The following is a 461,373-nucleotide window of genomic DNA, read 5'->3' on the forward strand; positions in this document are numbered from 1 at the left end:
AACGGCTCACCAGCTTCCGGTCATGAGCCGCCTCGCGCGCGGTGATCTCGGATGGCGTCATCTCCGGCGTCGATGCGACGCTAAATGGGTTCGCTGATGCTGTTGTGTGATGGAGTGTGTTCATAAGTTATTCGAAAGACTTGCTGCGTGCGCACTGGGCAGCCAACGCGCGTGCTGCACCAACAGCTTTCATGCCATCCACATAAATGGCAACATAACGCGATGAATATTAGGGTATTAAAATATTTTTTTACATATCCACCTTTTTGGAGTTAGCGCAAAATGCACGAACACCAACACCTCCGGTATGCAAAATGCACGATAGCCGACAATTGCGTCACGCCGCAATGAATCAACGGCGCGCGGAAGCTTTTTTCGAATAACTGCCGCGACTGACCGCTTTTTTGCCGGTTGGTTTCACGGGTTTGCGAAAATTGCCGGATTTTAACGCCTCTATCTGGTCGCGCAAAACGGCTGCGCGCTCGAACTCCAGGCGTGCGGAGGCCTCGGACATTTCGTTTTCCAACTCCGCGATGACCGCCTGCACCTCGTCGGGGCTCGTCTCGGCCATGGCGAGCGCGACTTCGTCGTCGTGACCGTCGCCCGTGCCGCTGCCATCGTAGGTGTGCAGGCTCGTTTGCGCGGCGCGTTTCACGCTGCGCGGGGTGATGCCGTGCTCGCGGTTGTAGGCGATTTGTTTTTCGCGGCGGTAATTCGTTATCTCGATCGTGTTGCGGATCGAGTCGGTGATGTTGTCGGCGTAAAAAATGACGCGGCCTTTTTCGTGGCGCGCGGCGCGGCCCGCGGTTTGCACGAGCGAGGTCTGGCTGCGCAGAAAACCCTCCTTGTCGGCGTCGAGGATCGCGACAAGCGCGACCTCGGGCAGGTCGAGCCCTTCGCGCAGAAGGTTGATGCCCACAAGCACGTCGAAATTGCCGAGGCGCAGGTTGCGCAAAATCTCCACGCGCTCGATCGCGTCGATGTCGGAGTGCAGGTATTCGACGCGGATTTTCTGGTCGCGCAAATATCCGGTGAGGTCTTCCGAGAGGCGTTTTGTGAGCGTGGTGACGAGCACGCGCTCGCCCGCGGCGACGGCCTTTTTGATTTCGGCGATGAGATCCTCAACCTGTCCCTTGATCGGGCGCATCACGATCTCGGGATCGAGCAGGCCCGTCGGGCGGATGAGCTGCTCGGCGACCACGGCGGAGTGCTCCATCTCGAACTTCGCGGGCGTGGCGGAGACGTAAACGGTCTGGCCGGTGACGCGCTCGAATTCGTCGAACGCCTGCGGGCGGTTTTCGAGCGCCGAGGGCAGGCGGAAGCCGTGGTTGACGAGGTTTTGCTTGCGGGCGCGGTCGCCGTTGAACATGCCGCCGATTTGCGGGATGGTGGCGTGCGATTCGTCGATGAAGAACAGCGCGTCCTTCGGGAAAAAGTCGAGCAGGCAAAACGGCCGGTCGCCGGGTTTGCGCGCGGCCATGTGCATGGAGTAGTTTTCGATGCCGTTGCAGAATCCCATTTCCTGGAGCATTTCCAGGTCGTAGTTGGTTTTCATGCGGATGCGCTGGGCCTCGAGGAGCTTGCCCTGCGACTCGAACCAGGCGACGCGCTCGTCGAGCTCGATCTTGATGGCGTCGATCGCCTTTTCGAGTTTGTCGCGCGAGGTCACGTATTGGTTTGCCGGATACAAGTCGAACTGGTCGAGCTTGCGGAGCGTGTTGCCGGTGAGCGGTTCGAACTCGGTGAGCGCGTCCACGTCGTCGCCAAAAAACTCGACGCGCAGCCCGTGCTCCAGATACGCGGGCATGATGTCCACGACGTCGCCGCGCACGCGAAACGTGCCGCGCTTGAGCTCGTAGTCGTTGCGCTCGTAAAGATTTTCGACGAGGCGCTCAAGCAGGCGGTTTCGCCCGAGCGGGCGGTTGAGGCGAATCTGGATGCGTTGCTCGGCGAAGTCTTCCGGCGAGCCGAGACCGTAGATGCACGACACGCTGGCGACGACGATCACATCGCGGCGCGAGACGAGCGAGCTGGCGGCGGCGATGCGCAGGCGCTCGAGCTCGTCGTTGCGCGAGGAATCCTTTTCGATGTAGGTGTCGCTCGACGCGATGTAGGCCTCGGGCTGGTAATAGTCGTAGTAGGAGACGAAGTATTCGACGGCGTTTTCGGGGAAAAAATTCTTGAACTCGGAGTAGAGCTGCGCGGCGAGGGTTTTGTTGTGCGAGATGATGAGCGCGGGCCGGTCGAGGCGCGCGATGACGTTGGCCATCGTGAAAGTTTTGCCCGAGCCGGTGACGCCGAGAAGCGTCTGGTGCTTGTGGCCCGCGCGGATGGAATCGACGAGCGTGTCAATCGCCTGCGGCTGGTCGCCCGTGGGCTTGTATTCGGCGCTGAGTTTGAAAAGGGACATCGTTTGAAAACTTTCAAATCATAAAGTCCCAGATTCCAAAAAAATCTCAAATCCCGAAATTTAAAAAAATGGTTCCCGCGCCAGACGCCAGGCGGCTACTGTTGCTTTTCTCCCGTTATTTTCCCCTCGCCCCGCGTTCATCGTTTTATCCCAATTCACCAACCTCATGCTTCCGCAGAAAATCCTCGTCGCCCCCGATAAGTTCAAGGGCACCCTCACCGCAACCCAGGCCGCGCGCGCAATCGAACGCGGACTGCGAGCCCGTGTGCCGGGGGGCGGCGCGCTTGCCGTCCGACTGCTTCCGATTGCCGACGGCGGCGAGGGCACGACCGATGCGATTTGCGCCGCGCTTCCCGGCGCGCGCCTTGTGGCGGTTCCGTCAGCCGGCCCGTTTGGCGAGCCGCGCGAGGGCGAGGCCGCCGTCTCGGGCAGCGATGCGTTTTTTGAAATGGCCTGCGTCTCCGGCCTCAAGCTCGTGACGTCGCAATCGCGCGATCCTTGGCGCGCCACAACGCGCGGTGTCGGCGAAATGCTGCGCGCGCTTGCTGTGGGTGGCGCGAAAAAAATCCATGTCGGCCTCGGCGGGAGCGCCACCAACGACGCGGGGCTTGGCGTCGGCGCGGCGCTCGATTATCGCTTTCTCGACGCGCGGGGAAACGAGGTCGTTCCGCTTCCCGAAAACTATGAGCGCATCACCGGCATCGTTGCGCCCGCGAAAAATCCGCTCGAAGGCGTGGAGGTGACCGGTTTGTGCGATGTCACCAATCCGCTGCTTGGTTCCGACGGCGCATCGCATGTTTACGGTCCGCAAAAAGGCCTGCGCGATCCCGCGCGCCTCGACGCCGTGCTGGCGCGCATTGCCGGGCTGGTCGCGCGCGACATGGGCGTCGATTACCGTGACACGCCGGGTGCGGGGGCGGCGGGCGGGCTTGGTTACGGCTTGATGACTTTTGCCGGCGCAAAATTGAAACCCGGTTTTGAAACAATTGCAGCGCTCGCCGGAATTGAGGCGGCGGTGCGCGAATGCGATTTGGTCATCACTGGCGAAGGCAGGCTCGACAACCAGACACTTTTTGGAAAAGGCCCCGCCGAACTTGCGCGCCTCGCCCGCCGCGAAGGGAAGCCCGTGGTCGCCTTTGGCGGGTGCGTTGAAGCCGGCGCGGAAAAAGGCCTGCGCGAGGTTTTTGCCGATATTTACACGCTTACCGGCGCCGACTCCGCGGGCGCGGGAGCTGGCGCCGCGCTTGAGGCCGCCGCCAGTCGTTTCGCCGCGGAAAGAATGCAATCCTGAGCGCGCGTAATCACGCCGGGGCAAAAATCACCACACGAGCAACCCGCTTGCGAAGGTCAGGCCGGCGCCGACGCTGCAGAAAATAATTTTGTCACCCGGGACAAAAATCTCCTCTTCCGCGGCCCAGCCGAGCGCCATCGAAATGCTCGCCGCCGAGGTGTTGCCGTATTTGCCGATCGTCACGACAAATTTTTCGTAGGGAATGCCGACGCGTTTGCTCACGGCGCGCAGGATGCGCTCGTTGGCTTGGTGCGGCACGATCCATGCGATGTCCTCGGCTTTCAGGTTGTGGCGCTTGAGCGTCGATTCGATCTGGTCGGCAAACGCGATTACGGCGTGCTTGAACACAACGCCGCCGTTCATCTGGAGATAAAAATCGTGATGATCCTCGCCGCTCTTGTGCGGGAAGGGGCGGCGCGCGCCGCCGCCGGGGCGCTGGATCGCCTCGAATTGGTTGGCGTCGCCGGCGAGCGCCATGGGGGCGAGGCGGTGTCCGCCGGCCGCGTTGGTGAGGATTGCCGCGCCCGCGCCGTCGCCGAAGAGAAACGCCGTGGCGTGATCCTTCGGGTTGGTGATGCGAGAGAGGAGCTCGGCGGTGACAACGATCAGTTTTTTTGCGGTGCCGGCGCGGATGAATGCGCGTCCGACTTCGAGCGCGTAGAGCCAGCCGGCGCAGGCGGCGTTGAGGTCGAACGCGAGCGCGTGCGGAATGCCGAGCTGCCTGGCCAGCGCGCTGGCCATTGAGGGCACGGGCTGGTCGGGGATGAGTGTCGCCATGATCACGCCGTCGATTTGTGACACGTCCATTTTTGCCTGCGCGAGCGCGTGGAGCACGGCGGTGGCGGCGAGGCTTGTGGCCGATTCGCCCTCGCCGGCGTAGCGGCGTTCGCGTATGCCGGTGAGCTTGAGGACCGCCTCCTCGGTCATGTCGGGAAATTCTTTCAAGATGTCCGTGTTTGTGCGCACGACCTTCGGGAAGGCGTAGCCGACTCCCGCGATGCACACGGTTTCGTCGGCGGGTTTGGCCGCGGCGGGGATTGTGCGCTTGGCAAGCCACGCGGTGACATCGTCGCCCGATACGCGTCCGCCGGGGCCGGTGGGCGTGATGTCGGTGATCGCCGTGTGGTTGAGGCCGGCTTCCTGGACGAGCTTGATTGCGCGCGGAGTCCATTGCACTGCGGTTGCTGCCGGGGCGGACTTGACCGGGGCGGGCGGTGGCGGCGTTGCGGGTTTGGCGGGGGCCGGGGTTGTTTTTGGTGCCGGTGCCGGCACGGCGGGATTTCCAGTTGCCTGCAGATGCTTCAAAGTCTCGTCGCTCGTTTCCATGCGCAGGAATGGCGCGCCCGAGGGCATGATGTCGCCCGCGCGCCCGAATATTTCGCGCACGACGCCGGCGCATGGCGACTCGAATTCAAAAACAGATTTATCGCTTTCGAGCTCGGCGAGCTTTTGGCCCTTGGAAACTTGCGCGCCGGGTTGCACGATGATGTCGATCACCGTCAACTCGCTAACCGTCGCGCCCATTGAAGGCATGGGAATGTCGATAAGAAAGGTATCCATTTTGTGAAGGGTGGCGTTAAATAGTGCGAAGCCTCGAATCGCAAGCACGCCTTCGCAAATTGAAAATTTATCAAAACGTTTTGAACGCGCGCGATTTTCTGCAATTTTCAACGGCAGGTAACAATTAAAAGGACACAACCCATGCGCGACATTCCCTTTGGCAAGACCATCAAAATCCATCCGCTCGCCTGGCTCTGGGAGCCGCTTGAGGGCGACCCGAGTTTCATGCTCCGTTCCATGTTTGGCGGCAAGGCAGCGTATCTCGACGGCAAGCTGATGCTGTTTTTCTTCAAGGGTGAGGAGTCCGAGTGGCGCGGCATGTGCGTGTGCACGGGGCACGAGCACCATGAGTCACTCATTGCGGATTTCCCCGCGCTGGCCCCGCACCCGGTTTTGCCGAAGTGGTTGTATTTGCAAGAGGAGCACGAGCGCTTCGAGTCGGTTGCCGAAAAAATCGTCGCACTCGCCAGGAGGCGAGACCCGCGTCTCGGCGTGATCGGCAAGCCCAGGCGCAAAAGAGGAAAGGGAAAGCGCACGGCGGAGCGGAGCGCCCCGGGACGCCGGACGCGACGAGGTCGCGACCTTTGAGTTTTTCAAACACTCGTTTTGCCGGGCGCGTTGCGCCTCGTCCGGTGACTCGGAGTCGTGGCTGAGCCTCTTCGCGATATTACTGGTTATCACTCATCCGCGACGGATTTTGCCGCGGGTTTGCCGCCCGATTGATGCGTAAGCGTTTCGACGAATTTTTTCATCGCGGGCGTGAGCACGCGGCCTTTGCGGTGGAGGATTGCCAGCGGGCGTGTGAATTCTTTTCCGGCGAACTGCACGACGGCGAGCGTGCCCTGTTTGGCCTCCTGCTGCACGGTGGCTTGCGGCACGATGGACACGCCGTGGTCGATTTCGACTGCGCGCTTCACCGTCTCGATATTGTCGAATTCCATGACGGGTTCGATTTCCATTTTGCCATCGCGGAAAATCTGGTCGACCGCCTTGCGCGTCGGGATGTCGGGATCAAAACCGATGAACTTTTGCCCGACCAGATCGTCGAGCGTGATCGAGGAGCGCTTGGCGAGCGGATGCGCCGGGTGCGTGATGAGCACGAGCCGGTCGTTGCGGAACGGCAGCATCTCGACCTGGCGCGTTTTTACCGGAAACGCGACGAGTCCGAAATCGACCGAGTTGTGCAGGATGTCCTCATACACGAGGTTTGAGCGGCGGTATTCGATGCGCACGTTGACCGACGGGTAGTCGTGCAGGAAGCGCTTGATGAACGGCGGCAGCTCGTGCAGGCCGATCGAATAAATCGTCGAAATGCGAATGGTGCCGCTGATCACTTTTTTCATCTCCTGCAACTCGCTCAGCAACTTGTCGTATTGGTGCAGGATTTCCTTGGATGTCTCGTAAATGCGCATGCCCTCGCGCGTGAGTTGAAACTGCTTCTGGCTGCGGTCGATGAGCAGCGTCTTGAAGTTGCGCTCCATCGCGCGCGCCTGCTGGCTCACCGCCGACTGTGTAATGTGGTTGATCTTGGCCGCCTTTGAGAAACTTTTTGTCTCAACAAGGTCGGCGAATACTTTGAAATTTTCCAGTTGCATGTTTCCCTAATAAGAATGCTTCACTATAAATCGCGCTAATCGATGCGCAACCTATTAAAATTTTTTTCAACCATGATCACTTTTGAGCAGTATAAGATGCGCGCTGATGAGTTGCGGGAGCAAATGGCCGCGGCCTGTCGCGACGCCGGGCGCGATCCGTCTGAGGTGCGATTGCTGGCGGTCACCAAGACGCACGATGCCTGGGCGGTGGATTACGCGGCGCGCCACGGACTTGCCCTCGTCGGCGAAAACCGCGTGCAGGAAGCCGCCTCCAAAAAACCGCTCGTCTCGCCCGAAACCGCCGCCGCGATGAGCGCGGGCAAACTGAAATGGGAGCTGATCGGCCACCTGCAAAGCAACAAGGCGCGCCTCGCCGCCGAGCTCTTCGACCGCGTGCAAAGCGTGGACGGCGAAAAACTCCTCCGCCATCTTGACCGCGCTGCCGGCGAGCTTGGCAAAACGCTTCCGATCCTTTTGCAAATCAACGCCGGCAACGACCCCGCGAAATTCGGCGCCGAACCCGCGGACGCCCCGCGCCTGCTTGACACCGCGCTCGCGCTTCCGCACCTGCGCGTGGACGGCCTCATGACAATCGCGCCGCTTTCCGAAAATCCCGGCGAAATGCGCCAGATGGCCGTGCGCACCTTTGCGAACTTGCGCGCCATCCGCGACGATCTCGCCGAGACGCGCGGCACCGCGCTTCGCGAACTCTCGATGGGCATGACGGGCGATTACAAGGAGGCGATAGCCGCGGGCAGCACGATCATCCGGGTCGGCACGGCGTTGTATGGCGCGCGGGAGTGACGGCGTGCGGACTCTCCGCTTGCCCGCAAGAGCCGGATGATATTATTTTCATAATCAACACATCCCAATTCCATGAAAACTATCCCTCTTGCTTTTATCCTCGCCTGCCTTCTTGCAATCACCGCCAATGCCGCCGATCGCTCCATCACCACCATTGGAAATGTTCGTATCGAGATACCCGCCGACAAAGTCAAAGTCCGAGTTTCCATCCAGGCTGTCGATCCGACGCTTGATGGCAGCAACGCCAAGCTCGACGCGCTGGTGGACGAGTTTTTTAAAAAAGCCAAGTCACTCGGTATTCGTAAGAATGAGATTGTCCTGAACAGCCGCATGGCTGAAAAAGAATGGGTGCGTGATGGGCGTCGGCGCATCGACAATGGTTTCAGCTCAGCTATTTCCCTAACGCTTACGCTGAATGATGTGTCCAAATTTCCCGAACTGGCGACTTACGCAGGTCTTCGCGAAGAACTCTCATTGTGGGGAACAAAGTATACATCGTCAAAAGAGGGCGAGGCGCGCAAAAAAGCCATCACTGGCGCGCTCAAGGCGGCGCGAGACAAGGCTGAACTCCTCGCCAAAGCGGGCAACGCTACACTCGGGCAATTGATATCTGCCGAGGAAATGGATGTGGAACCGAAAAGCAGATATGGTTCTATTAGTTCGAATAACTTCACGCAGATGGAGATTTCCGAAGGCGTCCAGTCGGTTGAGTTTTCTGTGCGAGTGACCGCGACCTTTGAATTGAAATAAGGCGTATCGCTTGCCGAAAATCCGCACTGTAAAACACCTTGATGCTCGCGTTCGGTTTCGCGGGCGTTTCTGTTGAGCAGACACTGTTTCCTTTTTAATCATGCACAAACCCTCGGCCCTGCTCTCCGCGTTTTTCGCGCTCACCATCCTCGCCGCTTTTTCGAATGCGCAGACCCCCTCCGCTTCCGACTCCGCGCGCGAACGCGTTTCGTTCAACGCCGGCTGGCGCTTCGTGCGCGAGGACCCGCCGAATGTCGGCAAGTCGCTCAACTACGAGCGCGTCAAGCCGTGGCTGCTCCCGTGCGGCGACGACTTGCTTAACATGAGCCCGCCCGCCGCGCTCCGTCTGCCGCCGCCGGCGCCAAACCCCGCCCACCTTTACGGTCGCGCCATTGACTACACCACATCCAAATTCAACGACTCTGCCTGGCGCGCGCTCGACCTCCCTCACGACTGGGGCATCGAGGGGCCGTTCTATCAGGAGCTTACCGGCAAGACCGCGAAACTGCCGTGGTTCGGCGTCGCGTGGTATCGCAAAACTTTCGACCTGCCCGCCACCGACGCCGGACGCCGGATCTACCTCGAACTCGACGGCGCGATGTCTTATTCGATGGTTTGGATCAACGGCCAGTTCGCCGGCGGCTGGCCCTACGGCTACTCCTCGTGGCGCGTCGATCTGACGCCGCACATCAAGCCCGGCGCGAAAAACGTGATCGCCATCCGCCTCGACAATCCCCGCGAGGCATCGCGCTGGTATCCCGGCGGCGGCATTTATCGCAACACCTGGCTGCTCAAAACCGCGCCCGTCGCCATTGCGCAATGGGGCGTTTTTGTCACCACGCCGCGCGTCACCGCGACCTCCGCCATCGTCGATGTCGCCGTCACGCTCGACAACAAAACCGACGCTCGCGCCGAAACCAAACTCACCACGCGCCTCTATGCCGCCGACGCCAACGGCGCGCCCTCCGGCTCCGCGATCGCCACCGCCCAACCCGCAGCGCTCAACGCTCCCGCGCTCAACCAAGCGTGGATTTCGCAAACCTTCACGCTCGAAAACCCGCGCCTTTGGAGTCTCGGGGAGCGCAACCGCTACGTCGCGGAAACAGAAATCACCCAAGGTGGAAAAGTCATCGACCGCGTGCTCACGCCCTTCGGAATCCGCTCCATCGAGCACACCACGGAAGGCTTTTTCCTCAACGGCAAACGCGTTCCCATTCGCGGCGTCTGCATGCATCACGACCTCGGCGCGCTCGGTTCCGCGCTCAATCTCCGCGCGCTCGAGCGCCAGATCGAAATCCTCCAGTCGTTCGGCACCAACGCCATTCGCACCTCGCACAACCCGCCCGCGCCCGAACTCCTCGAACTCTGCGACCGCATGGGCATGCTCGTGCAAGTCGAGGCGTTCGATGCCTGGGCCATCGGAAAAGTGCGCGACGACTACTCGCGTCTCTTCCCCGACTGGGCCGAAAAAGATCTCCGCGCCATGGTGCGCCGCGACCGCAATCACCCCAGCGTCATTCAATGGAGCATCGGCAACGAAATCCGCGAGCAAGCCGCGCCCGGCGGATGGAAAACCGCCGCGCATCTCGCCGGTGTCATCCGCGAGGAGGACCGCACGCGTCCCGTCGCCGCCGGCTTTAACGTAATTCAATCCGCCTACAACGGCATGATGACCGCCGTCGACATCGTCGGTTACAATTACAAGCCGCGGGAATACGCCAAGGTTCGCGCCACCCATCCGCACCTCCTGCTCTTGGGCGCCGAAACCGCCTCCACCATCAGCACGCGCGGCGTGTATGTGTTTCCCGTCAGCGACAACAAGGCCGATGGCCTGGATCGTCAAAACTTCCAGATGAGCTCCTACGACCTCTACGCCCCGCGCTGGGCCACCACGCCCGACGACGAATGGCGCTCGCACGACGAAGTGCCCGGCGTCATGGGCGAGTTTGTTTGGACCGGTTTCGATTACCTCGGCGAACCCACGCCCTATAACAGCGACACCACCAACCTCCTCAACTTCGCCGGCGCCGCCGACCGCGCCCGCATGGAAAAGGAAATGAACGCGCTCGACAAAAAACGCGTTCCCTCACGCAGCTCGTATTTCGGTATCGTCGATCTCGCCGGTTTTCCGAAAGACCGCTACTACCTCTACCAATCGCACTGGATGCCCGACAAACCGATGGCGCACATCCTGCCGCACTGGAACTGGCCCGAGCGCATCGGCCAGGTCACGCCCGTGCACGTTTACACCAGCGGCGACGAGGCCGAGCTGTTCCTTAACGGCAAATCCCTCGGACGCAAAAAACGCGGCCAATACGAATACCGCTTCCGCTGGAACGATGTTGTTTACGCGCCGGGCGAGTTAAAAGTCGTCACCTATAAAAACGGCAAGCCCTGGGCCGAAACGACAACGCTCACCACGGGTGGGGCGGAGAAACTTTTGCTTGCGGCGGACCGCCGGGAAATCCGCGCCGACGGACGGGACCTCAGCTTCATCACCGTGACCGTTGCCGACAAAAACGGACGGCAAGTCCCTCGCTCGATGAACAAGATTAATTTCTCCATCACCGGTCCCGGCGAAATCGTGGCCGTGGACAACGGCGACCCGACGAGCCACGCTCCCTTTCAAGCCAGCGAACGCGAGGCGTTCAACGGCCTCGCCCTCGTGATCGTTCGCGCGAAGCCCGGCGCAACCGGCTCGTTCACGCTGCGCGCCGAAAGCGAAACCCTCGCGCCCGCGGAAATCGCAATCAGCGCCAACCAAGAATCGCGGGAGTGATTAAAAGTGTGACTGTGGCGAGGGTGGGGCGGTTGGCAGACTGGCGCCAACCGCTCAAAACGCCGAACCCGCCGCGTTTTTCGTTTCACTCGCCCTGCCATCCGTGATGGCAAAAGTAATATTGCAAAACAGACGGGGCGCGCACAGGCACAGCGTGGAATAAACGCCGCTTGAAACCGCCTGTCACAACTTCCGATTCTCCTTCTGCCGACGCACTGCACAAACGCGCGATCGCGCTGTTGTTTGCAACGGCGTTGTTCTGGAGTCTTGGCGGGGTGCTCATCAAGCTGGTGCCGTGGTCGCCGCTCGCGATTTCGAGCGCGCGCGGATTTATCGCGGCGGCGGTGCTCGCGCTGGTGATTCGGCCGCGGCGATTGTCGTTTTCATGGGCGTCGCTCGCGACGGCGCTCAGTTACGCGGGGTGCACGATCACGTTTGTCGCGGCCACGAAACTCACCACGGCGGCCAATGCGATTTTGCTCCAGCACACATGCCCGGTCTGGGTCGCCCTGCTCGGCTGGTGGCTGCTGCGCGAGCGCGCCACGCGGGCCGACTGGATCGCGATCGTGGCCACGCTCGCGGGCATCACATTGTTTTTTGCGGACAAGTTTCGCGCGGATTTGTTTTTGGGCAATATCGTCGCGATCATCAGCGGCGTGTTCTTCGGGCTGACGGCGATTTTCATGCGCAGGCAAAAAGACTCGTCGCCGGCGGATGCGTTGATCCTCGGCAATCTTATCAGCGGATTTGTCGGGTTGCCGGCATTGATTCACGCGCCGTTTGGAGGGACGTCCGCGACAGGGTGGGGCGCGCTCATCGCGCTTGGAACGGTGCAGCTCGCGCTCGCGTATTTCCTCTATGCGCGGGCGATCAGGCACGTCACCGCGCTTGAGGCGGTTTTGATTCCGGTGATCGAGCCGATTCTCAATCCCGTGTGGGTGATGCTCGCCATCGGCGAGGTGCCCGCGCCGTGGGCGATTGTCGGCGGTGTGATTGTGCTCGGGGCGTCGGTGTTTCGCGCGTGGGTGGCGATCCGCAAAAGCTCACCATCTCCGCGGACGAAGGCGCAAGGGACGTGAGTGATTGCGGGCGGCATTTATCGCCGTGTCGAAATAAGAACGTGCCCGGTTTGTTCGTCCGCATTTTTTAGGCGGGGCAAAACCCGCCCTGCTTGTGATGTCTTTCCAAGCGCCCTGATCACTTAACCGCGCTCGCGTTTTCCAGAAGGTAGATGCCGCTTAGGTAACCGTTTTCCTCGATCGCGCCGACTCGCAACGTGCCCTCAAACGATTTCGGGACATCCGGCAAATAGGTGTCCGGTTTTGCCATGCGCACGACAACCCACTCGTTCATTTGCGGTTGCTCGCCGAAGCAGCACATCGTCCGGTCGCGCAGAAGCAGGAACTCGACCACACGCCCGCCTTCCGTGCGCACGGGCAGCATGAAGCCGGTGATGGTGGCTTTTTTCCCGTTGAGTTTGCGAACGGCGGCGGGGAGTTGTTCGTCTATTTGCGGGCCGGCCTGCGCGTTGGGTTTGTCCGGATCGTAGGCCGGCGGGCTGAACGGAAAACCGCCGAACACATCGAAGCCAACCTTGTTGTCGTCGCTGCGGCCTGTGTTTGCGCCGGCAACCGCGCAAATGAGCGCGAATGCGGCGGCAAGCGAAAGGAAACGGACGGCAAGGGTCATGACGCCAAAATTTGGCCGTTGGCGCGGAAGGGTCAACAATCGGCTTTCCAGTTCGGCACACTTTGCTCAACCTGTGCGTTTTTGTGAGCCAGAACGACGACAACAACGACGACGATATCTATGAATCCGACGGCAGTTTGCCGGAGGACGTCATGGATCCGCGAGAGAAACCCATGGGCTTCTTCGATCACCTCGAGGAATTACGCTGGGTGATTCTCAAGTGCATTGTCGTTTACGTGCTCTTTGCGGTGGTGATCGGCGTTTTTCTCAGGCAGGCGAACTCGATCCTCCTGCTGCCGTTCAACATGGCGCGCGAGCAGTTTCCCGAGCTTCCGGAAAACTTGCGGATGATTTATGTCACGGATTCGTTCACGGCGGTGATCCAGCTTTGCTTTCTCGGGGCGCTGGTGCCGGCGATGCCGTTCTTCTTTTTCTTCGCATCCCAGTTTGTCGCGCCCGCGCTCACGAAAAAGGAAAAGCACATGATTATCCCCGTGTGCCTGTCGTCGCTGGTCCTTTTTGTGGTCGGGTCGCTGTTCAGCTTTCTCCTGCTCGTGCCGAGCACGTTAAAAATTTCCGCGCTGACCGGCGACATACTTGGCGCGACCGCCGAGTGGACGATTGCGAGTTATTACGGCACGCTTGCCTGGCTGACAATCGGCGTGGGCATATCGTTTGAATTTCCGCTCGTGATCGTGTTGCTGGTTTATCTCGGCATCTTGCGGGTGGAGACGCTGCGCAAATACCGCCGCCACGCGATCGTGGGCATTTTCATCATGGCGGCGATCATCACGCCGACGCCCGACCCGTTCACGCAAACGATCTTCGCGCTGCCGTTGTATGTGTTGTTCGAGACGGCGATTTTCATCGGCGGCCGCATGCAGAAAAAACGCGACGAAGCCGCGCAGGCCCAATAACGGGGCGCGTTTGCTTGTCACAAAACGACGTTTGAAATCCTCAGGCGGCCTTCACCCGTTTGATCGGGTATTCGGTGACGGTGAGGCCTTTGTTGCCGCGGGCGCCGACGCCCAGGCGGGCGGCGTCGAACTCGAACTCTTTTTTGCGCGCGCTGCAGCGGCCGCTCAGCTCGATGTTGAGCGTGGCGGGCATGTCGGCTTCTTTTTTCGCGACGTGAAAATACACGACTTTTGAGCCTTCGCTCGATACGAGGGGGTAAAGTTTTTCGCGCGTCACTCCGCCGATTTGGAAGCGCTTGGCGAAGGCCTTGCCGGTCTTTTTGTCCTGATAGACCATCGTGTAGAAGTGTTTGTCGCCTTCCTTGGGCATGATCGCGATGTGGATGATGTTGCGGCCCATGAAGAGCTTGTCGGCCACGCGGGCGACTTTCATCGTGCCGTCGGCCATGAAGCAGAGCACATCGTCGAGGACGGTGCACTCGGTCACGAATTCGTGCTGGCGCCAGTTCAGGCCGATGAAGCCCTCGTCGCGATTCACATAGAGGCGCTGGTTGGCGGAGACGACTTCGGCGAGGCTGATTTGCTCAATCTCGTCATACTCGGTGCGGCGCTTGCGGCCCTTGCCGTATTTTTCCTGAAGCGTCTCGAACCATTTGACTGCGTAGGCGGTGAGGTGCTTGAGGTTGTGCTTCGTGCCGGAGATTTCCTTTTCGATGCCCTTGATTTCCTCCTCGGCCTTGAAGCGGTTGTAGGCGGCGGTGCGCTTGATGGGGATGTCGCCGAGCTTGGTGATGTCCTCGTCGGTGACCGGGCGGCGGAGGCGTTTGATGAAGGGTTGCAGGCCTTTGCGGATGGCTTCGTCGGCGGCTTCCTTGGTTTTGCAGGTTTCGATGAGCTTGTAGACTTTTTCCTCGATGAAAATGCGCACGAGCGAATCCCAGTGCCATTTGGCTTCGAGCTCCTCGAGGCGGATTTCAAGTTCTTGTTTGAGAAGCGAAACAGTCTTATCGGTCGAACGCTTGAGGATGTCGGGGACGGAGAGGAATATGGGGCGGTCGTTTCCTTGCTCGTCGGTTTCGATGACGCAGGCGGCGGGCGAGATCGAAACCTGGCAGTTGGTGAACACGTAGAGCTGCTGGATGACCTGGTCGGGATCGCTGCCTTGCGGGAGGTGAACGAGGATTTCGACCTTGTCGGAGGTGTTGTCGTCAACGTGCTTGACCTTGAGCTTGCCCTTGGCGTTGGCGCCGAGGATCGAGTCGATGAGCGAGGTGGTGGTGACGCCGAACGGCAGCTCGGTGATGGCGAGCAGGTATTTGGTGCGCTGCTCGATGCGGGCGCGGATCTTCACCTTGCCGCCGCGCGCGCCGTTGTTGTATTCGGAAAAATCGGCGATGCCGCCCGTCGGGAAATCGGGGAAGATGCGGAAGTTTTTTCCCTGAAGGTGATTGATGGAGGCGCGGCAGAGGTCGTTGAAATTGTGCGGCAGAATGCGCGTGGAAAGGCCGACCGCGATGCCCTCAGCACCCTCGGCGAGGACGAGCGGGAACTTGACGGGAAGCGTGACGGGCTCCTTCGCGCGTCCGTCGTAGCTGAGCTGCCACGTGGTGGTTTTTGCGTTGAAAACAACCTCGCGCGCGAAAGGCGTGAGGCGCGCCTCGATGTAACGCGCGGCGGCGGCGCCGTCACCAGTGAGGGTGTTGCCAAAATTGCCCTGCGGCTCGATGAGCAGGCCGCGTTGCGCGATGCCGACAAGCGCGGCCTCGATGGAGGCGTCGCCGTGCGGATGGAAACGCATCGCGGCGCCGACGACGTTTGCGACTTTGTTGAAACGGCCGTCGTCCATTTCGTGAAGCGTGTGGAGAATGCGGCGCTGCACGGGCTTGAGGCCGTCGTCGATATGCGGCACGGCGCGGTCGAGAATCACGTAGCTGGCGTAGTCGAGGAACCACGAATTGTAATGCCGCACAAGCGTGGCGTTGGGGCTGTTTTCCTTGGGCACGGGTGGATGCTCGGAATCGGGGGCGTCGGAGGCCTCGTCGGCATCAGTTGCCGCCGCTGCGGCAGTCGGGGTCGCGCCGGATGCGGGGACGGAAGCGGGAGACGTGTCGTTGGCGGCATTTGCGCCGTCGAGTGGCAATTCGGATTGGTCGTCGGAATCGGAAGGTTGTTTGCGTTTGGCCATCGAGAAATTGAAAACCTCGATAAAACGTAATCATGCGCCCGCGAGCCAAGAATGAAATGCGAGAGACCTTTGATTCGATATGCCTTTGATGTGATAACTTGTTTTATTTCAATTAATTAAAATATAAAACAAATCCACCAAAACACGCCCGAATCGGATCCCCAACAGATATTCGGCTGCACATGAATATTCCGCCTCGACGAGCTCCGTCTTCGCACGTAAATCTCGCGTTTTCAGATCGTTCAACTTGGACAAGCAAAATCCAGTCGATTTAAGCGCAACTTCGCAGCCCGACATCCGTCAAGCTACGGACACGACATGTGCGCGCAACGAATCAGACGATATTGCCGCGCTCACGGAGACTGTCCGCAAAGCGCAAACCGGGGACGAAGACGCCCAGCGCACGCTCATACTCGCATACCAGCACCGTGTGGCTGGTTTCATCTACACCATCACCAACCGCGGCGACTCCGTGGAGGATCTAGCGCAGATCGTTTTTATTAAAATGATACGCGCCCTTCCACGCCTCGTGCAACCCGCCCAATTCGAAGCCTGGCTCTTCCGCCTCGCGCGCAACGCCTGTATCGACCACATCCGCCGCCAGCGCTGGCAAAAATTCCTGACACCCATCGAAACCGAGGAACGCGTCCTCGATATTCCTGACAAACCCAGCGGCGTTGACACCGAGGAACTCGACGCCCTCAACCATGCCATCGCCAAACTCAAGCCCAAGGATCGCGCGCTCATCGCTCTCGCGCAGGAAGGCCGCAGCCAGGTCGAGATGGCCGAGATCACCGGCGTGAGCGTCGTCGCGCTCAAGGCCCGCCTTCACCGGGCTCGTGAACAACTGAAACACTATTATGAAAACACCAACTGACCCAACTCGCGACCCCCGCCTCTGGGCGCAAAGACAGGCCTATGCGGCCAGTCTCCTGCCCGGCAACTTTGCGGACAACGTCCTGCGCGCGGCCCGTCTCGCCGACGAGGACGCCGAGCCCGCGCACACCCGCGTTTGGCGGTTTTTCCACAACCCCTTCACGCTCTCCGCGCTCACCGCCTGCGCGTGCTTCGCCGCGGTTGTGTTTTTTCACACCCAATCCGTCAACCAGACCAACGAGAAAAACCTCGCCGACTGGCGCGATCTCGCCGAGCAAGTGGCGAGCTTTGACCCATTCTAAACAGCCCCTCCCATCCATCGCACGCACGCACATAAATCCATGAATAAAATTCTTCCCTTCATACTGACTACCGTCATCGGATTTGCCGTGGGCGTGGGAGCCGGCGTTTGGATCGGGCGCACCCCGACCATCGACGCGCCCCCAGCCGGCATACTTGATGAAGTCAAGGACGCGCCCATCGGCTCAAGCAGTCCCGCGCCCGCCGCGGCAAGCGCGCACCGCGAAGAAGCCTATCGCCAGATTCGCGCCGAAATGGAGGACTTCCGGCAAAAAATCATCCTGATGAAAAACAGCCTCCGGGACCAAATGGATCCGATCCTCACGCCCGAGCAACGCGAGCATGTGAAACGCTGGCGCGAGCGCCCGCCACCGCCTCCCCAACCCGCCGGAACCCCGGCGCCCGCCCGCGGACGCAGCAAGTTGTGGGAGGGTTTCGACTCGGCCATTGTCATCATGATGGTGCCCGTCTCGCTCGAACGCCTCGACGAAAGTCTCGGCTTCACACCCGAGCAAAAAGACGCCGTGCACAAACTCCTCCTCGAGCGCCGCGCAAAGTTTCTCGAACTCGTGGACACCACGCCGCCGCCCAGCTTCAAGGTTCTCAAGTTCGCGCCCCCCGAGGCCAAGGTGCCGCCCGCGAAATAATTTCCGCTCATGCGCACATTCGCGAAACACGGGTCTTCACGCCCGTGTTTTTTTGTGCCATAAACACGTCACAACATCGCATTCCGCATCCTCGTGAATCCCTTTCTCACACACGTTCTTGTCAGCGCCTGCCTCGGCGCGCTCATCGGCCTCATCCGCCAGTGGAACGACCAGCAAACGCCGGAGGCGCCGGTTGATTTTGGTGGCGTGCGCACCTACTCGCTCTGGTCGCTGCTCGGCTGTCTCTCCGCGTTTGTCTCCGACAACTACATCGCGGCCATGCTCCCCGTGGTCATGGTGCTCGTCGGCGCGCACCTCGTGGTCGCGCACATCAAAAGCGCCTCCGACAGATATCCCGGCGGCACCACCTTCGCCTCGTCAATGCTCACCTGCCTCATCGGCGCGCTCGTCAATTGGGGCTACACGCAAAGCGCGATCGTCGTGGCCGCGTTCACGATGGTGATGCTCGGCATCAAGCAACCCGTGCACAGCATTACAAGCCGCTTCACCACTGCGGACATCCGCGCCACGCTGCAATTTGTCGCCATCACCGGCGTGATTCTCCCGCTCGTGCCCAACCGCGCCATGGGGCCGTATCTCGCATTTAACCCGTTTTCGATCTGGCTGATGGTTGTGCTGATTTCCGGCATCGGATTTTTGGGCTACGTGCTCATGCGCATGCTCGGCACCAAGGCCGGCATCGCCGCAACCGGATTCCTCGGCGGACTCGCCTCGAGCACCGCCACCACGCTTGCCTTTAGCAAACGCAGCAAGGTCACGCCCGAGCTCGCCACCGATTACGCCTTCGCCGTCGTGCTCGCTTGCACGACCATGTATGCGCGACTCGCGGTGATGATCGGCGTGATCGACCAGCAACTCCTGCTCACGCTGCTCGTGCCCATACTCGTCATGGCCGCGCCCGGGGTGCTTTACGCCGCGTGGATTTGGTTTTCGAAACGCGCGACCACCCAGCCGGAGGTGCATCCGCCCTCAATCACCAATCCGCTCAGCCTGAAAACCTCCATTCAGTTCGCCGCGCTTTACGCGGTTGCCGCGTTCCTGATAAAAATCGTCACCAACTTCGGATGGGACAACGCCGTGCTGCCCCTCGCGTTTCTGTCCGGCCTCACAAGCACCGACGCCATGTCGCTCTTGATGGCAAACAACCACAAGGACGGCACGACCCTGTTGCAACTCGCCGCGCAAGCGGTGATCATGGCCTCGCTCGCCAACACGCTTGCCAAGGCCATCATCGCGATCGTCTGCGGTTCGCGTTCCTACGTGAAGCACACCGCCTCAATCCTCGGCCTCATGGTCGCCGCCAGCGTGCTGGCCCTGTGGCTGGTGTGAGGATGGAAGGGGATGATTCGCTTTGCCAGAGTCAGAAAAGTTAACAGGGCTGGCGTTACATTTGCCCCAACAACCGATCCAATGCGCGGCGGTCGCGCTTGGTGGGGCGGCCGGAGCCTTTGGCTCGGGCAAGGGTTTGTTGCACGCGCTGCTCCTTCACTTTCTCGAACTCCGACGGCGGTGTGAGGTCCTCGCAGTAGGTCGCCACGAGTTTCGCGCCGACGCGGCTTCGCGGAATGTCGACGACGCGCAGCGTGCGCAGTATCAGGCCTTGCTTGACGTGGATCGTCTCACCGGCGTGGACATCGCGCGAGGGTTTCACGGCGTGGCCGCCGATCTCGACGCTGCCCGCCTTGCACGCGTCGGTGGCAAGCGCGCGCGTCTTGAAAAGCCGCACGGCCCAGAGCCATTTGTCTATGCGTTCAGCAGCCATGGGGAGGAAGAGTGAAGGGTGAAAAATGAAGAGTGAAATACAGAAACAAACTTTGCATTGGACCTCATTTTTTCACCCTTCATTTTTCACTCTTCACTCTTTTCACTTGTGGTCCCAGGGCAGCTCGATGTTCAGGCGCGGGTGCTCCCAGACTTTGAAGAGGGTGAACATTTTGCCGGGGTTGAGGATGCCGTTCGGGTCGAGCGCGTCCTTGATGGCGCGCATGGCCTTGATTTGCGCGGGCGTGTGTTGCAGGCGCAGGAAGGGCGTTTTGGCGAGGCCGATGCCGTGCTCGCCGGAGATCGCGCCGCCGAGCGCGACGACGCCTTTCATAAGTTCGCCGACCGCTTTTTCCGCGCGCAAATACTCGGCGCGGTTTTCACGGTGATACATTATGTTCACGTGCAGGTTGCCGTCGGCGAGGTGGCCGAAGGTCGGGATGGGGAGGCGCGATTTTTTGCGGAGCTTGTCGAGGAAGACGGCGAACTTTTCGTAGTTCGCGAGCGGCACGACGATGTCCTCGTTGAGCTTGGAGTCGCCGAGCGCGAACATGGCGCCGGAGCATTTGCGGCGCACGGTCCAGAGTTCCTCGGCCTCGTCGCGGTCGTGCGCCTCGCGAAACGCCTGCGCGTGCTCAGCGGCCCAGGCGAGGACGGCGGGCTTGGTGTCGGCGAGTTCGTTTGGCGAGCCGGCGAGCTCGATGAGGATGACGGGTTTTCCGGGCTGGCCGGCGAAAACGGTTTTGCCGGTTTTGGTCTCGGCACATTGCACGCTGTGGCGGTCGAGGAACTCGCAGATTGCCGGTTGCACGCGCTGCGCGAAGAGCGTGCGGATGGCGCGGAACGCGGCGACTTCGTCGGGGAACGCGGTGAGGAGCGTCCAGCGCTCGGCGGGTTTGGGGATGAGCTTGAGGACGGCCTCGGTGACAACGCCGAGCATGCCTTCCGCGCCGATCCAGAGGTCGCGCAGGTTGAATCCGGCGGAAAACTTTTTCGTGGCCGCGCCCCACTCGACGTATTCGCCTGTGGGCAGGTGGCCGCGCAGCGCGAGGATGAAGTCGCGCGTCACGCCGTAGCGTCCGCCGTGCATGCCGCCGGCGTTGCAGGCGATGTTGCCGCCGATGGTGCAGTATTTTTTCGATGCGGGATCGGGCGGGTAAACCCATCCGGCGGTTTCGGCCGCGGCCTGAATGTCGGCGACGAGCGCGCCGGCCTGCGCATGGGCGAGTCCAGCGTCGGCGTCGATGCGGATGCGGTTCCACTTGGAGAGGTTGAGCACCCAGCCGCCGTGCACGGGCGAGCCGGAGCCGGTGAGCGAGGTGCCGCCGCCGCGCACGGTGACGGGCACGCGGTGTTTGTTGGCAAGCGCGAGCGCTGTGGAAATATCATCACGCTTGCGCGGGCGTATGACGGCCTCGGGAAGAAACGAGAGTTTGCTGCCGTCGAACGACGCGCGGAAAAGCGCGTCGCCGGATGTGGCGACGCGGTCGCGTCCGAGTTTGCGGACGAGCGCGGCGGTTGCTTTGGCGTGATGTTTCATGAGTGCGGCGGCTGAATTCGTGGCGCATCCTGCCAGCTGACAAATTGCTGGAGCATGGAGCTTTCCCATTTGGCGCCCCCGCCCGGACTTGAACCGGGATGCGCGGTTTAGGAAACCGCTGCTCTATCCAGTTGAGCTACGGGGACAGCATAAAAATACGCCCGCAACAAAACGAATTGCGCAAAGCGCGGTCAAGCCGCGATGCGGACGGAGTTCATTGCTATTTTTGAAAACCCCTCCTTGTCCGCATGCGTTTCCATTGTTTCGCCCCGTGGTCGCGCCATCGAATTCCCCCCGCGCAAACTTCGCTTCATTTGCTGTTTTTTGTCGCACCCAAATCCGCTTTGCCTGCAAATGTGTCCGCTACCCATTCCCTCATGTCTGAAACCAACCTTTCCTCGCTCCTCTGGTCCGTCGCCGATCTCCTTCGCGGCGATTACAAACAATCCGACTACGGCAAAGTCATCCTCCCCTTCACCGTCCTGCGGCGCATCGACTGCGTCCTCGAAAAAACCAAGCCCGCCGTCCTTGCCGAGCACGACAAGCGCGCCAAGGCCGGGCTCAATCCCGCCCCGTTCCTCGAACGCATCACCGGGCTCGCCTTCCACAACACCTCGCCCCTCGACCTCAAAAAACTCATGGGCGACCAGGACCACATCGCCGAAAACCTCCGCAAATACCTCGACGCCTTCTCCCCCCTCCGTCCGCGACATCTTCGACCGCTTCGAATTCCACACCCAGATCGACCGCCTCCACAAGGCCGGCCTGCTCTACCTCGTCACCGAAAAATTCGCCAACGCCGACCTCCACCCCGACCGCGTTTCCAACGCCCAAATGGGCACCGTCTTCGAGGAGCTCATCCGCCAATTCTCCGAGCTCTCCAACGAAACCGCCGGCGAGCACTTCACCCCGCGCGACGTCATCCGCCTCATGGTTGACCTGCTCTTCATCGAGGACGACGACGCCCTCGCCAAGCCCGGCATCGTGCGCTCCATCTACGACCCCACCGCCGGCACCGGCGGCATGCTCAGCGTCGCCGGCGAGCACATCACCGCCCAAAACCCCGACGCCCGCCTCGTCATGTTCGGCCAGGAGCTCAACCCCGAATCCTACGCCATCTGCAAGGCCGACATGCTCATCAAGGGCCAGGACATCGCCAACATCACCTTCGGCAACACCCTCTCCGACGACCAGCTCCCCGGCAAACAATTCGACTACGCCCTCTCCAATCCCCCCTTCGGCGTCGAGTGGAAGAAAATCGAAAAGACCATCCGCGACGAAGCCGCGACCAAGGGCCACAACGGCCGCTTCGGCCCCGGCCTCCCGCGCGTCTCCGACGGCTCGCTCCTCTTCCTCCTGCACCTCCTCTCCAAAATGCGCCCCGCCAGTGACGGCGGCTCCCGCTTCGGCATCGTCCTCAACGGCTCCCCGCTCTTCACCGGCGGCGCCGGCTCCGGCGAAAGCGAAATCCGCCGCCATGTCCTCGAAAACGACCTCGTCGAGGCCATCGTCGCCCTCCCCACCGACATGTTTTACAACACCGGCATCGCCACCTACATCTGGATCCTCAGCAACCGCAAAACTCCGCAACGCAAGGGCAAGGTCCAGCTCATCGACGCCTCCGCCTTCTGGCAAAAAATGCGCAAAAGCCTCGGCTCAAAACGCAAGGAGCTCTCCGCCGCGCACATCGCCGACATCACCCAAATCTTTGGCGACTGCAAAAAACTCACCCGCGACGGCGTCCCCATATCACGCATCTTCAAAAACACGGACTTCGGCTACCGCACCATCACCGTCGAGCGCCCCCAGCGCGACGCCAAGGGCGCCGTTGTCCTCGGCCAAAAAGGCAAGGCAAAGGGCAAGCCCGTCGCCAACACCTCGCTGCGCGACACGGAAAACGTCCCGCTCTCCGAGGATGTGGAAACGTATTTCAAACGCGAAGTCCTCCCGCACGCATCGGACGCCTGGATCGACCACGACAAAACCAAGACCGGCTACGAAATCCCCTTCAACCGCCACTTCTATGTTTTCACGCCCCCGCGCCCCCTCGCCGAAATCGACGCCGACCTGAAAACCACCACCGACAAAATTCTCAAACTCATCGGAGACCTTTCAGCATGACGACACACGAACCGTCTCCTCCCCATCTCGCCCCGGGTCGCCCGAACCTCAAACTCGACGACATTACGGGAGCCATTATCGACACCGCGATGCGCATTCACATCGACCTCGGCCCCGGCTTGCTCGAATCCGTTTACGAAATGATTCTCGCCCGCGCCCTCGAAAAACAGGGGTTTCACGTCGAATGCCAAAAAAATATCCGTTTCAGCTACGACAACATGCTCTTTGAGGATGCCTTCCGCGCCGACCTCTTGGTTGAGCAGCGTGTGCTTGTCGAACTGAAATCTGTCGAGCACCTCGCGCCAGTTCATTTCAAGCAGCTCCAGACGTATTTACGGCTCATGGATTTGCGGGTCGGACTGCTGATTAATTTCGGCGCCGCAACACTCAAGGAAGGGCTGCGTCGCATTGTCAACGACCTCCCCGCCTCCGCGTCTCCGCGCCTCCGCGTGAATCAAATCCGTGCAGGAGGAGAAGAGGACTCACGCGGAGGCGCGGAGAACGCGGAGAAAGATTTACATCCATGAGCTTCCCCAAATATCCAAAATACAAACCCTCCGGCGTCGACTGGCTCGGCGACGTCCCAGCGCATTGGGAGGTGATTCCACTTAAACAATACGCCAATTTTATTAATGGAGATGCGTTTAAACCTTCAGATTGGGCCGAAGATGGACTTCCAATAATTCGTATTCAAAATTTGAACGGAGGTGATGATTTTAATTATTTCAGTGGCGATATTGAAACTCGCTACTTGGTTCATGATGGTGATCTTCTATTTGGATGGTCTGGCAATCGTGGCACATCTTTTGGCCCATTTTTATGGCGCCATCCTCAAGTATGTGTGCTGAACCAACACATTTTTCGTGTCGACCCTAGAAACATCACAAAAGAATCATTATATTGGGTTTTGAAAGCGGTCACCGCGCATGTTGAAGATCAGGCACATGGAATTATTGGTATGGTTCATATTACAAAAGGGGATCTTGGCGCAATTAAGATTCCCATTCCCCCACTCCCCGAGCAAACTGCAATGGCGGAGTTTTTGGATCGGGAGACGGGGAAGATAGATGCGTTGGTGGCGGAGCAGCGGCGGCTGATGGAACTGCTGAAAGAAAAACGCCAAGCCGTCATCTCCCAAGCCGTCACCCGCGGCCTCAACCACCAAGCCCCCCTAAAACCCTCCGGCATCCCCTGGCTCGGCAACGTGCCGGCGCATTGGGAAGTGTGCAGGGTAAAGTCGTTAGCTTCTGAAAAACTAACTTATGGAGCAAATGAATCCGCAGAGGATGACAATCCTGACAATCCAAGATTTATCCGAATTACCGATATTAAAGATGATGGTTCACTGCACGATGATACGTTCAAAAGCCTCCCGCTTGAAATTGCTATTCCCTATTTGCTCGAACATGGTGATATACTGCTGGCTCGTAGTGGTGCTACTGTCGGCAAAGCAGCTGCATATCGCGCCGAATGGGGCAAATGCTGTTTTGCTGGATATTTAATTCGGTTACGGTGCAAACTTATAAAGACAACCCCGATGTGGGTAATTTTATTTACTCAATCTTCATCGTATTGGGCACAAATAAAAGAAGGAACAATACAGGCGACCATTCAAAATTTCAGTGCGGAAAAATACGCTGAAATGCGAATACCACTACCGCCACTCGCCGAACAAACCGCTATCCTCCGCCATCTCGAATCCGAAACCACCAAATTCGACACCCTGATCGCCGAAGCCCAGCGCGCCATCGACCTCCTCCAGGAACGCCGCACCGCCCTAATCTCCGCCGCCGTCACAGGGCAGATTGATGTGCGCAAGACACCTTTAACCCATAACAAATCATGAAACTCACACGTCTCCGTCTTAAAAACTTCCGCTGTTATAAAAATGAAATCAGCTTTGATTTCGAAAATCTGACAGCATTTATAGGTCGCAACGATGCTGGCAAGTCCAGCGTCTTAGAGGCGCTAGACATTTTTCTCAATGATGACGTTCCAGACAAGCATGATGCGAGCAAATCTGGTGATGGAAAAAACTTACTATTATTTGCGAATTCGCTGATATTCCAAAAAGTATAATAATTGATGATTCAGTAGCGACGTCACTTGATTCAGAGTATTTACTTAATTCAGAAGGACGGCTTGAAATACACAAGACTTACAGCGGGCATACAGCTGCACCCAGATGCACAGACATTTCCTTGTTCTGCAATCACCCTACCGCCGAAAATGTCAGTGATTTGATGCAACTTAAAAATGGCGATCTCAAAAAACGCGCAAAAACACTGAGTGTAGACCTTTCTTCAATTGATCAAAAAATTAACGCATCCTTAAGGAGGAAAATTCGCGAGTCTGTTTCAGGTTTGGCATTACAAGCTATACTAGTTCCATTAAATGAGGCTAACGGAAAAAGTATCTGGGATGGCATTAGGTCACATTTGCCGGTGTTTGCTTTATTTAAATCAGATCGCGCAAGCACGGATCAAGATGCTGAAGCGCAAGACCCTTTGAAAATAGCAATAAAGGAAGCGCTGAAAGCTAAGGAGGCTGAACTAGCGGCAGTCTCGGCACATATAGAAACTGAAGTTAAAAAAATAGCTGCTAAGACGTTGGAAAAATTAAAAGAAATGGATCCCACATTAGCAAGTGAACTTAATCCACAATTTTCCTCTCCCAAGTGGGAGACGCTTTTTAAAGCAAGCATTACCGGTGATGAGGATATTCCAATCAACAAACGTGGAAGTGGAGTTAAGCGTCTAATTTTGCTTAATTTCTTTCGTGCCAAAGCGGAGCAGGCTGGTAGAGACAGGAAAGATGCTTCCGTGATTTATGCAATAGAAGAGCCTGAGACAAGCCAACATCCCAACAATCAACGACTGCTAATAAATGCGTTATCTGAGTTAGCCAATGAGAGTCAGGTAATCATAACTACACACACACCTATGCTTGCCCGTATTTTACCCGACAAATGTCTGCGATATATAAGGCAAAATCCAGACAAGACCAGAGAGGTTCTTTGCGTTAAAAGCGAGGAAGATCGTAAGATGTTTTCAAAGTCGCTCGGCGTGCTTCCAGATAATTCAATCAAACTTTTTATCGGAGTCGAAGGACGTCACGATATTAACTTTTTGAAAAAAATATCTGCTGTGTTGATAAAAGATGGTTGCGCTGTTTTGGATTTAGAAAAAATGGAATTGGACGGTGAACTGATTTTCTTTCCTCTCGGAGGATCTTCATTGGCTCTTTGGGCATCAAGACTTGCACCGCTATCACGTCCAGAGTTTCACCTTTATGATAGAGATACGATGCCCCCAGAACGTGCTAAATATCAAGAGCAGGCGGATGCCGTAAACAGACGAGATCGCTGCAAGGCTTTGATTACTGGAAAAAAGGAAATGGAAAATTATCTGCATTTTGATGCGATTAATACAGCATATTATGACATCTGTAATATATCGCTTGGTTTAACTGCAGGTTTTTCAGATATTGATGATGTGCCAAATAAAATTGCAGAATTAGTCCATAATTCCTCAGGAAGCTCAAATACATGGGACAGTCTTGATGAGGAAACGAAAAGTAAAAAAGCCTCCAGAGTAAAAAGTAATCTCAATGAGCATGCCGCCGCTCGGATGACAAAAAAATTATTAGAGCAAGTTGATCCGAACGGAGATGTGCTGACATGGTTTGATGAAATGAAACGACTCATTAATCAACCCGCATCATGATATAGTTGGAGAAAATCTATGGCCACCCTCCGCATCTTCATCAGCAGCGCGCAAAAGGAACTCGCTCCGGAGCGGGCGGCCTTGGGCAATTCTCCGCGTTCCCCGCGCCTCCGCGTGAAACCTTTCAGTAGAAACCAAAATAAATTTCCATGAGCCTCCACAAAGAAATCTCCTTCGAAAACGAAATTTGCGCGCATCTCGCCGCGCATGGCTGGCTCTACGCGGAGGGTGATGCCGCGCGCTACGACCGCGCTCGCGCGCTGTTCCCGTCCGACGCACTCGAATGGCTGCAACAAACCCAGCCCGACGCCTGGAAAATTCTTATCAAAAACCACGGCACCGCCGCCGCCGACACCGTGCTCAACCGTCTGCGCGCCGAACTCGACAAGCGCGGCACGCTCGACGTGCTCCGCAACGGCATCGAGCTCATCGGCCTGCGCGCGCCGCTCAAGCTCGCGCAGTTCAAGCCCGCCTTCGACATCAACCCCGACATCCTCGCGCGCTACCAGGCCAACCGCCTGCGCGTCGTCCGGCAGGTGCGCTACTCGCTGCACAACGAAAACAGCATCGACCTCGTCCTGTTCCTCAACGGCATCCCCGTCGCCACGGTCGAGTTGAAAACCGATTTCACGCAATCGCTCGGCGACGCCATCGACCAATACCGTTACGACCGCGACCCGCAACCCAAGGGCCAAAACGCCGAGCCTCTTCTCGATTTCCCGCGCGGCGCGCTCGTGCATTTCGCCGTCAGCAACCGCGAGGTCTCCATGACCACGCACCTCAAGGGCAAGGCGACTCACTTCCTGCCCTTCAACCAGGGCGACAAGGACGGCGCGGGCAACCCCGCCAATCCCGACGGGCACCCCACCGCCTATCTCTGGGAAAAGATCTGGGCACGCGAAAGTTGGCTCGAAATTCTGGGGCGCTACCTCATCGCTCAACGCGACGACAAAAGGAAAATCGAAAAAATCATCTTCCCGCGCTATCACCAACTCGACGCCACGCGCAAGCTGCAAGCCGCCGTGCTCGCCGACGGCGCGGGCGCGAAATACCTCATTCAGCACTCCGCCGGCTCAGGCAAAACCAACTCCATCGCCTGGAGCGCGCACTTCCTCTCCGAATTGCACGACGCGCGTGGCGACAAGGTTTTCGACAGCGTGCTCGTCATCTCCGACCGCAACGTCATCGACAAGCAGCTTCAGGAGGCGATCTTCGGCTTCCAGCGCCAGACCGGCGTTGTCGCGCTGGTCACCAACAAGGAATGCAGCAAGAGCGCCGCGCTCGCCGAGGCGCTTTCCGGCGACAAAAAAATCGTTGTCTGCACCATCCAGACCTTTCCCTTCGCCATCGAGGAAGTGCGCCGCCTCGCCGCGACGCAGGGCAAGCGCTTCGCCGTCATCGCCGACGAGGCGCACAGCTCGCAAACCGGCGAGGCCGCCGCGAAACTCAAGCTCGTGCTCTCCGCCGAGGAGCTTGACGCGCTCAAGGACGGCGGCGAAGTGGGCGTTGACGACATCCTCGCCGCGCAAATGGCGAACCGCGCCGCCGAAAGCGGCATCACCTACGTCGCCTTCACCGCCACGCCCAAGGCCAAGACGCTGGAAATCTTCGGCACGCGCCCCGACCCCGCAAAACCCGCCGGCGATGGCAACCTGCCCGCGCCCTTCCACATCTACTCCATGCGCCAGGCCATCGAGGAGGAATTCATCCTCGACGTGCTGCTAAACTACACCAGCTACAAACTCGCCTTCCGCCTCGCGCACAACGGCAGGGACCTTGACGACAAAACTGTCGAGCGCTCCGCCGCGCTCAAGGGCATCATGGGCTGGGTGCGCCTGCACCCCTACAACATCGCGCAAAAAGTCGCCATTGTCGTCGAGCACTTCCGCAAAACAGTCGCGCCGCTGCTCAACGGCAAGGCGAAGGCGATGGTCGTGGTCGGCAGCCGTGTCGAGGCCGTGCGATGGAAACTCGCCGTCGAAAAATACATCAAGGGGCACGGCTACAAAATCGGCGCGCTTGTCGCCTTTTCCGGCGAGGTAAACGACCCCGAATCCGGCCCCGATGCGCTCAAGGAAACCAGCGCCGCGCTCAACCCCAACCTCAAGGGCCGCGATATCCGTGAGGCGTTCAAGGGCGACGAATACCAAATCCTGCTCGTCGCGAACAAATTCCAGACCGGTTTTGACCAGCCGCTCCTCTGCGGCATGTATGTGGACAAACGTCTCGACGGCATCCAGGCCGTGCAAACCCTCTCGCGCCTCAACCGCGCGTATCCCAACAAGGCGACTTACATTCTCGATTTCGTGAACGACGCGACGGAAATCCTAGCCGCCTTCAAAACCTATCACACGACCGCCACGCTCTCCGGCGTCACCGACCCGAATATCGTTTTCGACCTGCGCGCCAAACTCGACGACGCCGGACATTACAATGAAAACGAAATCGAGCGCGTTGTCGCCGCCGAGTTGGATCCCAACTCGCAGCAAAGCGACCTCGTCAAGGCCATCGAGCCCGTTGCCGACCGGATCGTGCGCACCTACAAGGCGTTTCAGGACGCGCGCAAGAGTGCCCTCGAAAGAAACGACGAGGCCGACGCGAAAACGGCAAAAGACGGCATGGACACCCTGATCCTTTTCCGAGGCGACCTCGGCGCCTACATCCGCCTCTACGCGTTTCTCTCGCAAATCTTCAACTACGAAAACACCGGCATCGAAAAGCGCGCGATCTTCTACAAGCGCCTGCTCCCGTTGCTCAAGTTTGAGCGCGAACGCGACGGTCTCGACCTGTCGAGTGTCGTGCTCACGCATCACCACCTGAAAAACCCCGGCAGGCGCGCCATGCCGCTCGCGGGTGGCGACACGCCGACGCTCGACCCCATGACCGAGGCGGGCGGCGGCTCGGTAAAGGACAAGCAGAAAGTTTATCTGGCAGAGCTAATAGAAAAATTGAACGACCTGTTCGGGAGCGAGATCACGGAGAACGACAAGTTGAGCTACGTGAACGGCACCTTGATCAACAAGCTCACCGAGTCGGAGACATTGCGGCAGCAGGCGGCCAGCAACACAAAGGAGCAGTTTGCCAACTCGCCCGACTTGATGACCGAGTTCAAAAACGCGATCATCGCCTCCTACGACGCGCATTCAGTGATGAGCGCCAGGGCGCTCAATTCCACGGACGTATTGAAGAGCCTTTTGGAAATTTCGCTCAACCACCTGCAATTGTGGGAACGCCTGCGCAACAAGGCGGCGTAGGATTGGCGGCACGGGATGCAAACGCGCCCGCTTGTCCCGCGATGTGTCACCTCATTAGCGGCACATGTGTTACCTTTATTGCGGGACGTTACACGGAAGCCTCGCCCTACCAAAAGGCATTTTTGCGACAATCAACTGAACATGCTCCAAAGAATAAATCTCTTTCGTAAATGACATAACGCCCATCGTTATTTCAGAAATTGGCCATTTTTTTAAATTAAACGTTCGATTTTTTGAAATAACCAAGGCATTTAATTCAGAAACAAAGCTTTTTCTGAAAAATGAATATTTCCACATTCCAAGCCGGACGCTACGAACAACGTTTTGAATACAAGGCGTTCCTGCCTGAATTGGTTCGCCACGAATGGGAAGTCGAAGATGCCGAATTGACCGATTTGCTGGGGCGGGCAGACCGGGCGCTGGGCGAATTGAACGCCTTTGCCCAATTGATTCCCGACATCGACTTTTTTATCCAGATGCACGTGGCAAAGGAAGCCACGCAATCGGGTCGCATCGAAGGCACTCAAACAGGAATTGAAGACGCCTTCAAGGACGCGGTCGACTTGGATCCGGAGGCCAGGGACGACTGGGCGGAAGTCCAAAACTATATCCGTGCAATCAATTTCGCAATCGGGTCGCTTGACCGGCTTCCGTTTTCAAACCGCCTGCTAAAAGAAACCCATGCGGTGCTTCTGGAAGGCACGCGCGGGCGGCACAAACAACCGGGCGAGTTTCGAACTAGCCAGAACTGGATCGGCGTGAGCTTGAAAAACGCCGCCTTTGTGCCTCCCCATCATGAGCATGTGGCGGAGTTGATGAGCGACTTGGAGCAGTTGCTGAATGACAGGACGATTTTTGCGCATCCATTGGTCCGCATCGCGATCGCCCATTATCAATTTGAAACCATTCATCCTTTTCTGGATGGAAACGGGCGCTTGGGACGACTGATGATTTCCCTGTATCTGGCCGCAACGGGGTTGCTTAAAAAGCCCGCGCTGTATTTGTCCGACTATTTTGAACGGAACAAGACGGCGTATGTGGATCACATGATGGCTGTGCGGCACGGCGGCCACTTGCGGGAATGGCTGGTATTTTTCCTGCATGGGGTCGAGGAAACCGCGCGAGCCTCGGCCGGAGTTTTCCAATCCATCATCAAACTCAAGCAACGCATTGACACCGATGTGCTGCCCTGCTTCAGCACGCGACGCCTGTCAACGGCGCGCCTGCTCATGCGCCACCTTTATGCCCGGCCGGTTATTGATGTGAAAAAAGCGATGCTGGCCGTCGGCACAACCATCAACACCGTCTCCAGCATCATCAATGACCTCGTGACCGCTGGAGTTTTGACCGAAGTGACCGGTCAGCGCAGAAACCGGCTTTTTGTTTTCCACGATTATCTCGCCCTATTCAAATGAGTGAAAACCTATTTCGAAAGCCGGGTCTCATTAATTTTTGCATTTAATATACGCAACAAAGCCGCGAAAGGGCAACGCACGGTCCCTTCGCGGCCTTGTGTTGGCGTGCGCGGATTCTCACGCGAACTCGCAATACACCGGCTCATACATCTTGGCCTTGATGTCGATAGGGGCAAAAAATGTGCGGCTGATCATGCCGGACTGTTTTATATTTCGCTTTTTTTCATTGAACGAGATGCTGAATTGAGAGCGCATCAATTTCGATTTGTTCTGTAATGTTGCCGATGTTTTCCCTTTGGCTGGCATGAAGGATTTCATACCATCATCCAATCGCTACAACTGGAGGCACACGATCCCGGTTGTATTATTGGAAACGTCCTAGGAGTTACGGTTGGCTATTATGAATCATAACGAGCCGCCCGCTTGCGCTTTTAGCGTTTCGCAACGTTGGCGCATTTTTTGCAGCGTTTTGGTCATGGTGATATCGTTTGCGAGGTTGTTCAATTCGAGCGGGTCGGCTTCCAGGTCGAACAACTCTTCCGTGACCGGGGTCTCGCTTATCCAGCGGATGTATTTCCATTTGCCGCTGCGCACGCCTTCGCTGGGCGGGATCATTTTTGGCAGGGTGCGGTGCTCGTAAAAGAACTCCGTCCGCCATGCGGGCGTCGTTCCGCGTTTCTTTTTTTCGAGCAACGGGCGCAGCGACACGCCTTGCATTTTTTCGGGTATTTTGACTCCGGCGTAGTCCAGCATCGTGGGCGCGAAATCTATGTTGAGGGTCATGTCGTCGATTCGTTTGGCCGCGCTTTTTGCCGCGCCGCGCGGGGGCACGATCACGAGCGGCACGCGGACGCCCTCCTCATACATATACCATTTGTCCGACATGCCGCGATCGCCGAGCGCGAAGCCGTTGTCCGAGGTGAATATTATCAATGTGTTTTCCAACATGCCGCGTTTTTCGAGTTCATCGAGGATTCGCCCCACTTCCCGATCCATGCCGGTGACCAGGCGGTAAATGTCGCGCGTTGTTTCCAGCGCCATTTCGTCGGTGGCGAAACGCACGAGCCAGCGTTTGCGGCCCTCGGAGCGTTGCACCGACTGGGGCAGTTTTTTGAACGCCTCGTCCGTGGCGGTCGGGGACGGCGCGATGGCGGCGTCCTTGTAGAGTTCCTCGTCGCGGGCGTCGGGCGGGAATTCCCGCGGCGCCTTGTCTTGCGCGTGGGGGCCTTGAAGCCGATGTTCAGGCACCATGGTTTGTTTGCGGGCGCGGTTGATAGAAACTCCAGCGCCTGGTCGCCAATGCGTTTTGTGAGGTGCTCCGGCGAGGATTTGTCGAAATACGAGAGGTTGCCCGGACGCGAGCGCCAGAAATCAAAATCGTCCGACGGCAAATGCTCCGGCTTTCTGCCGATGCCGAATTTGCCGATCATACCCGTGTAATATCCCGACGCGCGCAGCAGGTGCGGATAGGTGCGCTGCCAGCGTTCGTGGCCGACCGGGTCGGAAAAGTTCCAGATGCCGTGCGCCCTGGCGTGTTGTCCGGTAAAAATACTTGCGCGGCTAACCACGCAAATAGCAGTGGTCACATAGGCGTTGTTGAACACGACCCCGCGCGCGGCCAGTTTGTCGATGTTGGGCGTTTGTATTATTTTGTTTCCGGCGTAGCCGAATTCATCGAAGCGCGCGTCGTCCGCCAGTATCATTAAAATGTTCGGCGGTTGTTTTGATATTGCGGGGCGGCTCCGCAGTGGACTCCACCAACCACGGCCGCGCCAAGCAATGATGCCAATGGGGTAATCGTTTTCATGTTTTTTGATATATTATAATATGTTGAAAAATATCATTGTATTACACAGTCGCACAGACGAAGCCCGTAGGGGCGCACCTTGCGTGCGCCCTCGCGTTCGTCCTTTGTGAATACGCATGCAAACAGTTTTTTGCAAATGAGGGCGCACGCAAGGTGCGCCCCTACAAAAAAGTTTTCCAGTTTCACAGTGATTTTGCCGAAGGCAGTTCGTTTTTATTATAACGTATTCAGCAACTGTTTTGCCTCGTTGAGTCTGGCGTTCCAGCCGTCGGTTCTGGATGATTTGCGGAAGGCTGACAGGAGTGATTCGAATGCTTCCAGTTTTTCGCGCGAGGCCGCGTCGCCCGCGGAGAGTTCGCGTTTTAGCAGCCTGATTTTTTCCCAGTCCTGGATGCCTTCGACCAGTCGTTCGAAGCGGATCGAGGAGCGGCATTCGGGATAGACAATGTAGGTGTCGCCCGCTGCCCAGGTGCGGAAGCGCGAGTCGCGGATGGGGTCCGCCGTCCAAGAGTTGTAGGTCCAGCGGAGCATGCCGTCGTAGTCGTGCGCGGCGGCGTGCCAGCTCAGGTAAACCGCCTCGGCGGGGTCGGAAAAGGTGAAGGTGTTTGGAAACTCGGACGAGCAGCACACGTAGAAGGTCGTGGTCAGTCCCTTGGCGCGGCGCTCGAGGATGTCGGCATGGTCGATGGGGCCGAAGATCGAGGCGCACATGTCCTTTATGTGGGGATATTTTTTGAAAACCTTTTTGTTGTCGGCGAGCGCGATGCCCAGTTCCGGGGCGACTTCCGCGAGGAGCGACGTGGCCGCGGCCATGTGCTCGGCGGAGCGTTCGTCCATCGCAATGTTGGTAATTTTCAGCCAGCCTTTTTCCCGCAGGTGCTTTTGGAATGCGGGCAGAAATGGCGCCCACATTTCGCGAAATTCGGGGTGCCCGGGTCGGCCTTCACGTCCACGAATTTCCCTGTCGCGGCGTCCTTGTAGTGGAGCATGTTGTTCCAAGGAAGCATGGAGTAGCAGTTGATCATTTTGTTCACGCCGAGCCCCATCATGAATTCGACCCAGCGGTCAAAGGCCTTGAAATCGTATTCCCATGTGCCGTCGGGGTGCTTTGTCCAGATGATCATGTCGGCGTAGGCGTCGTAACACTGGTTGTTCCAAGGCTCCTTGTTCACGTTGGTGGTGATCACTTTTTGTCCCGCGTCGGCGAGCATTTGCATGAGGGGTTTCATCAGGCGGAAATGTTCGTCGCTCCACACTTCCACTCCTTGGACGCGCGCGACCGCCGTCGGGTGCTGCCACAGGTCGAGGTGATACGCCCACTCGGAGGGCTTGGGCAGCGTGCGGCCGGTCACTTCCAAGTTGAGGGTGAGCTTGCGCGGCTTGAGGTCGGCGCCCTTGATCTCCACGTCGGCGCGGTATCGTCCCGCCTTGGCGCCGCGCGGCACCTCGACGGTTATCCACACGGGGCGCGCGGTCTTGGCCGGAACGGTCAGCGTGGCGACTTCGTCGAGCATGTCCGCGGACAAGTGCGACGGTTCGCCGGGCTGGCGCGGGCCGCAAGGTTTCTTGCGGTTGAACTGGTCGCTCAACACGTATTTCACGAATCGCGCGCGGGCGATGTCCTTGAGCTTCGCGCCGTCCGCCGAAACAAAATTGCCGACCTTGCATTCGAGGTCCTTGACCTCCGCGGACGTCCACACGACCGCCTGTGCGGACAGCTTCTCGCCCTTCCATCCGACGAGATTGTGCTCGCGCACGATTTCGCCGGCAAACGGTTGCGAGCGCGGATAGCGGGCGTCGATGCTGCCGAACGACACATTAAACCCCTCGACCGCGCTCCATGCGGCGGCGGGGGATTCGCCCGCGGGATCGGCCGGTTCGGACCAGTCGTGACTCGTGGCGGCGCGGCGGGTGGAAGGCGAGCAGGAGCAGAGTCCCGCAAGCAGCAAAACAAGGAGGCACTTTTTCATGGGTTGTCGGATAACTGCAGGGTTGGGTGACGGAGGCGGATTTCGATGCGTGGCATTTCGGCTCGCATGGAGCTTGCATATTTCAAGCACTTGCATTCGTCAGTCAACCCGAACCTAGCCGCGCCGCTCGCCTCCATCATTGATGCCGCGCCGGCCTCCCGTTTTTCTTGGTTGCCGCAGGCGGCTTTGCGCACGAGTTTATCGCCCGCATCATGGCCGAGACAACTCCCACACCCGCGCCCGAAATCCAACAGACGGCAGAGTCAAAAATCGCCGGCATGTTTTCACCGCGGCAGCGCCGCACGCTCGGCTTTTCAATCACGCTTTTCGCCACGGCGGTGTCGGCGGTGCTTCTGATTGCCATCCTCATGCTGGTCAACCAGCTGCTTGGTGTATTCTCGGGAGTGCTCTGGCCCGTGGCGATTGCCGGGGTGCTCGCGCTCATCCTGCGTCCCGCCGTCGGAGTGCTCGAGCGCGTGTTCAAGGGGCGCCGACTGCTCGCGGTTATCATTCTCTACGTGCTGTTCATTATCCTGATAACGGCGCTGTTGATCATGCTGCTTCCGCCGCTCGCAAGCCAGCTCCTCGACTTGATCGCATACGTGCCGGAGCTGGGGAAAAATATCACCGCATACGTGCAAACCCACTGGCCCGACTGGCTCAGCCTCGCGGAGCGTTTGTATGAAAATCCCACCATCGCCTCCGTGCTGAACAACCTGCGCGACGAACTTTCGAAACTGCCTTCGCTCATCCTCCCCTCGCTCAAGGCGGTCAGCGCGGGCGTGTTTTCCACGATCAGCTTCACAATCCATTTCGCCGTCCTTCCGATCTACCTGTTTTTCTTCCTGCTCTCCCGCTCCGAGCCGACGGCAAAACTCGCCGAGCAGCTTCCCTTTCTCAAGCCGGGGCTGCGCGAGGACATTGTGTTTCTCGTCAACGAATTCATCGCGATCATAGTCTCGTTTTTCCGCGGACAACTCACCATCGCGCTCATCATGGGAGTGATGCTGGCGATCGGCTTCTGGGCTTTCGGGCTGCAATTCGGCGTGCTCATCGGACTCGCGCTCGGCATCCTGAACATCATTCCCTATCTCGGCACGATCACCGGAATTCTCATCACGCTTCCGCTCGCGTTTTTCCAGCCCGACGGCGGCATGGTGCTCATCTTCAAGCTCGCGATCGTGTATGTCGTCGTGCAACTCATCGAGTCCTGGCTGCTCACGCCAAAAATCATGGGCGACCGCACCGGCCTGCATCCGGCGGTGATCATCTTCGCGATTTTCTTTTGGGGCACCGCGCTCGGCGGTATCATGGGCATGCTGCTCGCGATTCCCTTCACCGCGTTTTTCGTGACTTTCTGGCGGTTGTTGAAACGAAAATATTTTCGACAGTCGCAGTCTGTTGCGGAAGTTAAGAATTAAGAAACAGAGCCCTCGCTCGTAATCTCCCGTTCACCTTATTTTCCCCCATCTACTACTTTTTAATTCTTAACTCTTAATTTTTCCGTCATGTCCCGTCCGCCCGCACCACGTTATTGCGCCATTTGCGGCACCGAACTTTCGCCGAACGCCCGCGCGTGCCCGAATTGCGGCGCGGATGAACGCACCGGCTGGCGCGAACAAGACCCCGCCGACGGACTCGACCTGCCGCCCGACGAGGAGGATTTCGCCGCCGCGCACTCGCGGTTCCTGACGGAGATCGGCCACGAAGCGCGCAAAAGCCGCAACCGCCTCAAGCACGTTGTCATCGTTACCATCACGGCCTGCCTCGTGCTCGCGTTTCTGGCATCGATGTTCCTGCTGCGCTGAGGCGCGAGTCGCATCACCGACAATCGACAATTTCGAAATGAATCCACAGGAAGAATCTCCCGCCCAGCCCGGGCAAAACGCCACGGATGCCGCCAACGTTCCATCCGACAACGACGACAGCGGAGACATCGCCGCGGCCTACAAGCAGCTCCTCGTCAAAAATGAAATCGAGCAGGGCCGCGCAAACGCCCGCCGTCTTTTCTGGACGGCCATCATACTCGGCATCGGCGTTCTCTTCGCCATCGGCACCATCATCTGGCGCTGAGCGGCGAGGCCGCGCATCACGCCCGTAGTTCTCGCACCGCACATGCCTTGGGAAATTCGCCAGTTCAAGCACGGCATTTATCTGCCGCAGATCGATTGGTGGCTCGACGCGACCAAGCCGATGCCGCGCGCCTTCGTGTCGCACGCGCATTTCGACCACTTCGCCGCGCACAAGGAAATCGTTTGCACACCCGGCACCGCGCGCCTCATGCGCGCGCGTTTGCGCGGGCGCCGCGTCGAGCACCACCTCGCCTTTGGCCAGACCGAGCAGCTCACGCCCGAGTGCACCATCACGCTCCATCCCGCGGGGCATATTCACGGCTCCGCGCAATGCCTCATCGACCATGAGCAACACGGCGCGCTTCTCTACACGGGCGACTTCAAGCTCCGCCCCGGACGCTCCTCCGAAGTTTGCGCCACGCCGCGCGCCGACACCCTCGTCATGGAAACCACATTCGGCAAACCCCGCTATGTGTTTCCGCCCGCCGAAAAAGTCCTCGCCGACATCATCGCCTTTTGTCGCGACGCGTTTGATGCTGGCGCCACGCCCGTCCTCTACGGTTACAGTCTCGGCAAAAGCCAGGAAATCCTCAGCAGTCTCGCCGAGGCGCAACTTCCCGTCATGCTCCACGAAAAAACGCTGCGCATGACCCGTGTTTACGAAAACCTCGGCCTCACCTTTCCGCCGCACGCGCCTTTCGACGCCGATCCGCGCGCGCTTGCCGGCCACGTTGTCATCTGCCCCCCGCAATGGGAAAACTCCGCCTTTCTCAAAAAAATCCCCGCGCGCCGCACCGCCATGATCTCCGGCTGGGCCGTCGACACCTCGACGATCTACCGCATGCGTTGTGACGCCGCGTTTCCACTTTCCGATCACGCCGACTACAATGACCTGCTGCGCTACGTCGAACTTGTGCGCCCGCGTCTCGTTTACACCACGCACGGCGCCACCGCCGAATTCGCCAGGACTCTTCGAGGCCGCGGCATTGAGGCCTGGCCGCTCGACAAAAACACCCAGCTCGATCTTTCGCTCGATTGATTGGCAACGTATTTGCCCGTTTTGCGTCAAACTAGACGCCTTCACCGCATTTGCCCGATTCGTCTCCCGCATTTTTTATGAATTTTCCCATTCGCACCGCGCACATTGCCGCCGCCCTCATTATGTTTTCATTCGCCACTCCGCTCCCCGGCAACGAAACCATCGCCCTTGGCGACGGCGAAAGCATGAAGTTCCGCGTCGGCTGGGGCATCTTTCCGCACGCGGGTGAAATCACCGTCAACGCGAAAAATGAAATCATCGGCGGGCTTCCCAATATCCGCGTCACCACGCGGCTCGCCACAAGCGGTGTCGTCCGAAAACTCTACACTCTCGAGGCCACGGGCGACTGCGTTTTCGACGCAATCGACGGGCGCCTTCTGGCCATTACCACCAAATCCATTTCCGGAAAAAAACGCACGCATGCCATGGCTGTTTTCAACTACATCGCGGGCAACATTCGTTACGACGACTTTTTGCGCCCCGAAAGAAACGCCACGCTTCCCATCCCCAAAAGCCAGGCGATGGACCTCATCACCGCCCTTGTGCAAACACGCGCGTGGGATCTCAAACCCGGCGATTCGCGTCCCATCACCGCCATTTTCGAGAACGATTTTTACGACCTTCTCGTCACCGCCACCGGCCACGAAAAAGTCAAAACGCCCTGGGGCGAACTCGACACGCTTGTTCTCGAACCCAAACCCGCGCCCGGCTCCACGCCCCAAGGCATGTTCAAAAAAGGCGCCACCGTGCGCGTCTGGGTTTCGCAAGACGCCCGGCGCCTCCCGGTGAAGTTCCAACTCGGTCTCAAATACGGCACCGGCACCGCGCACCTCACCGACTATACGCCGCCCGTCGTAAAAAAGACTGAGGAGCTGAAAAACTGAAGGACTGAAGGCTGAAAACAACTGGCCCGACCAAGCAAAACGCTCGCAATTCAGATTTCTGTTTTTCAAGATTTTCGGACCTTTAGTTTTTCAGATATTCAGTCCTTCAGCCTTTCCCACCATGGGTCACGCCGCCTCAATGCACGCACACTCGCCCGGATCATACAGCATTTCGCTTATGATTCACGGCGCCGTCGTGCTCGCCGTGCTGCTCTCGACCTATTACCTCAGCGACGTTCGGAAAAAGCCCTCCAGTCAGATCATCGAACTCGTCGCCGGCCCCGGAGACGACTACATGGCCAGGCAAGCCCCCGCGCTCGGCACACCGGAAACAATCAACCCGGTTCCCGATCTTAACCTCTCCCCGCTCGAACCTGTTGTCGAACCGCCGCCACAACCAGTCGTCACCCCCGCGCCCAACACGCCCGTCATTCCGCCACCCAAAAAAACGGTTGCGCCAAAGACCACCCCGAAAACGGAAACGCCCCCCAAAAGAATATCCAAGGCGGAGTTCGACAAACTTAACGCCAGTAAAAACAAAAACCTCCCCTCGCAAAAAATCAACAAGACCAAATCGCAAAAAAAAGTGGTCGCTCCAAAAATCGGCCAGGGCGTCGCCAAGGGCGTGCTGGGCGGCATTGGCAGCGGAGCCGGCGCGGGCGGCACAGCGCTCACCGCGGCGGAGCGCGGCCAAATGGAAGCCTACTTCGCGCTTCTCGCGCAGCGCATCCGGCAGGCGCAGGAAAAGCCCGAGGGCCTGAGCAGCGAGCTTGTTGTGCGCATCGAATTTCAAGTTTACTCCAACGGCACCATTGGCGCGGTCAAAATCGTCCGCAGTTCCGGCAACCGGGCCTTTGACGATTCCGTGTTGAAAGCCATCCGCACCGTGCGTCCCATCGGTCCGCGTCCAGACGGCAAAAGCGGCGCGAAAGTCGCCGACTTCCGCATGCGCGAGGAAGATTGAGCGCGGATAATAATAACGCTCCGATGCCAACACGACCATGGGCGCACAAATCGTAGTTTCCCACACGCCCTCGCGTTACGCCGGCGCATACGGCATTTCGATGCTGCTTCATCTGGCAGCCGCCAGCCTCGCGCTTCTCTGCATTTTCCTGTTAAAAACCACCCCCGAAAAACCGTTAAACGATACGATTGAACTCTGGCCGCGCACACTCGTTTCCGGAGAAAACGCCCCGGCTGAGATCCCGCCAATAGTCGGTCCTAAAATCGAACCGCTGTTGCCACTCCCGCCGGTCACGCAGGAAATCCAACCGCAGGCGACACGACCTCCGGGCAATCGAATAACGGAACGCGAGTTCAGGGAAAAATACGGCAGCCCGCCCGCTCGAAATAACACAACAATATCCTCAACCCCGCCGATTCGACCCAACGCAATCGAATCGCCGGCATTCGAAAACCTCGCGCCTGTTTCCCAAAGCACGAATCCCGATGTTCCGATAAGCGCACACATCCAAAACCAAATGGATTCCTATTTCGCGCTCCTCGCGCAACGCATCCGACAGGCGCAGGAAAAGCCCGAGGGCCTGAGCAGCGAGCTTGTTGTTCGCATCGAATTTCAGGTTTACGCCGACGGCACCATTGGCACCGCCAAGGTCATTCACAGTTCCGGCAACCGGGCCTTTGATGATTCCGTGTTGAAAGCCATCCGCACCGTGCGTCCCATCGGCGATCGCCCCGATGGCAAAAGCGGGGCAAAAGTCGCCGACTTCCGCATGCGCGAGGAAGGTTGACCGGCGGGTCCTGTTCAAAAGTGCGCAACAGGGACGTCGATGCCGACGTCCGCAAACTTTCGGGAATATCGTCGAAACATTTTCCGAAACACAGCATCTCAAGGCGTTAACACCATATTTTCACACAACACTTCATCCGCGTCGCATGTCACCGCTCGTTTTTGTTATTTTCCTAATTGTTTATCTGCTCCTCTGCGCCTGCATATTTGTGCGCTCGACACAGGCGCTTCCCAAAAAACGCTGGCTGCGCATCGCATGGGTCGCGGGTCTCGCCTTTTGCGCCACGGCTTTTTTTGCCGGCTCCGCATTTCGCGAAACCGTGATTGCCGGTCTTCCCGTCGGACACTGGTTGCGCGTGCTCGGAGTCACCTGGATGCTCACATTTCCCTATTGGGTTGTCGCGGTCGTTTTCTGGGAGGTAATCCGCCTCGTCAACAAACGCCGGCGCATCCTCTCCAAGTGCGTCGAGACCCACCGCGCCCGCGCCAAGGTTCTCGCGCTCGCCGCCACCGTCGCCGCGGTGACTGTTGTATTTATTTTTGGATACTGGCGCTTTTCGAATCCCGTCATCACTCCCCTTGCCGTCAAAATCAACAAGCCGCTCGGCGGCCAATACGCCGGTTCCGGCAAAGTCCTCCGCATCGCCGTTGCGAGCGACCTGCACCTCGGCGACATCATCGATCGCGAACGCGTCCGCGACTTCGTCTCCCGCATCAACGCTCTTCAGCCGAACATTATTCTCCTCGCCGGTGACGTCATCGACCGCAGCGTGGATGCGCTCGAAAAACAAAACATGGGTGTCGAGCTCGAAAAACTCCACGCGCCCCTCGGCGTGTTCGCCGTGCTCGGCAACCACGAGAAATACGCCAACGCCAAGCGCAGCCTCGATTTTCTCGAAAAACACGGCGTTCGCGTTCTCTACGATGAAGCCGTTCCCCTTGCCAATGGCGCGTTCACACTTGCCGGCCGCGCCGACCACAGCATCAAGTCGCGCAAAACGCTCGAGGAAATTCTCGCGGGCACCGATCGGGCGCGCCCGATTATTCTGATGGACCACCAGCCGCGCGAACTTGCCCGTGCGCAAGCCGCCGGCGTCGATCTGCAATTCTCCGGACACACCCACGCCGGCCAAATCTGGCCGGTCACTTGGATCATCCGTTTCATGTATGAAGTCCCCCACGGATACTCCCGCAAAGGCGACTTCCAGGTTTACGTCACCTCCGGCCTCGGTCTCTGGGGTTTCCCCGCCCGCATCGGCAGCAAATCCGAAATCGTGGACGTGACCGTGGAATTCGCGAAGTGAAGCGCGCACATCGCGAATGCGCACGGATGACTGCCCTGCGAGTCCGCGAGCCGCACTGTGAAGCGGCGTGGGAGCCGGAATTTTTTGCGGCTAAATGGATTGGTCGCTTGAGAGGGCCTCCGTGTCGGCAAATCAGTGCAAAATTGTTTTCCGAAACATGGCTCCCAATTAAATTGACTCACCTGTCCGAAAATCACGAAATACCCGAACCCATTTCCCTCAATAAACAACAACCCAGCTAAAAAACACATCCCGACCATGGCCAAACCATTCCTCCCCGAAACCTTCCTCCTCGACACACCTTGGGCGCGCTCGCTCTACAAGGATCACGCCGCCAAGCAGCCCATCTTCGACTACCACTGCCACCTTCCGCCCGACCAGATCGCCTCGAATCACCAATTCGAAAACCTCTATAAAATCTGGCTCGCCGGCGACCATTACAAATGGCGCGCCATGCGCTCCAACGGCATCCCCGAGGACTACATCACCGGCGACAAAACCAGCGACTACGACAAGTTCCTCGCCTGGTGCAAAACCGTTCCCCAGACCCTCCGCAATCCGCTCTATCACTGGTCGCACCTCGAACTGCGCCGCTACTTCGGCATCAACCTCGTCATCAACGAAGCCAACGCGCCCAAAATCTGGAAACTCGCCAACGCCAAGCTGAAGACGAAGGCCTTTTCCACGCACGGCATCCTCACCAAAAACCGCGTCAATGTCGTCTGCACAACCGACGACCCCGTCGACTCGCTCGAGCACCACATCGCCATCGCCAAGTCCAAGCTCAAGACCCGCGTCTATCCCACCTTCCGCCCCGACAAGGCGCTCGTCGTCAACAGCCCCGCCGTCTTCAACGCCTGGTGTGACCAGCTCTCCGCCCGCGCCAACATCGACGTCAAGGACCTCGACTCGCTCCTCCGAGCCATCGACAACCGCCACGAGTTCTTCCACTCCATCGGCGCGCGCGTCTCCGACCACGGCATGGAAAATATTCCCGACGCTGACTGCACCGAAAAGGAAGCCGCCGCCATCTTCAAGGCCGCGCGCGCCGGCAAGGCCGCCAGCCCCGAAAACACGGCCAGGTTTACCTGGTTCATGATGCTCGCCTTTGGCCGCCTCGACGCCAAGCGCGGCTGGACCAAGCAGCTCCACCTCGGCGCGATCCGCAACAACAACACCCGCCTCCTCAAGCGCCTCGGCGCCGACGCCGGCGTGGACTCCATCGGCGACTTCCCGCAAGCCCGCGGCCTCGCCCGCTACCTCGACCGCCTCGACAGCGAAAACGCGCTCCCGAAAACCGTCATCTACAACCTCAACCCCGCCGACAACTACGTCTTTGCGACGATGATTGGCAACGTGCAGGACGACCTCACGCCCGGCAAAATCCAATTCGGCAGCGGCTGGTGGTTCCTCGATCAGGCCGAGGGCATGAAGTGGCAAATCAACGCCCTCTCGCAACTCGGCCTTCTGAGCCGCTTCGTGGGAATGCTCACCGACTCGCGCAGCTTCATGAGCTACGTGCGCCACGAATACTTCCGCCGCGTGCTCTGCAAACTGGTCGGAGGCGATGTTGACGCCGGCCTGATCCCCGCCGACAAAAAGTTGGTCGGCGGCATGATCGAGGACATCTGCTACAAAAACGCCAAACGCTACTTCGGCCTCGAAACGGGCAACATGTGACAAACCGTTGATATGAGTTTATAACCCCAATGGGGTTGCATATTTTTAACCCGGGGCTGACGACAAAAACGTCTGTCCCGGGTTACGAGTTTTTGAAAACGCGACACTGAAAGGGGCGCGTTATTCATGCTTCGCAAGAAACAGCGGAAGCGGCCAGGGTGTGTTTTTTCGTTTCGGTGATAAAATTTGATTTCCTATTACCAGACGCCAATCATGCGCAACCATCCCATGAAAACGCTCACCTACCCGACGAGTTTCCTGTTGGTGTTTTTGCTTTCCCTGCCTTTGTGCGCAAAGAAAACGGAGCAAAAAGCAGCAACCTATGAGACAAAGCTGAATATCTCATATTACGACGACCACGCGCTGGCGAATGCCGACGAATATAAAAAGAGCCATTGCAAAATGGACATGTATTACCCGGAAAATCGTGCGGGGTTTCCCACGATTGTCTGGTTTCATGGAGGCGGACTGACGGGCGGCAAGCGCCGCCTGCCCGCGCTCAAGAATCAGGGAATCGCGCTCGTTGCCGTCAGCTACCGCCTTTCGCCCAAGGGGGAATTCCCCTGCTTTCTTGAGGACGCCGCCGCGGCCACCGCGTGGGTGATCAAAAATATCGCGGCCCATGGCGGCGATCCGGACAAGGTGTTTATCGCGGGCCACTCCGCCGGCGGTTATCTGTCCGCGATGGTGGGCATGGACGGGCGCTGGCTGGCGGCCCACGGAATATCAAATCGCAAACTGGCCGGCATCATTCCCGTGAGCGCGCAGGTCACGACCCATTTTTTGGTGAAAAAATTGCGCGGAGACCAAGGCGAGCAATACCGTCCGATAATTGATGAATACGCCCCGTTGTATCATGCCTCGAAAAACCTGCCTCCGATTTGCCTGATCGTGGGCGACCGGCGCATTGAATGGAAAAGTCGCGTCGAGGAAAACGAGCTTCTGGCCGTGAGCCTGAAAAACTTGGGCCATGAGCAGACGGAGTTTTATGAAATGGGAGGCCTCAACCACCGCGCGGTTGGCGAAGGCGCACTGATTATAATAAAAAAATACGTGAATCGAATTATTGAGGAGCGGGGAAAAGAGCCGTCCCCGTAGAGTCGCGTTCGTGATGGACGATTTTTCGCGGAGAATAGAGGCAGCCTGAAGAAATAAACGGTATCCGCGTTGGACAGGGCGTGCTCGCCGAGCGCGCCGAGAATTGCGAGAGACAACCGCCCTGCCAAAATGAGCGCACTACTTATAAAAATAACTTTAAGAGGGCGGAGCGGGTTCCGTTAATTCTTTCTCATCTTTTTGCCCAACGTCTCAACGTCCGCCGCGGCGCCAGTGACCGCCGGGTTTGCCCTTGGGGTGATGCGACGGATTTCCACCGCCGTGCGGACGTCCGCTGCTGGAGCGAGATTGGTTTTGTCCGCGCGCGCCTTTTGAAAGGCCGCCATTGCCTCCGCCGCGTTGGTGCTGCTGGCCGCCGCCTTGTTTGCGGCGGGGATTTTTCATCGGACGCGAGGTGTCTATGTGCGGCGGGGCACCGTTGGCGTAGGCGAAGCCGTCGAGTGCGAGACGTTCGATGTGCGCGCCGATGAAGCGCTCGATGTCGCGCAGGTCGCCGGCTTCCTCGGGCGTGACGAGCATGAAGGCGTCGCCGTCGGCCTGGGCGCGACCGGTGCGGCCAATGCGGTGCACGTAGTCGTCGGGTTTTTCGGGGACGTCGAAATTGATAACGTGCGAGACGCCGGACACGTCGATGCCGCGCGCGGCGATGTCGGTGGCGACGAGCACTTCGTAGCGTCCGTCCTTGAAGCCGGCGAGCGCCTCGGTGCGCTGGTTTTGGGAGCGGTTGGCGTGGAGGACGGCGGTGGTGTGACCGGCGGACTTGAGCTTGCGCGCGATGCGATCCGCACCGTGCTTTGTGCGCGAAAAGATGATCACGCTTTGGAAGTCTGTGCGGTTGAGAATCGCGAGGAGCATGTCGAACTTTTGCTCGTGGAGGACGGGATACGTGGCGTGGGTGACGGTTTCGACGACGGAGCGCGAGCGCCCGATTTCGACGCGCTCGGGATCGTGAAGCGCGAATTTTGCGACGGCTTCGATCTCAGGTTGTATGGTGGCGGAGAAAAAGAGCGTCTGGCGCTTGGGGGGGCATTGCGAGACGACGCGGCGCACATCGTGGATGAATCCCATGTCGAGCATGCGGTCCACCTCGTCGAGGACGAGCGCCTCGATGCCGGCGAGCGAGAGAGTTTTCTCCTGAAGAAAATCAAGCAGGCGCCCGGTGGTGGCGATGAGGATGTCGGTGCCGTTTCGAATGGCGGCGCGCTGGTTGCCGTAACCGACGCCGCCGTGGATGACCGCGACGCGCAGGTTGGTGAAGCGGCCGAGTTCGCGAAATGCGGTTTCGACTTGCGCGGCGAGTTCGCGCGTGGGCTCGAGCACAAGAACGCGGGGCGGACCGTGGCGGTGGGCGCCGAGACGCGCGAGTATGGGCAGCGCGAAGGCGGCGGTTTTGCCGGTGCCGGTTTGGGCGGAGCCGATGAGATCGCGTCCGCCGAGGACGACGGGGATGGCGCGTTGCTGGATGGGTGTTGGCTGGGCATACCCCATGGCTTGCGCGCCGCGCACGAGTGAATCCGGCAGTCCTAGTTGTTTGAATGGCATGATTGTTGGCGTTGATAACGCGCAGCGAACGCGGCGGCTGGCGAGGGAAAACACAATGCGCCTGAGCGACGCAAAAAGCACCGGACTCAAAAACGCCGAGGTGGCGCCTCACTCAATTGCGCAACTTTTTCCGCGTCGGCGACTGCGTTGGCACGCTGCAAATCAGCGCGCGCCGAGCTCGCGCATCCTGATAATTTTTCGGAGGCCGAATAACAAGCAGATCAACGCCAGACTCCAGAGGCTCGGAGCGCCGCCACCGCCACCACCACCGCTGTTGTTATTGTCGTTGGTGCCGGTGTTTGTTGCGCCCTCCTGCGTCACGGTGCAGCTGGCGGTGCGATTACCCGCCGTGACTGTGACGACTCCAGTGCGCGAGTTTGACGAAGTGTTGGTGGCGCAGGTGACAATGAAGGAGCCGGTGGCGACACCCGCGGCGGGCGAGACGGTCAGCCACGATGCGGAGGAGGCTGCGGTCCATGTGATGTTGCTATCCACGGTCACGGTGAAATTGTTTCTACTTCCGGAAACCTGTTTTGCGACGGGGCTGACGCTGAGCGTGATGTCGGTGCCGGTTGTCCATGTGACCTGATCGAGCCAGACACCGTCGGCTCCGATGGATCCGGCGGGATCCTTGTCGTAAAGCCATTTCAATTTATGCTCGCCGGTTCCGGTGATTACAAAGATGTGTTGCGCCCAGTCATGTTCACCGCCGAGACCGCTTCTTTGGCGACCGTTCATTTCAAACGTCTGTGCTTTGCCGTCCGAGTAGAACGTCTGTTCCCGTCCATCTATGTAGAAATACAAAAAATCTCCCCACGTTCCATGTTCGTCCTTGCTCCATGGTTCGGATGAGACTTTGCACCAAAAACTCAAGATACCTTCGCCGGTGACGGTCGTTTGAATCCATGTTTGTTGGCCGTCTTCCACGCCAGAAGTCGATGTGCCGAGGATAATCCCGCTGCGCGCGGCGTGTTGTCCGTCGTGCGTGGTGATGGTTTGAGTGGTCCAAGGGGCGTCTATGGCTGATCCATTTTCGTCTTCTGCGCCGGTCGTCCAAACGAGGTTGTTGTCGAGCGCAGTCGCGAGGGGGATGTGCGCGGGTTGCGCGACTTCGCAGACGCGGCTGATGCCTCCGCTGGTGATGGTGATGGTAGCGCGGCGCGGGGAGCCGGTGTCGTTGGCATTATGGGTAACGGTAAGGGTTTGACTGCCTGCGTTGCCGGAGGCGGGCGTGACACCCAGCCATGAGGCGTCGGTTGTCGCCGTCCATGTTTTGGAGGTTGTGGCGGTGAGTGTGAACTGACCGGCGGCGGAGTCAGCCTCCTTGGTGTTGGGTGTGATGGCGGGATTGAAGTTGTCGGGCGTCCAGACGACTTGATCGACCCAGGCGGCGCCGGTTGTGCCGGCGGAGGCTTTGTCAAAGGTCCAGCCGAACTGGTGCGTGCCGGTGGTGGTGATAGCAATGGTTTTTTTTGCCCAGTCTTGCTGCCCGGTGATGCTCTCCGGGGTTTCGGTCAGGGCGGTTGAGAGGTCGGTGGTGGCAAAGACGAGTGCGTCGGCTGCGTCGGCGGAGATTTTCCACCAGAAACTGACGGTGCCGGAGCCTTCGACTGTGGTGAGGACGCCGCTGCTCTGGCCTTGCGCGAGGGCTCCGCTTTGCGCGGCGGCAACCCCGTCGTAAGTGGTCGTTGTTTGACCGAACCATTCGGCGTCAGCGCCGGGCTCCTTCGTCCACGTGAGTTCGCTGGCAAGCGCGGCGGCGAGGGATGGGTTGGACTGGACGAGATTGGTGGAGAGCGTGTATTGGCCGATGCTGCCGTAGGCGGTGTAACCGGTGCGGGTGGAGATGCTGGTTGCATAAGGGTTTCCGGTGCTTCCAGAGGTGATGCGCAAATACCACTGGCCGGCGTCGAGTTGCTTGGAGAGCGTTGCGTAGGTGAGGGTGGGGGCGTTGTTGGAACTGTTTAGGTTTCCTGAGGAGTCGAGGATCTCGAGTTTGAGGTCGGTGCTGCCGATGATCGTGCCTGTGCCGGAGACTCGGGTCGGATAGAGCGAGAAGTTGATGGAGCCGGGGGATGAGAGATTGATGCCATAGTAATGGGGCTCATCGGCATTGCGAATGAGGCCGCTCGCGCCGATGCTGCCGTCATCGCCGGTGGTGAGCGGGAGCGCAGTCGCGCGGGTGGTGGCGGCGATGACGCCGCGATAGCCAAGTTTGCCCTCGATAATCATGAGGTCATCCTCCTTGTTGTTGGCGCTGTAATATTCTCCCTTCGACCATTGGTAGACATTTCTACGGTTGGCATTGTAGGCATTGCCCATGATGGTGCCCCAAGAGGTGGCGCCCGTGCCGTGTCCCGGATAATAACCAAAATCGTCACTGCTGGTTTGATAGCCGGGGCCATCGTGACTGAGGCCGAGGTTGTGGCCAAACTCGTGTGCGGCGGCGTAGGCGATGTCGGCGTTGATTGACTTCAGCGTGTCATAATAAATGAAGACGGGGCTGAGATCGGTTTCGTAACCAAGCCATCCAAAGGCTTGAAGGATCGCGACCCCGTCAGCGCCGTCGGCGGCGGCGGGCATCTTTCTCCCATTGGCGTCGCTGCTGCGGGTAATAAGCACGCGGCCGGTGGTGCGTGTGAAGATGGCGGGCTTTTCAGTGGTCACGTCCACATCGAACGCGGAGAAATATTCGGAAACGCGTTCCCAGATTCTGACGATGTTTTCCTGCTCCTGTTCATTGAAAGTGGTGGCGTCGCCGTCGATGTTGTAGGGGGTCGCCCTGTAGCGATCGACCTCATAGGATTTATTCCATGCGGTGTTTTCGATGGTGCCTCCGCCGAAGTCGAGAAAGATGACTTTGGTCGCGCCGGGGCGCGAATGACGCACGGGGGGCGGCTGATGGGAACAGAGGCTGCGGCTACCGTCGGATCGAGTGTGCCGGCTGTGGAAATCTCAGCCGGCGCGCCGCCGGGGTGATCTCCTGTGACAAAGCGGCACGCGTAATAGAGATGTCCCTTGGGCGTGAGGTGCAGGCTGGCAAAATCTGCTGCGGGGATGCGGTTTGCCGCGAGGGTTCTGAATGCGAAGGAGCGGGCCTCGGGAGCAAGGGAGCGGAGTTCTTCGCGGAAACGGGCCGAGGGAATTGTATCGAGGGTGGCGCGCTGTTTTTGCGTGAGAGCGCCTGTCCCGGCGGAGCCATTGCTTTCGTCGAGGGCGGGCGCGTTTGAGCTGGATGGTTGAGTTGCCAACGAGGCGCGGGAGACTGTGCGATGGCGGGGGTGTTTCTCGTGGTTAGCCACAATGGTTTCGGTGGAAACGGGCGCGAGCAGCGCCTTGGTGTCTGTTTGATCATCGTGGCGGTCCGTGACAGATTGTGGCGCGAGGGCGTTGGCGGTCCGTTTCGCGGTTTGCGGAGAAATTTGCTTGGAGCCTTGGGAGTTAAAAAAGAAAGCAGCTCCCGCTACGAATAGCACTGTTGTGCCGATTAGGAAAACCTTCCGGACTGAGGGTTTGTTGAAAGCGATCATAATTGGAGGGAATATGGTTTTTAGTCTGTGTGCCACCTCAAAAAGTATCAACGGCACAGGCGCGGAGATGCGGAAATTTGTTTAAAACAATGTTTCAAACAATAATCGCAGGGGCGCGCCTTGTGCTCGCCCCTGCGGTCCGTTCGCGGACGGTTTCAGGCTATTTCAACAGTTTGACGAGCGCCGAGAAATCCTCGTCGGAGTAGCCGGCCTGGTCGGCGTGGTAGAGGCATTCGCGCACGGTGTCGAGTATCGGGAAATCGTCGCAGCCTTCCGTCCGCGATGCCAGGCGCATGTCCTTTAACATGTGTTTCACCGAGAACTGCGGCGCGAAATCGCCCGAGCGCAACTTCGGCTCCTTGAGCGCCGTGACGCCCGAGTAGCTCACGTTTTGCCTGATGACCTTGAAAAACAAATCGTCCAGCACTCCCGCCTTGCGCACCATCGTCAGCGTCTCGGCAAGCGCCTGCATTTGCCCCGCGATGTTCAGGTTCATCGCCAGTTTGAGCGTTGTCGCCTGCGCGTTGGTGCCGATGGTGTATCGAAACTCGGATACAAGCGCGAGCAACGGCTCCACTTCCGCGATCAGCGCATCGTCGCCGCCGAGATAATAAACCGATTTTTTTTGCTCCGCCGCCGGCTTGCTGCCGGTGAACGGCGCCTCCAGGTAACGCGCGCCGCGCGCCTCGACGAGTTTCTTGAACTCGTCGCTGCTTGCCGGATCAATTGTGCTCGACTGGATGACAATTTTTCCCGCGCCGAGGGCGGGCAAAATCTGCTCGAGAACGCCCTTCACCGCCGGCGGATCGGCAACGACAATTTGCACCACGGCGGCCTCCTTTGCGACATCGAGCGCGGAGGGTTTCCATTTCGGAAAATCCGGATGCGCCGTGCGATTCCACGCGCCCGCAAGCACGCCCGCATCGTTGTAATGACGGGCCCACACACTGCCGATAATCCCAAGACCAATGACGCCGATTGTTTTCATAGTGCCCGCACCATCCACCATTTCCCATCAAATCGCAAAATGTATTTGATGAACATGTCCCGAAGGAGGGGCGCGCCCGACGGGCGCGCCGGGAATAGCGGGAGATAAACGCGGCGGTTGGCGGAATGTCGCCGGCGTCCGGAACGGCGAAACCGCCCTACCACATGCGGCGGTAGCCGAGGTTGAATGACCAAGGGCGCTCGTAGGCGGGGGCCTTGGCGTATTCATAATCCAAATACACCTGGCTGCCGGCGTCGATTCGATACGCCGCGCCGAGGCCGGCTTCCATGCGCCAGCCGCGATAGGTCGGCCCCACCTTCGTGTCCAACGCGGTGATTTCGCCGCCGTTGGCATCGACCCGGGCCGCGCCGATTTTGCCGTAGGGATGCCAGCGGCTCGAGAGGAGCTGGCGCCCAAAGCGGAGCTGGCCGCGGTATTGCAGCGTGTCGCTGTCGGAGACGCGCACGGTCATGCGGTTGCCCGGATCGGACGATTTCGTCTCGTAGGTGTCGCCGTTCAGCCAGCCTTGCGAGATTTGCACGGAGGGTTCGAGCCACCAGCCGTCGGTGCGCTTGAGCATGCGGCCAAACTCAACCGAGATGCCTTGCGCCTTGCTCGTGTAATCGCCGGATACCGCGGCGCCGCCATACGGGCGGCTTTCAAAGTCGTGCTTGTAACGGTCGGCGCGCAACACGATGTCGGCATACCAGCCGGCGTCGCCGAGCCAGGTCGCGTAGAGGCCGAGGCCGACGTTGGTGCTGGAGCCGTCGTCGGCGTTGCGGAAATCGCGGTCGGTGCCGCCCATGTCAATGAATGCGCCGAACAGCCAGGTGGCGTTTGCGGAGCCGTTGCGCAGGGCTTTGTCGGCGCCGGCGGTGATGCCGTAGGTGTCCTGGCTGAAGCGGCTGGAGCGCATCGGGCTCAGGGCGTTGAGGCGGTAGGTGTAGCCGCGCATCCAGATGTTGCCGGTGAGCGGCGCGTTGGTGGCGAGGTTTTCGGCGCGCACGTCGCCCATGCGTTTGTGCAGGGAGTCCATGCCGTAGTGCCAGCTCAGGCCGAGGAGGGAGGCGGAGTTGACAATGGTCTGGCCGGCGTCGCTGTAGGGCGAGGGTTCGTCGCCGGTGCCGGTGGGGTTGGCAAGATACCAGTTGGCCGGGTCGGTTTCGCCCTTGACCCAATAATAACGGTAGAGGCCGGCGTCGCGGTATTGCGGGCCGGTGAGGCTGAAGTCGGCTTCGTTCGCGGCCTGCACAATCATGAGGCGTTGTCCGGCCTTGGTCGGGTTGCCGCCGTGGTTGGAGAGGTCGAGCGTGTAGGCGCCCGTGGTGGCGCCGTCGATGCGGAGGAGGTCGCCGCGGAGGAGGGCGAGGTTCGCGGACATCGTGATGGTGTTGACGCCGCCGGCGAGGTTGCCGTGGACGCGCAGGGTTTTGAAGGCGGTGTTGTCGGCGGCGGGCGCGCCGAAGAAGATTTTCGCGCCGGTGGCGAGGGTGAGGTTGTTGACGTCGGAGCTGGCGGTGAGCGTCCACGAGCTGGTGGCGTCGATGTTCACGTTGGCGATGTCGATTTTGCCGGTGAGCGCGGTCGCGCCGGTGAGGGAGACGTTTACCGTGGCGGCGGTGTCGGCGAGGATGTCGCCGGCGAGCGTCATGTTGTTGAAGGTGGCGTTGGTCGTGCCCGTGCCGGCGGCGTTGAGCACGACGCCGCTGTCGGTGATGGCGTGCGCAAGGCTGTCGAGGGTGACGGTGGCGGCGCCGCTGTCGTGCGAGACGTCGATGAGGTTGCCTTCGGCGACGAGCGCGCCGCCGGTGAGCGCGACGGCGCTTTCGCCGGTGCCGGAGATGGCGATGCCGTGGCCGGTAACATCAATCGTCATGGTGCCGCCGGTGACGGTCGATGTGGCGGCGGCGCCGGCGAGGATGTTGATGGCGTTTGCGTTGGCGCCGTTGGTTCTGATCGCGCCGCCGTTCAGGGTGATGGTGGCGGCGGAGGAATGGACGCCGTGGGAGGCGTCGCCTTCGGTCATTATGATGGTGTTGTCGGCGGTGATCGTGGAGATCTTCGAGGTGTCGGTGCTGTTAACCCCGGTGGCGCGGAGGCCGTATGAGCCGGTGCCGGTGGTGGCGATGGCGTTGTCGCCGGTGAGCGCGACGGTGCTGCCGCCGTTGGCGGCGATGCCGTGGCCGACTGATTTGAGCCGGAGGTTTTCGGCGTTGACAGCGCTGGTGCTGGCGTTGTCGGTCCATGCGACGATGCCGCCGGAGTTGTCGGCGGGGGCGTTTTGCACGTCGATGCTGGCGTCGACGAGGTTCACGGTGCCGCCTTTTTCGGCGACGATGCCGATGCCGCGGTTGCCGGTGGTGGTGATTTCGATGGCGGTGCCGGTGAAGACGGCGCCGTCGCTTGCGCCGATGCCGTAGCTGTTGCCATTGCCGGTGGTGGTGATCGAGAGGCCGGCGGCGTTGATGAGCGAGCCGGTGCCGGTGACGAGCACGCCGTGCGCGCCCGTGCCGGTGGTCTTGATGGTGCCGGTGAAGATGCCCGAGCCGTCGGCGTTGATTTTGCCGCCGCTGTAAACATGAACGCCCGCCGCGCCGGTGGCGTTTGTGAGCGTATCCAAATTCAGGATACCGCCCGCGCCGGTTTGGATTTCGGCGTTGTTGACGATGACGCGTCCGTGGACGGTTTGCGAGTGGCCGTCGAGGTTTAGGACTGAATCCGGGTTGAGGGTGAGCTCGCCGGTTTCGCCGAGGGCGTTGTTGGTGATGGCGGTGACGGTGCCGGTGGCGATGGTGGTGGCGCCGGTGTAATCGCTGAGGCCGTTGCCGACGCGGATGACCATGCCGTCGGTGGCGGTGAAGGTGTAGTTGCCGGAGCCGGAGAGGATGGCGCCGAGGGTGTCGTCGGTCGCGCCGTCGGTGGAGATTTGCACGGTCTGGCCGGCGAGGGCGTCGATTTGCGCGAGGCCGTAGTTGAGGTAGATGCCGCTGCCGGTGACGGCGCCGTAATAATCGTAGGTGAGGTCGGCGACGTGCGTGCCGGATTGCACGAGGGCGCTGGTGGAGGAGACCGCGCTGGCGATCGTGCCGGAGCTGGCCGATGAGGGGATGATGCTGATGGAGAGTTGCGTGCCGACGTTGCGCACGGTGCCGGTGACGGCGACGAGCTGGTTTTGCAGCATGCCGGCTGTGCCGGTTTCGAATGCGGGAGGAGGCATGTAGTTGTCCTGATCAATGAGCGCGGGGGCCTTGGTTGATGAGGGGATGATGTTGTGCACGGTGCCGGAGAGGGCGACTTCGACGGTGCCGCCACCGGAGGCGTCGAGCGTGCCGGAGACGGTGAGGAGGTCCTCGACGAAGTTCACGCCGGTGCTGCCGGAGGTGCGGACGGCGAGGGTGCCGCTGTTGAAGGAGAGTCCGGCGATGGTGCCCGCGCCCTCGACGGCGGTGCGGTTGAGGGCGTCGAGGCGGAGGGTGGCGTTGGCGAGGGCGGACATGTTGGTCGCGCCTTGCGAGTTGGCGGTGCCGCCAAGGATGAAGCGGCCGTTGCCGAGGGCGAGGGTGCCGCGGAAATCGTTAACCATGTCGGCGGCGGCGTTGGTGCCGAGGGCGATCAGGTTTGTGCCGCTGCCGTCGGCGAGGCTGATTTTGAGAACGCTGGTGGCGTCGGTCGTCGTGCGGTGGTTGTAGGTGTAGTCGCCCGAGACGGCGCGCTGGACGTGGAATTGCGAGCCGTTGAGGAGGTCGAGGTTGAGGGTGTTCGAGCCGGTGGCGGCGGTGTAGGACCAGAGGGTGTCGTCGGGGACGGTCTCGCCCTGGCGTCCGCCGATGATGTCGCCGGTGACGCTGGTGGCGTTGTCGAGGATGACGCGCAGGGCGTTGGAGTTGGTGGCGCTGGCGTGGAGCGAGATGGCGTTTGTGCCGTTGGTGATCGAGGTGACGCCGTCGAGCGTGAGCGTGCCGCTGGTGTTGACGGCGCGGACGAGTTCGGCGGCGGCGGTGATGGAGCCGGTCTTGATCGTGACGCTGCTGCCGAGGGGCGTGCCGGCGGGCTGGCTGTCGATTCCGAAGAGGATGGCGCTCGTCTCGCTGGTGATGATGGCGTTGGTGGTTTCGATTGCGCCGGCGTTGTCAACGGTCACGGCCACGGCGTTGTTTTTGGCGATGAGGGTGGTGTTTTGCGCGACGAGTTTTCCGCCGCGATTCGCGGTGGTGTCGTAGCCGGAGGCCTTGATCGCGGCGGTGCTGGCGTTGGCGCTGGTCGTGGTGAGCGTGCCGCCGGTGATGCTCACGAAGGCATCGTAGTTGGCGAAAGCGGCGTGCGCCATGTTGCCCTCGGTGGTGATGTTGAAGTTGTCGAGAGCGAGCGTGCTGGTGAAGAGTGCTCCCACACCGCTGGCCGCCGCGCCGAAGGAGTGGTCGCCTTGCGTGGTGATAGAGCCGTTCTTGAAGGAGAGGATGGCGCCGTTGGTGGCGTGGATGCCGTAGGATGCGTCACCGGTCGTGCTGATGTTGGTTGTTTCGGCGGTGCTGACGATGCGCGCGCCGGAGCCTATTGCGTAGATGCCGTGCGAATAGTCTCCGATCGTGGCGATTGTGCTGACGGTGCCGGGGACGGGCGTTGTTGCGAGCGCGGTTCGGTAAACGGAGCTGGTTTCGGCGTTGTTGTGGGCGTTGGCGCTTGCGGAACCCGAATAAGCATGAATGCCGTAAGCGGATGTGCCGCTCGTGTTGATGTTGCCGGAGTTTACGACAATGGCCGCGCCCTCGGTATTCTCGGTGCGGGCGTAAATGGCGCTCGACGAGCCTCCCTCAGTGATGAGGCGGCCAGTGTTAATGATGGTGGCTGCGTTGTTGGAGCCGTCCGTCGTGGTTCCGGAGGTGACGCCGGCATAGAGCGCGTAGGCGGAATCGCCGCGGGTTTCGATGGTGCCGGAGGAATAGGTGATCGTCACGTTGCCGTCGTTGCGGCCCGCACCGCCGTTGATGGTCGCGGCGAGACCGTAGGAATAGACGTTTGTGCCCGTGCTCTCGGGGATGTCAGCGGCGGCAAGGATGTTGCCCGAACCGGTGATGGAGAGGTTGCCGATGTTGTTTATGGCGTGGATATACGCACCGGCGCCGCGGTTTTGAGCGTGGGTTTCGATGTCGCCGTCGATGACCATGCGGATGTCGCCGGTGCCGGATTTGGTAACATAGATGGCGGAGCCCGCGCTGTCGATCCAGTTGCCCGTGTCCGTGTCGGTCGAGCCTTTCTGAATGGTGATCTTGCCGATGGCGTGCGTGATGTCCACATCGCCGTCGCTGCGGCTGGCATTGACGATGATGCCGTGCGCGCTCTCGGCGGAGGTGGTGATTGAGGCGGTGTTATCGATGGTTATGCTGCCTTTGCCGATGGCGTAGATGCCGGTGGACTGCGTGCCGGTTGTGGCGAGTGCGCCGGTGTTGGTGATGTCGATGTTGCCGGAGCCGGTGGCGTAAATGGCGTGGGAGTTTTCGCCGTTGGTGGTGATGTTGCCGGCGTTGGTGATGGTGATGGAGCCGGCGGCTTGGAGGAGTTCCCTGGTGCTGCTGTCGTATCCGGTTGCGGAGATGCCGTGCGCGGCGGAGCCGCTGGTTTCGATGGTGGCGGCGGTGTTGACGAGTATCGCGCCGGTGCCGCCGGTGGTGAATGCCATGATGCCGTGCGAGCGGTCGCCGGCGGTTCGGATGGTGCCGCTGACGGCGGATGCGGTGTAGGCGCCGGTGAGGGTGTCGGTCGCGCCAGCACGGTCTGCGGTGTAGCCGATGCGGACGTCGCCGTTGCCGGTGGTGTTGCTGATGTAGGCGCGGATGCCGCGGTTGTCGGTGCCGAGGGTTTCGATGAGCGAATCGGCGTTGTTGGAGGTGACGGTGACGTTGCCGGAGGTGCCGTCGTGGCCGGCGTTGATGCCGGTGCCGCCCGCGGTGTCGGCGTTGCCGGCGAGGATGTGGGTGCCGGTGTATTCGATGGCGATTTGACCGGTGCCGCTGACGTGCGCGACGATACCTTGCGGATGTGTGCCGGAACCACTGGCGATGATTTCGCCGGTGGCGTAGATTTGGGCGTTGCCGGAACCGGTGGCGCCGATTTGCCGCGCCCAGAGTGCATCGGCGTTGAAGCCGGTGACTTCTACTTTGGCGCCGGTGTAATGGATGATGGCGCTGCCGTTACCGGTTGAGTGGGCGGCGATGCCTTCGGGCACGCTTGTGCCGTTGACGTCGCCGGTGTGGGAAACCGTGGCGGCGGCGTGGATGATGGCGTCGCCGTTGCCGGCGTTTTGCGCGTAAATGCTATATCCGCCGTTGCCGGTGTTGGTGATCGCGCCGGAAAGTGGATTTGCGGCCGTGCCGATGGTGACTGTGCCGGTCGAGGCGGCGCCGGTGATTTGCGCGAGGATGCCGTGGGATGCGGTGCCGGTGGTGGTGATGTTGCCGGTGTTGAGGACCGTGATATTGCTGTCGCCGGTCGCATGGGCGTAGATGCCGTGGGCGGCGATGCCGGAGGTTTCGATGTCGGCGGCGTTGTTGATGGTGATGCCGCCCGAGCCGGCGTTGCTGGCGTAAATGCCGTGCGAAGTCGTGCCTGAGGTTGTGATTTTGCCCGAGACGGGCGCGGCGGCGCCGGAGCTGTTCACACCGATGCCGATGTTTCCGGTGGCGTCGGTGCCGGTGATGAGCGCGTAGATGCCGTGCGAGTTGCCCCCAAGGGTGGAGAGGTCGCCGGTGCTGGTGATGCGGATGTTGCCGCGGGAGGCGAAGGTGGCGCCGGCGTTGGTCTGTTGATGCGCGTAGATGGCGGAGGCGGCGTTGGCGACGCCGGTCGCGCCGGTGCCGGTGGCGATGGTGGTGCCGTTGTTGTCGATGTTGATGTCGCCGGTGGCGTCGGCCAGCGCGCCGGTGCCGGTGATGTGGAGCGCGGCGATGCCGTAGTTGGCGGAGCCGTTGCCGGTTTGCGAGGGTGTTTCGAGGATGTTGATGCTGCCGCCGTTGGTGGTGATGTTGATGTCGGCGTTGGTGCCGTTCACGCCCTTGGTTTGCACAAGGATGCCGTCGCCGTTGACGCCGTTGGCGGTGATGTTCGCATTGGTGACAGTGATATTGATGTCGCCGGAGGTGGCGGTGCTTTCGGCGCGGATGCCGGTGGCGTCGTAGCTCGCGGTGGTGATGTTGCCGTTGGCGTGGTTGATTTCGATGCCGTCGGAGGCTCCGGTGGCGGTCACGTAGGCGTGGATCGCGTGAGAATAGGTGCCGCTGACGGCGGCGGTCGATGTGGTTACGATTTCGCCGGTGTTGTTGATGATGATTTTGCCGGAGCCGGAGCCGCTGGCGTAAATGCCCATGGCACCGGTGCCGGAGGTGGAGATCGCGCCGCTGTTGCTGATGGTGATCGCGCTGCTGGTGACCGGGGCGCTGGCGTTGGCATAAATGCCGTGCGATGAATTGCCGTCGGTCGTGATTTCGGCGGCGGAATGGATGTTGATGTTTCCGGTGCCCGAGTTCGTGGCCGCGATGCCGTGCGCGTCGGGTCCGGTGGTGGCGAGCGTGCCGGTGACGGGGGAGGCGGCATCGCCGATGTCGATGCTGCCGGAGCCGGTGGCGATGGCGCGGATTGCGACAGCCGCGGCCCCTGCCGTGGTGATGTTGGCAGTGGTGTCGATTCTGATTGATCCCGCGGTGCTGCTGGTGGAAATGCCGTGGGCGTTTGCCGCGGTCGTGGTGATGGATGAGCCGGGGCCGGTGATGTTCACCGATGCCTGCTCGCCGCCGTTCACGTAAATGCCGACACTGTCCGTGCGAATGTGCGTGTTGCTGCCGGTGATGTTGACGATGGCGTTGGTGGATGAGCTGGCGGAGAGACCTGTCGCGCCCGAGCCCCGCGATTCCACGGTGGTGTTGTCCCCGGTGATGTTGATGGCGGCCTGTTTGCGTCCGGAGGCGTAAATGTTGGCGCCGGTTCCCATCTCGCGCATGGTGCCGCCAGTGTAGTTTGTTATGAAGGAATTGTTGCTGCCGGTGATGTTGACGATTGTGCTGCCGCCCGAGGCGGCTTGGTTTTCGGCAAGGATGGTGTTTGTGTAGTTGTTGTTGCCGGCGCCGGCGATGCTGGTGGCAACATCCACCACGCTGTTGGATGCGTTGAAGTTGACCGTGTTGGTGGAATTGACGGATTTGGTTTTGGTGTAGATTCCCTCCACGGTGTGGCTGCCCTGGCCGTAAAGCAGGATCGAGCCTTCGAGGTTGAGCGTGAGGTCGCCGTAATCCTGATCGCTTGTCAAAGCAGTGCCATTGTTGCCGCCCAGCGAAATCAACGAGGGGTGACCGCCCGCGCCTGTTGCGTGTGATGCGTCGGTGCCAATGGCCGCTCCATTTATTGTGAGGATGGCACCCTGTCCGAGCGTGCTGAATGCGGGTGAAAAGTTGGGGTCGCCCGCGACGAGATAATTGGTGGACGAGGTGATGCCCGACACATTGGCCGTGGCCGGCTGGCCATTGGCAATGCCCGCCATGAAAATGAGCGAGAGGGTAAATGCCGGGGAAAAACCAGCCAGCGAGGCTAACGAATGGCGAATGTGTGTTTTCATCATGTGTGTGCTAAAAGAAAAAAATATGTTAAAAAGGATCCCTGAATTTGCAAAAAAGATGAAATAATGTCCCATTGCAAGATTCTGTGAACATGCCGTAATTGGCGAAACTAATGAGTTTTTCGTGAGTTTGCCGACGAGGGGCAATTTCAGCGAACACGCAACGTATTGCTAATAAATACAATAACTGTATTTATTAGACGTGTTCTTTGGGAAAAGAAGGTGGAGCGCAACCAAACCTGAATGCGCCATTTTTGCCCGAGCTATTCCTTATAGTAGTCCTTGAACCAATCGACGAAGTTCGCGAGGCCGGTGTCGAGCGTGGTTTGCGGTTCGTAGCCAGTGGCGATTTTTATGCGTTCGATGTCGGCCCAAGTTTCAGGCATGTCGCCGGGTTGAGGGGGAAGGAGTTTCACGTCGGCTTTGCGGCCCATCAGTTTTTCCAGTTTTTCCACGAACTCCAGCATTCGGACGGGTTTGTTGTGTCCGAGGTTGAACACGCGATAGGGCGGCTTGGGCTGCGGTTCCTGCACGGGCAGTTTGAAAAGGACCTTGAGCACGCCGTCGACGATGTCGTCGATGTAGGTGAAGTCGCGCAATGATTTGCCGTGGTTGAAGAGTGGCAGTGTCTCTCCGTCGCGGATTTTTTTCGCAAAGATGACCGGCGACATGTCGGGGCGGCCCCACGGGCCGTAGACGGTGAAAAGGCGCAGGCCTGTGATCATCAGTCCGTGCAGGTGCGCGTAGCTGTAGGCCATGAGCTCGTTGCATTTTTTGGTCGCGCCGTAAAACGACAGGGGTTGGTCGGTGATCTGGTCCTCCGAAAAGGGCAGGCGCGCGCTTGCGCCGTAAATGCTGCTCGACGAGGCGAAGACGATGTGCCGCGGCGGATGCTTGCGGCAGGCTTCGAGGATGTTGAGAAAGCCGGTGATGTTGCTGCGCACGTAGGCGTCGGGATTTTCCGTGCTGTAACGCACGCCCGCCTGCGCGCCGAAATGCGCGACGTAGTCGGGCCGGTAGTTTTCATACAGGCTGGAAAAGGCGTCCGCGTCGGCAAAATCCATCTGGACAAAACGAAACCCGTCCAGGCCGTCGAGTTGCGCGAGGCGCGCGCGTTTCAGCTCGGCGGGATAATAGCTGTTGAGGCTGTCAACGCCCAGCACTTCGCAGCGTTTTGTTTCCGCGAGTTGGCGGCTGATGTGATAGCCGATGAACCCGGCGGCACCTGTGACAAGAATCTTCATGAGTTAAGTGAGAGCGAAGTAAAGGTGAGCAGTTGCTCCGCCGCCAGCGAAATTAAAAAAACGAAACCGGCGGAGGGCCGGATCGAGTGGCGCGATTAATTGCATTCCGCGGCGCATGCGCAAATTGACATCGCTTTCGGTTGCCGCCTTTCTGGATTCTTCGCCCGCAAAACGTGTCTCTTGAAAACCCATCGCCAGCATCCCCGCGCTACGTCGGACGCCTCGCGCCGTCGCCGACCGGATATTTGCACCTCGGACATGCGCGCACATTTTGGTTTGCCGCCGAGCGCGCGCGAGCGGCGGGCGGCGTGCTTTTAATGCGCAACGACGACCTTGACCGCGCCCGGTGCCGGCCGGAATTTGTCGGGGCGATGCTCGAGGATTTGCGCTGGCTCGGTTTTTCATGGAGGGAGCCCGTCTATTCGCAGAGCGGGCGAATTCCGGTCTATCGCGAGGCGCTGGAGCGTTTGCATGAGGCGGGGTTAATCTATCCGTGCGATCGTTCGCGGCGCGATGTTGCCGGGGCCGTCGGCGCGCCGCATGAGGGCGGGGCGCAGGATGACGAGCCGGTGTTTCCCCGCGAGTGGCGTCCGCCACCGGATGCGAAACTTCCCGCGCTCCCGCCGCGCGACGAACCGATCACGACCAACTGGCGTTTCCGTGTGCCGGACGACGGGGAGGTTGTGTTTATCGACAACGCGCTCGGGCGGCAAAGCGCGGTGGCGGGGCGCGACCTTGGCGATTTTATCGTGTGGCGCCGCGATGACATGCCGAGCTACCAACTCGCGTGCGCGGTCGATGACGCCGCGCTTGGCGTGACGGAAGTCGTGCGCGGGGCGGATTTGGTGCGCTCGACATTTCGCCAGATTTTGCTGATGCGTGCGCTTGGCGCAAATGCGCCGCAGTATTTTCATTGCCCCTTGATGGCCGATGAAAGCGGGCGGCGGCTTGCCAAACGCCATGACGCGCTGGCGCTGCGCACGCTGCGGGAGCGGGGCGTTTCACCGGAGGCGCTTCTGCGGCAATTTCACGCGGACGCGAAGGCCGACTGATATTTACCCGGGCGAAGGCGCGCTTTTTTCCACATTTCATTTGACAGACGATGAAGGGAGCGGTGTCTTTTCCGGTTTTTATGAAAGTCGTCTCCTCCATCAAATCCGCGAAGAAACGCCATCCTGACTGCCAGGTGGTTCGTCGTCGTGGCAAAATCTACGTTATCAACAAGACCGACCCGCGTTACAAGGCGCGTCAGGGTTGATCTCCCAACTATTTAATCAGGAATAATTACCGTGAAAGCCGAAGGTCATCCTACTCTCAACAACGTTTGCTTCCTCGACGTCGCAACCGGAAAGCGTTTCCTTACCAAGTCCACCATGAAGTCCGCCCGCAAGGAGACGATTGATGGCCAGGAATACTTCGTCGTCGTGCGCGACGTGACGATGGACTCGCATCCCGCCTACACCGGCGAGAAGCGCCTCGTGGACACGGCCGGTCGTGTCGAGAAGTTCACGTCGAAGTTCCGCCGCCGTGGCAAAGTCGCCACGAAATAAGGCGCATAAAAAACTCTTTTTCGAAACCCTCTCCCGCAATGGAGGGGGTTTTTTAATAGCCGCAAAAAGGCGCAAACGTCGCAAAAGGGAATAGAAGATTGTCCGTCAGGTTTGCCGTGGCGGGGCGGGCCGGGGATTGCAAAATCACCACACGGCGGCATCGGCGTTTCGAGCGATATCGACAGTCCGCCAACCTCCCCGCCTGTGCGTCTTGGAAACCTTTTTGCCCGCATCCTTGCCCAGTAGGTTTGCTTTTCAGTCTTTCAGCCCTTCAGTCTTTCAGCCTTTCTTTCCGTCATGCCCGATCCTGTCGCAGTCAATTCCATGTTTTCGCGCATTGCGCGCCGCTATGATTTGGCGAATCGCCTGCTCAGTTTCGGCATGGACCGGTGGTGGCGGTGGCGGCTCGTGCGCGCCGTGCGCAAGGGCGGTCCGGACGCGGTGCTCGACTTGGCGACCGGCAGCGGCGACGTGGCGTTTGCGCTCGCGCGCGGACTGGATGCCGGCACGCGGATCACAGGCATGGACTTTTGCCAGCCGATGCTCGACGAGGCGGAGGTGAAAAAAGCGGCGATGAGGAAGCGCGGCGGACGACATGCGGCGCGCGCGGACCGGATTGTTTTCCGGCAGGGCGACGGCATGGCGCTGCCCCTGCCCGACGCGTGCGCGGACGCGGTCACGATTTCGTTTGGACTGCGCAACATGGCCGACCGGCACAAATCACTTTGCGAGATGCGCCGCGTGCTTCGCCCCGGCGGGCGCGTGTTTGTGCTGGAATTCTCGCAACCGTGGCGATGGTTCAGGCCGGTTTATTATTTTTATCTCAGGCACCTGCTGCCGCGAATCGCGGGATGGGTGACCGGCGACCGCGAGGCCTACAATTACCTGAACAACACAATCGAGCAATTCCCCGCGCGCCCGGTGCTTGAGGCCGAATTGCGCGCGGCCGGTTTTGAAAAGGTGGCCTCGCACGGCATGACCTGCGGCATCGTGGCGCTGCACTCGGGAACCAAATAAACCTTTTTTTGACGCGGGTTTGCATGGACAAAAACTTGCAACAGTCCATCGGTGCGGCACTCTTTGGCGCAGTCCATCACAGGAAATCGCATCAAAACCATCCAACCATCATGAAAAAAATTCTGTCATCCATCGTCATCGCCCTTTGCGCCAGCGCCTTCGTTCTTGTTGGCTGCTCGAAGAAACAGGAAAACACGCTCGAGATTCCGACCTTCAAGAGCAACAACGTGAACCTGTATTTGAAAGACTACGCGGCCTATTGCGATTCGGTGAAGGAGCCGCAGCAATACGCGCAGATTCCCGAAAAAATGGCCGAGTTTGCGAAACGCCAGGCCGAGGTTGTCAAGGAGCTCCAAGGCGAGACCGAGGTGACCGCGTTTAACAAATGCATCACACAAATTCGCGAGCGCTTTGAAAAAACGCGCGGCGAGGCGGCGAAGGCGGCCAATAAATAACGAGTCCGCATCGCTTAAAAATTCTAAAAACAAAAACGGGCGCCGATATCAGATCGGCGTCCGTTTTTGTTTTATTTGTTGTTGGCCATAACGGTAGGGCGAAGTCTTCGGCTGAGCCGGCATATATAGAAATGATCAATCGGCTCAGCCGGAAGCTTCGCCCTGCTCAAAATCCATTAACAAACAGGCGCTATTTCCCCAACAATTCCCCGGCGTGGGCGAGGGCGCTTTTGGCGGTGCGGTCTCCAAGCATGCGGGCGAGCTCGCTCACGCGGGCCTTGCGGTCTTCGTGGATCGGCTCGATTTCGACAACAGTGCGGTTTTTCGACTGGTCTTTTGTCACAACAAGATGATTTGCCGCCTGCGCCGCGACTTGCGGCAGGTGCGTGACGCAGAGCACTTGGTGGTTGCGCGCGATGGCCGCCATTTTTTCGCCGACCACTTTTCCGATTTCGCCGCCGACGTTGGCATCGACTTCGTCGAACACAAGCAGCGGCACTTCGTCGAGGTCGGCGAGCACGGTTTTTAACGCGAGCATCACGCGCGCAAGCTCGCCGCTCGATGCAACCCGGTTGAGCGGAAGCGGCGGCTCGCCGATGTTTGGCGAGAAGAGAAACTCGCAGCCGCAATCGCCCGTCGGCCCCGGCTCGGCGAGCGAGGTGATGCTCACGCGGAAATCGGCCTTTTTGAAACCGAGCTGGGCGATGCTTTTGGCGGCGACCTTGGCGAGTTCCTTGGATGCCTTTTCGCGAACTTCGCGCAGTGCTTGCGCGGCTTTTTTCATGGCGCGTGAGGCATCGGAGATTTGTTTTTCGATGCGCGCGAGCGAGCCTTCGATGTCGCCTTGGATTTCAAGGCGACGGCGCATGTCGTCGCGCGCGGCGATGACGGCGCGGACGTCGTTGCCGTGCTTGCGGCGGGCGTCGAGCCACGCGTCCATGCGGGCTTGCAGTTCGGCGGCCTGTTCGGGGTCGAATTGGTATTCGCCGCCGAGGGCCTCGAATTCCGAGCCGAGGTCGGCGAGTTCGAGCGAGGCGGAGGAAAGGCGGTCGGCGAGCGCCTTGCTGGCGGGGTCGAGTGTTTCAAGATGGCGTGCCTCGCGCACAAGCGCGGCGATTCGCGCGGTCGCGCCGTCCTCGCCCATGAGTCCCTCGGAAAGCGCGGAGGCGAGGCTGATGAGTTCCTGCGCGCGGCTTTGGCGCTGGAAATCGCGCTCGAGGTTTTCAACGGCTTCCTCGGTGAGTTCGAGCGAGTCGAGTTTGGCGAGCTGGGTTTCCAGAAAATCGATCTGGTCGGGCGAGAGGCGGGTTTCCTTGGTGATGCGATCGCGCTCGGCGAGGAGCTCGCGCCACGCGCGGTATTTTTCCTGGTAGGCGGAGAGCTCGGGCGAGGCGCGGCCGAAGAGGTCGAGCAGTTCGAGCTGGCAGTTTTCCTTGAGCAGGCGGCGCGGTTCGCTCGGGCCGTGAAAGTCGATCCAAGCCTCGCCGAGTTGCTGGAGTGTCGAGAGCGAGGCGAGGCCGCCGTTGACGGTGATCTTGGGGGCTTTTTCGCGGGCGAGGCTGCGTTTCAGGATGAGCAGGCCGTCGTCGCATTCGGGCAGGTCGAGCGAGGCGAGCAGGGCGTTGATTTTTTTCTCGCTCTTGAAAAAGAGCGCGGCCTCGACTTCGCACGAAGGCGCGCCCTGGCGGATGAGGGTTTTGTCCGCGCGCTCGCCGGCGAGCAGGCTGAGCGCGCCGAGGAGGATGCTTTTGCCCGCGCCGGTTTCGCCTGTGACGGCGGTGAAGCCGGGCTCGAAGTCGAGCGAGACTTCCTTAAGCAAGGCCAGGTTTTTGATGCGGATCGATTGAAGCATGGGCGGGCGGAAAATTGGAGGCTGCAATTATGGGCATACTAAAACCGCGAGACTTTCAAGCCGAAGCGGGGGCGCGGCGCATTGGAGATGGCTTGTCGCAAAAAATGCCGCGCAAGCGGCCCGGCGCCCACGGATTTCGTCGGGAAAATTTGTGTTTATGTTTTACAAAAAACTATTGTTTATTTGCTTACAACGATGAGGCCGTTCGGCAAAAGTGCCTCGTTAGATTTGGAACCAACATATTTTTTAGGACACTATTCCAGTCATGAATGCCACAATCATGCCCCTTGGCAAACTGCGGAAAGCGGCGGCGATCGCATTGCTTCTCCTGCCCGCCCAATTCGTGCTTGTGTTTGCCGCGCCTGACAAGAAGGCCGCCTATTTCAGTGACGCGACGACGCCAAACATCGTGGCGCTTCTCCCAATGCCGCCGGATGCGGGAACGCAGGAGGAGCAGGCCGACCGCGAGAGCAGTTTCGCCGTTTATTCCGCGCGCACGCCCGAGCAGACGACCAAGGGCAAGGCGCAGGACAAACTGAATATGTTTCATTTTTCGCCAAGCATCGGCCCCGCGTTCAAGAAGGGAGCCATTCCCAAAACCGAGGCGCTTTTTGCTCAAGTTGACCGCGAGGTGCAGGCAATGATTACCAATGCGAAAAAGTATTATCAACGTCCGTATCCGGCGCAGGTTGACTCGGAGCGTTTCAAGGACGCGATTGCGAAGGGCGACACCGGCTCCTACCCGAGCAGGAACTCCACGCTGGGCACGCTTTACGCGCTTTTGCTCGCCGAGTTTTTCCCCGACCAACGGGCCGCGATTTTGGAGCAGGGGCGCGAGGCAGGCTGGCTGCGCGTGCAGGGCGGCGTGGTGACGCCGCTGGATGTTTACGCGGGGCGCGTGCTCGGTCGCTCGCTTGCATCCTCGCTCGCGCGGAATCCGCAATTTCTGATCGATTTTGAGGAGGCTCGCGCGGAACTTGCGGCGGCCATGGCGCCCAAGGCGGATGCACCCGCCGTGAAAAAATAAGACGACGGCATTGAAGGCGGATTGTTTGCGGACGCGTGAAAACGCTGCCTTCGTCAGCGGGGTGCTTTGGGGAAAATTATCCAAACGCGGGGCTTCACGTCGCGGGTGATTCGTGCATTGATGTGCGGGTTATGCGCGAAGTCCTTGTCCGCAACTCACACCGCCGCTTGAGGCTCGACCGGAAGTGTCGCGCCGCGCTTGAGCGCGCCATCGGCGTGCTTGATGAAAACCGCGCGAAGTTCCTCGGCGGATGCCCCGATGGCGAGCTGTCGATTGTGTTTCTGTCCGACGCGGCGCTGGCAAAGTTGCACGACGAATTTCTAAACGACCCGACGACAACCGACGTTATTACCTTCGAGGGCGCGCCGGAGTTTGGCGTGGCGGGCGAGGTGTGCGTGTCGGCGGACACCGCCGCGAATTACGCACGGGCGCACGGGCGCGAATTCGCGGAGGAATTGATGTTATACGTCGCGCACGGCTGGCTGCACCTGGCGGGTTACGACGACTTGCAACCCGCCAAAAAGCGCAGGATGCGTGCCGCCGAAAACCGCGCGATGACGTTGCTGCGCAAGGCGGACGCGCTGCCGGGTTTTGTTTATAAATGAATTTCGCGCGCGGTATATAAACGAAAAAAACCAAGGCCGTGTCTGTTTGTATGAAACATGGAGTTTGTGATTATTTTCCATGTTTCATTATTATTTTTCAACGAAGAGGATGCACTATATATGGTAATGCACGCTCTGCTTTGTCGGCATACGTTTTGAAGGACTTGAGTTTTTCGAGCACGATTTTCAAAATGGGCTCAAAATGCTTTTTCCCCATTCGAACCTCGGTATCAACCATTTTGACATCGAGTTCATTGGACTTGTTGTTCCATGGAAGCGTTTCAGCATGTAGTTTTTTCAGCTGGTCGACATCCATGTCGTTTTGATACTTTTGACAACCAGCCAAGGCAGTCTTGACATCCATGACGAGAGAGCGTCCGCAATCTGCTATTATACTATTAAAGAGCAGGATTGCTTTTTTGGCGTCCTCGGGCTTCGCCGTTTTTACGGCAACTGCGACCTGAACCTTGGTCTTTGCTGCTCGAGCCCTGGCCTTGGCAATGTTGGCTGAGAAAATTTTTTCGAAGTTTTTTAGTTGAGCTTCCAAACCATTGATTTGCGTGGCCCTGCTCTCCGCGCTGTTTACCGATGTGTCATATCGCTGCATTGCTCTCTTGGTGATGGCATTCAGTTCCTTCTCCAAAAACTTCACGCCTTTTTTATAAAGTGTGGATTGTTGTGTGTCTGCTTCATAGAGCAGCTCCATGAGGGGGATTGTATATCCCGAAGCCATCTTCTTCAGCGATTCGAGACGGCGTTTCATCATGTCCAGCTTGTCTTTTAGCTGCTTTGGCGTGCTCTTGGGTCCCATTCTCTCGAAATCTGCGAATGCGTTGTCGAACTCCTTAAGGGTTACGGTTAGGTCTTTATTGGATCGCAACCAGCATTTCTTCACACTTTCGACCGGTTTTTTCATTTTGGTCATCGCCTCAAAAGAGGCTCCCGCGTCTTTCCAGAGATCAGCCAGATTTTCATTAGCCATGGTTTTATTCTTTAGGGTTTAGTATTGGATTGTATTATTATTTCGTGCGTCAAAACGAACGATGGATTAAACCCAGTAGCGCTTGGCTTTGCTGTCAATGGACGTGTGATTACAAAGCACACGTATTTTTATAATCGCAGCCTGAATCTTGAAACTCAGGCTGCGATACTGTCATATAAACATATGATTATCACTTCCAATCGTCGCTGCGGAAGGGCGAGGCGGGGAGGTCGGCGCCGTTGTAGAGCGGGGCGGGCGGGTCGTTGTCCCATGCGTAGCGGACGGCGACGGGCTCTTTCACGCGTTCGCTGGACACGACGATGGTTTCGCCTTCGATGCGCGCTTGCGCGGGGAAGAATCTTTTGTCGGCCCCGGCTATGACAAAGCCGGGAAGGTTCGGGTCTTTCGACTTCAACCCGGCGGCGTGGTCAAACTTCACTCGCAGTGCGCTGTTTTCCTTGGAGACTCCGGCAAACATCGGGCCGGAGTATTCGCCGCCGAGTTTGTAGGTATGGGCGAAGGCGTTGAGCGCGAGGCGGAGGCCGACGTCCTGCTTGTTTCTGGGATGGATGTCGTTGCTGGCGCCGATGTCGATTGTGACGGCCTGGCCGGTATTGGGGAGCTTGAGCGCGTATTCCTGCGCCTCGCGCAGAAACGCCCAGTTGTTGCCCCGGGCGTAGTTGGCGAGCTGCACGTAGTAGAAGGGGATGTCGCCTTGCTGGAAGTCGGCGCGCCACTGGCGGATCATCGTGGGGAAGAGCGTGCGGTATTCGGCGTAGCGGGAGGCGTTGGCCTCGCCTTGATACCAGATCACGCCGCGTATGGCGGCGGGGACGAACGGGGCGATCATGCCGTTGTAGAGCGAGCAGGGGGCGCGGCGGCTGGTGGGCCCCTCGGGTTTTTTGGGCGCGGCGGTCGTGAAGTTTTTGCCCTCCTTCTTGGCGGTGTCGCGATTCTTTTTCCACTGGTCGGAATCCTTCTCGTATTTCTCGGCGCGGTAGGGGTATGATTTCACCTCATCCTGCCAGCGTTCGAAGACCGCGCGCGCGGCGGTGTCGGAGGCCAGTCCTTGCAGGCTCATCCACGGCTCGATTTGCGTGCCGCCCCACGAGCTGTTGAGCAGGCCGATTGGGACGTTGAGTTTTTTGAAGAGTTCGCGTCCGAAGAAAAACGCGGTGGCGGAAAACTCGCCCGCCGTCTCGGGGCTGCACACGGTCCATTCGCCGACGGCGTCGTCGGCGGGCGTGGTGGAGGGGACGAGCTTTGTCTTGAAATGCCGGATGAGCGGATAGTTCGCGGCGGCGATTTCGTTCTTGGCGTTGTTCATGGGTTTGACGACCCACGCCATGTTCGACTGGCCGGAGCAGAGCCACACTTCGCCGACGAGGACGTTGCCCACGGTGACGGTGTTCTTCCCCTTGGCAACGAGGTTGGCGGGCGTGGCGTTGGCGGGCATGGGCGCGAGTTTCACGCTCCAGCGTCCCATGTCGTCGGCGGTGGCCGAGACGGTTTGCGACTGGAAGGTGACGGTGACTTTTTCGCCGGGATCGGCGCGACCCCAGACGGGCACGTCCTTGTCGCGCTGGAGCACGGCGTTGTCGCGAAAATAGGGTGAGAACACGACGTCGGCGGCTGCGGTCGTGAGCGAGATTGCGAGGAGCGCGGCAAGCGCGACGAGGCGGTTTCGCGAGTGGATGGGTTTTTGAGTGATCATGTTTGTGAGAGTGGTTGCGGGTTGGACTCAGCGTTCGGTTTGCGCGTAGGCCTCGACTTCGGTGGTGAAGCAATACGTGGGGTTGAACCCTTTTTTCTCGGTGTGGTTGCCGAGGTAGGTGAGGCGGACGTGCCGGGCGAGCGTGGGCGTGAATTCGAAGAGCTTCACTTCCGCCTGGCCGAGCGGGAAGTCGTGGCGTCCAACCTCGGTGTAGTTCACGCCGTCGTAGCTGACGGAAACGGCGATGGTTTTTGTGGAGCCGAAGTTCGGCACGCCGACGCGCACGTGGGTGAGCTTGGCGGTCGTGTTCAGGTCAATGGTCACGTTTTTCGGAAATTTGTTCGCGGGGTTGGTGGCGAAGGTGGCGCCCCGGCGCATTGCCCAGAGGCCATCGTTGATGCCGGTGTCCCAGCCGGTGGTGTTGGGCGCGTCGCAGGTGTGGGGTTTGCCGAGGGCGAGGTTCATCACGAGGCCGCTCGGCAGACGGCCGGGGCGAAGCTCCTTCTTCGGGTCGGCCTTCGGCGGGGGCGGTTTCTGGTCAGCGGCGAGGCCGCTTTGCGTCGGGCCGCCGGCGGTGCCGAACACCTCCACTTCGGTGATGAAGCAAAATGCGGGGGAGTAGGCGCCGGCTTTTTCCGAATGGTTGCCCGTGAATGTGAGCCGGACGTAGCGCGCCTTGACGGGTTTGAATTGGTAGAGGTGGTTGTCGTTTTTCCCCATCTCAAAATCATGGCTGCCGACATCCTTGTATTTCTTGCCATTTTCGCTGGTTGCAATGACCACGGTTTTCGTCGACCCAAAGTTTGGCGTGCCAACAAACACGGCCGAGATTACCTGTGTTTTTTCGAGGTCGATGACGACGCCTTTCGGAAATTCGTTGGTGTTGCCCGACGCGTAGGTGTTGGCTTTGTCGGTCACCCACGAGCCGTTCGTGAGGCCTGGATCCCAGCCGTGCTTGTTTGTATCGCTCGAAAAGTAGGGCTTTCCAAGCGCGAGATTGGGCCCGAGGTTTTTGGGCAGTTGGTCGGGTGTGATGGCGGCGTTTGCAAACGCGCAGGCCAGCAATGCGAGCGAGACGGTCAATGACCGGCGGAGTCGATGTGTCATGTGTCAGGGATGTTTTTGGGTTTTTGCGGGAGATGAAAAGCAACGCCCGTTTCGGGACGGGAACTGTTTGTAATCTGGACTACCGTAAGGCTTTTGGAGGCCGGTTCAAGAAAGGGATTTTGCGTTTCCGGCGATGCGCTTATTTGCGGCCCAAAATCGTCACGCCTTGAATCGCGGTGATGGCGGCCTGCAACTGGCGGTCGGGCATTATTTCCGTGCCGAGGCGCTCCTTGAACTCGGCGGGGTCGGCGGCGAGATCGGGCCGGGAAAGTTGCAGCCCGATGTTTTCCTCCTCCTTTGGCTCCAGCACGACTTCGATCTGCGGCGCGACACCGCGCTCATGGATGGTCACGCCGCTTGGCGTAAAATAACGGGCGGTTGTCAGTCGCATGCCCTCGCCGTTTTTAAGTTTAAAAACACTTTGAACCGAGCCCTTGCCGAAGGAGCGCTCGCCGACGATCACGGCGCGGTTTGTGTCCTTCAGCGCGCCCGCCACGATTTCGGCCGCGCTCGCGCTGTTCGCGTTGATCAGGACCGCCACGGGAACGTCGATCGGCGGCTCGTCCGAGCCGGAGCGAAACTCCTCGCGATCCCCCGGCGCCCGGCCCTGCGTGAACAGGATCAACTCTCCTTTTTTGAAAAACGGCTCCGCCACATCAATCGCCGAGTCGAGGACGCCCCCGGGATTGTTGCGCAGGTCGATGATGAGGCTGGTTGCGTTTTGCGAGGCGAGTGCGTTGAGCGCCTTGTAGAATTCCTCGCCGGTGCGGTCGGTGAATTGCGTGATCTGGAGGTAGCCGACATCGCCCTCCAGCAGGCGCGCATTGCGGACGCTTTCGGATTGGATTTTTTCGCGCGTGAGCGTGACGGTGAACTCGCGATTTTCCGACGTGCGGAATAAACCGACGTCAACCTTGGTCTTGGGTTTGCCGCGCAGTTTTTCCACGACGCCGTCCATTGTCGGATTTTCAAGCGCGACGCCGTCGATGCTTCTGATTTCGTCGCCGCGCCGGATGCCCGCGCGCTCGCCGGGCGTGTTCGGCATCGGGGTGATGACGCGCACGCGCTCCTTGCGCAGCTCGATCTGCACGCCGATGCCGCCGAACTCGCTGGTCATTCCCTCCTCGAGTTCGCGGAAATATTTTTCCTCAAGAAACTCGGAGTGCGGATCGAGCGATTCGAGGACGCCGTGCAGCGCGGATTTAGCGAGCTCGGGCGCGCGCGATTTTTCCGGGTCCACGTATTTGTTGTTCACGAGCGTCATCACATCGCGCACATAGGCGGACGCCTTGCGCAGCTCGCCGTCGGGCAGAATGCCGATCGCAATCGCGACCCGCTCGACGCCGCCAATCAACAGTATCCCCAGCGCGACACCGCAGGCGACGGTCAGGATGGTTCGAAATGTGGATGAATGGGAGGGCTTCACGGGCTGCGGATTATTTTTGAAAATATAGACTGTGGCTCAACGGTCTTGTTGTAAATGGATTCGTCAACCGTTCTGTCATAATTCAACCTCACCTCCCATGAGCGATTTTCTTGAGCTTTTTCGCGCGCGCGCCGATGCCGGGGCGGACGGTGTTTTGCGGATGCCGTTTGATCGCTTCATGGCGCTGGCGCTCTACGATCCCGAGCTCGGTTATTACCGGCGGGATCGCAAACGCGTGGGGCGCGGGGAGGGCACGGATTTTTTCACGGCGAGCACGAGCGGGCCGGTTTTTGGCGAGCTGATTTGCGCGGCGGCGGAAAAGCTTTTGCGCGAACAGGACGCGGGCGCGGATTTGCGCGATTATGTTTTTGTTGAAATCGGCGCGGAACCCGGGGCGGCGTGCTTGCGGGCGTGACGCATCCGTTCGCGCGCGCGCGCACGATCAGGGTCGGCGAATCCGTGGCGGGCAATGCCGCGCTGACGGGAAAATGCGTGGTGTTTTCGAACGAGCTTTTCGACGCGCAGCCATTTCGACGTTTTGTGTTTCGCGACGGCGCGTGGCGCGAGCTCGGCGTGGCGCTGAATGCGCGCGCGGGCGCGCTAATCGAAACAGAACTGCCCGCGATTGAAGGCGCGCCGATGCGCGACGCGCCTCCATTGCCACCCGCGCCAATGCCCGGGGGCTGGCATCTCGATTTGCCGCTGGCCGCGAGCGCGCTTGTGCGTGAAATCGCGGCGCAACCGTGGAGCGGACTTTTCCTCGCGTGCGATTATGGAAAAAGCTGGCGCGAACTTCTCGAGACGACTCCGGCGGGCACAGCGCGCGCGTATCACCGCCACACGCAATCGAACGACCTGCTCGCGCACCCCGGCGAACAAGACCTGACGTGCCACATCTGCTGGGACTGGCTTGCGGAGGCGCTGGCCGAAAACGGTTTTTCCCCGCCGAGAGTCGAGTCACAGGAGGCGTTTTTTGTGCGCCATGCCGGCAAGTATTTGGAAAACGCGTTCGCGGAGGATGCCGCGTGCGCCGCCGGGGCGGGTTCGCGCAAACGCTCGCTGATGCAACTGCTGCACCCCGCGCACATGGGGCAAAAATTCCAAGCGCTGCATGGATTCAGGGCGGCTAGAGTGTAATGTGTTGGAAATCAAAATAGTTATCATATTTTGCCCCAATGTGTTTTCACGGGGGAAATTTTTCAAAAACACATGAAACTCGACGCGTAACTTGGGTTCCCCGCGCCTGCAGTTTTGGCTTGGTGTATTCCGCGCAAGAATGACGAAAAACGAGGATAAATAACTTGCCGAGCCAACGGCATTGCACGATAAGTTCGGACTTACACCACTTTTTTCCCAATCAACCATGAACATCTTCAGCAAAAAGCTCATCCTCGCCGTCGCCGGCGCATTGCTCCTGTTTTCCACTGGCTGCGCGACCAAAAAAGCCTCCCGCGCAACACCTGACCAAACGCTTCTCGCCAAGGGAGCTGAATCTGAATACATTCCGGATAGTAGCTTTACACGTTATAATTCTGACCAATCGGTAATAACCACCCAGTATGAGCCGCTTGTAGAGCATAACAAACCTTCCGGCGATCTCGTTGGCAATGAGCTGCGCAACGTCCCCGAGCTCCAGTCGATTTACTTCGGCTTCGACCGCTCGGCGATTGACCAGAAGGAGCGCTCGAAATTCCAGGCGATCAAAGACTATCTCGCGAAAAACCCGCAGTATCGCGTCATCTTCGAAGGCCACTGCGACTGGCGCGGCACCGCCGAATACAACATGGCTCTTGGAAGCCGCCGTGCAAGCTCCGCCAAAAAATACGCCACGACCATCGGCATCGACCCCGCCAAGGTCGACGTGCGCTCCAAGGGCTCGACACAGGCCGTCGAACGCGGCTCCGAGGAAGTCATGGCCAAGGACCGTCGCGCCGAAATCGTCGTGCTCGTGAAATAAGCGCCGGATAAAGAGTATCCAATTTTCAAATACAAAGCTCCGGATGCGAAAAGCGTCCGGGGCTTTTTTTGCGCCCCTTCGCCGGGCGCTCTTTTTCCACGCGTCGCCGACTCAAAACATTGACCGCGCGCGCGCTTCGCTTTTCGCTTTTCACCATGCCCGCAGCCATTCACCTCTACCGTCACATGCAGAGCGCGTGGAGGGATGTCGTGACGCCGTGGCTTGCCGCCGACGGACATGCGCGAGGGCTCGTTCGCAGCCATGTGGTCGTGCCGACGCGCGGGCAGGCGCATGCGTTCAAGCAGCGCTGCCTCGAGCTCGGCATTTCGCTGTTCGGCGTCGAGTTGCTCACGCCGGGGCTGGCGCGCGCGCGCTGGCTGGCGCGCATGGAGCCGGGGCGTTTTCGTCCGGCGCTGGGGCGCGAATTTCTCCTGTTCGGCTTGCGCGAAATCATCGGGCGGCGGTTGGAGCCGCTTGATCCCGCGCGCGAGGAGGATCGCCCGGAGTGGGGATTTCTCAAGAGCCTTCAGAGCGATTGCGAACGGGCGCTCGGCGATTTCGACGACCTGATAAAAAGCGGGTTTTCGGCGGACGATTTCCCCGAGCCAATTTTGCGCGGGGTGTTCGGCGAGCTGGCCGCGTGGGTGGAAAAACTCGGCTGCGATTTTGCGCCGCGCCAGACTGCCGCGTTTGTGCGGGGCGACGAGCCCGGCCCGCGAATTCGCGGACGCCTGCTCGTTCACGGTTTCAGCGCCGAGCAGCGCGGGGAGTTTTTTAATGTCGCCGCGTTCGCGCGCTGTTTCGATGACGTGACGCTCACGCTGCCCGAGCCTGAATTTCGCGGGCGCAAGGCGCTCGACGAAACGTGGATCGAATTGTGGGAGCCCGCGCTTGGCGCAAACGCCGTCCCGATCGACGAGCCCGGCGAGCCTCCGGCGTCGTGCGAAAATGTCGCCGAGGTTTGGGCGTCGAGCGACGGTTTGCCGGACGAGGCGGCGCGCTCGCTTGAGGCGCAGTCGGACGTGATTGTCGGCACCACGCGCGCGGCGGAGATGGAGCTTGCGTGCGAAAAAATCGACGCGCTGCTCAAGCGGGGCGCGGAAAACATCGGCGTCATTTTTCCGACGAGCGACGCGGCGCACCTCCGGCTCGCGGAGCTGCTCGCGGAGCGCGGCATCGCGTTTGTCGACCAGCTCGAAACCGCCGCGCCGGTGCCGGTCGAAATCCAGGCGCAGCGCGCGTTGCTTGCGTTTTACCGCAACGACTGCCGCCTGGAGGACTTGCTCGCGTTGTGGCCGTTATTGCAGGCGACGGGCGAGGCGAACGGGCAGACGCTCGCCACCGCGCGCGATGTGTGCGAGCGCCTGTTCGACGAGCACCAGACTCACTCGCTCGCGAAGTGCATGCCGACGCTGATCGCACGCGCGGAAGAACGTCGCGAGTGGAAGGATGTCGCCGGGGTGTGCGTGGAAAAATTGCTCGGCGCGGACAACGAGTTTGCGTGGCCGGAGCGGCTCTCGCTCGCCGACGCGCTCAAGCGCTTTTCGGCGGCGTGCGAACGTCTCAACCTCGGCGAGATTCCGGGGCGCGCGGCGCTGGATGAGTTTGCGCGGCACGATCAGCGGGTGCTGCCCGCGCCGATTGTGTTTTCGCTGATCGAGTCGTTCATTCCCGCGAAGGGCGTGGCGGAGGGCGTGCCGGGGCGCGGGTGTTTCGCGCGCGTCACGCTGACGACGCGCCGGCGCGCCGAGGGCGGCGTCTGGTCGCACCTGATTTTTGTCGAGGCCAACGCGGGCGTGTGGCCCGAGCGCCAGGAGGCGAGCTGCTGGCTGCCCGACGAGGCGCGCGCCGCGCTCAACGCGCGCGGCCACGGCGGCATCGATTTGTTCACGGCGGACGACCGCGCGTTCTTGGAGAAGCGCGGCTACGCGGCGCTCGCGCGCGACACGGGCGCGGGCATTGTTTTCACCGCGTCGCTTTTCAACGAGGAGGAGCCGGAGTTGAAGCTCGCGCCGAACAGCTGGGTGGAGCGCGTGCGCTGGCAGGCGCTCTCGCACGCGGCCGGCGGCGCGGCGCCGGGACACGAGGAAATTTTCGACCGGCTGGCGCGGCGGAGCGGATCGAGTGGCACGGGCGACTCGCCCGTGGGTTTGGCTGCAACTTCGCAAAACACGGGCGAGTCGCCCGTGCCACTCAATCCGCATGGGCGGGACGCCCATGCCACCCAACCCGATTGCGTTACTTCCCCCACGGGCTGGCTCGCCGTCTGGAAATCGCGGCGCGATCCGGCGTATCCATTTGATGAATACTTTTTCTGCGCGGCGCCGCGCAAACTCGCCGACGTGCGGCTCGGCGTGCGGCAGATCGAGGCCGGCGCGGGCGATCCCGCGAGTTTGTGGTTCAGCTCGGTGCTGGGCGCGGGCGCGGTGGACTGGGGGGGGTTCGAGCGCGCGCCAAACAAGATTCGCGGACAACTTGCGCACCGGCTGCTCGCTGACGCGTTGCGCGGCGATCCGGCGGGGGGCAGTTTCGCACCATGCCCTCCGGGGCCGCGGCGCGCGCGCAGCTCGACGCCTCGCTCGCGGAGTTGCGCAAGGCGTGGCCGGACGACGCGTATTGGGAATCCTTCCACATGGAGCTGGCGGAGGCGTGCCACGCGTTGCTGGGAAAAATCTTCGCGCACGATGCGGGTGGTTTTGTGGCGACGGAATACTCGCTGCCCCGCGACACGCGCCTGCAGCTCGACCCCGCGGACGAGGACTCGCGCATTTGCGTGAGCGGGCGCATGGATTTGCTGCGGCTCGACAAACCGGATTTTCACGGTGCGAGCGCGGACATCATTGATTTTAAAACCGGCAGGGCGGGCACGCTCTCGGCGGCGGCGATGTCGAAAAAGGGCGAGCTGTTGCAACTGGGAATTTATCTGGAGGCCGCGCGGACGCTCGGCGTTGCGAATGGCCGCGTGTGGCTCTTCAAGCCCGACTCAAGCGAACCGGCGTGCATCGGCATGGAGGAGCTTCCGGAGGCGCTCGCGGGGTTGCGGCAGATCAAGCGTTATCTGGAGGGGGGGCGTTACGGCGCGCTGACGGAGGACCGGTCGGAGTATTCGTTTGGCGGCGGAGGCTGGCCGATCGCGTGCGCGCCGATTCCGCACGCGGTGCTCAAGGCGAAACACGGGGTGACGTTTGGAAAGGCGGTCTCCCATGAGTGACGCGAACGCACAACAACCCCTCGCCGACGCCGGGCCGCGCGAGCGTTTCCGCAACGAGTGGCGGAGCAATTTTGCCGTGAGCGCGAACGCGGGCTCGGGGAAAACCACCGCGATTTCCGAGCGGCTTGCCGCGATGGCGATGTCTCCCGAGGCGGCGGTCATGCTGCCGAAGACCGCCGTCGTCACCTACACAAAAAAGGCGGCGCAGCAAATCGGCGAACGCGCGCGCGCGGTGCTCTTGCGGCGACTCGCGGAAGGTAGGGCGAAGCCTCCGGCTGAGCCGTCGAATGGCAATGATCTTTCGGATGCGGCTCAGCCGGAGGCTTCGCCCTACCCAAATCAATCGGGGCAGGCCGCGCTCAATCATCTGGAACGCGCGTTTTTCGGCACGATCCACGGCTTCTGCCTCACGCTGGCGAAGCGCCACGGGCAGGCGCTCGGCGTGAACCTGAATCCCGAGGTGGTCAGCGACGGCGACGCGGCGTGCTGGGAGGAATTTGTCGAGCAGGACCCGATGCGTTTCGACGCTCTCTCGGCGGAGCAGTTGCGCGCGTTTTTGCGGCACATGCCGCTGACAAGCATTTTCGGGCTCGCGGGAAAAATAACCGCGTCGGTCGCGAAGGAGTTGCGCGCGCGCAAGCCCGCCGGCCTGCCGCCCGGCCCGGACGCGCGGGCGCTCGATGAAATCATGGAGCTGAGCACGCGCGCGGGAAAATCCACCGACGCGCTCAGACGCAACCAGCAAAACGCGGTCGAATGGTCGCGGCGGTTTCGCGAGGAAAAAACTTTCCTGCCGTTCATTTCGCCGGAGGGCTCGGCCGCGAATATCAAGGAGCATTACGCGCAGTTTTTCGTGCCGATGAAAAGCTGGCTGGCGGCGGCGAGCGCGACGCTCGCGGCGGAGTTGTCCGAGCGTTATCGCAACTGGCGTTTCGAACGCGGCGTGCAGACGTTTGCCGACCAGGTCGAGACGGCGCTGGCCGTTTTGCACAACGAGGCGTTTCTCGACAAAATCCGCGCCGAGGGCTGGCGCGTGATTCTCGACGAGGCTCAGGACACCGACCCGATGCAGTTCGCCGTGCTCGTGGAGATCGCGCGGCCGCCGGGCGCGGCGCTCGGCACGTGGCCCGACGCGCGCGCGGGCAAGTCCGGACCCGCGCCGAGGCCGGGACATTTTTGCATGGTCGGCGACGGGCAGCAGGCGATTTACGGAAGCCGCGCCGACGTGCGCAATTTCACGCGGCACCTCGCGGCGTTCGAGCGCGGAGACGGCGGCGAGAAGCTTGAGTTCAGCGTGACATTTCGCACGCCGCGCCGCGCGATCGCACTTTTCAACGAGGCGTTTCCGGGCGCGTTCGGCAAGGGCAACGATTTTAACTACGGGCTGCCGCCGGCGGAGGGCGCGGAGCCGCCGCTGTTGCAGGTGCCGTATCAGCCGTTGATTCCCGGCCCGTCGAACGCCGAGGGCGCGGCGTGCCGGATCGAGTTGAGCCTCCCCTCCGACAACAGGCTCAGCGTCGAGCACTGGATGCAGCTGGAGGCGCTTCAACTCGCGGCGTTTTTCAAGGCGCGCGGGCCGGCGGGCGTGGGCGCGAAGGAGTGGGGCGACGTGTGCCTGCTCGCGCCGGCCAATCCGTGGCTGGTTACCGTTGGAAAAATTTTGAAGGAAAGCGGGCTCAAGGTCGCGTTGCAGGCGCGGCGAAACCGTTGCGGCGACAACCCCGTTTACGCGTGGATGACGGGACTGCTCGCGGTGATTTGCGATCCGGACAACGCGTTCGAATGGTTCGGCGTGCTGCGCGAGGTCTTCGGCGTGAGCGATGCGCTGCTCGCCGCGGAAATCCGCGAGCCGGAGCTGGACGCGCTGGGCAAGGGCGGGCGCAACTGGCTATGGGAAACGCCGGAGGAGCACCCGCGGCCGTTGCGCGACGCGCTTGAGACGATGCGGCCGTTTGTGCTGCGGGCCAACGACGGCGGCCTGCCGCTCGCGCGCTTCGCGGAGGAGCTGGCGCGCGCGTGCAAAATCGAGGAGCGCGCGCTTGCGATCTCGCCGGGCGGCGAACTGGCGGACGAGTTGCACCGGCTGCTTGCGAACGCGGCGGCGCTCGGGCTCGAGGGCGCGGGGCCGCGCGAGTGGCTTGCGCATTTGCTCGACGGGCTCGACGAGCAGCGCCCGACGGGCAAGGCGGAGCGCGACGCGATCAACCTCGTCACCTCGCACTCGTCGAAGGGGCTGGAATGGGATGTCGTGATTCCGCTCGGTTTCTGGCGTCCGCAGCAAAAGCCTCCCGTGCCGGGGATGCAGCTCGTGCCGGAGGTGCCGGGCGTCGGGCCGGTCGTATATTTTGACACGGCCAGCATGCCGGAGGACATGCGCGTCTCGCGCGACCGCGAGGCGAAGCGCGAACAGGCGCGGCTGCTGTATGTCACGCTCACGCGCGCGAAAAAGAGGCTCGTGATTCCGTGGGGCGGCGGCGGTTTTGGGAAAGCCGGAAATGGCGCGAGCTTCGCGGATATTTTCGGACGAGTGGATTTGATCGAGGCGCTGCCATTGTGCGAAAGCGAGGCGGAAATTGCGGATGCGGCGGGCGTGGCGCAAGAGGGTGGGGCGGACGAGGTCTCCTCCCCGTCCGGCAACGGGACGCCGCCGCTCCTTGCGCAAGCGGAATTGCCGCCGCTTCCGGCGCGCGTGCTGCCGCACCAGCTTGCGCATTTCGACGCGGTGCGCGGCGCGCTCCACGAGGCGACGGCGGACGACTTGCGCCCGGCGCGCGACGGCGACGAGGCGATCGAATACGGGCTTTGGTGGCATGGCGTGATGGAGTCGCTGCCGTGGGACGCGGACGATGTCGTGCTGTCCGCGTATTTCGAGAAATCGCTGGAGGCCGCGCGGGAGCGGTGCGGCGAGGCCGGCCTTGCACGCGGACGCGAGGAGCTCGAGCGTTTTCAGGCGGGCGAAACGCTGCGCGAATTGCGCGAGCCGCGCTGGACGCGCGAGGCGGAGTTGCCGATCTTCGCGCCTGCAAACGAGGCGGGTGATACGTGGGTTGACGGCATCATGGACATGGTGATTCACGATGCCGCGGCGAACGAGGCGCGCGTGGTCGATTGGAAAACCAACAGGCGGCGCGCGGGCGAAAGCGACGATGCGCTGCTGGCGCGGCTCGCCGATGAATACGCGCCGCAGTTGCGCGCCTACGGACGTTGCGTGACCGGATTTTTCCCGAAGGCGCGGGTGCGTCTGTTCGTGTATTCGAGCGCGGCGGGCAAGGTGATCGAGATCGCGGGGGAATGATTTTTTGCGCTGTTTGTTTCGGGCGCGAGGCGCCTGCGGGCTCGCTTTAAAACCGTGACTGTTTGGACGAACTTTTTTTGGCGATTGAACGAGCCATTGACGAGGGCGGCGAAGGCGCGCATTCTCCTGTTTTCAATGCCGATCATCCCCAAACTCGCTGCAAAATTGCAAAGACACCCCAAGCGCGTCGTTTTCGCCGAGGGCAACGATCCGCGCATACTCCAAGCCGCGCGCCAGTGGGTCACGCGCCGCATGGGCGCGCCCATTTTGCTCGGAGACCGCACGCTCATCAAAAACTCCGCTATGCGCCTCGACATCAACCTTCAGGGCATGCGTATCATCGACCCCGCGCAGAGCGAGGAGTTCGAGCCGTTTGCGTTGCAATTCGCCGAGCTGCGCAGAAGTCGCGACAAGGAAATCTCGCTCGACGAGGCGCGCGACACCATGCGCGACACCAGCTACTTTGCCACAATGATGCTCGCCAACGCGCAGGCCGACTGCCTCGTCGGCGGCGCCACGCGCGTTGCGTCGAGCGCGCTGCGTCCGCTTTTCCAAATCATCCCGAAGCACGAGCACGCGCAAAATGTCGCGTCGCTCATGATCATCGCCTTTGACGAGCACAAGGTCGGTTCCGACGGCACGTTGTTTTTTGCGGATTGCGGCGTGATTCCCGAGCCCACGGCCGAGCAGCTCGCCGACATCGCCGTGTCCACGGCGCAGATCGCGTATCACATCACAAACGAGACGCCGCGCATCGCGATGCTCAGCTGGGCGACGCACAGTGACGCGTCGCATCCGTCCATCGTGAGGGTTCGCAGGGCGACGCAACTGGCCCGCGTCAAGGCAATCGAGGCCGGTCTCACCGTTGAGATCGAGGGCGAGATTCAGGCCGACGCGGCGCTCGACGCACTCACGGCGCAGACGAAAAAAATCGGAGGTCCCGTCGCCGGCCGCGCCAACGTCCTCATCTTCCCCGACCTGGCCAGCGGCAACATCGCGTTCAAGCTCGTGAACATACTCGGCGGTTCCTACGCCTACGGACAAATCCTCACCGGCCTGAGCCGTCCCGCAGCAGAAATCAGCCGCGGCTCCAGCGCGCACGATGTTTACGGCGCCGCGGTTATTGTCGGCTGCCAGGCCATCGACCACAAGCTGCTCTACGGGACGTGAGAAAATTAGGAATTAGGATTTAGAAGTTAGAAAGTCCAAGCCTGTGCATTATTCAAATTTCACCCGATTGTTTCCCTGATCCGTCTCATCGCGTTGTCTTTAAATTCTGATTCATAATTTTTCCGCATGTCCTCCGAACCGACCGCCAATCCTTTCGAGCAACCCGCGCTTCCCCTGCTGACAAAGCCGACCAACACCGAGACGAAGCGCATCTTTGTCGCTGCCACGCGCATGAACGACGGCAAGACAACCACCTGCCTCGGCCTCTACGCCGCGCTCCAGGCGCTTTATCCGCGCGTGGGTTTTATCAAGCCCGTGGGCCAGCGTTTCGTCACCATTGAGGGCACGCTCATCGACGAGGACTCCTACCTGCTCGACGTGATCTACAAGGTGAGCGTGCCGATCCAGAGCATGAGCCCCGTGACAATCGACAGCACGCTCACGCGCCGCTACATCAAACAGCCCGCCGAGATGCTTGCCGCGCTCGAGGACAAAATCTGCCGCGCCTTCGACCGGGTCTCCTGGGAAAAGGATTTCACGCTCATCGAGGGCACGGGGCACGCGGGCGTCGGCTCGGTGTTTGACCTTTCGAACGCGCGCGTCGCGCAACTACTCAACGCAAAAGTGATCCTTGTTTCCCCCGGCGGCATCGGGCGGCCCATCGACGAAATCGCGCTCAACAAGGCGCTTTTTGACAAGGCCGGCGTGGAGGTGATCGGCGCGATCCTCAACAAGGTCGAGCCCGACAAGATGGACATGATTTCCGAATACGCGGGCGAGGGGCTGCGCCGCCTCGGCGTGCCGCTCCTCGGCGTGCTGCCGATTCACCGGATGCTTTCGACGCCGAGCATTTCGCAAATCGCAGAGGAGATCGACGGGCGCTGGCTCAACGGTCACTGGAATGCGCCGGTGCACCGCGCCGAGCGCGTGATTGTCGGCGCGATGACGGCGAAGGGCATCGTCGATTACCTGCAACCCGGCGTCGTGATCATCACGCCCGGCGATCGCGACGACATCATCCTCGCCGCCATTTCGAGCGCGCAGCTCTCGGGTGAAAAAACGATTTCGGGGTTGATTCTCTCAAACGACATCATGCCGCATCCGAAGTTGATGGACTTGCTCGAGCAGACGGAAATCCCGGTGATTGCCGCGCATCGTGAATGCTACGACGTTTCCTCGCGCATTCACAGCATGACCGTGAAAACGCAGCCGCAGGACACCGACAAATTCCCCGTGATCAAAAAACTCATCATGGATCACGTGGACATGGATCGTTTGCTCGCGGCATTTTGACACGCGCGGCGTGAGCGGAATGCGGACGCGCAAGCCGGCGATTTGCCGGGCTGAGGTGTGGTTTGCCTCGTGAAGGCGCCGGGGAGTTCCCGGCCTACTTTTTCTGCCTCTTTTTTCGCTTTGCGCGCTCGATGTTCAGGTAGGTTTTGGTCTGGAGCTGGGTTTCGTAGAACTCCAGCAGGCGCACGCCTTCGCGCGGCTTTACGAGGTCCTTGCGGGTCGCGGTGTCGATTTGCGCCTTCATGCGGCGGCAGAGTTCCTCCCACTGGTATTGCACGCCTTCGATCACCTCGGCGATGCGGCTGCCATTGATCGCTTCCTCGATGTAAAAGCCGTTCGGTTCGTCGGGCTCGAGGAAGACGTGCGCCTCGCTCACGCGGCCGAAGAGGTTGTGCAGGTCGCCCATGATGTCCTGATACGCGCCGGTCAGGAATATGCCGAGGTAGTAGGGTTTGCCGTTGAGCGAATGGAGCGTGAGGTAGTCCTTCGTGTCCTGCAGGTCGATGAAGCTGCTGATCTTGCCGTCGGAGTCGCAGGTGATGTCCACGAGGATCGCGTTGACGGTGGGTTTTTCCTTGAGGCGGTGCAGCGGCACGACGGGGAAAAGTTGCTTGAGCGCCCAGTGGTCCAGCAGCGATTGGAAGACGGAAAAGTTGCAGACGTATTGGTCGGCGAGGAGTTTTTTGAGGTCGCGCAACTCCTCGGGCTGGTAGCCGGCCTCGTTGTCCTCGCGGTCGATTTTTTCGCAAATCTGCCAGAAGAGCGACTCGGCGGCGGCGCGGTTTTCGATGTCGAGGTAGCCGAGGTTGAAGAGCGAAAGCGCCTCCTCTTTTTTCTGGAGCGCGTCGTGGAAGCGCTCGAGGCGTCCGAGGCGCGACTTGTTTTTCAACTGCGCCTCGAGCGCGTAAACAATGTCGTGCTTTTGCTTCGGCAGGTGCTGCTGGCGGAGCGTCTCCTTTTTGTTGATGCGCTCGAAAACCTCCACGACGAGCATGGAGTGTGGCGCGACGATGGCGCGGCCGCTTTCGCTGATGAGGTCGGGCACGCGCACGTTGGAGGCCTCGCAAATGTCCATGACGTTCGAGACGACGTCGCGCGCGTATTCCTCGAGCGTATAGTTCATCGACGACTCGAAGTTGGTGCGCGAGCCGTCGTAGTCGACGCCGAGTCCGCCGCCGATGTCGAGGTAGCCCATCGGGAACCCCATTTTCGCGAGCTGGCAGTAAAAGCGCGTGGCCTCGACGACGGCGTTTTTGATCGTGAGGATGTTCGGCACCTGCGAGCCGATGTGAAAATGCACCAGCTTCAGCGATTTTGAGAGCTTGGCGGCCTTGAGTTTTTCGATGGCAAAAAGGATCTCCGCGGTGTTCAGGCCGAACTTTGCGTTGTCGCCCGACGACGACGACCATTTGCCCTCGCCGCGCGTCTGGAGTTTTATGCGAAAGCCGATGAGCGGCTTCACGTCGAGCTCCTGCGAAATGCGGATGATGTCGTCCACCTCGCCCAGTTGCTCGATGACGATGATGATTCGCTTGCCGAGCTTCCGCCCGAGGAGCGCGAGGCGGATGTAGTCGTTGTCCTTGTAACCGTTGCAGATGATGAGGCGCTGGTTGCTGTCGTGCATCGCGAGCGCGATCATGAGCTCGGGCTTTGATCCGGCCTCGAGCCCGTGGTTGTAATCCTTGCCCGCCGACATGATTTCCTCGACCACCTCGCGCAGCTGGTTGACCTTGATGGGGAACACCCCGCGGTAGTCGCCCTTGTAGTTCTCCTCGCGGATGGCGCGGCGGAACGCCTGGTTGAGCCGTTGCACGCGATGTCGCAGCAAATCCTGAAACCGGATCACCATCGGCGCCTTGATGCCCATGCCCGCGGCCTCGTCAACGACGTCCATGATGCGGATTGTCGGGCCGTCCGGAACGGGCCGCACCTCGGCAAAGCCCTCGTCATCAACGCCAAAATGCCCCGTGCCCCAGCGATTGAAACCGTAGAGTTCCTCGGATTTTTCGACTGACCAGGTGGATGCGGATTGTTTTTTCAAGATGTGTGTAAAGAAAAAATGACCAAGGTTTGTTGCTTGCTATTTAATCGGCAGGATTGGTTTACTTCGTGTTTTCTTTTCGCAAAACACTCAACACTCAAATCATGACTATCGCCACTATTTCCAATTTCGCACTGCAAATCATTGCCCAGGCCGAAGGCGCGCCGGCGAGTCAACCCGCCGCCGGTGGCAGCAACTTCCTCATGCAATTCGGCCCGATCATCCTGATGGTCGTCGCGTTCTATTTCCTCCTCATCGCCCCGCAGCGCAAAAAACAAAAAGAGCACCAGAAACTCCTCTCCGAGCTCGACTCCGGCGACCAAGTCCTGCTCGCCAGCGGCATCTTCGGTGAAATCACCAACCGCAAGGACGACCGCTTCGTGGTTCGCATCGCCGACGGTGTGAAGGTCGAGGTCGCGAAAAACTTCGTCCAGACCGTCATCAAGAAAAAGGCGCCAGCGACCAGAAATAACCCCGCCCCGCCCCTGCGCTTCGCGCGATTCCGGCGCCGGATGTCATCCAAGGACACGGCTCCGGAACGTGAAGAAGGTGGCAAAAATGCCGTTACGTTTCCCAGCCTCCCCGTTACCTGAAAAACTCCCCGAACCCCGCGCGGCACAACCAATTTCAACCAATAAAACAAACATATGATAAAACGTAACCTCTGGAAGATCATCATCAGCCTTGCGGTGGTGGTCTTTTGCGCAACATCACTGGTTCCGCTCAAGGACCAGGAATTCATCGACTTCGTGAAACTCGAAGCCTCGGCCAAGCAATCCGAGTTCAACGCCCTCATGAAAGAGGCCGTCGATCTCAAGGACAAGGGCCGCGCCCGCACCGCCTACCTCGCCCTCAAGCAGCTGTCCAGCGACCGGAAGATTGACCTCCAAAAGGAATACTTTCCCAACATCGACGTCGGCCGCTCCAAGAACCCCGACACCAAGAACGAAATCCTCCTCAAGCACCTGCTCAAGTCGTCCAAGGCCAAGCTCCAGCTCGGTCTCGACCTCAAGGGCGGCGTCGCGTTTACCCTCGAACTTGACGCCAAGGCCATCGCCGACCTCGACCGCGATGCCCGCGCGGACAAGTTGAAAAAAGCGCAGGAAATCATTGAGAAGCGCATCAACTCCTTCGGTGTCACCGAGCCCATCATTCGCGCGGTTGGCGACACCCGTCTCGAAGTGCAGCTCCCCGGCGTCAACACCAAGGATGATCCCGGCGTTGTGGACAGCCTCCAAAAGCCCGCCATGCTGGAGTTCCGTCTCGTGCATCCCTTTGTTTATCCGACCGGTCAGCCCGGCGAGCAAATCCCCGCCGGTTACGAAAAAATGACCTCCGCCGAAAATGACGACGGCGGCACCGTTGATCTCTTTGTGCAGCGCCGCCCCCTCGCCGACGGCAAGATTATCAAGCGCGCCTACGCCTCGCTCGACCAGTGGAACAGGCCGCAAATCAACATGGAATTCACCGACACCGGTCGCGTGAAATTTGCCGAAATCACCCGCGAGGTCGCCCGTTACAGCAAGCAACTCCAGCAGCAATCCGGCAACCCCGAGGCCCGCGCCAGCATGGCCATCGTGCTCGACGGCAAACTCCAGTCCTATCCCGGCGTGAAGGACGAAATCGACAGCAACGGCGCCGAAATCACCGGACGCTTCACCACCATGGAGGCGCAAAACCTCGCCGCCGTGCTCAACAATCCGCTCGACGTCCCCATGCACGTCAGGGAGCAATACGAAATCGGGCCCTCGCTCGCCGAGGACGCCATTTCCAGCGGTCTGCGCGCCTCCATCATCGGCGCCGCGCTCGTGGCCGCGTTCATGATCATGTTTTATTCGAGCGGCGGTCTCCTCGCCGTCATCATGCTCGGCATCAACGTCGTTATCATCTTCGGCGTCATGGCCAACTTCAACGCCACCCTCACACTCCCGGGACTCGCCGGTATCGTGCTCACGATCGGCATGGCGGTTGACGCCAACATCCTTATCTTCGAGCGCATGCGCGAGGAGATACGCGAGGGCAAATCGCTCAGCGCCGCCAACCACGCGGGCTTCATGAAGGCGCTCTGGACAATTCTCGACGCGCACTTTGTGCAGCTCCTCATTTGCGCCGTCATGATTATTTACGGCAGCGGCCCGATCAAGGGCTTCGGCGTCACACTCGCCATCGGTGTGTGCTCCACGCTCTTCTCGGTGCTCATCACCGGACACATGCTCCTCGAACTTCTCGTCGACGGCGGCGTGCTGAAAAAAATCACCATGCGCCACCTCCTCCGCAAGGCTCCGCACTGGGACTTCGTGAAGTGGGGCTGGAAAGCCCTCATCGCCTCGTGGCTCATCGTCGCCATCGGCGTCGGCGGCATCATCTACACCGGCAAGGCAATCTACGGCATCGATTTCGCGGGCGGTGACTCCGTTTCGCTCAAGTTCAACAAGGACAAAAAAGTCGACACCGGCGCCATTCGCGCCGCCGCCACCGGAGCCGGCATCGGCGAGATCATGCCCGCCTACGTCAAGGACATCGGCTCTGACAACGAAATCCTCCGCGTCGACACCACTTACAACGACGCGCCGAAACTCGTCTCCGCCCTTCAGGCCAAATTCCCCGAGGCCAATTTCCAAAGCCTTGGCGTCAGTTCCGTCGGTCCCTCCATCGGCAATGAAATCCTCTGGAAGGCCATCACGGCCATCGCCATCGCGATGCTCGTCACGCTCCTCTACATCGCCTTCCGCTTCGAGCTCGGCTTCGGCATCGGCGCCATGTTCTCGTCGGCGCACGACGTGCTCATGACCGTCGGCGTCTTCGTGATCATCGGCCACGGCTTCCTGGGCTTCCAGTTCACCGCGCCCATGGTCGCCGGCATCCTCGCCATCACCGGTTACTCGATCAACGAAACCGTTGTTGTGTTCGACCGCATCCGCGAGGAACTGCGCATCAACATGACCGGCTCGCTCAAGGACATCGTGAACACCGCGATCAACAAGGTCTTCGCCCGCACGATCATGACATCGACGACCACGCTCCTCGCCTCCCTGTCGCTCTTCATATTTGGCAGCGGCGTGCTCAAGGAAATCGCCTTCACGTTCACCGTCGGCATCATCACCTCCACCTTCTCCGCCATCTTCATTTCCTCGCAGGTCTTCTACTGGTATCACAGGGGCGACCGCAAGCGCGTTGAAAAACACCAGGACGTGAAGCCCACCTACGAGTGGACCGGCGCCAGCAAGGCCAGCGAATAACACGAATGCGGAACTCGGATTGCGGAATGCGGAATCAATGATCCGCGCACTCCGCAAAGCGCGCGCCCTCGTGCCCGCATACATTCCGCATTCCGAAATCCGCATTCCGCATTTCACACAATGCGCTGGATATACACGCCCTTTCCAACCGCCGAGGTTGAGAAACTAAGTCACTCCGTGGGCGCAAGCCCCGTGCTGGCCGAGCTGCTCATGCGCGCCGGCCTGCGCACGCCGGAGGAGGCGAACAAGTTCCTGCATCCCACGCTCAGCGAACTCAACGACCCCTTCCTTCTCAAGAATCTCGAGCAAGCCGCCATGCGGCTCCGCACCGCCATCGCCAACAAGGAGGAAGTGGTCGTCCTTGGCGACTACGATGTGGACGGCGTCACCTCGACCGCGCTCCTCGTCAACGCCCTGCGCGCCTTCGGCCTCTTCCCGCGCTTCATCGTCCCGCGGCGCATGGAGGACGGCTACGGCCTCTCGCGCTCGGCCATCGACCGCGCCCTCGAACTCGGCAAGCCCCAGCTCTTCATCGCCCTCGATTGCGGCACCAACTCGCACGAGGAAGTTGCCTACCTCATCTCGCAGGGTATCGACGTCCTTGTCGTTGACCATCACCGCTCCCGCGAGAAAACCCTCGAGCAGGGCATCCTCGTCAACCCCCACGTCTCCGAGGACGAGGGTGACGAACCTTGGCGCAATCTCTGCACCGTCGGCCTCGTTTTCAAACTCGCGCACGGCCTGCTCAAGCTGCTCCGCACCGAAAACAACGAGACAGCCTTCAAGATAAAACTCCGCGACTCGCTCGACCTCGTCGCCCTCGGCACCGTCGCCGACCTCGTTCCCCTCCACGGCGAAAATCGCATCCTCGCCCGCACCGGCCTGCGCATTCTCCAAAAGACAAAGCGCCCTGGCGTGCTCGCCCTCATGCAAGTCGCCGGGGTCAATCCCGAAAACGACATCATGCCCGTTGATGTCTCCTTCCGGCTCGGCCCCCGCATCAACGCCAGCGGACGCCTCGCCGACGCCGCCATCTCCGTCGAGCTCATGCTCTCCGACGACGCCGAGTTCTGCACCAAAACCGCGCAGGAACTCGACGCCTTCAACCGCGAGCGTCAGGACATCGAGCGCCAGATGACCGAGGAGGCCGAGCGCATGGTCGAAACCCTCTACGCCGACCGGCCCGGTTTTGTTCTCTATTCCGAAAACTGGCACCCCGGCGTGGTCGGCATCGTTGCCGGGCGCATTTCGCGCAAATACCACCGCCCCACCGTCGTCCTCGGACATGAAACCGAGCAGGCCAAGGGCTCTGGACGCAGCGTTGACGGCATCAACCTCGTCGAGGTTCTCGGCGCCTGCGCCGAACAACTCAACAGCTGGGGCGGACATCCCATGGCCGTCGGTGTCTCGCTCGTGCATCAAAACATCGACACCTTTCGCGACCAGTTCGAGAAAGCCGTCGTCGCTCATGCCGGAAGCGCCATTCCCGAGCCCACGCTCGACATCGCCGCCTGGCTCCAGCCCGAGCAAGTCCGCGAAAACCTGATGGACGAAATCTGCACTCTGCATCCCTTCGGACAGGGCAACCCCGAGCCCGTTTTTGGCATTCGCGGCATCGTCCTCGATCATCGCCCCGATGTTTTCAAGCAGCAGCATTTCCGCTTCCATTTTGACGACGGCCTTGGTCGTCGCCTTTTCGGTGTCGCTTGGAAAATGGCCGGCCGCATTCCCCCTGTCGGCGAACCAATCGACATCGCCGTCAAAATCGCCTGGAACCATTTTAACGATCGCAAGCTCCTCCAGATGGAACTCATCGACTGGCACCGCACCGCCACACCGTGAGGATTTTTTAGGCTCTGGCGTTTTAGTTTTTTAAATTTCAAAAACTCGTTCGGCAAAATTTCAAATCTCTCCAAATCATACCGATTTGTTTTTTGGAATCTGGGATTTGAAATTATCGGCGGGCTCTCGGCTCTGTGCGTGCCCCAACATCTCCATTGCTCCGCCCATGTTTCGTGTTTCAGTGTTCGGTTCTTTCACCGCCATGATTCTCGAAACCATGCTCCAGCGGCTCTACGCGAGCCTCACCTCAGGCCCCGGACTCAACGCCCGCCCCCACGGCAGCCGCCAGCGCATTGACCTTCACGATTTCCGCCACCTGCAAGGCGCCGATCCCGCCGCCGGGTTTCTCGCGCAACTCCTTTCCGCCGCGGGCAAGTCGATCGAGTTTCCCGCCAAGACCCCCGCCTTCAAAAAACCCGACTACCCCGAGAGCGAGTGGTCCGACGAGCAGAAGGACGCCCGCGCCGCCGCCGAACGCCAGACTCGCGTGCTCAACAAAACCCGCGAGATTGCCGCTGACGCCGTTGACTACTACAACGACTACGGCGAACAAGCCCTCTACATCGGCTTCCCGCTTCTCTCCATCCCCGCGCGCGACGACAACCACGGCTCCCGCGCCCGCTCGCGCAGCGCCCGCATCCTCGCGCCCCTCGCGCTCGTCCCCGTCAACCTCACGGTGCGCCGCGACACGCGCCCCGGCATCTCGATTTCCACCAGCGGAAACGGCGCCGACCTCGTGCAACCCAACCCCGCGCTCATGGCCTGGATCGAGCAAAAAACCGGCGCCGACACCGACGAACTTTTTGCCGACGACAACGCCGAGGCCCCCTGGCGCGAAATCACCGAGATCATCAACCTCGTCGCCAAGGCCGCCGGCATCCCGCTCCCGCAACCTGGCGCGCAACCGCCGCCGCCCGCCCTCTTCGACGATGCCACGCCGCTCCAGCCCGTCCCAAAAACCGACGCGCTTCCCGACGTCCCCGCGATCCTCCCGTGCGCAGTCCTCGGCCTCTTTCCCGTCACCAATCCCGGACTCCTCCGCGACACCCAGTGGATGATCGAAAACGAGCCCGCGCTCGACAACCCCATCCGCCCCTTCCTCACGCCCGAAGCGCTCGTCGAAACCGATCCCGATCATCACGCCGCCGAGGCCGCGGCCGAAGCCATTCGCGACCACGCGCAACTCCCCGCGCGCGATTTTTCCAACGAGCTTCTCGTCACACACGCCGATCCATGCCAGGCCGAGGCTGTCCTTCACGCCCGCAACAGCGCCGCCCTCGTCATCCACGGTCCTCCCGGCACCGGCAAAAGCCAGACCATCGCCAACGTCATCGGCGACCACCTTGCCCGCGGAGAAAAAGTCCTCTTTGTCTGCGACAAACGCACTGCGCTCGACGTCGTCAAATATCGCCTCGACGGCATGGGCCTCGGCCCGCTTTGCGGCGTCATCCACGATCCGCAACGTGATCGCCGCGACCTCTACCTCGGTCTCCGCGAACGCCTCGAAAATCTCGCCCAAGACCAGCTTCACCCAAACCCCGCCCCCGAGCTCGACCGCATTAACACCCGCCTCAACAAACTCCACGCCGAGCTCCGCGAAAACTTCGACAGCCTCCACGCCACCGCGGACGGCTGCGCCTCCTTCCACGATACCTGCGGCAAATGGCTCGAACTCGCGGGTGCCGTCGCCACGCCCATCCCCGCGGTTGACGGCCTCACGCCCGCGCTCATCGAGGAGCACCGCGTCGATCTTGAGGAAGGCGTGCAGCGCGCCCTCGCCGCCCGCTGGCCCGAGAATCCATTTCGCAACCGCGTCGGCATTTCGCTCGCCGACTGGCTCGCCAAGCCCGCCGCGGCCACCGCCGCGCAACTTCGCGACCTTGTATCCAAATCCTCGATACTCGACCGCTACCCCGATTCGCCCGCCGCCCCGCTCTCCGCCGGCATCGCGCTCGACGAGCAAGTCGGCGCCCGCGTCGAACTCGCCGCCAAGCTCGACGCCGCGATTGCGCACGCCCGGCACGCCACCGCCGCGCGCCTCGCCGCCGATCCGCACTGGCAAAACTGGCGCGCGGAAATCGAAACCCTCGCCCCCGAAAAAGAACCGCTCGCCAAACCCCTCGACCGCGAACTCCACCTCCAGACCAAGGGTGCGCTCCCCGCGCTCGCCCAGTGCAACCAGCGCCTGCTTGCGCTCCGCGAATGGCTTCCGCTCGCCGATTCGTGGAAACGCCATTTCGCCTTCTCCAAAAAAAGCGCCGCGCGCCGCGCCCTCGAACCGCTCGCACTTCCGCTCGACCGCGCCTCCGCCGAACGCGCCCAAACCTACTACGCCGCGCTCAAGGCCCGCCACCTCTGGGCCGATGTCCACGAGCGCATCCACGCCGCGCAACCCGCCGACGCGCTCCCTCCCGACAAAACCCTCCGCGCCCTCGCCGACGCGCTTCCGTCAATTCTCGACGCCCTCGAAGCCGCCTCACTTCCCGCCAACTCCCACCTGAAATCCGCAGCCCTCTTCGCGCTGGGCGAGCAGGCAACCTCGGCCAATTTCCCCGCGCTCCTCCGCCAGGGCGCGCAACGCGCCTCCGCGCTCATCGACCTTCGCGACACCCTTGCCGCCACGAAACTTTTCCACGCCGCCGCAATCGACGAACTCATCGACGCCTGGCGCTCCAACCCCGCCGTCACCGTCGAAACCCAGCGCTTCGTCGAGTTCCAAAACACGCTCGAGGAATGCGTCCGTTACACCGACGTGATCAGCCGCCTTTCGCCCGCCCTGAGCATCGCGCTCACCCACGCCGCCGACGCCGCGCTCCCCTGGGAAACCGCCGAGCCCGCGCTCCGCCTCTCCGCCCTCACGCTCGAAATCCAGACGCAACTCCGCGAAAATCCCGCGCTCGCCCGCATCGACACGCACCGCGTCGAAGCCGCGTTTTCCGAGAAACTCGAACGCACCGCCGAGAAAGCCTCGCTCGTGCGCCAGCTCATCCTTTACCGCTGGCAAAAAGTCTGGCGCGACCGCCTCCTCGCCGCCACCGGCGGACGCCTCAACACACTCGGCGCCTCGCTCCGCCAGCGCCTCTTTGTCCGCGGCCAGCGCGCCATGAAACTCCGCCAGATGATCGCCGCCGGAGCCGACATTCCCGGAGGCGATCCGCTCTTCGATTTCTGCCCCGTCTGGATGGCCGGCCCGTCAACCGTCGCGCAGATTTTTCCCCGCGCCCACCTCTTCGACGTCATCATTTTCGACGAAGCCAGCCAGTGCCGACTCGAGGAAGCGTTGCCCGTTCTCCTCCGCGGCAAACGCGTCGTCATCGCCGGCGATCCCAAGCAGCTCCCGCCCACGCGCTTCTTTGAAAGCGCCCTCACCGAAAGCAACGACACCGCCGCCGAAACCGCGGAGGAAGTTTTTGCGCAGCAACAATCCGAAACCGAGGACCTCCTCGGCGCCGCGCTCAACCTCAACGTGCAGGAGGCATTTCTCGACGTCCACTACCGCTCGCGCAACGCCGCGCTTATCGGCTTCTCCAACGACTCATTCTACAACAAGCGCCTCCAGCCCATCCCCGGCCATCCGAAAAACCGCGCCGTCCACGCCCCCATCCTCCTCACCCATGTGGACGGCGTTTACCACGAACGCGGCAACGAAGCCGAGGCCCGCGCCGCCGCCAATCTCGTCGCCGAACTCCTCGACACCGCCGAGCCGCCCTCCATCGGCGTCGCCTGCTTCAACCTCAACCAACGCGACCTCATCATCGACGCGCTCGACGAAAAAGCCGCCGCCGATCCCGCCTTCGCCCAAAAACTCGAAACCGCCCGCCGCCGGCGCGGACGCGATTCGTTCGAGGGCCTCTTCGTGAAAAACCTCGAAAACGTGCAAGGCGACGAACGCGACCACATGATCATCTGCACCACGTTCGGCCCCGACAAGGACGGCAAGTTCCGCCGCAACTTCGGCGCCCTCTCGCGCATCGGCGGCGACCGCCGCCTCAACGTCCTCGTCACCCGCGCTCGCGACGCCATCCACGTCCTCACCTCAATCCCCCGCGTCGAATACACCTCCGTCACGCCGCCCGAGCCCGGACGCTCCATCACCGGCCGCCACCAACTCTACGCCTACCTCCGCTATGCCGAAACCCTCGGCGCGCGTTTCGACGAATGGCAGACCGAACTTGAAACCGCGCGCCGCCACGAGCATGCGCAAGTCCTCCGCGATGAAACCACGCAACCCTCCGCGCTTGCCGAAGCCCTCGCCCGCCGCCTTCACGCCGCAAGCAACATCGGCTCCACCGTCTATTGGGGCAACGACGGCTTCTGCGTGGACATCGCTCTCACGCACCCCCACATGCCCGCCGACGTCACGATCGGAGTGCTCACGGATTTCAACCGCTACAAAAAAACACCCGACCCGGTTGCGTGGGAAAATTTCCGCGCGCAAATCCTCCAGTCGCAAGGCTGGAGCCTCCATCGCATCTGGAGTCCCGCGCTCTTCCGCGACCCCGAAAAACTCCTCGCCGAAATCGCGGACCGGCACCAGGCCGCCACGGAGCAAAATCAATCCTGAGCAGACTGCGCGGCCGGCGGCCTTGTGCGCACTATACAAAGCAGGGCGGTTTCGTGAAACCGCCCTGCCCGTTTAAAGATCAATACTTATTCGCAAACGGTATTACTTGGCTTTGGCCTTGGATTTGACCCTTTTGTCCTTGGGTGTTTTCGGGAGTTTTACCGTGAAGGTCAGCGGGGTCTCGGGCGAAGTGAGGAAATTGCTCACTTGGAAAACGACCTCGTCGGAGCCTATCTCGTCGGGGAAGCCGACGCCGATGCCGCGCGAAGAGTGCGGTTTTACGAGGTAGTCGCGGTAGAATGCGGGTTTTTCACCGGGCACGACTTTGAGGAGTTTGAAGGTCAGGCCGGAGTTGTTTTTGATGGTGACCACAAAGCGGGGCGTCTGGGTGTTGGAGCCCACGTTGTGCGCAACTTTGACTGAGAGGCATGCCTCGACGAGCGGGCGCAGCCATTGTTCCTCACCGTAGATAAACTCCCGAAAATACACGGCGGTGCGGCGGTTGTCGAGGGCCTCGCGGATGGATGCCGCCGTGGCTTCCTTGGCAAAAACGATCGTGGTCGTGCGATGCTCGCCTTTTTGAAAATCATAGCCGTTCTGGATGGGCGCGTGCACATCGGACGCGCCGATCATGGTGAGTTTTTTATCGAGCGCCCATTGGAAGGCGTGCGGGCTGTAAAGGCTGCCGTTGGCGACTTCGATGCCCTGCATCCAGCCGTTCTGGAATATTTCCTCGTGCTCGGGGAGCCAGCGGGTGATGTGCGCCTGCTGGTTTTCCCAGCGCGGGTGGTTCCATGTGATGAACGCGCCCTGTTTTTTCGCCTCCTCTAGCGCCTTGCGCCAGTCGGTCGTGCTCATGGCGTCGGCGTCCTTGATGAAGATGGCGTTGAAGTGGCCGGGGGGCATTCCGTAGGTGACCTCGGTGCCGGGGATGACGACGAGGTTTTTGGGCGCCGCCTTGCTGGCGATTTCGAAGGAGTAGTTGCGCGAGACTTTTTCGTCGTAAACGTTGCGGCGGCGCTCCTGGTGGTCGGTCATGGCGATGGCGGCGAGTCCCTCGCGGGAGGCCTCGCTGGCGCGGACTGCGGGCCAGACTTGTCCGTCGGAAAACACGGTGTGCATGTGCAGGTCGCAACGGAGGGTTTTGTAGCCGGGGATGTCGGGGATTTCGACACGGAACGGGTCGTGCTGCGCGTGAAGCGTGCAGAGCGCCAATGCAAAAAGCATGGCGAACAATGAACAGTTACGGATATGGTGGTGATGTTGTTTTTTCATGGTGATGAGTTGATGGGAGTTGGAGATGGGTTGTTCGGCGGATGTCGGATGGGTTATCGTTTGCGGCTCAGCCGGAGGCTTCGCCCTACCAGAAGAATCAGTAGGGAGGAGAGAAGGAATAGCGAGGGTGCGCCGCCTCCTCCACCGCCGCCGGAGCTGTTGCCGGTGTCCGGCGTGTCGATGGGGGGCGCGGCAACTGTCACCGTGAATGCGCCGGAGGTCACGATTTCGCCCGTGCTGGTTGTCAATGTCACGGCGTAGGAGCCGGCGTGCGTGTTCGCATCGGCGTTGGTGATTGCGTAGGTGGCGGAGGCCGCGCCGGCAATGACGGTGTTGTCGCGATACCATTGCCGTGCGGCGGGTGTGAAACCGGTCGCGTTTGCCGTGAGCGTGAAACCGCCTCCCGAGGGCACGTGGGCGCTGCTCGCGGTCTTGTTCGCGCCGGTGCCGGTCACGGTCGCGCTGATGCTTGCGGCGCCGTTTGTTTGCGCGGGTGTGACGGAGTTTTTGCCCGCGGTGTTGCCAGCGTTTGCGGCGATGGAGGCCGCGGTGCTGCTGTCGCCAGAGTCGATGATGTGCGCATAGCCGGGGACGAAAACTTTGTCATTGCCGGTCGCGGTCGTGCCGGTGGTCGCGTTCATGAGATTGTCGATCGCGCGGAGGCGTCCGGTGGATTGCTTGGTGAGCGGATTTTTCACGCCTTGGTAGATGTTGCGCACCGAGAGGATTTGCGCGCCCGCGCCGGCGATGGTGGCGGTGGTGTTACCGGTCGCGGTGATGTAGTTGTTATACATGTAAACGCGGGCGTTGGTCACGCTCGGCATGTTGTTTTTCAGGTTGGCGCCCCAGCGGTTGTGGTCGAGGAGGATTCCCGTGGTCGGGCCGGCGTTGGAGATGGTCATGGCCGAGTCGGCACCGCCGGGTGTCGCGGTGAATTCATTCCACGAGAAGGCGACGTTGTCGGCGTTGCCGGTGATGGAGACGGGCGCGTCGGTGAATGTGCAATGGGAAACGTCCACGTCGTTCGCACCGTTGATGGTGAGCGCGCCGGTGGTGAAGTTTACGCCGCGGATGATGGTGTCGCTCGCGCTCGCCGCGATGGTGAGGGTGCCGGAGACGGTGGAGGTGGCATCCGCCCCGACGATGGTTTTGCCCTTGGCGACGGTGGCGCCGCCGACGAGCGAGAGGTTGACGGATCCGGTCACGGTGATGGTCGCGGTTCCCGTGGCTTCGAGCTGCGTCTTGAGCGTTTGCGCGGCGGTGAATGCGGGGTCGGGATTGACGGTGAGCAGGGTGGCATAGCTGGTGGCGAGGCCGCGCGCGTTGCTTGCGGCGAGGCGGTATTGCGTGCCGTTTTGCGCGGTGGTGGCGTTGGGGATGGTGTGGGATGCGGTGGTCGCTCCGGAGATGTCCGTCCATGTGGCTCCGTCGCTTGAGGACTGCCATTTGAGCGAGGGGTTAGGCGCGCCAGTGACGGCGGCGGTGAAGGTGGCGGACTGGCCGGCTGTCACGGTGGCGTCCGCCGGTTGCGTGGTGATTTCCGGTGAGGCGAAGTTGGCGGGGAACTCGGAGAGGTCGGTTGTGAATTCAGACAGTGAGTAGGTTTTTCCGAAGCGATCCGTGGCGCGGATTTCGACGCTGGCTCCAGGGGTTTTTAGTGTGTGGGAATACAGGTGCTTGTTGCTGCGGCTGTCGTAAGTGCGTTTGAGGACGCCGACGTGGTAGCCGGCGGCATAGGCGTCTACCAGCATGTTGAGTTTTTTCAAGGTGTCGGCCACCTTGACGCCGTTTTCATAAACGACGAATTTCCAGTTGGCGTCGGCGTTCCAAACATCAACAACGACATCGTTGGCGCCAAGGGTGGCGTATGGAGGCTGGTTGTAGGTGTATGTGCCGCTGGCACCGCCGAAGCTGATGTCGCCGCGATACATGCGCATTTGGTAGGTGTCGCTGTAGCCGGTGGACTTGTAATACCAGTCGGTGAGCTTGGTGCCGGAGATGGTGTAGACGCCGTAGCCGTTGGGTGCGCCGTCAACATTGAGCAAGGAGTTCCACCAAGCGCCGCAGGCACCGCCGTGGATGTGCTCGTAGGCGGTGATGTTTTTGGTGGAGCCGTTGATGGGGAAGGTGATGTTTTCCTGATAGTGAGTGTGCCCGGCAAGGAAGTGGACGTCGGCGTAGTCCTTGAGCAGACCATAGAGTTCTTGTGCCTTTGTATAGGTGCTGCCGCGCAACGGAATGTGGAAGGCTATGATGATGGTTTTTGTCTTGGGGACAAAACTGAGATCTTGCTTAACCCATTCGTAGATGTCGTTGGTGAGGCCAGTGCCGTAGCCGGATTGTGCGGTGTAAAGGATGTCGTCGAGGCCGATGATGTGAGTGTTGCCGATGTTAACGGAGTAGTTGAGCGGGCCGTAGATGTTTTCGTAGCTCTCGCCGGATTCATAGTCCTTGTTGAGCTTGGAGTAGGCCTGATCGTGGTCGTGGTTTCCGGGGACGGAGAAGTAGGTGACGGGGGAGGCGTTGACGACATCGCGGAGCGGAGCGTGGAGGTGGAGGTTGTCGCCGACGATGTCACCGAGCATGATGGCGTAGATGGGAAGGCTGGCGTGGGTGGCTTGGCGGAGCTTGCCGATGTCGGCAATGGTTTCCGTCTCGTAGCGTTTGAGTTGGGCAAGGGAGGTGACTTGCGGATCGCCAATGCCGAGGAGAATGAAGTCTTTCTCGGCGGAGGGGAGGCGGATCAGGTCGAAGTCATAGCGGTTAACGCCCTCGACGAGTTTTTGCGAGAACCACGCATAGCCGGTGCGATCAGCACCGAGGGTGTTGACTGCGTGAGTTTCGGGGGTGGAGTAAAAGACGACGCGAGCCTTGGTGGTGCCACCCTTGTTCGTGCGTTTCATCTGGTAGATGCCGTTGGCGTTGGTTTTGACGCATTGGAATCCGTCGCTGACAACGACACCTGCGACGGGCGCGCCGGTGTCGTCAACGATGGAGCCGTAGAGGTCCATGCCGGCGTCGGGGGTGATGACGGGATGTTTTCCCTCCATCCAGCGCGCGTAGAGGATATGGCTGGCGGCGTCGGAAGCGACAGTGGTGGAGTCGGTGACTGGTGAGCCGCCGTTGGGTGCGGTGAACCAGCCGCCGAACGTGGCGCCGGCGCGCACGGGCACGGGGAGCGTGCCGTAGGCGGTGTTTGGGGTGATTGTTTTGCCGGCGGGGGAAACGTCGCCTCCTTGCGGGGCGAAGGTGACGGTGAGACCCGGGGGCGTGGCGTCGTTGAATGTGGCTGTGTTGCCGCCTTGGACGGTAATGGCGTTCGTGAGTTGAGCGGGGGTGGGTGTGGTTGCCGGCGCGCCGTCTATCGAGACGCGAACGGTGTGCGCGCCGGAGGCGTTGCCGGTGATGATCAGTCGGTCGCCTTTGCCGGTAGCGGAGTCGATGGCGAGGATGATTGTGCCGGCGCCGGCGAGGGTGTCGGCGGTGGCGGTGTGGTAGCTCCCGGATGAACCGCCGAGGTCAAGGACGGCGTTGTTGACAAGGTTGCCGAGGGAGATGGCGCTGGTGGCTATGCGAAGAGTGCCGGACTCGACGGTGGTGTCACCGGTGCGCGAGCCGACCGCGGCGATGACGAGCGTGCCGGGGCCGCGTTTTGTGAGGGAGCGCCCGTCCCAGCCAGTGGCGAGGGAGTTTGCGTTGGCGCGGTCGGCGAGCGGGGTGTCGATGGTGAAGGTATTGCCCGCGCCGATAGTGAAGGCGCCGTGCGCGTTGGCGGCGGGTGCATGCCATGAAAGGAGCTGGCCGACGCGGTATTCGGCGGAGCCGTTGGGGGCGTCGAGGATGATTTTGCCATTATAAATGTAGTCGGGCAGGCCGGTGGCGCCGGTGAGGGCGGGTGTGATGGAGATAGTTTTAAAATCGCCCTCGATGCCAGCGCCGGCACTCACAACGGTGATATATGGCAACGCGCTGGCGGCGGTGGCGGACGCGGCGGAGGAGTAGCCGGCGAGCGTGTTGATGTTGGTGATTTTGAGCGTGCCGGAAATGTAGGCCGCCCCGGCGGTGGCGACGAGCGGGAGGTCGCGGGTGGATCCAGGGGTGAAGGCGAGGAGGGTTTGCGGGTTTTGGTAGTGGTTGCCCGCAACGAGGATGTAGCCCTCGGCGCCGACGGTGAGCTCGGATTTGCTGCGCATGCCGAAGTTGAAGTTGCCGCGGATGTCGAGCAGGCCGTCCACTCGCACGATGGAGTCGCCGGGGACGGGGACGGCTGTTCCGGTGCCGACGGTGGAGCCGTTGCGTCCGACTTGGAGGTAACCATTGCCGGTGCCGTTTGTGCCGGTGATGACGGTGCCGTTTTCGGTGATGTGGAGATTGGCGTGGGCGCCGTTGCCGATAGCAAAATGGTCTCCGACGCCCAAATAGCCGTCAACGATGACGGTGCCTCCGACGGGGCCTGTGGCGGTGTGATTGGCGTTGGACATGCTGTTGCCGTTGGCGATGGTGAGGAAGGTGCCGACGGTGACGGTGCCGGTTCGGGAGATTTCGAGGTGTCCGTGGCCGGAGCGTCCGACGATGAGGTTGCCGGCGTTTTTCCAGACGCCTTCAACGAAGGCGGTGCCGGAGGCGTTGTTGACGGAGACGGCGGAGGAGGCCATTCCCAGATGTCCGAGGGACGTCTCGGTGCCGGAGACGATAACGGTGCCGGTTTCGGTGATTTTCAACACGCCAACGGAGGAATCCACTCCCGCCGTGGTGCTTCTTTGATAACCTATCGAGAAGATTGATCCGGTAAATTGAAGAAGCCCTTCAACATTGACTTCGCCGTAGGTGTTGGCGGCCTGGCCAAGATAGAAGGAGCTGCCGGTGACGATCATGGTTCCACTCTTGGCGATGTTGACGATACCGGAGGAGCCGGCATTCCTGCCGACATAGATTGCAGCCACGTTGTTATTTTGGACGAAGGCTCCGCCATTGTGAATATTGAGAACATTTGAGCCAGCGCCACCTGAACCGGAGTTGCCAATATAGACAATATTGCCGGCGCTTTGCCAGAGGCCCCGGATATTGATGGTGCCGGAGGCCGAGGCACGGTCGCCGATATAAACATTGTTGTTCATGATGGTGCCGGTCTTCATGACGTCGATGCGCCCGACGCCGTCGAATCCGGCGGCAATGGTGCGGCTGGCCCCGTTGATCAAACCGTGAACAACAATGGCGCCAGTGCCCGCGCCCTTGATAAAATTGGGGTTGGGATTTGGGTCGGCTGTGGCGGAGTTGTAACCACCCGCGCGCAGGGAAGAGTTGATGTAAAGCGTGCCGGTTTGACCGATTTCAAGATGGCCGTTGCCGACACCGCCGACATAGAGCATGCCAACACGGTTGTTGAGATAACCGTTGACTATGACTGTGCCCGACGAGGATGTGTCCTTCGCTGCGATTTGCAGGTAGTTGGTGTTTGCCACGCCGCCTTGGTCGATGTTGAGCACGCCCGTGCCTTCGTAACCGACATAGGTATTGTTGCTGGTGGTATTTGTCCATACGCCGCCGCCCGCAATGGAGAGCGTGCCGGATGCTCCCGCGCCGTGACCGATGGATGCGGATCCACTGTCGGTCGTGATGCCGTTGCCGATGGCGATGTGACCATTAGTTATGAAGGCGGCGTCGGTGGCTCCGGGGGCATTTCGCACGGCGCCGGAAGGCGAGCCGGTGCGCCAGCCGTTGGGCGTAAACCAAGTGCCGCTGACACCGTCGCCCCAGTAAACGTCGGCGGCGCGGGTCGCGGGCGCGAGGGTGAGTGCGAGAGCAAAAATAAAGAGTGTGACAGGGGTGTTTTTCATGGGATGGAGGGGGAAGACGCGCACTTTACGCGCGCCTTGGTGGGTTTGGGAAAGAGTGTTTGTGCGGACTATTTTTTCAAGACCTGTTTGCGCGCGGGCAGGGGAATGCCGTCATTATTTCCCCTGAAAGTGCTCGACGATTTGTTGGGCTTGGGCCGGGCAGTCGGATGAAATGTAGTCCACTCCGAGGTTGGCCATTTCGATCACATTGGCCATCGTGTTGAGTGTCCTCACATTGATGGTCATGCCCAAGTCGTGGGCTTCCTTGATCCAACGGGGATTGGCGCGGATGGCCTTGACGCCGTAGTTGGCGCCGGTGATTCCGAGCGCGTGGAGTTCACTCGGGGGTTTGTCTCCGTTCAGGTAGGCCACCTTGCAACCCGGCTGGATGCGTATCAGCTCCTTGCAAATATCAAGGTTGAACGCGAGGAACATCACTTGGTTCATCAATCCTGCCTTGTTGATCGCCTTGACCGTGGCGGCGACGACGGCGTAGTTTTTCTCCTTGGTCTTGTGCGTTTTTATCTCCACCGCGAGCGTCATTTCGGGCTTGGCCTTGGCTTGTTCCAGAAACGCTTCGAGGGTCGGGATGGGCTCGCCATTTTCCAGGATGAATCCCTTAACCTCGTCATGGGTCGAATCCTGAATCGTGATTCCGTTTATGGTTTTTGCGTCGTGATGGATGACCAGTTTGCCGTCGGCCGTGAGCCACACGTCAAACTCCGAGGCGAATACTCCGAGCTCCTGCGCTTTGCGCAGCGCGGTGATCGAGTTTTGCGCGGAGCCGACTGTATTCCAATAACCCCTGTGCGCCGTGACTTTGGGCGTGGAGGGAAGCGCATCGACTTTGTTCAGTTGGGTGAAACCCAAGTGCCGGGTTTTGTTATTACGAATCAACTCCAATTGATACCTGCCGGACTGAAATCCTTCGGGAATGATGATTGTCAACCTGTCGCGGGTAACCTCGCCGTTCAGAATTATTTCCCCTGCGTTATTTTTTTCCGTCGGGGTTAGCTTTATTTTATCATTCGCTTTGAAACCAATTCCCCGGATCGTGTAGGTTTTTCCAGAGGCTACATTCAGGCCCGAGAAATAGGAAACATCCGTCACCAGTTCCGCTTCTTGTTTCCGGGCTGACGCCGCCGATGCTTGCGCGCAGACAATCAGCGACAGGCAGAATATTAATATCAGTGAGTGTTTTATATTCATTGGGGTGCTGTTGATTTAATGTTTGTTTCTGAACAAAGATTAACCGCTGAGGGCGCGGAGATGCACGGAGGCAGGAGAAAAACATCGGCGAGTCCGCATGTGTTTCTCCGTGCCTCCCTGCGTCCTCCGTGATTAAAAATCAGAGGGTTTTAATTCGCGATAATCTCTTGGTAAGCGCGCGGGTTCACGCCAGCGGGTTGAAGCTTATCTCGTGCGAGATGGAGCCGTCGTGGATCATTGTTGCGGCGAGCTTCAGTTGTTTGGCGTCGGCGTGGCCGCGGATGATTGTGGCGTTGGAGATTGCGCGTCCGCCGCCGAGGATTTGGGCGTAGGGGAACTTGCTTGTCGCGGGTATCAACGTGGCGCGGTGGTTGTGGGCGGAGACGATGACTTGCGCGCCCCAGCGCACGAGCGTGTCGTGCCACGCGGCGCGGCCGCGCAGGCTTACGTGATCCCATTCCTTGTTGTTGTAGTCGGCCTGGACTTCCTTGGTCCAGCGCAGCGGGATGTGGCAAAAAACGACGCGGTAGGGCGCGTCGCGCAGCGCGGGTTGCTGGGTGACTTCGTCCAGCCAGCGGGATTGTTCGCGGATGAGCGGCTCGAAGGCTGCGACACCCTTGAAGGTGCGGTGCGCGTCGGGTTTGTCCTCGCAGGTGTCGAGCACTATCATGCCTACCGGGCCGGTGCGCAGGGCGTAGAAGGGGCGGTCGCCGGGGAAGTCCACGTAGTCGGTCATCTTGTTTGCCCAGAGGCCGCGCACGTCGTGATTGCCGCGGGCCAGGAAGATTGGCGGTCCCTCGGCGAGGTCGACGCCCTTGGGGCTGACATAGATGCCGGGGATCAACGAGGCGTCGTTGACGTTGTTGCTGAGATCGCCGTTCCACAAAAGAAAATCGTCGTCGTTGCGGCGAAGCGAGTGGAGTTTCTGGATAGTGGGGGCTTGGTCGTGCGTGTCGTTCCAGACGGAGAACCGGGTTTCGGCGGCGCCGGGCGAGAGGGTTTTGGTGGTGTAGATGCGCGTGCGTGTTTCCCCTGCACCCTTGCCGCCGAGCGGCTTCAGCACGGCGCGCCAATGATAACGCGTTCCGGGTTTCAGGCCGGTGACGCGGATTTTGACAACCTTGCTGTCGTGGGGGACGAAGCCCCATTGGTCGGAGCTTGCCGTGAGGCCGAGGCTTTTGGTTTCACCGTATTCGATCCATGCGAGCGCGGCAGCGCTGAGGGGAAGCGTGACGGTGAAACTTTCAGACGTGGGCGCGAAGACGGCGGGCGTGCCGCCGAGTAGCGAGGGGGACGCGTCCGTGCCGGCGGTGGCGCTTGAGGGCGCGCTGTTCGCGGATGCTGCGACGAGCGGCTTGGCGAGTCCGGCGGCGGCGAGCGTGCCGAGGGTTCCGATTGAGGTGATGAATTGGCGGCGTTGCATGATGGGTTTTCGGGTTTGGATTAGTGGTTTTGATTTGGATTAAGGCGGGGCGAACCGTCGCGGCGGGTCGGTTTGCTGTTTCGGCTCACCGCGACGGTTCGCCCTGCCAAATATAGTATTAACGGGTGTGTTCGAATTCTGCGGAGACGAAATAATGGTCGCTCGGGTGTTTGCCCTTGCGAGCGTCCTTGATGATTTCGGCGTCGATGGGCGTGAGGAGTTTGTTGTGGAGGATGAAGTCGATTTTTTTGCGGGTTTTGCCTTGGGGCGTGGAGAGGAATTCGGCGCCGAGAAAACGATGCGCGGTGCCTCCGGGGTCGGCGGGGCCGTGGATGGCCGCGTGGCTGTCGAGCCAGCCTTCCTTCCGCGCCAGCTGGAGCGAGGGGGAATCCGCGTCGGCGTTAAAGTCGCCGGTGATGACGACGGGAATGTCTTTCGACAGCTTGCCGGCGAATTTGAGCAGGACGGCGATTTGTTTCACGCGCGCCGTGCTGAACTTGTGCTCGAGATGGGTGTTGAGAACGCAGAGTTTTTTGCCGGTGTTTTTGTCCTTGAGGACGAGCCAGTTCGCGGAGCGCGCCATGTAGGCGTCCTCGTATTTTGAGAAGGCAATTTCCGGAGTGTCGGAGAGCCAGAAACCTCCGCCGTCGAGTTTCTCAAAGCGCTTGGTGGAGTAGAGAATCGGAACGTAGAGGTCTTTCTTGGTGCTTCTGGCCGCATCCTTCATCTCGAAAAAATTATGGAATTCGGTGTCCGGAAGACGGTCGCGGAGGTAGCTGACCTGGCCGGCGTGATTTTCCTGAAGGCAAATGATGTCGGCATCCTGCGCGAGGAGGACGTTGCGGCAAAGCTCCTTGCGGGAATCCCAGTCGTCGCCGGTTTTCTTGTCTGCCAGAAAATAGGTATGGCGGATGTTGGCTGTGACGACGCGGAGGGCGTCTGCATTTTGCCGTTTGCGCGCCGGAATGTCGTTCGTTTGCGCCGGCAATGACAGGGCGAAAATAGCGGGCGCCGCGATCAATGCCGTTTTGGCAAACGTGCGAATGATGCGTTGCGCGCGGTTCATTGCGGATTTTTGATTTTGGATTTTGGCGGGGAGTGCCGGGCGAAGCGACAGTTTGACGCCCCTTGGGTGAGCCGTTTACGATCTCGGCTCACCGGGGCGGTTCGCCCTGCCAAACTATTCGGCCAGGGCTTCGATCACCTTGCGGTTGGCGTCGCGGACGGCGGGACCGTCCATTTTCAAGACTTTGCGGTCGTAGGTGTAGAATCCGTTGGCCTCGATTTCGACATCGGTCGTCTGCGTGTAAACGGCGGCGGCATAACCTTCGGCGACCATGTCCTTCAGCATTTTTGTGTATTCAACATACTTCGCCGTGAGGTCGTCCTTGCCGGTGAATTTGACTTTGCCGTAACCCCAGTTCTTGCCGTCCGGTTTCCAGAGGTGGCCTGGCAGCGGGAGGGCGAGGCCGCCGTATTCGCCGAGCACGAGCGCGAGGTTTGTGTAGCCGGGGAACATTTTCGGCGCGGGATAATTGTGGAAGTCAACGATGTCGCCGCACGCGCGCATGTTGCCGCCGCTGGCCGCGTTGACGAGGCGCGAGGGATCGCGCTCTTTCGTCCACTTGGCGATTCTTTCCGTGTCGAACTGGCCCCACGCTTCGTTGAACGGCACCCACACGACGACCGAGGGATGTCCCTTGCAGAAGTCCATGATTTCGCCCCACTCCTTTTGGAAATTATCCTTCGAGAGCGGCGTGCGCAGTGTGTCGATTCCGCCGCCGAGCGTGTTGCGGCCCCACTTCGCGCCGAGGCCGTAGCTGTGCGTGCTGGGCATGTCCTGCCACACGAGAATGCCTTCGCGGTCGCAGTGGTAATACCAGCGCTGCGGCTCCACTTTCACGTGCTTGCGAATCATGTTAAAGCCGAGCTCCTTGGTCTTGATAATGTCAAACAACAGCGCCTCGTCGGTCGGCGCGGTGTAGAGGCCGTCGGGCCACCAGCCTTGGTCGAGCGGGCCGAAGTGAAAATAGTTTTTTCCGTTCAATTGCATGCGCACCATGCCGGAGGCGTCGCGCTTCATGGAGATTTTGCGGAAGGCGGCGTAGGAGCGGGCTTCATCGACGGTTTTGCCGCCGGAGAGAAGGCGCGTGCGCAGGTCGTAGAGTTTCGGGTTTTCCGGCGACCAGAGCGTCGGGGTTTTCAACGAGAGCGTCAGTGCCTCGCCGGCGTTGCCGCGCGCGGTGGCGACGACCTTGTTGTTGTCAACCAACTCCACCTCGACGGTGGCGGGCGCGGCGGTGTCGACGGTCACGGCGAGTGTGCCGGCGTCGATGTCGGAGACGGTTTGCACGTCCTTGATGTGGTTTTTCGGCACCGGTTCCATCCACACGGTTTGCCAGATGCCGGTGACGGGGGTATACCAAATGCCCTTGGGATTGCGCACCTGCTTGCCGACGGGATTGTCGGAGGCGTCGGTCGGGTCCCAGACGCGGACGACGAGCGTATTCGAGCCGGAGGCGTTGAGGAAACGGGTGATGTCAAACGAGAATGGGGCGTAGCCGCCGGTGTGCGAGCCGACGGGCGCGCCGTTGACAAACACATCAGCGCGCCAGTCAACCGCGCCGAAGTGCAGGATGATGTTTTTTCCGCGCCACGCGGCGGGGATGGCGAGCTGGCGTTGATACCAAAGTTCGTTGTCCGAGCCGACCTCGCGCTGCACGCCGGAGAGTGAGGATTCGATGGCGAAGGGCACGAGGATTTGCCCCTCGTAGGCGACGGGCAGCGCCGCGCCCTTCGGGGCGATGGTGTAGTCCCACAGGCCATTGAGATTTTGCCACTCGGTGCGCGCGAGGCGCGGGCGCGGATACTCGGGCAGCGGATTGGAGGGATCAACCTGCGCGGCCCAGGGCGTTTTGATAAGGTCGCCGGCGGGCGCCCAAGATTTGGCGGTTGCGGTGGCGCCGACGAAGAGCATCGCGGCAAGGAATAACGGCAGGCAATGTTTCATAGTTTGGTTTTTGTGGTTCATTGGAGAAAGGGAAAATTGTAACCGCGAATGGACGCAAATGGACGCTAATAAAGACGGGGAATGAGACGGAAAAAGGGAAAGGGTTTATGTCATGAGGAAAACGAAAAATGGCGATAGGAATAATTATTCAATTCCGGACTCTGATTTGTTTTATAACGCCCGTTTCGTGTTTATTATGAAGATCAGAGTTGCTGGAATAAAAACCCAGATTGCAATGGCTAAAGGCAAAAATCAACAAAGCTCAGCCGACTTCCTTTGACCTTCCTGTCAAATTTGGAATTCGGCTCTCGTGACAACTAAAGAATTTTAAATAAAAAGTAGCCTTTTTTGATTTAAAAACAGAGGCAACGCACTCAGAGCGTCATGTATTAAGTGACATTGGATAAACTGCACTTTTATTTAAAATATTATAAAGATAACAACTCGACAAAACTCGCTCAGTCTTTTTTTAATTTCACCGCCCATTTTGTCTCTCATTTTATTGTTATTTGATATTTGTCTTTCCCTTTTCTTGTGAAAATAACTTGTGTTCTATAATATCCTTCGGTGCCGGGTTTTACTTTCCATAGACGCATGGAGGATCTGACAGCATATACATAATCCGGGCGCGTGGCCGATATCACAGTGTCGAGCACGACCCGATCATGAACCACCATCACAATCAACTCTGCCATGCCGTTTTCTTTGCCGTGTAAGGGACGTGGGGTTCGGCCACAATGCCTTGTAATTTTGGCTTTAGCAAAGCGATCTTCTCGAAATCGCCGCCAACTTTTTCTTGCAGGGCATTTTTCTCATCCACGGTCAACGGCACCATGACAGCCTTCATAGGGCAGGGCGGTTGCCGGAGTTTTTCTTATCAGAGTGGGTAACTGGCTTTCCATATATTTTTTCGATTTTCTCAATGGCAGCCTGCTGCTCCGGTGTTATTTGTGGCGATTTTTCATCCGGAGATCGTGGCACCAATTTTATTCGACTCCACGAAACAGTTGATGCGGATATCCCGGCATTTGCTTTTTCAGCATAGGCACGATTTAATATAATACCACAAGTCGCAAGGCAACAGACGAACAGGATGCGCAACGGAGAAATATTCATAGGATTAATATATTCTTAATGGAGGCAAAAAAGAGACAGACATGTTTTGTTGATTTTCATGATCATGGGGCGAGGCTCGTTGGCCTCGTCCGGCGGCGGGACGCCGCCGCTCCTTGCGCAGGCGGCGGTTCGTGCGCGGGTAGTTATGTGTTCGGTTTCTTTTTGCTGAAGAGCAGGGGGACGATCAGGAGGAAGGAGAGCGTCGAGGCGATTACCCAGAAGGCCGAGGCGTGGCTGAAATCGTAAACCTTCACGCCTTCGACGATTGTTATGCGCGCGTCGATTAGTTTGCCGCTGATGATGTCCTGGCAGCCGGCGGCGATGTAACTCGCGAGGCCGACAACGCCCATCGCCGCGCCCGTGGCCTTGCGCGGCACGAGGTCAACCGCCATCAGTCCGCCGAGGAAACAGATGAGCACGCCGATGGATATGCCAAAGAGGATCATGCTGATCACGTTCACGACGATGCCGTTGCCTCCATAAAGGAAGAGGATGAGCGAGACGGTGTTGCACACGCCGAAGATGATCGCGGGCAGGCGGCGGTCGCCACGGAAAAATTTGTCGGAAAACCAGCCCGAGAGCACCGTGCCGAAGATGCCGAGCAGCGCGTTGACGGAAATGAGGTTGGTCGATTCGACGAGGCTGTAGTCCTTTGTCTCCTGCAGGAAGAGCACGCCCCAACTGTTCACCGCGTAGCGCGCCATATACATGAACGCGCTCGACGCGGCGAGTATCCACACGCCGGGCGTGCGCAACGCGAGGCGCTGGAGCGAGGCGGTGCTTTCGGCGGGCGCGGACGCATTTTGTTGCGCGGCCTCGCCAGTGAGCACTTCGACAGGCGGAAGCTTTTGGCTTTCGGGTGTGTCGTGCATGAGCCAGATGATGACAACCACGCCCAACACGCCCGCGAGTGCGGCGCCCCAGAAGCCCCATTGCCAGCCGACGGCGGAGACGATGAGGCCGACGAGCACAAAGGACAAAAATTCGCCGAGGTTGTGGCTCAGGCTGAAGAAGCCGTAAAAGGTGCCGCGCTTTTTCAACGGATACCAGCGGGAGAGCCCGATGACCGCGCAGGGCGAGCCGACGGACTGGCCCCAGCCGCTGATCGCCCACATGGTGGCGAAGACTGCGGTGAACGCGCCGGCGGAGATCACGCCGGTGGTAAAGCCCATCACGCCCATGACGAGGTTGGCGCACGCGGAGAGCGCGAGCCCGGTCGCCATGAAGCGCTTGATGTTGGAATGGTCGGCGATGAAGCCGTTGAAAAACTTGCCGCCCGCGTAGGCGAAGAGGAGCGCGGAGCCGACGACGCCGAGCTGGCTGGCGTCAACCAAGCCGGCGTCGAGCATGGGTTTTTTGACGACGTTGAGTGTGGTGCGGCAGACGTAAAACAAGCTATAGCCGATCGTGCCTGCGAGAAACACCTGCCAGCGCAGGCGTTTGTAGAGCGCGTCCGTATTTTCGTCGTGCGGCAATTGCACGGCGGCGGGCTGGCTGACACGGAAGAAGTTGAGCAGGCGTTTGAACATTGACGATTAAGGTTTGAATTTAAGGTGGCGGAAGCGGGGTGGTTTGAGGGGGATGTTTTGCCGGAAAGGGGACAGAGCTATGACAAAGAGGGCGCGAAGGGCGAGCCAGTTGTTCGGGGAATTTTTGAGGCGTGTCGAAACTCTTTTGTTAGTCCTCAGATGTTCCGAGGCGGCTCCGCCTCAACCGAAGGAATAGCCACAAAAAGGCGCAAGAGGGATTGTTTGCGTGTTGATATCTCCCGCGCGCCTATAGGCGCATCGGTGCGTTTCTTTTAATATAAAATCGTATGCGGATAAATGTGCGATGCGCCTATAGGCGCGCGGGGGATGTGCGTCGGGGTAAGTGCCTCTTTGTGCCTTTTGGCGGCTAAAACGGATTGAGTGAATTATTCCCAATCCAGCACGGCGGCGATGGGGGCGTGGTCGCTGGGGCGGATGCCGTTGCGGCGGATGTTTACGTTGGCGGCGGAGGTCGCTTTCAGGCCCTTGCTCGAAAAGATGAAGTCGATGCGCGGCAGCTTGTCCTTAGGCCCCGCCTCTTCGAACGCCTCGGCCAGCGCTTGCGGCGGCGTGTGGGTGGCGTCCTCGAACTTGATCGGGAAACCGGTGAGGTATTTGTAAACGTAGCCGTCGCCACGGGAGTCGTTACGCAGGGAGTTGAAGTCGCCCGTGAGGACAATCGGAGCGGACTTGTCCTTGCGGTTCTTGATGCGGTCCATGATGAGGATCGCGGATTTCATGCGGGCCTCGGGCACGTGGACGTTGAGGTGGGTGTTGTAGAAATACACTTTTTTGCCGGTGCGCTTGCCGTTGGCGATTTCGTGGAAAAGGCCGTAGCTGACATTGCGGCGCGCGCCTTTGTTGGTGCTTTTGCCGGTCTTGGGATCAATGGGCGACCAGGTGTTTGAGCCGGGGATTTCGGGCGTGTCGGAAAGCCAGAATGTGCCGCTGTCGTTGGGGTCGATTTCCCAGCGATCCTTGCGCCAGAAGAACATGTTGGACATCGAGAGTTCCTTCGGTTTCAGCGTGTTTGGCTCGCCGTTGCACGCCGCGTAGAGCGAGCCGTAGCCGGACTTTTCCATCTCAACGGCGAGCTGGTTGACCTGGTCGAGCACGGGGTCGGGGTTGGTGGAGGTTTCCTGCGTGCCGATGAAGTCGTAGCCCGCGCCGCCTGTCCGGTCGCGCATGATTTCGAGGACGAGCGGCTTGCGTTTAACCCAAGGCTCGCATTTGGCGTTTTTTTCGGTGCTCGGGCGGGAGCCGAGGAGGTTGTAGGTGAGCACGCGCACGGGCTCGGAAAAACCGGTGAGGGCGAGCGCGACGCTCGCGAGCGCGAGCAGGGTGAGACGACGGACGGGGAGCGTGGTTTTCATAATTAAGAAAGTTTTTTTTAACCGCGGATGGACGTGAATGGCCATAGATAAAATGCAAGCGTTCGCGGACGGGACGGAGCCCGTCCCGCCAAGGCCCCGGGGCTTGCCCCGAGGCTCTTTATTTTCCGATTTGCATTTCAATAACCAGCGGCGCGTCGACCGGTTGCGCGGGGATTTCGATTATCTGTAATCCGCCTCGCCGGATGGCTTTCACGGGACGTCCGTTGGCCTTGATGTTTTTGATGCTGGCGGCGGATGTTTCGACGCGGTGGGCGCGGTTGGCGACCTTGCCGTCGAATGTCCCTCCGTTGGGCGTCACCGTCAGCGTGACTTTGTCGCCGGCGCGCTGGTAGCGCAGGGCGGTTGTCGCAAACCTGCCGTCCTCGTATTGGCGCGTGAGGCCGTCGTCCTCGTAGAGCGTGAAGGTGTTGTCGGCGCCGTCGGCGCCCGGATAGACCCGCATCACGAGCGTGTCCAGTGGCGCCGATGCCGGGCGCTCGCGGTAGGGTTGCAGCGGGAGCAGCCAGCCGCCTTTGACATACAGCGGGAATTGGTCGATGTCCTTGGCGACGGTTTTTGTCTGCCCGCCCTCATGGCGCTCGCCGGTGAAAAAGTCATACCATGCGTCGCCCGCCGGGAACCACACTTTCTGTTTTGCGATTTTGTTTTCGCCCTCGCCGGCCGATGTGATTGGCGCGGCCAGAAGCAAGTCGCCGAACATGAATTGCTGCGGGTTTTTGTAAGACTCCGGGCTGCCGCCGTGGTCGATATACATGGCCCTGTTGAGCGGCACCATCGTCCGGTGGGTTTGCCACACACTTGAGTAAATATAGGGCATCAGCTCGGAGCGCAGGACGTAGGCTTTTTTCATCGAGGCCTCGGCTTGTTTTCCCCAAAGCCACGGGCGGCGGTCGAGCTTGGCGTCGTATTGCGAATGTATCCTCATCGCGGCGCTCATGGCTCCGAACTGCGTCCAGCGGGCGTAAAGCTCGGGGTCCTTGCCGCCGTAGAAACCGCCGATGTCGTGCGCCCAATAATAGCATCCGGCGTTTCCGCTGGTCGCCGTCAGCTCGACCTCGAAGGCCAGCACTTTCCAGTTCGCGTGGGCGTCGCCCGAGAACTGGATGGGATGCCGTTGGTCGCCCCAGCCGGCCCAGCGGCTGTAATTCGCGCCGCGCAGTCCGTTGCGTTGCGATTCCTTGTAATATAATTCGTTGAGCCAGGCCAGGTGCGTGGTCGATGTGCCGCGAACCGTCGGGTAAAGATAATCCTGCTGCCAGTCCAGCCACCAGAAGGCCACGCCCATGTCCCACGATTCCCCGTGCGCGTGCCGCAGGAATGTTTCCATGTAGCGACGGTTGCCCGCGTCGAACATCACTGTCGAGCCGTCGGCGGGGAGGCCCATGTCGGCCATGAACGCCTTATACATGGCCTCGTGGGGGCGGATGCCGTCGTGCGGATGGTCGTTGAGGGAAATGTATATGTTGTCCTTGAGCAGATCGCCCACGAGCGCCGCCGGGTCGGGTATCAATTTGCGGTTCCATGTGTAGCCAACCCATCCGCGGTTGCTGGCGTGCCCGGTGCCGGCCGTGGCGTCCTGCGTGTGCCAGCCCATGTCGAAGACGAGATTGTCGAGCGGGAAGCCGTGCTGGCGGTATTCATCCACAATCTGCCGGTATTCGTCGGCGTTATAATCCCACCAACGGCAATACCACACGCCGTGCACGTGGCGGCGGGTCATCGGGACGTTGCCGCTGATGCGGCCCAAGTCGGCAAGCGCGGCGCGGTAGTCGCCGCCATAGAGAAAACAATAAACGTCCTGCACATGGTCCGCGTCGCGGCGCGCGATCCAGTCGTCCTTTATGATGTCCTTGCCCGAGTCGTTGATTATATACCAGCCGTTGCGGCTCAACAGTCCCTCGTCGAGCGGGATGGGACCCGCGACGCGGTCGAGCGTCGAGATCGCGCCGCCGAGGTTGCCGCCCTTGCGATTGCGCAGGGTGAATTTTTTATCGGCTCCGTTGTGCGTGAACCACGCCTCGAAGTTGTGAAGGCCGAAGGGGAATCCGTCGTCGTGAAACTCCATGCGAAGCGCGGAGGTGGTGATGCGGTAGCGTCCCCCGCCAAGCTCCGTGACGGTGAAGTCGTCGCAACGCGCGTCGCGATGATGGGCGAACAGGGTCCGGTCGTTAAGGAACTTGGCGTCGTTGGCATATTCCAGCCGGAACAGCGTCGGCGAAATAATGGTGACGCGTTTGTTCCCGAACGTCAGCGGATTCCCGTGCAGGGAAAGTGATGCCGCGCCCAGCAATGCAAATGCTGCCGACAGGATTAGTTTTTTCATGGAAATACGCGCGCTCATGGTGTGTGTGTGACCGTTTGGAGAATTAGGGAGGGTTTGTTTTTGTTGTGATTTGAAATGCAAAAAATGCGGCCGGGCGCGACTGAAAACCGGTGCGCGCCCGCGGCCGGTCATTTGCGATTGTTGCCCGGCGAGATTCTCAGCAGGAGCACGCCGTGCGGGTTCACCGTGGCGGAGAATTTATCCTTTGTCGTGGCAATGTCTTTTTGGCGCCACACGTCGCGGATGGTTTGGGTTCCGCGCAGGCCGAGCGACTTCAGCGTGAATTCGATTTCGCTTTTTTCCGCGCCCTTGTTGAACAGGCCGACGGCCATCGAGCCGTCCTCAAGGTGCTTGGCGTAAACGACGGTGTCGCCTTTTTCCAGCACCGGCATGGCGAGCAGGCCGAGCGGGTCCTGGTTTATGTCGAGGACCTCGTCGTTGGTGAGGAGGCTGAGCGTGAACTCGTCGATTTGCGCCATGTCGCAGCCGAGCAGGAGCGGCGAGGACAGGAGCGCCCAGAGGCTGATGTGCGAGTATTGCTCGTCGGCGGTGAGCTTGGTGTAGTGAAGCGTGCCGCCCGTCCAGCCGCCGACGTGGCCGATGACGAGCATGTCCGGATCGGCCCAGTGCCCCGGGCCGGAAAACGCGGCCCATTTCGATTGCGTGAAGCCGAGGGCGGAAACGCTTTTCCAGGTGTCGCGAATATCGCCGGTGGTGCGATACACATCCGTGAGCTCCGCCCATTTCGGCGCGTCGCCGTAGGGGGCGGAGTTGGAAATGCTGTAAACAATGTCGCGGTCGGTGGCGCGGAGCGCGTCGAGCATTTCCTTGGTGTGGGCGATGTCGTTGGGCGCCCAGTCGTATTTCAAATAGTCAACGCCCCACTCAACCCACTGCGCCACGTCGTTTTTGACGAAGGAGTATTTGCCGTGCTTGTAGTGCTGCCTGCGGTCGCGCACGGGATTGCCGATGTCGAAGCGGTAATGCTCGTCGTGCTGTTTTTGTTTGATCCAGTCGTGGGTGCCGTCGGCGTTGTCGGCGTAGGAGCCGATGTAGCCCGCGTAGGTGCCGACCCAGGGGCCGGAATAAATGCCGAACTTGAGGCCGAGCGCGTGGATCTCGTCGGCGAGTTTTTTCATGTCGGGGAATTTTTTGTTCGGCTGGATGGCGTTGTGTTTTCCGCCGCGGACGCCCTGCCAGCAGTCGTCGATGTTTATGTAGGACCAGCCGTGATTGACGAGGCCGGTGCTGGCGAAAGCGCGCGCGACGGCGAGAATTTTTTCCTGCGAGACGTCGTTGCCGTAGGCGTTCCAGCTGCTCCAGCCGAGCGGCGGGGTGAGCGCGAGTTTGTCGCCGATCACGATTTTGAAGTCGCGGGCGGCCTTGCCGAGCGAATTGGCGGCGCGCAGGGTGACTTTGTATTCGCCGGCCGCGGCGACGCGGCCTGTGATGCGGCCGGAGGCGGAATCAAGGCTCAGGCCCGCGGGCAGGTTGTCGGCGGAAAACGTCATGGGGCGGTCGCCGGTCGCCGGGATTGTGTAAAGGAAAACCGAGCCGGGGCGCGCGCCAAACACGCGCGGGCCGTTGATGCGCGGCGTGGCGGGCGGCGGCGGCGTGAGGATGCTCGCGCGCAACGCCTCCATGTCGGGCGCGGGCGCGGCCAGCCGGCCCGGCGTGGCGGGGGCGCGCTTCCATGCCTTGCGGTCGTTGCGGCGCAGTTGCGCGCCGTCCTTTTCGATTTGAAATGTGTAGGAGCCGATGGAGAAGCGTCCGTCGCCGGTCTTGTGCCACCGGCCGTTCTTGACGTCGTCCTTCCAGCTTTCCTCCCAAGTGAAGTCGGCGTGGAATTTATACACCGAGACATTTTCGCCGCTGCGCATGTGCCAGTCGGCGTTGGTGATGACGGAGATGATGTCGTCGGCATTTTTCGTGTCCGGCGCGGAATGCCCGGCGAGGGTCAAAACCGTGAACGCGAGGGCGAGCAGGGATAGGTGGAGCGGTAGGGCGGAGCGTTTTGTTTTCATGCAATAAAAAAGAGTGGGATGAAAATTTAAGAGGCGAAAGATCGGAACTGTTTTGTGAATTTTTTTGACACGAACGGCGCTGACGACGGGGAGATCAATCGGATGCTTTTGGGGCATGCCGAAGGTTTATTTTTGTGTCCACAGATGTCGCAGATGACCGCGGATAAATACCAAGCTCAGGGGTTCGTATCTGTGTTTATCCGCGAAATCTGTGGATTGCCCTGTCCGAATTAAGACGAGTTTTTCACTCCCAATTCAGCACGGCGGCGATGGGGGCGTGGTCGCTGGGACGGATGCCGTTGCGGCGGATGTCCACATTGGCGGCGGACGCCGGTTTCAGACCCTTGCTCGAAAAGATGAAGTCGATGCGCGGCAGCTTTTCCTTCGGCCCCGCCTCCTCGAACGCCTCGGTCAACGCTTGCGGCGGCGTGTAGGTGGCATCCTCAAACTTGATCGGAAAACCGGTGAGGTATTTGTAAATGTAGCCGTCGCCGCGGGAGTCGTCGCGCAGGGAATTAAAATCGCCCGTGAGGATGATCGGCGCGGACTTGTCCTTGCGGTTTTTAATGCGGTCCATGATGAGGATCGCGGATTTCATGCGGGCCTCGGGCACGAAAACATTGAGGTGGGTGTTGTAGAAATACACTTTTTTGCCGGTGCGCTTGCCGTTGGCGATTTCGTGGAAGAGGCCGTAGCTGACATTGCGCTGGCCGCCCTTGTTCGTGCTTTTGCCGGTCTTGGGATCAACGGGCGACCAGGTGTTCGAGCCGGGGATTTCGGGCGTGTCGGAAAGCCAGAATGTGCCGCTGTCGTCGGGGTCGATTTCCCAGCGGTCCTTGCGCCAGAAGATCATGTTGGTGAGCGCGAATTTTTTCGCGACCTTGCTGTTTTCCTCGCCGGAAACAGCGGCGTGAAGCGAGCCGTATCTCCTCATCGCGTCGGCGAGCTGGTTGACTTGGTGAAGCTCGGCGTTGGGGTGAATCGACGTTTCCTGCGTGCCGATAAAATCGTAACCCGTGCCGCCGGCCTTGTTGCTCATGACTTCGATGACGAGGGGCATTCGTTTTTCCCACACATCGCATTTGGCGCTCACTTCCCAGCTCGGCTGGGAGGCGAGAATATTATAGGTGAGCACGCGCACGGGCGCGGAAAAGCCGGTGAGTGCAAAGGCCGCGCTCGTGAATGCAAGCAGTGTGAGGAGGATGTTTTTTTTCATGGGAAGGATTTTGTTTTTAGCCGCAAAGGAACACGAAGGGATGAATTTTTTTAGCCACTCTACGAGTCTGCGAGTGGCCTGACAAAAGGCGCTCTACGAAGCGAAGCTGAGTGGTCTGACAAGGGGATTGTATGCGTATTAAAGTCTCCATTGCGCCTATAGGCGCTTCGGTGTGTTTTTTTGAGAAATACGGATTTATTATTTTATAAAACAGTATGCGGATGAATGGTTGATGCGCCTATAGGCGCACGGGAGATATAATATGCAGAGAGACCCCTTTGTGCCTCTTCGCGGCTAAAACGGATTGGTAGTTTGAAGTATTATTTTGTTATGAGTTTGAGGGCGTCATCTTCGAGGGCGGGGCGGATTTTGTTGCCGTTGGGGCCGCCCCACTTGCTGATTCTTTGAACCATGAAAACGGTCACGAGGTTTTCCTTGGGCCAGATCGAGAGGTTGGTGCTGTAGGCTCCGCCGTGGCCGTATTTGCCGCCGGGTTCACCCTTGCCGAGATTCAGGCCGAGGCCGTAGGCGGTCTTTGTGTGCGGCGGAGTCTGGCGGCGCGTCATTTCGGCGACGGCGGCCTCGCTGAGAAGGCGCTTGCCGTTGAACTCGCCTTTGTTGAGCAGGAATTGTCCGAAGCGCGCGACGTCCCTCGCGCTCGAGAACAGGCCTCCGCCGGGGAAGGGGTGGCGGTTGACGCGGTCATTGAGCGGATAGCGGAGGTAGGCGTTGGGCTGCGCGGTGAGCGTGCGCTTTTTCGGGTCGCCGCGGTAGCAGGTGGCGATGCGCCCGACCTGTTTTGCGTCGGGCCAGAAAGTGGTGTCCATCATGCCGAGCGGATCGAGGAGGCGTTTTTGCAGGAAGTCCTCGTAGGGCATGCCGCTGACGATTTCGATGATGCGCCCGATGGTGTTGATGTCGGTGTTGGCGTAGGAATAATCGGTGCCGGGCTCGAAGAGCAGGTCGCTGGCGGCGTAAATCTCGACCAGCTTGGAAAGCGGAAGGAGGTCGAAGGTGGGTTTTTCCTCGGGCACGCTGTAACGGAGCCCGGCGGTGTGGCTGAGCAAGTGGCGGATGGTGATCGTGGTTTTTCGGTAAACGGCGGCGGGTGCGGCGGCCTGCTTGGACTCGGCCTCGGGCGCGCCCGGGTCGCGGGTGTAGTTGGCAATGTCGCCGAGTTTCTCGGATTCCTTGGAAACGATTTTTTGCCGCTGGGCGAACGAGGGGATGTATTTTGAAACGGGGTCGTCGAGCGAGACCTTGCCCTCGTCAACCAGCATCATGAACGCGGCGGCGGTCATGGGTTTGCTCATGGAGGCGATCCAAAACAAACTGTCCTCGCGCATGGGCTTTTTGTCCGCGATGTCGGCCAGTCCAACGGCTTCGCAGGCGAGAACTTTTTTCCCGTCGGCGGCGAGGAAAACGGTTCCGGCGATCGTGCCGTCGTCAACGTAAGGTCGCGCACTATCGGCAAACGGCCCGGCGTGGAGCATCGGCGCGAGCACAAGCGCAATCGCGGCGAGAAGGGAAAAGCGGAGGTTGTGGGAGTGTTTTGGGTTCATTGTGTTTTTTTTATCCACAGATAACGCAGATGCACGCAGATAAATACCGGGATTCATCTGTGTCCATCTGCGTTATCTGTGGATTATTCTGTTTGGGTTGAAGTGATGCCTCGCGGGGCGAGCGGGATGGTGCCGGCGAGGTCGTTGTCGTAGATTGAAAGCATCCAGAGTATTCCCATCTTGGGATTGGCGCTTTCGCGGATGAGGCCGCGGTTGGGCATTTGGCGGACTTCCCATTCGATGCGGTCGGCGTAAACGCGGAACACGCGATAGGCGTTGGGCCACGACGCGAAGGCCGGGTTCTGGATGCTGGTGATGCCGCGATGGCGCGTGACCGCATTGCTGTGATGATGGCCGTTCAACGTGGCGACGACGTTGGGCGAGGCGGCGAGCACGGCCATGAGTTCCTTGTTCATCGCGGGCGTCTTGCCGAGGTTGTAGCCGCTCACGGTCGAAATCCCGCGACGGAGGTGAAACAAATAATGCGAAATGACGATGGTGGGCGTGTCGGTGTCGGCGGCGAGGGTGTCGCGCAGCCAGTCGAGCATGTCTTCGCGATAGACCATGGTTTGGTCGGGGATCCCGGAAACGCGGTGGGGCGTGATGGGGCCGCCCTTCACGCGCCAGTGGGAACCGTCGAGCACGATGAAGCGCAGCGGCGGGCGCGTGAAAGCGTAATCGGTTTTGTCGGGACCGTCGGGGAAGAGATGCGGAATCGTGGCGGCAATGTCGGCGCGGGAGTCGCGTCCGGTGTCGTGATTGCCGACACAGCCGTAAACGGGGAGGCCCGCGTTTTTGGTGGCGCGGGCAAGATCCTCGAACTGGCTGCGGCGGCCGTTGTCGGTCATGTCGCCGGCGATGATGGCGAAGTCCGCGCCCTCGCGCTTGAGCTGGCGGAGCGTGGATTCCAGTTGCCCGGCCGTGCGGGCGTTGAGCTTGGCGGTGGCCTTTGTGATGCGACCAAAACCGAGGTGCGTGTCGGCGAAAAAACCGAAGGTGTGGAGCGGTTTTTCAGCGGGACGGGCGGCGGCGCGAAGTTCCAGCCGGGCAAAGGTGCCGCCGGGGCGCATGTGCGGTCCGGCGACGGCGATGTAGTGGCGGCCCTTGGTCATGCGCCAGTTGTTGAGCGGAATGGTGGAGGGAGGGCGTTCGCCGCGAAGTTCTGTTGTAATGGGGGACGGGCGTTTTTTGGCGTCGTATTTGGTTCTCCACGGGGCGGCTTTCACGCCGGGGGCGGCGATCACGGTGTCGTCGGAAAGCACGGTGACGCGCAGGCCGGGGCGGAGGTCGTCGGCGTCGGGTTCGAGTTGAATCGAGCCGGTGAGATCGAGGTCGTCCTTGGCGTCGATTGCGAAGATGAGCATGCCCTCGCTCGGAATGACGGCGGTCGCGCCGGAGGGCAGGGCGGTTTCGGCGCGGGCGGTGTCGGGGGCGAGCGCGCCGTTGCGGGCGTCGAGCACGAGTGAACCGCCGGGGGCGATGGTTGATGCGCGCTTGTCCGCCGCGGCGTGGAGGTCGTCCTTGAGGCGGGGCCAGACTTGCGAGGGCGTTTCGGGCAGGCCGGAGACGAGCGAGAGGTCGTCGATCCAGCAGGTGCCGCGGACGCGAATGACGAGCTTGAAGTCGCGGTCGTTTTTGCGCCAGTCGCCGGCATAAACCGTGCCGCTGAGCCGGCACCATTTGCCGGGCTCGACATTGCCGAGGGCGCGGACGACGACGTAGGGTTCGCCGCTGCCGTCATCGGCGGCCATGTATGCGGAGACCCTTGTTTTCGGCTCGGTGTAAACCCACACGGAAAACTCGTGGTTGGCGGAGAAGTCCAGCTTGCCGTCGAGCGCAAACGTGAGGTCGCTCCATTCGCCCCTCGATTCAGAGGTGAGCCGCAACGAGGCGAGTCCCGTGCGCGCGCGGCTGGTGTCGGTGGCGAGCTTGATACGGCTGGCAACCACGCCGGCTGGAAATTCCGCCTCGAAGTTGGCGTCGATCACCGCCTTCGCCGAAAGAAGCGGCGAAAGGACGAGCGCGGCGATTAGGAGGAGCGTGTGGAGGCTGCGGGGAGTTTTTGGGTTCATTTGGATTGAGACGCGGGGAAACGCTTGAGGTTAAGTCTATTTTCGGGCCACGGAAAACTTTGCGCGGCGCTGCCGCGGCCGGGTCGAACAGCCGCAAGGAAGCGCGAGGATGCGCAAAGGAGGTTGAAATATACTTTGGGGTTTCGAAGCGGCGGGAGGAGCGGTCAAGGAGCCGTTCATCGCAGTTTTATAGTTGGTTCGAAGCTAAAAACCTTCCGCTATATTGACTGTCAATGGCCGGCTCGTTGACGCGCCCGTGTCCGATGCCGCTTGATTTTGGATCGCTTAGATTCGCGTGCCTTCGGTGACGACGCGGCGGCGGAAATCGGCGAGGACCTTTTGGAAGATCGGGCCGGGCTTGCCGTTGCCGACCTCGCGGCCGTCGAGTTTCACCACGGGGACGGTCTCGGCGGCGGTGCCGGTGAGGAATGCCTCGTCGGCGTTCCAGATGTCGTAGCGGGTGAGGTTGTCCTCGCGGATGGGCACGCCGATTTCCCTGGCGACGTCGAAGATCGCGCCGCGGGTGATGCCCTTGAGCGCGCCTTGCGAGGCGGCGGGTGTGATGATTTCGCCCTTGTGGACGATGAAGATATTGTCGCCCGTGCACTCGGCGACGTAGCCCTGGTCGTTGAGCATGATCGCCTCCTGCACACCGGCCTGTCGCGCCTCCATCTTGGCGAGGATGTTGTTGAGGTAGTTGAGCGACTTGATGGCGGGGCTGAACGCGGCGGCGTTCACGCGGCGCGTGGGCACGGTGACGATGTCGAGACCCTTTTCATAATACTCCTGCGGATAGAGGTTGATCTTGTCCGCGATGATGAAGATCGAGGGCACGGGGCAGAGCCAGGGCGAGAGGCCGAGGTCGCCGACACCGCGCGTGACGACGAGGCGGATGTAGCCGTCGGTGAGGCCGTTTTGGCGGCAGGTTTCGCAGGTGGCGTCGGCGATTTCCTTCCGGCTCCAAGGCATTTTAAGCATGATGGCCTTGGCGGAGTATTCGAGGCGCTCGAGGTGCTCTTCGAGACGGAATACGTTGCCGGAGTAGAGGCGGATGCCCTCAAAAATGCCGTCGCCGTAGAGGAGTCCGTGGTCGAACACGGAGATTTTGGCTTCGGCCTTGTCTACAAATTTTCCGTCGAGATAGATTTTCATGGCAAAGCGAAACTACTAATAAACGCGCTCGCCGTTTGTCGAATACGGAATTTTTGAATGCGCCAAGCACGGGTGCCGCGGGCCGCCGCCGGGGTGAATTACTCATTGACCGTTTTGCAACGGCTCGCGTGAATACGGGGGCATGGTTCCCAGTGTGCTCATCGTTGATGACGAAAAAAATACTCGCGAGGGTCTCCAACAGGCGTTGGAGGACAATTACGATGTGTCCATCGCGAGCAACGCGGACGAGGCGTTCAACTTGATGGATGCGCAGGAGTTTGACGTGGTCGTGACCGACCTGCGCATGCCGGGCGGGAAAAACGGGCTGCGCGTGATCGACCGCGCGCTGACGCTGCCGAACAAGCCGGCGGTGATCATGATGACGGCCTACGGAAGCATCGAGACCGCGGTCGAGGCGATGAAGCGCGGCGCGGTGGATTTCCTGACAAAGCCGGTGAACATCGAGCGGCTCGAAATGCTCATCCAGCGCGCGCTGAAAACAAAAACGCTCGAGGTGGAGGTGCAGCAGTTGCACGAGCGGCTGGACGACAAATTTAACTTCGATGGAATCATCGGAAATTCGCAGGTGCTGAAGGATGTGCTGGACCGGGTGCGCCTGGTCGCGCCGTCCAGGGCGACTATTTTGATCGAGGGCGAGTCGGGCACGGGCAAGGAGCTCGTGGCGCAGGCGGTCCACCAGGCGAGTTCGCGCGCGCGCGCGCCGTTCGTGGCGGTGCATTGCGCGGCGTTGTCGGAAAACTTGCTGGAGAGCGAAATCTTCGGCCACGAGCGCGGCGCGTTCACCGGCGCGACGGAGCGGCGCGTGGGCCGTTTCGAGGCGGCGGACGGCGGCACGCTGTTCCTCGACGAAATCGGCGAGATCTCGCAAAGCACGCAGGTGAAATTGCTGCGGTTTCTTGAAACAAAAACAATCGAGCGCGTGGGCGGCACAAAGCCGATTCCGCTCGATGTGCGCCTGGTGGCGGCGACAAACCGCTCGCTTGAGCAACTGGTGATCGAGAAAAAATTTCGCGAGGACTTGTTTTTCCGCCTGAACGTCGTGCGCATCACAATGCCGCCGCTGCGCGCGAGGCCGGAGGACATCCCGCCGTTGCTGGCGCATTACATCAAGCAATTCAGCAAGGAAAACAAGGTGCCGCCGCTCACCGTGGAGCCGGGCGCGATGCGTTATTTGCAGGCGTATCCGTGGCCGGGGAACATTCGCGAGCTGCGCAATTTCTGCGAGAACGCGGTCGTGCTGCGGCGAGGCGGCAAGCTCACGGAGTTCGACTTGGAGCCGCGTTTTCGCGGCGAGTTGAAACCGGCGCTGCCCGCGCTGGTCGTGGAGGCGCATCCGGTGCCGCCGGTTGATGCGACGCCGTCCGGCGGCGCGCTGGCGCCCGCGACACCCCGGGGGAGTCGAGCGCGTATTCGATTGAGGAAAATGAAAAGCGCCTGTTGCGCGAAGCCTTGATCAAGGCGCGCGGCAACCGCACGCGCGCGGCGGAGTTGATGGGGATAAGCCGGCGCACCTTGCACCGGAAGTTGCAGCGCTGGCCGGATCTCGACGTGCTGGACAAGTAGAGGAACCGCCAACCCAATCCCGCCTCACGTTTTCAAAAATGAGCACGCAACCAAAACGTTCACTCCAGGAATGGGTGCACTGGTTTGAGATCGGCGAGGGCTCGCGCTGGGTGCGGGTCGCGGGGCTGGCGGCGGGCGTGCTGTTGCTGTCATGGTTTGTCGGATACAAATTGTTTCGCGGGCCGCTCACCGAGGTGACGATGGCGCAGGCGGTCGTCGGGCGGCAGGTGGCGGAGGGGCACGGTTTCACGACGCTGGTGAACCATCCGCAGTCGTTCGCGTGGGCGCAGGAGCGAATCTCGCGCGGGAAGTTTGTGAACGTGCGCAAACCGCTGCCGGAGTTGCACCAGCCGCCCTTGTATTCGGCGGTGATTGCGGCCGCGCACCGGTTGCTTCCTGCGCGCTGGTTCAACGGCGACACGACTCTGCTTGCGTTGAACATCGTGTTGTTGTGGTGCGTGGCGATGCAGAGTTTTTTCCTGGCGAAAAACCTTTTCGGTGAAATGGGCGGCGTGATTGCGTTGCTCGGCGTGATGTTGTCGGCGCCGATTTGGGCGGCGACGGTGGCCGTGAACGGCGCCGTGCTGACCATGGCGCTTTGGCTGGCTTTGTTCCAGGTGACCTGGTCAGCCGAGACGCGGGTGATGAAAGCGTGCGACGGGAGCGCCCAGACTTTGAGGAGGCGCATAACCATGTCCCTCTGGCGTCCCGCTTTGACCGGGATGATTTTGGGCGCGCTGTTTTTGAGTGATTACACGACGATCATTGTCGCCCCGCTGGTGGCGGCGGTGATTTGGACAAAAGTGTCGGACTGGCGGGTTTTCAGGTCGCTCGTATTGATCGCGGCGGCGTTCATTGTGGTGGCGGGGCCGTGGATGATTCGCAACGTGTCGCTGACGGGCAACCCCGTTGGATTCGCCTCTCAGGAGCTCGCGCTCAAGGCGGGCGACCCGACGGCGGAGCCCGCGACGCAGCGCGCGATGTTCACGACGGATTCTCCGGCGATTGATTTCAAAAAACTCGGCAACAAGGCGCTGACGAGTTTGCAGCGCGGGGCGGGCGAGCGCTTGTGGTCGGGCGGCGGAATTTTTCTGGCGGCGTTTTTTGTGGCGGGGTTTGCATACCGGTTTCGCGACGCGCGGGCCAACCGTCTGCGCTGGTTTGCCGTTGCGGTGATTGCGAGCGTGGCGCTGGCGCAGGCGTTTTTGAGCTCGGGGAGGGCGAGCGCGATGTGTGGCTGTGCATGACGCCGCTGGTGATTGTTTTCGGAACGGGTTTTTTCCTGGTGCTCGTGAAGAGCAGCGAGGCGCTCGAATCGCGCGTGCTGGCGGCGGCGCTGGTGCTGCTGGCCCTGCAGGCGGTGCCGCTTGCGCGCGATGTGCTGGAGCCGCGCGGGACGCGTTACAACTACCCGCCGTATCTGCCGGCGCTGTTTTCGGGCATTGGTCAAAAGCTGTCGGAAAATCGCGCCGAGCCGCCCGCGTGGATGTCCGATGTGCCGGCGGGCGCGTCGTGGTATGCCAAGCAGCGCGTGTGGGCGCAGCCGGCGACGATGAACGGTTTTCATGAGGTGGCGCGCTGGCAGCGCGTGCGCGCGCTGGTGCTGACGCCGGAGACGCTTGCGCGGCCGTTTTTCGGCGAAATCGCGAACGAGCAGTCGCACGGCAGGGGCGACTGGGCCCCGGTTTATCGCGGTTTGGCGGCGGGCCGGCTGCCCCCGGATTTCCCCCTGGCGGTGCCGGTGCGGATCGCGCCGGATTTTTATGTGCTCATCGATCCGGGATCGCCGAAGATTGCCGCGGAGGGCGCGCATGAAAAATAAAGACGTTGCCGGGGCGGGCCCTGTGATTCTAGTGTGGCGCTTCTTTTTTGTCCCGATGAAACGCCTGTCATCCTTCCTGATCGCCTGCGCCGGCCTGTTGCTGGCGGCGAATTCCGCGCGCGCGGTTTACGCGCCAATTCCGGAAGTGGAGCAGGGGCGCCTGCTGACGGCATACCTGAGCGCGGGATATTATTACGACACGAACATCTTTGGCTCGGCGAAGGGCGAGATCGAGAGCATCGTGTTTCAGGCGCAGCCGACAATCGTCGCAAACATATCGGCGAGCCAGCAGACATTTTTGTCCGCGAGCTACCAGTTGTCGATGGACTATCTCGAGAACAGACCGGACGACAAATTCCTGGCGAGCCATTCGCTTAGCGCACGCGTGGCGCACGCGTTCACGCCGCGGCTCGAGGGCGAGCTCAGCGACTCGTTTCAAATCGTGAAGAACCCGGAGTCGCTGCTGCCGGGAATCGGCGGCGAGGTCGCCAATCCCGACCAGTCCTACAAATACAACCAGCTCGACGGAAAACTGGTTTACAACATGAGCAAGCGCGTCGGCCTGAAGGGAAAGGCGCGCACGATGCACATGACCTATGACAACGATTATTTGAGCGAGGACCTTGATCGCGCGGAGTATCTCGTGGGCGTGGAGGCGGTGCGGCTCTCGCGTGAAAATTTGCAGTTCTCAGCGGAGTATCGTTACAAGGCGATACGCTACGACGAGCACGGCGCGTTGAAAAACAAGGACTCGCACTTTCTGTTCGCGGGCGTGGATTACGCGCTGACCAAGCGCACTGCCTACACGGCGCGGCTGGGAATCGAGGCGCTGTTCCGGCGCAATGGCGGCGACTCGGCGCTGCCCTATGTCGAGCTGGGCGTGAAGCATGATTACAGCGACTTGAGTTTCATATCGGCCGGTTACACGTTCTCGGCGCAGGAATCCTCGAACGTGATTCTCTACACCGACATGTATACGCATCATTTTTTCGTGAACGTGCAGCATGCGCTAAACAGGCAGTTCATAGTTTCATGCATGACGGACTGGCAGCCGTCGCAACTGAACGGGCGCTCAAATATCCCTGACATCGACGAGTCGAACCTGAAAATCGGCGGCGCGCTCACCTACACATTCAAGGAAAAATGGTCCGCGTCGCTGACATGCGATTACGATTATGTGCACTCTGATGATTCCGGGCGCAACCTGGAGCGCGTGCGCTTCGGCCTGCGCGCGCGCTGGGTGTTCTGATGCTGGCGGCGGGCATGGCGTGGCGGGCCCGCTGCGTGTTGAGAAATCATTGAGCGGCGGCCGTTGCGCGTTTTTGGCGTTTGTTTTATTCTTTGCGCGTTCCCGCTTTTGGCGTCGAATGGCGCAATGGTCGCCTTCCCGCCCCTTGCCGCCTTTTTCACTTTGGAGAAAACACAATGAAGGACAAAATACTCATCATCCCGCTGGTGTTGGCGGCGGCGTTTGCATTGTTCGGACAACCGCTTCGCGCGCAGGCGCCGGAGGGAAAATTCAGGGCCGGTCTGCTTGGATACAGAATGATAAGCCTCAAGCAGCAGACCTTTTCCCATAACACGCATCCAGACGATTCATTCCTGCCCGACGCCCATGTTCCCGGTTCCGCCGGCACGACCGACATTGGAAACAGGCAGCATTTTATGTCGATCACCCTGGGGTGGCAGCCGCGCCTTTCGGACTGCGTTACCCTCAATTTTGATGCGGGCATTTTATTGGGCGACAATCGCGACCGCCATCAAAACGCCAATGACGATCGGCTTCCCGGCAATGCAGCGTTCGTTTATTCGCAGGCTCGTTTCGGAGCGCTCGCGGCCGCGGGCATGTCATATCATTTCAAACATTTTTCGCTCGGCGTTGAAACCCAGCTTGCAAGCGTGCTGGTTGAGCACGGCTGGGATAGGTATGGCTCCGACAAAAACCAGACCTCAAAAGTCCATCATATGCTCTCGGCCGGTCCCAAGGCGGGCATCAGGGGCAAGCCCTTTGCGGGCGGCAGCACCACCTTGGGTCTCGAATGCACGCTCCAGTTCAACCACGCCGTGACATTCGGAATTCAAGGCATAATTGATTTTTGACGAAATATCCCGGTGGAGCACCCGCCAAAATGCCGGGAAATTTCCTTTGCGCTTCTTGCGCCTTTTTGCGGCCATGGGTTTTGTTTCGAACAATCCAATTTCCATGAATCCCGACGAGATCAGGGCACGCATCAAAAAACTTCGCGCGGACATCGCGCATCACGACGAGCTTTATTACCGCAAGGCCGAGCCGGAGATTTCCGACGTCGAATACGACCGCCTGAAAAAATCGCTCACCGAGCTGGAGGACGCGCATCCGGATTGTGCGCAAGACGCGTCCGCTGACTCGCCGACGGAAAGGGTGGGGGACGACCGCACGGAGGGTTTCGCCACCTACACGCACCGCGAGCGCATGATGAGCCTCGACAACACCTATTCGGAAACCGAGCTGCGCGAGTTTTGCGCGCGCCTGGAAAAACTGCTCGGGCGCGAGGAATTGACTTATGTCGTGGAGCCCAAAATCGACGGCCTCGCGGTGAGCGTCACCTACGAGCACGGAAAACTCGTGCGCGCCGTGACGCGTGGCAACGGCGTCGAGGGCGACGACATCACGGCCAACGCGCTCACGATCAAAACGCTTCCACGCACGCTGAAAAAGGGCGACGATTTGTTTTCGCAGTCGCCCGATTTGATCGAGATCCGCGGCGAGATTTTCATGACGACCGCGGAGTTTCAGCGCATCAACAAACTGCGCGAGGAGGCCGCCGAACCGCTCTACGCCAACCCCCGCAATCTCGCGGCTGGCACGATCAAGCAGCTCGACCCGCGCGAGGTCGCGCAGCGCAAACTGGAGATCGTGCTCTACGGCCTGGGCGCGTGCGAACCGGCGCCGGCGCTGCCACCGACTCAGCACGACTGGCACGAACAGGTGCGCGCGTGGGGACTGCCGACGCTGGAAAAATATTGGGTGGTGAAAAGCGCCGACGAAATTTGCGACGCCATTCGCGAACTCGACAAGATGCGCGAAAAGTTCGCCTACGCGACCGACGGCGCGGTGGTGAAGCTCGACTCGATCCCGTTGCAGCGCGAGGCGGGCGCGACCTCGAAGGCGCCGCGCTGGGCGATGGCATACAAGTTTGCGCCGGAGCGCGCCGAGACGCGCCTGAACGCGATCACGATTCAAGTCGGCCGCACGGGCGTGCTGACCCCGGTCGCGGAACTCGAGCCGGTGCATCTGGCGGGCTCGACGGTGCAGCGCGCGACTTTGCACAACCGCGACGAAATCGCGCGCAAGGACATCCGCGTGGGCGATTTTGTTTACGTTGAGAAAGCCGGCGAAATCATCCCTGCGGTCGTGGGCGTGAACACCGCGAAGCGCGCGCCGGAATGCGTGCCGTTTGTGTATCCCGAAAAATGCCCGGTGTGCGAAACGCCCGTCGTGCAGCTTGAGGGCGAGGTGGCGTTGCGCTGCCCGAACCGCGAGTGCCCGGTGCAGGTGCGGCGGCGCGTGCGGCATTTCGCGTCGAAGGCGTGCGTTGACATCGACGGCCTCGGCGAGGCGATGGTAGACACGGTTGTCGAGAAGGGCTGGGTGCGCAGCGTGGCGGACATTTACCGGCTGCGCCGCGACGACCTGATGACGCTCGGCAAGAGCGTGGAAAAATCGACCGACAACCTGCTCGCCGCCATCGAGACGAGCAAGCGCGCGGACTTGTGGCGCTTCATCCACGGGCTCGGCATCACGCACATCGGCGCGTCGGCGTCGAAGGATCTCGCGCAAAATTTCCGCAGCATCGATGCGCTCGCCAAATCGAAATACGAGGATTTTATCCTGGAAAAGAAAACGGTGATTGAGGGCATCGGCGAAACGATGGCGCTCGCGATCATCGAATATTTCAACGAACCGCAAAACCGCATGCTGGTCGGCGAGTTGCTCGCGCTGGGCGTGAACCCGACACCGCCGCCGGAACGGAGCGCGGCCACGAGCGCGTTGTTCGCCGGGAAGACGTTTGTGCTGACAGGCACGCTGCCGACAATGACGCGCGAGCAGGCGACCGAAAAAATCGAGGCCGCCGGCGGCAAGGTCAGCGGCAGTGTGAGCAAGAAAACCAGTTACGTGCTCGCGGGCGCGGAGGCCGGCTCGAAGCTCGCCAAAGCCGAGTCACTCGGCGTGCCCGTGATCGACGAGGCGGAGTTTGTGCGAATGCTGGACGGCGGCGGGGCGGACACCCAAGCCGTCTAGCGCCGCGGCGTTACGACAACTTCAATCTGCGCAGGCGGAGGGCGTTGAGGACGACGGTGAGGCTGCTCACACTCATTGCCACGCCGGCATACATCGGGTTGAGCGTCCATCCGAACAGCGGATAAAAAAGTCCGGCGGCAAGCGGGATGCCGAGAGCGTTGTAGAAAAACGCCCAGAAAAGATTTTGCTTGATCGTGCGCAGCGTGGCGCGGCTCAGGCGGATGGCCTTGGAAATCGCAAGCAGGTCGCTTTTGACAAGGACGATACCGGCGCTGGCCATTGCCGCGTCGGTGCCCGCGCCCATCGCAATGCCGATGTCGGCGGCGGCGAGCGCGGGGGCGTCGTTGAGTCCGTCGCCGGCAAAAATAACCGTCTCGCCGTGGGCCTGGTGGTCGCGCACGAGCTGTTGCTTGGATGCGGGCGTGGCGCCGGCGTGAATGTCGATTGGCGGGAGGTGAAGCTGCTCGGCCACGGCGCGGACGGCGGCGGGACGGTCGCCGGAGGCGATCACGATGCGGAGGCCGGCCGCCTGGAGCTCGGCGATGGCGGCGGGGGTGGTGGGCTTGAGCGTGTCGGTGAAGGCGAGCGTGGCGGCGTGCCTGCCGTCGATTGAAAGCGCGGCGAGCGTGTCGGTGTCGCGCTCCTTGTGGCGCTCGGCGCGGGTGATTTGTATTTGCTTTCCGGATACAGTGGCGGCGACGCCGAGGCCGGGCATGGCGGCGAAGTTTTCGGCGGGCGGGATGCCGAGGCCGCGCGCGCGCGCGGCGGCGAGCACGGCGAGCGCCAGGGGATGCTCGCTGTGCGCCTCGGCGGCGGCGGCGAATGCGAGGAGCTCGTTTTCCGAGAGCTCGCAACCGGGGTCGGGGGCGAGCGCGGTGAGGGTGGGGCGGCCTGTGGTGAGCGTGCCGGTTTTGTCGATAAGGAGCGTGCGCGCGGAGGAAAGGCGCTCGAGCGCGGCGGCGCTTTTCACGAGCACGCCGGCTTGCGCGCCGCGTCCGATGCCGGTGACGATGGCGACGGGCGTGGCGAGGCCGAGCGCGCAGGGGCAGGCGATGATGAGCACGGCGACGGCGTTGAGGAGCGCGTGGACGAAGGAGGGCGACGGGCCGCAGGCAAGCCAGAGCACGAAGGTGAGCGCGGAGATGCCGAGCACGATCGGGACAAAAATCGCGGAGACGCGGTCGGCGAGGCGCGCGATGGGGGGCTCGCTTTCCTGCGCCTCCTCGACGAGGCGGATGATGTGCGCGAGGAGCGTCTCACCGCCCACGCGCGTGGAGCGGAGTGTGAACGTGCCGGTGGTGTTGAGCGTGCCCGCCGAGACGGAATCGCCTGTGTGTTTGTCCACGGGAATCGCCTCGCCGGTGAGCATGGCCTCGTTGACGGGGCTTTCGCCGGAGGTGATTTCACCGTCGACGGGGATTCTTTCGCCGGGGCGCACGCGGAGGATGTCGCCCGGGTGGATGTCCTCGATGGGCACGTCCTGCTCGGTGCCGTCGGGATTGACGCGGCGGGCGACCGAGGGCGCGAGCGCCATGAGCGCACGGATGGCGGCGTCGGTGCGCGAGTGCGCCTGCTGCTCGATGATTTGCCCGAAGAGGACGAGCGTGGTGATGACGGCGGTGGATTCGAAGTAGAGCGGGAGTCCGTGCGGGCCGCGTATGGACTCGGGAAAATAATCGCCGAGCAGGAGCGCCACGGTGCTGTAAAGCCACGCCGCGCCGGTGCCGGTGACGGTGAGCGTGAACATGTTCGTGTCGCGCTCGCGGATGGAATACCACCAGCGGCGGATGAAATACTTGCCGCTCCAGAAAAACACGGGCGTGGCGAGCGCGAACTGAAGCCATGCGTTGGTGCGCGGGGTGATCGAGAGGCGCGCGAAGAGCTCCTGGAAAAACGCGGGGGCGATCATCTCGCCCATTGAGAGCACGAGCAGCGGGATGGTGAGCACGAGCGCCACGTAGAAACGCGGCAGCAGCACATGAAAATCGGGCAGCCCCATGTAAACGGGCGCGTCCGGGGCGCCGTGGGACTTGGCGTTTGGCGTTTCGTGTGAGTTGTGCATGGAAATTTGGTAACGCCAAATTATTTGAAACTCCAAACACTAAACTCAAACCTGCAATTTCAGGCCCGAAATATAAGCGTTTGCGCATGGGGGTTATTCAGAAACGTATTAAATTGTCGCGGCGGTTGCGAAAAAACCGCCCGTGCGCGGCGCATTGACGGTGCGCGCGTTGTTGACAAACCGCCCCCGCGCGCGCCTGCTATTGCCATGCCGCAATCGCGCGAAAAAATCCTTGTCGCCATGTCGGGCGGAGTGGACAGCTCCGTCGCCGCGCTCGTGCTCAAGCAGCAGGGCTTCGACATCGCGGGCGCGTATATGAAAAACTGGATCAACGAGGACAATATCGTGGGCGACTGCCCGTGGCAGCAGGACATCGAGGACGCGCGCGCGGTCGCTGAAAAAATCGGCATCGAGTTCCGCGTGGTCAACTTGATGCGGGAATACAGCGAGCGCGTGGTCGCGTATTTGCTGGATGGATACAAGCGCGGCATCACGCCGAATCCCGACGTGATGTGCAATCGCGAGATCAAGTTTGGCGTGTTCCTGGCGTGGGCGCGCGACCACGGTTTCGACGCCGTCGCGACCGGGCACTACGCGCGGCGCGTCGAAAACCCCGGCGGCGCGTTTTCGCTGGTCGAGGGCGCGGACAAAAACAAGGACCAGTCGTATTTTCTCGCGCTGATCAACCAAGAGCAGTTGCGCGCGGCGCGTTTTCCCATCGGGCACCTGCCCAAGCCCGAGCTGCGCAGGCTCGCCACCGAGGCCGGCCTCGCCACCGCCGCGAAAAAGGACAGCCAGGGCATTTGTTTTATCGGCGAGGTGAAAATGCAGGATTTTCTGCGCCAATACGTGCCCGACGAGCCCGGCCCGATTGTGCGCGCGACCGACGAGCAGGTGCTCGGCCGGCATCGCGGTTTGCATTATTACACGATCGGGCAGCGCCGGGGCATCGGCGTCCCCTCGAATGCGGATTTCCAAAAATATGTGGTCGTTGGCAAACGCGCCGCTGATCGCGCGCTGCTCGTCGCCTTCGACGCGCCGGACGCGCCGGGGCTTTTCACGAGTGAAGTGCGGGTGCATTCGTTGAGCTGGGTGGGGGGGCCGGTCACCGCGCCGTGTTTGATCGAGGGTCGCGTGCGTTATCGCGATCCGCGCGTGCACCTGGAATTCATTCCCGACCCGGAAAACACAAGCGGCGGCAGCGCGACCGTTCGTTTTCGCGAACCGCAACGCGCGCTCGCCTCGGGCCAGGTGCTCGCGCTCTACGACGGCGAGCGACTCCTCGGCGGGGGAATTTATGTCTAGCGGCGCAACAAGCCCCGGGTTTATAGTTTCACACAAATGAAAGCCTCCGACCTCTACGACCTGCCGGAATCGCTCGGCGCGTTCGCACCGCATTTTCCCGCCGACGCCGCCCCGTGGACATGGCTTGATGCGATCGGCCCGGCGCTCGAGGCCGTTCTTGCCGCCGCGCCTCAAAGTCCGCTTCCGCCAGTCCCGCCCGGCGTGCATATCGAGGGCGGGGTGGTTATCGGGGCGGGCGTAAAGCTACCCGCGCACGCCACGATTATCGGCCCGGCGTGGATCGGTCCCGGCACCGAAATCCGTCCCGGCGCGTTCATCCGGGGCAATGTCATTATCGGCGCCAATTGTGTGGTCGGCAATTCGTGCGAGTTCAAAAACTGCCTGTTGATGGATGGCGTGCAGGTGCCGCATTTCAGCTACGTTGGGGATTCCATCCTCGGCAATCGAGCGCATCTCGGCGCGGGCGTCGTCCTCTCGAACCTGCGTCTCGACAAAAAAACCGTGACGGTGCGAACACCCGATGGTGTCGCCGACACCGGATTGCGCAAGCTCGGCGCGCTTCTCGGCGAGGGGGCGGAGGTTGGCTGCAACGCCGTTTTGCAACCCGGCGTGATCATGGGCAAGCGCGCGCTCGTCATGCCGACCGTCGCCTTCGCGGGTTATCTTCCCCCGGCGACAATCGCGCGCATCCGGAATCCCATTTCAACGCTGCCGAGGCGGGATTGATTCCGCGGCGCGGTCCTTTTCGGTAAATATTTCCGGACACGCTCCGGGAAATTAGGCAGGGAACCCAAGGTAGAAGAAAACCATCGTGGCCATCTCCAACGACTCCAGTCAAAAGCCCGTGCGCCCGCTTTCGCTCGGGGTGATTTTCCTCACGCTCTACATCGACCTCGCCGGGTTTTCGATTCTGTTTCCGCTCACTCCCGACCTGCTCAAGCACTATCTCCTGATTCACGGCTCCGGCGGCGCGCTCGGCTGGATGCTCGCGCAGCTCAACACAATCGCAGGCGCGCTCGGCGGCGGCGCGCATCTGCCCGAGGTGCTTTTTGGCGGCGTGGTGAGCTCGGTGTTTGCCGTGCTTCAGTTTGTTTCCGCGCCGTTGTGGGGAGGTCTTTCCGACAGGATCGGGCGGCGCAATGTGCTTCGCCTCACTGTGCTCGGCACGGCGGCGAGTTATCTGCTCTGGGCTTTCAGCGGATCGTTCTGGCTGTTTCTGGCGTCGCGCGTCCTTGCCGGCGTGTTTGGCGGAAACCTTTCCGTCGCCACCGCCGCGGTCGCCGATGTGACCACGCGCGGGGAGCGGGCGAAGTCGATGGGTTATGTCGGCGCGGCGTTCGGGCTTGGCCTTGTCACGGGGCCGCTTGTCGGCGCATTTTCCGCTCGCATCGATTTGCCTGCGCTCTGGCCGGAGCTCGTCGCGCTGGGGATAAATCCGTTTTCCATGCCGGCGCTCGTCGCGCTCGGCCTTGCGCTGGTGAACCTCGTTTGGATCAACGCCCGATTTCGCGAAACGCTTCCGCCCGAGGCGCGCGCGCAAGTGGAGGGCTGGCGCCTGCGAAATCCTCTTCGCGAGATTCTTTCGCTCGACAACGCGCCGGTGCGCCGGGTGAACCTCGTCTCGTTCACGCATTCGCTGGCGTTTGTGGCGATGGAAACCTCGCTTGTGTTTTTGGGCGCGGAGCGCTTCGACTACACGGCGTATGAGAACGGCGTGCTGATGGGCTTCCTCGGACTCTGCTCGATCCTCACCCAGGGATTGATCGTGCGCCGCCTCTACAAACGCCTGCGCGAGACCACCGTGCTTTCTTGCGGGCTGGTTTGCTCGGCGCTCGGGTTTCTGACAATCGGGTTCGCTCCGGCCCCCGCCCTGCTTTATGCGGGCGTGGCGTTGCTCGCGCTCGGCGGCGGGCTCGTCAACCCGTCCACGAGCGGGCTGATTTCGCTTTACGCGGGCGTGCTTGAGCAAGGCCGTGTGCTCGGCATTTTTCGCTCGCTGGGATCGCTGGCGCGCGCGGTCGCCCCCGTCGTTGCGGGCGTGATCTTTTTCACCGCGGGCGGGCGCGCATTATATGCAATTGCAGCCTTGCTTGCCGCGGTCGCTTGGGGGTTTAGTCAACGGCTTCCAGAACCTGAAAAATAACCCGCCCGCATGATTCCGCGCACCGCCCAAAAACACCCGGCCCCGCGCCCCGGCCACGCCGCGGCGCTGTTGTTCTTGGCGTTCATGGTGGTTTTCTCGGCGGGTTGTTCGAGCGTGCAGCGGCACCTGTTGCATTTCTACAAGCGCGAGTCGCGCCCCGGCCACACGCGCCTTTCGGAGCCGGTGACCACCATACCGGCGCGCATCGAGGCCAACTATTTTATCGTCGAGGCGAAGTGGGACAAGCACGGCCCCTGGCGTTTCATCGTGGACACCGGCTCGTCGGTGACGCTGCTCTCGCCCGACTACGTGAAACGCTACCCGGCGGAAAAAAAGGACGGCGCCAGCGCGCGCTCGATCAACGTGCGCACGGCCAGCGGCCGCGTGCAAAAACTCCCGCCCGCAAACGTGCGCATCATCAAACTCGGCGACGCGATGTTCTCCAACGTGCCCGTGCTCATTTACGACTGCTCGGAACTCTCCGCGCACTTCGGCATGCGGATCGACGGCATCATCGGCTTCCCGCTTTTTCGCGACACGGTTTTCTCGCTGGATTACCCGCAGTCGCGCCTGATTATCAGCCGCCGCTCGGCGGTCCGCTCGGTTCCCGGCGCGACGGTCAAGTTTAACAATGAAATCCGCGCGCCGATCATCCCCGTGAGCATTAACGGCGAGACGTTCAGCGCGCTGATCGACTCCGGAAGCGACGGCGCGCTCGTCCTCAACCCGCTCGGCCTCGCGCCCGAGTTTTCGCAACCACCGCGGACGGGCGCGACAATCGGCACGATCCTTGGCGACCGCGTGCAGGAAATCGGCCGGCTTTCCACGCCGCTGCACATCGGCGATTGCAAGGTCGAGCAACCGATCGTCGACATCACCGACCAGCTATCGGCGATCGGCGGTGAGATACTGAAAAACTACTGCCTCGTTTTTGACTCCAAACTCGGCACGGTGACGTTTCAGCGGAGCGCGGACGTCCCCCTCGAAATGGGCTCGCAACGCAGCGCCGGCCTTTCCTTCGCCAAGACGCCGGCCTACTGGCGCGTGCTGTCCGTCGTGCCCGGCTCGCCCGCGGAGGGCGCGGGTGTGCAGGCGGGCGACATCGTTGCGCGCATCAATGGCGAGCATGTGTCCGAATGGCAGCTGCAGCGCTACGACACGCTCGTGCGCGAGTCCGGGGAAATCACCTACACATTCGTCAGGGGCCAGCGCGAGGAGCCGATGGTGATTCCTGTTTTCGATTTGGTGAAGTGAGGGGAATTTAAGAAGGCAACACGCCGCGCGTCCGATGCGAATCCGTCGTGCATTTCTGGTTTCCAAACGCCGGTTTCTTAATCCTTAATCACTGTTTCCTAATTTTTTTCAATGACCGCAAACCGTCCCATATCCGAGCTCTTCGCGCAAAAACGTCCGTTGCGATCGCTCGAATTTTTTCCGCCTCGCGATGATGCGGGAGTTGAGAACCTGCGCGCCGCCGCCGAGGCGCTTCGACGCATCAATCCGGATTTTGTCTCCGTGACCTACGGGGCCGGCGGCAGCACGCGCGAACGCACCACGCAGGTCAGCGCGATGCTGAAAACCGACTTCGGCCTCACGGTGATGCCGCACCTCACCTGTGTCGGGCATTCGCGCGACGAGCTGAACGAACTTGCCGACCGGATTTACGAAAACGGTTTCAGAAACATCATGGCGCTGCGCGGCGACCCGCCGAAGGGCTCGGTCGAGTTCAAGCCCGCGCCGAACGGCCTGCGTTATGCGAACGAACTCGTCGCCCTGCTCAAGGCGCGCCACGCGGACCTTTGCCTCGGTGTCGGCGGTTATCCGGAGAAGCATCCCGAGGCGTCCAACGAGGACGTCGATCTGGACAACTTGAAGCGCAAGGTTGACGCCGGCGCGTCGTTCATCACCACGCAGCTTTTTTTCGACAACACCGTGTATTACCGCTTCGTGGAAAAATGCCACGCGCGCGGCATCACCGTGCCCGTCATTCCCGGAATCATGCCCGTGCTTTCGCTGAAACAAGTGCGGCGCATCACACAATTGAGCTCCGCGTATCTGCCGCCCGCGCTCATCAAGCGCCTTGAGGCCGCGCACGACGATGCCGACACCTCCGAGATGATCGGCATCGACTGGGCGCTCACGCAAATCCGCGGCCTGCTTGCAAACAATGCGCACGGCTACCACCTTTACATATTGAACCGCGCCCGCAGCGCCCTCGCGCTCGCGGCGGGGCTCGCGGCGTAAATCGAAAAAAATTCCAATGACAACAAACTACACAATTCCAACCACGCCGAACGCGGTTCGTTACCACGCCACCGGCAAACCCGATGAGGTTTTGAAATACGAGGCGGTTTCCGACGACGCGCGCGAACCCGCGGCCGGCGAAGTGCTCGTGCTCATGGAAACGGCCGTCATTCATCCGTCCGACCTCGGAATGATCGGCGGCACCTACGGACGCCTGCGCGCGCTGCCCGCCGTCGCCGGACGCGAGGGCGTGGGCCGCGTCGCCAAGCTTGGCGCGGACGTGACAAAATTTAAAATCGGCGATCGTGTGCGCATGCCCGAGGACGCGGGCGTGTGGCGCGAGGCAATCGTCGCGCGCGCGGACGACTTGATGTCAGTCCCTGCTGATCTGCCCGCGGAACAGGCGGCGATGGCGTTCATCAATCCGCCGACCGCCTGGCTGTTGCTGCACGAGTTTGCGGACCTGAAGCCCGGGGACTGGATTATTCAAAACGCCTCCAACTCCGCCGTGGGCGAGTGTGTGATCCAGCTTGCGCACGCGCTCGGCCTGCGGACGGCCTGCCTTGTTCGCTCGCCGGAAAAACACGAGGCAAAGCTTCGCGCGATGGGCGCGGATGTCGTTGTGGCCGACGACGACAAGGCGCTCAAAGCCGTGATGCCGCAACTCGGCGGAGCCGCGCCGCGCCTCGCGCTCAACAGCATCGGCGGCATGAGCGCGATCACGCTCACCCGCTCGCTCGGCCAGGACGGCCAGCTCGTCACTTTTGGCGGAATGACGGGGGACGCGATTCGTTTCCCCACGCGCGAGTTCATCTTCAAAAACGTGGCGCTGCGGGGATTCTGGATGGACCGCTGGGCGCGCTCGGCGAAACCCGGCGCGCTGCAAGCCGTGTTTGACGCCGTGTATGCGCGCCTGCGCGACGGCTCGCTCAAGATGGCGGTCGATTCCGTGTATCCGATAAACCAATACGCCGAGGCGCTCGCCCGCGCCGGCGGCTACGGCCGCAACGGCAAAGTGCTTCTGCGCGGTCCGGGCGCGTGAGTTGCGATTGCCGCGCCCCGGCCTGCCGGGGCCGCGGTTGTCCCCGCGCAAAAACGCGGTTGGCTGTCATAAAAAAATTGAGATGACTCGCATTTGCATTCAGTGTCATTAACTTCCTCATCGTTTGAAGCCACGACACCACGCTTCGAAAATCCATCATGACACGCATACCGCCCTTTATTTTTGCCTGCGCGCTGACAGTTCTTTTGCTGTCTCCGGCCATCGCGCCGCTGTGCGCGCAGGACGGTTCGCCAGTCAGCCCGGTGAGCCCGTCGGGGGACAATGCCAAAACATCCTCCAGCCCGATCCAGCCCGTCGTGGAACTCACCACAATCCCGGAGACGGATCTCGAACTGCGCATCGAGATGGCGAAGTTGAAGGGCGAAATACGAAAGACCGCCAAGGAAAACGAGCGCGCGCAAACCGAGTTGAACGAAACCATCGAATCGCTTCGCCGCGAAAACGCCGAGTTGAAGCGGGCCGCGATCAACCGTGAAAACGAGCGCAACATTCTCATCCAAAAACTCGCCGCCGCGCAACTCGCCGCGCAGGACAAGGACAAGGCGGACGAAAACGTCACCACCATTTCGACCGAGTTAAAATCGGCGCGCCTCACAATCGACTCGCTCAAATTGCAGATCGAAAAACTGACCGCCGAAAAAGAAACCGCGACGGGTGCCATCGCCCAAAACAACCAGGCCATTGAGGACGCGAACGCAAAACTGGTCGCCGCCCGGAAGGAGATGAGCACGCTGCGCATCGACCTCGCCGCCGCGCGTCAGGGCTCGATTGCGCTGGGCGAACAAATTCAGGCGCTCCACGCCGAAAACCAGCGCCTCGGAGCGCAGCTTGGCGATGACGCGGCAAGGCACGCAAAGACTGTTGAAGCGGCAGAGGAAAGTCTGGCCGCAGCCCAAAGAGAAACGGCCGGGGCAAAGGCGGAAATCGCGACACTCACCGCCCGCATTGCCGAGCTGTCCGCCAAAAACGAAAGCACCGTCCGCGAACACGGCGATGTTCTCGGCGCGCGCGACGCGCTTCAGGACCGGCTTGCAAAAGCGGAAACCAAGCTTGCGGAAACCGAGACCGCGCTTGCCGAAGCCACCAAGGCGCGCGACGAACTCACCCAGGGCGTGGCCGCGTTGGAGAAACAAATCGCCGACGACGCGGCGGCATCCACCGCCGCGGCGGACGAGTTGCGGAAACAAATGGCGGACGCGGAGGAAAAACTCGCGGCATCATCGCGCGCCCATCAGCTCAAGCAGGAGGAACTCGACGAGCTGCAAAAACAGTTCGACGCCGCCGGGGAAAAGAACGCGGCGCTCACCGCGCAGCTGGCCGAGTTTGAAACGAAATTTGCGGAGGCTGAAAAACTCGCAGCGGACGACAGGGATGCCGCCAAGGAAACCGCCAGGCAGCTGGCCGTTGCCCAGGAAAATTTCAAGCAATTGCAGCTCCAGTCGGCCGATGTCGCCGGGGAGAACGTGCGGCTGAAAACACAGATCGCATTGATCGCGCAAACGCAGGCGCAGTCCCGCCCGGCAGCCGCGCCGGCCGCCCGCGCCCCCTCTCGTCCGGCGCAGCCGCAACCCGAGGTTTCCGCGCAGCCGGACTCGCAGACCGTGGTCGCAAGCGGAACAACGGCGGCCCCGGAAACGCGCACGCACACAATCGCGGCGGGTGAAACGCTTTCGTCGATTGCGAGAAAGTATTACGGCGGCAGCGAGCACTGGAGCCGCATCTACGAAGCCAACCGCGACCAGCTCAAAAGCCCCGACGCCCTCAAGCTCGGCATGACGTTGCGAATTCCGTGAGACCGCGGCCGCCTGCGCGCGCCGCGTCAGTTTATAATTGCAGAATCTGTTTTAACGCCGGCACCGGCATGAATGTGCGTTTGGCCGTGGCTTCCAGATTCCCGCCCTCCTCATCGTATATTCTCTTTAGGAAGATGGGCATTGCCTCGCCGATTTCGATCAGATGCCCGTCGATGTCATAAAAACGCACCGCGCGCTGCCCCCATATTTCCGTGTTTATTTCGTGCAGGAATTTGACGCCGTGCTCCTTGAGCCTCTTGTGGATGGCGTCGAGGTTCTCGGTTTCAAAGCACAGCTCAAAACGGCTCGGGCTTTCCGAATTATAAATGTTTTCCGAGCCAAGCGTTTTCGAGACGATGTTGTCATCCATTATCTGCCACAGGGTGAGGCCTTCCTCGAACATATAGTTTAAGTCGCCGTTGTTGAGCGTGACAGTAAAGCCAAGCAGTTTTGTGTAGAACTGGCATGCCTTTGGGGCATCCTTTACAAACAATACAGGGGTGCAATGTTTCAGTTTCATTGTAATTAAGTTAACAAATGAAAAGTGCCGCGACTAGCGCCCGCATGGCAAGGCCTATGTTGAGTGAGCTCCGTTTGTGTCGCGCCGGAGGTGTCAATTGCCGCGCGCGAAAAATGCCAGAACCAGGACAGCAACACTGACGGGCAGCCAAAACCCGCCGCTCCGCCGCGCCCATTTTTGCGAATAGCCGCAAAGCATGGATGCGAGCAGCAGCGCGAGCGCGCAGTAGCCGATCCATTGCGGCGAGAAATGCGCGGGCATGGCAACCACCGGGATTTTCAAAAACATCTCCAGCGATTTTTCCATTGTGCAAAGCAAGAGCGCCGAGGCGTGATTAAAAAGGACGCTTAGGGGCGTGATTCCGATGATCCCGAAAAACAGCGAAATAAAACCCGAGAGAATCACAAGCGCCGCGGCGGGTATCAGCACGAGGTTGGCAAGGAGCGCGCCGGGCGTGAAGAGCTTGAAATAAATCGTGCTGCAAATCGCGCTGACGAGGCTTGCCGCGATGCTGATGCCGAGCGCGGAAATAACCGCCCGGTGCGCGACAACGGCTTTTTTCTGAAGCCAGTTGCGCGCCACCTGCGGAGTGTCGCGAAACAGCACCCAGCGCGCGAGCCAGGTTTCACCAAGCGGAAGCCCGAATAAAAGTAGCGCGGCCACGATGCTGTATGACATTTGAAAACTTGCGCTGAAGAGCTGCATGGGCGCGACCAGAAGCGTGGCGAGCGCCGCAAACGCGAGCGTGGCGATGGCGTTTGCCGGCAGTCTGAGCAGCAACGACGCCTGAAGGAGCGCGACCATCGTGAACGCGCGCGTGGCCGAGGGGCTCGCCCCGGTGATTTGCACATAGACGTAGAGTGCGAGCGTGCCGGCGATCACGCGCGGCCACACGGGCAGTCGCAAAAACAAAAGAAGGAACTGGATGCCCGTGGCGATCACGGCGATATGGAGACCCGATATGGCAAACAAGTGCATCGTGCCGCTGCCGAGAAAGAGCGCGTGCTGCTGCTCCTCGATGTCCTGTTTTTGGCCGAGCACCATTGCGCGCAAGACGCCCGCCTGTTGCGGCCGGTGGTCGAGCCCGGCGGAAAGAATTTCGGAAAAACGCTGCCGTGTTCGTTCGTAGAAAGCGGCGGTGGCGGTTGGCTGTTTCTCCACGCCGAGCAGCCGCCCGCGCGAAAACTTGAAGTTCATGCCCGAGGACGCGAGGTATCCGTCAAAGGAATCCGTCGCGACGCGGCGTGGCAGCGAATAAAGCACGCCGATGGCGGTGATCTCGGAGGAGCGGAGTATCGCGGGCGGCATGTTTTCTTTTCCTCCGCCGGGTGCCGCGGGTAGCGAGAGGGAATAATAAACGCGCTGTCCGACAAGCTCCTTTAAATGCGGCGCGGCATCCGTCACGCGGGCCAGTCCGCTGATTCGCGGCGCGGCGGATTTGCCCTGCGCGCCGCGGACGCCCTGGGCAAAGGTGTGCGTGACTCGCAGCGTGAGCCGGGCTTCGCGCGGCGGAAGCGCATCGTAGGCGGCGAGCCGGCTGCGATTGATTTCGTAGGACGCCGCCCCGCTTAAAAACACGCTTAACACAAGCGCGGCGAGACCGCTCCAGTGCCGCGGTGCCAGGGCGATGCTCGCGAGCGCGAGCACAAGCGCGCCACCAAGAATCCAGCCGGCAGGCAGCGCGTGCGGGGCGGTTTTTGCGGCCGCAAGCCCGGCCATGAACGGAATCAATATCCAGAGCAACGGAGCCCGATGGCGCAGCGAGCGCAGCTTGGGCATTGTCCGCGGGGAGGCCTCCGGGGTGGCGTCTTGGGGCTGGCTCACGCCCAAGATGAAAACGGCGAACAAATTTTGTGCGAGGTTTTTCAGGCGGTGGAAAAATTCAAACACCAATTGATTTTCGCTTTGCCAAGGCAAAGCAAAGAACTACATCGATAAACCTTTTGCCCATGCTTTTCTTTCGCCGCCTTTTTTCCAACAAACTCAGCCTCGTGCTGCTGGCCCTCGGCAGTGTTGTTTTTGCAAATGCCGTCCAAGCCCAGGCGATGGTGTATTCGACCAACACCGGGACAATTCCCGGCACGGCGATTGAATACACGGTGACGCTCGAGGACGACGTGACCTCGCGGCTCGCGATCCGCTTCAAAATGAAGAACAACTCGGACAAACCCTACTTCATTGCGCGCGGCGCGTTTGATGTGCCGGGCCACATGTCCGTGTTTTTTTCGACCGACGACACGCCGATCATAACGAGCACGGGCGATTGGGCGAGCGAGCTTCTGCCCGGCGGCGTGGTCATGGGAAACCTGCCGCTGCTGCCCGGAAAAACCATCAACGAGATATTTCCGATCGGGGTGTATTACGACAAGATTTACAAGAAGCGCCGCGAGTCCAACGTCTACATTTACTGGGGCATTACGATGCCCAGCAGCAGCGACGACGCGCAACAAGCCGTATTGGAGGAGCGCCCCATGCGCCCTGTTCAGCATGAGCTCCTGCCCCGCATAGGCGGCATGCTGGCCCTTCCAAAAAATGAAAATGGCGCGACGGTTTACAACCGCCGGAAATAACGCGCATTGATTTTCCATTGTTTACCCAAGGTCTCGCAAGCTCGACCTTGGGCTGACGAATGACACGCCTTTGGCGCGCGGCAAATGAACACGCAAGTTAGCGCCTATGAGGGATTGCCCTGGCGCATCGATTCCAAATAACCGCTCATCCCACCGCGCGCAGCACGTGGCACACGTTGCTGCCGCCGAAGCCGCTGCTGTTGTTCAACACGAGGCGCGGGCGCTCATTCAGCGTTTCGCGGGGCAAATCCAGGCCTTCGCACACGGGGTCGGTGTTCACTAAATGCGGGTTGCCGGGGATGAAGCCCTCGTTCATCGCCAGCACGCAGAACGCCGTTTCCATCGCTCCGGCGAGTGACAGCGGATGTCCGGTCAGCGCCTTGGTGCTGCTGATTCGCGGTTGCTTTTTGTTTGTGTCAAAAACCGTCTTGATCGCCAGCGCCTCGGCGCGGTCGCCGACCGGCGTGGAGGTGCCGTGCGCGTTGATGTAGTCAATTTCCCCGGTGCTTGCGCCGGCGTCGGACAGCGCGCGTTTCATCGCGTTTGCGAGACCGCGCCCCTCGGGATGCGACATGGCCACGCTGTGGCCGTCCGCCGCCTGTCCCCAGCCGGCGATTTCGGCAAGCGCGCGCGCGCCGCGCGCCGCGGCGGTCTCGGCATCCTCCAAAATCAACGCCACCGCGCCGCCCGCGCCCACAAAACCGTCGCGCGCCGTGTCGAACGGACGCGATGCCACGTTCGGGTCGCTTTGCGGCGAGAGAGCGCGCATCGCCGCAAAAGGCAGCAGTGTTTCCGCGTTCAGTTCCTCGCCCGCCACCACGACCGCGCGATTGAGGCGGCCGAGCCGGATGTCGTCGCACGCGTAGCCGAGCGCATGGCTGCCCGACGCGCACGCCGACACAAACCCGCACACCGAGCCGGTGATCTTGTAGTGCGCCGCAAGGTTGAAGTTCAGCGTTCCGCTGATCGAGCTCACCACGCCCATCGGGTTGCCGCGTTCGCCGCGCGTCCTGTCCATTTGGCTGAGATGCCCGTGCAGCATCATCGCCGAGCCCGCCGATGCGCAATACAGGCCCGCCGCGTCGTCGTTCGCCAGCGTCTCGCGCGCCAGTCCCGCGTGCTCAACCGCTTGGTCGATCGCGCAGATCGCATACACGCCGTGCGGCGCCAGGCCGCGCAATGTCTCGCGGGCGATCTCGTAGCGCGCGGGCCATTTCCAATCGCGCCAGTTCATCGATTCCACGACAAAATCCTTCACCGTGCCCGCCACCTTCACGGGGACGTTCGGGTTTCCGAAAAATTCCACCCGCTCGAAACCGTGCCGCCCCTCGCGCAGGCTCGACGCCACGCCCGCCCAGTCGTTTCCGATCGGCGTGATAAACCCCACGCCCGAAATCACCACGCGCCGGCGTCCGTTTTTATCCGTGGGCATGACGCGCGCCTCACTCATTTTTCGGCCCGAGTTTTTTGGCGATAAATTCCTTCAGGCTTCCGACTGTGCTGATCTGCATGATCTCGCTTGTCTCGATGCGCAGCCCGAATGTGTCCTCGATTGCGAAGACCACCTCGGCCACCGCGAGCGAATCGTAACCCAGGTCCTCGACCAGTTTTTGCTCGTCGGTGATCGGCGCGTCCGAGGGTTTCGGCAGATGTTCGCGCACCATTGCAATGATTACGATTTGCACCGCATCCACGTCGCCTGTTTCACAATAGCGCGCGTAGGCCTCGCGCACTTCGGGCTCATAGCGCGAGAGTTTTTCGGATGGGTTGGTGTCGGGTTGCTGCGGAGACATAAGGAAGGAAAGCAAAAAGATTGTAGGCCCCGCCACAAGTCCCGATTGAGGAAAGAATCGAACGATTTCGCCGTTGGACTTTTCCGGTGAATCCGCTTTTTTCAGGGTTCATTCCGCCCAATTCCTCGCACGTGGCCAATTTTCAAAACACACGCTCCGCCTCCGCCGCACATGCCGACAAACTCACCGGCGTGCTTGAGCGCATCATCTTTCTTAACGAGGAAAACCACTACACCATCGCCGAGTTCCGCCCCGACAGCGACGGCGCCAAACCCGCCGAAAAAATCACCATCGTCGGCGCGCTCCCCGGCGCGCAATGCGGCGAGACGCTCCACCTCGCCGGCCAGTGGACAAAACACTCGCAGCACGGCGACCAGTTCAAGGTCGAGTCCTTCAAAGCTGAGCTGCCCTCGTCCGTTTACGGCATCCGCAAATATCTCGGCTCAGGACTCGTCCCCGGCATCGGCAAGGTTTACGCCAACAAAATCGTCGACGCGCTCGGCACCGACACGTTTCGCGTGCTCTCCGAGGAATCCGCCAAGCTCCGCAATATTCCCGGCATCGGCAAGGTCCGCGCCGCCGCGATCAAAAAAGCATGGGACGACCAGCGCGCCCTTCGCGAAATCCACATCTTTCTTCAGACCTACGGCGTCACCACGTCGCAATGCGTGAAGCTCATCGACCGCTACGGCCACGAGGCCATGCCGATCCTGAAAAACGAGCCCTACCGCGTCGCCCGCGAAATCGACGGCATCGGTTTCAAAACCGCCGACCGCATCGCCATCAACCTCGGCTTTGCCAATGACGCCCCGCCGCGTCTCGACGCCGGCATCCTCTTCGCGATGGACGAGCTTCAGGAGGAAGGCCACACCGCGCTCCGCGAGGCCGACCTCATCGACTACACCGCGCAACTCCTCGAAACCAGCTCCGAGCTTCTCGCCAACCGTGTCGCCAAGCTCATCGAGACCAAGCAACTCGTCGCGCATTTTCAGAGACCAGAATACCAGAGGCCAGAATGCCAGAAGCCGGAGGGACGAAATCCAGAAACTGTTTTCACCAATCCCACCGACGCCACTCTGCCGGAGTCCGACTCTGGTCCTCTGGCCTCTGGCACTCCGGCCTCTGCTATTCTTCCGCTCATCCAGCTTCCGCTTCTCAATCGCGCCGAGCAAAAAATCGCCGCCACCATCGCGCGACTCGTTCGCGTTCCCAGCGGATTGCCGCCCATCAAGGACGAGATCGCCGTCGAGTGGGCGGAGAAAAAAGCGGGCATCAATTTTGCCGACAAGCAACGCGCCGCAATCCTCGCCGCGCTCCGCTCAAAAATCTCCATCCTCACCGGCGGCCCCGGCACCGGGAAAACATCGTCGCTCCGCGCGCTCGTCGAAATCCTCAAGGCCAAGCGCGTGCGCGTGCACCTCGCCGCGCCCACCGGCCGCGCAGCGCAGCGCCTCGCCGAATCCACCGGCGGTTTCGCCAGCACCATCCACCGCCTCCTCAAATACGATCCCGCCAAGGGCGGTTTTTCCGCCAACGAGGACACGCCACTCTCCACCGATTTTCTCATTGTTGACGAAGCCTCGATGCTCGACACCCGCCTCGCCGCCTCGCTGCTCCAAGCCATCCCCTCGCGCGCGCACCTGCTCCTCGTCGGCGACACCGACCAGCTCCCCAGCGTCGGCGCCGGCAACGTCCTCAAGGACATCATAGCGACTGCGTCGGCGCTGCCGCCTCCGTCGCAAATTCCAAATTCCAATACTCAAATTCCAAAAAACGGCGCATCCGACTCCGGATCATTCCGCATTCCCGTAACCCGTCTTGACGTCATCCACCGGCAGAAGGGGCAGAGCCAGATTGTCATCACGGCGCACGCCATCAACAACGGCGATCCGTCGCTTCCGCCATCGGCGCACGAACTCTCCGCGATTCAGGCATGGGGCGACCTCACGTTTGTCATCGCCGATTCGCCCGACGACTGCCTGCGCAAAACCATCGCGCTCTGCACCGAGTTCATCCCCCGCCATTACGACTGGTTCGACCGCATTCGCGACGTGCAAGTGCTCGCGCCCATGCACAAGGGCGTCGCCGGCGTCGGCAACCTCAACACGCAGCTCCAGACCGCGCTCAATCCGCACGCGCGCGGCTACCAGTCGCTCTCCGGCCGCTACCGCACCGGCGACAAAGTCATCCAGCTCCGCAACAACTACGACAAAAACATCTTCAACGGCGACATCGGCGCCGTCACCTCCGCCGACCCCGAGACCGGCGCGCTCACGATCGACTTCGACGGCAACATCCAGACCTTCGAGAAAAACGAAACCGGCGACCTCGCGCTCGCCTACGCGATCAGCATCCACAAGAGCCAGGGCAGCGAATACCCCGTCGTTATCATCCCGCTGCTCAAGGGCCACTTCATGATGCTCCAGCGCAACCTACTCTACACGGCGATCACGCGCGGAAAGAAAAAAGTTTTTATCGTCGGCGAACCCGCCGCCTACGGCATGGCCGTGCGCAACAACGAGTCCAAACTCCGCAGCACCCACCTGCGTGAGAAGATCACCGCCGCGCTTTTGCAAAGCCTTTGAGCAAAAAATCAACAAAACTCGGCCCAGCCCCTTTTTGCTCTCTGACATGAAAAATATCTTCATCAGCCCCTTGTGGATTATCGTTTGCGTGGTTTGCGCATTCCCACATTCTGATTTGCCCGCACAATCAAAAGACATCGTCGGACAACTCCCAACATTCAATGTCACCCACAATCGCGATCCATCGAATATGGATCATCTTGCACCACTGAATTTTCAAGACCTTGACGGATATTATGAGGCATTGGAGCGCATACTCGTTGGACCGTATGATGCTGCAATGTGGATTATATACTCAGGCGGACTTCCGGAATCTGCGTTGATTTTATTTCGAGACACAAGCACAACACCCGCACAATGGATTTTGGAAAACGCCCGTGCAAAGCAACATATCTGGTATTGGAAAAGCAACCGATCTGAATTTGCCTCGGCAACAACCGATGTGGAGCGCCGCAATATCAAAATTTCAGATCATTGTGCGGGAAAAATAATCAGCATTTGGGCAGAGGCTTTGCGAAATGTGCGCACACCCGATTATGAGCCCGTGATTTTGGACGTAGGAAGCGTGTTTTTTTATTGCAATAATCGCTATGGAAGACTCGCAAACAATACAGGCGGAAAAACCATCAATATCGCCAGACTCGGTGTGAAATTATGGTCCCTGCCACTGGCAAATAACGAGGCGGAGCACACAATGCGCATAAAAGAGTGCCGGGATATTATCGACGAACTCAAGCGCACCAGCTTTCCCCAACCGGATCCCGCCCTTTTGCCACGTGTGCCCGTTAGAACGGCGCCTTCCCTTGCTGATGATGTGTCAAACGCCAAAAAACTTGCCTCGTATCATGCGCCGCTAACCGACTCTGATCTGCGGGATGCCGTGGCCCGTGTAATTGTTGAAAAGAGCGATTTCCGTTTGCCAATTGATCCCGCAAACGCGGCAAAGTTGCTCGCAAAACAGTTTTTCGATCAACCTGCAGACATTCAATTTTCAAGCATTAGCACTGAAAACTGGCACGCTAAATGGCAGATATTTGCAGGCGCACTTGTGGCAAATGCAAAAGCCCGGAGCCTCAACTCGCCAAGCTTGCAAAAATGCCTCCAAGCCTTGAATGAAGGCCGCAACCAACAAACAATTTTGTATCCAATCAAACACGAGCAGCGCTCAGACCACACTCTTTCTCCTGAAATAATCGCATCAACGAAAAAAGATGTCGAAACCGACTATCAATCGGCATTGGAACACTGGAAAAATCATCCTGAAAAGTGGCATAATGAACGCCTGGCAATCATCCCGGTTGCCGCTTATGCAGCAAGCTCGGCAAGGGGCGAATGCTGGATAATCGTATGCAAGTGGGAATATAGCGTTGCCGGAAAATCATTGCCGCTTCGCCATGTGATGGCGTGGGCTCTGGATGCCCGAACTTCCGAAGTCATCGCTTATGTTACCTGCGATTGATTTTGCTGCATCAGCCGAAAGGGGGCAAAAAATGGACGCCAAAACAAAAAATGGGGCAGCAAAAAAGGGGTCGGGCCTGAATGGCGCTTAGTTAAGGGCGATTGTCGTCATTTGTTGCGGCGGGATTTTGAGAGGACCATTTCATGTCTGGGATTGGTGAGCAACTGGTGGCTTTTGGGCCGTCGTTTTTTGGCGCACGGCTCCGATCGCCCCAGTCTAAACGGCACCTGGTCCGAGGCGATTGCCAGCAGCATTTCGAGCAGAAGCCTTTTGTTCTGGCGCACATCCGCACGGTTCAGCCATTCGGCCCACGCGCGCATGGCGTCAACCGCACCCATGAAGCCGAGCCTTTCAACATCGGCGCCGTGGGTTTTTGCCGCCTCGAGCATGAGCGCGCGCACCGTGTTGTGGGCTATCGCCTGCATCCAGATTTCCTTCTCCACCATGCCGGGAGTCAGGCAGCGCGCCACGTCCAGACCAAGCGATATTTTTATGTCCCGGAAAAACAGTTCAATTCTCCAGCGCCGCAGATACAGTTCGATGATCGCCCTGTCGCAATACGCCGCCTCGTCGGTGAGCGTCGTGCACAGCCTGATGTGGGGAAAAAAGGGGGGGGGAAGGGGGCCGGGCTGAGTTTTGTTGATTATCGATTTATGCATTAATATGCGTGTGGGGCTGCGATTGGTAGCAAAGCGTGAAGGGAAACGCATTTTTTGGGATACCATGCCTCACGGTATTCCCAAATGAACATCACTCCGATGGCATTTAATCAAACAGCTAACAATCGTAATTACATTCCCGGATCCGTCCAAATGAAAAACACACTTTACATTTAGACGACTAAATGTAAAAAGCAATTTCATGGTAAATCGCCCTTTTTGGCTCAAGCAAATCACCGATTCATGGGAAAAGGCACCCATCGTGTGGCTTACCGGTGTGCGACGCGTCGGCAAAACCATGCTTGCCCAAGCCCTGCCCGACACTCTTTTCGTGAACTGCGACCTGCCCTCGGCGTCGCGCGAACTCGCCGATCCCGAGGTGTTCTTCTCAAATACCGATGCCTCGCACATCGTTCTCGACGAGGTGCACCAACTCCCGGATCCGAGCCGCGTGCTCAAAATCGCGGCCGACGCATTTCAGAACTTGCGCATTCTGGCAACCGGCTCCTCGACACTCTCGGCCACTGCGAAATTTCGCGATTCGCTGACCGGGCGCAAACGCGAAGTCCGGCTTACGCCGGTGCTGTTTTCGGAACTGGAAAATTTCGGTGTTCGCGACATCCGCGCCCGTCTGCTCAGCGGCGGACTTCCCCAACCGCTTCTGGCCGGCGTCCGCGACCCCATGTATTATCAGGAGTGGATGGATTCCTATTTTGCGCGCGATGTGCAGGAGTTGTTTCGTGTTGGAAAACGCCGTGAATATCTCCTGCTCGCGGAGTTGCTTCTGCGCCAAAGCGGCGGGCTGTTTGAAGTCACCAGCCTGTCCCGCGACACGGGGCTCACGCGTCCCACCGTTCTCAATTATATGGAGGCGCTTGAAACGACGCATGTGATACAAATCCTGCGCCCGTGGAGCGGCGGCGGCACGCGCGAGTTGTTGCGCCAGCCCAAGGTTTACGGTTTCGACACCGGCTTTGTCTGCCACGCGCTCGGATACGAAACATTGCACGACAGCAACCTCGGACTGCTATGGGAACATCTTGTGCTTGACGAGTTGCGCAGCCAACTGCCTGCGCGCGACGTTTGTTATTGGCGCGACAAATCCCAGCGTGAAATCGACTTTGTCCTGCCGCGTGGACGCGGCGCATGCGACACCGTCGAATGCAAATGGAATCCCGATTCGTTTGATCCCGCGCATCTGCGCAACTTCAGGGGACTCTATCCCGAGGGGGAAAATTGGGTAATTTCGCCGCGCGTCCCCCGACGTTACACCCGGCGTTACGGCGACTTGAGCGTCCATTTTGCAACGCCGTCCAAATGGGATTTGCAAACTTGAGAACCGGCGCGGGGTGAAAATGGAGGGAATGGTGACGGGCTGGGGTTTGTTGATTTTCGGTTCAGTCATCAATGCGGGCAAAGTCGATTTTGCGTTTGTGCATTGCCCGGCTTTGCTTTTGGAGCGAGCAAGGACGGCACGAGGTGGATTTTGTCATCGAATCCGGACGCGATGTGTTTGCGGTGGACTGCAAGAGCGCCACGCGCTGGAGCTCCGCCGACCTTTCCGGGCTCTTGCGCGAACCCCGTCCTGCAAAGCGGCGATTCTTGCCTATAATGGCACAACCGCCGTTCGCCTTGATGAACGCCTCTTTGCGATTCCGTCAGGGGTGTTGATTTCATGATTTTCGCAGGGGAGGCGGACTCTGGACGGGGACGCGTCCCGAAAATGCGGCGCCCGGCGGCGGGATAAATCCCGCCGTCAAAGCGGCGATGAATCGCCGCACTCCCCGGCATCGGCCCGCGAGGCGCGTCTACCCTCCGTCGTCAACTCATAAAAAACGCCGTCCGAAAAAACAAATGATTGAATTGCGGCGCGAAGCCTTCGTAAAATACGCGTTCCTTTTCTGTCTCGTCATTTCCAAAGATAGAAACACACGAACAAAACCAAAACATCAGAAACACTCACACAACCCAGTTTCCACCCGATGAAAACAAACATACCATCCAACAAACCACTCAGCGAAAACGCCAAGCTTCTCGCCTGGGTCGATGAAATGGCCGCCTTGTGCGAGCCCGCCGCCATCCACTGGGTCGACGGCTCGCAAGCCGAATACGACGATCTGTGCAACAAGCTCGTCGCCGGCGGCACCTACACCAAACTTAACGAAAACCTCTGGCCCGGCTGCTACTACGCCCGTTCCGACGCCAGCGATGTCGCCCGCGTCGAAGAGCGCACCTTCATCTGCTCCAAGTCGCAGGACGACGCCGGCCCGACCAACAACTGGGCCGACCCCGTCGAAATGCGCGCCAAGCTCACCGGCCTCTTCAAGGGCTCGATGAAAGGTCGCACCATGTATGTGCTCGGTTACAGCATGGGCCCGATCGGCTCGCCCATCGCCCAAAACGGCGTCGAGCTCACCGACTCCGCCTACGTCGTCACCAACATGCGCATCATGGCCCGTATCGGCGCCGCCGTGTTCAAGGAAATCGACAAGGGCGAGAAACCCTTCGTCCCCTGCCTTCACTCCGTCGGCGCTCCCCTCGCGGAAGGCCAAAAAGACGTCATCTGGCCCTGCAACCCCGACAAATACATCGTCCATTTCCCCGAGACCCGCGAAATCTGGTCCTTCGGCTCCGGATACGGTGGAAACGCCCTCCTCGGCAAAAAGTGCTTCGCCCTCCGCATCGCCTCCAACATGGCCCGCGACGAAGGCTGGATGGCCGAGCACATGCTCATCCTCGGCGTTGAAAACCCGAAAGGCGAAAAGACCTACGTCTCCGCCGCCTTCCCGTCCGCCTGCGGCAAGACCAACTTCGCCATGCTCATCCCGCCCAAGGCGCTCCTCGACAAAGGCTGGAAAGTCTGGACCGTCGGCGACGACATCGCATGGATCAAACCCGATGCCACCGGCACCCTCCGCGCGATCAACCCCGAGGCCGGCTTCTTCGGCGTTGCGCCCGGCACCTCCGTCAAGACCAACCCGAACGCGATGGCCTCGCTCGCCAAGAACACCATCTTCACCAACGTCGCCCTCACACCCGAAGGCGGAGTCTGGTGGGAAGGCATGACCGACGAGCCCCCGGCCGAACTCATCGACTGGAAGGGCAACAAGTGGACGCCCGCGGACGGCAAGAACGGCGTCAAGGCCGCTCACCCGAACGCCCGCTTCACCGCGCCCGCCGCGCAATGCCCGACGATCGACCCCGCTTGGGAAGATCCCGCCGGCGTGCCCATCAGCGCCTTCATCTTCGGCGGCCGCCGCCCCGACACCATGCCGCTCATCTACCAGGCCAAGAGCTGGGAACAAGGCGTTTACATCGCCGCCACGATGGGCTCCGAAATGACCGCCGCCGCCGCGGGCAAAGTCGGCCAAGTCCGTCGCGACCCGATGGCCATGCTGCCCTTCTGCGGCTACCACATCGGCGACTACTTCCAGCACTGGCTCAACATGGCCAAGAAGGCCAAGATGCCCGCCGTGTTCCACGTCAACTGGTTCCGCAAGAACGCCGAAGGCAAGTTCATCTGGCCCGGCTTCGGCGAAAACGCCCGCGTGCTCAAGTGGATCGTTGGCCGCGCCGTCGGCTGCGACTGCGCCAAGGCCGCGGAAAGCGCGATCGGCTACCAGCCCTCCTTCGATGATATCGACTGGGACGGCGCCAACTTCGACAAAGCCATCTTCGACGAGCTCCAAGCGGTTGACGTCGAGAAATGGAAAGCCGAAGTGGCCGACCAGGAGACCTTCTTCGCGAAGGTTGGCAGCAAGCTCCCCGCCGAGCTCAAGGCCCAGCGCGAAGCCCTCAAGGCCCGCCTCGGTTAATAAACGACAATCGACACGTTTTAACACAAACGAACCGGCCCAAAGCCGGTTCGTTTTTTTGTGTCTTGCCGGGGGGGCGCGCTACGTCGCCGCATCGAAACACGTCCAACGGATGCGCGAGGGCGCGGCGTTTGCCTCTCGCAATTTCCGGCGCGCTCACCCCGCCCAATGCGGACGCAGTTTCACAATCCGCGCATGAACTCAAAAATTTTATCGTGCATGCCGGGCAGCGGCTCGTGGGCGAAATCCGGGTAAAACACCATCTGCTTTTTCGATTTGATTTTATTGTAGGCGGCGAACTGCGTCGATGGCGGGCAGACCGTGTCCATTAACCCAATGCCGAGCATGATCCGCGCCTTGATGCGGTGCGCGTGATGCTGGCAGTCGATGTAGCCGAGCTTTGTGAAGATCGCCTCTTCGCGTTCGTGGAGCGGATCGTGCTGGCGGAAAAAATAGCGCAACTCGTCATACGCGTCTTTTGCCTGGTCCATTTGCCAGACGCGCTGGTAGTCGCAGAGAAACGGATACACGGGCGCGGCGCGCTTGATGCGCGGTTCGAGCGCGGCGCACGCGAGTGTGAGCGCGCCGCCTTGCGACCAGCCGGTTGCCCCGACTCGTTTTTCATCGACCTCCGGAAACGTCATCACGGCGCGCGCCAGTTGCGCGGTGTCCAGAAACACATCGCGGAAAAACAGCCTGTGCGGATCGGGATCGTCGAGGCCGCGAATGATCTGCCCTCGCAGGGTGTTGCCCTTGACACCGCCGGTGTCCTCCGAAAGCCCGCCCTGTCCGCGCACATCCATCGCGGCCACGCAAAAACCCTGCGAGACGAGCGCGAGCTTGTCCTGCCAGTCGCCGCTGTTCCCCGAGTAGCCGTGAAAAAGAAGCACGGCGGGATGCCGTTTGTCCGTGTTTTCGGGCGTGCGCTCGGGCCGCAGGTATTTGGCGTGAATGCGGGCGCCGTGCGTGCCGTCGAACCACAGGTCGAAACATTCGACACCGGCGGGCGCGATGGTGCGGTTGGGGACGAGCTCGGCGTTGGCGGGCGTCGCGTCGAGCTCGCGCAGGGCGGCGCGCCAGTAGGCGTCGAAATCCGCCGGGCGCGGATTGGTGCCGCGATATTTGCGCAATTCGGGAAGCGGTTTGTCGAAGGTCAGTGGCATGGGAGAGTTTTTTGAATTTTTGAAATGGAGGGGAGGTGAACCCCCACAGCTAATGCGAGTCGGCGAGGGAAAGTCGAGCGTCCGCGCATGCCGGAGGGGCGTATGGATTGTGTTTTGGCGAAATTTTTAGACGCAAGATTGTGGTTGCGCTGTGCCGCAGCGCTGGTTTGCTCACCCGTTCAACAATTTTAAAACATTATGCAAGAAGTCGTCATACTCGAGTGCACCGAAGCCCGCAAAGAGGGGAAACCCGTCTCGCGTTATCTCACCACGCGCAACAAAAAGACGGTGACAGAGCGTATTGAGAAGAAGAAATACAATCCCTTCCTCAAGCGCCGCACGGTTCACAAGGAAATCAAATAGCATTCTCCAAACGCATCGCGTTTCCGAGCCCGGCCCGCTTCCGCGCGCCGGGTTTTTTCATGCAAAAAAGGGCGGGGCGGGACTCCGCCTTCCCTGATTTCACAATGCGTGAATCGCCGATTTGCTGACGGCGAGCGCGGCTTCCTTGATCGATTCGCCCAGCGTCGGGTGCGCGTGGATGGTGCGCGCGAGGTCCTCGGCGCTGCCGCCATATTCCATGTGAGCGACGACCTCGGCGATCAACTCCCCCGCGCCGTGGCCGAGGATTTGCGCGCCAAGAATCGTGTCGGTTTTTGCGTCGGCGATAATTTTCGCGTAGCCGTCGGTCGTGTCGCTGGCGATGGCGCGTCCGTTTGCGGCAAAGTTGAAGCGCCCCGTCTTGACCTCGATGCCTTTCGCCTTCGCCGCGTCCTCGCCCAGGCCGACCGTGGCGACTTCGGGCGCGGTGTAGATGATCGCCGGAACAAAATTCCAGTTGATGCGGCCGTGTTTTCCCGCGATCCACTCGGCGGCGGCAACGCCGTCCTCCTCGGCCTTGTGAGCGAGCATCGGGCCGGCGACAGCATCGCCGATGGCGCGAATGCCGGGGACGCTGGTGCGCAATTCCGAATCGACTTGGATGCGGCCTTTGGGATCGAGCGCGACGCCGATTTTTTCCAGGCCGAGGTTTTCGGTGTTGGGGCGGCGGCCCACTGCGAGAAGGATTTTATCCGCGGTAAACTCAAGCGCCGCCCTGTCGCGCTCGGCGGTGAGCACGCCGCTGGGGCCGTTGAATTTCGCGCCGGTGACCTTGGCGTTGGTTTCGATTTTGAGGCCTTGTTTTTGGAGGAGGCGCGTGAAGTTGCGCACGATGTCGTCGTCGCACGCCGCGGCGATTTTGGGCAGGAATTCGACAACAGTCACATCGGCGCCGAGGCGCGCCCAAACGGAGCCGAGCTCGAGCCCGATCGCGCCGCCGCCGATGACGACGAGTTTTTTCGGCACCTCGTCGAGCGCGATGGCCTGGTCGCTGGAAATGATGTTTTTGCCGTCGATCCTGACCGAGGGCAATTCGGCGGGCAGCGATCCCGTGGCGATGACGACATTCGGAGCGGAGATGGTTTGCGTGATGGGTTTGCCGCCCGTCGAGGCGTCGGTCGAGGTGACTTCGACTTGGTGGCCCGGGCCGCCGGCAAAACTCGCGCTGCCGTTGAACACGGTGACCTTGCGCGCCTTCGCGAGCTGCGCGACACCGCCGGTGAGTTTGGCGATGACGGAGTCCTTGCGTTTCATCATGGTCGCGATGTCGGCGGCGACGCCGTCGAACTTGATGCCATGCGCGGCGGCGTGATCACGGGCGAAAACGTATTGCTCGGTTGAATGCAAAAGCGCCTTTGTCGGGATGCAGCCGACGTTGAGGCACGTGCCGCCGAGCGTGGGGCGCTTTTCGACGAGCGCGACCTTGAGGCCGAGTTGCGAGGCGCGAAAAGCGCAGACATAACCGCCCGGTCCGCCGCCAATGACAATGAGATCGAATTGTGACATGGGAATTTTCAGCTATCTGCGTTTTGTGTTTTTTGGGAAATTTATCCGCGCCAGAATCCGTCAACTGCCCGGTTTTTCGACCGGCAGTTTTGCGATTTCCGGAGGCAGCTGGTCGGCCGGCCAGGTCGGGAAGCTCAACTCCAGCAGCGAAACCGCGGGCACCTCGAACTTGGCCGCGCCCGCGCTGCGGTCCACGAGCATCGCCACGCCGGCGGGCGTGCCGCCGCATGCCTTGACGATGTTGAGCGCCTCGACCACGCGGCCGCCGCGCGTCACCACGTCCTCGACCACGAGCACGCGCTCGCCGGGAGCGATCTTGAAGCCGCGGCGCATCACGAGCGCGTTGTTTTCCTTCTCAACAAAAATGTAGCGCGAATTTGTCTGGCGCGCGACCTCCTGCCCGATCACGAGCCCGCCCATCGCGGGAGCGAGCACGGTTTCGAATTTCAAGCCGGCGAGCTTCGGTAGCAGCAACTCGGTCAGCCGCGTGACCGCGGCCATATTCTGGCACACCTGCGCGCATTGGAAAAAGTGCCCGCTGTGCAATCCCGAGCGCAGCACAAAATGCCCGCGCAACAACGCGCGCGTGCGAGTGAAAATATCCAGAATCTCTTGTTGTTGCGAATCCATCGGCTGGGAAATTGCCCGCAGCCGCGCCGCCTGTAAAGTAGAAGCGGGCACTTTTAACGTGCGCCTCGCAAAAACCCGTGCCACATTTCCACCGTGGTCATCGAATACGCACCTCTGGAAGACGAGCTCGGCGACGTCCTGGACAAGGCGATGCGGCACGCCTGCTGCACCGAGCAGGCGCTCGCCGAGCACTCGGGCGTGTCCGCCGAAAAAATACACGACGCCATCGACTATCGCTACGAGTTGACGGCCGGCGAGCTCAAGCGGCTCGCCGTCGCGCTCGGCCTCAACGAGCCGGGCCTGCTCGCCCTCGCGCAGAATCGTTATCCGCTGCCCGAGATTTCCGGCCTGCCTTTCTGCCTTTATCCGCTGCGCACGCCCCACGGCATCGGCGTGGCCAACGCCTACATCGTCGCCGAGTGCGGCCAGTCCTCCGGCATACTTTTCGACGCCGGTTCCGACTATGCGCAAATCGAGCGCGTCTGGCCGAAACGCATTCGCAAGATCGAGGCCATTTTTATCACGCATGTCGAAACCGAGCACACCGGCGGGCTGGAGGAGCTCCAGCGCATCCTTGGCCGCGTGCCCGTGTTTTTCCCCGAGGGCATTTGCATTTCGGACACAAGCGCCAGGGCCGGCGAGGTCGGTGGCGGCTTCGCGATGGGCGAGGGCGCGCGCTTGCGCTACGGCGCGTTTGAGGTGCGCGCGATCAAGACGCCCGGCCACACCGAGGCGCACAACAGCTATGTCGTGAGCGCGCCCGCGTTGTCCGACGCCACGCAACTGCTTGTGTCGGGCGACCTGATTTTCGCGGGTTCGGCGGGACGCGGCTATTTTTGCGCGCAGAGTTTTGCCGACAGCCTGAAACGCCTTTTCACCGAGCTTCCCGGCAAGACAGTGATCGCCCCGGGACACGGCCCGCTCACGACCCTGGAAAACGAACGGCTGCATAATCCGTTCTCAAAATAAAAAAAGCGGACACACGTCCGCTCCGGTTTTCAAAATGGTCGGGGCGGTGAGATTCGAACTCACGACCTCTACGTCCCGAACGTAGCGCTCTACCAGGCTAAGCTACGCCCCGATCCGATTGAACCACGGAAGATGAGAGTCCCGCCGCCGCGCATCAAGGAGAAACTTCCTTGACCCAAAAATACACCGACCCCGAGGCCGATGGCCGCGCGACGACTGCCCGGTCTCCCGCAAATCCAAGGCGGGTTTGGCGAAACACCTCGCGCCACCCTGCCACGGGCGTTTTTGCGCCCTCCGTGGAATTTAGAGTCATGCCCCGTGCAACCTGCCGCGCCAAGGGACGTCTTGCCCCGTTGCAAAACCTCCGCCAAATTTCATGCCCAACCCGTTCTTCGCTCTTTTCTTTTCAGCCAACACCCTCTCAACTCTCCGCCTTCCGCCGAGCAAACCATCGCAGCCAATTTCCCATCTCTCCAGCATGACCCGCGCATCCTCCGCATCGCCCTTGCCTCAATTTTCACCGCCACTGCGTTTTTGCCGGCCAGCGCGCGAAACACACCGGCAGCGCCGCAGGCGCAACCCGGAGGCGCTCCCATACTCCTTTCGCCCCCGTGGACGCAGGCCGACGCGGAAATCCCCGCCACCCCAGCGCTCGAGCCCTCCGGCAATCCCGATGAGCGCATCACGATCAACTGGACCGCGCTGCCGCTTTCGATGGCCATCCCCGAGCTTGAAAAACTCACGGGACGCACCGTCATCCGCCCCGCCACGCTCCCCAATGTCGCCGACCTCTCGCTTTCCTTCGCCACCCCGCCCACGCGCGCCGAGGCGTTGCAGGCCATCGAGACGCTTTTCACCGTCAACCAGCTCGCGCTCGTTCCACGCGGCGAAAAACTCCTCCTGCTCGTCCCCATCAACACCGTTCGCAGCGAGGCGCCGACGATTATAGAGGGCTCCACGCTCGACCTGCCGCCCTCGGGCCGCATCGCCAGCAAGTTTTTCCAGCTCGAGTTTCTTCGCGCCAGCGAGTTCGTTCCCATGATCAGCACGATGCTCAACGCGCAGATCCAGACGATTTCCATTTTTGAGCGCGCCAACGCCTTCCTTGTCACCGACACCGTTTCCACGCTCCAGCGTGTTGAAACCATCATCAAGCAGGTTGACCGTCCCGCCGCCACGCCCGTGCAGGCCAAGTTTTACTCGCTCGAATACGCCAAGGCCTCGGACATCGTGAACAAAATCAAGGCGCTCTTCACTGGCCCGCTCCAGCAGCAGCTCGGCGCCTCCACCACGTTCAACTCCGACGATCGCACCAATCAGGTTGTTGTCATCGGCGACCCGCGGCAGCTTCCGTTTTTCGACGACCTCATCAAAAAACTCGACACCAAGGCCGACCCCAACACCCGCAACGAAGTCATCCGCCTCAAGAGCGCGCAGTGCGGCGATGTCGCCACGCTTCTCAGCAACATCATCTCGGGGCAAACCCGCGCCGCCCAGGCCGCGCAATCCACCGGCGGCACCAGCGCCACCCAGCGCCAGCGCACAACGCAAACCACCGCGACCAACCGCACCACGACACAAAATCGCAACACCACCCAGCAACGAACCCAGCCCGCGAGTGTGCGGCCCGCCTTCGCCACGCCCGCCAGCGGCATCACCGGCGGCAGCCTCGGGCTCGAGGGCAACGAGTTCAGCAGCTTCATCACCGTGCAACCCGACACCCGCATCAACGCCATCGTTGTGTCCGGCACGGTTGATGACATCCGCATCATCAAGGAGCTCGTCGAAAAACTCGATGTTCTTCTCGCGCAAGTCCGCATCGAGGTCGTCATTGCCGAGGTCGGCCTCACCGACGAGGCTAGCAGCGGCATCGACGAGCTCGGATTCAGTGTGGAGAATGGCAAACTCACCGGGATACTTGGCAGCGGCCCCGGCTTTGGTTTTGCAGGCAATGAAGATGGAGGCTATTCGCCATCATTACAGCCCCTTACCGCCGTCATCGGCCTTAAAACCACACCGCGCAAAAACAACACCAATATCGTTTCCGTTCCCGCCATCACCACGATGCACAACAAGGAGGGCAAAATATTCATTGGTGAAACGCGCCCCGTCATCACAGCCAGCACCGTTAACACAGGCAACGTCAACAACGCCACCACCTCATCCATCACCCAGATGGAAATCGGCACCACCATCACCGTCACCCCGCTCATCGGTTACGACGGCAGCGTGCAACTCGACGTGCAACAGGAAATCAGCGATGTTTCCGGCGAGGTTGAGCTTGATCGCAACAAGCAATACATCATCGGAAAGCGCAATACCTCCTCCTCCATTATAGTGAAAAGCGGGGAAATTATTGTCCTCGGCGGAATTCAAAAAAGCTCTGCAAGTAAAACTAGAAGTCGTCTCGGCCCCATTCCGATCATAGGCGATCTTTTTGGCAAACGTTCCCGCAGCCAGACGCGCACCGAACTCATCTTCTTCCTGCGCCCCACCGTCCTTACCAACACCGCCGCGGACAACGCGCCCGCCATGGAACAGCTCGAGCGCATGAGCAACAAAGCCGAGGTGCAAAAAGTCCTCGGGCAAACACCCACGCCGCCGAAGGGCGACGTCAATGCGCTGCCGGACCTCCCCGCCGAGCCCAAGCGTCACAAGAAAAAGAAAAGGGGCTGAGCGTTCGCGTTCCCTTGCAAAAACCGCACCAGAAAAGCGCGCGCCATGTTATTAACCGACACCTCGCTTCCCGACTCACTCGCCCGTCGTCTCGACGAAGATCAAGTGCAGGCAATCAATGAGGCTCCGCGCGCCCAGCGGTTCAAAATCCTGGCCGCGGCCCTCGTCAAAACCGACCCCGACACCCTCGACGCACTCGGCGCCGCCGCGAACCTCCCCACCGTCACAAACCTAGTGGCGGACTCCGACTCCCTCGGCCTCCTGCCCGCCCGCCTCGTCCACGATTACCAAATCATTCCGATCCGGAAGCCGGATGAGGAGGAGGAAAAGAGGCCGGAAATCCAGAGGCAGGAAGACCAGAATCAAGTTTTCGCAAACTCCGCCCCTCCGTCCTCTTCGCAAGCGCCCCTCGTGCTTGCGACTTCCTGGCCTCCTGATTCCGCCATCGCCGATTGGATACGCACCTTCACGCCGCGTCCCCTCGTCTGGTATCTCGGCAATCCCGACAAAGTCCACCAGCTCATAATCGAGCGCTTCGGTGTCGGCTCCGGTTCGCTCGAGGGCAGCGACGACGATTACATCGCCCCCGAAAACATTCAGCAGGCCGACGACGATGTCGATGAGGACGCCGCCGTCGTGCGCTTCGTCACCGACGTTATCACGCAGGCTGTCAACGACGAGGCGACCGACATTCATTTCGAACCGCAGGAGGGCCGCCTCCAAATCCGCTACCGTGTTGACGGCCTGCTCGTGCCCGTGCCCGTGCCCGAAAACCTGCTCCGCTTTCAGGACGCCATCATCTCGCGCCTCAAGATCATGGCGAAGCTCAACATCTCCGAGAAGCGCCTGCCGCAGGACGGACGCATCAACTTTCGCGCCGGAGGCAACGTCCTCGACATCCGTGTCGCCACCGCGCCCACCATTTACGCCGAGTCCGTTTCGCTCCGCCTCCTCAATCAGAAAAAGGAGGCCTACACGATGGACCGCCTCGGCATGAGCGCCGACGAGCAACGCGAAATCAAAACCGTGCTCGAATACCCGCACGGCATCATTCTCGTCACCGGCCCCACCGGCTCCGGCAAATCCACGTCGCTCAACGCATTTCTGCGCTACATCAACTCGCCCGACTTGCGCATCGTCACCGTCGAGGACCCCATCGAATACGAGGTTCCCGGCGTCAACCAGATGCAGATGAAACCGGAAATCGGCCTCACCTTCGCCACCGCGCTCCGCTCGATTCTCCGTCAGGACCCCGACGTTATCATGGTCGGTGAAATCCGCGACCGCGATACCGCCGACATCGCCATCCGCGCCTCGCTCACCGGCCACTTGGTGTTTTCCACGCTCCACACCAACGACGCCCCCGGCGCCATCACCCGCCTCATCGACATGGGCATCGAGCCCTTCCTCGTCGCCTCCGCGATCGAGCTTGTCATCGCCCAGCGCCTCGTGCGCCGTCTCTGTCCCGACTGCTCGAAGCACGAACCCGTCAACAAGCTCAAGCTCCGCGAAACGCTCGGCGTCCTCGGCATCGACCCCGACGAGGCCGACCGCGTCGAAACCCTCAAGGTCCCCTGCGGTTGCGATCGCTGCCGCAACACCGGCTACCGCGGGCGCATCGGCATCTTTGAAATCTTCAAACCCGACGAAGCCCTCCACGAACTCATCCTCCGCCGGGAAAGCACGCAAGCCCTCGCCACCTGCGCCCGCGAAAACGGAATGAAACCCCTGCAAATCTCGGGCTGGGAAAAAGTGAAGGCCGGCCACACCACCCTCGACGAAATCGTGCGAGTCATCGCCGCGGAAAAGTGAAATGAAAAGTAGCGAGCATCGAGCATCGAGTAGCGAGCATGGAGCCACCTGCGACTCCGCCGCCTCACTTCTTCCACTCACTACCCGCTACCCGCTACTCGCTACTTTCTAAATGCCCGCCTACACTTACACCGCCCGCGACCGTTCCGGCCAGACCGTCACCTCGACGCTGGAGGCGCCCAGTCGCAAGGATGCCCTCCGCCACCTCACCGCGCGCGGTTTGCAACCCCAGCGGATCGAGGAGGTCACCGCGGGCGGCGCGGTCATCGCCAAGCCCGCAAAAAGCAAGGCCGCCAGATCGGGCGCCGCCGCGTCGTCCCCAAAACAATCCTCCCCCTCCCGCGGCTCGAAATCGAAAAAGCCCAAGCCTCTTTCCAAAAAGGAACAGCTTCCGTTCCTTGAGGCGCTTTCCGATCTCGTCTCTAGCGGACTCTCCGCGGGCGAGTCGCTCCGCATGCTCTCGCAGCGCATACGCGAGCCCAAGCTCCGGTTTTTGTGCTCGAGCCTTTGGGAGCGCATCGGCGAAGGCGCCACGCTCTCGCGCGCGATGGCGGAGTTCCCGCAAGTCTTCGATACGTCGGCAATCAACCTCATCCAGGCGGGCGAGGCGACCGGCGGTCTCAGCGAGGTGCTCACGCGGCTCATCGCGCATTACAACGAGCAAAACGAACTGCGCCGCCAGTTTGTCAGCGCGCTCGCCTATCCGATACTGCTGCTCACGGTCGCGTTCGGCGTCATCCTCTTTTTCATGTTCTTCCTGATGCCCCGCATGCAAGGGCTCTTCAACTCGCTCGGCGGCAAGCTCCCCGCGTCCACGCGCCTCATGGTCGGCATGTCGGACTTCGCGCTGCACTACGGCATCTTCGTGGTCGGCGCGGCGATCTTTGGCGCGATCGCCTTCTGGCGCTGGCGGAAAACCGCCAGGGGCCGCCACGCCACCGACGGCTGGCTGCTCAAGCTTCCGCTCACGAAAAACTTTTCCATGAGCCAGAGCGTGCTCGCCTTCAGTCAGACGCTTTCGATCCTTCTCGAAAACGGAATCACCACCACCGACGCGCTCAAGATCACTGAGCGCCAAATCGGCAACACCGTGCATCGCGAGGCGTTCGGCGACGCCAGCGCGCACGTCATGGAGGGCGAGGCGCTTTCCTCCGCGCTGCAGCGCACGGATTGTTTCCCGCCGCTCGTGCTCGACCAGCTCGCCATCGGCGAAAACACCGGCAGCATTGTGCCCAGCCTGAAAAAAATCTCGAACAGCTACCGCAAGATTGTTTCGGCGCAGCTCAACTTTTTCATGAAGGTCATTACGAGCGTCATGCTCGGCGGCACCTTTGTTTTTGTCGGGTTCATCGCCTTCGCAATTGTCTCCGCCATCTTCACCCTCAGCGGTTCGTTCCGCATGTAGCGATCCAACCGTTCTGCCATCCGCCGGAGCCCAAAGAATCCTACTCGTAAATGGCCGGGGATAATGTCCGGAGTCCCGGGCATGCGGAGGGTGGGGCGCTCAATCCCCTCCGGTTCATTTATCCGCGCGCTTTCATGATGAGCGCGGTTTTCATGTCGAGGAGGCTGCGCTCCAATCCCACCGGATATTCGTGCGGGTTGAGGAGGCGTTTGCTGCCTTCATGAAGCGCGGCGAGTTGCGCGCGGCGGCGGGCGCGGATTTCTTCGAGTGTCGGCATTTCGAGGACGAGTTTGCCGTTTCGGAAAACCGGCACGAGCAGGTCCTCGGTTGTCGCGTTGGGCGGAATCGGCTTGAATCGGATGAAGTTCACCGCGTCGTAGATCGTGCGGTTCGCGTCGTCGATCGGCGGGCCGTCCTCGTTGTAGATCATGTCGCCGACGTATTCGCCATCGAGCGTGAAGCGGCGCACTTGCTGGATTCCGGGGTTGGTGATTTTTATCGTTTGCTCGGAGAGTTTGATTTTGTGGTCCCACGCGCCGTCGCCGTTGCGAAGCGCGGCGAGTTTGTAAACGCCGCCGAGCGCGGGCTGGTCGTATGCGGTGACGAGTTTCGTGCCCACACCCCAGAACGCGATTCGCGCGCCTTGTTGCTTGAGGCTTGAGATGATGTGCTCGTCCAGGTCGTTGCTCGCAAAAATCGCCGTGTCCGCAAAACCCGCTTCGTCGAGGATTTTCCGCGCCTCGATGCTCAGGTAGGCGAGGTCGCCGGAGTCGAGCCGGATGCCGGCCATTTTGTGTCCGCGCGCGCGCAGCCATTTGCCGGACTCGACGGCGCGGCGCACGCCTTCGAGCGAGTCGTAGGTGTCCACAAGAAACACGCAGTTGTTGGGCATCGCCTCGGCGTAGGCTTGAAACGCCTCCGGTTCGCTGTCGAACGACATCACCCAGCTGTGCGCGTGCGTGCCGCTCACGGGAATGCCGAAGAGTTGCCCGGCGAGCACGTTCGAGGTGGACGCGCAGCCTCCGATATACGCGGCGCGGCTCGCGGCAAGCGCGCCGTCGACACCCTGCGCGCGGCGCAGGCCGAACTCGAGCACCGGTTCGTCGCGCGTGATGTGGCAGATGCGCGCGGCCTTGGTCGCGACGAGCGTTTGAAAATTGATGGTGTTGAGAAGCGCGGTTTCGACGAGCTGCCCCTGGATGATTGGGCCGCGAACGCGCAACAGCGGCTCGTTGGGAAACACGACCGTGCCCTCGGGAATGGCGTCGACATCGCAGGTGAACTCAAATCCGCGCAGGTATTCGAGAAATCCGCTCGAAAAAAGCGGCGCGCCGTCGTTGCCCTTGAGCGTGGCGAGGTAGGCGATCTCGTCGCTGTTGAAGTGCAACTCGCGCAACCACGCGACCGCGTCCGCAAGCCCCGCGGCGACGGTGTAGCCGCCCTTGAAGGGATTATGCCGGAAGAAAAGGTGGAAGACGGCGTCCTTGTTGTGCGCGCCGGTTTTCCAATAGCCATGCGCCATGGTGAGTTGATACAGGTCGGTGAGCAGGGGTGAGCTGCGCAGGCGTTCGGGCGCGGTGGTGTTCATGATTGTGGCGGTTAATGTATCCGAAAATAGTCTCCACACAATGCGCGTTGTGTGCGAGATTTTGCGCATCATGAAAAAATGCACCGCCGCGCGTTTCCTTCTCACGGTTGTTTTTGCGTTTGCGCTGCTCGCGCCGCTCGAGGCGGTCGAGTTGCCGGGGCTGTTTGCCGACCGCATGGTTTTGCAAAGCGGCGTCGAGGCGCCGGTATGGGGAAAGGCGAGGGCGGGCGATGAAATCACGGTGACATTTGCCGAGCAGACAAAACGCGTGAAGGCCGGCGCGGACGGCCGCTGGATCGCGCGCCTCGACCCGCTCGAGCCAAGCGCGCAGCCGCGCGAGCTGGTGGTGAAGGGGCCGGATGGCGAGGCGCGTTTCGCCGACGTGCTTGTGGGCGAGGTGTGGCTGTGCTCGGGGCAGTCCAACATGGAAAAACCGATCGGCGAACGGCGCAGGCAGAAGCCCGTTTTTAACGCCGAGGAGGAAATACGCGCGGCGGGCTTTCCGCAAATCCGCCTGTTTCGAGTCAAAAAAATACGCGCCGACGAACCCAGGGACGACGTCGAGCTGGCCGCGCCGTGGACCGTGTGCTCGCCCGACACAATCGACGCGATCAAGTTTTCCGCTGCGGGATATTTCTTCGGACGCAAACTGCACACCGAGCTCAACGTGCCCGTTGGCCTGATCGAAGCGAGCTGGGGCGGCACGCGCATCGAGCCATGGACCGCGCCGGAGGGGTTTGACGCAGTGCCGGAATTGTCGGTCTTCGCGGTGGCCGCGCGGCAGCCGGGCGCAAAAGTCGAGAACACGCAGCCGTCGTCGCTCTACAACGCGATGATTTACCCGCTCGCGCCGTATGCCATTCGCGGCGTGATCTGGTATCAAGGCGAGTCAAACCTCACCTCGGGCGACGGCGCGAACTACGCGCAAAAAATGGTCGCGCTTGTGCAAGGCTGGCGCGCCGCTTGGAAAAGCGAGATGTCGTTTTATTACGTGCAGATCGCGCCCTTCCTGTATCACGTGGCGCGCAACACACAGGTGGCGTCGCCCGAGGCCGCGCCGATTTTGCAGGAGGCCCAAACCCGCGCGATGCAACTGCTGCCGCGCACCGGCATGGTCGTGACCACCGACCTTGTTGACGACCTTTTCGACATTCACCCGCGCAACAAACGCGACGTGGGCGAACGCCTCGCGCGCTGGGCGCTCGCGCATGACTACGCGCGCAGCGACGTGGTGTTTTCCGGCCCGGTCTTCCAGTCGATGGAGGTGAAGGGCCAACTCGCCTACCTGACGTTCGACCATGTGCACGGCGGCCTCATCACGAACGACGGCAAGCCGCCGCGCTGGTTCGTGATCGCGGGTGACGACGGCCTCTTTTACCCCGCCAAGGCCGTGATCGAAGGCGGTCGCGTGATCCTCTCCAACCCGAAAGTCCCCGCGCCCAAAACCGTGCGCTTCGCGTGGGACGAGGCCGCGCAACCCAACCTCTTCAACAAAGCCGGCCTCCCCGCCGTCCCGTTCCGGATGGACGCGGGAAAATAGTTTTAGGGTTTAAATTGTCGCATGGAAATGCCTTTAGGCAGGGCGAACCCTCCGGGTGCGCCGGGATGGTGAACGGCTCACCCGGAGGGTTCGCCCTACCCAAAAATGCGGCAAAACAAATCGATCGTATGATTTATACGGAAACAGCAACCGCTCCATGAAGGAGCGCGTTTCGCCGGTGACGCAGCCGAGGTAAACCGGCGAGCCGAGCAGCACCGCGTCGCAGTCGCGCACTTTTTTGAGCACGGGCAGCAGGTCATCCTTGATCGCGCATTGCTCAAGCAGCGCGCCCTTTCGCTTGCACGCAAAACAACTCCGGCAGCCTTTGTAGTCGATGTCGTAGAGGTTGATCAGCTCCGTCTCCGCGCCTTTCGATTTTGCGCCGGACAGCGCGTGCTCGAGCAGCGTGTGCGTGTTCCACTTCGTTCGGGGGCTTCCGTTGAATGCGATGACTTTTTTCATCGGGAAAAAATCACGCGCGCGGCATGACGCGCTTTGTCTTGCCCGTGCGGTGCTCGATGTCGAGGCGCAGGATGTGCGTGCGATGGAAGGACGCCTCCATGTATTTTTCGCCTTTCTCGATGAGCCCGGGGCAGTATTTTTTTACGAGCAGGCGGAGCGCGGCGCGGCGTTCGTCGGCGTCAAGATTTGACGCGATCCTGCCAGACACGATCACGCTTTCATACGCGGTTGTGAATTTGTCCGGGACGACTTGCGTCGCGCCGACCACGCAGAAGCTCGCGCGGTTGTCCGCCGCGAGCGCGTCGAGTTTGCGGCCTTCCGGCGCGCAGTGAAAATAGATGCGATCCGCGCCGTCGCCGGTTTTTTCGCGCACAAAATTGATCGGGATTCCGTAGCCGCCCTGGCCGGTGTTCATCGCGAGAAATCCGTATTCGCCCGTGTCGAGAAGGCGTTCTTGCCCGGCCTCGTCCAGCAGGCGGTCTTGGCGGCGAACTTCGGGGCGGGCTTGCATGGCGGCGGAAAAACGGGGCGGCGTCACCACGCGTAACGGTAGCCGGCGTTCACCGCCCAGGGGCGGTTGTAGCGCTTGGCGCGCGAGTATTCGTAATCGTAATAAAACTGGCTGCGCTCGTTGATCACGTAGGCGGCGCCGAAGCCGACCTCCCAGCGCCAGCCGTCGAAGTTGGCGGTGAAGCTGCGCTCATTGGCGCCGGAGCCGACGCGCACGCGTCCGTCGCTCGTGTGCGAATACACGGCCGCCGCTTTCGCATACGGATGCCAGCCGAGGCTCGCGCTGGCGACTTCGCCGATGCGCAACGCGATGCGGGCTTGCGCGGATTTCGATTTTTCCACGTGAACGGGAACCGAGGTTCTTTCGTTGTAGTGGTAATGCGCGTTGTAATCCGCGCCGTCGATGTGCGCGACGGCATATTGCACAAAGGGCTCCACCCACCACTCCTCGCTCCAGAGCAGGCGGCGTCCGAACTCGAACGAGAGGCCCTTGACGTTGGCGTTGTAATCGGCCTCGGCGAGGTAGCCGTCGGTGCTCACGGCATTGATGTCGTTTTTATTGCGATCCATGCGCCCGAGCAGATCGGCGAACCAGCCGGTTTCGTGCAGCCATGTCACGTAGAGGCCTCCGCCCGCGCCGTTGGTTTTTCCGTCACCCGCACCGTTTTTGAAATCGCGGTTGACGTGGGTCACCGTGCCGAACGCGCCGAGGAACCAGGTTGAGGCACCGGAGTCGCCCCCGGGATAAAACGCCTTGTCGGCGCCGATTGTGGCGCCGTAGTTGTATTGGCTGAAATTGCGCCCGGTGAGGCGCGAGTCGGCGTTGAACCGCGCGGCGTTGACGCGAAACCAAAGGTTGGCCGCGCCGCCGAGCGGGAGCTCGCGCAGTTCGCCCATGCGTTTGTGGAGCGAATCGAGTTCGTAGTGCCAGTCCTGTCCCGCCGCGGCGGCGGAGGCGATCACGGCGGAGGCGATGCGACTGGGCAGTTCGGTGTTGTTCAAATACCAGTTTCCGTTTGCGCCCTGCTCGACTTTGTAGGTGTGGGCTGCTGTTTCCGTCGAGCCGCTGAAGACCGCCGTGCCGCCGCCCTTGTTATGAACAACGAGGATCGAGGTGTCGTTGTTTTCGGGAGTGTCGCCGTATTTCTCAAACGTCAGCCTGTGCGCGCCTTCGCTCGTGCCGGTGAGAATGATTTGGTCGCTGTAACCCGCTCCGGGGTTGTAGCGGAGTTGGAACTCCGCGCCGTCGCCGGTGAGCGAGTCGAGTGTGAGCTTGTTATAATTCGCGCCGGTGCTGCTGAAGGCGATGGTGGCGCCGGACGAGACGGCGAGGCTTTTTAATGTTTGGTTGTAACCGCCGAGGTCGAGTCGCGCGGAGGAAGCGAGGTTGACGGCGGAGCTTTGCGCGATGGCGTCGGCGACGTTGAGGCGCAGCGCGCCGGCGCGCACATCGGTCGTGCCCGTGTAGGCGGTGGTCATGGAAAACGTGAGCGTGCCCGTGCCCTCCATGAGCACGCCCGCGCCCGAGCCGGAGAGACCGATGCCGGCGTTGGTGCTCGTGGTCGCGGTGAGCGCGTAACGCAGCGTGAATTCCCAGTTGCCGTCGCCGGTGACGATCATGCCGGGATTCGTGCCGGACGCGCCGATGGTCACGCCGTTGGACGAGGTGATGGTGATCGTGCCGGGAGTGACGGACGGCTGGTTGGGCGAGCCGAAGACGACCGCGCTGCTCGCGGAGAAATGCGTGGCGGTGCCGCTCCACCAGTTGGTGCCGGAGCCGGTCACCCAATTGTTGGAATCATCGGCGTTGGTCCATTCGAGTTCGGCGCCCGACGATGCGAGGGGAAACGCGAGGGTTGCGGCAAGGCACAGGGCGGCGAGGGCAGGGAATTTGGAGAGGCTCATTTGCAGGGATGTGTTGAACTTCAGACGCCGCTCGGCGTCAAGAGTGTCCGGCGAATCACATTTTTTGAAGAATCATGGGACGATTTCGCTTTGTTGAGACGATTTGGTTGTTTTTCGCTTGCTTGACGTGCCGCGGGACGCTCTTTTTTGCGGTTCAACATTTTTCTCCCTCACTTTTATGCGCCGAAGGACTGTAGCTGGTTGGCGGCGCGACCATCGTGATACCGAAGAAATCCGGGCTCTCGTTTAGCCCTCAATTCTTCGTGCAATCATTTTTTCGCAAAAAATCCTTGCTCACTTCTTCAGGAAAGGTAGCGTCTGCCCCCTTTTCCTCTTTTTCCGACACTCAGTTTCCAATTTTTTAATCAAACCGTTATGCCAACCATCAACCAACTTGTTCGCAAAGGACGTCGCATTATTCGCACAAAGTCCAAGTCTCCCGCACTCGACAGAAACCCGTTTCGCCGCGGTGTTTGCGTGCAAGTCATGACCCGCACTCCCAAGAAGCCCAACTCCGCCATTCGCAAGGTGGCCAAGGTGCGCCTCACCAACGGCAACGAGGTCATCTCCTACATCCCCGACGAGGGGCACAATCTCCAGGAGCACTCGATCGTGCTCGTTCGCGGCGGCCGTGTGAAGGATCTTCCCGGCGTCCGTTACCATATCGTTCGCGGCACGCTCGACGCCACCGGTGTCGAGAAGCGCCGTCGCAGCCGTTCCAAATACGGTGTCAAGCGCCCGAAGGCCGCCAAATAAGCCATAACCCGCAATCTTTAACCGTCGTTCATTTACATTTCCAATCATGTCACGCCGTCACAGAGCCACCAAGCGCACCACTGTTCCCGATTCGCGCTACAACAGCCCTCTCGTTGCCCATTTGGTCAATGTCATCATGAAGAGTGGCAAGAAGAGCCTCGCCCAGCGCATCGTCTACGGAGCCTTTGAGAAGGTTTCCGCCAAGCTCGAGAAGGGCGATCCGGTTGACCTTTTGATCGGCGCGCTTGAAAACGCCCGCCCCCGCCTTGAAGTGAAGAGCCGCCGCGTCGGTGGCGCCACTTACCAGGTGCCCGTGGAAATTTCCTATGAACGCCAGGAGAGCCTTGCTCTTCGCTGGATCACCAATGCTGCCAAGACCCGCAAGGGCATCCCCATGAAGGACGCCCTGGCCGCTGAAATCGTCGACGCCTACAACAACACCGGCACTGTCGTCAAAAAGAAGGAAGACACGCACAGGATGGCCCAAGCCAATCGCGCCTTCGCCCACTTGCGCTGGTAATTCGAACCCGCCGCGTCCACCCGCCCATCGTCAACCATCGCTTCGCGCCCGCATCACATGTCAGCCACCGAATTCGACGTTTCCAAACTTACCATCGTCACCGACAAGTCCAAAGTCTCGTCGGAGAACGCCAAAGACCGTCCCTTCCCGCTCGAATGGACCCGCAATATCGGCATTGCCGCGCACATTGACGCCGGCAAGACCACCACTTCCGAGCGCATCCTCTATTATTCCGGCACCGTCCACAAGATGGGCGAAGTGCACGAAGGCACCGCAGTCACCGACTGGATGGAGCAGGAGCGCGAGCGCGGCATCACCATCACCGCTTCCGCCATTTCGTGCGCCTGGCTCGCGAGCTGGGGCCCGTGGAAGGGCATCAAGCAGCGCATCAATATCATCGACACCCCGGGCCACGTGGACTTCACCGCCGAGGTGGAGCGCTCCATGCGCGTGCTCGACGGCGCGGTCGCCGTTTTCTGCGCGGTCGCCGGCGTGCAGCCCCAGTCCGAAACCGTCTGGCGCCAGGCCAACAAATACCACGTTCCCCGCGTTGCGTTCGTCAACAAGATGGACCGCACCGGCGCCGACTTCCTTCGCGCCGTTTCCGAAATGCGCGAGAAGCTCAAGGCCAACGCCCACCCGCTTTACCTCCCCATCGGCAAGGAAGACGGCTTCGTCGGTCTCGTTGACCTCGTCCAGAACGTCGCCTACTATTTCACCGAATCCACCAAGGAAGATCCGCTCGGCATGACGCCGGACATCCGCGAAATTCCCGACGACATGAAGGACGACGCCAAGAAATGGCGCGACGGCCTCATCGAGGCGGTTTCCGATTTCGACGATGTGATCGCCGAGAAATACCTCGGCGGCGAGGAAATCACCACGGAAGAGCTCATGCTCGCCGTGCGCAAGGCCACCATTTCGATGAAGTTCTTCGGCGCCATCCCCGGCTCGGCCTTCAAGAAAAAAGGCGTCCAGCGCCTCCTCGACTGCGTGGTCAACTACCTCCCGAACCCGATGGAAGTGCCGCCGATCCGCGGCGTCGATTCCGACGGCAAGGAAATCGAGATTCCCGTTTCCGACAACAGCAAGCTCGCCGGCCTCGCCTTCAAGCTCTGGACCGACCCGTTTGTCGGCCGTCTCGTGTTCTACCGCATTTACTCCGGCAAGCTCCTCAAGGGCACACCGGTTTACAATCCCCGCACCCGCCGCAGCGAGCGCGTCTCCCGCCTCGTCCTCATGCGCGCCATGGATCGCGAGGAAATCGACATCGCCTACGCCGGTGACATTTGCGCCGTCGTCGGCGTGAAGGACGTCATCACCGGTGACACGTTCTGCGACGAAGACCTCGACGTCCGCCTCGAGCCGCCGTCATTCCCCGAGCCCGTCATCTCGATGTCCGTCGAGCCGAACTCGAAGGGCGACCAGGAAAAAATGTCCATCGCGCTCCAGCGCCTCGTCGCGGAGGATCCGACTCTCAAGGTCAAGACCGACGCCGACACCGGCCAAACAATTCTCTCCGGCATGGGCGAGCTTCACCTCGACATCATCGTCGACCGCATGAAGCGCGAGTTCAAGGTCGAGGCCGCCGTTGGCAAGCCTCAGATCGCCTACCGCGAAACCATTCTCTCCGCCGCCGAAGGCGAGGGCAAATTCATCCGCCAGTCCGGTGGTAAGGGCCAATACGGTCATTGCGTGCTCAAGGTTGAGCCCAATGAAAAGGGCCAGGGCATCGAGGTCATCAACGAAATCGTTGGCGGCGTCATCCCGAAGGAATTCATCAAGCCCACCACCGACGGCATCATGGAAGCCTGTAACAACGGCGTCGTCGCCGGCTACCCGGTCGTGGACGTCAAGGTCCGCATCGTTGACGGCTCCTTCCACGAAGTCGACTCGTCGGAACTCGCGTTTAAGATGGCCGGCATCTTCGGCTTCAAGGAAGCCATGAAAAAAGCCACGCCGATCCTCCTCGAGCCGATCATGGCCGTCGAAGTCACGACACCCGAGGAATACCAGGGCGACCTCATGGGCGACATCAACCGCCGCCGTGGCACCATCCAGGGCATCGAGAACAAAAACGGCGCCGCGATCGTCAACGCGCACGTTCCGCTCGAAAACCTCTTCGGCTACGTCACCGACATCCGCTCGCTCTCCAAAGGCCGCGCCAGTGCCTCGATCACACCCTCGCACTTCGAGCAGGTTCCCGCCTCGCTCCTCGCGAAGATTGTCGAGACCTCGTCCAAGGCCCCGGCCCGCAGCTAAACTCTCCCACGCAACACCGTTCTTTATATACCGCCATGAAAGGCCAACGCATTCGCATCAAACTCAAGGGCTTCGATTACCGCGTAATCGACCAGTCCGCCCTCGAAATCGTCGAGACCGCCAAGCGCTCCGGCGCCCGTGTTTCCGGCCCCATTCCGCTGCCCACCCGCATCGAGAAGCTCTCCGTGAACCGCTCGCCGCACGTCGACAAAAAGTCGATGGAGCAATTCGAGTCGCGCACCCACAAGCGCCTCATCGACATCATCGAGCCGACCGCCCAGACGGTTGATGAGCTAAAAAAGCTCAATCTTCCTTCTGGTGTTGACATTACGATCACGGTCTGAGTTTTTCGACCTCTTTTCCATTCGACTCGCGCGGGGCGTGCGCTTGCGCCGCTCCCAACCGACAGAAACCAATTTCAACCACAACCAGAAACCTTTTTCACAACATACATAGCAGTTGCCCATGTGCGGGCCGCCCCCGGGCGAAAACGCACCGCTGGGTTTCGACTAATGTAGGTCGTTAAACGGAAACAATCCACCTACCACTTAGCCCATGATCACTACGCTCCTAGGCAAAAAACTCGGAATGACGCAGGTCTATGACGCCCAAAACGTCCTGGTCCCCGTCACCGTCGTGGAAGCCGGTCCCTGCCCGGTCGTCCAAGTCAAAACCACGGAAACCGACGGTTACAACGCCGTCCAGCTCGGCTTCTCCAACAAGAAGGTCAAGAACACCTCGAAAGCCGAGACTTCCCACGCCAAAAAGGCCGGGCTCGAAGAAGCCCCCCGCGTTCTCAGCGAAGTCCGCCTCGAGGAGGTGCCCACGCTTAAAGTCGGCGACATCGTCAAGGTCGACATCTTCAAGGAAGGCCAGATCATCGACGTGATCGGCATTGCCAAGGGCAAGGGCTTCCAAGGCGTCGTGCGTCGCTTCCGCGTCGCCGGCGGCGTCGCCTCCCACGGCTCCATGTTCCACCGCCGCATCGGCTCGGTCGGCATGCGCCAGACCCCCGGCCGCGTTTGGAAAAACCAAAAAATGCCGGGTCACATGGGCAATGTCCGCCGCACCGTGCAAAACCTCACGGTCGTCAAGATCATCGCCGAGAAAAATCTCATCCTCGTGAAAGGCGCCATTCCCGGCGCGAACGGAGACGACGTCATCGTCCGCACCGCCATCAAAGGCCAGCCCCGCGCTGCCGCCAAATAAGGCCTAACCCACAAGGAAAACGCAGACCATGAAACTCAAAGTTTTCACATCCGACGCCGCCAGCTCCGTTGAAAAAGAATTCGACGGCATTCCGACCTTCGAAGGCGACAAAGGCCTTCAAGCCGTCAAGGAAGTCATCGTCGCCATCAACGCCAACAACCGCCAGGGCACCCGCTCGACGAAGACCCGCGGCGAAGTTGCCGGCTCCAACAAGAAGCCCTTCAAGCAAAAAGGCACCGGACGCGCCCGCGCCGGCGAAAAGCGCTCGCCCATCTGGGCAGGCGGCGGCGTCGTCTTCGGCCCCCGTCCCCGCGACTTCTCCAAGAAAATCAACTCCAAGGTCAAGGCCCTCGCATTCAGCCGCGCGCTGTTTGACCGCTGCGCCGCCGGCGAGATCGACGTCATCGAAAAGTTCGAGACGCCCGCCGCCAAGACCAAGGAAATGAAGAAAGTCATCCGCACCATCGCCCCAAGGGCAAGGTGCTCGTCGTTGACGAAACCTTCACCCTCGAGGCAGCCCGCGCCACGCGCAACCTCTGCAGCGTCGAAATGCAGGAAGCCTCGAAACTCAACACCCTCGACCTCGCGCAATACAAGAAGATCATCGTCTCCACCGCGGCCCTCGAGAAAATCATCGCCCGCACGAAAGGAGCCAACGCATGAACACCACGCACGTCCTCAAGCAAGTTCTCCTCACCGAGAAATCCAACAAACTCTCGTCGGACTACGGACAATACACCTTCGAAGTTCACCGCGAGGCCACCAAATATCAGGTAGCCGAAGCCGTTGAGAAAGCCTTCAAGGTCACCGTCACCCGCGTGAACATCATGAACATCGACGGCAAAAACAAGCGCAGCCGCCAGGGCCGCCCGTCGAAAACCTCCGCCTACAAAAAGGCGATCGTGACCCTCAAGACGGGCGATAAAATCGAGCTCCTCTAACGAGCCACGCGCACGCGCCATCAACAAGGAGAACCATCACAATGCCTATCAAATCACTTCGTCCCCTGACCGCCTCCACGCGATTCACGAAACTGAACGTCACGCCCGGCCTCGCCAAGAAGCGCCCGGAGCGCGCGCTCACCGAATCGCACGGCAAGACCGGCGGCCGCAACAACAACGGCCGCATCACCACGCGCCGTCGCGGCGGCGGACACAAGCGCCTCTACCGCGTCATCGACTTCCGTCGCGACATCCTCGACATGCCCGCCAAAGTGCAGGCCATCGAGTATGATCCGAACCGCACCGCGCGCATCGCCCTCATTTGCTACACCAACGGCGAGAAGCGCTACATCCTCGCCCCCGAGGGCCTCAAGGTCGGCGCCACCATCTTCAGCTCGAAGAAAGCCACGAACAACGACTTTGTTGTCGGCAACAACTTCCCCCTCGAAGTCATTCCGCCCTCCACCAAGCTCAACTGCGTGGAACTCCTCCCCGGCCGCGGCGCCCAGATGGGCCGCACCGCCGGCACTGCGATCGAGCTCGTCAACGTCGAGAACGGCCAGGCCACCATCAAGCTTCCCTCCGGCGAACTCCGCCGCGTCAACGCCAACTGCCGCGCCACCATCGGCGTCATTGGCAACGCCGACCACAAGAACATCTCGCTCGGCAAGGCCGGCCGCAACCGCTGGCTCGGCAAACGCCCCCGCGTTCGCGGTATGGTCATGAATCCCGTCGACCACCCCAACGGTGGTGGCGCCGGCAAGTCCAAGGGCGGTGGCGGTCGCCAGCACCTCATGTCCCCTTGGGGCCAGCTCGCCAAGGGCTTCCCGACACGCAAGCGCTCCAAGCCCTCCAACAGCCTTATTATCACCCGCCACAACGGCCGTCCGCCGCGCGGCAAGAAATAAAAGTCTGAAAGCCTGAAAACCTGAAGGCTGAAAACAATAAACCGCAAAACCACTCACCGAATAACAACCCGACCTTCAGCCTTCAGGCTTTCAGGTCTTCAGAAATTCCTCCCACATGGCACGCTCAATCAAAAAAGGTTTCTACGTCGACTACCATCTCATGGAAAAAATTGAGAAGGCAGTCGAAACCAAGTCGCGCAAACCCATCCAGACCTGGTCGCGCCGCTCGACAATCACTCCCGAATTCGTCGGCCACACCTTCAACGTCCACAACGGCAAGGCCTTTGTGTCCGTGCACGTCACCGAAAACATGGTCGGCCACAAGCTCGGCGAATTCGCGCTCACCCGCGTCTTCAAGGCTCACGGCGGCATGACCCGCAAGGAAGTCTAATCTCCAACACCAACAACCAACACAACCAAAAGGGTAGGGGAGCGCCCCTCCAGGAGCCCTCCTGCTATCGCCGCCAAACCGGAATCGTTAACAAACACATGGAAGTCCAAGCACTCACACGATACGCGCGCATGTCGCCGAAAAAAATGCGCGAAGTCTCGCGCACCATTCAAGGCCGCACCGTGGCCGACGCGCGCAACCTCTTGAGCGTCATTACGCGCAAATCCGCGCGTCTCATCGCCAAGACCCTCAACTCCGCCGTCGCAAACGCGGAGAACAACCACAATCTCAATGCCGACGCGCTCACAGTGAAGCTCGCCGTCATTGAAAACGGCCCCGTGCTCAAGCGATTCAAGGCGGCCGCCCGCGGTTCCGCCGCGCCCCGCCGCAAGAAGATGTCCCACATCCGCATCGTCCTCACCGACGGCCAAGACAACAACTAATTTTACGCAACCACCATGGGCCAAAAAACCAATCCCGTCGGCTTCCGCCTCGCAGTTCACCGCAACTGGCAATCCCGCTGGTATGCGAACAAGAAAGACTTCGCCAAGCTCCTCGCTGAAGACCAGCTCATCCGCGAGAAACTGATGGAGAAACTCAAGCAAGCCTCCGTCCCCCGCATCTTCATCGAGCGCGCCTCCAACCGCGTCCGCGTCAAAATCTACACCGCCCGTCCCGGCATCGTCATCGGCCGCAAGGGACAGGAAATCGACAAGATCAAGGACGATCTCGCCAAGCTCACCGGCAAGGAAATCCTCCTCGACATCACCGAGGTCAAGAAACCCGAGACCGACGCGCAACTCGTCGCCGAGTCCGTCGCCCTCCAGCTCGAACGCCGCATCGCCTTCCGCCGCGCCATGAAAAAGGCCGTCGAAATCGCCATGAACCTCGGCGTCGAGGGCATCCGAATCCAGTGCTCGGGCCGTCTCGGCGGTTCCGACATCGCCCGCCGCGAATGGCAGCGCAAGGGCCGCGTTCCGCTCCACACCATGCGCGAACAAATCGACTACGGCTTCTCCGAAGCCCAAACCGTTTACGGCAAGATCGGCGTCAAGTGCTGGATCTGTAAAAAAGAAGCCGAAGCAACCAACTAATCCGCAGCACCCAGCCGCAACATCTTTAAACAAAGGAGACACACTCCATGGCTCTCGCACCATCACGCACCAAATATCGCAAAGTCCAAAAAGGCTCCCGCAAAGGGAATGCCAAGGGCGGAAACACAGTCGCTTTCGGCGACTACGCGCTCCAGTCCCTCACCCGTGGCAACATGACCGGCCGCCAAATCGAGGCCGCTCGCGTCACCATTTCCCGCCACCTCAAGCGCAAGGGCAAACTCTGGATTCGCGTTTTCCCCCACAAGCCGATCACGAAAAAACCCGCCGAGGTTCGTCAGGGCCAAGGCAAGGGTCCCGTCGAATACTACGTCGCCGTGATCAAGCCGGGCGCGGTTCTCTTCGAACTCGCCGGCGTTCCCGCCACGATCGCCAAGGAGGCCTTCCGCCTCGCCGACGCGAAGCTCCCCTTCCACTGCCGCTTCATCACCCGTGAAGGCGCGAACGTCTAAAACCACAACCTGAAACCAAAAGACGACACGCCATGACTTCCAAAGAAATCAACGAACTCTCCCTCAAGGAACTCGACGTCAAGCTCCGCGAAGCCCGCGAGCAGCTCCTCCAGCTCCGCCTGCGCAAGCAAACCGGCCAGGTCGAGAAAACCCACACCATCCGCGGCATTCGCAAGGACATCGCCCGCATGGAAACCACCAAGACCGCCAAGCTCGCCGCCGCCGCGAAATAAGAGGTCATACCGCAATCCGCAATCCGCACTTAACATGACACGCAACAATCGCAAAGACCTCGTCGGCATCGTCACCAGCCGCTCCGGCGACAAGTCAATCAAAGTCACCGTCCCCTTCAAGGTTCCGCATCCGCGCTACCGCAAAGTCATCAACCGCAAAACCGTCGTTCACGTTCACGACGAGAAGAACGAAGCCGGCCTCGGCGACAAGGTTGAGATCATGGAGACGCGCCCGATCTCGCGCCTCAAGCGCTGGCGCCTTGTGAGCATCATCGAAAAAGCCGTGAGCGCCTCCGCCGCCGTCACCGAAGCCGATGTTGCCGCGACCGTTCCCACCAAAACCGCAAAAGCCGCCGCTGACGAAGCCAAGGCCGAATAATACAAGGAGCCACACACCATGATCCAACTCCGCTCACTCCTCGACGTAGCCGACAACACCGGCGCGCGCACCGCCTCCTACATTCGCAAAAAAGGCCAGATGACGGACACCGCCGCCGTTGGCGACATCATCACCGTCCACATCAAGGACAGCACGACCGATGCCACCGTCAAGAAAGGCGAAGTCACCAAGGCCGTTGTCGTCCGCACCAAGGCGCCCATCCGCCGCGCCGACGGCAGCTACCTGCGCTTCGACAGCAACGCGATCGTCATCATCGGACCCGATGGCAACCCGAAGGGCACCCGCATCTTCGGCCCCGTGGCTCGCGAACTGCGCGCCAAGAACTTCATGAAAATCATCTCCCTCGCACCGGAGGTTCTCTAACAATGGCTACCAAATTCCACGTCAAACGCGGCGACACCGTCGCCGTCATCTCAGGCTCCCACAAAGGCAAGTCGGGCAAGATTCTCGAAATCCTCCCCGGCAAGCAGCGCGCCCGCGTTGAAGGCCTCGCCCTCATCAAGCGCCACACCAAGGCCCAGGGCGAGCAAAAGCCCGGCGGCATCATCGAGCGCGAAGGCACCATTCACATTTCCAACCTCAAGCTGCAGGCCGCGGCCGAGAAGAAGGAAAAATCCGCGAAAAAGTAATCGCCACGAGCGGGACGAACCCTAGCGTTGTCCCCTTTTCACCTTTCACACCGCACACTTCACACTTTTCAAAAACTCAGATGCCCACGGGTTGGAAATCCGGGGCCTTGCACCAATGAGCGAAAAATACACACCCGCACTCAAGAAGCTCTACACAGAGCAAATCATAGCCGAACTCGTCAAGAACCGCGGCTACAAGAACAGGCACGAAGTGCCGAAACTCGTCAAAATCGTGCTCAACACCGGCATTGATTCCGACGCCGACAAAAACCAGATCACCGACGTCGGCCGCGACCTCGGCCTCATCGCCGGACAAAAGCCCGTCTTCACCAAGAGCAAAAAGGCCGTCTCGAACTTCAAGCTCCGCCAAGGCCAGATCGTTGGCGCGTTTGTCACCCTTCGCGGCAACGCCATGTGGGATTTCCTCTATCGCCTCCTCGCCGTCGCCCTCCCCACCATTCGCGACTTCCGCGGCGTTTCCTCCAAGCTCGACGGCCAGGGCAACTACAACCTCGGCATCACCGACTTCACCATCTTCCCCGAAATCACCGTTGAGAACGTGAAGAAGACCATGGGTCTCGACATCTCCATCAACACCACCGCGACCAACGACGAGGAAGGCCGCGAACTCCTCAAACTCCTCGGAATGCCCTTCCGCCGCTCCGAAACCGCCGCCGCCGCGCCCGCGCCCAAGGCAGCGTAACTCAAAACAACTTTTAAACTTTTTTCGACATGCCGAAAACATCAGCCATCGAACGCAACAAGAAGCGCATTGCCATGACCGAGAAATACAAGGCACGGCGCGCCGATTTGAAAGCCATCCTCGCCAATCCGGACACCCCGGAGGAGGAATTCTACGCCGCACAGAAAAAGCTCCAGAAGCTTCCGCGCAACTCCTCGTCCGTGCGCATCCGCAACCGTTGCGCCCTCTCCGGACGCCCCCGCGCCTACAACCGCAAATACGGCGTATCCCGCATCCAGTTCCGCGAACTCGCCCTCTCCGGCAAAATCCCCGGCGTCACGAAGTCCTCCTGGTAACAAAGCGAAAAACTTAATTTTCTCCCCGGGGGTCGGATATGACCCGAGGGAAATTAAACAAAAACATCCAACATCATGACAGATCCGATCAGTGATTTCCTGACCCGTCTCCGCAATGCGTCGAAGGCCGGTCTCGCCGAGTGCGCCGCGCCGCACTCCAAATACAAGGAAGGCATCGCCGCCATCCTCAAGGCCGAGGGTTACGTCTCCGACTACACCACCGGTTCCGACACGCAGGGCCACAAGACCCTCGTCGTCAAAATGAAGTATGTGGACAACGCTCCCGTGCTCACCAACATCACCCGCGTTTCCACGCCCGGCCGCCGCCTCTACTGCGGTTACAATGAAATCCCCCGCGTCCTCAACGGACTCGGCATCGCCATTCTCTCGACCTCCAAAGGCGTCCTCAAGGATCAGGACTGCCGTCGCGAGAAACTCGGCGGCGAGCTCATCTGCAACGTCTGGTAACCCGCAACACCGAGAAAAGGAGATCATCACCATGTCACGTATCGGCAAAGTTCCCGTTACCATTCCCGAAAAAGTAAAAGTCGAGATCAAGGACACCACCGTCCACGTCGAAGGCCCGAAGGGCAAACTCACAAAAACCTTCGCCCCCGTCGTAAAGCTCGAAAACAAGGATGGCAAAATCACCGTCACGCCTGTTGACGAAACCCGCTTCGCGCGCTCCATGTATGGCACCGCCCGCGCTGTCATCAGCAACATGATCAAGGGTGTCACCGACGGCTACGCCAAGGAGCTCGAAATCCAGGGCGTCGGTTTCAAGGCCGCCCTCAAGGGCGCCAACCAGCTCGACCTCGCCCTCGGCTATTCGCATCCCATCGTTTACGACATTCCCGAAGGCATCAAAATCACCGTCACCGACCAGACCAAGCTCAAGGTCGAGGGCGCTGACAAGCAAGTCGTCGGCGAAGTCACCGCCAACATCCGCGCCTACTACCCGCCCGAACCCTACAAGGGCAAAGGTGTCCGCATCGTCGGAGAGCACGCCGAGCGCGTCCGCCGCAAGGAAGGCAAGACCGTCGCCTAATAACCCGCAACCCACATTATTTCAAAATGAACACTCAACGCAAAGCCGACCTCCTCCAGAAACGCCGCTGGAGAATCCGCAAGAAGGTCCAAGGCACAGCCGCGCGCCCGCGTCTCTGCGTGCGCTTCACCACCAAGCACATCTACGCCCAGGCCATCAACGACGACGCGGGCACCACGCTCGCCTTCCTCTCCAGCCTCGACAAGGAACTCCGCGCCAAGAAACTCGCCGCCAACCTCAATGGAGCCAAGGAGCTCGGCGTCGCCTTCGCTGCCAAGGCCAAGGCCGCCGGCATTGAGAGCGTTGTCTTCGACCGCGCGGGCGCACCTTACCACGGCAAAGTCAAAGTATTCGCCGACGCAGCACGCGAAGGCGGCCTCGTATTCTAATAAAATGAGCACCGAAAACGAATCTCCCGTCACACCAGCCGAAGCCGCCCCCGCGGCCGCCGCCGCTGAAAGCGCACCCGCCGCACCCGAAGCCGTTGTCGAAACGCCGCGTCGCGGACGCACCTCCCGCGGCGAACGCCGCGAAGGCGGAGAGCGCGGACGCGGCCCCCGTCGCGATCGTCGCGACACCGCGAACATCGATCCCAACGCGCCCGAACTCGTCGAAAAAATTGTTTACATCAACCGTTGCGCCAAGGTCGTCAAAGGCGGCCGCCGCTTCAGCTTTTCCGCCCTCGCCGTCGTCGGCGACAAGAAAGGCTCCATCGGCATCGGCTACGGCAAGGCAAACGAAGTGCCCGACGCCATCAAGAAGAGCACCGAGCACGCCAAGAAGCGCATGATCTCCGTGAAAATCAAGGGCGACACGATCCCCCACGAAGTTTACGGCGAATATGACGGCGGTCGAGTCCTCCTCCGCCCCGCGGTCCCCGGCACCGGCCTCATCGCCGGTGGCGCCGTCCGTGCGGTTCTCGAAGCCGCCGGCGTCAAGAACGTGCTCACCAAGTCGATGGGTTCCAAGAACCACAACGCCGTGGTGCACGCCACCCTCAACGGTCTCAAGAAACTCCGTCTCGCCGCGCAAATCAAAGCCGCCCGCCAAACCGTGGTCGCGCCCTCCGCCGAGTAATAAAACTTAAATCCGAGTCCGGCCACGCTTCTGAAAACACGCGCGGCCGGGCGTCCAAACCATCAGGAAAAACACATGAAACTTCACGAACTCAAAAACGTTAAAGGCGCGGTTCACCGTCGCAAACGCATAGGCTGCGGCGAAGGCGGCGGCCACGGCAAGACCTCGGGCAGGGGAGGCAAGGGCCAGACCGCCCGTTCCGGCGGCTCCATCCGCCCCGGCTTCGAAGGCGGCCAGATGCCCCTTTATCGCAAGCTTCCGCACCGCGGCTTTAACAACTACAACTTCCGCACCGAATACGCCGTCGTCAACGTCGGCGAGCTCGCGTCCCTCGACGAAAGCGTCACGGAAGTGAACGCGGAAATCCTCGCCAAGGCCGGCCTCATCCGCTGCGCCTGCGCCAAGCTCAAGGTTCTCGGTGACGGCGAAGTCTCCCGCGCGTTCAAGGTCACCGCCGCCAAGTTCTCCGAGTCCGCCAAGGCCAAGCTCGAAAAAGCCGGCGGCACCGCGACCGTCGCCTGATTTTCGATTTTCGATCCTCGGTTTTCGATTGCGCGCTGCCGCGCGGATTGAAAATCGAGCATTGAAAATAGAACGGAGCGGCAGCTCCCAATCCAAAATCGCCTCGAGCGACAGCGACAGTTCGCCAAATCCAAAATCGAAAATTTCCACATGTTCTCCGCCTTCTCCAACTCCCTGAAAATCCCCGAGCTTCGCTCGCGAATTTTCTACACCTTCGCCCTTCTCTTTGTGGCCCGCGTCGGTGCGAACATTCCGCTTCCCGGTCTGGATCCGCGCCCGCTCATGGACTTTTTTGCCGACCAGAGCGCGACCTCCGGGACCACCGGCTCCCTGATGGGGCTCTACAACATGTTCACGGGCGGCGCGCTCACCAAGGGCGCCATTTGCGCGCTCGGCATCATGCCCTACATCAGCGCGTCCATTATTTTCCAGCTCATGAGCGCCGTCGTGCCCTCGCTCGCCCGCCTCTCGCAGGAAGGCGATGTTGGCCGCCAGAAGCTCACCCAATACACCCGCTACCTCGCTGTCGCGATTTGTGTCATCCAGGCCGTCCTTCTGGTTTTGGGCCTTGAGAACCCCGCCTCGCTCTTCGGCGGTTACACCGGTCCCTCGCTCATCCTCGTCAACAAGACTTGGTTCATGTTCACCTCCGTGGTGTTCATCACCGCCGGCACCATGCTCCTCATGTGGCTCGGCGAGCAGATCACCTCGCGCGGCATTGGCAACGGCGTCTCGCTCCTTATCACCGTCGGCATTCTCGCCGACTTGCCCGGCGCGGCCCAAACCACCTGGCAGCTTTTCACCGGCCCCGTCGGTGTTGACAAGCCCGGCCCGCTCATCGCCGTGTTCATGGTCGCGCTCTTCATCATTGTCACCATGGGCATCGTTCTCGTTGTCCAGGGACAGCGCAAGATTCCGGTCCAATACGCCAAGCGCGTCGTTGGCAACAAGGTCATGGGCGGCCAGAGCTCGTTCCTTCCGCTCAAGGTCAACTACTCCGGCGTTATGCCCGTTATTTTTGCGAGCGCCATCCTCCTCTTCCCCCAGCAGATTTTCCAGATGCTCGGCGGCGCGATGGAATGGCGTTGGATGACCCGGCTTGCGGCCGACCTTCTTCGCGGGGATCCGATCTATTACGTGCTGATGGCGTCCCTCATCCTTTTCTTCAGCTATTTCTGGGTGTCGGTCATGTTCAAGCCCATCCAGATCGCGGATGATCTCAAGAAATACGGCGGTTATGTGCCCGGCGTTCGCCCCGGCGAGCCCACCGCCAAGTTCCTCGACTTCATCATGACGCGCCTCACCCTGGCCGGCTCGATCTTCCTCACCGTCATCGCCATTTTCCCGGACGTGCTTTTGTTCAACTTCCACGTCCCGCAACGTGTCGCCTCCTTCTTCGGCGGCACCGGCATGCTCATCACCGTCGGCGTCGTCCTCGACACCATGCGCCAGGTTGAGACCTATCTCCTCCAGCGCCACTACGACGGGTTCTTGAAAAAAGGCCGCATCCACGCCCGCAACCCGAATGTTGCCAGCGCCACCGGCGAAGCCGCCGACTGGAAAACCGTCTCCCGCCTCTGGTATGTGCTGGGCGGCCTTTTCCTCATCGGCCTTGTTTCATGGTATCTGATGTATTCAGGCATCATAAAATAAGGACTTTACACCGGTCACCGTGTCCGGCTTACTCACCTACTTTTCCAATCAAGGCCTCGCGGCCAAGATCAAGCTAGTCATCGTTGGCTCCACCGCTTCGAAAATCGAAAACGTGATGCTCCAACTCAGTTCTTTGAATCAAGAGCACGTCTCTCCCACCGGCCTGATACGCCAGGAGATTTCGCGTCACACGCCGCTCGGCCAGAAGGCCGAAGCCGCTGCCCGCCGGGGTCAATCCCCCTCCGGGGAAACCGTCACCGCGATTATGCGGCGCTGGTTTTGGGCGCGCAAACCTGATGCGGGATTCGCCCTCACCGGCTTCCCGGCTACGCTGCTCCAAGCAAAAGTATTTGACGAATGGCTCGACGCCCGCGGCGAGTCGCTCGACGGCGTCATCGACGCCGCCGACGCGAACGACACGGCAAGCCGGCACGTCGTCAATCACTACCGCGCGCACGGTCTTCTTCTCGACGACGAAGCCCTCGCGCCGGTTCTCGCGAAATAACGCCATGGCTATTCCGATTAAAAACAAGGATGCCATTGCCCGCATGAGGGAATCATGCGCCATTGCCGCGACCGTTCTGCACCGCCTCAAGCAAGCCGTGCAGCCCGGAATTTCTACTTTTGACCTGGATGATCTAGCCCGGAAATACATTGAGGAATACGGCGCGAAGAGCGCCTGTTACGGTTATCCGTCGCACTCCCGCGGCGTCCGTCCCTTTCCCGCCTACGCATGCATTTCCGTTAACGAGGAAGTTGTCCACGGAATCGGCTCCTTCAAGCGCATCCTCCGCGACGGCGATGTTGTCACTCTAGACATTTGTGTCACCTACAACGGCTACGTCGGCGACAACGCCTACACCGTCCCCGTTGGCGCGGTTTCGCCCGAAGTCGCCAAGCTCCTTCGCATCACAGAGGAAGCCCGCGCAGCCGGCATCGCCCAGGCCAAGGTCGGCAACCGCATCGGCGACATCTCCGAGGCGGTCCAGAACTACATCACGCCGCACGGCTATGGTATTGTTCGCGACATGGTCGGCCACGGAGTCGGCGCATCGATGCACGAGGAACCGCAAATCCCGAACTTCATCGAACGCAAAAAATCGAAGACCGACGTCATCAAGCCCGGCATGACCCTCGCCATCGAACCCATGATAAACCTCGGCTCTTGGCGCACGAAGACAGCCGCCGACGGCTGGACAATCGTCACCGCCGACGACAGTCCCTCGGCCCACTTCGAACACACAGTGCTCACGACAGACCACGGTCCGGAAATCCTAACGGTCCCCAAAGGCTGAAAACAAACCATCCAAATTCACAGACTGCCGAATTCAGATATTTCAGCCTTTCAGGCCTTCAGAACTTTTTCTCCCCCGCCAGTCCATTCTCACAAACCACAACAATTCACTAAACCAACCAACCTAAACCACTATGCCACGTCTACTCGGTGTTGACATTCCCGCGAAGAAGAAAGTCGTCTTCTCGCTCAATTATATCTACGGCATCGGCCCCGCCCGATCCGCCATCATCTGCGAAGAGGCAGGAATCGACGGCAACATGCGCGCCTCGGACCTTACCGAGGAGCAGCTCAACAAAATCCTCAACGTCATCACCGACCACAAGTGGGTCGTCGAGGGCGATCTCCGCCGCGAAATCACCGGCAACCTGAAGCGCCTCCAGGCCATCAGCTGCTACCGTGGCATCCGCCATCGCCGCAGCCTGCCCGTCCGCGGCCAGCGCACCTCCACCAACGCCCGCACCCGCAAAGGCCCGCGCCGCACCGTCGGTGTCACCAAGGCCGCCAAATAACACCTTTAAACAAACACAACCACCATGGCTGAAGACAAATCCGATCCCACGAAGGAAACCGCTCCTGCCGCCGCCGCTCCCGAAGCCGCCGCCGAGAAACCTGCAAAAGCCCCCAAGGCCAAGAAGGAAAAGGCCGCCGCTCCGGCTGCCGATGCCGCCGCTCCCGCCGAGGAAAAACCCGTTGAACTCGTTGGCGGCGTCGCCCGCCAGCCCACCGCCGAGGAACTCCTCAAGGAGGAAGTCGGCGCCATCAAGGTTCGCAAGGCCAAGGGCTCCAAGAATATCACCTCCGGTATCGTCAAGGTGAACGCCTCCTTCAACAACACGATCGTCTCGATCACCGACCCGAAGGGCAACGTCATCTCCTGGTCGAGCGCAGGCAAGTGCAACTTCCGCGGCTCCCGCAAATCCACCGCCTACGCCGCGCAAATCGTCGCCCAGGACGCCGCCCGCAACGCCATGGCGCACGGCCTTAAGGACGTCGTCATCGAAGTCTCCGGCCCCGGCCTCGGACGCGACTCCGCCATCCGCGCCATTCAGGCCATTGGTCTCGAAATCAATGCCATCGTCGACGTCACACCCGTTCCCCACAACGGCTGCCGTCCGCCCAAGCGCCGTCGCGTCTAATCCGCGTTCCGCCGGTTTCTCACTTCTTAATTCACAACTCTTAATTCTTAATTTTTAAAACACCATGGCTCGTTATACCGGACCAACAACCCGCCTCAGCCGCCGCTTCTCGCAGCCGCTCTTCGGCTCCACGAAAGCTTACGAAAAACGCACGTATCCCCCGGCCAGCACGGCCCCAAGCTTCGTCGCAAGCTCTCTGAATACGCCGTCGGCCTCAACGAAAAGCAAAAGCTCCGCTACATCTACGGCCTGCTCGAGCGCCAGTTCCGCCGCGTCTTCGCCAAGGCCAAGCGCTCCCGCGGAGTCACCGGCGAGGTCTTCCTCCAGCTCCTCGAGACCCGCCTCGACAGCGTTGTCTATCTCCTCGGCTTCGCCAAGTCCCGCGCCGCCGCCCGCCAGATCGTCAACCACGGCCACATCCGCGTCAACGGCCACAAGGTCGACATCGCCAGCTACAGCGTCCAGCCCGGCGACGAAATCGAGGTCAAGAACGCGCCCACTTCCCGCCAGATTGCCACCCGCAACCTCGAGGAAACCCGCGCCCGCAACGTCCCCGGCTGGCTGACCCGCAACGACGAAGCTCTCAAGGCCACCATGACCCGCATGCCCAACCGCGACGAAATGGAACCCGGCATCAACGAGCAGCTCATCGTTGAATTCTACTCGCGCTAATTCGTAGGGGCGCGCCTCGCGCGCGCCCTCTTCCAATTCGAAACAGTCACAATTATTATCGCTTAACGCGCAACTGTCAGAAAACTTCCACATTCCCGCCATGCCAAAACGACTCGGAAAGTTCGAACTCCCCAGCAAACTCAGCAAAGTTGAGGAAGGCTCCACGCCCACCTACGCAAAATTCATCGCCGAACCATTCGAAGCAGGTTACGGCCACACCATCGGCAACTCCCTCCGTCGCGTCCTCCTGAGCTCCATTGAGGGCTCCGCCATCTCGTCCATCAAGATCGACGGCGTGAACCACGAATTCCAGAGCATCGACGGCGTCGTCGAGGACGTCACAGACATCGTCCTCAACCTCAAGAAAATCCTCATCGTCTCGGAAAAACGCGAACCCTTCTCCCTCCTCATCAAGGTGAGCCGCGAGGGTCCCGTCACCGCCGCCGACATTCAGGCCGACGCCAACGTCAAGATTGTCAACCCCGAGCAAGTCATCTGCACGCTCGACAAAAACAAAACCTTCGAGGCCGAGATCGAAATCAAGACCGGCCGCGGTTATTATCCCGGTGAGCAAAACAAGAAGGAGGAGCAAACCATCGGCGTCATTCCGATCGACTCGCTCTTCTCGCCCGTCAAGCTCGTCAAATACACCGTCGAGAACACCCGCGTCGGCCAGATCACCGACTACGACAAACTCATCCTTGAAGTCTGGACCGACGGCCGCATCACGCCGGACGACGCCCTCAAGCAATCATCCTCGATCCTCGCGCACCACCTCGACGTCTTCAACCGCGTCAGCAACGAGGAATACGCCTTCGAGACCCAAGCCAACGAAGTCAGCGAGGAGCAGAACAAGCTCCGCAAGCTGCTCAACATGTCGGTCAACGAAATCGAACTCTCCGTCCGCGCCGCGAACTGCCTCAACAACGCGAACATCACCACCGTCGGCGAACTCGCCATGAAGACCGAGCAGGAAATGCTCAAGTATCGCAACTTCGGCAAAAAGTCCCTCAACGAAATCAAGGACAAGCTCGAAGCCCTCGGCCTCTCCCTCGGCATGAAGTTCGACGAGCGCCTGCTCGACTCAAAGAAGGATCTCTGAGTCGAAGAGTGAGGAGCGAATGGTAAAGAGTGAAAACTGAGGGTGCTCCCGCGCCGCGCCGGTTTTCTTTTTTCACCTTTCACTCTTCACATTTCACCCTTCCCGCCGCTACGCGGCGGGGCTTCTCGCGCCGTCCGCTGCCGCCCAACGCTGCGACCGGAAAGCCGATCGGGAAGCACAACCAAAAACCAAATAAAAACTGAAATACAATGCGTCACAAAGTGCACAAATACGGACTCGGCATCACGCGCGAGCACCGCAAGGCAATGATGGCCAACATGGCCGCCTCGCTCATCAAGCATGAGCGCATCCAAACCACCCTCACCAAGGCCAAGGCCTTGCGTCCCTTCATCGAAAAAGTCATCACCAAGGCCAAGAAGGCCGGTGTTGCCAAGGACAAGAAGGACGCCATTCACCTGCGCCGTCTCGCCCTCGCGGACGTCCGCGACGAGAATGCAGTCACCAAGCTCTTCAACGAAACCTACAAGCAGTTTGCCGATCGCAGCGGCGGTTACACCCGCATCTACAAGCTCGGCCGCCGCGACAGCGACGCCGCCGAGATGGCTCTCATTGAGTTCGTGAAAGCCGACGATCCCGGCTACAAGAAGAACAAGAGCCGCGCCAAGAAGGCGAAGAAACCCGCCGCCGCCAAGCCCGCAGCGGAAGAAGCGGCGGCACCCGCCGAGGCTCCCACGCCCGCCGCGGAAGAGGAGAAAAAAGACTGATTTAGGTTGTATTCATTTATCACCCACAAGCCGCGAGCCGCAACGCTCGCGGTTTTTTATTTTGTCTGCGCCACCGCGTTCATGCGATTCTCCGCGCAGACAAAAATCCCATTCACGCCATGACCACCCCGAAACAATTCACCGCTATGGAAACCCGCGGCGCCGACGGCGCCTCCGGGCGCGTCTTCCGCAGCGCAAGAGCCTCCTCCTCCATCAGCCAGTCCGACGCGCAACAAAAGGCCGCCGCGCTCGCCCAAGCCGAGGCGAACAAGGCCGCCTCCGGCGGCGCTCACGCGCCCCATGAGCGCGAACGCTACCCCTACGGTGTGCGCGACCTGACCGAGCCCGTGCTCAAGCAACTTTACGCGGACGGATCACCGATCGCGCGCATCACCCGCAATGCCTACGGAGCCTCCGTGCTCAATGCAAACCGCGTGATGTTTGTGGATGTCGATTTTGAGCAGCAGGGCAGGGATCCAAGGACCGGGCAAATCGTGCAGTCCGTTGGCGGCACCACGCAGGCTGAGGCGTTAAGCGCGCTCGCCGATCTTCTGGCCGCGCGCCCCGATCTCGCCTTCCGTGTTTATTCGACCGCCGCCGGCCTTCGTTATCTTTGCACGAGCACGCTCTTTGACCCCGAGTCGCCCGAGAGCGAGGCCATTCTCACGCAGTTAAAATCCGACGCGCGTTATGTCCTGCTTTGCAGGAAACAAAAATGCTATCGCGCGCGGCTTAGCCCGAAACCCTGGCGCTGTTTCAAAAAAGTGCCGCTTTCGCCGGGGGAACAACAGGCGTCCGAATCGAGGGGATTCTTTTCGAGATTATTCTTCCCGGTGCCGCGCACCAAAACCCTTCGCAACCCGTCCGATTTCGCCACCTGCCGTCACATCGAAACCGTCGGCGCTGAAATCAAAACCATGCGGCCCGAGATTGCCGAAATCGTGCGCGTGCACGACGCCATGTGCGAGATTGAGACCACAAAGCCACTGGCTTGAACCCCGCGGTCCAAGTCATGGCGAAACTGTTTTGAGCCGCGGATAGTCCGCGGCTGTTTTGATTTCAGTGCGCAATTCAAAAAACGCGGCTCACTCAAATTCGCGATACGCCGGCTCATACATCTTGGCCTTGATGTCGGCTTCGATGTCGGCGGGGCGCGGCGTGGTGGCGAGGTTTTCGCGATGGGCTTCCTCGGCCACGGCCGCGGCGATTTTTGCGGAGACGTCGCGGATCTTGGTGAGCGCGGGATACACCCGGCCAAGGTCAAGGTCGGCTTGGGTCACTTGACCTGCGAGTGTTTCTGCGGCGGCGAGGAACATGCGGTCGGTCACTTCGCGCGCACCGCAGGCGAGCGCGCCCAGGCCGACGCCGGGGAAGATATACACATTGTTGCCCTGGCCGGGATGGTGCGTCTTGCCGTCAATGGTGACGGGATCAAAGGGGCTTCCACTCGCAAAGATCGCGCGGCCTTCCGTCCATTTGTAGGCGTCCTCCGCGGTGCATTCGGCGCGCGAGGTGGGATTTGAGAGGGCGAAGATAACCGGGCGCTTGTTGAGTTCGCCCATGCGGCGGATGATTTGCTCGGTGAAGGTGCGCGGCATGCCCGACACGCCGATGAGCGCGGTGGGTTTGACCGCCTCGACCGCCTCGGCGAGCGTGGCGACGGGCGCGTGGTCGTGCGCGAAGGGGAGCTTGTGGTGCGCGAGCGGTTTGCCGGGCCTGTTTTTCACGACGAGGCCTTGCGAATCGACATACCAGCAGCAGGCGCGCGCGTCGGCTTCGGAGAGGCCCGCCTTTTGCGCGGCGGCGGTGAAGAGCTCGCCGATGCCCGTGCCGGCCTCGCCCGCGCCGAGGAAGAGGAGGCGCTGGTCGGTGAGTTTTTTTCCGGTGAGTCGCAGCGATGCGATGAGGCCGCCAATGGCGACGGCGGCGGTGCCCTGGATGTCGTCGTTGAAGGAGAGGAGGTTTTTGCGATTTTCCTCGAGGAGGCGGAACGCGTTGGTGTTTCCGAAATCCTCCCATTGGAGGAGCGCTTTCGGATAGACGGTTTTCACGGCCTCGACGAACTCGCGCAGGAGCTCGTCGTATTCGGCGCCGCGCACGCGCTTTTGCTGGAGGCCGATGTAGAAGGGATCATCAAGGAGTTTCCCGTTGTCGGTGCCGACGTCGATCGTGATGGGCAGGCAGTAGCTCGGATGCACGCCGGCGCATGCGGTGTAAAGCGAGAGCTTGCCGACGGGGATGCCCATGCCGAGCGCGCCGAGGTCGCCGAGTCCGAGGATGCGCTCGCCGTCGGTGACGACGATCATGCGCACGTCGGCGATCGGCCAGTTGCGCAGCACTTCGGCGACGCGGCCTTTTTCGCGCAGGCTGATGAAGAGGCCGCGCGGGCGGCGGAAAATGGAGCCGTATTCGAGGCACGCCTGGCCGACGGTGGGCGTGTAAACGAGAGGCATGGTTTCCTCGATGTTGTCCTGGAGCAGGCGGTAGTAGAGCGTTTCGTTGCGCGTCTGGAGCGTGGTGAGGAAGATGTATTTTTCGAGCGCGTCGGGTTTGCGGCGCATGTTGCCGAGGGCGCGCCGCATTTGCTCCTCGAGGCTGAACGCCCGCGGGGGCAGCAGCCCGCGCAACCCCAACGCGTCGCGTTCGCGTTCCGAGAAACAGGTGCCCTTGTTGAGGGCGGGATTGGTCATGAGCGCGTAGCCGTGCGGCATCGGGCTGACTCCGTTGGCGCTGAGTTGTTCAGAGTGCATTTGTGTTGATGATGGTGTTTACGCTTTTGCTGAAATGTGAAACGAATCTTTCACAGCAGACATTTCGAGAGGACGGGCCGTCAAACGCAAGCGGTTTTGCACACGTGTTTTTTTGCGATATTTTCCCCGCGGCTCATTTCTTTCAGTCTTTCCGTTTCGGGATGTTTGTGTTTCCTGTGACATTTCTTTTCGCCGATGCCAGACACGCCCGAATACCAACTCATTGATCAAGCAGGCCAGCTTGCGCCTTTGCTTGAGGCGCTTGACCGCGTGGACGAGGTCTTTCTCGATACCGAGGCGGACAATCTTTATCACTACCGCACGCGGCTCTGCCTGCTGCAGTTCAATGTGGAGGGGAGATTTTTCCTCGTGGACGCGCTGGCCGGGCTCGACTTTTCGCCATTGTGGCAGCGGCTCGCGGGCAAGCATCTCGTCATGCACGGCAGCGATTTCGACTTGCGGCTGCTGGCCGACCTGTGCGGGTTTCGCGCGCGCAGTCTTTTCGACACGATGCTTGCGGCGCAGCTGCTCAACCGCCGGCGCATCGGGCTCGCCGCGCTGCTCGAGGAGCACTACGGCGTCGCGCTCGACAAGGATTCCCAAACGGCCAACTGGTCCCAGCGCCCGCTCACGCCGCGCCTGCTCGATTACGCCGCACTCGATGTGTATTATTTGCCCGCGCTGCGCGACCAGCTGACATCGGAGCTGGATGCGCTTGGCCGCCTCGACTGGCTGCGCCAGCAATGCGACCGCCAAATCGAATCCGGCGCGACCGGGTTTCCTCCCGACGACGAAAACGACTGGCGCATCGGCCGCTCCGAACGCCTGCGCCCGCACGGTCTCGCGGTGTTGCACGCGCTCTGGCACTGGCGCGAAAACTGGGCCCGCAAGCTCGACACGCCGCCGTTCAAGGTCACGAGCAACGACCTGCTTCTCAAAATCGCCGAGGGCGCCGACCACGGCCTGTCCGCCCGCTCTCTCATGGAGACGATCAAGCTCGGGCGCCGCCACGACCGTCTCGCGCCAAGCCTGCGGGCTGCGATTGAGGCCGGGCTTTCGCGCGACCCGCACACGCTCCCGCGCCGTCGCGGCCGCGATCCGAACATCCTTCCGCTCACGGCCGCCGAGCTCGCCGTGCAGGATGCGATCAAGGCCGAGCGTGATTTCATCGCGCAAAAAATTCAGCTCGACCCGACGCTTATCGCCAACCGCGCGCAGCTCGCCCAGATCGCCCGCATTCCCGACAAACCCGGCGAGGTGCTCCTGCCCTGGCAGGTCGAATTGCTCGCGCGCGGCAAAAAGGAAAAACGCGAGGCGGACAACCTCGCTCGCGAAACCGCCGCCGAGCCGTCGCGCGGCGAGGGTGTTGCTGAATGAACATCGCGCGGCACCTCACCATCATGGCGAAGGCGCGGCCGGACGCGGTTGCGGTAAAAGTGCCGCGCGGACGCGTTCACGATGCCGCCGGCGAGAAAATAGATTATCTCACGCTTACGTTTACCGATCTCCATGCCGAGGTCGGCGCGTGGGAGGCCAACCTCGTCAAACGCGGCGTGCGCGAGGGCGATCGCGTGCTAGTGATGGTGCGCCAGGGGCTGCCGCTCATCGCGGCGGTGTTCGCGCTTTTCAGAATGGGCGCGGTGCCCGTGATCATTGACCCGGGCATGGGCATGAGAAGTTTTTTGCGTTGCGTCGCGCACTCGCGCCCGCGCGTGCTGCTCGGCATTCCGGTCGCGCGATTTCTCAGCCGCGTGTGTCGTCGCGCGTTTCGCTCCGTCGAAATACGGGTGCCCGCAAGCAGTTCTCCGCTCGCGCGGATGAACGCCCAAAATCCAGAATCTAAAATCCAGAATAACACGGAGGTTTCCAACAACGGCCTCGCCGCGATTCTCTTCACCTCCGGTTCCACCGGCGCGCCAAAGGGCGTCTGCTACAAACACGAAATGTTTGAGGCGCAGGTGCGCTCGATTCGCGACACCTACGAAATCGAGCCCGGCGAGGGCGACTTGTCGATGCTGCCGGTCTTCGCGCTTTTTTCCCCCGCGCTCGGCATGACGACCATCGTGCCCGAGATCGACCCGAGCCGCCCCGCGACGCTTGATCCCTCAAAAATCGTGCGCGCCATCCAGCAGGAAAATGTGAACAATTCCTTCGGCTCGCCGACGCTCTGGAACAAAATCGCCGACTACTGCATTGCGAACAACATCACGCTCCCGAGCATGAAACGCGTGCTCTGCGCCGGTGCCCCCGTGCCCGCCGCGCTTTGGGAAAAGGCGCGAAAAATTCTCCCAAACGGAAAACTCCACAGCCCCTACGGAGCGACCGAGTGCCTGCCCGTGAGCAACGTCAACGGCGACGAAATACTCGAGGCGGCGCGGGAGTCCCGCCCGTGTTCCGGCGCTTGCGTGGGCCGCGCCACGCCGGAAATCCAAATCAAAATAATCGCCATCAGCGACGCGCCCATTGCCGCGCTCGCCGACGCGCGCGAGCTCCCGCCCGGCGAGATCGGCGAGATCATTGTCACCGGCCCCGCGGTTACGCGCGAGTATGACGACCTCCCCCCGCCACCGCCGCGGCAAAAATAAAGTCCGGCGACACCATCTGGCACCGCATGGGCGACACCGGGTGTCTCGACACGGATGGACGCCTGTGGTTTTGCGGACGCAAGGCCGAACGCGTTGAGACTGCCGCCGGGCCGCTTTACACGGAACCATGCGAGCAAGTTTTTCGCGCGCATCCGCAGGTCGCGCGCTGCGCGCTCATTGGGCTTGGCGCGCGCGGTTCGCAAACTCCCGCGATCATTGTTCAGCCATCATCCAAACATTTCGACCGGGTCAAACTCGCCTCCGAACTTCGCGCGCTTGCCCTCGCGCAGCCGCACACGGCGGGGATCACGCACTTCTTCCATCATCCGAAGTTTCCCGTGGACGTGCGCCACAACGCCAAAATCCACCGCCTCACGCTCGCGGCTTGGGCCGCGAGCGGAAAGTCTGAAGAACTGAAAAGCTGAAGGGCTGAAAGACAGACCGCCCTGACAAACTTCCCGCGACCGATGCCTTCTTCCGATTCAGCTATTCAACCACTCAGCCATTCAGCCCATTCTTTCCCCGTGCTTGTCACGGGCGGCACGGGGTTTCTCGGGCGGCACATTGTCGGGCGCCTTCTCGCGCAGGGGCGTCCGGTCACCGTGCTGGCGCGACGGGTTGCGGACGATCTTGTGGCGCGCGGCGCGCGCTTTATCGCCGCATCGCTTGACGACGCCGGCGCGCTTCGCGACGCGTGCGCGGGCGTTCACACGGTTTTTCATGTCGCCGCCAAGGTTGGCGTGTGGGGGCGCTACGATGATTTTTATCGCGCCAACGTGATCGGCACGCGCACGCTGCTGGCGAGCGCGCGCGAGCACGGCGTGCGTTGTTTTGTGCACACGAGCACGCCGAGCGTGGTTTACAACGGCCTCGACCTCGCCGGCGCCGACGAATCGCTGCCGCTTACCACGCGCTGCCCAAGCGCGTATCCGCTCACCAAGGCAATCGCCGAGCGCGAGGTGCTGGCGGCGAATTCGCCCGGGCTGAGAACCGTCGCGTTGCGTCCGCATTTGATTTGGGGCAACGACGACCCGCATCTCATCCCGCGCGTGCTCGCGCAGGCGCGCGGCGGACGCCTCCGCATCGTTGGCGACGGGCGCAATCGTGTGGACATGGTGCATGTTGAAAACGCAACCGACGCGCACCTGCTCGCCGAAACCAATATCGGGCAATGCGCGGGCCGCGCCTATTTCATTACCAACAACGAGCCCGTCGTGCTTTGGGAGTGGATCAATAACCTGCTCGTTTCGCTCGGCGAACGTCCGGTTGGGAAACGCATTTCGTTGAGAGCCGCGTCCGCCATTGGCGCGTGTTGCGAGGCCGCGTGGCGCGTGCTGCCGTTGCGCGGCGAGCCGCCCATGACGCGCTTTGTGGCCTCGGAGCTCGCCAAGGACCACTGGTTCAACGCAACCGCGTCGTATCGGGATATTGGATACTCACCGCGCGTCAGCATGGCCGGGGGAACGGCGGCGCTCATCGAAAGTTTGAAGGCGAAATGAAGGCCGCGACTCATCCTCATAAGCTCCAATGGCGAAGCCCTCACGGCCGCGCGCTGCCGGACGGCGAGCGCACGCTCATCATGGGGATTCTCAACGTGACGCCCGACTCGTTTTCCGACGGTGGAAAATTCATCGGCGCGCAGGCGGCGCTTGAGCGCGCGGGCGCGATGCTCGCGGGGGGCGCGGATGTGATCGACATCGGCGGCGAGTCCACGCGCCCCGGCCACGCGCCCGTGAGCGAGGCGGCGGAAATTGATCGCATTCTTCCCGTAATTGAGGCGGTGCGCGGTGCGTTTCCCGAGGCGGCGATTTCCGTGGACACCTACAAGGCGGGTGTCGCGCGCGCGGCGGTGCGCGGCGGCGCCGACATTATCAACGATGTTTGGGGCGGGCGTTTCGAGGGCGAAAACATGGCGCGGGCGGCCGCCGATCTTCGCTGTCCGATCATCCTGATGCACAACCGGCCCGCGTCCGATTACACGGATTTTTGGCCCGACGTGATTGCCGATTTGCGAGCTTCGATCGACACCATGCTCGGGGCGGGAGTTGAGGCGGGGCAGATATGGACTGATCCGGGTTTTGGTTTTGCAAAGAATGTCGCGCAGAACCTTGAAGTGCTGAAACACCTTTCTTGCATCGTTGACCTTGGGCATCCGGTGTTGCTCGCCACGTCGCGCAAATCGACAATCGGCAGTGTATTGAAAAAACGGATACCAACCGAGCGCGAGGACGGCACGGCGGCGACACTCGTGTGGGGCGTCCAGCAGGGCGCGCGCATGGTGCGCGTGCACGATGTGGCGCGCATGCGCCCCTTCGTTGAGATGGCCGACGCGATCCGCGCGGGCGCGGAATGGACGGAGGTTGAAAAATCATGAGCACCGATTCCATCACACTTTCCCGAATGCGTTTTCACTCGTGCCACGGCGCGCTGCCGGAGGAAAAAACACGGCCGCAACCATGGGAGGTGACCGTCACGCTCGAACTGCCGCTCGACGAGGCCGGACGCACGGACGACCTGGAAAAAACTATCGACTACCGGCGCATCCACGAGGCCGCGCGCGCGGTGATGGAGGGGCCGCCGGTCAATCTTGTCGAGACGCTTGCCTGCCGCATTGCGGAGGATTTGTTGCGCGCGTTTGCGCAAGTGCGCGCCGTGAGTGTTGACGTGACCAAGTTAAAGCCACCGGTGGATTTTGATTTCGACGGACTGAAAGCGCGGGTGCGCAGGGAGCGCAAATGAGCGGTTGTGTCGCCTACATCAGCGCGGGTTCGAATCTAGGTGATCGCGAGGCGACACTGCGTGGCGCGTTGCGCGCGCTTGGCGATGCGGCTGATGTGCGTGTCGATGCGGTGTCGGTGATTTATGAAACCGATCCGGTTGGCGGCGTGGAACAGCCTGCGTATTTGAATCTGGCGGCGAGGCTGGGTGTTGGGCGGTCCGTTTCACCCGAGGCGTTGCTCGGTGAAATGCAGCGGATTGAGCACGCGTTTGGGCGGCGGCGTGAAAACGAAGTGCGCTGGGGGCCGCGCACGCTCGACCTGGATTTGCTTTTGTTTGGCGACGTAGAGCGCGCGTCGGAAACGCTCGCGCTGCCTCATCCGCGCATGTGGGAGCGCGCGTTTGTTTTGATTCCGTTGCGCGAGGTGGCGGAGGTAGGCTTGCTCGGAAAACTGGATCAGCTTTCAATGACTGATCCGTCGGTGAGGTTGTTTTCCGTCAATACCCGCGGGTGGGGCGGAGCTGGCGGGCGCTGAGTTCGCGGGCGAGTTCGCGGGCGAAGAAGGGGCCGCGATAGATCATGCCGGTGTAGATTTGCACGAGGGTCGCGCCGGCATCGAGTTTTTCGCCCGCGTCCCCGGAGGTGTGGATTCCGCCCACGCCGATGATCGGCAGCCTGCCGTTTGTTGCGCGAGAAATGTAGCGAATGATTTCGGTCGATTTTTTTGTCAGGGGCTTGCCGCTGAGTCCGCCGGTTTGGTCGATGTTTTCAAAATAGCCGGGGCGGGCGAGGGTGGTGTTGGTGGCGATGATGCCGTCGAAGTGGTTTGCCTCGAGCTGCTCGAGGACGGCGTCGATTTGCGGGTAGGTGAGATCGGGGGCGATTTTCAGGAGCAGGGGCACTCGTGTTTTGGCGTTGCCCGCCGCGTCTTTTTGCGAGGCGCGGTCGCGGTTGGCGGCGTCGAGCGCGGCGAGGAGCTCGGAGAGGCGCTGCTCATCCTGGAGCTTGCGGAGGTCGGGGGTGTTCGGGCTGCTGACGTTGAGCACGAGATAGTCGGCGTGGTCGGCGAGGAGCGAAAAGCTGGTGAGGTAATCCTCGACGGCTTTTTCGAGCGGGGTGACTTTTGATTTGCCGATGTTGATGCCGAGAGGGATGCGGCGTTTGCCTCGCTTGGGCATTTTTGCGAGGCGCTTGGCGACGGTTTCGGCGCCTTCGTTGTTAAAGCCCATGCGGTTGATGACCGCCTCCTCGCTCGGGTAGCGGAAGGCGCGGGGCTTGGGATTGCCGGGCTGGGCGAGGGCGGTGATGGTGCCGATTTCGATGTGGCCGAAACCGAGCGCGGCGGCGGCGGGCCAGGCCGTGGCGTGTTTGTCGAAGCCGGCGGCGAGACCGACGGCGTTGGGAAATTTCAGGCCGAACGCCTCGATGGGACGCGCGGCGGCGGGGAGGCGTCCGCAGCGCTCCATGACGCGGCAGACAGGGGGCATCCAGCCGAGGGCGGTCATGCCAAAAGCGCCGAGGTTGTGCGCGAGCTCGCAGTCGAGCTTGAAGAAGATCGGGCGCAGGACGCGTTCATAAAAATAATCCATGTATGCAAGACGTTGGTATTTGCCGGAAATAAATCAAGCGCGGCTCGCCGAAATGCCGTTGTTTTTCACACAAGATTGACGGGGCGCAATATCTTGAATTTTGGGCTTGTTTTTCACTTATGCCCTTTCACGCTCCGCCTCGTTTTGGAGAAACAGGAGGTTTTGGGTGGAAAAATCCGGGTGCGATGATTCCTGGGTTGACTCGACCAATCCCTGCTCTTTTTCCTCCCGAAAATTATCACGCAAACATACCATGGCAAAATCCTCTAAAAGTCTCGATTGGTGCATAGTCCGTCTTGGCGATGATCACAACTGGTGGGTCGAAGAAGTCAGCGATCCAGTCCGTTGGGATGTCGACGGGTTGAGCATCGTTGACCCCCGGCAGCTCGATTATCTGACCGATCTGGTCGAAGCATTGCGCGATTACGGTTTTGACCAGGACATCATGGAGGCGGCGTTCATCCCGTTCCGCATCGAAAAGGACTTGGGCGAAGGTCGCGTGCGCCTGCGCCGCGTGAAGGATTCCATCTTTGACTCCGACGAAAAACTTTTTGCGCTCGCCGACACGATCGACGACGAAAACGGCCCCTACGCCGACCTGCTCGACCATATCACGCGCTGCCGCGTGAAAATGCTCAACGACCTGTTCAACTTCGAGGCGAAGCTCACCGTTGACGAGGTCGAGGAGGAAATCCGCGAGGACCAAAACGCCTCGTTCATCGAGGGCCGGGCGATCCACACATTCGACGAGCTTGCCGCGATTCTCGAATACGTTCCCGCGGGCTGGGACACCGACGAGGAGCGTCCCGCCACCAAGGAGGACGACGAGGCCGCCGACGCCGACCTCCCCGAGCTCGACGAGGAGGAGGAGGAAAAACTCAAGAACGACCAGTCCCTCAAGTGGGACGAGGACGAGGAAGAGGAGTCGGAGGACGGCGAAATCGAAGGCGGCGACGGTGGCGAGGGTTTCGACATCGAAGCCGGCGACGATGATGATGACGACGAGGAAGACACCAAGCCGAAGCGTCGCAGCCGGGGAAAACGTTGAATCGACACGCGCCGTTTAAATCGGAAATAATGCGTTAAATTTCCTTCCGATGTTAAACACACTCCGGCAACTCCTCCTTTCCCTGATCGCCCTCGCGATGGTTTTCGCGCTTGCCGGTTGCAAGACACCCAAGGGCGCCGACGGGCAGCGGCACAATCCCGTCCTGCCCGACGCCGAAAACGTCGCGGTGCTCCGCCCCGGCGACAACCTCGTGGTCACGCTTCAGGGCATTCCCGACCCGAGCAGCAACCAGCTCCAGATCGACGACCAGGGGTTGATTTCGCTGCCGTATATCGGCGCGATCACCGCCTCGGGCGAAACGGCGGCGGTGCTTGCGCAAAGAATCCGCGAGAATTACCTCGATAAAAAAATCTACAACGCGGTCGATGTCTCGGTGACTGCGACCGAGCGTTACGTGTATGTCGGCGGCGAAGTGGCGCGGCCCGGCCGCGTGGTCTGGGCGCCCGACTTGACGGTGACGAAGGCGGTTCAGGCCGCGGGCGGCTTTGCGATTTACGCGAAACAAACCCGCGTCTCGCTCGCCCGCGCCGGCAAGTCCTACGCAATCGACGCGGAGCTCGCCGAGCGAAATCCCGCCGAGGATCCGCGGATGCTGCCCGGCGATTCGTTGCACGTGCCCAAGTCGGCGTTCTAAAAAACGGCAGCGCCAGTGTGAGGCGCGGCGATTCAGGCCGCCCCTATTTTTTCCTTCCGTGCCGGTGCAGCTGCCACGAGTTCCAGAGGTTGTGCCAGATCACATAAAAAGTCGGCCCGAGCGCGATCAGCGGATTCGCGTAGGTCATGGCCAGGTAGATTGTGAAGTTGTTGTTTTTCTGGCCGAGCGCCTGGCTCGCCTCCCGCGCAAATGTGCGTCCGCCGATCAATCTTCCGATTGCGAAACTCATCGCGCACACGACCAGTGAAACCGCGGCGATTTTCAGCAGCAGCACACCCGGCGCGTCGCTCATTTCGTAACGTAAAAAATGGCTCGTCTTCGCCATGATCAGGAACAACGCGAGCACCCACGCGAAGAACGACGCGTTTTTTGCGCGGCCCGGCCATGTCGTTACCGCCGGATAAACACGCCGCAAAATCACCGCCACCAAAAGCGGCAGGAAAACCAGCAGCAACACACTCAATGCAATGTCGAGCGACGCCGCGGGTGTCGCGTGGCCGAGCGCGAGCGGCATTAAAAACGGCATGAGCGCGGAGATGATTGGGTTCGTGAGCATGAACGTCGTGACCACATAATCGACGCGCCCGTCGAGAAATCCCGTGATCACCGCCGCCGCGGTCGCCGTGGGGCCGATTCCCGCGAAGAAACCCGCGACTGCGATGTCGCGCCCTCCGGCCGCCCAGCCGATCGCAAACCCGACCCCGCCCATCAACACATTGGCCAGCACCAGCCAGAAGTGCGAACGCTGAAACGATTCCCGCGAAAACTTCGTGCCGAGAAAAACGACAAACAACATTCCCACGATCAGCCACGGAATGAGAAACGCGAGCGCCCGCGCCCACGGGCAAAGCGCCCCCGCGATGATGGCGGCCAGCAAGGCGAATGTTCTGAGAAATCCCGGTTTCACGATTTGAGAAGCGACGATGCAATTGACTCGTTCACGCTCGCACGCCCCGCGCCGCGGCGCCAGCCTGATTCACACCACCGGACGCCGCCGGTAGAGCAGCAGGCCCGGCATTGCCAGGCCGATGGCGATTGCGCCGATGATAAAAAATGTTCGCAGCCCGTTTGTCAGCGCCATCGAGAAAAGTTCCGCCTCGAACCCGCGCGTGCCGAGATGGTGCAGCGCGATGATTGTCGTGAAAAACGGCACGCCCGGAATCATCGGGATCATTGCCGCCACGGTGAACACCTTCGGGTGCGCGCGCAGCCGTTGCGCGAGCCACACGCCCGCGAAGCTCACCGCCGTCGCCGCGATCAATGTGCCCCATTCGATGGGCATGCCCGCGCGCATCATCAGAAAACGCATTCCGTGCGCCAGCGCGCCGAACATTGCGCAATACTTCAGCACGCGCACCGGCACGTTGAACACCATCGCAAAACCCGCCGCCGGCACCGCTGCCAGCGCCATGTCCTGAAGCAATTCCACCAGCAGGGAAATAATCGCGGCGTTGCTCATGACACCCACCCCCATGTGTCCCACGCCGACATTGCCAGCACGATCCCGGCGCACGTGGCGAGCGCCATCAACATCGCGAGCGCGATGCGCGAGATGCCCGTGTTCACGTAACCCTTCACCATGTCCGAAACACCGTTGATCAATGGAAACCCCGGCACCAGCAGCAACACGCTCGCCGCCATCGCCAGCCGCGGGGTCGTGCCGATTGACATCAACAACGCTTGCGCGCAAATCGACGTGGCGACAAATGCCGCCGCGAAAAATCCGACAATCGGGTTGAAATGAAAATGCGCGAAAACCTGACGCGTCACCATCGCCGCGGCGCTTGCGACAAACGCAAATCCGCATCCGATCCAGTCCGCTCCCGCCAGCCGCGCGAAGCACGCGCACGACAACCCGATCGCGAGCACCACGAGCCAGCGCGGATAGCGAAACGTCTTTACCGAGCGCACGCATTTTTCAAATTTGGCGCGGTCGATTTCACCCGCCTCGAACGCGAGCGCGGCGCGCTGCACCTCCATTGCCACGTGCATGTTGATGCCGCGGTCCTCGTTGCGCCGCACGCGCGTCATGCTGTGCGGCCCCGCGTAGCTCGTCACGGTGATTGCGTTTGCCATGATCGCGACATCGACGCGGTCGAGTTCGAGCGCGAAACCCGTGCGCCGCGTGATCGATTCCACAAAGGCGCTTTCCACGCCGTGCTGCATGAGCAGGATGCCGGTTTGCAGGCACAAGTCGGTCGCCGCGCGATGCTCCTGCAGCGTCAGCGGCGCGCGGTGCGAGGTGTTGGATTCCGGTGTCTTTTCACTCATGTGTTTTTCAGCGCGCAAAATGGCGCAAGCGGCGAGCGTTTAGCCACCAAAAACTGCGCCTTGCGAAACCACATTGCCAAACGGCGCTTTCGCCATGCGTCCGTTTTCTAACTTTATTGCGTATCGTCGCGCATTTCATTTTCTTCACCACATGGGCACCTCCTGGCTCGCGAACGCGCATCATGAAAACTTCTGGCCTCATCACTCGTGGCCGGAGTTTGCCGCGCTTTCGGACGACGCCAGGGCGCGCACGAGCGTTGTGCTGCCCGTGCACGGGTTTGCCGATCATGGACTCGGCCTGCCGCTCGATGCCGAGGAAGTTGTCGGGAGCGAGATTTTGAAACGCGCCGCGATGGGATGCGATTCGCTGCTCGTGCTGCCACCGCTGCGTTTTGCGCTCGCACCGTATCAGCGCTCTACATTTTTCGGAGTGGATGCGGACACCGCTTATGACCACATGCGCGAGATCGTGAAATCGGTGAAGTCCGCGGGCTTCGCCAAAATTATTTTCTTCAACACAAGCCCCTGGAACGAGGAACTCGCCGCCACGGTCGCGCTCGACACGCATGTCGAGTGGGGAATGGAAACCCGCGTCGTCAATGTTTCCAAACTCGGGATGAGTTTTCATCCCGGCGCGCCAATCCCGGCGCGCGCGAACGCGCAGGCCGCCGCGATGCACTTGCTGGGTTTGTCAGCCGCCGGGGTGCGTGCGAATCTCGAACGCGCCGGCAGGGGCGATGTGCGCGACGCGGATTTTCGCCCGGGAAATTTTCAGCAACCCGAACTGCTCGCGCCCGACGAATCGCTGGACGGCGAAACGATTTTGGCTGCGGTGGCGGCGCATTTTTCGCAAGCCCTGGGAGCGCGGGCGTCCCGCCCGCCCAAACCGCCCAAACAAGCGGGCGGGACGCCCGCGCTCCCGGGAAAGGGCTGGCATTCTCGCGATTACCTGCCCCATTTCGACCAGCCTGGCCTCGTCCAGTCCATTACCTTCCGCTTGCACGACAGTGTTCCGGCAAAGGTTGTTGAACAATGGCGGATCGAGCTTGATTGCGGCGACGATGGAACGGTCGTTCCGTCCGACGATCCACGCTCCGTTGAGCTGCGCAAACGCATTGCCGAGTATGAGGACGCCGGCCACGGGGCATGCCACTTGCGCGATGCCAGCATTGCCGAGCTCGTCGAAAACGCCCTTCTGCATTTCGACGGCGAACGCTACGCGCTTCTCGAATGGTGCGTCATGCCCAATCACGTGCATGTGCTCATCGCCACGCGCGAGGGGCACACCGTGTCCGACATCGTGCATTCATGGAAATCTTTCGTTGCCAAAAAGGCCAACGCGATTCTTGGAGACCAAGGAGCCTTTTGGATGCCCGACTATCACGACCGCTACGTCCGTGATGAGGGACATCTCGCCGGAATTCGGGAGTATATTCGCAACAACCCCGTGAAAGCCGGCCTGGCGAAAACCGCGCAAGAGTGGAAGTTTGGCAGCGCAGGGCATCCTGGGAGCGCGGGCGTCCCGCCCGCCCAAACAAGCGGGCGGGACGCCCGCGCTCCCAGGAATTACCTTCCCGCGTTCACACCCGCTGAAATCGACTCGCTGCCGGACAAGCACAACGCGCTCGTAATCATTCCCGCGGGCGCAATCGAGCAGCACGGGCCGCATCTGCCGGTCGGTGTGGACGCGATTCTCGGGCAGGCGTTGCTTGCTGGCACGCTGCCGAAACTTTCCGCCGAAGCCGCGCGGCGCGTGTTTGTCGCGCCGCCGGTTACGTTTGGAAAAAGCAACGAGCACGACGGCTTTCCGGGCACGATCACGATCTCGGCGAGGACGCTGCGCCGTGTGCTTTACGAAGTGGCGGCGGAGTTGTGCTCGATGGGTTTTGGTCGTATCGCAATTTTGAATACGCACGGCGGCAACAGCCCCGTGATTGTTTATACGCTGCGCGAAATTCAATCCACGCTCGGCATGCGCGCCGGAATGCTAAAGGCGCCTCTCTCGCTTGAACTCTCCGATCACGAGGCGAGAAACGGCATCCACGCCGGCGAATGGGAAACCGCCCTCATGCTCGCGTGCGCGCCGGAGCTCGTGCGCATGGACAAGGCCGTGCGTGAATGCCCCGCGCGCCCGCTCGATTCGGTTGCGTGGATGACGCGCGACGTTTCCCAAAGCGGCGTGATGGGCGACGCGACCGCCGCGACCGCGGAAAAAGGCAGGGCGTGGATGGACGCCGCAAGCAAAGCGCTCGCGGCGCAAATTTCACGGTTGCTGTAGAGTGATCATTCCTGGGAGCGCGGGCGTCTCGCCCGCAAAATGAAGCTCCAAACTGCGGGTGGGACGCCCGGCTCCCAAGTTCACAGCGCTTTCAGCAAACGTTCCAGCTCGGCTTTTTTGGTTTGTTGGTCGGCGAGTTGTTTTTTCGCGCCTTCGAGCACTGCCGGCGGGGCTTTGCTGACGAAGGCTTCGTTTGCGAGGCGCGCTTGCGTGCCGGCGATGTGTTTTTCCAATTGCGCAAGTTCCTTGGTCAGGCGCGCGCGTTCGGCGTCGGCGTCAACTTTCACGCCGGTGTCGAGATAGAGCGTGCCGAGCGGCGTGACGATTGCGGGGAGCGCGGGTTCGCTCGCGGCGCGCTCAATGCTTGCGGCGCCGACGAGGCGGGCGAGCTTGGCGGCGTTCGAGGAAAGGGCGGTCCAGTTGGCGTCGTCGGCAAGGACGAGGAATTTCACGTCGCGCTTTTGGGCGACGGATTGCTCGGCCTTGAGCTGGCGGGCGAGCGTGGCGGTTTGTTGCAGTTTTTCCACGCGCGCGGTGGCACTGTCGGAAATGAGCACGTCCTTTTTACGGAGTATGTCGCCCAGTTCGGTTGCGGTTTCGAGGCGTGTGTTTTGCAGCAGGTCGTTTGCCGCGCCGTAGCCGAGGAGGTGCCAGAGCTCCTCGGTGATGAAGGGCGCGAAGGGCGCGAAGAGGAGCAGGAACTCGCGGATGACGAGGTCTTGCATCGCGAGCGCGTGCGTTTTCGCGGCGGGATCCTGCACGCGGGTCTTGGCGACCTCGACATACCAGTCGCAAAAATCGTTCCAGAAAAATGAATACAGGCGTTGCGTGGCGGTCGCGAATTCGAACTCGGCGAAGCTGCGCTCAAGCACGCGCATGGTGTCGAGGAGCGCGCCGAGGAGCGCGTGGTCGTCGTCGTCGAGTTGCGCGGGGTTGAGGCGCGCGAGGATGGTGTCGAGCGAGGAGTTGTCGGACATCTCGCCGCTCATCTGGCGGAAGCGGCAGGCGTTCCAGAGTTTGTTGCAGAAGTTTTTGCCGCCTTCGATGCGGTCCTCGTCGAATTTTACATCCTGGCCGAGCGGGGCGATTTGCAGGAGGCCGAAGCGCAGTCCGTCGGCGCCGTATTTGTGGATGAGGTCGAGCGGGTCGGGCGAGTTGCCGAGCGACTTCGACATTTTGCGTCCCTGCTTGTCGCGCACGATGCCGTTGAAATAAACGTGCTTGAAGGGGATTCGTTTTTCGAGGGGTTCGCCTTCGTGCGTAAATTCCAAGCCGGCCATGATCATGCGGGCGACCCAGAAGAAAATGATGTCGGCGCCGGTGGCGAGCGTTGTGGTCGGGTAGAGCGTGTTGTAGTTAGCGGCTTTCATCGCGTCGGCATCGGGCCAGCCGAGCGTGGCGAAGGGCCAGAGCCACGATGAGGCCCAGGTGTCGAGCACGTCGTCCTCCTGCGTCCAGTTTTCGGGATCGGCGGGGCCGTCGAGCGAGACGTGGATTTTTTGCGAATCGGCGAGATCGGCGGGCGTGAGCGTGTCGCGGTCGACGCCCTTGCGATACCAAACGGGGATGCGATGGCCCCACCAGAGCTGGCGGCTGATGCACCAGTCCTGAATATTTTCGAGCCAGTTCAGGTAAACTTTCGTCCAGCGCTCGGGGTGAAACTTGATCGTGCCGTCGCGCACGACTTGCTTCGCCTCCTCGACGCGCGGGTAGCGGAGCCACCACTGCCAGGTGAGGCGCGGCTCGATGGGCACGCCGGCGCGTTGCGAGTAGCCGACATTGTTTTCATAGGGCTTGGCCTCGATGAGCGCGCCGCATTCGGCGAGAATCTCGGCGGATTTTTTGCGCGCGACGAAGCGGTCGAGTCCGGCGAGTTCGGGGCCGGCGTCGGCGTTCATGGTGCCGTCGGCGTTGATGCTGTCGATGACGGGGAGCTTGTGGCGCTGGCCGATATCGAAGTCCACTTTGTCGTGGGCGGGCGTGACCTTGAGCGCGCCGGCGGCGAAGACGGGATCGACGGCGGCGTCGGCGATGATGGCGATCTGCACGCGCTCGCCGAGCGGGCGCCAGACTTTTTTGCCGATGAGGGTTTTGTAGCGCGGGTCGTCGGGATGCACGGCGACGGCGACGTCGGCGGCGATGGTTTCGGGGCGCGTGGTTTCGAGGACGATGTGCGTGACGCGTCCGTCGTTGATCGCCTCGGGCGGAAGCGGGCGGGCGTCCTCGGGGATTTCGGGAATCGGTGCGGGTTCGACGAGCTCGTAGCGGACGCGGTAAATGTGGCCCTTGGTCGGACGCATTTCGACCTCCTCGTCGGAGAGCGCGGTGAGCGAGACGGGGCACCAGTTGACCATGCGTTTGCCGCGGTAGATGAGACCCTGTTTGTAGAGTTTGACGAAGGCGGTGATAACGGCGCGGCTGTAACCGGGATCCATCGTGAAGTGCGTGCGATCCCAATCGCACGAGCAGCCGAGCTCGCGGAGTTGCCGGAGGATGAGGTCGCCCTTTTCGTCGCGCCAGGCCCAGACGCGCTTCAGGAATTCCTCGCGGCCGAGATCGTAGCGGGTTTTGCCCTCGGTTTTCTTGATGTGTTTTTCGACCATCGTCTGCGTGGCGATGCCGGCGTGGTCGGTGCCGGGGATCCAGCAGGCGGCCTTGCCCTCGAGTCGGGCGCGGCGCGTGAGCACGTCCTGCAGGGTGTTGTTGAGCGCGTGGCCCATGTGCAGAATGCCGGTGACGTTGGGCGGCGGGATGACGATGGTGTGCGTTTCCTGGCCGGGCTTTGGCGCGGGTGCGGCGAAGGCGCGCGCCTGCATCCAGGCGGAATACCATTTTTTCTCAACGTCGTGCGGCTCGTAACTCTTGGTGATTTCTGCGGACATGGTTCGTAAGGAAAAGGCTGAAAAATTGAAGGACTGAAAGGCTGAAGGATTTCGGAATGCGTATACGGAATGAAAAGGGGAAAGGGAACCAAGTGTCGCGAGGCGAGGCAAGCGGGTTTGTGGGACGATGCGAGGTTTCGGGATTCGGAGCATTTGTTTTCTGAAAACCATTAAGAAACATGTGGCAGGCACGTTATTCAGGATGAATCACGCATTTAACCGCTTCATTATGAAAACCACGGCTTTAAGATATTTCGTTGCCGCGCTCTTCACGGGCGGTGTTTTGGCGGCGGTATTTTTTATACCGCCGAAAAATGAGCGGATTGAGACCAGCAATATGTTTAAGCCGTTTTATATCGAGCCGGTAGCACTCGGTTGCTGTTTTGTTGGTTGTTTTGCGCAGACAAGCCTGGGACTCACAGGCGACAGGTTTGCGCCCCCTGAAATGCAAATGCCGCGGATCGAAAAGATCCCAATGGGCTTGGCGCCGATGCGCTGGCAGCCGCAATTAGTGGTTCAAATGCCGCTGCGTTGGCCGGAGGGTGACGAAGTCGCGATTCACTTCAAAAACAAACATGCTCGCGACCGATTTCCTGATGGGGAGGTCATTCACAATTATGAGGATCTCGACGGGAAACCCGTGATTATAAAACCGGAGAACAGCGCATGGGGGCTTGGTTTTGTTGATGATCGCGGCGCGCAATTTGAGACGTTTGAGGTGCTCGTCATCGTGGACAAGCACGGTGTTGTGCGTGATGCGCGTATCGTGAACCCGAGGGGCACGGAAGCGGAAGCCGCGGCCATCAAGGCGGCCGGCCAATGGCTTTTCACGCCGGGTAGAAAAAATGGCGTCGCGGTTGGTTTTCGAATGACCGTGCCAGTTCCCGCCAAGTGACCGGTGCGCTTGTCCATATTTTTGCACTGTCACAATGAGGTTGATGGCCAGTCGGTGCGCGGCGCGGAGGCGCGCATTTGGACACTTTCCCCTTTTCACCCTTCATCCTTCGCTCTTCACTCTGTCGATTCACATGCGCATCGGCCTCGCACAAATCAACACCATCGTCGGCGACCTCGCCGGCAATCGCGCCAAAATCCTCGACGCCTACCGCGCGCTCGTCGCCCGGGGCGCGGAACTCGTCGTATTCCCCGAGCTCGCCGTCACCGGCTATCCGCCGCGCGACCTGCTTTTCAAGCGTAGCTTCGTGCCCGACAACGAGGACTCTCTCAACGAAATCGCCGTGCAAATCGGCGCCGTGCCCGCGCTCGTCGGGTTCGTCGAAACCAATCCGTCCGCGGAGGGCCGCCGCTTTTTCAACGCCGCCGCGTTTTGCCACAACGGCGAGATTACCGCCATCGCGCGCAAATCGCTGCTGCCTTCCTACGACGTTTTCGACGAGGATCGCTACTTCGAGCCCGCTGACATCCCGCGCATCATCCACCACAACGCCCTGCGCATCGGTGTGACGATTTGCGAGGACCTTTGGAAAAACCCGGCCATCGAAACAGCGCGCCTCTACCGCGCCAATCCCGTCGCCACGCTCGCCGCGCAAAATCCCGACATCGCCATCAATCTCTCCGCCAGCCCCTGGCATTACAACAAGGGCCGCATCTGCGAGCAGCTCGTCACCGACGCCGCGCGCGCAATGCGCTGCCCGCTCGTTTACGTCAACGCCATCGGCGGCAACGACGAGCTGATTTTCGACGGCCAGTCGCTCGTGGTGGACGCAGACGGAAACATATCCACTCGCCTCGCCGCATTCTCTGAAGAAATGCGGATTGCGGATTGCGGATTGCGGAATGAAAAACCGCCAGCGTCATCCGCCTCGCCGCTTGCGTCCGCCATTCCGCACTCCGAACTCCGCATTCCGCATTCCAATGCCGCGATCTTTGAGGCATTGGTTCTCGGGCTGCGCGACTACGCGCAAAAGTCCGGCTTCAAGCGCGCGCACATCGCGCTTTCCGGCGGCATCGACTCGGCGCTTGTCGCGGTGATTGCGGTCGAGGCGCTCGGCGCGGAAAACGTCACCGGCATCTCGCTGCCCTCGGAAATCTCGTCGCAACATTCGCGCGACGACGCGCGCGCCCTCGCGCAAAATCTCGGCATTCGTTTTGAAACCATTTCCATAGCCGATGCCGTCGCCGCGTGCGAAACCGCGCTCGCACCGTCCTTCGCCGGACGCGCCCGCGATGTCGCCGAGGAAAACATTCAGGCGCGCATTCGCGGCGTGCTCATGATGGCGCTCTCAAACAAGTTCGGCTCGCTGCTTCTCACCACCGGCAACAAAAGCGAAATCGCCGTCGGCTACTGCACGCTTTACGGCGACATGTGCGGCGGCCTCGCCGTGATTTCCGACGTGTTGAAAACGCAAGTTTACGCCCTCTCGCGCTGGATCAATCGCGACCGCGAAATCATTCCGCAGAACACAATCGACAAAATTCCGAGCGCCGAGCTGCGTCCCGGCCAGGCTGATCAGGACAGTCTGCCACCCTACGAAATACTCGACGCGTTGATACAAGGTTATGTCGAAGAGGGAGAAAGCCGCCGCGAGCTGATTGCGCGCGGATTCGACGCCGCCGTGGTGAACGACATCATCCGCAAAATCGACCTCAACGAATACAAGCGCAAGCAAGCCGCCCCCGGCCTGAAAATCACCCCGCTCGCCTTCGGCGTGGGGCGGAGAATCCCGATTGTGCAGAAGTATGTGAGTTGAGGAGAGGACAACACCGGCATCATTTTGGCGGTTCTTCGCCCAGCCAGAATTCGCGGATATAGCGCACAAGTAAATCGCGATGCTTTTCCCGGTATGCCGGATAATCTTTTTCGATTTCACCGCTCATCCGATCGATATAAACAAACGCCTCAAGCAGGCCTTTCGCATCGAGTCGGCGAATTGTCTCCGCTGCGGCCAGCCAGTTTGACGCCTCGGCATCTTTATTTTCGTTGAGCTCAAAAATAGTTTGGGAAAACAAAGACAGCCCCGCCGCCTCCTCAGCGGCGCAGTAACGCGGTGGAGTTCCTTCGGGAAAATACTTGGCGCTTTCCTCGCCTATCCAATGAGCGCGTCCAATCAGATATGCCATCATATACGCTGATTGGTTTTCGGGCGCGACATTGATGGTTTTTTTTTATTCTTTGGATCAAAGCTCACCGACCCCACCGGCAGTTTGTTCACGGGTGACGGCTTGAAGAGCGGATTCACGGCCTGCGCCACGCGTTGCATCACGGAGCGTGGCAGTCTGTTCGCGGGTTCGGCTATGAGCGCGTCGATGTGCTTGGCGATGCCTTCCTTTTGCTTGCCGGATTTCAACAAGGCATCCGCCATGTAGCGGTGTGCGGTTTCGCGATTTGGATTGATCGCGATCGCCTTTTCAAACCACGGAATGGCCTCGGCAGGGTTGCCTTGCGCATAATAACAATCGCCGATGTAGAGCGTGGCGATATAGGATTTGGGATCGTGTTTGAGCGCCTGTTTATATTCTTTGATCGCATCGTCAAAGCGACGTTGCGAGAAGGCCTTTTCAGCGCGGGTTATGTAGTCGTGCGCTTTTTTGCTGTCCGAATAAGCGGCGAAATCCGAGTCCTTGCCCTTGGGGTTGGTGGCGACCAAAATTTCCGGCAGCAAGGGGGAGTTCGATCCGAAAATCAGTGCTTTGAAAATGTGGGGCCGCGCCGCTTTTTTTGCCGCATTTGCGACCTTGTTCTTTTTGGCCGCGCTGGCTTCGAGGTTTAGTGCAAAGGCATAATTGAAATGCACCTCCGCATCGTCGGGGTTTTGTTCGAGCCACGCGTCGTAAATGGCGTAAGCCTTGGAAAATTTGTTTTGCCGGGTGAGCTCATGTGCCGGATCAAGATAATCGCGCGTGAGACGTTCTTTTGCGGAAACGGGCGGCATGGGCTTGGCTTTCTTTGCAGCGGCAATCTCCTGCTTTATAATCTCCGCATATTCTTCGAGCAGCCCGGCTCGCTCAAGTTGCGCGAGCCGTTGAACGGACAAAAAGGCCCCAAGGTTTTTCACCGCGAGCCTTTCGTGAACACGAATTACCGTGAGCCAGCCCGCGCGCGGATCGTCTGAGGGTTTTGACGGCGTTTGTTGAAGCTGGGATTTCACATTGCCCGCAATATATGCGGCGAGGAGCAGTTTGTGCGCGTGGCTGGTTTGCTTCGAGTCTTCGAGTTCTCCTGTTTCCCTCATCCAAGGCGTTGTGGCTGTCGAAAGTGTTGCAACCACATCATCGCTTTCGCTCGCATAATGCATGAGGAGCCGCATGGCATCGCTCGCCGACTCGTCGGGCAGCCTTTCCTCAATTACGGCAATGGCATCAAGGACAGCGGCCTTGCCTGGCAACGAAACAGTTTGAGTCGCGGGATTCGTGGCGGGCAGAGAACAAGCCAGTTGCACAATCAGGACTGCAAACAGAAGGGGACGAATGCGGATATTCATGGGGAGCTTTGAACTCCCAGCATGCCTTATTTCGACATCCTGTAAATCCCGTTCATTCTGTCCAAAATTCAGGCAGGATGAACGGGATTTACAGGATGCAAGCTGGCGCGGACGTGGAGCCGGTTACCCGACCACGAGATTCAGAATTCGGCCGGGGACGTAGATTACTTTTTTGATTTCCTTGCCGGCGAGATGCGGTTGCGCGTCGGGGTTTTCCCTGGCGGCGGCGAGGACGGTGTCTTGCGTCGCGCCGACGGGCATCATGATTTCGCCGCGTTTTTTGCCGTTCACCTGAATCACAATTTTCTGCTCGGTTGCGACGAGTTTCGCGGGATCGTATTTCGGCCACGGGGCGTCGAGCACCGGGCCGGTTTCGCCGAGGCGCGACCAGAGTTCCGCCGTCATGTGCGGGGCAAAGGGCGCGAGGAGTTGAATGAAGGCGCGGACGGTCGCGGTGCTCGCGGCGGGCGCTTTTTGGAGCGCGTTGATGAAGATCATCATCGCCGAAATCGCCGTGTTGAAACGCAGGCCCTCGATGTCGTCGGTGACCTTCTTGATTGTTTCGTGGAGGAGTTTGACGAGCTCGTCACTGTCTTTCGCGTCGTCGGATATTTTCGGGTTGATGCCGCCTTCGCGCGAGATGATTTCGCGCCAGACTTTTTGCAGGAAGCGGTGCACGCCCTCGATGCCTTGCGGGTTCCAGGGTTTCATTGCCTCGAGCGGGCCGAGGAACATCAAATAGAGGCGGAGCGAATCGGCGCCGTGCGTCTTGATGATGTCGTCGGGATTGACGGTGTTGCCGCGGCTCTTGGACATTTTTTCGCCGTCCTCGCCGAGGATGATTCCCTGGTGAAAGAGTTTCGTGAAGGGCTCGTTTTGCGGAACGACTCCGATGTCAAAAAGCACTTTGTGCCAGAAGCGCGCGTAGAGGAGGTGGAGCACGGCGTGCTCCGCGCCGCCGACATAGAGGTCGGGCACGCCCCAGTATTTGAGGAGCGCGGGATCGGCGATGGCGTTTTCGTTTTGCGGGTCGAGATAGCGCAGGTAATACCAGCAGGAGCCGGCCCATTGCGGCATGGTGTTTGTCTCGCGACGGGCGCGCGCCCATTCGTCTCCGGCGGGTTTCGGCTGCGCGGCGGGAACGGCCTCGCCGGTGGCGGTGTTGAACCAGATTTCGAGCCAGTCGGTCGCGTTGGCGAGCGGGCTTTCGCCGGTGCCGCTGGGAAGATAGTTTTGAATTTCGGGCAGCGTGAGCGGGAGCGCGCGCTCGGGGAGCGGGAGCGCATAGAGCGCCTGTTTCGTTTCGCTGTCGGTGTAGGTGACGGGTTGCGGCGGCAGGTCGGCGGCGCGGGTGGCGGCGGCTTTTTTGTAATCGGCCTCGCTGACCCACACGATGGGAAACGGCTCGCCCCAGTAACGCTGGCGCGAGAAGAGCCAGTCGCGCAGCTTGTAGTTCACTGTGGGTTTGCCGCGGTTTTGCGCGGCGAGCTTGGCGGTGATTTTTTTCTTCGCATCCTCGACGGGCAGGCCGTCGAACTCGGCGGAGTTGACCATGGTGCCGTCGGCCTCGAAGGAGGCTTTTTCGAGATCGACTTCCACGCCGGCGGGCGATTGCACGACGGGGATGATGGGGAGCGAGAATTTCTTGGCGAACTCCCAGTCGCGCTGGTCGTGCGCGGGCACGGCCATGATCGCGCCGGTGCCGTAACCCATGAGCACGTAGTCGGCGATCCAGATCGGGATGCGCGCGCCGTTGACGGGATTAATCGCGTGGGAGCCGGAGAAGATGCCGGACTTGTCCTTGGCGAGGTCGGTGCGGTCGAGGTCGGATTTCGCGGCGGCCTGCTTGCGGTAGGCGGCGACGGCGTCGCGGTTTTCGGGCGTGGTGAGCGCGTCGACGAGCGGGTGCTCGGGCGCGATGACCATGTAGGTGGCGCCGTAGAGCGTGTCGGGGCGCGTGGTGAAAACTTTCAGTCCCTCGGGTGACGAGGCGGCGGCGGGCGTGCCGGGTTCGAGCGAGAAAACAATTTCCGCGCCCTCGCTGCGACCGATCCACGCCTCCTGCATGCGCTTGGTGGAGTCGGGCCAGTCAACTTGCGCGAGATCGGCGAGGAGGCGCTCGGCGTAGGCGGTGATGCGGAGCACCCATTGGCGGAGGTTTCGGCGCTCTACGGGGAATTGGCCGACCTCGGATTTGCCGTCGATGACTTCCTCGTTGGCGAGCACGGTGCGCAGTTCGGGGCACCACCACACGGGGCGCTCGTCGACGTAGGCGAGGCCGCGCTTGAAGAGCTGGAGGAAAATCCACTGCGTCCACTTGTAGTATTTCGGGTCGGTGGTGTCGACCTGGCGGTCCCAGTCGTAGGCGAAGCCGAGCGCCTTGAGCTGGCGGCGGAAGGCGGCGATGTTGGCCTGCGTGTTGGTGGCGGGATGCGCGCCGGTTTTCACCGCGTGCTGCTCGGCGGGCAGGCCGAACGCGTCCCAACCGATCGGATGCAGGACGTTTTGCCCCTGGGCGCGCTTGGCGCGGGTGATGATATCGGTGGCGGTGTAGCCCTCGGGGTGACCAATGTGGAGGCCGCTGCCGGACGGATACGGAAACATGTCGAGCACGTAGAACTTGGGTTTCGACGTGTCGTTGGTGGTGCGGAAGGTTTTGTTTTCGTCCCAGATTTTCTGCCAGTGCGGTTCAATTTGGGAGAAGTCGTAATCGGTGCAGTTCGTGGCCATTGGAAAATGAAAAAGAGCGACTGTGCTGAAAATGCGCGCAAGCGTCAATGGCGGGAAATGGCGGGATTCGGGAGGGGCGCGTATTCTAAGATACACTTGCCTTGCGCCCGCGTATTCATGATCTAGTTTTCGTGTTGCTCTGACCTCCAATAAACAAACGCATTCCCCATGTCCGCATCTTCCATTTATACTGAACCCCCTTTCTTTGGCTCACACAGAATCTTTGAACTCAGGGACGGCACGCTCACTATTGAGACATTCACAAACGACAAAAAGAAATCCGCGACAACAATCGAACTTGTCCGGGTGTCGCTCCCGTCAATGCGCGTCAAGGGCCGAAGCCCCAAGGTGCTGAAAGGAAGCGCCTCGGTGCTGCTCCTGATTGCAGTCATCGGCGTGAACGTGAATGTGATTTTTTCCGTGAATCCGACATGGATTTGGGTGGTGGCGCTGGCACTCGCCGTCCCTTTTGTTCTCGCGTTTTTTCAAGCGCTAAAAGTGCGCGATGTGGAGACATTCAAGGACGAGCATGGCGCGCCGTTGTTCGATCTCACGCATCCAACCGCGGGCGATTTGGACTTTGACTCATTCCGTGCGGCTCTCATCGACGCCATTCAAAAGAATCAGGTGTCAACTGCGCCGGCTGCGGCATCCGGAGTGCCCATGGAGTCTGATGTTGCAACCTCACCGCCTCCTATTCCGCAACCCGACCTTGCGCCATTCGATGCGGAGTTGTTGAAAAAAATCAAATCGGGCGCGCACTGGTTGTATTGGGTTGCGGGGTTGTCAGGCATAAACCTAAAAAGGAAAATGGGCGCGTTGAAGGAGCGACACGGCAGCGCGTGGTCGTGTCGGAGGTGTCGGGATGGCGGGGCGGGCGTTTTGCTACCCGCTGAGCAGCAATTGCGCGTCCGGCGGCAGGTCTGGCAGCCACTTGCCGCCAAGCAATCGCCGCAATAACCGCGTCAGCAGCAGCGTCCAGCGTTGATGCGCGCTCCATCGCTCCGTGATGGCGCTGATGCGCGTTAACTCGTTGCTGATACGGCTGACGGCTTGCGCGATCAACGCGCCTTTCTCATGCACGAGGCTTACTTTGACGGTGCGCTGGCCGCCGCTTTGGGTTTGCCGTCCCACCGCGGCCATGAGCATCGGGCGCGCGCGGATTGCCTCGCGGTGGCGCTCCTCGTCGTAGAAGCGCAAATACAGCGTCCACCAGTTGTAAAACAGCGCCACGAGGTTGGCCATCAGGCGGCTCCCGCCCAAGTGTCTGCTCGCATAGCCGTTCCACCCCCATTGGTTTTTGAGCTCGTCAAAGTTGTTCTCCGCGTCGGCGCGCTCGCGGTAGTGCCGGGGCATGGCTTGCGCGGGGAAGTCCCGCCCGTCAAGGCTGGTGCAAAGCACCGAGATTTTGCCGCACCAGGGCGTGGGTTGCGCGTCCCAGCCATCGCCTGTGGCGTGCGGCAGGTTGCCCTGGCGGTCCTTGCCGCGCCTGGGTTTGCCGGGTTGCTTGAGCGGCGCGCGCGCGGGGGTTTCCCTCACCAGAACCACGCGGCGCGCGCGGGTCCAGCCGCCCAGTCGCAGGGTCGTTTCCATCGCGCTCCAGCCATCGCCGCAATCCTGCCAGAGCGCTCCCTGGCGCATCATGTGCTTGACCAGTTCCTTGACCTTGGCGGTGTGGCGCAGCTTGAACAGATACGGCAGGCCGCGCTCCTCGTGCTCGAGCATCACCGTTTCGTTTCCATAGCCGCAGTCCCCGCGCACGAACAGGGGCCATTGGTGGCGGGGGAGCTTTTCGAGCATCCGCCAGAGTCCGGGCAGGCCCCTGGCCGCGGCGTGCTCGTTGCCGGGTCGCACTTCCACTCCCAGGCTGATGCGCAGCCCCGACACAAAATAGCTGTGGTAAACGTGGCTGGGCCGTCCGGGGTTTTGCGGATTGTAGCCTATCGCCGCCCCCTCCTGATGCCCGTAGAGCGGCTTGACCGTCACGTCGATGTCCAGAACCCATGGCAGCATCAACGCCGGCGCGATGCTTCCGAGGATTTGCGCCGAGAGCCACTCGAGGCCGGCTTTTTCGTCAATGCGGCGCATCGCCAGGCGCACCGCGTCCTCGCTCACCGTGCCCTCCACGCCCAAAAGCCCGGGGTTCACCCCGTCGCCGCGCACCGCGTTGATGTGCGCGTAACGCCAGTGGCCGCACAACACACTGAGCAGCACCGTGCCCATCACCCTGGGCGCTCCGCTGCCCCGGTTGCCCGTGTAATGCAGCGGGCAATCTCGCAAAAACTCCTCCCAGCGCCCGCCGGTTTGCAAAAACTGGAAGAAGAAAATCAATTGTCCCTCCCGGGTAACTGGCGCATGGTCGTCCCATTCCGCGTAAAAACGTCCGCCGGGCGTGTCCACCGGCCAGTTGCCCGGCGGGTAGGCCCCGTTTGCAGGACTGTTTGGCGACTCACCCGCAGGGTGAGCGGAAATTGGGCGTGTCGGGGCTTCCATCTCCCTGTCCTTACCACGTTTATCCCCATTTTACTCTCTTTTTCATTTTCCTTTTTAGGATAAATGTTTTGCTCGCGCACACGGAGGCGACATGGCGCTTCGCGATCGGGCTTGGGATCACCGAATTGATTTACGCCATCGGCCTGCAATTTGGCGCGCTTGGCACGACTGCGGGTGCGATTACCACTATCAGCGCGGTCGGCTGTCTCGTCGGCCTGGGTTACGCCGCGACGAAACATCAGGCGTGGGCATTCATTGTTGGGATCATCGCGCTCACGCTCGACACGCTTCTGCTGGTCGCTCTGACCGGCGCGGAATCCATGGTGGGAATTATTTTCCACATTGTCGCCGTCGTCTGTCTCTGCATGGGCTACAAGGCGCTTCGAACTTTGCAGAAACAGCAGGGTGCCCCGGGGGCTTTGTGAGCATTGCCAGGAACAAACCGGGTGAGGTGGATATTTAGGCGGTCTCCCTGCTTTGCGACTGCCACGGGCGTTTCTTGATTTTGGTGCTCATGCTCTTGAACAAGTTGATGGCAATCGGCCGTGATTAAGGATTTTGTGCGTTGTTAGTTAAAATGCGGACTTGGCAGTTTGCGCCAGATGGTGGTTTTGTTTTCCCAATCATGGCGCGCATGACAGTCAGACAAATGTGGGCGGCAAAGCTGTCGGGGAAACTTTCCCCGACGGACGAGGTCACGCGCGGTGATTTTGCGCTTACTCGCGCGCCCTATGCCGGATGCATCCTCGGCATCGACCCAAGTTTGCGCGGCACCGGCCTCGCGTTGATCGAGTTTGCGTCCAAATGCGCGCCCGTGCTCCTGCGCTGCCGGACGGTCACGGTGAAGTCAAAACTGCCAATGCCCGTCGCGCTCGCCGAAATTCACCGCGCGGTAACCTCATTCATAACCGAATCGACCGTGCCGGTGCGCCATGTCGCGCTCGAGCAGACAATCTACGTGCAGAATTTCCAGACCGCGCAAATCCTCGGCGCGGCGCGCGGCGCGGCAATCGCCGCGGCGGCATTGCACGAGCTGCCGATTTTTGAATATCCGCCGTTGCGCGTGAAGCAGGCCGTTGTCGGCGCGGGCCGCGCGAGCAAGGAGCAAATGGCGCGCACCGTCATGGGCATGCTCGGCCACGGGCGTCAGCTCGCCTACGACGAAGCCGATGCCGCGGGCGTGGCGTTGTGCCATGCGTTCACTTGGCGCGGCGCGGACTAGTCTTGCGGGTAACGCCCATGTCGCGGGCGCCTTCTTCAGTTCGACGCCCAACTCCTGTATTCTGAATCCTTCCCTCGCATTCTTTTTCAGCCGCCTTTTCCGTTGCCACGCCGCTTTTCGGACGGCCAACATTTGCGCATGAAAAAACCTTTCTTTGCCGTTGTCCTTGCCCTTGTTCTTTTGCCGGTGTTTGCGGGGTTGCCGCTGGCCGCGCGAGTGCCCGCGAATCTTGTTGCCGATGGCATTCCGGCGATCCCGTCCGAGTTGAGGGGGGATATTTCGCGGTATCTGGAGTTTCGCTCGGCTGTGTTCAAAGGCTGGCATCCGGTGCGGCGTGAGTTGCTCGTCACCACGCGCTTTGCCGAGTCCGCGCAACTGCACCTCGTGCGCAACCCGCTCGGCCAGCGCAAGCAGCTCACCTTTCTTTCCGAACCGGTGGCCGGCGCTTCGTATCATCCAAAAACGGGCGACTACATCCTTTTCAGTCAGGACAGGGGCGGCGGTGAATTTTATCAGCTTTATCGTTACGATTCCGACGGACGCGTCACGCTTTTGACCGACGGCAAATCGCGCAACAGCGGTGGCATCTGGTCGCACCGTGGCGACCGCATCGCCTACACCTCCACGCGCCGCAATGGCGCCGACAATGACATTTACATCATGAATCCCGCCGATCCCGCGCGCACGGATCGCATGCTTGTGCAAATGAAGGGCGGGGGATGGCGCGCGGGCGGATGGTCGTTTGACGACAAACGGCTGCTCGTGCGCGAATATGTTTCGATCAACGAAAGCCGCTACTACGTGGTCGATGTTGCCAGCGGGAAAATGGAGCTTGTCACGCCCGCCGGTGAAGGCGTCGCGAGGGCTTCCTGGGCGGGCGCGCAATTCGCGCGCGATGGAAAGTCGATCATCGTCGTCACTGACACCGGCTCGGAGTTCCTGACGCTTGTGCGCTACGATCTCGCCACGCGCGCGATCACGCCGCTCACCCGGGGGCTGCGCTGGGATGTCGAGGGATTTGATCAATCGCCCGACGGCAAAAGGCTCGCCTACTCGGTCAACGAGGCCGGTGTCAGCACGCTGCATTTTATCGATTTGGAAACAGGCCGCGAGCTGCCCGCGCCGCGAATTCCCGCGGGAGTCATCGGCTCGATGGAGTGGCATGCGAATGGCGTCGATTTTGCGTTCACGCTCACCTCCGCGCGCAGTCCCGCCGACACCTATTCGATCAACCTCGCGACCGGCGCGCTTGAGCGCTGGACGGAAAGCGAGACGGGCGGCTTGGACGCGGGCGCGTTTGTCGAGCCGCAGCTGATTTCGTTCAAGAGTTTTGACGGACTTGAAATCTCGGCGTTTCTCTACCTGCCCGACTCGAAAAAGTTTCCCGGTCCGCGTCCCGTGCTCATCAACATCCACGGCGGCCCCGAGTCGCAGTTTCGTCCGCGCTTCCTGGCGCAGAACAATTATTATCTCAACGAGCTCGGCATCGCCATTGTGTATCCAAACGTCCGCGGATCGAGCGGCTACGGGAAAACCTTTGTCTCGCTTGACAACGGTTACAAGCGCGCGGACTCGGTGAAGGACATCGGCGCGCTGCTCGACGCGCTCAAGGCCGACTCGCGCCTCGACGCCGGGCGCATGGCCGTGACCGGCGGCAGTTACGGCGGGTTCATGTCGCTCTCGACGATGATTCACTACGGCGACCGCATGCGCTGCGGCATCGATGTCGTGGGCATTTCGAATTTCCTCACATTCCTGAAAAACACACAGGACTACCGTCGCGATCTGCGCCGCGCCGAATACGGCGACGAGCGCGACCCAAGGATGCATGCGTTTCTTGAGCAAGTTTCGCCCACCACGAGCATCTCGAAAATCAAAAAGCCCATGCTCATCGTGCAGGGCAAAAACGATCCGCGCGTGCCCGCCTCCGAGGCGGAGCAAGTTCTTGCCGCGCTCCGCGCCCAGGGCAACCAAGTCTGGTATCTCATGGCCAACGACGAGGGCCACGGTTTCAAGAAAAAGGCCAACATCGACTACCAGTTCCTGACAACGATTCTGTTTTTGAGGGAAAATCTGCTGGGGCAATAATGCCGCGCGAAATGTGCAAGGGCTTGCGTCGCCCGTCAAATTGCGTCGCAATGCGGCCTTGCACCAAGACATGAGCGACGCCACCGAGACCATACGCATCCAGAAATACATCGCCGATGCCGGCGTGTGTTCGCGGCGCGCCGCAGAAACGCTCATTCGCGAAGGCGAAGTGTGGGTCAACGGCGCCTGCGCCACCATCGGCCAGCGCATCACGCCCGGCGTGGACAAGGTCACCGTCTCCGGCTCGACCATCCGCGTTGCCGCCGCGCCGCGCATCACGCTCGCCGTGCACAAACCGCGCGGCCTCATCTGCTCCAACTACGACCCGCACGACGCCGACACGATTTTCACCGTGCTTCCGCGCGATTTTTCCAAGCACCGCTTTTTCTGCGCGGGCCGTCTCGACAAGGACAGCGAGGGGCTCGTCATCCTCACCACCGACGGCGACCTCGCGCACCGGCTCATGCATCCGAGCAACGTGGTCGTGAAGCACTACCTCGTGTTGCTCAAAAAACCTTTTCCCTCCGCGAAAAAAAATCTGCTCACCAAGGGCATCGTTTACGAGGGCGAGCGGCTCAAGGTCGAGCGCGTCCGGTTTCTCGCGCCCAACTCCGCCGGCGATTCCGCGCAGCTCGACGTGCAGATGCACCACGGCAAAAAGCGCGAAATCCGCCTCCTCTTTTCCACGCTCGGCTTCGACGTGAAACGACTCAAGCGCTATCAAATCGGCGCGTTTTCGCTGAAGGGGATTCCCGTGCGCGCGGTGAAGCCGCTCACGCCGCGCGAAATCGAAAAACTTTTCAAGATTCCCTCGCCCGTCGTGGAAAAAAGCAAAAAAACACCCCTCAAAAACCGGTCTTCAAGGAGTAAAAAACAATGAAACACATCACGCGCCTCGTCTTCATCCCCGCATTTTGCGCCGCGTTTGCCGCCGCGCTCAATGCCGCGCCGCTTGCCGGCGACACGCCCGTCCACGCCAGCCCCGATTATGCCGCGCCGGTTTTGCTCACCCTGAAGGCAGGCGAAGAGCCCTCGCCCGCCACCGCGGCCTCCGCGGTCGCCCTGCCCGAAGGCTGGCAAGCGATCTCCATCACCGCCGCGCTCGATGTGTGGGTGCGCGACAGCGAGCTGAACAAGGAACTCGACGTGAAACCCGGCGTCACATTGCGCGCCGAGCCCAACCTCGAAGCCGCTTCCCTCGGCACGATGGTTGCGGGCGACGTCACGGAACTGCGCGGCATTCAGGGCAAATGGGTGCAAATGCACATCATCAAAAAATCGACCGGCTACATCAACACCGTCGCGCCCACACCTCCCGCATCCGCACCGGCGGCACCCGCGCCCGCGCAGGAAACACCGCCGCCAGCCGCTTCGCCCGCGCCCGCAACCGCGGATGCGCAGGTCGTGCAACAAGCCGGGACCGTTCCTTACGCGCCGCACCAGACCGCCGCGCCCCAAGATCAGCGTCCGCTTTCCGTTTCCACCCAGGGCGGTTCGCAATTGCCTCAACAACAAACTCGTTCCGCCGCGGCAACCCCGACGGCAACCGCATCCGCGGCCGCGACCACGCCGATGGGCGGCGGGCGCACCTACGAGGCCAAGCCGGCCGACGCCGCCAGCGCCGCGGTGCCGCGCACGTTTGAGGGCACCTTTGCATCGACACGCCGCGCCTTCATGCCGCGCCGCCCGTATGAGTTTCAACTCACCGCCGCGGACGGCACGCGCCTTGCCTACCTCGACCTGAGCAAGATCGTCGTGACCGAGCAATTTGAGACCTACATCGGACGCACCGTGGTTGTGAACGGCTCCATCGCGGGCGTTCCCAACACCCAGGACATCGTGATCAAGGCCGAGACGCTGCAGGCAAAGTGAGTGAGTTTTGGATTCTGGATTTTCGACTTTGAATTGCGCAAGCGTCCGTCGAAAATCCAATGGCGCGGGATGCCGCCAATCCAAAATTGAAAATCGAAAATCCAAGACTTTATGAAACTGATCGACGGAAACCAAATCGCACAAACCATCATCGCCGAACTTAAGGCCGAGGTGTCCGCCATTGACGGACGCAAACCCTGCATTGCGCTCGTGCGCGTGGGCGATGATCCCGCGTCGATTTCCTATGTGCGCAAAAAGGAAAAAACATCCGCCGAAATAGGAATCTCCAGCCGCGTGATTTTGCCGCCGGTCACCATTTCGCAGGACGAGCTTTTCGCGCTGATCGACCAGCTCAACGCCGATCCGGAGGTTGATGGCATCCTTGTGCAATCGCCGCTTCCCAAGCACATCGACGAGGTCGCGGTGTTCAGGCGCGTGTCGCCCGAAAAGGATGTCGATGGTTTTAACACCATCAACCTCGGCAAGGTCGCGCAGGAGGATCCTACCGGCTTTGTGGCCTGCACGCCCGCCGGCATTATGGAAATGCTCGCGCGCTCCGGCGTGGACCTGAAAGGCAGGCATGTCGTTGTGCTCGGCCGCTCGCTTATTGTCGGCAAACCCGTCGCGCTTCTCGCCCTCCAGAAAAAAGCGGGGGCCAACGGCACCGTCACCATTTGCCATTCGCAGACGGCGAATCTCCCCGAAATCACGCGCCAGGCCGACGTGCTCATCGCGGCGATTGGCCGCGCGGAGTTTGTCACCGCCGGCATGGTCAAGCCCGGCGCCGTGGTGATCGACGTGGGCATCAACCGCGTTCCCGACGCCACGAAGAAAACCGGCTACCGGCTTACCGGCGACGTTGCCTTCGCAAGCGTCGCGCCGCTGTGCAGCCAGATCACGCCCGTGCCCGGCGGCGTCGGCCCGATGACCGTTGCGATGCTCATGAGCAACACCGTGAAAGCGTGGCGGCAGTCGCGGGGGAAGTGATGCGCGACAAGGGGTTTTTGTTCCGCATCCCCAGTTCGAATTTTTTTGCAACCATCCGACATGCGCCGCTTTTTTTCGCCAGACACCCCGGAGCTGATGGACGTCACGCAAAGCGGCGACGCGACTGCGCTTGAGAAGGATCTCGACGATCTCGAAAGCCTGAACGCCCGGTTTGGCGGGCACGAAATCATCCAGCAGTTTCTGCCACTTTGGCTGGGCGCGCCTGAAGCTGACTCCGGGGCGCCAATCGAATACCGCTTGCTCGACCTTGCCACGGCATCGGGCGACATTCCGCGCATGATCGTCGACTGGGCGCGCGCGCGCGGCATCAAGGCGCGGATCGACGCGGTGGATTTTAACCCGCTCACAATCGGCATCGCGCGCAAGCGGAGCACGGCGTATCCGGAAATCAACTACATCGAGGCCGACATCCTAAAGTTCGAGCCAGGCGCCGGCGCGTATGATGTCGTGATCTGTTCCCAGGCGTTGCACCACTTCAGCGAGGACGACGCCGTGCGCGTGCTCCGGCTTTGCCGCGAAGCGTCGCGAGGGCGCGTGCTTGTTTCGGACTTGCTGCGTTGCTGGAAGGGGCGTTTTGCGATCTGGCTGCTCACGGCGACGGTTTACCGCCGCGCCATGATGAAATATGATTCGCGACTGTCGGTGCGCCGCGCGTTCACGGAAAACGAAATTTGCGAACTCGCGCGCCGCGCCGGTTGGAGTCAATTTGAGCATCGAACTTACTTTCCCGTCCGTCAGGCATTCTGGATGCACGGCGCGCGGGCCCTCCAGAAACCTTTCAGCGCATGAATTCTTTTACCCGTGAAAAAATCCTCGTTGTCGACGACCAGCCGGTCAACGTCCAGCTGCTCAAGCGCAAGCTCGAGCGCGAGGGGCTGCAGGTGGCGACCGCCCATTCCGGGCAGGAGGCGCTTGATGTGGTGGCGCGGGCGCGACCCTCGTTGATTTTGCTCGATGTCATGATGCCCGACATGGACGGCATCGAGGTCTGCCGGCGCTTGCAGGCGGCGGAATGCACGCGCGCCATCCCCGTTATTTTTGTCACGGCGCGCGGGGCGCGCGAACACAAGATCGAGGGGCTTTCGATGGGCGCGGTCGATTACATCACAAAGCCGGTTGACCTCGACGAGATGGTGGCGCGCGTGCGCACCCAACTGCGCCTCATCAGCATAAACCGCGAGATGGCTGATTTGCAAAAGCGCCTGGCCGAGGCGCGGCGCGCGGCGTTGATCGGCGCGGTTACGCAGGGCATCGAGCACAACCTGAACAACATGCTCGCCGTGGTGCTCGGCTACGTCGATTTGATGAAGCTCCAGTATAACAGGCCGGAGCTCGTCAAGAGCAACGCGACCAATGTCGAGAGCGCGGTGAAGCGCATTGCCGGTGTGATCAAACAGCTCAACCAACTTGTTGTGAGGACGCGTCCGCCGGTGACCCGTGTTTCCCTGCAAACGCTCATCGGAAACAGTATCGCGCGTTATCAGGACGCGTTTGGCATCACCGCTCCCGTGGCCGTTTCGAATCCGCTGGGCGAGATGGAGGTCGATGTGCACGTGGAATCGTTCGAGGATATTTTGGGCAAGCTGCTGATCAACGCGTGGGAAAGTTACGGGTTTCCCGGCGCGGACGTTGATGGCGCGAGTGCGCGCCCGATCACGCTTACCGTCAGCCCGGCAAAGCTGGCGCAAGGAGGGGATGCGTTCCGGATCAGTGTCGAGGATCAGGGGCGGGGCATTTCGCCGGAAATCCGCGACCACATGTTCGAGCCTTTTGTAAGCACGAAACAAAATGTCGGCGTGGGCATGGGCCTGAGTATTGCGCGGCATACTTTGCGCACGCTTGGCGGCGACTTGATCATGAGTGACCGCGAGGGCGGCGGCACCGTGGCGACGCTCATCTGCCCCGTCAGGCAGGAGGAATGATTGGGGCTTGCGGGGTGGGGCGCGCTCGCCGGGCGCGCAGAGAATTACGGAAGATGTGTGGCAGGCGCAAAACGCGGTGGTTTCGGTGAAACCGCCGCCACCCGTTTGCCCGTGATAAACAACTGTGAAATCCGCCACTATTTGCGGTTGTTTTTGTGGAGCGGCCTTACAAGTTTGCGCGCATGGCATTAAATCAAGGCGAACAGCAGCTTCACGATTACATACGGGCAAACCCCGAGGAAAAATCCTACTGGGAGCAAAAGGTTCGCAGTGTGGCAGCCTCGCAGCCCGATGATTATCTGGCGGCGGAAGCCTTGGGCAGGGAATTGCGCGCCTATCTTATCGAACGCGCCCGCGTGGTGAGGCAGCTGGAGGATGTTTCGACCGGCATGAGCATGCGCAATCTGGCGGAATACTTGATACTCATCTGGACTGATCCGCGGCCGAAGAAGAAAAAAGCCGGGGATCAGTTCACTTTGTGGCGCGACGACGCTCAGTTTTAGTTTAAAAACTATGTTAAACTCATGCGCGGGGCGCGGGCGAATTGAGTATTTGAGCGATTCGAGTCATCGATCAAATCGAAAAATATGATTCTGTAATTTGTTTATTTTAATGTAGTTAAATGCAGTTTTTGGCTTCTTCTTTTAAGATTTTTGTCGAGCCATTCAAACGGTCGTTTGATTTTTTTGAAAAAGTGTCGGATTATTTTTGAAACATTTCGCGGGTAACCGCGTCTTACTCTGCGTAGGTAGTTCAGATTTCTCCCGCATAGCGGGAGATTTGGGGTAACAAAGAAAGCAATGGGCGGTCCGCTTAGGGGTAGGCGGGCCGCCCTCTTTTTTGCCTGTTATCAGTGATAGCCTGACAAAGGTGTTCAAACGTGTGTTTGAGACGACTGTTTGAGGCTGCGAAAAAAATCTTTAATTTTTTTGAATCCTTTTTGGAGTGACGGCGTCTTACTCTGCGTAGGTAGTTCAGCTTTCTCCCGCATAGCGGGAGATTTGGGGTAACAAAGAAAGCAATGGCGGTCCGCTTAGGGGTAGGCGGACCGCCTCTTTTTTTGCCTGTTATCAGTGATAGCCTGACAAAGGTGTTCAAACGCGTGTTTGAGACGACTGTTTGAGGCTGCGAAAAAATCTTTAATTTTTTTGAATCCTTTTTGAAGTGACGGCGTCTTACTCTGCGTAGGTAGTTCAGATTTCTCCCGCATAGCGGGAGATTTGGGGTAACAAAGAAAGCAATGGCGGTCCGCTTAGGGGTAGGCGGGCCGCCTCTTTTTTTGAAAAGTGAATTCCGCGTTCGACAAATGCGCGCACCTGTGCTGACTTGTTCACATCTTATCCACACCAATGGAAAGCCTGAGCCGGGCGAAAGCCCCAAAATCACAGTTGCTCAAGGAGCCCAAGACGAGGGCTAAGACCTTCGTTTTGGATACCAACGTCCTCCTGCACGATCCACAGTCGATCTTCAAGTTTGAGGACAACAACCTCGTCATTCCCGTGGAGGTTTTGGAGGAACTGGACACCATCAAGACTGAACAATCGACCGAGCGCGGGCGCAATGCGCGCCGTGTTCATCGAATCCTGCAGGAGTTGCTGCCGGATGCGCATTCGATGGACGAGGGCGTGCGATTGCGAAACGGAGGCTCGTTGTCCGTGATCATAAACCACTACATGGTCGACCAGCACTTTGCGGGGGCGAATCCGGCGATGCTGCGCTTGCAGGCCGTGCTTCCCGACTTGTCCAAGAAGGACAACCGAATCATCGCCTGCGCGCTGTATGTGCAGGAGCAGTTTCCGCCGCCCGTGATCCTTGTGACGAAGGACGTGAACGTGCAGCTCAAGGCGCGCGCCGTCGGACTGGAGTCGCAGGATTATCTCAACGACAAGGTGCCCGAGGCCCTCGCCGAGGCGCGCGAGGACGCATATCGCGAGATCCCCGTCACCATTTATGAAATGCAGCGGTTCTGCTCGGAGGGCCGTTTCGATTTGGGTGCCGAGGCGTCGCGCGGACTCGCCCTCAACGACTATGTGCTGCTGCGTTCCGAGGTGGACAAAACCATGCCCGCGCGCGTGGCGGGTGTGGAGGCCGACGGCTCGTGCACGGTCGGGCGCCTGCGCATTCCCGAAAGCGTGCGCGCGCCCGGCGGCATTCCAATCCGCCCGCGCAATCTCGAACAACAGTTTCTCATGGACGCGCTGCTTGATGATTCGGTCTCGGTTGTCACCTGCTTCGGCAAGGCGGGCACCGGCAAGACGCTGCTTTCAATCGCGTGCGCGCTGCATCAAACGCAGGACGCCTGCTCGCGCTACGACGGCGTCTCGATTTCGCGTCCCGTGATTGCGGTCGGCAAGGAGATCGGGTTTCTGCCCGGCGACCTTGAGGAAAAAATGAAACCGTGGCTCCAGCCGTATTTCGACGCGCTCGAAGTGCTCATCCCCTCGAAGCCGCCGAAGGATCCGCAGTTTGCGGTGAAAAAAGTCTCTAAGAAAAAGAAGGCGAAGCACGACGCCCGCGCCCACGCGATGGAGATGTCACCTGTGGCGCAGACCGCGGGCGCTTCCGCCGGCGGAAATGGAAATGGCGGCGGCGCGACCGCCGGAATGATAAAACCCTACGAACGCCTGATTCGCAACGGCATGGTTGAAATCGAGGCGCTGTGCTTCATTCGCGGGCGTTCGATTGCGCGGCGCTTTTTCATATTGGACGAGGCGCAGCAACTCACGCCGCACGAAGTGAAAACGGTGATCACCCGCATTGCGGAAGGATCTAAAATCGTGCTCATCGGCGATCCGGCGCAGATTGACAACCCGTATGTGGATTCGCGCAGCAACGGCCTTGTCTATTGTCACAACCGGATGCGCGGCCAGTCGCTCGCCGCGCACGTGACGCTGACCAAGGGCGAGCGATCCAAGCTCGCGGAGCTGGCGGCGGATTTATTGTGAAGCAGGGCGGTGTTTGCGCCGGATACGCGAGGCCGCTGTGCCTCCACGCAGATTCTTGTGTCGCCATTCGCACAAACGCGCCAAAGCATTGTCGAAAAGCAATTCAGCCGCCGTGAGCAAAACCATATCCTCGATGAAAACGAAAAAACTGACCAGCCCGGACTATGTTTCGTTCGTCGCGGATTTGAAGTTACGCATCGTCACGGCCCGCCTCGGCGCGGCGCGCGCTGTGAACAGCGAGTTGATCCTGCTTTATTGGGATATCGGAAGGGCAATTGTCGAAAAGCAGCGCATTGCAAAATGGGGCGATTCCGTGGTTGAGCAACTTGCTGCCGATCTCCGCCGCGAGTTTCCAGACATGCGTGGATTTTCGACGGCAAACATCTGGCGCATGCGGCAGCTTTACGAGATTCATACGCAGCCTGAATTTCTCGCACAAGTTGCACGAGAAATGAAAAATTGATGGGCTGCGAAAAAACGAATCTAAACAAATCCGCAAAACGTCGTCGTGCCTAAAAACTCCAAACATATTACCAAGCAGCTTTATGACGAGATTCTCCGTCGATTCCCAGAAATCCATCATTATGTCACCGATGGAGACGAAGAGTTACCATATTCAATGGTGGGATACATTGCTCGCTGGTTGAAAGACTTGGGTCCAAAAGCAATTTCACCGAACATCATCAAACGCCTTCAAGATTTCACACATTGGTGCGAATCCCTACCATTCGGACAAACTGCGGAAGATGACATTGATACCATTCTCATGGTGGCACTCTACGAGGAACTGTTCGACATGAATCACACACGCGCCCTCTTGCCAAAACTCATGCACAAGGAAGAATTCGTATTGAATGCAGATTACTTAAAAAATTGGGTTGGCGAGGATAACTACAACGCAGCATTGAAATATTTTTAGCGAACATAAGTTTTTCATTAACGGAATCTCCATCGTGAGCAAAAACACCAAACACCAAACTCCAAACTCCAAACAACGCGCCGACTCCTCCGCGGCAGCGACACCCGCCGCCCTCGGTTTCCGCATGCCCGCCGAGTGGGAGCCGCAGGATGCAGTCTGGCTTTCGTGGCCGCACAAGCGCGCGTCGTGGCCCGGACAATTCCGGCCCATCCCCTACGTCTTTGCGCAAATCGTCGCGCTCATCAGCTATCGCGAAAACGTCCGCATCAATTGCGCCGCCGCGCTCCAGCCGCGCGCGAAAAAACTCTGCGACCGCGCCGGAGCCGACATGTCGCGCGTGTTCTTCTACAATCACCCGACCAATGACGCGTGGTGCCGCGATCACGGGCCGATCTTTGTGAAAAACGACCGCACGGGCGAAGTTGCCGTCACCGACTGGATGCACAACGCCTGGGGCGGCAAATATCCGCCCTACGATCTCGACAACACCATCCCGCCGCTCGTCGCGAGAAAACTCAAGATGCGCCGCTTCGTAAAAAACGTCGTCCTCGAGGGTGGTTCGATTGATGTCAACGGCAAGGGCCTGCTCCTCACCAGCGAGCAATGCCTGCTCAACAAAAACCGCAACCCGCAACTCACGCGCGAACAGATCGAGCAAAACCTCCGCGACTACCTCGGCGTGAGCACGATCCTCTGGGTGGGCGACGGCATTGTCGGCGACGACACCGACGGACACATCGACGACATCACGCGTTTCTACAAACCCAACGGCTTCATCACCGTGGTCGAGCCAAACAAGCGCGACGCAAATCACGCCATCCTCGCGGAAAACACCGAGCGGCTGCGCTCCATGCGCACGCCGTCGGGCAAAAAGTTCGACATCGTTGAGTTGCCCATGCCGAAGCCCTTCGCGTTTCAAGGCCAGCGCGTCCCGGCGAGCTACGCGAATTTTCTCATCATAAACGACGCCGTGCTCGTGCCCACCTTCCGCCAGCCAAAGCGCGACGGCGCGGCGTGCGAAATCATCGCCGGTTGTTTCCCGGACCGCGAAATCGTCCCCGTCGATTGCTACGAGCTCATCTGGGGGCTCGGCACTTTGCATTGCATCTCACAACAACAGCCCGCCTGAAAATTGCCCGTCACAAACCAACGCATAATTTTTATATGAAACAAATCAGCTTGTTACTCGCAACGCTTGCGCTCCTTTTGGGCGCCGGCTGCAAATCCAATATCGCAAACCTTCGCGAGCACATCAATCCCACCTACCACGATGTGATTGTCGAAACTGACGAGGATACCGCGTTTGCCGCGGCCCGCACCGCGCTTGTCCAGATGGGCTACAAGATCACGAGCAGCGGGGTTGCGCAGAAAAAAATCGAGGCCATCAGCGCGATCAGTTCGGGCGACATGGGGCGCGCGGCGCGTCAGGTGAGCGCCAGTGTGCGCTTCGGAGTCGGGCCGGACAACACCACTGCGATCCAAATCCTCTTCACCGAAATTCTGGAGGACAGCGGCAGAAATCGCGATGGCATGGCGACCAAGCAGCCGTTGCGGGAAAGCGGGCTTTACGGCGTGTTTGAGAAATACGTGAACGAGGCGTTGACGGCCAAGAAGTGAAAACAAAAAAAGCGCGCCGGAAATTGGCGCGCTTTTTTGTTCGTTAGAAAAACAGGCGGACCTGGCGGTCCGCGCCGCGTTGCTTATGCGCCGCCGGCGACGGCGTTGCTCTTCGGTTTGAAGGTCTGGCGGATCGTCGCCTTGATGTAGTCGCGGTTCATGCGGGCGATGAAATCGTGACTGATGAGCTTTGGGCACGCGGCGCTGCATTCGTATTGGTTGGTGCAGCTGCCGAAGCCGAGTTCGTCCATCTTGGCGACCATGGCGAGCACGCGGCGGTCGCGCTCGGGCTGGCCTTGCGGGAGGAGGCTGAACTGTGAGACTTTGGCCGCGACGAAGAGCATGGCGCTGGCGTTTTTGCAGGCCGCGACACAGGCGCCGCAGCCGATGCATTGGGCGGCGTCCATGGCGAGGTCGGCGTTGTCCTTCGAGATCGGGGTCGCGTTGGCGTCGGCTCCGGCGCCGGTGCGCACGCTGATGAAGCCGCCGGCCTGCTGGATTTTGTCGAACGCGCTGCGGTCGGTGATGAGGTCCTTGATGACCGGGAAGGGTTTCGCGCGGAAGGGCTCGACGGTGATGACCGCGCCGTCGGCGAAGCTGCGCATGTAGGTCTGGCAGGTGGCGATGGCTTTGTGCGGACCGTGCGGCTTGCCGTCGATGACGAGGTTGCAGGTGCCGCAGATGCCTTCGCGGCAGTCGTGCGCGAACGCGATGGGCTCCTCGCCTTGCGTGACGAGGTTGTCGTTAACAACGTCGAGCATTTCGAGGAACGACATGTTCGGGTTGCAGTTCTTCGCCTGATACTCGACGAACTTGCCGGGCTGGTTCGGTCCGGCCTGGCGCCAGACGCGAAGGGTCACGTTGATGTTTTTTTCGGATGATTCGGCAACCATGGGAGTGTGTTTGTTAAATGTGTTTGGTTGTGCGTATGCCCTTTTGGCTTATTTGTAGGAGCGGACGCTCATCTGGGTGAATTCGTAGTTGAGCGGTTCGACGTTGCGGAGCGGGTCCTTGCCGTCGCCTTGGTATTCCCAGGCGGCGACGTGGCCGAAGTTCGCGTCGTCGCGTTTGCATTCGCCGTCCGGATATTGGTATTCCTCGCGGAAGTGGCCGCCGCAGCTTTCCTCGCGGGCGAGGGCGTCGCGGCACATCAGTTCGCTCAGTTCCATGTAGTCGGCGACGCGGCTGGCGTTTTCGAGCGACTGGTTGAGGGTCGCGCCCGAGCCGGGCACGCGGACGTTTTGCCAGTATTCGGCGCGGAGCTCGGGGATGAGCTTGATCGCCTTTTGGAGCGATTCCTTGGTGCGGGCCATGCCGCAATTTTCCCACATGATGAGGCCGAGGCGCTTGTGGAAGTGCGAGACGGGTTCCTTGCCGTTGGCGCCGAGGAGGCGGTCATTGATGCCGCGGACGTTTTGCTCGGCTTGCGCGAACTCGGTGGCGTCGGTTTTCGGACGGGAGCCGGGTTTCTGCGTGGCGAGGTAATTGCCGATGGTGTAGGGGATGACGAAGTAGCCGTCGGCGAGGCCTTGCATGAGCGCGGAGGCGCCGAGGCGGTTCGCGCCGTGGTCGGAGAAGTTCGCTTCGCCGAGAATGAAGAGGCCGGGGACGTTCGACATGAGGTTGTAGTCAACCCAGAGGCCGCCCATGGTGTAGTGCACCGCGGGGTAGATGCGCATGGGTTGTTTGTAGGCGTTTTCGTTGGTGATTTCGTGGTAGATGTCGAAGAGGTTGCCGTAGCGTTCGCGCACGCCGTCCTCGGTGAGGCGCTGGATGGCGTCGGCGAAGTCAAGGTAAACGCCGCGCTTGCCGGGGCCGACGCCGCGGCCTTCGTCGCACATGCGCATCGCCGCGCGCGAGGAGACGTCGCGGGGGGCGAGGTTGCCGAAGCTCGGATAGATGCGTTCGAGATAGTAGTCGCGCGCTTCTTCGGGGATTTGGCTGGCGGGTTTGTCGCAGTCGGCGGCGTTTTTCGGAACCCAGATGCGTCCGTCGTTGCGGAGCGACTCGGACATGAGGGTGAGTTTCGACTGGTAATCGCCGGAGACGGGGATGCAGGTGGGGTGGATTTGCGTGAAGCAGGGATTGGCGAAACAGGCGCCGCGTTTGTAGGCGCGCCAGGCGGCGGTGGCGTTGGAGCCGCGCGCGTAGGTGGAGAGGTTGAAGACGTTGCCGTAGCCGCCGGTGGCGAGGATGACGGCGTCGGCGGACCAGCGGCGGATTTCGCCGGAGACGAGGTTGCGGGTGATGATGCCCTTGGCCTGTCCCTCAATGACGACGAGGTCGGACATTTCCTCGAAGGGGTGCACTTCGACCGCGCCGCGTCCGGCCTCCTTCATGAGCGCGGAGTAGGCGCCGAGGAGGAGTTGCTGGCCGGTCTGGCCGCGGGCGTAGAAGGTGCGCGATACTTGCGCGCCGCCGAAGGAGCGGTTGGCGAGCAGGCCGCCGTATTCGCGGGCGAAGGGCACGCCTTGCGCGACGCATTGGTCGATGATGTTGACGGACACTTCGGCGAGGCGGTGGACGTTGGCCTCGCGGGAGCGGTAGTCGCCGCCCTTGATGGTGTCGTAGTAGAGGCGGTGGACGCTGTCACCGTCGTTCTGGTAATTCTTCGCGGCGTTGATGCCGCCTTGCGCGGCGATGGAGTGGGCGCGGCGCGGGGTGTCGTGAAACACGAAGCATTTCACCTTGTAGCCGAGTTCGGCGAGGGTGGCCGCGGCGGATGCGCCCGCGAGGCCGGCGCCGACGACGATGACTTCGTATTTGCGCTTGTTGGCGGGGTTGACGAGCTTGAGCGCTTCGGACTTGTAGGTGCTCCACTTGTCGGCGAGCGGGCCTGTGGGAATCTTGGATTCGAGTTTGGCCATGGTAAAAAAATTAGGAGTTAAAAATTAGGAATTAGGAAGTGAGGTTTCGGTGATGCGGGAGCGCGTCGGTTATTTTTGCGCGGGGGTTTGCGTGGCGCCAGCGGAGCATTGGATCGCAGCGGCCTTGGCGGCGGAGGTGCCTTCGGCGGGCTTGGCGACTCCGCTGACGATCAAGCCGGGCATCGCGAGATTGCCGAGCAGGTAGACAAAGGCGAATAGGCCGACGATGCCGCGCAGCAGGCAGGACCATTTATGGTTGCGCCAGCCGAGGGTCTGGAAGAGCGACTCGACACCGTGCCAGAGGTGCATGGCGAGGAGGGCGACGGCGAGCATGTAGAAACCGGCGACAATCGGGTTCATGAAGCCGAGGAAAACCATGCTGTAAACGTCGTGGACGGACTCGCCCTTGTTTGCGAGGGGGATGCCGAATTCCTTGACGTTGTCGGTCATTTCCCAGTGAGGAAGCGCGTCCTTGAACATGCCGCCCGTGCCTTGCACGCCAACCGTGAAATGCAGGATGTGGTAGATGATGAACGCGAGCACCACGAGGCCGGTGAGGCGCATGTAACGCGAGGCCGTGGTGGCGGCGAGCCACTTGTTGCGGTCGTATTTTTCGGGGCCGCGAGCCTTTTTGCTCTCAACCCAAAGTGTGACGGCCGCCCAAACGTGGATCACCACGCAAAGCAGCAGAAAGCCGCGAACGGCCCAGAGTGCGAGCCCGAGTCCCTGGAGGAAATGGGCGTAACCATTGATGTGGTCGGGATGCAGGAATATCTGCAAATTGCCCACCATGTGGCCTGTGACGAAGCCGGTGAGCACGAGGCCTGTCAGGGCCATGAGGAATTTTCGACCTATTGAGGATGTTACGAGGTTGGCGATGGGAGTCATCGTTTGATGTGGGTGGCTGGTTCAGAGAAAAGGTTTTGCCCGCCGGCGACACTGCGCGGGAACGGTGGTTTCCGGCAAAGGTCGGACGGCGGGCTGATACAAGGGAAGAATTGGAACGCGTTTTGTCGAGGCTTCGTTCTCAAAAAAGAGGATTTTTTTGCTTAAAAATCGAGACTGGGTCTTAATAGCGAGATTGTGATCGTTTGCTGAAAACTTTTCAGGGGAGGGCCGCTTTGGTTCGGCACGCATGGGTTCTATGCATCAGGCTCGTTTGGGGCTGGTGAATTGCGGGGTGGCGGGGGAGGGCGGCGCGGCGCGACAGTCACAATGGGCAACTGTTCGCGACTATTCGAATCGTTGAATGTGCAAATGCCGTGATTGCATTGCGGCTGGGGATTGTTCCAGTTTGGCGTGATGTCGTCTTTTCAACCCAGCACCGCAGTGCGCGCGCAACTTCTCACCCGGCTTTGCTACGGGTCGATGATGGCGCTGTCCATCGGCATGAATTTGCTGCCGGTGTTTCTCACGGAGTTGAGCGTGGAGTTTGGCGGCGAGGCGGGGCTGTCAAAGGAACAGCTCGGGCGCTTGAGCGCGTGGTGTTTTTCGGGGCTGGTCACGGGGATTCTTATCACGGGGCCGCTTGCGGACCGGTGGGGCGCAAAACTGTTTGCGTTGCTCGGCAACGTCGCCACGGCGGCGAGTCTCGCGGCGATGGCGTGGGCGCCCAGTTACGGGTTGTTGTGCGGCGCGCTGTTTTCGATGGGGCTGGGCGCGGGCATGACAGACATGATTCTCAGCCCGATTGTGTCGGTGCTCAACCCCGAGCGTCGCACGGTGGCGCTCAACTGGCTGCATTCGTTTTATTGCGTGGGCGCGGTGATGACAATTGGCGTGGGAACCGTGACGCTGAGCATCGGGCTCGGCTGGTCGGGAACGTGCCTGCTCCTGCTGCCGCTGCCGCTCGTGCTGGCGGCGATGATGGCGCCGTTGCGTTTTCCGTCGATGGTTGGCGATGGGGTGGACAAGTCCCGGCGCGACTCCGTCGCCCAAAAAGCGCGCATGCCGATGAGCCAGTTGGTGCGCCGCGGATGGTTTGTCGTCGCGATGGCGGCGATTTTTCTCGGCGGCGCAACGGAGGCGGGCATGGCGCAGTGGCTGCCGCTCTACGCGGAAAAGAGTCTCGGTTATCCCGTGTGGATCGGCGGCTTGTCGCTGTTGTTATTTTCCGTGGCGATGACCGCCGGGCGCATGATCGTGGGCATGGCGGGGCGGCGCATGGATCCGTTTGTGATGATGGCGTGGGGTTGCGGATTTTCGGTGGTGCTTTTCTGGATCGGAGCGTTTTTCCCGAGCGCGCCGGTGGCGTTGCTCGCGTGCATCGCGGCGGGGTTCACTGGAAGCTGCCTGTGGCCGACAACGCTTGCGGTGACCGCGGACCGCTACCCGAACGGTGGCGCGAGCATGTTTGGCATGCTGGCCGCGCTCGGCAACGCGGGCGGCATCTTCATGCCGTGGCTCGTGGGAATGATTGCCGACTGGCGCGACCTGCACTGGGGGCTGGCGATTTCCGCCGTGGCACCGTTCATCATGGTGCCGATGATACTGTGGATGCGGCGGGCAAAGGCGTGACGGTTTTCCGGTTTGCCTCGCGAGCATGATGCCGCCACGAATGTCGGTCATGAACCAAGCATACGAAAACCCGTTCTTGACCGCCTCCGAAGCCGCCGCTTCCGAACGCGCGCTGTTCATCAGGCGCACCTACATTCATCTCGCCGGCGCGCTGATCGCCTTTGTCGCGCTCGAAGCCGCGTTGCTCAAGTTGCCGGGAATCGAAAAACTTATCGCCCTGATGACCGGCGGCTACGGCTGGCTGATCGTCCTCGCGGCATTCATGGGCGTTTCGTGGCTTGCGGACAAATGGGCGCGCTCGGACGCGTCGCCGTCGGCGCAATATCTCGGGCTTGGTGTTTATATCGTGGCCGAGGCTGTTATATTTTTGCCGCTGCTTTATATTGCGGCTTACTACAGCGACCCGACGATTATTCCGACCGCGGGCATTATCACCGGGCTGCTTTTCGCGGGGCTCACCGCGACGGCCTTCATGACGCGAAAAGATTTTTCGTTTTTGCGAAGCATCCTGACAATCGGCGGGTTTGTTGCGATGGGTGTTATTATATGCAGCATTGTGTTTGGATTCACGCTCGGCCTGCTCTTCTCGGCGATCATGGTGTTTTTTGCGGGCGGCTCGATTCTTTATACAACGTCCAATATCATTCATCATTACCGCACCGACCAGCACGTCGCCGCCTCCCTCGCGCTGTTCTCCGGTGTGATGCTGCTGTTCTGGTATATCCTGCGAATCCTGCTTCTGCGCAGCCGGAATTAAAGCGTGGCGCGGATTGCCAAATGCAATCTCGCAACTGCTCGAAACCATCAAGATAGTATGAGCAAAGTGATCAAAGTAATGTTTGGTTGCCTTGTTGTCGCGATCTTGGGCGGTTGCATGCAGTTTCCCGTGTCTGTGCCTCATAAAAAAACAGGCGGAGAAACATACGAGGCCTCAAAGGAGCGTATCGAAAGGGGCGATAAACCAAAAAGAAAAAGATAATAATGTTTCTTTTGGGGTGGCGCGGATATGTTTCGGATATTGTTTCTGAATAATAATAACTTCGGATTAGGTTGGTTTCACGGGTGATAAACCGGGGGGCGCTTGCGATGCCCCTATAGTATTTATCAGCGAAATTCGTGTAATCCGTGGTTAAGTAATAAAGATTATTAAATTGGACAGTTTGTGCACATGCAGGTTTCGGGTGGAGCGACAGTCCGCCAACGTCTGTGCTACTTTGTTTTCAAATCAAACCCACCGTTCGCAAATGTCTCCCCGTTCACTATAATCTCGATTTCATGCCGTCCGGCGTAGTGGGTGCGGGTGGTGAAATTTTCGATGCGTTGGTTGCGGGTGATTTTTATCGTTTCCCTTGGCGCGAGCGCGAGGGTTTTTAATTTGAAAACCTTGCGCGTGGTGTGGCCGGCTTTTTTCACATAATGCACGGCGTAGTCCACGACGAGCCGTTGCGACTTTTTCGCGGTCGATTTGAGCGTGAATGAAAAGCCCAGGCGTTCGCCGAGTTTGAGTGTGCGCGGAGTGATCTTGAAATCGTCGATTTGCACGCGGGCTTTTTCGCCCGCGCCGATAACGGCAAGCGCGCGACGATCGCCTTTTTTGATGAGGGTGCGCAGTGCGTGTTTTACGATCCAGGTGGTGTGCTCGTTTTCAAGCGGCCAGTCCTTGATGCGCGCGAATACCCAGTCGGGATTGTCCTTGGTGATGTCGTTGAGGTGATTGGCGACGGATTTGCGCACGTAGAGGCTCGAGTCGGCTCGGAGGTTTTCGAGGATTGGCGCGACGGGGGCGGGATTTTGCACGAGCGAATCGAGTCGAAATGACCACGGAAGGCGCGGGCGGCAGCCTTCGCTTGAGAGACGGCGCACGTGCTCGTCGGGGGCGCGCGACCATTTTTGCATGATGGCAAGCGCGCGCGGCTGGTCGCGGCGAATGAACTCGCGCACGGCAAACTCGGACGAACCAAATGGCGTGAAAAATTTTAGCGCGTCCATCGACATGTCGAAATCGCGCGGGGCGGTTCCGTGGAGAGCGACATAGTCGGGAAACACAAGCATTGCGAAACCGGGAGCGAGGACGGGCGCGAGCGCGCGGAGCGTGGCGAGTGTTTTGCGGTAGTTGGTTTCGGCGTCGGGCAGCGTGGCGTGGAGCGACTCGGTCATGCGGCGCAGACGCTGCATGAGCGAAAGGCTTTCAAAGTCGCGGAAGGAAAGCGCGAGAAAGCGTTTTGCGTCGAAGCGTTTTTCGATGCGGGAGAGTTCCCTGGCGACGAGGCGGAAGCGGTCGGTGTTGAAGAGCGTGTCTTTGAGCGCGGGGGCGGACATGTGCGGAAATATGTGCGAGGTTGTTTGGAATGGATTTTTTTTACCCAGGAGGGTTCGGCGGGACAAAGAGAAATTTGTTAAAAGTCGCCGATGTGTTATGCCTCAAGTTATCAGCCGTTCAGCACCGGCAAATCCGCCAACGTCAGCGGTCGGCCGAGGTGGCGCTGGTGCAGGGCGCACATGGAGAGAAAAATCTGCGCGGTTGTGAATGTGTCGCCCTCGGCGGTGTGGCGTTCGAGCGGGGCGATTTTGCATTGCGCGCACACTTCCTCAAGCGAGGGCTCATGCTGGCCGGGGTAGGCGGTTTTGGCGAACGCCTCGATTGACGTCATGGCAAACGCCGCCGTGTCGAGCGTGGGATTGCGCAATGCGGCGCGGTAGTGCCGTTCGAGCGATGCGTTGAGCATGGCGATGTCGAAACGGATGTGATGCCCGACAAGAATCGCGTCGTGGATGCAGGGCAGGAATTCGAGCAGCACCTCGGTCTCCGGCTGGCCGCCCGCGGTTTGCGAGGGCAGGATGCCGTGAATCGCAACGGCTTTGTTGATCGGGGCGTCCTCCTGAAAGACCGTCCACGAACGCGATTTTGCGATGCGCAGGCGGCCTTTGCTGACCTCGGCAATGGCGAGCGAGAGTATGCGGTTGGCCTGGATGTCGAAGCCGGATGTCTCGCAATCGAGAATGACAAATCGCGCGTCGGCGACGGGTGTTTTTCGCGCCGGGCGGGGCGAGGTTGCCTCGCGATAGGCGGCGACAACCGGGTTTGAGGGCGGGCGTTTCCAGAATTTCCAATTCATGTGAAATGTGGATTTCGGAGCGCGGAATGCGGAAAGGAAAAGACGCGCGGACGAATTACGAATGGCCGGGCATTGTTTGCCGGATTGCCATTCCGCATTCCGAAATCCGCATTTCGCATTTGTTTCATCAGATGCGTCCGTCGATTGAGAATTGAAACTGCACGGCGTGCTGCACGGTGCGCACCACGTCGAACACGCTGGAGAGTTGAGCGCGCTCGATTTTAGTGAGCGTGGAGGGATCGAGGGTGCGGCCCGAGTCGCCGCGGCGCAGGCCGTTGAGCGTGCGCAGGCCGAGGAGGAAGTCGTAGGCGTCGCGCGCAAGGGAGGCGAGTTCGGCGCGCTCGGGCACGACGCGGCGAAGCTCCTCCCAGCGCCCGCCGGTCGAGTAGCGGCGGTTGAGTTTGTAGTGGAGCGAGAAGAGGCGCGCGGCGTCGCGAAGCGGTCCCATGCCGCGGTTTTTCAGGTCGAACTCGCTGCTGCCGCCAACGCCGAGTTTTTCGATGACGAAGCGGCCGATGAAATTGAGCGGGGGCGTGTTGTCCACGATCGTTTGCGCGAGGCGGCGCTGGAGCGGGGTGTCGGCGGAGGCGGTTGCGAAAATCCTTTCGCGGAGCCTGTCGCAGAGCGCGCGGTCGCCGGCGACGTGGCGCAGGTCGTAGAGGATGGTGGCGCGCAGGAGCCCGTCGCCGTCGATGTCGGCATTGAAGGAGGCGATCTCGTCGAGCCACTCGTTCGTCGTGCGGCACCAGCGCGGGTTGAGCGCCATGACGCCGCCCTGGCAGCGGGCGAAGCCGGCGGCGACAAGCTTGTCGATCACGCGCGCGGCGAGGCGCGTGAAAATGGCGCGCGCGGCCTCGTCCTCCTCCTGTGTTTTCGAGGGGGCGAAGACGATGGCGTTGTCCATGTCGGTGCGCAGGATCTGCTCGCGGCGCCCGTCGCTGCCGACCGACATCCACGCCCACGCCACGCCGCGCGGAAGCGAGACGCCCTCGCCCTGCAGCTCGTCGGTGGAGAGGTCGACCAGGCGTTGCGTGAGCTCGTCGTAAAGCTCGGCGCAGATTTGGCCGACGTAGATGGCGGAGACACCGGCGTCGAGGTAGCTGCGGGCGATGTTCTCGATCTCGTCGCAAAGTTCGCGGAAGCGCGCGTTTGACTTGGCGAAACGGATTTCGCGCAACAGCCCCGCGGGATGGTGGCCGGTTTGCGCGAGCAGGTCCTTGTGCGTGCAGACGTCGAGCGCCTTGGTGTTGGGCGTGCCGTCCTCGGTGACGCAAACCTGCCCGATGCGTTCGCGGAGCATGATCAGCATCGCGGCGGTGGCGCTGGAGTTGGGCGAGACGGTGCAGACGGGCTTCGCCATGATGCGCGAGACGGGCTCGGTTTTGGGCATTCCGTCAACGACGACGTTTTTGACGAGCGCGTTGCTGCTGACGATGCCGAGCGGGCGGCGTTCGGAATCGACAACGAGAATCGACGGCACGCGTTTCGCTGAAATGAGCGCGGCGGCCCGCCCGATCTCGGCGTCGGGGCCGCACGTGAGCAGGCGCTCGATCGGGCGCGGCTGGATGATTTGCGCGCCGTCGAGATGCGACTGGAGGATGTTTTTTGCGCGGCCCGCCATGTGCGATTCGGTCGGTTCGTCCGAGTAGTGAATCTGGCTGCCGACACGCACGGCCCAGGAGAGGTGGCGGCGCACATAGTTTCGCGCCTCGTCGTTTTTTTCGAGCATCGCGCGGAGCATCGCCCACGAAAGGCTGTAGAGCATGGAGTCCTCGACTGCCTGCGCGCTTACGCGATTGGCCTCGTTGCGCACCAGCGCGCTCAGTCCGAGCACGTCGCCGACATCGCGCACATCGACTCGCTCGGACTGCCCCTCGTTGTCCCAGATATATTCGACGCGGCCCTGCGCAAGAAAGAGCACCTCGCCGGAGGGGTTGGCGCCCTGCCTCCAAATGTAGTCGCCCATCGGCACGACCCAGACGTCGGCCTCGGCGGCGAGCTCGGCGACAGACTCCGCGGGCAGCATGGAAAAGGGAGGAAAGCGCATCAGCGCGTCGGCGATGCGTCCGGGAATCATGTTTTTCGGCGCGGACATGGATTGATGAATGCGCGAAGCAAAAGCCAACTTCCCCTCAAACGCGAGCCTGCGAATTGCGCCGCACCCCGCAATCGCACCGCGGCGCAAGGGGCCGCATTTTTTTGATTTCTTCACCAAGACATTCTCGCGCATCGCGTTCTTTTTGCGCACGCTCGCCAGCCGTGCCGTCAGAGAATCACAGTTTTGAGTTCGAGGCAGTGGATGATCCGCGCGCGCTTGCGCCGCTTTATTTCATCGCATCGCTTGCGCTGGGTGACTGCAAAACCGATGTCGCTTTGCAAAAAATCCTCGACTGTGTGACGGGCGCCTTTGGCGCCACATCGGGTTACATTGCGCTGCTCGACCCGGACACGGGCAGGCTCGAAATCGAGGTGCAAAAAAACATGCCGGACGGCGCGCGCGAGTTTGCGCTGCGCCCCGGGCAGGGCGTCACCGGCTGGGTGTTTGCCCACGCCGTGCCGCGCCTCGTGCCCGACACAAAAGCCGAGCCGCGCCACATATCGATCCGCCCCGGGGCGCGTTGCGTGATGGCCGCGCCGCTCGGCGACGGCGAGGGGCGCGTGACCGGCATCATCAACATCGATCACGACAAGCGCGGCGCGTTCAACGAAAACGATCTCGCATTTTTCGCGCGGCTCGCGCGCGAGGCGGCCGCGGTGATCACTCGGCTCTGGCAGCTCGGGCAACTGCGCGGCAAGGCGCGGCAACTTGAGTCATTGATTGGCATTGGCCGGACGCTCGTGGCGAAAGTCGAGCAACACGAATTGTTCGCCGCGCTCGCGCGCGACACGCAGGCGATCACCCAAAACTATGCGAGCGCGCTTTATCTTTACCAGCCGGCGCGCGACTCGGTGACGCTCGCCGCGTTTTCGTCGCCGGGGCGGCGGCCCGGGCTTCCGCCAAGCGAGATTCCGCTCGATTCGTCGCTTGTCGCGTCGGTCATTCGCACGCGCCGCCAGTTGGATTTTGCAAACATCCGCGGCCCCGACTATCTCGCCCTCGACGACATTCCGCGCGACACCGGCCTGCACTCCGCGCTCGCGTCGCCAATGATCTGCGAGGGTGAGTTGCTGGGCGTGCTCGCGGTTTTTACGGATCGCGCGCACCGGTTCAGCAACGACGAGAAGCGTATGCTCGACGTGCTCGCGAGCCTTGGCGCGGTGGCGTTGCAAAACGCGAGGCTTTATTCGCGTGTGTTCCAGGGCGAGGCGTTGCTGCGCAAAAACGAACAGCTCACCACGCTCGGCCTGCTCGCCGCCGAGATCGCGCACGAGATTCGCAATCCGCTCACCGTGATCAAGCTGCTCTACGGTTATCTGGGGCTGGACTTTCCGCCTGACGATCCGCGCCGCACCGACATGCGCGTGATTGGTGAAAAGCTCGACCAGCTCGAGGCGATTGTCTCGCGCGTGCTCAATTTTGCAAAGGCGCCGTCCGGCCTGCATTCGCCCCGGGTGCTTGCCGACATCATTGATGACACGGCGGTGTTGATTCGCTTGAAGCTCGCGCAGCACAAAATCCGGCTTCATTACGAACCACCGCCGCGGCAGTTGCGCGTTGATGTGAACAAGGGGCAAATCCAACAGGTGCTGCTCAACTTGCTGCTCAACTCGATGCAGGCCATGCCCGACGGCGGCGCGATCACGATTTCGACCGTTGTATCCGAAAATTCAATACACGTGAATGTGGCCGACAACGGGCCGGGGCTGCCTGAAAAGGTGCGCGGGCATATTTTTGACTCGTTTTTGTCGGGCCGTTCCGACGGCACGGGCTTGGGGCTGGCAATCGCAAAGCGCATCATGCTCAGCCATCACGGCGATATTGCGCTGCTCTCGACCGGCAAAACCGGCACGGCGTTCCGGCTCACGCTGCCGCGCGTGGCTTAACTTTTGGCTCGTGCGACAGCGGGGCGAATTTCACGGCGCGCTTGGCGGGCGCACCGGAAGCGTTTCATGCCTTTACCGTCCGCGACGCAGACGGCTTGTGGCTTTGGGCGGAGTGGCGGCGGTTTGGGCGGCCTCGTCGAACAGCGCCGAGTAGATGTAGTTGAAGCCGTCGAGTTTTTTGCGCTCGATGCTCGAGTTTATGAAGCGTTCGATCGAGCGCGCGTCGCGCACGTCGTCCTCGGTCACAAGCGTGAAGGCGTCGCCGGTTTTTTGGGCGCGCCCGGTGCGGCCGATGCGGTGCACGTAGTCCTCGGGGTTTTCGGGCACGTCGTAGTTGATCACGTGCGACACGTCGGCGATGTCCAGGCCGCGCGCGGCGATGTCGGTGGCCACGAGAATTTCGTATTTCCCTGACTTGAATCCCGAGAGTGCCTCAAGGCGTTCGCGCTGGTTGCGGTCGGAGTGGAGCACCCCGACCTTGCGGCCCGCGCCACGAAGGCGGCCCGCGATGCGGTCGGCGCCAAACTTTGTGCGGCTGAAAATGATGATGCTGTGGTAGTCGGTGCGCTTGAGCAGTTCGTCGAGCAGGTCGGCTTTTTGCGAGGCGACGACGGGATAAAACGCGTGCGACACTGTTTCGGCGGGCGAGCGTTGCGCGCCGATTTTCACCTCGACGGGATCGTTCAGCGCCCACGAGGCGAGCTGCGCGATTTCAGGCGGGAGCGTGGCGGTGAAGAAGAGCGTTTGCCGGGCATTGGGGCATTTTTGCACGATGCGTTTCACGTCGGGCAGGAAGCCCATGTCGAGCATGCGGTCCACTTCGTCGAGCACGAGGATTTCGATGCTGTTGAGGTTCACGGTGCCTTGCTCCATGTGGTCGAGCAGGCGGCCCGGGGTCGCGGCGAGGATGTCGACGCCGCGCTGGAGGTCGTCGCGCTGTTTTCCGTAGCCGACGCCGCCATAGACGATCGTCACGTCGAGGTCGGTGTATTCGCTGTATTCCTTGAAGGCTTCCTCGACTTGGAGCGCGAGTTCACGCGTGGGTTCGAGCACGAGGCAGCGGAGGCGTCCGTGCGAGCCGAGGCGTTGCAGGATGGGCAGCGCGAACGCGGCCGTCTTGCCCGTGCCGGTTTGCGCGGAGCCGGTCACGTCGCGTCCGGCGAGGACGTGCGGGATGGCCTGCGCCTGGATGGGCGTGGGTTCGACATAACCTTTTTGCGCGACGGCGTAGGCGATGCGATCGTTGAGGCCTAGTTTGGAAAACGGAGTGTCCTGCGGAGGCACCTCGGCGATTTGTTTTGGCGGGCCGCTGCGCAGGGGCGGTTCGTAAACGGCCTCGCGTTTTGGCTTGGGGCCTCCGCGTTGCAGCGCGCCGCCCTTGCCGCGATGGCGGGGCTCGGCGTTGCGCGTCCCGCGATGCTCCTGCGAGCGGCCTTTGCGTTGTTGCGCGGGCGCGGGGGAACCGTCCGTTTTGTGACGGGACTTGGTGTTGCGGCCACGCTGTTGCGTTTTGGAATTGGCTTTGCCGGCGGCCTTGGAGGAAGCCGGTTTCTTGGACGAAGGCGCGAGTGCTTTGCGCAGCTTCGACATGATCTTTCTTATCATATGGTTGGTGTTAAAGGGTGAAGCATCTACCAAAGCCACTGGGTTTGACAATCTTGTATATTTGCCCGCCCGCGATACCGCCATGCGCGGAAAACATAAATAATTTTGCTGTTACCAGGCCGGGATTTTCATCGTCTCAAACATTTATTGTGGCGGTTCGGGATGAAACAATGTCTGACTCTCCACTTCGCAAAATACTTTACCAAACACATCGCCTTGACTGACGACGAAAACAACCCCGCCCTAGAGCTTTCGATGCCGCGCCAGATGCGCGCGGGCCCGGCCCGGCTCATGGTTCTATCAATCGTGTTGATGCTGTGCGCGGCGGGGCCGTCGCTCCGTGCGCAGGCGCTGCAGCCCGATCTCAACAAACTCAGCGATGACACCATCATCACGCTCGACGAGCTCGTCGTTAGCAGCGAGCGCGATCCCGCCGATGAAAATTACGATTCCACCGGAATGGGCGGTCCTGACGCGGAGTTGGAGGAGGCGCCGTTTGCCGACGAATTGACCGCGAGCGAGTCGCGGCACCCGGAGGAATTTGATGTCGAGATCACCAACGAGCTCGAGCTTGCGTCCGGGGCGAGTCCCGTTGATCTCGTCACCGCGGTGAACCGCGTCAACCTTCGCGGATTTCCCACGCCGCGCCTGCGCAACGGGTTTTCGCAAACGGGAATCCCCGAGATAATAAACGTCAACCACACCCAACTCATTCAGGGCCCGATCATATCCGTGACGGGACGCGCCGCGCCGGGCGGCATCCAGAACTACATCACGGGGCGTCCGCTGGGGCGCTCGCGCGTCATGCTTTACGCGATGGGCAACAGCGTGAACGTGCGCGATGTCCGCTTTGATGAAAGCACGCCCATCATTCAGAAAAAACTCTGGCAGCGCGTGGCCGCCGGCTGGCGCCAGACAAAGGGCCCCATGAGCTTCGCGCACATTCGCACGCGCTATTTGAACGCGCAGCTCACATACAAGCACAGCCGTTCCACCAGCATTATGTTTTCGGTGGATTACCTCGAATTGGACGGAAATCCCTCCTCCGGCATTCCCGAGTATCGCGAAAAACTTTTGGGCAAAATCGTCGGCCCGTATCTGCCGCTCGCCACGTTCAATGCCTTCGGCCCGAACGCCTCCGTCGACAAGCAGCTTCTTTCCACGACACTCCAGGTCGAGACACGGCTCACCCGTCGCGTTTCCATGCGCGCCAATCTTTTCGCCTACGACCGGCGCACGACCGACGACCGCTACACCACCGGCCAGTATATTATCGAGGATGATAGGTATTCGAATCAAAGATACACGGGCAAGTTTGGCGGCACGCGTTACCCGCGACGCATCGAGCAGCCAATGCGCGCCCTCATCGGCAGCGTCGAGGCCACCGCGCGCCTTCTGGCAGGCAGGACGGACAGCAAGGTCACCCTTCGCGTCGAGCACACGCACTCCTCCTATAAACGCATCGACCGCAGGGTGCGCTCCGCCAATTCGCTTCCCGCCGATGTGCGCATATTCGATCCCTACGCGCCGAACTATTACCGTCCGGAGTTTTCCGAGGAGGCTTACGACTACTTCGTCACCAACCGCCGCGAGGCCGCCGACTACACCAGCATCGCGCTCAGCGACCGCACCGCCTTCTGGCGCGGCAAGCTCGTCGCCACCGCGGGCGGGCGCATCGACGTCATGTCGATCGATATTCACGACCGCCGTCCCAACGCCGCCCAAGAAAACGTCCACAGCAACGTGACCAAGTTCACCTGGCACGGCGGCGCCAACTACGTCGTGCGCCCGGGGCGGTTGCTTTTCTTCGCGGGCATAAGCAAGGCCGTCGAGCCGTCAACGCGTGTTGACGCGCGCACCGGGGATTTGCAGGGCAACGAAAGCACCTTCGGCTACGAAGCCGGACTCAAGGGCATGTTCTTCGACAAACGCCTCGGCGCCACGCTTCTTCTTTTTCAATATTACAACCAAAACATCTCGCGTGGAAACCCGCTCTACAACGACCCGGTGGATGATGCCGACCACACGCAGCCCCAGCTTCTCAGCGCGGTCGAGGAGCGTTTCACGGGCGGCTCGCTCGACCTGAAGGCCACCCTTGCGCGCGGCTTCACGATCACCTCGCGCATCGCCTACATCGATCCGATCACAACCAAGTCGCCGGACTTCCCCGGCGAGGTTGATCGCGTCGTCACCCGCATGCCCAAGACGACCATCGGAGTGACCGCGCGCTACACTTTTCAAAAGAGCGCGCCCAAGCTGCTCGCGGGGCTGAGCACGAGCGTAACGCTCACTCACGTCAGCGATTTTGTCGCGCACTACGGCAATTACGCGCGCGAGTATCTCGACTATCCGAGCAACACCCTCGTGAGCCTGTCCATTTCTCGCACCTGGCTGTTTGGCGACAAAAAACGCCCCATGCGGCACACGCTCAGCGCGAGCGTGCGCAACCTTTTTGATCGCGACCAGTTGAACACCCTTCATCGCATCGGCCAGCAGCGCGCCCTGACCCTGAGTTACCGGTTTCTTTGGTGATTCTGGTGATGGGGAAATGCGATCAAAACCCGCGCAGGAAATAATAGGCGCGCCCGTTTTCCTTGAATGTTCGCACAATCACAAACCCGACCTTGCGGTAGCATGCAATCGCGCGCGCGTTTTCAATCTGCGTGCACATGCTGAAAAACCGCGGCCGATATTTGTGCCGCAAGAAATCAACCGTCAGCCGGAGTGCCTGCGCGCCCACGCCTTTTTGGAGAAAGGCTGCTTCACCAATAAGAATATCCAGATCAATGCCGCCTTCGGGAATGTCGTTGAGTCCGGCTTCATCCAGCTCAGCGCGGTCTAACACATGCCAATGCACATACCCGGCCAGCATCTTATCGATGAGGATGATTCGGCTGCCGCCGTTTGATTTCGTGCTCGTTGCTTCGTCGAGCGAAGTTTCGCCCCACCATTGAACGACATGCGGGCTTCTCAACCATGAGGAGAGTCGTCCCGCGTGTTCAGCGTCGCGATAATCCACAAGCGTTACGCTATTAGTTTCAATTTTCATTTGGGGCTTTTGTTTTTCAATAAAGGTTTCGAGATAATTGCGCGTAGTCAAAGTATTCGCGTGCAGGGGCTGCCATTGCTTCGTCATTTTTCGGCGCGCTCGTTTTTCGCAACTCTTGACGCGACCGCCTGCGCGCCCAATCTCGCAGTCCTTATGCTTATAAAGCCCAAAGTTCGCGGATTCATTTGTGTCACGGCGCACCCGACCGGCTGTGCCGCCCACGTGCAGCAACAGATCGACCATGTGCTCGCCAAAGGTCCGATCAAAAACGGCCCGAAAAAAGTGCTCGTCATCGGCTCATCGACCGGTTTCGGCCTCGCCTCGCGCATCACGGCCGCCTTCGGGGCCGGCGCCGACACGCTGGGCGTTTTCTTTGAGCGCCCCTCGGACGACGGACGCCTCGGCACGCCCGGCTGGTATAACACAATCGCGTTCACCAAGGCCGCGCGCGCAGCCGGACGTTATGCGAAAAACATAAACGGCGACGCCTATTCCGACGCGATCAAGCAGCAAGCAATCGACACCATCAAGGCCGACCTCGGCCAGGTTGACCTCGTCGTTTATTCGCTCGCCTCGCCCCGCCGCCAGCATCCGCGCACCGGCGTTGTTCACAAATCCTGCCTCAAGCCCATCGGCGCCTCCTACACCGCGAAAACCGTGGACACCGACAAGGGCGTTGTCTCTGACATCACGCTCGAACCCGCCACCGAGGCCGATGTTGCCGACACCGTCGCGGTCATGGGCGGCGAGGATTGGGAAATGTGGATCGACGCGCTTCTCAAGGCCGGCGTGCTCGCGCCCGGCGCCACCTCGGTCGCGTTTTCCTACATCGGCCCCGAAGTCACCTGGCCCATCTACAAAAACGGCACCATCGGCATGGCCAAGATCGACCTTGAGCGCGCCGCCAAAAAAATCGACGCCACGCTCAAGGCGCACGGTTACGGACGCGCCTTCATCTCGGTCAACAAGGCGCTCGTCACTCAAGCCAGCTCGGCAATCCCCGTCGTGCCGCTCTACATTTCGATTCTCTACAAGGTGATGAAGGCAAAGGGCCTTCACGAGGGCTGCATCGAGCAAATGCAACGCCTCTTCGCCACGCAGATGTATAACGACTCCGCGCTCACATTCGACGATGGCGGGCGCGTGCGCGTCGACGATCTGGAAATGCGCGCTGACGTGCAGGGGGAAACCGCGGAAATCTGGCCGCGCGTAACAACCGAAACCCTCGACGAACTCACCGATATTGCCGGCTACCGCAGCGAGTTTCTGCGCCTGTTCGGTTTCGGCCTGCCCGGTGTCAACTACGACGTCGCGGTCGAGCCGCACCAAACGATGCCGGAATAACGCGGCGCCGGCGTGCGCACACCAACACCCGGCATCGGTAAGTTCCGGAATCCCAAATTCCAAAAGAATTCTAAATTCCAATATCCAAATCTCAAAATAAACATGCGTCAGCGAAGGTATATTTTGAGATTTTGGAATTTTGGGATTTGAGATTTTCCCATGAGAGCAGTTGTCCAACGAGTCACCTCCGCAAGCGTCACGATCGACGGAATCGTTCGCGGCGAAATCGGCGCGGGGCTGGTGATTCTTCTTGGGATTGCCGAGGGCGACACGGCCGATGATGTTCGCTGGCTTGCCGAAAAATGCGCCGCGCTGCGCATCTTTGCCGACGATGCAAACGCGATGAACCGCTCGCTTGTCGACATCGGCGGCGGCGCGCTCGTGATCAGCCAGTTCACCTTGATCGCGAGCTGCCGCAAAGGCTCTCGCCCCTCGTTTCATCGCGCGGCGAAACCCGCCGGGGCGCGTCCGCTCTACGAGCAATTTCTCTCCCACTTGAGCGCCGTGCTTGGCCGCCCCGTCGCATGCGGTGAGTTCGGCGCGATGATGCAGGTCGCGCTCGTCAACGACGGCCCCGTGACAATCGTGGTCGATTCGAGGGAGTCGTAAAAATGGCATCGGCCGCGTTTTAGATGAAAACGCGCCCGGCCTCTTTTGTTTCTGCGATTATCCGTGACCGAACGTGATCACGAACAGGTTTTCGCAACCCGCGCGGCGCAGCACCCGGGCGCAACTGTTGAGCGTGGAGCCGGTGGTGAACACGTCGTCAACAACCACGTATTTCTCGGCGGCATCCACGCGCGCGCCGCGGACCAGCGAGAACGCGTCCTTCAGGTTCTTTCGCCGGGTGGCGCGATCGAGCGCGGTTTGTGAAACCGTGTCCACCACGCGCCGTAAAAGCATTTTCACGCGCGTTCCCGCCGCCTCGCCTCCCGCAGCGCGCGCAAGGCATTCCGCGACCAGTCGCCCCTGGTTGTAGCCGCGCTCGCGCTCCTTCCGGGGATGCAGCGGCACCGGCACGAGCGTCGCGCCGCGGGCGAGCTCCAGCACGCGCGGCGAGCGTCGCAAAATAGTCTCGATGTCGCGCAGCACATAACGCGCGCCATGATATTTCAGCTCGTGAATCAACGCTCTTGCCGCGCCGCGAAACAGCACCGCCGTGCGCCCCTCGTTGAACGCCGGCGCCAAATTCTCGCAATGCTCGCACATGCGCCCGCCCGCCAGCTCCCCGTAAAACGGATGTCCGCATGTCGAGCAACACGGCTCGCCGACAAACTCGATCCGCGACTCGCACTTTGCGCAGACATGCCGAAATGTATCCAAGTTTTCACTACGTCCGACAATTCCGTCGCAGTGCGCGCATATCGGGGGAAACAGCGTCTCGCTTAATCCGCGCGCAAGATGTCCGGGGGTAAACGGCATGCCGCAAAGCACGCCACCAAACGACCCGGGCATCAAGCCCATTCAGGCCGGCGGATACTCGGTGTGTTTCAGCAAAGCCGCCGCGCCCCAAACGGTCATGCCATTTCTGGGGCTGCTTTATCTTTGCCGCAGTGCGCGGGCGAATGCCTCCAGTTTTGCCGTGTTTTTCACGCCGGGCGAAATCTCAACGCCGCTGCTCACGTCGACAAAACGCGCGCCGCTTTTGTTCACGGCTTCGCCCGCGTTGTCGGGCGTCAAGTCGCCGGAGAGAATCCACAAATTGTCCGGATGCGTCTCGCGATGCCGCGCAAACTTCCGCCAGTCGCCGGAGTCGCGCGTGTTTTCATCCGCGCAAAATGGATCCAGCAGAAAACCGTCGGCAAGCGACAGCCATTCGCCGGGCACGTCCATTTCGGGAGGAAGCTCCGGCGCGAGCCACAGGTGCCGCGCGCCGACCGTGCGCGACCATTTTTCAATTTGCTCGAGCGGTGTCGTGTGGTTGAAGTGGATTTGCGCAAGTGAAAAACCGATCGCCAGCGCATGCCTCAACTCCTCCTTGCGGGGCTCCGTCATGACGGCGATTTTTTTCCTGTAGGGCAGGTGCGTGACAATGTTGTGATAAACCTCCAACGGCACGTGGCGCGGCGATTTTGGATTGAGGTCGAACCCGAGAAAATCCGCGCCGACCCGATCCGCCGCCTCCGCATCAATGAGTGACGTGATTCCGCAAACCTTCACCTGAATGCCGTTTATCATGGGGAAACGGTAACCGCGGGGCGCCAGAATTTCACGGATAAAATATGCGCCCCGGCGAAAATCATGCGGTGAAAAGGGCGATTTTCCATTTGCTCGACTCCAATCATAAACGCATGTTTTCTTTCCGTAATTTCCCGCATCAAAATGCACCAGCCAATTGACCAATACGCCGCCAAGCTGTCCGCCGACAAACGCGCATCCGTTTATGACGGCACCAAGTCCGGCTACGACGCCCGGCTTCGCTCGCTCAACACTTCCTACCCAGCCCCTGATCATCTCCGCCTGCTTGCCGGCCGGATCAAGCAGCACACAATCGAAAACCTCGACACCTACCTGCCGCAAGTCGAGGCGCGCCTGCGGACGAACGGCGTGAAAGTGCATTGGGCGGTTGACGGCGGCGAGGCGTGCGCGCACGTGCATCGCATAATGGAGGCGCGCGGCGCGAAAAAAATGGTGAAGGCCAAGACGATGGTGAGCGAGGAAATCCACCTCGCCGACTATCTCGAAAAGCGCGGCATGGAATGCCTGGAAACCGACCTCGGCGAGTTCATCATCCAAATCGACCACGATCATCCGTCGCACATCGTCAAGCCGATCATCCACAAGAACCGGCGCGAAATCGCGACGTCGTTCGAGAAAAACGGACTCGGCTCCTACAACGACGATCCCGAGGTGATCACGGCGCGCGCGCGTCAGTTTTTGCGACACAAATACCTGGCGGCCGACGTGGGTTTGTCGGGCGCCAATTTTGTCTCGGCGGAAAGCGGCCGCATCGTGCTTGTGACAAACGAGGGCAACTCGCGCTTTTCGATTGCCGCGACAAAGGTTCACATCGCGCTTGTGGGCATTGAAAAAATCGTGCCGCGCGACCGCGACCTCGGCGTGTTTCTAAACCTGCTCGCGCGCTCGGCGACGGGACAGCAGCTCACCTCCTACACCGAATTCATCGGCGGCGCGCGCTCGGCGAACCAGCCCGACGGACCGGAGGAAATGCACGTCATCTTCGTTGACAACGGGCGCGCTCGCGTGCTCGCGGACGACTGCCGCGCCATTCTCCGCTGCATTCGTTGCAGCGCGTGCCTGAACGTCTGCCCGGTTTACCGGCAGGCGAGCGGCCACGCTTACCGCGCCGTTTATCCGGGGCCGGTCGGTGCGGTGCTTTCGCCTTTGCTCGCTGGGGATGAGTTTCCCGAAATGGCCGACCTGCCAAAGGCGTCCTCGCTTTGCGGCGCGTGCAACGAGGTCTGCCCGGTCAACATACCAATACCCGATTTGCTGCTGCGACTGCGGGATCGCGGCAAGCGCGAGCACAGCAAAGTCGCCGCCGCCGACACGCCGCCGATGGGCGCGTTCGGCACGCTGGCGAATCATCCATCGCTTTGGAAAGCCGCCATGAAAACGGGAGGCCTGTCGGCACTGTATCCGACGTTCCTGATGCCGTCCTACGGAAAGGCGTGGGTGCGCACCCGCGGCATGCCCAAATGGCGCGGTGGAAAATTCCGCGCATGGATGAAAAATCGCAAACAACAAGCCTCGAAATAACCCTTCCAGCCATGACTGCTTCCCGTGATGCCATTTTAAAGCGCGTGAACGACGCGCTCGCGCCGCTCAAGGAGCGCGCGCCGTATCCAGAATTTGCCGACGACGTGGCGGTAATGCCCGCGCTTGATCGCAATGGCGACTTGTGGGCAGCGTTTTGCGAGCGCGCAAAACTCGTGCACGGCACGCCCCTTTCGGGCAAGCCGGCGGTGCTCGCCGACTGGCTGCACGGGCAAAACCTGCATCACGGTTATTGCGACCCGGAATTGCTGCCGCTGTTCGGCGAGGCGCTGGCGGCGGCGGGCTGCGCGGTTGAGACGATATTTGATCGCGCGCGGGTCGATGAGTATCAGTTCGGCATCACGCGCGCGGAGGCCGCGATTGCGGAAACCGGCTCGCTGGTGCTGACGGACGCGACGACTTCGAGCCGACTCGCCGCGCTCGCGCCGTGGACGCATGTGGCGGTGCTGAAACGCGGGCAGATTTTTGCGGACGTGGCGGATGCCCTGAAAAAAATGCCCGCCGACCCGAACGTAATCTGGTGCACCGGTCCCTCGCGCACGGCCGATGTCGAGGGGATTTTAATCGAGGGTGTCCACGGCCCCGGCGTGCAAGTGGCGTTTCTGCTGGAGTGATTTTTTTGCGGGGCGTCGCAAGCGGCGCGCCTACTTTTGCAGGACGTGATAGTTTGCCATTGAGATGCCGCTGAGCATGGCGCCGATGATGCCGAGGAAACCCTGGTCGGTGCCGCAGAGATACACGTTGTCCAACGCGGTGCGTCCCTGACGGTTTTTTACGGGCGAGCCGTAGATCGCGCCGGCGGCGTGCCCGGTGAACTTTGTGATTGTGAGCGGCGTGAACATGTCGGTTGCCACGGTCGCGGCTTCGAGCGCGGCGGGCTGCGCGAGTGGCGGGAGGAATCGTTTTGCGCTCGCGGCGATGTCGTCGAACCAGCGTTGCTTGGCGGCGCGATATTCACCGGGGCTGTCGGAAAGGTTTTTCCAAAGATCGTAGTTGGCGAGGCAGGTGCAGCGGAAAAGGCCCTCGGGGAGCTGTTGGTCGCCTGGGTAGGCGAAGTTGTTCGGAAAACAAATCACGCCGCTGCGGGTGTCCACTTGCGCATGTTCGGGGCGCTCGTAGTTGAAGCGCGGGGAGTCGTTGAAAAAAATGATCGTGTCGTCGCCCCAGCCGAAGTCGGCGGGTTGTCGATTGAGCACGGTGATGGTTTCGACGTAGCTCAAGCGTCCCGGAGGGACGGCGAATGCGATTCCGAGCGAAGCGACATGCCCGCCATGCGGAATGCGGATTTCGGAATTGTCGGACGCAAGCGGCTGGCCCAATGCCTGGGTGTTTTCCATTCCGCATTCCGCATTCCGTGTTCCGCATTTGATCAACGCCTCCGTCTCCACCGCGCCGATGCTGCTGAGGATGTGCGTGGCGGTGATCTCTTCGCCATTGTCGAGCACGAGCGCGGCGGCGCGGTTTTCACGGGGGATGATTTTTTTCACCCCGCACTTCATGCGTCGCTCGCCCCCGGCGGCGCGGTATTTTTCGAGAAGCACCCGGATGATCACGCGCACTCCGTCGAAGGGGCGTGCGAAACCCTCGAAGAAGAGCGCCTTGAACATGATCACAAACTGGCTCCACTCCATGTCGTGCTCCTGCGCGCTGCCGTAATACATGACGGGGCAGAAGAGCATGTCCTCGAGAAGCGGATCGGCGATGTGCCGGCGCACGATTTCGCGCGCGGAAACGGGTTTTGCGTCGAGCGACACTTCGTTGTGCGCGCGGACGGCGGCGACAAGCGCGCGGAAGCCGTCGATTTGCGAGGGGAAGTTTTGAGCGACCTCGTTTTCGAAGACGGCAAAATCGTTTGTGAACCGGAGCGAAACCGAGCCGGCGGCGCCGCGCGGACCGAAGGTGACCCGCGATTGTTTTTGCTCGCAGAGGGCGAACTCGTCGCGGTCGATGCGGAGCTGGCGGAGGAGCTTGGTGAGCGGCGTGCCCTTGACTCCGGGGCGCACGTAATTGGTGACTGCGTGCAGTCCGACATCGTATTTGCGCCCGGCGATGGAGTAGAAGCCGTTGAGTCCGCCGGGGGCGTTGTGACGCTCGAAGATGCACACGCGCTTGCCAAAGTGCGCGAGGCGTATGCCGGCCGCGAGGCCGGACATGCCCGCGCCGATGATGGCGACGTCGTAATGTGTGTGCGTGCTCACTGTTCGAGATAAAATTTGAGCCCACAAAAACGAATCGCCCCGCAAACCGCCAGTCTGCTTTTGCGGAAACGTAGTATCGGAAACCGGCGGGACGGAACAGATGCAGGCGGTTCGCGCAACCCATTCGATTTTTGTAAATTCCGCGATAAACTCTGTCAGAAAATGACGTTTCACACCCGCCACCAAAGATGGCAAGCCGGTGAAATGCATGATGCAGATACCGATTGCCTCGTGTCGCCCAAAGTCTCCGGTCTTGCGCTTGGCTGACTGGAGCACCAGTTTCGCGTCAATGAGTTTCGGCAGACGGGCACTTTCCTCGGGGGAGGCGGTTGTCGATCGCGTGTTGTGCGTGGTCGGCGCGGTGCTGTTTTCACAGGCGCCCGAGTTCATGCAGCAATACTTGCAACGGCTCGGGGGGCATCTCGACGAGGCCCGGCGCATGCTCGCTCAATACGAGGGGATCGCGAGGCAGGCGAATCTGTCGCTCGATGATTTTATCGCGCGCACGGGCGCAAATGCGGACACCGTGGTGGCGAGGCACGCGGAGGTCATGCGGGGCGTGGTTGATCGCGTGCAGGATTTGTCGGCGGCGCAGGCGGCGATTCAGGACGCGTCGATGTTCACGCGGCCGTTCGCATTTTTGCGTCATATCGACTGGGAGGTCGCCTCGAACACTTGGGCGATTTTTAAACCCGCCGTGCCGACGACTGGCGAGGGGCTGGCGTATGCGGTCGCGGGCATTGGCGTGATACTCGGGTTTTATTACGGTTGTATCCATTTTCCAATTACACGTTGCTGGCGCAGGCGCAAGGAGTGCAAGGCGGCGCAACTGGCGGCGGCGCAGCAAGCGCGGGCGGATGGCGATGAGGCTCAGGAGGCTCGCGACGACACCGGTCGGCTCGACGGGATTTTGTGATGCCGGGAGCGTTGAGCGTTTCGAATGATAAACGCGGCGGCCTCGACGAGGCCGCCCTGCCTACGCGGCCACGCTATTTCTAAAAATGCCCCGGGTTCATGCCGGATCTGGGCTTTGCGTTTCCGCTGCCGCGCGCACGGCTTGGGTGAAGCGGTCGATATCCTCCTCGCGCGTGTCCCACGAGCACATGAGGCGGTAGCCGTTTGCGCCGATGAAATTGTAGAAGTGCCAGCCCTGTTGCTGGAGCCTGGCGGCGACGGGCGCGGGCATGTCGACAAAGAGTGCGTTTGCCTCCGGCTCGATGATTGGTGTGATGCCGGGGATTTCGCGCAGGGCGGCGGCGAGGCGCTTGGTCATCAGGTTTGCGTGCGCGGCGTTGCGCAGCCACGCGCCGTCCTTGAGCATGCCCACCCATTGCGCGCTGAGGAAGCGCATCTTGGAGGCGAGCTGTCCCGCCTGTTTGCAGCGGTAGTCGAATTCCTTCGCGAGTTGTGAGTCGAAAAACACGACGGCCTCGGTGGTGGTCATGCCGTTCTTGGTGCCGCCGAGGCAGAGCACGTCGACGCCGGCGCGCCAAGTGATGTCGGCGGGGGCGGCGCCGGTGCGGTATTCGAGCGCGGAGGCGGCGTTGGCAAAGCGCGCGCCGTCCATGTGGATGTGGAGTCCGTGGCGCTTGGTGATGGCGGTGAGCGCGCGGATTTCGTCGACAGTGTAAACGGTGCCCCATTCGGTGCTTTGAGTGAGCGAGAGCACGCGGGGTTTGGGGTAATGGATGTCGGTGCGCTTGTGGATGAGTTTTTCGACGGCCTCGGGCGTGAGTTTTCCCCGGGGGCCGCTGCCGACGAGGAGTTTGGTGCCGTTGGAGAAAAATTCGGGCGCGCCGCATTCGTCGGTTTCGACGTGCGCGTAATCGTGGCAGATCACGCTGTGGTAGCTCTGGCAGAGCGAGGCGAGGGCGAGCGAGTTTGCCGAGGTGCCGTTGAACACGAAGAACACCTCGGCGTCGGGTTTTTCAAAGACGCCGCGAATGAGGTCGCACGCCTGTTGCGTCCATGCGTCCGCGCCGTAGGAGGGCAGGCGTCCGGTGTTGGCCTCGGCGAGCGCGATCCACGCCTCGGGGCAGATGCCCGAGGTGTTGTCGCTGGCGAAGTGGTGGTCGTGGGTGATGCCGGCGTTGTTCAACGGGTCGCCGGGGTTGCGATTTTGTGACATGGGTGGATGTGGTTAACGACAAAGGCGCAAAGACGACAGGTTGCGAGGCCCGCGGGTTTGCGCCTTTGTCATATGGGTGTTAAGTTTTTTTGCTCAATGCCGGGTTAGCGCAGGAAAACGAAGCCGCCGAGTATCAGGATGGGCAGGAGGATGGGCAGGCTGTATTTGAGGATGTAGCCGAAGAAGGTGGGCATTTTTACGCCGGAGCTTTCGGCGATGGACTTGACCATGAAGTTGGGGCCGTTGCCGATGTAGGTCATGGCTCCGAAGAACACCGAGCCGAGGCTGACCGCGATCACGAGGTGCGGCTTGTGCTCGAGGAGCAGGTGCGTGGCGGCCTTGACGTTGTCGCCGACCGCGGCAAAGGCGGCGGGCTCGGCGGCGGCGGCGCTGGCCTTGGCGAGTTCGAAGAAGCTCGCGTAGGTGGGGGCGTTGTCGAGGACCGAGGAAAGCCCGCCGGTGGTGAAGTAATACTGCCAGGCGTGGACGAACCCGAAGCTCTCGCCGTGTTGCGAGAGATACATGAGCGCGGGCATCATGGTCATGAAGATGCCCGCGAACAGAAAGCCGACCTCCTTGATTGGGCCGAAGTTGAAGACGTTTTCCGCGTGGATTTTTTTCGGCGTGATAACGTAGGAGAGCACCGCCGCGGCAATCATCACGATTTCGCCCACGAGGTAGTTCTCGGGGTTTTCCATGATGCCGAGGTTTCTCAGCCATGTGGGCAGGAACACGCCGCTGATGATCATGAGCAGGAAGGCCACGTTGAACATGCCGCTAAAGCGCCACTCGTCCCTCTGCTTGAGCTCGGCCTGCATCTCGGCGGGTATTTTTTTGAAGTAGCGGCGGTCGACTATGTAGAAGACCAGCATGAGCAATCCGAGCGTGCACAGCCATTCGACAACCACCTGGCCGACGAGCCAGAAGAACGGCACGCCGCGCAGAAAACCGAGAAACAGCGGTGGATCGCCAATCGGTGTGAGCGCGCCGCCGACGTTCGACACGATGAAAATGAAAAACACGATGTGATAGGGATTGAGGCGGCGGTGGTTCATGCGCATCCACGGGCGGATGAGCACCATCGACGCGCCTGTGGTGCCGATGAAGTTCGACAGCAGCGCGGCGAACGCCAGGAAGATGACATTTTCAAAGGGCGAGGACTCGCCATTCACATTGATGTGGATGCCGCCCGCGACGACGAACAGCGATCCGATCAGGCAGATGAACGAAAAATATTCATGCGCCGTGTGCACGACGCTGGTTCCGCCGTTTGGCATGAACGCCACGTAGTAGGCGGCGACCAGCAGCCCCAGGCCGATCGAGATGACGGGGTAGTATTTTTCCCAAAACGCCTTGATGGCATGGGGCGTCAGGGGCATCACCGCGATGAGAAGCAGCAGGAGCGCGAATGGGGCAATGAGCCAAAGCGGGATTTCGACGCCGGCTGTTGATGAAGCAAAAAGTTCGACGATCATGTTGGCAGTGTAATTAAAAAGAAGGATCAGTGCGAAATGCGCAGGCTGGGTCAAAGGTTTTCCAATACGGGGGCTGCATTCGGGAAATAGGCGCGGGCGGGGCGCTTTCAAAAATGCGCGTCCACGTCGTCGTCCGTATTGGGAAATGGCGACGCGCCCCAAGGCGAAACAGCTTTTCGCATTGCCCTCATCAGTGTTTCTTCTAGCTGTCGCGTTCGCCGCGCAAGGCATGGCCGGCTCGAAATGGTTTTACTCGGGGCAAAGTGACTGCCAGAACAGAAGGCCGCAACCCCTTCCCCTTTGAAAATGAATAAAATCTTATGCGCAGTGGCTGGATATATGGCGGCGGTCATGCTCATGGCGTCGCCTGCAAACGGTGAAAATGCGGCAGCCGGGCCATCGGATGAAAATACAAAAATCACGCGCCAGCTACTTGAGCCGATCAAGATAAGCAACCAGGACGGCGTGATGAAAATAAGAAGGTGGATTTTTTATACGCAAGCTTTATATATAAAAGAAAAGGACGGGGTTTTTGCGCTGGAAACGGAATATAATGACAGGGATGAGAGAATGAAACTTTTATTCATAAAAAACGGGCGCGAAGCTGTGGTTGACACGATTAAATCGAGGCACGATCGCGCACCCTCCGGGGTGGATGACGTTGATACTTTTATGGATTCTTACCTTATCGGGAATCGAATTCACTATATATACAGATCTGGCGGGCGCGTGTATGTCTCATACGCTGATGACGCCGGAGATGGGCGGATCATAAGGTGGGGCGATATATTGGAAATCGGGCAGAGGCATCATACTGGTCGATTAAAGTTTTCCGCTCCCTACGGAAAATATCCATTGAGTATCTTTGTCGGATTTAGTCGCAGTTTTCTAAAAACCGGCCTCAAGGTTTATGAACTAGATGATTATTCAAATAGCTTTAAATTAAGCCAGGCGATACTGAAGGATGACGGGACCCCCGAGGGGAGGGTCGTGTATCAAAGAATTTGGGATCGCATGCGCAACAGTCCGGTTGTAAAAAAGGAGCCGTTGCCCGATGATACGGTGTGGAAAAGAAAAAAAGGTTTTTTTCCAAATAAAGTTTTTCTGCCGTTGGGGTATCCATGCCCTGAAAAAAGGCCGGCGTCCTTTTTGTTTGACGAGAAGCAAACGGCAAATGAGCACAGGTCACGCTTGTTATTTGTGGAAAACGGCCGCGAAGCCATTATCGACAGCCATGCGGCGGCCCTAACTCCGGATGACGCCCGCAAGATTTTTTTCGATTGTTATATGGCCGGGAGCCGGCTTCATTATATATACTATATTCATGGTGATTATTACGTTAGTTATGCGGATAGAGCCGAGGGCGGACATTTCAAGAAATCAGATAATGCGTTATGCTTGGGCTCATGGCAGACGCTATTTACCCATAATCTTGAATTCCAAAGTCCGAAAAACGGGCGACCATTGAGCATCATTTTGCGGGATCAGAACGGATTCTTGTTTTACGAATTGAACAATCAAAATGAGTTTGAGTTTAAACGAACAATAAACCGGGAGGGGAATACGCCCGAGGAAAAGGAGTTTTTGAGAGAGTTTTGGAAGGAGTATAACCGCCGATATATAGGGATGGGGCGCTGGGGAGATGTTGAAAAAGCACCCGCCTCCGCTATCCCGCCAGCGGAAACTTGATCGCGGGGATGGGCGGCAGGTCGTCCACGAATTTTTCCAGCGGCACGTTTTCGCGGATTACGAGCGTGGCGAGCACTTGGGGGACGTAGAGGCGCGTCTCGGCGGGGAGCTTCGCGGCGATGTCGGCGTAGGTTTTGGCGCCGGGGGTTTTCTTGAGCGCCACGGCGACGCGGCCTTCGCCCGCGTTGTAGGCGGCGAGGGCAAGCGGCCAGGAATTGAAGCGTTTGTATAACATGCCGAGCAGGCGGGCCGCCGCGCGCGCGTTTTTCACCGCGTAAATGCGCTCGTCCTCGGGCGCGGTGCTCAGGCCGAGCGCGCGCGCCGTGGCGGGCATGAGCTGGTAGAGACCGCGCGCGCCGACGGGACTTTTCGCGAGCGGGTTGAACGAGGACTCGACCTCGGCGAGCCAGACGAATTCGACGGGAATGTTTTCAGTGGCAAAAATGATTTTGAGCAACGGCGCGAGCAGGTCGGCATTTTTCGGCTTGGCCCGGTTGCTGACGCGTTTGTGGCAAAGGTTGTAATAGGGGATCGCGTTGTTTGGCGGAGGCGTTTGGTAGAACGGTTTTGGCGCGAGTGTGATCGGCGGCAGCGTGAACGGCGCGGGCTGTTTGGGCGCGGGGACGAGCGCTGGGGGCTGGCCGGGGCTGATGGCGTCCTTTGCGCTTTCGATGAGTTCGAGGCGCTCGGCGAACCAATCGGTGTATTCGGACATTTCCGGTTTTGCGCGAAGGGCGTCGAGTGTGCGCTTGGCCTTGGGTTCGAGCGAGGCGATTTCCTCAAACGATCCGCTTTCGAGTGTTTGTTGAAACTGAGTGATCGCCGCAGTCCACTCCTCGCGACTCATGAACTCGTAGTGTTCCTTGATTTGCCCGGGCGCGTAGTCCTCGAAAAACTGGCGGCCCAGGTCGTAGAGCGCATTCATGTCGTCGTCGGATATGAGCGGCCGCCGGTCCGCGCCCGCGGTGGTGCCCGAGAAAATTGGCACCGCTGGCGGCTGCGAGTCCGAGCCACGCAGCGCGGGCAGCGCGCACATCACGACAATCGCCGCCGCCGGCGCAATGCGGCGAAGCGAAAAAGTGATGCGTGCTGTCAGGGCGCGGGTCATGTGCGGGGAGTGTGAAATTGGAAACGCGCGGCGTCGCGATGTTTCACGGAAAAACTGCAACAACACGCGCGTGCGTAAACCCCAAAAGCTGCGGAAGGTTTCAATGACGGTTGTTTGATCGAGCAAATCCCGGCAAAATCCGGTTCGAGCGAGTGTGGATGTCTCGCATCAAGGCCGATGATCGTGCTTTGGTGTTTTTTTACCAAACAATGCGAAGCGATCATTGACCGTTCGTCGGAGATATTCCTACGATCTTCGGAGTCTCTCACCATCTTGTGTATGAAAAAAGCGGTTCGCATAGTTCTCGTTTCGGCAGGTGCGCTTTTGCTCCTGTTGGCGGTTGTGGTGATAGCGTTGTTTCAACCGCCGGTGCAGACGTGGCTGGCCCGAAAAGTTGTTTCCAGTCAGCAAGGTTACGAGATTGAGATCGGTCGCGTGAGCGCCGGACTGAACAATGTCGAGCTCACCGGCGTGTACGTGAAGGGGCGGAGGCTGGCGATTGATTTGCCGCAGGCCGTGGTCGAAATGCCTCTGATAGCTTTGATTCGCGAAAAGGTGGAGGTGAAAAAAATCACGGCGAAAGGCTGGACGCTTGATCTTTCGCAACCGGCGGCGGAGCCCCCGCCAACTGCCGGCGCGCCCGCACCGGATGCGGACACTCCCGCAAGCGGCGACAAGAATCTTGGCGGGATCCTCGACATGTTGCGTTTTCCCGTCGATCTCGCGGTTGAGGATGCGGACATCGAGGGCGCGATTATTTTGCCGCCGGAAACGCCGGATGCCGCGCCCGTGCGCGCCGGGGTCAGCGTGCGCGGCGGCCAGTTGCGGCCCGGCAACGACGGACGGTTCGAACTCGCGCTCAGTATGGAGAGCCCGGAAAGCGACGCCGCGGTTTCCGCCATTCAAGTGTCGAGCAACCTGCTCGTGCGCATGGGCGCGTCGCGCGACATCCAGTCGCTCACGTTCGACGTCGATGCGAGGGCCTCCGGCGCGCAGCTGCCCCAGGGCGCGCGATTGCAGATCAACATTGCGGCCTCAAAGAGCGCGAGCGGCGAGGATTATTCGATCACCCTGAAATCGCAGGAGGCGGACTCGGAAAAAAACATCCTCAGCATAAAAGCCACCAACCCGTCCGGGCCCGAGGGATTGAACGCGATGTGGGTGGTCGATTTGCGCGATGCCGACCTCGCGCCATTCACGAGCGGCCTGGGGTTGAAACTGCCTTCCTTCAGGGCCAGCGGGCAGGGCACATTTGCCGCGGCCGATAATTTCACGAGTTTCCACGCCGCCGGGAAAATCAGCGGCGACGCGAACCGGCTCGAGGTTTTCGACGCGGCGCTTTCGGCGCTGGGGCATGTCAACTTTTCGAGCGAGTTCGACGTGGTCAACGAGGGGGACTTGTTGCGCATCGGCGTGCTTTCGGCGGACGTGCTTTCGGATGTTCCGGTCGCCTCGATAAAAACGCTGCAACTCATCGAGATCAACACGGCGAACGGCGAGATCAAGGTGCCCAACCTCCAGGGCGACCTTTTGCGCGTGGATGTGCACGGGCTGCCCCTGGCGTGGGCGCGGCCGTTCATCAAGGACACGGGGCTCGCGATATCGGGTGATCCGCTGCGCGGCAGCTTCACGGGCAGGGCGCAGGGCAACGGCTATTCGATTCGCAGCGCAGCGCCGCTCACGCTGGGCGGCCTGTCCGTGGCGCGGGACGGGGCCGCGCTCGTAAAAAGCCTTGATGTGTCCGCGTCGCTCACGGTCGACTACTCGAACGACGCCTGGGCCGTGAGTGTATCCGATTTTTCAATACATAGCAACGGCGCGCCGGTCGCGATCGCGACGCACGCGAGGGCGGGCGGCGCCGTGGGATCGGCCGCGCCGGACGCGGGAATTTCCACGACGGGCAGGGTGCGGCTCAATATCCCCGCCATCCTTGCGCAACCGGTTGCCGAGGGGCTTTGCTCATTGTCGGGCGGCGCGGTCGACGTCGATTTTTCCGGTCGCGTTTCGGAGAAAATCTCCTCGCTCGAGGCGAAACTCGCCGCCTCGGATTTGCGCGCGGGCGACAGTAAAGTCCTGCCGGAAATCTCAGCCAACATTCGCGCGGACGTTCATGCGGATGGCACGCTCGAGGTTCAGGCCCCCGCGGTATTTGAACTCAACGGGCGCAAGTCGGACATTGAACTGGGCGCGACCCTCAAGCCCGACGGCGCGCGCCAAAACATCGACGCGTCCATTGCAAGCACTGATCTTTATATCGAGGACCTGATGGTTTTTTCCTCGGTGGTTTCCGAGGATTCCGGAGGGGCAAACGCGGACGGGGACACCGGCGGCGACGCGAAGGAAACAGGCGCGCCGCGGAATGGTGTGAGCGGACAGGTCAAGTTTGCGTTGAAAAATGTGGTTTGGTCGCAGGATCTTCAGGCGGCCAATGTTGGCGGAGAGATCAAGGTTACCCCTTCGCTTTTTTCACTGGAAAACCTGCGCGGCCAACTGAGCGACGGCGCCGAGATCAAGGCGGACGGCAGCATGAAATATGACGCCGCCGCGGGCGCATCGGCATACAGTGTCGATGCGAAGGTGGCGCTCGCGAATTTTGATCCCGCCCCGTTCCTGCGCATGGCGAACCCCGGCAAGACGCCGACGGTCGAGGGGCGGTTTGATATCAACGGCGTTGTGGCGGGCACGGCCGCCTCGCTTGTGACGATTGCCGATGGCGTGAACGCGGACCTGACGCTCACGAGCCGCGGCGGCAAGTTCCACGGGTTTTCCTCGTCGGTAAAATCGTCGGGCATAGACAAGCTGCAAAAAGACGCCGCCGCGACATCGACGATCGCGGCAATCAGCGGCGCGATTTTGTCCATTGTTGGCAAGAACGACAGCTCGGCGACGCTCGAAAAAATTCAGGCGGGACGGCGCGTTTTGGAGCGACTCGGCGAAATCGACTTTGACCAGATCAACCTCGACGCCTCCTACAGGGCGGGACGGGAGATCGAGATAAGAAATTTCAGCCTGCTCTCGCCCGACATGCGCTTTGCGGGGGCGGGGTCGCTTGGCAACAAGCCCGCGCTTTCGCTGTTCAATCAGGCGCTTTCGATGAACCTGCAAATGGCGGTGCGCGGCGAGCAGGCGGAGGATTTGCGCGCGCTCAACATCTTGAAAAAGGAAACGGACGCCGACACGCTCGGCTACATGCCGTTGCTGGAAAATTTCAGCATGGAGGGAACCCCCTCAAACCTGAACACAGCCAGCCTGGTGCGGCACATCGTCAGCATGCTCGCGAAGAAGTGAGGCGTTTCGTTGGCATGCAATGGCAATTTGGACGCCGGGTGTTGGCGTTTTTTTTGCGCATGGCAGGTTGTGTGAGACACGCTTGGGCTTGCGCAAATCCAATTTCATGGTGTGTGCTCTGCGTGTGATGAGATCCTTACGCTTTTTACCGCTGGCCGCATTGTGTGCTTTTTTGTTTTCGGGATGCGCCACCTACAAGGCGAACGTGAAGCCTGATGCGGACCTTTCCAAATACCAGCGCGTTTGGGTGAAGAGCAACATGAACGACAATCGCGGCATAGGGCACTTCATTCGCGAGGCGCTCCGGGCCCGCGGCCTCGAATCCGACCTCGGCCCGCTCACCATGATGCCGTTGAACACGCAGGCGATCATCTCCTTCACCGATTCATGGGCGTGGGATTTCAAGGACCACATGACCGGGCTGACGCTTTCGTTTAAGGACACTAAAATCGATTTCCCGATCGCGACCGCGACCTACGTCGGGCACACCTCGTTTACAAAAGCACCGCACGAAATCGCCGAAAAACTCGTCGACAAACTGTTCAGCGAAAATACTCCGAGGAAAAAATGAGCCCCGCCGGCCGGGCAAACAAGCGGCGGGTGTCCGGCATTAACTGAACACTTGCCCTCGTCACGCAACCGGTGACAATTCCGCCACACTCGACATGACAAATCCAACGCTCCGCATCGTCCCCTTTATCCTCGGTGTTTGTTCGCTCGTGCTTCTGCCTTTTTCAGGGTGCGCGCATAAAAAAGAGTATGTTCCCGAAACCGATCCGAACGCGCCCCCGCCGCCCGCGATGCAAGGCTACGGGGAATTTTTCGACGGCAAGCTCCTTGTCGAGGCAAGCCTTGGTCGCGGCTTCCGCATGCGCCCCGGAAAAATGCGCGACATGGACGGTCGGCGCGAACGCGGGGAAGGTTTCACCGAGGTGTATTATGTCGATAGCGACGACGAGCCCGAGGAGCAATATTTCATCCCGCGCATGAACAACAGCACGCTGCCCCCGATCGCGCTTCGCCTGCGCGTCACCAACCAGATGGCTGAATCGGTCGAGGTGGAATTCATCGAGTGCAATTCGCTGCTGGGCAATTTTGCGGTGCGTCCGGAAAAAATCACAATCGCCGCCGGCGAGACGGGGGCGCCCGATCCCATGACATCGCTGCTCGGCCTTTCGGACGGCGAGTTCCAGCTAAAAGTCGGCCTCAAGGTCGGCGCAATACAGGAGACAAAGATCCTGATGCTGCGCACACTCAAGGACGCCCGTCCGCCCGAGACGGAAAAGGGCAGGCGCGCCAAACCTCCGCGCCAGCCGAAGGGGTAGGGCGAACCGTTTTCGGTGGCGCTGGTTTCGACCACATTCATTTTCGTGTGAAAATGCCGTTGTGCCGGCGCGAATTAGCCTGTGCCAAAAACAGGCTTGCGCCCGCGCGTTGCTTCGCCGCATGTTCCACAAATCCGGCATTTGTGCCGGATGTTCTTTTCACACCCGACACATCACGCTCAGGGCACTGGGAAAAGCCGTGAAAACCGGCTACAGTTGCGCTGCGGTAACGCATCAGTCCAGACCATCGTTCGCGTCTTAAACGCGCGATAAAACCAGTCGGCCTCCCGGTCGGCGAAGGAGATGGCGAGGCAGGCGGCGCGTCCGATATCGAAAACGCAAAACACGTTTCACGAATCGCGCGCGCCCCGGCACATGCGGAGTCCGAATATCCACCCTTGGGCGCTCACGCGGCCGGCGCGAAACTTTTGCGCGCGCCGACCCCGCGAAATCTTCATCGCAAAAATGAAGCGTGAGAGCAGTGCCTCGAGTTCGATTGCGCGCCACAAAAAACGCAGGGCGCGCAACGAGCCCTGTCTGCTCTTGCCACCAACCAAGAGAGACAGACCCGTGAACCAACACAAAAACCGTTCGCTGGCCCGCGTCCGCGCCTTTCGCGCGTCGGGACAGCTTTTTTCATTCGCGAACATCGCGGCCGCCGCCGCGTTCGCCCTAATCGCCATCGCCGCCACCGGCCCCGCCGCGCGTGCCCAAAGCGTGACCGCGACCGCGTCCGCGCCGCAACAACAGCCCGGCACCGTCGAGCTCGAAGCCTACGTGGTGTCCGCCTCGCGCACCGCGCAAAATGTCAAACTCACGCCCAGCAGCGTGACCTCCATTTCGCTCTCCCACATGGAGAACTTGCAGATCCCCGATTTGCGCACCGCCCTGCAAACCATTCCCGGCGTCAATGTCTCCGAAACCGGCGGCGCGGCCGGCAGCCAGTCCGCGATATACATCCGGGGCGCCAATCGAAATCAGACCCTCTTTTTAATCGATGGTATTCGCATGAACGCCGAGGACTGGACGGGCAATTATGCCAATTATCTCGGCGCGGCCGACCTCGCCGGTTTTGATCGTGTCGAAGTTTTGCGCGGTCCGCAAAGCACGCTTTACGGCAGCGCCGCGATGGGTGGCGTTGTTTCGCTTGAAACCGCCCGCGGTCGCGGTTCCGCGCATGGTTCGGTTTCGATTGAGGGCGGCTCGTTCAACAGCATTGGCGGAACTGCCGCCATTGCGGGACGCAAACCGCTCATGAGCGGTCTTTCCGCAAGTCCGCAGTCACTCAGTTACAGCGCTTCGCTTTCCGCTTCTTACACGGAAAATGACCGCGACTATAACATTTTCAGGCAAGCCAGCGGCTCCACCCGTATCGAATACCAACTCGCCGATTCCTTCACCGCCGGCTTCACCTATCGGGGGCTCCGCTCCCATTACGAGGAGCCCGGCCCCGTCGGTGATCCCACGCAGGCAGGGGATCTCAATCTCAATCTCGACATCGCCACGGTCTATGTTGATTGGAGTCCCATTGCCGCCTTCGATACCCGGCTCACCTACGGATGGGTTCAAAACATATACGATTGGGTTAACCGGGACGGTTCCTGGCCTTCCAATGCGCACAGCACGCGCAATGTGATCGACTGGCAAAACACTTGGCGCGCGATTGAGCAGATTCAAGTCGTTGCCGGCGTCAACGCCGAGTGGTCGCATTATGATTCCGGTGATGCTCCAGCCAGTGAGCGCCTCGCCTCCGCCTATATCAATGTCGTCGCCAATCCGGTCAAAAATCTCGAACTCACAGCCGGTGTTCGTGGTGACGATTACAGCACACTCGATTCGCATGCCACATGGCGCGCAGGAGCGGCTTACCGCATTGAGCAAAGCAAAACCACATTTCGCGCCACCTACGGCACCGGCTTCAATGCGCCCGCGCCACAATATGCCCAAGGCGGTGGTCACTATGCGCCCAGCCCCGATCTCAAGCCCGAAAAATCCAAGGGTTGGGACATTGGCGTCGAGCAAGACCTCTGGAATGATCGCATTACCCTTGGCGCGACTTATTTTCGAAACGATTTCGACAATAAATTTGCCTGGGATTACGGTAGCTATCCGTATCCGACATACAATATTCCAGATGCGACGACCAAGGGTGTGGAAACCTACATCTATGCGCGTCCCGTCGATAACATGGGCGTGCAAATTGCCTACACCTATCTCGACACTCGCGACAATAATGGCGCGTGTCTTCCGCGCATGCCCCGCCACGTCCTCGCTGCCGATGTCAACTACCAGTTCACCAAGCGGCTGTTTGCCGGTGTCGGATTCAATTGGGTTGGCGGCCGACCAGTCGACTCCTCATGGGCCACGTCCGAAATGCCAAGTTATTCGACAGTCCGCCTCTACGGCGGCTACGAGGTTTGCTCCGGCTTGAAACTCAAACTGCGCCTCGAAAATCTCTTCAACAAAAAATACGACACCGTTGCCGGCTATCCCGCATTGCCCTTTGGCGTGTTTGGCGGCATCGAGTGGAAGTTCTAAAAATGACACAGCTTCACAAGGCAGGGCGAACCGTCCCCGGCGAGCCGAGACACCAACCGCTGCTCAGGTTGCTCGCGGCCTGGCCGGAGGCATCGTCCTGCCTTGTTGTTTTTGTCCTCCTTCTTTTCACCCTTCATCTTTCACCCTTCACCCTTCGCGTGCGCGCGGACGCACCGCGTCCGCAGCCGCGCGTCGTTTCCCAGACTGTTGGCAACGACGAGTTGCTTTACGCGGTCGCCGATCCCGGGCAAATCGCCTGCCTCAGCCACCTTTCGCGCGACTCCAGTTTTTCCGCCATCGCCGGGGCGGCCGCAGCGTTTCCCAGCCTCCAGAAAAACGCCACCGCCGAAACGATCCTCTCCTACGAACCCACGCTCGTCATCTTCAACGATTACAGCCGCACCGAGCTCGTCGAGCAAGTGCGGCGCGCCGGCGTGCGTGTGATCGTCATCACCAAATACTACACGCTTGATGATGCGTTTGATAATCTACGCATGATCGCGCGCGAACTCGGCCCCCGCGCCGAGGCCCGCGCCGAGGCCATCATTGCCGACGGCCTGCGCCGTGTCGCGGCCCTCCGCGAAACGCTCAAGGGCGCCAAGCCCGTTCGCGTCATCGCGCCCTCGACCTACGGCCTCATTCCCGGCAGCCAGAGCACCTTTCAGGATCTTTGCGATTACGCGGGCGCGGAAAATCTCGCTTTCACGCTCGGCCGTTTGAAGGGGCATCAAGCGCCTCCCTCGGAAAAAATGCTCACTTGGCCAATCGACAAGGCCGTGCTCGTGGGCGCGGACAAAAACGCCGCGCTTGCGCCCTTCAAAAAACTTCCGCCCTATCAATACATGTCCGCAATCCGTGAAGGCCGTGTCGTGCTCCTCGAACCCTGGCAAATAAGCTGCGTCTCCCACCTGCGCATCGACGCCTACGAGCGGCTGGCGCGGGAGCTGCACTCGGCGCGGTTCCCGCTAATGAATAATGGAAAATGAAAAATGGGGAACCCAGCTCATCCGGGGTCCGGGAGGACTCGAACGCTGCAAAGCGTGCGCGCTCTTCGCGTCCGGGTTCATTCTTCATTCTACATTTTCCATTATTCATTAGCATAGTCCTGCTCGCAGGGCTATGCGTCGTCTCGCTATGCGTCGGCGACATGAACCTCTCGCCCGCGCGCACGCTTGACGGACTGCTCCGGCGCGACGAACTCGCCACGTTTGTCATTTGGAACATGCGCCTCCCGCGTCTTCTTGTTGCGATGCTTATCGGCGGCGCGCTGGCGTCGAGCGGACTTGTCATGCAGGCGTATTTTCGCAACAGCCTCGCGAGTCCCGGACTTCTCGGCGTGAGCGCCGGCGGCACTGCGGGCGCGGTCGTTGCGATTGGGGCGGGTTTCGCAGCGGGCTCGTTTTTTCTCCTGCCATTCGCATCTATCGCGGGCGCGTTTATTGCGACGGCGTGTGTCATCGCGCTCGCGCGGCGCGGCGCGGGCACCGAGCGGCTCCTGCTCGCCGGCATCGCGCTCAACGCCATGCTCGGCGCCGTTTCCAGTTACGTGCTATCCAACGCCACGCTCACCTACGAGCGCAACGCGCAAATCCTTTTCTGGCTTCTCGGCGGGCTTGAGGATCGCACGTGGGAGCACGTCATGATGGCGTCGCCAATCCTGCTCGCCGCGCTTCTGCTCTGGCCGCTTGGCCGCCAAATGGACCTGCTCAGCCTCGGCGCCGACGAGGCGCAAAGCCTCGGTGTCGATGTGCGCCGACTGCGCGGCTGGCTGCTCGTGCTCTCGACCGTGCTCACCGCGCTTGCGACGGCGGTCACCGGCACGGTCGGATTTGTCGGACTCGTCGTGCCGCACATTTTTCGCCTGCTCGTCGGCCCCGAGCACCGGCGACTCGTTCCGCTTTCGCTGGTTGGCGGCGCGGCCTTTGTTGTCGCGTGCGATCTCATCGGACGCGAAGCCGGCGGACTGCGCATCGGCATCGTCACGTCGTTAATCGGAGGACCGTTTTTCCTGTGGCTATTAAGGAGGCAGGCATGAAAACCAGCGTCCTCGAAATTTCCAATGCCACCGTTCCCGGACGCATCGCCGGCGTCAGCCTCGCGCTTGCGCCCGGTGTCATGGCGGGACTCGTCGGACCCAACGGCTCCGGGAAATCCACGCTGCTCCACGTTGCCGCCGGACTGCTTCCGCCCGAGCCTGGTGGCGGCGTGCAATGGAACGGAGTTCCGCTCGCGCGCATCCCGATTCTCGAACGCGGCCGCCGCGCAACGTGGGTGCCTCAGGAGGCGCATTTCGAGTTTGGTTTCACCGTGCGCTCCGTCGTGGCGCAGGGCCGCTACGCGCACGACGACGACGGCAAACACGTTGACGAGACACTTGCCCGCTTCGATCTCACCGCGCTCGCGCACCGCCCCGTCAACCGACTCTCCGGCGGCGAACGCCAGCGCGTGCTCCTTGCCCGCGCGCACGCCACCGCCGCGCCCCTGCAACTCTGGGACGAACCGCTCGCCGCGCTCGACCCGCGCCACGCCCTGAAGATTCTCCTGCTCGGCAACAAGCACACGCGCGCCGGCGGCACGCTCCTCTTTTCGCTGCACGACCTTCGCATGGCTTACATCCTCGACATGGTCGTGGTGATGCACGAGGGCCGCCTCCGCGCCGCCGGCAAACCCGCCGACGTGCTCACCCCCGAACTCCTCCTCGACGTCTTCGGCGTTCGCGCCGAAATCACCTCAAGCCTTTCCTTCGCGCTGCCCTGAAAACAAACAGAAACCCAATCACCAGAATCGCCATGTCGCACACACCGCAAACCACCGCCGAAAAAACCGGGCCTCAAACCGAAGCCGAGCACGCCGGACACATGAAAGCCATTCAGGCCGATATGCGCGCCAAGCTCGAAGCGACCCGCGAAAAACGCGGCCTCGTCATCGTGCACACTGGCAACGGCAAGGGCAAAAGCACCGCCGGTTTCGGCATGGTCGCGCGCATGCTCGCGCACAAACGCAAATGCGCCGTCATCCAGTTCATCAAGGCCTCCAACGATGCCGTCGCCAAACTCCTCGCCGGTCCCAATCTCCGCTGGCACCACGTTGGTGAGGGGTTCACGTGGGACACGCAAAACCGCGACGCCGACATAGCCCAATGCCGCGCCGGCTGGCAACTCGCGCTCGACTACATGCGCGACCCCGAAATCACGCTGATCGACCTCGACGAAATCAACGTCGTTCTTGATCTCGGTTATCTTTCCGTCGACGAAGTGCTTGCCGCGCTCCGCCAAAAACGTCCCGACCAGCACATCGTCTGCACCGGGCGCAACGCCCCCGCCGCGTTGATCGAGCTCGCCGACCTCGTCACCGAAATGCGCGAAATCAAACACCCCTTCAACACCGGCGTCCAAGCGCAGGCGGGCATCGAGTTTTGAAATGCGTCGAATTCGACGGATAAAAACCCAACTTTACAGAAACAATATTCAAAATGACCAACCCAACCATCCCTCCGCTTTCCCGCGAACTGGAACCCGCGCTCCGCGCGGCCATCGACAACAAAACCAAGCCGCCCGGTTCGCTTGGACGGCTTGAGGAGGTCGCGCTTCGGCTCGGCCTCATGCAGGGCACGCTCGCGCCCGAACTCCGCGCGCCGGCGTCGCTCGTGTTTGCGGGTGATCACGGGCTCGCCGACGAGGGTGTGAGTCCGTTTCCCAAGGCCGTCACCGTGCAAATGGTGCTCAATTTCCTCGCGGGCGGCGCGGCGATCAATGTCTTCGCGCGCCAGCACGGCCTCCACCTCAAGGTGATCGATGCCGGTGTCGCCGGAGCGCTGCCCGAGCATCCCGATCTCATCGCGCGCAAGGTCATGCCCGGCACGCGCAACGCCCTGCGCGAACCGGCAATGACACCCGCCGAGGTCGAGCTCTGCTTTGCGCACGCAGACCGCATCATTGGCGATCTTCACGCGCGCGGTTGCAACGCCGTCATTTTTGGCGAAATGGGCATCGGCAACACCTCCATCGCCTCGCTCCTCATGAGCGCGCTCACCGGCACTCCGCTTGAGGACTGCACCGGGCGCGGCGCGGGGCACGATCCCGCCGGGCTCGCCCGCAAAATCGACATTCTCAAACGCGTGCAGGCGCGTCACGGCCCGATCACAGATCCGCGCGCCGCGCTCGCGGCCTACGGCGGATGCGAAGTCGCGATGATGGCCGGCGCGATGCTTTCCGCCGCCTCACGCCGCATGTTGGTGATGAACGACGGCTTCATCGTGACGAGCGCGCTGCTCGTTGCCTCGCGCATCAACCCCGCCGTCCTCGACTACACGATTTTCGGGCACACGAGTGCCGAGGGCGCGCATCCGAAACTAGTTTCGCGGCTTGGCGGCAAACCGCTCATCGCGCTCGACCTGCGTCTCGGCGAGGGCACCGGCGCCGCGCTTGCGTGGCCGCTCGTCATGAGCGCCGCCGCCTTTCTCCGCGAAATGGCCACATTCGAGTCGGCCAAAATCAGCAACAGGGAATGACCGTAAACGGGTATATTCAAAAGTGGATACGAACAGGGCATACGGCGTGGCGCCGTTTCGAATTGCACTTTTGCATGGAGGCCCCGGCGCTGCCGGTGAAATGCGTCCGGTGGCCGAATTCCTGTCGAAAAATCCCAATGTGCCCGGCGTTCTGGAGTGCCTGCAGACATCCAAAACGATTGCAGGGCAATTGGAGGAGTTGCATGCCCAATTGGTCGCGGACGCATCGCCGCCTGTCACACTGGTTGGCTTTTCATGGGGCGCATGGCTTGGGTGTTTGTTTGCGAGCCGGTATCCCGATCTTGTGAGGAAACTTGTTTTGGTAAGTGCCGGCGCGTTCCTCAAACAATACAATCGCGACCTCATGCCATTGCGCATGCAAAGGCTCTCAATTCCGCAACGCAACGAAGCTGGGGCCTTAATTGCGGAGCTCGAAGGTTCGAAAATGGATGACGCCATGTTGAAACGATTTGGAGAATTGATGGCCATTGCTGATTCCTTTGAATACGATCCGCGTGGTGGCGGAACGACATGTCCAAACATGGATATTTATCGTTCAATCTGGCCGGAGGCAGTGCGCTTGAGGGATTCGGGTGAACTGCTGGAACGTGTGAAAAGCATACAATGCGCCGTGGTTGCGATGCACGGTGATCACGACTCGCATCCCATGCGCGGGGTGGAGGAGCCGCTTGCGCGGACTTTGGCGAATTTTAGAATGATCCGCCTTGAAAAATGCGGGCACACGCCATGGTTTGAGAAATACGCTGGGGCGCGTTTTTACGAAGCGCTAATCGAAGAATTGCGTCATGATCGCTAATAGGATTAAACATTATTTCGCACCATGGTTCCGCAATCTCGACGATCAGCAATAGGGAATGATCGATGCCGAAATTCCTCAAAATACGCATTCCAATGCGTCATGATGCGAGCCTGATGCCGTTTCTTAAATAACGACTGAAATCCATGAACGCATTTCTTTCACGCGAGCTTCGCGCGCTGCATTCCGCGGTGATGTTTTTCACGCGAATTCCAATGCCGTCGTTCAAGGACTACGATCCCGGCGACTTGCAGCGCTCGTCGGCTTATTTTCCGCTGGTCGGCTGGATCACGGGCGGCGCGGCGGCGCTCGCGTGGTGGGGTGCGATTCAAATCTGGCCGCCCGCAATCGCGAGCGGCGCGAGCCTTGCAGTCACGCTTTTGCTCACCGGTGCGTTTCATGAGGATGGCTTTGCCGACATGTGCGACGGTTTTGGAAGCGGCGCGCCGAAGGACCGCGTGCTCGAAATCATGCGCGACTCGCGCATCGGCGCGTTCGGCGCGATCGGGCTTGTCGTCATGCTCACGCTCAAATGGCAGGCGGTCGCCGCGCTGCCGTTGCAACCGGCGTGGCTGGCGCCCGCGCTTTTGTTCGCGGCGCACACGGTGTCGCGCGGCGCGTCCGGCACGCTCATGACCACGCTCGCGTATGTGAGCGAGCAGGGGAAGGCGAAGCCGCTTGCCACCACGCTGCGCGGCTGGCGCCTGGTGGTTTCGCTTGTCTTCGCGCTGGCACCGTTCGCGCTGCTGCCGTTGCGATTTTGGTGGACGCTGGTCGCGGTTGGCGTGGCGCGCGCGGTGATGGCGTGGCTCTGCAAACGCCGCATCGGCGGCTACACGGGAGACTGCCTCGGCGCAACCCAGCAGGTTTGCGAGGCCGCGTTTTATCTCTGCGCAGTCGCGCTTGTTTGGGCAAGGTAGCACAGACATTCCTGTCTGTGCCATAAATCACTCGCGCGCCGGACACAGGCAGACACAATCAGAAATGACCGTGCGCTGCTTTTATGAAGGATGAGGTATTCTCTTGCGTTCAAATTGCGCGACTGAAAAGTCCTCGCGAACCCCATTAATCCCATGCCCCTCGAACGCGATCTCGTCGGCTTCGGCGCGGATATACACATATCCCGGCGCAATCTTCCCCACTGGACAATCAGCACAAACACCGGGGCCGTTTATTGGATCACCTTTAGACTCGCTGATTCCATTCCGCAGAAAACGCTGCGCGCATGGCGGAACAATTTTAATGTTTGGAAACAAACGCATCCGCCGCCTTGGGATGCCGCGGTTTGGGCCGAATATGACGAACGTTTTGGCAATCATTATGAAGCATGGCTCGATCAGGGCAACGGTTCGCGCGCACTCGCAAAATCCCATGTCAGGGATGTTGTCATCAGCTGTCTGACGCGTTTTGCCGGCGAACGTTTTTTGCTGCATGCGGCCGTGATCATGCCCACTCACGTCCATGCTTTGATGCAGCCGCTCCAACATCACACCATCACCGCGCTCCTGAAGGGCATCAAGGGTGCGAGCGCGCGGCTGGCCAATCAACTGCTCGGCGCGACAGGATCATTCTGGCATGACGAGAGCTATGACCACATTGTTCGCAGCAATGAACAGCTTGCATATTACTTTCGCTATGTCGCGGACAACCCGCGTAAGGCCGGCCTGAGTTCCGATGAATACTGGTTGTATAAAAAATAAGACGACACAGACAGGAATGTCCGTGCTACCTTCCCGGAGTGCCTCCCGTGTTGTTCTCATCCGCCACACGCGTGTCGATGTTGCGCCGGGGGTTTGCTACGGACGGACGGATGTGCCGCTCGCGTCCACTTTTGCCGGGGAAGCCACGGCCGCGCTTTCGCTCATGCCCTGGCCGCCGTCCGAAATTTGGACGAGCCCGGCATCGCGCTGCACGCGGCTCGCGGAGCATTTTGGCATTTCCAATATCCGCGTCGATCCGCGCCTGCTCGAACTCGATTTCGGCGAGTGGGAAAATCGCGCGTGGGAAAGTTTTCGCTCGCCCCGGAGCGAGGCGTGGGCGCTCGATCCGATGCGTGTTCGCCCGCCCGGCGGCGAGACGGGCGAGGAGTTGCACGCGCGAGTCGGCGCGGCTCGCGACGAGATTCTTTCGCGCATCGCGGCGGATGAAAACGGCGCGTTGCGCATCGCAATCATCACGCACGCGGGAGTGATCCGTTCGTGGCTAGCCCATGCAAGCGGGCGCGGCCTGATGGATTTTTTCGGCGAGACCGTGCCTCACGGTTCGCCCTTGGCCGTTGCGTGAGACGTTGACACTTATTTTCCGTGGTCGTTTTCTTTGATGGACAAAATTCCGTCATGTCGCGCCCGGGCCACATTCTTCAGGTTTTGATTTTACGCGTGCGTCTCGCATGTCGCGCAGCTGTTTGGGTGACGTCGTTTGCCATTGCGTTTTTGTTTTCCGGCTGCGCCCACGCGCCACTCAACCAGCCGCTCGAAAAAAACGCGCCGCGTGCCGAGAGCCTGCGCATGCCCGCTGAAAACACAACCGACCTCGCTGTTTTCCTGTTTTTTTCCGGAGGCGGCAAACGCGCCTCCGCGCTTTCCTACGGCGTGCTCAAGGCCCTCTCCGACACGACCGTTTTGCTCGACGGGCACACACACCGCCTGAGCGACCGGGTCGAGTTCATCTCCTCTGTTTCAGGCGGGAGCTTCACCGCCGCCTATTACGGCCTCTACGGGGATCGCATTTTCGAGGACTTCGAAAAACGCTACCTCAAGCACAACACCGACGCCGCGCTCAGCTTGCGCCTCTTGAATCCCTACTGGTGGTTTCGTCTCGGCTCCGGTTACTACGGGCGCAGCGACATGGCGGCCCGCTATTACGACAAGCGCCTCTTCAAGGGCGCCACGTTTGGCGATCTCCTCAAAAACGGAAACCGTCCCTTCCTTTCCATCAACGCCACCGACGCGGCCAACGCCGAGCAGTTCTCCTTCACGCAGACGACCTTCGACCTGATCTCATCCGACCTTTCCCGCTACCCCATTTCCCGCGCCGTCGCCGCCTCGTCCGCCGTGCCCTTTGCGCTCACGCCGGTCACGCTCAAGAATTATTCCAATAAGACCGGCGTGCAGTCCTACGTCGATCCGCTTTTGCTTCCTGCGCGCAAGGCTGACCCGATGCGCCCCCTCACCGAGCGCGAGCAATACTTGCGCAAAATCGTGCGCTCCTACACCGACGAGGGCGAGCGTCCCTTCATTCACCTCGTTGACGGGGGCATGTCCGACAACCTCGGACTGCACGGCATCATCGACGCGAGCGTGATGCTCGGCGGCTTGCACGAACTGATGGATCACGTGCGCATGAAGCCGCCCGAAAAACTCCTCTTCGTGATCGTAAACGCCGAGGCGAGGCGCGGCGGCCACCTCACTGAAACGGAACGCACGCCCGGCTCGTTCGAAACCATGCGGCAAGTGAACGACATCCGCGGAAACCAGCGCAACGCGCGCACGCTCGAGGCGCTCATGCACCTCGTCGAGGAATGGAAGGACAGGAACCGCCCCCTTGCCGTCGCCGGGCAGCCCGCGCCTGAATTTTATATCGTCATTGTCGATTTTGAAAAACTTGCCGACGATAAGGAGCGCGAGTTTTTCCAAACCCTGCCGACCCGGTTCAGTTTGCCCGATAAAACAATCGACCTCCTGACGGCTGCGGGAGGAAAAATCCTGCGCGACTCGCCGGAGTTCCAACGCCTCCTGCGCGATATTGCCGGAGATGCCGCCCAGCCCGCCGGAAACAATCGCGCGGAATAAATCCGCCGGACGCCCGAGGGCGAAGTCGCGTCACGATTGCCGGCGACGGAGATTGTCGGCGACAATGGCGGCGGCGATGGCGGCGTTGAGTGATTCGGCGCGGCCGTGGCGGGGAATAGTGACAAGTCGCGTGACCGCCGCGCGAACTTCCGGCGTGAGTCCGCGCCCCTCGCTGCCGACGACAACGATGGCGTTGTGCAGCGGATCGAGCTCGTGCACATCGCCGCCGCCGAGATCGCAGCCGAGGACGGGCGTGCCTGCTTGCGCGGCCTCGATGAGGACGGGGGCGAGCGGGGCGGTGATAACGCGCACGCGGCTGAACGAGCCCATGCTGGCGTTGATGACTTTCTGGCTGAAGAGGTCGGCGCATTCGGGTGAGCAGACGACTCGGTCGAACGCAAACCAGTCGGCGATGCGCAAAAGCGTGCCGACGTTGCCCGGGTCCTGAATGTCGTCGAGCGCGAGGGTGAGCCCGCGGGCAAGCTCGCCGGGGGCGGGCGCGTGGCGTGTGATGCGGCCGACGGCAAGCGCGGTGCTCGGCGTCGGGTAGTGGCTGATGCGAGCCATCTCGGCGTCGGTGACCGGGGTGACTTTAAATTTTAGGTTTGAAATTTCGGAACGGAAATCAGGCGTGGCGTAGATTTCGATTAGGGGAAATTTTTCGGCGATAAGCTCGGCAATGACTTTTTCGCCCTCGACGACAAACAGGCCGAGCGCTTCGCGATGTTTTTTTTCGCGAAGTGAGCGGAGTCGGGCGATGTCGGCTTTGGATAGCATGGTGGGGTTTCTCGATTTTGGATTTTCGATTGTGCGCTGCCGCGCGGTGTCGAATTCGAAATTGGAGCGGAATATCCCAATCGAAAATTTGTTCAGCGGGAGATTTTCACAAAGTTGCGGTAAAGTTGCAGGCCGCGCGCCTGGCTTTTTTCGGGATGGAATTGCGTGGCGTGGCAGTTGCCGCGCGCGATGGCCGCCGTGAACTCGCCGCCGTAATCGCTGGTGGCGAGGACGAGCGAGGGATCTGCGGGCTGGCAGTGGTAGCTGTGCACGAAATAAAACGACTCGCCCCGGGCTTGAGGTCGGCGGCGAGCGGCGACGCGGGTTGCGTGAAGCGCACGGTGTTCCAGCCCATGTGCGGAATTTTGTATTCGGGCGGACGCTCGAAACGAACGACTTTGCCGGGAAGGATTCCGAGGCCGCGTGTGTCGCCTTCCTCGGAATACTCAAAGAGCGCCTGCATGCCGAGGCACACGCCGAGGAAAGGACGGTCGGCGGCGATCCATGCTCGCACGGTGTCGGCGAGGCCGGTGGTTTGCAGCGAGGCGACACAATCGCGGAGCGCGCCGACGCCGGGCAGGACGAGCCCGGTGGCCGAGGCGGGCAGCTCGTCAGGCGCGCGTATGATGTGCGTGGTTGCGCCAACGGTTTCGAGCGCCTTGGTGACGCTGCGCAGGTTGCAAATGCCGTTGTCGATGACGGCAATGTGTGTGGCGGCGGTGTTTGTCTGGGCGTTGTTCACGGACGGAGAAAATTTCTAAAACCGACTTAATTCGATTTAAGTCGACTTAAGTCGATTTAAATCGTCGGCGCGCCGCAGCGTGGCCGTGAAAAAACCGTCGGTGTTGTGGGCGGCGGGGAGAATGGTGTTTTGTCGCACGAGCGAAAAGCCGGCGTGCGCGGGATCGGCGAGGAAGGCGGTGACAACATCCTCGTTTTCACGGCGGCTGAGCGAGCAGGTGGCGTAGATGAGGATGCCGGCGGCGCGGACGAGCGGTGCGTGGCGCGCCAGGATTTCGAGCTGGCGCGCGGCGGCGGCGCGGATGGTTTCCTCTGTTGTCGTGTATTTGAGGTGTGGACTGCGCCGCCATGTGCCGGTGCCGCTGCACGGGGCGTCGACCACGACTGCGTCGTAGGATCTTGGCTTGCCGGACGCAAGCGCGGGTTGGGGGAGGATGCGGATGTTTTTTATATTTGCGCGCGCGGCGCGGGTTTTGAGCTCGGCGAGGGCGTCGGGGCGTGGATCGGTGGCGTCGATTTGCGCGGCGGGACCGAGGAGTCTTGCGAGTTGGAGTGTTTTGCCCCCGGCGCCGGCGCAGGCGTCGAGAAAAAGGCTGAAAGACTGAAGGTCTGAAGGGCTGAAAGATGAGAGCGCGGTCGGGAGGATAAGCTGCGAGCCGAGGTCTTGGATTTCGATGAGGCCGCGCTGGTGAGCTTCGGTTTTTGTGAGATCGGGATCGTTGACGGCGAGGAGTTCGATGGCGCCGGGGAGCGTGTCGGAAACTTGCCATGTCCAGCCGCGCGCTGTGAACTCGGCAAAGACGGGTGCGGGGTTGTCGGTTTGCAGGCGGAGCCAGAGCGGCGCGCGGGTGTGGAGCGCGTCGATTTCGGGCGGCTCGAAGGCGGCGGGACAATGTTCGCGAAACCACGCGGGGAGGAGCCTGGCGGGTTGTTGTTCGAGGATTGCGGCGCGTTCGGCGATGGTGGCGGGCGCGGGCGGAAAGTTGGCGAGGAGTTGCTGTTTGAGGGGAAGCGTGGCGGGAGTGTCGGAGGCGAGCCAGAGCACCAAATGCGAAATGCGGAGTTCGGAATGCGGAATGAAGGACGGGCTGGCGTGGGTGTTTTGGGTTTCGAGCCAGGGCAAGTGGCGCAGCGCGGTGTAGATAAGTTCGCGGTAGAGGCGGCGGTCTCGCGAGCCGAAGCGTTTTTCCTTGGCGAGGCGTTGCTGGATGCGCGCGGGGAGGTTGCGGTCGATGCGGACGTGGGGATGGATTTCGCCCCAAAGTGTCTCAAAGGTGCGAAGCTGGTTTTCGGCGCGGGACATGGTGGCGGGATTTTCGATGGCGGATGTCGCTATGCTCGGTAACTGGATTCTGGATTTCGCAAGCGTTGTTCGTGTGTTGTTTGGCGTGGGAGCGCACAATTCAAAATCGAGGATCCAAAATCCACAATTTCTAGAAATTCATGAGGCGAACCTCGATGCTAAAGCCGAATTTGCTTTCGCGGGCCTGGCCTTCGTAGAGCGAGATGCCGTAGCGAATCGTCCAGAGGTTGTGGCCGAGTTTTTGGATGATGCCGAAGCTGCGCTCGTTGAAGCGATGCTCGCGCGCGTCGTAGCGCAGGCGTGCGTAGGCCTGGTAGGTTTCGTTGAGGCGGTAGCGGCCCTCGGCGATGTATTCGTTGATCTGGCCTTTCAGGTAGTGCGTGGACAGGCCGGCAGACCAGAGCGAGCCGTCGTTGATTGAGAAACCGGTGTTGATTTCACGGAGTGTGAAATCCTGCGGCGTGAAACTTTGGTAGAGATTGAAGCGGAGCCACGGCGCGGGCATGAGCGCGAGTTCGGCATGGATTGCGGAGAGGTCGTGCTCGCCGTCGGGCGCGGTGCGGTCGAGACGAAAATCGGCGGCGAGGTTGAGCATGGCGAGGTCGCGCGAGCCGTATTCCTTGTCGCGGGTCTGGAGTGTGTTGTCGAGGCCGATGCGGAAGGTGTTCGTGGGGCTGATTTGGTCGATGTTGCGAATCTCATCGAGGCCGAGCGGCTGGAGATAGGTGGAGAAAGTTTGGTCGTCAACGGGCGGAATATAGGCCGAGCCCTTGTCGGCTTTCGGGATGTAGCGGTAGGAGAGGCGCGGCGTGACGAGGTGGCGGAGGCCGTCGATGCCCCATTTTTCGTTTTTGTAATCAAAAGTGCCGGCGGCGCGGAGCGTGGCGTCGAAGCCGATTTCGCCGAGGTAGCGCGTGTAGTCTTTTTTGCCGTTGGCATCGGCATAGTGGGTGACGCGCGCGCCGAACACGGGAGTGAGCGTGGCTATGCCCTTGTAGGCGACGGGGCGGTAGAGCGCGTAGTAGGCATCGAGGCGGTTGCTGTCGATGCTTGCGGGCAGATAAAGCGGCGAGTCGTCGGTGAGCGAGGCGGCGCTGGCCTGGCCTTTTTGATAAATACCCTGCACGCCGATGAGGGAGGGGAGGAGGTCGAAGCGGACTTCGGGGAGGCGTTGCTGGACGGGGTAGTAGGAGTTGAGCTGCGCGCGGGCGAAGACGGAAATGATGAAGTTGTCGCGCGCATAGTCGGCCTCGAGAAAGTTGTCCGGCTGCTGCACGGGATAGAACTCGTTGCGCCTGAAATCGCGAATGATTTCGGAATCGCTCCAGTAGTTTATCTCGCCAAAAATGCGCAGGTTGGACGTGACACCCTGGCTGTGCCGCCACGTGACGAATCCCCGGTCGGTCGGCACGGGGCGGTCGAGGATATCGGTAAGGCGGTTGCCGTTGTCGTGGATGTAGCCGGTGTTGAGCGAGCCGGTCATGCGCCCGCCGCCGGGTGTGGCGATGTCGTAGGCGGCGGCGGGGCCGAAAAGGAGGCCGCGCTTGGTGTAGTAACCCACATCGCCGCCGAGCCGGAGTCCGTCGGCGACGGGCACAAGCGTGCCAAGGTCGAGGAACGCGCCGAGGTTGCCGCGATAACCAATCCTGCCGCTGGTGTTGCCGATGAAAGAATTCCCTCCGACGCCCTGCGAAAGGCGCGGCAGCTTGATGACGGGAACCGCGCCGATGCCGATGCGTGTATTCGATGTGTGGATACGCTGGTCGGGCCCGCTTGTGTAGGTGAGCGAGCCGGCACCGAGCTGCGGGACAAAGACGCCGGGTTCCTGATACGAGACGGTGGCCTCCGTGAGCGTGACGGCCTGCGCGGAGCCGGACGCGCGCGCGCCCGAAATGTAGTAGGGAAACTCGCCGAGCCGCGGCGCCTCGACGGAGAACGTGCCGTCGGCGATGTTGTAGACAAGCTCGTCGGCCAGCATGCGCATGGGGCCGCGCGTGAAAACGACATGGCCGCGCGCGACGGCGGTGTTGCCCGCGCGGTTGTAGCGCAGCTCGTCGGCGGTGAGGAGCGCGATGCCCTGGGTGAAACGGGCGTCGCCGGTGTAAACGACATCACGCGTTGCGCGATCAGTGCGCACATTGTCCGCGGTGAATTCGAAATCCTGAAAAACAAACTCGCGCGCGAGCGCGGACGCCGTGCGTGACACCGTCGCCGTGCCGTCCGCAAAAACGCAGAGCGACGGCAATGTGAGAATAAAAATGGCGAAAAGGCGACGAATCACGATTCGCGGGAGCAAAGTGAGACGCGGGCCGGCGTGCAAGCACGGGGTTTTGCCGCGGGTGCCGAGGGGTGCCAAATTTTGACCGGACTATGCCTGGGCTTGGGAACGCGGACATCCTGTCCGCAGGTTTGGCGAGGGATCTACGCGGCGCGCCGTCTTGCGGGCGGGACTCCCTCGCTCCCGGGCGCAAGCGCATCATTTTTATTCTGCGAAATTTTGCGATGCTTCCGGTGCTGAGCCCGAGGGTTTTCGTTGCCCTCGCAAAAAACGGACGCCACGCTTTGCCTACATGAGCGCCGTGCCAAAATCCTCATCGCTTTTCCCCCAGCATGTGATCGCCGCGAAAAGGGACGCGCGAAAACTCACGCGCGACGAGATCGACGCTTTTGTGCGCGGCGCGACCGACGGCTCCTGGACCGATTACCAACTGAGCGCGATGCTCATGGCAATTTGTATTCGAGGAATGGATACAGACGAAACCGCCGCGCTCACGGAAGCGATGATGAACTCGGGCACGGTCGCGGACTTGCCGGGCGTTTGCCTTCCCAAGGTTGACAAGCACTCGACCGGCGGGGTGGGGGACAAGGTCTCCATTCACCTCGCGCCGATGGTCGCGGCGTGCGGCGTGGCGGTGCCGATGATGAGCGGGCGCGGCCTCGGGCACACGGGCGGCACGCTCGACAAGCTGGAGGCGATTCCGGGCTTTCGCGTCGGGCTGACCCTGCCTGAGTATCGCGCGCAAATGGAAACGCTCGGCGTTGCGCTCATCGGGCAGACCGCCGAACTCGCGCCCGCCGACAAAAAACTTTACGCGTTGCGCGATGTGACGGGCACGGTCGAAAGCATTCCGCTCATCACGGGCAGCATTCTGTCCAAAAAGCTCGCCGAGGGAATCGACTCGCTCGTGCTCGACGTGAAGTTCGGCGCGGGCGCGTTCATGAGGGAAAAGGCCCGCGCGCGCGAACTCGCGACGACGATGGTCGCCGCGTGCCGCCATCTGGGCAAACCCGCGCGCGCATTGCTCACCGCGATGAACCAGCCGCTTGGCCGCGCCGTGGGCAACGCGCTCGAAATCGCGGAGTGCGTTGATTGCCTGCGCGGCAACGGCCCGGCGGATTTGATGGAGGTCACTTATGCGCTTGGCGAACAGATGCTGCTTCTCGCGGGTGTTGCGAAAACGGCGGACGAGGCGCGTGCAAAATTGGAAAACGCAATCGCGGGCGGCGCGGCGCTCGAAAAACTGCGCGCGCTCATCGTCGCGCAAAACGGCGATCCCCGCGTGATCGATGATCCGGCTGCGTATTTGCCTCGGGCGAAATATCAGGAGGCGGTTGTTGCCGGTTCCGGCGCGGGCGGCTATGTCGCGGGGGTTGACGCGATGGGCATTGCGCTTGCCGCGCTCAATCTCGGCGCGGGCCGTGTTCGCGCGGAGGATAAGGTCGACCATGCGGTTGGCATTTCGAGTCTCGTGAAAGCGGGCGAGCGCGTCGAGGAGGGCGACACGCTCGCGGTTATCCATGCGAACAACGAGGGCGCGCTTGCGGAGGCCCGAGAAAGCGTGACGAGGGCAATCACGTTTTCGCAGGCGCCGGTCGCGGTGGAGCCGCTGGTGGCCGAAATCATTTAAGGCTTTTACCGTGGGACACACTTTGCGTGCGTCCCAAAAAAAAAGAGCGGCTGAAATAGCCGCCCTTTTGGGGATGAGATTATACTGTTGTTGGTTGGGTCACTTTACGGGCACTTCGAGCGGCTTGTATTTGCCGACCAGCCAGTTTTCCACGGTGATCGTCTTGGCCGTCGCACCGGATTGGGCGGTGGCGTTGGACATCGGATCGAGTTGCACGGTTTTTTCGCCGACCTTGATTTTGGCGGGAATGCTGCTGCGGTTCACAAAGATCAGGCTTCCGCTTTCCTTTTTGATTTCAACGCATGCTTCGAACAGCTGGCGCACCCATTTTTCCTGTCCGAATACCATGTTCGCGGCCCAGCCGATGGTGCGCTTGGCGAAGAACGCCTCGCGAACCGATTCCAGCGTTTTTTCCTTCGCGAGCACGAGCGTGATTGGGCGCAGGGGATTGCGCACGCCATACATGTCGAACTCGGGCGGGTGGATGTCGCTGTTGGCAAAAACGGCGAGGTTTTTGTCGGTGCACCATTTTGCCACAACGGGATAAAACTGCTTGCCGTTAAAAGCCTCGATGCCGTGCATCCAGCCCTTTTCATACATTTCCGTGTGAACGTCGGTGAAGGTGGTCGGCGCGCCTTTGGCAATGCCGCCGCTTTTGGGCGCCTCCCAGCCGGGATGGTTCCAGAGCAGGAAGCCGCCTTGCGCCACGGCCTCCTTGAACATTTCGCGGAAGTCGTCCTGCTTCGCCGCGATCTTGTTCACGTCGGTGACGAAGAGCGCGTTGACGTGGCCGGGGGGCATTGTCGTTTTGGTGATTTCCGTGCCGCGCACCAGAAGGAGCTTGCGCTTGTCGGCTTCGACCTTGGCAATCTCGTAGGAGAGGTTATAGTTCTCGGTTCCGTTGAGCAGGGGAAAGTTGGTGACTTTGCCCGCCTTGTTTTTGCGGGGGATGCCGCCGACAAATATGCGGTATTCGATGTGGTCGGTGATTGCGATCACATCCAGTCCGTTGCCGTCCGCCTCGACCACGCGCTGAGTGGGCCAGACGCGCCCGTCGGAAAGCAGTGTGTGAATGTGGAAGTCGCCCTTCAGCACGCGGAACTCGCCGACATTCGGGATCGTGATGCTGCGTTTGGCCGGTGTTTTGCTGAGCTCCTTGCCAAAGCCCACCGTGTAGCTAATGTCCGGGTCTTCGCCGGGTTTGGGAGTCATGCCCTTTGCGAGGGCGGTTTGCGGCACTGCGCAAAAGGCGGCAAACGCCAGCCCACACGCCAGAATCATGGAGTCTTTTAGTAATTTCATGGGTTTCGTTTTTTTGGGAGTGAGTTTGCAATGCAACAGTTTGGAAAAAATTGGGCAATGGGAATGTTTATGCAGTTGGAGTGGGAGTGTGCGGTTCGCACATAAATCGAAATCACAAAAAACTTGGGGAAATTGCTCGGATGGTTTCCCGCCGTCTCATTGCTTGGGCCGCGAAAACCACGCTGGCGCGGGAATTCCTCGATAAACGCCTGCCGGTGTATCTCGATTTGGAAACGCAATCCGATTCGCAAAAGCTCAGTGATACGGAGGGGGGCAATCGCCATCAGGACAATCACCGCCCTCGGCAGCGAACGAACGTTCGGCCTTGTCGATGGCATCAAGCTTGGCTGGTGTTTCCGCCTAAAGTTTTGAGTTGAGCCACGCCGCAATCTGACGCTGCGCATTGACGGACAGTTTCTCGATGACGGATTCCGTTGCCAAAACATAAACAAACGAAACAAGCTTCGAGGAATTGAACTCGAAGAGATTAAAGATATGAAAAACAATCCGATTAAAACAAATGCCGCGGACAGAAATCATCCGGGATTTAAGAAAGAGGCGGAACCCTTTTTTAATATAGTAATGGAGGGATTGAAGGGGCGCGTGGACGGCGATCATTTCTGGGACGCGGTGTCGGAGGACGCTGTTTTCGAGTTCAGATACCGTTTCCCGGGTTTTGCCGGTAAAATAGTTGGCCGGGATGCATACATGGAATGGTTTGAAGGTTATTCCGCCGTCTTGCACTCGACGGATAATCTAAGGACTTATGAAGCGACCGCAGCGGGGGTTATTATCTTAGAGTATGAAGTGCACGGAATAATCCCGTCCACGGGCAAAAAATACGACAATCGGTTTTGCTCCATCGTAACGGTAAGGGACAAAAAGATCGCCCATTGGATAGATTACTGTGACTCACTCGCTATAATGACTTCATACAGTCCTGATTAACACAAGGGCCGTTTGATGCGATATTTCAGCCGAAGGTGCATCCGATGTAACCAAACGGGTTACTCTTCGAATAAAACTAACCTTGTTTCTGTCTTAGAGCTGTTTCGATTTAAATTAGCGCGAGAAAATGCCTTTTGGTAGGGCGAACCGTCCCGGTGAGTCTGCGCAAGTTTCCGGACGTTATTAGGGTTGTGTATCCAAAAACAAAACACCCAAGGTCGGCTCTGTTGTCGCCAACCTTGGGTTAAGTTGTGCCCCCCCGTTGGAGTTAATCATTCATGCTTGCGCTTACTCCGGCTCACTCCGACGACGCCGGTGCGGGGGGCGTGGTCGGGGCGTTGGGTTGGGCGAAGGCGAGTTTTTCGCCGTCACGGGTGATTTCCACCGGCGCGCCGTCCTTGATGTCGCCGCGCAGGATCGCCTCGGCAAGCGGGTCTTCAAGATAATGCTCCACGGCGCGGCGCAGCGGGCGGGCGCCGTATTTTTCGTCGTAGCCTTTGTCAACGAGCAGCATCTTGGCTTCATCGGTGAAGTTGAGCGTGATTTTGCGCTCAACGAGGCGTTTCGCAAATTTCGAAACTTCGAGCTCCACGATTTTCGTGATGTCGGCTTTGTCGAGCGGACGGAAGAAGATGATGTCCGAGATGCGGTTCAGGAACTCGGGACGGAAGACGCGCTTCGCCTCCTCGAGAACTTTCTCACGCATTTTCTCATGGTCGCTGATGCCGCTGGTGGCGGCGGCGAAGCCCATCGAGGTCTGGCGTTGCAGGAGCGAGGCGCCGACGTTCGAGGTCATGATGATGATGGTGTTTCGGAAATCAACGCTGCGGCCCATCGCGTCGGTGAGGCGTCCGTCCTCAAGGATTTGGAGGAGGATTTGCAGCACGTCGGGGTGCGCTTTTTCCACTTCGTCGAAGAGGATGACGGCGTAGGGTTTGCGGCGCACGGCCTCGGTGAGCTGGCCGCCCTCGTCGTAACCGACGTAGCCGGGGGGCGAGCCGATGAGGCGCGAGACGGCGTGCTTTTCCATGTATTCGCTCATGTCGATCTGGATGAGCGCGTCCTGGTTGCCGAACATTTGCGCGGCGAGTTGCTTGGCGGTCTCGGTTTTGCCGACGCCGGTGGGGCCGACAAACATGAAGCTGCCGATGGGGCGGCGCGGGTCCTTGAGGTCGGCGCGGGAGCGGCGCAGCGCGCGCGCGATGGCGCTGGCGGCGGGGTCCTGGCCGATGACGACTTTCTGGATTTCGGTTTCGAGCGTGAGGAGTTTTTCGCTGTCTTTTTTCTCCATGCGCGTGAGCGGAATGCCGGTCCAGTCGGCGACGACCTGCATCATGAGGTCCTCGCCGATTTCAACGCGTTTTTCGTCGCGGGATTTTTTCCAGTCGGCGAGGATTTGCTCCTGCTTGGCGCGGAGTTGTTTTTCCTGGTCGCGAAATTTGGCGGCCTCCTCGAATTGTTGTTGCGCGATGGCGGCTTCCTTTTGTTTGCAGGTTTCCTCGATTTCCTTGGTGAGGGCCTCGATGTCGGGCGGACGGGCCATGTTGGCGATGCGGGCGCGCGAGCCGGCCTCGTCCATGACATCGATGGCCTTGTCGGGAAGGAAGCGGCCGGTGATGTAGCGGTCGGAGAGCTTGACGGCGGCCTCGAGTGATTTGTCGGTGAAGATGGCCTTGTGGTGATCCTCGTATTTGCCGCGGATGCCCTTGAGGATGGTGATGGTGTCCTCGATGGAGGGCGGCTCGACTTTCACGGACTGGAAACGGCGGTCGAGGGCGCTGTCCTTTTCGATATACTTGCGGTATTCGTTGAGGGTGGTGGCGCCGATGCACTGGAGCTCGCCGCGCGAGAGCGCGGGCTTGAAGATGTTGGAGGCGTCCATCGCGCCCTCGGCGGCGCCGGCTCCGACGATGGTGTGGAGTTCGTCGATGAAGAGGATGACGTTCTTGGCGCGGCGGATTTCGTCCATGACGGCCTTGATGCGTTCCTCGAACTGGCCGCGGTATTTGGTGCCGGCAACCATGAGCGCGAGGTCGAGGCCGATGATCTTTTTGTCCATGAGGATTTCAGGGACAATGCCGTTGGCGATTTCGAGGGCGAGACCCTCGACGATGGCGGTTTTGCCGACACCGGCTTCGCCAATCAAAACGGGATTGTTTTTCGTGCGGCGGCAGAGGATCTGGATGACGCGGCGGATTTCGTTTTTGCGACCGACGACGGGGTCGAGCTCGCCTTTGCGGGCGAGTTCGGTGAGGTCGCGTCCGAATGCCTTGAGCGCGGGTGTCTTGACTTCCTTTTTGTCCTCGGGGGCGCCACCGGGGCGTTGCGGAGAGCCCGCGCCGGCTTCCTCGGGTGTGTCGGCTTCGCCCGCGGAGGAGCCCGCGCCGCCGGTGAAGTTGGGATCGAGCTCGCGAAGGATTTCGTTGCGGGTGCGCTCGATGTCGACGTCGAGCGACTTGAGGACGCGGGCGGCGACGCCCTCGCCTTCGCGCAGGAGGCCGAGGAGGAGATGCTCGGTGCCGACGTAGGAGTGGTTGAGTGTCTTTGCCTCCTTGCCGGCGAGCGCGAGGACTTTTTTCACGCGGGGCGTGTAGGGAATGTTGCCGGCGCTTTTGCCGTCGTTGCCGACGCCGACTTGTTTCTCGACCGCGCCGCGGACGGTTTCGAGGTCGAGGCCCATTTTCTGGAGCACGCTGACGGCGACGCCCTGGCCGAGTTTGATGAGGCCGAGAAGGAGGTGTTCGGTGCCGACGTAGTTGTGTTGGAAGCGGTCGGCCTCCTTGCGCGCAAGAGCGAGGACTTGGGTGGCGCGGGGAGTGAAGTTGTTCATTGGTTCCATGCTGAAAAGTTAGAAATTAGAAATTAGGAAGTGGCGGCGGGCGATTGTGCTGACGCGGCGATTAGTTTTGCGAAGGGGCGGCGTCGGGTTCGGACGGCGGCTCTTCGATGGCAGGGATGAAGTTGGGCGGCGCGAAGTCGGCGAAGGCGGCGCGGGTTTGGGCGGCGCGGAGCGTGTCGCGGAGGGCGGGTTCGATTTGGGCCTGGCCTGCGTTGTTTTGGATATGGCCGGGCTGGCTTTCGATGAAGAGGCGGTCGACGAGCGGGCGCCCCGAGTCGGGGAAGATGCCGAGGTCGATGCCGAGGCGCACGAGCGAGAGGAGGTTCATCGCCTCGCTGGAGGTGAGCAGGTGCGCGTTTTGGAGGATGCCGTAGGCGCGGCCGATTTTGTCGAAGAGCTTGGAGGAGTCGTTTTCGATGAGGCGCGCGCGGGCGTTGAGCTCGTGCTCGACGATGGAGCTGAGCACGGCGGAGAGGCGCTTGATGATTTGCTCCTCGGATTCGCCGAGCGTGGTTTGGTTGGAGATTTGGAAGATGGAGCCGGAGGCGTCGGAGCCCTCGCCGAACTGGCCGCGCACGACGATGCCGAGCTGGTTCACGGCGCGGACGACTTTTTCCATGTGACCGCCGATGACGAGGGCGGGGAGGTGCATCATGGCGGAGGCGCGCAGGCCGGTGCCGACGTTGGTCGGGCAGGCGGTGAGATAGCCGAGGGTGGGCGAGAAGGCGTATTCGAGCGTGTCCTCGATGGCGGTGTCGAAGGCGTTGATGGCGGCCCAGGTTTTCTTGAGCTGGAAGCCGGCGCGGAGAAACTGGATGCGGAGGTGGTCCTCCTCGTTGATCATGACGGAGCACGTGTGGTCGTTGCTGATCATGGCGGCGGCGCCGTCGGGCGAGGCGGAGAGCTCGCGCGAGATGAGGTGGCGTTCGACGAGGATTTGCTTTTGAAGCTCGGTGAGATCGGAGATCGCGAGGTCGTAGGCAGGCTGCATCAACGGGAGGTTGTTGATGGTCTGCTGGCATGCGGCGCGGATTTCGGCGCGTTCGTCCGGGCTGGCGCGTCCGGGGAAGCGGTGGGAGGCGAGGTTGCGCGCGAGGCGGATGCGCGTCATCATGACGATGGCGCATTTGCTGGAGGCGGTGTCGGTGAGGTCGGACGGCGTGGCGATGAGACTGCCAAACGTCATTGGTTTGGCGGTCGCGGCGGCCTTCGCGGTCTTAGCTCGCGGCTTCCTGTTTCCCGTAGGTTTGTTTGACTTGGGCGATTTCATCGCGGTAGCGGGCAGCGTCCTCGTAGCGTTCGTCCTTGATGGCGCTGGCCAGTGTGAGTTCTAGTTGTGAAAGGCGGTCGTGGTATTCCTTGCGCGCGGCGGCGTGGCGGGGAACCTTGCCGGTGTGCGCGGTGCCCTTGTGCATGCCGTCGAGCATGGGGCCGAGCATTTGTTTGAAGGTTTCGTAGCAGTGGGGACAGCCGAAGCGGCCCGTTTTCTTGAAGTCGGCCTCGGTGAAGCCGCATTTTTCGCAACGAAGCGTGAGGCCGGATTCGGGAGCGGCGGCGGTCGGTTCAGATGTGGCCTTGGGCGGGAAAAGATCGAGGGGGAGCTCAAATCCCGCGAGTGTGGTGAGGCCTTTTTCCTGGGCGCACGCCTCGCAGAGATCGACCTTATGCACTTTATTGTTAAGAATTTGAGTAAAGTGCACGGTTGCGGGTTTTCCGCAGGAGACGCATTTGAGCTGATTGGCCATGATTGGAATATAACACGTTTGTCGATGGTATCGACAAGAAGGATTCAAAAAATGTTCTAAATAGTGTGGTTAGCGCGATATGAAAAGAGATTCAACCGATGTGTTGTTTTCGTTTGTCGTTTTTTGGCTGATGCAGTCTTTATGCCATGACGATTCAGGCAAGCGATATGCTGGACGCATGGGGAAAATATTGGTTGCCCAAGCCGAACCGTAAAAAACACGGGACGTCCGCGCACAGTGTGACAACACCGATGCGCCACAATGTCCCAGACGGCATTTGTTGATGATAAGGGCGAAGCGTGCGATCATCAGCATAGACGATGCGGCATTGAGATAACGGTTTCGAATACTCAAATCTCAAATTTCAAAGGGGCTCAAAACCATGAGCCCCATACGGCCAATAGGACCGATGGGGCTCATGTGTGGGAGTTGAAAATCGTTTATTGGCTCAGAAGATACCCAGGAATTTCTTTTTCTTTTCTTGGGGGTTTGGGTGGCCTTGGCGGCGGCGACTTCGACTTCCTCCAGGCGTTTGCGCGCGCGGGCGGCGATGTCGGAATCGGGGAAGACGGTGATGGCTTCGTTGTAGAACACGCGCGCGGCTTTGTAGTTTGCGCGTTTCTTGAAGTAGAAGTCGGCGATGTTAATTTTGCTCTGGGCCATGATTTCCTTCATCTTGCGAAGGCCTTTTTCCGCTTGGACGATGTGGGGGTCGTTGGGATAGAGGATCATGAAATCCTCGTAGTAGGTGACGGCTTCCTTGGTCGCGCCCTGGTCGTAGTCGGCGCCGTCAACGAGCGAGGCGTAGATGTCGGCGATTTTAATGTAGGCCTCGGGCGTGAGGGTGCTGTGGCCGTAGTTGTTGATGAGGCGGTCGAGGGCGTAGAGGGATTCGTTGGTGTTGCCGATGCGCTGGTGGCCGGCGGCGATGTGCATGAGGCAGAGCGGGGCGTATTCGGAATAGGGGGCGTTGAAGAGGATGGTCTCAAAATACTGGATGGCTTTTTCGCGGTTGGTGAAGCCGGGGAATATCCAGAGGAATGGGCTGCGGGCGCCGTTGAGGTAGGCGGCGGCGATTATGTATTGCTCGCCGATGATCTGGTTGAAGCGGGTTGTGTTGGGGTAGCGGCTGACAACGGTCTGGTAGTCGGTGAAGGCTTTTGGAAATTCGTTTCTCTCGAAGCGGAGCGTGGCGGCGCGATACATGGCCTCGGGGGCGTAGATGGAATTGCCGTAGCGTTTGCCAACGCGTTCGTAACTTTTAATGGCGTCCTTTGTCTTGCCGGCCTCCTCCTCCTTGCGCGCGGCGTTCATGAGGGCGAGGGCGTTGCGTCCATCGGGGCCGGTGAGTCCGGTGAGAATGCCGCCTTCGGATTTCCAACCGGTTTCGGGTGTCCACACGAGGTCGGCGGCGATGCCGAGGGGCGCTGCGATGAGGGTGACGAGTGCGAGGGCAAGAAGCGTGCGGAGGCGTGTGGCGGTGTGGTTGGACATGTTGAGAGTTGATTACCAGCGAACAAGAGCGGAGCCATAGGTCAAGCCCGCTCCGAATGCGAGAAAAAGTGTCAGGTCACCTGGGTGGATGCGTCCGGAGCGGCGCGCCTCGTCGAGCGCGATGGGGATGGAGGCGGCGGAGGTGTTGCCGTAGCGGTCGAGGTTCACGTAAACGCGGTCGCGGGTGTAGTTGAGATTTCTGGCGATGGCATCGATGATGCGGTGGTTCGCCTGGTGCGGAATGACAAGGGAGATTTGATCGGTGCCCAGGTTGTGTTGTTCCAAAATTTCGCGCGCGGCGCGCTCCATTTCACGGACGGCGATTTTGAAGACTTCCTTGCCGTGCATCTGGATGTAGTGCTGGCGCTCGGCGTGGTTTTCCGGGGTGAGGGGGCGCAGCGAGCCGCCGACGGGGATGCGGAGGAGTTCGGTGTCGGGGGTGCAGTAGAGGCGCACGCCGAGGATTTCGGGGGGAAGGGTGTGGGCGCGTTTCGGGGAAAAGTGCAGGCCGGCGAAGGTGGCGCGGCGGGCGCGGGTTTTGCCGAGGACTGCGGCGCCGGCGCCGTCGCCGAAGAGCACGCAGGTGTTGCGGTCCTTCCAGTCAAGGATGGAGGAAATTGTCTCGGCGCCGATGATGAGGGCGTGTTTGTAGCGTCCGCTGGAGATCATGGCCCAGGCGGTGTCGAGGGCGTAGAGGAAGCCGGTGCAGGCGGCGTTGAGGTCGAAGCCGGGGGTGCCGTTTTTGATGCCGAGTTTCTGCATCACGAGGGTGGCGCAGGCGGGCATGCGGAGGTCGGGGGTGAGGGTGGCGACGATCACGAGGTCGATGTCGGCGGGGGTGAGCCCGGCGTCGGTGAGGGCGCGGCGGCCGGCGACGGTGGCGAAGTCGGAGGTGGCCTCGCCTTCCGATGCGACGTGGCGGGATGAGATGCCGGTGCGGGTGCGTATCCACTCGTCGGTGGTGTTGAGGCCGCGGCGGGCGAGCTCGTTGTTGGTGATGATGTTTGCCGGTGCGCAGGAGCCGGTGCCGAGGATGGCGATGGCTCCGCGGGCGATGGCGGCCTCGAGGGGCGTTTGGTTGGCGCTGGCGGCGGTGGAGGCGTTGGCGTCGGGCATAGAGAGTGCGTTGGTAAAGTTTACGGTTTACGGGTTACAATTCGCTGTTGGGCGCGGACGCGCTCATTCGGGGTGTGATGGCACCGCGGCCGCGTCGCGCTCAGGCTTCGCCGGCGTTTTCAATGAGGGCTTGCGCCCGCGCGATGTCGTTTTCGATGAGCTGGTTGATGTCGGTTTTGATCATCTCGCTTGCATCGAAGATCGCATTTTTGAGGGCCTGGCGGTTTGCCGAGCCGTGAGCTTTGACCACAACCCCCTTGACGCCGAGGAGCGGCGCGCCGCCGTAGCGTTCGGGCTTCACGCGTTCGCGGAGTTCTCCGAATGCGCCTTTGGCGAGGAGCGCCCCGAGTTTGCGAACGGGGTTGGCCATGAGATTGCGTTTGAGTTCGGTTGTGAAAAATTTGGCGAGTGATTCCCAGCTTTTGAGGCAGATGTTGCCGACAAAGCCGTCGCAAACGACGACGTCGATGGCTTGTCCGTGTTCGCCGCCGTTCGTGAAGATTTGGAAGCCTTCGACGGGGCCGGCGTAGTTGATGAGGTCGCCGAGGCGTTTGAGCGCCTCGTGGGTTTGTGTGATGAGAGCGTTGCCCTTGCCTTCCTCGGTGCCGATGGTGAGCAGTCCGACGCGCGGTTTTTCGATGCCGAATTCGAGGCGCGAAAAGTGCGAGCCCATGATGGCGTTATGCACGAGGTGCTCGGGTTTTGCCTCGGGGTTGGCCCCGGCGTCGATGAGGACAAAGTGGCCGCCGTCGCGCGGGATGATGGCGGAGAGCGCGGCGCGATCCGCGCCCTTGAGCGTGCGGAGCTTGATGATGCTCGCGCCGACGAGGCAGCCGGTGTTGGCGCAACTGACGACGGCGCGGGCGGCCCCGAGCTTGACGAGTTCGATGGCGCGAATGGTCGAGGCGTCTTTTTTCTTTTTCAGGACGACGAGGGGCTTGTCGTCCATGGTGATGACTTCCGACGCGTGGAAATAGGAGAGCTTGGGGTGGTTCTCAATGCCCGCCTCGGCGGCATGTTTGCGCACGATTGCCTCGTCGCCGACGAGGGTGACGGGCGAGAGGTCGGGAAACTCGGACAGGGCGAGCTTTGCGGCGGCAACGACTTCGGCTGGGCCGAGGTCACCACCCATCGCGTCCACGGCTATGCGGTTGACGCGCTCAATGGGCGGCACAGTTTGCGCTGCCGTGGGAATTGCGGCTTCCATCGCAGGCGGATGGAGTTGCGAAAAGTCGCGGGTCAGACCTCGACGTTGAGGACTTGACGGCCGCGATACATGCCGTTGTTCGGGTTGACGCGGTGGGGGCGGAACGCGGTGCCGTCGGTCGGGTCGGTCGCGTATTGCGGAGCCTTGAAGGCGTTGGCGGAGCGACGGAGTGCGCTGCGACGCTTGGATTGTTTGCGTTTCGGATTAGCCATGATGAAAAGTGGGTTGGTCGTTGAGTGTTGTAAGAGGGCGCGGAGGTTTATCCGGGCGCTTGGAAGTTGTGTGAAGGCGAGGTAGTAAAAGGCGCGGAGCCGCGGCGTCAAGCGTCTTGGTGGGGTTGTTTTTTTGGGATTGTTGTCCGGTTTGACCATATTCGGCCATTATATTGTAAACAACACATGATGGATGACGCCGGATTACTTCGCGCTTATGCTGAAAATCGTTCCGAGGCGGCTTTTGCCGGATTCGTGGAGCAGCGCATCGGTTTTGTGCATGGGACGGCGCTGCGGATGGCCGGTGGCGACTCGCACATGGCGCATGATGTCACTCAGGCGGTGTTCGCGATTGTCGCCGCCAAGGCCGGGGAGCTTGCCGTGCACGAGCGGCTTGCGGGCTGGCTATACACGACGACTTGCAACGTGTCGCGCCAGACGATGCGTGATGCTCGCCGCCGGAGCGCGCGCGAACAGGAGGCCATCCGCATGAGCGCGATTGAGCAGGAGGTCCGTGCGACGGCGGCCGGCGCCGCGGAAAGGGAAGGTGATAATATGACGGCGAAACTGCGCCCCATACTGGACGAAGCGCTGGGCGGGTTGCGCGAGATTGAGCGCGAGGCGGTGTTGCTGAGGTATTTTGAGGGAAGGGCGTTCGCGGAGATCGGCGCGAAACTAAAAATGTCCGAGGAGGCCGCCCGAAAACGCGTGGAGCGGGCCGTCGAGAAAATGCGTGGTGTGTTTGCGAAGCGCGGCGTGACGTCGGGCGCGGCGGCGCTGGGGGCGTTGATGGTCTCCGAGGCCGCGCACGGTGCTCCGGCGGGACTGTCGTCGATCGTGTTGGCGGGCGCGCGGGCGACGGCGGGAACGAGCGCCGCGACTGTTGCGGGGACGGGCGTGCTTTTGGCTTTTATGAGTTCAACAAAAATAACAACCGCAGCCATCGTGGCGCTTTTGCTTGCCGCGGGCGGCTTTTATTATGGTGCGCAAGACGACCGCGCCGCGTCGGAGGCGCTGGCGCGTGCGACGCGGGAAAACGCCAATCTGGCGGCGCAGTTGCGCGAATTGGAAAAGCTAAACGCCGCGAGTGTCACGCCGTCCGCATCCGCTTCCAGAGAAGACCGGATAGCCGCCGGGGAGGCATTTGTGGACGCCCATCCGGAACTGAAGGAAAAGATGCGGGCGTGGACAAACGCCATGGGGGCGAGATATGCGTTTCGCGTTGCACATGAGATGAATTTGTCACCCGGGCAAAGCGCGCGGCTGGCTGGAATCATACGCGGGCCTGTGACCAGTTTTGGCGACGTCGTGTCGGGATATGGCGAGGTGTTGCTCAGATTCGGCAACTGGAAACCGCGTTCAAAACGTGAACAGGAGATGCGCGATTTGCTGGGCGAGGCGGGGTATGAAAAATTCGGCGAGCTGCTCGCTCTCGAAAATGCCGGCGCGGATTATAATATCATCGGATTAAGCAATGCATTGTATTTCACCGACGATCCCCTGACGTCCGAACAGGCGCGGAGTCTCGAAAAAATCGCCATCGATTTGGAAAAGAACCATGCCGGTATTACTGATCCACAGGCACGTTGGAACGCATTTATGGAACAGGCCGGGTCAACTTTATCGCCCGCGCAAATGCACGCGCTTATGTCGGTTGGAGACCGGTATGTTTGGAAACAGACATCACAAAAGTGGCGCAACGATTACGATGAAACCAGGACGGTAACGATTTCGAAACCCATCAAAAAATGAGAGCCCCGATCAACATTTTGCTGACTGTGACCGTGGTTATGGCACTGGTTGCGACCGCTGTTGGACTCATGCAGCGGTTTGCTGCGGAAGAAACGAATAAAAAAGCGCTGGCCGCCGTGCTTGAAAAAAATGTCGAACTGAAGGCGCAAATCAACAGCTCCAAACCGGCATCGCAGCAAACCGACGCGATGGCAAACGCGCTAAAAGGCACGGGGCGGGCAAAAGGGCCGCGAGGCATTTCAGAAACGCACGCCTACCAGCAGGAGAAACGCAAGGCGCTTGAAGAGCATATACTGAACGACCGCGAGTTCGGCCTTAAATACTATGCGGCGTTGCGATCGGACGTGGACAGGCATTACGGTCCGTTTTACCGCCTGCAACATCTCACGAAAGAGCAAACCGGTGCTTTGGCGGAGGCGCTTTTCCAAAGGCGGTTGCGCCACGACAAAGCTGCCTCCGACAATCAGGCAGGCGGTTCGGTCGATGATGTGCGAATCGCGAAGGCCGATGCCGACGCGGAGCTTGCGGCGGCGGTGCAAGAGATGCTCGGCGCGGATTTATACGAAAAGTTTTCGCTCTACGAACGCCAGCGTCCGGCATGGGATTACGTGGGTAATTTTGGAGGCATGCTGTCGTTGGCGGATATGCCGTTGAGCTTGGCGCAGGCGTCGCTTCTTGCCGGTGCGATAGCGAATGCGAACACATTGTTTCAGAATGGAGATACGGTAAGGATGGCGGCGACGGGCACGGATCAGGATTGGGACGCAGTGTATGATGCGGCCATGGGTTTTCTGACACCGGAGCAGTTGAACTTTTTCAAAAACACCTCAATTCCGCCGGGAAATGACAATGTTACGCCTCCGCAGGAAATGGAAATGAACAACGCGCTCAAGAAATCCGGCTTTAAAGGGACGCTGCGCTCCAACTAACACTGACGCGAAGGCGGCGCAAATTGTCTACATCCGGTCAAAGTTTATCTCGCCTTTTGATACACGTCCTAATGCGGCTTAAAAAAATGCCAATTTAGTTTTTGGCAGATTGATTGCGCCTGTTTGCGACCAGAATGACAAGTGTGACAATCAGCCCGCCCAAAGTGGCCAGCATCATGTCTTTCTGCGCGTCCCAGATGTCGCCTTGGGAGCCGTTGTAGGCGAGGCCGAGTTCGCCGCCGAAAACCTCGGCCGCGGCCCACTCGATGAGTTCGTAAACCATTGAGGTGGACATGATAAGATTAAGCGGCACGAAGTAGCTCCAAAAGCCGCGCTTGATGGGCGAAACCGCCGTCATGAATTCGCGGATGGGAACAAGAAACAGAAGCCCGTAAAGAAAATGCACCATGCGGTCGAAGTGGTTGCGTCCGGGCCAAACGCCATCGTGGGGCAGGGGAGCGCCGGTGATCGACGCCCACCATTCGCGGTAGGGCACCTCGGAGTAAGTCCAGTGCGCGCCGATTGCGTTGATGCAGAAAAACACAAAAAGCACCGTCCAGCTGGTGAGCGAAAAGATGGATAAAAACCGCCGGCGAAACACCACGAACAAAACGATCAGTATAAAAACGAGTCCGTTTTCAAGAATCCAATCCTGCGGATAATGCGCGCCAATGCCCGACCTTACCGTGACGGCGATAAACATCAAAAGAAGCGCCAAAACGTAGCGCGAACGAAATGCCGGTGTGCTCATGTGTTTGTGTTTCGCGAAAGTGAAGCAGATCAACGGCGCGTGTCGAGCGGCGCGATTCTTTATCTTTTCGTTCGGGTGTAATTGCGAATGGTGACAAAGCGAAGCGGCGACACCGCCTTGGGCGATTTGCGCCCGGTGAAAATCTTACGCTATTCAAAGCGGTGCCGCCGGTCGCTTGCGCTCCCTCTGCCACCGCACTCCAAAATGATTCCGCTTCGCCGCGTATTCCTCCAAACTGCCACCAATCGCAATTACACCCTTTCCGTTCCTCGCGCAACGCGCGCGCCTGCAAAAACGGACGCATTTTCATGCGTCCGTTTTACTGTATTATATACTGTTATACATTTCTACGTATCAAAACGCCTTTCCGTTGGCCTTGGTGCCGCAGAGGCTGACTTCAATGCCGAGTTCGGCGGCGAGCGCGGCTTTGGCATACATCGCCATGTCGGCGTCCTTCGCGGATTTTGCGTAGGCGACTTGGATGTGGTTGGCCTTGTGGCGGGCCATCATTTGGTCGCGCGTCACACCGTAGGTCACGGCGTGCATGATCGGCCACACGTTTGAGGTGGCGTCCCAGCGGCGCTGCGTTTCCTCGGCGGGAAGCTCGACGACTTTCGCGCGGCCGAGGTCCATTTTGAGTTTTCCGTTTTCAACAAACACGCGGCTCCAGACGATTTCGCCCGGCTTGGCAATGCCGCGCAGCGTCGAGCCGCCAAGGCGGAAATACCATTTGCTCTGGCGCCAGCCGTCGCTGCCCGCCCAGCCGCCGATGTGGTGCTCCGCGGGCGCGCCTCCGGAGATGAGATACACCCACACGTAATCCTTGACCGTGCCGCTCTTGTCCCAGTCGCCCCAGCGAAGATCGTGCAGCGTGTTTTCGACGGGCTGGCCGAGCGCCTTGTGGACGCGGTTCGTGATGAGGCCGTCGAAACCGGCGCACTCGTCAACTTCGTTGAAATGCGGAATCGGCTCGCCGGCGCGAATGACCTTGCCCGCGGCGTTTTTCACCGGCGGACGGTCGGAGCTGTTCAGCGTGCCCTCGACGAGATCGGACGCGGGAATCAAGTCCTTCAATCCCTGCTGGTATTGGATGCCGATGGCTTCGCAGCCGAACTCGTCGGCGATGCGGCACGCGGCGATATACATTTTGCACTGCCAGATGACCTGGCTCTCGGTGAGCTCGTTTTCCTCGTCGGAGCCGAAGTGGAACGTGAAGCCTTTTTTCTTATACCAATTAAACACCTCGCGCGCCTCGGCGTCGCTCACCTGCGTCGCGCCGTAGTAGAGGGCGGATTGCGAGAGGCGCTCCTTGTAAACGCCGGTGGAGAAAAGCAGCTCGTCGGGAATGATCGCGTTATACATGCCCATGCAGCCCTCGTCGAACACGCCCATGATCGATTTGCGCGTGCGCAGATCGGCGGCGATTTTTTTCGCAACAGCCTTCGCCTTCGATGGCACGGCGCACTTGGCGAGCGCCTTGACATGCGAGGTCTTGTGCTTGGTGACGCCGGTCGCGAGCCACTCCTTGAGATGCGAGAGGAAATACTCGTCGTCGAAGTTTTCGCTCCAGAGCGTGGAATATTTTTTGCCGGCCTTGGTGAGGCCGCCGTTGAGGTTGAGCATGCCGACGAGGCCGGGCCACTGGCCGGACCAATTGGCGACGGTGAGAATCGGCCCCTGGTGCGAAATGAGCCCCGGCAGCACGTGATGCGAATACTGCCAGACCGACTCGGCGACGATGAGCGGCATCTCCGGGTTGAGCCTGGCGAAAATTTCCATGCCCTCCTTTTGCGAGGCGATGAATCCGTGCTTGAGTGCGGGTTTGTAGGGATGCGCGCGGATGAGTTTGTAGCCGAGCTTGGCGAGGCATGCGGTGAGCTGCTTTTCCATCGCGGCCTGCGCGGGCCAGCAGGTTTCGTTGGCGGACTGGCGAAGATCGCCGGAGGCGACGAGGAGGACGGTTTTCATTTTTGAGGCGGGTTTCTTTTTCATGGGAATCAATGAGGGTTAATTAAAAAGGATAGACAAAATTGGCAAAAAATCGGCGCGATTGGCAGGTTATTCTAATGGAGATAACGAACAACGGCATGGATAAAATTGGCGCATTTGTGATTGAACCGAATGGATGCGTCACCTTTGCTCCCTGCCATGCCATCCGTCCCCAAGACTTCGCGCCCCGCCGCGGACGAGCTGCTTTCCCCGCAAGTCTCCGGCGCGGGTTCCCGTTACTTTTTTCTCGATCCCGGCCGGCGGCGCTCCGGCAACGCGATCGCGATGGGCGGGTTTGAGCAGTGCAACGCCGACTACCTGATCGACCGCGCGCGCTTTGCCTATCACGTGGTCGAGTTTATCGTCGAGGGCGCGGGGTGGGTGCGTTTCGGCGGAGGCTCCGCGCACGAGATTGCCGCGGGCAACGTTTTTGTTTGCGAAAAAACAACCCGCTGCGTGATGCGCACCGATCCGGAGCGTCCGCTGGTGAAATATTTTCTTTGCATTTCGGAACGCGCCGCGCTCGCGCGTTTGCGCCGTGCCGGACTGGGCGCGAATCGCGCGCGCGCGCTCACCGCCCAGGGCGAAATCCGCAGCATACTTGAGGACCTGATCCGCGAAGGCCGGCGTCCCGGCCCGCGCGCTCCCCAAATATGCAACGTCCTTTTTGAACTCCTCTGTCTCAAGACCGCCGGATTGCTCTTGCCCGCCCGGCGCCGCGCCGCGCGAAACCCGACAGCGCACAATACTCGCACGCTCGAACGCTTCCAGCGCTGCAAGGCGATCATCGACGGACAGGCGGAACGCATCACCACGCTCGCCGAGGTCGCGGACAGTGCGCGCCTGGAGGTTTCGAGCCTGTGCCGCCTCTTTCGCCAGCATCAGGGAATCAGCCCCTATCAATATTTGTTGCGCCGAAAAATGAACATCGCCGCCGAACTGCTTGTAGACGGCGGCGTGCTCGTCAAGGAGGCCGCCCAGCGTGTAGGGTTCACAGACGCGCTGCATTTCTCGCGGGTCTTTCGCTCCGTGCACGGCGTCCCCCGAGCAAGCTCCAGATGCGCAATGGCGGACGATGAGCCGGTGCGCGCCCGCTCTCGACAAGCGCCCGCCAACATAACAACATGCACGCCTCATTTTTTGAAACGCCTCCCGCCGGGCGTTCGTCTTCATTCCCAACCAAACACGCTCACCAAAACACACACATCATGCAAAAGCCCTCATCCGCCACACCGCCCGCCGGTTTCTCCACACGACCGCGCGCGCGTTCACGCTTCTCGAAATTCTCGTCGTGCTCGCCATCGCCGGCATGATCATCGGCCTCGCGGTCGCCAATTTCGACAACATCTTTGGCGGGGCCAAGGAGGACGTGGCCAAGATGTTTGTTTCCAGCAGTCTCAAGGTTCCCCTTCAGTCCTACCGCATGCACATGGGCGATTTCCCCTCAACCGCCGAGGGGCTTCAGGCGCTCATCATCGCTCCCGCCGACAAGGCCGAGCGTTGGCGCGGCCCTTATCTCGACGGCGACAAATCCACCCTTCTCGACCCCTGGGGCGTCGCCTACCAATACAATTATCCCGGCACTCGCAACAAAACCGGCTACGACGTCTGGTCAAACGGCCCCGACAAGCAAAGCGGCACCGCCGACGACATTGGCAACTGGGCAACAGGCTCCGCCACCACGGGCCAGTAACAACCCCTCCCGCAACCGCGCCTCGCACACGCTCAATCTTGGTGAGGTCGTCCACGCACAATCATCCCCTCCGCGCCCGCTCGCCTTGGAAATTGGGAGTGGGCATCCGGGGTTTTCCGCGCCACGGGCGCGGGCGGCATGATGCGTTTACGCTTTTGGAAATCCTGCTTGCGCTTGCTCTCATCGGAATGATGACGGCCGTGCTCATCATCGGCGGCTCTCACCTTACCAACGACAAACCCACGACGCCCGACGAGGTGTTTTGGGTCGCCGTCACCGCCGCGCGCAAGCAGGCGCTCATGAGCGGCAGGGAAGTCCGCCTCGCCTACGTCCCCGCCGTCACAGGCGAGGGCTCCGACACGCCCGCCGGGCTTTCCGCCACGTGGGCCGACGACGGCGCGGAGTTTTTCCCGTTCGAGGGCATGGGCGAGGTGACGTGCGATTTTCTCACCACGCAAAAAGGCGCCAGCTCGATCCTCGTCGGCGGCGAACTCATCGAAACGCAGACCATCGCGCATGTGACATTTTACGGCGACGGCACCTGCACGCCCTTTCGCGCGCAATTCCGCATCGGCACCACCGCGCACACGCTCGCCATCGACCCGTGGACGTGCGCGCAAATGCTCGCGCAAAAGGAGGACGCGCGATGACCTGCCGCGCATCGCGCCAGCGCCGCCGCGCGTTCACGATTGTCGAGGTGCTCGTCGCGCTCGCGATCTGCGCGATGATGGGCGTCATGCTTGTCGGCGCCTACATGAACGTGCTCTACGCCTACGAAGCCGCCGCCGCGAATCCCAAGCGCAACCTCGACCTCCGCTTCGCGCGCAACATGCTCCTCGCCGAGGCCGATTTTGAAACCGCGCAAAAAGGCGACTCGTTCGAGGGCGCGACCGGCCGCCAGGTAAAATGGTCCGCCGTCATCGAGGCCACGAACACCGCGAACCTTTTCCACGTCACCTTCACTTGCGAGTTGAGCGCCGGAAACACACCCGACGAAAAAGAGGAGACCATCACCGAGGTGTTTCGTTTGCTCCGGCCCACCTGGTCGACGACCTCCGGTTTTTCGCCCGACGCCGCCACGCTCCGGGCCGAGGCGCGCGACCGCATTGTTCAAGACCAGCAGCCCTCGCCCCTTTCCGGATTCGGCTCCTCCAGCTCCTCAAGTGGCGGCAGTGGCGGCGGCAAGTCCGGCGGCGGCACCAAATCCGGCGGTGGCGGTGGCAATAAACAAGGAAGCCGCGCCGGCGGAAACACCGGCGGGGGAGGCGCGCCGAAACGATGAACCTCCGCCGCACATCCCGCCTTCGCGCTTGCGCTCCGCATTCCGCATTCACACTGATCGAAGTCCTCATCGCGGTGGCGATTGTGTCGATGGTGATTGTCGCCTCCACCACGCTTATTTTTTCGATGGGCGAACTCTGGGGGCGCAACTCCGACGTGCGCCTGTTCGACCTGCACTCCCGCAACGTCACCCGTTTTCTCGAAAGCGAACTCGCCTCCGCCGCGCTCCCTCCCACCGGCGGCACCGCGGGCGCGCAAGCCAACGCCTCGAACACCGCCGCCGCGCCCGTGACGATTCAGGAAGTGCGCGACCAGACGGGCAACTCCGACCTCTACCTCACCTACGAGCTTCCCAACGGCAGCCGCCTTTGCGTGTGGCCCGACCGCGCGCTTCCCAGTGTCGTGTGCTCGCTCGCCTGCCGCGAGGGCGAGGGGCTTATCCTCCTCTGGCATTCGCGGCTCGAAACCAACTTCGACATCGACGCCCCCCGCGAAACCGTCATCACGCCGCTCGTCACCGGCATGACCTACGATTATTACGACATTGATCTCAAGACATGGAAAAATGAAACCGTGCTTCGCAAGGACAACTCCAACCAGGGCGTCCTCCCGCAGCGCATCCGCCTCACTTTCACCTACTCGGGCCGCACACTCGAAACCGTAATCGACATTCCCGGCGCGCCTCCGCAAGGACTTCCGATGCTATAAAAATTCCAATATTTAATTCCAGCAAACCACCAAATCCCAATGGTCAAATCCCAAAACACAAACTCCGGCCTTCGCGTGTCGCTTGCGAATGGATCGGCGGTCTCCACTCCGCCGGACGAGGCGCGGGCTCGCCCTTTGGGGTTTCGGGATTTTGAAGTTTATCGAAGCAGCGAGCCATGAACTTTCACCCGCGCAAACTCCGCTCCCGCCGCGCTTCGATCATCATCGTTGTTCTCGTGATGATGGCCTTCGCATCGATCGCGCTCGCCCTCTTCATGGAGAAGGCGTTCAACGACCTTGCCGTCGAGGTTCGCGCAAACGACGCGGCGAACATGCGCGTCGAGGCGTATTCCGCGATGGAGACCACGCTCGCCGTCCTTGAGGATTTTCGCGCCGCACTCGGCTCGCTCCACAGCCCCGCCGAGGGCTGGGCCGATCCGCTCGGCTTTGCCGGCTACGAACCCATCAACCCCGATTACACCGTCGAGGTCGCCTTCGAGGATGAGAGCGGCAAACTTTCCCTGCCCAACGTTAACGCCACCACGCTCACCTCGCTCTTCACCTACTGGGGGCTCGACGAAACCACCGCGGCCAAACTCACCGACGCGCTCCTCGGTTGGATGCGCGCCGATTACATCCCCGCCACGGCGGGCGCGCCCCTGCCCGAGGACTACGACACCGGCGACCTTCCGTTCACGCCGCCCGCGCGCACGCTCCGCTCGTTCGACGAACTCGCCTCCATCGAATTCGCGCGCGATATTTTTTACGACGAAACCGGCCGCCCCAACGAACTCTGGCACCGCTTCGTTCAAACCTTTTCCCTTTACGATTTCCAAACTCCCAACATCAACGCCGCCCCGCCCGACATCCTCGGCGCGCTCGGCAATCTCGACACCTCGCTCGACGAAAAACTCTCCAACTTCCTCCAGGGTGAGGATGGCCGCACCCTCGCCGGCACCGGCGGCTATTTTGCCAGCAAGGACGAGGTCGACACCCTCCTCGGCGCCGGCACTCCCGCCAGCCAGCTCGGCGTCACGATTAGCGCGCTTCGCGTCATCATCACCATCCGCCAAGGCCCGGCCAACTACCGGCTCAACGCCCTCGTTTCCATGCCCGGCACGGGCGGCGCCAAACTCCCCGCCGCGTGGGCGCAGCAAAACACCGCCTCCACCTCCACCAGCGGCACAAACTCAAACAATAACACCACGCCCGGCAACCAAGGCACCTCGCGAACGTCTAACAACGCCAACACCACCCGGGCCAACGCCTCCGCCGGCACCACGCAAAAAAACCTGAACTACCCATACACCTTCCTCGAAATCCGCGAAAACGACCTCGTCCCCCCGCCCGCGCCCGTCATCGGCGAAACCGAAACCGAATGAATTTTCTATTAGCCAACACGGCAAAACACTTTCACAACTAACATCACGCGCTGAGGATTGCGCCATTCCGTATTCCAAAATCCGCATTCCGCACTCTTACATGGCCCTCAAGTTTCTAAAAGCTCCCCCGCCCAATGTCGTGCTTCTGCCCGACACGCAGTTTTTTGTGCGCGCCATTCCCGTGCCCGCGGATCAAACGCCGGAGGAACTTTCCACCCAGGTCGAACTCGCCCTCGAAACCCTCGCGCCCTTTCCCGTTGCGCAGATGTATTACGGCTACCATTGGCGGCCCGGCGCCCGGCACGCACTCATCTACGCCGCCTACCGCAAGCGTTTCAGCCAGGCCAGTGTCGAAACCTGGTCCGCCGCCGATGCCGTGCTCCCCGCATTCGCCACTCTTCTGAATCCCGCCGCCAGCCCCGGAACCACCGCGATCCTCTCCACCCCCGACAGCCTTACCGCGATCCACTGGGCTGACAACAGCGGCGTGCCCTCCCTCGTTATTTCCCGCGCACTCCCCGAGCCCGACGACGACAAACCGCCCCTCTCCGAATCGGACAGGGACGCCGCGCGCGCCGCCCTCCGCAACGAGCTTCTGCGCGCCACGCCCGGCACAATCCATCTCCACGAATACGAATACCCCGCGCTCGACACCGTCCCGGCGCCCGCCCGCGCCGACAACGCCCTCGTCTTCGCCACCCCGCCCGCCAAAAACACCCGCACCACGCCAAGCTCCACCACCTTCACCACCGCGCAACTCGACATGCTCGACGTTCGTGACAAGGCCGAGCTCGTCGCCCGTCGTGCCTCCCGCCGCCGCGACCTCCTTCTCTGGCGCGCTTTCCTGGGCTGCCTCAGCCTCCTCGCCCTTTGCGCCCTCATCGACATCGCGCTCAAAGGCGGAAAGTTTTTGCAGGAAAAACGAATCTACCAAGTAAAGGAGCAAGCTCCCTACGTCGCCGAAATCGACCGCGCCAACACCCTCGCCACTCGCATCGAGGATCTCTCCAACAAGCGCCTGCTTCCCTTTGAGATGATCGACCTGCTCCGCCCCGCGCTCCCCGACACGATCGTTTTCACCCGCGTCATCACACGCAGCCTCAACAGTATTGAAATCCAGGCCCGCACCAACCGCGCCGCCGACTTCAACTCCTTCCGCACTTCCCTCGTTTCCCTGCCCGCCATCGAAAAACTCGACATCAACAACCCCGCCACCCGCGACGGCTCCACCACCTTCACGATGCTCATCACCTTCAAACCCGGCACCGTGATCGCCGCCGAGGACATTCCCCCTCCGCAACCAAAGAACACCGCAACCCCAAAAACTGACGCCGCCAGCGAGACCGCCGCCGAGAATGCCGCGCCCCAGTCCGGCGCTCCGCAACCCGCCGCACCCAGCATCCACGACCAAATCCAGCAACAGCTTACTCCCGGCCAATCCGACGCGCCATCCCCCGACGCCGTCCCTCCCGCCAACGGACAACCCGCGCCACAAACCACCGAGCACACCATTGTCACAGGCGACACCCTCGCGCGCATCGCCAGGCAAGCCGGCGTTTCCCCGCGCGACATCATTGCCGCCAACCCCGGATTGGCCAATCCGCGCAACCTCCAGCCCGGTCAAAAAATCAACATTCCTCAACCCGCGCCGCCCCCCGCCAATGAAACCGCCGAGGAGGAGCCCAACCAATGAAAGCCTTTTTCCTGAGCCGCCAAACACGCGAAAAAGTTCTCCTCGTCGGACTCGTCCTTGTCGCCGCGCTCTGGTGGCTGACCGCCGCCATCGGACGCACCACGACCTTCATCCGCGATTTCAAAAGCACGAGCCTCACGCTCAAAGTGCAGCAAATGACGCTCGACGCGCGCGAATCGATCCAAGCCCGCGCCAACGCCGCCATCCGCCAACTCGACCCCTCGCGCACCTACGACACTGTGCGCCTGCAAGCCGAGCTCGACACCATTGCCACCGCCGTCGGCATCACGAACAAGACCATCAGTGACGCGCGCACGGAAAAAACCGCGCAATTCTCGGTGAACAGCGCCCAGATAACGGTTCGCAACACGGACTACGCCACGGTGGTGAAGTTTTACGAGGAGATTAAAAAACGCACCCCCTACATCGGCCTCGACCAGCTCACAATCCAGCCCTCCAACGTGGCCAATCCCACCCAGCTCACCCTCATGCTAAAAGTCTCCTCGGTGGAAATCCTCCGCTAAATCCAAAACACGCTTGTGCTGGAGTCCGAAGCCCAACGGTTGCGGCGGATTGGCGGACAGAAGCGTTTTGTCTTTTCACGTTTTTTTGGGGTGAAATATGCGGGCTATCCGCTCATAATTCCCGAAAATAGTGTAAGACCTATTTCATTTTTAACAACCAACTCATCATGAAAAAAACGATCCTCATCCTAGCATCCCTCGTGTTTTCGCTCGCAGGCTTCTCCTCCCTCGGAGCCCGCCCCGCCGGTGAAACCACCCTGAAATCGCCCGCCTTTGCCGCTTCCTTGGAAAACTCCCGCTGGGCCTTCACGCTTCCCAACGACCGCGCCGGCTGGCTCGGTTTCTCACGGGAAAACGATAAGCTCACCGCCCTTCTCCTCTGGGGCAGCGGGCACCCGCGGCCAGTCGCCGTCGCCCTCAAAAACGATGCAGTCGAACTTCGCCGCGCCTACAAGCACACGGGGAAAAACGGTGCCAAGCTCGACCGCACCGACCTCCTCACCGCCCGGCAAACCGCCGGTGGCGCCCTCGCCTTTGAAATCCAAACGCTCAACGAAAACGGCAAACCCGTCGGACGTCCCGCCACCTTCACCGCCACCCGCATTCCCGATCTCCCGCCCGCGCCCGATCTCTCCAAGCTCAAATACGGCGCCCCGGTCAAACTCATCCGCGACGACCTCTCCAACTGGGAATCCATGAATCCCAAGGCCTACAATGGCTGGACCCTCAAAAACGGCGTCCTCACCAACACCGTCGTTTTCCCCGACGGCTCGAAAAAGCGCGGCGCCAACCTCAGCACGACCGACAAATCCTTCAAGGACTTCCGCCTCGCCTTCGAGGTCAGCCTCCCCGCCAACAGCAACAGCGGCGCCTATCTTCGCGGCATCTACGAGATTCAGATGAGCAACAGCCGACAGGAAAACGCGCACCAAACCATGGGCTCCCTCTATGGCCGCCACGCCCCCTCGACCAATGCCGAAAAACCCGCGAACGAGTGGCAGACCGTTGACGTCATCCTCGCCGACCGGCACGTCACCGTCGTCCTCAACGGCGTCACAATCATCGACAACCAGCCCGTCCTCGGCGTCACCGGCGGAGCCATCACCGCCGACGAATTTGTCCCTGGTCCCATCTACCTCCAAGGCGACCACACCAACGCCAGCTATCGCAACATGACGCTCACCCCCATCATCAAGGAGCTCCGCTAAGCTTTTTTGACAACCAACCAACACCAACCGGCGGCGTCGGACATACCGGACGCGCCGCCCTTGTTGGTTAATTTGCGGAATAAACGCGCGTTCCAGTCCCCGCCATTTTCGCCTTGGCGTTGGGGATTCCGTCCTGTTGGTTTTTTCCGCTTGCCGGCTTATTGGCCATCCGCGCGGATCCGCGTTCCGCGCCAGAGATGTTTTCGTGCACGATGACAGCGTAGATTTTCCGGTGGCGCGTCGCAAACGCAACGAAGGCGACGATCTCCAGCCCATGGGACTGTATTTCCGGTGATACGGGGCGGTTGCGCAATTTCGGCGATCCTTGAGCCGTGCATGGCAGCACAATTCGTCCCGGCGAAGTATCGGTAAACGCTACACGCATCACAGACGACGCGGTTGACGAGAGTGAAATTTTCTTTTTCAAACTATTCTTTACGCGAGGTGGTGTTCGCCATGTTAGAGGTGTTTCATCGTCACTACGCGGCATTTGCGGTTACCATCGGGAATGTCCTGTTTACTCGGCGTTTTGCATCCGCGGTGACGATGGGAGTGCGCCCGATTGGGTATCCATAGTGCGGCTGACAACGATCAACATGGGCGATTCTTACAGCGCCGCATCGCATTTCTTGTCGAGCATTAGTGCCGGGGCTGCAAATGTAATGTTCGCTGACGGGACTCTTTCGGTGTGCGTGAGGTGCTTGACTCTGTCTGTCTTGAACTGAGCCCCATCATCAGGTATCCAGTGGGTGCCACTGGAGCATTGTTGGAAGCGTGACATTGTAGTGTTGTAACTTTGCGTCGTTTGATCAGCGGGATTGTCCCGCCGCATCGAAAGCCATCAGTCGCACCACGCCATGTCGGATGATTTATATCATTGTCGGCATCATTACATCCCGAGGCCTTGAGGTCTCGCGTGAAATTCCCAACAAACTAAATAACTCCACCATCACATGCCCTGTCGTTTTCTCATCGTCGCGCTCCTTTTTATTTTTGTTCCATTGGCAAAGGCCGCTGTCATTCCCCCAACGGAGAATTTCCCGCTGCCCACCGTTGACCTTTCCGGCCCCGCCGAGGCCGCCGCACGGCATGTTACAATCGCCCGTGGAACGACGGAAGTCTATCAGGGGCACCCGACCACCGTCCTGCTGCCTGACGGAAAAACAATATACTGCGTGTGGACCATCAACCACGGCGGACCCTGCGGCCCCATGAAGCGCAGCGACGACGGCGGTCTCACATGGAGCGGCCTGCTCCCGGTTCCCGAAAACTGGAAGAGCACAAAAAACTGCCCCTCCATCTACCGGCTCGTCGATCCGCGCGGCAAGGCGCGCCTTGTCGTCTTTGCGCAGGAAAACGGCGTCATGCGCCGCGCCTATTCCGAGGACGACGGCAAAACATGGTCGCCCATGCAGCCCGCCGGCGACGGCATCGTTCCCTCCGTCATGCCCTTCACAGACGTGAAGCCGGTTGACGGCGGCAAGCGGCTCCTCGCCATGACCAATATCCGCCGCCCCGGAGAGACCAGGGAGAAATATTCCAACGTTCTCGCGCAAAGTTTCTCCACCGACGGCGGCCTTACATGGTCGCCGCTTGAAATTGTTCGCGACATTCCCGGCCTCCGTCTTTGCGAACCGGAGATTGTCCGCTCGCCCGACGGCAAACAACTTCTCTGCCTCATCCGCGAGGATGCGAAGCACGAGTCGCTTTTCATGACCAGCGACGACGAAGGCCGCACGTGGTCGAAGGAGCGAACACTTCCCAAGGCGCTCTGGGGCGACCGCCACAAGGCCAAATACACGCCCGACGGCCGCCTCGTTGTCGTCTTCCGCGACGTGGGCCGCAAAACCAGCCCCAGCAACAATCACTTCGTCGCGTGGGTCGGCTCCTACGACGACATCGTCAACGTCCGCGAAGCCGGCTATCGCGTGAAACTCATCCACAACCACCGGCGCGGAAAAATTTTCTCCGGCCGCCTCATGGACGACTGCGGTTACCCCGGGCTTGAAGTGCTGCCCGACGGCACCCTCGTGGCGACCACCTACGCCAAATACACCGAAGGCGACGAGGGCAACTACGTCGTCGCAGTCCGATTCACGCTCAAGGAAACCGATGCCGCACTTGTGTTGAGGGAAACCCAAAACACACCGCCTATTCCGAATAGGAGTGCCCGGTAGTTCAGTTGTTAAATTGTCCATTGGCACAACAGTATTATTTGTCTTTTCCCCATGAGCCCCACGCCCCGTAAAGCCATTCTGTCTTCCGGCGTCACTCTTGCCGCCACCGCGCTCATCTCTTTTCAGTCAGACATTTTGGTCACGCCCGCGCCCGCGCGGCCCAACATTATTGTCATCATGTCGGACGACATGGGCTTTAGCGACATCGGTTGCTATGGCGGCGAGATTCGCACGCCGGCGCTCGACAAACTGGCGCGCAATGGCCTGCGCTTCACCCAATTTTATAATGGCGCGCGTTGCTGTCCCACGCGCGCATCATTGCTCACGGGGCTTTATCCTCATCAGGCCGGCGTCGGCCTCATGGTCGGCAATCCTCGCGGCAATTTGCCCGGATATCAGGGCGAGTTTTCCAAGAGTTGTCTGACCATCGCCGAAGTGCTGCGCCCCGCCGGCTACGCCACTTACGCCGTTGGCAAATGGCATGTCTCGCCATCCACTCCCGACGCAAAAGCCAACTGGCCGCTCCAGCGCGGCTTTGATCGGTTTTACGGCACGCTCGCCGGAGCCGGCAGTTATTATGATCCCGCCACGCTTTGCCGCGGCAACACGTTCATCACTCCCGAAAACGATCCTGAGTATAAATCCGCGAGGTTTTATTATACCGACGCCATTGCCGACAATGCCGTGCGTTATTTGCGGGATCACACGGGTGATCCGGCGAGCGCAGCCAAGCCTTTCTTCATGTATGTGGCGTTCACCGCCGCGCACTGGCCCATGCACGCGCCGCCGGAGGATATTGCGCGATACAAGGGCCGCTACGACGCCGGGTTTGAGGCCATCCGCGCCGGGCGTTACCGCCGTGTGCGCGAATTCGGCCTTGTCCCGCCGTCCACCCGGCTTGGTCCGCCTGCCGTGAGTTGGGCGGACACCGCCGACAAGGAATGGGAGGCTCGCTGCATGGAAGTGTATGCGGCCATGGTTGACCGCATGGATCAAGGCATCGCGCGCATTGTCGCCGAACTTGAGGCCGCCGGCCAGCTTGAGAACACGCTGATCTTGTTTCTTCACGACAACGGAGGTTGCGCCGAAACCATGGGGTTGGGACGAGGCACTCCCAGGGCTTTTCCAGAAAATATAAACCCCCTCGGCCCCGATGAGCTTCAGACCAAGGTGCTGCCGCCAATGCAAACCCGCGACGGCCGGCCCGTGCGCACCCAGCACGGCATCATGCCCGGCGCCGAGGACACCTACATCGCCTACGGCAAGGGCTGGGCCAATGTGTCAAACACGCCCTTCCGCGAATACAAACACTGGGTTCACGAAGGCGGCATATCCACGCCGCTCATTGCGCACTGGCCCAAAGGCATTCGGAGGAACCTCGGCGGTTCACTCGTTCATTCAGTCGGTCATATCATCGACATCGCCGCCACCTGCCGGGATGTCGCAAACGCCGCCTATCCGAACAAGCGCGACGGCACACCCATTACTCCACTTGAGGGAATCAGTTTGCGACCGGCGTTTTCCGGCGAAACACTCGACCGTCCCTCGCCGTTGTGCTGGGAGCACGAGGGCAACCGCGCGATTCGGCTCGGCAAATGGAAACTCGTCGCCAAGGGGCGCAAGGGTGCGTGGGAGCTTTACGACATGGAGGCGGATCGCGCCGAGTTGAACGACCTCGCCTCGCAGCATCCGGACATCGTGCAAAAACTCGCCTCCGATTGGGATGCATGGGCGTTGCGCGCCAAGGTGAAACCCTGGCCGTGGGACAATCCGGAAGCAGGCAGGATTCCCAAGGGAAGATCAACGATTCATGGACATTTCCGGACCAATCCCACGAGCCTCAGTGATGGCGGGCGCTGTGGCATTCGCGGACGACCTGAATCACTCGCATCAATTCCCGATTATATAAAAGGGGTGTCGTGCGACGCCTTTTTCAGCGGCGCTTCCATATAATACTATTAATCACGAAAATCGTTTCATGTGCCTGTCAATTTACTGGGATACATTGGAGACCAGCTTGACGTTATTGCGAATTCGCCGGAATGGCGTCTTTCATCCGCGTCACCCACTATTGATTAATACCCCGTTCCCATATTCCCGCGCCCTCCCACGTCATTTGTTTCCACCCTTATAGACACCCAGCCAATTTTTCGCCGCCTTTATGCAAACAACCCGCACGATGTATTTAATAAAGCCCTCAATGCTGCTCTTGTGCTTGGCCTTGTGCTCAACGCTGTCCCATGCCTTGGCAGACGCCGCGTCCGTGGCCCCGAATCCAAAACAGCCCGCCACCTGGCTCATCCCCGGCAACGGATTCGAGCCCTTTCCGGCTTCCTCCATCGGTTTTGGCGAAACATCCTGCATCGGACTTCCCGACGGGCGCATCCTCACTGCTCGGGGTGGATACATCGCTGTCTCGACCGACGGCATGAAAACTTTCCCCGTGGAAAACAACATCCCGTTCGTCAAGTCCCGCGCCGAGCCTGTGCGCGGGGCGCGCCTCGCCATCAGCAGCAGTGGCGCCTGGCTCGTGCTCTGGCGCACCGCGCACACGCCCGGAAAGCTCGCCGAGTTTTGGGACAAGTCCACCCACAACTACGTCCCGCATCTCACAGGCGGGCAGCTCATGGTGGCGCGTTCCGTTGACTCCGGCAAAACCTGGTCGGAGCCGCTTCGCATTTCCGACTCACGCTATACCAACGGGCATCCGCCGCGAAAAATACTCCAGACGAAATCCGGCGTCCTCCTCATTCCCGCGCAATACCGCACGCCGAACCCCGGACGACACACCGTCTCCATCCTCCGCTCGACCGACGACGGCGTTTCGTGGTCCGCTCCCGCACCCGCCTTCGATCTGCCAAACTCCAACGGCAACCATGACGGCGTTGTCGAGCCGACCCTCATCCAGCTCAAGGACGGCACCGTTTGGTTTCTCACCCGCACCAACCTCGGCGCGCTTTGGGAGTCGCGCTCCACCGACGACGGGCTCACGTGGTCGCCTTTGCGCCCCACCCGCATCTACGCCTCCTCGTCGCCGCCCACGCTTGAGCGTCTTTCCGACGGACGCCTCGTGCTTGTTTGGAATCCATGGAAGGATACCGAGGGCAATCCACCGCAGACGCGCGGCGGCGCCGACACCACGGACTACTCCCTCGCCGTGGCAAGCTGGCACCGTCGCGAGCTCCACCTCGCCACTTCCTCCGACGAGGGCAAAACGTGGAGCGAGCCCCTTGTCGTTGCCCGGCATCCCCGCAAAAGCGGCGTGTTCAAGGGTGGCTGGATTTCCTACGTCACCCTCTTCGAGCACGACAGCCACCTATATCTTTTCGCCCAGATGGGCGGACTCAACGCCCGCATCCCCCTCAATAAGCTCCCGTGAGCCCGGTCCTATTTTTCATAATCCAAATCAAAAAACGTCTCCCCATGCATAATATATTCACACCATTTACCCGCGTAGCGCAGCACACTGACAAGGCCGCCCCGCTCATGTCTTCGGGCATCCCGGCAAGGTGGATTTGGCAACCTGCGCTACGTGTGCTAAAGCTGGCCGCGGCTGTTGTCCTGGCGGGCGCGTGGATAACCACACCGGCTCCGGCCCAGTCTGCGTCGGCCGGCGCCATCGAGGGCGCGGTGTATAACGCGACCAACAGTCTTCCCGTGGGCAGGGCAAAAGTGAGCATCAAGGGAGCCAACCAAGAAACGCTCACGGATGACGAGGGCCGTTTCTATTTTCAGAATGTTGCCGCGAGCACCGTCGAGCTGGATGTATCCTATCTTGGCTTTAACACGCAAACCGCCTCGGTGACCGTGGAGGCTGGGAAAACCACGGTCCGCGATTTTCAAATCACCCGCGAAGGTTTGCCTAGACGCCGGGCCGAGGACGGCGAGGTTGTCATGTTGGAAAAGTTTTCCGTGGTGGCCGATCAGGCCATGAGCGCTCAGGCCATTGCCATGAATGAACAGCGCCACGCACCCAACATTAAGAATGTTGTTGCGCTGGAGGATCTCGGAGATTTTGGCACCGAAAACATTGGTGAATATATCCGGTTTCTCCCGGGTGTGGCTATCATTGACGACGGCGAGGAGGCCGGACGGCTTGCGCTTGGCGGCTTCCCCGCGGAGATGACTAATGTGCAACTCGACGGCGGCGATGTCGCAAGCACCGGTGTTGGCACGGAGATGGGGCGCACGCTTGCGCTCCAAGAGGTGCCCATGGTGAACATTGAGCGTGTTGAGGTCACAAAAGTCCCCACACCCGACATGTCGGCCACCGGCTTGGGCGGCTCGATGAATCTTGTTACCAAAAGCCTTTTGGGAACACGGCGCCCCTATCTCAATTACTCGATGTATATGACTTTTAACAACAAGGAGGGACTATCCTTTGATGGCGGCGGCAAGCAACCAATCCCACAAGTTACGCCGAAAACCAAAAAACCCTCCTTCAGCGTTTCCGCAGTGGTGCCGGCTGGCAAGCGCCTGGTCTTCAGCGCAGGTGCATCGCGCACATGGAAACAACGCCCTGCCGAGGGCACGCCGAGCGAGATCGCATATTGGAATCTGCAAGCCAAGGAATACCGTGATAAAAAATCCAAAAAGATTTCGCATTGGCCACCGGGCAATGGTCTCAAATCGCGCAAATCTCCGTTTCGGAGAATATTCAGGCTGGGGTGGAGATGAGGTTGTCACGCAACGACACCCTGTCGTTCACCGTCCAAACCCGGCAAGTCACCTCCGACCGGGCAACCAGCCGCCTTACCACCCGTTTTCATTACAACATGCAATACGATCCTGTGGGCGATGCTGGCTCAACCTCCACAAAGGAGGCGGGCGGACCGTTGCCAGGAAGCACAACCGGCGCGACTGAGCCGGGCGGCGGCACGATCGAAATGGGTGGCAACGCAGCGCTCAATTATTCGGAAGTGACGGATAGCACTCATATGACGTTGCGTTACAGGCACCGCAGCTCGAAGTGGCAGATTGACGCACAAGCCGTCTACTCTAGCGCCGAGCGTGTGCGCAGTAGTATGAATGAAGGCTACTTCAACGGCTATTACGCTTTGGGCAATCAAAGCACGACGAGAGGATATGACATGAAGGGTTATGATATCAATGTGGGCGACAGCATCCTTCCGAATAGCTACGTCATTAAAAATTCGGACACAGGCGAGACTGTGGACCGGTATGACGGAGACACTTACTACCTCCAGTCAGTCCGCGAAGAGGACGGCAAGTATAAAACCGACATGTATTCAGGGCGGGTGGATGTGACTCGTGTTTTCAACCACCGTTTTTCCCTCAAGGCCGGCGGAGCTTTCAGCCGATTGAAAAAGGACGATTGGAGGTTGCCGATTAATTATACCTTTGTGGGCGACGAGCAATATGGGGCCGACACTGCCGCCGGACGCATTGAAAGGAAGATGGTGCGTCACTACGATATTCTTGACGAGAGCATCGATGTGGACAGCAACGGCAATGCCGTCCGCTGGATCAGCCCGGTAAAACTTTACCAACTCTTTCTCTCCAATCCGGAGTATTTTCAGCAAAACACCAGCACCATCCAATATAAGGCGGAATACTCGAAAAAAATGATTGAGGACATTTCCTCGGCTTATCTGCGCTTTGACCTGAACCTTTTTAGCAATCGCATGCACATCATCGGTGGCGTGCGCTACGAAAGAACCGACCTCGAGGGTTGGAGCGTGAAAATAGACCACACCGCAAAATACCATCGGGATCCTGAAACCGGCCAGCCCTTGAGAAATCCCGATGACAGTTTGCAATTGATCACAACTGATACCGTAGAGCAAACCCGTCTTATCTATAAGGCGCGCGCTTTTTATGAGGGGCAAAACTACGATGGATTTTATCCCAGCCTGAATATCAATTATGCCTTCACCGATAATCTGGTGCTCCGCGCCGCCTACGCGCGCACTATCGGGCGTCCGGACGTGAGGTATGTCGTGGACGGCATCCGAGTGCCCGAGCTGACCGCGAAAGAGGTGCCTGACCCGGGAAGTGAGGAAGACGATGACGAAACCAACACGGCTGCGCGTGTGATCAGGGTGGGGAATCCCGGGTTGAAACCATGGACTGCGGACAGTTTCCACCTTTCTCTCGATTCATACCATTTAAAGGGCGGGTTTGGCTCTATCGGTGTTTACCGCAAGAATGTGACCAATTTTTTTGCGGATCGCGCGTTTACCGCCAACCGGCAGGATCTCGAGTATTATGGCATAAGCGATGCCGATATCGATTTTATGATAGAAAATGATTACGCGATCCGCCGATGGGTGAATGTCGGCGACGCGCACCTGACAGGGCTCGAAATAAGCTACCGACAGGACCTGTTTTTTCTTCCGTCGTGGCTTCAAAAAATACAGGTATGGGCGAATTACACGCATCTGAAGGTCGGCGGTCCCAACGCCGAGGAATTCACCGGATTCACCCCCGACGCGCTTTCCTGCGGCATAAATTACATCCGCCCGCGCTTTTCCATTCGTCTCACCTGCGCTTATCAGGCGGAGACAAAGTCAAAGGAGGTTCCCGTGGCGGAGGGCACACAGGCGGCGCGCTTTACCCCGCAGGACACTTATGAATATCAAGCTTCCAGTATTCGCTACGGAATCACAGCCGAATACAGTCTCTCCCGAGCATTTACCCTGTATATGAATTGGAATAATATATTCGGCAAGGACACCTATGTTTACCGTCGCGCAGCCGACACTCCCGCCTATGCGCAAAACTACCAGCGCTACATCGTCCCGTCCTACATTATGATTGGCGTGAAAGGGAGATTCTAAGACGGCAAACTCCTAACGTGTGTGTCGCGATGAAACAAACAGCCGGATGAAAGACAACGCGCTGTTTTAAAAACAAAGAATAATTTTTATGAAAAACTTAACCCAAACAATTTTAAAACACATCTTTGTGATAGCGTTTGTTGCTTTGACGCTTTCGCCATGTGCCATGGCGCAACAACAACCGCCGGTTAGCTCCGGAACTCATGCCTTTGGGGAAGATATCACGTTTGATCCGCCCACCCGGCAGACGATGGACGCAACGGCCACCCCCACGTGGCTGATTGCCGACGGAGTCACTGTCACAATAGCCAACGTGAGCACCGCCAGCAGCGGCGGTGTCATTTCTATCGGAGGTGGCGTTGGTAATAACACCGTTTTCACCATTGCGCCCACAGGATCAACCGGACGCGTCATTTTCAGAGGCAACATCACCAGCGGCGAGGGCAGCGTTTTTTATCAAAATCGCGCATCCGTTAATATCACCAACGCCTCCTTCATCGGTAACGGCTCCACCAAGGCTGCCGTCCACGGCGGCGGCGTATTCAGAATCGGCTCCACCGCCATCGAGACCCGTCTCACCAACGTCGTCTTCGATAAGAATTTCGCATATTCTCTCGGCGGTGCCATCCGCACCCTTCACGGCCTTACGATTACCTCCGGCACCTTCACCGGCAATCACGCCAGCGGCACCACCGCCACCACCGGCTTCGGCGGCGCCATCGCCGCCACCGCGGGCGGCCTCAACCTCAATAACAATGGCATCCAGCAAAGCATTATCACCGAAAGCTACTTCGCAGACAACTGGGCCTCCCGCTACGGCGGCGCCATCGGCGTGGATGGTAACAATCCCCACCACTCCATCACCTACTGGGATCACATCGGCTTCGACGACAACTTCGCCGCTCTCGGCGGCGGCGCGATCTACGACATCGCAAATACCAATAATCTTATTAGCGGAGCGCGACACATCAACGGCCAGCGCTTCGTCTTCACCGGCACCACCGGTGCCACCGAATACGTTTCCTCGGGCAACATTGCCCGCGGCGAGGCAATGACGGCGGACGAAATTACCGCCGCTCGCAGCGGCTCCTTCGCCTTTAGCGCCGCGGCTTCCGCAAAGGCCGGCGGCTTCTATTTTTCAAACGCCGTGGGCACCCTGCTTCGTTTCGACATCGCCGAAAACGTCACTGTCGAAATCGGCAAAGCCGGCAATCCCTCCGCGTGGGATTCCATCGCCAACAGCGACACTTCCGGCACCAGTGCGAGACTTGAACTCACCGGCACCGTCGCCACCGGTGGCGGAACGCTGATTTTGCATGCCGACAACTCCTACTTCCAAGGCTCGGTCAACGTGGACAAGGGCACGCTTCTCCTCGGCAACCGAAACGCCAAGCTCGGCGGCGTTGTCACCGTCGCCGATGGCGCGGGTTTTGGCGGGGCGGGGGAATTGATCACGCACAAACAGAACGACACGGTTTTCGCCGGGCGCACAAAACTCGTCATTGGCGACAATGCCTCCCTTCAGATCGGCACCGACACGGCTCTCGACGCGGAAACACTCGCAGTCGCGGGCGACTTGAGCGTTGGCACGGGCATCACCTTCACGCACGATCTTTTCACCAGCGGCTCGGCCAGTCTGCTGTCCGTGAACAACCTCAGCATGGCGGGCACCGGCACAGTCAACCTCAGCCTGCTGGCCACGGGTTCGTTTGCGATCATGGAGTGGTCGGGCGTCGGGCTTGGCGCGGGAGACTTGGGCAAGCTCACTCTCACCGTGGACGGCGTCACCAACAACCCCCGCAGCACCGCCGCGCTTTCACTGTCGGGCAACCAGCTCGTCGTCACCAACACGGTCAACAACCTCGTCATGCGCTGGACGGGCGCCGAGGGCGGCAGTTGGATGCGCCGCCCCCGTGGGGCGCAGCAAAACTGGGCCGATGCGGGAGGCTCCGAGGAAAGCCGGTTTTTCAACGCGGACAGCGTGGTGTTCGATGGCGTGGCGGATGCCGCAAACGCCTCCAACCGAGACATCACCATCGAGGCCGGTGGCGTGGTCGTTTCCGATATGGAAGTATCGGGAGCCGCGGATTACGTGTTTCGCGGCGAGGGCGGAATCGAAGCCGACGCCAACGCCGTGGGCAGCGCGGCCTTCACGCCATCGGGCAAGTTGAAAAAGAGCGGTGAGGGCGAGTTGGTTTTCGCCAACACCGCCGCAAACACCTTCAAGGGGGCATCGAAATTTCGGGCGGCTTGATCGGCTTTGACAACGCGGCGCAACTCGGCTCCGGCACGGGCGGCATCACGTTTGCCGATTCCGGCACGCTGCGCGCCGCAAGCACGGTCACGGGAACCCTGACCGACAACGTGCGCGTCGCGGCGGGCAAAACCGCCGCGATCGAGGTGGAGCGGGGAGGCTCGTTCATTTACGGTGGCGTGCTGAGTTCGGCGGCGGACTCAACGTTGCGAAAAACCGGCGAAGGCTCGCTCCTCCTCACAGGCGACAGCTCGGCAAATGCCGGCGCGCTCGCAATTGACAAGGGTGCGGTAACGCTGGTGGAGACTAATGCAGCGCTCGGAGGAAAAATCACCGTGGGCGCCGGCGCGACTCTCGGCGGCGTGGGCGCGGCGGGCGCGGGCGGCTCGGTCAAGATTGCCGCCGGGGGCATTCTGGACGCCGGGCTGGACAGCACGCAATCCGGCACGCTCACCGTCCATAACTTGGAAATGTCCGGCGGCGCGACACTGAGGCTGGACCTGTTCAAGGATGCCGACGGCGCGTATCAAAAAAGCGACCGCGTGTTCGACTCCGGCACCTCCTCCATCAGTGGCGCCAATACAATCGACCTCACCTCGTTCGCGACCGGCACCTTTAATCTCGGCAACCTTGGCGGCCTCGCCGCCGCCGGAAGCGTGACACTAAGCGGCATGACACTGCCCGTCGGCGGACGACTCTCAGCGGAATTAACCAACGCCTCCGGCACATTGGAGATGATCACGACCTCCGACCAGTCCCGCGTGATGACCTGGAAGGGCGGAGCCAACTCCACTTGGAATCTCGCGGAAAAAAATTGGAGCGACGGCGGCTCGGTAAACCAGTTCAGCTACGGCGACCGCATCATCTTCGACGACACCTCCTCCGCCGCCAATCGGGAAATCTTCATCGACGCCGGCGAGGTGCGCATCGCCGACATGACCGTCAACGGCAACACGGATTACACATTCACCGGCGGGGGCATCCACGCCTCCGCGGACAATGTGCAGCCGGACTCCGGCGGCGTCGCGCATATCGTCGGCACCGGCAGGCTGGTGAAAACCGGCAATGGAACGCTGACATTGGCAAACGGACAAAACACATTCACCAGGGTTGAACTCGGCGGCGGTGTGCTCGCCGTGGGCAATGGCAATCAGCTCACAACCACCGACACTAACGCCGGCATCGTCTTTACCAACGACGCGACACTGCGTGCGACGAACGATCTCTCGCTCGACAACCAAATTTTCGTCACATCGGGCTACACCGGCGCGGTGGACAGCAACGGTCACGACATGGTGCTCCAAAGCGTGTATCTTGGAACGAATGCCGCCTTCGTGAAGCAAGGCGAGGGTGTTGCCACGATTGAACAGCGGCTTTCCCTGCCAGACACCAGTGCGCTCATCGTGCGCGAAGGCACGGTGCGCGTGGGCGCGGATTATGTTTTTTCAACCAATGAAGGAGCGTCCATCGTTGTGGACGCCGGCGCGAAAATCGATCTTGCCGGGCACAGCCTGCTAATGCGCGGCCTGTCCGGCGCGGGCGAGGTCGACGTGGCGGGCGGATACCTTATATATAACGTGGATTCCGCCTCCAGCGTGGGCACTTTTGCTGGCAGCCTTGCCGGCTCGGGCACGATCAACAAGACGGGCGACGGCAAATGGACACTCTCCGGCGTGAGCAGTTTTGACGGCACCTTCCAACTGGTCGCCGGCGAACTCGGACTGGCCAACAACGATGCCCTCGGCACGAGTTCGCTGACAGTCGCACCAGCCGCCACCGGGTTGTCTGTCGAGGCGGACGGCCTGAACATCGCCAACCCCATCACGGCGGGCACCGGCATGCTCACCATCGAGAGCAACGGCCTCGGCGCGGAGTTTTCGGGAAACATCACCGCCGACACAATCGCCCTCGCGGGCACCGGCACGCTGATGCTCTCGGGTAACAACACCATCGCCAATATGGCGATCAACGTCCCGCATGCAATCGCCCGCCGCGCCGAGTCGGTTTCCGGCGATGTGCAAATCGGCGCCGGAAACACACTGGAGTTCCGCGGTGTCAGCATGGGGCAGGTCAACGGCGACATTACCGGCAACCGAGTGCTGTTCACCTCGAGCACAATGGCCCTGAGGGGAGCAAACACACTGTCGCGAGTTGACATCGCCGACAACTCGCGAGTGAGCGCCGCTTCCACCGGCGCGCTCGGCGGCATCGGTTCCAACATCACCGTGCGCGACGGCGCGTGGCTCGCACTTCCGGTCGTGGGCGTGACAGGCGGCAATATGAACGTGGATGGTGGCGCTCTTGTATTCGGCTCGGAGCAAGGCATGGGGTCACTCGCGCTCTCCGGCACACTTGGCTTTACGAATGGCGGCGAGATCCGCCTGGCCGCGCTCCTTCCCACGGGCGTTTACACCGCTGCCGTGGCGTATGGCGGCATCGCGAACATGCCCGACTACGATCCGCATCAAGGCGGCATGTTCATGGTGGCTGACATCGTCAATGGAGACACCCTGGTCCTCACCGCCTACAACAAGGCGCTGGAGCCGGGCAAGGACATCGTCGTGGCCTTCGACGCGCTGTCCTCCACGATGCGCGCCGTGAACGCGCGCATAAGCGAGGAATTCATCACTCCGCTGGCGGATGAAAACGCGCCGCGAGGCAAACGAAGCCTGTGGTTCCGCGCCATCGGTTCCTTCATGGAATATGGTGATGACGAGGAACACATCGGCTACACCGACAACACTTACACGGGACTCATCGGCTACGACTGGCTCCTCCAAAAGAATCTCATGCTGGGCGCCTATGTCGGCTATTCGTTCTCAAAAGTGGAAACTTCCAATGATGCCAAAACGGACATGGACATGCCTTTTATGGGCGTATACGCCGCGCGAAAACTGGGCGCGTTTTGTGTCTCGGCGGATGTGATGCTTGGCACTGGAAAAGCCGACACCGAACGCACGGAGGATTTCGGCAATTTTGTGACCGGCTCCCACAAACTCGACACACTCGGCGCCAGCATGGAAGTCAGCTATAGCCTGCCGATTTTCGCCAGCGGCGAAGTCAGGCCTTCCGTGGGGATTCATTACATGAACCTGTCATTTTATAATTATGCCGAGGAAGGAAAAGGCGCGGTGCGACTGGATGATGTCAACGCATCGCTGTTGCAAGGCGTGGTCAAGATCGACGCCAGCAAACGCATTGAAATGCCATGGGGGCTTCCCGGCGCGGTGGGCCTGAGCGTGGGCTGGCGGCAGAACTTCCGCAATGATCGGACGGACGCATGGGCGACACTGGTGGAGTATCCGGACGCGCGCATACAAATCCGCGGTGACAAATACGACAAAAACAGCGTCATGGCTGGCTTGAACATCAGGATGATGTTGTCGAAATCCATGATATTCTCGCTGGCCTACGATTACGATTGCGTGCCGTTCGGCGATCAAAACAACGGCACCGGACGCCATACCTTCAACTCGAGCGTGAGGATAACTTGGTAAAACTGGCACATTGTGCCACCTCGTGCGAAAATTCATCTAACGAGTCAACGAACGCTTCGTTGGTTCCAATCGCATGCTTGTTTACTGATATAGTAATCGCATGCGCCTCTTCGAAAATTTCTCCGCAATCACCGGCAAGGGTGGCGACGTTGTGCTCTGCGATCCCATGGTGCCGTGGACCGGTTTGTTTGTGCTGATGGAACTCTTCGAAAACAAAACCGTTTCGTTGCCGTCACTGTTTCGAAAGTAGCGATATACAAGTGATATCCCGACTGCGTTGGATGCGCGGAATTGCGTAAACGACGTGAGCAGAATCGCGCATGGAAAACGGCTAACTCCAGTCCCCGCCATTTTCGCCTTGGCGTTGGGGATTCCGTCCTGTTGGTTTTTTTTCCGCTTGCCGGCTTATTGGCCATCCGCGCGGGCCTTCATTTCCGATCTCATTTGTCATTACCTCGACCTCTTATTCGACCAAACTATGAAAACATCACATCGCCCAGCCCGGTTCGCCGTCGCGTTCCTGTCCATTTTCTTTCTCGCAGCCGTCGCATCGGCGCAGCCGAAGTCATTCGAATATCGTTATTTTAAGAGCAACATTCAGGATCTCATCGCGCAGATACCGTCGCCGCCCGCGGATGATTCGATTGCGGGCATGGCCGACCTTGAGACTGTCATCCAGCTGCAGAAAGACGTTACCCCGGCGCAAATCGAGCGGATTAAGCGCGTCGATTCGCACACCGCGCGCAATGTCATGGGCATGGGCGCGCAGGCGCTCGGCTCCTGGTTCTCAAAGGAAAATCTCCCCCGCACCGCGGAAATATTGAAGGAGGTAAATATGGAGCGCCACTACATCGGCCTCACCGTCAAGGACCACTGGAACCGTCCCCGTCCGTATGTCCGCGACCCGAGCATCCAGCCGACCGCGCGCCGGTCCAAGGAAAGCTCCTATCCCAGCGGACATTCCGCCGCCAGCGCGGCTTGGGCGGGAATAATCGCGGCGGCAATGCCCGAATACAAGGAGCAGCTTTTTGAGGAGGTGCGCGAAACGATGTGGTGCCGCGTCATGGCTGGCATGCACTATCCGACCGACACGCACGCAGGCAGGAAACTCGGTTTTCTCATCGCGGATGAAATGTTGAAAACTCAAACCACACAGAAAGCCATCAAGGAGATGCGCGCGGAAATTCTCGCGTTCATAAAGGCGAATCCGGATGTCGTGACGCTGCCAAAGCAGTGACGCCGGCGCCCGGCTGCGCGGGCTGTTTGCGTTCCGAGGGCTGACTTACGCTCCGCCTGTTTTTGCCGCCAGCGCCTTGAGTTTTTTGTCAATTGAGGCGCGCGTTTTTTTCGACATGCGGTCGATGAACAGCATGCCGTTGAGGTGGTCGACCTCGTGCTGGATGCAGCGGGCGAACATGCCGTTGCACACGAGCAGATGCGGCACGCCCTCGGCATCCTGGTATTTTACCGTGATCTCGTCGCGCCGCTCGACGTCGCCGCGAATGTCGGGAAATGACAGGCAGCCTTCCTCCACGATTTCCTTTTCGACCGGATGCACTTTTACCTCCGGGTTCACGATCACCATCGGCATGATCAACTCCAGCGGCGGGTGGCTGCCGTCGAGCTCCCAGTCGAAGTCGTCGTCCACTTGCGATACGTCCACGACGCAAAACTGCAATGCCTTCCCGATTTGTTGCGCGGCCAGCCCGATGCCGGGCGCGGCGTGCATTGTCTCGACCATGTCGCGCGCGAGCGTGGCGAGGGGCGCGTCGAAGACGTCGATCTTGACACCCTTTTTTCTTAAAATCGGATCATTATATTGAACTATTGGAAGCAGCATGGGTCGATGTTCGCTTGCATCGTGGGTTTGCAATTGCCGGCCCGCAACCAATATTCTCCACTGCCTGCAGAATGTCACCGACGCGCGAAAAAAACAGCAAGCTGACCGCGGCCGTGGCCTGGCTCACGGCCGGGCTCGCGCTGCTCGTGCTCGCGTGGATGGTGCCCGTCAACTTGAAATCCGTCACGCCCGCGCTCCTGCGCGCCGCCGGAGAGAACACGCCGCGTGTCGCCGCGTTCGGCCAGCAGCGGCTCGATTCGGAAAAGCTCGGCGCGGCCAGCCTCATCCTTGAGGCGGCGAGGCTCGTCAACGACCCCGGCGCGGCTTCGCTCGAGCGAGGCATCCGGAATATCGAGGCTCGCCGCCCCGAGTGGGTGCCGTGGGGCGGTTGGGACCCGTTTCTCGATCCGATTTTCTCGCTCAAGGAAAACACAGGGCGCACCGAAAGCACGCCCGTGCTCACTTTTTTTATAACGGAAAAGGCGCGTCGCGAGTTGCAGCGGTATCTTTCCAATTCGCGCAGCATCGGCGTGCAGACGATTCTGCAAACGCACGACAACCAGGGCACCACGCGCTTCGTTCCCGCCAACCGGCCCGGCGGCGAGGCGCTCGACGCCGTGATCCTCCTCACCGCGCTCCTCTATCAGTCCGACAATCTTTCGCCCGCGCTTCAGCGCGAGTTGCGCACGCTTGCCGAGACCGCCGCCGTTGAAAAACAACTCGGCCCGCTCGAAACCTTTTACCTCGACCTCCTCTCGCTCGGCAAACGCCTCAACTGGATGCAGCTTTGCGAGCTTCTGCGCGTAAGTGGCAGCACGCGCACGGTGGGCGAGTTCGCGCAGCTCGCGCGCGTCGCATCCGACAACCTGTTTCTCATCTACACCGCCGCGCTCTATTCCGGTTCCGCCGACAACGTGGCCGACTATCTCATGGAATACGGCAGGCAGGGGCTCGCCGACCTGCGACTCGCGCTCGGGGAAGGGCAGGGAGCCGTGCGGCTCCTCCTGCGCAACCGCGCGCCCGTCAACCACAGCGCAACCCTCAATATTTCCGCCGTCGCCGAGTTCACGCTTCTCAACCCGCGCGTCGCGCTCGCCGTCAAATACGCCGCGTTTTTTGTCGGCGCGTTTTTGCTTTTCCACGCGCTCGAGGTTTTCCTTGGCGGCGCGATGAGGGCGCCGTCCGGCGATTCGCGCGCCTCGCCCCTGCGCTTGCGCAGTTTCGTTCTCGCCGGAATGATCGCCCTGTTTCTCGTTTTTGCCAGCGAGCCGTTTCTCATAAAAACACCTCCGCCCTCGGAATTTAAATTCAAACTCGTCGTGCCCGTGCTGGCCGCCGACAAACCCGATTCTCCAATAACAGAAGTTCCCGTCACCACCGCCATGGACACAACCACCATCCTCTCCATCCTCCTCTTCGCCGCGCTGCAAATCGCCGTCTATGTGATCTGCCTGCTCAAGATCCGCTACATCTCGCGACAGCCGATCTCGCCCCAGCTCAAGCTGCGCCTCATGGACAACGAGGAAAACCTCTTCGACGCCGGCCTCTACGTGGGCATCGCGGGCACGGCCACCGCGCTCGTTCTCCAAGTGCTCGGCTACATCCAGGCCAACCTCCTCGCCGCGTATTCGTCGAACCTCTTCGGCATCCTCTGCGTCGCGATCGTGAAAATCCGCCACGTTCGCCACTTCAAGCGCCAGCTCATTCTACAGGTGCACGGGAGCGGAGACGCGACGCCGCAACCCGAGGACGCGACCATCAAACCAGCCACAACGAATCCCTAGGAAATTTTCGATTTTGAATTCTCGATTTTCGATTGGGAGCTTCCGCTCCGTTTTCAATTTCGAGGCCGCGCGATGGCGCGCAATCGAAAATCGAGAATTCAGCCCTCTCCGATGAACAAGACGCTTCTCCTCATCATCTGCGATTTTCTTCTTCTCAACCTCCTCGCGCTCACGCGCTGGGATGCACCCATCGCCGCGTCCTCAATCCAGCAAGATCCCTCGCTGTCAACCGAGCGCGATTCCCCGCCCGCCGCGACCAAGGACCAGGACCTCGTCGATGTGATGAAACTCTCCCTCGAGGATGAGCGCGCCCGCCGCGACGAGCTCGCCCGCCAGTTGCGGGACACCGAGCTAAACCTCCAGACGCGCGAGCAAAATCTCGCGCAACTCGAGGCCGAGAAAAACAAACTCGCCGAAAACCTCGACGCCACGCAACGCAACGCGGGGCAACTCGCGCAACAAATCGACACCGCCAGGCAAAGCGCCGTGCTCCTCGCGCAGGAGGTCGATGCCGCCAAGCGCGACGCAGGCATGTCCAAGGAGCGCATCGCCGCGCTCCAGCGCGACCTCGATCATCGCGAGGCCGAGCTCGCGCGCGAAAAAGCCAGCATCGCCAAACTCGAACAGGCGCAGACCGAGGCGCGCCAAAAAATCGAGGACCTCAACGTTGCCGTGAAAGTTGCCGAGCACGAGAAAACCGTCCTTCGCGAAACTGCCGAGACCTACAAAACGCAAGTCGAGGCCGAGCGGCAGGAACGCCTCCGCGTGCAGGAAACCACCGTGCAGCTTGCGCAAGGCGTCGGCACCCTCGCCGTGAAATCGGACGACCTTCAAAAGGAAATCCGCGACAACCGTCCCATCAACGCCAACACGCTTTTCAGCGAATACCTCGCCAACAATGTGCGAACCCGCGTCGAAACCACGCGCCCCGGACTCTTCGGCCCGGCCGCGCGCGTTGCCGACCTGCGCACAATCCTCGTGAGCGACGGACGCGACACCTACGCGATCTTCCACGCCAGCGACACGCCCTTCGCGCTCACCTATCCCGGCGCCGACATCTCGCGCATCGCGATCACATTCACAAACGGCGACTACAGCACCACCGCCGGCGAGCTCCATTACCTATCCATTGACCCTCGCATCCTCGTCGTGCCACTCACGCCCGCGCAAGCCGCAGGCCTTGGCGTGAAAGTTTACATGACCTCGCTCGAACCCTTCAAATTTTCCGATGCGATCCTGATCAGCACCAACAGTGAACCGACAAAAACCAAGTATGAGGAAACGCCCTTCAAGCTCGACGCCACGCAACCCGGCTACGTGCAAATGCGAGTGAGCTTTTTCGCCAGCAAGCGAGGCGACCTTGTGATCAGCAAATCCGGCGAATTGCTCGGCATCATGGTGAACAAGGACTATTGCGCGCTGGTGAACAATTTCCTGCCCACCCGCACAATCACCACCGGCGAGGACACCGGCAGGCAAGGCATCGGCGCCCTCATAAACCACCTCAACACCCGAGTCCAAGGCATGCCGCTGAAGTTGCAGTGAACGGGCGGGCAACGGCTTTTTCGCGAGAATAAATGAATCCACCCGGCAAAATAAAAAACTATGCGATAATATTGATGTGCGGGATCGGTTTGCTCATGGCCGGGTGTGTTTCCTCATCACGTTCGCTGCTGAAAAAAACGATTGGGTGAGCGGAGTGCTTCAATCATCAGGCTTGGTCAAATCGCTTTATCCCGCGGAAATCTCCCAAGCGCGGGCCTTTTTGGGTAAACTTGCATGGAGGAGTTATTTTTTCACGCTGCCCGCTGATGGCGAAACAGGATGCGCAGTCAATTTCACGACAAACAAGGGAGAGGTAATCAGAGTGTCCCTGCACAAATACGGCGCAAAATATTCGCTCCATTTACGCAGCAAGAAAACATTATTCATTACCACGCTTTCGGACGAGGAAAGCAGGCTGGTCATGTCGTTTGCGGGTTACTACGAAAACTCGGTCTTCGGGCCAATCATTATAGAACACTGACATGGCTGGTGATTTATTTTTACGCACATAATGCAATGGCCGTTTCATCACCACGATCCTGACCGGATAAAAATATGGCTCAAACAGGTGGCTGTGCTGGGGCTCGTTTTGTTGCTGTTTTTCTGGTGGCGGCACGAGCCTAATGCGACATGGGAGGGGACGCCTGCTCCAGTCGCGCCGGCACAAACTTCGGGTGGCTTGCCGTCGCCATTTGAGCATGAGGGATATGTGATCACGCCGCTGGCTCATTATTCGGTGACGGCGGTCGTGCTGGCACGGGAGCGTTACCGGTTTGATGCCATGGCGGAGATTTGTCCGGTTGATCTTGGGCTGGGGTGGGGACCCTTGTCCGAGGCGGAACGGATTAACTTGATCGATTTCAGCCAGTCGCTTCGCTGGATGGACTGGCGTGTGAGTGCGAAAAATGTGCCGAGGCTGAAATTGTCAAAACCCGAGGTGGGCAGGCATTCGGCAAACACCCACTGCGTGCCCGCTGATTCTGCAATCCGCGAGGCGCTACTTCGTGTGAAGCGCCACGATTTGGTCACCCTCAAGGGGTATTTGATCAAGGCTGTGAGAGGGAAAAATGATTTCACGTCCTCAACCTCGCGGACGGACACTGGAGGAGGGGCATGCGAGATCGTTTTTGTCACGGAAATCGAAAGTGCGGCGTTGTAAGGTTTGTGTGAACCGGGGTGCGCGAAAAAGGTCGTGGAAGGGTGAATTGTTGTAAGTGATTGGTAACAAAGGTGAAGCTTTAGTGGAAGGCGATCCGAAGCTTCGTTGGAACAAACGGACTACATCGCAAATATAGGTGCTCGGACAAAAACGCGCGAACTGAGCCGCAGTGCGGGTAATACGTTGTGCTAATAGTGCAGCGTGCAGTTCAAAACAGTGATTACGCGACATGGTAGATCAGGTCGAAGGAGTTTGCTTCAAATTTGAATAAATATATCTTGCTTAATGTAAGTGGGTTATATGAATGCAAGGCGTTAATTGCATTAATTTTGCAATTGTAATCATTAAATAAATATTTTTGTATTTTCGTCTTCGGGTTTTTGCCTCTGGCTATTGCTCATCTACCTACACCAAACACATGAAAACATCCATCAAAGCATTCATTGCATTAATTGCCTTCGGTTCTTCCGCACTTTTCGTTCAGGCTCAAGCGCTCAAGGTCGGCACGGTTGATCGTGCCAAGGCCATGGCTGGCTATTACAAGACGCAAGAGGAGGAGGCCAAGATTCAAGCCTATGGCCAAAGTGCCCAACAGGACTTTGAAAAACGCCTCAACGAAGGCAAAGCCATGGCGAGCCAATTCCAAAGCCTTCAGGAATCCCTAAAGAATCCTGTCCTCAGCGACACCGCTAAGAAAGCTGCCGAAGCTGACGCCCAGCGACTTCTCGGCGACCTTCAGAAGAAAGAGCAGGAGTTGGCTGAATTCCGCCAGCAAGCAGATCGTTTCATCCAGCAAGGAGTTGCCACCACTCGTCAGGCTCTCCTCGTGGAAATCAACGAAGTTGCGGCCAACATCGCCAAAAAGAAAGGTATTACCCTTCTCGTTGATCGCGGTGTTTTGGTTTATACTGACGAAGCTTACGACATCACCGAGGAAGTGCTCACCGAGCTTAACAAGAACAAACCCGCCACTCCCGCTACCGGCACCAGCGCGGTTCCTCCCGTCGGTCTTCCCAAATAATAAACCATCCGTTTTTTTTAAGAAGCCCGTCTGATTCATCAGGCGGGTTTTTTTTCGTTTTACAAAAAACATTGCGCTTGCTCATGCCTTGCACTCTGCGCCGTTGACAGTTGGCGGTTTGCCTGTTTTGCCTACCCGTCCGCTTTGACGCGCATGACTGCCCCGGTTTTTTGCGCATGCGCATCCGACTCGGCATCTTCTTTTAACATCACCAAACAACACCAGCAATGGCTACCAAAACAAAAAAATCCGCGACCAAGCCCGCCAAAAAGGCCGTCGCTAAAAAATCAACCGCCCCAAAAGGCTCCAAATCCGCCAAGGGCAAACCCGCGAAATCCGCGAAATACGTTTACCTCTTCGGCAAGGGCAAGGCCGACGGCGACGGCACCATGAAGCCGCTCCTCGGCGGCAAGGGCGCCAATCTCGCCGAGATGACACGCATCGGCCTCCCGGTGCCTCCCGGCTTCACCGTCACCACCGACGTCTGCACCTATTATTACGCCAACAAGCGCACCTATCCCGCCGCCCTCCAGGCGCAGATGGAAGCCGGCGTTGCCAACATGGAGCGCATCATGGGCACCAAGTTCGGCGACGCCAACGGCATGCCGCTCCTCGTTTCCGTGCGCTCCGGCGCGCGCGACTCCATGCCCGGCATGATGGACACCATTCTCAACCTCGGCCTCAACGACACCACCGTCCTCTCCCTCGCCAAGGCCACCAACAATGAGCGCTTCGCCTGGGACTGCTACCGCCGCTTCGTCCAGATGTATGGCGACGTCGTCCTCGGTGTGCAGAAGCGTGAAAACGAAGACCACGAACCCTTCGAGGCCGTCATCCACGAATACAAACACGAAACCTACCACACCGACATCGAGGACTCCGCGCTCACCGCCACCGACCAGCAAAACCTCGTCGCCCTCTTCAAAAACCTCATCAAGGAACGCACCGGAAAAACCTTCCCCAACGACCCCTGGGCGCAACTCCGCGGCGCCGCCGGCGCCGTCTTCGGCTCGTGGATGAACGACCGCGCCATCGTTTACCGCCGCAAATACAACATCCCCACCGAATGGGGCACCGCCGTCAACGTGCAGGCCATGGTCTACGGCAACACCGGCGAAAAATCCGGCTCCGGCGTCGCCTTCACCCGCAACCCGGCCAACGGCGCCAATGAATTCTACGGCGAGTTCCTCATCAACGCGCAAGGCGAGGACGTCGTCGCGGGCGTTCGCACACCCGAGCCCGTCATCAACCTCAAGAAGAAGATGCCCGCCTCCTACGCCGAGCTCCTCAAGGTTCGCGCCATCCTCGAAAAACATTTCAAGGACGTTCAGGACATCGAGTTCACCATTCAGGAAGGCAAACTCTTCATGCTCCAGACGCGCAACGGCAAGCGCACCGCCGCCGCCGCGCTCAAGTTCTCCATGGACATGGTCAAGGAGAAGCTCATCGACTGGCAGACCGCCATCATGCGCAACCCGGCCGACCAGCTCGACCAGCTCCTCGCGCCCATCTTCGATCCCGCCGAAATCAAAAAAGCCGCCGTCATCGCCACCGGCCTTCCCGCCGGCCCCGGCGCCGCCACCGGACAGATTTATTTCAACGCCGATCGCGCCGTCCTCGCGCACGAACGCGGCGAGAAAGTCCTCCTCGTCCGCCTCGAAACCTCGCCCGAGGATCTCCGCGGCATGATCGCCGCCGAAGGCATCATCACCGCGCGCGGCGGCGTCTCCTCGCATGCCGCCCTCGTCGCCCGCCAGATGGGCAAAGTCTGCGTCTGCGGCGCGTCCGCCATCCAGATCGACTACGAAAAGAAAACCGCCACCATCGAGGACAAGGTTTACAACGAAGGCGATTACCTCTCGATCGACGGCACCGCCGGCAACGTCTACGCCGGCCAGGTCAAGACCGCGCCCTCCGAAATCATCACCGGCACCATCCAGGGCAACAAGGCCGCGCAAAAGACCGAGAAGTTCAAGCACTACACGCAACTCATCGCATGGTGCAAAAAGGCGGCCCGCCTCCAAGTGCGCACCAACGCCGACACGCCCGAGCAGGCCGCCAACGCCATCGCGTTCGGCGCCGTCGGCATCGGCCTCACGCGCACCGAGCACATGTTCTTCGAAGGCGACCGCATCGACTCCATGCGCGAGATGATCCTCGCCAACGACACCGCCGCCCGCGAAGCCGCCCTCGCCAAGCTCCTCCCCTACCAGCGCGCCGACTTCCTCGGCATCTTCAAGGCGCTCAAGGGCTTTCCCGCCACCATCCGCTTCCTCGATCCCCCGCTCCACGAATTCCTTCCCCACACCAAGGAGCAGCAGATGGACCTCGCGCGCAAACTCGGCATTCCCGTCGAGAAAATCATGGCCCGCGTCAACGAACTCCACGAGTTCAACCCGATGCTCGGCTTCCGCGGCTGCCGCCTCGGCATCAAGTATCCGGAAATCACCCGCATGCAGGCGCGCGCCGTCTTCGAGGCCGCCGCCGCCGTGCGCAAACTCGGCATCAAGGTGAACCCGGAAATCATGATCCCGCTCGTCGGCTTCACCAATGAAATCGACATCCAGTCCTCCATCGTGCACGAAGTCGCCAAGGCCGTGCAATCCGAGCAAAAAGTGCGCTTCACCTACAAGGTCGGCACCATGATCGAGATTCCGCGCGCCGCGATGGTTGCGGAGAAAATCGCCCAAAGCGCCGAGTTCTTCAGCTTCGGCACCAACGACCTCACGCAAACCGTGCTCGGCATGTCGCGCGACGACGCCGGCGGCTTCCTCGGCGCGTATCAGGAGGCCGAGATCATCAAGAAGAACCCCTTCGCCTCGATCGACCAGAACGGCGTGGGCGAGTTCATGAAGCTCGCCGTCGCGAAAGGCCGCTCCACGCGCCCCGACATCAAGCTCGGCATCTGCGGCGAGCACGGCGGCGACCCCGACTCGGTGAGGTTCTGCCACAACCTCGGCCTCAACTACGTGAGCTGCTCGCCCTATCGCGTGCCCGTCGCAATCCTCGCCGCCGCCCAAGCGGCAGTCGAGGAAGCCCGCGCCGCGAAACCCGCGAAGAAGGCAAAGAAAAAGTAACCGTCGGAAAAACTCCGCCTAAAAAAACAAGCCGCGTATTCGAAAAATGAATACGCGGTTTTTTGCGGACATGCGCTTGCCCCCGGGGAGCGCGGGCATCCTGCCCGCAAGACGGCGCGACGCCCAAACCTGCGGGCAAGATGCCCGCGTTCCCAGGCTGAAATATCCCTTGGTCTACAAGCCGTAACCAATCGCTTCTTTCAGCCCTCCGTCCAGCAGCGCCTTCACTTCCTCGTTCGAGCATCCCTCGGCATACAGGCGAATAATATCCTCTGTTTCCGAGCTTCGTATCAGCAGCCAGCGGCACGAGCCCTGACAGATAAATTTCAACCCGTTGACGATGCCCCTGCTGCTTTGAAACGCCTGCACTTGCCCGACAGGAAAACCGGCCACGTTTGCGCAGCCTCGTTTATACAGGTTGGGGAGCAGTTGGTTTTTGTCCGGCTTGTCATAATGAACGTCAATTCTGTCGTAATAGATTTCGCCCAAGCGCGCGGTTGCGTCCGCTGCATAGTCGGACAGACGCCGGAATCCCGATTTCGACAGCATCTCGATCAACATCAAGGCGGAGAAAATGCCGTCCCGTTCGGGGAGATGCATGCCATAGCCGAAGCCGCCGCTTTCCTCACCGCCAAAGGCGATTTGTTCCTGGAGCATCACGTCGGAAATATATTTGAAGCCCACCTGCACTTCATGAATCGGTGTGCCGGGCGAGGCAAAGCAGACTCGTATTTTATCCGACACGGAGCTTGTCTTTATAATTCCTCCGGGAACTTTTCTCACTCGTTTTAAATAATCAACCAGCAGCAAAATCGTCTTTTGCGCAGAGAGCCATCCGCCGTTGTCGAGACAAGCTCCGACGCGGTCGGCATCGCCGTCGGTTGCGACGCCCAGGGCATAAGCGCCGTTCGCGAGCGCCTCCATGAGCGGGGCGAGATTTTTTTCTATCGGCTCGGCGAGCCGTCCGTGAAAGTTTTCGGACGGGGTGCCGTCAATAGTTCGCACTTCGCAACCCAGCGGCCGCAGTATTGTTTCGAGGAGCGTCGTGCCCGCGCCGCCCATGCTGTCAACCAGCACCGGCAGGGCCGCGCCGCGGATGGCGTCGAAATCTATTAACTCGCCCAAGCGGGCTATATATGCGGGCAGGAAATCCGCTTGCTTTACTCTTTCGTCCGAGTGTTTGCGCGGCGAGGCATATAATAATGACTCTACCTTCTTGGTTTCCTCGGTGGAAAACGGGCCGCCGTGGGTGGATTTAAACTTGATGCCATTGTATTCTGGCGGATTGTGTGACGCCGTGATCATAACGCCCGCCGCGCAATGATAATGTTTCACCGCGTGTGAAAGCACGGGCGTGGGCGTTATTTTGTCCGCCAACAACACATTGATGCCATTGCCGGACAGTGTTTCCGCAAAACGACGGGCGAAGAGTGATGACGCCAGTCTTGTATCATAACCAATGGCAACCGGCGCTTGCGAGCCCTGGCTGTTTATATAATCAGCAAAGGCCTGCGCCACCACGGTGACGCTTTCCTCGTTCATCACCGCGCCGAGGCGGCCCCGCCATCCGTCTGTTCCGAAAAATATATTCATTTCCCGTCATCCTTTCCCTTTTCGTTAATGGCGTCCACAAACCACTGTGTAATCAGGTGCGGACGGGTGATTGCCGAGCCGACAACCACCGCCCATGCGCCGAGTTCGACGGCCTTTTGCGCGTCGGTGGGCGTGTTAAAACGTCCCTCGGCAAAAACAGGATAATCCCTTGGCAAAACTTGAAGGCACTTGTCCAGCATGTCGAACGCCGGGCGGTTTCCCCTGGCAAATGCGAGAGTGTCGGGAGTGTAGCCGCAGAGCGTCGTGGAAACGCAATCCGCGCCCGCCTCATGGCAGGCAAGCGCCTCTTCGGGCGTGGCAATGTCGGCCATGATTATAATATTATGCCGCTGTTTGATGGCGCGAATATAGTCCGCTCCGCCCAGTCCGCCCGCCCTTGCGCGACTGGTGCCGTCAACCGCCACGATTGAGGCGCCGGCTTTGACTAGCTGCTCCACGTCCTCAAAGGCACCTGTGATGCACACTGTGCCGTCGGGAAAATACGCCTTGGTCAGTCCGATGACCGGAACGGTGACATTCTTCACAATGCAGGCCGTTTTCTCAATGCCGCATGTGCGAATCCCGGCTGCGCCGCCCCGGACGGCCGACTGCGCGAAGGCGCTTACGCCCTCGGGCGTGTTAAACGGCGAGCCTTCCTCGGCCTGGCAGGAAACGACCAGTTTTCCCCGCAGGGAATCAAACAGTTTATTGTTCATCACGGTTTCTTTTTTCCAATGATCGCGTTTATATACACGGGATAATGGTCCGACGGATACAAGTTGTCGCCGCGCTTGTCGTCGATCACATGATAGTCGGTCACATTCACCTCGTTGTTCACGAAAATATAATCGATTCGGTGGATGGGTTCTATTCTGCCCCAGCTGTGCGCGGTGTTCATCGGCCCGGTTTTAACGGGTGCGGTGATGTAGGTGTCGTTAAAAACAGCCGCCAGCAATTTGTAGGCCTCCGTCGTGTCGCGCCTGTTCAAATCTCCGCAAAAGAACACCGGCTCGCCTTCCTTGGCGATGCGTTTGATTTGCGCGATCATCAGCTCCGCCGCCTTGGTCCGGGCGTTCACTCCGCGATGGTCGAAATGTGTGTTGAACACCAGAAACACATTGCCCGACTTGCGCTCCTTGAATCTTGCCCAGGTGCAATAGCGGTCGTATTTTCCGTCCCATCCCACCGAGCCGGGCGCCATCGTTTCGGACAGCCAGAACGTGTCGGTCTGCAACAGTTCGAATCGCTCGGTTTTATATATAATGGGATTATACAATCCGCGTATTCCCACAAAGCCGTGGGGCACCCGCTCCAGTATGTCCTCGAACTGCTTCAGCACGGCCTCCTGAAAGCCCACAATATCAAAATCGTTATTGCGGATGATTTCGCAAAGCCAGTCCTTGCGGTGAACCCATTGATTCGGTCCGTCCGAGGGCTTGTCGCCGCGAATGTTGAATGTGCATAACCTGAGTTTTGTTTCTTTTTGCGAAGTCGCCGGCGCGCTGGCCGGGCAGAGGTTCGCCGCCTGTAATATTATGGCCGCGGCGACGAATACTTGGATTACTTTTTTCATGGGTTTGTGTTTTGAAAAATATATATATTAATTGTTCGCTTGCTTCTGTTGAGACGTCTTTTTCCAGATGACTGAAATCAAGCTCAGGGATATAAGCGCCGCGGCCACCCAAAAGATGCGAATGTGCGAGAAGTCGTAAACTGTCTGGCCGTCAACGATCGTTTTGTTCGATTCAATCAGGTAGCCGCTGAGTATTTCCTGCATTCCCGCGCCGATATAATTGCCCAGCCCGATAATGCCCACCGCGGCGCCGACAGCGCCCTTCGGCGCCAGGTCCATGGCGATCAACCCGCCCATGAAACTGATCAACACGCCAATCGACACGCCGAACAAAACCATGCTCACGATGTCGATCACCGTGCTGTGCGGGGCGAACATAAACAGGGCGATCGCGATCAGATTGGTGAGGCTCGCCATCCACGCGAGGGGCAGGCGTTTTGCGTTGAAAAAGCGGTCGGAAATCCAGCCTGAAAATATGGTTCCGACTGTTCCGCAGATCGCGCTGACCGATATCAACGAGCCCGCCTCGACCAGTGTGTATGATTTTTCCGCGGCAAAATAATAAATGCCCCAGCTGTTTACCGCGTAACGGCAAATATACATCACTCCGCTTGCCAGGGCCAGCAGCCAGATAATGGGGTTTTTGATTACCTCTATTTGCAGTTTCTTGACGGAGCTTTTCTCCGCTTTTGGCGCTTCTGTTTGCACGGACGAAACAGACTCTTTTTCAGGCGGGGACGGTTTTAGGAATACAAATATAAAAACCACGCCGAACGCGCCCATGCACGCCGCGCTCCAAAAACCGTATTGCCAGCCCAATGCGCCGACCACGACGGCCGCCAGTATATAAGTCGCCGCCTCGCCTATGTTGTGGCTCGCGCTCCAAAACCCATACACGGTTCCGCGTTGTTTGCTCGAAAACCAATTGTTCAGCGCAATGACACTGCACGGGCCGCCCGCCGATTGAAACCAGCCGTTCAGTCCCCAAAGAATAACAAGCGCCCAGAAGGGAATGGCGAAACCCAGAAGGAAGTTGACCCCCACGGCGACGAGCAGGCTGCCCGCCATGAAATAGCGCACGTTGATGCGATCGGCGAGAAACCCGTTGATAAACTTTCCCACCGCATAGGAGAAAAACAACGCCGACCCGATGATGCCCAACTGCGTTTCCGTCAGGTAACCGTCATCCACCATCGGCTTCTTTACAACATTCAGGCTCAGCCGGCAGACATAGTATAATCCGTAGCCGATTGTCGCCGCGGTAAAGACTCCCCATTTTTGAAAATTATGTTTCTTCATAGATGTGCGGATTGCGCGGACGGTTTCACTGCAACTTGCCGTTCTTCCAAATCACTTTTTCGCCCCAAAACGGCATGATTGTTTGCGGGCAGTGCATTTTGGGAATGTTTTCCATCGCAAAGTTGAGGGTTCGGCGGCGCGGGGACTTATCAATGTCGTGGCGCAGCTCGATCATGTGGGAGAAGATTGTGCAGCTGGGCTCGATTCGGCCCTTGCCCGGTTTTGCGTCCAGCAAGTTGTTTTCCTCCGGCGCGCCCCAGCGGGTAATAAACAGTCCAACCGGCCCCTGAGTGTGCTCAAACTGCTCCGGTTTAAAATTGGAATCCCCGCCATGCAAAATGGAAAGGCCGCCCGTGTCCTTGCCACAATCAAACCTATACACCGTGACAAATTTTAGCAGCTTGGCATTGTGATCGGTGATGTCCGTGCGGATTGAGAAGGCGCCGATTTTATATTTTGCCGGGTTCTTTGAATAATATTGGGCGTCATCCTTGTAGAAATTGGACAGCACAGGTTTGCCGCGCGCGCGCATCGCGCTCATTAACTCCACGCTCTTGTGGTCGCCGTGATTATGCGTCACGCAGAGGAAATCCAGCAGGGGCTCAAACTTTTCCGCATACTTGTGGTTGATGTCCACGCCGAAGCACCCGGAGGGTGTTTTAACTACGATCCCCATGTTGTAGAGCATCCAGATCACGGCCGTTCCCTGCTCGACCTTTGTGTTGGCGACCTCGTCAAGGACGCGGTCAAAGGCCAGCCGATACCAACCCAGGATCGGATACTCGCGTTCCATCGCGTCGGCCTCGCTCTCGTTGGCTTTCAGGTATTGCCTGAAAACCGGGTGGGGCAATTGCTCGGAATAATACTGAATTGTTTCCAAAAGACCGGCCCGTTTGTTGTTCAACTGAAGTGGGGAGGTTTTTAAAAGGCGCGTCATGGTGCGCGCGGCGGCGCGATTGATCTCTGCCTTTTGCGGCGCGTCCGCCGCCGGAAGTCCGGAAGCGGAGAACGCGAAAATCAGGAGCAGCGAGAGAAGGGAGCAGGTGCGTTTCATGGGGTTTGGTGATGACGGCGGCATGCCATAATGTGGGTTTGCCTTAAAAAGTTACCCGAAGGGGAGGGCCATAGCCAATTGCATTTTCGATTAAGTTTTTGGCAAATTTGATTTTGGCAGTGTTTGCGAGCACACCAAACCATTGTCGTCTATTAGATGACAATGCGGGTTTTGCAAAACGCGTGTGCGTTTGCAATTCCTGTGCGCGCCGTCCGAGGGACGGCGCCTTTGCGTAAAGCCCGGCAGCACTTGTGCCGGGCGGTTTTCTGCGCCGCGATTATTTTACCTCTTCCAGAAGGAGAACCATGCTTTGGAGGTTTTTCATCAGGCGGGGTTGAGGCCGCCGTTGATAAGGAACTCGCCGGTGAAGGTTTTTCCGTTCGCCCAGAATTTTGACTTTTTCTCGTTCAACTCGGTCACCTTGTAGCGTTTTGCCGGATCGAGGCCGTTGAGTTTGAAGGTGGGCATGATGTTGCGGTAGTCGATGCAGAAGGCGGACATGACGGCGCGGGTTTTGTCCTTGCTCACATACATGAGCGAATAGAGGCCGGAGCTGTCGTAGGGGCTGTTGATGCGGTAGAGGTCGCCTTGCATGACGATGTCGCGGATGTTTTTGTAGTTGGCGATAGCCATTTTCGCGAACTCCTTGTCCGCCTCGTTCATGTCCTTGGGCTGGAGTTCCATTCCGAAGCGGCCCGTCATGGCGAGGTCGAAGCGGAACTTCAGCGGGGTGACGTTGTTCGTCTGGTGGTTGGGGACTTGCGAGACGTGCGAGCCGGTCACGAGCGAGGGGTAGATGAGGTTTGTGCCATACTGGATGCGCACGCGGCTGATGGCGTCGGTGTTGTCGCTGGTCCAGACTTCCTGGTGGTATTTCAGCGCGCCGTAGTCAACGCGGCCGCCGCCGGAGGCGCAGGCTTGCACGATGACGTTGGGGTATTTCGCGCGCACGCGTTCGTAGACTTTGTAGAGGCCGCGGGTGTATTCGACCCAGAAGTGCGATTGTTTATCGTCGTCGAGGTAGGCGGAGCCGGCGTTCTCGACGTGGCGGTTGGCGTCCCACTTGATGTAGCTGATGTTGGGGGAGAGTTTCATCGTTTCATCGAAGACGCTGAAGACGAAGTCCTGCACCTCGGGGTTGGTGAGGTCGAGGAGCCATTGGTAGCGCATCGTGGGGATTTCGCGGCCCTTGCCCTTGACGATCCAGTCGGGGTGTTTTTCGGCGAGTTCGCTCTTGGGGCTCACCATTTCGGGTTCGATCCAGATGCCGAATTTCAGGCCCTTGGAAACGGTGTAGTCGGCGAGGTAGCCGATGCCGCGGGGGAGTTTTTTCTTGTTCACCTGCCAGTCGCCGAGGGCGGTCTTGTTGTTGTCGCGCGGGTATTTGTTGCCGAACCAGCCGTCGTCGAGCACGAACATTTCGAGTCCCATTTCGGCGGCGTCGTCGATCATGTCGGTGAGCGTTTTTTCGTCGAAGGTGAAGTAGGCGCCCTCCCAGCTGTTGAGGAGGGTGGGGCGGATGGTTTGCACGTCGTAGACGCGGTGGTTGCGCGCCCAGTCGTGGAGGTTGCGGGAGACGCCCCCGGCGCCGGCGGTCGAGTAGGTGAAGATCATCTCGGGCGTCTCGAAGGTGGCGCCGGCGGGCAGCGTGTAGTCACTGGCGAAGGGGCTGATGCCCGCGCTGATGTTGAGAATGGCAAACTCGTCGATTTCGAAATTCAGTTTCCAGTTGCCGCTCCACGCGAGCGCGCCGCCGATTACGTTGCCGCTGTTTTCTGCGAGCGGGGTGTCGAGGGCGAGCAGGAAGGACGGGTTTTCGCAGCGGGTGGCGCGAGCGCCCCGCTTGCTTTCCACGGTCTTGATTCCGGCGGTGAGCTGGGTTTCGGCGAGCATCATCTCGCGCGCCCAGGCGCCGTAGAAATGGTTGAGGTAATACTTGTTCGCCTTCAGGGGCATGTAGGCGGAGTAGTAGTTGTGCAGCGTCACGGGCTTGGCCCCGGCGTTGCGGATGACGACGTGCTCGCTGATGACGTTTTCCTTTTGCCAGGCCTTGACGATGAGCGTGACTTCGAGCGGGTTGACCTTGTCGCGGAGCAGGACCTCGAGCGTGCGCGCGCCGGAAGCGCCGGCGGCGGTTTCCTTGTGGCTCACGTAAACGAGCTCGGTGTTGATGTCGCCGTTGGCGTGCGTGACGCGCAGCGCGGGTTCGCGGATGTTGCGTCCGCCGGAGGAGAGGTAGGCCATCTCGTAGGTCGGCTCGCGGCGGTATTCGCCTTTTTGGAGGAAGGGTGTAGCGTCCTCGATTTTCGGTCCGAAGTGATGGAAGAGCAGGTCGCCCTCCTTGTTCACGCCCATGACCAGGGAAAGGCTCTCGGTGTCGATTTTCACGATCCGGGGCGTTGCGGTTTTTTGCGCCATTGCGACTCCGGAAAGGAGCAGGCAGCTGATGAGTCCAAGGGTGATTTTCTTCATGGTGGGTTTTTGTGTCTGGGCGGTGAACTGATCGAAAGGGAAAGACTCTTTGGGTTTTTTGGGAAAACTCCAAGTCAAAGTGTGGCGGCGGGGCGGATGCGCGAACGGAACATCCGTTTGGCGTTTCCGTTTTGTCACGCGGCTCAAGCCTGTGTGCGGAAATACGCGATCGTGCGCCGCAAGCCTTCCTCGAGCGGAATCTGCGGCTCCCATTTCAACACGCGGCGCGCGAGCGAGATGTCCGGCTTGCGCTGCTTCGGGTCATCCGCCGGAAGCGGCTTGTGCACGATTTTTGATTTTCCGCCGACCTCGCGCAGCACCGCCTCGGCGAGCTGCAGCATCGTGAACTCGCCCGGATTTCCACAATTCATCGGACCGACGATTTCCGTCTGGTCCATGAAGCGCACAAAGCCCTCGATCAGGTCGTCCACGTAGCAAAACGAACGCGTTTGCGAACCGTCGCCGTAGATCGTGATGTCCTCGCCGCTGAGCGCTTGCACGATGAAATTGGACACGACGCGACCGTCGTTCGAAAGCATGTGCGGACCGTAGGTGTTGAAGATGCGAATGACGCGGATATCGACCTTGTTCTCGCGGTGGTAATCAAAAAACAGCGTCTCGGCGCAACGCTTGCCCTCGTCATAACACGAGCGTTTTCCGATCGGGTTGACATTGCCCCAATATTCCTCGGGCTGCGGATGCACCTGCGGGTCGCCGTAAACCTCGGATGTGCTCGCCTGAAACACCCGCGCCTTCACGCGCTTGGCCAGACCGAGGCAGTTAATCGCGCCCATCACCGACGTCTTTGTGGTCTTGATCGGATTGTATTGGTAGTGCGGCGGCGACGCCGGGCATGCGAGGTTGTAGATTTGGTCGACCTCAAACTTGAACGGGTCGATCACGTCGTGCCGCACGAGCTCGAAGCGCGGATTGCCGAGCAGATGGGCGATGTTGGCTTTTCGTCCCGTAAAAAAATTATCGAGGCAGACCACCTCATGTCCGTCGTTGATTAGACGGGTGCAAAGATTCGAGCCGAGAAAACCGGCTCCGCCTGTAACTAGAATGCGCATGTTGCCGAAAATCGAAGCAAACTCCGCGCAGCCAAGCCAGCGAAAATGTAACGCCACGCCGTGCCGGTGGGGTTCCCGCTGGTATGTATTTAGTGTCCGATTTCATGCGGTTGTTTTTCCGGCGAGTGCGCGATTTTTTGCCGCGCGTGCTTTCACGCGTAATGCCCCGGCTCACTTGACTTTGCCTGTCGTTGGGTATGATCTGGGCGCGTCAATTTTTCGCCGCGCATCAACCCCGAATATCAAATAACCATGAATCTCGACGATTTTGGTGATGTGAACAGAATTAACGCCCCGATTGAGGAAAGACGGGACGGTGCGCGTTTTAATCTGACAGCGATGATAAGCGTGCTGATGTTTCTGCTCGTGACGTTTGTAATGTTTTCGCTGGCGTTGACGAACGTGGGGAAAATGGATGTCAACATTGCAGGTGGATGTGGCGGATGCGGGAGTCACGATCCGCTGGTTGTTCAGGTTTCTGAAAACACAACAGTTTATATAAATAGGGAGCCTTACGATATCAGCGATCTCCCTCAGAAGATTGCTTCATACAAAGAGGAGTGCGCGCGCACGGGACATGTTCCGCGTGTGCTTGTGAGCGGTGATGATCGCGCCCGATATGCCTTGTTGGCGAGGGCGATTGATCATGTGAAAACTGCCGGGATAGAACACATGGTGCTGGAAAGCACCTACCGCATGACGGGGCGCTGATTGTTTCGAACCGTAAGATGCCTTGCGGGATTGCGGCAGTCGGGTGCGTGGGATGCGATTCGGGGCATGAAACTGTTTTCCGTTTTTTGTATTTTGGCGGCGGGGTTTTTCACATCGCTGATTTCCGAGTGTCATGCCGCCGGGGAGCGGAGCGTGAGGCTGGCCGATGTGCGGTTGCGGGATTGTTGCGTGTATGCGGATGCGAAAACGCGGACGTATTATCTCGTCAGCTCCACGGGGCGGGTCGGGCCGAACGGGCGGCCGGCGGTTGTTCAATACACGAGCAAAAACCTTGTCGATTGGACGGGGCCTCGCGTGGTGTTTGAAATTCCCGAGGGCTTTTGGGCGATGCAGGGAATCTGGGCGCCGGAGTTGCACGCGTATAAGGGGAAGTATTATTTGTTTCTCACGTTCGACACGGACGACCGGCTGCCCGAGCAATGGCGCGACTGGCTGCCTCGCGTGAAACGCGGTTCGCAGGTGCTCGTGGCGGATTCGCCGGAGGGGCCGTTTCGTGCGTTCGGCAAAAAGCCAAATCAGTCCACGCTGCCGTCCGACATGATGACGCTCGACGGCACGCTTTGGGTTGAGGATGGCGCGCCTTACATGGTGTTTTGTCACGAGTGGGTGCAGATCAAGGATGGCACGGTGGAGTATGTGCGCCTGACGGATGATCTTTCCGCGACGGTCGGCGAGCCGAGGCGTTTGTTCAACGGCAGCGACGCGGCGTGGAGCAAAAAGTCCGCCCAATATGGCTGCCATGTGACCGACGGCTCATGGTTGCATCGCACGAAGTCGGGCAAGCTGCTCATGCTTTGGTCAACGGGCGGCGAGGGCGGTTACACGACGGGATACGCGATTTCGGATTCCGGGAAACTCGCCGGGCCGTGGCGTCAGGAGCAGACGCCGCTTTTCACGGACGATGGCGGGCATCCGATGCTGTTCCGCAGATTCGACGACGGAAAATTGATGATGATTTTGCACACGCCGAACAAGGCGCGGACGCTCAGCGAACGCGCGGTGATTTTTGAAATCGAGGAGGAGGGCGACGCGTTGCGTGTGGGGAAGCGGATCGAATAGCGGGGGCGGCATTAGGCCGCTTTCGCTTTGCTCAGCGCAACCACTTGTCGGCGTAGTCGAGCCAGGCGCGCCAGTCCTCGTGCGTCATGTCGTGCTTGCCCTCGCGGATGAAAAATCCGAGGCGCGAGTCGATCAGTTTTCCCGTGGCGGGCATTTCGGTGACACCGGCGCGCAGGCCTTCTTTTGCGACGAGTTGGTAAACGGGATCGGCGGCGCGGAGCATGGCGAGCTGGCCGGGCGGGTTTGCCCACACGTCCTTGGTCGCGCAAGAAATGAGCACGGGGCGCGGCGCGCAGAGCGCGATGAGTGCGTGCTGGTCGAAGGGCAGTTTTTCGGGCGCCCCGGCGAACGTGGAAAAGTTTTGGCAGAACCAGTGCGGGAAACGCGAGGTGATCGCGGCGACGGTTTCCACGCGGGGGCGGCCCTTGGGGCCGGGCTTGGCGTCGTCGGCTGACACGCGGCTGGGCGCGGTGCCGCCGCAACCGGCCTGGTTGGGGATGACGAGCGCGAAGCGTTCGTCGAACGCGGCGGCGAGGAGCGCGGCCTTGCCGTTGCGCGAATGGCCCACGATGGCGACGCGGCGCGTGTCGATTCCGGGAATGTCTTTCAGGCAGTCAAACATGCGCGAGTAACCCCACGCCCACGCCATGATTGTGCCGGGGGCGTTGGGCGCGTCGGGGTTGACACCGGCGGCCTTGGCGAAGCGCTTGAGCGCTTCTTTTGCGGGTGCGGGTGAGTCGACCATGATGTCGCCGTTGAAGAAACAGGCGAGGGCGTAACCGCGGTCGATGATCTGCTCGACGGGCCACCTGGAGGCTCGCGAGCCGCGTTTTCCCTCCGAGCCGTCGGCCGGCATTTTGATGAGCGGATCGGCGAGGAGTGTGTAAACGGGCTGGAAGCTCATGCCGAGAAAACACGGAGCGGGGCGCGTTTGTTTGTTGGGCACGATGACGAGCAGGTGGACGGGGTTGGCGGCGAGTGTGGTGTCGACCGAGATTTCGCGGAGCGTGGCCTTGCCGCCGAGCGCGTTTTTGTCCTCGCGGATAATGGTGGCGACGGGCGCGACTTCCCTGGGGCGCAGGCCGTATTCGTAGTTTTGAAACAGGGCGCGAAGACCGGGCGCGCGCTTGGCGTGCCAGTCCTTCGCGGTCGTGATGCGCGGGCCGTCGGTTATGACAAGCGGGTCGGGCGGCGTTGGCGAGGCGGGGAGTTTTTCAGGCGGGGGAAGCGCGATGGCGCGCGCGGCGAGGAGCGCGAGGGTGGCAAACGCGCAAAGGCGCGCGATGCGTCGGGCAACAGTGTTCATGTGTCGGGATGATGTTTGGGAAAGGGATTGCGTAAAGCGCAAGGTTCCGGCGCGCGAAGATCCCGGCTCACCGGGGACGGTTTGTGCTACCGGCAGAATGTCGCGCGCATGCGGTCGGCGTAGTAGCGGACGTTGTCCCATGTGGCCTCCAGCGAGATGCGGTGGTCGGGGCAGGGGATGTAGCCGCCGAGATCGACGAGCGGTTTGATGCGCTCGATTTCTGCGTCGATGGCGGCGCGGTCCTCGCCGAGCACGCTTTTGCGGACGCCGCCGACGCCGCGCAGTTCGCGTCCGTATTTTTCGCGCCACGGGGCGATGCTTGCGTCCCAAGTGCCGACTTCGATCGGGAACATGATGTTCACGCCGTTCGCGAACCAGGCTGGGATGAGTTTGTCGATGAGGCCGTCGCTATCGACCGAGAAGAGGTTCACGCCGTGCGCCTTCGCCATGTCGGTTATTTTTTTATAATGCGGTGCGACGTATTTTTCAAAGGTGGCGGGGTTTATGAGCGGGCCGTTTTTGAAACAGATGTCCTCCCAAAAATGCAGGAAGTCCACACGCAGTCCGGCCTCGAGCACAGCCTTCACCGTTTCGAAGGAGAGGTTTGCGACGGTGTCGATGATTTCGATGAAGAGGTCCTCGTCGTCGACTTGAAGATAACTGAGCGCCTCGACACCGATCATGTCGCGCGCGTAGCCGAACATGCTGCCGGCATAAACGCCGAAGGGCGCGTCGGTGGTTTCTTCGCTGAGTTGTTTCCAGCGCGCGAGTTCGCCGGGCGTGCCGTGGCGCGCGGGGCCGGATTGGAGGCGCGGTTTGTAGAGTTCCTCCCACGCCTCGCGTCCGGTCATGAGCGTGCCGATGGTGGCGGGGATGGTGGTCGTGTTGGGATCGGTTTCCTCGATGAGGCCGTCGGGATTTATATAACGAATGACGCCGTTGGGGTGTGTTTCGAGAATCTTCTTTTCGAAGAAAGGATGCACTTTGTGCTTGGGCGTGAGCTGGTGTCCCCAGCAGAAATCGAAGCCGAGTTTGTCGCAGATGATTTTGTCGTATTCGTTTTTGTCGAAATAGAATTCGGCCTCGTCGGCGGTGAGGTGTCCCTCCTTGTGCCATTTAGCGAGGAGCTCGGTCCAGTAGCCGAAATGCACGACGGGCATTTGGTCGTAGTTTTGATAATTAAAAACAGCGAGGGTGCGTTCGCGGGTGTTCATGCAATGACGGTGAACTGTGCGTCGGACGGCGATTCGCTCAATCACGGTTGCAAGTTTACAGTCCCACGTTTGCGCAATGGGGGTTGTTGCGGCGTGCGGGCGCGGTGAACTGTAGGGGCGCGCCTTGCGCGCGACCTCGTGTGCGGAAGACTGCTTGCGTGCGCATTCACAAAGCGGGTTGGCGCGAGGGCGCACGCAAGGTGCGCCCCTACAGTTTCGGCGCGGGTTATTTGATCCATCCGTCCTTTTTATATTCGGCGAGGGTGGCGGCGATGTGGCGCTTGTATTCGGGCGCGAGCGGGCAATTCGCTCCGGCGCCGGATGCCGCGATCATGACGGTGTCGGCGGACATGGAGATCATGACTGTTTGCGAGGGCGCGCGATTTGGGCCGAGACACACAATCTGCAAAACACCGCCGCGAATCAGCATGCAGTAGAAATCGGATTGCTCGGCGATGTTGCGGATGTAGCCGCGCGCAATGTCGAGCTCCCTGCCGACGAGATTGTTTTTTTCGACAAGGCCGCGCAGGAGGGTGTTGAGCGCCGCGGTGTTGTGCCAGAGTTCAAATTGCGCGGTCTTTTTGTCGTTTTTTGTGTCGGAAAAACTCTTCTCGTCGGGATATGGCAGGTCGTCGCCGGGCGCCGCCGTATCGGTCGGCGTTTTGCCTTCGAGCAACTGATGGAGCTCTGTGAAAAACTCGGGCGCGGGATGGATGTTCAGGTGAAGACTGCCTTCGGGGTTCACGCCGTGGCGGCTGATGATGACACGCCGCGCAGCAAGCGAGATTTCGCACTGCAGCGAAGGGGTGCCGTAGTAGAGTTTGCCGGAGGGCGCGTCGCACGCGACGAGGTGCGGGTCGTTGCCGGGGAGTTCGTGCGTGTGCTTGTATTTGTCCCAGGCGAGGCGGTGGCGCCGCAGGCGGGCGCGATCAATGGTGTCGAGGTGCGGCTCGGCGAGTTCCACGAGTTGCGCAAAAGTGATGCGCGGCGCCACGGCGTCGTCGAGGTCGATGTATTGGGTTTCGTCGAGGACGATTTCCGGCCCCTCGCCCGCCTCGTTTCCGGTGAGGCCGACGCGCAGTTCGCGAAGAAATTCCACGCAGGATTCGTCCATCGTGAGCGCGATTTCCGCGCCGCCGGGCGATTTCAAAACCGCCTGCCGCGTGTCCGGTGTGAGCGTGCAAGTGTATTCGTGCGGACCGGCGGCGTCGCTGTAACCGCGCACAATGACGGTCGCCTTGCCGCCGACGAGAAGGTGCTCGCGGTCGCAACGCTCGCGGCACTCGTCCGCGAACGCGCCGGCCGCCTCGATGTCGCCCGCGCAGTTGGCAATGACAAAGCCCATTATTTCGTCGAGCGTGATGTCGTCGAGGTCGTCGTTTGTATATTTGTTGGTGTTATTGTGTTCGGGCATGGGTGAATGACTGGTTAATCCCAGCATACGGTGAAAACTTGAAATCCCGGCTTTGGTTTTGGCGCGGAGGGATGTTCGCCGTAGGGCCAGCCTTTAATGACACCGTCGGCTTCAAGTCCGGCGATCCATGCGGCGACAGCATCCTGGGTCGCATTTGCGAGGATGTGTATGTTTTCCGCGGCAGGCCACGTGGCGGAATCTTCGAGCGCCATGTCCCAGTCGGAATGCATGCCGACAAAAACGCCCTGCACTTCGGGGCGTTGTTCGATTGTTTGAAAACGCTTGTATAAATCGGCAAGCGAGGGGCGTCCGTAACCGACTTGATTCGGGGCAATGCACTCCTCTTCGGTGTTGCCTGAAAAATATTCGTCGAGCGTGACAACCGGAAGCTTGTCGGGTGCCTGCGCGTGGAGTTGTTGCAGTTTGGCGAGTAGTTTTTCTCTCATGTCAAAAGTGATGCGGGTGTTTTGCGGGACGTTGAACAGTGGCGACGGCGGTCTTGCGGTTATGATTGAGCGAGGGATTTCGCGTGAGTGGCGATATTATAAACACCGAGGGTGCCGCCGTTTTTCCATTCGGCGAGCGCGCCGGGGAGGACGGGGCGCGAGCCGAGTTTGGCGACGGCGCGCTTGCGGATTTCGCGGTTCAGGCGCGAGGAGAAGGAGGTGATTTTTTTGTAATCCCACGCGCTGGGATTGCCCAGGTTGTTGCTCACCGCGGCCCATGTCTCGGCGCGTTTTTGGCTGTTGTGGTTGGTGTGCGAATTGTCGAGGAAACGTTTGTTGTGTCGCGGAACGGAGAGGTAGAGCTGCACGAGGCTCCAACCCTCCATTGCGTAACGATAACGGAAACCGCAGCGTGCTTGCGCGTCGGGGTTGATGTCGATGCGGCGCGGTTTGGGCATCGGGCCGGAACCGTTGACGTGGAGTTGGAGATACACGCTGTGCCACGGAACGCCGTTTGTGTAGGTGCGCTTGAACTCATCCATGATTTCGGCGGCGGAGGTGAAGCGGCGGAGCGGGTTTTCGCCGATGGAAGAGAGCTCGTAAATGGAGCAGGTATTTTCCGCGAGGAGCCATTCGAGGAGCGGCGCGTGGTCGGCGGCGGTGGCGTAGAAATCGCAGTTGGGCATGGTTTGGCGCGGGGAGATTTGCGGTGGCTGCGTCATTCGAGCCACGTGGATTTTTTGCAGGCTTTGAGCACGTCGATGAGGTGGGTTTTGAAGGCGGGCGTCAGGGGGATGGTGACGCCGGAACCGGAACCCGTGATAGTGGCCGTGCCGGCGGGAATCGAGATGATGACGCATTGCGTGATGTTGCTTTTCGCACCGAGACAGACGATTTGCAGAGTGCCGCCGCGGATAAACATGCAGTAGAGGTCGGACTGGTTTGGGATTTCGCGGACAAAGCGTTTCGCGGCGTCCAATTCTTTCGCGAGCAAGCCGCCTTTTTCAATCAGGCCGCGGAGGATGGCGTTGATTGTTTTTGTGTCATGCCAGAGTTCGAATTGCGGCTGTTTCCTGTCGTTTCGTTTTTTGTTCTTGAATAGGTTTTCGTCGGGATAAGCGAGGTCGGCGGTTGCGGCGGCGGGCGCGGTTTCGCCGGTGACGAGCCGGTCGATGGTTTCGAAGAACGCGGGGGCGGGGTGGAGTTCGTGGTGCGTGCCGGATTCGTTGTCGTAGTCGTGGCGGCTGATTGAGACGGTGCGCGTGGCGGGGGAAACGCGGCAGTGCAGCGAGGGCGCCTTGAGATAGAGTCTGCCGGCGGTGATGTCGCAGGCGACGAGCATGACGCCACCGGTGTCGGGGAGGGCGTGCTCGTGCGCGAATCGTTTCCAGTCGTCGGCGTGTTTTTGCAGGATCGTTTGCTCGCCGGGCGGAAGCGCGGGTGCGAGGTGTCCGGCGATTTGGGCGAAGGTGACGCGCGGCGGCGCGGCAAGGCCGAGATCGATATGCGGGTTTTCGGCGAGGACGATTTCGGGACCCGCGTCGGGTTCGTCATCAACGAGTCCTTTGCGCAGGGCGCTGATGAAGTCCGCGAAGTCCTTGCTTATTGTGAGCGTGACTTCGGCGCCGTCGGGGGATTTGAGGACGGCTTTGCGCGCGGCGGGGGTGATGACGCAGTGGTATTCGCGGGTGTCGCCGGGGCGCGTGCTGCCCCGGACGATGGTCGTGGTGTTTGGCCCCGTGATGATGCGCGAGTGGCCGGTGTGTTTGCGGCAGGCGGTTTCGATCGAGAGGGCGGCGTCCATGTCGCCGGTGGCCCCGGCGAGGAGCATGTCAACCATGCCGTTGGTGGAAAAATCGGAGTCGTCCTCGTGGCGCTTGTTTTTGTTTTCGTTCATGGACGCGGGGACGCCGGGTGTTTGGGCTGAAAGGGGGGTGGATTCGAAAATGAAAAACAGGGCGGTCATGAGCGCGATGTGCAGGAGGAACATCGCGAGCGTGAAGATTTTGCCCGATGCGACGCGGTGCATTTCCGCCTGCCGGTGGCGGCGGAACAGCGTTTTTCGCCCCAATAGATACAACGGGATTGTCACGATGAGCGGGGTCAGAAAATACAGGAATTCTTTTGTGAGCATGGTTCGGACGATTTGCGTTTCACGCGGTGGAGTGGCCGCAACCGGATGGAATAGCCGCTCTACGAGTCTGCGAGTGGCCTGACAAAAGGCGCAAGAGGCGCGAAGATAGATGGCGAATTTTTGGCCGCAAAAAATTCCGTCCGGCAAACGAATATTGCGATGCGCCCATGGGCGCGCGGGAGATGTGAGTTTGGGTTAAGGTCATTTTGTCAGGCCGCTCGGCTTCACTTCGTAGGGTGGCTAGGCGTATTCATGCGCCGGGGAGCGGCGGGGGCTGGGGCGGGCAGAGGGTTGTGATTTGGGCGAGGGCGTCGTGGACCGGCTTGGCGGCGGGCGAGGTCCAGCGGGCTGCGAGGTGGCGGATGTCGGCGAGGAGCGCGGGGATTCGGTGCGCGGCGTTTTTGTTTTTCAGGTCGATGGCGTAGTTGCGCGCGGCGTTGGATTGGCGGAGCGCGATTTCGAGTCCGATGGGGTTGCCGTTTTCGAGGGCGGGATTGCCTTCGTGAATGCGCGAGAGGACGACGAGGTCGCGGTATTTGGTTTCGGCACGGGGAAAATCGCCGGCGTCGGAGTGGTCGTAGTGGAGGTTGTAGGCGGCTTTCGCGAGGCGCAGCGCGGCGGTGGTGTGCGGCGGGTTTTTCTGCACGAGCTGGCGGAGCACGGCGTAGAGGCGCTCGGCGGCGGTGATGTCCTTCGCATCGGAGGCGATGACGATGAGGTTGTAGAGTGTTTTGGAATAGGCCGGGTTGCTCGCGAGTGTTTCGGGGACGTGTTGCGAGAGGAATTTCTCGACTGCGGCGATGCCGCTGTTTTTTGCGAGGTTGGTTGCGATCTGGTCTGTGGCGTCGGCGAGGTTTTCGACGGCGGCCGCGGAGTCGGGGTGTTGCGCGGCGAGGGCGGCGAGATCGGCGTGGCGGGCGGCGGCGGTTGCGGTGTCGCCGGTGTTGACGTAATCAACGATGAGGTTGTGGAGCGTCAGGGCGTGAAGGGCGGCGAGGTTCGCGAGGGTGGATGCGCCGGTGTCGGGATTGCGTTTCGCAGTGTCGAGGAGGTCGGCGATTTTGCGCGTGTGGCGTTCCGCGTCGGGCATGCGGGAGGCGCTGCCGTAGGCATTGGCAAGGGCGGCGGAGGCTTGCGCGAGGTTTTCGACGGGTTCGGTGTCATCGTGTTTTTCGGGCGCGCCGGCATCCCGTTTCGCGATCGCGTGACGCTCGAACGCGGCGTGGTGTTTTTCGGCGTCGGCGAAACGGCGCTCGCGGATGGCGGAGGTGATTTGCGCGTAGAGCGCGCGGGAAAACTGGGGCGCGCAGTGTTGCGGATAACGGTCGGCGAGGCGTTCGAGGTCGCGGTATTTTTCGGCGGCGGCCGCGGGTTCGTCTGAAAGATTGTAGTGGTTGCAGAGCGCGATGGCGGCGTCGGCAAAATGGCGGGCGATGCGGGGCTCGGCATCGGCGAGAGGCGCGCAGAGTTCGCGCATGGCGGCGTAGTGGGTTTCGGCCGCGGCGATTTCGGTGGGATCGCTTGGCGCGGGGTTTTCGCCGGTGTTGCTCGGGGACGCGCTTGTCTCGACAAGGTGCGCGAGCGCGCGGATTTGCATGTGGCGGAGGTTGTGTTGCGCGGGTGGCGGCAGCGCGTCGATGTGCTTTTGGATAAACGCTTCGAGCGTGTGATACGCGGCGCGGGCTGAATCGAGTTCGTCGGTGTCGGCGCAAGAATAAATCCGGGTCAGGTGCGCTTGGGCGAGCCGCTGGGTGATGTGCGCGCTGGCGGGGTGGCGGTCGTGGTGCGCGGCAAGCTGGCCGTGGATGGTGTCGGCCGCGCGGTGTTCCCCTCGGGTGATGTAGTGGTGGATTTGGTTAAAATAGGCGTCGGCGATTTCCTCGGAGAGATCGTGCTCGGGATTTTTTTCGGCGAGGGCGAGAAGCGCTTGGTAGGGGATGGCGGCGCGCGCGGGGTCGGCGTCCTCGGCGGTGAGCCAGGCGTCGTGGTGATGCGCGAGTGCGTTGGCGTAATCCTCGATGATGCGCGGATTGGCGGGATGGCGTTCGTGGAGGCGGCGGAGCGCGTCGAGGTGCGGCTCGGCGTCGAACGGCGCGTCGTAGTCGTCGAAGGCTTCGAGGAGCTGGCGGTGCGCGCCGGCGAGGAATTCGTCGTTTTGCACGGAGGGTTCGGCGACGCACTGGCGCTCAAAGTCGGCGAGCGTTTGGCGGGCCTCGGCGAACTCAGTGTCGTCGCAGATTTCAATTTGTTCGGCGATGATGCCGGGGAGTGAGAGCGGGTTGATGGACATGAGGCGGGCGGTGGGTTTCAGACGTTTCAGGCGAGCCGGGCAATGCGGCAGTTTTGGCAGAGCGGGTGCGTGTCGAGGAACGGCTTTGCCTTTGCCTGCATCGCATCGGCTCCGCCCTCGCCGTAAAAATACAGCGCGACTTCCCTCGGGCCGTTCCAATGGCTGAACACGAGCGTGCCGTTGTTTCCGAGGAGGCGGTGCAATTCGTCGGCGACCTCGTTGACGTTGTGTTTTTGCCACACTTCGGGCGGCTGGTCCGCGTGGTTTATATAAACCGCGAATCCCTCCAGTTTTCCGATCGGGTATTCCACTTCGGTGCCGCCGGCGAGGGCGCGGTATTTGAGTTTGGAGCCTTTAGCGATATCGAGTTTTTTGGCGGTGGTCAGGATTGTTTCGATAATTTCAGGCGAGTCCTCCGCGAGTTTAATTTCAATGTCGCAGGATATGATTTCCCCCTCGGGCGAGAGTTGCGAGCCGCCGCCGTTCACGTAGCCGAGGCCCTTGTCGCGGAGCATGAAGTCGAGCCCGTCCTCCAGTCGCATGGTGCGGGCGTTCGGTTGCAGGCGCATGTTGAGCGCGAGTGTCGCAATGGCCTTGGCGACAAATGCCGTCCGCGCTTCGCCGTCCGTGTTTTTGCCTTCGGGTTTCGCGTCCAGGTGCTGCTTCGCGGCCTTCTTTGCCCAGAGCAGCATTTGATACGTGTCGGGATGGTCGTCGCCGAGCGCGATTGCGCGCTCGAAATGCGGAATGGGATCCGCCTCGCGGTCCAAATAATATAATGAATAGGCGACGCGGTAATGCCACAGCGCGTCGTCGCGCCCCTGCTCGCGCACGGATTCCAGAATTTCAAGCGCGTCCCCGTAGCGGCTGAGGTTGTTAAGCGCGCGGGCGAGCATGCAGGACAGGTCGAAGTCGCGCCCGGTTTCAGGCAGCGCGCGCACGGCGTCCTCGATCTCCTGATGGTTTCCGTCGGCGTGCCATTGTTCGATTTGTTTTAATAATGTTTCGCGATTCATATTGGGAAAAATATGGAGGTTGAGAATATACTTATGCGATGGAGGGATTTGTTTTCACTGTTTGTTTTTGCTAAACAAATCCATCCATTTATATAAATCGTCGTGCAGCTCATAATCGCGTCCCGGGTTGGCGCGGGCGGTCATGTCCTTGGTTCGGAATTGGAGTTTCCATTTTCCGGCGGGAGTTTGGTCGAATGTCAGAAGCGTGCTAAAAAGGATGCCTTCAAGTGATTCGCGAAGCAGGTTTTTTATTGTTTGCTTGGTGTCGTTGTCGAGTTTGGCGAGCGCGGTTCGGCGGGCGGTGTCTTTTTTGGCGGTTTCGCTTGAGGGTCTGGCGTAAGGCGCCGGCGGCTGCGGATTGTCTATATAATCAAATCCGCGTGCGAGCCAGTAATCGAGTTTTTCGACGAGCAGCGAGCCAAGGTAGAGATTGACGGCTTCGTCCGGGGCGTCGGGGATTTCTATATTATGCGTGCGCAGATGCGCGTGGATTTCGGCTTTCATGATTTTGAATATGTGTGCGACGCGGCGTGCGTTTTATTCTTTTGGAAATTCGATGCCTTCGGCGAGGAGATAACGGATGCGGCAGCCGAAGAAGCCGCTGTGGTTTATTTTGAGCGGCGACTCGTCGCGCGCCGCGGCGAAGTCTTTGTGAAGATTGGCGCGGGCCTTGGGATGCAGTGTTTTTATATAAGCAGCGAGCGCACGCGCGGTTTGTTCCCTGCTTGCGAAGCAGAGGAGGAGCTCGGCGGGGAAATTCTCGACGTGACAATCGGGAAAAACGCCGGTTTCGACAATGCGCCCGACGAGGCGCGGGATATCCTCGCATTGGGCGAACCACGGGAGCGCGTGGCGGGTGATGCGGTCGGTGACCTCGGCAATGGCGGCGGCGCGAGTGTGCTCGTGCGCGAGTTCCCATGCGACCCAGGCGCGTTTGCCTGGCTCGGCGAGGTAGCCGAGTTGAGTGCCGGCGATGTTGCCGTTGCCCTGGTATGTCCGGCCGTGGCGCGCCCAGAGCGCGGTTTCCCATTTCTTGACGACGGGCGAGGAAATGGAGGTGTGGACGAGGAGCCTGATGTGCTGGCCGGGGATGTTGTTGTGGCTCGACTGAAATGAAATGCGATAGGTGAATTGTTTGTCCCGGCTCTTGGCTGTGAAGTGCGGGCCTGATTTTGAGAACTTGTAGCCGCGTGGCTCGAAGGCGGCGGCGATGGCGGCGCAGGCTTCCATGTAAACGGCGCGGGTGTCCTGCGCGTTGGACGGACGTCCGGCGAAGCGGGCGCGGGCGGCGCGGAGGTGTTGTCGGACATGATGTGTGGAATTTGCGGGTGGCAATTTTTCAAAAATCGCGGAGTTCGTCGAAGAGGGAGGAGAGTTTGGCGATGTCGATGTTTGCGGCGGGGTGGCGACGGGCGGCTTCGGCGAGGAGGTTGTCAACGACCTCGCAGATGGTTTCGCGTTCCTCGGTTTCGATCCAGTTGGTGCGCTTGTCCCATGTGTTGAAGGCGGCGGCCCAGTCGCGGACGAGTTGCTCCAGGTATTCGGGGAGCGCGGGGGCGGCGTCGGGCGAGTCGAGACGGACGCGGAGCTCGGCGCGTGTTTTTTTGTAGAGGGCGGCGGCGCGACGGGCGTTGGCGGGCGTGACAAATTCGTCGCCATCCCATGCGCGGAAGGGGTTGTCCAGATTGTCGGCAAGCCATTCGGGAGCGCGGGGTTTGCGGACTTGCAGGTCGAGGCGCGCGGTTTTTTTGAGCGGGGCGTAGTTTTTTTTGATGTGCGTGGCGACGTCGGCGGGGATGCTTTCGAGCCAGAGTTCGGCGAGGCGCGGATGAGTGCCGGGCGGCGGAATGTCGGCGGGCGCGTAGCCGAAGAGGTCGTCAATGTAGAGGCTGCGCAGTTTGGGGAGGCGGGAGATTGCGGAGACGTTTTGAAGCGTTCCGGGTTTGCCTGCGATGCTCAGGGTTTCGAGCGCGGGGTGCCGCGCGACGATGAGGGCGAGGTCGAGTTTGTCGATGCCTTCGATGCGGATGGTGGCAAGCCTGGGCAGTCCGGGGTCGGCGCGGTCGGTGTCGGCGATGGATGGCGGCGCGTTGAGGCGGATGCGCGCGCCGCCGTCGTGCGCGTGGATGCGGAGGCGCGGGTGGAGCGTGCCGGTGAGCTTGAGGGAACAGAGGTTGTCGTGAAGGTGGAGCGTTTCGAGGCCGGTGGCGTCGAGTTCGAGGTCGTGAACGTGGGGCACGCCGCGAAAGTCGAGCGCGCGCGCGCCGTGCGCGTTCCAGATGACGCGGTGGAGAAGATCGTGCGTGCGGAGATAGGCGATGAGGTCGGGGCGCGGTCCGCGGGCTTCGAGTTCGAGAAGGCGCGGGAGCTTGTCGAGCTCGGCGAGGTTGGCGAGGCCGTCGAGCAACCCGGGGCCGGCATGGGTGAAAGTGTCGCGGACAGTTTGACCGGCGAGGGTGAATTCACGTCCGCTGCCGCGGGCGGCTTCGAAGCGGCGGAGGCGTTCGGGATCGCGGGCGCGCCAGTCGGCCTCCTGCTCGGCGGCCTGGCTGGAGGGCGGCGGCCAGCCTCCGAACGAGGTTGTTTGTTTCGTAACGAGGGAAGGGCGGTTGGCGATGAATTGAAATGTCGCGGGAACGACGGACGGGGTTACGATGCGGTAATCCAAGCCGTGGCCCCAGTAGTAGCGCGTGTTATTAAGCGGCCGCATGGCGGCGAGATCGGCCTCGGTCGGGAGCGCGTCGCCGACCCAGTCGAGCGAGAGGAGCGCGAGGGTCTTGCCGCCCCGCGCGTGAGGGCTGGCGTTTTCGGTGAGGGTGATTTGGTAGGCGCAATAGCGTCCGGTGTCGGCGCTGCGTTGCGCAAAGATGTCGCCGGGGCGGGGGGCGATTTTGCGTGTGGATTGCGGCAATGTCGGCATTGGGTTGGATGGGGAGAGTGTTTGTTTTTGGTTTATATGATTATGCCGGGGCTTGCAGTTTTATACCAAGACGGCTGGCGATGAGGTTGATGGTTTTTGCAAACGGGGAACCGGCGTTTTCCTTGAGCGCGTTTAAGAGAATTTCACGGGCGGCCTCTGGCTGGCGCTTTTCGACAAGGAGAATTGCCGCGATGAGCGGACGTTGCGCATCGGACGCGCTGTGGACAAAGCCTCCGGTGCGAACGCGATCAAGTATGGCTTGCGAATCGGGGTATTGGGCAAAAAAGGGCAGCGCGTGTTTGATGAGGGCGCGTGATATTTCGGTGAAGAGCGCGTCGAGGTTGGTGTCTGCGTTGACATCCCACCATTTGTCGTTCCCGGCGGGGAGTTGTTGGCCGAGTCGCCGCAGGATTGGCCATGGCGCGCTGCCGGGGTTTTTGGGGAAAGGCAGGTTTGTCCAATGCGTGTGGAGCCACTGGCTTGTCACAATGAGGTTGATGGTGAAGCGCCCCTCGTGGCGGTCGCCCCATTGCGACGATTGGAAATTGATGGCGTGATAAAGGCCGTCCGGCATAAGACGGTGGAGGTGCGGCGACTGGAGCTTGAAGCCGTGCGGGGCGAGCGCGGCGGCGCATTGTTTGCTGATTTGGCGAATGGCCCGCCGGGTGGTGCTTGTGTTCATGGGCGGAGGATCGGCAGGGGTGGCGGCGGGGTGGCGACGGGCGGCTTTATCGGAGGGTTTGGACGCGGGCATGGCAGACATCGGAAATGACGCGCGCGGATGAATGGCGCAATACGCGGTGTGCGTTTTGGGAATTTTCCGAGAATTTCCACGAGGCATAGCGGGCTGCGCCACGACGCTTGAGCGTGCGTTTGCGGGCCTCGAAAACTTGCGGCAAACCTGTCGCTTGTCTTTCCGCCCGCCCGCGCAATAGTCGGCGTCTTGTGAACGCCACTCTCCACAAGACGGCAGCTTATGTCGCACTCGTCGCCGGACTCGCCGCCTGCTACTGGGTCAATAGCGCGTGGGCGTTGCTCATCGGAATCGTGATCGGCCTTGCGCGACTCAATCCCGTTCCCCAACTCACAAAACCCCTCTCGACGAAACTCCTCCAGGCGTCCGTCATCGGGCTCGGCGCCGGCATGAACCTCGCCGTCCTCATCCGCGTTGGCGCAAGCGGCGTCCTCTACACCATCGTCGGCATCGCGCTTGCGTTTGCCCTCGGGATTTTTCTCGGGCGTCGCGCAAAAGTTCCGCGCGACATCACCCTGCTCATCACCGGCGGCACTGCGATTTGCGGCGGCAGCGCCATCGCGGCCATCGCAGGTGTCATCCGGCCAAAATCCGAGGACGCCACCGTCGCCCTCGCCACGGTTTTCCTGCTCAACGCGGCCGCGCTCTTCATCTTTCCCGCGCTCGGACATTTTTTCAAACTCGACCCGCAAGCCTTCGGCCTCTGGTCCGCGCTAGCCATTCACGACACCAGCTCCGTTGTCGGCGCCGCCGGCAACTACGACCCCGAATCGCTCCCCGTTGCAACAACCGTCAAGCTCACCCGCGCCCTCTGGATCGCGCCGCTCTCCCTCGTCATCGGCTGGGCGGTTTCCCGCAACAAGAACAAGGATGCGACCGCGACACGCCGCCGCCCGCCGATCCCGTGGTTTATCTTCGGGTTCATCGCCGCCGCGGCCGTTGTCACCTGGATTCCGCCGCTGGCCGACGCGGGGCGGGAAGTGGCCGCTTTCTCGCGACGGCTGCTTGTTCTCACGCTTTTTCTTATCGGCGCAAATCTGACGCCCGCCGCGCTCCGCGCCGTCGGCGTCCGCCCGCTCGTCCTCGGCGTCACCCTATGGTTCGCCGTTTCCGCGCTCACGCTTCTCGCAATCAACTTCGGTTGGATTCGGTGAGGGGTTTCCGGGGAGAGGTGGCTGCGCACGTTCGAGATATTGAATTCGCAAGATACGGGCATGCGCTCAGAAGAGTATTTCTATATTTTTTCAATCAATAATAATCCCCTAGGCTCTTTTCTTTGTCTTTTCTTTTTGACTTGATGTGCCTGCGGAAACGACGCGAGTCGGACAGCTCCGATGACAACTCCGGCACGGTGCCGGAAAACGGAACGCTGTTCGACTCCTCTTCATCCATGACAACACATGTTCACATCTCTCCAAAACGATTCTTAGGTCGCCTTATTTTGCTTCGAATTATCTCGGCAGTGCTCTCCATCTGCGGGAAGACCGTTGCTTTATTGATATTTAATCGTTCGAGTTGCTGAAGAATCGGTTTCTTGGAACTACTTCGGATGATTATCCTATTTGTTTCTATTCCGCTGTGCCCAGTATAGCATAACTCATCGAGAATACCAAAAAGTAAAAATGCGCCTGATTGAGCAATAACACGTTGGTTACTCATCTTGGGCCGAATGCAAAAAACTTTATTGAAATCCCGAGGATCCATTAGTGGTTCAAAATACGATTTCTCCTCTCTAATAAAATGCAACAAGCGTCGAGTGTTTTCATTAAAGGCTTTGACTATTTTCAGGCGGTTTTTCCTGTGCGTGTTGATTGCCTCAACATTCATTAGTGATCCTTGTGTTCTAAATCGATTGTCCCACTCTGTTTGATATCGATTAATTTCAGTTTCGAAATCCTTGCGGCCACACTCGCCAACGACATGCAACTCCTCACGTTCTGCCTCACTTAATCGGGCTAAGTTAGAAAGACAACTTACTGTATCTCCGTTAAATGGCTTTATGAGCTCATCTTTAATGGCCATTAACACAATAGCGCCATCTTTGTCTGCAGTTCTGTCTATTTTGTCGTATTCTTCGCAGGCAAAATACAGCGCGATCAAGGGATTGGACGTTATATCAAGAATGCGCGTGGGCACTTTGTAATGTTGCATCCTGACGAGCTTTTCAAAAGCAGAAGCATCATCTTGAAAATCAGTAGGGCACATCGCCAACGCTTCATTGTAAATATCGCATTCGAATTCTTTGAATCCATTCCGGTAGACGGACGGTTGTAGATTCCAATCATAAATTTCGTGCCCCCGAAAAAAAACCTCTCCGTTTTTTGGGCTTAGGTTTTCAACCAATGCGATGAATTCTTGGACGGTTGTGGCAACGCGTGTGTTTGCAGAATAAGTTACCACCGATGATGCGTGGGAAAGATGGGGGTGTTTCATGATAAAAGCTCGAATTTTTGTTAGTAAAATTCTTTGTAGCAAACAAACAATTATCCTCCCGCACAAGACGCCCCATACGCGTATCGCTTATTCTCCGTGACCATGAAAAATGGAAGGGGGCAGATTGCCACCTTCCGTTTTCCCTTATTATTGTATATTGTGATACGCGAAGTATTTTGGAGATGAGGTAGACTTGGTCGTCCGCACTACTTCAGGTGGCCGGCGGCGATGGCGTCGGCCAGCATTTTTTCGGCGTAGGCCCAGAGTGTCGCGGAGCCTTCGGCGATGTGCTTGTTGCGCGCGATGACGCGGTCGCTCGTGATGCCGTGCTTTTTCCACGCGGCGCCCTCGGTCAGGCAGTTGAGGAGCATCGGTTGGAAGCGGTCAACGGCGGCGGCGAATTTCGCCTCGGGCGTTTCGCGCGCCTCGAACTCGTCCCAGAGCGCGCGGTATTCGGCGTTTTGCGGCGCGGGGAGCATGCCGAAAATACGGTCGGCTGCGACGGCTTCGCGTTCGTGTTGGTCGGCCATGCCGGCGGTGTCGTAGGCGAAGGTGTCGCCCGCGTCGATTTCGACGAGGTCGTGAATGGTGACCATTTTCAGGACGCGCAGGAGGTCGATGTCCGGCGTGTTGCTGTGCTCGGCGAGGATCACGACGAGAAGCGCGAGGTGCCATGAATGCTCGGCGTCGTTTTCGGCGCGCCGACTTTGCGTGCAGATGGTCTGGCGAAAAATTTCCTTGAGCTTGTCTGCTTCGATAATGAAGCGGATTTGTTGCGTGATGCGTGTGAGATCCATGAGGGGAAAGGCTGAAAGACTGAAGGACTGAAAGGCTGAAGGAGGATGGAAGACAGAACTATGGAAGGTAGAATGTGGGAGTCTGGAAGCTAAAGGTGGAGGGCCGGCGGACCAGCCCCGCCAAAGTTCCGATTTTCACCCTTCACCAGTCACCCTTCACTCTTCCGCGCGAAGCGCGGCTTTCCGTGCTTTGAGGTGGGTGATGAGGTAGTTGTCGGGGCCGGCGTCCTTGTAGGCGGTATACCAGAGGTCGCCGAGCATTTTGGCGCCGCGAAGGAGCTGGTTTTCGAGGAGCGCGCGGCCTTCCTTGGACTGCGGTTGCGCGGGGTCGAGCTTGCCGGCTTTTTCATAGATGTAGATTTGCTCGACGACGGGAGTCTGGCTCCCGATGTAGTCGAGGATTTGCACGAAGATCGGGTCGCGTCCGGCGGGGTCGTTGGGGACGTTGGAGAGGCGCGCGGCGGGTTTGGCGCGGTCGGCGATCATGGCGGCGTTGATGCCGCCGGTTTTTCTGAAGAGACCACTGTCGATCCAGCTATGGATGGTGCGCGCTTTTGTGTAGCCGTTGGGGTTGTCGCCGACCCAGCCGTTGAAGTGTTTTGTGATATGGAGCGGCTGGCAGCCGTCGCCGACGTAGTGGCCCATCGTGCCCATGACGTAGAGGATGTTGGCCTTGGCCTGCGCGATTTCCTCCGCGGTGCCGCCGTGCTCCTCGTAGGCTTTCAAGTAGGAGAAGCCGGACTTGAGCTTGCCGTAGTTTTCGGCGATGGCCCAGGGATGAACCCGGGGTAGGCGCGCGTGGCGTCGCGGTTTCGGGCGGGGTCGATTTTGGGGAGCTTGTCGGCGTGGATGTCGCGGGCGCGGGTGAGTTCGCTCACGAAGACGTAGCGGAATTGAGGGAGATCGGCGAACTTGATGCCGAGGGGCTCCATGTCCTCGACGTCGAAGAAGTGCTCGATTTGGTTGATGTGGCGGATGGAGGGATCGTAGGAGTTGCGCCAGCGGTCGGGCTCGCCCGCGAGGAAGCCTATGCGTTCGCGCGCCTCGGGTGTGTGGAGAAACGCGGGCGCGTCGGCGGGCAGCGAGTCAAGCGCGATGAGGTTGATGGCGCGGTGGCTCTCGTAGTCCCACGCGCGCGCCGTGGCGGAGAGAAAAAACGGGAGTGCGAGGAGGGCTGCCAGAGGTGCGACACGGGTGATTTTTTCGAGAGTATGCATGGGGAAATACAAGGCAAATTGCGCGCGGCGCGCGAGCAGAATTGCCGGGCCAGAATTGCTGTGCTCCCAAAAAAACGGGGCGCGATAATGCTCCGTTCGCGGGAGAACGTTCGCCGTTCGTATTCGGCGTGCGACCGTTCGTGAACTCTTTGTCGCGACAGCGTGTTCGGTTGCCATCAATTGCGCACATCGGCGGCCGGTCACACGGCTTCCCTGAAGCATAATAACCTGCCCCGCGCGGGGTTCTCGAGAGTTTCCGCGCGGGCCTTAAAACAGAACACAAAGACAGCCATGAAAAAACAAATCGCACTCTCAATCCTAGCAATCGCGTTTGCCGGCTCGGCTTTCGCACAACTGAGCGGGGATGTCTCGACGCGTCCCGTCAGTTATTACGTGGAACCCTCGGTTTTTTGGGTTCCATCCAACAATGGTCTTGATGATGGTTTCGGCGGCGCGATTTCCGGCGGCGTCATTCTCTACAATCACCATCAGGTCGGCCTCGACTTCGCCTACTTCGAGGCGGACTACGACAAGGGGCCGGGCAAGATGAAGTTTATGCCGCTCACCACCAGCTACCAATACCTGATTCCCTTCGGAAAATGTTTCCAGGCGCGCGCGGGCGTCCATGTCGGCGCGATGTTTGAAAAGAGCAAGGACCAGCCGGGCATCCGCAACAAGAACCGCACGGCGTTCACCGGCGGCGCGTCGCTCGGGCTCGACTGGGTGATTAACAAAAACGTTTCCGTGGGCGTCGGCGGCAAGTGGCTGTATGTCGACGAAACCAACGACCTGCGCGAGCGCAACATGGCCCTCGTGGGTCTCAACTGCGCGGTGAAGTTCTAATTTGTCTATCGGTTTCCGCAGCGGTCTTCAGCTGCGTTTGGTATAGCATGGATAGCGCCCGGGCTCCCTCGCAAAAGAGCATTGTAGGAGAGACATAACGCTCAAACGAGTAACAGGAGCCCGGGTTAGCTTTTTTTTAGCATGGCAAAATAAGTTTTTAGTCCCGTAGTTTCCCCAACCTCGTTTGCGATTTCCCCCTCGCACAGCATTCGCAATCCCATCATGGCAACCACAACACAACCAAACACGCCCGAGACGGACTGCTGCGCGCAGCCGTTCGATCCGACGGCGCGTCGCGACTACATTCGGTTTCAGTTTTGCTTGTGGGGCTTTTTTTTGCTTCTCAGTTTCATACACTTCACATGGGACGGCACGCCGACGGAATACAGGTCTTACATAGCCGGCATAAAAGTCTATGAGACCCTCATGATGGCGACCTGCTCGCACATCATCTGGCTGGTGGCGCGCAAGCGCAGGTGGTTCTCGCGGACCAAGCCGCTGAGGGTTCGCGTTTCGGTGATATGCCTGCTCGCCTCGACCGCCGTTCTGGCCATCTCGGCCCCCTTATTTGGAAGCTCAACAGCATCGCCAGAAGCGAGGGCGCCGTTGAGCACAACTTATTTTTCATATTGTTCCTGAACTGGATCGGCATTGCGGTGGGGCTTACGATCTGGGGCGGCTTGTATAGCGCCTATTATTATCAGGCGCGAACCCGCTACCTCGAAACCGAGCGCGCCCGCTTGCTCGCCGCCAGTCGCGAGGCGCAACTCATGACGCTCAAGGGCCAGCTCAATCCGCATTTTCTGTTCAACAGCCTCAACACATTGCGCGCGCTCATACAGCGCGAGCCCAAGGCGGCGCGCGACGCGGTCACGCACCTGGCCGACATGATGCGCTACTCGCTCACACTCTCTGATTTTCCGATCATCCCGCTCGCGGCCGAGCTCAACTTCGTGAACGACTACCTCGCGCTCGAGCATCTGCGCCACGAGGACCGGCTTCGCATCAAGCAACGAATCGCGCCGGAGGCGCTGCGCGAAAACATTCCTCCCATGCTTCTGCTCACGCTTGTTGAAAACGCCGTCAAGCACGGCCTCAACCAGCGCAGCGGGGGCATCGACGTGGTATGCGAAATCTGGCTTGAGCCGCCCGCCGGCGACGCCGGGGCCGACAACGCGAAAATGATTCATCTGCGCGTCACCAACCAGGGATTTCTCGTGCTGGCGGACAAGCCTGTCGGCGAGGACGCGCCGCCCACGACCGGCACGGGCTTGCGCAACATCAGCGAACGGCTCCGCCTTCTCTACGGCGACCGCGCGTCGCTTGCCGTTTCGCAACAGGAGGATCATGTGGTCGCCGAGGTCGTGCTCCCCGCCGTGCCCGCATCGGCCAACGGGGTCGACTTCCTGATCGCCGGCGAGAAACCCGCTTTAAATCCCGACACACAGCCATGATCAAAGCCCTCATCATCGACGACGAACGTCTCGCGCGCGCCGAGTTGCGCGACCTGCTCCAGGCCCATCCCGAAGTGGACATTGTGGGCGAGGCGGGCAACGCTGCGCAGGCGCGCGAACTCATCGCAAAACACAAACCCTCGCTCATCTTTCTCGACGTGCAAATGCCCGAGGAAACCGGCTTCGACCTGCTCGTCTCGCTCGGTGAAAATGCGCCGCGAGTCATCTTCACCACGGCATACGATTCGCATGCGCTGCGCGCGTTCGAGTTTGCCGCCAAGGATTATCTTTTGAAGCCCATCTCGCCCGCGCGCCTGGCGACGGCCATCGACCGCCTCGTGCCCGACGACCACGCCGCCGCGGATGATTCCCCCTCGCCCGACGACCCTGCGGGTGCTTCCGCGCCGACGTTCGGCGCAAGCGACCGCATCCTTGTCGGCGACGGTGATCATCTCGCGTTTGTCGTGGTCGAGAGCATTCGCGGCGCCGAGTCGATCGGCGCGCACACGGTGCTTTGGCTCGATAAAGGCACGGCCGTCGTCAAACGCTCCCTCAGCTCGCTTGAGGCGCGCTTGCCGGCCGCGCTCTTTTTTCGTGCCAACCGCGCCCAGCTCATCAACCTCCGGCACATCACCGCGGTGGAACCCTGGTTTAGCGGCAGCCTCATGATCACCCTGGACAACGGCAAAAAAATCGACCTTTCGCGGCGACAGGCCCGCCTCTTCCGGGAACGACAAACCCTTTGACGCGCCCCCCGGCGATGGGGTAATCAAATGGTTTCAATTTGTTGCCTGAGAAAAAGCCTCCGCCGCATAAATGTCACAAGACATCACACATCTGCCTTTAAAACTGAGCCATCGCACCCCGATTGCAGTGGGCGGGCACCGCATGATCTACGCGCACCCGCACAACGATTCGCTTGTGCTGAAAGTGCCGAAGCCGGAGTTCCGGCAAAGGACGCAGGCCTCGCAATCATTTTGGCGGCGTCATTTTGACCGTTTCAAATATTACAGCGACACCGCGCGCGAGGCCATCGAGCATATGGCATGTTACGCGGCAAACGAGGCGCGGCCTCCTTTCTTGCAGCGTTTTTATGGATTTTTGGAAACCGATTTGGGCCTCGCCTCGGTGAGCGGAGCCGAGCGCGACGAGGAAGGAAACTACGCGCTGAATTTCACGCAGATCATCAAGCAGGGAAAGTTCGACAAAAAAGTGCGCGCCGCGTTGGAGGAGTTTGCCGTGGCGTTTGTCGCCAACGACGTCGTGGTGGGCGATCTGCGCCCGGATAACATGGTGTATTCCTTTGATCGCGAAACGAGCCGCATGCGCTTTGTGATAATCGACGGCATCGGCGATAAAAACGCCATCAAGCTTTGCAGCTATTTCCGTTTCTACAACCGGATGTCCAAGCGCAAAAGAATCAAGTTCCTGAGGAAGCAAATAAACTGGCTGCTCTCGGAGAACGCCGGGGCGAAAAATGAGATCGAGCGCGTGGATGACCGCGCGATGAGTTCGATGACCTCGTGAAACACCGGCGCGCCGTCGCGCGCCGGTCGCATAAATTACACTCGCGCTTTTTGCCGGCATGAGCGACAGTATTCGCGCAAAACGCATCCGCCGCACACCCATGCTCACCGTCCGCAATCTCACCAAAAGTTTCACAACGCCCGAGGGCGCCAAGGTGCGTGTCATCGACGTGGCGGACTTCCACATCGATCCCGGCGACCAGATCGCGTTGCGCGGCGAAAGCGGATCGGGCAAGACCACATTTCTGCACCTCATCGCCGGAATCCTGCGCCCCAACAGCGGCGTCATCACAATCGACGGCGTCGAGATGACCGCGCTCGGCGAGTCGCGACGCGACGCCCTCCGCGCTGCCAAGATCGGCTACATTTTCCAGGCGTTCAATTTGCTGCAAGGGCACACGGTCCTTGAAAATGTCCTGCTCGGCATGTCGTTCGCGCCGGGCGGGGCGGACGGCGTCCGCGCGCGCGCGATGCTCGACCGCGTGGGCCTTTCGCACCGCCTGCAACATTTTCCGCGCGAGCTTTCGACCGGGCAGCAGCAGCGCGTCGCCGTGGCGCGCGCGCTCGCGAACCGCCCCAAGCTCGTCATCGCCGACGAGCCGACCGGCAACCTCGACAACCGCAACACCGCCGGCGCGCTTGATCTCATGAAGGACACTTGCCGCGAGTGCGGCGCGGCGCTCCTCCTCGTGAGCCATGACGACGCCACGCTCGCGCGCTTCGACAACGTGCGCGACTTCACCGAAATCAACCGCATGGACAACGCCTCGCGCACTCCCTGGGGCCAGCCGCGCAAATCCGGCGAGGCACCCTCGCGCATCGTGGAATAAAAAACACGGCATGAACAGAATCACATATCAGGCAGGGCGAAGCCTCGGAATGCATTCCGCATTCCGCATTTCGCATCCCGCATTCAAATGACCATCCCGCTCATCATTTACCGCAGCCTCCGCCAGCACGCGCTTTCGACGCTTGTCACCGCGGCCAGCATCGCGCTGGCGACCGGCCTGCTCATGACGGTGTGGATGGTGAGGGCGCAATCGCAACGCGCGTTCTTGGAGACCAGCACGAGTTTCGACGGCGTGCTCGCCGCGCGCGGTTCGGAATTGCAGATCGTGCTCAACGCCATTTTTCACATGGAGTCCTCGCCCGGAAACATTTCGGTCGCCGACTACGAGCGGGTCAAAAAACATCCCGCGGTGAAGGCGGCCATACCGGTCGCCACCGGTGACAATCACAAGGGCTGGCGCATCGTTGGCACGGTGCCGGAACTGTTCACGGATGTGGAATACACGAGCGGGAAAAAATTCGCGCTCGCGCATGGAAAAGTTTTTTCGCCGGGCGCGCATTCGCGCGAGGCGCTGGCCGGCAGTTTCGCGGCCGCGCAACTCGGGCTCTCCGTCGGCTCGGTGTTTCGCCCTAGTCACGGCCTCGCCCATGCGCCCGATCGCGAGCACGACGAGGAATACAGGATCACCGGCGTCCTCGCGCCGACCAACACGCCCGCCGACCGCGTGATCTGGATTCCGCTCGAGGGCGTGCAACACATGGCGGGGCACGCCGAGTCGTCGCGCTCGGAGTTGAGCGCGGTGCTTGTGCAGCTGCGCGCGCCGTCGGCGGGATTTGCGCTCGACCAGTATTACAACAAGCAGGGCGAGCGCCTCACGTTTGCCTATCCGACGAGCGCGATCATCGCGGATTTTTTCAACAAGATCGGCTGGTTTGACCGCGTGCTGGCGCTGGTGGCGTTTGTTGTCGTCCTAGTCGCGGCGGGCTCCGTGCTCGCGAGCATCTACGCGTCGATGAGCACGAGGCAGCGCGACATCGCGATCCTGCGCGCGCTTGGCGCCCGTCGCGGCACGGTGTTTGGCGGCATGGTGCTGGAGGCGATGGTGATTGGCGCGCTCGGCGCGGCGTGCGGCTTTGCCATATATTTTGTGTTGATGACGGGCGCGGCGGAATTGATTCGCGAGCAAACGGGCGTCGTCATTTCCGTGGCCGCGTGGCATGCGGTTCTGGTGTGGTGCCCGCTCGGCATGATCGCGCTCGGCGCGCTCGGCGGAATCATCCCCGCGGTAAAGGCCTACCGCGTGCCCGTGGCCGAAACACTCTCGCCATTGTCGTGACGCGGCGGCCGGCGCCCCGGGCGCTTCAGGCCTTCATCTGGCGGGGATTTCCGCTTCTGCTGCGCGCGCGGGAGTCGCGCGCGGTTTTCAGTTTTCTCGGGTAATCGACGATCGCGTGCAGTCCGCGGCTTTCCTTACGCTGCTGCGCGCACTTCACGACGAGTTCGGCGACTTGTATCAAGTTGCGCAGTTCGAGCAGGCGCGAATCGACGGAAAAATTCCAGTAATACTCGTGCGTTTCGTGCGCGAGGTTGGCGATGCGGCGCCGGGCGCGCGCGAGCCGCTTCGATGTGCGCAGGATGCTCACGTAATCCCACATCGTGGAGCGAAGCTCGTCCCAGTTGTGCGAGATGACCACGCGCTCGTCCTCGTCGCCGCCGCCGAGGTCGCGCCACGCGGGAATCTTCGGGCTCGCGGCGCGTTTGCGCTTTTCGCGCTGGAGCGCGCCGATGTATTTGATGACGGAAAGCGCGCCGCGATGCGCGAGCACGACGGCCTCGAGCAGCGAATTGCTGGCGAGCCGGTTCGCGCCGTGCAGGCCGGTGCAGGCCACCTCGCCGCAGGCGTAGAGCCCGGGCAGCGAGGTTTCGGCGGAGAGATTGGTGGCCACGCCTCCGCAAGTGTAGTGCGCGGCGGGCACGACGGGGATTTTATCGCGGGAGATGTCGATGCCGAGCGCGAGGCATGTCTCAAAAATTTGCGGGAATCGACCGCGCAGAAACGCCCTGTCGCGATGCGTGATGTCGAGCCACACATGGGGCGCGCCGGATTTTTTCATCTCGGCGTCGATGGCGCGCGCCACGATGTCGCGCGGCGCGAGGTCGGCCATTTTGTGGTAGCGTTTCATGAACGCCACACCATCGGCATTGCGCAGGATCGCGCCCTCGCCGCGCACCGCCTCGCTGATAAGAAAGCGCTCGCCTTTCAGCGAGTAGAGCGCGGTCGGGTGAAACTGGATGAACTCCATGTTGCGCACCTCGACGCCCGCGCGATACGCCATCGCGATGCCGTCGCCCGTGGCGATGCCGGGATTTGTCGTGTAGCGGTAGACCTGGCCCGCGCCGCCGGTCGAGAGCACGACGACGGGCGCGTGAAACGCCTCGACGCGGCGCTTGCGCACATTGAGCGCGTAGAGGCCGGCGATGCGATTGGCGCCGCCGAGCCGGAGCTTGCCCGATGTGACGACGTCGATTGCAAAAAAGTGCTCGAGCAGCTTGATGCGTTTTTCGTTCGCGATCGCGCGCAGCAGCGCCTCCTCGACCGCCTTGCCGGTCATGTCCTTGACGTGCAGGATGCGCCGCGCGCTGTGGCCGCCCTCGCGCCCGAGGTCGAACGCGCCCGATTTGTCGCGCGAAAACTCCAGCCCCAAGTCGATCAACTCGCGGACGCGCTCGGGGCCGTCGCGGACGATTTCGCGCACGGCCTTTTCGTTGCACAACCCGTCGCCCGCCACGAGCGTGTCGCGCACATGCGCCTCGAAGTCGTCCGTTTGCGACATCACGACGGCGATGCCGCCCTGCGCGTGGTTGGTGTTGGACTCGGCCTTGTTTTTCTTGGTGAGAAGCGCCACCGAGAGGCCGGCGCGCGCGGTTTTCAGCGCAAAGCTCAGCCCGGCGATTCCGGTGCCGACAACAAGGACGTCGAAGTTATGAGTCATGGATCAAGGTTTTCAAACAAGATGCCTCCCTAAAATGGCGCGGCAGAAAAGACAAAAATCACGCGGCGGGTGCGATTTCAGCGGACTTTTCCAGCGCGCGCAGGCGCAACGATTCGTAGATCGGCGCGCAATTCATCGCCTCGGCCACGCCGTATGCGATCAGCGAGCAGGTCAGCACCGGCAGCATAAAATCGTATTTTCCGGTCAGCTCGATAATCAGCACCATGCTCGTGAGCGGCGCGCGCACGATGGCCGTCAGCAGTCCTCCCATGCCAATCACCGCAAAAATTTCCGGATGCTCGACAAGCGGGGGCCACACTTGATGCACCGCGTGTCCCGTTCCGAGCCCGACGAGCGCGCCGATTACAAGCAGCGGCGCGAAAATGCCGCCCGCCGCGCCCGAGCCAAAGCTCCACATCGTCAGCGCAAAACGCGCCAGCATCATCAGGGTGATGACGCCGATCACTTTGAGCCCGCCGCCCAGCGCGTGCTCGGCGAGATGCGAACCCGATCCGACTACATCGGGGCAAATCCATGCCGCGATCCCGACCACCGCGCCCGCAAGCGCGCCGATTGCGATCACGGGCCAGCGGCGCGCACGCAGACCGTCGAACCAGTCCAGGCTGCGAAGCAGCACTTTGTTGAACGCCACGCCGCCAAACCCGCACACCAGGCCGAGCACGGCGGCGAGCGGTAGCGCGGCCAGCGTGGGCGCGGCGATGCTTGGTGTGGCAAAAACAGGCGACGCGCCGAGAAGCAGACGGCACACAATGTCCGCGACAACCGACGACACAAAAGCGGCCACAAACAGCACCGGCGCAAAAACGCCGTGCAGTTCCTCGAGCACAAACATGACGCCCGCGAGAGGCGCGTTGAACGCCGCCGACAAACCCGCCGCCGCGCCCGCGCTCATGAGCGCCTTGCGCTCGCCCTCGCCGCCGCGCACGCGAAACCACCGCGAAACCATTTGGCCCGTCGCCCCGCCCATCTGGATTGTCGGCCCCTCTCGCCCGAGCGCAAGGCCCGCGCCTATGCCGATCACACCCGCCGCGAACTTGACCGGGATCACCCGCCACCAGCACATTTCCGCCTGGTCGAGCATGACGGATTTTAAGTGTGGAATCCCGCTGCCCGAAGTTTCCGGCGCGAAACGGCGCACAAGCCACAAGGCCAGCGCGCACCCAGCCGCGCCGATGCCGACCGCCGCCAGCAAGCCGGCCGCCCAGTGCGCATTTTCCCGCAACCATGCAAGCGCTCCGGTGCGTCCGTGCTCCACCTGCATCAAGGTCCAGCGAAACGCGCATGCCAGCCCGCCCGACACCAGGCCGATGATCACCGCCTTCACAAGAATGTGACGGCGTTTGACTTGTTCCGTCTTCAGGCCGAATCCGGAGTCCTGTGTGATATGTCGCATGGTTTGCGCATCTTTAAAATGCGCGGCCGCGTGCGCAATATTTTGCGAAAATGTTTTCCATGCGGACACCCCGCCCGTGTCGGCGGCACATCCCGTCACCATCAACGGGCGTGTGTCACTCACGCGCACTTTGAAGTGGAGGTGTTCACGGTGGCGACGTCACCTCGTGTGTGGTTGAAGTCGGTTTTGTTTTCTTGGCGAGAGGCGCCATCGGAATGCCGATGCGCGTGAGTTTCAGCGCAAAGCTCATTCAATGTCGCCAACAAAGACGTTGAAATTATGACGTCATAGATCGAGGGTTTCTAAGGAAAGACGCCTTCTTAAAATGGCGCGTCAGAAGAGACAAAAAACATGCGGGGGCAGTATTATTGGGAGGGTTCCAATAAACATTCTTTCAAAAACTCATTGAGAAACAAACAAGAGCGATTCATTGTTCCGGTGTTGGCTGACACAGCCTTAATGCTTTAAATCTAAATCCCCAAATAATATCCATGTCTTGCCTTTTTAAAAGTGTGCTCCGGATGCTCGTATTATTGTCCGTGCCCATGTTTGCGGGTGCGATGCTTGCCGGGTCCCCAAAAAACGCGCCGGCGCAGGAACCTTCGTTTACCAAAGTCAAGGCGCTGCCATTTCCCGACGTCGATATCAAGCAGGTGTCACTTGATCTTGATCAAATTGAAAAACAAACTGTTTTGCTTTGCCAAAAACTCGGCAATTATCCTCCCAACATCAAGGATGACGAAGACAGGCAAGCCACTTACCGCCAGTGGGCGTATCTTGTTCCGGAAGCCCGTTTGCACAACCGTGTCTCCGGCGGAAACGAGCGCACAACCCTGTTGCTCATTCAGCTCTATCGTTACGGACACAATTTGGATGTCGCGCAAAGTGGCAGTGAGGCCGCCATACTTCTTGAAGCCGCGCTCAAACAATATACGCGTTCCATTCCAATCAATTGGGAGGCTTCCTATTTTTATCTTCAAACCAATCCGGAAAATGCGCCGAAGGGTGAAGCCGCACTGCTCAAATTGAGAGAGTTGCTCGGCACGGACAAAAACCTGGATGTCGAGCGCGGCTTAGTTTTCGCGTATATATATATGCAGCAAACGGACAATCTCATCAAACAAGTCGACCACTGCCTCGCCTTGGCGCCTAACGACAAGATGCTGCGCGACATTAAGAATGCGGCGTTGAACGGGAGGCTTTTTACGAAAAAACCGATTCTGCCCAAACTGCGGTCGCGGATGAAAAAAACAAGGCAATGCAGGATCGTTCGGACGAAAACACATGGTTTAAAAATTTTTATCGCACCCGCGACACCCGGCCGTTCGCCGCCTTTTGGGATAATCTTTGCAGGGAAAAGGTATTGGAAAATTCGCAGAGCAGTTTGCCGATAATTGCTTTTCTGAGTCAGGTGATACGACGTGATCCCTCTCTTATCAAAGGGCGCATGGATAATTTTGAAAACATGTCGGGCTCCATGATGAATGCGATTGTGGCCATCCTTTGGCTGAGCGACACCGGCGAGGGACGCGCAATCCTGAAAGCCAATAACCTTGAGGAAGCGGCCGTCCGCCCTGTGCCTGAAATTTCCAGCCATGAAATCACCGATCCGAGCGCGCTTGACTTTTGCTGGGGCTGGTTTTTCGGGACGGGCGACACCGGGGCGCTCGATCCAATTATCGCCACACTTGATTATTCACGCTACGCAGGGGCGCTTGAGAAATTCAAAACCAGCAAAAAAAACGACGAGGACAGGGATGCTGCAATGAAAGAGGCAATGTTTGGTGCCGCCTTGTGGTCGCTGCAGGTCAATGGCGCGGAGGATCAGAAGATCGCTGCCTATCTTGAGAAAAATTTCCATTCGCCCGAGACGCCTGTTGCTCGCAAAACCTACATCGCCTTCATCCTCTCAAAACTCATGCCGGAGCGTTACAAATTGAATATCACCGGCACGAAAAACGATAACTAATCCGGCGTTTTTGCACCCTCTTTTAAGAACGCATTGTTGCACTTCTCTCAATGTTCATGTCGGAGGGGCAAGAGGGATGCCCCCTGATCTGAATAGTTGCTATTGTCCTCTGGGTTCTGATGCAGGTGCGGCTCTTTGCCTGCGCCATCGGTCATGTGCCAAATGTTCGATTTTTTCGAACTCATTGGTGCGAGTTTTCCGGTAATGTGTCGATTGATTCTCGCGTTCTAGGTATCGGTAAATGCAACCAGCGGTTCGCTAACAATGGTCGCCTCGTGCTCAGCTATTTTCCGCGCGTTTTTTTGAATGCCAACACCCATAACCGGCAAAGCAGAGCGCGGGCATGGGGGCAATGAGGCGAGATCGCTTCATTGTTCAAAGCTTACTTTCATCTTGGTTGCGAGTGCGTTCACACATTGCGGGCAAACATAAAGATATGCTGATGCAGGTGAGGTGTTCGAAATCTCGCATCCCCCGAAGACAATGTCTCTCGCATGGGGAAATTCTTTTTTCGCCATGCGAGAAAAACTTAAATAATTGATTTCCTTCCTCAGGTGATTGCGAAGCCATGCTTCCGGTGCCATGAGCCCGTAGATGACCGCTACTTTCTTTTTTTCCATTGCGGTGTGATGCACTTCGCACTGGTTGCTTCCGTTGGTTGTGCAATCCAAAGTGCGCCACGGGTTCGGGGCCGCCGTCCAATAGACAAAGGCCGCAAATGCAACTGTCGCCACAGTCGGAACTATGACATACAGTTTTTTCATTTTCAGTTCGTCGCGATCTGTTTGGCGCGGCGGACGAGGTCGGTGAATTCGCCGCGGCGTTCGAGCTCGGCGCCGGTTGCGCCGGTCATGCCGGGTTCGGCCCATTCGAGGACGCTGTCGTAGGTCGCCACGCCCTTGTCGGGCGAGTTGCGAAGCAGCATCGCGAAGGCGGCGACCGAACAGGTGAACTTGAAGTCGGGACTGGCCTCGTCAAATGCCACGCCTTTGTCCTCGAGCGTGAACTCGATTTTGTTGCTCATGTCGGCACTCGGCGCCTTGTAGCGGATTTTCAGGGTGAGAAGCTCTCCCTTGAGTTCGAGCTTGGGCGCGGTGGTGACGACGGTTTGGGTCTGGTATTTGAGGGGATCGACGGTTGATGCGGGAGCGTCGGTTTCGGCGGACGTCGCAAGCGGCGCCTCCGCGGCGGATTTTGCGGGGATTACCTCGTAGAGGGCGGTGACGGTGTGGCCCGCGCCGATTTCACCGGCGTCAGCTTTGTCGTTGTTGAAATCCTCTTTCGCAAGGAGGCGTTTTTCGTATCCAATAAGCCGATACGCGGCGGCCTGCGCGGGATTGAACTCGACTTGGAGTTTCACGTCCTTGGCGATGGTGACGAGAGTGCCGGCGGTTTGCTCGACGAGGAGGCGGCGGGCCTCGGCGCGGTTGTCGATGTAGCCGTGGTTGCCGTTGCCTTTGTTGGCGAGTGTCTGGAGCCGGGAGTCCTTGAGGTTGCCCATGCCGAATCCGAGGACGGAAAGGAAGACGCCGCTTTTGGCCTTTTCCTCGATCATGGTGGCGAGCTCGTCGTTGCTGGTGACGCCGATGTTAAAATCTCCATCTGTGCAGAGAATGACGCGGTTGGCGCCCTCCTTGAGGAAGTTGGCCTTGGCAATTTCATAGGCGAGCTGGATGCCCTTGCCGCCGTTGGTGCCGCCGGTGGCGCGGAGGGCGTCGAGGGTGTCGAGGATTTTGGTTTTCTCGCTCACCGCCGTGGAGGGCAGGGCGAGGTCGATCGTGTTTGCGTAGGTGACGATGGCGATGCGGTCGCTTGGGCGCAGGCGGTTGACGAGCATGCGCATGGATTCCTTCACGAGCGGGAGTTTGTTGGGTTCGTCCATCGAGCCGGAGACATCGAGCAGGAAAACGAGGTTGGCGGGCGGGCGCGAATCGTCGGCGACTTCGCGGCCCTTGATGCCGATGCGCACGAGGCGATGCTCGGGATTCCAGGGCGCGGCGGCGACTTCCATCGTGGCGGCGAAGGGCGCGCCGCTTTCCTTCGCGGGCGGCGCGTAGTTGTAGGCGAAGTAGTTTATCATCTCCTCGACGCGCACGGCGTCGACTGGCGGGCGCTGTCCGCGATTGAGGAATCGGCGGACGTTTGTGTAGCTGGCCGTGTCGATGTCGGCGGAGAAGGTCGAGAGCGGATTTTCAGTGGTGCCGAGAAAGCCATTGTCGGCGTAGCGGGTGTAGGATTCGGCGTGGGGGTTTCGATGCGCATGAGTGCGAACACCCCATCTGGCAGTGCTAGCGGTGCCATTTGCGATGGAAAATCTGTATTTGGGATCCAAGCCGCCAACGCTAACATGACGGGCATGGTCATTGCCGAAGGTAATGCGAGGTATGTATCCGCCGACTGAGCTGCTGGGCGAATCAGTAAAAAAGTCTGTTGATGTGATGGTATTTCCGACTGTGGTTGAACTAGAGTTTGCCTGATAGGTCACCTCGCCAGTGGAAAAATGCATTCGTGGTTTGCTGGCACTTGTCACTCCGGTAGTCAAAATTGGGTCTTCCAAATGAACGTCTGCTAGTAGCGCAGTTTTTATGCCAGCATCAATGCCGGTTGGCCAAGTTGGTGCGGGGACTGCGAGTGCAGGAGCGCCGGTTGCCTCTTTCGCGCGGGATTCAGCTTCAACAGGCAGCGATACATAGATTGTCTGCTCTTTTTTCCTGGCAAGTTTTTCTGCCTGTTGGGAATCGTGCGCCGGTTTCAGAATCGTGAAAAACGCCACTGCGAAACACGCGGTCGCCAGTCCGGCGACGAGGAAATACGGGAAACGAAACGGTTTTTTCGCGCGCTTGCGCGCTTCTTGTGCCTCGGCTTCGCGGGCGGCGCGCCAGTCCTCGATTTGCTCGGGGGTGATGGGCACGGTTTTTTGCTCCGTCGCGGGTTCGGCGGCGAAGACGGTTTCGAGTTGCCCGGCGAGGGCGCGGATTTCGGCGACGGCGGCTTGCGCGGCGGGGTTGCCGGCGATTTCGGTTTCGAAGACGGCGCGTTCGGCGGCGTCCATTTCGCCGAGGGCGTAGGCGGTGAGGCGCGGGTCGTCGGCGGAGAATTGGGGCGCGGGCGTGTTGTCGGAAGAGTGGTTGTTGTCGTTGTGTTTCATTTCTGTGGCTCCCGTTGGTGTTACGATTTTTGCGCGGCGAAGTCGGCGCGGAGGCGTTGCACGGCGTTGTGGATGAGGACGCCGACGTGGCTGACCGAGAGGTCGGTGATGCGGCTGATTTCCTTGTAGCTGAATCCGTTTTGGAACTTCAGGCGGATGACCTCCTGCTGGCTGGCGGGCAGGCCGTCGATGAGGCGCAGCATGGCGGTGTGGGCCTCCTCGTGCTCGAGGGCGCGGCCGGGGCGCGGATCGTCGGTTGCGACGCGTTCGATCTGGCCTTCCTCAAAGCGGCTCATGCGGGCCTCCTTTCTAAGAATGTCGAGCGCGCGGTGGCGGCAGACAGTGAAAAGCCATTCGGCGAGATGTCCGTCCACCTCGCCAACCGGACGCTCCATGAGGCGCATGAAGGTGTCCTGCACGACGTCGCGCGCCCGGTCGGCGTCGCCGAGGAAGCGGGTGGCGTAGCGCGTGAGCGGGCCCTGGTATTCGTTGACGATTGCGCGCGCAAAGTCGTTCGCATTTGTGGTGCGTGATTGCTCATGGTTGGATGGCTCCGGTTTCATTGTTGGGGTCGGTGGATGTGTGGTGACCTTTGCCTGTTAACGCGCGACTTCACGCTTTCTTAAAAAATAATTTCAAGAAAGCAGAAAATAAACGAAACGTGCGCGAATCCCTATGCCCCGTCGCGCTTCCGCGGCCGCGCGAACGCGGTCACCAGCAATCCCGTGAGCAGTAGCGCCGCCGTGCCAAACACGATCGTCAAAAACGAATGAAACGGGCTCCTCATCCCCTCCGGCACCCAGCCGAGCTTGGGCGAAACGCTCATCCACAAAATCACCAAAATTCCGACCGCCACGCTGATTACCCCGGCCGGCTTTCCGGCGCGGCGGCTGATGAATCCCAGGAGGAACAATCCCAGCATGCCGCCGCCGAATATCCCGGCCAGCGTCCACCACGCGTCCAGCGCGCTTTTCACGTTGATCATGCCGAACGCCAGCGAGGTCCCGATTATTCCGACCACAATCGTGGAAAGATACAGCACCCGCATCCTTTGCCGCTCCGTGGATGATTTGTTTATGTATCTTTGGTAATAATCGTTGAGGAAAATGGTGGCCGACGAATTCAGGCTGCTCGAAATCGTGCTCATCGCCGCGGCAAAAATCGACGCTATGAGCAGGCCGGTGATCCCTTTGGGCAAAACGCTCACGATGAACCAAGGAAACACGTAGTCGCTCTTGTCGGCGGCTTGATACTCAAGGGGAAGGTCGCCCGCGTGGGTGGAATAATATGCAAACAGCGCGGTTCCTATGAAAAAGAACACAGCCGACACGGGAACATACAACAGCGCCCCCATCCACAGGCTTTTGCGCGCCTCGCGGTCGGATTTTGCGGCGTGGTAGCGTTGGACATAGTTTTGGTCCACGCCGAAGTTTTGAAGGTTGATTACCACGCCATAAACAAGCACCACCCAAAACGTGGGTTCCGCCAGGCTGGCGCCGAAACTGCCGAGGCTGAATTTATCATGCGCCGACGCGATCTGGAACAACTGCCCAGGCCCCTCGGGCAATCCGGTCAGCATCAAAAACGCGCACACCAGCGCGCCCAGCACAAGCACGACTGTTTGCGCCGCCTCCGTCCATATCACGCCCACGATGCCGCCGATGAATGTGTATAACGTGGTGCTTATTCCGGTGATGAGAATGATCAGCCTGATATCCCAGCCGAGCAGGACGTTCATGGGCAGTGCCATCAAATAAGTGACCGTTCCTACGCGGGCCATTTGCGTGAGCAGGTAGCAGGCGCTCGCATAGGTTCTCGCCCAGCCGCCGAAGCGCTCCTCGAGGTGCGTGTATGCGGAGATGCATCCGCTGTTTCGGTAGAATGGTAGGAAATATTTCACGCCAATCCACGCCGCGAAAGGAATGGAAAGGCTGAACACAAAGGAGTTCCAGTTCGCCGCAAACGCCTTTCCCGGAAGCGCGATAAAACTAATGCTGCTGATATATGTTCCCAGTATGGAGAGGCCGGTCAGCCAGCCCGGCAAACTGCCTTCCGCCGCGGTGAAGCCGTCAACCGACCTGCTTTTCCGCCAGCAGGCAACGCCGATTCCCAGTGTTGCCATGAAGTAGGCAACCAGAACGATAATATCAAGTGATGCAAAATGGCCGGAGGTTTTCACAATTTTGAAGGGTCTATAACTGTATATTTGATGCGCTTGCGATCCCATGTATATGTGATGTGCACCAATCCGTCGGACGTTTGTATAATGGCCGGGTAGGCATAACCCTCGGGCAGGGGCTGGTCCTCCAGTGTTAGAACCGGCGTCCAGTTGAGCCCGTCGTCGGAAAGCGCCAGCTTGAGCGGATAGCGCACGCCCCGGCCCGAACGATCCGCGCGATGCGCCGAATGATTATATATCAACAACTGCCGCCCGTCGGAAAGCGTGACCGCGTCGGTTCCCGAGTTCGGATTGGGCAAGGCCAGGGCCGAGAGCGGGCTCCATGTCTCGCCATTGTCCGCGGACCACGTCATGGCGATCACTCCCTGCCGGGTGCGGCAAAGCGCCTCCAGTCGTCCGTCCTTCATTACCAAAACGCTCGGCTGTATCGCGTCAAAACCCGCGCCCTTTTTCACGGGACCCGCTTTGCGCCAGGTGTTCCCCTGGTCCTTTGATATTTCAAAATGCACCTGCCAGTCCGTTCGCCGCGCTTCCGTGCTCGAGGGCGAAATCCAAGTGCCGTCGGGCAGGACAACCGGCTTGTTTTTGATGGGGCCCAAAATCCCCTCGGGCAAACGGGTCGGCTCCTCCCACGAGCGTCCGCCGTCCTTGGAAATCATCTGCATGCCCCACCATTTTTGAGGCGACGGGCCGACTTTATAATATAAAATCAAGGGCGCGTTCTTGCCGGGAGCCTGAAGCAAAACCGGGTTCCAGGTGGGATGGCGCGTGCCGTCAGGCTGGATGCCGTTGGCCACGTTGACCGGCTCGGTCCATTTATCATTCTCAAGGCGCGACACCCAAATGCATACGTCGGGATTCTTTTCCTTGGTGCCGCCAAACCACGACGCGACCATGGTGCCCCCGGCTGTTTGGGCGATGGTTGACGCATGGCATTCCGGATAAGGCGCCTCCTTGTATATAAACTCCGAGCGGAGCATGGGCGCGCTGTTTTCCGCGGCCACTCCCGGCGCCATAAGAAAGACCGCCATCAATACAATCAAACTTGCAGGGTATTTTCGGTTCATGAATCAAATCCTTAAAATCATGCGTTAATTTATGGGACGAAAGCCATCTTGTTTTCCGCGTTGACGCACTCCAGCCCCCACTCATTAAAGGCGGCGGAAAGATCGTGGATGATGGTGTCGTGGATGCGTTTTGACTCGGGGGAAACCCGTGCCTTGGGTTCGCCGACCGGCCGCCCGCGGGCGGCCATGCCCGCCGAGACGTTTAGCGGAAATGTGAGCCTGTCAACCATGGCGCCGGTAAACTTAATCCTGTCCGTCAAGATGCCGGGGTCTCCGGGTTTTCCCTCCTGGCATATATTATATAAATCCAGCATCAGATCCGGGACAATGTTCACCAGTCCGCCTATGCAGCCAACCGCGCCCAGTTTGAAAACTTCGGCAAGCCGCGTGTCCGCTCCTGAGAACACAACATAGTTCTTTTCCTTTCCAAGCGCGATCAACTCCTTGTGATAATCAAATTCGCCGCCGCTTTGTTTGATGCCCGCCATGTTTGCCCGGTCCGCGAATTTAGCCACGGTGTCGACATTGATTCGCGTGCCGGTCAACTCGGGGAAATTATACAAAAACACGGGCAAATCCGCGTGTTCCGCAGCGTATAAAAAGTGCGCCAGCACATCATCCTGCGTCGAGGGATAAAACCCCGGCGGCATGATCGCCACCGCGCAAGCCCCGGCGGCACGCGCATGCCTGCCCAGCTCGCCCACAATGCCGGGGCGTATATCGCTTATATTAACAACGACGGGCAGCGGCGCCGCGCATTCGATCACGGCGGTTATCGCCTCCTTCCGCTGGTCGGAGCTCATCTGCGGAAACTCGCCGGTGCTTCCGAGTGCCAGCACCCCGTGTATGCCCTTGCTTTTCAGCCAGCCGATATTGGCGGCGAGCTCGCGCTTGAGAAGGTTGCCTTCCGCATCCGTTGGCAGCCAGAGCGCCGCAAGTATGCCTTTTTTTGGGTATGAGGATGCCATAAAAATTGTATGATTTTGTTTATTCCTTTTTCAACAAGTAGAAGAATCCATCCTCCGCCCCCGCGAGCAGTTCTTCCTTTCCGTCGCCGTCCCAATCCCAAGTGGCCGGGGCCGTGCTGTGGCCCGCGAGTTTTTTCGAGTCCACTTGTCCCATGTCCTCAAATATCCATTCCCCGGGCTTGGTGGCGACATTGCGATAGAAATTAATATTAACACTGTTCACGAGCAAATCCACCCGGCCGTCGCCGTCCCAGTCGGTGAAATGAAATGTGCGCCGTCCGCTTTTTCCCGCCTCGCCATAATTCATGCGCAACGCCCCGCCGGAGGGCCCGTCCTTGTTGGCCGCGCCCCTGGAATCAAACTCGGACAATCCTTTCATTTTGAAGATGCGCTCACCCGGCATTACATAATGCTCGCCGTTGCGAACCACATGGCGGAACCATGCCAGGTAACCCTCGTGGTCGGGCGCCACAAGGTCCGGCACCCCGTCCTTGTCGATGTCGATCATATAAGGCGTGCAGCGCCATTGAAGCACGAGCTCGTCGCCTTTCGGATCCCACCAATTCCACGCGGGTTTTTTCGCGCCGGTTTTCCAGATTGCGCGCACGGGTTGCGCGGCGGCCAGCTTGGGCGACGTTTTGGTTCCGATGTTTTTATACCATATAATATTTCCGATGATGGAATTCACCATGATATCAAGCAGTCCGTCGCCGTCCCAATCCGCCACATGTATATTGGTGTATCCCCATTTTGATTCCGCCGGCCCTTGTATCGATCCATTATATCCGGCCATTATCAATATGGGCTTGCCGTTCGCCTCGAGCAGCCGCGGAGCCGCCCAGCGCACGGGGGAACCGCCGAGGTTTTTTATAAATGCAATTTCGCCCGCGGTGTTTCCCGTCAATATATCCACAAGTCCGTCGCCGTCCCAGTCCGCGGCAACGGGCGTGGTGAGCACGCCGAACTTCACACTGTCCGCCTCCTGCTTGAAAAAGCGCGGCGGCTTGAACTCGGGCATGCTTTTGGCGACCGGCTTGCCGCGCGGATTGGGCTGCCATTCCGAGTTGATGACATTGCCGGTGTTCTCCATCAGGGCCACGCGTCCGTCCTCCTGCGCCACGATCAAATCCAAGTGCCCGTCCCTGTTCCAGTCGCATGCCGTGAGCACAATCATCTCCAGTGGCATCGTCAGCGCCGCGCCCCCGGCGGACAGCCGCTGGCCGGGCGCGTATTTCGGCGACTCCCGCGTTCCCACATTTTCATAAAAAGTGAATCCGTCTACAAACTCCCCGCAGATCAAATCGAGTTTTCCCGTGCCGCGAAAATCGCCGAAAACAGGGGACGGCATGCCATAGACATCAATGTCGCGATTATCCGCCTGCAGGCGGACCGGCTTTTCATAACGGGGCTTCGCGTTGGTGCCCTTGTTAATCATTATATATACAAATCCGTGCAGCGGCCCGTTTGTCCAGCGCCCGTTGGAATCGTATGCATTGTCCCAACCGTAATCCGTCCAGTCCCCGACGCCAAAAACCAAGTCCAGGGTTCCATCGCCATCATAATCCACATAACTCCACTGCTCGCCGCGAATCCGCCCGGATGTGCGGTGGATCTGCCTTGCGGTCAGCGGAAGTTTTTTCCTGTTCGCCTGCGCGAGCCCGTTTTTTATAAAATCAGGATATTCATATCCCGACGCGACCACGCGCAATCCGTCCGGTGTGTATGAGGCGGTCACATTGCCGTTGCCGGGGCCAATATAAACCGCGGGCTTGAATATATCCATGCCGGTTTCGGCGTCCTTTTTGCCCGTGTTTTCAAAATAATGGCATCCCTTGTCGGGCGAGCCTCCCGCGACGACAATCAGGTCGGGCAATCCGTCGCCGTTGCGATCGCACACGACAGGCCACGCCCACAAGCCGACGCCAAGATCGACAACCAGTCCGGGATTATTGTGCTTCAAGCGGACAAACCGGCTCGAATCATTCGCGGGTTGTGCGGACGCAAAACCGCACGACAGGCAAAGCGCGATGGCAAGGGGGAGAAACTTGGGTGCATTCATGTTTATGGCAGGGTTCTGGCTGAAAATGCTAAAATGATTTAGCTAAAGTCAACACCATTTTAACGACATGTTTCAGTTTGAGTATTTTTGATTTGCTAAACTTATAAATTTAGCAACGCTTCCGCAACAAACATGAACAGCAAACCGGCAGTGACCATTTACGAAGTTGCGCGGCACATAGGAGTGTCCCCCGCCGCGGTTTCCTCAGTGCTTTCCAACCATTATTTGGAGAGGCGGATTTCGGAAAAAACCGCGAACCGGATACGCAAGGCAATCAAGGAGCTTGGTTATGTCCCCAACATGGCGGGGCGCCGCCTCAGAACCCATCGCCCCCTGACCCGGCAATACGACATCGCAATCCTGACCTCGTTTGAGGCTCCCTTGCCGCTTGTCGGCCAGGCGTTGCACGCCATTCAAAAGGAGGCGGACAAGCGCTCGGACAAGCACACCCGCTACGCGGTCGCCATTGAGATGTTTCACGCCGGGAAGCTGGCGGAAAAACCGGGCCTCTTGGAGTCGGACCGGTATCACGGAATCATCATAACCAACACGCTGCCGGCCGACGACCGGTTTCTCGCGACGGCAAAGTTTCCGTATGCGTCGGTCGTTCTGGGCCGCCGAATCGAGGGGCACAACTGCGTGCTCGAAATCCCCAACTTTGTTGGAAAACGGGCCGCCGAAGTGTTGATTGACGCCGGCTGCCGAAACCTCGCGGTCATTCATGGCAAGGCGCTGACGCAAGCCACCTCCCAGCGTGTCGCCGCGTTCAAGGACGCCGCCAAGGCCGGGAAACTCGCCACCCCCGCCGTGATCGAATGCGACGGGCTTCAACCCCGGGATGCCGTCGCGGCGCTGGACGCGTTTCTTGGTGGCGGCGGACGCTGCGACGGAGTTTTTGCGGTGACGGACAGCCTGGCGGTCGGAGTGTATCGCGCCTTTCAGGAGCGCGGACTTTCGATTCCCAACGACGCGGCCGTGGTGGGCGTGGGGGATCATGAAATCGAGGAGTTTTTCAACCCGTCCCTGTCCACGCTCGCGGGCGCAAACGACACGATGGTTGCGGAGGCAATCCCGCTGCTGTTCAACCAGCTTTCGGGAAAAACCGAGCATCCCCAGGAAATCCTCGTCGTGCCGCCCGTCTATTTGCGCGAATCGACAAACCGTTCCCGGCGTCCCCGGAAAAAATAATCGCCGGGGTGCATTCAGTCCGGCGCCGAGTTATCCAAAGCACCGGGCGTTCGTGCGTGATTATAATGCGGTTGTGATGAGGGCAGGGCGGTTTCGCAGAAACCGCCGCGCTTTGCTCTTAATCACACCTCGGGCGTCCTTTTCCCGGGACCGTTTGCGCCCGGGCGTTCAAACTGTCATGCAAACACACATCGCGGTTGTGTGATTTTCGCACTTCACCTTTTTGCGCGTCCGCGTTCACTCATGGGGTTTAACACCTCATTTCATGGCCACCAAAAACACCTCAAAATCCACCACCTATTGCGCGGCCGTCGATCTCGGCGCCACGAGCGGGCGCGTCATCCTCGGCGCATGGCAAAACAACCGCCTCAAGCTCACCGTTGCGCACCGCTTCCCCAACACATTCCGCACGCTCAACGGCAACGACTATTGGGAAATCGGCGCGCTCTGGCACGAAGTGCAAACCGGCCTCCGCAAGGCCGCCGCCGCCCTGCCGCGTGGCAAGAAAATCGCCTCCGTCGGCGTCGACACGTGGGGCGTCGATTACGCGCTCCTCAACGACAGGGGCCGCCTCGTGTTCCCCGTCCACGCCTACCGCGACAACCGCACGCAAGCCGGCCTGAGCCACCTCGGCAACACGCGCGCCGCGCTCGAGCGCGTTTACGCCGCCACCGGCATCCCCAACGTCTTTTACAACTCCTCGCTCCAGCTCGCCGAAACGATCGCCGACTGCCCCGCCATCACCGACCTCGCCACGCGCTGCCTCTTCCTGCCGGACTACTTCAACTACCTCCTCTCCGGCACGATGGCCAACGAGCTCACCATCGCCAGCACCACGCAACTCCTCGACGTAAACTCCACCGACTGGTCGCGCCCCGCGCTCGACTACTTCCGCGTCCCGCCCTCGTGGCTCGGCAAACCCGTCCTCGCCGGCACGCGCCTCGGCACGGTGAAAAACATTCCCGAGCTCGCCGGCGCCAAGGTCATCGCCGTGCCCGGCCACGACACCGCGTGCGCCTACGACGCCATGCCCGCCAGCCCCGACGGCACCGACCTCTTCCTCAGCTCCGGCACCTGGTCGCTCGTCGGCTTCGAAAGCGACACGCCCGTGCTCGGCCCCGACGCGCTCAAGGCCCGCGTCGCCAACGAACGCATCGGCGACGGCCGCTACCGCCCCCTCACAAACGTCATCGGCATGTGGCTCCTCGAGCGCACCATGCTCGACCTCGGCCCCTCCGCCCGCCCGAAAACACCCGAGGCCTGGGACAAGCTCATCGACGACGCGGCGCGCCTGCCCGCCTCCGTCTCAAAAGTCCTCATCGACGTCACCGACCCCGCGCTCTCCAACCCGCCCTCGATGAAAGCCGTCATCGACGGACAACTCCGCCGCAAAAAAGCCGTCCCCCCGAAAAACGTGAAAGGCTACATGCGCCTCATCTGCGACTCGCTCGCCCGCGGCCACGCCGACGCCAAGGCCGCCTTCGAGCGCATGACCGGCCGCGAGTTCAAGCGCATCCTCATTGTCGGCGGCGGCTCGCGCAGCCCGCTGCTCTGCCAGTCCACGGCCAACGCCGCCAAGGTCCCCGTCGTCTCCTTCAACCTCGAAGGCACCGCGGTCGGCAACATCGCGAACCAGCTCATCGCCCTCCGCGCCGTCAAAAACAAAGCCGAGTTCCGCAAACACCTCGGCGCGCACCTGGAGCAAAAGGTGTATCAGCCAAAAAATTGATTTTGAGCCGCAAGGATTAAAACCAATCGCGGAAGCGCGGAAAAACGGAATGACTACTTCCGCGATTCCGCCCTTCCGTGATTTCGCGATTAAACAATCCTCCTCGTGCATCTAAAAAGCATCACCGTTCAAAACTTCCGCAACATCGCGTTTGCCGAGCTCGCGTTCGACAACTCGCGGCAGTTTTTCGTCGGTGAAAATGCGCAGGGAAAAACCAACCTCCTTGAGGCCGCCGGATTCATCTCCGCGCTCCGCTCGTTTCGCACAAGCGAGGACCGCACGCTCATCGCGCACGGCAAAGCGGAGGCCGCCATCGCCTGCGAAATCGAGCACGAGAAATTCGGCCTCACGCGCGTGACCATCCGCCTGCGCCCCGGCGGCAAGGAAGTGCATTGCGACGGCGAACGCATCCGCAAACTCGGCGATTACATCGGACGCTTTCCCACGGTCGTTTTCACCTCGCAGGACCTGCTTCTTGTGCGCGGCTCGCCCGGCGGACGCCGCCGCTGGCTCGACCTCGCCCTCGCCGAAACCGATCCCGAATACCTCCGCGCGCTTCAGGAATACCACCGCGCTCTCGCCTCGCGAAACCAGCTCCTCAAGCGCGGCAACGGCGGCGCGTCCGCGCTCTCCGCCGAACTCGACGCCTTTGAGCAACCGCTTGCCCGCGCCGCCGCGCAACTTGCGAAACGCCGCGCCGCGGGCGTGGAAAAACTGAACGCACACGTCGCCGCCGCCTACGAAAAAATCACCGCCGTCGCCGAAGGTAGGGCGAAGCCTCCGGCTGAGCCGGATCGCATCGATAACCAGTCGACGCCCGCGGCTCAGCCAGAGGCTTCGCCCTACCCCGCCTCCAAATCACCCGCCGCCGCCATCGCCTACGCGCCCAGCGTCGCCAACGGAACCGAGCTCGACGAAACCGGCTGGGCAAGCCAGTTTGCCTCGGGACGCGAACGCGACACGCTCATGCGCACCACGCTTTCCGGCCCGCACCGCGACGATTGCGAACTGACCGTCGGCGGACGCCCCGCGCGCGAGTTCGCCTCCGAGGGCCAGCAACGCGGCCTCGCCATTTCGCTGCGCCTCGCCGAGGCCGCGTATCTGCGCGAGCAAACAGGCGTGAATCCCGTGCTCCTGGCCGACGACGTTTTGGGCGAGCTCGACCCGCAGCGCCGCCGCCGCTTTTGGGCGAGCATCAACAGCGATGATTCGCGCAACCAAATCCTCGCCACCGGCACCGCCCCTCCCGACGCCGAGCTCGGCTCGTGGCAAATGTTCGAAGTGCGCGGCGGAATGTTTTCATGACGTCCCGCGTGCAGCCGGCCTGAATTTTTTGGGCGGTTTTCTCAAACTCGCCGGAATTCTTCCCAAACCAAACCGGACAAAGCCATGTTTCCCTTGTATCGTGCCGCGAGGTTTGATGGTGTTGTGACATTGGTTTGACAGGATTCGTAAAAATCCGCCATGCCGCGCACCTGCCTTGCCGTGAGCTTGCAAACCGCCGCCACTGGCGTTGCAGGGCTATTTCACGCCGCCAAGCCGCGGCTACGGGCCGAACTTGGGCACGGGCAGCGAGGTCTGCATGCGCACACGCTTGCGTTTTTTATCCCTTCTCTCGGAGTGCGCCAAACTGACGCGACCAAGGGTGATGTAGTTGCCGAGCAGGAACGGCTCGCAACCGAATAAAATGGGGGAACCCCTACCCATAATGACCCGCATGACAAGACACCTAGAAAAGGTCGACACAACCGGCCTAGATACCTTGCAGCGGTATTGCGCCAATACGATCCTGTCGCGGCTTAGATCGGCGGAAACCAGATGCGAACGCCTAGAGCAGGAAAATGCGGCGCTCAGACAGCGACTCGCAACACTCGAAAGGGAGAGGACGCGAGATCGCAATTAACCAACGTGCCGGAATTGACTTTCTTTTTGTTGATGCCACTCAGGCGCGGTTTGGGTGTTTTGGTTTGGGTTGGCATGGGAAAGGCACTAGGGATAGCTACACTCCGTAGAGTTCGATTTCCCCGACCGCGCATCGTGTGTCGTTGCCCCAAGTGCGCGTTATCAACATTTTTATGCCGCCGATAACAGTATCAGGGACGCTGGCAGAATATATGACAGCGTAGTTGACTCCGGTGGCTCTTGGGTTGTCAACAACGTCAACAATTACTCCCGCTTCCGCCCCGTTTTCATCGAGCGCGATGAGCTGGAAATCACGCGGACTGCGCCCTGTTTCAAGCGCGCTGGAGCTAATGGCGCGCGAGCGGATTATCACCTCTTTAAGCGTTCGCGTTGTCCCGCCAAAATAATTTCGAACCCATCCTGAGCCAACCCCCGTCGAGGAATTGAATCCACTGGCAGAAATCCAACCGCTAAAGGTGCCGTCGGAGACCTGATCAAATGCGCCGGCGGCGGCGTGTCCTGCGCCGGCCGTGGAAGATGCGCTGCAAACATAGGGCGACGGCGATGTGTCGCTCGTCATCGCCGGCGTGATACGCACCACCGTGCCGGGCGGCACGAATGTGTGCGACCATCGGGCCGTGCCGTTGATGACGTAGCCGGCGAGCGCATCGGCGGTGACGACGACGGTGGCGTTGTTGGGGACGGCATGAGCGCCCTCGGCTGTCTCTACGGCAGGCGCGGAGTCGACCGCCATGAGGTAGCGCACGCCGGTGCTCGCGGGGATGGTGACGGTGGCGTCGTCTTCCTCTGTTTCGGCTGCGGTGAAAGTGGGCGCGGCGGGGGAGACCGGTTGATCTGGAGGGGTGAAGGAGTAAGGCCAGACGACGGTTGCTCCGGATGGGATGACGTAGTGTTCGAGCGCCTCGGCTTCGACGATGCCGGAGGCGTCAGCAGCGACATTGTAGGTGCCGGCCTCGGTGACGACGGCGTTGAGGAGGTAACGCACGCCAGTGGTGCCGGGGATCGTTATGGTGGCCTGACCGCCCCAGACGGCCGGCGTGAATGTGGGCGCGGCAGGCGTGACGTATTGCGGCGCGACAAAGGCGAAGGGCCACGAGTCAACCGCGCCGGCGGCGATCTTGTAGCCATCGAGCGGGTTGGCGGTGACGATGCCGATGGCGTTGCCGGCCACGTAATGGTAGCCGGCGGTGACCTCGGCGCCGTCGATGAGATAGACCACGCCGGTGGTCTCCGGGATGGTGATGCGCGCCTGGCCGCCGACCACGGTGGCATCCTCAAATGCGGGCGCGGCCGGGGTGACGGGGATGCGGTCGTCGGGCTCGGCGTCGGCTTCGGTGAGTTCGGACCAGACGGGGAGCGAGGTGACGGCGACGGCGTAGCGGAGGATTTGCACCGCTGAGAGGATGCCGTTGATGCGCGCGGCGCCGGTGCGTGTGCTGCCGAGCCAGAGGGTTTCGAGGGCGAGGAGCTGGACGGTGTCGTCGGAGACGCGCTCGCCGCCGTTGAGGGAGATGGCCCAACGGCTGGCGTTTTGGTGGATGGCGAGGCGGAGGCGGTCGCCGGCGGTGTAGCCTGTTGGATAGGGCAGCGGGCGATGATATTGCCAGACTCATCAATCAACGCCTCCGCGAGCGTCTGCACGTTGGCATGCGAGTCACCGAAAAGGGCGACGGCGTTTTTGAGCTCTCGGGCGAGCGCACGCATGTTGTCGACGCGGGCCTGCTGCTCGATGGTGATGGCCGCGGTGTTTTTCTCGAGCTGCGCAAGGAAGGTTTCTGTCGCCGTGATTAGCGCCTCGATTTCGCTCGCATGCCCTTCAAGTTCGGTCTGCACGCCGGCAAGCGCGTTGTCCGTGGCGACTGCCTGCGCCTCGCGCGTCACAATCTCGTCGTTGAGCCGGTCGGCGACGGCGGAGAGGTTGTCGGCGGTGTCTTGTATTTGCTCTGCCGATACGGCGAGCGATGTGCCCTGGACTTCGGCTGACCATTCGGAGTTGAGTCCGTTTTTCCCGATTGCGCGGGCGCGCACGTAGCGTGTTGTCGACGCAGCGAGACCGGTGAGTGTGGTGGTGAGGATTTGCAGGCCGTCATGTGTGACGATGGGGATTTCTCCGGGGGTGGCCTGCACGCAGAGCTGCCAACCGAGCACCTCGGTGAGCTTTGGTTGTGCGATGGCGATCACCAGCGTCTGGAAGCCACCGGCGACAGTGACCGCGGGAGTCTCGGGAGGCGTCGGCGGGAGCTCAAAATTGCCGCCCGTGGTGTTTGGGAGCACGGCGAAAGTTTCGGAGATTTCCTCGGTTTCGCCACCGGCCTCGTCGCTCGCGATTGCGCGCAGCCGCCAGTTTCCGCGAGCGGGGAACACGCAGGCGACGCGCACCGTGATCAGCGTGCGCTCGATTGGCAGCGCGGAGCCGGAGGCGATGGCGAAGATGTCGCGGCTCGTGGAGGCGAGCTCGTTGACATTAAACGAGAGCGGCACGCCCTTGTGCTTGTTGATGGTGATGGGCACGTCGGTGGAGGAGGCGTCATTGTCCCCGTAGCCGTTTGCCGGATCGTAGTCCTTGGCGGCGAGCGAGCCGAGCAGGCGTGTCTTGATGGTCTGGCCGAAGTTGGCGTTTTCGGCGGAGAAATCCGTCGTGACGGCGCGCAACCACGGGTAAGCCTCCTTGAGGCGGGCAAAGGCCTGCTGCACGATGAGCTCGGGCGCGAGGGTGCCGAGGTCGTGCGCGGCGAGGATCGGGCCGAGCGTATCGCGCACGCCGACGAGGGCGGCGCGCACGTCCTTGGCGTAGATCGCGGCGCGGGTCTTCGGATCGGAGGCGGCCTTGAGGGCGCGCAGGCTCTCGGCGAGGCCGTCCTTGGCGGCGACGACACCGGAGCCGGTGGTCACGGTTTTGGTGATGCCGCTGCCTTCGAGCCTGTCGAGCAGGTCGGCGTTGGAGGGATCGGCCTCGATGAGTCCGGCCCACTTGGCCTGGATGGCCTCGTCCTTGGCGGGGAGCGCGCCGCTTCGCCCGCCCATGACACATCTCGAACAAACAGCCTACGACGAGGGAAAGCTCGCCTGCCTGATGGATGAGCGAAACAGCGGAAAACGCTCGCGTTGCCCATACCGCACAGCCTGTCGTGTGCGTGCGTGGAATGAGGGTTATTCGTTCCAAGCAACCGGAGGGCATCAACCGTTGACTCCAGAGCAGGAGGCAAACCGGCAAGGGTTCATTGCCGGAATACAAGAATGGCTACGCCGCAATCCTGTGAAACGATGAACATCCTCGGACAATACCTTGACGACCACGAAGGCCGCGCCGCGCGCGAGGAAGATGCCGACAACCGCTGGATGCAGGAACGCGCCGGAATCGATCCAGAGGAGCGCCTACGCCGGTGGGACGCGTGGCTGCGCAAAACCCTCGCCAAGACGCTCAGATGGCCCGCAAACGCCGACGCCGCGCTCCGCCTGCAATGCCAGTGCGCCAACGAGCTCACACGCCTCGTCAAGCAACTGCGCGGGCGCGGCTGGCTCCTCGACGGCGAAGCCCTCGCCGGGCACGTCAAAGCCTGCATCGCTCCCATCGCCGAGCAGCAGCGCGCCGGAAAGGTGGGCGACTTCTGGCCCTACTTCTGCGCCGCCGTGCGCCGCTACGTCGGCGCGAACGCCGAGGAGATACAATTCCACGCCCGCCGCACCGGAGCCGACGAAGGCGCGCAAAGCATGGCCGCGATCATGGGCGCGCTCGGCATCGCAGGCGCGTTGAAATCAAAAGGCAAGAGCCTCACCGAACTGATCGCCGACCGCCAGCCAGCCCCCAAGCGCCCCGCCAAGAAACCACCCTGCACCCCCGATGCACCCCGCTTGCCCGGCCTGTGAAGAACCGCTGCAACGCCGATGCAAGCCGCGCGGATTCATGTCAAACCAATGGCAAAATGGCACGTTGCGCCTGATTTTCATGTCAAACCTGCCCACCGCGGCTGATTTCTTCTAAGTCGTTGATTTTCGTGCTAATTCAGCCTTTTTCGCGCTGATTCAGCTTCCTGCCAAACCTCATGGCATCCCTCACCCTCATGGTCGCGGGGAAAACTGGCGGAGAGGGGGGATTCGAACCCCCGATACCTTGCGGTATACGCGCTTTCCAAGCGCGCGCATTCGACCACTCTGCCACCTCTCCTGGTAGTTTCAGCCAGCGCGCGGACGCGCCAACCGTCGAGTGAAGGGGCGAAATAAGGCGTGCTCATCCGTTCGGGTCAACGGAAAATAATCTTTCCCTGAAAATGCCTCGCCTTTTTTCCCGGCGTGGCGAACGTGCCTGTTTCGCAATTTTTAAGTCATTCCCATGAAAAACAAACTCATCGCCCAATTCCAAACCGTCTTCGACCGCAGCCCCGAATTTGTCACCCGTGCCCCGGGACGCATCGAATTTATCGGCAACCACACCGACTACAACGGCGGCACCGTGCTGGGCGCGTCGGTGGATCGTAATATCTGGGTCGCCATCGCGAGGCGCGATGACGGGCAGCGCCGTTTTTTCAGCGCGCATGGCGGCGAAATCGTCACCATGCCCTCCGGCATTCCGCAAAAGCAGGACGGTTCCAACAAATGGACCAACTATGCGCTCGGCGTGATTGCCGCGTTTCCGCATTTCGGCCTGAGCATTCCCGAGGGGTTTGACTATTATGACATGTCGGACCTGCCCGCGGGCGCCGGCATGAGCAGCAGCGCGGCAATTGAGCTGGCGTCAGTGCTCGCGTTTCTCGAAATCACGGGCCAGGCGGGCAAGGTTGACCGCGAGACAATCGTGAAAATCGGCAAGCATGCGGAAAACGAATTCGTGGGCATGCCGTGCGGTATTCTCGACCAGGGCGTGTCGGGCTTCGGCAAAAAAGACCACCTTGTGTTCATCGATTGCCGCGGGCCGAAATTTGACACGGTGCCGATTCCCTCCGGCGCGCATTTCTGGATTTTCAACACGCACAAAAAACACGCGCTCGTGGACGGCTTCTACGCGGCGCGCAATCGCGAGTGCATGGAAGCCGCCAAGGCGCTCGGCGTGTCCCTGCTCGCGGACGCAGGCACCGCGATGCTCGACAAGGCCGCCGCTGACGGAACGCTGGCGGGCGATGCGCTCAAGCGCGCGCGCCACGTGGTCGAGGAAATCGCCCGCGTGGACGAGACAAAAACGCTGCTCGCCAAGGGCGACCTGGCCGCGGTGGGCTCGCTGCTCACCGCCTCGCATCGCAGCTCGCAGAATTTGTTTGAGAACAGCGCGGAGGAACTCGACACGCTAGTCGATCTGCTCACGGCCACGCCTCGCGTTTACGGCGCGCGCTTGACCGGCGGCGGGTTTGGCGGCGCGGTGATGGCGATGACCGACGCGCAGTTCGGCGAGGCGCAGGCCGCGCAGGTTGCCGCCGCCTACGAACAAAAATACGGCGCAAAACCCGAGGTGATCCACTGCCAGACCGGTGACGGCGCGGCGGTGATGTGATAAGCGCGCGAGTCAGCGGCGGCTTCCAGTCGCCGGACTCGGCAAAGTCGCGCATCGTTTAAAAACAAAAACTCGGGACGTGAAAAACGCGTCCCGTTTTTTTCGCGCGTTTGTTTGAGCGCATTATTTTGTCCGCAAACGCGACTCGGCCTTGATTGCCGCGATTTCATGCGCGAAGCTGGGAGCACCTTTTCAAATGAAACTCAACATACCCGAGGGCGATTTCGCCGGATACATCTTCGATCTCGATGGCACGCTTGCCGACACGATGCCGCTGCACTACCGCGCGTGGAACGCCGCCTTGCACAAGTTCGGCATGAAGGCGGATGAGAACATCGACCCCGACTTGTTCTACTCGCTCGGTGGCGTGCACTCGCACGGGGTCTCCGCCGTCTTCGGCAAGCGCTACGGCCTCACGCTCGACCACGACGAGATCATGCACGTCAAGGAGGCCATTTTTATGGAGCTGCTCCCCGAGGCCGGCCGCATCGCTCCCGTCGCCGATTTCGCGGAGCGCGTCGCAAAAACGCATCCCGTCGCCATCGCCACGGGCGGCCTGCGCGAATTCGCGATTCCCATCCTCAAGGCCGCGAAGCTCGACCACATTTTCAAAATCGTGGTGACGCCCGCCGACGTGCCCCGGGCCGCGGCAAACCGGCGCCCGACATGTATCTGCTCGCCGCAAAACTCTGCAACGTGGACCCTGAAAAATGCCTCGCCTTCGAGGACGCCACGCCCGGTCTCCAAGCCGCCGTCGCCGCCGGAATGCAAGTCGTGCACGTGCCAAGCCGCCCAGCAGCCTAGGCGTTAATCGATTTCGCGAAAAAAGCCGTCCTGTGCGGACGGCTTTTTTGTGATTACAGCTTGCCTTTGGTGCTTGGCAGCTGGCCTGCCGCGCGCGGGTCGTATTGCGTCGCGGCGTCGAGCGCGCGGGCGAGTCCCTTGAAGACGGCCTCGGCGACGTGGTGCGGTTCCTCGCCGTATTCGAGCTTCACGTGCAGGTTGCACGCGAGCGCGTTGCTGAAGGCGCGGCAGAATTCCTTCACTAGGATGATGTTGAAATCGCGCACAAACATCGTCGGCGCGTTCGCCTCGTAAACAAGGTGCGCGCGGCCGCCGAGATCGACGACGACGCGGGCGAGCGACTCGTCCATCGGGAGCAGGAAAAATCCGTAGCGGCGGATGCCGAGCTTGTCGCCAAGCGCGGCGCGAAACGCCTCGCCCAAAACAATGCCGACATCCTCGACGGTGTGGTGGTAATCCACGGCGACGTCGCCCTTGCAGGTGACCTCGAGGTCGAAGAGGCCGTGCTTGGCGAAGAGCGTGAGCATGTGATCGAAGAACGGCACGCCGGTGTCGATTTTCGAGCGGCCGGAGCCGTCGATTTCGAGCGTGAGGTTGATGTCGGTTTCCGCGGTTTTGCGCGCGATTTTTGCTATGCGTTTTTGATCCATGCTTGGAGGGTGTTGTCGAGTGCGACCATTTCGGTGTCAGTGCCGACACTGATGCGCAGGAAGGGCGCGGTCAAGGGATGTGAGGGAAAATATCGCACGAGCACCTTGTGCGCGCGGAGCCAATCGTAGGCGGATTGCGCGACCGCCGCGCCGCTTTCGCCGCGCGCGTTTTTCGGCTCGACGAAAATGAAGTTGGTCTGCGAGGGATAGGAAAACCAGCCGCGCGCGGTCCATTCCTTTTGCCAGTGGTCGCGCGTGGTTTTTATTTTTTCGATGATGCCGGCGTAATAGTCGCCGTCTTCGAGCGCGGCGATGGCGGCGGCTTGCGAGAGGCGCGAGGTGTTGTAGCTGTCGCGCACGCGGTCGAGCACGCTGATGACTTCGGGATGCGCGAGCGCGTAGCCGATGCGGATGCCCGCGAGCGCATGGGCTTTTGAAAGCGTGCGCACGATGACGAGGTTCGGGTGGCGCGCGAGGAGCGGCACGGCGTTTTCGTTTGCGAAGGGCGCGTAGGCTTCGTCAACGACGAGCAGCCCGCGGTAGCCGGCGAGGATGCGTTCGATTTCGGCGTTTGCGAAGCCGACGCCGGTGGGCGCGTTGGGCGAGGTGAGGAAGAGGATGGGCGCGGTGGAGGCGGCGAGCGTCTCGACGGGCAGGCGCATGTCGCGCTCGAACGGGATTGTTTCGCAGCGGCCGTTTTCGATGGCGACGAGCACGGGGTAAAGCGAGTAGCTGGGCACGGTGTGCGCGAGCGGCGCGCCGGCGGAGCAATAGGCGCGCACGAGGAGATTGAGGATGTCGTCGGAGCCGTTGCCGACGCAGACGCCGGCGGCGGTGAGCGAGGGGCATTGCGGGGCGTGGTGCGCGGCGATGGTTTCGCGAAGCGCGGCGCTTGTCGGATTCGGGTAGAGCCGGAGGTTCGAGCCGGATTTGTCCGCGCCGAGTTCGCGGATGATCGCCCCGGCGACGCGCGGGCTTGGCGGGTGGGGGCATTCGTTTGTGTTCAGCTTGATCCAGCCGGATTCGGTCGGCTGGAGTCCGGGCGTGTAGGCGTGGAGTTTTGCGATGTGCGGGAGCGGTTGTGGGAGCGTGTTGGACATGACGCGGAAAAACGAAAGCACGAGAAATGCAAAAATCGCGGGCATTGGCGAGGGCGGAGCGCAAGGAATTGCAAACGGGCGCGCGATGCGTTTCGGTTGCGCGCATGTCGAACCAGTCTTTTCAGGGCGGCCAGTCCTCCGATCAACTTTTCGCGCGCGCGCGCCGGCTTATTCCCGGCGGCGTCAATTCGCCCGTGCGCGCGTTTCGTTCGGTGGGCGGCTCGCCGTTTTTCGTGGAGTCGGCGCGCGGCGCGACGCTCACGACGGCGGACGGGCGCGAGCTGATCGACTTCGTCTGCACGTGGGGGCCGGCGATTCACGGGCACAACCATCCCGCGATTCGCGGCGCGGTGGCGGCGGCGCTGGAGCGCGGCACTTCGTTTGGCACGCCCAATCCCGCCGAGGTGGAGATGGCGGAGTTGATTACGCAATTTTTTCCGTCGGTAAAAAAAGTCCGCATGTGCAACAGCGGCACCGAGGCCACGATGACGGCGATCCGCCTCGCGCGCGGTTTCACGGGGCGCGACAAGATCATCAAGTTTGCCGGTTGTTATCACGGGCACTCGGACTCGCTTCTCATCAAGGCCGGCTCCGGCGCGCTCACGCACGGCAATCCCGACAGCGCGGGCGTGCCGGCGTCGTTTGCGCGCGAAACAATCGTGCTCCCCTACAACGACACCGCCGCGCTCGACGCGGCGTTTGCGGCGAATCCGGGCGAAATCGCGGGCGTCATCGTCGAGCCGTATTGCGGCAATGTCGGTTTCATCATGCCGGATGCGGGCTACCTCGAGCATCTGCGCGACATCACGGCGCGGCATGGCGCAGTGCTCATTTTTGACGAGGTGATGACCGGTTTTCGCCTTGCGCGCGGCGGCGTGCAGGAGCTCGAAAACATTGTGCCCGACTTGACCACGCTTGGGAAAATCATCGGCGGCGGTTTGCCCGTTGGCGCGATCGGCGGGCGCGCCGACATCATGGATTATCTCGCGCCCGAGGGGCCGGTTTACCAGGCGGGCACGCTCAGCGGGAATCCGCTGGCGATGGCGGCGGGCATCGCGGCGCTGAAATTGCTGGACGGGGAACCGGGTGTTTACGCGCGGCTCGACGCGCTCGGCCGCCAGTTGCGCGACGCGCTTCTCGACGCCGCGAAACAGAAGGGCCTCGCGCTGCAAGTGCCGCAGCGCGGCTCGATGTTCAGCGCGTTTTTTAACGACGCGCCGGTGCGCGATTACGCGACCGCGACCAAGTCCGACGCGAAACTTTACGCGCGCTTTTTTCACGCGTGTCTCGACGGCGGCGTTTATCTCGCACCGAGCGCGTATGAGGCGGCGTTCCTGAGCACGGCGCACGAGGGCGGCGCGATCGCGCGCGCGTGCGAGGTGATGACGAAGGCGCTCATTTCATTGTAACGAGAAATAAATGTTGAAAGCCGCCGCGCACCGCGCACTGTTCGCGTCGGCCAGGTGCCATGCATGGGCAGGCGCGTGAACTCCGCCAGGACCGGAAGGTAGCAACGGCAACGACGTTCTCCCAGTGCCGTGGAGTGCCTGGCCACTTTTTTTTGCCCTCGCCAGTGTAAACTTTTCCTCTATCCGCCAAAGCGTGCCCGATAAGCGCGAAGTTTGGAAAACCATGCAGGTCTGGTATGTCTCATTCGCACCGTATTCCGTCTTACTTGCGCGACAGGAGTATTCGTTTCTCATGGGAGCAATCCTCATCAACAACAAACCCTCTCGCACCTCTGACATCGCAAAATACCACGCCGTTAAGTTCAATGGCCACCGCTGGGGCTGGATCCTAGATCGCCCCTGCCATCGAAATAGCCACTGAGGAAAAGGCCACCTCCTCAAAGAAATCCCGTTCGCAAGTCATCCGCGAACGCTTTGGTTAACTTGGAGCGAATCACCAACGAGGAAAACGACATGCAATCCCTCGATTGCTCGATCCGACAGTCACGCTTTCCGGAGCAACTAATACAACAATTATCCTCAAAAACATGATATAGTGCGCTTTTTACTTCTGATAATATCGGCAGTGTTTTTTATTTGTAGAAAGACTGTTGCTCTATTGATATTCAATCGTTTGAGCTATTTTTAGAATTGATTCCTTGGCACCGTTTGTGATAGCTACCCCATTTAGTTCTGCTCCACTGTGTCCGATAAAGCGTAACTCATCAAGAATGCCAAACCAAACGTAAAAATGCGTCTGCTTGGACAATAATGCGGTGACTGTGGCTTAATTCCAATTGACAGGGACTTTATAAACTACGCCATGTCGCCGGAAACCTCTTCTGCTGCATCAAAATATACTGCCTTGTCGCACCATCTGCTGTCACAACTCGCCGAAGCCTTCCTTCGCTTAACAACCATCGCGGTAATAGCCAATTGGACTAAATGCGCACCTTGACGACACGTTCTAAAGTTCATTTTACTAGATTTTCTAAATAAACCACTCTTGAGAGTCGAAATCTATATTTTGAGATCCCGTAAATATTTATTTTATATACAGTCTTGACACATGAATGAAAACAGTGAGACTCATGTGTGCTTTCATTTTGTAGTTTCATTTTTTGCATTCCCTAACGAATGCAAAGTATAGTCCAGCCAAGCATTTTCGATGCTTGATACTGTAGCCAGCTATTGACCATGTATAAGTATTATTTTCAGCCCTTGTAGCCTCTCCTTATCACCCATGAAATCAATTATCATATGTCTTGTTGTGTTGTTTGTTGCATGCAAAGTATCTGCGAAAACAGAGGTGGGCCAAGCTGGTGTCATTGCCAGCCCTAGCCATGTGGCTCCTGCCAACGCCGGCATAGTCACTCCTGTTGCACCTTACTTTCTGGATGCTGAAACCGTGAACGCATATGGCTGCGTCATCATGCCTCACTATTCAGACACGATCATCTACCGTCTCAACGGCGAAATTTGTGAGGCCGAACAATTCGTTCCTGTTGGCACTGCGGTTACTGTCACAGCCACACCTGTGGAAGGGTATGAGTTCCCCGAAGATACCGTCACAACATGGACACATACCATTAGATATGTCGGGCCCAGACCCCCTGTTTTTATTGATGCCAATAATCGCTTCATCGTTATCATCCCCTCTCCGGGAACGGGCCAAGTCACCTATAGCATTAACACCGATGAGGCTTATGAGGGTGAGTATTATTTTTCCTATGGCGATACTGTAACAGTCACCGTCGAGCCTGCGAATGGCGACTATTTCTCCGCCAACACGGTCACCTCGTGGACGCACACTTTCGGAAGCGGCACATCCCCGTGATACTACTCCGCCGAGCATTCCTACGGCGCATTCTATATTCAATAGGGGAAGCACTGTGTCAAGAACACTTCCCCGACAACATTAGCGGAAATTCTTTGCAAGGGCGTCGGACAGAAAAACAACACTCGTTAACGCTACAGAAGGTATATCAAGCCCCTTGCGGAGTCTGACCGTGTTGTTGGCGCACTCGGATTGTCGGCAAGTGTGTGGGGCGGGATATTTTGTGTGGTCGCATGGATGTTGATAAAGTGGTCGTCACGCCAGCACGAGATGAGCCCGTCCGCTACACTATTTGGCTACGGCTGTCGGTGTGGTGTTATACCTGTCATACATCGCTGCGGTTGCGATCATGATCGGCTCCATATCCATCGATGTCGCACGGTTTATATCCAGCCAATCGGCATGCTGGTAGGCCAAGGCGGATATTGTCGTTGCGTGTCCAGCCTTCGCCACGGTCGGTTGGATCGCTCTCGTTAGATAGATGCGCGTCAATGCAATCCCGTAGGGCAAAGCATTCCCCGCACAAGCCCTCTCGCTTGCACATCGCTTACCCTCCCACTATACCGATGTGCCTCATTCGCAAAAACACTCCCTCCTTTCTTCGCGGTTGCCTTACGCGTGACGGCGGTCATGCCCGCCGAGCTTTCGAAACCCTTGGATTGCATCCTCAAGGTTGACACCAAGGCCATCGACAAGGAAACATGCACGATCAAGGTTTGTTTTCCCTAGTCTCTGTTGGGGGGGGGGGATGAAAAATTCTTTCACACAATGACGGCACATGTGATCCATTCGTCCTCTACGTCAACGTCCTCTACAACCGCAGGATGAAGATTACATCATCGTAGCACGCTCCCCATTGATTAGCATTTTTGCTAGCGTTTGGAGAAATGAAAACACCTTAACTGATTGATGGTTAGGGTGTTTCGTTGAAAAGTGGCGCAGCCGTAGGGAGTCGAACCCCAAACCTTCTGATCCGTAGTCAGATGCTCTATCCAATTGAGCTACGGCTGCATTTGAGGGGAGAAAGAAAGCAGGGATTCTTCGCGGAGTGCAAGCGATATTTTTCAGGATTGTTAAGGTTGCGCCGCCGTGCATTAAGATTCCCCCTTTCTTTTCCAATGCAGGACATCAAGTTTCACGAAGTCGTTGAGCAGATTTGCAAAGAGGACCCGCGCTATGACCGGCGCGCCTACGGATTTGTGCGCATGGGGCTGGACTACACCGTGGGCGAAATCCGCAAAAAAAACGCGGAGAAGGCGGGCAAGGGCGCGCAGCGCACAAAGCATGTCAAGGGGCCGCAACTGCTTGAGGGACTGCGCGAATACACGCTGAACCAGTTCGGACCGCTTTCAAAAACCGTGCTCAACGAATGGGGCGTCACACGCTGCGAGGACTTTGGAGAGATCGTGTTCAACCTGATCGAATACCAGGTTTTCAGCAAAACCCCCGACGACCGGCGCGAGGATTTCGCGTCAATCTACACCTTTGACGATGCCTTCGAGAAACCGTTCCGTCCCGAAAAAGCGGTGCGCTTCAGCATCATTGAGGATGAAAAGTGATAAGATTTTCGATTTTGGATTCTGGATTTTCGATTGGCGCGCCGTCGCGCGGAACTGGGTTTGACGACAACAATCATGCCCGCGATTTTGCATAACCCAAAGATGACGCGGATGAACTCGGCTAAATCTCCGCATCTGTGAAAACCTGTTCCATCCGTGGATCGTTCTCTTATTCAAAAATTTCACCAATGTCCAAAACCAGACGTCCCTCGAAAACAAAGTCCGACTTCGATCTTCTCAACACCTTTTGGCGCGAGCCGGTCGCGCGCACCGTTCTTCCCAACGGGCTGACCGTGCTCGTGAAGCCCGACCATTCCGCGCCGGTCGCGTCGGTGCAGGTATGGGTGCGCACGGGGTCGATTCACGAGGGCGAGAATCTTGGCGCGGGGCTGTCGCACTACCTGGAGCACATGCTGTTCAAGGGCACGAAGCGGCGCGCGGCGCGGGAGATTTCCGCGACGGTGCAGGCGCACGGCGGGCTGATCAACGCCTACACGACCTTTGACCGCACGGTTTACCATATCGACCTGCCCTCGGAGCACACGGCGCTCGCCGTCGATGTGCTCGCCGACATGATGCTGCATTCGTCGATTGATGCGGACGAGACGGCGCGCGAGAAGGACGTCATCCTGCGCGAGATCGACATGTGCCGCGACGATCCCGACACGCGGCTCGGCGAGTCGCTTTTCGACACGGCGTTTCGCCGGCATCCGTATCGGTATCCGGTTATCGGATACAGGGATGTTTTCTCGACGGTGACACGCGAGGAGCTGATGGCGTATTACCGCGCGCGCTACGTGGCGAACAACATGGTCGTCGTCGTGGCGGGCGATGTGGATGGGGCGGGCGTGCTTGCGGAGATTGAAAAACATTTCGCGGACGCGCCGCGCGCGCGCCTGGCGCCCGTGCTTGTGGAGGACGAGCCCGCGCAGCTCGCGCCCCGCGAGGCGCATTTTTACGAGGATGTCGAGATCACGCGCGCGGGGCTGGCGTGGCAGGCGCCGGGCATCGCGCATCCCGACGCGCCGCTGCTCGACTTGCTGGCGACGATTCTTGGCGCGGGCGACAGCTCGATACTCTGGCAGGCGATTCGCGAGAAGGCGCGCCTCGTGCACGCCATCGACGCGCAGAGCTGGACGCCGGGCGGGGCGGGGTTGTTTTCAATTTCATTTATTTGCGACCCGGAAAAACGCGATCCGGCGATTCGCGCGATAAACGAAGCGCTGGCGCGTTGCGCGTCGAAGGGGTTCACGGCGGCGCAAATCAAGAAGGCGATCCGGCAGCTTGTCGTTGGCGAAATCAACAGCCGCAAGACGATGTCGGGGCAGGCGGCGCGCCTTGGCGCGAGCGAGGTGATTGTCGGCGACCTTGGTTATGCGCGCGCGTATTTCGAGCGGTTGCGCAAGGTGACACCGTCGGATTTGAAGCGCGTGCTGAAGGCGTATCTCGTGCCGGAGCGGTTGACGACGGTGTCGCTGAGTCCGAAGGGCGAAGCGAAGAAGGCCGAATTGGCAATCCGCGCCACATCGGCATTCGCGCCGGAGTTTGAGGAAATCAAAATGCCGAATGGCGCGCGCTTGTTGCTGCAACGCGACGCGCATTTGCCGAGCCTGCATGTGCGGCTGCTTTGCCAGGGCGGGCCTTTGTTTGAGACGCCGGGCAAGCGCGGCGCGACGGCGCTTTTGGGCACGATGCTCGCGCGCGACACGCGCCGGCGCACGGCGGCGGAGGTCGCGCAGGCGATCGAGGAAATCGGCGGCGTGCTGTATCCGTTTTCGGGGAACAACAGCATCGGGCTCGGCGTGGAGGTGTTGTCGGACGGCGCGGATGTGGAGCGCGGGCTGGAGTTGCTGGCGGACGCGGTGTTCGCGCCGGCGTTCAAGCGCGGGACGTTCGAGACGGAGCGCGAGGCGTTGCTCGCGGCGCTCGCGCAGGACGAGGACGATGTCGTCGCGCACGGCAGGAAGCTGGTGCGCAAAAAGTTTTTCGGCGCATATCCGCTGGCCTGCGACGCGAGCGGCGACGCGGAGGGCGTGCGCGCGCTCGCGCCGTCGGATTTGGCGGCGTTGTGGAAGCGGTTGTTTGTGTCGCAAAACGTCGTGCTCGCGGTGGCGGGCGATTTTGAGAAAGGAAAACTGCTGCCGAAATTGAAGGCGTTTTTGAGACGCGTGCCGAATGGGGGATTGGCGGCGGAAGATCATGCGGGCGGAATGCCCGCGTCCCCGGGTGATTTCACCGACACGCAACCGCGCGAGCAGGCGGTGGTGTATCAGGCGTTTCCGGGGCCGGGCTTGCTGGCGGATGATTTTTACGCGGGCGAGGTGATGGACGAGTTTTTCAGCGGCATGTCGTCGCGTTTGTTCGAGCGCGTGCGCGAGGAGAAAGGGCTGGCGTATTTCGTGCGGTCGAGCCGCGTGACGGGTTTGCGCGCGGGCATGTTTTTGTTTTTCGCGGGGACGAGCCCGGCGCATTACGAGGAGGTGTTGCGCGAGATCGACGCCGAGATCGCCCGCGTGCAATCGGGCAGGATCGGCGAGGACGAGGTGGAGCGCTGCCGCGTGCGCCTGAAGGCGGGGCGGCGGATGAGCCTGCAGACAAACGCCTCGCGCGCGATGCAGGCCGGCCTGAACGCGCTCTACGGCCAGCCGGTGAACGACTGGCTCAACTACGACAAGCGCATCGACGCGGTGGGCGCGAAGGACCTGCGCGATTTTGCGCGCCGGCACTTCAAGCGCGCGCTGCGCACGCAGCTGGTGGTGAAGCCGTGAATCCGCGGCACGGGCCGAATCAACGACTTTACTGCGGGGGCAGCTTCCATTTTGCCTGCCGCAGCACGGCGCGCGGGGACTCCTTTAGTCGCTCATACCAGACGGTGAGGAGCGTGCCGTCGGCGAGCTCGGCGGTGCTGGGATAACCGAGGTCGGACGAGTCGCCGTCACTGGAAATGGTGATGGGGTCTCCCCAAGTTTTTCCGTTGTCCGTGCTGACGCGGGCTTGGTTGCCGAAGGGCGCGCGACGATAGCCATAGGTCATCACAAGGCGGTTGTCGCGCAGTCGCAACAGGTGCGACGGCAGCCCCCACACGCCTATGGGATGAGGCTCGGTCCATGTCCTGCCGCCGTCCGCGGACTCGGACTGGAGGGTTTCGCGATTGTTGTTTTTGCCGTGGGTGCGTATCTGCGCGATGAGCGTGCCATCGCCTGCCTCGACTGCGTGCAGCTCATGATAACTCGCGATGCTGTCTCCGGGGCGCGCGGGGATGCTTGCCAGCCATTGCCAGGTGAGGCCGTCGTCGCGGGACTCGGCGACGCCGATTTTCTTTTCCTTGGTCCAGAGCTGTTTTCCGACGTAGAGCAGGCGGCCATCCTTGAGCTGGATGGGGCCGTGCGGGCTGTTGACGATGGTGGGGATAAGCGCCGACCAAGTTTTTCCACCATCGGTGCTGCGGATGCTCCATTCGCCCAGTTGCGATTTCCTTTCCTCGGCGTCCAGCCACGCATGGGCTGCCTGCCACGCCGGCAGGCGGCCTTCGCGCACATGCGAACTCTTTTTGCCCGCGAGGACGGCGTTGAGCTGACTCGCATAATGGGAGGAGGTGAAGGTGGTGACGATTAAGGTGCCTTTCGCCGTTTCCATCACGCCGGCGTCACGATCATCCATCGCCGTGTCAAGCAGCACGCGGGGCCATGTCCAGGTGCGGCCATCATCCCGCGAGATCATGGCCACCACTTGGCCGAATGGGCAGATGTGGCCGTCCCGTCCCCCGGACCAGACGACCCAGAGTTCATTGTTGTCACGGCGAGCCACAGTGGGCCAGCCGTGATAATATTCCGGCTGCTGGCTGATGACATTGGTTTCAAGAATGACGGCGGGGTCGCCCAGTGCGAACAAGAAGGAGAGAAACACCAGGGGGAGAATTATTGGGGATTTTATGCGTTTCATATTTAAATATTAATAATCGATAAGGGGACCGGCGGGGTTGATTTGCAATGGTGCTTATACAAAGGCGGGGCGGAACTCGGGCGCCCGGATTTGGAAAACAAACGGCGGCATGCGTCGGATTTTGATGGTTTGTATTGTCCGAGCGTCCCCGGATATTCGTTTCTACGACGTCGCAGCGAGCTGGCCGCAGCCGGCGGCGATGTCGATGCCGCGTCGCTGGCGGATCGTGCTCGGTAGATTGTAGGTGGCGAGCACGGCTTGGAATTTTTTCGCGGCATCGGTGTGTCCGGGCGCGCCGGCGTAGCCGGTGGTGGGGTTGAGCGGGATCAGGTTTACTTGCGCCTGGATTCCGGTGAGGAGGCGTCCGACGGCGTGGGCGTGGTCCTCGGTGTCGTTTTGGCCGTCGATGAGCGTCCACTCGAAAAAGATGCGGCGGTTGAGTTTTTCCGCATAGTAGCGGCAGGCGTCGATCAACTGGTCGAGCGGCCAGCGTTTGGCGGCGGGGACGAGTTTGCTGCGCTCGGCTTGAGTGGCGGCGTGCAACGAGACGGCGAGGTGGATCGGGCTGGCCTCGTTGGCCATGCGCATGATGCCGGGAACGACGCCGACGGTGCTGAGTGTGATGCGGCGCGCGCCGAGCGCGAGGCCGCTGCCGTCGCGCATGATTTCTGCGGCGCGCATAACGGCGTCGTAATTGTGGAGCGGCTCGCCCATGCCCATGAGCACGACGTTGCGGAGGCGCTCGCCCTGCGCCTTGAGAATGCGCTGCACATGGAGCGCCTGCGCGACGATTTCGGATGCGGTGAGGTGCCGCGCGAAACCCATTTGCCCGGTGGCGCAAAACACGCAGCCCATCGCGCAACCGGCCTGCGAGCTGATGCAGGCGGTGACGCGCCCGGTGAAACGCATGAGGACGGTTTCAATTTTTTTGCCGTCGGCGAGCGCGAGGAGATATTTGCGCGTGAAGCCGTCGGTGCTGCGCGCCTCGTGCGAGACGGGGAGAATGTTGAACGCGGTTTCGGCCTGGAGGCGGTCCATGAGGCGCGCGGGAATGTCGGGCATGGCGGCGGAATCGAGCGCCCCGGCAGCCTCGTAGTAGAGATAGTTCCAAAGGCGCGCGGCATGCACCGGTGAAAAATCCCACGAGGTTATGAGCGCGCGCAATTCATCACGGGTGAGACCGTGGAGGTCGGTCGGGCTGGCGTGTGGTGATGCGGGCTGCTGCATGGGCCGGCATTACGACAGATGAGCGCGCGCGCGGGAAGGCGAAAAAGGGCGGAAGCACGGGCTGGCTGTCCGCGTCACGTTACGCGGGTCTTGCCTCGTTTCGTTTTGAAGGTTTCCTACCTGTTCAAGTCTCATTCCCTCAAAAAATGAAAACACCCGTCTCCCCTCGTTTCCGTCTTCTATTGCTCGCATTTTTTGTCTTCGGGGCGGGCATTCACGCCGCCGATTTGAACAAGGTTGTTTATTACAGCGAATATGGCGCCGCGGGCGACGGCGTGACCGATGATTTTGACGCAATCATCAGGGCCCATGCGGCAGCGAATGAAAAGGGACTGCGGGTGCGCGCCGACGCGGGGGCCGTCTACTACATCGGCGCGGCAAGCAAGACCGCCACAATACAGACCGACACCGATTGGGGCGACGCCAGGTTCATTATCGACGATTCGAAAGTGACCGTCGAAAACCGTGGCAAAAATGTGTTCAACATATCCTCCAAACTTTCCCCGGTTAAAATAACATCCGTGAAAACGCTGCGGAAGAATCAGGCCAGTCTTGGCGTCACGCTTCCACATAACGCATTTGTGGTGGTGACCGACAACACGACCAGGCGTTATATTCGCATGGGTTTGAATAAAAACGACGGCTCCGCCCAGACTGATGTGTTTGTCGTTGATAAAAACGGCAATATAGACGGAGGCACGCCCGTAATATGGGACTATGATAATATAACCTCCATGACGGCATGGCCCATCGATCCCGGGATATTGACCGTTCGCGGAGGGCATTTCACGACCATCGCCAACCAGGCCGAGTCGCGTTATACATACTATGCCCGGGGAGTGGGAATCACGCGTTCCAATGTGGCAATCGACGGCGTGACTCATGCGATAAAAGGCGAGCGTGATCACGGCGCGCCATATAACGGATTCATCATGATCGCGGGCTGCAGCGGCGTGATGGTGAAAAACTGCAGGCTCTCGGGGCATAAAACCTACACCACAATCGGCCGCGCGAACGCGCCGGTTTCGATGGGATCATACGATATTATTGTCAACAAGGCAGCCAATGTGACTTTCAAGGATTGCAGACAGTTGAACAATATACACGACGGGAAAATATGGGGAATATTCGGCTCGAATTATTCGAAGAACCTCACGTTTGATAATGTTGTGTTTTCGCGTTTCGACGCGCACATGGGCGTGGCAAACGCGACCATAAAAAATTCCGCTCTCGGGCACCAGGGCATCAATCTCATAGGAAGCGGCGTGTTTCTTGTGGAGAACACCAGGGTGCATGGCGCGAGTTTTATAAATTTACGCCGTGATTACGGGAGCACCTGGGAGGGCGAAATAATAATACGCAATTGCGAATACATTCCGCGCAACGGCGTTCGGGCGGACGCCGTGCTTATAAACGGCGGCAATTCGGGGCGGCATAATTTCGGATACGCGTGTCACATGCCGGAGAAGGTGACGATTGACGGTCTTGTGATAGACGATGGCAACCCGGTGGAGAATTACCAGGGCCCCAAAATTTTCGCCCCGTTTAACGCCGACTATAAAGACGCGGATTATGTTGAAAAGTATCCCTATGCGATAACCAGGGAGGTTAATATACGCGGGCTGAAAACAAAAAGCGGAAAACCGTATATAGTAAGCAAAAACCGCTTTCTATTCCGCAATGTCAGGGTGACGGAGCAAAAATAAGCGGTTGGATGCCAGGCGCGGTGGTATGTTTGCCGCGCCCGCGCATGGAGCGTTCTTACTTTTTGGCGGTGGCGAGGGCGTTGCTCAGCGCTTCGATGAACGCCCATTCGCCGTCGCTGCGCTTGCCGTCGGAGTCGGCGAGTTTGCGGCAGAGCCGAAGCAATGTGTCGCTGGATTTTTCCGAGCCCATGCGCCTCACGATGGAGAGAATGAACTCCATTCGGGCTTCCATGCTTTCCAGCGCCTGCCGCGCGGCGGCGATGGAGCGCGGTTCGTAGGTCGAGAAGGGGTGGTTGGGATCCCAGTCGAGGGTTTCGTTCCAGTCGGCGATGACCTTGGTTTCCGCAAGCGCGATGCTTGAGTCGGCATACATGCAATAGTGCAGCGCATCGACAATGGCCTCGCGCTCGGGTTGTGTGAGACCGTCACTCGCGGTTTTGTCTTTTTGGAAGATGAGTTTTTGGAGGATGGAGGGCATGATGTTTTTTGAGGTATAATCTTCACCACGGAGAGCGCGGAGGACTCGGAGTTAGGAGGAGTTTTTTTGAGGAAACTCTCCTGGTTTTTCTCCGTGTTTTTCCGGGCCTCCGTGGTGAACAGGTTACTTGTTCGCAAACGCGGCGTCGAAGGCGACGGTGCTGGACGGGAAGTCGATTTTGCGGACAAAGGCCGCCGCCTCCGTGCCGCCGTGGACGCGGTCCATGCGCGAGTCTTCCCACTCGACGGAGAGCGGGCCGCGGTAGCCGACGTCGTTGAGCGCGACGATGACTTCCTCGAAGTTGATGTCGCCGTGGCCGGGCGAGCGGAAGTCCCAGTAGCGGCGCGGATCGCCGAAGTCGGTGTGTCCGCCGAAGACGCCCGCGGTGCCGTCGCCGTGGCCCCACCAGGCGTCCTTGATGTGCGCGTGGTAAATGCGGCTGGCGAAGGTGCGGATGAACTTCACGTAGTCCACGCCCTGATAACCGAGATGCGAGGGATCGTAATTGAAACCGAAGCGGCGGTGGCCCTTGACCGCGTCGATGGCGCGGCTGGCGCTGACAATGTCGAAGGCGATCTCGGTGGGATGGACCTCGAGGGCGAAGTTCACATCGACCTTTTCGAACGCGTCGAGGATGGGGAGCCAGCGCTTGGCGAACTCGGCGTATCCTTTTTCCCAATACGCCTGCGAGGTCGGCGGAAACGCGTAGATGGAATGCCAGATCGGCGAGCCGGTGAAGCCGTTGACGACCGCGGGGAATTTCGCGGAGTAGGTGCGCCCGACGCTGTCGTTTTTCGGGCGGGCGTCGTAGAACGCACGCGCGGCCTTGGCGGTGGTGATCATTTTTTTCGCGGCGCGCTTGCGCACGCCCTCGGGATCGCCGTCGCCCCAGACATCGGGTGCGACGACCTCGCGGTGGCGGTCGTCGATGCGGTCGCACACGGCTTGGCCGTTGAGGTGGTTTGAGATGGCGACACAGGTGAGGCCGTGGTCGAGGAGCATGGCCCAGCGATCGCGGAGATACGTCTTGCTCGAGACGGCTTTCTCGACATCGAAGTGATCGCCCCAGCAGGCGAGTTCGAGGCCGTCGTAGCCCATCTTGTGCGCGAGGGGCGCGAGTTTTTCGAGCGGGAGATCGGCCCATTGGCCGGTGAACAACGTGACTAATCGTGACATGTTTTTCTAGGGTTCGGGTTGTTGTTTGGGTTTGTTGAGGGAAAGAGGGAGTTTTCCCGGGAGTGAACACGCGGTCGCGGTTTGCGGCAATTAAAAATACGTTCAATGGCGCCGGGACGTGTTGCCAAAATGGAAAGGAGGCGCATTATTCCATTTCATTTCCCGGGCATTGTGCTGTAAGTTACACGCAGTTTCAACTTTTCCAAACACCACCATGAGCATCGCACTAATCGTATCGCTAATCGTCCTCGTCCTGATCGTCCTTTTTGTAATCGGCATTTACAACAAGCTCGTCGGGCTTAGGAACCGCTTCAAAAACGCCTTCGCTCAAATCGACGTGCAACTGCAGCGCCGCTACGACCTGATTCCGAATCTCGTCGAGACGGCCAAGGCCTACATGAAACACGAGCGCGAGACGCTCGAGGCCGTGATCGCCGCGCGCAACACCGCCTACGCCGCGTCGAAGGCCGCTGCCGCGAATCCCGCCGACAACGGCGCGATGAAATCGCTGCTCGGCGCCGAGTCCGGCCTCGGCAGCGCGCTCTCGCGCCTGATGGTTGTCGCCGAGCAGTATCCCGACCTGAAGGCCAATCAAAACATGATGCAGCTTAGCGAGGAACTGACTTCGACCGAAAACAAGGTGTCGTTCGCGCGCCAGGCCTACAACGACTCGGTGATGACCTACAACACCCAGCGCGAAGTTTTCCCGTCGGTTATTTTTGCGGGCATGTTCGGTTTCGGCCCCGCGGAATTGTTCCAGGTCGAAAGCGCGCAGGTGAAACAGGCGCCGAAGGTTTCGTTTAACTGAAGACCTCGATTGGTTGCTCAAATGGCACGGGCGATTTCGTCCGTGCTTTTTTTGTGCGCATCAGCCGCGCCTAGTTGCCCGATTTCTCAATTTGCACGCGCGGACAATTTGTTCATGGTGCGTTTCTTTTCGACAACATGAGCACTGTTTCCACATCCGCCGGCAGCGACGTTTTCACGGATTACGCGTGCGTGCAGGATTATCTTTTCAGCCTGAAGGCGCGCGGCGTGAAATTTGGGATTGATCGCATGCAGTCGTGGATCAGCGCGCTGGGGCATCCCGAGCGGGCCGTGCCGGTCATCCACATCGCGGGCACAAACGGCAAGGGCTCGACGGCGGCGATGCTCGACGCGATTTTTCGCGAGGCGGGCTGGCGCACGGGGCTCTACACATCGCCGCATCTGGTGCTGCTCGGCGAGCGCGTGCAGGTAAATCGCGAGCGGCTCAACGAGCCGGAAATTCTCGACTACACAAACGAGTTGCGCCCGATTGCCGCGGCGGTTTCGCGCGAGAATCCCGACGACCACCCAAGCTTTTTCGAGTTCATGACGGCGATGGCGTTCATACAGTTCGCGCGGAAAAAATGCGACGCGAGCATCGTCGAGGTCGGCATGGGCGGGCGGTTTGACGCGACCAATGTCGTCGTGCCCGAAGTGTCGGTGATCACGACAATAAGCCTGGATCATTGCGAGTTTCTCGGTGATGAGGTCGAAAAAATCGCGTTTGAAAAAGCCGGTATCATCAAGCCCGGAAAACCTGTTGTGATCGGACATTTGCCCGGGGCTGCGGCAGCGGTCGTGCGTCGTGTCGCGGGCGAACTCGGCTCCCCCGTATATTCGATTGAGGAGGAGTTTGGCGCGGACATCGACAGCCCCGGTTATCCGCGCACGAACCTCGAAGGCGATTACCAGCGATGGAACGCCGCCACGGCGGCGCTCGTGGCCCGCGTGCTGATGAAAGCACCGGACTCGCGCTGGCGGTTGACCGGTGACGTGATCGCGCGCGGCTTGCAACGCGTCGACTGGCCGGGACGCTGGCAGCGCATCACGGTTGGCGGGCAGCCGTTGATTCTTGACGCATCGCACAATCCCGAGGGCGCGCAAACACTCGACGAAAACCTCGCGCGCCTGCGCGCCGAACTCGGCGGGGGAGAGGAGGGCAAGCCGGTCATCGTGACGGGCGCGCTGGGCGCGTTGCGCGCGCGGGCGTTGCTGGAAGTCGAGGCGAGGCATGCGCGCGAGTTGCACCTGGTCGTGCCGCATCAAGCGCGCGCGTGTTCGTTCGAGGAGTTGGAGGCGCAGGTGCCGCGCGATTTCAAGGGGAGGATTTATCACGCGACAGTCGAGGAGTTGTTTCCCGAGCCGGATCGTTGCGCGATTTCGGATTCGCATGCCCCCGTGGTCGTGTCGGGTTCGATTTACCTGATTGGCGAAATCTTAGCCCGCCTGCAAAAAGGCGTGAAAGCCGAGGGCCGCTTGCAGGATTTTTGAGGACAAAAAAGTTTGGGGCGCAAATAAAGGCGAAACAGACGCATGCCGCGAATGCATGTCGATTCGCGTCCATTTTCGGTTCAGTTCATGCCAAATCAAAAAACGCCTCCGCCTTGGCGCGGTCTTTGGCGATTTGCGCGGTCAATTCATCCACACTTGCGAATTTCATTTCGGGGCGGATAAATCGCAGCCAGTCGACGCGGATTTGGTCGCCGCCTGTGAACGGGCACGGGCCGAGCAGGTGCGCCTCAATGCGCGGCTGGGTGCTGTTTTCGACCGTGGGGCGCAGGCCGTAGTTGGCGACGGCGCGGTATTTCCCCGGTGCTTTTTCGCCGGAAACCTCCACGGCATACACGCCGAGGCGCGGGCGGAGTCCGGGTTCCCAGGGAATGTTGAGCGTCGGGTAACCGAGATCGCGCCCGAGGGCCTTGCCCGGCATGACGGTGCCCTCGGCAAAATAACTGTAGCCGAGCATGATGTTCGCCTCCTCGATTTCGCCGTCTTCGAGGCAGGCTCGTATGCGGGTGCTGCTGATCGGTTTTCCGTTTTCGCTGACATGCGACACGCCGACCACCGTGAGGCGGTGTTTTTTTGCCCCGGCAACAAGCATCGCCATGTCGCCTCGGCGGCCTCGCCCGAAGCGCCAGTTTTCGCCGACGTAGATCGTGTTGAGGCGCGGCAGGTGTTTCAGCAGGAGCGGGATGAAGTCCTCCGCCTCGACTTGCGCGAGTTCGGGCGTGAATTGTTGCGTGATGACAAAGTCGACGCCCGTTTCGACGAGCAGGCGCGCCTTGGTGCCGGGGTTGCAGATCAGGCGCGTGGGATTGTCGGGGCGCAGCAGCACGGTGGGGTGGGGGGCGAAAGTGAGCACGCCGGCCAGTCCGCCGCTGCGTCGCGCGGATTGGATCGCCATGTCGATCACCGCGCGGTGCCCGAGGTGCATGCCGTCGAACATGCCGATCGCGAGATGAAGCGGCTTCGCGGGCAGGCGGGTGTTCTCAATATTCTGGAATTGGACGGCGGGCATGTGTGTGGCGTTAGATAGAGGCGCGATTGGGGCGGGCATTCCAGTTTTAATTTTCTGGAAAAACGGCGGCGCAACACCCAGCGTCGCGACACAGGTTTTTTCGGCGGGCAACTTTTGCCTGTTTTTCGCGTCTTATTTTTTCATCGTGAACTCCAATATTAAAAACGCAGCGATTGTTATCCTTGCACTCACCACGATTGGCGCCGGCGTTTTTGCCTGGCGGCAATACCAGCGCGCCAACGCGCTCGACACCCAGGTCGCCGCGCTCAACAAGGCCGCCGAGGAGCGCGCCGGGCGCGGCCAGCGCCGGGCCTCCAGCGAGCGGCGCCAGCAGAATCCCGAGGATGGACAGGCTCCCGTCGCCGATGACGAACAGCGCGCCGCGCGCGAGGAGCGCAGGGAAAACATGCGCGCGGTGTGGGAGTCTCCCGAGGCCGTGAAGGTGCGGACGGCGGAGCAGCGGCGCAGGCTCGACGCGCGTTATGCCGGTCTCTTCAAAAAGCTCAACCTGTCGCCCGGCCAAATCGAGAAGGTGAAGGATCTCCTTGTTGAAAAACAAAACGCCGGGCGCGACGTGATGTCGGTGGCTCGCGAGCAGGGTCTTGACGCGCGCGCGAATCGCGGCGAGATCCGGCAGCTCATCCAGCAGACCGGCGCCGAGATTGACGCGAATATCGCCTCGGTGCTCGGCGCGGATAAATTCGCGCAATACCAAACCTACGAGCAGACGGGCAGCCAGCGCGCCGTGGTCGGCACGATCGAGCAACAACTCAGCTACACCAGCGACGCGCTCACACAATCGCAGAGCGAACAGCTTGTCAGTTTGCTGGCGGCAAACACGCCCGCGTCCTCCGACAGCGGCGGCCCCGGCGGACCTTCGTGGGGAGGCGGCCCCATGATGATGGGCGGCGGTTATGGCGGCGTGGAAATCACCGACCAGGTCGTTATCGAGGCGCAGAGTTTTTTAAGCGCGGCGCAAGTTGAGGCGTTACGCCAGTTGCAATCCGAGCAGAACGACCAGAAACAATTGCGCGAGCTCATGACGAGCGCCGGGGGTGGCGAGGGGCGCGTGATGCGCGGCCGCCGCGCGCGCTGATGCCGTTGGCTGGCAACTGCGGGTTGCCATAATACGTTTGCTCAAAACCGCCCGCTTTTGCCAGTCTGTGCGCGACCATGAAACTCGCACGCAGGCATTTTCAGTTTCGTTGTTTTTTTTGCGCGATGGCCATCGTTTGCATCGCGGCAAGCGCGGTTGCCCGGCCGGCGGCCGCGCCGCTCACTTTTGACGAGGCGCGCGCGCAGCTCATCACAAACGCTCCTTCGCTCAAGGCGGCGCAGGCTCGTTTCGCCGGCAAAAAGGACACCACTGATTCGCTCAAGGGGCTTAACTATCCCGAGCTCGGCCTTGAGCTGCGCTATTTCCGATACGAGCACACGATCAACAACAAACAGGCCGACATCGACTCGCTTTCGGTGAACGGAAACCCAGTCCCGCTCTCGGCGCTCGGGCTGGGTTCATACGAGGCGCGGCTTTCGCAGACCGCGCTTCAACCGCTTGCCACCGCGTCATGGGTGCTTTACTCAGGAGGCGAAATCACGGCGGCCAAACGCGCGGCGAGCGCGGCCGCCGAGCAAGCCGGCGCGCAACTTGAGGCGGTGCGCGAGGCGCTCGATCTCGAACTCGTGCGGGCTTACTTTGGCCAGCAACTCGCGTCGCGCGTGCTCGTGCTGCGCAAGGAGCTCCTTGACGGAATGCGCGAGCACCTCGACAACGCCATCAAGCTCGAAAAGGGCGGGCTCGTCACCAAGGCGCAGCGCCTGCAGGCGCAGGTTGCATGCGATGCCGCGCAGCGCGGTTACGACGCCGCGGAGCACTCGGTCAAAAACGCGCGCATAGGATTGTCCGCAATCCTGCACACGAACGAGCCGGTCGAGCCGACCACGCGACTCTTTGTCATAAGACAGCCAATCGCATCGCTCGCCACGTTTGTTGTCGGCGCGCGCGAGCGCAATCCGCAGGTGCGCGCCATCGAATCGCTCAAACGCGCCGCCGAGCAGGGCGTGAAGGCCGAGCGCGCCCGCTGGATGCCCAAGGTGCTCGCGTTTGGCAGCTACAATTTTGACAAGGACAGCGAGACGCTCGTCGACACCGACTGGATGGCGGGCATCGGCGTGCGCTGGTCGGTGTTTGACAAGATCGACCGGCGAAAAAGTTACAGCGCCGCGAAGCAGACCGTCGCCGAGGCCGCCGAATCCGCCGAGCACGCGCGCATGCTGGCCGACGCCGGCGCGCGCCAGGCCTACGACGGACTCGCCAGCGCGCTGCGCCAGTTCGAGTTGCTCGAAAGCAACCTCGAGTCGGCCCGCGAAAACCTGCGCGTGCAGGAAGTTTCATTCAAGGAAGGGCAGGGGATTTCGACTGATGTCACCAACGCGCGCATCGCGCTCACCAATGTGCTCGTCGAACGCGCCGTCGCCGCCTACCAGTTCGACCTCGAGCTCGCCAAGCTCCTCCACGCAAGCGGCCAGATGGATCAGTTCTCCGCCTACATGCGCCAGGCCGATGTGATTATTCCGTAACGTCCAAAGATAAAATATTTTGCCATGACTCAAAAAGCCTCAGCAAAACCCGTTCGCTACAAAGTGCTCGCCGTGATCTTGCTTCTCGGCATCGCGGCCATACTTGCCGTCGGCATCCGGCTTTCGTCGAAGCCGATCCCCTCGCAGATACAGGGCATGATTGACACCGACGAAATCCGCGTCGCGGCCAAGGCACCCGGGCGACTCGAAACCGTGCTCGCCGCCGAGGGCGACAGCGTTCGCGCGGGGCAAATCCTGTTCACGCTTTCCAATGCCGAGCTCGACGCAAAACTCCGCGAGGTAAGCGCGCTCGAAACTTCGGTGAAGGCGCTTCAGGCGAAGGCGGAAAAGGGCGCGCAGGACGAGGACATTGCCTCGGCCAGGGCCGTCTGGCAGGCGCACCAGGCCGCCGCGGATGTGGCGGCCAAAACCGCGGAACGGTTGAAAAGATTGTTTTCCGAGGGCGTGATCTCGGAGCAGAAACGCGACGAGGCCGTGGCAAACGCGGCCGCGACCGCCGAGTCGGCGGAGGCCGCGCGCAAGCAATACGAAAAGGCGCTCGCGGGCACGCGCGTTGAGGACAAGGCGGCGGTCGATGCGCAAGTCGCGCAGGCCGGCGCTGCGGTTGCCGCGGTGAAATCGCTGGAGGAGGAATTGAAAACGCCTGCGCCGATCGACGGGCAGATCACGAAGCGTTACGCGAATGTCGGCGAAATCGTGCCGCCGGGATTTCCCGTGTTTTCGATGATAAACCCCGACGACTTGTGGGTGTCGTTTAATGTGCGCGAGAATCAATTCTCTGGAATGGAGATCGGCAAAATCGTGGAGGGCTCCGTGCCCGCGCTCGACGGAAAGCGCATGCAATTCAAGGTGTATTTCATCAGCCCGCAGGGCGCGTTTGCGACGTGGCGCGCCGTGCGCCAGTCGGAGGGATATGATGTGAAGACTTTTGAGATTCGCGCGCGGCCGGTGAGCGTCGCGGATTCCGAAAAGGGAAAACTGAGGCCGGGCATGAGCGTGCTGTTCGACTGGCCGCAAGGCGGGCGCTGACGCGATGAAAATCACGAATTATTAATTGCGAATGATGTTCGATGAACACGGCGGTTTTTCTTTGGAGTGCGGCGGCAGAGGTCGACGCCCGGCGCCGCCGGTTTCGCATGCCAGCAAAATTCGCAAACCATTCAAAGCGGTGTCGCCGCTCCGCTTTGCCACCGCACTCCAAAAATGATCTCCGCATTCCTCAATTCCATCGCCCGCGAGTTGCGTTTTCTTAGGGGGACAAGTGGAATCTTTCACTGGTCACCTGGGTGCCGGTGGTGGCGATTGTCTGGTTCGGGCTTGTGTTTTCGGAAAGCTCGCCGCGCCAGCTGCCGGTGCTCGTCGCGGACGCGGACCAGTCGGCGATGAGCCGGCAGCTCGTGCGTTTGTTGCAGGCTTCGCCGGTTGCGGGCGTGGTGCGTGTCAGCGATAATTTCGAGGACATTCGCGAGGCGGTGCGCAAGCGCGAGGCTTACGCGGCGGTGTTTATTCCCGCGGGGGCGGAGCGGGATGTCGCGCGCGGCGAGCAGGCTCACATCTACTCGTATTACAACACGCTTTATTACTCGTCGGCGAATCTCATCCAGCGTGACCTGGCGTCGGCGGTTTCCCAGTTGAACACGAACTTGTCGGCGGCGCGCGCGGGCGGGGTGACGAATCGCGCGGTCGATGGCGCGCAGGCGTTTGGCGCGCCGCTTTCCGTGCAGGTCGCGTTTTTATACAACGCGGCGAACAGCTATGAATGGGCGCTGGGCGGAAGCCTGATCCCCGTGATTTTGCTCGTGATCATGGGCAACGCGCTGATGGTTTCGCTGGTCGGGGACTTGGGGCCGGAGCGGCGCGCGGCGTGGGTGGCGGACGCGGGCGGAAGCATGGTTTTCGCGATTGTCTGCAAGGTGATTTTTTACGCGCTGGTGTTTACTGTGATCGGGACGCTGGGCGTGTTGTGGATGCGCTGGCGCGGCTGGCCGGTGAACGGAAGCATGGGCGTGATTGTCGCGGCACAGATGCTGTTGTTTCTTGGGAACGGCGCGGTGTGCGTTCTGATTGCCGGGGTCGCGCGCAAGAACCTGCTCTTTGCGTTGAGCGCGATCAACTTTTACACGGGCGGCGGCATTTCGTTTGGCGACATCCTTTTCCCGGTCAACACATCGCCGTGGTATACCAGGTTGATCAGCGAGATCATGCCCTACACGACCTACATGCAGGTGCAGACGCAGCAGATGCAAATGGGCTCGCCGCCGGGTGATTCGCTTTGGTTTTTGTGCAAGCTCGGGCTGTTCGCGATGATCGTGTTACTGGCGGGGTTGCTGGCGTTGCGCGTGTCGCTTGCATTTGGCGACCGGAAGCGCGCGCGCGACGACGCGGATTTGCCTTCGGCGGACAATAAAAACAATATTGTGCGCGGCGGTTTTTTTCGGGGCGCGCGGATTGTCGCGCAGGCGATCAAGGCCGAGTTCAGCGTCGCCGTGCTGCTGTTTGTCGCGACGGTTTTGTATACATTCTATTATCCCGCCGCCTACGTGGAGCAGGTTTCGTCGCGCTTGCCGGTGGCCGTGGTTGATTTGGACAACAGCGCGCAGAGCCGGAAACTGCTGCGAAAAGTCATGGCGCTGAAAGCCGCTGAGGTGGCGGCGCGGCCGGCGTCCTTTGAGGACGCGCGAAGGCTGGTCGAGCGTCGCGAGGTGGACGGCATTTTGTTGATCGACGAAAACTTCGGGCGTGACGCGCTTTCGGGGCGGACGGGGCGGCTGTCGATTTACGGCAACAATGCGTTCATCGTTCGTTGCTCGGTGCTGCTCAACGCGCTTGGCGAGGCCGCGCAGGACGCGGCGCTGGATATCGCGGAGCCGCAACTGTTGCAGGCGGGCATCGGGGCGGACGCCGCGGCGGCGCGCATGCTGCCCGCGCGCATCGTGCCGAGGCCGCTTTTCAACACGCGCGAGGGTTATGGCAGTTTTGCCGTGCCCGCCGTCGCGCAACTGGTCGTGCACCAGGCGACGATTTTTGGCATTCTCATGATCTTTGGCTGGCGCAGGCAGCGCTCGGAGGAGGCGGGCCTTCGCGTGCCGGCGATGCACTGGCGCGAGTTTTTTGGAATGTTTGGCGCCTTGTTTCTCATCGCCCTGATGAACGCGATGTGGGTGAACGGCCACTGCCTGTGGCTGCATGATTATCCGCGCGCCGCCAATGTCGGCGGGATGTTAGTTTACATGGTGGCGTATGCGTCCGCCATCGTCGCGGTGGCGTTTTTTGCGGGGGGATTTGTGGATCGCACCGAGCGGGCATTGCAGTTTTTCACGTTCACCTCGATGCCGATATTTTTTGCGCTGGGAGTGTCGTGGCCGCCCGAGGCGATGCCGGCGTCGGTGCGCGCGGTGTGCCAGCTTGTTCCGGCGATGCCGGGGGTCGCGGCATTCACCAAGCTTGGGCAAATGGGCGCGACATTGCCCGAGGCGCGCGGCGAAATCCTGCACCTGATGATAATCGCCGTGGTGTGCACCGCGCTCGCATGGATGCGCCTGGGGCGCGAAGGGTCGGGGGCGAAAAGCAGGGAGGGATAGCGGCCGGAGAGCCCGCTTTTCTCAAAAAACAAAGCGTGCCGGCGCCCAATAAGCGTTCTTGATGTTCGCCGTGCGAAGTGTAAATTAACGAGTTTTCATTTTTCACAAACTCCGTTCACGACACACTCATGCGACACACGATCTCAGTCCTCGTTGAAAACAAGTTCGGCGTTCTCGCGCGCGTAGCCGGAATGTTCAGCGGCCGCGGTTTCAACATCGACACGCTCAACGTCGCGCCCACGCACGACCCCGCGCTTTCGCGCATCACCGCCGTCCTCATGGGCGACGAATCCTCGCTCGACATGGTGATCAAGCAACTGCGCAAACTCGTGAACGTCGTCGAGGTGATCGACTTCGAGGAAGGTCAGTCCGTGAATCGCGAGCTGCTCATCGCCAAGGTGAAGGCCGACCGCAAGACACGCGCCGAGATCATTCAGATTTGCGGCATCTTTCGCGCGAAGATCGTCAACGTCGGGCGAAGCGATGTGATCATCGAGATCACCGGCGACGAGACCAAGCTGGCCGCGTTTCTCGGCCTCATCCAGGATTTCGGCATCATCGAACTTGCCCGCACCGGCATGCTCGCATTGAAACGCTGAGCCTGTTCTTATCACTTCTTAATTCATAAACCTTAATTTTTATCATCATGCCTGCAAAAGTATACACCGACAAAGACGCCGATCTCGGCGTGTTCAAAAACAAAACCCTCGCCGTTCTCGGCTACGGTTCCCAAGGCCACGCGCACGCGCTTAACCTCAAGGACTCCGGTTGCAAAGTCGTCATCGGCCTTTATCCCGGCAGCAAGTCGCGCGCCGTCGCCGCGCAGCAAGGTTTCAAGGTGCTCGACACCGGTGAGGCCGTTCGCACCGCCGACGTCATCATGGTCGCGCTTCCCGACATGAAGCAGGCCGCCGTTTACGAAAAGGACATCCTCCCGAATCTCTCGAAGGGCAAGACGCTCATCTTCACGCACGGCCTCGCCGTCCACTTCAAGCTCATCAAGCTGCATCCCGAGATCGACTGCGTGATGGTCGCGCCGAAAGGCCCCGGCCACATGGTGCGCCGCCTTTACACCGAAGGAAAGGGCATGCCCGCGCTCATTGCCGTTGCGCAGGACAAGTCCAGAAAAGCCAAGAAAACCGCGCTCGCCTGGGCCAAGGGAATCGGCTCCACGCGCGCCGGCGTTCTCCAGACCACCTTCAAGGAAGAGTGCGAAACCGACCTCTTCGGCGAGCAAGCCGTTCTCTGCGGCGGCGCCAGCGCGCTCGTCCAGGCCGGATTCGAAGTGCTCGTCGAGGCCGGCTACCAGCCCGAGATGGCCTACTTCGAGTGCTTGCACGAACTGAAACTCATCTGCGACCTCATGTATGAGTCCGGCATCGCCGGCATGCGCTTCTCGATTTCCGAGACCGCGAAATACGGCGACATCACCCGCGGCCCCCGCGTCGTGAACGCGAAGACGAAGGCCGAGATGAAGAAGATTTTGAAGGAAATCCAGAACGGCACGTTCGTGAAACAGTGGGTCGCCGAATACAAGGGCGGCCTCAAGAAATACAACGCGCTGCTCAAGAAGGGTGAGAAGCACCTCATCGAGAAGACCGGCTCCCGCCTTCGCAGCATGATGCCCTGGATGTCCAAGAAAAACCTCAAGGGCGTTCAGGCCTCCTACTAATACGGGAGGCGAGCGCATCGCATCGTTTCAACAAAAACGCCGGACGCATCAAGCGCGTCCGGCGTTTTTTTGTGTGTGCAAGCGGCGTCTTTTCCGCGGCCGAAACACATGGGCCCATGCCATGTGCCGGCCTGCCTCAATACCGCTTACTTTCCGCGCGTGTTTTTCTTTGCGGCGGGTTTTGCTTTCTTGGCGTGCTTCACCGCGGCGCCGATGAATGCGGCGAAGAGCGGGTGCGGCTGGTTCGGCTTCGATTGAAACTCGGGATGGAACTGCACCGCGAGAAACCAGGGGTGGTTTTTGATCTCGACGATTTCGACGAGGTTTCGGCGGGGATTGATGCCGCTGACAATCATGCCGGCGCGGTGGAGCTGGTCGATGTAGGCGTTGTTGACCTCGAAACGGTGGCGGTGGCGTTCGCGAACCTTGGACTGTTTGTAGGCCTTGGCCGCGAGCGTGCCGGGAGTGAGCGCGCAGTCGTAGCTGCCGAGGCGCATGGTCGCGCCCTTGTCGATGACCTTTTTCTGCTCCTCCATCAGGTTGATGACGGGGTTGGTGCAGTCGGGCGCAAACTCGGTGCTGTTGACATCATCGAGCTTGAGGACGTTGCGGGCGAATTCGATGACGGCGATTTGCAGGCCGAGGCAGAGGCCGTAGTAGGGAATGTTGTTTTCGCGGGCGTAGCGGGCCGCGGCGATTTTGCCATCGGTGCCCCGGTCGCCGAAACCGCCGGGCACGAGAATGCCGTCGAGGCCCTTGAGTTTTTTCGGGGCGTTTTTGGAGTCGAGCTCCTCGGCGTCGATGCGGACGATGTTGACCTTGCAGTTGTTGGCGATGCCGCCGTGGGTGATGGATTCGTAAACGGATTTGTAGGCGTCCTGAAGCTCGATGTATTTGCCGACGACGCCGATGGTGACTTCGTGAGCGGGGTTTTTGATGCGGCGCACGATTTGCTGCCAGATGTTCTTGGCCGGGCGCGGATGTTTTTCGGTGAGGCCGAAGAGTTCGATCACAAGGTCGTCGAGGCCCTCTTTTTGAAGCGCGAGAGGGAGTTCGTAGATCGAGGAAACGTCGGCGCACTGGACGACGGCCTTGACGGGGACGTTGCAGAAAAGGGAAATTTTTCCGCGCAGGCTGGCGTCGAGCGGGTGCTCGCAACGGCAGGCGATGATGTGCGGCTGGATGCCGATTTCGCGCAGCTTGGCGACGGATTGCTGCGTGGGCTTGGTCTTGAGTTCGCCGGCGGCCTGGAGGAAGGGGACGAGCGTGACGTGGATGAAAATGCAGTCGTTGCGCCCCACTTCGAGGGCGAACTGGCGGAGCGCCTCGACGAAGGGCAGGCCCTCGATGTCGCCGGTGGTGCCGCCGATTTCGGTGATGAGCACATCGACGTCCTTGGTGGATTGGTAGATGCGCTCCTTGATTTCGTTGGTGACGTGCGGGATGACCTGGACGGTGTTGCCGAGGTAGGCGCCCTGGCGTTCCTTTTGGATCACGTTTTCGTAAATCTGGCCGGAGCTCATGCTGTTGAGGCGGGAGAGCTTGCCGCTGGTGAAGCGCTCGTAGTGGCCGAGGTCGAGGTCGGTTTCCGCGCCGTCCTCAAGCACGTAAACCTCGCCGTGTTGGAACGGGCTCATGGTGCCCGGATCGACGTTGAGGTAGGGGTCGAACTTTTGCATGCGGACTTTGAGGCCGCGCTGTTCGAGAAGCGCTCCGAGAGCAGCAGCCGTGAGGCCTTTGCCAAGTGAAGATACAACACCACCAGTTACAAAAATGTATTTCATCGGGAAAGGTAATGGATATGCGGTGAGGCGGACACGTTACAAGAAAAAGTAAGTTTGCGGGGGCGGAAATTTTCCGACGGAGGGGGCGTTTGGGTGTGTGGAGAAAAAATGGGGCAAAAAAGTCCTTGCATTTGACGGCGAAACTTTGATCCTCGCCCCTCACTTTGGTTACGGGCTCGTAGCTCAGTTGGCAGAGCGCCTCAATGGCATTGAGGAGGTCGTCAGTTCGATTCTGATCGGGTCCACCAAGTGAGCGGGAATGGCGAGCGTCATAGGGATGCGATAAGGTTTGACTAAGTCAAACTACGTTCAAAACGGGTAAAATGCAAACCACGGAACGCCAAAAACGCCCTCGTCTTGTCGCGCGTATTCATAAGAGCCGCAGAACGGACGGGTGCACGCGCCGGAGTCGATGTTGAGGATGAATGTTTCGTTTCCGTCGATGTCGACGCTCACCCTGTCGACTCCGGTTACGAGAAGTGCCCCGTGGCCGTTGGTGCGGGTGCCCATGTTCATCGGTGTCAACACGGTGATCGCGTGCTTGGGCGTTGGTGGTTTTATGTTGTTGCCGAGCTTCCTGAAGACTTCCTCGGATGGGGTTGTATAGTTGCATGCGCAACGCGAGGTGTTGCGCATGCAAACGGAATCACTCATCCGGTTTTTTTCGCGTCGCGCTTGAGTTGCTTGAGGATGGCGTTCGCAGGGCAGTCGCGGTAGTTCGGGTCTAGCGGGTAGCAGCCGGAGACCAGGCCGTTTCTCGGGCTGTCGTGCAATCGGATAGCGTGCGGCAAATTGCGCGGGTTTGCAGTTTGCCGGTTTCAAGCGAGTCGGCAATCATCCCCGGGTAGGACAGGACCATGCGGCCCATGCCGACCATGTCCGTCCATTTGTTTTCAACGAGCGCTTGCGCGACTTGGGGCAGGTAGTCTTGCAGATAACTCAACCCGGTCGAAACAATTGGCATTTCGGGCACGGCTTGCTTGAGCGTTTGCGTGGCGTGAATGATGCGCGCCACTTCGTTCAACGGGTCGCGTATGAGTTGGTAGCCGTCGGAGGGCGGGATGAACGCGGGGCGCTGAATGTGGGGATTGTAGTAGGGCGAGCCGCAGGTGATGTTCACCATTGCCACGCCCCAGCTTTGCAGGAGTTTTATGTATTCAATTGGCTCCGTCAGGTCGAATTCCGTCGGGTTGTTCGGATTGACGCCGAAGCCGTGCCGGTAGGGCAGGCAGGCGGAGCAATCTTCGGGGATGCCGGAGCCCGGCGCGCCGGGGCGCGACTTGGCCGGATCGGGGCGATGGGGCACGAGATCGAACGCGGAGAGGCGCACGCCGATGATGAGGCGCGGGGCGGCTTGTTGGATGCCTTGAATAATCTCCCGCGCGAGTCGCGTGCGATTTTCGAGCGATTCGCCGCCGTAGGGTCCGGGGCGCGTGCGGGCGGAGAGAAACTCGTGGAGCAGATAACCGTGGCATTGCTTCACATCGACAAACGGGATGCCTTCGCGTTCGCACATCACGGCGACGCTCACGAATTTTTCGACGAGTCGCTTGAGTTCGTCGTCGGTGAAAACGGCGGCGTCGGAAGTGACTTGGAACTTGCGGTCGAGAATGGGGTGCCGATAAGCGACGCGGGGTTCGAGTCGCGTCTTTTCGTTGGGACGGCAGAAGCGTCCGGAGTGCGTGAGTTGCACGCCCCAGAGGAGGTCCGATGTCGTGCCGAAGCGTTCTTTGTGCGCGTCGAGCATTTGTCCGGCGGTGGCGACGATTTCGCCGATGGTGTCTTCGCGAAGGATGAGTTGATTGGGGTTGGCTCGGCCTTCGGGAACAACGGCCATGGCTTCCAAGCCCCAAAGCAATTTGGCACCGGACTGGCCGAAGCGCCGCCAGCGGCGGGCAACGAGTTCGTTGGGATGTCCGTCGGTGGTGGCGTCCCAGCCTTCCATCGGATGAATGGCCCAGCGATTGCCGACCGTGACGGAGCCGATGCGCATCGGCGCGGCCAGCGGTGAGGTCGCGGATGTTTTGATCGCGTCGTCCACCGGAATGTCGATTCCAAGGGCGGCCATTCGTTGGCGAAGCGAGGCGGTGTCGCGCAGTGTGGCGATTTTGACGATGTCTTGTTCGGGCGGGAGTGTTGGCATAAATGTGGAATGCGGAGTTCGGATTGCGGAATGAATTAGAAACTGAAGAACGTGTAATATTTGCCTTCGGCCATGCGCTGGATGAGGAGGGCGAGTTCCATGGCGTGGTAATCGCCCCACATGCAAGATTCGCCGCAGGGAATTTTGCTTCCGGCGGGTGTGTGATCCCAGCCGTTGGGACGGTGGTAGATGCTGTGGAGGAGAAGGCCCTCGTGCTTGGTCGCGGTGGAGAGATACGGTTCGCTGAAAAGTGTCCGGGCGGTTGTCAGGCCGGCGGCGAGATAGCGGGCGGCGAGCTTGGGTTTCTTTTTTGCGAGATAGTTTGCGAGGCGGATGAGGCCTTGCGCGGAGATGGCGGCGGCGGAGCTGTCAACGGGTTCGTGGTCGTTGAAGGGATCGGCGGGGCGGTTGAGGTAATCGCCCATGTGCGCGAGGCCGGGCGCGCCAGTGTCCCAATACGGAATGCCGTCGGTCGGAGTTTGCCCGATGTGGAAATCGGCCGTGGCGCAGGCGGTTTCGAGGAACGATGCGAGGACGCGCGCCTTGCCGCCGTGGGGTTTGAACTCGGCGTCGGAAAGCGTGGAGAGAAACTCAAGTTGCTCGGCGTAACCGCAGAGAATCCACGAGAGGCCGCGCGTCCACGTGGTGAAGGGAGAGTAGCCTTGTTGCGTGCTGGGGCAGCGGTAGGAGCCGTCGTTGGTGTTGAAAATGGATTCGTGCACGACGCGTCCGCGGATGTCGTAGGCGTCGCGATTTTTGCCGTAATAGACGTTGTAACGCGCGGTGGTGCCGGCGTGTTTGATGAGGCGTTCGAGCAACGAAATGCGCCGGTCGCGCTCGCCCATGAGAACGTGGCCGAGGCGGTGCGAGAGTGCGAGCGCGCGGAGCGAGCGCACGGTGTCGGAGAAGAGCGAGTGCGGGCCGTTGAAGGAATAAATGTAACCGGTGCCGTCGGGCAGGTCGGTCCAGCGCGCGGCTTGCACAGCGCCGCTTATTTTGATGGCGAGCTCATAAAAATCGATGTCGCCGGCGGTCGCGGGCGCGAGTCCGGCGCGGGCGAGGTGGAGCAGGTTGCCGTAGGTGGAAACGTTGTTAAAACCGTGGTCGTGCACGCCGATGTGGCTGACGTGACCGGCCATGTGGCGGCGCGTGTTTTCGCGGCCGAGCGCGAGGAATTTTTTCTCACCGGTGGCCGCGTATTGCAGGATGGGCATGCCGAACTGAAAGCCCTGCGTCCACTCGGTCCAGCCGCGCGAGGTGTAGCGTCCCTCGACGGTGAAAACGGGCGTGCCCTTGTCGGGATTCCACGCGCGGTTGAGGAGCGTGATTTTTTTTGCGGCGGTGGAGAAAAGGCGCGCGGTGTCGGCGGCGAGTGCGCGCGGGGTGAGGGTTGTGTCGAGTTTGATTATGATAAAAAGAATCAGAGTTTTCGGAGGGTGAAGCCGCCGTCGATGGGGATGACCGCGCCGGTGGAAAACGGGAGCCGGCCTTCGATCACGGCGCGCACGGCGAGGCCGACATCCTCGGGCGTGCCCCAGCGGTTTTGCGGGACGTTGCCGTCGGCGAGGAACTGGTCGTATTTGGTTTTCACCGTGCTGGTCATGTCGGTCGCCATGATGCCGGGGCGCAGCTCGACGACCTGGATGTTTTCCGGCGCGAGGCGGATCGCCCAGAGTTGCGCGGCCATCGCGAGGCCCGCCTTTGAAATGCAATAATCGCCGCGCGAAATCGACGCGGTGTTGGCCGATGTCGATGTGACGTAGATAATTTTAAAACCACTTGGGAGCGCGCATTCGGGGCGCGGCTCGGTGAGCCAGTGACTGGCGATCGCTTGCGTGAGAAAATACGGGCCTTGCAGGTTTGTGCGGATGAGGTGCTCGAAGGATTCCTCGGTGGCTTCCGTGATGTCGGCGCGGATTTTTGGCGCGATGCCGGCGTTGTTCACGAGGGCGTCGACGCGGCCGAGTTGCGCGAGTGTTTCGGAGACGAGGCGACGGCGGTCGTCGGCGCTGGAGATGTCGGCCTGGACGGGGATAAAACGTTGCGCGGCTGGGTTTGGCGCGGCGGCGCGGCAGAGCGCGGCGGTTTCGTTGGCGGCGTCGAGGTTGCCCGCGTAGTTGATGGCGACGGAGCAGCCGGCGGTCGCAAGCTGGACGGCGATGCCGCGGCCCAGGCCGCGACTGGCTCCGGTGACGAGGATGACGGGAACGGGGGGATTGGGCATGGGCGCGAGGATACACAAATATTGGCGGGTGCGTGAGGATTTTGTCGTTTCAAATTAGGACAAAATCGACTTTGATTTTGTGCAATATGACGATGACGCGTTTTCGCTCACTCCTTATCGACAAGGCCGGCGTGCGGATGCCGGGGTTGCATGTGATGCGGTTTGCGCTGCACAGGCACATGCCGGAGCACGCGTCGGTCGAGCTGCACAAACACGCGTGGAGCCAGGTGCTGTTTTACATGGACGGGCGGGGCGTGCAGATGTTGCGCAACGCGGAGGCGCGGATCGAGCCGGGCTCGCTCGTGGTGCTGCCGCCCGGCGCGCCGCATGCGTTTCGGAGGGAGAAGGCGCGCGCGCCGCTGTGCCTGATGATCGATTTTCAGATGAAGGGCGCGCGCGCTCATCGGGCGGACGTGTGCGGCCTGGGTCGCTCGGAACTTGCGGAGGTGCAGCGGCACCTGGCGCATTTGCTCAGGCTATACGACGGCGCGGGGAAGGCGTTTCGATGGGAATGTGTGCCGGTGATGCTACAATTGCTGGTGATGTTTTTGCGCGCGGCGGGCTGGATTGCGCGCCTGCGGCCCGCGCAGGCGGACGAGCTCGGGAGCGGCGCGGCGGTCAGGCAATTGCTCGCGAAGATGGACAAGAATGCGGCCCTCGCGCAGGTCGTGAAACAGAGCGGTTATCAGCGCGATTATTTGAACCGGCTCGTGAAGCGTGAGACGGGGCTGACGCTGGGGCGATACCGCGCGCAGCAACGGCTGGCGCGCGCAAAGGAGTTGCTGGCGCAGGGCGTGCGCGTGAGCGAGGTGGCCGCCGAGACGGGTTTGCCCGACCAGAGTTATTTTGCGCGCTGGTTCAAGAAACAGACGGGGCGGATGCCCTCGGCTTGGGCTCGGAGGAAGGAATGAAACCTACACGCGCTTGAGGTGCCAGAGCGTGCTGGTGAAATCGTGCCGGTGCGTCAGTGGCAGGCCGACGCGCATCAGGAAGTCGCCGCGCCACTGTTCGGCGGAATTGATTTCGTTGCGATAAGTGGCGTCGGGATCGAGCGCGCGCAGCCGCAACCGCGGCGCATGCCAGTTGGCGTGAATCAATGTGGTGACGTGCGTGACGATGGCCTCGCTCGCGTCCGGAAGCGCGATCATCCACGCGGCATCCTCGGTGGCAAATGGATCGGCGAGGCGGTAATGGTCGCCGTGGCGAATGAGGTGGCGGAGTTTTTTTGCGAGACGGGTGAGCGTTGCGGCTTCATCGCGGTCGGCTTGATTGAGCGCGCCCAGATCGAGTTCGAATCCAAATATGCCGGCGAGCGCGACATGGCCGCGCGTGCGCATGCTTGTGGCGCGGTGAACCTGGTGGTTGGGGACGGCGGAGATGTGCGCGCCCATTGTGCAGAGAGGATAAACCAGACTGGTGCCGTGCTGGATGCGGAGGCGGGCGATGGCGTCGGAGTTGTCGCTCGTCCAGATTTGCGGCGTGTAATGCAGCATGCCCGGATCAAAGCGTCCGCCGCCGCCGGAGCAGCCCTCGATGAGGATTTCGGGGAAGCGGGCGAGTATGCGCTCGAGGAGCGAATACACACCGAGGATGTGACGGTGCGCGGTTTCACCTTGCCGCCCGGGCGGAAGCGCGGCGGAGCCGATTTCGGTGAGGTGCCGGTTCATGTCCCATTTGATATAGCGGATCGGCGCGGAGGCTATGACCGCCTCCATTTGCGCAAAAATCGCATCAACGACTTCGGCGCGGGAGAAATCGAGGACGAGCTGGAAGCGGCTTTGTGTGCGGGGGCGATTTGGAAGGTGCAGGCACCAGTCGGGGTGTTGCTCGTGGAGGCGACTTTTTTCGGAAACCATTTCCGGCTCGAACCAGAGGCCGAATGCGAGGCCTTGGTCGTTGATGCGCTTGACGAGTGCGGAAAGTCCGTCGGGGAGTTTGTCCTTGTTGACAAACCAGTCGCCAAGGGCGCTGTCGGGGGCGCCGCGTCGGCCGAACCATCCGTCGTCGAGGACGAAGAGCTCGCAACCGATTTCGGCGGCGATGGAGGCGATGCCGGCGAGTTTGTCCTCCGTGAAATCAAAATAGGTGGCCTCCCAGTTGTTGATGAGGACGGGGCGCTCGCGATCACGCCACGGCCCGCGCACGAGTCGTTCGCGATAGAGCCTGTGGTAGGTGCGGGAAAGCGCTCCGAGTCCTTGCGAGGAATGAGCGAGAACAACTTCGGGCGTGTGAAAAGTTTCGCCGGTTTCGAGCCGCCACGCAAAGCCATCGGGATGAATGCCGGCGAGCGCCCGCGGACGCCGGTATTGATCAACGTCAACGCCGCCAATGTGATTTCCGCTGTAAACGAAACTGAAGCCGAAAACCTCGCCTTGCTCTTCCGTGGTTTCGGGCGAGGCGAGTGCGAAAAAGGGATTGTGCTGGTGGCTGCTCGCGCCGCGCCGGCTGGCGATCCATTGTTCGCCGGAGTGAAGAGGCTGGCGCTCCACCCAGCGTTCACGCGCCCACGCGCCGGGAAGATGGATCATGTCGAGCGGGCGCTCCGGGAAATCGATCGCGGCGCTGAGAGCCCGGCGAAGCGTGACGGGTTGCGCGCCTTCATTTTTCACTTCAGCGGAGCGCGCGATGGCGTCCCTGTTTGCGAAAACCGCATAGCGCAGCGTGACGAGAATGTTGGATGGCGCGTCGCGCAGGAGGATTTCGAGCGTGGCGGCCTCGTCGTCGGTTTCGGCGTAGGTGGAGGGCAGGCCGGGGATGGGCGGCTTTCCCGGAATGATGCGGTGGCTTTCGTAGGCGAGGCGCAATCCGCGCGAGCCGTCGGCATGCTCGACGTCAATGGCGGGCGGGGCGAAGTCGCCGGTGTTGGCGGTTGGATATTCGGAGGGGAGAATGTCGAGCGGTGTGCGCGCGCCGTCGCTGTTGCGGATGTCAGTGCTGAACGGACGCACGGGAATATCGAGCAGCTTGGCGAAGTCGGCGCACGCATCGGCTGAAACTTTCGGCCCCCAGTAAAGGTGGCAGAGCGTGCCTTGCGGATGCACGCCGATCACGTAGCTCGAAGCGGCGCATTGGAGGAAGAAGAGCGGCTGCGAGCCGGTGACTTGAATGAGGGGGCGGTTGGCATGGGAAGGATTATTTTTGGTGAGGGAGTTTAATTCATAAAAAGCGTTCAGTTTGCCGGCGGTTTGACGCGGGCGGCGGCTTCCCGGATGCTTTTGTTATCGGGGAACTGAACAAGTGCGTTTTTTAGAAAAGCGGCGGTTTGTGAATCGGGGGGCGTTTCGACGCTGAGGGTGATGTCGGCAACAAGTGCGCACAGGTCTTCTTGGACGGGGCGTTGACGGGCGGCCCTTGCGCATATTTCGAGAAGTTTCCGGGCTTCGGCATCGGGCATTTTTTGACCGGGCGAAAGTTTTTCCTGTTTTTCGCCGAGGAGCATGCGCGCGTAAGCGACGAGCGCGCGGGCGGGGGCATCCGTTTTTTCCGTCACGCGCTTGAGGATTTTATGCGCGCGGACGGAATCGCCGAATTGCGATTCCAAGTCCCCAAGCGCGGCGAGTAGTTTTGTGTCCCGCTCCCCGCGCCAGTAGGCGACGCGCAGCTCGTCGAGCGCCTGCGTGTTTTTGCCCTCGGATTGGAGGATGCCCGACTTGATTCGCGCGATGTCCGACTGTGTTGATTGCGAGATTATCGTTTCGGGCATCGGCGGGATTTTGCCGCGCATGCCGGTTGAGCGCAGGATGCTTGTTGACGATGTGAAGGAAACCAGCAGCCGGTCCATTTTTGCATACGACATGCCGAATATGGCGGTGAAGGTGGATTCGTCGACGGGACCCTGGCTCGTCTGGCTGGCAAACTGGATGAATTGTGGCGAGTAGCGGGAGCCCTCCCCGTAAAGGCCGAACTGGACAAAGGCGCTGGCGGCATGAACGTGGCCGGGATTGCGCGGGTTGAAATCTTCAATAATTGATTTCAGCGGGGCGAGCTGATGGTCGCCACCCCGGGCGATTCTGATGGGTTTGTTTCCGAGGGCGATTTCACTTTGCGAGACGGTCATCGATTCGATGAGCCAGCCCAAGCCTTGCTGAAGCCACGGCGGGGCGGGGGGGCGCAGCCGGGATATTCTGAGGCGGGCAAATTTTGAGTTCGTCATGCCCGCAAGGCGTTCTTCCGAAATTTTGGAATTGTTGAGGGTGCCGCCGGCGCGGACTTTTATATAAATACCGGCGCCGAGTGTGTGAATGTTGACCACGCCATCAACGAGCGGCAGGTCGTCGGGTGTGGATATTCGGGATTCGTCAGGTTGCCCGGGCGGGAGCATGGCTTCGATTGCGGGATCTTGAAATATGTCATTGGCATTGTTGTCCGTCATGTCCGTGTGGATTGGCATCGCCGCACTTTGGGATGGCGGAGTGATTCGGGCGGAGGCGGCGATGTTCTCCCATTCGATGGGCATGGGGTTCTCGCTGGAGAGCCATGGGTTGTCCTCGGAATCGATGAGTATGAGCGGGTTGTCTCCCGGGATTTTGGTTCCGAGCGCCGGCCAGAACAACGCGGAGGCCAGCTGGCGCAGTTGGAGTTCCTTTACGAACACATTCGTATTCTTGGCGGACAGTCTGCTCAGAACCTCGAATCCCTGCATCATGATGACGCGTTTTCCGATGGTAACCTCCATGTCGGGGATGACGACATGGAGCCATGATTCGGGATCGGGCAGCACGCGTTCGCCCTTCACTATGTAGGCGGGCAGCTCGACAAAATCCTCCCGCGCCGCATCCGCCGGTAGTTTTGTTTGCGCGCGCGCCGTGGAGGAATTCCCGATCAAGGACAGAAGGAGCAGTCCCAAAATAATTGCGTATGGCATGGGGATGGTGTGGTGATGCGGCATTCTTTTTTGTTCGGGGCAAAAGGCTCGGTCATTGCAGGAAGGCGACGGGTGAAATGGCAAGGAGCGTATATCCGTATATTATGTGTTTTCCATGGGGCCGCGCATGCGCCGGAGCACAGGTGTGTTCAAAGTGTGTGGCTTTCCGGTGGCGGTGGAATTGTGTTCCGTCGGTGCATCGTTACGTTTTAATTTTTCCCCAAATGCCCGCCCCTGCCTCCTCACCTAAACAGCGTTTGTCATTCACTCATTCCGTGGACGGGATGACCGCGCTGTAGACATCCTCTCCCAAACGACAAACCCTTGATCCGACTCCGCCCTAGAACGTTTTTTATGAAAGCAAAACTTCTGCCCGCATTCGCATTCATCCTTGGCATGGCCGGCCCGCTGTCCGGGCAAACAAAGTCGCCCACGCAGGTGATCGGCACCAATGTCGTGAATTCGGCGACCATCTCCGAATCGGTGTCCACTTCGGGCACCCGCCTGAGCCTGGGCGCCGGATCGAAATACCTGCGCGAAATTGAGGCCGGCGCGACTTTTACCTTTGAGAACTCGTTTTCCTCGGACGCCGATGGCAACAGTTATCGCGGCGGCGCGGTGCGCATGAAGAACAGCGGCGCCAATGTCGTCACGTTTTCGTTTACCGGCGACGGCACGGTGGTGTTTCGCAACAACGCCACCATGAGCACCGGCAACACCGGTGGCGCGATTTGCAATTACGCCGACGCCATCATCAGTTTTAACAATGTGGCGTTTGATAATAACAAAACCATACAGGGAAACAACGGCCAGGGAGGCGCCATCTTCATGCGCGGCGGCAGTCTTTCCGTGTTAAATAGCGGCACGTTCAGCGGCAACTACGCGCAGTCACAGGGCGGCGCGATCTGGATCGAGGTGAAAGCCCAGGCCAATATTAATAACACACTATTTATAAGCAATTCCGCCGGGGTTTCCGGCGGCGCCCTTTGGGTGGGAAACAATAACAGTGCCGCCGTGCTGGACCTGACCGATGTCACGTTTACCAACAATTACGCGGGCACGCTGGGCGGAGCCATGCATCTGAGGGAATCCGGCACCGTGCGCCTGCTCGCCACTCGTGATATTGTGCACTCCGGCAACGCCGCTGGCAGCGGCACCGGAGGGTTTGCGCACATGCTTGCGAATGGCGCTTATTTGAGCCTGAGCGCCAACGCGGGCGCGACGATGGTTGTCGGCAGCGCCTCCGATGTCACGAAGGACAATATTTCCAGTTCCGCTTCCGCCGTGCGTCTTGAAATCAATACGGGCGGCGCGCAAGGGGCGGTCATCCTCAATGCCGACAACTCCACCTACACCGGCACCGTGAATGTGCTCGGCGGCAAGCTGCTGCTCGGCAACAGTGACGCCAGGCTTGGCGGGTTAATCAACGTGGGCACAGGCGCCACGTTTGGCGGACAGGGTGCCGTGGCTGCCAAAAGCGGCGCGAATAAAAATGTGATTTTCGATCAACTCAGCAATTTGCAGGTCGGCCTTGATGGTGCCAGCGGGCAGACGCAGACGCTTGCATTTACAGGTGCGCTTCATCTTGTGGACACCAGCACAATCACGGGCGATGGCATTCTCGATGTGACTGGAGGCTCCGCGACGATTGATGGCATGGTTTTCGCGGGTATTGCCGACACGAAGGCCGTGACGATTTCCGGCAACATTGGCGGACTTGGCGGACTTCATAAACAAGGCGCTGGCACGCTGGAGCTTGCCAGTGACAATACTTTTTCGGGAGGCGTGCACCTTTACGAGGGCACGCTCGCAATTGGGGCAAACGCGGCCCTTGGCAGTGGCACGCTCAATATTGGGTCAACCGGCTCGTCGAACGTTACTTTTTCCGCTGACGCGCTGACTGTCGCCAATGACATTTTCATACCCAATACTGGAAATTATACAACTTTCGACACTGCAAATTACAATGCCACGCTTTCCGGCGCGATTTCCGGCAATGGTGGTTTTGGAAAAGAAGGCGCGGGCACACTCACGCTTTCCGGCGCAGTCTCCCATACAGGCACCACGGCGATTCTTGGCGGCACGCTTGCGGGCGACATCAGTTCAAGCGGGGCCGTGGTCATCGCCAACCAGTCTGTTCTCACCGGCAACCTGACGCGCGCGGCCAACCAGTCCCTGGCCGTCTCTTCGGGCACTATCAACGGCAACTTGGACGTCAGCGGCGGCACGCTGCTGTTCGACTTGCGGGGCAGCAATGGCACGGCGGGAACCTACGACGCTTTTTCCGTGACGGGCGCATTTGGCGCGAGCGCCGCCAGTATTATCGATTTGTCCAATTTTGGAACGGCGCTGCAATATACAATCGTCACTGCGGGCGATCTTACGAGCGCCAACCTGGGCAATTTCACATTCAAGCTGGGCGGCCGCGATCTCACCAACCGCGCCACGCCCACGCTCGCCATAATCGGCAACGACGTGGTGCTCACACCGGCTGTCCGCAGTCTCATGATGAAGTGGACCGGCGGCGACTCGACCTCGCCGATTCTCTGGGACATGCAAAGCGCCAACTGGTCCGAGGCGGCCAGTGCGCTTCCCAAGGAGATCATTTTCCGCGCCGGGGATTATGCGGTGTTTGAGTCCGCTGCCACAAACACAGTCACTGTGGCCGCAGCCGGAGTCATTGCCAGCGATGTTGTCGTGAATGTAACCAGTGATTCCGCGACCCAGATATTCACCGGCGGCACGATCACGACAAAAGCAAGCGCATCCGACATCGCGGGCGACGTTGGGTATGTTTATGTCGATGGTTCAATTGACGCCAGCGGCTCGATCGCGTCATCAGGCAAACTTGTGAAAAACGGCGCGGGCACGCTTACATTTGAGAATGCGGCCAATGATTTTCTCGGAGGACTCGATATCAATGCGGGCGTTGTTTCCTTCAACAAGGCCGCGCAGCTTGGCGTCACGGGCACGCACATTCGTTTCGCGGGAAGCGGCACGCTTCGCGCCGATGCCGATATCCTCGGCGCATCCGGCACCCTCGCGAGCAACATCCATGTCGAAAGCGCGATCACCGGCGTCTTCGACACGCAATCGCACACCGTCGAATACACCGGCACGCTGAGCGGCGGGGACACCGCCTCGACCTTCGCCAAGGCCGGCGACGGAACCCTTCTCATTCGCGCGGGAGACAGCTCGAATTTTAACGGCATTGTCGCCGTAAACTCCGGCCAACTTTTGCTCGCGGATTCCGCCAGGCTCGGCGGGACGATTTCCATTGCCCAAGGCGCGCTGGCGGGCGGCAAGGGAGCCTTTGCAAACAATGTCGTTGTTAATGACGGCGGCATTTTGCGCGTCGGCACCGGGGACGCCGCCGACACCGGCGGCCCGGGCGTCCTCGACATCGGAGGCTCGCTCACGCTCACCGGCACCGCACGCGTGAACTTCCGCATATTTGGCGCGGGTTCCAACGACATGCTCAACGTCTCGGGCACCATCGACGCGGATGATAATAACAACATCATCAGCCTGCACTACGGTTCCCTCGCTTCCGGCACTTATTTTCTCGGCAACGCCGCGGGGCTCGCCGGCGTGCGGACCATCATGATCAACGACGCCCTTGTGAACACGGCCCTGCGTGCGCGATATGATCTTGGCGTCACCAGTGGCACGCTCTTCTTTTTCTACGGCATGGACGATTCCCGTTACATGGAGTGGACGGGGGCGTCCGGAACGCACAACTGGAATCCCGGCCTTTCCAACTGGACGGGATACAACGGAGACACCAGCACCGAGAAGAATTATCAGGATGGCGACACCGTTCGTTTTGCAACCACCGGCGACACCACGATCACGATTGATTCCACGGCCTACATTTCCGACATGGAGGTCGCCAACACCAGCGGCACGCTGACCTTTGCGGGCGAGGGCATAACCACGGATACCAGCATCATCACCGGCAATCTCGTCACCGATGCCAAATCCAAGCTCGTCAAGAGCGGCGCCGGAACTCTCGTTTTCGAAAATGGCGCGAATTATTTTTCGGGCGGCATCGATATTTCGGGCGGCGTGCTTGCCATCAGCGACACCGCGCAAATCAACACCGCCGGCAAGGCGATCAATTTTTCGGATTCCGGAACCTTGCGCGCCAACGCAAGCATGACGATCAGCCACACCCTTGCGCTCGCGTCCGGCGCCAATGCCGCGCTCGACACGGGCGCCAACAATGTCGTTTTTGACGGCGCGCTCACGGGTTCCGGCACAATCGCCAAGCAGGGCGCGGGCGGGTTGACCTATTCCGGCGCGGTCGCCGGCGCCGGCTTGCTCGATGCCAATGCGACCACGCGCATCGATGCCGGTTATGTCGAGCTGCGTGATTTCGCGGCCGCCGACATCGCCTCGGTCGCGCATAACTTTATCATCAATGGCGGCTGGCTCGACCTTTCCGATGCCACCGGCTTTGACCGCGACAATCCCGACGCCAGCATCGGCACAAACGACTGGCTCGGGTTGAACATCTCCGGGACGCTCGGCGGTGTCATTGGCGCCAACGACAAAATCACGCTGCGCGACGGCAGTGTCGTTTCCGGCATTGGCGCGGCATCAGACGGAGCCATTGCCAAGCAGGGCGTGTATGTTGTCGTCGATGCGGGCGCAAACGGCGTGGTGACGATGACCGGTTCAAACAGCCACGCCGGCTCCACCGTGCTCAAGAGCGGCGTCCTTCGCGTTACCGCCGACAACCAGCTCGGCCTGGCGGAGCTTAACCGCGAAATACGTTTTGAGGGCGCGGGGGCGACGCTCGAAATCGCGGCCAACGGCTACGCCAGCACCCGCGCGATCAATCTTCGCGAAGACGGCGGCATCAGCGTGGTTTTCAGTGCGACGGCCTCATGGGACGGTGTGATCAGCGGCTCCTCGCGCACCCTGTCCAAAACCGGCGGCGGCACGCTTGTCCTAACCGGCAGCAACGATGCCGCGCTCAAGTTTAACGTCGGGGAAGGCACGCTCCAGGGCAGCACGCGAAGCCTTCGAAATGACATAACGGTGGAAACCGCGGGCAACGTTGCCTTTGTCCAGGAAACCGACGGCCAATACAATGGAATCATCTCCGGCGCGGGCACGTTTGAGAAACGCGGCGCGGCGACTCTCACAATGACCATGCCCAGCGCGCTGACAGGCGCGACGCGCATACTTTCCGGCACGCTCAGGGTGGGGGCTGACAATTTGCTCGGCGCGGCGTCGGCGCATGCCATTTCCAACGGCGCCACGCTTGACATGCGGGGCACGCGCCAGGCGGTTGAGTCGCTTGACAATGAAGGCGGCATTCTCCTCACGGCCGATGTGAATTCCCGCCTGGGCTTGGTGAGCCGCGCCGACCAGCTTGCCGTCGCCGGCGCCATTTTGGGAAGCGGCACCATCAACCTCAGCCTCATCGACGTCGCCCCGACGGTGACAACCGGCACGGATCGGACGGTGCTGATCAGCGGCGCCAGCAACACGTCGGATTACTCCATTGTCATCAATGGCGGGCATATCACGGATGTTTACGGATGGGCCGTTGAAAAGATCGACACCGATTACGTCCTGACGCGCGGCCCGCTCTCTCCGCTCATCCCCGGGGTTGTGGGAATTGACGCGGCCGTGTTTATCAGCACGCAGGCCGCGTTCGATGCGCTGGGCCAGCGGCTGGGCGCCATGCGCCTCGCAAACAATGGCGTGACGCGCCAGGGTTTTGACGTCTGGGTCAACGGCATTTACCGGCACGACGAAATTAGCGAAACCCTTTACGATGGCACAAAAACCGACACGCAGGGCGTGCAAGTCGGGCTGGATTATACCGGAAAGATCAAGCGGTATGCCGTCGGTGTTTTTGCCGATTATATAAACACCGACATGGACATGCCGGGCGGCGAGACCAAGACCGACGTCACGGGCTACGGCGCATATCTCACCATGCGGCCCGCCAGCGCCTGGTATGTGGATGTGCTCCTGCGCGCGCACACCAGCACACACACGGTATCGCTGCCCGGCGTGCGCGATTTTGACATGGACGCCGACGGCTTCGGCGCGTCCGTCATGTATGGCTACGAGTTCAAGACGCGCTCGGGATGGAATGTCGAGCCGCAGGTGCAACTGACATGGAGCCGCACCAACGTGGACGAAACATTCGATCCCGGCTACCGCCTCTTCAAGGTGAACACAATCGCGTCGTTCCGCGCTCGGGTCGGAGCCCAAATTTCAAAGACAATTGTCTTTAACAACGGCAACCGTCTCAATCCATACGTGCGGGCCGGATTCGTGCAGGAGCTTGAGGGCAAAAACGATGTGACCGTGCTGCAATACACCGACGCCACAAGGAAGTATTTGCGCAACCGTTATGATTTTTCGGACAACTTCGGAGGAAGCTCGGGAATCATAGCCATCGGTTCGACACTGCGCATCCGCGACCGTTTCGATGCCTGGGCGGATGCCGGATGCGCCATGGGCGGCAAGATGGAAAGCTACGGCGTCAACCTCGGCGTCGCCCTCCACTGGTAATTATACTCAAGATGGCCGCCCGTGCTACTAATTACACTCATCTGTGTTTAAAGTGTTTAACTTTAGCCAAGCCAATTCCCTCAACCCTTGTAAACCCGTTCCATTCATCCCTGACCCTTTGAGGCATGCGCCAAGGCCAAGCCAGGCTTGGGCGCATGATTTAATAATCAAATCTTTTAATATATATTACCCTTATGCACAAAGAACCCAATAATATAATAAAGGCATTCGCCGTGAACCAGCGTTTGATGCGTGTATTCCAATTTCATGTGTTTGGGGTGCTGGCCGCAATCATGGCGCTGTCCTTGCCGGTTGCCGGGCAGGATGAAAAATTGCAGGATCCCGGGGCCATTGCCGGACAGGTCACCAACAAGGCCACGAAAAAATACCTGATCAACGTGGCCATTTCAGTGGCGGACACGCCCATCCGCGCGAGCACGGACCAGGACGGCAACTATACGATACAAAATTTGAAGCCGGGTTCGTATTCATTGATTTTTGAATACACAGGGTTGGACACCGAGCGCACGGTGGTGCAAGTGGCTCCGGGAAAAACGACCAGCCTTGATGTCGAAATGACGGCGGATGTGTATCACTTGGAGACGTTTGTCGTTTCCTCCGATCGAGAAGGCCAGGCGCAGGCGATTCAGGAGCAGAAAATGGCGGTGGACAGCCGTTATGTTTTGGCCGCGGACAGCTTCGGCAATATTCAGGACGGCAATGTCGGCGAGCTGCTCAAGCAGTTGCCCGGCGTCATGGTGTTCGACTCCAGCGCGGCGGTCGAGGGCGAGGGCGCGCCCGGCGAACTGACCGGAATCCAAATCCGTGGCGCGATGGGCGACCAGTCCGCGCTGGTGACTCTGAACGGCAACGAAGCCAGCAGCGCCTCGGCCATTGGCTCGGCCTCGCGCTCGTTTTCGCTGAAAGGTTTTAACGTGGACAACATCGAGAGCCTGGAAATTTTCAAGGCCTCCACGCCCGCGCATCCCGGCAACACGCTGGGCGGACTGGTCAACTTCACCACCAGAAGCGCGTTTCAGCAAAAGGGCAGGCGGCTCACGCTGGACACGCAGATAAACTTTATAGAAAGCGAATGGGGTCTGGGCAGCCGTTTGCACAGCAACACCGAACCAGCCCGCAAGTTTTATCCCGGCATGACGCTTAATTACTCCGAGGCATTTTTTCAAAACACGGCGCATCCCATTGGGATTTCGCTCACGCTTGGCGCCAACCGGAGCGCCCGGTATGGCGTCCGCCTGAAGGCGGGATATGCCGGGGTGAACGGCGAGTTGCCCTGGGGGCAGCCGGAGCTATCCGATGTGCCCGTGGCCGCCACAAGCTATCAATGGCAGGACGAGGATTCCATATACGACTCGCTGCGGGCGGGGCTCACGGTGGATTTTAAAGTGTCTCCCCACACCAGCGCCTATGCCGTGTTTGGCTGGGACAAGCAAAAGCAGTCTGACGGCGGTTATCGCCGGTTGATCGCAACCGCGGGCACTGTGCTCCCCGGTTCCACCATCGACAGAATAGAGGCCTCGGAGGCGCAGGGCGTTAATATTAACGCGAGCGTCGGCTTGTTTCGGTTTGAAAATAAGAACTTCAGGATTAACCCCGGCATGAAACACAAGTGGGGCGACTTCTCGCTCAACTACGATGTTTTTTATAGTAAATCCACCAGCGACCGCGATGAGAAGAGAGTGGATTATTATCTGGCCGACAATTCGGAGAACGCCGCGTCGCGCGTGAAGTTTGTGGTCGATAACATCATTGCGAGCGAGGGCGACGGCGCGAATTTGCGGATGGTTTCCGGGGCCGATCCGGCGGATCTCGACAGTTGGAATTCCCTCACCCTGGGTTACAAGCCGCAGTCCGTGAGCGACGAGCGTTATGGCGGAAAAATAGACGCCAAGAAGAGCCTTCTTTTTCGCTTTCCTCTCCAGCTACAATCGGGCGCCGCATATAATGTGCGCGATAGCGCATACGAGCGACCGGAATACAGGTATGATCTGACTGGCGCCGACAAGTTGCTGGGCACGCCGGACGATCCAAGGCTGGGAAGCTTTTTGGACAAGAACCGGACCTCGTCCGATTTTTACTACGGAGATCGCATGCCGGAGATCGCGTGGGTGAGCCCGGATGCGATTTGGGATCATTTTCTCTCCCATCCGGATCAGTTTTGGGGGCAGCACGCCAACAACGCTCAGGCCGTGAGGCAAAACAGCAAATCCTTCAAGGAGAAGGTCACCGCCGTGTATTTCATGGGCACCTGGAAACTCGCCGACCTCACCATCCTGGCCGGAGCGCGCTGGGAGCTGACGGACAATTCCAGCCACGGTTACGTAAGGCTGTCCGAGGAGGGCTCCAGCAGCGATCCCTCCTACGAGCCCGATGCCGCCGAGCGCGCCTTTGGGCGCTGGCAACCCCGGTCCGCGTCAAAATCCTACGACAACTGGCTGCCCAGTTTGCATTTGAAATATGAGCCGGTGAAAAACTTTATCCTTCGCGGCAGCATCACCAACGACATCGGGCGTCCCTCGGTGGGCAACATGATCGCCAATGCCTCGTTTGACCACCAGGGGCGGAGCATCAGGATGTCCAACCCCGACCTCGTTCCGCAGGCGGGGCGCAATTACGACGTGAGCATTGAGTATTATATTAAAAACGGCGTGGTCTCGCTGGCGGGATTCTACAAGGACCAGAAAAACCGGATTGAGGAAGTCCGATACACAGTCGGGGCCGGCATGGACAACGGATTCGACGGCATGTATGAGAACTACACCGTTTATCAGAATATAAACGCGACCAATGTGAAGATTCAGGGCGTTGAGTTTTCATTTTCACAGCGTTTGTATTATTTGCCCTGGCTGCTCAAAAATCTGCGCCTGAACTGCAATTATACTTACAACGAAAGCAAGCGCACGCAGTTGGGCTCCCCGGGCACATGGCTGAAAACAAAGGACTATGGCTCGCCCCGCGACACGGCCAATGTCGCGATCTCCTACTCGGGACGCCGTCTCTCGTGGCGGGTGAAGTGCAACTGGCGGGGATCCTACGTGAACGAGATGTATTATTGGGGGCAGAATACCAACAAGCCGACCACGACACCCTATTCCGTTTACAGATGGGATGAGACACTCCAGTTCGACCTGGGCGCCAGTTATTCGTTTTCACGGACATGGACCCTTTATTTTGACTGGAGAAACATCACGGGCGAGGCCGCCGTGAGACGCTGGAATTATTCCAACGTAATGCGTGAATATCACAGGGGGCTTTCCAATGTGTCGATCGGACTGAAGGCCGGGTTCTAACCGCAAAAATGGAGTTTATTTATTTTATGAAAACACATGATAATAATATGCCCGTGGGCGCGGACCTTCGGGGATTCAGGATTTTCCGCGCAGCCGCCGCCTTCGCGGGCGGCATGGCCCTCATGGCGGCGCTGCACGCTCAGATTCCCCCGCCAAATCAATACGGCGGCAATCTCCGCGATCCCAACAAGCCGTATTACAGCGATGGCACGACGCGGCTATTTATAGAGGCGCGCTGGACCGGCGCCACCACGAACCTTCTTGATCCCGCCGCATGGAGCACGGGCACGGTGCCCAATGATCCGGAGGGCGCGCGGACTTACGGCACCGGTTATTCGGGCACGGGGTATTATGTCTCGGGCACGTTGATGGGGCCGCCGCCTCCGGACTCGCCTGATTTCATACCGGGCACGGTGTTGGTGCTGCCTTATAAGACGACCAGCGGCGGTTATGCGATCCCCGACACGGTGGATCCCACCAAGGTTGAGTGGTATGGGGGAAACAAATACGAGCCCGTGCATCTCCAGTTGGCCTGGACCGGTTCCGGCGATTTTTATCAAAACATAGACCACATCCAATATGTTGACGGCTACGCGCTGGATTTGAGCGGCAACGACAGCGGCCGCTATACGCTTGATATAAATGGAATGGGGATCGTGCGCTGGAACACCGACAACGACGGCACCTCGTCCACGGCGCCGGAGTTCACCGGCTCGTCAAACCCACGCGGGCCGACCAACATGCCGCCGTTGATTATAAACATCGGGAAAAACGCGACATTAAAATACAGTTCTCCCACCCCCGGCGCCGGCAGCACGGTGGGCAGGGATCGAATAGACCAGTGGGAGCAATCATACCGGGCGAACTGGGGCAATGTGAACTCTCAGATCAATCTGGCCGATTCCTCCGCCGTGTTCGACATGAGCGAGCTGGTGGACACGACGCATTGTTATTTTTATAAAGTGGACGGTGTGAAAGGCTCCCAAATCCTGCTGCCCTCGGGCTCCCCCTCAATATATTTTGGCGCGGCCTCGAATGGCACGGGACGGCGTTATGACATGCGTATAGACTCCGACATTATCGCCGGCGCCATAGGTTCTCAGGCATTGCAAAAATATGGGGTGGGCACCCTTTATTTGGGCGGCGAAAACACCTACACCGGCAACACCACTGTCCAGGAAGGGGCGCTCTTTATATATGGAAAAGTCGCGGGTTCGGTTGTCCTGGCCACAAACCGGGTTACATCGTTTGGCGGCGACTCCAAGGGCAAGCCGCAGGATTATTGGACCATTGCCGGGAACCTGAGCAACACCCGGGGATATGTTTCCGCGGGCGCCACGGGCGGCGCGATTGGCGAGCTGCGAGTCAAGGGCAACATTATAATGGGATCGTCTGAGGCTTGGACCCTCGTGGATATTGAAAACCTGGGCAACTATGATGTCATAAAGGCGGGCGGCACGATCGCGCTTGACGGGCACCTGCAACTGTCGCCCGTGCCAAACTCGACACTGCATGCCGGAACCTATCGCATCATTGAGGCAGAGGGCGGCATCACGGGAAGTTTCTTTGATGTGTCAAAGCCCGGCCTGCTGACGCTCGATTGCGAAGTTCAGGTTTTCAGCCAGCATGTTGACGTGGTCATGACCCAGCTTCCTTTCACCGGAGTGCGGGGGCTTTCCGATGTCTCCGGCAAGGTTGCGCCTTTGCTGGATTCGCTGATTGGCAATGCCGGGGCGGATGGTATCATCGGCACACTCAATGCCGCCACCGGGATTGGGCAATTGGACCGCGCAATCGCCCAGTTGACGCCGCTCGCGGATCGCTACTGGTTCACCAACGCGGTGATCGGCACGGGCGATCTGACCCAGCGACTGGACGAGCGGGTTGTCCAGCCACTGGATGACGCACGGCATCGTTTTGGCATCTTTGCGGGATGCTCCGCGCTCGACATGGACATTCCCGCCACCGACGGCGCGGAAAGCTGGGAGGGAACCATGATTCGTTTCCTCGGCGGTGTGGACTTCCACGTCGCGAACAACCTTTCGGCCACTGTTTTTTATGCCAGGGACGAAACAAAATCCGACCTCGATCCCCTCGGCAGCGAGGGCAAGATCAAGAGCAATACCTATGGGCTCCATGTGAACTGGCGCGCGGGCAAGTGGGACCTCAAGGCGATGGCGTTTTACGGCACCGATGACTATGAATCGACGCGCAGCGTCGCGCTTGCCGGGGCGGGGGACTGGGTGCGCGCATCGAGCTCGGGCAAGCGGCTTGGCGGCGCGCTGAATGTCAGCTATGTTTTCGAGGATGTCATCGGCGGCGCCCTGAGTCCTTATGCCGGTTTGCAATATGTAAAATGGGATGCCGACGGTTACGCCGAGACCGGCGCCACGCTGCCGATGAGCGTGGACGATCAAAGCGCGACCTCCCTGGTCGGGAAGGCGGGCATCCGGTTTGTGTATCCTTTCAAGTTGCTGAAATTGTCGTGCCGCACGGTGCTCAATGCCGGCTGGCAATTCGAGATGGGGGACAAGGACCGCACCGTTCGCGCCAGCCTGAATGACAACAATTATGAGCTGGACCTGACCAACGACGGCAACGGTTACGTGCTGCGGGCCGCCTTCGAGATCGATTTCTCCAAGCGTCTGACGCTCCATTTGAGCGCGGGCAAGGAGGACGGGCTGCACGACGTGGACAATGTCAGCGGTTACGCGGGAATAGCCTTCCGCTTCTGATGTTTAATAAAACCCAATTAATAAAATAATCACGGAATCGCCGAACCATTAAAGAAACCGTTTCACCGCATTTTTCCGAGATTTAATAAAAACATTTTATGAAAACACACATTTCCCTGATCCTTGCCTTCCTTTGCCTGGCGGTTGTCCCGGCCCTGCGGGCGCAATTGATAGAAACCATCTGGACCGGGTCCGGTGGGGACACGCGCTGGGATAATCCCGCCAACTGGCGAACCGGCGCGGTGCCCGACGCGAACACTTATATAAATATCAAGCCGGCGCTGCACCCGGTGGTGCTTGATCTCACGGGCGTGAGCGGGACATTTCAGCTGAACGGCTTCGATTTAAATGACAGGGCCAACGGCACCGTCATGAACATCCGGGGCACCGACGCCGAAACGGTCACCATGGATATCACCGGCCTTCCCGTCATGTGGTATTTGCATAGCGGCGGCGTGCCGAGTTCCGGAATCAATATAGACGACCTGCCGCAGGTCATCTTTAATATCGGCAAAAATGGCGTGTTGAAATTCAGCCTGGTCAGCAGCGGCACGGGAGGCGGGACGGATTTCACCCGCTATAATGGCGATGTCGCCCACGTGCGCCTGACTGACAATGCCGTTTTCGATGTGTCGGAGCGCGTGTGGATGGATCCCGATGGTTCGGGCACGATGCCGCCCCGACGGGCGCTGGCTGCCGTGAGCATGTTGCAGGCCGAGGCCGGCACCACCATCAAGATGGGGCGCAATTCGTTGCGAATCGGCGATAATTACAGCGCGCGTGCGGTCAGCAGCGTCGAGATTGCCGGCAATATGGAGGCTTCCGAGGGGGGGATATTGATCAAGTCCGATCCGGGGACGGTTATTATATCCGGGCAAAATTATTTTGGTTATGGTGAATACGAAACAGAGTTGCGGACGGGAAACCTTTTGGATGACAACGGATTTCTTTTCACTGGCACGGTCTCAGACGCAAGAACCTCCTCCCGCAACCTCGTCATGTCCCAAGTGAACAACGGCGTCATGGTTGTGAACAGCAATATCGGGGACACGCGCGTCACCTCCGCCGGCGCCACCCTTGCCGGGCACGGACGAACGGGGTCGGTGATCGTGGAGCAGGGCACCGTGACCGGCGGGGCCGGCAGAAACAGCCCCGATGTCGGCACGCTGTTTGTGGACGGCAATTTCGAGATGCGCGCCACCGGCTCCAGCACCCTGTGGATAGACATCGGCAAAAACGGCACATACGACCGCATTCATGTGAGCGGCTCGGCGGTTGTTTCCGGAAGCACGCCGCTTCTGCGCCTTTGGGTGGCGGCCGGCTCCATCGTCGCCGGCGAGTATAAATTTCTAACCTCGGATTCGCTTATCGAGGGCACGTTCGCAAAGAATAAGGTGATGATTCCCGAATCTCTTACCCTGGTTCCCGCCGATCCTGAAAATCCCGTCAGCGTTTCCGCCGACAAAAAAACCATGAGCGTTAAAATGCTGCAGCTTCCGTTCTCCGACGTGCGGGGGCTTTCGGACGGACAGTTGAAAGTGGCCGGTTACCTTGATTATTTGATCACCCAGGCCGATCCCAATTCGCCCGAGTCATACAATCCGCTGGTTGGCGTGATGAATGGCAAGGCAAGCCGCGGTTTTTATGAAACGGCCATCGACCGGGACGCGTCGTTGAAATTATTGGCCGACGCCATGAACCAGCTAACACCCATGGCGTATGTGTCCTTGTATGAAACAGCCATTGCCGGCATGAGCACACTGGCCGAGGGGGTGGAAAACCGGGTCAACCTGGCCTTCAAGCAGCCGTTCAGGGACAAGTTTAGCCTTTATACGAATTTTGAATACAGCACCTCGAAGACGGAGGCGACGCTGGATACCGAAAGCGCCAAGCTGGACAATTATTATTATACAATCGGCGGATCCAAATCGGTGGGCGAAAACCTGATGCTTGGCGCGGAGCTGGTCATTGGTGACGGTTCCTACATACCCGACAAGGACGGGTCCAAAATCAAGGGCAATAGTTACACCGTCAGTGTGTTTGGCGCATGGAAACGCGACAAGCTGACCGTGGGCGGGCTGGCGCTGTTTGGCTCCGATGATTATTCATCGAATCGTTCCGTTAAAAAAACCGGGCAGGCGGATTATGTTTCCGCCGATATCGATGGTTCGCGCAGCGGATTGGGCGCCTGGGTTTCATACAAGCATGACATCGGCTCATTTTCCATAAGCCCGTATGGAGCCATGCACTGGATGAATTGGACCATGAATCGTTTCGAGGAAGACGGCCCCTCCTCCGTGGCGCTCACCGTTGAGAAACAAAAGGAGGATTTGATACAATCCCGGTTGGGCGTTCGCGCCGAAAAAGCCCTGTTTGCGCAGAATCATCCGAATTCGCTGTTTCATCTGTTTTTGGATGTGTCGTGGGTTTATCTATGGAAGGGCACCGATGCGCGAACCGTGAGAACGTCACTGGAGGGTTATTCCGTGGATGCCGTGGTGCCGGAACTATCCGACAGCGGTGTGCGCGCGACGCTCGGCATGTCGGCCGCGCTTGACAGCCGCTGGACATTTCAAGTGGGCGCGACCGCCCAGCGCGACGGCGGTTTCGACACGCAATATAATTACCACGCCACCTTCGGTTATAAATTTTAATATTCAATAACTCACACAACTTGCGGGAACTCGTCATGGGTTCCCGCTTTTTAATACCTTGTCATGAATCAACAAAACTCAACATCGGCGGATTTTTCGTGGTTTGATCATTCCCGTTACGGAATGTTTGTGCATTGGGGGGCGTATTCGGTCGCCGCGCGCGGCGAGTGGGTGCGAAACCGCGAGCGCATTCCGCAGGACGAATACGCGCGTTTATACGCGGACAATTTTCGCGCCGAGAAATATGATCCCGCCGCCTGGGCCGCGCTCGCGAAGGAGGCGGGCATGGGGTATGTCGTCATCACGACACGGCACCATGACGGGTTTGCGTTGTGGCCCACGGCAACCAGCGATTTTCACGCGGGGCGCGTCGGCCCCAAGCGCGATTTGTTGAAGCCGTTTGTCGAGGCCGTGCGGGCCGCGGGATTAAGGGTAGGATTTTATTTTTCCCCCGCCGACTGGCGGCATTCCGATTATCCGGGGTCTTATTATCGCGACTGGCCGGGGACGGGCGACTGGTGTTCGCCGGATGCCAGGGCGCGCATGCTGTCCTGTTATCGCGAGCAGTTGGTCGAGCTGATGACGGGTTACGGGAAAATCGATTATCTTTGGTATGACGGTTGCATCCCGGCGGATCTCGCAACGCCCGAAATCAATGAGGAGGTGATTCGCTTGCAGCCGCACATTCTCATAAACGAGCGCAATGGCGCGCCGTGGCATGTGCATATTTCCGAGCAGGCGATCAACCCTCCCAAGCGGCGCGATATGCGCTGGGAGGCGTGCATGACCCTCAACGACAACTGGGGATGGCACGCGGGCGACACAAATTGGAAGTCGGCCCGCGAGGTCGTCAAGATGCTCTGCGAAACCGCCGCCGGCGGCGGAAATCTGCTGCTCAACATCGGGCCGCGCCCGGATGGCTCGGTTCCCGGGGAGACCGTTCGCATTTTGCGCGAGTCGGGCGCGTGGCTGGCGCGCAATGGCGACGCGATCCGCGGTTGCGAGCGCTCGCCGTTCACTTGGAACAACTGGGGCCGCGTCACCGTGCGGGGGAATCGCGTTTACCTGCACATCCGAAACGGCACGGGACGCGAGCTGTGCTGGGCGGAGTTGAAAAACAAAGTGCTCGCGGCGCGCTGGCTCGACGGCGGAGCTCCGGTCAAATTTGACCAACAAGGTGAACGCCTTTTCCTGCGCGACCTTCCCGTGGAACTGCCCGATCCGCTGACGAGCACAATTGAATTGACTGTGGAGGGCGCGCCGGAACCTTTGACTCAACAAACAACATTCTGGATTCCCGGCGAGCCGGCGGCGTGAACCGCGGTCGATTATATTATCCAAAAACAATTATTTATAAGCATGAGCAATATTGACGAGCCAGTCCGCGTGGTGGTTTGGAACGAAAACCGGCACGAAAAGAATAATCCGAAAGTTGCCGCGATTTATCCACAGGGCATTCACGAGGCGATTGCCGCGCCGCTGCGCGCCACCGGCGGCATTGATGCGAAAACGGCCACATTGGACGAGCCGGAGCACGGGCTCGCGCAGGACGTGCTTGATGCGACCGATGTCCTCATCTGGTGGGGGCACATGGCCCACGGCGATGTGCGGGACGAGATTGTCGCCCGCGTGAAAAAACGCGTGCTCGAGGGCATGGGGCTCATCGTGCTGCACTCGGGCCATTATTCAAAAATCTTCAAGGCGCTCATGGGCACGACATGTTCGCTCAAGTGGCGCGAATCGACGGACAAGGAGCGTATCTGGAACGTGAGTCCCGCGCATCCCATCGCGGCCGGCCTGCCGGAGCATTTTGAACTGCCCGCCGAGGAAATGTATGGCGAGCCGTTTGGCATTCCGGAGCCCGACGAACTGGTGTTCATCTCGTGGTTCACGGGCGGCGAGGTGTTTCGCAGCGGCGCAACGTGGCGGCGCGGTCACGGACGGGTGTTTTATTTCCAGCCGGGGCACGAAACCTACCCGACGTATCACGACAAAAATATCCAGCGCGTGATTGCCAACGCCGTGCGCTGGGCGCGCCCGACCGTGCGGATTGCCGATGTTTGCCCGAATGTCAAAGCGCTCGAGCCGCTGCCCGTTGATTCCGAGGCGGAGACGCGTTCCAAAGTTGGCTACAAGTAAGCCATGCGAAAAACGTCTTCCCGAAAAAAGCCCGTTCGCATCGCGATCATCGGCGCGGGCGGCATGGGAAACACGCATGCGGACTGCTTTCGGAAAATTCCCGGTTGCGAGCTCGTGGCGGCCGTGGATGTGGACGCCGGGCGCGCCGCCGAGTTTTGCGCGGCGCACGGAATACCGCATTCGTTCGGGCGCGTTGATGAGATGCTCGCCGGGGTTGATGTCGATGCGGTGAGCATAGTCACGCCGGACGTGTTTCATGCGGCGCAGTCGATCCAGTGCCTCGCGGCGGGCAAGCATGTGCTTTGCGAAAAACCGCTCGCGACCGACTATCGCGAGGCATCCGCGATGGTCTCGGCGGCGCGCAAGGCCGGCACCGTCAACATGGTCAATTTTTCCTATCGCAACTGGTCGTGCATCCAGGCCGTGGCCGCGCTGGTGCGGAAGGGCGGGGTGGGGGAGATTCGCCATGTGGAGGCGAGCTATTTGCAGGCGTGGCTCGTGAGCAAGGCGTGGGGTGACTGGCGCACGTCGCCGAAATGGCTTTGGCGTCTTTCGGGCAGGCACGGCAGCAAGGGTGCGCTCGGCGATATCGGCGTGCATATCGTGGACTTCGCGACGTATCCCGCCGGGCCGATCAAACGCGTGCATTGCAAGCTCGGAACGTTCGGCAAGGCGCCAAAAAATCGCGTCGGCGAATACAAACTCGATGCGAACGATTCTGCCGTCATGACGGTCGAGTTTGCCAGCGGCGCCCTTGGCACGATTCACACCACCCGCTGGATGGGCGGCCACGCCAACCGTCTGTTCCTGAAAATCGCGGGCACGCGCGGGACGGTGGAAATTGACTCGGAGAAAACGACGGAAGGCTATCGCATTTGCGCGGGCGGGGATCTCGACACGGCGACGTGGCGCGATGTCGCGGTGAAACCGACACCCACCAACTACGAGCGCTTCATCACAAGCATCCGCACGGGACGGCGCGAGCAGCCGGATTTCGCCCGCGGCGCCGAAATCCAACGCGTGCTCGACGCCTGTTTCGAGTCGGACGCAAGGGGAATGCCCGTGGCTGTTTGCTCAAAAAGGGCGGCGAGGCGATAAGCCTCGCGCCCGCCCCTCATCGCTCACTCGCCCGAATCCAGCGCATTGAGCGATTCGAGCATTTGCGCAATCGACAGCCTGGCTCCGCAAATCACCGAGTCGGCGGCGCCGTAATACATCGTCACCGTGTCGCCATCGACGACATGGCCGTTTGTGAACACCACGTTTTGCATAAACCCGGCGGTTTCGTAATCCTCCGCCGGGCGCATGATCGGGCTCGTCGAGCGGGCCAGCACTTTTGTCGGATCGTTCAAATCCAGAAGCAGCAGTCCCAGTGAGTATTCGCCCTTTGCGTCCACGGCGTGATAAATTTCAAGCCACCCCCTGGGCGTGCGAATGGGCTCGGCGCCGGCGCCAATCTTCATCGCCTCCCAGCCGGGGCGCGGGCGGGCGATCCATTGGTGCGCGCCCCAGTGCAGCAAATCCGGCGAGCGTGAAATCCATATCCACGGTCCGCCGATGTCGTTGTGCGTCGGGCGGTGCAGCGCGTAATAATGTCCGTTTATTTTTTCGGGAAACAGCGCGCAGTCTTTGTTTGGCGGCGGGAAGATCATCCCTTCCCGATCAAAAGTTTTCCAATCTTTCGTGCGTATCAGGCCGACGCCGTAACCCGCGTCGGAAACCGCCGTGTAGGTGATGTTATAAACACCGTCGATGCAGCACACGCGGGCGTCCTCAATGCCGAAGCTTTCGAGTTTTCCATTACCAATCAGCACGGGTTCCGGTTCGACCTCGAAGCGCACACCGTCATCGCTCCACGCGAGGCGCAGGTGCGAAAGCGTGGTCAGGTAACATTGCCCCTCGTGGACAAACAGGCGGGCGTCCGAAGCCTGTCCGCGTTCGGCCGTGCTGGATTTCACGATGCGCATTCCATCCGGAGCCTCCGGATCAAGCACCGGTGTGGATATAAAACCGTCTTCCTGCACGGGACGCTCCGCCACGCGCAGCAAAAGGCCGATGCGCCCGTTGTGGACAAACGCGCCCGGATTCAACAGGCATGCGACCTCCATGTCCGGGCGGCTCGGCTTGACGTCCGCCGGGCGAAGAATGGGGTTTTCTGGAAAACGAAATATCATGCGCAAAATATCCGGCGCGCGCAAATCACCATCAAGTAAATAGACCCATTGCGGCGCATATACAGAAAAGGAACAATTAGCCGGAATGTTTGCGGGATGTCCGTGAGAATCGAAAAGATTCATCCACGCGCAACCGTTCGGAGGCATGAGGTCTCAGCTGACGAGAATGATGTGAAGTGATTCTCCTGTCGCGCAAACGCGCCGCGCGGCGCCGGCGGATGCGTTTCGTATTTTTCCCGCGAAAATTTTCACGCGGGCCTTGGGATCTACTTCGGCGGGAATTTCAATCTCGGCGGGCGTGCCCGGCGGCAGCGTGGCGCGCAGCTCAAATGCGGGCGCGGCGTTTGCGGCGCGTTTTTTGTCGCGGTTTATTTTCCAGAAAACTTCGACAACTCCGCGCGGAGTCGGAACACGTCCGCGCGCCCAATCAAGCCCGCCCGGTTGCGGGGCGATGCGCACGGTGGCGTAGCCGGGTCTGGCGGGCTGCACGCCGAGAACGTGGGCGCTGAGAAAATACGTCGGCGCGGCCGACCAGCCGTGGCAATGGCTGCGGGTCATGCGCGGTTTGTCCGCGTGATACATTTCCCAGAACGTCGTGGCGCCGGCCTTGATTTGTTTGCCCCAATAGTCGCGAATGAGGCGCGTCATGTCGGCTCCGCGTTTTTCACGGGCGAGACCCTCTAGGACGAAAAACATGAAGAACGGGCTGCCCGCTTTTACGAACCCTTCTGGGGCTTCGCTCATGATTTTGCGCGCGCGCGCGGCGCGCTCCGGCGTCGGAACGCCCGCGATGGTTGCGGCGGTGTGGGTTTGCTGGCTGAACACGACGGAGCGCGTGCCGTCGGCGCGAATGCAGTCGATGTAGGCGCGGCGTTTCGCGTCCCAGAGATGCGTGTTGATCGCGGCGGCGATTTTGTCGGCGAGGCGCGTCCAGCGTCGCGCTTGACTGGCGGCATCCCTGCCGAGGGCGCGGGCGAGCGCGGCGCACTGGCGAAGCCCGAGGACGGCGAGGCAGTTGAGGTGCGTGACTTCGCCGCCTGAGGGCGTGTCGAGCGCGGCCCAGTCAAACATGTTCCATGCGTGGATTTTTATGAGGCCGCGCGGGCTGATGAAGCTTTCGATGCCGTCAACATTGAGGTCGATGGCCCGGATCATTTCGCGAGCGAAGGCATGGTCGCCAGTGTGCCGGTAATGCTCCTCCGCCCAGCGCATCCACAAAAAGCTCCACGCGGGAAGAATGTTCTGCCACGCGCTGGGAACCTGGCTTTCGACGAGTGGCGAACGCGCGAGGCTTTGGGCGGCGACGCGCCAGGAATGCGCGCTGAGGCGCGGGTCGCCGTTTGCCACGAGGTCAACAAGCGCCTCGTTGCGGCCGTCGCCAACCCAGAATGTCTGCTCGTAGCTGGGGCAGTCGGTGTAGGTGTCCTCGGAGCAGCAGCAGACGGAGTGCGCGCCGGCCTCCCAGATTCGCTCGAGCAGCGTGTCGGAACAGGTGAACGCGCCCTGGCGTTGCTGCGGATAGGTGCTGAGGAGCGCACGAATGTGACGAATACGAACGGGCCGGTCGAAGTTGCGCAGGCTGAACCAGGAATACTGAAAACCGCGGCGGACGAGCGTGCGGTAACGTTGCGGACCTTCCCGGCAGATATAGCGGAAGGAGTTCTTCATGTTTTCCGCGAGATTGAAACGGCCGTCGGGCTGGATGAACTCGAAGTTGTGGTTGTCAACAATCGTGCCGCAGGGCGCGTCGATTTCGATTTCGTGATAACCGATCACCTCCCGGCCAAAGTCGAGCAACAGGCGGACGCCGCCGCTTGCGGGCGTTGGATGGATGGTTGTCCATTCCGCCGTGCCGTGTTGAAGCGCGGCCGGGTTTTCGACGCGCGGACGAATGTCGGGGATGACGCGCTCCGAGGCGCATTGCGCGTAGATGTCGGCGCCAGCGACCATGTCGCGCGTGAGCGGGCGAACATATTCGGCCGCGAGTTCGCCGTCGTCGAGGCATCCGCGCGCACGGATGCGCTTGAATTGTTTAGCGGTGGCGCCGGAGGGGATTGCGGCGGCGCAAACAGGATGTTGTTCGCCGGTGATCGGAGGCGGGGCGGGGAGTTCGAACGGGCCGACCGCAAGCCAGGGCGCCGGCGCGTCGTCCGCGTGCCGCGGATAGGCCGCCCATGTGACGGGGCGTGCGACCCAGACGTTGAGAACGATCCACCAGTAGCGGTCGCGCGGCGGCATCTCGCACATGAGGGTGTTCCACCCGGCCTTGAGGCGGGCGTGCGCGACTCCGGTGTCGGTGCGCTGGAGCGTGTTGTCGTCGAAGGCGAGTGGTTTTCCATTGAGCGTCCACGGGACAAACGGGCGGAGGTGCGGTTGGTGGAGCTGGATCGCCTGCGCTCGCTCGCTGTAAATATGCGTGAGCAACAGCATGTCGCAGCACGGCGCGTTGGCCGTGAAATCGTCCGGATTGAGATATGCGCGCGGGTTGAGATTCCACGAATAGTCGGCCGTGCGAACGGCTTCGACCTCGCGGACGCGAACCGGATCGACGGGGTTGCGGGTGAGTTGCGGGATGTCGCGCAGCACGAATTTGTCGTGCGCGCCTCCGCCCGCGTTGGCGACGGCAATGGCGGCCGGCCATGCGGCGAGTTGCGCGGCGGTTTCGGCCGGGGGCGTGTGCGAGGACCAGTCGTGCGGAAAGGCGCGCGCGTCGAATTGCTCCTCCCATGCCTGCATGCAACTGATGCGCGGGACTGGCCAGAGGTGCCCGGCGTGGGGTGCCGCGCGCCATTCGCCGGAATCGTCGGTGACGAGCGTGCGCGCGCCGGAAGCGTCGCGCCATGCGAGCTGCGCGATCATGCCGGGCGCGGCGTGCAGATATTGGAATGTGCCGATGCCGAAGTGCTGCGCGAGGACTGCGATGACATTGCGCCCGGGGCGAAGCACGGCGCGCAAGTCGTAGGGATCAACGGGCCAGGGCGATTGCCACGAGCGCGCGGGGCCGTGGCCGAGCCAAACGCCGTTGACGTAAACCTCATAACGCGAGTCGGCCGTGATGAGCAGGGTGGGCGTGTCAGCGTCCGCTTGGATACCGCCGTGGATTTCGAACTCGCGACGGAAACAAACGACATTGTGTGCGGGGCGTGTTGCTTGCGCCGACCAAATCCAGCGCGCGCTGGGGGCGAAGAAAACGGAGGGCGCTGACGAACTCATGTTTCGACTTGGGTTTTGTGGGGGCGCACCTTGCGTGCGCTCTGATGCTAGCCCGCTTTGTGAATGCGCATGCAAACAGCTATTCGCATACGAGGGCGCACGCAAGGTGCGCCCCTACAAAGCGACGTCAGTTTTCTCATTTTGCTGGTTTGTTAACCGGGGAGTTTTTGAAAAGGGAAGGCATCCCCTTCCATTTACTTGATTTCGATTTCGCCGAAGCGGGCCGGGTTTACGTCGGATTCCGTGGGCACGTCGTTGACCATGTCGGTCGCCTTGTCGTGCCAGTAGAGGCGCGCGGCGCGGTTTGTGCCGGATGCGTCGGAATAGATGACGCCGGCGACACCCCGCAATTTCTCGGGGAGCTTCTTTCCATCGAGGCCGATGTCGGCAAGCGGGATGCGCACGAGCGCGGTGTAGCCCTTGCCGTCGGGCGCGATTTTCACATCGATTTTTGCGCCGGGCAGAATCTTCACGATGTCGAAGTTGCGCGCGTTGGAGAGGTTGTTGCCGACGACGTAGGTTTGCGGATTTTCCTTTTTGGAGGCGCTTTTCTGCCAATAAATCACGCGCGGTTCGCCGTTGACTTTTGCTGTGAGGAGCCGGACGGGGCCGCGTCCGGGGATGTCGAGCTTGAGATCAAGCGCATCGCCGCCGATGAAGGCGTGCGTGATGTTGTCGGCGCCGTTTTTCCACGGCGAGGGATCGGCGACCTGCCAGGCGAGCGCAAGTTCGCGCTTGTCGGCGAGGAGAGAGACTTTGAACCAGCGCGAATCGTTGCCGCTTTCCCGCACCAGTGTGAAGGGCGTGTCTTTTGCAAGTGCGTCGCCGCGGGCGAGGGTTGTCGCGGGCGCGGCGGAGGGAAGTGTTTTGCGCTTGGTGATGACGAGGGGGGCCTCGGCGTCGTCGGATTTTTTGCGCGAGGCCGCGATGGCCCGGCCGCGCGCGATGTCGTCCGCTGTGACTTTGAGGGCGACGGTCTGGCGGCGCATGGTGTCGAGGTTCTTGACTTCGAAGATGCCGAAATATGCCTGGCCGGATTGCACCAGGACTTTGCCCTTCATGGGGCCGTCGGTGACGCGCCAGACGTGGCCGCCAAAACTTTCGCCGCCTATGTGCGTGGCGTCCATGGTGACGATGCCCTTGATGTCCTGGAAGAGCGAGGTGAGGTAGAGGCCGTCGAAACTCATCATGAACCACTGGCCGCGGTCGCCTTGGAGCATGGTGGCGCTGCCGACACCGGGGATGTTTTCAATGACGCCGTTGGTGCGGAAGGGGGCGATGAGAAGGCCGGCGCGCGCGGCGGGCGCGTCCCAGCGGCCGTAGGGATTCGGATAGGCGCCGCGACGTCCGTCGGCGGTGTGGTAGCTGATGCCGTCGGTGATGTTGCCCGCGTCGTCAACGAGCGGCGTGCCGCAGGAGCTGGGCCGCTCAATGACGGTTATGGTGTTTTTCGGGCGGCGCGGATTTTTGAAATCGTAAACGGGGACGCCGTTGGCGTCGATTTTTTGGAGCGGGTAAATGTTTTGCGCGGGATCGAAGATGGTCATGTCCGGGCGCACCCAGCCGGGCGACCAGTAGTGGGCCTTGAAGGCGATGCCGGCGGTGATGAGCTCGTTGCGCTCGACGCAGCCGTTTCCGTTTTTGTCAATCCAGGCGCAAGGCTGCTTGGAGTCGGGAAGGAATTCGCTGAGCGGCGTGCGGTCGCGGCGCGTGCGGTTGTCGATCGGCGGGAAGAGCGCGGTGGCGGGAACGAACTCGCCGTTCGCGGCGCGTCGGCAGATGATGAGCGCGCGCTGGTCGGTGGGGCCCGTGGCAAAGGCGAATTCGTGGACGCGCCCGCCGGCGTCGGTGACGCGTCGGACCTGGCCCTGCGTGCGCACGAGGGCGGGGTGGTAATAGAGCGGGATTTCGGCGGACTTGCGGCGCGCGGAGTCGATGCCGGCGTCAACTTTGAACTCAAGCCCCATGGCGATGAAGCGCGTGGGGTCGTGCGGAATCGCGTAACCGTGCGTGGCCCCGTAGGGTGACGCGCCCCAGTATTCGTCGTCGAAGGAACCGTTGGGTTTCCAAACGGAAACGCGGTGGACGTTGGAGGTGCCCTCGGCGATCCAGATGCGTCCGCGCGCGTCGAAGTCGGCCGAGACGGGCAGCATGACATCGTCGCGATCAAAGGGTCCGGCGGCGCGGTCGGTCGCGCCGGGTTTGGGTTTGCCGATGATGGCGGAGGGCGCGGCGTCGCCGTTGAGGTCGTAAACGAACACCTGGTTTGTGCCGGCGTCGCAGACGGCGACGCGGCGTTCGTCTTGCGAGACGCCGATTCGCACGGGCTTGCTGACCGCGGAGAGATTCAGGAGCTGGCGCTGGCGCTCGAGCGTGGAGGCGTTGAGTTGCCAGAGTGTTTTGTCGGCGAGGACGGCGTAGATATTTCCATTGCGCGAGCGGATGGCGCGGAGGCCGGGGGCGGGACGGTTTTCTAGAATTTGGCCGGAGTCGATGTCGATTTTATAAAGTTTGTTTTCGGGCAGGAGAAGCCAGAGCGCGCGCTCGCCGAGCGCGATGGTGATGCTTTGCGCGAACGCCACGCGCGCGAGGCCCTCGGTGATGGCGGTGGCGGAGGCGACATCGACCTTGGGGAGCGGCAGGTCGAGCTCGCGCGAAACGAGTTGCCGGCCGTCTGGAAGCACAAAGGGCGCGGTGCGGCCGGTTTTGGCGTCGATGCGTGTGACGAGGTATTTTTTCTGCCAGATGTCGAACTCGAAGGCGTAAATGTAATCATCGGTCGCGATGATGTCGGAGGCGGAGGTGCGCACGCTCCAGTCGGCGCCGGAGTCGATGTCGAGGCTGCTCATACCGCGCCCGGCCTCGGGCATGGAGAAGCCCGCGACAACGCGTTTGCCGTGCGTGGCGATGGATGTGGCGGAGCCGTGGTCGCTGCCCCAGGTCACGTTTCTTTCGAGGGTGAGCCAGGGCGGCGTGCCGGCGTTGTAAACGGTGGTGAGGAGTTCGAGTTTTACGGGCGCGTGGTCGGCGATGACGGCGGTGTAGGAACCGGGTGCGACGGGTTTGCCGGCGTCGTCGAGACCGTCCCAGTAGTCGGTGATTTTTTCGCCGGTGCGCGGATACTGCGCGATGAGATTGCGGACGCGCTCGCCCCTGGCGTTGTCGATGGCGATGGTGACCTCGCGCGCGGGCGCGTCGGCGGCGATGGCGGGAATCGTGTAATTGATCGCGATGGAGCCGGCGGTGTCGAGGTTGAGGAGCGCGGCGAGGCGTTGTTGCTGGAGCGCGCGTTGCCCGGCGGTGATGTTGAGATTGCCGGTGTTCGAGATCGTCGCGGAGCCCCAGTGGTCGCGGGCGCGGAACATGAAAATGCGGTTGGCCTTGGGCGTGTTCACGCCGTCGGCGAGGCGGTGCCTGGTGCTGGACTCGGGGACGTCGCCTGGGCCCATGTTGGCGGCCCACATGGTTTCCCAGCCGATGACAAACTGGCCGCCGGGCGCGATCGGCTTGCCGCCGAGGCGCAGGTAGCTCCAAGGCATGAAGGCCTCCATGTTGTAGCCCTTGCCGTTGTCCCACGCGCGCATGGCGACCTTGCCGCCGAAGGCCTCCATGGAGTTGCCGAAGCGCTTCGTGAGGTCGGGGCGCGCGGGGCCGGTGTTGTCGTAGGGCGGCTTGTCTCGCCAGCCGCCGTGTTGCGCGAGCATGTAGGGTTTTTGCTCGGCGGTGGAGTAGTAGAGCGTGATGTGGATTTGATGCTCGTCGGGGGATTTGTTGTCGAAGATCGTGCGCAGCTGCACGGCGTCGCCACGCCAGGCGCGGTCGAAGTCGACACCCTTGGAGGCGTTTTTGAGCGGGTCGATGTCGTGGATGCGCGCGAGGTAGTAGATGCCTTTTTCATCCCACATCATGTGTGTCCAGATGGAATACGTGTCCACGAGCTCGGGGCTGTTGTAGCTCCACATGCCTGCGGAGAGATCCCAGTCGTTGTCGCGGCCGTCGATGGTGACGGCACCGGGCGCGGGCACGACCGTGACGTTGGTGACGTAGGACATGGTGGCGCCGGAATCATCATCGGCGGCGCGAATGGGGGCGGTGGCGAGAAGCGCGCCGAGTGCGAGGAGGAGGATTGGTTTTCGTATCATAAAATTGAATACAGGCGGGGCGATGCGGTCAGGC

General features: G+C 60.3%; 352 protein-coding genes, 5 tRNA genes, 1 other RNA gene and 11 pseudogenes (1 of these 369 cut by a window edge). 222 read left to right on the top strand and 147 right to left on the bottom strand.

The features are described from left to right. Both CKA38_RS06995 and uvrB read right to left on the bottom strand, forming a co-directional pair. A protein-coding gene (locus CKA38_RS06995; protein ID WP_236919212.1) for an RNA polymerase sigma factor crosses the window boundary here: on the bottom strand, positions 1-124 show its 5' portion. Its footprint begins 632 nt before the window's first position; the window shows 124 of its 756 coding nt (coding positions 1-124); its start codon is at positions 122-124; its stop codon lies off the left edge, out of view. A gap of 228 nt (positions 125-352) precedes the next feature. Then, the gene (gene uvrB / locus CKA38_RS07000) at positions 353-2,410 is read right to left on the bottom strand and encodes an excinuclease ABC subunit UvrB (protein ID WP_108824834.1); all 2,058 of its coding nucleotides are present in this window, start codon (positions 2,408-2,410) and stop codon (positions 353-355) included. A 166-nt stretch (positions 2,411-2,576) separates the two neighbouring features. Here uvrB and CKA38_RS07005 point away from each other — a divergent pair, with 166 nt between their 5' ends. Then, entirely contained in the window at positions 2,577-3,701 is a 1,125-nt protein-coding gene (locus CKA38_RS07005) for a glycerate kinase (RefSeq protein WP_108824835.1), read from the top strand. A gap of 27 nt (positions 3,702-3,728) precedes the next feature. On the opposite strand, the gene CKA38_RS07010 is transcribed toward CKA38_RS07005, so the two are convergent. Next, on the bottom strand, positions 3,729-5,261 hold the full coding sequence (locus tag CKA38_RS07010; protein ID WP_108826474.1) for a beta-ketoacyl-ACP synthase 3: 1,533 nt from the start codon (positions 5,259-5,261) through the stop codon (positions 3,729-3,731). A gap of 141 nt (positions 5,262-5,402) precedes the next feature. Here CKA38_RS07010 and CKA38_RS07015 point away from each other — a divergent pair, with 141 nt between their 5' ends. Further along, positions 5,403-5,849, top strand: a complete 447-nt coding sequence (locus CKA38_RS07015; RefSeq protein ID WP_108824836.1) for a hypothetical protein — start codon at positions 5,403-5,405, stop codon at positions 5,847-5,849. 89 nt (positions 5,850-5,938) lie between these two features. Here the strand turns inward: CKA38_RS07015 and CKA38_RS07020 are convergent, their stop codons facing one another. Then, positions 5,939-6,856: a LysR family transcriptional regulator gene (locus tag CKA38_RS07020; protein ID WP_108824837.1), complete on the bottom strand. Its 918-nt coding sequence runs from the start codon at positions 6,854-6,856 to the stop codon at positions 5,939-5,941. Positions 6,857-6,928: 72 nt separating this feature from the next. Here CKA38_RS07020 and CKA38_RS07025 point away from each other — a divergent pair, with 72 nt between their 5' ends. The 4 genes from CKA38_RS07025 to CKA38_RS07040 all read left to right on the top strand — a co-directional run bounded on the left by CKA38_RS07025 (position 6,929) and on the right by CKA38_RS07040 (position 12,268). Beyond that, entirely contained in the window at positions 6,929-7,660 is a 732-nt protein-coding gene (locus CKA38_RS07025; RefSeq protein WP_108824838.1) for a YggS family pyridoxal phosphate-dependent enzyme, read from the top strand. Between the two features lie 72 nt (positions 7,661-7,732). Then, entirely contained in the window at positions 7,733-8,410 is a 678-nt protein-coding gene (locus tag CKA38_RS07030) for an SIMPL domain-containing protein (RefSeq protein ID WP_108824839.1), read from the top strand. Between the two features lie 100 nt (positions 8,411-8,510). Next, positions 8,511-11,189 (top strand): beta-galactosidase GalB, encoded by a 2,679-nt coding sequence (galB, locus tag CKA38_RS07035; protein ID WP_108824840.1) that lies wholly within the window; start codon positions 8,511-8,513, stop codon positions 11,187-11,189. Between the two features lie 170 nt (positions 11,190-11,359). Further along, positions 11,360-12,268, top strand: coding sequence for a DMT family transporter (locus tag CKA38_RS07040; RefSeq protein WP_108824841.1), 909 nt, complete (start codon positions 11,360-11,362; stop codon positions 12,266-12,268). A 118-nt stretch (positions 12,269-12,386) separates the two neighbouring features. On the opposite strand, the gene CKA38_RS07045 is transcribed toward CKA38_RS07040, so the two are convergent. Beyond that, positions 12,387-12,878, bottom strand: coding sequence for a DUF3299 domain-containing protein (locus CKA38_RS07045; RefSeq protein ID WP_108824842.1), 492 nt, complete (start codon positions 12,876-12,878; stop codon positions 12,387-12,389). A gap of 83 nt (positions 12,879-12,961) precedes the next feature. Between CKA38_RS07045 and tatC the strand changes: the two genes are divergently transcribed. After that, positions 12,962-13,795: a twin-arginine translocase subunit TatC gene (gene tatC / locus CKA38_RS07050; RefSeq protein WP_152032716.1), complete on the top strand. Its 834-nt coding sequence runs from the start codon at positions 12,962-12,964 to the stop codon at positions 13,793-13,795. 40 nt (positions 13,796-13,835) lie between these two features. Here tatC and CKA38_RS07055 read toward each other — a convergent pair whose 3' ends face one another. Beyond that, positions 13,836-15,980, bottom strand: coding sequence for a DNA gyrase/topoisomerase IV subunit A (locus tag CKA38_RS07055; protein WP_108824844.1), 2,145 nt, complete (start codon positions 15,978-15,980; stop codon positions 13,836-13,838). A gap of 247 nt (positions 15,981-16,227) precedes the next feature. Between CKA38_RS07055 and CKA38_RS07060 the strand changes: the two genes are divergently transcribed. The 4 genes from CKA38_RS07060 (at position 16,228) to CKA38_RS07075 (ending at position 19,153) form a co-directional block, all read left to right on the top strand. Next, positions 16,228-16,857, top strand: coding sequence for an RNA polymerase sigma factor (locus CKA38_RS07060; RefSeq protein WP_161554784.1), 630 nt, complete (start codon positions 16,228-16,230; stop codon positions 16,855-16,857). Beyond that, complete coding sequence (locus CKA38_RS07065) at positions 16,841-17,158, top strand: hypothetical protein (protein ID WP_108824846.1); 318 nt, start codon at positions 16,841-16,843, stop codon at positions 17,156-17,158. Before CKA38_RS07060 ends, CKA38_RS07065 begins: the two co-directional genes overlap by 17 nt. 39 nt (positions 17,159-17,197) lie before the next feature. Then, a complete protein-coding gene (locus CKA38_RS07070) occupies positions 17,198-17,803 on the top strand; it encodes a hypothetical protein (protein ID WP_108824847.1) in 606 nt (201 codons plus the stop codon). 93 nt (positions 17,804-17,896) lie between these two features. Then, entirely contained in the window at positions 17,897-19,153 is a 1,257-nt protein-coding gene (locus tag CKA38_RS07075) for an MgtC/SapB family protein (RefSeq protein ID WP_108824848.1), read from the top strand. 55 nt (positions 19,154-19,208) lie between these two features. Here CKA38_RS07075 and CKA38_RS07080 read toward each other — a convergent pair whose 3' ends face one another. The 3 genes from CKA38_RS07080 to CKA38_RS07090 form a co-directional block, all read right to left on the bottom strand. Next, the gene (locus tag CKA38_RS07080) at positions 19,209-19,586 is read right to left on the bottom strand and encodes an RNA-binding S4 domain-containing protein (RefSeq protein WP_108824849.1); all 378 of its coding nucleotides are present in this window, start codon (positions 19,584-19,586) and stop codon (positions 19,209-19,211) included. A 102-nt stretch (positions 19,587-19,688) separates the two neighbouring features. Further along, positions 19,689-21,125: an FAD-binding oxidoreductase gene (locus CKA38_RS07085; protein WP_108824850.1), complete on the bottom strand. Its 1,437-nt coding sequence runs from the start codon at positions 21,123-21,125 to the stop codon at positions 19,689-19,691. Positions 21,126-21,195: 70 nt separating this feature from the next. Next, positions 21,196-21,271 (bottom strand) — tRNA-Arg (locus tag CKA38_RS07090). A gap of 231 nt (positions 21,272-21,502) precedes the next feature. Between CKA38_RS07090 and CKA38_RS07095 the strand changes: the two are divergent. From CKA38_RS07095 to CKA38_RS07125, 6 genes and pseudogenes are all read left to right on the top strand, one after another. After that, positions 21,503-23,246 (top strand): annotated as a pseudogene (locus CKA38_RS07095) (type I restriction-modification system subunit M). Beyond that, positions 23,243-23,773, top strand: coding sequence for a GxxExxY protein (locus CKA38_RS07100; protein ID WP_108824851.1), 531 nt, complete (start codon positions 23,243-23,245; stop codon positions 23,771-23,773). The pseudogene CKA38_RS07095 and the gene CKA38_RS07100 overlap by 4 nt, the downstream one beginning before the upstream one ends. Then, on the top strand, positions 23,770-25,092 hold the full coding sequence (locus CKA38_RS07105) for a restriction endonuclease subunit S (protein WP_108824852.1): 1,323 nt from the start codon (positions 23,770-23,772) through the stop codon (positions 25,090-25,092). Before CKA38_RS07100 ends, CKA38_RS07105 begins: the two co-directional genes overlap by 4 nt. A gap of 20 nt (positions 25,093-25,112) precedes the next feature. Continuing rightward, positions 25,113-26,968: pseudogene (locus tag CKA38_RS07115) on the top strand (AAA family ATPase); the annotation flags it as partial. A gap of 152 nt (positions 26,969-27,120) precedes the next feature. Then, positions 27,121-30,225: a type I restriction endonuclease subunit R gene (locus tag CKA38_RS07120; RefSeq protein WP_108824855.1), complete on the top strand. Its 3,105-nt coding sequence runs from the start codon at positions 27,121-27,123 to the stop codon at positions 30,223-30,225. A 281-nt stretch (positions 30,226-30,506) separates the two neighbouring features. Next, a complete protein-coding gene (locus CKA38_RS07125) occupies positions 30,507-31,640 on the top strand; it encodes a Fic family protein (protein WP_108824856.1) in 1,134 nt (377 codons plus the stop codon). A gap of 405 nt (positions 31,641-32,045) precedes the next feature. Here CKA38_RS07125 and CKA38_RS07135 read toward each other — a convergent pair. Then, a pseudogene (locus CKA38_RS07135) lies at positions 32,046-33,343 on the bottom strand (sulfatase family protein). A gap of 320 nt (positions 33,344-33,663) precedes the next feature. After that, positions 33,664-35,513: pseudogene (locus tag CKA38_RS16960) on the bottom strand (DUF4091 domain-containing protein). A gap of 71 nt (positions 35,514-35,584) precedes the next feature. Here CKA38_RS16960 and CKA38_RS07155 point away from each other — a divergent pair. The 10 genes from CKA38_RS07155 to CKA38_RS07200 all read left to right on the top strand — a co-directional run bounded on the left by CKA38_RS07155 (position 35,585) and on the right by CKA38_RS07200 (position 45,244). Continuing rightward, a complete protein-coding gene (locus tag CKA38_RS07155) occupies positions 35,585-36,838 on the top strand; it encodes an AI-2E family transporter (RefSeq protein WP_236919217.1) in 1,254 nt (417 codons plus the stop codon). 87 nt (positions 36,839-36,925) lie between these two features. Beyond that, on the top strand, positions 36,926-37,225 hold the full coding sequence (locus tag CKA38_RS07160; protein ID WP_108824861.1) for a zinc-ribbon domain-containing protein: 300 nt from the start codon (positions 36,926-36,928) through the stop codon (positions 37,223-37,225). Positions 37,226-37,262: 37 nt separating this feature from the next. Beyond that, entirely contained in the window at positions 37,263-37,490 is a 228-nt protein-coding gene (locus CKA38_RS07165; RefSeq protein ID WP_108824862.1) for a hypothetical protein, read from the top strand. 42 nt (positions 37,491-37,532) lie between these two features. Continuing rightward, a complete protein-coding gene (locus CKA38_RS07170; RefSeq protein ID WP_108824863.1) occupies positions 37,533-38,528 on the top strand; it encodes an MBL fold metallo-hydrolase RNA specificity domain-containing protein in 996 nt (331 codons plus the stop codon). A gap of 77 nt (positions 38,529-38,605) precedes the next feature. After that, positions 38,606-39,412, top strand: a complete 807-nt coding sequence (locus tag CKA38_RS07175; RefSeq protein ID WP_108824864.1) for a DUF3108 domain-containing protein — start codon at positions 38,606-38,608, stop codon at positions 39,410-39,412. 121 nt (positions 39,413-39,533) lie between these two features. Then, a complete protein-coding gene (locus CKA38_RS07180; protein WP_108824865.1) occupies positions 39,534-40,376 on the top strand; it encodes an energy transducer TonB in 843 nt (280 codons plus the stop codon). A 37-nt stretch (positions 40,377-40,413) separates the two neighbouring features. Beyond that, on the top strand, positions 40,414-41,163 hold the full coding sequence (locus CKA38_RS07185) for an energy transducer TonB (protein WP_108824866.1): 750 nt from the start codon (positions 40,414-40,416) through the stop codon (positions 41,161-41,163). A gap of 145 nt (positions 41,164-41,308) precedes the next feature. Beyond that, entirely contained in the window at positions 41,309-42,466 is a 1,158-nt protein-coding gene (locus CKA38_RS07190; protein WP_161554786.1) for a metallophosphoesterase, read from the top strand. A 258-nt stretch (positions 42,467-42,724) separates the two neighbouring features. Beyond that, positions 42,725-44,146, top strand: a complete 1,422-nt coding sequence (gene uxaC, locus CKA38_RS07195; protein ID WP_108824868.1) for a glucuronate isomerase — start codon at positions 42,725-42,727, stop codon at positions 44,144-44,146. A 213-nt stretch (positions 44,147-44,359) separates the two neighbouring features. Beyond that, a complete protein-coding gene (locus CKA38_RS07200; RefSeq protein WP_108826476.1) occupies positions 44,360-45,244 on the top strand; it encodes an alpha/beta hydrolase in 885 nt (294 codons plus the stop codon). Between the two features lie 210 nt (positions 45,245-45,454). Here the strand turns inward: CKA38_RS07200 and CKA38_RS07205 are convergent, their stop codons facing one another. The 5 genes from CKA38_RS07205 to CKA38_RS07230 all read right to left on the bottom strand — a co-directional run bounded on the left by CKA38_RS07205 (position 45,455) and on the right by CKA38_RS07230 (position 61,168). Further along, positions 45,455-46,804 carry a DEAD/DEAH box helicase gene (locus CKA38_RS07205; RefSeq protein ID WP_108826477.1) on the bottom strand — a complete coding sequence of 450 codons (1,350 nt, stop codon included), beginning with the start codon at positions 46,802-46,804 and terminating at the stop codon, positions 45,455-45,457. Positions 46,805-46,966: 162 nt separating this feature from the next. Next, positions 46,967-49,693, bottom strand: coding sequence for a BACON domain-containing protein (locus CKA38_RS07210; protein WP_108824869.1), 2,727 nt, complete (start codon positions 49,691-49,693; stop codon positions 46,967-46,969). Between the two features lie 801 nt (positions 49,694-50,494). Further along, positions 50,495-51,322: an NAD(P)-dependent oxidoreductase gene (locus CKA38_RS07220; protein WP_108826478.1), complete on the bottom strand. Its 828-nt coding sequence runs from the start codon at positions 51,320-51,322 to the stop codon at positions 50,495-50,497. A gap of 157 nt (positions 51,323-51,479) precedes the next feature. Next, entirely contained in the window at positions 51,480-59,927 is an 8,448-nt protein-coding gene (locus CKA38_RS07225) for an autotransporter outer membrane beta-barrel domain-containing protein (RefSeq protein ID WP_152032717.1), read from the bottom strand. Between the two features lie 260 nt (positions 59,928-60,187). Then, positions 60,188-61,168: an NAD-dependent epimerase/dehydratase family protein gene (locus CKA38_RS07230; RefSeq protein ID WP_108824872.1), complete on the bottom strand. Its 981-nt coding sequence runs from the start codon at positions 61,166-61,168 to the stop codon at positions 60,188-60,190. Positions 61,169-61,341: 173 nt separating this feature from the next. Between CKA38_RS07230 and gluQRS the strand changes: the two genes are divergently transcribed. The 5 genes from gluQRS (at position 61,342) to CKA38_RS07255 (ending at position 64,190) form a co-directional block, all read left to right on the top strand. After that, the gene (gluQRS, locus tag CKA38_RS07235; RefSeq protein WP_108826479.1) at positions 61,342-62,220 is read left to right on the top strand and encodes a tRNA glutamyl-Q(34) synthetase GluQRS; all 879 of its coding nucleotides are present in this window, start codon (positions 61,342-61,344) and stop codon (positions 62,218-62,220) included. Between the two features lie 80 nt (positions 62,221-62,300). Then, complete coding sequence (ykgO, locus tag CKA38_RS07240) at positions 62,301-62,426, top strand: type B 50S ribosomal protein L36 (protein WP_107742546.1); 126 nt, start codon at positions 62,301-62,303, stop codon at positions 62,424-62,426. 31 nt (positions 62,427-62,457) lie between these two features. Then, positions 62,458-62,718: a type B 50S ribosomal protein L31 gene (locus tag CKA38_RS07245; RefSeq protein WP_108824873.1), complete on the top strand. Its 261-nt coding sequence runs from the start codon at positions 62,458-62,460 to the stop codon at positions 62,716-62,718. Between the two features lie 297 nt (positions 62,719-63,015). Then, positions 63,016-63,735: a class I SAM-dependent methyltransferase gene (locus tag CKA38_RS07250; RefSeq protein ID WP_108824874.1), complete on the top strand. Its 720-nt coding sequence runs from the start codon at positions 63,016-63,018 to the stop codon at positions 63,733-63,735. A 110-nt stretch (positions 63,736-63,845) separates the two neighbouring features. Beyond that, positions 63,846-64,190: a hypothetical protein gene (locus CKA38_RS07255; RefSeq protein WP_152032718.1), complete on the top strand. Its 345-nt coding sequence runs from the start codon at positions 63,846-63,848 to the stop codon at positions 64,188-64,190. 190 nt (positions 64,191-64,380) lie between these two features. Here CKA38_RS07255 and recN read toward each other — a convergent pair whose 3' ends face one another. Continuing rightward, a complete protein-coding gene (gene recN / locus CKA38_RS07260) occupies positions 64,381-66,042 on the bottom strand; it encodes a DNA repair protein RecN (RefSeq protein WP_108824876.1) in 1,662 nt (553 codons plus the stop codon). Positions 66,043-66,307: 265 nt separating this feature from the next. Between recN and CKA38_RS07265 the strand changes: the two genes are divergently transcribed. Beyond that, positions 66,308-67,069, top strand: a complete 762-nt coding sequence (locus tag CKA38_RS07265) for a phosphatase PAP2 family protein (protein ID WP_108824877.1) — start codon at positions 66,308-66,310, stop codon at positions 67,067-67,069. A gap of 131 nt (positions 67,070-67,200) precedes the next feature. Next, entirely contained in the window at positions 67,201-67,674 is a 474-nt protein-coding gene (ybeY, locus tag CKA38_RS07270; protein ID WP_108824878.1) for an rRNA maturation RNase YbeY, read from the top strand. A 97-nt stretch (positions 67,675-67,771) separates the two neighbouring features. Here the strand turns inward: ybeY and CKA38_RS07275 are convergent, their stop codons facing one another. The 4 genes from CKA38_RS07275 to CKA38_RS07290 all read right to left on the bottom strand — a co-directional run bounded on the left by CKA38_RS07275 (position 67,772) and on the right by CKA38_RS07290 (position 72,903). After that, positions 67,772-68,656, bottom strand: a complete 885-nt coding sequence (locus tag CKA38_RS07275; RefSeq protein WP_108824879.1) for a nucleotide exchange factor GrpE — start codon at positions 68,654-68,656, stop codon at positions 67,772-67,774. Positions 68,657-68,846: 190 nt separating this feature from the next. After that, positions 68,847-70,370, bottom strand: coding sequence for a sialate O-acetylesterase (locus CKA38_RS07280; RefSeq protein WP_108824880.1), 1,524 nt, complete (start codon positions 70,368-70,370; stop codon positions 68,847-68,849). 27 nt (positions 70,371-70,397) lie between these two features. Then, a complete protein-coding gene (locus CKA38_RS07285; RefSeq protein ID WP_108824881.1) occupies positions 70,398-71,477 on the bottom strand; it encodes a discoidin domain-containing protein in 1,080 nt (359 codons plus the stop codon). A gap of 139 nt (positions 71,478-71,616) precedes the next feature. Continuing rightward, the gene (locus CKA38_RS07290) at positions 71,617-72,903 is read right to left on the bottom strand and encodes a S41 family peptidase (RefSeq protein ID WP_108824882.1); all 1,287 of its coding nucleotides are present in this window, start codon (positions 72,901-72,903) and stop codon (positions 71,617-71,619) included. Between the two features lie 97 nt (positions 72,904-73,000). On the opposite strand from CKA38_RS07290, the gene CKA38_RS16350 reads away from it, so the two are divergent. The 7 genes from CKA38_RS16350 to CKA38_RS07320 all read left to right on the top strand — a co-directional run bounded on the left by CKA38_RS16350 (position 73,001) and on the right by CKA38_RS07320 (position 83,829). Beyond that, a complete protein-coding gene (locus CKA38_RS16350) occupies positions 73,001-73,318 on the top strand; it encodes a hypothetical protein (RefSeq protein WP_236919219.1) in 318 nt (105 codons plus the stop codon). Further along, the gene (locus tag CKA38_RS07295) at positions 73,315-74,040 is read left to right on the top strand and encodes an SAM-dependent methyltransferase (protein ID WP_236919221.1); all 726 of its coding nucleotides are present in this window, start codon (positions 73,315-73,317) and stop codon (positions 74,038-74,040) included. The genes CKA38_RS16350 and CKA38_RS07295 overlap by 4 nt, the downstream gene beginning before the upstream one ends. A gap of 226 nt (positions 74,041-74,266) precedes the next feature. Then, a complete protein-coding gene (locus tag CKA38_RS07300) occupies positions 74,267-74,860 on the top strand; it encodes an OmpA family protein (protein WP_108824883.1) in 594 nt (197 codons plus the stop codon). Positions 74,861-77,396: 2,536 nt separating this feature from the next. Further along, positions 77,397-78,071, top strand: a complete 675-nt coding sequence (locus tag CKA38_RS07305; RefSeq protein WP_108824884.1) for a PD-(D/E)XK nuclease family protein — start codon at positions 77,397-77,399, stop codon at positions 78,069-78,071. After that, the gene (locus tag CKA38_RS07310) at positions 78,064-81,366 is read left to right on the top strand and encodes a UvrD-helicase domain-containing protein (RefSeq protein ID WP_108824885.1); all 3,303 of its coding nucleotides are present in this window, start codon (positions 78,064-78,066) and stop codon (positions 81,364-81,366) included. The genes CKA38_RS07305 and CKA38_RS07310 overlap by 8 nt, the downstream gene beginning before the upstream one ends. A gap of 135 nt (positions 81,367-81,501) precedes the next feature. Further along, positions 81,502-82,536 carry a phosphate acyltransferase gene (locus CKA38_RS07315; protein WP_108826480.1) on the top strand — a complete coding sequence of 345 codons (1,035 nt, stop codon included), beginning with the start codon at positions 81,502-81,504 and terminating at the stop codon, positions 82,534-82,536. 126 nt (positions 82,537-82,662) lie between these two features. Next, the gene (locus tag CKA38_RS07320) at positions 82,663-83,829 is read left to right on the top strand and encodes a phosphotransacetylase family protein (protein ID WP_108824886.1); all 1,167 of its coding nucleotides are present in this window, start codon (positions 82,663-82,665) and stop codon (positions 83,827-83,829) included. A 94-nt stretch (positions 83,830-83,923) separates the two neighbouring features. On the opposite strand, the gene speA is transcribed toward CKA38_RS07320, so the two are convergent. Further along, a complete protein-coding gene (speA, locus tag CKA38_RS07325; protein ID WP_108824887.1) occupies positions 83,924-85,870 on the bottom strand; it encodes a biosynthetic arginine decarboxylase in 1,947 nt (648 codons plus the stop codon). A gap of 104 nt (positions 85,871-85,974) precedes the next feature. Between speA and yajC the strand changes: the two genes are divergently transcribed. The 4 genes from yajC (at position 85,975) to CKA38_RS07345 (ending at position 95,515) form a co-directional block, all read left to right on the top strand. Next, positions 85,975-86,463, top strand: a complete 489-nt coding sequence (gene yajC, locus CKA38_RS07330) for a preprotein translocase subunit YajC (protein WP_108826481.1) — start codon at positions 85,975-85,977, stop codon at positions 86,461-86,463. 54 nt (positions 86,464-86,517) lie between these two features. Further along, on the top strand, positions 86,518-89,109 hold the full coding sequence (gene secD, locus CKA38_RS07335; protein WP_108824888.1) for a protein translocase subunit SecD: 2,592 nt from the start codon (positions 86,518-86,520) through the stop codon (positions 89,107-89,109). 120 nt (positions 89,110-89,229) lie between these two features. Further along, positions 89,230-90,951 carry a single-stranded-DNA-specific exonuclease RecJ gene (gene recJ, locus CKA38_RS07340; protein WP_108824889.1) on the top strand — a complete coding sequence of 574 codons (1,722 nt, stop codon included), beginning with the start codon at positions 89,230-89,232 and terminating at the stop codon, positions 90,949-90,951. Positions 90,952-91,153: 202 nt separating this feature from the next. After that, positions 91,154-95,515 carry an AAA domain-containing protein gene (locus tag CKA38_RS07345; RefSeq protein ID WP_161554787.1) on the top strand — a complete coding sequence of 1,454 codons (4,362 nt, stop codon included), beginning with the start codon at positions 91,154-91,156 and terminating at the stop codon, positions 95,513-95,515. A gap of 102 nt (positions 95,516-95,617) precedes the next feature. Here the strand turns inward: CKA38_RS07345 and CKA38_RS07350 are convergent, their stop codons facing one another. The 16 genes from CKA38_RS07350 to ilvE form a co-directional block, all read right to left on the bottom strand. After that, positions 95,618-96,742 carry an Sb-PDE family phosphodiesterase gene (locus CKA38_RS07350; protein WP_161554788.1) on the bottom strand — a complete coding sequence of 375 codons (1,125 nt, stop codon included), beginning with the start codon at positions 96,740-96,742 and terminating at the stop codon, positions 95,618-95,620. A gap of 101 nt (positions 96,743-96,843) precedes the next feature. Then, complete coding sequence (locus CKA38_RS07355) at positions 96,844-102,627, bottom strand: calcineurin-like phosphoesterase C-terminal domain-containing protein (RefSeq protein ID WP_108824892.1); 5,784 nt, start codon at positions 102,625-102,627, stop codon at positions 96,844-96,846. Between the two features lie 114 nt (positions 102,628-102,741). After that, positions 102,742-103,836 (bottom strand): glycerophosphodiester phosphodiesterase, encoded by a 1,095-nt coding sequence (locus tag CKA38_RS07360; RefSeq protein ID WP_108824893.1) that lies wholly within the window; start codon positions 103,834-103,836, stop codon positions 102,742-102,744. A gap of 184 nt (positions 103,837-104,020) precedes the next feature. After that, positions 104,021-105,259 carry a metallophosphoesterase gene (locus CKA38_RS07365; RefSeq protein ID WP_108824894.1) on the bottom strand — a complete coding sequence of 413 codons (1,239 nt, stop codon included), beginning with the start codon at positions 105,257-105,259 and terminating at the stop codon, positions 104,021-104,023. A gap of 118 nt (positions 105,260-105,377) precedes the next feature. Beyond that, entirely contained in the window at positions 105,378-106,325 is a 948-nt protein-coding gene (locus CKA38_RS07370) for an endonuclease/exonuclease/phosphatase family protein (protein WP_108824895.1), read from the bottom strand. A gap of 114 nt (positions 106,326-106,439) precedes the next feature. After that, positions 106,440-108,269 carry a glycoside hydrolase family 2 protein gene (locus CKA38_RS07375; RefSeq protein ID WP_108826482.1) on the bottom strand — a complete coding sequence of 610 codons (1,830 nt, stop codon included), beginning with the start codon at positions 108,267-108,269 and terminating at the stop codon, positions 106,440-106,442. 682 nt (positions 108,270-108,951) lie between these two features. Next, on the bottom strand, positions 108,952-109,116 hold the full coding sequence (locus CKA38_RS15705) for a hypothetical protein (RefSeq protein WP_236919222.1): 165 nt from the start codon (positions 109,114-109,116) through the stop codon (positions 108,952-108,954). Continuing rightward, positions 109,113-109,385, bottom strand: coding sequence for a hypothetical protein (locus CKA38_RS15380; RefSeq protein ID WP_152032719.1), 273 nt, complete (start codon positions 109,383-109,385; stop codon positions 109,113-109,115). The genes CKA38_RS15705 and CKA38_RS15380 overlap by 4 nt, the downstream gene beginning before the upstream one ends. 143 nt (positions 109,386-109,528) lie before the next feature. Continuing rightward, positions 109,529-110,914, bottom strand: a complete 1,386-nt coding sequence (locus CKA38_RS07380) for an MFS transporter (RefSeq protein WP_108824896.1) — start codon at positions 110,912-110,914, stop codon at positions 109,529-109,531. 386 nt (positions 110,915-111,300) lie between these two features. Then, positions 111,301-112,287 (bottom strand): endonuclease/exonuclease/phosphatase family protein, encoded by a 987-nt coding sequence (locus CKA38_RS07385; protein ID WP_161554790.1) that lies wholly within the window; start codon positions 112,285-112,287, stop codon positions 111,301-111,303. Between the two features lie 118 nt (positions 112,288-112,405). After that, the gene (locus CKA38_RS07390; protein ID WP_108826483.1) at positions 112,406-114,631 is read right to left on the bottom strand and encodes a glycoside hydrolase family 31 protein; all 2,226 of its coding nucleotides are present in this window, start codon (positions 114,629-114,631) and stop codon (positions 112,406-112,408) included. 128 nt (positions 114,632-114,759) lie between these two features. After that, the gene (locus CKA38_RS07395; protein WP_236919223.1) at positions 114,760-116,655 is read right to left on the bottom strand and encodes a putative Ig domain-containing protein; all 1,896 of its coding nucleotides are present in this window, start codon (positions 116,653-116,655) and stop codon (positions 114,760-114,762) included. Positions 116,656-116,899: 244 nt separating this feature from the next. Continuing rightward, positions 116,900-117,871, bottom strand: a complete 972-nt coding sequence (locus CKA38_RS07400; protein WP_108824898.1) for an endonuclease/exonuclease/phosphatase family protein — start codon at positions 117,869-117,871, stop codon at positions 116,900-116,902. A gap of 320 nt (positions 117,872-118,191) precedes the next feature. After that, positions 118,192-119,433 (bottom strand): serine hydrolase domain-containing protein, encoded by a 1,242-nt coding sequence (locus CKA38_RS07405; protein WP_161554791.1) that lies wholly within the window; start codon positions 119,431-119,433, stop codon positions 118,192-118,194. Positions 119,434-119,516: 83 nt separating this feature from the next. Further along, a complete protein-coding gene (locus tag CKA38_RS07410; RefSeq protein ID WP_108824900.1) occupies positions 119,517-121,505 on the bottom strand; it encodes a metallophosphoesterase family protein in 1,989 nt (662 codons plus the stop codon). Between the two features lie 285 nt (positions 121,506-121,790). After that, positions 121,791-122,657, bottom strand: a complete 867-nt coding sequence (gene ilvE, locus CKA38_RS07415; RefSeq protein ID WP_108824901.1) for a branched-chain-amino-acid transaminase — start codon at positions 122,655-122,657, stop codon at positions 121,791-121,793. Between the two features lie 142 nt (positions 122,658-122,799). Between ilvE and CKA38_RS07420 the strand changes: the two are divergent. The 6 genes and pseudogenes from CKA38_RS07420 (at position 122,800) to ligA (ending at position 130,345) form a co-directional block, all read left to right on the top strand. After that, positions 122,800-124,241: pseudogene (locus CKA38_RS07420) on the top strand (sigma-54-dependent transcriptional regulator). 200 nt (positions 124,242-124,441) lie between these two features. Then, the gene (locus CKA38_RS07425) at positions 124,442-125,488 is read left to right on the top strand and encodes a hypothetical protein (RefSeq protein WP_152032720.1); all 1,047 of its coding nucleotides are present in this window, start codon (positions 124,442-124,444) and stop codon (positions 125,486-125,488) included. Beyond that, positions 125,485-126,063: a hypothetical protein gene (locus tag CKA38_RS07430; protein ID WP_152032721.1), complete on the top strand. Its 579-nt coding sequence runs from the start codon at positions 125,485-125,487 to the stop codon at positions 126,061-126,063. The genes CKA38_RS07425 and CKA38_RS07430 overlap by 4 nt, the downstream gene beginning before the upstream one ends. Before the next feature lie 55 nt (positions 126,064-126,118). Then, positions 126,119-127,312, top strand: a complete 1,194-nt coding sequence (locus CKA38_RS07435; RefSeq protein WP_108824904.1) for a hypothetical protein — start codon at positions 126,119-126,121, stop codon at positions 127,310-127,312. Between the two features lie 176 nt (positions 127,313-127,488). Beyond that, positions 127,489-128,163: a hypothetical protein gene (locus CKA38_RS07440; RefSeq protein ID WP_152032722.1), complete on the top strand. Its 675-nt coding sequence runs from the start codon at positions 127,489-127,491 to the stop codon at positions 128,161-128,163. A 103-nt stretch (positions 128,164-128,266) separates the two neighbouring features. Beyond that, a complete protein-coding gene (gene ligA / locus CKA38_RS07445; RefSeq protein ID WP_108826485.1) occupies positions 128,267-130,345 on the top strand; it encodes an NAD-dependent DNA ligase LigA in 2,079 nt (692 codons plus the stop codon). 10 nt (positions 130,346-130,355) lie between these two features. On the opposite strand, the gene CKA38_RS07450 is transcribed toward ligA, so the two are convergent. After that, on the bottom strand, positions 130,356-132,407 hold the full coding sequence (locus CKA38_RS07450) for a copper-translocating P-type ATPase (RefSeq protein WP_236919226.1): 2,052 nt from the start codon (positions 132,405-132,407) through the stop codon (positions 130,356-130,358). A gap of 207 nt (positions 132,408-132,614) precedes the next feature. Between CKA38_RS07450 and mnmA the strand changes: the two genes are divergently transcribed. The 7 genes from mnmA (at position 132,615) to CKA38_RS07485 (ending at position 140,955) form a co-directional block, all read left to right on the top strand. After that, entirely contained in the window at positions 132,615-133,712 is a 1,098-nt protein-coding gene (mnmA, locus tag CKA38_RS07455; RefSeq protein ID WP_108824906.1) for a tRNA 2-thiouridine(34) synthase MnmA, read from the top strand. Positions 133,713-133,748: 36 nt separating this feature from the next. Beyond that, positions 133,749-134,438: an acyltransferase gene (locus CKA38_RS07460; protein WP_108824907.1), complete on the top strand. Its 690-nt coding sequence runs from the start codon at positions 133,749-133,751 to the stop codon at positions 134,436-134,438. Between the two features lie 85 nt (positions 134,439-134,523). After that, the gene (locus CKA38_RS07465) at positions 134,524-135,855 is read left to right on the top strand and encodes an MFS transporter (RefSeq protein ID WP_108824908.1); all 1,332 of its coding nucleotides are present in this window, start codon (positions 134,524-134,526) and stop codon (positions 135,853-135,855) included. A 9-nt stretch (positions 135,856-135,864) separates the two neighbouring features. Beyond that, entirely contained in the window at positions 135,865-137,109 is a 1,245-nt protein-coding gene (locus CKA38_RS07470) for an aspartyl protease family protein (protein WP_108824909.1), read from the top strand. Between the two features lie 111 nt (positions 137,110-137,220). Next, positions 137,221-138,099, top strand: a complete 879-nt coding sequence (gene metF / locus CKA38_RS07475; protein ID WP_108824910.1) for a methylenetetrahydrofolate reductase [NAD(P)H] — start codon at positions 137,221-137,223, stop codon at positions 138,097-138,099. 16 nt (positions 138,100-138,115) lie between these two features. Beyond that, positions 138,116-139,141, top strand: coding sequence for an MDR family NADPH-dependent oxidoreductase (locus tag CKA38_RS07480; RefSeq protein ID WP_108824911.1), 1,026 nt, complete (start codon positions 138,116-138,118; stop codon positions 139,139-139,141). A gap of 158 nt (positions 139,142-139,299) precedes the next feature. Then, complete coding sequence (locus CKA38_RS07485) at positions 139,300-140,955, top strand: LysM peptidoglycan-binding domain-containing protein (RefSeq protein WP_108824912.1); 1,656 nt, start codon at positions 139,300-139,302, stop codon at positions 140,953-140,955. Positions 140,956-140,986: 31 nt separating this feature from the next. Here the strand turns inward: CKA38_RS07485 and CKA38_RS07490 are convergent, their stop codons facing one another. Further along, positions 140,987-141,475 (bottom strand): VOC family protein, encoded by a 489-nt coding sequence (locus CKA38_RS07490; RefSeq protein ID WP_108824913.1) that lies wholly within the window; start codon positions 141,473-141,475, stop codon positions 140,987-140,989. 93 nt (positions 141,476-141,568) lie between these two features. Next, positions 141,569-143,299 carry a ComEC/Rec2 family competence protein gene (locus CKA38_RS07495; protein WP_152032723.1) on the bottom strand — a complete coding sequence of 577 codons (1,731 nt, stop codon included), beginning with the start codon at positions 143,297-143,299 and terminating at the stop codon, positions 141,569-141,571. 125 nt (positions 143,300-143,424) lie between these two features. Between CKA38_RS07495 and CKA38_RS07500 the strand changes: the two genes are divergently transcribed. After that, positions 143,425-144,045, top strand: coding sequence for a hypothetical protein (locus CKA38_RS07500; RefSeq protein WP_108824915.1), 621 nt, complete (start codon positions 143,425-143,427; stop codon positions 144,043-144,045). Between the two features lie 145 nt (positions 144,046-144,190). On the opposite strand, the gene CKA38_RS07505 is transcribed toward CKA38_RS07500, so the two are convergent. After that, positions 144,191-145,477, bottom strand: coding sequence for a beta-ketoacyl-[acyl-carrier-protein] synthase family protein (locus CKA38_RS07505; protein WP_108826487.1), 1,287 nt, complete (start codon positions 145,475-145,477; stop codon positions 144,191-144,193). A 10-nt stretch (positions 145,478-145,487) separates the two neighbouring features. Next, the gene (locus CKA38_RS07510) at positions 145,488-145,838 is read right to left on the bottom strand and encodes an acyl carrier protein (RefSeq protein WP_108824916.1); all 351 of its coding nucleotides are present in this window, start codon (positions 145,836-145,838) and stop codon (positions 145,488-145,490) included. Positions 145,839-145,969: 131 nt separating this feature from the next. On the opposite strand from CKA38_RS07510, the gene CKA38_RS07515 reads away from it, so the two are divergent. Both CKA38_RS07515 and CKA38_RS07520 read left to right on the top strand, forming a co-directional pair. Next, complete coding sequence (locus CKA38_RS07515; RefSeq protein ID WP_108826488.1) at positions 145,970-148,423, top strand: AAA family ATPase; 2,454 nt, start codon at positions 145,970-145,972, stop codon at positions 148,421-148,423. Between the two features lie 46 nt (positions 148,424-148,469). Beyond that, positions 148,470-149,882, top strand: a complete 1,413-nt coding sequence (locus tag CKA38_RS07520) for a hypothetical protein (RefSeq protein ID WP_152032724.1) — start codon at positions 148,470-148,472, stop codon at positions 149,880-149,882. A 107-nt stretch (positions 149,883-149,989) separates the two neighbouring features. Here the strand turns inward: CKA38_RS07520 and CKA38_RS07525 are convergent, their stop codons facing one another. Beyond that, positions 149,990-150,607, bottom strand: a complete 618-nt coding sequence (locus tag CKA38_RS07525) for a transposase (protein WP_108824918.1) — start codon at positions 150,605-150,607, stop codon at positions 149,990-149,992. Between the two features lie 136 nt (positions 150,608-150,743). Between CKA38_RS07525 and CKA38_RS07530 the strand changes: the two genes are divergently transcribed. After that, a complete protein-coding gene (locus CKA38_RS07530; RefSeq protein WP_108824919.1) occupies positions 150,744-151,877 on the top strand; it encodes an ATP-binding protein in 1,134 nt (377 codons plus the stop codon). Positions 151,878-152,523: 646 nt separating this feature from the next. Further along, the gene (locus CKA38_RS07540; protein ID WP_108824921.1) at positions 152,524-154,356 is read left to right on the top strand and encodes a phosphoenolpyruvate carboxykinase (GTP); all 1,833 of its coding nucleotides are present in this window, start codon (positions 152,524-152,526) and stop codon (positions 154,354-154,356) included. 182 nt (positions 154,357-154,538) lie between these two features. Here the strand turns inward: CKA38_RS07540 and CKA38_RS07545 are convergent, their stop codons facing one another. After that, on the bottom strand, positions 154,539-155,519 hold the full coding sequence (locus tag CKA38_RS07545) for an acetylxylan esterase (protein ID WP_108824922.1): 981 nt from the start codon (positions 155,517-155,519) through the stop codon (positions 154,539-154,541). 198 nt (positions 155,520-155,717) lie between these two features. Between CKA38_RS07545 and rpmG the strand changes: the two genes are divergently transcribed. Next, a complete protein-coding gene (rpmG, locus tag CKA38_RS07550; RefSeq protein ID WP_108824923.1) occupies positions 155,718-155,882 on the top strand; it encodes a 50S ribosomal protein L33 in 165 nt (54 codons plus the stop codon). 99 nt (positions 155,883-155,981) lie between these two features. Here rpmG and lpdA read toward each other — a convergent pair whose 3' ends face one another. Then, on the bottom strand, positions 155,982-157,406 hold the full coding sequence (gene lpdA / locus CKA38_RS07555) for a dihydrolipoyl dehydrogenase (protein ID WP_108824924.1): 1,425 nt from the start codon (positions 157,404-157,406) through the stop codon (positions 155,982-155,984). Positions 157,407-157,466: 60 nt separating this feature from the next. Then, on the bottom strand, positions 157,467-158,036 hold the full coding sequence (gene pyrE, locus CKA38_RS07560; RefSeq protein WP_108824925.1) for an orotate phosphoribosyltransferase: 570 nt from the start codon (positions 158,034-158,036) through the stop codon (positions 157,467-157,469). A 93-nt stretch (positions 158,037-158,129) separates the two neighbouring features. Here pyrE and CKA38_RS07565 point away from each other — a divergent pair, with 93 nt between their 5' ends. Then, on the top strand, positions 158,130-159,005 hold the full coding sequence (locus CKA38_RS07565; RefSeq protein WP_108824926.1) for an MBL fold metallo-hydrolase: 876 nt from the start codon (positions 158,130-158,132) through the stop codon (positions 159,003-159,005). Between the two features lie 35 nt (positions 159,006-159,040). On the opposite strand, the gene CKA38_RS07570 is transcribed toward CKA38_RS07565, so the two are convergent. Then, positions 159,041-159,117 (bottom strand) — tRNA-Pro (locus CKA38_RS07570). Positions 159,118-159,539: 422 nt separating this feature from the next. On the opposite strand from CKA38_RS07570, the gene CKA38_RS07575 reads away from it, so the two are divergent. The 3 genes from CKA38_RS07575 (at position 159,540) to CKA38_RS07585 (ending at position 164,898) form a co-directional block, all read left to right on the top strand. After that, positions 159,540-161,681 (top strand): secretin N-terminal domain-containing protein, encoded by a 2,142-nt coding sequence (locus CKA38_RS07575; RefSeq protein ID WP_236919227.1) that lies wholly within the window; start codon positions 159,540-159,542, stop codon positions 161,679-161,681. 45 nt (positions 161,682-161,726) lie between these two features. Beyond that, a complete protein-coding gene (locus CKA38_RS07580; protein WP_108824928.1) occupies positions 161,727-163,493 on the top strand; it encodes a GspE/PulE family protein in 1,767 nt (588 codons plus the stop codon). 112 nt (positions 163,494-163,605) lie between these two features. Further along, positions 163,606-164,898: a type II secretion system F family protein gene (locus CKA38_RS07585; protein ID WP_108824929.1), complete on the top strand. Its 1,293-nt coding sequence runs from the start codon at positions 163,606-163,608 to the stop codon at positions 164,896-164,898. Between the two features lie 118 nt (positions 164,899-165,016). On the opposite strand, the gene CKA38_RS07590 is transcribed toward CKA38_RS07585, so the two are convergent. Further along, on the bottom strand, positions 165,017-166,486 hold the full coding sequence (locus tag CKA38_RS07590) for a nicotinate phosphoribosyltransferase (RefSeq protein ID WP_108826489.1): 1,470 nt from the start codon (positions 166,484-166,486) through the stop codon (positions 165,017-165,019). Positions 166,487-166,556: 70 nt separating this feature from the next. Between CKA38_RS07590 and CKA38_RS07595 the strand changes: the two genes are divergently transcribed. Beyond that, on the top strand, positions 166,557-168,026 hold the full coding sequence (locus CKA38_RS07595) for a sialate O-acetylesterase (protein ID WP_108824930.1): 1,470 nt from the start codon (positions 166,557-166,559) through the stop codon (positions 168,024-168,026). A 123-nt stretch (positions 168,027-168,149) separates the two neighbouring features. Here CKA38_RS07595 and CKA38_RS07600 read toward each other — a convergent pair. From CKA38_RS07600 to CKA38_RS07610, 3 genes and pseudogenes are all read right to left on the bottom strand, one after another. Beyond that, a pseudogene (locus CKA38_RS07600) lies at positions 168,150-168,488 on the bottom strand (flavodoxin family protein); the annotation flags it as partial. A gap of 10 nt (positions 168,489-168,498) precedes the next feature. Then, on the bottom strand, positions 168,499-168,999 hold the full coding sequence (locus CKA38_RS07605) for a pyridoxamine 5'-phosphate oxidase family protein (RefSeq protein ID WP_108824932.1): 501 nt from the start codon (positions 168,997-168,999) through the stop codon (positions 168,499-168,501). 23 nt (positions 169,000-169,022) lie between these two features. After that, positions 169,023-170,903, bottom strand: coding sequence for an autotransporter outer membrane beta-barrel domain-containing protein (locus CKA38_RS07610; protein ID WP_108824933.1), 1,881 nt, complete (start codon positions 170,901-170,903; stop codon positions 169,023-169,025). A gap of 375 nt (positions 170,904-171,278) precedes the next feature. On the opposite strand from CKA38_RS07610, the gene rpsL reads away from it, so the two are divergent. The 33 genes and pseudogenes from rpsL (at position 171,279) to CKA38_RS07770 (ending at position 191,981) form a co-directional block, all read left to right on the top strand. After that, positions 171,279-171,659: a 30S ribosomal protein S12 gene (rpsL, locus tag CKA38_RS07615; protein ID WP_108824934.1), complete on the top strand. Its 381-nt coding sequence runs from the start codon at positions 171,279-171,281 to the stop codon at positions 171,657-171,659. Between the two features lie 46 nt (positions 171,660-171,705). Next, the gene (rpsG, locus tag CKA38_RS07620; RefSeq protein ID WP_108824935.1) at positions 171,706-172,179 is read left to right on the top strand and encodes a 30S ribosomal protein S7; all 474 of its coding nucleotides are present in this window, start codon (positions 171,706-171,708) and stop codon (positions 172,177-172,179) included. 57 nt (positions 172,180-172,236) lie between these two features. Next, a complete protein-coding gene (gene fusA, locus CKA38_RS07625; RefSeq protein ID WP_108824936.1) occupies positions 172,237-174,441 on the top strand; it encodes an elongation factor G in 2,205 nt (734 codons plus the stop codon). 35 nt (positions 174,442-174,476) lie between these two features. Continuing rightward, a complete protein-coding gene (gene rpsJ / locus CKA38_RS07630; RefSeq protein ID WP_108824937.1) occupies positions 174,477-174,785 on the top strand; it encodes a 30S ribosomal protein S10 in 309 nt (102 codons plus the stop codon). A gap of 211 nt (positions 174,786-174,996) precedes the next feature. Beyond that, a complete protein-coding gene (gene rplC / locus CKA38_RS07635) occupies positions 174,997-175,650 on the top strand; it encodes a 50S ribosomal protein L3 (protein ID WP_108824938.1) in 654 nt (217 codons plus the stop codon). Between the two features lie 28 nt (positions 175,651-175,678). Then, positions 175,679-176,056, top strand: a pseudogene (gene rplD / locus CKA38_RS16665) (50S ribosomal protein L4); the annotation flags it as partial. Between the two features lie 74 nt (positions 176,057-176,130). Further along, positions 176,131-176,313 carry a 50S ribosomal protein L4 gene (gene rplD, locus CKA38_RS16670; RefSeq protein WP_250645170.1) on the top strand — a complete coding sequence of 61 codons (183 nt, stop codon included), beginning with the start codon at positions 176,131-176,133 and terminating at the stop codon, positions 176,311-176,313. Continuing rightward, complete coding sequence (gene rplW, locus CKA38_RS07645; protein WP_108824939.1) at positions 176,310-176,591, top strand: 50S ribosomal protein L23; 282 nt, start codon at positions 176,310-176,312, stop codon at positions 176,589-176,591. Before rplD (CKA38_RS16670) ends, rplW begins: the two co-directional genes overlap by 4 nt. 41 nt (positions 176,592-176,632) lie before the next feature. Continuing rightward, entirely contained in the window at positions 176,633-177,499 is an 867-nt protein-coding gene (gene rplB / locus CKA38_RS07650) for a 50S ribosomal protein L2 (RefSeq protein ID WP_108824940.1), read from the top strand. Positions 177,500-177,614: 115 nt separating this feature from the next. Beyond that, positions 177,615-177,890 (top strand): 30S ribosomal protein S19, encoded by a 276-nt coding sequence (gene rpsS / locus CKA38_RS07655; RefSeq protein WP_108824941.1) that lies wholly within the window; start codon positions 177,615-177,617, stop codon positions 177,888-177,890. A gap of 98 nt (positions 177,891-177,988) precedes the next feature. Further along, positions 177,989-178,333, top strand: a complete 345-nt coding sequence (gene rplV / locus CKA38_RS07660) for a 50S ribosomal protein L22 (protein WP_108824942.1) — start codon at positions 177,989-177,991, stop codon at positions 178,331-178,333. A gap of 15 nt (positions 178,334-178,348) precedes the next feature. Continuing rightward, complete coding sequence (rpsC, locus tag CKA38_RS07665; RefSeq protein WP_108824943.1) at positions 178,349-178,984, top strand: 30S ribosomal protein S3; 636 nt, start codon at positions 178,349-178,351, stop codon at positions 178,982-178,984. Positions 178,985-179,031: 47 nt separating this feature from the next. After that, positions 179,032-179,454: a 50S ribosomal protein L16 gene (gene rplP / locus CKA38_RS07670; protein WP_108824944.1), complete on the top strand. Its 423-nt coding sequence runs from the start codon at positions 179,032-179,034 to the stop codon at positions 179,452-179,454. Positions 179,455-179,486: 32 nt separating this feature from the next. Further along, positions 179,487-179,687, top strand: coding sequence for a 50S ribosomal protein L29 (gene rpmC / locus CKA38_RS07675; protein WP_108824945.1), 201 nt, complete (start codon positions 179,487-179,489; stop codon positions 179,685-179,687). Positions 179,688-179,721: 34 nt separating this feature from the next. After that, positions 179,722-180,066: a 30S ribosomal protein S17 gene (gene rpsQ / locus CKA38_RS07680; RefSeq protein ID WP_108824946.1), complete on the top strand. Its 345-nt coding sequence runs from the start codon at positions 179,722-179,724 to the stop codon at positions 180,064-180,066. 18 nt (positions 180,067-180,084) lie between these two features. After that, complete coding sequence (gene rplN, locus CKA38_RS07685; protein ID WP_108824947.1) at positions 180,085-180,450, top strand: 50S ribosomal protein L14; 366 nt, start codon at positions 180,085-180,087, stop codon at positions 180,448-180,450. A gap of 2 nt (positions 180,451-180,452) precedes the next feature. Next, entirely contained in the window at positions 180,453-180,716 is a 264-nt protein-coding gene (gene rplX, locus CKA38_RS07690) for a 50S ribosomal protein L24 (protein WP_108824948.1), read from the top strand. Between the two features lie 115 nt (positions 180,717-180,831). Further along, entirely contained in the window at positions 180,832-181,419 is a 588-nt protein-coding gene (gene rplE, locus CKA38_RS07695) for a 50S ribosomal protein L5 (RefSeq protein ID WP_108824949.1), read from the top strand. 29 nt (positions 181,420-181,448) lie between these two features. After that, on the top strand, positions 181,449-181,754 hold the full coding sequence (rpsN, locus tag CKA38_RS07700; protein ID WP_108824950.1) for a 30S ribosomal protein S14: 306 nt from the start codon (positions 181,449-181,451) through the stop codon (positions 181,752-181,754). 75 nt (positions 181,755-181,829) lie between these two features. Beyond that, positions 181,830-182,222: a 30S ribosomal protein S8 gene (gene rpsH / locus CKA38_RS07705; protein WP_108824951.1), complete on the top strand. Its 393-nt coding sequence runs from the start codon at positions 181,830-181,832 to the stop codon at positions 182,220-182,222. Between the two features lie 31 nt (positions 182,223-182,253). Further along, positions 182,254-182,802, top strand: coding sequence for a 50S ribosomal protein L6 (gene rplF, locus CKA38_RS07710; RefSeq protein ID WP_108824952.1), 549 nt, complete (start codon positions 182,254-182,256; stop codon positions 182,800-182,802). A 26-nt stretch (positions 182,803-182,828) separates the two neighbouring features. After that, positions 182,829-183,191, top strand: a complete 363-nt coding sequence (gene rplR, locus CKA38_RS07715; protein WP_108824953.1) for a 50S ribosomal protein L18 — start codon at positions 182,829-182,831, stop codon at positions 183,189-183,191. A 4-nt stretch (positions 183,192-183,195) separates the two neighbouring features. Then, complete coding sequence (gene rpsE / locus CKA38_RS07720) at positions 183,196-183,879, top strand: 30S ribosomal protein S5 (RefSeq protein WP_108824954.1); 684 nt, start codon at positions 183,196-183,198, stop codon at positions 183,877-183,879. A 75-nt stretch (positions 183,880-183,954) separates the two neighbouring features. Continuing rightward, positions 183,955-184,401 (top strand): 50S ribosomal protein L15, encoded by a 447-nt coding sequence (gene rplO / locus CKA38_RS07725; RefSeq protein WP_108824955.1) that lies wholly within the window; start codon positions 183,955-183,957, stop codon positions 184,399-184,401. Between the two features lie 150 nt (positions 184,402-184,551). Beyond that, on the top strand, positions 184,552-186,054 hold the full coding sequence (secY, locus tag CKA38_RS07730; RefSeq protein ID WP_108824956.1) for a preprotein translocase subunit SecY: 1,503 nt from the start codon (positions 184,552-184,554) through the stop codon (positions 186,052-186,054). Positions 186,055-186,073: 19 nt separating this feature from the next. Further along, complete coding sequence (locus tag CKA38_RS07735) at positions 186,074-186,559, top strand: nucleoside monophosphate kinase (RefSeq protein ID WP_236919228.1); 486 nt, start codon at positions 186,074-186,076, stop codon at positions 186,557-186,559. Positions 186,560-186,563: 4 nt separating this feature from the next. After that, complete coding sequence (gene map / locus CKA38_RS07740; RefSeq protein ID WP_108824957.1) at positions 186,564-187,349, top strand: type I methionyl aminopeptidase; 786 nt, start codon at positions 186,564-186,566, stop codon at positions 187,347-187,349. Positions 187,350-187,482: 133 nt separating this feature from the next. Beyond that, positions 187,483-187,860, top strand: coding sequence for a 30S ribosomal protein S13 (gene rpsM / locus CKA38_RS07745; RefSeq protein WP_108824958.1), 378 nt, complete (start codon positions 187,483-187,485; stop codon positions 187,858-187,860). 24 nt (positions 187,861-187,884) lie between these two features. Continuing rightward, on the top strand, positions 187,885-188,487 hold the full coding sequence (gene rpsK, locus CKA38_RS16880) for a 30S ribosomal protein S11 (protein WP_108824959.1): 603 nt from the start codon (positions 187,885-187,887) through the stop codon (positions 188,485-188,487). 64 nt (positions 188,488-188,551) lie between these two features. Then, positions 188,552-189,159: pseudogene (rpsD, locus tag CKA38_RS07755) on the top strand (30S ribosomal protein S4). Positions 189,160-189,259: 100 nt separating this feature from the next. Beyond that, positions 189,260-190,261, top strand: a complete 1,002-nt coding sequence (locus CKA38_RS07760) for a DNA-directed RNA polymerase subunit alpha (protein ID WP_108824960.1) — start codon at positions 189,260-189,262, stop codon at positions 190,259-190,261. Between the two features lie 209 nt (positions 190,262-190,470). Beyond that, on the top strand, positions 190,471-190,986 hold the full coding sequence (gene rplQ, locus CKA38_RS07765) for a 50S ribosomal protein L17 (RefSeq protein WP_108824961.1): 516 nt from the start codon (positions 190,471-190,473) through the stop codon (positions 190,984-190,986). A 119-nt stretch (positions 190,987-191,105) separates the two neighbouring features. After that, positions 191,106-191,981 carry a hypothetical protein gene (locus CKA38_RS07770; protein ID WP_108824962.1) on the top strand — a complete coding sequence of 292 codons (876 nt, stop codon included), beginning with the start codon at positions 191,106-191,108 and terminating at the stop codon, positions 191,979-191,981. A 90-nt stretch (positions 191,982-192,071) separates the two neighbouring features. On the opposite strand, the gene maeA is transcribed toward CKA38_RS07770, so the two are convergent. After that, positions 192,072-193,736 (bottom strand): NAD-dependent malic enzyme, encoded by a 1,665-nt coding sequence (maeA, locus tag CKA38_RS07775; RefSeq protein ID WP_108824963.1) that lies wholly within the window; start codon positions 193,734-193,736, stop codon positions 192,072-192,074. Positions 193,737-193,931: 195 nt separating this feature from the next. On the opposite strand from maeA, the gene CKA38_RS07780 reads away from it, so the two are divergent. From CKA38_RS07780 to folK, 7 genes are read left to right on the top strand one after another with little or no spacing between them, the layout of a single operon-like run. Further along, positions 193,932-195,113: a ribonuclease D gene (locus tag CKA38_RS07780; protein ID WP_108824964.1), complete on the top strand. Its 1,182-nt coding sequence runs from the start codon at positions 193,932-193,934 to the stop codon at positions 195,111-195,113. Continuing rightward, positions 195,110-196,321 carry an AMP-binding protein gene (locus tag CKA38_RS07785; RefSeq protein ID WP_236919230.1) on the top strand — a complete coding sequence of 404 codons (1,212 nt, stop codon included), beginning with the start codon at positions 195,110-195,112 and terminating at the stop codon, positions 196,319-196,321. The genes CKA38_RS07780 and CKA38_RS07785 overlap by 4 nt, the downstream gene beginning before the upstream one ends. A 26-nt stretch (positions 196,322-196,347) precedes the next feature. Then, positions 196,348-196,746 (top strand): hypothetical protein, encoded by a 399-nt coding sequence (locus CKA38_RS16360; protein WP_236919232.1) that lies wholly within the window; start codon positions 196,348-196,350, stop codon positions 196,744-196,746. A gap of 42 nt (positions 196,747-196,788) precedes the next feature. Continuing rightward, on the top strand, positions 196,789-197,820 hold the full coding sequence (locus CKA38_RS07790) for an NAD-dependent epimerase/dehydratase family protein (protein ID WP_108824965.1): 1,032 nt from the start codon (positions 196,789-196,791) through the stop codon (positions 197,818-197,820). Continuing rightward, positions 197,817-198,695, top strand: a complete 879-nt coding sequence (gene folP / locus CKA38_RS07795) for a dihydropteroate synthase (RefSeq protein WP_108824966.1) — start codon at positions 197,817-197,819, stop codon at positions 198,693-198,695. The genes CKA38_RS07790 and folP overlap by 4 nt, the downstream gene beginning before the upstream one ends. Next, the gene (folB, locus tag CKA38_RS07800) at positions 198,692-199,060 is read left to right on the top strand and encodes a dihydroneopterin aldolase (protein ID WP_108824967.1); all 369 of its coding nucleotides are present in this window, start codon (positions 198,692-198,694) and stop codon (positions 199,058-199,060) included. The genes folP and folB overlap by 4 nt, the downstream gene beginning before the upstream one ends. After that, positions 199,057-199,575, top strand: coding sequence for a 2-amino-4-hydroxy-6-hydroxymethyldihydropteridine diphosphokinase (folK, locus tag CKA38_RS07805; RefSeq protein WP_108824968.1), 519 nt, complete (start codon positions 199,057-199,059; stop codon positions 199,573-199,575). Before folB ends, folK begins: the two co-directional genes overlap by 4 nt. Here folK and CKA38_RS07810 read toward each other — a convergent pair. After that, entirely contained in the window at positions 199,538-200,629 is a 1,092-nt protein-coding gene (locus tag CKA38_RS07810) for a quinone-dependent dihydroorotate dehydrogenase (protein ID WP_108824969.1), read from the bottom strand. The genes folK and CKA38_RS07810 overlap by 38 nt on opposite strands. Before the next feature lie 253 nt (positions 200,630-200,882). On the opposite strand from CKA38_RS07810, the gene CKA38_RS07815 reads away from it, so the two are divergent. Together CKA38_RS07815 and CKA38_RS07820 are read left to right on the top strand one after the other, a co-directional pair. After that, on the top strand, positions 200,883-201,677 hold the full coding sequence (locus CKA38_RS07815) for a hypothetical protein (RefSeq protein WP_108824970.1): 795 nt from the start codon (positions 200,883-200,885) through the stop codon (positions 201,675-201,677). A 49-nt stretch (positions 201,678-201,726) separates the two neighbouring features. After that, a complete protein-coding gene (locus CKA38_RS07820) occupies positions 201,727-202,332 on the top strand; it encodes a polysaccharide biosynthesis/export family protein (protein ID WP_108824971.1) in 606 nt (201 codons plus the stop codon). Positions 202,333-202,375: 43 nt separating this feature from the next. Here the strand turns inward: CKA38_RS07820 and CKA38_RS07825 are convergent, their stop codons facing one another. The 3 genes from CKA38_RS07825 to CKA38_RS07835 form a co-directional block, all read right to left on the bottom strand. Continuing rightward, positions 202,376-203,260, bottom strand: a complete 885-nt coding sequence (locus tag CKA38_RS07825) for a bile acid:sodium symporter family protein (protein WP_152032725.1) — start codon at positions 203,258-203,260, stop codon at positions 202,376-202,378. A gap of 69 nt (positions 203,261-203,329) precedes the next feature. Beyond that, on the bottom strand, positions 203,330-203,812 hold the full coding sequence (locus CKA38_RS07830) for a threonine/serine exporter family protein (protein ID WP_192881155.1): 483 nt from the start codon (positions 203,810-203,812) through the stop codon (positions 203,330-203,332). After that, positions 203,809-204,624: a threonine/serine exporter family protein gene (locus CKA38_RS07835; protein ID WP_108824973.1), complete on the bottom strand. Its 816-nt coding sequence runs from the start codon at positions 204,622-204,624 to the stop codon at positions 203,809-203,811. The genes CKA38_RS07830 and CKA38_RS07835 overlap by 4 nt, the downstream gene beginning before the upstream one ends. Before the next feature lie 151 nt (positions 204,625-204,775). Between CKA38_RS07835 and CKA38_RS07840 the strand changes: the two genes are divergently transcribed. Then, positions 204,776-206,902: a creatininase family protein gene (locus CKA38_RS07840; protein ID WP_161554793.1), complete on the top strand. Its 2,127-nt coding sequence runs from the start codon at positions 204,776-204,778 to the stop codon at positions 206,900-206,902. 80 nt (positions 206,903-206,982) lie between these two features. Here CKA38_RS07840 and CKA38_RS07845 read toward each other — a convergent pair whose 3' ends face one another. After that, positions 206,983-209,784, bottom strand: coding sequence for a valine--tRNA ligase (locus CKA38_RS07845; RefSeq protein WP_108824975.1), 2,802 nt, complete (start codon positions 209,782-209,784; stop codon positions 206,983-206,985). 229 nt (positions 209,785-210,013) lie between these two features. On the opposite strand from CKA38_RS07845, the gene CKA38_RS07850 reads away from it, so the two are divergent. Next, positions 210,014-210,679 (top strand): energy transducer TonB, encoded by a 666-nt coding sequence (locus tag CKA38_RS07850; RefSeq protein WP_236919235.1) that lies wholly within the window; start codon positions 210,014-210,016, stop codon positions 210,677-210,679. Positions 210,680-210,812: 133 nt separating this feature from the next. Further along, on the top strand, positions 210,813-212,495 hold the full coding sequence (locus tag CKA38_RS07855) for an NAD+ synthase (RefSeq protein WP_108826492.1): 1,683 nt from the start codon (positions 210,813-210,815) through the stop codon (positions 212,493-212,495). Between the two features lie 19 nt (positions 212,496-212,514). Here CKA38_RS07855 and CKA38_RS07860 read toward each other — a convergent pair whose 3' ends face one another. From CKA38_RS07860 to leuS, 3 genes are all read right to left on the bottom strand, one after another. Next, a complete protein-coding gene (locus tag CKA38_RS07860; protein WP_152032726.1) occupies positions 212,515-212,868 on the bottom strand; it encodes a hypothetical protein in 354 nt (117 codons plus the stop codon). After that, on the bottom strand, positions 212,865-214,226 hold the full coding sequence (locus tag CKA38_RS07865) for a tetratricopeptide repeat protein (RefSeq protein ID WP_108824978.1): 1,362 nt from the start codon (positions 214,224-214,226) through the stop codon (positions 212,865-212,867). Before CKA38_RS07865 ends, CKA38_RS07860 begins: the two co-directional genes overlap by 4 nt. A gap of 123 nt (positions 214,227-214,349) precedes the next feature. After that, positions 214,350-216,956 (bottom strand): leucine--tRNA ligase, encoded by a 2,607-nt coding sequence (gene leuS, locus CKA38_RS07870; protein WP_108826493.1) that lies wholly within the window; start codon positions 216,954-216,956, stop codon positions 214,350-214,352. Between the two features lie 168 nt (positions 216,957-217,124). Between leuS and CKA38_RS07875 the strand changes: the two genes are divergently transcribed. Further along, positions 217,125-217,916, top strand: coding sequence for a hypothetical protein (locus tag CKA38_RS07875; RefSeq protein ID WP_108824979.1), 792 nt, complete (start codon positions 217,125-217,127; stop codon positions 217,914-217,916). Here the strand turns inward: CKA38_RS07875 and CKA38_RS07880 are convergent. Next, on the bottom strand, positions 217,842-219,449 hold the full coding sequence (locus CKA38_RS07880; RefSeq protein ID WP_108824546.1) for a transposase: 1,608 nt from the start codon (positions 219,447-219,449) through the stop codon (positions 217,842-217,844). The two genes, CKA38_RS07875 and CKA38_RS07880, sit on opposite strands and share 75 nt — an antisense overlap. Positions 219,450-219,517: 68 nt before the next feature. Here CKA38_RS07880 and CKA38_RS07885 point away from each other — a divergent pair, with 68 nt between their 5' ends. The 14 genes from CKA38_RS07885 to CKA38_RS07950 all read left to right on the top strand — a co-directional run bounded on the left by CKA38_RS07885 (position 219,518) and on the right by CKA38_RS07950 (position 233,042). Continuing rightward, a complete protein-coding gene (locus tag CKA38_RS07885; protein ID WP_108824980.1) occupies positions 219,518-219,874 on the top strand; it encodes a hypothetical protein in 357 nt (118 codons plus the stop codon). Between the two features lie 209 nt (positions 219,875-220,083). Beyond that, complete coding sequence (locus CKA38_RS07890; protein ID WP_236918959.1) at positions 220,084-220,671, top strand: crossover junction endodeoxyribonuclease RuvC; 588 nt, start codon at positions 220,084-220,086, stop codon at positions 220,669-220,671. A 138-nt stretch (positions 220,672-220,809) separates the two neighbouring features. Next, on the top strand, positions 220,810-222,759 hold the full coding sequence (locus CKA38_RS07895; RefSeq protein ID WP_108824982.1) for a S9 family peptidase: 1,950 nt from the start codon (positions 220,810-220,812) through the stop codon (positions 222,757-222,759). A gap of 70 nt (positions 222,760-222,829) precedes the next feature. Further along, complete coding sequence (locus CKA38_RS07900) at positions 222,830-223,639, top strand: pseudouridine synthase (protein ID WP_108824983.1); 810 nt, start codon at positions 222,830-222,832, stop codon at positions 223,637-223,639. Beyond that, positions 223,636-224,631, top strand: coding sequence for an SH3 domain-containing protein (locus CKA38_RS07905; RefSeq protein ID WP_108824984.1), 996 nt, complete (start codon positions 223,636-223,638; stop codon positions 224,629-224,631). Before CKA38_RS07900 ends, CKA38_RS07905 begins: the two co-directional genes overlap by 4 nt. A 111-nt stretch (positions 224,632-224,742) precedes the next feature. Next, the gene (gene folD / locus CKA38_RS07910) at positions 224,743-225,618 is read left to right on the top strand and encodes a bifunctional methylenetetrahydrofolate dehydrogenase/methenyltetrahydrofolate cyclohydrolase FolD (RefSeq protein WP_108824985.1); all 876 of its coding nucleotides are present in this window, start codon (positions 224,743-224,745) and stop codon (positions 225,616-225,618) included. A gap of 60 nt (positions 225,619-225,678) precedes the next feature. Continuing rightward, a complete protein-coding gene (locus tag CKA38_RS07915; RefSeq protein ID WP_108824986.1) occupies positions 225,679-226,428 on the top strand; it encodes a methyltransferase domain-containing protein in 750 nt (249 codons plus the stop codon). After that, complete coding sequence (locus tag CKA38_RS07920) at positions 226,425-227,561, top strand: response regulator (RefSeq protein ID WP_108824987.1); 1,137 nt, start codon at positions 226,425-226,427, stop codon at positions 227,559-227,561. The genes CKA38_RS07915 and CKA38_RS07920 overlap by 4 nt, the downstream gene beginning before the upstream one ends. A gap of 182 nt (positions 227,562-227,743) precedes the next feature. Beyond that, positions 227,744-228,064 (top strand): hypothetical protein, encoded by a 321-nt coding sequence (locus tag CKA38_RS07925; protein WP_108824988.1) that lies wholly within the window; start codon positions 227,744-227,746, stop codon positions 228,062-228,064. 846 nt (positions 228,065-228,910) lie between these two features. Then, positions 228,911-230,506: a PhoH family protein gene (locus CKA38_RS07930; protein WP_108824989.1), complete on the top strand. Its 1,596-nt coding sequence runs from the start codon at positions 228,911-228,913 to the stop codon at positions 230,504-230,506. A gap of 133 nt (positions 230,507-230,639) precedes the next feature. Further along, positions 230,640-230,969 carry a DUF1016 N-terminal domain-containing protein gene (locus CKA38_RS07935; RefSeq protein WP_108826494.1) on the top strand — a complete coding sequence of 110 codons (330 nt, stop codon included), beginning with the start codon at positions 230,640-230,642 and terminating at the stop codon, positions 230,967-230,969. Positions 230,970-231,014: 45 nt separating this feature from the next. Next, positions 231,015-231,425 (top strand): hypothetical protein, encoded by a 411-nt coding sequence (locus CKA38_RS07940; RefSeq protein ID WP_152032727.1) that lies wholly within the window; start codon positions 231,015-231,017, stop codon positions 231,423-231,425. Positions 231,426-231,549: 124 nt separating this feature from the next. Next, the gene (locus CKA38_RS07945; protein ID WP_108826495.1) at positions 231,550-232,554 is read left to right on the top strand and encodes an agmatine deiminase family protein; all 1,005 of its coding nucleotides are present in this window, start codon (positions 231,550-231,552) and stop codon (positions 232,552-232,554) included. Between the two features lie 35 nt (positions 232,555-232,589). Continuing rightward, complete coding sequence (locus tag CKA38_RS07950; protein ID WP_108824991.1) at positions 232,590-233,042, top strand: hypothetical protein; 453 nt, start codon at positions 232,590-232,592, stop codon at positions 233,040-233,042. Positions 233,043-233,125: 83 nt separating this feature from the next. On the opposite strand, the gene CKA38_RS07955 is transcribed toward CKA38_RS07950, so the two are convergent. The 4 genes from CKA38_RS07955 to CKA38_RS15710 form a co-directional block, all read right to left on the bottom strand. Continuing rightward, positions 233,126-233,908 carry a succinate dehydrogenase/fumarate reductase iron-sulfur subunit gene (locus tag CKA38_RS07955; protein WP_192881164.1) on the bottom strand — a complete coding sequence of 261 codons (783 nt, stop codon included), beginning with the start codon at positions 233,906-233,908 and terminating at the stop codon, positions 233,126-233,128. Positions 233,909-233,983: 75 nt separating this feature from the next. Next, a complete protein-coding gene (locus CKA38_RS07960; RefSeq protein WP_108824993.1) occupies positions 233,984-235,909 on the bottom strand; it encodes a fumarate reductase/succinate dehydrogenase flavoprotein subunit in 1,926 nt (641 codons plus the stop codon). Between the two features lie 69 nt (positions 235,910-235,978). Continuing rightward, complete coding sequence (locus CKA38_RS07965; protein WP_108824994.1) at positions 235,979-236,797, bottom strand: succinate dehydrogenase cytochrome b subunit; 819 nt, start codon at positions 236,795-236,797, stop codon at positions 235,979-235,981. Between the two features lie 21 nt (positions 236,798-236,818). Then, complete coding sequence (locus CKA38_RS15710; protein WP_161554796.1) at positions 236,819-237,046, bottom strand: hypothetical protein; 228 nt, start codon at positions 237,044-237,046, stop codon at positions 236,819-236,821. A gap of 192 nt (positions 237,047-237,238) precedes the next feature. On the opposite strand from CKA38_RS15710, the gene CKA38_RS07970 reads away from it, so the two are divergent. Together CKA38_RS07970 and CKA38_RS07975 are read left to right on the top strand one after the other, a co-directional pair. After that, complete coding sequence (locus CKA38_RS07970) at positions 237,239-238,426, top strand: MFS transporter (RefSeq protein WP_236918962.1); 1,188 nt, start codon at positions 237,239-237,241, stop codon at positions 238,424-238,426. Positions 238,427-238,475: 49 nt separating this feature from the next. Next, positions 238,476-239,183 (top strand): Bax inhibitor-1/YccA family protein, encoded by a 708-nt coding sequence (locus CKA38_RS07975; RefSeq protein ID WP_108826496.1) that lies wholly within the window; start codon positions 238,476-238,478, stop codon positions 239,181-239,183. A 452-nt stretch (positions 239,184-239,635) separates the two neighbouring features. Here CKA38_RS07975 and CKA38_RS07980 read toward each other — a convergent pair whose 3' ends face one another. The 3 genes from CKA38_RS07980 to CKA38_RS07990 form a co-directional block, all read right to left on the bottom strand. Then, positions 239,636-240,745: a DNA alkylation repair protein gene (locus CKA38_RS07980; protein WP_108826497.1), complete on the bottom strand. Its 1,110-nt coding sequence runs from the start codon at positions 240,743-240,745 to the stop codon at positions 239,636-239,638. Between the two features lie 110 nt (positions 240,746-240,855). Further along, entirely contained in the window at positions 240,856-241,542 is a 687-nt protein-coding gene (locus CKA38_RS07985; protein WP_108824996.1) for a 3'-5' exonuclease, read from the bottom strand. 127 nt (positions 241,543-241,669) lie between these two features. Continuing rightward, entirely contained in the window at positions 241,670-243,637 is a 1,968-nt protein-coding gene (locus CKA38_RS07990) for a DUF294 nucleotidyltransferase-like domain-containing protein (protein WP_161554797.1), read from the bottom strand. Positions 243,638-243,801: 164 nt separating this feature from the next. Between CKA38_RS07990 and CKA38_RS07995 the strand changes: the two genes are divergently transcribed. Continuing rightward, the gene (locus tag CKA38_RS07995) at positions 243,802-245,526 is read left to right on the top strand and encodes a GAF domain-containing protein (protein ID WP_236918963.1); all 1,725 of its coding nucleotides are present in this window, start codon (positions 243,802-243,804) and stop codon (positions 245,524-245,526) included. Between the two features lie 72 nt (positions 245,527-245,598). Here the strand turns inward: CKA38_RS07995 and CKA38_RS08000 are convergent, their stop codons facing one another. After that, positions 245,599-246,810 (bottom strand): DEAD/DEAH box helicase, encoded by a 1,212-nt coding sequence (locus tag CKA38_RS08000; protein ID WP_425482495.1) that lies wholly within the window; start codon positions 246,808-246,810, stop codon positions 245,599-245,601. A 537-nt stretch (positions 246,811-247,347) separates the two neighbouring features. Here CKA38_RS08000 and CKA38_RS08005 point away from each other — a divergent pair. Continuing rightward, positions 247,348-249,663, top strand: coding sequence for a TonB-dependent receptor (locus tag CKA38_RS08005; protein WP_152032729.1), 2,316 nt, complete (start codon positions 247,348-247,350; stop codon positions 249,661-249,663). Between the two features lie 22 nt (positions 249,664-249,685). On the opposite strand, the gene CKA38_RS08010 is transcribed toward CKA38_RS08005, so the two are convergent. Further along, the gene (locus CKA38_RS08010) at positions 249,686-250,423 is read right to left on the bottom strand and encodes a GNAT family N-acetyltransferase (RefSeq protein ID WP_108825000.1); all 738 of its coding nucleotides are present in this window, start codon (positions 250,421-250,423) and stop codon (positions 249,686-249,688) included. On the opposite strand from CKA38_RS08010, the gene fabV reads away from it, so the two are divergent. Together fabV and dtd are read left to right on the top strand one after the other, a co-directional pair. Continuing rightward, the gene (gene fabV / locus CKA38_RS08015; RefSeq protein ID WP_108826498.1) at positions 250,334-251,524 is read left to right on the top strand and encodes an enoyl-ACP reductase FabV; all 1,191 of its coding nucleotides are present in this window, start codon (positions 250,334-250,336) and stop codon (positions 251,522-251,524) included. The genes CKA38_RS08010 and fabV overlap by 90 nt on opposite strands. 159 nt (positions 251,525-251,683) lie before the next feature. Continuing rightward, entirely contained in the window at positions 251,684-252,133 is a 450-nt protein-coding gene (dtd, locus tag CKA38_RS08020) for a D-aminoacyl-tRNA deacylase (protein WP_108825001.1), read from the top strand. Between the two features lie 57 nt (positions 252,134-252,190). On the opposite strand, the gene CKA38_RS08025 is transcribed toward dtd, so the two are convergent. After that, entirely contained in the window at positions 252,191-252,946 is a 756-nt protein-coding gene (locus tag CKA38_RS08025; RefSeq protein WP_108826499.1) for a ComFC family protein, read from the bottom strand. Positions 252,947-253,063: 117 nt separating this feature from the next. Continuing rightward, entirely contained in the window at positions 253,064-253,702 is a 639-nt protein-coding gene (locus tag CKA38_RS08030; protein ID WP_108826500.1) for a phosphoribosylanthranilate isomerase, read from the bottom strand. 144 nt (positions 253,703-253,846) lie between these two features. Here CKA38_RS08030 and CKA38_RS08035 point away from each other — a divergent pair, with 144 nt between their 5' ends. Both CKA38_RS08035 and CKA38_RS08040 read left to right on the top strand, forming a co-directional pair. Further along, a complete protein-coding gene (locus tag CKA38_RS08035; protein ID WP_108825002.1) occupies positions 253,847-255,244 on the top strand; it encodes a LutB/LldF family L-lactate oxidation iron-sulfur protein in 1,398 nt (465 codons plus the stop codon). 11 nt (positions 255,245-255,255) lie between these two features. After that, positions 255,256-255,876 (top strand): LutC/YkgG family protein, encoded by a 621-nt coding sequence (locus CKA38_RS08040; protein WP_108826501.1) that lies wholly within the window; start codon positions 255,256-255,258, stop codon positions 255,874-255,876. A gap of 30 nt (positions 255,877-255,906) precedes the next feature. Here CKA38_RS08040 and CKA38_RS08045 read toward each other — a convergent pair whose 3' ends face one another. Further along, a complete protein-coding gene (locus CKA38_RS08045) occupies positions 255,907-257,460 on the bottom strand; it encodes a phytoene desaturase family protein (protein ID WP_108825003.1) in 1,554 nt (517 codons plus the stop codon). Between the two features lie 289 nt (positions 257,461-257,749). Between CKA38_RS08045 and CKA38_RS08050 the strand changes: the two genes are divergently transcribed. Beyond that, positions 257,750-258,376 carry a DUF2937 family protein gene (locus CKA38_RS08050; protein ID WP_108826502.1) on the top strand — a complete coding sequence of 209 codons (627 nt, stop codon included), beginning with the start codon at positions 257,750-257,752 and terminating at the stop codon, positions 258,374-258,376. A 96-nt stretch (positions 258,377-258,472) separates the two neighbouring features. Here CKA38_RS08050 and CKA38_RS08055 read toward each other — a convergent pair whose 3' ends face one another. Together CKA38_RS08055 and CKA38_RS08060 are read right to left on the bottom strand one after the other, a co-directional pair. Continuing rightward, positions 258,473-259,588, bottom strand: a complete 1,116-nt coding sequence (locus CKA38_RS08055; RefSeq protein WP_108825004.1) for a threonine aldolase family protein — start codon at positions 259,586-259,588, stop codon at positions 258,473-258,475. Positions 259,589-259,692: 104 nt separating this feature from the next. Next, positions 259,693-261,063: a sodium:proton antiporter gene (locus CKA38_RS08060; RefSeq protein WP_108825005.1), complete on the bottom strand. Its 1,371-nt coding sequence runs from the start codon at positions 261,061-261,063 to the stop codon at positions 259,693-259,695. A gap of 306 nt (positions 261,064-261,369) precedes the next feature. On the opposite strand from CKA38_RS08060, the gene CKA38_RS08065 reads away from it, so the two are divergent. Further along, complete coding sequence (locus CKA38_RS08065) at positions 261,370-262,752, top strand: hypothetical protein (protein ID WP_152032730.1); 1,383 nt, start codon at positions 261,370-261,372, stop codon at positions 262,750-262,752. Here the strand turns inward: CKA38_RS08065 and CKA38_RS08070 are convergent. Further along, on the bottom strand, positions 262,730-263,860 hold the full coding sequence (locus CKA38_RS08070) for a lytic transglycosylase domain-containing protein (protein WP_152032731.1): 1,131 nt from the start codon (positions 263,858-263,860) through the stop codon (positions 262,730-262,732). The genes CKA38_RS08065 and CKA38_RS08070 overlap by 23 nt on opposite strands. Before the next feature lie 279 nt (positions 263,861-264,139). Between CKA38_RS08070 and CKA38_RS08075 the strand changes: the two genes are divergently transcribed. From CKA38_RS08075 to CKA38_RS08140, 14 genes are all read left to right on the top strand, one after another. After that, complete coding sequence (locus tag CKA38_RS08075; protein WP_161554799.1) at positions 264,140-267,148, top strand: AsmA family protein; 3,009 nt, start codon at positions 264,140-264,142, stop codon at positions 267,146-267,148. A gap of 205 nt (positions 267,149-267,353) precedes the next feature. After that, complete coding sequence (locus tag CKA38_RS08080; protein ID WP_152032732.1) at positions 267,354-267,719, top strand: hypothetical protein; 366 nt, start codon at positions 267,354-267,356, stop codon at positions 267,717-267,719. 94 nt (positions 267,720-267,813) lie between these two features. Further along, the gene (locus CKA38_RS08085) at positions 267,814-268,473 is read left to right on the top strand and encodes a hypothetical protein (protein ID WP_108825010.1); all 660 of its coding nucleotides are present in this window, start codon (positions 267,814-267,816) and stop codon (positions 268,471-268,473) included. A gap of 570 nt (positions 268,474-269,043) precedes the next feature. Beyond that, positions 269,044-271,011, top strand: coding sequence for a TonB-dependent receptor plug domain-containing protein (locus CKA38_RS08090; RefSeq protein WP_161554800.1), 1,968 nt, complete (start codon positions 269,044-269,046; stop codon positions 271,009-271,011). Positions 271,012-271,013: 2 nt separating this feature from the next. Further along, positions 271,014-271,997: an ABC transporter substrate-binding protein gene (locus CKA38_RS08095; protein ID WP_108825012.1), complete on the top strand. Its 984-nt coding sequence runs from the start codon at positions 271,014-271,016 to the stop codon at positions 271,995-271,997. A 161-nt stretch (positions 271,998-272,158) separates the two neighbouring features. Next, complete coding sequence (locus CKA38_RS08100) at positions 272,159-273,046, top strand: FecCD family ABC transporter permease (RefSeq protein ID WP_236918964.1); 888 nt, start codon at positions 272,159-272,161, stop codon at positions 273,044-273,046. Next, positions 273,043-273,768: an ABC transporter ATP-binding protein gene (locus tag CKA38_RS08105; RefSeq protein WP_108825014.1), complete on the top strand. Its 726-nt coding sequence runs from the start codon at positions 273,043-273,045 to the stop codon at positions 273,766-273,768. Before CKA38_RS08100 ends, CKA38_RS08105 begins: the two co-directional genes overlap by 4 nt. Positions 273,769-273,800: 32 nt before the next feature. Continuing rightward, complete coding sequence (gene cobO, locus CKA38_RS08110) at positions 273,801-274,430, top strand: cob(I)yrinic acid a,c-diamide adenosyltransferase (RefSeq protein ID WP_108825015.1); 630 nt, start codon at positions 273,801-273,803, stop codon at positions 274,428-274,430. 53 nt (positions 274,431-274,483) lie between these two features. Next, positions 274,484-275,521 (top strand): nicotinate-nucleotide--dimethylbenzimidazole phosphoribosyltransferase, encoded by a 1,038-nt coding sequence (gene cobT, locus CKA38_RS08115; RefSeq protein WP_108825016.1) that lies wholly within the window; start codon positions 274,484-274,486, stop codon positions 275,519-275,521. Positions 275,522-275,543: 22 nt separating this feature from the next. Continuing rightward, positions 275,544-276,338: an alpha/beta fold hydrolase gene (locus tag CKA38_RS08120; RefSeq protein ID WP_152032733.1), complete on the top strand. Its 795-nt coding sequence runs from the start codon at positions 275,544-275,546 to the stop codon at positions 276,336-276,338. 146 nt (positions 276,339-276,484) lie between these two features. Continuing rightward, entirely contained in the window at positions 276,485-277,258 is a 774-nt protein-coding gene (locus CKA38_RS08125; RefSeq protein ID WP_108825018.1) for an adenosylcobinamide-GDP ribazoletransferase, read from the top strand. 153 nt (positions 277,259-277,411) lie between these two features. Then, positions 277,412-278,038, top strand: coding sequence for a transposase (locus CKA38_RS08130; RefSeq protein WP_108825019.1), 627 nt, complete (start codon positions 277,412-277,414; stop codon positions 278,036-278,038). 16 nt (positions 278,039-278,054) lie between these two features. Then, positions 278,055-278,621, top strand: coding sequence for a histidine phosphatase family protein (locus tag CKA38_RS08135; RefSeq protein WP_236918965.1), 567 nt, complete (start codon positions 278,055-278,057; stop codon positions 278,619-278,621). 53 nt (positions 278,622-278,674) lie between these two features. Continuing rightward, a complete protein-coding gene (locus tag CKA38_RS08140; RefSeq protein WP_152032734.1) occupies positions 278,675-280,129 on the top strand; it encodes a patatin-like phospholipase family protein in 1,455 nt (484 codons plus the stop codon). 30 nt (positions 280,130-280,159) lie between these two features. Here CKA38_RS08140 and CKA38_RS08145 read toward each other — a convergent pair whose 3' ends face one another. The 4 genes and pseudogenes from CKA38_RS08145 to CKA38_RS08160 all read right to left on the bottom strand — a co-directional run bounded on the left by CKA38_RS08145 (position 280,160) and on the right by CKA38_RS08160 (position 285,231). Then, positions 280,160-280,906, bottom strand: coding sequence for a TrmH family RNA methyltransferase (locus tag CKA38_RS08145; RefSeq protein WP_108825022.1), 747 nt, complete (start codon positions 280,904-280,906; stop codon positions 280,160-280,162). 92 nt (positions 280,907-280,998) lie between these two features. Next, positions 280,999-281,648 (bottom strand): annotated as a pseudogene (gene hisH, locus CKA38_RS08150) (imidazole glycerol phosphate synthase subunit HisH). 36 nt (positions 281,649-281,684) lie between these two features. After that, complete coding sequence (locus CKA38_RS08155) at positions 281,685-282,950, bottom strand: RsmB/NOP family class I SAM-dependent RNA methyltransferase (protein WP_152032735.1); 1,266 nt, start codon at positions 282,948-282,950, stop codon at positions 281,685-281,687. Between the two features lie 130 nt (positions 282,951-283,080). Continuing rightward, the gene (locus CKA38_RS08160; protein WP_152032736.1) at positions 283,081-285,231 is read right to left on the bottom strand and encodes an LPS-assembly protein LptD; all 2,151 of its coding nucleotides are present in this window, start codon (positions 285,229-285,231) and stop codon (positions 283,081-283,083) included. Between the two features lie 289 nt (positions 285,232-285,520). Between CKA38_RS08160 and CKA38_RS08170 the strand changes: the two genes are divergently transcribed. Further along, positions 285,521-286,858: a thymidine phosphorylase gene (locus tag CKA38_RS08170; RefSeq protein ID WP_108825026.1), complete on the top strand. Its 1,338-nt coding sequence runs from the start codon at positions 285,521-285,523 to the stop codon at positions 286,856-286,858. Positions 286,859-286,957: 99 nt separating this feature from the next. Here the strand turns inward: CKA38_RS08170 and CKA38_RS08175 are convergent, their stop codons facing one another. After that, complete coding sequence (locus tag CKA38_RS08175) at positions 286,958-288,160, bottom strand: PHP domain-containing protein (RefSeq protein WP_108825027.1); 1,203 nt, start codon at positions 288,158-288,160, stop codon at positions 286,958-286,960. A 495-nt stretch (positions 288,161-288,655) separates the two neighbouring features. On the opposite strand from CKA38_RS08175, the gene CKA38_RS08185 reads away from it, so the two are divergent. Next, positions 288,656-289,108: a nuclear transport factor 2 family protein gene (locus CKA38_RS08185; protein ID WP_108825029.1), complete on the top strand. Its 453-nt coding sequence runs from the start codon at positions 288,656-288,658 to the stop codon at positions 289,106-289,108. Between the two features lie 298 nt (positions 289,109-289,406). Here the strand turns inward: CKA38_RS08185 and CKA38_RS08190 are convergent, their stop codons facing one another. The 7 genes from CKA38_RS08190 to rpmF all read right to left on the bottom strand — a co-directional run bounded on the left by CKA38_RS08190 (position 289,407) and on the right by rpmF (position 297,721). Continuing rightward, positions 289,407-291,947, bottom strand: a complete 2,541-nt coding sequence (locus CKA38_RS08190) for an ATP-dependent Clp protease ATP-binding subunit (protein WP_108825030.1) — start codon at positions 291,945-291,947, stop codon at positions 289,407-289,409. Between the two features lie 61 nt (positions 291,948-292,008). Further along, positions 292,009-293,133 carry a protein arginine kinase gene (locus CKA38_RS08195; RefSeq protein ID WP_108825031.1) on the bottom strand — a complete coding sequence of 375 codons (1,125 nt, stop codon included), beginning with the start codon at positions 293,131-293,133 and terminating at the stop codon, positions 292,009-292,011. A 31-nt stretch (positions 293,134-293,164) separates the two neighbouring features. After that, positions 293,165-293,692 carry a UvrB/UvrC motif-containing protein gene (locus tag CKA38_RS08200; RefSeq protein WP_108825032.1) on the bottom strand — a complete coding sequence of 176 codons (528 nt, stop codon included), beginning with the start codon at positions 293,690-293,692 and terminating at the stop codon, positions 293,165-293,167. A gap of 357 nt (positions 293,693-294,049) precedes the next feature. After that, positions 294,050-295,186 carry an outer membrane protein assembly factor BamD gene (gene bamD / locus CKA38_RS08205; protein ID WP_108825033.1) on the bottom strand — a complete coding sequence of 379 codons (1,137 nt, stop codon included), beginning with the start codon at positions 295,184-295,186 and terminating at the stop codon, positions 294,050-294,052. A gap of 12 nt (positions 295,187-295,198) precedes the next feature. Continuing rightward, positions 295,199-296,302, bottom strand: coding sequence for a beta-ketoacyl-ACP synthase III (locus CKA38_RS08210; RefSeq protein ID WP_192881128.1), 1,104 nt, complete (start codon positions 296,300-296,302; stop codon positions 295,199-295,201). A gap of 100 nt (positions 296,303-296,402) precedes the next feature. After that, on the bottom strand, positions 296,403-297,509 hold the full coding sequence (gene plsX / locus CKA38_RS08215; protein WP_108825034.1) for a phosphate acyltransferase PlsX: 1,107 nt from the start codon (positions 297,507-297,509) through the stop codon (positions 296,403-296,405). A gap of 32 nt (positions 297,510-297,541) precedes the next feature. Then, positions 297,542-297,721: a 50S ribosomal protein L32 gene (gene rpmF, locus CKA38_RS08220; RefSeq protein WP_108826504.1), complete on the bottom strand. Its 180-nt coding sequence runs from the start codon at positions 297,719-297,721 to the stop codon at positions 297,542-297,544. 186 nt (positions 297,722-297,907) lie between these two features. On the opposite strand from rpmF, the gene CKA38_RS08225 reads away from it, so the two are divergent. Both CKA38_RS08225 and CKA38_RS08230 read left to right on the top strand, forming a co-directional pair. After that, positions 297,908-299,473, top strand: a complete 1,566-nt coding sequence (locus CKA38_RS08225) for an RNA polymerase sigma factor (protein WP_108825035.1) — start codon at positions 297,908-297,910, stop codon at positions 299,471-299,473. Next, positions 299,470-300,402, top strand: coding sequence for a hypothetical protein (locus CKA38_RS08230; RefSeq protein ID WP_152032737.1), 933 nt, complete (start codon positions 299,470-299,472; stop codon positions 300,400-300,402). The genes CKA38_RS08225 and CKA38_RS08230 overlap by 4 nt, the downstream gene beginning before the upstream one ends. A 94-nt stretch (positions 300,403-300,496) precedes the next feature. Here CKA38_RS08230 and CKA38_RS08235 read toward each other — a convergent pair whose 3' ends face one another. After that, positions 300,497-301,153 carry a DUF2238 domain-containing protein gene (locus CKA38_RS08235; RefSeq protein ID WP_108825037.1) on the bottom strand — a complete coding sequence of 219 codons (657 nt, stop codon included), beginning with the start codon at positions 301,151-301,153 and terminating at the stop codon, positions 300,497-300,499. A 354-nt stretch (positions 301,154-301,507) separates the two neighbouring features. After that, complete coding sequence (locus CKA38_RS08240) at positions 301,508-303,145, bottom strand: fucose isomerase (RefSeq protein WP_108825038.1); 1,638 nt, start codon at positions 303,143-303,145, stop codon at positions 301,508-301,510. 456 nt (positions 303,146-303,601) lie between these two features. Here CKA38_RS08240 and CKA38_RS16965 point away from each other — a divergent pair. From CKA38_RS16965 to CKA38_RS08285, 9 genes and pseudogenes are all read left to right on the top strand, one after another. Further along, positions 303,602-304,123 (top strand): annotated as a pseudogene (locus CKA38_RS16965) (helix-turn-helix domain-containing protein); the annotation flags it as partial. Between the two features lie 241 nt (positions 304,124-304,364). Continuing rightward, the gene (gspG, locus tag CKA38_RS15985) at positions 304,365-304,835 is read left to right on the top strand and encodes a type II secretion system major pseudopilin GspG (RefSeq protein ID WP_108825039.1); all 471 of its coding nucleotides are present in this window, start codon (positions 304,365-304,367) and stop codon (positions 304,833-304,835) included. Between the two features lie 38 nt (positions 304,836-304,873). Next, positions 304,874-305,485 (top strand): prepilin-type N-terminal cleavage/methylation domain-containing protein, encoded by a 612-nt coding sequence (locus tag CKA38_RS15990; RefSeq protein WP_202864000.1) that lies wholly within the window; start codon positions 304,874-304,876, stop codon positions 305,483-305,485. Further along, positions 305,482-306,117: a type II secretion system protein gene (locus CKA38_RS08260; protein ID WP_152032739.1), complete on the top strand. Its 636-nt coding sequence runs from the start codon at positions 305,482-305,484 to the stop codon at positions 306,115-306,117. Before CKA38_RS15990 ends, CKA38_RS08260 begins: the two co-directional genes overlap by 4 nt. Further along, complete coding sequence (locus CKA38_RS08265) at positions 306,114-306,824, top strand: PilW family protein (protein ID WP_108825042.1); 711 nt, start codon at positions 306,114-306,116, stop codon at positions 306,822-306,824. Before CKA38_RS08260 ends, CKA38_RS08265 begins: the two co-directional genes overlap by 4 nt. Before the next feature lie 176 nt (positions 306,825-307,000). Next, positions 307,001-308,206 (top strand): type II secretion system minor pseudopilin, encoded by a 1,206-nt coding sequence (locus tag CKA38_RS08270; RefSeq protein WP_108825043.1) that lies wholly within the window; start codon positions 307,001-307,003, stop codon positions 308,204-308,206. A 100-nt stretch (positions 308,207-308,306) separates the two neighbouring features. After that, positions 308,307-309,899 carry a LysM peptidoglycan-binding domain-containing protein gene (locus tag CKA38_RS08275; RefSeq protein WP_108825044.1) on the top strand — a complete coding sequence of 531 codons (1,593 nt, stop codon included), beginning with the start codon at positions 308,307-308,309 and terminating at the stop codon, positions 309,897-309,899. Next, positions 309,896-310,423, top strand: a complete 528-nt coding sequence (locus tag CKA38_RS08280; protein ID WP_108825045.1) for a hypothetical protein — start codon at positions 309,896-309,898, stop codon at positions 310,421-310,423. The genes CKA38_RS08275 and CKA38_RS08280 overlap by 4 nt, the downstream gene beginning before the upstream one ends. Before the next feature lie 167 nt (positions 310,424-310,590). Further along, the gene (locus CKA38_RS08285) at positions 310,591-311,631 is read left to right on the top strand and encodes a 3-keto-disaccharide hydrolase (protein WP_108825046.1); all 1,041 of its coding nucleotides are present in this window, start codon (positions 310,591-310,593) and stop codon (positions 311,629-311,631) included. A gap of 67 nt (positions 311,632-311,698) precedes the next feature. Here the strand turns inward: CKA38_RS08285 and CKA38_RS08290 are convergent, their stop codons facing one another. Continuing rightward, entirely contained in the window at positions 311,699-312,058 is a 360-nt protein-coding gene (locus CKA38_RS08290; protein ID WP_152032740.1) for a hypothetical protein, read from the bottom strand. Between the two features lie 526 nt (positions 312,059-312,584). On the opposite strand from CKA38_RS08290, the gene CKA38_RS08295 reads away from it, so the two are divergent. From CKA38_RS08295 to CKA38_RS08330, 9 genes are all read left to right on the top strand, one after another. Further along, a complete protein-coding gene (locus CKA38_RS08295; RefSeq protein WP_108825048.1) occupies positions 312,585-313,808 on the top strand; it encodes a sialidase family protein in 1,224 nt (407 codons plus the stop codon). 51 nt (positions 313,809-313,859) lie between these two features. Beyond that, complete coding sequence (locus CKA38_RS08300; RefSeq protein WP_108825049.1) at positions 313,860-315,761, top strand: arylsulfatase; 1,902 nt, start codon at positions 313,860-313,862, stop codon at positions 315,759-315,761. Between the two features lie 310 nt (positions 315,762-316,071). Then, positions 316,072-317,187 (top strand): sialidase family protein, encoded by a 1,116-nt coding sequence (locus CKA38_RS08305; RefSeq protein ID WP_161554803.1) that lies wholly within the window; start codon positions 316,072-316,074, stop codon positions 317,185-317,187. 107 nt (positions 317,188-317,294) lie between these two features. Beyond that, positions 317,295-318,485: a carboxypeptidase-like regulatory domain-containing protein gene (locus tag CKA38_RS08310; protein WP_161554804.1), complete on the top strand. Its 1,191-nt coding sequence runs from the start codon at positions 317,295-317,297 to the stop codon at positions 318,483-318,485. Continuing rightward, entirely contained in the window at positions 318,482-320,608 is a 2,127-nt protein-coding gene (locus tag CKA38_RS08315; RefSeq protein ID WP_152032741.1) for a TonB-dependent receptor domain-containing protein, read from the top strand. The genes CKA38_RS08310 and CKA38_RS08315 overlap by 4 nt, the downstream gene beginning before the upstream one ends. 166 nt (positions 320,609-320,774) lie before the next feature. Beyond that, positions 320,775-322,862 (top strand): hypothetical protein, encoded by a 2,088-nt coding sequence (locus CKA38_RS08320; RefSeq protein WP_152032742.1) that lies wholly within the window; start codon positions 320,775-320,777, stop codon positions 322,860-322,862. After that, complete coding sequence (locus tag CKA38_RS08325; protein ID WP_108825054.1) at positions 322,859-326,359, top strand: autotransporter family protein; 3,501 nt, start codon at positions 322,859-322,861, stop codon at positions 326,357-326,359. Before CKA38_RS08320 ends, CKA38_RS08325 begins: the two co-directional genes overlap by 4 nt. Before the next feature lie 100 nt (positions 326,360-326,459). After that, positions 326,460-326,609 (top strand): hypothetical protein, encoded by a 150-nt coding sequence (locus CKA38_RS15715; RefSeq protein WP_161554805.1) that lies wholly within the window; start codon positions 326,460-326,462, stop codon positions 326,607-326,609. A gap of 228 nt (positions 326,610-326,837) precedes the next feature. Further along, positions 326,838-327,596, top strand: coding sequence for a phosphatase PAP2 family protein (locus CKA38_RS08330; RefSeq protein ID WP_108825055.1), 759 nt, complete (start codon positions 326,838-326,840; stop codon positions 327,594-327,596). Positions 327,597-327,641: 45 nt separating this feature from the next. On the opposite strand, the gene def is transcribed toward CKA38_RS08330, so the two are convergent. Further along, positions 327,642-328,199 carry a peptide deformylase gene (gene def, locus CKA38_RS08335; RefSeq protein ID WP_108825056.1) on the bottom strand — a complete coding sequence of 186 codons (558 nt, stop codon included), beginning with the start codon at positions 328,197-328,199 and terminating at the stop codon, positions 327,642-327,644. A 71-nt stretch (positions 328,200-328,270) separates the two neighbouring features. Between def and CKA38_RS08340 the strand changes: the two genes are divergently transcribed. The 6 genes from CKA38_RS08340 (at position 328,271) to ppdK (ending at position 336,785) form a co-directional block, all read left to right on the top strand. Beyond that, the gene (locus CKA38_RS08340) at positions 328,271-329,983 is read left to right on the top strand and encodes a hypothetical protein (RefSeq protein ID WP_108825057.1); all 1,713 of its coding nucleotides are present in this window, start codon (positions 328,271-328,273) and stop codon (positions 329,981-329,983) included. Positions 329,984-330,094: 111 nt separating this feature from the next. Beyond that, positions 330,095-331,528 carry a hypothetical protein gene (locus CKA38_RS08345; RefSeq protein ID WP_108825058.1) on the top strand — a complete coding sequence of 478 codons (1,434 nt, stop codon included), beginning with the start codon at positions 330,095-330,097 and terminating at the stop codon, positions 331,526-331,528. 172 nt (positions 331,529-331,700) lie between these two features. After that, positions 331,701-332,009, top strand: coding sequence for a hypothetical protein (locus tag CKA38_RS08350; protein ID WP_152032743.1), 309 nt, complete (start codon positions 331,701-331,703; stop codon positions 332,007-332,009). A gap of 30 nt (positions 332,010-332,039) precedes the next feature. Next, positions 332,040-332,687 (top strand): hypothetical protein, encoded by a 648-nt coding sequence (locus CKA38_RS08355; protein WP_108825060.1) that lies wholly within the window; start codon positions 332,040-332,042, stop codon positions 332,685-332,687. Between the two features lie 418 nt (positions 332,688-333,105). Then, positions 333,106-333,708, top strand: a complete 603-nt coding sequence (locus CKA38_RS08360; RefSeq protein ID WP_108825061.1) for an OmpH/Skp family outer membrane protein — start codon at positions 333,106-333,108, stop codon at positions 333,706-333,708. 227 nt (positions 333,709-333,935) lie between these two features. After that, complete coding sequence (ppdK, locus tag CKA38_RS08365) at positions 333,936-336,785, top strand: pyruvate, phosphate dikinase (RefSeq protein WP_108825062.1); 2,850 nt, start codon at positions 333,936-333,938, stop codon at positions 336,783-336,785. 174 nt (positions 336,786-336,959) lie between these two features. On the opposite strand, the gene CKA38_RS08370 is transcribed toward ppdK, so the two are convergent. The 7 genes from CKA38_RS08370 to CKA38_RS08400 form a co-directional block, all read right to left on the bottom strand. Next, positions 336,960-338,378, bottom strand: coding sequence for a phosphohexomutase domain-containing protein (locus tag CKA38_RS08370; RefSeq protein WP_108825063.1), 1,419 nt, complete (start codon positions 338,376-338,378; stop codon positions 336,960-336,962). Beyond that, complete coding sequence (locus CKA38_RS08375) at positions 338,375-339,094, bottom strand: N-acetylmannosamine-6-phosphate 2-epimerase (protein WP_108825064.1); 720 nt, start codon at positions 339,092-339,094, stop codon at positions 338,375-338,377. Before CKA38_RS08375 ends, CKA38_RS08370 begins: the two co-directional genes overlap by 4 nt. Continuing rightward, entirely contained in the window at positions 339,094-339,951 is an 858-nt protein-coding gene (locus CKA38_RS08380) for an endonuclease/exonuclease/phosphatase family protein (protein ID WP_108825065.1), read from the bottom strand. Before CKA38_RS08380 ends, CKA38_RS08375 begins: the two co-directional genes overlap by 1 nt. Positions 339,952-339,978: 27 nt before the next feature. Further along, positions 339,979-341,250 (bottom strand): MFS transporter, encoded by a 1,272-nt coding sequence (locus CKA38_RS08385; protein WP_108825066.1) that lies wholly within the window; start codon positions 341,248-341,250, stop codon positions 339,979-339,981. 25 nt (positions 341,251-341,275) lie between these two features. Further along, positions 341,276-342,304: an MBL fold metallo-hydrolase gene (locus tag CKA38_RS08390; RefSeq protein ID WP_152032744.1), complete on the bottom strand. Its 1,029-nt coding sequence runs from the start codon at positions 342,302-342,304 to the stop codon at positions 341,276-341,278. 324 nt (positions 342,305-342,628) lie between these two features. Continuing rightward, positions 342,629-344,776 carry an alpha-galactosidase gene (locus CKA38_RS08395; RefSeq protein WP_108826505.1) on the bottom strand — a complete coding sequence of 716 codons (2,148 nt, stop codon included), beginning with the start codon at positions 344,774-344,776 and terminating at the stop codon, positions 342,629-342,631. 143 nt (positions 344,777-344,919) lie between these two features. Then, positions 344,920-345,846: a UDP-glucuronic acid decarboxylase family protein gene (locus CKA38_RS08400; protein ID WP_108825068.1), complete on the bottom strand. Its 927-nt coding sequence runs from the start codon at positions 345,844-345,846 to the stop codon at positions 344,920-344,922. A gap of 252 nt (positions 345,847-346,098) precedes the next feature. Here CKA38_RS08400 and CKA38_RS08405 point away from each other — a divergent pair, with 252 nt between their 5' ends. Both CKA38_RS08405 and CKA38_RS08410 read left to right on the top strand, forming a co-directional pair. After that, complete coding sequence (locus tag CKA38_RS08405) at positions 346,099-346,557, top strand: ExbD/TolR family protein (RefSeq protein ID WP_108825069.1); 459 nt, start codon at positions 346,099-346,101, stop codon at positions 346,555-346,557. A 66-nt stretch (positions 346,558-346,623) separates the two neighbouring features. Continuing rightward, on the top strand, positions 346,624-347,637 hold the full coding sequence (locus CKA38_RS08410; protein WP_108825070.1) for a glycoside hydrolase family 43 protein: 1,014 nt from the start codon (positions 346,624-346,626) through the stop codon (positions 347,635-347,637). A gap of 31 nt (positions 347,638-347,668) precedes the next feature. Here CKA38_RS08410 and CKA38_RS08415 read toward each other — a convergent pair whose 3' ends face one another. The 12 genes from CKA38_RS08415 to CKA38_RS08470 form a co-directional block, all read right to left on the bottom strand. Beyond that, the gene (locus CKA38_RS08415) at positions 347,669-348,943 is read right to left on the bottom strand and encodes a glucuronyl esterase domain-containing protein (RefSeq protein WP_108825071.1); all 1,275 of its coding nucleotides are present in this window, start codon (positions 348,941-348,943) and stop codon (positions 347,669-347,671) included. Positions 348,944-349,029: 86 nt separating this feature from the next. Beyond that, positions 349,030-350,157, bottom strand: coding sequence for a uroporphyrinogen decarboxylase family protein (locus CKA38_RS08420; RefSeq protein ID WP_108825072.1), 1,128 nt, complete (start codon positions 350,155-350,157; stop codon positions 349,030-349,032). Between the two features lie 226 nt (positions 350,158-350,383). After that, positions 350,384-351,571: a hypothetical protein gene (locus tag CKA38_RS08425; RefSeq protein ID WP_108825073.1), complete on the bottom strand. Its 1,188-nt coding sequence runs from the start codon at positions 351,569-351,571 to the stop codon at positions 350,384-350,386. 14 nt (positions 351,572-351,585) lie between these two features. Further along, positions 351,586-352,017, bottom strand: coding sequence for a hypothetical protein (locus CKA38_RS08430; protein ID WP_108825074.1), 432 nt, complete (start codon positions 352,015-352,017; stop codon positions 351,586-351,588). Between the two features lie 59 nt (positions 352,018-352,076). Continuing rightward, entirely contained in the window at positions 352,077-352,703 is a 627-nt protein-coding gene (locus CKA38_RS08435; RefSeq protein ID WP_152032745.1) for a hypothetical protein, read from the bottom strand. Positions 352,704-352,735: 32 nt separating this feature from the next. Then, entirely contained in the window at positions 352,736-354,151 is a 1,416-nt protein-coding gene (locus CKA38_RS08440) for a hypothetical protein (protein WP_108825076.1), read from the bottom strand. A 250-nt stretch (positions 354,152-354,401) separates the two neighbouring features. Continuing rightward, entirely contained in the window at positions 354,402-356,441 is a 2,040-nt protein-coding gene (locus tag CKA38_RS08445; protein WP_108825077.1) for a hypothetical protein, read from the bottom strand. Positions 356,442-356,467: 26 nt separating this feature from the next. Next, a complete protein-coding gene (locus CKA38_RS08450) occupies positions 356,468-357,457 on the bottom strand; it encodes a tetratricopeptide repeat protein (RefSeq protein WP_108825078.1) in 990 nt (329 codons plus the stop codon). 54 nt (positions 357,458-357,511) lie between these two features. After that, positions 357,512-357,961, bottom strand: a complete 450-nt coding sequence (locus tag CKA38_RS08455) for a hypothetical protein (RefSeq protein WP_108825079.1) — start codon at positions 357,959-357,961, stop codon at positions 357,512-357,514. 33 nt (positions 357,962-357,994) lie between these two features. Beyond that, entirely contained in the window at positions 357,995-358,792 is a 798-nt protein-coding gene (locus CKA38_RS08460) for a DUF4304 domain-containing protein (protein ID WP_108825080.1), read from the bottom strand. 4 nt (positions 358,793-358,796) lie between these two features. Continuing rightward, entirely contained in the window at positions 358,797-360,377 is a 1,581-nt protein-coding gene (locus CKA38_RS08465) for a hypothetical protein (protein WP_108825081.1), read from the bottom strand. A 40-nt stretch (positions 360,378-360,417) separates the two neighbouring features. After that, the gene (locus tag CKA38_RS08470) at positions 360,418-361,131 is read right to left on the bottom strand and encodes a DUF4304 domain-containing protein (RefSeq protein ID WP_161554806.1); all 714 of its coding nucleotides are present in this window, start codon (positions 361,129-361,131) and stop codon (positions 360,418-360,420) included. A gap of 191 nt (positions 361,132-361,322) precedes the next feature. Between CKA38_RS08470 and CKA38_RS08475 the strand changes: the two genes are divergently transcribed. After that, complete coding sequence (locus CKA38_RS08475; RefSeq protein ID WP_108825083.1) at positions 361,323-362,285, top strand: YeiH family protein; 963 nt, start codon at positions 361,323-361,325, stop codon at positions 362,283-362,285. 250 nt (positions 362,286-362,535) lie between these two features. Here CKA38_RS08475 and CKA38_RS08480 read toward each other — a convergent pair whose 3' ends face one another. From CKA38_RS08480 to CKA38_RS08495, 4 genes are all read right to left on the bottom strand, one after another. Next, positions 362,536-363,564 carry an FRG domain-containing protein gene (locus CKA38_RS08480; protein WP_108825084.1) on the bottom strand — a complete coding sequence of 343 codons (1,029 nt, stop codon included), beginning with the start codon at positions 363,562-363,564 and terminating at the stop codon, positions 362,536-362,538. Positions 363,565-363,770: 206 nt separating this feature from the next. Further along, positions 363,771-364,361, bottom strand: coding sequence for an HD domain-containing protein (locus CKA38_RS08485; RefSeq protein WP_108825085.1), 591 nt, complete (start codon positions 364,359-364,361; stop codon positions 363,771-363,773). 156 nt (positions 364,362-364,517) lie between these two features. Continuing rightward, on the bottom strand, positions 364,518-365,087 hold the full coding sequence (locus CKA38_RS08490) for a hypothetical protein (RefSeq protein ID WP_108825086.1): 570 nt from the start codon (positions 365,085-365,087) through the stop codon (positions 364,518-364,520). After that, a complete protein-coding gene (locus CKA38_RS08495) occupies positions 365,084-365,578 on the bottom strand; it encodes a hypothetical protein (RefSeq protein WP_152032746.1) in 495 nt (164 codons plus the stop codon). The genes CKA38_RS08490 and CKA38_RS08495 overlap by 4 nt, the downstream gene beginning before the upstream one ends. A 291-nt stretch (positions 365,579-365,869) precedes the next feature. Here CKA38_RS08495 and CKA38_RS08500 point away from each other — a divergent pair, with 291 nt between their 5' ends. Then, positions 365,870-366,421: an outer membrane beta-barrel protein gene (locus CKA38_RS08500; protein WP_108825088.1), complete on the top strand. Its 552-nt coding sequence runs from the start codon at positions 365,870-365,872 to the stop codon at positions 366,419-366,421. 413 nt (positions 366,422-366,834) lie between these two features. Here CKA38_RS08500 and CKA38_RS16370 read toward each other — a convergent pair whose 3' ends face one another. After that, positions 366,835-366,975, bottom strand: a complete 141-nt coding sequence (locus tag CKA38_RS16370; RefSeq protein WP_236918969.1) for a hypothetical protein — start codon at positions 366,973-366,975, stop codon at positions 366,835-366,837. 75 nt (positions 366,976-367,050) lie between these two features. On the opposite strand from CKA38_RS16370, the gene CKA38_RS08505 reads away from it, so the two are divergent. The 5 genes from CKA38_RS08505 to CKA38_RS08525 all read left to right on the top strand — a co-directional run bounded on the left by CKA38_RS08505 (position 367,051) and on the right by CKA38_RS08525 (position 371,527). After that, a complete protein-coding gene (locus CKA38_RS08505) occupies positions 367,051-367,875 on the top strand; it encodes a sensor histidine kinase (RefSeq protein WP_236918970.1) in 825 nt (274 codons plus the stop codon). Then, positions 367,872-368,621, top strand: coding sequence for a LytR/AlgR family response regulator transcription factor (locus tag CKA38_RS08510; RefSeq protein WP_236918971.1), 750 nt, complete (start codon positions 367,872-367,874; stop codon positions 368,619-368,621). Before CKA38_RS08505 ends, CKA38_RS08510 begins: the two co-directional genes overlap by 4 nt. 70 nt (positions 368,622-368,691) lie before the next feature. Next, entirely contained in the window at positions 368,692-369,402 is a 711-nt protein-coding gene (locus CKA38_RS08515; protein ID WP_108825090.1) for a YrbL family protein, read from the top strand. A 58-nt stretch (positions 369,403-369,460) separates the two neighbouring features. Beyond that, entirely contained in the window at positions 369,461-370,231 is a 771-nt protein-coding gene (locus tag CKA38_RS08520) for an ABC transporter ATP-binding protein (protein WP_108825091.1), read from the top strand. 87 nt (positions 370,232-370,318) lie between these two features. Then, complete coding sequence (locus CKA38_RS08525) at positions 370,319-371,527, top strand: ABC transporter permease (RefSeq protein ID WP_108825092.1); 1,209 nt, start codon at positions 370,319-370,321, stop codon at positions 371,525-371,527. A gap of 25 nt (positions 371,528-371,552) precedes the next feature. Here CKA38_RS08525 and nadB read toward each other — a convergent pair whose 3' ends face one another. Both nadB and clcA read right to left on the bottom strand, forming a co-directional pair. Further along, positions 371,553-373,184, bottom strand: a complete 1,632-nt coding sequence (gene nadB, locus CKA38_RS08530; protein WP_108825093.1) for an L-aspartate oxidase — start codon at positions 373,182-373,184, stop codon at positions 371,553-371,555. Positions 373,185-373,242: 58 nt separating this feature from the next. Next, positions 373,243-374,598 carry a H(+)/Cl(-) exchange transporter ClcA gene (gene clcA, locus CKA38_RS08535; RefSeq protein ID WP_161554807.1) on the bottom strand — a complete coding sequence of 452 codons (1,356 nt, stop codon included), beginning with the start codon at positions 374,596-374,598 and terminating at the stop codon, positions 373,243-373,245. A gap of 491 nt (positions 374,599-375,089) precedes the next feature. Between clcA and CKA38_RS08540 the strand changes: the two genes are divergently transcribed. Both CKA38_RS08540 and CKA38_RS08545 read left to right on the top strand, forming a co-directional pair. Continuing rightward, positions 375,090-375,992, top strand: a complete 903-nt coding sequence (locus tag CKA38_RS08540; RefSeq protein ID WP_152032748.1) for a hypothetical protein — start codon at positions 375,090-375,092, stop codon at positions 375,990-375,992. Positions 375,993-376,045: 53 nt separating this feature from the next. Next, positions 376,046-376,567 carry a hypothetical protein gene (locus CKA38_RS08545; RefSeq protein WP_152032749.1) on the top strand — a complete coding sequence of 174 codons (522 nt, stop codon included), beginning with the start codon at positions 376,046-376,048 and terminating at the stop codon, positions 376,565-376,567. Between the two features lie 368 nt (positions 376,568-376,935). Here CKA38_RS08545 and CKA38_RS08550 read toward each other — a convergent pair whose 3' ends face one another. The 7 genes from CKA38_RS08550 to CKA38_RS08580 form a co-directional block, all read right to left on the bottom strand. Further along, a complete protein-coding gene (locus CKA38_RS08550) occupies positions 376,936-377,331 on the bottom strand; it encodes a hypothetical protein (protein ID WP_108825097.1) in 396 nt (131 codons plus the stop codon). Between the two features lie 2 nt (positions 377,332-377,333). Further along, the gene (locus CKA38_RS08555) at positions 377,334-379,715 is read right to left on the bottom strand and encodes a YfbK domain-containing protein (RefSeq protein WP_108825098.1); all 2,382 of its coding nucleotides are present in this window, start codon (positions 379,713-379,715) and stop codon (positions 377,334-377,336) included. Positions 379,716-379,735: 20 nt separating this feature from the next. Beyond that, entirely contained in the window at positions 379,736-380,278 is a 543-nt protein-coding gene (locus CKA38_RS08560; RefSeq protein ID WP_108825099.1) for an RNA polymerase sigma factor, read from the bottom strand. 110 nt (positions 380,279-380,388) lie between these two features. Further along, positions 380,389-381,837 (bottom strand): sodium:solute symporter family protein, encoded by a 1,449-nt coding sequence (locus CKA38_RS08565; protein ID WP_425482497.1) that lies wholly within the window; start codon positions 381,835-381,837, stop codon positions 380,389-380,391. Between the two features lie 53 nt (positions 381,838-381,890). Next, positions 381,891-382,961: a sialidase family protein gene (locus tag CKA38_RS08570; protein ID WP_108825101.1), complete on the bottom strand. Its 1,071-nt coding sequence runs from the start codon at positions 382,959-382,961 to the stop codon at positions 381,891-381,893. A 29-nt stretch (positions 382,962-382,990) separates the two neighbouring features. Next, positions 382,991-383,929 (bottom strand): dihydrodipicolinate synthase family protein, encoded by a 939-nt coding sequence (locus tag CKA38_RS08575; RefSeq protein WP_108825102.1) that lies wholly within the window; start codon positions 383,927-383,929, stop codon positions 382,991-382,993. Between the two features lie 19 nt (positions 383,930-383,948). Continuing rightward, positions 383,949-385,988, bottom strand: a complete 2,040-nt coding sequence (locus CKA38_RS08580; RefSeq protein WP_108825103.1) for an FG-GAP repeat domain-containing protein — start codon at positions 385,986-385,988, stop codon at positions 383,949-383,951. A gap of 132 nt (positions 385,989-386,120) precedes the next feature. On the opposite strand from CKA38_RS08580, the gene CKA38_RS08585 reads away from it, so the two are divergent. The 3 genes from CKA38_RS08585 to recF all read left to right on the top strand — a co-directional run bounded on the left by CKA38_RS08585 (position 386,121) and on the right by recF (position 390,210). Beyond that, on the top strand, positions 386,121-387,176 hold the full coding sequence (locus tag CKA38_RS08585) for a LacI family DNA-binding transcriptional regulator (RefSeq protein WP_108825104.1): 1,056 nt from the start codon (positions 386,121-386,123) through the stop codon (positions 387,174-387,176). A gap of 265 nt (positions 387,177-387,441) precedes the next feature. Next, positions 387,442-388,905 carry a rhamnulokinase gene (locus CKA38_RS08590; RefSeq protein WP_108825105.1) on the top strand — a complete coding sequence of 488 codons (1,464 nt, stop codon included), beginning with the start codon at positions 387,442-387,444 and terminating at the stop codon, positions 388,903-388,905. Between the two features lie 105 nt (positions 388,906-389,010). Further along, entirely contained in the window at positions 389,011-390,210 is a 1,200-nt protein-coding gene (gene recF / locus CKA38_RS08595; RefSeq protein WP_108825106.1) for a DNA replication/repair protein RecF, read from the top strand. Between the two features lie 240 nt (positions 390,211-390,450). Here the strand turns inward: recF and CKA38_RS15720 are convergent, their stop codons facing one another. Beyond that, positions 390,451-390,612 (bottom strand): hypothetical protein, encoded by a 162-nt coding sequence (locus CKA38_RS15720; protein WP_161554808.1) that lies wholly within the window; start codon positions 390,610-390,612, stop codon positions 390,451-390,453. Between the two features lie 1,221 nt (positions 390,613-391,833). After that, the gene (locus CKA38_RS08600; protein WP_108825107.1) at positions 391,834-393,852 is read right to left on the bottom strand and encodes a phage tail protein; all 2,019 of its coding nucleotides are present in this window, start codon (positions 393,850-393,852) and stop codon (positions 391,834-391,836) included. A gap of 213 nt (positions 393,853-394,065) precedes the next feature. Here CKA38_RS08600 and CKA38_RS08605 point away from each other — a divergent pair, with 213 nt between their 5' ends. Continuing rightward, a complete protein-coding gene (locus CKA38_RS08605) occupies positions 394,066-394,695 on the top strand; it encodes a hypothetical protein (protein WP_152032750.1) in 630 nt (209 codons plus the stop codon). A gap of 211 nt (positions 394,696-394,906) precedes the next feature. Here CKA38_RS08605 and CKA38_RS08610 read toward each other — a convergent pair. Further along, positions 394,907-394,993, bottom strand: a tRNA-Ser gene (locus CKA38_RS08610). 165 nt (positions 394,994-395,158) lie between these two features. On the opposite strand from CKA38_RS08610, the gene galK reads away from it, so the two are divergent. The 3 genes and pseudogenes from galK to CKA38_RS16680 all read left to right on the top strand — a co-directional run bounded on the left by galK (position 395,159) and on the right by CKA38_RS16680 (position 397,114). Then, complete coding sequence (gene galK / locus CKA38_RS08615) at positions 395,159-396,310, top strand: galactokinase (RefSeq protein WP_108825109.1); 1,152 nt, start codon at positions 395,159-395,161, stop codon at positions 396,308-396,310. A 268-nt stretch (positions 396,311-396,578) separates the two neighbouring features. Continuing rightward, positions 396,579-396,893 (top strand): annotated as a pseudogene (locus CKA38_RS16675) (HAD family hydrolase); the annotation flags it as partial. Between the two features lie 83 nt (positions 396,894-396,976). Continuing rightward, on the top strand, positions 396,977-397,114 hold the full coding sequence (locus CKA38_RS16680) for an HAD-IA family hydrolase (protein ID WP_192881165.1): 138 nt from the start codon (positions 396,977-396,979) through the stop codon (positions 397,112-397,114). A gap of 53 nt (positions 397,115-397,167) precedes the next feature. On the opposite strand, the gene hisB is transcribed toward CKA38_RS16680, so the two are convergent. Then, on the bottom strand, positions 397,168-397,764 hold the full coding sequence (gene hisB, locus CKA38_RS08625) for an imidazoleglycerol-phosphate dehydratase HisB (RefSeq protein ID WP_108825110.1): 597 nt from the start codon (positions 397,762-397,764) through the stop codon (positions 397,168-397,170). Continuing rightward, positions 397,746-398,864: a histidinol-phosphate transaminase gene (hisC, locus tag CKA38_RS08630; protein WP_108826507.1), complete on the bottom strand. Its 1,119-nt coding sequence runs from the start codon at positions 398,862-398,864 to the stop codon at positions 397,746-397,748. Before hisC ends, hisB begins: the two co-directional genes overlap by 19 nt. A gap of 104 nt (positions 398,865-398,968) precedes the next feature. Between hisC and hemL the strand changes: the two genes are divergently transcribed. The 3 genes from hemL to CKA38_RS08645 all read left to right on the top strand — a co-directional run bounded on the left by hemL (position 398,969) and on the right by CKA38_RS08645 (position 402,149). Further along, positions 398,969-400,273, top strand: a complete 1,305-nt coding sequence (gene hemL, locus CKA38_RS08635; RefSeq protein WP_108826508.1) for a glutamate-1-semialdehyde 2,1-aminomutase — start codon at positions 398,969-398,971, stop codon at positions 400,271-400,273. Positions 400,274-400,321: 48 nt separating this feature from the next. Beyond that, positions 400,322-400,420, top strand: an RNA gene (ffs, locus tag CKA38_RS08640) — signal recognition particle sRNA small type. A gap of 1,135 nt (positions 400,421-401,555) precedes the next feature. Next, complete coding sequence (locus tag CKA38_RS08645; protein ID WP_108825111.1) at positions 401,556-402,149, top strand: InlB B-repeat-containing protein; 594 nt, start codon at positions 401,556-401,558, stop codon at positions 402,147-402,149. 934 nt (positions 402,150-403,083) lie between these two features. Here the strand turns inward: CKA38_RS08645 and CKA38_RS08655 are convergent. Beyond that, positions 403,084-403,160 (bottom strand) — tRNA-Arg (locus CKA38_RS08655). Positions 403,161-403,267: 107 nt separating this feature from the next. On the opposite strand from CKA38_RS08655, the gene CKA38_RS08660 reads away from it, so the two are divergent. Both CKA38_RS08660 and CKA38_RS08665 read left to right on the top strand, forming a co-directional pair. Next, entirely contained in the window at positions 403,268-403,708 is a 441-nt protein-coding gene (locus CKA38_RS08660) for a Minf_1886 family protein (RefSeq protein WP_161554809.1), read from the top strand. Positions 403,709-403,896: 188 nt separating this feature from the next. Beyond that, on the top strand, positions 403,897-406,476 hold the full coding sequence (locus CKA38_RS08665) for a M16 family metallopeptidase (RefSeq protein ID WP_108825114.1): 2,580 nt from the start codon (positions 403,897-403,899) through the stop codon (positions 406,474-406,476). Positions 406,477-406,504: 28 nt separating this feature from the next. Here the strand turns inward: CKA38_RS08665 and CKA38_RS08670 are convergent, their stop codons facing one another. Together CKA38_RS08670 and rlmN are read right to left on the bottom strand one after the other, a co-directional pair. Beyond that, positions 406,505-407,650: a sialidase family protein gene (locus CKA38_RS08670; protein WP_108825115.1), complete on the bottom strand. Its 1,146-nt coding sequence runs from the start codon at positions 407,648-407,650 to the stop codon at positions 406,505-406,507. 162 nt (positions 407,651-407,812) lie between these two features. Then, complete coding sequence (gene rlmN, locus CKA38_RS08675; RefSeq protein WP_108825116.1) at positions 407,813-408,877, bottom strand: dual-specificity RNA methyltransferase RlmN; 1,065 nt, start codon at positions 408,875-408,877, stop codon at positions 407,813-407,815. 146 nt (positions 408,878-409,023) lie between these two features. Here rlmN and CKA38_RS08680 point away from each other — a divergent pair, with 146 nt between their 5' ends. After that, positions 409,024-410,583: a hypothetical protein gene (locus CKA38_RS08680; protein ID WP_152032751.1), complete on the top strand. Its 1,560-nt coding sequence runs from the start codon at positions 409,024-409,026 to the stop codon at positions 410,581-410,583. A gap of 55 nt (positions 410,584-410,638) precedes the next feature. Here CKA38_RS08680 and CKA38_RS08685 read toward each other — a convergent pair whose 3' ends face one another. Then, positions 410,639-411,061 carry a hypothetical protein gene (locus CKA38_RS08685; RefSeq protein WP_108825118.1) on the bottom strand — a complete coding sequence of 141 codons (423 nt, stop codon included), beginning with the start codon at positions 411,059-411,061 and terminating at the stop codon, positions 410,639-410,641. Between the two features lie 123 nt (positions 411,062-411,184). Beyond that, positions 411,185-412,237, bottom strand: coding sequence for a sugar phosphate isomerase/epimerase family protein (locus CKA38_RS08690; protein ID WP_108825119.1), 1,053 nt, complete (start codon positions 412,235-412,237; stop codon positions 411,185-411,187). Positions 412,238-412,451: 214 nt separating this feature from the next. On the opposite strand from CKA38_RS08690, the gene CKA38_RS08695 reads away from it, so the two are divergent. Continuing rightward, a complete protein-coding gene (locus CKA38_RS08695) occupies positions 412,452-413,045 on the top strand; it encodes a LemA family protein (RefSeq protein ID WP_108825120.1) in 594 nt (197 codons plus the stop codon). A 137-nt stretch (positions 413,046-413,182) separates the two neighbouring features. Further along, positions 413,183-414,535, top strand: a complete 1,353-nt coding sequence (locus CKA38_RS08700) for a bifunctional folylpolyglutamate synthase/dihydrofolate synthase (RefSeq protein WP_108826509.1) — start codon at positions 413,183-413,185, stop codon at positions 414,533-414,535. Positions 414,536-414,620: 85 nt separating this feature from the next. Here CKA38_RS08700 and ribF read toward each other — a convergent pair whose 3' ends face one another. After that, entirely contained in the window at positions 414,621-415,562 is a 942-nt protein-coding gene (ribF, locus tag CKA38_RS08705; protein ID WP_108825121.1) for a riboflavin biosynthesis protein RibF, read from the bottom strand. A gap of 145 nt (positions 415,563-415,707) precedes the next feature. Between ribF and CKA38_RS08710 the strand changes: the two genes are divergently transcribed. The 6 genes from CKA38_RS08710 to ilvC all read left to right on the top strand — a co-directional run bounded on the left by CKA38_RS08710 (position 415,708) and on the right by ilvC (position 423,416). Beyond that, on the top strand, positions 415,708-416,658 hold the full coding sequence (locus CKA38_RS08710) for a hypothetical protein (protein WP_152032752.1): 951 nt from the start codon (positions 415,708-415,710) through the stop codon (positions 416,656-416,658). A gap of 125 nt (positions 416,659-416,783) precedes the next feature. After that, positions 416,784-418,142, top strand: coding sequence for a TolC family protein (locus tag CKA38_RS08715; protein WP_161554810.1), 1,359 nt, complete (start codon positions 416,784-416,786; stop codon positions 418,140-418,142). A gap of 24 nt (positions 418,143-418,166) precedes the next feature. Next, positions 418,167-419,192: an HlyD family secretion protein gene (locus CKA38_RS08720; RefSeq protein WP_202863885.1), complete on the top strand. Its 1,026-nt coding sequence runs from the start codon at positions 418,167-418,169 to the stop codon at positions 419,190-419,192. 245 nt (positions 419,193-419,437) lie between these two features. Beyond that, positions 419,438-421,744, top strand: coding sequence for an ABC transporter permease (locus CKA38_RS08725; RefSeq protein WP_257791581.1), 2,307 nt, complete (start codon positions 419,438-419,440; stop codon positions 421,742-421,744). Between the two features lie 128 nt (positions 421,745-421,872). Continuing rightward, entirely contained in the window at positions 421,873-422,343 is a 471-nt protein-coding gene (ilvN, locus tag CKA38_RS08730) for an acetolactate synthase small subunit (protein WP_108825125.1), read from the top strand. A gap of 47 nt (positions 422,344-422,390) precedes the next feature. After that, complete coding sequence (gene ilvC / locus CKA38_RS08735; RefSeq protein ID WP_108825126.1) at positions 422,391-423,416, top strand: ketol-acid reductoisomerase; 1,026 nt, start codon at positions 422,391-422,393, stop codon at positions 423,414-423,416. Between the two features lie 146 nt (positions 423,417-423,562). Here ilvC and pyrG read toward each other — a convergent pair whose 3' ends face one another. Next, the gene (gene pyrG / locus CKA38_RS08740) at positions 423,563-425,200 is read right to left on the bottom strand and encodes a CTP synthase (protein ID WP_108825127.1); all 1,638 of its coding nucleotides are present in this window, start codon (positions 425,198-425,200) and stop codon (positions 423,563-423,565) included. Between the two features lie 172 nt (positions 425,201-425,372). Between pyrG and CKA38_RS08745 the strand changes: the two genes are divergently transcribed. Continuing rightward, positions 425,373-425,448: transfer RNA gene (locus tag CKA38_RS08745), tRNA-Ala, on the top strand. A gap of 61 nt (positions 425,449-425,509) precedes the next feature. Here the strand turns inward: CKA38_RS08745 and CKA38_RS08750 are convergent. The 4 genes from CKA38_RS08750 to CKA38_RS08765 form a co-directional block, all read right to left on the bottom strand. Then, on the bottom strand, positions 425,510-425,836 hold the full coding sequence (locus CKA38_RS08750; protein WP_108825128.1) for a hypothetical protein: 327 nt from the start codon (positions 425,834-425,836) through the stop codon (positions 425,510-425,512). Positions 425,837-425,924: 88 nt separating this feature from the next. Beyond that, positions 425,925-427,343, bottom strand: a complete 1,419-nt coding sequence (locus CKA38_RS08755; RefSeq protein WP_202863886.1) for an oxidoreductase — start codon at positions 427,341-427,343, stop codon at positions 425,925-425,927. Between the two features lie 35 nt (positions 427,344-427,378). Next, the gene (locus tag CKA38_RS08760; protein WP_108826511.1) at positions 427,379-428,749 is read right to left on the bottom strand and encodes a glycosyl hydrolase; all 1,371 of its coding nucleotides are present in this window, start codon (positions 428,747-428,749) and stop codon (positions 427,379-427,381) included. A gap of 14 nt (positions 428,750-428,763) precedes the next feature. After that, on the bottom strand, positions 428,764-429,567 hold the full coding sequence (locus tag CKA38_RS08765) for a 3-ketoacyl-ACP reductase (protein ID WP_108825129.1): 804 nt from the start codon (positions 429,565-429,567) through the stop codon (positions 428,764-428,766). Between the two features lie 86 nt (positions 429,568-429,653). Between CKA38_RS08765 and CKA38_RS08770 the strand changes: the two genes are divergently transcribed. After that, complete coding sequence (locus tag CKA38_RS08770; RefSeq protein WP_108825130.1) at positions 429,654-430,478, top strand: helix-turn-helix domain-containing protein; 825 nt, start codon at positions 429,654-429,656, stop codon at positions 430,476-430,478. 3 nt (positions 430,479-430,481) lie between these two features. Here CKA38_RS08770 and CKA38_RS08775 read toward each other — a convergent pair whose 3' ends face one another. After that, positions 430,482-432,617, bottom strand: coding sequence for an alpha-galactosidase (locus tag CKA38_RS08775; protein WP_236918973.1), 2,136 nt, complete (start codon positions 432,615-432,617; stop codon positions 430,482-430,484). Positions 432,618-432,736: 119 nt separating this feature from the next. Continuing rightward, entirely contained in the window at positions 432,737-434,431 is a 1,695-nt protein-coding gene (locus CKA38_RS08780) for a tetratricopeptide repeat protein (protein ID WP_152032754.1), read from the bottom strand. Positions 434,432-434,785: 354 nt separating this feature from the next. On the opposite strand from CKA38_RS08780, the gene CKA38_RS08785 reads away from it, so the two are divergent. The 7 genes from CKA38_RS08785 (at position 434,786) to CKA38_RS08815 (ending at position 452,908) form a co-directional block, all read left to right on the top strand. Further along, positions 434,786-440,971, top strand: coding sequence for an autotransporter outer membrane beta-barrel domain-containing protein (locus tag CKA38_RS08785; RefSeq protein ID WP_108825133.1), 6,186 nt, complete (start codon positions 434,786-434,788; stop codon positions 440,969-440,971). Positions 440,972-441,165: 194 nt separating this feature from the next. Further along, entirely contained in the window at positions 441,166-444,282 is a 3,117-nt protein-coding gene (locus CKA38_RS08790) for a TonB-dependent receptor (protein WP_108825134.1), read from the top strand. A gap of 26 nt (positions 444,283-444,308) precedes the next feature. Next, positions 444,309-447,017, top strand: coding sequence for an autotransporter family protein (locus tag CKA38_RS08795; protein WP_161554811.1), 2,709 nt, complete (start codon positions 444,309-444,311; stop codon positions 447,015-447,017). Between the two features lie 98 nt (positions 447,018-447,115). Beyond that, on the top strand, positions 447,116-449,671 hold the full coding sequence (locus CKA38_RS08800; protein ID WP_108825136.1) for an autotransporter outer membrane beta-barrel domain-containing protein: 2,556 nt from the start codon (positions 447,116-447,118) through the stop codon (positions 449,669-449,671). Positions 449,672-449,734: 63 nt separating this feature from the next. Continuing rightward, positions 449,735-450,988, top strand: a complete 1,254-nt coding sequence (locus tag CKA38_RS08805; RefSeq protein WP_108825137.1) for an alpha-L-fucosidase — start codon at positions 449,735-449,737, stop codon at positions 450,986-450,988. Positions 450,989-451,030: 42 nt separating this feature from the next. Beyond that, positions 451,031-451,810: a ThuA domain-containing protein gene (locus CKA38_RS08810; RefSeq protein ID WP_108825138.1), complete on the top strand. Its 780-nt coding sequence runs from the start codon at positions 451,031-451,033 to the stop codon at positions 451,808-451,810. Between the two features lie 3 nt (positions 451,811-451,813). Further along, positions 451,814-452,908, top strand: a complete 1,095-nt coding sequence (locus tag CKA38_RS08815; protein ID WP_108825139.1) for a Gfo/Idh/MocA family protein — start codon at positions 451,814-451,816, stop codon at positions 452,906-452,908. A gap of 23 nt (positions 452,909-452,931) precedes the next feature. Here the strand turns inward: CKA38_RS08815 and CKA38_RS08820 are convergent, their stop codons facing one another. The 3 genes from CKA38_RS08820 to CKA38_RS08830 form a co-directional block, all read right to left on the bottom strand. Beyond that, the gene (locus tag CKA38_RS08820) at positions 452,932-453,984 is read right to left on the bottom strand and encodes a glycoside hydrolase family 130 protein (RefSeq protein WP_202863887.1); all 1,053 of its coding nucleotides are present in this window, start codon (positions 453,982-453,984) and stop codon (positions 452,932-452,934) included. 153 nt (positions 453,985-454,137) lie between these two features. Further along, positions 454,138-457,197 (bottom strand): family 78 glycoside hydrolase catalytic domain, encoded by a 3,060-nt coding sequence (locus CKA38_RS08825; protein WP_108825140.1) that lies wholly within the window; start codon positions 457,195-457,197, stop codon positions 454,138-454,140. A 194-nt stretch (positions 457,198-457,391) separates the two neighbouring features. Then, positions 457,392-461,339 carry a FlgD immunoglobulin-like domain containing protein gene (locus CKA38_RS08830; protein ID WP_108825141.1) on the bottom strand — a complete coding sequence of 1,316 codons (3,948 nt, stop codon included), beginning with the start codon at positions 461,337-461,339 and terminating at the stop codon, positions 457,392-457,394. Positions 461,340-461,373 lie beyond the last annotated feature (34 nt).

The organism is Ereboglobus luteus (assembly GCF_003096195.1).
Lineage (GTDB): Bacteria > Verrucomicrobiota > Verrucomicrobiia > Opitutales > Opitutaceae > Ereboglobus > Ereboglobus luteus.

Bases quoted from the DNA above. Each gene is read 5' to 3' on its own strand.
- uvrB (WP_108824834.1), bottom strand. From the start codon at position 2,410: ATGTCCCTTTTCAAACTCAGCGCCGAATACAAGCCCACGGGCGACCAG.
- CKA38_RS07005 (WP_108824835.1), top strand. From the start codon at position 2,577: ATGCTTCCGCAGAAAATCCTCGTCGCCCCCGATAAGTTCAAGGGCACC.
- CKA38_RS07010 (WP_108826474.1), bottom strand. From the start codon at position 5,261: ATGGATACCTTTCTTATCGACATTCCCATGCCTTCAATGGGCGCGACG.
- CKA38_RS07015 (WP_108824836.1), top strand. From the start codon at position 5,403: ATGCGCGACATTCCCTTTGGCAAGACCATCAAAATCCATCCGCTCGCC.
- CKA38_RS07020 (WP_108824837.1), bottom strand. From the start codon at position 6,856: ATGCAACTGGAAAATTTCAAAGTATTCGCCGACCTTGTTGAGACAAAA.
- CKA38_RS07025 (WP_108824838.1), top strand. From the start codon at position 6,929: ATGATCACTTTTGAGCAGTATAAGATGCGCGCTGATGAGTTGCGGGAG.
- CKA38_RS07030 (WP_108824839.1), top strand. From the start codon at position 7,733: ATGAAAACTATCCCTCTTGCTTTTATCCTCGCCTGCCTTCTTGCAATC.
- galB (WP_108824840.1), top strand. From the start codon at position 8,511: ATGCACAAACCCTCGGCCCTGCTCTCCGCGTTTTTCGCGCTCACCATC.
- CKA38_RS07045 (WP_108824842.1), bottom strand. From the start codon at position 12,878: ATGACCCTTGCCGTCCGTTTCCTTTCGCTTGCCGCCGCATTCGCGCTC.
- CKA38_RS07055 (WP_108824844.1), bottom strand. From the start codon at position 15,980: ATGGCCAAACGCAAACAACCTTCCGATTCCGACGACCAATCCGAATTG.
- CKA38_RS07065 (WP_108824846.1), top strand. From the start codon at position 16,841: ATGAAAACACCAACTGACCCAACTCGCGACCCCCGCCTCTGGGCGCAA.
- CKA38_RS07070 (WP_108824847.1), top strand. From the start codon at position 17,198: ATGAATAAAATTCTTCCCTTCATACTGACTACCGTCATCGGATTTGCC.
- CKA38_RS07080 (WP_108824849.1), bottom strand. From the start codon at position 19,586: ATGGCTGCTGAACGCATAGACAAATGGCTCTGGGCCGTGCGGCTTTTC.
- CKA38_RS07085 (WP_108824850.1), bottom strand. From the start codon at position 21,125: ATGAAACATCACGCCAAAGCAACCGCCGCGCTCGTCCGCAAACTCGGA.
- CKA38_RS07100 (WP_108824851.1), top strand. From the start codon at position 23,243: ATGACGACACACGAACCGTCTCCTCCCCATCTCGCCCCGGGTCGCCCG.
- CKA38_RS07105 (WP_108824852.1), top strand. From the start codon at position 23,770: ATGAGCTTCCCCAAATATCCAAAATACAAACCCTCCGGCGTCGACTGG.
- CKA38_RS07120 (WP_108824855.1), top strand. From the start codon at position 27,121: ATGAGCCTCCACAAAGAAATCTCCTTCGAAAACGAAATTTGCGCGCAT.
- CKA38_RS07125 (WP_108824856.1), top strand. From the start codon at position 30,507: ATGAATATTTCCACATTCCAAGCCGGACGCTACGAACAACGTTTTGAA.
- CKA38_RS07160 (WP_108824861.1), top strand. From the start codon at position 36,926: ATGTCCCGTCCGCCCGCACCACGTTATTGCGCCATTTGCGGCACCGAA.
- CKA38_RS07165 (WP_108824862.1), top strand. From the start codon at position 37,263: ATGAATCCACAGGAAGAATCTCCCGCCCAGCCCGGGCAAAACGCCACG.
- CKA38_RS07170 (WP_108824863.1), top strand. From the start codon at position 37,533: ATGCCTTGGGAAATTCGCCAGTTCAAGCACGGCATTTATCTGCCGCAG.
- CKA38_RS07175 (WP_108824864.1), top strand. From the start codon at position 38,606: ATGAATTTTCCCATTCGCACCGCGCACATTGCCGCCGCCCTCATTATG.
- CKA38_RS07180 (WP_108824865.1), top strand. From the start codon at position 39,534: ATGGGTCACGCCGCCTCAATGCACGCACACTCGCCCGGATCATACAGC.
- CKA38_RS07185 (WP_108824866.1), top strand. From the start codon at position 40,414: ATGGGCGCACAAATCGTAGTTTCCCACACGCCCTCGCGTTACGCCGGC.
- CKA38_RS07190 (WP_161554786.1), top strand. From the start codon at position 41,309: ATGTCACCGCTCGTTTTTGTTATTTTCCTAATTGTTTATCTGCTCCTC.
- uxaC (WP_108824868.1), top strand. From the start codon at position 42,725: ATGGCCAAACCATTCCTCCCCGAAACCTTCCTCCTCGACACACCTTGG.
- CKA38_RS07200 (WP_108826476.1), top strand. From the start codon at position 44,360: ATGCGCAACCATCCCATGAAAACGCTCACCTACCCGACGAGTTTCCTG.
- CKA38_RS07205 (WP_108826477.1), bottom strand. From the start codon at position 46,804: ATGCCATTCAAACAACTAGGACTGCCGGATTCACTCGTGCGCGGCGCG.
- CKA38_RS07220 (WP_108826478.1), bottom strand. From the start codon at position 51,322: ATGAAAACAATCGGCGTCATTGGTCTTGGGATTATCGGCAGTGTGTGG.
- CKA38_RS07225 (WP_152032717.1), bottom strand. From the start codon at position 59,927: ATGATGAAAACACACATTCGCCATTCGTTAGCCTCGCTGGCTGGTTTT.
- CKA38_RS07230 (WP_108824872.1), bottom strand. From the start codon at position 61,168: ATGAAGATTCTTGTCACAGGTGCCGCCGGGTTCATCGGCTATCACATC.
- ykgO (WP_107742546.1), top strand. From the start codon at position 62,301: ATGAAAGTCGTCTCCTCCATCAAATCCGCGAAGAAACGCCATCCTGAC.
- CKA38_RS07250 (WP_108824874.1), top strand. From the start codon at position 63,016: ATGCCCGATCCTGTCGCAGTCAATTCCATGTTTTCGCGCATTGCGCGC.
- CKA38_RS07255 (WP_152032718.1), top strand. From the start codon at position 63,846: ATGAAAAAAATTCTGTCATCCATCGTCATCGCCCTTTGCGCCAGCGCC.
- recN (WP_108824876.1), bottom strand. From the start codon at position 66,042: ATGCTTCAATCGATCCGCATCAAAAACCTGGCCTTGCTTAAGGAAGTC.
- CKA38_RS07265 (WP_108824877.1), top strand. From the start codon at position 66,308: ATGAATGCCACAATCATGCCCCTTGGCAAACTGCGGAAAGCGGCGGCG.
- ybeY (WP_108824878.1), top strand. From the start codon at position 67,201: ATGCGCGAAGTCCTTGTCCGCAACTCACACCGCCGCTTGAGGCTCGAC.
- CKA38_RS07275 (WP_108824879.1), bottom strand. From the start codon at position 68,656: ATGGCTAATGAAAATCTGGCTGATCTCTGGAAAGACGCGGGAGCCTCT.
- CKA38_RS07280 (WP_108824880.1), bottom strand. From the start codon at position 70,370: ATGATCACTCAAAAACCCATCCACTCGCGAAACCGCCTCGTCGCGCTT.
- CKA38_RS07285 (WP_108824881.1), bottom strand. From the start codon at position 71,477: ATGACACATCGACTCCGCCGGTCATTGACCGTCTCGCTCGCATTGCTG.
- CKA38_RS16350 (WP_236919219.1), top strand. From the start codon at position 73,001: ATGAGCGATTTTCTTGAGCTTTTTCGCGCGCGCGCCGATGCCGGGGCG.
- CKA38_RS07300 (WP_108824883.1), top strand. From the start codon at position 74,267: ATGAACATCTTCAGCAAAAAGCTCATCCTCGCCGTCGCCGGCGCATTG.
- CKA38_RS07305 (WP_108824884.1), top strand. From the start codon at position 77,397: ATGCCCTCCGGGGCCGCGGCGCGCGCGCAGCTCGACGCCTCGCTCGCG.
- CKA38_RS07310 (WP_108824885.1), top strand. From the start codon at position 78,064: ATGAGTGACGCGAACGCACAACAACCCCTCGCCGACGCCGGGCCGCGC.
- CKA38_RS07315 (WP_108826480.1), top strand. From the start codon at position 81,502: ATGCCGATCATCCCCAAACTCGCTGCAAAATTGCAAAGACACCCCAAG.
- CKA38_RS07320 (WP_108824886.1), top strand. From the start codon at position 82,663: ATGTCCTCCGAACCGACCGCCAATCCTTTCGAGCAACCCGCGCTTCCC.
- yajC (WP_108826481.1), top strand. From the start codon at position 85,975: ATGACTATCGCCACTATTTCCAATTTCGCACTGCAAATCATTGCCCAG.
- secD (WP_108824888.1), top strand. From the start codon at position 86,518: ATGATAAAACGTAACCTCTGGAAGATCATCATCAGCCTTGCGGTGGTG.
- recJ (WP_108824889.1), top strand. From the start codon at position 89,230: ATGCGCTGGATATACACGCCCTTTCCAACCGCCGAGGTTGAGAAACTA.
- CKA38_RS07345 (WP_161554787.1), top strand. From the start codon at position 91,154: ATGATTCTCGAAACCATGCTCCAGCGGCTCTACGCGAGCCTCACCTCA.
- CKA38_RS07350 (WP_161554788.1), bottom strand. From the start codon at position 96,742: ATGCTTTTTGCATTGGCGCTCTGCACGCTTCACGCGCAGCACGACCCG.
- CKA38_RS07355 (WP_108824892.1), bottom strand. From the start codon at position 102,627: ATGAAAAACACCCCTGTCACACTCTTTATTTTTGCTCTCGCACTCACC.
- CKA38_RS07360 (WP_108824893.1), bottom strand. From the start codon at position 103,836: ATGAATATAAAACACTCACTGATATTAATATTCTGCCTGTCGCTGATT.
- CKA38_RS07365 (WP_108824894.1), bottom strand. From the start codon at position 105,259: ATGCAACGCCGCCAATTCATCACCTCAATCGGAACCCTCGGCACGCTC.
- CKA38_RS07370 (WP_108824895.1), bottom strand. From the start codon at position 106,325: ATGAACCGCGCGCAACGCATCATTCGCACGTTTGCCAAAACGGCATTG.
- CKA38_RS07375 (WP_108826482.1), bottom strand. From the start codon at position 108,269: ATGAAACATTGCCTGCCGTTATTCCTTGCCGCGATGCTCTTCGTCGGC.
- CKA38_RS15705 (WP_236919222.1), bottom strand. From the start codon at position 109,116: ATGAAGGCTGTCATGGTGCCGTTGACCGTGGATGAGAAAAATGCCCTG.
- CKA38_RS15380 (WP_152032719.1), bottom strand. From the start codon at position 109,385: ATGAATATTTCTCCGTTGCGCATCCTGTTCGTCTGTTGCCTTGCGACT.
- CKA38_RS07380 (WP_108824896.1), bottom strand. From the start codon at position 110,914: ATGTTCAAACGCCTGCTCAACTTCTTCCGTGTCAGCCAGCCCGCCGCC.
- CKA38_RS07385 (WP_161554790.1), bottom strand. From the start codon at position 112,287: ATGAAAACCACGCTCCCCGTCCGTCGTCTCACCCTGCTCGCGCTCGCG.
- CKA38_RS07390 (WP_108826483.1), bottom strand. From the start codon at position 114,631: ATGAAAAAACTAATCCTGTCGGCAGCATTTGCATTGCTGGGCGCGGCA.
- CKA38_RS07395 (WP_236919223.1), bottom strand. From the start codon at position 116,655: ATGAAAACAAAACGCTCCGCCCTACCGCTCCACCTATCCCTGCTCGCC.
- CKA38_RS07400 (WP_108824898.1), bottom strand. From the start codon at position 117,871: ATGAAAAAAAACATCCTCCTCACACTGCTTGCATTCACGAGCGCGGCC.
- CKA38_RS07405 (WP_161554791.1), bottom strand. From the start codon at position 119,433: ATGAACCCAAAACACTCCCACAACCTCCGCTTTTCCCTTCTCGCCGCG.
- CKA38_RS07410 (WP_108824900.1), bottom strand. From the start codon at position 121,505: ATGAACCCAAAAACTCCCCGCAGCCTCCACACGCTCCTCCTAATCGCC.
- ilvE (WP_108824901.1), bottom strand. From the start codon at position 122,657: ATGAAAATCTATCTCGACGGAAAATTTGTAGACAAGGCCGAAGCCAAA.
- CKA38_RS07425 (WP_152032720.1), top strand. From the start codon at position 124,442: ATGGCGCAGGCGGTCGTCGGGCGGCAGGTGGCGGAGGGGCACGGTTTC.
- CKA38_RS07430 (WP_152032721.1), top strand. From the start codon at position 125,485: ATGACGCCGCTGGTGATTGTTTTCGGAACGGGTTTTTTCCTGGTGCTC.
- CKA38_RS07435 (WP_108824904.1), top strand. From the start codon at position 126,119: ATGAAACGCCTGTCATCCTTCCTGATCGCCTGCGCCGGCCTGTTGCTG.
- CKA38_RS07440 (WP_152032722.1), top strand. From the start codon at position 127,489: ATGAAGGACAAAATACTCATCATCCCGCTGGTGTTGGCGGCGGCGTTT.
- ligA (WP_108826485.1), top strand. From the start codon at position 128,267: ATGAATCCCGACGAGATCAGGGCACGCATCAAAAAACTTCGCGCGGAC.
- CKA38_RS07450 (WP_236919226.1), bottom strand. From the start codon at position 132,407: ATGCACAACTCACACGAAACGCCAAACGCCAAGTCCCACGGCGCCCCG.
- mnmA (WP_108824906.1), top strand. From the start codon at position 132,615: ATGCCGCAATCGCGCGAAAAAATCCTTGTCGCCATGTCGGGCGGAGTG.
- CKA38_RS07460 (WP_108824907.1), top strand. From the start codon at position 133,749: ATGAAAGCCTCCGACCTCTACGACCTGCCGGAATCGCTCGGCGCGTTC.
- CKA38_RS07470 (WP_108824909.1), top strand. From the start codon at position 135,865: ATGATTCCGCGCACCGCCCAAAAACACCCGGCCCCGCGCCCCGGCCAC.
- metF (WP_108824910.1), top strand. From the start codon at position 137,221: ATGACCGCAAACCGTCCCATATCCGAGCTCTTCGCGCAAAAACGTCCG.
- CKA38_RS07480 (WP_108824911.1), top strand. From the start codon at position 138,116: ATGACAACAAACTACACAATTCCAACCACGCCGAACGCGGTTCGTTAC.
- CKA38_RS07485 (WP_108824912.1), top strand. From the start codon at position 139,300: ATGACACGCATACCGCCCTTTATTTTTGCCTGCGCGCTGACAGTTCTT.
- CKA38_RS07490 (WP_108824913.1), bottom strand. From the start codon at position 141,475: ATGAAACTGAAACATTGCACCCCTGTATTGTTTGTAAAGGATGCCCCA.
- CKA38_RS07500 (WP_108824915.1), top strand. From the start codon at position 143,425: ATGCTTTTCTTTCGCCGCCTTTTTTCCAACAAACTCAGCCTCGTGCTG.
- CKA38_RS07505 (WP_108826487.1), bottom strand. From the start codon at position 145,477: ATGCCCACGGATAAAAACGGACGCCGGCGCGTGGTGATTTCGGGCGTG.
- CKA38_RS07510 (WP_108824916.1), bottom strand. From the start codon at position 145,838: ATGTCTCCGCAGCAACCCGACACCAACCCATCCGAAAAACTCTCGCGC.
- CKA38_RS07520 (WP_152032724.1), top strand. From the start codon at position 148,470: ATGAAAAATATCTTCATCAGCCCCTTGTGGATTATCGTTTGCGTGGTT.
- CKA38_RS07525 (WP_108824918.1), bottom strand. From the start codon at position 150,607: ATGGTATCCCAAAAAATGCGTTTCCCTTCACGCTTTGCTACCAATCGC.
- CKA38_RS07530 (WP_108824919.1), top strand. From the start codon at position 150,744: ATGGTAAATCGCCCTTTTTGGCTCAAGCAAATCACCGATTCATGGGAA.
- CKA38_RS07540 (WP_108824921.1), top strand. From the start codon at position 152,524: ATGAAAACAAACATACCATCCAACAAACCACTCAGCGAAAACGCCAAG.
- CKA38_RS07545 (WP_108824922.1), bottom strand. From the start codon at position 155,519: ATGCCACTGACCTTCGACAAACCGCTTCCCGAATTGCGCAAATATCGC.
- rpmG (WP_108824923.1), top strand. From the start codon at position 155,718: ATGCAAGAAGTCGTCATACTCGAGTGCACCGAAGCCCGCAAAGAGGGG.
- lpdA (WP_108824924.1), bottom strand. From the start codon at position 157,406: ATGTCACAATTCGATCTCATTGTCATTGGCGGCGGACCGGGCGGTTAT.
- pyrE (WP_108824925.1), bottom strand. From the start codon at position 158,036: ATGGATTCGCAACAACAAGAGATTCTGGATATTTTCACTCGCACGCGC.
- CKA38_RS07580 (WP_108824928.1), top strand. From the start codon at position 161,727: ATGTTATTAACCGACACCTCGCTTCCCGACTCACTCGCCCGTCGTCTC.
- CKA38_RS07585 (WP_108824929.1), top strand. From the start codon at position 163,606: ATGCCCGCCTACACTTACACCGCCCGCGACCGTTCCGGCCAGACCGTC.
- CKA38_RS07590 (WP_108826489.1), bottom strand. From the start codon at position 166,486: ATGAACACCACCGCGCCCGAACGCCTGCGCAGCTCACCCCTGCTCACC.
- CKA38_RS07595 (WP_108824930.1), top strand. From the start codon at position 166,557: ATGAAAAAATGCACCGCCGCGCGTTTCCTTCTCACGGTTGTTTTTGCG.
- CKA38_RS07605 (WP_108824932.1), bottom strand. From the start codon at position 168,999: ATGCAAGCCCGCCCCGAAGTTCGCCGCCAAGACCGCCTGCTGGACGAG.
- CKA38_RS07610 (WP_108824933.1), bottom strand. From the start codon at position 170,903: ATGAGCCTCTCCAAATTCCCTGCCCTCGCCGCCCTGTGCCTTGCCGCA.
- rpsL (WP_108824934.1), top strand. From the start codon at position 171,279: ATGCCAACCATCAACCAACTTGTTCGCAAAGGACGTCGCATTATTCGC.
- rpsG (WP_108824935.1), top strand. From the start codon at position 171,706: ATGTCACGCCGTCACAGAGCCACCAAGCGCACCACTGTTCCCGATTCG.
- fusA (WP_108824936.1), top strand. From the start codon at position 172,237: ATGTCAGCCACCGAATTCGACGTTTCCAAACTTACCATCGTCACCGAC.
- rpsJ (WP_108824937.1), top strand. From the start codon at position 174,477: ATGAAAGGCCAACGCATTCGCATCAAACTCAAGGGCTTCGATTACCGC.
- rplC (WP_108824938.1), top strand. From the start codon at position 174,997: ATGATCACTACGCTCCTAGGCAAAAAACTCGGAATGACGCAGGTCTAT.
- rplW (WP_108824939.1), top strand. From the start codon at position 176,310: ATGAACACCACGCACGTCCTCAAGCAAGTTCTCCTCACCGAGAAATCC.
- rplB (WP_108824940.1), top strand. From the start codon at position 176,633: ATGCCTATCAAATCACTTCGTCCCCTGACCGCCTCCACGCGATTCACG.
- rpsS (WP_108824941.1), top strand. From the start codon at position 177,615: ATGGCACGCTCAATCAAAAAAGGTTTCTACGTCGACTACCATCTCATG.
- rplV (WP_108824942.1), top strand. From the start codon at position 177,989: ATGGAAGTCCAAGCACTCACACGATACGCGCGCATGTCGCCGAAAAAA.
- rpsC (WP_108824943.1), top strand. From the start codon at position 178,349: ATGGGCCAAAAAACCAATCCCGTCGGCTTCCGCCTCGCAGTTCACCGC.
- rplP (WP_108824944.1), top strand. From the start codon at position 179,032: ATGGCTCTCGCACCATCACGCACCAAATATCGCAAAGTCCAAAAAGGC.
- rpmC (WP_108824945.1), top strand. From the start codon at position 179,487: ATGACTTCCAAAGAAATCAACGAACTCTCCCTCAAGGAACTCGACGTC.
- rpsQ (WP_108824946.1), top strand. From the start codon at position 179,722: ATGACACGCAACAATCGCAAAGACCTCGTCGGCATCGTCACCAGCCGC.
- rplN (WP_108824947.1), top strand. From the start codon at position 180,085: ATGATCCAACTCCGCTCACTCCTCGACGTAGCCGACAACACCGGCGCG.
- rplX (WP_108824948.1), top strand. From the start codon at position 180,453: ATGGCTACCAAATTCCACGTCAAACGCGGCGACACCGTCGCCGTCATC.
- rplE (WP_108824949.1), top strand. From the start codon at position 180,832: ATGAGCGAAAAATACACACCCGCACTCAAGAAGCTCTACACAGAGCAA.
- rpsN (WP_108824950.1), top strand. From the start codon at position 181,449: ATGCCGAAAACATCAGCCATCGAACGCAACAAGAAGCGCATTGCCATG.
- rpsH (WP_108824951.1), top strand. From the start codon at position 181,830: ATGACAGATCCGATCAGTGATTTCCTGACCCGTCTCCGCAATGCGTCG.
- rplF (WP_108824952.1), top strand. From the start codon at position 182,254: ATGTCACGTATCGGCAAAGTTCCCGTTACCATTCCCGAAAAAGTAAAA.
- rplR (WP_108824953.1), top strand. From the start codon at position 182,829: ATGAACACTCAACGCAAAGCCGACCTCCTCCAGAAACGCCGCTGGAGA.
- rpsE (WP_108824954.1), top strand. From the start codon at position 183,196: ATGAGCACCGAAAACGAATCTCCCGTCACACCAGCCGAAGCCGCCCCC.
- rplO (WP_108824955.1), top strand. From the start codon at position 183,955: ATGAAACTTCACGAACTCAAAAACGTTAAAGGCGCGGTTCACCGTCGC.
- secY (WP_108824956.1), top strand. From the start codon at position 184,552: ATGTTCTCCGCCTTCTCCAACTCCCTGAAAATCCCCGAGCTTCGCTCG.
- map (WP_108824957.1), top strand. From the start codon at position 186,564: ATGGCTATTCCGATTAAAAACAAGGATGCCATTGCCCGCATGAGGGAA.
- rpsM (WP_108824958.1), top strand. From the start codon at position 187,483: ATGCCACGTCTACTCGGTGTTGACATTCCCGCGAAGAAGAAAGTCGTC.
- rpsK (WP_108824959.1), top strand. From the start codon at position 187,885: ATGGCTGAAGACAAATCCGATCCCACGAAGGAAACCGCTCCTGCCGCC.
- CKA38_RS07760 (WP_108824960.1), top strand. From the start codon at position 189,260: ATGCCAAAACGACTCGGAAAGTTCGAACTCCCCAGCAAACTCAGCAAA.
- rplQ (WP_108824961.1), top strand. From the start codon at position 190,471: ATGCGTCACAAAGTGCACAAATACGGACTCGGCATCACGCGCGAGCAC.
- CKA38_RS07770 (WP_108824962.1), top strand. From the start codon at position 191,106: ATGACCACCCCGAAACAATTCACCGCTATGGAAACCCGCGGCGCCGAC.
- maeA (WP_108824963.1), bottom strand. From the start codon at position 193,736: ATGCACTCTGAACAACTCAGCGCCAACGGAGTCAGCCCGATGCCGCAC.
- CKA38_RS07780 (WP_108824964.1), top strand. From the start codon at position 193,932: ATGCCAGACACGCCCGAATACCAACTCATTGATCAAGCAGGCCAGCTT.
- CKA38_RS07785 (WP_236919230.1), top strand. From the start codon at position 195,110: ATGAACATCGCGCGGCACCTCACCATCATGGCGAAGGCGCGGCCGGAC.
- CKA38_RS16360 (WP_236919232.1), top strand. From the start codon at position 196,348: ATGGGCGACACCGGGTGTCTCGACACGGATGGACGCCTGTGGTTTTGC.
- CKA38_RS07790 (WP_108824965.1), top strand. From the start codon at position 196,789: ATGCCTTCTTCCGATTCAGCTATTCAACCACTCAGCCATTCAGCCCAT.
- folP (WP_108824966.1), top strand. From the start codon at position 197,817: ATGAAGGCCGCGACTCATCCTCATAAGCTCCAATGGCGAAGCCCTCAC.
- folB (WP_108824967.1), top strand. From the start codon at position 198,692: ATGAGCACCGATTCCATCACACTTTCCCGAATGCGTTTTCACTCGTGC.
- folK (WP_108824968.1), top strand. From the start codon at position 199,057: ATGAGCGGTTGTGTCGCCTACATCAGCGCGGGTTCGAATCTAGGTGAT.
- CKA38_RS07810 (WP_108824969.1), bottom strand. From the start codon at position 200,629: ATGGATTATTTTTATGAACGCGTCCTGCGCCCGATCTTCTTCAAGCTC.
- CKA38_RS07815 (WP_108824970.1), top strand. From the start codon at position 200,883: ATGGCAAAATCCTCTAAAAGTCTCGATTGGTGCATAGTCCGTCTTGGC.
- CKA38_RS07820 (WP_108824971.1), top strand. From the start codon at position 201,727: ATGTTAAACACACTCCGGCAACTCCTCCTTTCCCTGATCGCCCTCGCG.
- CKA38_RS07830 (WP_192881155.1), bottom strand. From the start codon at position 203,812: ATGAGCAACGCCGCGATTATTTCCCTGCTGGTGGAATTGCTTCAGGAC.
- CKA38_RS07835 (WP_108824973.1), bottom strand. From the start codon at position 204,624: ATGAGTGAAAAGACACCGGAATCCAACACCTCGCACCGCGCGCCGCTG.
- CKA38_RS07840 (WP_161554793.1), top strand. From the start codon at position 204,776: ATGGGCACCTCCTGGCTCGCGAACGCGCATCATGAAAACTTCTGGCCT.
- CKA38_RS07845 (WP_108824975.1), bottom strand. From the start codon at position 209,784: ATGTCCGCAGAAATCACCAAGAGTTACGAGCCGCACGACGTTGAGAAA.
- CKA38_RS07850 (WP_236919235.1), top strand. From the start codon at position 210,014: ATGAAAACCACGGCTTTAAGATATTTCGTTGCCGCGCTCTTCACGGGC.
- CKA38_RS07855 (WP_108826492.1), top strand. From the start codon at position 210,813: ATGCGCATCGGCCTCGCACAAATCAACACCATCGTCGGCGACCTCGCC.
- CKA38_RS07860 (WP_152032726.1), bottom strand. From the start codon at position 212,868: ATGATGGCATATCTGATTGGACGCGCTCATTGGATAGGCGAGGAAAGC.
- CKA38_RS07865 (WP_108824978.1), bottom strand. From the start codon at position 214,226: ATGAATATCCGCATTCGTCCCCTTCTGTTTGCAGTCCTGATTGTGCAA.
- leuS (WP_108826493.1), bottom strand. From the start codon at position 216,956: ATGGCCACGAACTGCACCGATTACGACTTCTCCCAAATTGAACCGCAC.
- CKA38_RS07875 (WP_108824979.1), top strand. From the start codon at position 217,125: ATGTCCGCATCTTCCATTTATACTGAACCCCCTTTCTTTGGCTCACAC.
- CKA38_RS07880 (WP_108824546.1), bottom strand. From the start codon at position 219,449: ATGGAAGCCCCGACACGCCCAATTTCCGCTCACCCTGCGGGTGAGTCG.
- CKA38_RS07890 (WP_236918959.1), top strand. From the start codon at position 220,084: ATGACAGTCAGACAAATGTGGGCGGCAAAGCTGTCGGGGAAACTTTCC.
- CKA38_RS07895 (WP_108824982.1), top strand. From the start codon at position 220,810: ATGAAAAAACCTTTCTTTGCCGTTGTCCTTGCCCTTGTTCTTTTGCCG.
- CKA38_RS07900 (WP_108824983.1), top strand. From the start codon at position 222,830: ATGAGCGACGCCACCGAGACCATACGCATCCAGAAATACATCGCCGAT.
- CKA38_RS07905 (WP_108824984.1), top strand. From the start codon at position 223,636: ATGAAACACATCACGCGCCTCGTCTTCATCCCCGCATTTTGCGCCGCG.
- folD (WP_108824985.1), top strand. From the start codon at position 224,743: ATGAAACTGATCGACGGAAACCAAATCGCACAAACCATCATCGCCGAA.
- CKA38_RS07915 (WP_108824986.1), top strand. From the start codon at position 225,679: ATGCGCCGCTTTTTTTCGCCAGACACCCCGGAGCTGATGGACGTCACG.
- CKA38_RS07920 (WP_108824987.1), top strand. From the start codon at position 226,425: ATGAATTCTTTTACCCGTGAAAAAATCCTCGTTGTCGACGACCAGCCG.
- CKA38_RS07925 (WP_108824988.1), top strand. From the start codon at position 227,744: ATGGCATTAAATCAAGGCGAACAGCAGCTTCACGATTACATACGGGCA.
- CKA38_RS07930 (WP_108824989.1), top strand. From the start codon at position 228,911: ATGGAAAGCCTGAGCCGGGCGAAAGCCCCAAAATCACAGTTGCTCAAG.
- CKA38_RS07935 (WP_108826494.1), top strand. From the start codon at position 230,640: ATGAAAACGAAAAAACTGACCAGCCCGGACTATGTTTCGTTCGTCGCG.
- CKA38_RS07945 (WP_108826495.1), top strand. From the start codon at position 231,550: ATGCCCGCCGAGTGGGAGCCGCAGGATGCAGTCTGGCTTTCGTGGCCG.
- CKA38_RS07950 (WP_108824991.1), top strand. From the start codon at position 232,590: ATGAAACAAATCAGCTTGTTACTCGCAACGCTTGCGCTCCTTTTGGGC.
- CKA38_RS07960 (WP_108824993.1), bottom strand. From the start codon at position 235,909: ATGGCCAAACTCGAATCCAAGATTCCCACAGGCCCGCTCGCCGACAAG.
- CKA38_RS07965 (WP_108824994.1), bottom strand. From the start codon at position 236,797: ATGACTCCCATCGCCAACCTCGTAACATCCTCAATAGGTCGAAAATTC.
- CKA38_RS15710 (WP_161554796.1), bottom strand. From the start codon at position 237,046: ATGCGTGCCGAACCAAAGCGGCCCTCCCCTGAAAAGTTTTCAGCAAAC.
- CKA38_RS07975 (WP_108826496.1), top strand. From the start codon at position 238,476: ATGAACCAAGCATACGAAAACCCGTTCTTGACCGCCTCCGAAGCCGCC.
- CKA38_RS07980 (WP_108826497.1), bottom strand. From the start codon at position 240,745: ATGTCCGCCCCCGCGCTCAAAGACACGCTCTTCAACACCGACCGCTTC.
- CKA38_RS07985 (WP_108824996.1), bottom strand. From the start codon at position 241,542: ATGAATTGGAAATTCTGGAAACGCCCGCCCTCAAACCCGGTTGTCGCC.
- CKA38_RS07990 (WP_161554797.1), bottom strand. From the start codon at position 243,637: ATGTCCGCGCCGAAAAACATGATTCCCGGACGCATCGCCGACGCGCTG.
- fabV (WP_108826498.1), top strand. From the start codon at position 250,334: ATGCTTATAAAGCCCAAAGTTCGCGGATTCATTTGTGTCACGGCGCAC.
- CKA38_RS08010 (WP_108825000.1), bottom strand. From the start codon at position 250,423: ATGGTCGATCTGTTGCTGCACGTGGGCGGCACAGCCGGTCGGGTGCGC.
- dtd (WP_108825001.1), top strand. From the start codon at position 251,684: ATGAGAGCAGTTGTCCAACGAGTCACCTCCGCAAGCGTCACGATCGAC.
- CKA38_RS08025 (WP_108826499.1), bottom strand. From the start codon at position 252,946: ATGCCGTTTACCCCCGGACATCTTGCGCGCGGATTAAGCGAGACGCTG.
- CKA38_RS08030 (WP_108826500.1), bottom strand. From the start codon at position 253,702: ATGATAAACGGCATTCAGGTGAAGGTTTGCGGAATCACGTCACTCATT.
- CKA38_RS08035 (WP_108825002.1), top strand. From the start codon at position 253,847: ATGCACCAGCCAATTGACCAATACGCCGCCAAGCTGTCCGCCGACAAA.
- CKA38_RS08040 (WP_108826501.1), top strand. From the start codon at position 255,256: ATGACTGCTTCCCGTGATGCCATTTTAAAGCGCGTGAACGACGCGCTC.
- CKA38_RS08050 (WP_108826502.1), top strand. From the start codon at position 257,750: ATGAGTTTCGGCAGACGGGCACTTTCCTCGGGGGAGGCGGTTGTCGAT.
- CKA38_RS08055 (WP_108825004.1), bottom strand. From the start codon at position 259,588: ATGTCACAAAATCGCAACCCCGGCGACCCGTTGAACAACGCCGGCATC.
- CKA38_RS08060 (WP_108825005.1), bottom strand. From the start codon at position 261,063: ATGATCGTCGAACTTTTTGCTTCATCAACAGCCGGCGTCGAAATCCCG.
- CKA38_RS08065 (WP_152032730.1), top strand. From the start codon at position 261,370: ATGAATAAAATCTTATGCGCAGTGGCTGGATATATGGCGGCGGTCATG.
- CKA38_RS08070 (WP_152032731.1), bottom strand. From the start codon at position 263,860: ATGACCCGCGCCCTGACAGCACGCATCACTTTTTCGCTTCGCCGCATT.
- CKA38_RS08075 (WP_161554799.1), top strand. From the start codon at position 264,140: ATGAAAAAAGCGGTTCGCATAGTTCTCGTTTCGGCAGGTGCGCTTTTG.
- CKA38_RS08085 (WP_108825010.1), top strand. From the start codon at position 267,814: ATGACAAATCCAACGCTCCGCATCGTCCCCTTTATCCTCGGTGTTTGT.
- CKA38_RS08095 (WP_108825012.1), top strand. From the start codon at position 271,014: ATGACACAGCTTCACAAGGCAGGGCGAACCGTCCCCGGCGAGCCGAGA.
- CKA38_RS08100 (WP_236918964.1), top strand. From the start codon at position 272,159: ATGAACCTCTCGCCCGCGCGCACGCTTGACGGACTGCTCCGGCGCGAC.
- CKA38_RS08105 (WP_108825014.1), top strand. From the start codon at position 273,043: ATGAAAACCAGCGTCCTCGAAATTTCCAATGCCACCGTTCCCGGACGC.
- cobO (WP_108825015.1), top strand. From the start codon at position 273,801: ATGTCGCACACACCGCAAACCACCGCCGAAAAAACCGGGCCTCAAACC.
- cobT (WP_108825016.1), top strand. From the start codon at position 274,484: ATGACCAACCCAACCATCCCTCCGCTTTCCCGCGAACTGGAACCCGCG.
- CKA38_RS08125 (WP_108825018.1), top strand. From the start codon at position 276,485: ATGAACGCATTTCTTTCACGCGAGCTTCGCGCGCTGCATTCCGCGGTG.
- CKA38_RS08130 (WP_108825019.1), top strand. From the start codon at position 277,412: ATGCCCCTCGAACGCGATCTCGTCGGCTTCGGCGCGGATATACACATA.
- CKA38_RS08135 (WP_236918965.1), top strand. From the start codon at position 278,055: ATGTCCGTGCTACCTTCCCGGAGTGCCTCCCGTGTTGTTCTCATCCGC.
- CKA38_RS08140 (WP_152032734.1), top strand. From the start codon at position 278,675: ATGTCGCGCCCGGGCCACATTCTTCAGGTTTTGATTTTACGCGTGCGT.
- CKA38_RS08145 (WP_108825022.1), bottom strand. From the start codon at position 280,906: ATGCTATCCAAAGCCGACATCGCCCGACTCCGCTCACTTCGCGAAAAA.
- CKA38_RS08155 (WP_152032735.1), bottom strand. From the start codon at position 282,950: ATGTCCCGCGCCGAAAACCAGCTTCGCACCTTTGAGACACTTTGGGGC.
- CKA38_RS08170 (WP_108825026.1), top strand. From the start codon at position 285,521: ATGAGCGCCGTGCCAAAATCCTCATCGCTTTTCCCCCAGCATGTGATC.
- CKA38_RS08175 (WP_108825027.1), bottom strand. From the start codon at position 288,160: ATGAAATTACTAAAAGACTCCATGATTCTGGCGTGTGGGCTGGCGTTT.
- CKA38_RS08185 (WP_108825029.1), top strand. From the start codon at position 288,656: ATGAAAAACAATCCGATTAAAACAAATGCCGCGGACAGAAATCATCCG.
- CKA38_RS08190 (WP_108825030.1), bottom strand. From the start codon at position 291,947: ATGGAACCAATGAACAACTTCACTCCCCGCGCCACCCAAGTCCTCGCT.
- CKA38_RS08195 (WP_108825031.1), bottom strand. From the start codon at position 293,133: ATGACGTTTGGCAGTCTCATCGCCACGCCGTCCGACCTCACCGACACC.
- CKA38_RS08200 (WP_108825032.1), bottom strand. From the start codon at position 293,692: ATGGCCAATCAGCTCAAATGCGTCTCCTGCGGAAAACCCGCAACCGTG.
- bamD (WP_108825033.1), bottom strand. From the start codon at position 295,186: ATGTCCAACCACACCGCCACACGCCTCCGCACGCTTCTTGCCCTCGCA.
- CKA38_RS08210 (WP_192881128.1), bottom strand. From the start codon at position 296,302: ATGCCCGACGCCAACGCCTCCACCGCCGCCAGCGCCAACCAAACGCCC.
- plsX (WP_108825034.1), bottom strand. From the start codon at position 297,509: ATGGAAGCCGCAATTCCCACGGCAGCGCAAACTGTGCCGCCCATTGAG.
- rpmF (WP_108826504.1), bottom strand. From the start codon at position 297,721: ATGGCTAATCCGAAACGCAAACAATCCAAGCGTCGCAGCGCACTCCGT.
- CKA38_RS08225 (WP_108825035.1), top strand. From the start codon at position 297,908: ATGATGGATGACGCCGGATTACTTCGCGCTTATGCTGAAAATCGTTCC.
- CKA38_RS08230 (WP_152032737.1), top strand. From the start codon at position 299,470: ATGAGAGCCCCGATCAACATTTTGCTGACTGTGACCGTGGTTATGGCA.
- CKA38_RS08235 (WP_108825037.1), bottom strand. From the start codon at position 301,153: ATGAGCACACCGGCATTTCGTTCGCGCTACGTTTTGGCGCTTCTTTTG.
- CKA38_RS08240 (WP_108825038.1), bottom strand. From the start codon at position 303,145: ATGAAAAAGAAACCCGCCTCAAAAATGAAAACCGTCCTCCTCGTCGCC.
- CKA38_RS08260 (WP_152032739.1), top strand. From the start codon at position 305,482: ATGACCTGCCGCGCATCGCGCCAGCGCCGCCGCGCGTTCACGATTGTC.
- CKA38_RS08265 (WP_108825042.1), top strand. From the start codon at position 306,114: ATGAACCTCCGCCGCACATCCCGCCTTCGCGCTTGCGCTCCGCATTCC.
- CKA38_RS08270 (WP_108825043.1), top strand. From the start codon at position 307,001: ATGAACTTTCACCCGCGCAAACTCCGCTCCCGCCGCGCTTCGATCATC.
- CKA38_RS08275 (WP_108825044.1), top strand. From the start codon at position 308,307: ATGGCCCTCAAGTTTCTAAAAGCTCCCCCGCCCAATGTCGTGCTTCTG.
- CKA38_RS08280 (WP_108825045.1), top strand. From the start codon at position 309,896: ATGAAAGCCTTTTTCCTGAGCCGCCAAACACGCGAAAAAGTTCTCCTC.
- CKA38_RS08285 (WP_108825046.1), top strand. From the start codon at position 310,591: ATGAAAAAAACGATCCTCATCCTAGCATCCCTCGTGTTTTCGCTCGCA.
- CKA38_RS08295 (WP_108825048.1), top strand. From the start codon at position 312,585: ATGCCCTGTCGTTTTCTCATCGTCGCGCTCCTTTTTATTTTTGTTCCA.
- CKA38_RS08300 (WP_108825049.1), top strand. From the start codon at position 313,860: ATGAGCCCCACGCCCCGTAAAGCCATTCTGTCTTCCGGCGTCACTCTT.
- CKA38_RS08310 (WP_161554804.1), top strand. From the start codon at position 317,295: ATGTCTTCGGGCATCCCGGCAAGGTGGATTTGGCAACCTGCGCTACGT.
- CKA38_RS08315 (WP_152032741.1), top strand. From the start codon at position 318,482: ATGAGGTTGTCACGCAACGACACCCTGTCGTTCACCGTCCAAACCCGG.
- CKA38_RS08320 (WP_152032742.1), top strand. From the start codon at position 320,775: ATGGCGCAACAACAACCGCCGGTTAGCTCCGGAACTCATGCCTTTGGG.
- CKA38_RS15715 (WP_161554805.1), top strand. From the start codon at position 326,460: ATGCGCCTCTTCGAAAATTTCTCCGCAATCACCGGCAAGGGTGGCGAC.
- CKA38_RS08330 (WP_108825055.1), top strand. From the start codon at position 326,838: ATGAAAACATCACATCGCCCAGCCCGGTTCGCCGTCGCGTTCCTGTCC.
- def (WP_108825056.1), bottom strand. From the start codon at position 328,199: ATGCTGCTTCCAATAGTTCAATATAATGATCCGATTTTAAGAAAAAAG.
- CKA38_RS08340 (WP_108825057.1), top strand. From the start codon at position 328,271: ATGTCACCGACGCGCGAAAAAAACAGCAAGCTGACCGCGGCCGTGGCC.
- CKA38_RS08345 (WP_108825058.1), top strand. From the start codon at position 330,095: ATGAACAAGACGCTTCTCCTCATCATCTGCGATTTTCTTCTTCTCAAC.
- CKA38_RS08355 (WP_108825060.1), top strand. From the start codon at position 332,040: ATGCAATGGCCGTTTCATCACCACGATCCTGACCGGATAAAAATATGG.
- CKA38_RS08360 (WP_108825061.1), top strand. From the start codon at position 333,106: ATGAAAACATCCATCAAAGCATTCATTGCATTAATTGCCTTCGGTTCT.
- ppdK (WP_108825062.1), top strand. From the start codon at position 333,936: ATGGCTACCAAAACAAAAAAATCCGCGACCAAGCCCGCCAAAAAGGCC.
- CKA38_RS08370 (WP_108825063.1), bottom strand. From the start codon at position 338,378: ATGAATATATTTTTCGGAACAGACGGATGGCGGGGCCGCCTCGGCGCG.
- CKA38_RS08375 (WP_108825064.1), bottom strand. From the start codon at position 339,094: ATGAACAATAAACTGTTTGATTCCCTGCGGGGAAAACTGGTCGTTTCC.
- CKA38_RS08380 (WP_108825065.1), bottom strand. From the start codon at position 339,951: ATGAAAAAAGTAATCCAAGTATTCGTCGCCGCGGCCATAATATTACAG.
- CKA38_RS08385 (WP_108825066.1), bottom strand. From the start codon at position 341,250: ATGAAGAAACATAATTTTCAAAAATGGGGAGTCTTTACCGCGGCGACA.
- CKA38_RS08390 (WP_152032744.1), bottom strand. From the start codon at position 342,304: ATGAAACGCACCTGCTCCCTTCTCTCGCTGCTCCTGATTTTCGCGTTC.
- CKA38_RS08395 (WP_108826505.1), bottom strand. From the start codon at position 344,776: ATGAAGAAAATCACCCTTGGACTCATCAGCTGCCTGCTCCTTTCCGGA.
- CKA38_RS08400 (WP_108825068.1), bottom strand. From the start codon at position 345,846: ATGCGCATTCTAGTTACAGGCGGAGCCGGTTTTCTCGGCTCGAATCTT.
- CKA38_RS08405 (WP_108825069.1), top strand. From the start codon at position 346,099: ATGAATCTCGACGATTTTGGTGATGTGAACAGAATTAACGCCCCGATT.
- CKA38_RS08410 (WP_108825070.1), top strand. From the start codon at position 346,624: ATGAAACTGTTTTCCGTTTTTTGTATTTTGGCGGCGGGGTTTTTCACA.
- CKA38_RS08415 (WP_108825071.1), bottom strand. From the start codon at position 348,943: ATGAACACTGTTGCCCGACGCATCGCGCGCCTTTGCGCGTTTGCCACC.
- CKA38_RS08420 (WP_108825072.1), bottom strand. From the start codon at position 350,157: ATGAACACCCGCGAACGCACCCTCGCTGTTTTTAATTATCAAAACTAC.
- CKA38_RS08425 (WP_108825073.1), bottom strand. From the start codon at position 351,571: ATGCCCGAACACAATAACACCAACAAATATACAAACGACGACCTCGAC.
- CKA38_RS08430 (WP_108825074.1), bottom strand. From the start codon at position 352,017: ATGAGAGAAAAACTACTCGCCAAACTGCAACAACTCCACGCGCAGGCA.
- CKA38_RS08435 (WP_152032745.1), bottom strand. From the start codon at position 352,703: ATGCCCAACTGCGATTTCTACGCCACCGCCGCCGACCACGCGCCGCTC.
- CKA38_RS08440 (WP_108825076.1), bottom strand. From the start codon at position 354,151: ATGCTCACAAAAGAATTCCTGTATTTTCTGACCCCGCTCATCGTGACA.
- CKA38_RS08445 (WP_108825077.1), bottom strand. From the start codon at position 356,441: ATGTCCATCAACCCGCTCTCACTCCCCGGCATCATCGCCGAACAAATT.
- CKA38_RS08450 (WP_108825078.1), bottom strand. From the start codon at position 357,457: ATGAATCGCGAAACATTATTAAAACAAATCGAACAATGGCACGCCGAC.
- CKA38_RS08455 (WP_108825079.1), bottom strand. From the start codon at position 357,961: ATGAAAGCCGAAATCCACGCGCATCTGCGCACGCATAATATAGAAATC.
- CKA38_RS08465 (WP_108825081.1), bottom strand. From the start codon at position 360,377: ATGCCGACATTGCCGCAATCCACACGCAAAATCGCCCCCCGCCCCGGC.
- CKA38_RS08470 (WP_161554806.1), bottom strand. From the start codon at position 361,131: ATGCCCGCGTCCAAACCCTCCGATAAAGCCGCCCGTCGCCACCCCGCC.
- CKA38_RS08480 (WP_108825084.1), bottom strand. From the start codon at position 363,564: ATGAAACACCCCCATCTTTCCCACGCATCATCGGTGGTAACTTATTCT.
- CKA38_RS08485 (WP_108825085.1), bottom strand. From the start codon at position 364,361: ATGGATCTCACACGCATCACGCAACAAATCCGCTTCATTATCGAAGCA.
- CKA38_RS08495 (WP_152032746.1), bottom strand. From the start codon at position 365,578: ATGCATACTCTCGAAAAAATCACCCGTGTCGCACCTCTGGCAGCCCTC.
- CKA38_RS08500 (WP_108825088.1), top strand. From the start codon at position 365,870: ATGAAAAAACAAATCGCACTCTCAATCCTAGCAATCGCGTTTGCCGGC.
- CKA38_RS16370 (WP_236918969.1), bottom strand. From the start codon at position 366,975: ATGGCCAGAACGGCGGTCGAGGCGAGCAGGCATATCACCGAAACGCGA.
- CKA38_RS08510 (WP_236918971.1), top strand. From the start codon at position 367,872: ATGATCAAAGCCCTCATCATCGACGACGAACGTCTCGCGCGCGCCGAG.
- CKA38_RS08515 (WP_108825090.1), top strand. From the start codon at position 368,692: ATGTCACAAGACATCACACATCTGCCTTTAAAACTGAGCCATCGCACC.
- CKA38_RS08520 (WP_108825091.1), top strand. From the start codon at position 369,461: ATGAGCGACAGTATTCGCGCAAAACGCATCCGCCGCACACCCATGCTC.
- CKA38_RS08525 (WP_108825092.1), top strand. From the start codon at position 370,319: ATGACCATCCCGCTCATCATTTACCGCAGCCTCCGCCAGCACGCGCTT.
- nadB (WP_108825093.1), bottom strand. From the start codon at position 373,184: ATGACTCATAACTTCGACGTCCTTGTTGTCGGCACCGGAATCGCCGGG.
- clcA (WP_161554807.1), bottom strand. From the start codon at position 374,598: ATGCGACATATCACACAGGACTCCGGATTCGGCCTGAAGACGGAACAA.
- CKA38_RS08540 (WP_152032748.1), top strand. From the start codon at position 375,090: ATGTCTTGCCTTTTTAAAAGTGTGCTCCGGATGCTCGTATTATTGTCC.
- CKA38_RS08545 (WP_152032749.1), top strand. From the start codon at position 376,046: ATGGATAATTTTGAAAACATGTCGGGCTCCATGATGAATGCGATTGTG.
- CKA38_RS08550 (WP_108825097.1), bottom strand. From the start codon at position 377,331: ATGAAAAAACTGTATGTCATAGTTCCGACTGTGGCGACAGTTGCATTT.
- CKA38_RS08555 (WP_108825098.1), bottom strand. From the start codon at position 379,715: ATGAAACACAACGACAACAACCACTCTTCCGACAACACGCCCGCGCCC.
- CKA38_RS08560 (WP_108825099.1), bottom strand. From the start codon at position 380,278: ATGAAACCGGAGCCATCCAACCATGAGCAATCACGCACCACAAATGCG.
- CKA38_RS08565 (WP_425482497.1), bottom strand. From the start codon at position 381,837: ATGGCAACACTGGGAATCGGCGTTGCCTGCTGGCGGAAAAGCAGGTCG.
- CKA38_RS08570 (WP_108825101.1), bottom strand. From the start codon at position 382,961: ATGAACCGAAAATACCCTGCAAGTTTGATTGTATTGATGGCGGTCTTT.
- CKA38_RS08575 (WP_108825102.1), bottom strand. From the start codon at position 383,929: ATGGCATCCTCATACCCAAAAAAAGGCATACTTGCGGCGCTCTGGCTG.
- CKA38_RS08580 (WP_108825103.1), bottom strand. From the start codon at position 385,988: ATGAATGCACCCAAGTTTCTCCCCCTTGCCATCGCGCTTTGCCTGTCG.
- CKA38_RS08585 (WP_108825104.1), top strand. From the start codon at position 386,121: ATGAACAGCAAACCGGCAGTGACCATTTACGAAGTTGCGCGGCACATA.
- CKA38_RS08590 (WP_108825105.1), top strand. From the start codon at position 387,442: ATGGCCACCAAAAACACCTCAAAATCCACCACCTATTGCGCGGCCGTC.
- CKA38_RS15720 (WP_161554808.1), bottom strand. From the start codon at position 390,612: ATGGGTAGGGGTTCCCCCATTTTATTCGGTTGCGAGCCGTTCCTGCTC.
- CKA38_RS08600 (WP_108825107.1), bottom strand. From the start codon at position 393,852: ATGGGCGGGCGAAGCGGCGCGCTCCCCGCCAAGGACGAGGCCATCCAG.
- CKA38_RS08605 (WP_152032750.1), top strand. From the start codon at position 394,066: ATGGCTACGCCGCAATCCTGTGAAACGATGAACATCCTCGGACAATAC.
- galK (WP_108825109.1), top strand. From the start codon at position 395,159: ATGAAAAACAAACTCATCGCCCAATTCCAAACCGTCTTCGACCGCAGC.
- CKA38_RS16680 (WP_192881165.1), top strand. From the start codon at position 396,977: ATGTATCTGCTCGCCGCAAAACTCTGCAACGTGGACCCTGAAAAATGC.
- hisB (WP_108825110.1), bottom strand. From the start codon at position 397,764: ATGGATCAAAAACGCATAGCAAAAATCGCGCGCAAAACCGCGGAAACC.
- hisC (WP_108826507.1), bottom strand. From the start codon at position 398,864: ATGTCCAACACGCTCCCACAACCGCTCCCGCACATCGCAAAACTCCAC.
- hemL (WP_108826508.1), top strand. From the start codon at position 398,969: ATGTCGAACCAGTCTTTTCAGGGCGGCCAGTCCTCCGATCAACTTTTC.
- CKA38_RS08645 (WP_108825111.1), top strand. From the start codon at position 401,556: ATGAAATCAATTATCATATGTCTTGTTGTGTTGTTTGTTGCATGCAAA.
- CKA38_RS08660 (WP_161554809.1), top strand. From the start codon at position 403,268: ATGCAGGACATCAAGTTTCACGAAGTCGTTGAGCAGATTTGCAAAGAG.
- CKA38_RS08665 (WP_108825114.1), top strand. From the start codon at position 403,897: ATGTCCAAAACCAGACGTCCCTCGAAAACAAAGTCCGACTTCGATCTT.
- CKA38_RS08670 (WP_108825115.1), bottom strand. From the start codon at position 407,650: ATGAAACGCATAAAATCCCCAATAATTCTCCCCCTGGTGTTTCTCTCC.
- rlmN (WP_108825116.1), bottom strand. From the start codon at position 408,877: ATGCAGCAGCCCGCATCACCACACGCCAGCCCGACCGACCTCCACGGT.
- CKA38_RS08680 (WP_152032751.1), top strand. From the start codon at position 409,024: ATGAAAACACCCGTCTCCCCTCGTTTCCGTCTTCTATTGCTCGCATTT.
- CKA38_RS08685 (WP_108825118.1), bottom strand. From the start codon at position 411,061: ATGCCCTCCATCCTCCAAAAACTCATCTTCCAAAAAGACAAAACCGCG.
- CKA38_RS08690 (WP_108825119.1), bottom strand. From the start codon at position 412,237: ATGTCACGATTAGTCACGTTGTTCACCGGCCAATGGGCCGATCTCCCG.
- CKA38_RS08695 (WP_108825120.1), top strand. From the start codon at position 412,452: ATGAGCATCGCACTAATCGTATCGCTAATCGTCCTCGTCCTGATCGTC.
- CKA38_RS08700 (WP_108826509.1), top strand. From the start codon at position 413,183: ATGAGCACTGTTTCCACATCCGCCGGCAGCGACGTTTTCACGGATTAC.
- ribF (WP_108825121.1), bottom strand. From the start codon at position 415,562: ATGCCCGCCGTCCAATTCCAGAATATTGAGAACACCCGCCTGCCCGCG.
- CKA38_RS08715 (WP_161554810.1), top strand. From the start codon at position 416,784: ATGGCCATCGTTTGCATCGCGGCAAGCGCGGTTGCCCGGCCGGCGGCC.
- CKA38_RS08720 (WP_202863885.1), top strand. From the start codon at position 418,167: ATGACTCAAAAAGCCTCAGCAAAACCCGTTCGCTACAAAGTGCTCGCC.
- ilvN (WP_108825125.1), top strand. From the start codon at position 421,873: ATGCGACACACGATCTCAGTCCTCGTTGAAAACAAGTTCGGCGTTCTC.
- ilvC (WP_108825126.1), top strand. From the start codon at position 422,391: ATGCCTGCAAAAGTATACACCGACAAAGACGCCGATCTCGGCGTGTTC.
- pyrG (WP_108825127.1), bottom strand. From the start codon at position 425,200: ATGAAATACATTTTTGTAACTGGTGGTGTTGTATCTTCACTTGGCAAA.
- CKA38_RS08750 (WP_108825128.1), bottom strand. From the start codon at position 425,836: ATGCGCAACACCTCGCGTTGCGCATGCAACTATACAACCCCATCCGAG.
- CKA38_RS08755 (WP_202863886.1), bottom strand. From the start codon at position 427,343: ATGCCAACACTCCCGCCCGAACAAGACATCGTCAAAATCGCCACACTG.
- CKA38_RS08765 (WP_108825129.1), bottom strand. From the start codon at position 429,567: ATGCCCAATCCCCCCGTTCCCGTCATCCTCGTCACCGGAGCCAGTCGC.
- CKA38_RS08770 (WP_108825130.1), top strand. From the start codon at position 429,654: ATGACGATGACGCGTTTTCGCTCACTCCTTATCGACAAGGCCGGCGTG.
- CKA38_RS08780 (WP_152032754.1), bottom strand. From the start codon at position 434,431: ATGCCATACGCAATTATTTTGGGACTGCTCCTTCTGTCCTTGATCGGG.
- CKA38_RS08785 (WP_108825133.1), top strand. From the start codon at position 434,786: ATGAAAGCAAAACTTCTGCCCGCATTCGCATTCATCCTTGGCATGGCC.
- CKA38_RS08790 (WP_108825134.1), top strand. From the start codon at position 441,166: ATGCACAAAGAACCCAATAATATAATAAAGGCATTCGCCGTGAACCAG.
- CKA38_RS08795 (WP_161554811.1), top strand. From the start codon at position 444,309: ATGAAAACACATGATAATAATATGCCCGTGGGCGCGGACCTTCGGGGA.
- CKA38_RS08800 (WP_108825136.1), top strand. From the start codon at position 447,116: ATGAAAACACACATTTCCCTGATCCTTGCCTTCCTTTGCCTGGCGGTT.
- CKA38_RS08805 (WP_108825137.1), top strand. From the start codon at position 449,735: ATGAATCAACAAAACTCAACATCGGCGGATTTTTCGTGGTTTGATCAT.
- CKA38_RS08810 (WP_108825138.1), top strand. From the start codon at position 451,031: ATGAGCAATATTGACGAGCCAGTCCGCGTGGTGGTTTGGAACGAAAAC.
- CKA38_RS08815 (WP_108825139.1), top strand. From the start codon at position 451,814: ATGCGAAAAACGTCTTCCCGAAAAAAGCCCGTTCGCATCGCGATCATC.
- CKA38_RS08820 (WP_202863887.1), bottom strand. From the start codon at position 453,984: ATGATATTTCGTTTTCCAGAAAACCCCATTCTTCGCCCGGCGGACGTC.
- CKA38_RS08825 (WP_108825140.1), bottom strand. From the start codon at position 457,197: ATGAGTTCGTCAGCGCCCTCCGTTTTCTTCGCCCCCAGCGCGCGCTGG.
- CKA38_RS08830 (WP_108825141.1), bottom strand. From the start codon at position 461,339: ATGATACGAAAACCAATCCTCCTCCTCGCACTCGGCGCGCTTCTCGCC.